This window comes from Paenibacillus sp. LX16 (assembly GCF_036252815.1).
Taxonomy (GTDB): Bacteria; Bacillota; Bacilli; order Paenibacillales; family Paenibacillaceae; genus Paenibacillus; species Paenibacillus polymyxa_B.
Window position 1 is genome coordinate 3,615,245 of record NZ_CP141152.1, and the last position, 461,373, is coordinate 4,076,617.

A 461,373-nucleotide genomic window follows, 5' to 3' on the forward strand; every position below is an offset into this window, starting at 1 on the left:
TCATAGATCGTTACCGTCACATTCCTTCTCTCCATTGCCAATAAATTTTCAACCGAATCCTAGATCAACTAATTAGAACCATGATACGACAAAATACTACTTTATGCAACGACAGCACACATTCTATCTATGTGAGATGATCGTGGAGTGCACGGGCTGTAATATTCGAATGGGATGTATGCCAAACAGCCTCTCCGTCCTTTATTAAAATGGCCTGCGGGGATTCATGCTTCACCTGGAGCCTGTCCGCGGTTTCATTAGACACCGGCCGATCTTCTACTACATAAATGATACCGTATTCAATATTTTCGTTGGGAGCGCCATGCAAATAGGACTCCACTTCCTGATATGCGCCTGCACTTATCGGACAACGTGTGCTATGTTTAAAGAGAAGCAACGGCTTGTCTGATGACGCTTCCAGAGCCGTATTTAATTGTTGAACAGTAGTCATTTTTGTCATCGTCGCCATTGGATATACATTCCTTTCTGTGTCTTGTCGTATGGCCTATTCTCATCGTAACAAAAAGAACATGTAAAATCCAATGGTGACCATGAAAATTTTCATATTTTTTAGTTTTTTGTATTCGTAAATACCGATTCACTGGTAAAACCGGATAATTGAACCAATTTTTTCTCTACATCATTCATCCAATCCTCGTCTCCCAGACTTCTCGCATAGCGATAAAGATCCAGTAGGAGATTAATTCGAAGCTCCATGCGCTCCTCCAAAGCAGATTGCCAATCCACATTGGGTTTGTCCGCTTCCTCCAGTACAAGCTTGCGAATGATTTCTGCCAGTTCATTATTGCGAGCAAAAGATATTCTCCGTGCCGTAGGTTTGCTCCCTAGACTTTGTAATAGTGCCTTAATGTCCTTCGTCACATGCTGCAAAACCTCACTGGAAAAGCATGACGAGCATGAGAATACAGGGACGTGCAAAATTTCAACCTTGCCCGCATAGATTACCTTTCGCAGTTCCAGTCCCATCGGTTTGCCACATTGACATTGCTTATGCATTTAACCACCTCATTACGTAGGATCAAACTATACGAGGATCTCATCAGAATCCAAATATATCTATCTACTAGTCTAATAAATATTTGTTAACTCCATTAAATCTATCATACCTTGTTTTATTTCGACTTTGGGACCTCAAATCCTTCCACAGATTGCAGCTATGAACAAATTACCAAAGCTTTGGAGAGTCAGAAAATGACGACAATTGCTGTCGAAGAGCAGACTACTAACGTAAGAATCTGCAAAGGAATGGACTTCGGGCGTTCTTTTTCTTAAGATGTAAAAGTACAGATTACAAAACAGAGGTGTCATCATGTGACGCACGAAAGGATGGTTGGATGTCAAGACTTGCCGGAAAAAAGGTTATCGCCCTAGTGGATGAGGAATTCGAGGATCTGGAGCTGTGGTATCCGATTTACCGTGTTCGTGAAGAAGGCGCAGAAGTGCATTTAGCCGGTGCGGAAAAGGGTAAAAAATATATTGGAAAATATGGCGTACCTGCGGAAGCGGAATATGCCTTTGAGGAACTGAATAGCAGTGATTATGACGGGATTCTCGTCCCTGGCGGTTGGGCACCTGATAAACTGCGCCGCTATCCCAAAGTAATTCAACTCGTACAGGAGTTTCATGCTGCTCATAAGCCGATTGGACAAATCTGCCATGCAGGCTGGGTACTGATCTCTGCTAAAATTTTGGATGGTGTTACGGTAACCTCCACACCAGGTATTCGTGATGATATGGAGAATGCAGGAGCTATTTGGAAGGATGAGGCAGTTGTAACGGATGGACATATTGTATCTGCTCGTCGGCCGCCTGATCTTCCACCTTACGGAAAAGCGTTCTGCGATTTGTTAGCAGATAACACCTGAATTTTCCGTAACCACAAGAGGCTGTCAACAAGATGAAAAAAAGAACCATCAAAACCATGAATAAAGTGGTTTTGATGGTTCTTTTTCGTTTAAACCATGCTACGACATTAAGGTTTGCTACGACAAGCCTAACAGTAAGGAGTTCTGGCTCCTCCTGAAGATGTATGCAGACATTACATATTACTGCCGTCCAGGCCCGGCCGGAGTGCAGCTGACATTAGCTGCAGTGAGCTTGTCTTCGATCGCTGCACCAGTGGACATGCCAAAGCAAACCTGAGCGACTGTCGTTGCCTCAGATGCAGTCGTATTCAGCACACGATGCTTGACCCGCAATAAAGATTGGGGAGACATGCTGAGTTGATGTATCCCCAGTTCCAGCCAAAGAGGAACGGACCGTTCATCTCCAGCCATCTCACCACATACACTCACATCAATTCCTGCTTGATGTGCCGCTTGTGCAGTCATGCGCAGCATTCGAAGTACAGCTGGATGGTATGGATGGTACATATGTGCAATCTGCTCATTCATACGGTCTACAGCCAGCACATACTGAACCAGATCATTCGTTCCGATACTAAAAAAATCTGTTTCAGCTGCCAATAGATCAGCGATCATCGCTGCAGCCGGTACCTCAATCATAATACCTCGCTGAATGTTCGGATTATAGGCAAGCCCTCTTGCATCCAAATCCGCCATAGCCTCTTTCAAAAGAGCATCTGCCTGGCGGACCTCCTCCACGGATGAGATCATCGGATACATTACCTTGATATTTCCCGTTGCACTGGCTCTCAAAATTGCAGTCAACTGGGTTTTAAACAATTCCTTCCAATCTAGACTGATCCGTATAGCACGGTAACCTAGAAAAGGGTTTTCTTCCTCTGGTAGTTGAAGATAGTCCAACGGCTTATCTCCACCGATATCCAATGTACGGATGACTACGGAGTGGTTTCCTGCCTTTTCCGCTATCAGCCGATATACTTCATACTGCTCCTCTTCATCTGGAGCAGATTTGCGATCCATGTATAAAAATTCCGTGCGGAACAGTCCTACACCTTGAGCGCCATGCTTCAAAGCTGCCTCCAGCTCTTTAATCGAACTAATATTGGCCGCCAGCCTCAGAGTGGTTCCATCTTTGGTCACGGCATCTACAGAAGCAAGTACCTGAAGCTGCTCTTTTCTGCGTCGCTGCTCGTCGCGCAAAATTTTATAATGATCAGTTACCGTTTTTTCCGGATTCACATAAACTTTGCCCAGGTCTCCGTCCACAACCATCATATCTCCCGTTTGAACGGGCAAATTCAGATTGCTCTCCAGTCCTGAAACAAGTGGAATACCAAGTGCGCGGGCCATGATCGCAGAATGCGATGTTTTACCACCATTCATAGTTACAATCCCTAAAACATAGCTAGGATTCAAGTGTGCCGATTGGGAGGGTGAGAGCTCCTTGGCTACCAGAATATAGGGCTGTGTGTCCTTGGGAAGAGTCACTTCCGGTGCACCCAGCAAATGCTTAAGCAGTCGGTTCCCCACATCTTTGATATCGATTGCCCGCTCCTTCATATATTCATCATCCAGTAAATCAAACATTGTCACAAAATGATCAATGGCTTCCTTCACGGCCACCTCGGCCGCCTTGTACTGACGCTCAATAATTCCGCGAATTTCATTCATGAATTCCGGATCTTCCAATATCGCAAGATGAGCATCAAAGATGCTGGATTCCTCTGGCCCCACCATCTCTCGAAACTCATCCTTAATAAACTGGATTTCACTTTTGGATGTGCGTATCCCTTCATACAAACGTTCAAATTCCTTTGCAAGATCTACCGCATCCATTTTTTGATCAGGTAAATCCCACTCCCAGCTCGGCAGGACAAATGCCTTCCCGATTGCCACACCTGCTGCGGCGCCGATGCCTTCTATCATGTTTCTACCCCTCCAACATTCCTGTCATGCAGCACAACGGACATTACCGAGGCCTGACCTTTTTTCACTGTTTTAAACGGAGCAAAGCTCCACGACTTGACGCGATCCGGATTCGTGATGACCATAGGAGTCACCAGCGATGGAGCTTGCTCTCGCAGCGCCTGCAAATCAAATTTGATCAGCAATTGCCCCGGTTCCACCGTATCGCCTGCTTCTACCATAGCAGTAAAATTCCCTTTTAGCTGTGAAGTATCAATCCCTATATGGAGCAGAACCTCAAGTCCCTCTCGTGTGGAGATGCCTAAAGCGTGCATAGTCGGATACAAGTGCATCACAGTACCATACACCGGAGAAACAAGTTCACCGCGTTCAGGAACAAAAGCAACACCGTCCCCAACCAGCTTCGTCGCAAAAATTTTGTCAGGCACTTCATGAATCGGTAGCATTTTTCCATGTACAGGAGCGTTGAACAAAATTTGAGGGAGATCACGCTCCATCAGCTTCGCGATTTCCTCACGAATCAGTTCTGAATACGTTCCGAATACAACCTGCAAATTACCCCCACCCAGATTGATAAGCCCGGCCGATCCCAAAGCCTTCATCGCTCCGGTATCAATCAGCTTGTCATTGTGGACGGTCAGCCGCAAACGTGTGATGCAGGCCTCTACCTGCACAATATTTTCCTTCCCGCCGAGTGCTTCCAAAATAAGCGGAGCACTATAAGGAATATTGCCGGCCCAATCCTCCAGAACCGAACCTTCCTCGCGCCCGGGAGTTGGAATACGGAAGCGCCGGATAGCCCATCGAAACAGTACATAATACACAAGCCCGTACGCCACTCCCACTGGAATTAACAACCAGGCGTTATGTGATAGATGAAAATTAAGGACATAATCTATAAAGCCCGCCGAATAGGAAAATCCGTGATGAATATCCAGCTCAAAGGTAAGCCACATGGCCAGCCCAGACATAACTGCATGAACGAGGAACAAATAAGGAGCAGCAAACAAAAAGGCAAACTCAATCTGTTCCGACACTCCAGTAAAAAAGCAGACAAGCGCAGCTGTCAAAAATGTTTTTTGCACCTTTGGCTTCAAATCTTCACGCGCTTCCTGAATGATCGCCAGCGCAATGGCAGGGATCGCAAACATCATAATGGGGAACAACCCGGACATGAAATAGCCCGCTGTCGGATCGCCAGCAAAAAACCGGGGTAAATCTCCCTGCACAACGTTGCCAGACGGCGTTTTATATGTACCCAGTTGAAACCAAAAAATATTATTAAGCAGATGGTGCAGACCAAAGGCCGCCAGCAACCGGTATAGAATACCGTAGATAAACAGTCCAAAGCCGCCCAAGCTCGATTCCAAACCTACTATAAATTGCAGACCTCTCTGTATGAGTGGAGCAATAATTAGCATGAGTCCTGCAAACACAGCTGAGAAGAGGCCAATAAGCAGCAGAACAAATCGGGTACCCCCAAAAAACTGAAGCACCTCGGGCAATTTGATGCTTTTGAAGCGATTATAGGCCACCCCTGAAATGACCCCCAAAATGATACCAATGAGCGTCGCCGGTTGAATGAGTCCGTTTCCAAATTTCAATGTGACCTGATCGTATATAGCCATACCAGCCAATGCTGCCAGTCCCGCCTGACCTGCCTGATTTGACATACCCAGAGCAACACCAACCGCAAATAAATATGGCAAAAAATAAAAAATCCCGTGTCCAGCCGCATTTGCCATATCAGACACCATAGGGAATCCCCATGTGGACCAAGGAAGGCTGCCGAGACTTAGCAATATTGCAGCGGCTGGTAGCACCATCGTCGGGAGCATGACAGCACGACCGAGCTGTTGTAAGGATCCGAGCCAATTCATGGCATTCCTCTCCTTTCTATCCCTGATGGTAAGCCGAATAAATACTTTTGTCAAAGCAATGATTCCATCTGCCAAAATATTTATTTACGCTACTACAGGTCAAAAACTTTATCATCACAAAAGATAACACTATGAATCCGTTTAGACCAATTTCATCATCAAGGCATACATACATTATATGGATTATTGAAAGTATAATATACTGTACCATATTCCTCATTTCGCACCAAAAACCTTCAACCCTGTGAAGCAAGGGAAGAAGGTTTTTATTCATCTGCGTATAGCCCAGATCACTGATCCATGTTTATCCTTTACGTACAGCCTGGGTCACTGAGTCCTCCACCTTAATGCAACGATCCATAATAACTGTCATTCCATGCTCCTGCGCAATGTCAGCGGCTTCCTGGCTTATAATTCCCTGTTGAAGCCACAAAATCTTAGCTCCAATAGCAGCTGCTTCACGCGCAACCTCTGCACAGTATTCACTGCGGCGGAATACATTGACCAGCTCCACAGGCTCAGGTACTTCAGCAAGACTGGCATAACAAGTCTCCCCAAGGATCGTTTGCCCTGCCACCGCAGGGTTAACCGGAATAATCCGGTATCCCCGCTTCTGCATGGCATAAGAAACCATATAAGAAGTTCGATCTGATTTATCAGACAAACCAACAACCGCAATACTGCCTACTTGTTCCAAAATGGTTTTAATCTCTTCTCTCGACGGATTTTCAAAAGCCATCCTGTTCCCTCCTATTCGCATCTTCGTTTGTTTTTATTTTACCCATTCTACAGAAGCACCAAGCGTCGTTAGATGGTCAAAATACTGCGGATACGATTTGGCGACATGATGTGCGTCCTTAATCACTAACGGCTTCTGTGCGCGCAAACCAACAATCGTCAAGGCCATAATAACACGGTGATCAAAATGCGCATTAATTTCCACGCCACCTTCGACACCCTCCGGTCTGCCATGTACGATAATTTCCGCTTGGCGTTCTTCTACCCGAGCTCCAGCCTTGGTCAGCTCATTCAAATAATCGGTAATGCGGTCACATTCCTTATATCGTAAATTTTCCACGTTATAAAAACGGGACGTGCCTTCAGCAAATACAGCCGCAGCCACCATTGCAAGCACAGCGTCTGTTGCAGCATCACCGTCAAACTCGACAGCTTTCAATCGGCCATTGCCCTTCACAACGACGGTATCGTTCTCATGTGTCAGTGGCACTTCCATCATACGCAGCACATCTACGATAGCGCGTTCTCCCTGTTTGCTCTGCTCTTTAAGACGATGGATGGTAACATCGGAATTCGTTACAGCCGCCGCCGCCAGCACTGCTGCACTCCCTGGATAGTCCCCCTGTACAGTATACGTACGTGGCTGATAGGATTGCCGCCCTGGGACACGGAAAGACATGTAATCATCGCTTGCATGAATGATAATACCAGCCTCTTGCAATACCTCCAGGGTCTGCCCAATGACCACCTTGGATTTCAAATCATGCAGCACTTCGATTTCACTGTCTTCTTCCAGTAAAGGCGTAAGGAATAGCAGGGCGCTCAAATATTGTGAGCTAACCGAGCCGGACACCTGAATTTTACCGCCTTTCGCCTGACCACCCTGAATACGAATTGGCAACTTACCTTCACGATGATCTACTTTCACGCCCAGTTGCCCCAGTGCATCGATTAAATCATCATGTGGTCTCTTGCCCAATGAGTCGGGATATGTATTAACAAATGTGACATCTGGACATAGAGATGCAATACCCATCAAAAAACGGAGCACCGCCCCTGCGTTTCCCACATTCAATTCCTTCACAGCTTGAGGATGGCTACCAAAACCTGTAATCACTATTTTTTCATCATCCTCTTCCAGTACTGCACCCAGATCAGCGATACAACGACGCATAGCATCACTGTCTTCACTATGGGCTGGATAATAAATGGTACTTTGTCCCTCAGCAAGTGCCGCAGTGAGCAGGTAACGAGTAGTGTAGTTTTTGGAGGACAGGGCCCCAATCTCTCCTTGCAAGGAAGGGGTAGGTCTAACGATAACATCCATAATGTACATGCTCCTTTTCGGTTCAAACCATCCTATTTTACGTTAATTATACAAGTTGTAGCATTCATTTCTCCACCCCAAAAAAAAAATATTAATCTAGGTCACCCGAATGAACCCCGCCGGTTAATTAATCTATACCTGCCTTAATCTATACCTGCCTTTAGGATTAAGCGGATTGACAGCCTAGAGATAGCTTAGCTATCATACATAGAGTGTGTGTGACATTTTGCACACGTCAAAAACATACGTAGCACCCATTTTATATCAGAAAAGAGGTCCGGCCATGACGCAAATCGCCCTGATTGAACCTTCTGAGTTGCGCGCACGTCTGCAAGCAGGAGAGCAATTGCAATTAATCGACGTCCGCGAAGCGGAAGAAGTAGCGGAAGGCATGATTGAAGGTGCCAAGCACATTCCGCTCGGACAGCTTCCGGGTCGTCTTGAAGAAATTGAACGCACCGGTGAAATTATCTTTATTTGCCGGAGCGGTTACCGCAGTGAACGAGCCTGCGAATATCTACAGCAGCTAGGATATGAAGGCTGTACTAACATGACTGGCGGCATGCTGCAATGGTCACAGGAGCAATAGAAAACCTACTTAACAAAAGAGACGGGAACTTCCCGTCTCTTTTGTTTCAACTCAAAGCTTAGACGCGGTAATGCATTAAAATATTTTGTCCCTATCATACCATAGCGTCAAAAGATTACACAATCCTCTACTGCCATCAGAATGATATCCATAATTATAAATTAAAAAACGGAAGCTTCTTCTACCCATAGGGCAAAAAAGCTTCCGTTGTATTACATAATGCTATTCATACATATCCGTCCGTCCATTAGAACCATTGATGATGGAATACGCCTTCTTTATCCACACGTTTGAACGTATGGGCACCGAAGTAGTCACGTTGTGCTTGCAGCAGATTTGCTGGCAAACGCTCAGTGCGGTAGCTGTCATAGTATGCAAGCGCGCTGGAGAAGCCAGGCACTGGAATACCTTGGGATACAGCCACGGAAATCACTTGACGCCATGCATCTTGATACGTTTCAACTACATTTTTGAAGTAAGAATCCAGCAACAGGTTTTTCAAGGCGGGATCGCGGTCATATGCATCCTTGATGTTTTGCAGGAATTGCGAGCGGATAATGCAACCACCGCGGAAGATCATAGCGATTTTTCCGTATTTCAAATCCCAATCATATTCATCGGAAGCTGCACGCATTTGAGCGAAACCTTGAGCATAGGACACGATTTTACTTGCAAACAGTGCTTTACGCACACTTTCGATAAATTCTTTTTTGTCGCCGCTGAAGGACTCAGCATTAGGACCGCTCAGCACCTTACTTGCCGCAATGCGCTCGTCTTTCATAGCAGACAAGAAGCGGGAGAATACGGATTCGGTAATCATGGACAATGGCACACCCAGATCCAGCGCGCTTTGGCTCGTCCATTTACCTGTACCTTTTTGACCAGCAGCATCCAAGATAACGTCTACCATTGGCTTACCTGTTTCAGCATCGTACTGGGAGAATATGTCAGCTGTAATTTCGATCAGGTAGCTGTCCAGTTCCCCTTTATTCCATTCCGTGAAGATTTCATGAAGCTCTTCCGCATTCACATTCAGGACTGATTTCAACAAGTGATACGCTTCACCGATCAATTGCATGTCGCCGTACTCAATACCGTTATGCACCATTTTTACATAGTGACCAGCACCGTCGGGACCGATATATGTACAGCATGGGTCGCCTTCCACTTTAGCAGAGATTGCCGTTAGAATCGGCTCTACCAGTTTATAGGCACTTTCTTGTCCACCCGGCATGATGGCAGGACCATTCAAGGCACCTTCTTCACCACCGGATACGCCTGTACCAATAAAGCGAAGTCCTTTTTCCTCCAGCTCCTTGCTGCGGCGCTGTGTATCAGGGAAGTAGGCATTGCCTCCGTCTATAATAATGTCGCCCTTGTCCAGATGAGGCACAAGCTGTTCAATCGTGGCATCTGTTGCTTTACCAGCTTGAACCATGATCAGGATTTTACGGGGGGATTCCAATGAGTTCACAAATTCTTCAATAGAGAAAGTACCCGTCAGTTTTTTACCTTCTGCTTCTTTGATAAGATCATGCGTTTTTTCTGGAGAGCGGTTAAAAACCGAGACGGTGAAGCCTCTGCTCTCAATGTTAAGGGCTAAATTCTTACCCATTACCGCCAGGCCGATCACACCAATTTGCTGTTTTGCCATCTGGTTCCTCATCCTTTGCAACATATTTTGTCTTCTATATCGCCGCTTTACCGCATTACACTTTATGTGAATCGGAACACGTGCACTTCTATTTTAACGTTTTTAATGTAAGAAGTGAACCCCTGTCTATTCACAGATCAAAACACCCCATTTACATGAGGTGTTCAGATGTACTACGCTTCCATCATCAGCAGTTGGTGGGATAGCGTTTGCAGGCGTTCATGGCAATTCCCGATTTTAGCCTTATCTCCCTCTGTCATCGCTATGAACAGCTTCTCCAATTCATCGTCCACTTCCATTTTAAGCAGCAGCAGTCTGGTTTCTCCTTCATTGGAAGCGTACATATCCTCCATTTCCTGTGCGGACAGCACCGGTCCCTTCTGATAAATGACACGCTGCTTAAAGCCTGTAACCTCGACCAGACGAATGACCTCACCGAACAAAATATTTTCTACCAAAATATGATGATCCTTGACTCTTTTGACAATAGCATGACCTCGAGTGCTTCCAATCAGCTTCTCCAACCACTCAGCCAGCTTGGCATCGCGGATTACATAATCTCCAGCCAACTTGTAGTGTCCTGTGCGCAGCTGTTGAAAACGGAGCTTCACCAGCTTGCGCCCGGTTCTCACCGACAAAACCAGGTACGACTCATCCTCGCTCCAGTACAGCGAATACCCTTCCGATATCAAATCCTTGATCAGATTATGGATATGCCGACGGCTAAACCGGAGCTCTAGATTGCAATATTCTACCTCACAGCCCTTGTTCACGGCATTCCCTCCTTTTTCAAGTCCGATTCAAGAAGTCCGGCTACAGCAAGCCTGCGGCTTTCCCGCTTGATCTTCCCTTGCTCTATTTTATACTTCATTTTATGTAAGGGTACTTGGTTATTTGACCTATTTTTATGAGTAACAGCGAACAATCCTACTTTTGCCTTATATGCTTGTTTCAAACCTAGTCTAAAGTCGCTCAAGCCCGTTGGCATTATGCTATAATCGGACATATTACGCCACACGATATGGCTTAACCCAGTTACAGGAGGAAAAGGAATGACATTTAGTGGATTTACCGCAAAGGACTTCGATGTTTTTGAAATACCGGGGTTGGAGCCTCGTATGGAGGTGCTAATTCAGCAGGTTCGGCCCAAGCTGGAGGCGATTGGCGAGGAACTGGCCCCCTTCCTGACGGACTTATGTGGAGAGCCTATGCACGTTCACGTCGCCAAGCATGCACGACGCAAAGTCAATCCACCCAAAGATACTTGGGTTGCCTGGGCGGCAAATAAGCGCGGGTACAAGGCGTTGCCGCATTTTGAGGTAGGTATGTTCGCTTCCCATCTATTCGTTATTTTTGCAATTATTTATGAAAGTCCTAACAAAGCTACATTTGCTCAGGCACTCGAAGCCAACCTGAGTGATGTGCGTTCTAACCTACCGGATCATTTTTACTGGTCCATGGATCATATGGCCCCGGAAGGCACGGAACAACAACATATGGATAATGAAAATTTTCAAACGATCATCCACAAGCTGCAACAGGTAAAAAAAGCGGAGGTCATGTGTGGAATCCGTATTGACCGAGAAGATCCACTTGCCAGCGACGGGGCTGCATTATTACAGGCAGTGCGTTCTACCTTTGAGCATTTGCTGCCGCTGTACCGAATGTCTTTCTCGAAAGAGTAGCCCTCGCCGCTTTTCAAGGCGCTGTTCAGGCCTCTACAGTCTTCCTCCGTGGATTACGCGCCAGAGCCAGGTGGCAGCCAAACATGAGCAGCATCACGACCCCACTGATGATAAATGGAGCTGTGTGTCCGGCACGGTCCCATAGCACTCCTGAAACGAGCGGGCCTATAACCATGCCGGAGCCTTGAAGTGTTAAAAAAAAGCCCCATACCGTTGCTCGCTCGCTTTCCGGAATCAATCGGGCAAGAAACGTATTCCATGCAGGCAAAATGAGCGCATATCCCAAACCAATAAGCGCCACGGATACAAACACCAGCGGAATAGATCGAACGATTGAGAAGAAAAACAGCGTAATTCCGGCTAGCAAAAAGCCAACATGTAGAAAATACTCCGTTCCAAGTCTGTCGACCAACTTGCCGCAAGGGATCAGTGCCAGCACAGTCACCCCACCGCCTGCAATCAGAAGCACGCTGTACAGGTTTGGTGAAATCCCGAGGTCCGTCCGTGCGTACAGCGTCAGTACGGGGCTGATCAAACCGATAACAAAAGACTGCAAAAACAGCGCCGGGTAAATTAACGGATTGACGTTAAGCTTTGTTTTGAGCACACCGATCGTCTCCTGGATTCCTTTCAGAATTTGCTGTTTCTGCTTTGTGTACCCATCAGACGACACTAGAGCGCTCTGTTCGAGGTCACCTTTATCAGGAGACCTTTTCGGTCCTGGCAGCATAAGAGCAACCAACAACAATACAATACTGCACCCTATCAAAATCATGAACACCATGCCGTAAGAATGCCCATAGTGGGATATGGCGAAGTTCATAATGAGCGGACCCAATCCCGTTCCACCCATAGACGCAATTTCCAGTGTGCCCATCGCCGCGCCATTACTGTTATTAGGCCCGGACATTTCGGTCGTTCCGGTCATAACACAAGGCCAGAGCGGAGAAGTACCCAGACCGAGCAGCAGACACGCGACGACGAGCCACACGGGCTCTGTCAATACGCTCAGCATAATAATCGCTACAAGCGTAAACAACAGCGCGGTCGACATCGTTCCACGGTAACCGAGCCGTTCAGCCATCCACCCCGCCGGTGCCCGAAACGCATTGTCTCCAAAATACTGAAGCGAAAAGGCCAAACCAATAATCCCGGCCGACAAACCAAGCGTCTCTCCCATATATACCGGCAGGATGGATACCAGAAGAGATCCTTTCATAAATTCGACCAGAAATACCAAAACCCACAATTTAGTAAAAAAGGGAGTCCACAACCGCTGCGGAGCTTTTTTTCGTCCTATTTGCCTCATCTAATCCACATCCTCCACCTTCATTTTTTGGCTATAAAGACCAGGTTCACAGCCTACTCCACTCTTTCGCAAATAAATGCGCCCTCAATCGCTTGCATTCCTACTTCAAACTGCTATACTCAATTTTGTTCTATTATCACTTGCACAGGATTATCAAAATCCTGCACGAAAGGTTGTGACAACACTAATGAATCAAAGCAACACCCCGCTTTTTACTGCTTTGAAAAAGCATGCTCAGAGCAACCCGGTTCAATTTCACATCCCAGGTCATAAAAAGGGAGTGGGAGCAGATTCGGAATTTCGCGAATTTATGGGGGATAATGCCTTTTCCATAGATATGATCAATATCGCTCCATTGGACGATCTGCATCAGCCATCAGGCGTCATCGAAGAAGCTCAAAAGCTTGCAGCAGAGGCCTTCGGAGCTGATTATACGTATTACAGTGTACAGGGAACAAGCGGAGCCATCATCACCATGATTATGTCCATTTGCATGCCTGGTGATAAAATTATTGTACCCCGAAACATACACAAATCTATAATGTCTGCCATTATCTTTGCTGGTGCAAAACCAGTATTTATTTCTCCAGTCAGTGATGAGAATCTCGGTATTCATCACGGGGTTACAACCAAGTCCGTACGCCGGGCATTAGAACGTCACCCTGACGCCAAGGGCGTCCTTGTTATCAACCCGACATATTACGGTGTGTGCGCCGATTTAAAGGAAATTGTAGATCTCGCTCACAGCTATAATGTGCCGGTCCTGGTCGATGAGGCTCATGGAGTACTGATTCATTTTCACTCTGATCTACCGATGTCCGCCATGGAGGCGGGAGCAGACATGTCAGCTACAAGCGTTCACAAGCTGGGTGGTTCCTTGACTCAAAGCTCAATTCTGAATGTAAATACGAAAAACGGATACGTTAACCCACAGCGTGTACAAACGATTTTCAGTATGCTGACAACAACGTCGACTTCGTATATTCTGCTGGCTTCGTTGGACACATCCCGACGTAATCTGGCCCTTAACGGTCATGAAATAGCACAACGTGCTCTGGAATTGGCTGAATATTGTCGTTCAGAGGTCAACAAGATTGAAGGGCTATATTGCTTTGGCAGCGAAATTCTTGGCACGGAAGCTACCTATGATTATGATCCAACCAAAATTACGGTTCATATTCGCCATTTGGGCCTTACCGGATACGATGTGGAAAATTGGCTGAGAGATCACTACAATATCGAGGTTGAGCTTAGCGATATGTACAATATTCTCTGTTTGGTGACCCCTGGTGATACCAAAGAGGAAATTGAAATTTTGTTAAAAGCTCTGCGTGAGCTGGCTTCTCTGCACTATTCCACAGGTCAGGAGCATGAGCTAGTTGTAAAGATACCGGATATCCCTCAGCTCTCCCTCATTCCAAGAGACGCTTTTTATGGAGATACGGAAATCGTGCCTTTCAAGGAATCTGCAGGTCGCATTATTGCAGAATTCATCTATGTGTATCCACCTGGTATTCCGATCTTACTGCCAGGAGAAGTTATTTCGCAAGACAATATTGATTATATTGTTGAACATGTAGAAGTAGGCCTGCCTGTAAAGGGACCTGAGGACCGAACAGTACATCAGGTGAAGGTTATCGTCGAAACTGACGCTATTTCATAATATTGAACTGTCAACACATGCTTACAAAATATGTTGATAGTCAAGAAAAAAAGCCCCCATTCGGGGGCTCTTTTTCTTGAAGAGCTATACACCTGCTACATCCAATTCTATTCGTATTGGGCAACAAGCTCGCTATATGCAGCTTCTACACGTTTCCACTCATCTTCGTCCTCAATATTGTAAAGCACCATTTCTTCGTTTTCTTCTTCCATACGAAGAATAATGCCATCCGCTTCAGGATTGCCTCGCTCAAGCAGAAGAGCATAAATGTGATCTTCTACGTCAAAGGTCTCTACCAGCACCATTTCTACATCTTTACCATTTTCATCAGTTAGCGTAAGAACCATTTCTTCATGTTCGTGGTCATGATCGTGGTTGCAGGCTTCACCGTGTTCATGTTTGTGATCACTCATGGAAATACCTACCTTCAAATTGTTTTATTTTCCCCCGTATCGTAACATGATCAAGGGTGCAGGTCAATTTGTGGTATGCCTAATTTATCGCTGTAATGACTTTTTCGGACACCAAGGTATAGCTGCCGTCTTTGCTCTCTTTAATATAGAAACCAACCCGGTAATTCCCTGCTGTTTTGAAATCATACGTAAAGTCGTTTGTACGGAACCAGAAGTTATCCTTTTGCGCTCCTTTGATATCTTGAGACTGAATATCCTTCACGTTGCCCGAAGGGTCGGTGATCGCTACCTTCACTCCGGAGATATCTGTTTTCAAGGTATCAATCTGACTAAATACATTAAATTTCACTTTATTGCCTTTATTCACGTTACCAAACACAGTATCTCCCTTGAACAGGAACATATGCACGTTAGGCTGGTCGAAAACAACTTTTCCACCGGATGGATCAAAATTTACAAGTCCGTTAAAATCACGGATGGGCACATAGGTTTTCCCATCAATGACAACTGCACCATCTTTTGACACTTCTCCATTAATAATCAACTGCACTTGGTCCTTGGCGGATTCCGCCGAAATGGCGGTCCCTCCCATTATTGAAAAGGCCATCATTAGGGCCATCACTCTTCTCCATTTCATCACTACTAATCCCTCCATCGTCATCTGTTAAAAACCTTCTGTCGTACATTTATACCTAGCTCAGCCGCACAAGTTGCGCTGTGTTTCACAAATTGTCCAAAGTTTTTACATAAGGAGCCAAATCTTTAGTTCCGGCAGCATAGGTGATAAAATACGACTGTAGAATGTCCTAGTACACAAAAGTCTGGAGGATAAATCCATAATGAGCCTAACGATACAAATGCTTGGCACAGGCAGTGCCTTTGCCAAGCATTATTACAACAACAACGCGCTGCTGGACAGCGGAGAAGGCAAACTGCTGATCGATTGCGGTACAACCGCTTCTTTAGCATTACACCAAATGGGCGTCCCCTTGCCTGATATTGACGCAATTTTAATTACACATATTCACGCAGATCATGTCGGAGGTTTGGAGGAATTCGGTTTTCAAATGAACATTCTCCATCGTCGCAAGCCTCTACTTTATATCGCCGAACCACTAATCCACCCTTTATGGGAGCACACACTCAAGGGCGGGATGTCACAGCAGGGTATGATTGACAAGCTTGAAGATGTATTCGAGGTAAACGTAATAACGCCTGGTGTACCCACTACATTGGTATCCGGTATCCAGGTGGAGCTAATCCCTACAAGGCATATTCCTGGTAAAGACAGTTATTCCATAATTATTAATGACCGCCTTTTTTATAGTGCAGATATGGTTTTTGACCCTGATTTGCTTCATCATCTGGTGCATGAACGAGGATGTCGGAGTATTCTGCATGAGGTTCAATTACAAGGCGCTGGAGAAGTCCATACGACGTTGGACGAGCTACTAAGCTTGGCGCCATCTCTTCAAGAGCGGATTCATCTGATGCACTATAGTGATGATATGGAACAGTTCAAGGAGAAGGCAGGGGTCATGTCCTTTCTGGAGCAGCAACGAGTATATCAACTCTCAGAGTTGGAACGTGCAGAGTAGTATGCTAAATACAGCTTGAACAATTAACAAAAGCCGCCTGGCTTTCCTACAAAGGATAGCCAGGCGGCTTGCTGTTCTTGAATATAATGCTAGTGTTGCGAGTTAAGGTCAGAACAATGGCAGTTGATCCAGGTTATTAGAAGGATCTCCATCGGCATCTCCCCGAATTCGTTTGCTTCCATCCTTGGCCTTGAAAACGTTAACGCCTGCAATTGAGCCTGCCTCAATCTCGTTCAATGCTTGGCTATAATCTAAAATCCGACCGGTAGATGTCTGAAAAGACGTAAGGTCGCCATCCCCGTTTTTACGTACTGCTGTAATTTGCTCCCGTTCTGTATTAGCCATGCTGTATCGCTCCTTATCCATAGTATAGTGGAGGAACTTTTACTAGCATGCACATTGTACAGATTTGTATGCACCTTACGCTGTCGACTACAACTTTTTGCGCATACGTACATGCGGTATTCCCGCATCGTCAAAAGGTTCATCAGAGATCGTCTCATAACCGAGCTTTTCGTAAAACTTCTCGGCTTGACATTGGGCATCTAGCAGCGAGTATCTTAGCCCCAATTCACGTGCACGTTCCTCCAGTGCTAGCAGTAATACACGTCCATAGCCTGAGGCACGATGCTCCTTGAGAACGGCAATACGTTGCATTTTAGCTGTATCTTCCTCATAGTATGTCAACCGACCAGTGGCCACCATTTCACCATGTTCACAAATTAGCAAATGATGGGCCGTATCTCCCAGCTTGTCATAATGGTCAATTTCTAAATCGAGAGGAACCTTTTGCTCTTCGACAAACACTTTAGTACGGATCGATATTGCCTTCTGTAGCTGCTCCTCTGTTGTTACACTTATAATTTCTGCGGCCATCATCTGTTCCCCCTATCATTAATTCCAAATTGCAAACTCGCTAAATTCGAATTATATATATAAATGGTCATGAAGTACAGGCTGATTTCTATTTTTCCACTTTACATATATGGTTAATACATGATATTATCTAGTAACCGCAGGACGGTAGCTCAGCGGGAGAGCATTATCTTGACAGGGTAAGGGTCATGGGTTCGATCCCCATCCGTCCTATTCGTCAAAAGCCTTGATACTCAAGGCTTTTTTGTTTGTCTAGAGATAAATCCAGTTATCCTGTGAAAAGAAAATAGGTTATTGACTAAGATTTAGTCAATAACCTATTTTTTAATCAAAATGATACTTATAAGATAAAAAATCCTTCCGGAAAAATAGGGTCGACTTTTCTGTATACTCAGATCATTGCACTTTAACAACCCGCTTCTTCAGCAAAGCCTTTCACCTTGATCCTTCTATATATAGAAGGAAAAAAGCAGAACCCACAGCACAATACGCATAGAACTCTTAGATTACGATATAAACCGCCCCGCTCTCACTGTCAATCTCCGTGGGGTAAGCAGTCACATATCCAGTATCCGGCTCTTGTACCCGGCCAGTGGAAAGGTCAACCTTCCAGTCATGGAGCGGACAATGGACCGCTGAGCCACATATCATTCCTTCGGATAACCGTCCCCCTTTATGCGGACAACGATTCTCAAGCGCATGCACGCTGCCATCGCTCAGACGGAATACAGCTATCTCTGTATTATGAATGCGAACTGTCCTTGCTCCACGTCGGTCAATTTCGTTCAGATCAGCTATTCTGATTCTGTTGGTTGTCGTATTGGTCTCCATTTTGTCAGCCCCCTATTCCATTACTGGCTTAAGTTCCGGCAGCTGCACAAAATTTTTGCGCAGCTCTTCGTTGTGAATAATTTCGTGCCACGGATCAGTCGTCGTGCTTAACGTCTCCTCAATTCTGGTCACCAGTTGCTTCCTCGTCTCTGCATTCGCGAGTGCCTGTTTGATGGATTCAACTCCGACCCGTTCCACCCAATGGGCTGTGCGTTCGTTCCAATTGGCCTGCTCGCGATAATACTGCAGATAGGCACCGGTCCATTCCATCACTTCATCCTCGGTTTTAACGGTACAAAGCAGTTCAGCTGCCCGAACCTTAATACCGCCGTTACCTCCAACGTAGATCCCCCAGCCACCGTCAATAGCAACGACGCCCAAATCCTTGATCGTCGCTTCAGCGCAGTTACGCGGGCAACCAGATACAGCCAGTTTAACTTTGGATGGGGCATTCAGACGTTCAAATGCCTTTTCCAACCGGATGCCCATACCCATAGCATCCTGAGTGCCAAAGCGGCAAAAGGTGTTACCTACGCACGTCTTAACCGTTCGTAGCGTCTTTCCATAGGCATATCCAGACGGCATATCCAACTCGGCCCAGATCCCCGGCAAATCCTCCTTCTTCACACCAAGCAGGTCAAGACGTTGGCCCCCCGTAAATTTCACCAGAGGCACATTGTATTTCTCTGCGACAGCAGCAATTTTCTTCAAATCGGCAGGTGAAGTAACTCCTCCATAAATGCGAGGCACGACAGAATAGGTGCCATCTTTCTGAATATTGGCATGGTAACGTTCATTCGTGAATCTGGATTCCTTCTCATCCTCATAATCCAGCGGCCATAGCATACCTAGATAATAATTGAGGGCCGGCCGGCATTTGGTACATCCTTCTGGCTCGTTCCAGCCCAGCACATTCATCACTTCTTTAACACTCTTCAATCCCATCTCCCGAATGCCATCAATGATCGCTTCCCGGTCAAGCGTCGTACAACTACAAATTCCCTCTTTCATCGTTTCTCCGGCTTCTGCGCCTGCGTATAGCTGTAAGAGTCCCTCCACTAATGGCTTGCAGCCGCCACATGATGCCGATGCCTTCGTGCATGCCTTAATCTCCCCGACACTCCGGCAGCCAGCCGCAACCGCCTCTCCAATGTCACCCTTGGATACACCATTACATCCGCATACAATTTCGTCATCAGGCATCTGCTCCAGCATCATGGCGCCACTAGCTTCAGGTTGACCGGGATTGAAGCCAAGTAATAACTCTTTCTCTCGGCCAATCACCGACTCGCCACTTTTGATCAAAGAAAACAGCATGGCTCCGTCAGACGTATCCCCAAACAGAACGGCTCCGATCAGTTTTTCTTCCTTGATCACGATTTTTTTGTAGACGCCGCCAATATCATCCTGATACCGCAGGGAACGTGTTCCCGGTTCATCCTTGTAATCCCCTGCTGAAAACACGTCGACACCCGATACCTTCAACCTTGTCGAGGTAACAGAACCACTGTAGCCGGGAGTCTCCATTCCCGCGAGCCGCTGAGCCAGTACACCACCTTGCTCATATAATGGAGCAACCAGCCCGTAAGTGATTCCCTGGTGTTCTGCGCATTCGCCAACGGCGTAGATGCCGGGGATATTCGTTTCCATGTAATCATTTACGATGATGCCGCGGTTTACAGGGATTCCCGCCGATACCGCCAGTTCAATGTCTGGTTTGATGCCTACCGCCATAACGATCAGATCTGCTTCCAGCTCGCTGCCATCGGCAAATTTCAACCCTTCCACGCGGCGACGCCCCGTAATAGCCGCCGTCCGCTTATTGACCAGAAAAGTCATTCCCTGCTCCTCCAGCTCGCGCCGTAGCATAAGGGAAGCAGCCTCATCCAGCTGCCGATCCATAATATATCCGTTAATATGAATAACTGTGACGTCCATCCCCAAGTTGAGCAGCCCCCTGGCTGCCTCTAGTCCAAGCAATCCGCCGCCGATGACGGCTGCTTTTTTGTGCGTCTTTGCTGTCTCCATCATCGTTTCACAGTCACGAATATCCCGAAAACCGATAACACCATCCTTGTCGGCCCCTGGAAGCGGCAGAATAAAGGCTTTAGAACCCGTTGCCAACAACAACAAGTCATAAGAGATGCATACGCCAGAGCGCGACGTCACCTGCTGCTTTTCCGTATCGATGGCTGTGACAGGATCATCGGTATACAATCGAATATTGTTGTCTTCATACCAACTCCAGTCGTTGATGACAATATCCTGCAAACCAGCCCCTCCCGCCAGAACGGAGGACAGCATGATTCGGTTATAGTTTGGATGGGGCTCGGCCCCGAATACCGTAATCTCATAGCTACCTGGTGCAAGCTTCAGCAAATGTTCGAGAGTGCGTATTCCCGCCATTCCGTTGCCGATCAACACTAACTTTTGGATATCCTTCATCAGGTCACTCCCCTTCCATTTGTATCCTTAAAACATAAAAAGCCTGCTTCACATATGGGGATTCAAAATATCCCTCACATGAGAAAACAGGCTCCATTGCCGTTTCATCGAATACGCCGTTGTATCCATCAGAGTATGGAATTAAAAAGTACTGTAGCTAATATATAATGGTTCAAATGATATGTCAACATTCCTTACGCAATATCTTATAAAAAATTATATTTTATCACTATGTAACATATCTATGACGTATAAAATATCACTCTCCTACAAAATTAGGATTGATTTTCAGACCAAAACACGCCAAAATGGTTTAAAAGTCCGTTTTAATTTGATGATGGTGAAAAAAATAAGCAGACAGATAAAATTACATGTCATATTTGTTATCAATGAATACCATCCCATCCCTAACCACCCTTCATGTTACAGAGAGGAGGAGCCCGCTTGCGTTCCTTGTTGGTAATTCACTTACATTCTGACCATGTATCTGAGCAGACACACGCCGTTTCCTCATGGCAGGCAGGACCTGAGTACCTTTTAGAGTCCAACGGATACCTAACTCTGCCCTGCCGCAATGAATCCGAAATCAAACAGCTAATCCTTAATGCAGATGCAGCGGTACTAAACATACCTGTCGGCACTATCAGCATATGGAGTGACAGGCTGGAGCAAGCCAAAGCGGTCCCATTGCTCTGGTGGTGCAGCGCAGAATCAGCGCTATCATCGACAGAGGCTTGTGAAGCTGATGTCACTGTCGATGGCATTCTAACCCCTTCAATGGCAGCCTATGAGCTGAATTGGGCTCTTCATTTTAGTGCCAAACGCTTTTTTGAACGCCAGCATTGGCAAAGTGAACGCAAGCAACTGACCGCTCGACTGGAAGAACGCAAATGGATTGATATGGCCAAAGGAATACTGGGGGAAGTAAACGGCATCCCGGAAGCGGAAGCATACGATGTGCTACGCAAAAAAGCAATGAACGAACGCAAACGTATCGTTGATGTGGCCATCTCCATCGTCAAAGCACAGCAAATGCTAAAAGCATAAATCTGAAAGGGGCCTGAACATGAATATCATTGAAATATTAAAAGAAGTGGGTCGCGGCAAAAGAGGTGCCCGAGATCTGAATTATGCCGAAGCCGAAGCTGCTGCCGAACTTATTATGACCCAGTCGGCAACCCCTGCTCAAATCGGAGCTTTCTTTGCCGCGGAGCGCATTAAAATGGAGAGCGTTGCCGAGCTGGAAGCATTCGTAAACGTCTGCCGTAAATATACCCATCGCTTCCCGATGCAGGAAGGTATTGATTTTGCCGGTCCGTACGATGGCAGGAAGTCATCGTTTATCGCCACCTTCGCAACAGCCTTCGTACTCGCCTCATGCGGAATACCTGTAACGATGCATGGCAGCGCACCTCTCCCTCCTAAATGGGGGGTTACGCTACCGCTTTTACTGCAGGAAATGGGGGTTACGTCCCGGAACATGACACGCGAAACCGCCATTCATGCCGCGAAGCTGACTGGTGTACTATTCATAGCCTCCGAACAGTGGTGCGCGCCCCTGCGAGATCTGCGGTCCATTCGCGAAGAGCTGGGGCTTCGCACAGTGCTGAATACTGCCGAAAAACTGATTGATTACGGTTCTTCACCGTATATTGTATTCGGCGTTTTCCACAATACTGTGTTCGAAAAGACGGCGAAACTCATGCAAAATCTGAATTACCACAGGGCTCTGATCGTCCAGGGGAGCGAAGGATCGGAGGATCTGTTCATCGATCGGCCGACCCGGACTTACCTGCTTGCTAACGGCGAGGTATCACTACAGGTTATTAATCCGGAAATGTACGGGCTGGATTCGGTGGTACCCGAGCATAACTGGACCCCCGCTGAACAGCTGCGCATTACGGAGGAAGTGCTACAAGCCACAGCTTCTATAGCCTTTTCGAATCAGGTGTTACTCAACAGTGCAGTCCGACTGTTCGTTGCGGGACGAGTCGACTCCATAGAGGAAGGTTTATATACCTGCAAACCGCTGCTAGAAAACGGGGACGCCTGGGGTTTGTATTGTCACTGGCGGGAAGCTATGCTCAGAAAAGAAATAAAAACGGGAGCAAGCATATCCGAAACCCGATTGCATTTATAATTATTAGCGTCACACAGTCTAGTGATCGCGGGTTCTAAACTATCCAACCCAAAAAGGCCAGCTCCCTCACTCATACAAAGGGGGCTGGCCTTTTATGCAAAGAAAAAGTCACTTACTCAGTTCTGCTCTAGAACTCAGACCACTCCCCATTATCTGCACTGGTTGCGGCTGCGGCCAGGTGAAGGGGACGGATGCGTACAGCAGCCGTTTTGAAGCCAGGCATCCGGCAGAACGGATCAAGATCGGGTCGGGTCGCCCGATTTACATTTTGTATCCCACCCCAATGCATGGGTACGAAGAGCGTGTCTTCGCGGATATGTGGTTTGACTCGGCTGCGGACAGTGAAGCTGCCGCGCTGTGATGCTATTTCTACCCACTCGCCGTCCCTGATATGCCAGCGTCGCGCTGTCCGCGGATGAATTTCCACATAATTTTCAATCTCTCGCGCGGCCAGCGACGGACTTCGGCGCGTTTGTGCACCGGTCAAATAATGAGCCAGTACACGGCCGTTCGTCAAAATAAGCGGGTACTCCTCTGATATCTCCTCTCCTGCTCCACAGCTTTCAACCACCGTAAAAACAGCCTTTTGATCGGAATGGGCAAAGGTTTCCCGAAACATCGTATCCATACCGACTCTGTCCGTAGACGGGCATGGCCAATATACTCCTTCTTCACGACGCAGCCTGTCATATGTGATCCCATAATAATCAGCAGGACCGCCCCGGCTGGCGAGCCGCAGTTCTTCAAAGATATGCTCAGCATCCCTGTAAGAGAAATAGCTGCCCTTGTTTAGCTTTGCAGCCAACTGACACAAAATGTTCCAGTCATCTCTAGCCTCGCCCGGTGCGGGCCTCGCCGCTTCTCGTAGCAGAACGCGGCCCTCCAGATTGGTCATCGTCCCCGTATTCTCCAAATAAGACGTCACAGGCAAAACAACGTCGGCCATCCGCGCAGTTTCAGTGAGAAACATATCCGCCACAACCAGCAAATTCAGCTTTTTGAGGGCTTCCTCCACCAGCCGGACATTCGGGTTAGATACAACAGGATTAGAGCCCATCACGAACAAAGCTTGGATTTCTCTCTGATGGACAAGCTCCATCATTTCATAGGCGGACACTCCCTTACCCGGCAAACTGCTTGGTTTTACTCCCCACACGGACGCCACATAGGCTCGATCCTCTTCATTCTCAATTGATCTATAACCAGGAAGCTGGTCAGCCTTTTGGCCGTGCTCTCGCCCCCCTTGCCCATTTCCCTGACCTGTGATAGCTCCATAACCGCATCCTTCCCGTCCAATCTTTCCAGTGGCCAGCACCAGATTAAGAAATGCACGCACCGCCATATGTCCATCTGTCTGCTGTTCAACACCCCTAGCCGTAAAAACAATACCGGTCTCCACACTGCCAAAGGCACGTGCTGCCTGCTGGATCATTTCTACCTCAATTCCGCACAACGCAGCCGATTCGCTCAGATCCACATCCTTCAAATGAGTCAACAGCTGGGCATAGCCGTTGGTCCGCTTGCGGATAAACTCTTCATTCGCAAATCCTTCATCCACGATGACCTTTAGCATGGCATTGGCCAGTACAGTATCCATACCTGGCTTGATTTGCAGGTGCAAATCGGCGGCCGCCGCCGTTGGTGTCGCGCGCGGGTCAATTACAATGACAAACGCGCCGTTCTCCTTCGCCTGATGAAAGTAAGGCATTAAGGTCGGCTGGCATTCAGCGATATTCGTACCTGCGAGCACAATACAACGAGCCAACGGAATATCTGCCAGTCTGCAGGTCAGTCCGCGATCAACGCCAAACACTTTACTACCAGCGGATGCCGCTGCCGACATGCAGAAGCGCCCGTTATAATCGATATATCGCGTACCTAGAGCTACTCTTGCAAATTTACCGAGTAAATAAGCCGTTTCATTGGAGAGTGAACCTCCACCGTAAATTCCGATTGCATCGGCACCCTGTGTGGACAGTAGCGTAGAGAAACTGCTAGCTATAGTATCCAATGCCTCCTCCCACTTGACGGGAACAAGTTTGCCCTCTTTGCGTATGAGAGGCTGTACCAGCCTTTCCGCATGAGTTGCATGCTGATGCGCATTCATTCCCTTGATGCACAACCTACCCTGCGAGGCTGCATTGGGCTTCCCTTCCGCCTTATACACTGTACGGATGATACCTGCGAGTGTCTCTGTACCCGTGCTAACGGTCATCTTACATTGCACGCTGCAAAACGGGCACTGCGTATCCATTACTAACGCTACATGTAGCCCAGCTTCCGGTTTGCCTTCTCCTGACTGACACATCAAAGTCACCTCCCCTTCGCCATTTTTCGAAATTTTATTGTCTGCACACGAAAGCTATATCGCCACAACTCCAACTCAACCCGTTATCCTGTCAGCATTGTGGTCCGCAGACTGCCCGCCAGTTCACTTCGAAGAGTAGCATCAAGCACACTTTCCCGTAGCGCCAGAACGCCAGTCCTTTCAATCCACTCCCACATTTTCTCCCCGTACCGGGCACTATGTCGGTATATTCGCAAGCAAACTGCAGCCAGCAGGACCGCTTCTGTCGGGTCCTCCTCCAATCCAAGCAGCTGCCCCTGGCGAACCGGATGCTCAGCATGACCACCGGCATAAACCTCCCAGCCTGCTGGAGATCGGGATATTCCAATATCGTGGACAAGTACACCTCCGGGATACGCCGATCCAGGACAAACAGAAACTGTAACCAACGAGGGCAATGCGAGACTTCCCCATAAAGTTGCTAACCGCTCTCTTAGCCAGGCTACTTCTACAAATGCCTGATCCATCAGGTCCGACTCAACAAAAGCCTGATTCTCGGCATTTAGGTTCGTAAAGCGCAGACCCGCAGAGGGCGCTTCTCCTCCGCACTGCTCGGCGACCTGAACTGCAACACCAGAACTTAATGGATTTGTCGCAGATCTGTCGCGCAACCCGAGAGATTCCAAATAATAAAGTACAGCTGGACGACATAATTCACACCCCTGCTGTCTGGTCCAACCGAGACGGGACACTACTTCCTTTGGTGTCTGACAGGCTGCGTCCACCATAGCTGTCTTAAGCGAATCATGATCGTAGTCCGTACATCCACACACAGGGACAACTTCTTGGGCGGTCGAAGTAACTACAGGCCCGGAAACTGTCGATCGGGACAAACTATTTTTGACCAGTGCAGCCACCAGCGGCCGACAGCCCCCACAGGAACCGGATGCTTTGGTCCGGCTTTTCACTTCTTCCACCGTCTTCAGCTTATCCGTGGCAATCGCTCGCAAAATAGCCCCCTTGCTCACGCCATTGCATGCACATACCGTTTCCTCTTCCGGCAGTGCCGCTGCCGCATCCTCTGCTCTGCTTCCGCTGTTATCCCGGGATGTAAGCTCTGTAGCGGGCGCGCCACGCCGTACCATTCCGAACAGCGAGGTGCTTTCCGCCGTATCTCCGAACAAAATGGCGCCAGTGACAGCGCCGCCGTGCATCATTACTTTTTTGTAAACCTCCAGCATCCCGTTATATTCCATGATTGCTGTCTCGTTTCCCTCATCGCGAATGTCTCCTACGGAAAACACATGAATCCCCGCTACCTTGAGCTGCGCATATGGAACCGTCCCTTCATAGGGAGGCGTTTCACGACCACAAATAACTTTTGCCAGCACTTTGCCCTGCTCATATAGCGGCGCCACTAGCCCGTATGAAATCCCGCGATGCTCAGCACATTCGCCGACGGCATAAATACCGGGAATACTCGTGCGCATATAATCATCCACGACAATGGCACGGTTTACGGTCAGACCGCTGTCCTGAGCTAATTTGATATTCGGTCGGATACCAACCGCCAGCACAACCAAATCCGTTTCCAACCTGTTCCCGTCCGCAAACATCAATCCTTGCGCCCTGTTTCGGCCTATGATGTTGACCGTTTCCTTCGCCAAATGAAACCTCATGCCCTGTTGCTCCAGCTTTCGCTGCAGAAGCACAGCCGCCGTCCGGTCAAGCTGACGGTTCATAAGATACTGCGCATTATGAACAACCTCAGTTTCCATCCCTAGATTCAGCAGGCCTTGAGCGGCTTCAAGTCCTAACAACCCCCCTCCGATAACTGTGGCCTTACGGTATGTTTTGGCATATCTTGCCATGGTTTCACAATCATTCACATCACGAAAAGCGATTACTCCCTGTTTTCGAGCTCCGGGAATGGGCGGCATGAAAGGCAATGAGCCCGTTGCCAATATGAGCATGTCATAAGGTTCTTTCATGCCGGATTCCGTTTCCACCATCCCGGCTGCAACATCAATACGACAGACGCGTTCACCCGCGTACAGCTTTACCCCGTTCTCTTCATACCAGTCCCAGTCATGGGTAACGATATGTTTAAATGAGCTCTCCTCCTGAAGCATTTTGGACAGGAGCACTCGGTTGTACCCGGGACGGGGCTCTGCACCAAATATCGTGATTTGGAACCGCTCTGGCTCCAGATCAAGTATTTCTTCCACACATTTAATGCCTGCCATACCGTTGCCGACGACGACCAGTTTTTTCATCATATTAAACCAGCCCCATTCTCCGAATAAAATAAGACAGAAAAAGCCCTTCTCCATTCAATGGAAAAGGGCACCGTTGCCGTAAATGTCGGCACATCGTTGTACCGATATGTATCTAAGATTACTGAATTGTGAATGTCATGTCAATATTCAATACATGAAAGCTATATTTTTCACCTTATAATTAATTTTTTTGCGATTTTGTGTTATGTATATTGACATAAAACAGATCCTTTTTTATAATTTGATTAAAATCACTCCAACGTGATCATACCAAGTCGACTCACAATGAGGTGTGTCAACCACGGCAATGAAGCCGCAAACCGTTTCCTAGATACCATGTAGGGGCGATTTGCGGCTTTTTCATGTTCAAATTACATTTTGAAGACAAAGAACAACAATTAGAACAGGAGAGATGGAGAATGAACAAAAAAAGTTTCTGGAAAAGCGGACACAAGCCCACCCTATTTGGCTCCTTTCTGTATTTTGATATCAGTTTTATGATATGGGGAATGATCGGACCATTGGCCGTTGTAATTGCTAATGATTACCCAATGGACCCTGTACAGAAAGCCAATCTTGTCGCCCTACCCATACTTGGTGGTTCCCTGCTGCGGCTCGTGCTCGGATTCATGTCGGATTATATCGGTCCGAAGCTCACGGGACAGATTGGTATGCTGGTTACAATAATCCCTCTCTTGCTCGGCTGGCTGTGGGTTGATTCGCTGGAGCACTTGTATGTTGTTGCCCTGCTCCTGGGCGTAGCCGGAGCATCATTTGCAGCTGCGCTGCCGTTGGCCAGTCAATGGTACCCCAAAGAGCATCAAGGCTTGGCTATGGGAATTGCCGGTGCCGGTAATAGCGGTACCGTCCTTGCGACTTTGTTCGCCAACCGCATTGCTCAACATTTTGGCAGTTGGGAAGCCGTTTTCGGATTGGCCATCCTCCCCATCTTAACCGTCTTCGTTCTGTTCAGTATTTTTGCCCGCAACAGCCCTCACCGCCCAGCACCAAAAAGTCTGTCGCAATATGCTTCGGTGCTCAAACAGAGGGATGCCTGGGTATTCTGTGCCTTTTACTGCGTGACGTTTGGCGGATTCGTTGGCCTTTCTAATTATTTGACTATTTTCTTTAATACCCAATATGGTCTCTCCGCGGTACATGCCGCCGATTTTGCGACCGTTTGTGTGATTGCCGGAAGCTTCTTTCGTCCTGTAGGTGGCTTTTTGTCTGATCGGATTGGTGGTTCACGCATGTTAATGTACTTGTATGCGGGAGCCGGGATTATGCTTGCTGGCATTGCGTTTTTACCGCCACTTACCGTGGTAGTTGTGCTGCTGTTCGTAGGCATGATGTGCCTTGGCGCTGGCAACGGCTCCGTATTCCAGCTCGTTCCGCAGCGGTTCGGCAACGAAATCGGGCTCATGACCGGTATCGTCGGCGCTGCTGGTGGCATAGGCGGGTACTTCCTTCCCCTTATACTGGGTCATCTATACAAATCAACAGGTTCCTATATGCCGGGCTTCATCTCTCTGAGCCTAATCACGTTCTGTGCCTTTACCCTCGTCATCATAATGCAATTGAAATGGCGTAACAGCTGGATGCAACGCTCTGCTACAGTTACTGATGAAGCCGTCAAGCGCATCGGAGAATTAAATGCCTGATGTTCATTAAACATAGAGCTGCGAAGCATTGAATTGTCCCTCAACCATCCCTATAGCCAAAAAAATAGCTTAACTTCGTTTATATAAAATGAAGTTAAGCTATTTTTCATGCACACTCAATCGAATTACACCTATAAAAACTATGATAATTATCACGCTAAATCAATATTTTCCGAAAATATTATGAAAATTAAATGAAATTTTCATTCGAAAAACATTGAAAATCGCTTTCATTTTCATAATTTTTCTTATGTAAACACTTATATAACCATTTTTCACACAACATACTTGTTCACTTGGTTTAAAATAAGGCGTATACTTGTTCACGAATTGTTCAAGGATTAACTAAATGTAATTTTTTAGAAAGAAGGAATTGGGAATGCGTGCTTTTCATTTTACGGAAGACGGATCTATCGAAACTAAATTAACCGGAAAAGATCTACTTGCCAACCCACTGCTGAATAAAGGAGTGGCTTTTACCCTGGAAGAACGGAAACAGCTTGGACTTGATGGTCTCCTTCCTCCTACGATATTAACTATTGAGGAGCAGGTTCAGCGGGTTTACGAGCAATTTCAGAGCCAACCGGATAATTTGCGTAAAAATGTTGCTTTAAATGATCTTTTTAATCGGAATACCGTCCTTTATTATCGTTTGCTCTCTGAGCACCTAAGCGAAATGCTCCCGATTGTTTATACACCAACAGTAGGCCAGGCTATACAGGAATACAGTCATGAATATCACAAGCCAGGTGGTATGTATTTATCTATCGATAATCTTGCGGGTATTGGAGAGGCTTTTAAGAATTTGAACCTAGACCCTGATGATATCGACCTGATCGTAGCCACAGATTCCGAGAGTATTTTGGGAATCGGGGACTGGGGAGTCGGAGGTATTAATATCTCTATTGGTAAACTTGCTGTGTATACAGCTGCTGCTGGTATAGATCCTAGCCGGGTGCTGGCAGTTGTTCTTGATGCAGGTACAAACAACGAGAAGTTATTGGAAGATCCTTTATATATGGGGAATCGTCATAAACGTGTACGTGGAGAACAATATGACCAATTTATTGACGCTTATGTTCAAGCTGCACTTTCTTTTTTCCCGAATGCCCTGCTGCACTGGGAAGATCTGGGCAATGTCAACGCACGGAACATTATCAATAAATACGGAAATAGTATTTTGACTTTTAATGACGATATTCAAGGTACTGGAGCGGTTACGCTCGCGGGTGTGATGTCTGGTGTTCAATTATCCGGAATCCCACTGAGCAAGCATCGGGTTCTAGTCTTTGGTCCAGGAGCTGCTGGAATCGGCAATGCAGACCAAATTAGCGCCGCCATGATGCTGGAAGGACTGTCAGAAGCAGAAGCAAGACGTAACTTCTGGGCTTATGATTACCGTGGACTGCTTACCAACGAAACAGAAGGACTTTTTCCATTCCAGGTCCCTTATGTGCGTGATGTTGCAGAATGCCGTGACTGGGAACATGCTGAGGATGGCAAAATCCCTTTGCTTGAAGTCATTCGCCGCGTGAAACCGACGATTATGATCGGTACTTCCGGTGTTACTGGGGCATTTAGTGAGGAAATCGTTAAAGAGATGGCTAAGCATACAGAACGTCCTATTATTATGCCTATGTCCAACCCGACTCCACTGGCAGAAGCAACTCCGCAAGATTTGATCCACTGGACCGAAGGAAAAGCCCTCATTGCAACAGGAAGTCCTTTTGAGCCAGTGATCTATAACAATATTAAGTTTGAAATTGGGCAATCCAACAATGCTTTCGTGTTCCCAGGTCTGGGTCTCGGCGCAATCGTGGTAAAATCCAAAATTATAACAGATAGCATGTTTGCAGCAGCTGCCCATGCAGTAGCTCAAATGGTTGATTTGTCGCAGCCTGGTGCTTCCCTGTTGCCAAAAATCAGCGAGCTACGCGAAGTATCTGAAGCGGTAGCCGTGGCTGTGGCCAAGGCAGCCGTTCAGGATGGAGTAGCGCGTCATCAACCGGACGATATCGCACAAGCAGTTCGAGATGCGATGTGGGACTGCAAATATAAACCAATCAAACAATATGGTCAGGAAGCGGTTCTGGTTTAAAAAATAGCGAACAACATCAAATTTGTACTTGCATACGCAAAGTGATTATTTAACTGATGTCCGCCATTTTTGGCGGACATCTTCATTGGAGGCGACATCATGGCTACAGGTCATATTTTTATTATCTTAATTCCTATTTTCTTTGTCATTTTAATTGGTTATTTCGCAGGATTGTTCAAGGCCTTTAACCCTGCTTCTTCTAAGGGATTAAATACACTCGTGACGAAGTTTGCTCTACCTGCACACTTGTTTATTGGTATTACGACGACACCAAGAGAGACATTGATTCAAAAGTGGCCCTTTCTTGTGGCTTTGCTACTTGGTGTAATCGGCTTTTATATTGTATTGCTCATTGTTTATCGCTTAATTGCCAAAAAAGGCCTGACTGAATCCTCCATGTTCGCATTGAATTCGACACAGCCTTCTTTTGCATTCATGGGAATTCCGGTTCTGGGCAGCTTGTTCGGAAGTGCGGCAGTCGCCATCCCGATTGCGATTACTGGGATCGTCGTTAATGCCATTCTTGATCCGCTTGCAAGTATTTTGGGAACGGTCGGTCAGCGCAAAACAACAGAATCCGACGGCACTAAAGGCAACTTATTTAAAGTCACTATGAAATCAGTCCTTCATGGACTCAGCGAGCCGCTTGCCTGCGTACCTTTGTTTGGTGTCGTATTGACTCTATGTGGATTCCACGCTCCGAAACTTTTGCAATCCATGTTTGATCAAATCGGCAATATTACTGCTGGTACAGCCCTATTTGCCATCGGGGTAACTATTGGTATCAAAAAGATTACGTTCAGTCCAAAAGCACTTAGCATCGCTGTGCTGAAAGCGATCGTGATGCCTATTGTTATGCTCGGTATTGCTGTTCTGATAGGACTATCCCATGAAGATGTAACCAAAGCCGTACTGCTTGTCGCTTTTCCCGGCTCGGCTGTCGCCGCTATGATTGCTACCCGTTACGAAACATTGGAAACGGAAGCTGCATCTGCATTTGTTATTAGCTCAGTCTTATCGCTCATTTCACTACCCTTGCTCATTTCACTTCTTTTATAAGGGACAGAAAGTCAAAAACCCTCAATACAATCCAGGTATTTATAGGTGTAAAGCATACCCGTCTGTTCTTTTTTATCTTTTTTTTTAAATATTGTTCAAACAATAAAGTGATTTAGTAAGAATTGAGTTGGAAAAACAACATAAAATCCAGTTTTGCCGACAAGCGGCGGTCCCATCGTTTCATTCACTAGGGGGCCGCCGTTCTTTTTGAATAACCTTCTACTCTCCCTTTTAATAAATACCTAACATTTAGAAAGCAAATTGTCGAAATATATATGGGGTAGGTTGTATATGAAACTAAATTGCTAATTCAAAGGAGAAGAAAACGTGAAAAACTTGAAGTGGAGAACTATGTCCTTTTTTGGTAAAAATCTATTAATCTCTTTTCTTAACATCGTATTAATAGGAGCTATTCTCATCACATCCAGTTATATACTTCAAAAGAACATTCTCACCACGCAGCTGCAAGACCAAGTTAAGGTATTGACTAAAAAATGGGCAGAAGATGTTGATAAAACAAAAGTACAACAAGCATTGAATGAAAAAGATTATAACGGCTCTGCTCAACAGGATTTACGCAAATTCCTAGATTCTATCCACACATTTTATCCGAATGTTGCCCAAGCTTACATATTTGGCACAGAACTAACAGAAGGAAATCAAACCTCCATCATTGGCGTTCCTACAAATTTAGTCCAAGCTTTCCAAGACTCGAAGATGAATATTGGGGATATGTATACTCTTCCAGACGAAAATGTACAAGGTGTAAATAAAATGCTTCAATCTAAAGACTCAGCGTTTAGCAGCTTTTATACTGACGATTTTGGCACATGGACGACCATTGTTTACCCAATTACAGATGAAAGCGGTAAAATCACAAGTGCGATATACTTTGACGTAGACGCGAGTTCTGTACCTAACGGACTTCATAAATTGCTTGTATATGGTGTTTCATTGCTCATTCTGTTCCTTGCGATCTTCTTAACGGTCCAATATTTACTGGTAAAACGTACCCTCTCCCCGATTCGTAGCCTGATGAAGGGCATTGAAGAAGTCAGCGAGGGTAATCTGAATGTAAAAATCAAGACAGGTGAGGACGACCTTGGCATTATCAATCAAAAATTTAATTCTATGATCAAACGCCTTAACGATACAATGGTGAAAGTACAGGATACGACACAAGAAGTTACGGGATCTGCCCAGGAATTGTTAAGTATTAGCGAGAAAAACAGTACGAATACGAACGTCATTAATAGCAATATTCAGGAAATAACCCAGGGGCTTGAAGCTCAGGATCACGCAGCACATGAAAGCTCCAGAGCTATGAATGAAATGTCGACAGTTATCCAAACGATTGCCGAAAGCTCCTCTTCCGTAGCCGATCAAGCTTATTCTATGGAAAAACGCTCCGTTGAAGGCAATCAGGTAGCCCAAAAGCTTTCCGCTCAAATGGACTCCATCTCCACTACAATGGAAAGTACAGCTGATTCCGTTAATGCGCTGCAGAACCGTTCTAACGAAATCAGTAATATCGTCAGCATCATTACAGGCATTTCCAGTCAAACGAATCTGCTTGCACTAAACGCTTCTATTGAAGCTGCCAGAGTCGGTGAAGAGGGCAAAGGTTTTGCAGTAGTAGCAGGAGAAGTGCGTAATTTGGCTGAACAGTCTCAAGAGTCTGCCAAACAAATTGCAGAGCTTATTGAAGAAATCCAAAAAGAAATTGAGCAGACTGTAAAAGGCATCAGCCTTGGTACAAAAGAAGTTCAGATTGGGCTAGAAGTTACGAAGCAAACAGGCGAAATGTTCTCTGAAATTTTAGATGCGTCTAATAAAGTGTCGTCACAAATTCAAGAGGTATCCAGCGCAACGGAGCAGATTTCAGCCAGCACGCAGGAAATGTCAGCTACCTCTGACGAGCTCTCTTCGACAGTTAGCAAAACAGTCGACAGCAGTAAACAAATTCAGCATACTATTGGAGAACAGGCTGAGTCTATGGCTTCTATTGTCCAAGCTTCTGACAAGCTTACATTGATGTCCGGGGAGCTGGAAGAGCTCATTTCGTTCTTCAAGGTGAACCGAGAAGCCTAATCCTATAACTTCCAAGTAGCCCTAGATAACAATAAAGAACCTCTAGTCTGCATAGAAAGCGAACTAGAGGTTCTTTGATCTACTCTTACATACTTCTTAATTTATAAATCCTTCCAAAGCTGAGGTTGGTTTACCGTCAGCCTGCCAAGCACCTTTGTTATAACCTTGATTGTAACCTGGAGTTGCAGCCGGCTCCCAATAAAATACCCCTGTACCTTTGCCACCTCCGATGTTCCGAACCTTTGTTTTGATTGCAGAAATAAATGCCTTGGAAGCTGCAGGTTCGTTATATTCCATCCCGATTTCACTGATGACAATGCCTTTTCCGTATTTGGCAATGAGGTTATTGGCATTGGTAATCGTCTGATCCACCTTGCCCTGCCAGTCAGAAGGAGAGGGATACAGAGACAGTCCGATGAGATCAAACTGAGCTCCATTATCAATCAGCCCGCCGATATTCCAGTTCAACACAGAACTGTTATCCCCGTTGGCTAAATGTACGATCGTTTTAGTACTACTGCTTACCGATTTTACAGCATTATTGCCCGTGTTGACGAGCCACGCATAGTTTTTCATGTTCACCGAAGCCTTGCCGTCTTCCCAGAGCATTCCATTGTTCGTCTCATTACCGATCTGCACCCAGTCCGGTGTTACCCCCTTGCTTTTCATCGTGTTCATAACATAGACCGTATGAGACCAGACTGCATCCATAAGTTGTGTAAATGTGAAATTGCGCCACGCATAAGGTTTGTTCTGTTGCCCTGGATCTGCCCAGGAATCACTATAATGTAGAGTCAGCATAACGCTCATACCTAACTTTTTAGCTCGTTGCGCCAGTTCTGCTGCCTTTTCGGCATTCATGTATCCGCTTGCATAATCTTTCATGTCAGGGTTTACCCACACACGGATACGTACCGAGTTGATCTGATAGTCATCTCGCAATATTTGCAGTATATCTCGACGAACACCCTTCTTATCCTTCCAAGTCATACCTTGCGCTTCCATTCCTGCTACCCAGCTTATATCTGCTCCTTTGGCGAAAGCAGGGGCGGCCGAAGCCGCACCCAACCCTACAGAACCGAACGGATACAATAAGCTGGATAACAAGATCAACATCGCAAATACCATCGTGCGGTTACCTGTTTTCATAAGTCATCTCCCATCCGAATTGTATACTTCTCATTGCCTCTGACCAATCTACCAGCTCCCACTCGGGAAAACGACAGAGATCACACTTTAAGTATCATGTTCTATTTATTACGCTCTGTCTTTAAAACCTTAACAGCGTAGGCATCCAATTGAATGCTACCGTCTTCTATCACATGATTTTCAAGCATATCCGCATAAGTTCGTCCATCCAACATAATCTTTTGCGGCTCATGCGTGAAGTTCAATATGAAAATATACTCATGAACTCCATCGGTACGAATCGCCGTATTCACTCCATGAGGCAACTTCACATTGAGCGCTTTACTGATTCCTGCATCATCAATTAAACTTCTGTAAAAATGACTGTGGAATAGTCCGATGTTGCGTGATGCGATGTAATAAGCCTTTCCTTGTCCCAAACGGTTCACCGTCAAAGCTGGGCGTCCTGCATAAAAGTCTGAACCGTACACAGCCAGTACCTCTGCACCCTCTGTATGAATGAGATCACACAATTCTACAGCTTCATACTCCCCTTGCAGATCCAGCTCATTGCCTTCAACCGGCAAAATGTGATTACGGTCATGATCATGCAATCCGTCAATCTCTTCCGACCAGATCCCCAGCGTCTTACGAAGCGGCCCCGGAAAGCCTCCAAGGAAGCACAAATCATGTTCATCTACAATACCAGACCAATAGGTTGCTACGAAAACGCCGCCATTTTCAACAAACTTCTGTATACGCTCCCCCACACCGCTGCGGACCATATACAACATCGGAGCTACCAAAAGTTTGTATTTGGAGAAATCTGCATCCATATGAATAACATCTACGGGCACTCCCTGCTCCCAAAGTGCCAAATAATGCGCTTCAGCTGTCTCCTCATATTTCACACCTTTGTTCCGCGGTCCCTGTGAATCGTTGATTCCCCAACGGTTCTCCCAGTCAAAAATGACTGCGGCCTCCGCCGGTACAGAAGTACCGATAACCTCCTCCAATTTTTCCAGCGCATTGCCGACCTCTGTCACATCTCCGAATACACGAGTGTGCTCATGTCCAACATGATCGACGACTGCACCATGCAGCTTTTCACTCGAACCGCGGCTTTTCCGCCACTGAAAATATTGAACGGTGTCTGACCCGTGTGCCACAGCCTGTAAAGACGATAGCAGATGCATTCCTGGTCGCTTCAGCTTGCTTACGTCTTGCCAGTTCGTCAAACTCGGCGTACTCTCCATGAGCATCCAAGGCTTGCCTCCCTTGATTGAACGAATAATATCGTGCATCATGGCCACTTTAGCAGCCTGACGGCTATCATCCCCCTCACGGTCATGCCACGTTGGGTAACTATCCCAGGATATAACATCGAGCAGATCAGCAAACTTCCAGTAGTTCAATCCTTCAAAAAACTCCATCAAATTGGTTGTGACCGGAATTGCTGGATTTGCAGCCTTGAGCGGCACAATCTCATGCTTGATAAAATCTGCGGTCTGATCGGTCACAAACCGTCTCCAGTCCAAATTCATGGCATGGACCTGTGTTTCACCGTGAGGTGCCGGGGACTCAACTTGGCTCCAATCCGTAATCGTATGACTCCAAAAGGTCGTCCACCATGCGTGATTTAGCTTGTCCAGCGTACCGTATTTATCCTGGACCCAAGCGCGAAATGCCTCCTGACAATAATCACAGTGGCAATCTCCACCAAATTCATTGGAAATATGCCAGCCAATAACAGCCGGATGGTTAGCATAACGCTCGGCTAGCTTCGTATTCATGATACGTACTTTTTCCCGGTAAACAGGCGACGTAGCACAGTGATTATGGCGAAACCCGTGCAGATTACGGACACGGTTAGCCTCCACACGCAGCACCTCAGGATATTTTTGTGACATCCAGGCTGGTCTTGCTCCACTAGGAGTGGCCAAAAATGCATAGATTCCGTTCTCAGCAAACGAATCCAGAATACGATCCAGCCACTCAAACGTAAATACGCCTTCCTCAGGCTCCAATGAAACCCATGAGAAAATACCGACAGACATCACGTTACATTTGGCTAGTTTCATTAGACGGATATCCTCCGCTAACACCTCAGGGTAATGCTGCCATTGCTCCGGGTTATAGTCCGCTCCATGCAGCATACGTGGAACTCGCTCACTAATGGGAGGGTACTTGATTATGTTTTGATTCGTCACTACAAATCATCTCCTTCTATGAATTCTATTACTCTTTGACGGAACCTAGCGTCATACCTTTAACAAAATACTTTTGTAAAAATGGATATACAATTAGAATAGGCGCTGCACCAATGAAAATTTGCGCAGCATTAACCGTCGTTTGAGAAAGTAATTCCATCTCTTTCGGACTCATGCTCATGGAACTCATGTCCTTCTGAATAATTACAGTTTGCAGGAACGTCGCCAGCGGATAATCCTTTGCATTGCTCAAATAGAGCAGACCATCAAACCAGGAGTTCCAATGAAATACCATACTAAACAGCGCAATCGTCGCAATGGAAGGCATGGATATCGGTAAAAAGATACTAAACAATGTCCGAAAATGTCCTGCTCCGTCGATCAATGCGGCCTCTTCCATCTCTTTAGGAATTCCTCTAAAAAAGTTCAACATAAGGATGACCAGAAATGTGTTGACCGCTCCTGGCAAAACAAGTACCCAGAAGCTGTCCATGAGGTGGATCTTTTGAATAACCATATAGAATGGAACCAGACCACCGTTAAAAATCATGCTGAATACGAACAACCATGAATATACGTTTCTGCTACGGAACACAGATGTTTCCTTTGAAAGTGGATAAGCAGCTAAAAAGGTAATAAGCAGTGTCAAGCCGCTTCCCAATACAGTCCGACAGACAGAAATCCAGATGGAGTGCAGAAAAATCGGGTTATTCATCGTCTTCTTATAGGCTTCTAATGAAAATTGCACCGGCCACAGTCCAACCAGATTGGCATCTGCTGCTGATTTAGCACTAAATGATACCGCCAACACATGAATCAGCGGAACGATACACATGATGGACAAAATCACAAGCAAGCAAATATTAAACACATTGAAGATGCGGTATGGCGTTGTTTTATGATACATGACTCTCCCTCTTTCAGCCTCGTGGAATCAAAATATGCGGTAACCTGCCCATTTGTAAGCAAGTCGATAAGATATCAGAATGAGAATCATACTGATAACGGATTTGAACAAGCCGATTGCGGTGGCAAAGCCCATTTCCCCATTGATTAACGCTGTCCGGTAGACGAATGTATCAATAATATCGCCTTTTTGGTAAACCAGCGGATTATAAAGGTTAAATATCTGGTCAAAACCGGCATTCAGAACATTGCCAAGTGCAAGCGTTCCAACAACGACTACCATCGGAATTAACGAAGGTACAGTGATGTGCAGCGTCTGTCTCCAGCGGCTCGCTCCATCCATTTCAGAAGCCTCATACAACGAAGGATTAATTCCCGCCAGTGCAGCAAGAAATACGATGGTGTTGTATCCGAACTCCTTCCATATATCCGATACAATGACAGTAAACCGAAACCAGTTATTATCTCCCAGAAAAAAGATAGGCTGAATCCCGAAACTACCGAGAATACGGTTCATAAATCCATCTGAAGCCAACAGGTCAATCAGAATTCCGCCCAAGATGACCCACGACAGAAAGTGTGGCAGATAAACCAGTGTCTGAATGGATCGCTGTAGTCCGACCTTGCGAATTTCATTCAGCAGTATAGCAAAAACAAACGGAACCACCAGATTGAAAAACATCTTTAACACAGCAATAATTAGCGTATTCCAGACGACTTGTAGACTGTCCTCCCGTTGAAACAAAAAGCGGAAGTTATCCAGTCCAACCCACTCGGAACCAGTTATGCCTAGCCAAGGCTTGTAATTTTGAAAGGCCATCACGATGCCGCCCATCGGAATATAGCTGAACACAATTAAAAAAATGATGGCTGGCAGCAGCATGATATGAAATGGCCACGTACGTTGCAGACTTCTCATTGCAGTTCCTCCTGTAACTCTCATGGTATACTTCAATTATAAAAGCGTTTTCGCTGTCCCAACAGTTCAAAAAACCAACATACATGGCACAAAAGCAATCATTTTTCAAGCTCGCCAAACGAATAAAACTTTTTTTCAAACACACCATGATAGCGCATTCATTTCTACTCGATACGGGTGAAGCTGTAGTAAAAAGGCCGCCCACCTCGGACAGCCCTCCTACTCTGTTACAACATCATTGGTTTTTACTTTTCGACGCTTTTATACCATTCGTTTACTTCATTAGTAATTTGTTCGCCACCAGCTGTTTTCCACGTCTGTACAAAGGTATCAAAAGCAGAGATCGGCTGCTTGCCATAAATAATTTCATTGAAGGTCTGACTTTCAATCTTATCCAGATAGTCCTTTTTAGCCTTCATGGTTGGCGTAGTAGGGCCTGTGAACTGATCTTTCATGGAGATATCCTTCTGTTCCATAAGCACTTTGGCAGCTGCGGGAGTATCTTTCCCGTAGTTCACCATTACATCTTTCTCCAGACGGGTCTTCGGTTCTGCGCCGTTAGCTAAACTTAACAAAGCCTTCATTTGGGCATCAGGTATACGCGCACCATCACGAACCAGCAAATAACGAAAAGAGTTTACATAACCGCCTGGTATTTTATCGATAGACATTAGCTTTCCGCCCGCATCCAAATCATAATCGTAGCCCTTAAACAGCCCATTCGACAAATCGCCGTCTGGTTTGGCATTAGCATAATGGTCAAACAAATAATTTTGATAAGTGAAAAAAGCTTCAGGATGCTGCATTTGTTTGTTGATTAATACAACACCATTGGTATATTGCGTTCCGTGACGCATGGCTTTATTGTCAGGACCTGCTGGAATCTTGATCGGCTTCCACACGGCACCCGGCGCATTTTTGACTGTATCCTGAAGCGGCCAGCCGCTCATCCAATATGGCCCAGGAATCATACCGGCTGTGCCTGCGACTGTAGGTTCTGCCGTTTTATTTTCATCCCACAATGCTGCTTCCTGAGGGATGTATCCCTTTTTGAGCCACTCGCTCAGCTTTTGCAAACCCGGCTTCATGCCAGGCTGAACGGAGCCATATTCCAAACTGCCATTCGTGCCTTTGTTCCACTGCTGAGGTAGTGTGCCATATGCCCCGAAAATCCAGGACGGGTCACCCATCCAAGTGTTCATGGATGTTTTGAAACCGATGCTGAGCGGAGTCACTTTGTTCGGAGCCAGTCCGTCCGGATTTTTATTTTTAAAGGCGTCCATCACTTTTTCCAGATCATCCATCGTCTCTGGAGCCTTCATACCCAGCTTATCCAACCAATCTTGTCGTACCCACAATACATAATCATGGTTATAGGCAAAATCAAGCACAGGAATGCCCATTTTTTTGCCATCTCGGCTATACTGATTCCATACGTTCGTATCCTGATTCATCGCCTGCTTCCAGGAATCCGAAGCGTACTTGTCAAACAACGGACCAGCCTCTGCAAACATACCGGAATCGATCATGTCCTGTGCCAGTTGCTCATTCTCCGTCCCCAATACAACGACGTCCGGCATCTCCTGACCGGAGGACATAGCCAAACGTAGCTTCGTAGCAAATGCGCCATTCGTATCCGTGACGGACCAGAGTGATTTGATATTAATACCGAATTTCTCTTTAGCCCATTTTGTCGCAATGTTATTTTCGATAGATTCACCATTTTTAAATTTTAAGGCGGGATCTACACCCCATACCGTGGAAATTGTGACTTCTGGATTGTATTTTTCTTTGTATACGTTTTCAGTTTTAGCTGTGCTATCCGCATTCCCATCATTTCTCGCTCCTGAGCAGCCCACAAGGCCAACTCCTAATACCATAGTTGCGGCGAGCAACGACAATAGCTTTTTCTTCGAATGAACTCGCATATTGTTCCCCCTCTAAAAATCATTTTCTACTCTTTTATTATAAGAGGGCTTTTCTTCACAGCCTATGTCACAAAATAAATATTTCTGCACCTTTCCCAACTGATCTTTACTGGTTTCGTCCTTACTGGTCCCATCTTTACTGGTCCCGAAATTCATGCGGAGTCATTCCGTAATGCTTTTTGAACATCTTACTGAAATATTGGGGATTCTGATAGCCCAGTTCCGTTGTAATTTCGTATATTTTTTTGTTGGAATATTTGAGCAAATAAAGAGCCCGCTCCATTCTCATTCGAATAATATAGTCACCCAGACCTTCTCCGGTTTCAGCTTTATAAATTTTAGACAGATAGACTGGATGAAGATAGACCTGATCGGCAATCGTCTTAACAGACAGCTCCTGACCTTTATCCTGGGAGATGAGCTCCTGAACCTGCTTGACCACATAGCTTTTAGCGCTTTGCTCGCTTGCGGACCATTCAGATTTAAGTTTGTTCATCATGGAAAATATCCACTCTTTGAGGTGGGGGAACGAATGAACCATTTTCTGCGCATGTACCGGATCGAAGCCTACTTGATCCATCTGTGTAATGAAACGTCCTTGTTTGTGCGCTGTATACATAAAGGCGCTCGTCACCGAAATAAACAGCTCATATAAATGCTCGCGTGTATATCCCACCTCTTCCATTTTTCCAAATACACGGCTCACTTTCGCTTCGGCCTCGTCCCATTGCCTGGACTCTAGCAGATGAGTAAGCGTAGGGTGCATATAAAGCCCCTCCAGTGACTTAATTGAGCTGTGTGGCTGTTCTGTCTGTTCTTCTATGAATAGCAGTGCATCCGTCTCCTCGTGATGGTTCCAGTATAAGGATCTAATCGCTGTCTGATATAGCTTAGGCAGCTCTTCTGGGAACTTAAACCATCCGGTTAATGCAACGTAAATTTCCCCTTTCAAGTAATTGCTCACATTTTTTCGAAAGGTCTCAATCGCCGCACTCAAAAAACGATTCTGCTCATCCGCACTCCGTTCAGGAAATGAATCCCAATTCCCTTCTATTAATACAATTAAGCAGTCATGCGGCGCTTTGCAATGCCAAACGTGAAAATCAGGTGCGAACACTTCTTCGGCAATATTTCCAATCGCATATTCAATTAAGGAGACTGAATGATAGTCCATATCAGAAAAATGCTTCCCTAGCTGAATAAGCAGCATACTGGCAGGATGTCCCGTGCGTAGCTTGATTTCGTACTCAGACATTTTGCTCTCTATTTTTGGTACAGGTAAATCACGCCCGAGTAGCAGATCGTGCATTAAATGGGTCCGCAGCACACCAAAATCGTTTCTGCGGCTATATTGTAATTGGTGAACCTTATCAAATGCTTCCCATTCTTCCTTTAGTGAATCCATGGAGGCTGACACACATTTGATAAACTCTTCATCATCCACCGGTTTTAAAATATAATCAAAAGCCTTAAGCTGGAGCGCTTTTTTCGCATATTCAAAATCAGCATAGCCTGTCAGTAACAAACATCTAATGTGCGGCCATCGCTCGTTCACTTCAACAATCAATTCCAGTCCTGTCATACCAGGCATACGAATATCGGTAACAAGAATTTCAATATCGTACGCTTCCAGCACATCCACTGCTGCTAATGCGGAAGCCGCTTGATGAACCTTCTTGATGCCTAGCGTCTCCCACGGAATGGTAGCTGCCAAACTTTCTGTTACATAACTCTCATCATCTACTAGTAATATCTGAACCATCTGGTCCCTCCGTTTTAACTATATTTGGCGAAGGCTCTATTAAACCATTCGCATGCTCTCCTTCTGTTGAGATCGACCATTTTAAAACTGCACGCAATCCTCCCAATGGAGACAAAGAGAATTCCAGTCCGGCATCTTCCCCAAAATGTAATCGCATGCGTTGATGCACATTCCACAAACCGTATCCATGATCCTCTTCCACAGGCTTGTCAAGCGTTGATGTCAGGGCAGTTATAGCCTCTCTACTCAAACCGAGTCCGTTATCATCCACAATCAGGTACATATACGAGCCAACACGCTCGGTTAAAATATGAATTACGCCATCCTCCGCTTGAGGCTCTATCCCGTGCAGCACCGCATTTTCCACCAGTGGCTGCACTACAAGCGGCGGAATCAGCAGACTGCTGGCCTGTGAAGAAACATGAATTAAGAACGTTAGCCTTGGCATACGCATCTGCTGTATGTTCAAATAATATTGAACAAATTCGACTTCCTCTGACAATGGAACCAAATCCCGCTCCTGTCTTGTTGTATATCGATAATACCTGGATAAATTATGAGCCATGGCCACGACTGCCTCATGATTGCGTAATTTCGCCATACTTGTAATAAACGAAAAACAATTATAAAAAAAATGCGGATTGATTTGTGACTGGAGCTGCTTTAGTCGTGCTTCCTTGACATGTAGCTGCTCAACATACACCTTCTCAAACAGCTCCTGAATCTGTTCGACCATCAGATTGAATTGACTAGACAGGAAAGCAAACTCGTGACTCCCCCTTAGACTTAATCGAACAGCATAGTCTCCATCCTTTAGTCTCCGAAATGCCCGCACAAGCTGAAGAATCGGCACTTGTACCTGTGAATGAAGCAAGTAAGCGCCAATCAAGCCTACCAGCAGCGAGCCAACAACAGTTATATAAAACAGTCGATTCGATGAGTAAATCGGAGACATCATATCGGACAAAGGCATATAATCAATCAAATACCACCCAGTCGTTTGCGAAAGAACGGCATGAACTTGATAGCTTTCTTCTCCAATTTTCACGGTCAGATTATCAACTTCATGGAGCCCCATTTTTTCTAATTTTGAAATCAGCTGTCCAGACAGCTCTTCATTGGCAGTACGATTATAGATCGCTCCTACGCCTTTTTTATAATAAAAAGGCTCCTTTCGACCATCACCTTTGAAGCGGTCAAGCATGTCCTGAATATTACTGCTGTCAAATTCAACCTTAATAATCGTGTTAGCGGTTTCTGGATTACCAAGCGAAGAAAACGGGGATAATGTATACAATGAAAATATAAATTGGTCTTTCCCGTATGATCTTTTTTTGGATACCTGCCAGCCGTCTTTTATCAGCTGATTTAGTTTTTTCTGGTCATACAAACCTGCTCCATTCTCCGATACAACCCGTCCAAGCGAAGGAGAATAGATACTCAGCCCGGTTCTCCAATTAGAAGAGCTTTCCTGAAGCCCAAGCTTGGTTTGGATCCGTTTGACAAGGTTAATTCCATCCAGATTGAGAACCTTGTCCTTCAAAAAAATCGCTTGAAAACTAGCTACATCGGGATCATGAATCAGCAGATGCGGCCAAGAGGAAATCATTTCAATATTCGTGTTCACCTGGTTTTGAAAAAAAGTCAGCTGATTATAATTAGATTGATTCAGCTCCTCACGTAATACACCTGTCGTTGTCTGATTAGAATAGACATACAGGATCAGCATAGGTATAAGCAATACGATAACGATGGAGACGATTTTAGTATAAAAATTAAATTTAAACATGAGTTCTACACATCCTCTGCACAAGAAACAGGCATACTTAAATGGTATGCCAGAGCCCTGACCTTCGTTGCCGTCAGTACATACTATACATTATCAATGGTTGGCGGTGATAATATGTTTGATGCTAAGCAAATGGAATGGTTTAACCAACTATCCGCTGAAGACTTGGCCATTTTAGGTGCCGGCTTCAATACACTAGGCGATTTTTTTGATTTTCTGGCGTTGATTAAGGCCAGACAGGAAACAGCCCAAGGTAATAAAAAGTAATAGCATTATTTCACAACAAATTTCACACGAGTTCCATCCTCATACTCATCCAATTGGTGACTGACCCATGATCCTGCCCCACGATTATCCTTAGGGGCTATGTATTTGATATTTGCACCTTTGCCACCTTCTGAGCACATAGCCATCGGCCATTCGTCACGATCGTATCCTTTACGAGTGGGAACACCTGCAAGCGAATGCTTGCGATTTTGCTCGGCTCCTTCACGGTCAATTGTGCATACCGGTGATTTTCCCGCCTGAATGGCTTCCTTAATATGCTGCGCCGTTTCAGGGTAACGACCTGACGGGAATTGCAGCGTAACCTGAGCCGATGAAGGCGGGTTCTCTCCTGTCATTTTCGTAAGAAGATTGCCTCCTTCAAACCAATACGCGCCCAAAGCTAGCAGCACTAAAGCTATAAAACTTAGCAATTTTTTCTTCAATTTCCCTCTTCCCTTCAAGCTATTCCAGTAGATGCCTTCAACTGACGGAATCCCCGGATTTTATTTTTTGTAACCCCTTACTGACTATAAAAAAAGGTTGAATATTCGACGACAAATAGTATAGAGAGGAGGTTGTACGAATGAACGATGAGATCAAACTGGCCGTGAGCCAAATGCAAGCCGTTGTTATCCGGTTACTGAATGGAAGTACCGTAATTGGCTGGCCTAAGCTCCTATCTGACCAAGAAACTCAGCAATTCAAGCTCTATGATGACGAACACGTATATACGATTTCCGTTAATGATGTGGATACAGTCGCAAGAGTTATTGTATAAGATACAGGAAGCGACTTAATGAGACATCCAGCGGACAAGCCCAAACAAGGCGCACCACAGGAGAAGACTGATCAGAATCCCCCAAAATAAACCTTTAAAAAGCTTCATACCATACTGACAACCTTTCCGACTGGGCTTTTTCCCCATTATAACATGTCAGAAAGACAGCTGTCGCAGCTTGCTCTTATATCATCTTCGTATCATATATATTAAATTTTAAAATCATGACACAAAGGAAAAAATGAAATAATTCCGAAAATTATGCCTGATCACCAGTGAAAATGCAATCATGACATAATAAAAGTCACATTTTAATCAAAATTTAATGAAAGTTTTCCGAAAATGATGTATAATTATTGACATAACAAAACGCACGAGGTGATCATCATGGCATTATTAAACAGAGTTCATGAATTAAAATTGCAACTGCCTAACGAGCATCATAGCATTTCCCAATACGTGGAGCATGCATTGCATTCGATTGACAGTTTTGTGGAGCAACATCGTCAGTTTATAGCCGCTCAGGCTCTATATGGGGAAAAAATCAATGGTACGGAAGAAAGACTGTTCCGAGACACAATTTCTGAGATTAAAGCCCAACTGGTAGCTACTTTGGAAAAGACAGTTGAAGACTTCGCACACAAAGGCGATAAGCACTGGAAAAATCATTATCAGGACGGCGTAGAATAAGCTGAAAATAACCCCCGGTCTTTGGACCGGGGGTTATTTTGTATAAGTGGATGAGGCAATATGCGTAGACTATTTTAACACTCTAGCCGATGTCGCTACAGTCTTACCACCATAGACTACTTTGATACTGGAACTTCCGGTATCAATCGCCTTCACCTGACCGCCAGTAACCTGTACGATCGACGGTTTGGAAGATGTCCATACCGCTGAGCTTGTCACATTAGTAGTTGCCCCTGAATCATAAACTGCATTCACACTAAGTACTTGAGAGGAGCCTTTAGGCAATTTCAGGTTTTTATTGCTCAATACCAGTTTGAGCAGCTTAGGTGTGACCTTGATCTCAACGTTAAACGACTTATCCTGATATGTGCCCGTAATCGTTGCGTTTCCAATTCCAACGGCTTTAATGGAAGAGCCTTTTACGATCGCTACGGAAGCATTCGATGTTGTCCATTTCACTTTACTGCTCAGCGTAGCTTTTTTACCATCCGTATATATGCCGATGACTTTGATGGACTTACTTCCTTTCAAATTCATATCGGCATTCGAAAAGCTTGGTGTCAATGTAGAAATGGCTCCTTCCACAATGACAGGTACTTTCACATATTTGTTCATATACATAGCCTTGATTCCAGAGTTACCGCCATTCACCGCTTTTACTTTACCATTTGCTACTGTAACTGCGGCTGTTGTACCTACCCAGCTTACCTGATTGGTAACATCAAGTATTCCGCCACCAGCCATGTGTGCTTTTACTGTCGGAATACTTGCTTCTTGGCCTGCAACCAATACATATTTTTTCTCAGAAGCGGTCAGCTTGAGCACTTTGTATTGCACAGTCACTGGAATATCCAGTTTGAGCGCACCTACCGTTGCTGTCAATGTTGCACTGCCTGGGTTCACTGCAACTAGCTTACCATTTGCTATTTTAACTGCACTTTCACTGCTTAAACTCCATTTTACATCGGATTGAACTGCTTTTTTTGCTCCATTGACCAAATAAGCAGATATACTCGGAAGAGAAGTTTTGCCTCCTGTTTCGAGAGTCAGACTGGCTTTGCTCGAAACCAGTTTTTCAACCGTTGGAAGTACATTAATCTTCAGAGTCTTGCTCAAACCGTGATAGGACGCTGTAATCGTCGAATTGCCTGCATCCATTGGTGTGATTTTACCTTGCTCGACTGTGGCAACCAGCGGATTGGAGGAAGTCCATTCTGCCGTGTTGGTTACATCTGTTTTGCCGCCAGTCAGGTTAACATCGGTTGCACTAACCTGAATTGGGGAGCTACCCAGAAAGACCGATTTGGCCCCCGTTGCACTCAATACTAACGCCTGAGAAGAAGAACGCACATACACAATCGTTTGTGCTTTAAGTTCATCTTTGCTTGCTTTAATGTAAGTCACGCCTTTGGCAAGTGGACGAACAAGACCATCTTCAACGGTAGCAACAGCCGCATTCGAGGAAGTCCATTCGACACCGGATACATTTTCCGTCCCACCTCCAGTAAGTACACCTTGAGCAGTCAATTGCTTTGATTCTCCGCCAATCGTCAAATTAATGGGACTAGGCGGATTTAATTGCAGCTTGCTGTAAGGCGATTTTACTGTAATCGTTGTACTTACCGTTTGCTGCTCATATGTGGCAACAATCCTAATCTGCCCTTTTGACACAGGAGTAATGAGCCCCTTATCAACCTTTAAAATGCTTGAATCCCCAGAGATCCATTCTGCCTTTTGGGTAACATCTTCTTTGCCCTTCTCTGTCAATGACCACACTTTTAATTGAGCGGGGCTTCCACCTAGATTCAATGTAGTCGGATTTTGACTGTCCCACTGTACCGTGGAGGTCGTGCTCTCCTCAGCCCGGATCAAACCCGCTGGCCATGCTGCAAATACAAACATCAGCAAAGCAAGTAAGAAGGTACTCCGTTTGCTCATACGTTTCATACGCTCCATTCGTTTCTCTCCCTTAGTTTCATCTCTATAAAATAGGATATAATTAACAATCCCATTACTTTTATCGGTTAGCAGCTGACTAAATTGAACCCTTCATCAAAAAAAGGTGAATAATTACAGTTAAAGTTCTCCACGCAGTGACCTTACCACAAACAAATGCTCTTCTTTAGATAAGGTTAGTCCATCTTTAAGGATTACATTGTGTGCCGAGTGACTAACCAGCTTTACATTATAAGCAATCAGCTGATCCTCTCTCCAAATCGTCACCGCCGACTGAAAATGAATGGCATTATCAAACTGTAACGGAACACTCATTACATAACCGATAGCGTTGAGCTTCGCCGGATGGCGGCTTCTACGCTCACGCCCCGGAGGAAGCATGGTAATATACGTAATATTTTCAAAAGGAATAGCCAGCATTTTCGGGCCTAAAATAACGCACTTTCGTATATCATCCCATTTTTCAAGCGTGCCGCGCACCTTCTGGGTATGATCGTTGTTGCCGTGATATAAAATGACCTGACGTCCCTTCCATTGACGCATGTCCTCACCTCCAGTGCTAGCGGTTAGGAATCTCCCACCGAATCGGCTCCATTCCATGCTCCTGCAAAAATGCATTGGTACGCGAAAAAGGCTTGCTGCCAAAAAAGCCTCTGTGAGCCGCCAATGGACTCGGATGAACGGATTTCAGCACCAAATGCTTGCTGGTATTCACGAAGCTTGCTTTTTTCTGAGCATGGCTCCCCCACAAAATAAACACTGCTGGCTGCTCGCGCTCATTAATCGCTTCAATGACAGCATCCGTGAAACGTTCCCAACCTATTCCCTGGTGAGATTGCGGTTGTCCTTCACGCACGGTTAACACGTTGTTTAGCAGCAGCACACCTTGCTCAGCCCAAGGAACGAGGTATCCCTGATTCGGAATGGGAGTACCGATATCATCGCGGAGCTCCTTGTATATATTTAGTAGAGATGGCGGTGTTCGCACACCAGGTCTAACAGAAAAGCTCAAACCGTGAGCTTGTCCCTCTCCATGATATGGATCCTGTCCCAATATAACCGCTTTGGTCAGATGAAATGGCGTTAATTTAAGTGCGGAAAACAAGTCTTCTTTTGGAGGATATACCTTATGTAACTTGTACTCTCGGGCTAACGTATACCTTAATTCATTAAAGTATGGCTTTTCGACCTCTTCTCGTAGTACATCATCCCAGTCATTCCCAAACATGCTCCTGTCTCCTCTCAATATGTAAATCTGTGAAAACGGTAAGCTTTTTGATCCAAAAAAATAAGCTGAACTCCTCATCCGGAGCCAGCTTATTTATTCGTTACCTGTGTTATATGCCGAAGGACCAGGAAAATATCCTTACGGTAATCAGCTACCGCAGGTCTAAATTCGATTTCCTTATTATAACATTAACGATAATGATGTCAAGTAACTGAAAGCTTAATTCCCTCTGAAGAAAAGCTCTTTATTGCTGTATTTGTTACGAGTTTGTATGAGTATTCAGGTATTCCAATGCATTATATAACATAACAGCAGCTTCGGCACGTGTAATCTCTTTTTTTGGATGAAACTTTTCATTTGCATCCAAGGTATTGACCTTGTAGACTAGCGAGCGTTGAATGCTACCTTGGTAAGAAGGCTCCAGTTCACTGTCATCCGCAATATTCGCAGGTGCGATTTTAATCAGCGGAAGAGCGCCTGCTTTTTCCATACCCTGAATCAGCATGTGGGTGAACTGTTCCTTAGTCAGAGCTTTGGCAGGATCAATATCCTTTGGAATAACCACACCATTATAATGAGCGTTGATAAAGGCTTCGGCGTACCATGCATTATCCTTAACATGGGTAAACAGTCTACTGACCTGTGGCTCCTTGTTCAAATCAATGGCGGCCAAACTGAGCTGGAGTCCGCCGGAGATCAACTGAATGCCTTGGGCAGCGGTGACTTTAGATGACGGGAGAAACTGCGTGTCAGAGGCGCCTTTGAGTAAACCCTGATCCTTAAGGGATATAATTTTTTCTTTACCACTTACGTTATCCAAATCCTTAAATTGACGGTCTGCCGCAGACATTTGACCTCCAGTGGAGAAGGACAAAATGGCTACAGTTGTAATGGCTGCAAATGCACTTTTTCTCATACTCATGTTATGTCCCACCTTGTAGTTGAATTAGGCAGCTTGGCCATTAACAACTTCATTGACGTAGTATAAGCTGAAAAGGTTGCAGGCAGACGCTGTTGCTTCTTATGCTACATGCCTTCCTTTTTAATATAATACCTTCTCCAGACAGCGTGCCAACTCATCATCGGGAAGGGGCTTGCGATGCGTATTCTCTAGGTAGATATATTTCTCTGTTTCTGGCATTAAATATTGTTTGGACCACAGGAACATATCCGGACTGTCTCCCTGAAGACGAAGAAATCTCCGCACAGTGTCCGCATGAGAAATAGTGTTATCCAGATTGGTTAACCAATCTGCCCGGTAGAAATGCTCCCATCTTCCAGTTCCTGCGAGCGATAAAGCTTCTTTACCCATTCGGTAGCTCCAAACGGCATGAGAAGCTTGTATAAAAGCTCGTGGATAATCTTTTTCAAGGAACAGCCCATAAGCGCTACATAAGCTTGCCAGTCCACGTGAACCACTCAGATGCAGTTCAATCTGCACAAGCAGTTGATTATACAGCCTGCGACATTCATCTTCAGACAACTGCTTCATGATTCGTAGACACCGCTCTCGCAGTTCAACCCAGTCCGGGATTGCCGACTCGGCTTTTTCCTTGAACCAGCGTACCTGTTCAGGAAAAGGCCTTTCTCCAGTAGCCCAGTACAGCCGTTCATCACTGCCTTCTTTACCTTGTAGCCAATACCCCATAATTTGCCGAGCCGGATGGTGATAGAATTCCTCCCCTGCCCGATCATCCTTATGCGGGCCATAAACGATCGTACAACGGGAATAATCCCGGTATAATTGGGAAATCTCTTGAAGCTGACTACTGTACAGCCGTCCGATAAAATCAGTAAGCTGCTCTTCAGCATCCACTTCACCCTTCGTCCATAAATTTGCTACTAAATCCAGCGTATATACATGTGGCAAAATATTACCTGAATTGACCAGCAGGTACTCGTCCGCCCCTGTAGTAAACGCTGCTGTTAATTCCTCTACAATCAAGCTAGCTGAGGAGGGAAATTGGGTAAGATGGTTCGAGGCTTGCAAGTCGTGGAAGGTCACATGGTAATATACTCCATTCTTGCCCCCATCCTGCGCCTCAGGCAATGTTGGTACACGATAATTAAGATTCCCATGGCGCCGAGATACCATTTTACCGTAACCATTGTCCGCCCATATTTTAATCACCCCTTCGGGTACTTCAATATGCCCCTGCTTGTATAACTCGGCAATCTCACCATACATCGCCATACAGCATACAGGATGCTCCACAGATTCACAGATCATATTGTACTGCTTGCGAACCACATACGAGATTAATTGTCCACGTTTGTCCGGCGTATTAAAGGAAGGATCATCTTCCCAAAAAGGCTTGTCACCCTGCCCGCGAAAAGATAATACCCATACAATCTTCTCTTCCTTTTGCCGTTCAATCGCTTCCTGCCACAGCTGTTCAAACAACTCGGGATGCTCTCTGTAGCTAGCTTGTTTACCCGGAAAGGCGCGCAAAAACATCTCCGCCCCCAACGGTTCAGCATGATGATGTGTGATCCATAAGCCCATGTCTGCTGCAAGCTTATGATGGATACCTGTGCGTGGTAAATCGGTTCCGGGAATCACCATATTTCCACCGCAGCGCAGTAACGCTTCAAAAACCGGCTGCCACACCTGCTCCGTCGGTGGATAATCATCCTTCCAGCCAATCAAGCACACCTCATCATTGACAAACCATCCCCGATATCGGACCTTGGACGGTATACTGTCAACATTCAGACTCGGCAAAACTATGGAATCCCGCTTAGGCGGTAGAATCTCCGCCCAGAACCAGAACGGCTCCACACCCAGAGCGAAACGGCTGTAATGAAGCAGTCCATAAATAATTCCTAATTCATCACGGCCAATAATATGGAGTACCGTTCCCTTGCTACCAACAACAAACCGCAGACAATAGCCCTCTGGCCAATGCGGACAGCTATCTCCTTCCTGCGCATAACGGATAATGATCGAGGGCTCTACTTCTGTTTGCAATGGCTCTTTGCCAAACACTTGCTTATGATCTCGCACAATCATGTTCCAAGCGTGGGCAATGGGCACACTTTCATCAGTTTGAATATTGTATCCGCTTTCAGATGAAATAGTCAGAGGTTCACAGGCTTTCATTTATTGTCATCTCCTATTTTTTTTAACTATGAGGATTCTTATTGTCTTTATTTTATAGGTTGGCAACATACATATAAAGCTGTCCCAACATAAATATAGCTTTTTATCGGTAAATCACTTGAGAGTTGAAGCTTAATTCGAGAAAGAAAAAAGTAAGGAACAGGAGAGAAATAAGAAAGACTTGACTGCTACACTAAAAATGTTCCAAAAAACAGACTGCTCTTAAAGATTCAAGCGCAGCAAAAAGGAGACTTGATATGAAATTAAAAAATCGATTTGCCTCTTTGTTCATGTTGGCATTGATGGCACTTATCCCGGTCCAGGCATATGCTTCTGGGTCCGTTCCAACCACTCCCTCTGGAATTCCGATTTCCGAAATCGAAAACAGAACAGATCAAATTATGAAGAAATATATAGGAACAGCGATTCCTGGTGCTGCGGTTTCCATAGTAAAGGACGGGAAAATTGTTCTTTCAAAAGGTTACGGATACGCAAACATCGAGAAACAAACACCCATGAGTACGGAAACAACCTATATGGAGGCCGGTTCCGTATCGAAATTGTTCACCTGGACGGCAGTAATGCAACTGGTTGAGCAAGGAAAACTGGATTTGAATACGGACATCCGCACATACTTGCCTGACGGCTTTCTCAAGCCTTCTTTTGATAAGCCTATTACCCTGAAATCACTGATGAGCCACACGGCAGGTTTTGAGGAGCACCTGGAAAAACTTTTGGTTCATGATCCTGCTGATCTTAGGCCTCTCAAGGAGCATATCGCACCCGGAAATCAGCCTAAACAGATTTATGAGCCTGGAACAGTGATTGCTTATTCCAACTATGGGACCAACCTGGCCGGTTATATTATAGAACGTGTATCCGAAATGCCTTTTGAAACCTATATTCAGAAACATATATTTGAGCCTCTAGACATGAAACATTCTTACTTTACACAACGGTATGATCTTATCCCAGAGGTTATCGAACATAAAGCAACAGGCTACTCCAAGAAGGATGGAAACTGGGTGGCAAAGCCAAATGTCTTCTTTAATGATGTGCCGGCGGGTGCGTTAAACATTACTTCGGAGGACATGGCTCATTTTATGCTTGCTCATCTGAACATGGACCATTCCTTAAAATATTCGCTGTTCAACAAGAATGAAACCTTGCGAGAAATGCATGAGGCTTCGTATACCCACTATCCCGAGCTTCCGGGGAATGCCCATGGCTTTTGGGAACGGTTCGCGGGAGATTATCGTGTTATCGAGCACGGTGGAAATACAGATTCATTCTCCTCTCTGGTCTCTATCGTGCCGGATCAAAACTTTGGGATCAGTATTCTGACTAATGTGGAAAATGAAATGTCCGGGGCGAGAAGCGAACTCATTGACCTGTTTGTCGGGGGTTCCCACGCTACTCCGCAAGCGGACAGCACGTTGAAGCATAGCGCGGATGTGGCGGGAAAATACCGCTCTGCTCGCGCAGTATCATCTGGTATATTGAAGCTTATACCCGTATTATCCAATGCGGAAGAAGTGGTCACAGCCAACGGCAATGGCGGAATCACTCTGAGTATTCCATCCATGAATATTCATGTTGATTATGTAGAAACCAAACCCTATTTTTTTGAACGCGTGACTCCCGGGAGCACTCCTTATGATTACGCGGGCCTAAACATCAGCCGTCTTTTTTTCTTAACCAATGCCGATGGTAAAGTGACGCAGTTGTCATATGGAGTGATCGATGACCAATTGCCGATATCCTTCCTGCAAACATCCATTTTCAGTTATATTCTGGTCGGGGGATGCGGTATTTGGTTTGCGCTTGGGTCTATTTTCGGTATTATTGGATGGCTGCGGAAGCTCAAGGACGCAAGAAAGCAGAAGAGTACTTCGCGGCTTCCCTTGCCTGACAGTGTAACCGTAATACCCTTGCTGGGTCTGCTTGTGATCGTCAATCTCATTGCTTCCAGCATCCAATTGATAAGCGACCCCTTTCAGCCTATGTCCAATTTCAATTTGAATATTATCTTTTTCTGGGTACTTGGGCTTGCCTTTGTACCGGCTGCCTATCTTGCTGTAAGAAAATGCAATGTTTCCAAAACAACATTGTTAAGAAAGGTATACACCGCGACGCTGATTCTTTCGTTTCTAGCTATTTCGATTTTCCTGTATTCCTATAATTTCTACTTTTTGGTATAGATATACTTAATTTCATCCTTTTTATAGCATAGGTAGCCCTGCGCAATATATTTCAAGTCGAAACGTAAAAAGACCGCCAATAGACGGTCTTTTTTTGTATTCTCATTCCTATGAACAATCATAAATCACTTAATATTGTAAGTATTTACGTCGTAAGCTCTCGCAAGAACGACTTAATGGCGCGATGTGATGCCAAAGGTATCATTTAATGCGCTCTCAATGCTTCCTTTGAGAACTATGCGTTAGGAAACGCCTAAATAGTGACTTAATGGCCCTGTCGTAATTATCTAACGTTAATTTTCCGATCTCGTCCTCCAGTTTTTTGCGACTGGAACTCAAGCGAGTAATTGACGTTAGTCCATCCATTTGCCTACTCTAAAATTGATACTCCGTAATTTTGCCAAAACAAAAAAAAGCCTCTCCGTATGTTAACGGTGAGACGCTTCGTTGGTCCTATGTACCTGTGAATTGCTCCGTTACAGCTACACAGGACCTCGCGTTATTTTCGTTCATTTAACTCTGATGTGTCCGTTATAAATCAAGAATGCCGAGGACCGGGATCGAACCGGTACGGTAGTCACCTACCGCAGGATTTTAAGACATGAGTTTTTAATATACTGTAGTGGCATACAGTTCCAAAATCCAGTATATTCAAGGCTTTTATGTGTTCGTATATGTTCTCATTTAAACTGTATTCTACACAAAACACTACAGTCTGTCCCCAATTTGTCCCCAATAAAAAGAGCAGTAAGGAATTAATCCTTCTGCTCTTTTTGCTACTTCCTTTTCTATTCAGTAATGAAAAAATTATTATAATTACGTAAGGAGCCTATAAAAGGTATATCGGCAGGTGAAAAATCATACAAACCTAAGTCTGCAAAATCAACCCATTTAATCTCGCTATGTTCACTTACAATAATTTCTCCACCACTCCATTTCGCCCAGTAGGCAATTAATTTAATAACACCGTCAGAGTATTTGTAAATGCTGTTATCATAATGATGAATTACATCAATATGCATTCCTAATTCCTCATAAATTTCTCTTTTTAAACACTCTTCAAAGTTTTCTCCATCTTCAAGCTTTCCGCCAGGGAACTCCCATTTCCCCTCAAGCTTCATACCTTTTCCTCGCTTAGCGATGAGTATCTTTCCTCTATCTACTATAAGAGCAGCAGTAACAATTTTTGCTTGTACACCAAAGTGTTCTTCTCTGTGACAGTTGGGGCAAACAGCAACTGCATTCTCGACTGTATCGTCTCCTCCGTCTGCCAACGGGACTTTATGATGTACTTCTAAATATGGAGATAAATCGCTCGCTCTAAGAAATGGCGCAGGTTGATAGCATATTTCACAAATACCATTAGCTCGCTTTAAAACTTCAACAATTACATCCGGATTTCTTTTATATGCTGTTGTGATAACAGGTACACTTTCGGGTTTTTTAGGAGCATTATTTAACCTAGCTTTACGATCCTGATCAGTGGATCTTTTGGCTTTCTTAACTTGCTTATCAACTTCTTGTAAATATTCTTTTGTAGTTACAGAACTCTGCATATTTAAAGAATTTAACTTATTCAGGATAAACCATCTTGAACCATTTTCGGAGTTGTAATGATGCGATTCAAATTCATATAAGCCATTCAAATTAAGAACAGTTCCATCTTTGGTAAACAAGTATATTGGTGTCTTGTTTTGAGCGGAGTTAATTATTGAAGCATTATATTTGTAATTTGGATCGAAATTGCCTCTTAAGCTATAGAAATAATATTTTATCTTTTCATTCTCTACAATCCATTCATTCGGATACTTTCCATCTGAGAAAGTTGATTTTATAAAGATAGCCTGTAATCTATCATTATTACCAATAAGATAAATACCTGACTGTGGATCATAAGTACGAGCAAGTATGGATATATCCCATGAAGTATAGTCAGCCCCGATCACGAAATCGTTAAGAACGGTAACATCATCTAGTTCATCCTTAAATTCTTCACAAAAACGAGGATATAAGTCTTCGTACGTTTCTAAGCCAAGGTTTTTAAACCGTTCGTATAGCGCTGTTCCTGGTGAACTTGAAGGTTGTACAATTTCAAAACGTTGAAGATATCTTTTAAGATCGCCCACTCGTTTCATATTTCGAACGACAGTTCTAGAACGTATAACTTTGTTTTTAAACTCTTTTTCAAGTTCAGGATGATCTAAGGCAGGCGCCTCCACTTCGCGGATAACAAAGTTTATAGCTTGTTGAATTCTTGACATATAACACTCTCCATTAACTAGAACTCTTATCTTTCACATCCCACTCCGTCACCATCACGATCCAGTTTCCTACTATAACCTGGTTCACCTTCATAAATTGGATCGGCACCAGCAGCACGAACCGCAGAGCAGTTTTTATAGTATACATTGCTTGATGATTCTCTTGGTTCAGAATAAGTTTGGACGACTTCCTTTTTAGGAGTAACTACTTTAGGCTTAGATTCTTTTACACTTGAATCATTACTTTTAGATTCAGTCTTTGCAGTTGCCTTTTGAGCTGCCTTCTGATTGAATCCATCTTCTTGTGCATAGTTTTCAATACTCCAGATACCTGTTGCATTTTTTTGAGCGGTCGTTTGAATCTTCTTAAATTGATCGACGTATTTAACGTTTGGTGGGTTTATGTAGGCCACCCGAGCATACCCTTTCTCAATTAACATTTCATTTAACATTTTATCTCCAATCCATACATAACCAAGTAGACGACCATACTTATCTCGTTCTGAAACATCAAGCTCTAGGGAAAGATTACCCTGCTTTAATTGCTTCAGCGTAAAAGCCGAAGCTTCTTTTGCGAACGGTTGGACTGGTGTACCCTGTTTTACGCTTTCTGGCGTATCTACTAGGAGTAGTCGAATCTTTTCCTCTTTCCCTTGAACTGATGCTTTAAATGTATCTCCATCCGTTCCCGCTATTAAAGTTATAGAAATACGTTTTGGTTGTTCAGAATCCGCCTTTTCGTTAGATGCTGAGGTAGAAACAATGTTTGAAGTTTGCTCAGATTTAGTTGTAGTAGGCACCGCAGAAGTTTGTTCTACTTTAGCTGGAACAGCTGGTACTTTATTCGCTAATTCCTGCTGCTTAACAATAGACAGATTGCCGATGAACGCTAGAAAGAAAATTCCGGCAAGTGAAAATAAAACTATAGCTAGTTTGCTTTTTTGATTTGCTCTCTTAGCATTCTGATATTTTTTATAACCCCAGTAGCCAAGCCCTCCTGCGATAATAAGCAATCCTAAATACTTAATAACCGCAACAGCTATAATTACTGCAAAGATAATTCCTATGATCTTTCCCTTTCCATTACTTCTCATGATATCCCCCTAGGTATTTAGTTCTAGGATAAATATACCATGTACATTTTCCAATATATACACTTTTATTACAATAATCGCACGAATATTTTGCTATTCTCTAGATTTATCTACTAGATACTTGCTGAAATGATATCCTCCAACTTGATCCAACTAAAATCATCCTCGCCACGAAACAGTTTTACTTCCCTGCGAGCAGTATTTATAGACGTGATTACACCTGTGAGTTCTTCGTCATCAAACGGGCTAAAAACCACTATCGATATAGGTTGACGTGTGTTGTAGGACTCTATAAGCGCTTGCTCGATCAACCGGACTTCCTGATCGTCAAGTTCCGGCTTGCCTCTCCGCTGGCGGTCTTGCATGAGTTTTAAGTATGCTTCCTTGTGTTCTGGTATGATAATCCGGCTGCTTTCCCATAAGCCGTTACCTTCTAATTTTTTCGACATGTATGTAGCCTCCTGATGTAATATGTTCAAATTATATCCCGAACATTTGTTCCTTACAAGGGCTTTTGTTTTCTACTTCTAAGACTTTTGTGCTAGAAAATTATTCCTAGGTCATATATACTAATTTTACTATAATATTACCAATAGATAGGGGTTATGTAATGACTGCAATTGCTGTGATTGCTTTGCTGGCTTTTTTTGTGTTTTTTGTTTTGTGGGCTATAGCTTTAATAAGAAAGAACGGCAAGGCTAAAAAAATGTTTCTCTTTGGTTTAGCTGCTCTCTTAGTATTTATTATTGGAATATCAGTCGCTGACACTCAGAAACCAACCGAAACTAATTCAAAATCAGTAGCTACTACGCCTGTTAAAGAGAAAGAAGTTACTACTGAATCAGTACAAAAAGAACAGACTGACGCTAAAAAACCATTGATTGACACATCGCTTCCTTTTGATAAGTTTTCATCTGCACTCTTTGCATTGCCAGTATCCAAGCAAGGGGAAACATTCGACAGTGTAAGAAATCAAGTTGTTTCATGGTCAGGTGTTGTTATTGAAGCTGGATCTAGCAGCCTCTATGTCTATGGTAAACCAGCAGATTACAACGGTGAACTATGGTCAGATATTAGCGCTGAAAAGAAAAAACTCGGGGATGTTATTGTTGTAAAAGTTTCAGATCGTTCAGAATTGAATGGTCTTAATCCGGGGGATATAGTTACCTTTAAGGGTGAACTTGGTTCCCGTGGTGTTAAGGGAGAAGCCAATTGGAAACTATATAACGGAAAAATAGAGGGTCGGACAGTAGCAGAATCGCCAAACCTCGGAACCATTACCAAAGCTAAATATAACAAGATTAAAAATGGAATGACTTATGAGGAAGTTGCGAAAATTATCGGTGGTCCCGGTGAGGCTCTTTCAGAGGTTGGTGAAAAAGGAGACGAATTTTATACTGTAATGTATTCGTATAAAGGTGAAGTCGGACCTGGTGCAAATGCCGTTTTCACATTCCAAGGCAACAAACTACAAGCAAAAGCACAATTTGGTCTCGAATAAAACAGCCCCGGAGCAATCCGGGGTTTTAATATTTCTATAACCATTATGACTATTGTCAACAAAGGTAATTCCATTGCCTGAATAAAATGAATATGATAACATAAGAATAGAAAAAGGGAACGGCAGCCACCGTCCCCTGCACGACTTACCGCTATAAGAGCGGTCAGCAATTGAGGTTTGATCCAAAAATAGACCGTATCCTCGTCAGGGCGGTCTATTTCCGTTTATGGAAAGAAAGTATCAGAATCACCAACGTTGCGAATTGAATCATCAACATCAGTGTGTCTTTAACTTCCATGGCGTCACCTCCCTTCCGGGAGATTAGCCGACCGCCCTTTATAGCCGTTTTGTCGCACAATCCAGATTATACCACAAAAAAGCTCTAGGTAGGTCTGGAGACTTTACTTTTATTTTTCCATTAATTTATTAAATATCTCTCTATCTTTGGAAGTAAAGTCGGTAATCCGTTTCTTTTGCTCGTACGTGTTGGTACTTGAATCTAATTTAATGAAGCCATTTTCACCAACCACATATACGATATTTTTTTTTATCTTATATGACACAATATTATCAACAGCATTTTCCAGTGGATCAGCAAGATGATTATAAAGTATTAAAGGGTCGTGCGGCCCCCCTCTAAAAATTTGAAAAGTCCCGTCACCAAAATATTCTACGGTATCTTTGCCTGATGGGTATTTATACTTCGTATTATCTCCAAAATTCACCAGGAAAATTAGAGTGGTAGTTGTAACTAGTATAGCAATCAAGATTATGATGTATCTACGCTTCATCTGCTACCTCACTTCCAAGCTTTTCTTATATCAGTTACTGTAACATAAGATGTATACTCATTGAGCGTTCCCCATGATTCCATTAAATTTGTTAGATTGGCCGCAGCCCAACCAAGCTTGTTATCCCCAGTAAACATTTGTTTAAAATTATATTCGAAATTATATACATCATAATATATTGCAGTAATTTTCCATTGCCCGTCAACGTAATTTCCATTTATTTTATAATACATGTTGTGAAAAGCATTATATAGATCTCTATTACTTTCAAGCCCCTCAGATCCATTATATGAAAAACTTTTAACTTTATTAGCGTTAGCTTTTTTGACTGCGGCATTAACTATTGCGATGTGCTCTTTAGATTTTTTAACTTGCTGCGCTTCGTATGACCATTCGTTAAAGTTTAAATTTCCTGGTTTGTAATCAAGTGAATGTTTAAGTAAATTGGCTGTGATGTCCCCGTACTTCTTTCGAGCTATAGGAACAGCTACTAATGTAAATGCTTTACGATCAGGATAATGTAGTACAGTATCTGAAGAATTCTTTACCTTCTCTACGCCTCGCACCCAAGTCTTTTCTAGTTCTACCATAGGATTTTCAAACGGAAAAGTATTACTTCCTGCATACACTAACATATTCTTACTATATGCGCCTTCCAGTATTTTTTGCGAGACATCAGACTGATCCTGTTCTCTTGTTTCCTTAGGTTCTGCCTGAGGACTGTATTGAATTTTTCCCAATTGATCTTCTTTTTGTTTTAAAACAAGTTCAAACTCAAGAATCTCTTTGCTGGTATCAATCTGTTCTTGATACTTATCTACATAAGCGTGTGTAAACGTAATATCTCGGATTGTGTTTTCATTTCTAACGATTTGGATATTACATTTGCGATAGTAATCCTCACTATCAGGTTTATATTCTGTGTTTGCCCATGTATACAGCATGTTGGAATTATCCGCATTGTCTATAACTGAAGGAAGCGAATGCAGCGGAATTTTGCTCCGAATATGTAGCGAATGAGCCAAGTTTGGAGACTTAGCTGAAAGCTTTATGGAACTATTATTCTTATAAGTAAAGCCAATGATTTCACCTTTTACAAACTCGATTGGTTCACCACCGGATTTGCGTTCTATTCTTAATGAAATGCTCATTGAAATAATCTCCTCTGTTAATTCAATCTAGTTTTGTAGGAAATATTTGTGAAAAATAATTTCCAAATATTAATATATACGAAAAATATTAAATAGTAAACATATTTTCAATATGGTAAAGGACGACAATAGAGTTTCGTAACCTCGGCAAATTATATGAAGAAGCTAAAACGAAATATATGCTAGCTAACACAGACCTATTAGAAACATAAAAGCTCTGCCGACCAATTAAGGTTAGCAGAGCTTTTTGATTTATTTAGAGTACTCACTTACTTCAAATGTTAGGATACGATCAAACAGCATATAATCCTTTCGGCTGCTGAATGGACCTTTATTGTTATCGTGCTTATTGATAGCATATGATGCTGATCCAGAACCAGCCTGTTTGCCTTCGTACCAGGAGATAAAGTCATTGACCTCTTTCATGCTCAGATCAAATTCTTTCTCTAAGCCAGTTGTCATGGTGACTACCAGAATTGCACGCTCTCCAGTAGTTGGCTCTGGGTCAGGTTGACTACCTCCTCCTTGTGGAGTTGCCGAAGCTTCATTGGAGTATTCAGAATCAACGCCATTCACCTTAGCACTTACAATAAAGTAGTACTTCGTTCCGTTAGTTAGACCGGGAATAACAAAGTTTCCATATGCATCTTTTGTTGCTGTTACTGTTTCCGTATACTTACCAGACTCAGTTCCATATCTGACCGTGTAGCTTTCAGCGTCTTGAACCTGGTCCCAGTTTAAAGTAGCCTGACTATAATTTCCAGTAGCATTAAGCTTTATCGAAGCCTCATTATCCACAAGCATTCCATCTTCATTGATATCAATCGCATCTAAATTTAACAGTCCATCGGCACTTTCTAACTTAATCACTACTTCATGAATCGCATTAGTCAAAGCTTTCTTCTCATAAACGAGTGTTTGTCCAGCAGTCTTAGAATATTCACTAAAATACTCAACATTTCCATCTATCGAGATAACGGCTCTTTTAGTTTTAGAATCCCAATTATCTGATAGAATTCTCAATTGTGTACCTTTAAAGGAAAAAGAAATGTACGCATCGGTATCCCTTGTTTGATGTATGGCCCCATCGGATAGTTTGATCCCATCTTTGAATATATACCATGATCCATGATATTTGATGAACTTATGAGCATCATCGTAACGATGCCAGCCCTTTTCATAAGTATAAAGATTCTGACCTAATGTAGCTGCATAGGAACTTGAGTTTAAAAACGTAACCATTACAAACAGAAGAACTCCAAACAAAATACCAAATTTCTTAGTAAAACCGATCTTCACAAATATTCCCCCTAAGTAATCTATTGAACAGTAATTGACTACAATGTATGTTACCCGCAAAGGACAGACCGTTGTTCATGAGATCGTCTTCGTTCTGGTTCGTTGGGTAGGTACCAACAATTTCTATAGAAAAGACGATCTTTTCCCTACCATTTTTCAGGCCTGGTGTTGCATATTATTTAGTATTCACTTACTTCAAAAGTCAGAATGCGATCATACAGCATGTAATCCTTGCGACTGCTAAAAGGTCCTTTATTGTTATTATGTTTATTGATCACATATGAAGCCGATCCAGAACCAGCCTGCTTCCCCTCATACCAAGCAATAAAGTCGTTCACCTCTTTCATGCTTAGGTCGAATTCTTTTTCCAATCCTGTTGTCATGGTGACTACCAGAAATGCACGGTTTCCTGTTGGTTGCTCAGGATCAGTTTGACCTCCTCCTCCTTGTGGAGTGGCAGATGCTTCGTTGGAATATTTAGAATCTACTCCATTAACTTTAGCACTGACCACAAAATAGTATTTTGTTCCGTTGGTCAGACCTGGAATGACGAAGTTTCCATATACGTCTTTTGTAGCTGTGGCAGTTTCAGTATATTTGCCTGATTCTGTTCCATATTTGACTGTGTAACCGTCAGCTTCTTGAACCTGACCCCAGTTTAATGTAACTTGACCGTCTCCAGGGGAGGTTACAAGATTCATGGGAGTGTAGATATCAACCAATTTTCCATCAGTATCTATTGCATCAAGCGAAAATATATTATTTGTGCTATTCGTAGTTAACTTTACTTCATGAACAGCAGGTTGTAGATCTAAGGCTTCAAACACAAGTACTTGATACAGATTTGCAGGATTATTTGGATTATATGTCGAAACTTTGCCATCAATTTCTATGGTCACATTGTTTACCCTATTGGTCCAATATAGATCAATAATTCGCAATTTAGTTCCGTAGAATTTGAATTTTATGGCATTTGTTGTTGCTCCAGATAGTTTCATATAGTGACCTGTTTTTGCATAAACACTATTAGGTTCATTTGTAACATATGCCCATCCATTACCTTCATACTTAATGGCAGGATCCATATCGTCATATCTTTCCCAACCTTCTTCGTGGGAAGTTAATCTCTCACCGATTGATGCTGCATACGTATTTGAATTTAAAAATGTGACCGTTACAAGTAATAAAGCTCCAAACAAGATACCTATTTTCTTTATAAATCGAATTTTCAATATTTTCTCCCCCTATAATCTATTGAACAGATACTAAGGTAATATATTCCTCAAAGCATGTCTAAACATAAACTTGCTGATTTATAAATATAATCAATATATTTGCATATTTATTTTTTATTGGATATAAAAAAGGACTCTATCAGCCACACTCTGTAGAGTCCCACACTCTTATTTCACTATGAATCTTACCTTAGTTCCATCAGCATATTTATCTAACTGATGACTTACCCATGATCCTGCTCCCCGGTTATCACTAGGGGTTATGTATCTGATATCAGCACCCGCGCCGCCTTCTGCACACATTGCCATTGGCCATTCGTCACGATCATACCCTTTTTTAGTCGGATACCCCTTCAGGGACTCCCTTCGATTTTCTTCGGCTCCGTCCCGATCAATGGTACATACAGCAGAATGTCCAGCTGCTATTGCATCTCTAATGTGTGCTTCGGTTTCAGGGTAACGTGAACTTGGGAACTCCAACGTATACCCAGCTGCTGCTTGTTGGTTGATTGCTGTCGGTTCAGCGTAGACGCCTTGTACGGAAAAGATAGCTGCCAACAAAAATACAATTAATCCTCTTACGATTCCTTTTATCATACGACACCTCCATAGTATTTAAATCTTCTCAATACTATATTGGGAGACATGTCGAAGTATCGCATATGTTGTCACATAATAAAAATTAAAATTAAAATCCACCATTAAACTTTATTTTGAATATATAGACATAAATGTTTAGACATTCCTTTCTGATAATTGTATTCTTACTTAGCAAATAAAACAAAAAGGGGCTCTAACATGAAAAAAATATTTTTCTCTTTACTCTCTATCTTTTTTTTAGCTTCAATGTTTGCAAGTTCTTCTTTTGCTAGCTCAAGTAATGTTAACTTAATTCCAAAAATGACATGGAATAACATTCCTTCTGGAATTGCTAGTGCTAGTAGCAGTTGGAGTGATAGTCACCAACCATGGGCCGTATTTGATCAATCCCTTAATGATAACGGGTGGTCTACAGCTGTAAATGGCATCCCTGGATGGATTGGTTACCAATTTGAAAAACCAGTTGTTGTGAACAAATATGTATTACAGGCTCGTGGAGCTAATAATTACAAGGCTGAATCTCCAAAAGATTGGACTTTTGAAGGCTGGGATGGAGCATCATGGGTGGTTCTCGATACACAAAAAAATCAAAGTAATTGGGATCAACCCGTAAAAAAAGAATTTACATTTAGTAACACAAAAGAATATATAAAATATCGGCTAAATGTATCAATGAATAATGGGCAAAATATTCTGACTCTTGGAGCTTTTGAGATGTATAATACTAACCCAGTTGCTCCACCTACAACACCTGATCCATCAACAAAGCCCGATCCATCTACAACGCCTGATCCATCAACAAAGCCCGATCCGTCTACAACACCTGACCCATCTACAAAGCCTGATCCGTCTACAACACCTGACCCATCTACAAAGCCTGATCCATCTACAACACCTGACCCATCTACAAAGCCTGGATCATCGGATACAGATGGGTCATCGCAAACAACTGGCGACCGCGCTATTTTGACTGTAACAATGGATAATGGATTTGATAAAGAATTCGATCTAAGTAAAAAAGAATTGAACGCCTTCATCGCTTGGTATGACGCTAAAGATGCTGGCAGAGGCCCTTCATTCTTTTCCATTGATAAGCACAATAATAACAAAGGACCTTTCAGCAACCGTAAAGACTATGTAATCTTCAACAAAATCCTTACGTTTGAAGTAAGTGAGTATTCAACTAAATAAACAACACAGGACTCCATACTGGTTACATGCCAGCGGAGTCCTTTTTTACATCTGCTCTAAATTCAAACTGATTACGTAAGAAATAAGATCCCTTAATCTTAATCGACTCTGGTGTAATCTTTTCTACTGCACCGCCGTAGTCTACTATATCTATCAAATCCTCATCTAATGGCTGTACTACATATACTCTTACCTGGCTTAATGCAGCAGCAAATAGTTCTATATCCGACTTTAACACTTTATATGTATGGTTCATGCTGATCACCTCGATAATTCTTTCGCTGAACGGTGTAGTAATTCCTTCAATAAAAAAAATCCCCGCCGACCGATTAAGGTTAGCGGGGATTTTTTTGTTTATCTAAGTTTAGGAACCTCCAACGGTAGCATTAAGCTGAATAGGGTGCTGGTCATAAGCATGATTAGGCCCACTCACAATAAATAAAAAACTAGCTGCGACGATCAGAAGAACCATTTTTCTCAACATTGTTTAACCACACCTTTTCAATAAGATTTAAAAACTCTTCTTTTAACTCAGGAACTGCATGTGTTCTAAACTTCACGAATAGCCCCATGCAGTTTATAAAATAAGTTTCGTTATTTATTATATGTGACTTTACCATTGCATACATCAAATGTTTAAAGCCATCACCGTATGATCCTCTATATAAATAATAATAAGCTAACTCGTATCCAAATCGTGCATATTGTTCTGGTATAACTTGCCTAGTATACATGTCGGATGATGGCTGCACCTTCTGAGTAAACGAATTAATTATAGTTTCAAAACGTCTAAGTATATCGTCTATATCCAGTTGATACTGGTTAGCTGCAAGCAGTACGTTCAATATCTTAGTTACCATTTCTTTATCTACTTTTGATTTGGCAATATATTCAACATAATCTGGAAGCACACTTGTATCACCGGACAAAAGTTTATAAATGTAACTATTACATTGCGCCCAATCCTTATAAAGATTTAGCCAATATAAAGTATCTTCGTCTGTCTCCAATACCCAATCTAAATCAGTGTAGGCATATGTATATTCTAGAGCTTGTTGATAATCGCCTTGGGCTTCGCAGACACTTGCACACAGCAGATCAGCATAGGAAACATATACAAATAATGGACGGCTTAGCTTATCAGTAGATTCAGTGTGTTCTCGACTGTTCCATTGATGTTTCAGTGTATATTGGATTTCCGCTTTAGCTTTCATTTTCTTTGCCATTTCATCGACCTTGTTCCACTTACACAATGAACGATACAAATTCGCTAAGTCCTTCAATGCGTCAAGTTGGTCTATTTCATTCAATCGCTCAACAAAAGCTTCAAGTATCGCAGCAGCGTGGAGATTTTGGGTTTGGTCGTCTCCAACTTGAATCGTGAATATACGATATTGGCAGACTGCCAAACGTTCGGAGTGTTGATATCTCTCCGTTTCAGCTACACCCTCATAAAGCAGCAAAGCAGCCTCATTTCGTCCCTGCGACAATAATACTTCTGCAATTTCAAATAGCTTGGGCGAATATAGCAGATTATCCATGATGGCTCCCACTACTCGACGGATTGCATCCAACTTGCCCAACTCCGCACAGCGAAACAAAAACGGCTCGATTCGCCTCATATTCGGGGGATGGTCGATGATGAAGTTATCTATAAACAGATCATAAAAGTGACCTTCTGGTAAGCCCATAGCCTCAGTAATTAGGTCGAGCTGGTTAATAGACATAGACTTATTACCTGACACAATGGCGCTTACCGCTCCCCTATTCATGCCTGCTATATGTCCAAACTCCGTCATGCTCAAACCTTCTTGTTGTAGGTATCTGTCTAATTCTGCTCGAATCGTAGGTGTATGCTTCATGCCATATCCACCTCTCGCATAAAAATTCCATATTTTTAAAAGATACTTCATTTTTCACTAGAATTAACCATCTGTCAATATATTATGCAACTAATGTAAAAATCAAATTTTTAGCATAAAATAAAAAATACTCTCCCCTGACCATAAAGGTTAGTGGAGAGTATGATCACTATTCTTTTTTCTCTGTGTTGTTGTTATTCTTTTTCTCTGCAAGAAGTATTCCTAAAAGTACATATCCTCTATACAATGTTCTAATTAACAATACTCCACCCGAAATAGAAATAAGAGCAACTAACATATTAAGGATAAACGGTATTAAATCAAAGGCCAAAATAACACCTCCCATAACGTAAAAGCACCCCACTGGCTTTAGCTAGTAGGGTGTCACCGATGCTTTCGGATTGCACAACGGTGCTTCCGTATGTGTTGTTATCAGTATAAAAGGGTTGGGTGATTCTGTAAATACCCTGATGACCTTACGTTACTACACGTTCTACCCAGTCCCAAGTACCTTGACTTGTTACTTTGATTTTATCTCCTACAACAAAAAGACCGTATTTATCGTCCCTAACTGTAATTTCTTTGCGCTCATTGTTTTCGAACTCGCAGGTTATGTAGAATGTTTTTGAAGACGATCCTTCGGTCCAATCTACCCGTTTATCAACCACCTCACCTATACGTTCTATTTTCGGTTGTTTACGATTATTGCTTGCAATCCGAGAACCGCCTATCATTGCTGAAAAAATAAGTCCCACGACTACAAGTAAAAAAATCCAAAAGCTCATCTATAATCCTCCTAAGTATTCATTGGTTGGTAATTATGATATCGGCTTTTCAACTGTTTATTTTGATATCCAATGAAAATCAATAGAAAAACACCCCACCAGCGTATGCCAGCAGGGTATCACCGATGCTTTCGGATTGCACAACGGTGCTTCCGTATGTGTTGTTATGATTATACAATGCTTAGTGGTTTTTTTGTATATCATTAAATTTCCATCTAAATTCATCTTAGCAAACGGAAACAGAATTAATTCTTAATTTTTTCGGTAACTATTATGCTATTTCCAGGACGATCAGCCCATAGATATAATTTGCCAACTTTTTCAACACCTTGACCTGCTCCATATGTAGGGGGTTTTATACGCTCAATAAATCTAAACTCTCTACCATTAAAATGGTAATGATCCAGTCCTTGCGCATAATTTTCTCCATATTTATTGGCGCCATGTAGGTTAGCGTATAACTCATCCTCATCAAAAAAGATACCTTGATAACCACCATCATTTCCAAAGTTCTCTGATAAGGGGTATGACTTTATTAGATTAAAATCTTTATCAAATTGTCTAATCTCATTTAAGTCATGGTAAACTACCCAGTACGTATTATTATATTCTGCTAAAGACTCTGCTGTGCCATACCCTATGTCGAACTCATCTACCTGTTTCAAATCAGGAAGGCTATACTTTACAATTCTACTTATTCGTTCCTCTGTTGATGGCCCCGAATTAAAATTATATACCGTTGCGTAAAGGTACCCATCTGTAATGTAACAATCCCCGAAAGACATAAAAAGCCCTTTCTGATCTGTTTCTGTATAAGCATTCGTTTTCTCAGTTACAAAACTACCGTCCATTGTGTATGTAGATATCGTATTGGAAAGCTTGAAATTTTCATCACGGTCAGATGTAATGTAAATATTTGTTCCGTCAGAAGCGACACCTTGCCATGCCCTATAATTCTTGTCAACCTTTAACACTTTCACTTCTTGGTGGAAATCACCACTCGTACTCGTTAAACTATACATGCCTGTCGGAGAACAAAATAACCCTAAGGTAATTACTATAATTCTTAGTATATGAAACAATATAAATCCACCTTTATACTTCAATTAACAATGATACAAAGATAAAATAATATGCAAATAATTCAATTTTTCTAATTAACACATTTTTAATACCCTGCCAGCACAAACCAGCAGGGTACTTTTTTGATGAATTACTTTGTAACTGTAGCTGCATTGGCCTTAATCCGCAGTAACAGGTGTTTGTTCCGATTCTACTGGTGCGGGAATAGGCTCTGGTTCAGGTTGAACCTGAGCAGGAGCAATGGTCGCTATCTCAGCTGTAGCCTGTGCCAAGAAATCATTAAGCTTTGCAGCCAGATCCGATACAGCTTCCTTAGCTGCGGTCTTTGCTGCCTCCTCGTTTGTCTGTGCTTCAGTAGCCGGTACCGCTTTTTTGGTCTTATACTCCAGATATGCTTTCTCAATCGCGGCCTGAAGCTCCACAACTGACACTGTAATGCCTTGTTCTGCCAAACGGAGTGTAGCATACTGTAAAGCCTCCTGAAGCTTACGCTCTCCCCCTGCCTGCTTAAAAGCTGTCTGAGCAAAAGCAAATCCTTCCCCAGCGATCTTATGAATTACTTCCCTCTGTGCTGCCGTTGTACGCGCTTCTAGCCACACGTTAACCTTAATCTTGAGTTTGTTCAGACCTCCTAAAACAAACGCTGTAAGCACACCCGCAACGGCTGTGACAATGGTATTTACATAAGGCTGTACAGTTTCGATAATTGTTTGCATGATTACTTTTCCCCTTTCGTTTTCAACGATGCGATTTTATTCTTTGAATCCCAAGACACTACCGCCCCATAAGCATCAGCAATTGGTCTGAGCTGCACATACGCTGTACCCTCTACAAGTTGGACAGTTTGCAGCTTGGACCCGTTTAAATAGGCTTCCTTGTGGGCGTTGTCCCAACGATAAGATAGGCCCAAGGCATTTGCCAAAGACCGCAGTGGTACATAGGTTCTGGAGCCATACAGGAGTGTTCTCCCCGCTTCCTTGCCATTTGCAATAAAAGTACCGGATGCGAATGTTCCCGCCTTATCTGGTGCAACAGGACGATTGGTGAAGCGTGCTCGCAGCTCATCCACTGTGCCGTTGTACTCGTTAAGGTCTACTGGTCCGCCAATGCCATTAACTCTCATTTTTCCGTTTGGTAGCGTTCCGCCTGCGGAACCATCGGAATACTGCCAGAAGTCCCAACGTTTCCAACCGGACGCATCCGGTGGTACTTGTGTAGCGCTGTACCTTGCAATCCATAATGGATAACTGGACAGCCCCGAAAAATTTCCGATAAACGATGGATACGTATAAACAATTGGGCGTACTCCAGTAAGACACTCCACTTCCTCCAGAAACGCCTTAGCGACCGCCGTAACAGTTGTTTTGCTTAAGTTGGACTTATTGGACTCATAGTCCATCACGGGCGGCAGGTTGAACGTGGACACGCCTCCTGCATCCTTTATTGCCTTTGCAAAGTTTGCGGCCTCTTGTCGGGCCAGATCCGGCGTGGTTGCCGAATCATCAACATAGTGATACGCCCCGATCATCAAGCCAGCGGCCTTCGCATCCTTCACAAATTTAAGAAACGTTTTGGAGCGGAACGACTTGCCCTGCGTTGCCTTGATAAATACAAAGCTGATTCCGTTTGCGGCAACCTTTTTAAAATTTATGTCGCCCTGGTGATGGGATACGTCGATCCCTTGCGCGTTACCTTTTTTCCTTGCTTGCATCTTCTCTATCCCCTTCCTGACTTCCACTTTTACTTTTTAGAACCTCAACCGCTTGCCGTACCACTGGTGGAATTGGCGCTCCAAGCCTGCCCCCGTTTTCCAGAATCGAAAGCAGCTCATTTGCCATATAAAAATAGGCGACCGCATCCCGGAATAGGTGCGAATCGCCTAAGACTCCATCTATTAGATGGGATACTGCTACCATTGCAAAAATAAATACCTTTCGAGCGATACCGATAAGACCAATCTTACTTTTTAAACCGGGTCCGGTTCCCTTCTTACCTTCAGCGCCAGCGGCAAATAGTCCGGTCACATAGTCAATAATGACCAGAGCAAGTAACACCCCCAATACTCCCGACCACCCACCGTAAAAATACGTCACAGCGCTGCTTCCTAAAGCAGTGCTGAACTTAAAAACCTCCCACTTATCCACCTTGCTTCCCCCGTCTCTCCGTTCAGGAAACTTTTCCTGAGCTATCATCGTCTACTTTCTGTTCCTTTTCTTCCTGGGCCTGTATCTCTGCTAATGCATTTCCTACTGCCATATCCAAACCTATAAGTATTTCTTTCCGTCGTGCTGGCTGTGAAGCAATTACAGCAGAAATGACCTCAGTCAAATCCTCAACAGGTCTGGTTAGATCCAGTTGTATATCCAATGTAGATTTTATCTTTGCCATGGGCTTCGTCACCTCCTCAAGACGCAAATAAGCCCCTGAGTTATCAGAGGCTTTCATACTTATATCTTAAATTGGTACTACTGCTATAACGCTGCGGATTTTAAAGAGAAACATTGTTCTATTTATCTCCAAATAAACGCCAATCCATCACTACATATATTAGAGTTACAGAACAATTTATGGTAATATTAAACTATCAGCTGAAATTTATTAAAGGAAACAAAAAATGACTAAAAGTAAACTAATTCTCTTTATATTGTTTTTTTACATAGGCTGGACAATTAAGGAGCTAACATTGCATCCAAAAATATCTGATTTGAATCTTTATTTGATATCATTCTTGATAAAACTGATTTTTTGGATCGGGCTGGTAGTCATTTATTTCGTATATATCGATCGAGTAAGGTTGCAACAAATCAGTGACTACATAAAATTAAAACAAAATATTATCAAGGGAGTATTTACTGGTGGAATTATTGGATTCTTATTGGTAGTAATTGAGGTTACTATCTTTAATGGTTTTAGATTGGACATAGGAATCAGATGGATCATTACACCGTTAACTGCATTTTCTGAGGAAGTAGTGTTCCGGGGATTCGTTATGAATAAACTAAGAGACCATCGGGTAAAAGGATATAACTTTATACAAGCCATACTTTTTATGGGCATACACTTTCCAATAGGTATTATTTCAGGATATTCACTTCTTAACTATGTGACCATATTTCTCGTAGGATACATTCTTGGATTTATATATAAAAAGACTTCTTCGATATGGGCTCCAACGATTGCACATAGTGTCTACAATATTCTTATTTATTTAAGGCCGTAAATTTACCTATTCCTTTTAAGGTGGCAATCATTATTGCACTATCGGAGAATGAGAACTCAATTGAAAAGGGTGGATAGGAATGTGGAGAGATGCTCAACATGCTTGGAACCCAAACCAAAAGGAAATTAGAATATGGGCATACAGCGATATGAAAATACCGGATCAGGATTGGGAATTAGCTGTGAATAGCTTTGAAAACATACCCATGATATGCAGCTTTGTCGATGACGAAAAATGCAAACACATTCCTTTTTTTCTAAGTAGTCTTTATGTTTTCACTGGTGATGTTGTTGAATCTGGAGAAGAGGAAGATATAAAAGAATTAGCCGTACTATTAGAAAAGGTGAGCACCTTCGCTAAAACTGAGGAGCTTAATGTCTGGATTGAACGCTCAAAACACCTTATACAACATCCAGAGGATTATAATTATGATTATTGGGGCTTGGGATCTAAGTATGTGTATAAATAAGAGTAAAGACCTCTCCAGTACGGAGAGGTCTTTCTATATATGTCTGTTGTATTTTATTTAATACCTTGGTAATACTGATTTTATTTCAATGCCGCTATAGCTTTATTTATTTCTTCTAGTTCAGTCTTATATTTAGCTATATTAGTTTCAGCTTCTTGTAATACTTCTTCCGTACCTTTTGTCTCGGAATCCAGATTGCCCAACATCTTCTTATTACCTGAGTATTCTTCTCTAAGTTTGTTGTATTTTTCAAGAGATTTTTGTAGGTTCTCTTTATCTTTTTCAGTATCACTTACAAATTTTTCGAGTTCTGATTTTCTCTCTTCCAGTTTGGAAACAGGCCATCCCTGGTATTTACCTGAATAAATTTTCACTTCAGTATTTGTTTGTTTTGAAGAAGGATTATTCGACGATTCGATTTGAATTATTTTCCCGTCCACTTTTAAGTTCGCTCCTAAGGAGTCGGTTACAGCTCTCAAAGGTACATGTGCCTTTCCGTCAACCACGATGGCATTTTCGACAAGCGAATTACCATTGACCTTGACTGCGTATTCCCCTGCTACCTTTTCTCCGACTAAAGATTTAACTTGATCTGCAAATGAGCTACCAGCCGTAGCAACAACCGCACCGATCAACACTCCACTAAGTAAATAAGACCATTTTTTCATGAACCGTACCCCCTACATAGTATATATGTCCTAATATTACCATCGGTAGGAGGTGCAGTAAACATTATGTTGACGAGCTACTTGAACTTCCACCAGCGGGAATGTTAACTGTAGCCACAGTTTTTCCTCGGCTGAACAATTTGAGATTCCTGGAACCGGGGTCGAATGTTGCATTAACGATTAAACCATTAAACAAATCACCACGTATTTCAGCAATATCATTACGGAAATCTCTGAGAGTGTTATCAAGACCTTTAATGCTCTCTACTCCTAAAGCCAGTCCACTTATTGTAGCTTCTGAAAAATCTACAGGACCTTTTAAATAAGTGGCATCATCTATAGACCGGATAATAATAGGTCCCATGTTGCCTAAATGAAACCCTTCTCTATCTCCGTAGACGCTTCCTCTTGGCGAACCATCATCCATAAACAATAAGCCGCCACCATCATTATACTGACCTAATGAAACAGCTTCTCCGCCACGAGAGTTATAAGCAGTAAGACCATTAGAGTTTATCTCTATGCGCCTACCCTCTTTGGCTGTACGGAATAAGGCCCCTGTAATAATACCGCCTTCTATTTCATTACCGATCAGTTTACTACCACGTATTGTACTTGCATTAACTGTACTTGCCCTAATATCTGAAGCATTCATTTCTGAGTTATCAATTTGGCCCGTAAGCTTGATTGACCTGGCAACAACATTCCCCTGCATGTCTACCCGGAATGGCGCAATGGTATAGTCGTCATTCCCTGCACTAATTCCATTCGTATTAATTTTGGTTACGTTATTGCCGCTACCAATAACCAAAGATACAAAGTTACCCAGTTGCCCGACAATTTGCTCGGCTACTACCCCGCGCGCTGTAATAGCTGTTCTTGCTGTTTTACCTCCATCGGTGGTTAAGACAACTCCGTTCGAAGTCATAATAACCTGGTTCAGTGCGTTGCTTTGATCCTGCAAGACAATGCCCCGTTGATCGTACTTGATTTCCGTTTTAGAATTATCTATATCTATCACAGCCTGCTTGGCAAAAGACTCAAATACCTCCGTCCGGATCTTACCATTGGAAAACAAATTATTGATAATATTCTTGTTCCGCTCAAGGTCTGAAATGATATCAGCATAGTCCCGTAAATTGACATTGGATATCGTAGGTTCACTGTGTTTGTCGCGGCTATACGGATACTCTGTAAGCTCTGTGATTCGGGCTTTAAGTTTGTTCATGTCCATAGCCGGGTCAATGCACATTACATTGTCGCCCAAAGCTGGTTTAGGTTCAGTATTGTCTATTTTGAACAGGTCCGCCGTCGATACGGTTACCTCCAGCGTCACGTTTTCCTGTTCAGCAAGCGCCTTACGTGTGGCCTTTAGCAAGTCCTCCGGTTCCTCTATGTCCTGTTCAATGATTTCCCCATCGTAAAAAGGAACCGACTCGCTGGCCCAATACTGAGCATAAGGTGAAATCAAGTAGTTCACCGCCAGCTTTCCATTCACAATCGTTCCTGGTATGCCTGACAGCAAACTCCGCTCCTCTTCGGTCAGTTTGGACGCATCCATTCCGATAAAGGTACGTCCATCCTTCATCTGAGCGAACATGCGTGTGACCAAAGATTCACCCTTATCTTTAAAGCTGCTGGATACGATATTCTTTTTAAGTCGGTACTGTAATCCGCTGTCGGTTCCAATCTTCTTCCTCAGGTTAATAGTGAAGTTGTCCGGTTCAACCTCACACTCATACATTTGAATGATCTTGTTAAGTGCTTCAAGACAAGTGCCTCGCCCAAAGTCCTTAACATCGTGCAAATCGAAAGTGTCGTGAATAACAAACTTAAACCATCCTCCTGTAGCAACTGTAATCAGGTCAGTAAGTTGGTTAATATGGATACCATAGGCTTCTGCGATATAAGACGCATAAGGGAATTTGAAATCATTTAATTTAAACATGACATGGTTACAATAGATATTCGCCGTCAGCTTCCTTCCCTCTCGTGATCGGCTACGAGACTGAATGACAAAAAATTGACCACGCTCATCTCGAACGTGGCCCTTGATTGCTATTTTCTCACGGTAGTCATCTGAGGTCATTGGAACCATGAAGGTTAATTCATAATCACTATTGATCCTGCGCCGCCGCTGAATGTCATAAGAGTCCACTAGCGTTCCAACACGCCGCATATTTTTATCAAACACTTGCATAGTTGGAGTAGGCATAGTCCACCTCTCTTAATATAAGAATTTATCTCGGTGTGTAATACGGAACAAAACCGTCCGGCCTGTCTCTGGGTCCGCCCAGGTCAGGTTGTTGTTTCCGAGATTCAGATCGAAAAAGTCTCCGTTATACAGATGGGAAACATTCTGACCATTTCTCGTTATTTTGAATTTTCCTGAGTCAATGACAATTACCTCTCCTGGCCTGAACACATCTGTAAACTCAATGTAGTCGGTATGGAATTTTGACAATTCCGCCGATATCCTTCCTTCCCCAGACATGGGTACTGCTTGCACCAGAATTTCACGAACGTATTCTGCGTTAGTTATGCGCCCCTCGCCAGACATAGGAACGGCTTCCAAAGCATACTCACGGATAAAATCAGCCTGCGCCTGACCTTCACCAGACAACTCCGCAGCGGCAGTCATATCCAAAACAAATTCCAAAATGTACTCTGTTACGGTACCAGGTTCGTCCACATTAAACGACATGAGGTTAAACGCATTATCGTTTTCTGCTCCAGCTGTCTCCACCTTCCGTGAATACATTTGTCCTGAACCAGAAAGAGATGCAGATAGGTCAATAATGTTCCTTTCTACATCTCCTGTATTAAAACCAAGGCTATTAAATCCACCATTAAACATAGCGTCCTCCTATTACACGATAGTTATATCGTCTGGATCAGCTAGAAAACTGACACCATCAAGGGAAACCCATCCAACCCCAGAAGGAGTAGGTATAACTTGTCCAGCCATATCTGCGGTAGATGAACTTTTATTCCCGACGATCCCCAATCGTAGTGGGCCATTTTCTCCCCACACAACAAAATTGAGGCTGCGCTTAGGTCTGTATCCTTTTTTCAATTGAAATATATATCTTGTAATATCCTCGACACTGGTATTTTTACATATACCAGAGAGGTGTACGCGCCCGTTAGTATCTTTATAATATTTTGGCGGTCTGTCGTAAATAGCGTCAAATATCTGCCAACTGTTACTCAATTCCGGTTTCACAAGAAGTCTCTCTAAACCGGATAGATTTAATAATTTAAGTCCTCCAGTTTTTATACTTTTGACAATGACCACTCTATTCTCCGCTCGATCATTGAATAAATAAACCCCGTTATACTTGCACATACCTTGTGTCGAACCAAAAGTAGGCGGAACAATTGTTTCAACGTAGGAAAAAGTATTATTCGTAAAGGTGAATTTATCGATTCCACCTGCGAACTCATCCCCCTTGGCATTAGGCCCGTGCATATTTGCGTATAAAGCTCCATTCTCCCAAAAAATACCCTGGTATCCACCATAAGCTTTGGCGGTTGTTGGCAAAGGGTAGCTTTCTAAAAGCGATAATGTTTTACTGAACTTCTTGATTACTTGTTGGTCATGATAACTAACCCAAAAAAAACCGTCATGGTCTATAATGCACTCCGCCGCTCCAGCCCCGATATCTGTTGCGCTAATCTCATCGAATCCATCATCGTAAGTTTTATATTGAACAATTCTAGACTCATAAGGTATAACACCTCCAGAATTTATATTATAGGCTGTTACATATAAACGTCCGTCGATGAAACTTATATCACCAAAAGACATGAATAAACCACCTGAATCTTTACCTATATATGCATTTCTTTTCTCAGCCACAAAGTTACCATACATATCATAAACACTTATAATGTTTTCATCGTCCTGAATGCCGCTTTCGGGATTATCAGTAGTGAGATAAATATACTTCCCATCAGTGCAAACGCCCTGCCATGCCCGAAAAGGAGCGTGTGCAGGGAAAGTTATCATTTCTGGTGAAATCAGTTTGAACGAATCATCAATGCGTTTATTAGTTGCATCTAGCTCATGAATATTGTTTTGGGCCGCTTTCCAGTCCGCAGCAGTAAAATTACGTGCGATCCGTGTACCAACAGGCCACGCACGGGCAACACCTTCAAACCCGCGTACACAGCCTTTCAGTACGTTATCTTCCACACTTGTATACGTAATCGTTTCTGCTGCATCTCCATTGCCCAAAACGGCGATACCCTCGCCTTGCAGCAGCACGGACGCATCAGCCACTGTGATTTCAGTCTGAGTGTCTGTAACTAGCTCTGTCAGTTCTGTTTTCGGTGAATTCACAACTGGTGGATACATTTTTTCCACGCTTCACACCTACCCTTCATCTACTTTTATTTGTCCAGCAAGAAACCGAAGCGTGTCATTGGTCTGCACCGTGCGTGGTGTTTTGACTGCTCCATGGTATACAAGGTTTCCCCCGGTTGCCGCCGTGCGGATGCCAATATAAGTCACCAGCCCCCAATCGGCTGAGGCAATCGGGAAAGATACGTCTGCTGTACTGGATGTAAACGCCCTGCGGTCTGCGATAACAGGTTCGGAAAACGTTACAGGCCGCCGAGCATAACCCCCACCATTTACCTCCTGCCCTGTATCCGCATCGGTTGGACTACTGGTGTACAAGGCGATATACAGCGTTTGAGGTGATGCAAAATTAACGCCACGTAAAGCGGCATTGATGCATGCTGTTTTCCACCAATTACTTTTACTTAAAAGTATGTCTGCCAATATAAAGACCTCCTATTCTACTTGATACTCATTTGCGATACGGAAATTCCGTATGTCGTTATTACCGATGTTAGTCAGGACGATAATAGGACTGGCTCTTTCATCTCCTGTAGAAATGACCGACACTGCTTGTGGCGATTGAGTAATGATAACTTCTTTGATATTCTCATCGCTTTCCGGGAACGGATGCTCCCCCATTTTGATTGGTATGGTAAGCTCCCCATCCCAAAGTATCTTTTCAATATCCAGGGTTCCTGCGTACCGTCCTATATACCTTCTTCCCGGCAAATCAGAAAATTTAAATACGATATCCCCTTTCTTGGCATTAAAAAGAGCCGCCACTTGGGCGACTCTCCTATGGTAATCAAGGGTTGTATCATCTGCCATAATGACGCATTCGAGATTGATTAACCGTGCTCCATACGTGCTGCCAAAATCCAACTCTCCATCCCTCTCAGCTATCTCAAGGCTATGGTCTTTAGTCGGTGGTAACACAGGTATATTGTGAGTTTTAAGCCCTAATCCAATGGATTTAAAGAATTTCCCATCCACAGTAGCGTCTATCATTAAGACTTGCCTCCCCTCGTTTGCAACCTCCGTACAAAGTTGTCCCGCTCGCTCCAGAACACCTTTGCTGCGGATTCATCTTCAATATAAGTATCGCCTGATTTTATTACGATCTGGTTACTGATTTGCTGCGGATTTGAACCGCCCGAAGCCATTGGCACAGAGAAGTTTGGCATGGAGAAATTAAGCGCTGGCATTTTGAAATTGATAATTTTGAACAGGTTGCTCTGCTGCTGATCATTCAGGTACATTTCTCCTGCCCGAGCGATGACCGGAACTTCTGCGCCCCTATCCCCTTGAACAACACCACCCGAATGGAATTTTTGAAGCTTTCCTGTGTCCTTTTTGATACCATACTTATTCCGCAGAGCAGCGTTTTCCTCGTGCAGTTTGGTCTTCTCAGCAGTGCCTGCCGAGTACCATTTATCAATATTGGAATTATATCGCGCCAAGTCACTGTCCTTTTCAGAGATTTGGGAACCTGTATCCAAGGATGCAGACAATGAATTGGCATTTATTTCAGCCATTTTCATTTGATAGTCTAAGATGAATTGATCCAACTGGCGCAAGATTTCTGCGTTCTTTTCAGATTCTTTTGAAATCTGCGTATTTTTCAGATCTTCAGCTTTGGATTCAACACCATCTGAATACTCATCGAACTTACTGGTGAGTTCATCGTAGTGCTGTTTTGCTGCTTCAATCTGTTCATTGTAATCCTTTTCTCGCACAGTCTTCTCATCTTGAAGCTTTTTCTTTTGATCCTCCAAGCCGCGCTTTGCCAGCGTCCGGTTATGTTCCCGTTGCATATCCTCAATGTCTTTCTCGGTTTGTTTGCGCTCAGCGATACCCTCGGGACCAACGGCGGATTGGAGCAAAGCAAGACGTGCTTGCTTCTCTGCCATAGCACGATCATAGTCCTCGTCTTCATTAGCTGTCTGCATCTTGGCTAGCAAGTCGTCTATGGCCTTAATTTTAGCGTCCTGAGCCTCAATAAAAGCATCACGTTCCGCCTCAATACGCTTTACTTCCTCATCCCGAGTCTTTTCAAGTGCCTCCTTCTCCTTTTTAGCCGCTTCGGCAGCAACCTTCTTTTGATCCTCCATAAGCTGCTTCTTCAAGTCATGGATCTGTACATCAATTTCCATCCGCTGTTCTGATCCTTCTTTGTAAAGAGCCTGCATTTTTGTCCATGCATTAAGCTGATCAGAAACAGACATGGCTTCCATACTCTTCTGGTAATTGATTCTTTTCTGGAAGTCCGACAAAAACTCATCTTCCAAAGCTTTACGTTTCTCGTAAATCTTCTGCTGCAATTCAAAGCTTTGCTCAGCAGTACGATCTTTAGCCTTGCTCATACGCATATAAGCGTCATATTCCATTTTGAGGATAGCAATCTGGCTTTGACCTGCCATCTCCATTTTGGAAGTCTCTTTATCAATCCACTTCTCACTGTTTTGATAGCGAAGCTCATTGTATTTGACGGTTAAATCATAGATCTGTTTGGCAATCTCTCTACGGTTAGCAGGAAGCAGATAATTTTTATTTTGCTCCTTCTTGTAGAAATCCAGGCTGGTTTTAACCATCTCAATTTCCTGTTTATTGGCCTGCCGCATGCGCTCGCTTCTTCGCTCAAGATTCTCAACATCTTCCTGAAATCTGGAATCAGTCAGTTTCTGAACATCGCGGCTCCATTGCTTCATTGCATCCTTGTCTTCTGAGAGGTACTGCTTATGCCGTTGAGCCAATCGTTTATATCCTGCTACCTGTTGGTCTATGGACCATTCATTGCGTTCAGCTATATATTTGAAATTATCCAAGTCGTCAGAGTAAGCATCCTTACGGGCTTCTGAGGCATCCTTCGCTGCTTTTTCAGCAGCTTTCTCTGAATCACTCTTCCCTTTTTTTCTCCCGCTCCCCTTGTCCTTTTTTGAACCAGAAGAACTCACACCAAATTTTGGATCATTATATAGCTTGGTTAAAGCATTAATCTGAGTGTCATACTGCTTCATATCTTTCTCGTATCCACTATATATTTCGCCTATATCTTTTTTGCTTTTCTCCATGTTTTTCTTATCTTGGTTTAACTGGTTCTGAAAAGGAGCACTTAAGAAAGATTTCACTCCGGTCATGTTGTTTAGCTCTTTTTGTTTGTTAAAAACATCTAATGAACTCTGAGCCATAACTCCATTCAATCTAGCTTTCAATTCAGCAAGACTTTTAATCGCTCCAGCCTCTTTAATGTAAACTGCGATACGATCATCAGATTCAAGTTTTGTACTTAAACTGGACGCCTTTTCTGACTTTAGATCATCTATAGCCTTTTGTATTTTAGCTTTTCGAACAACTTCGAGAGCATTCTTTTCAAAAGCCCATCCCTCAGATGTTTTGTAAATCTCCGAGGCTAATTGAGGGTATTTGAGAATTAATTCAGCCGCAGCTTCTGCGTTCATGGACTGTTTATTTGCAAGATCGTTTAAAACAGTGTTCATCTCAGAAATCGCCTTGCCATTCCCCTGAATCTGCTCTCTTAAATCGGCAAGAGCTTCCTCCTGTGATTTAACACTTTCGGTTGCTGTTCCAGCTTTCCCAGCAAATTGGTCAGTTTCAATAGTCGCTTGGCTTAAAGCTACTCCTACTTCTGTTACAGATAAAGTAAGCTTATTATTTTCTTGTTCTAAAGATTTGATTTTCTCTTCTAATTTGGCAGCATCTTCTTTGAATTCACCTGTCCCTAAAAAATCTCCAATTGGATTAGCGATGATCTTCTTTACTCGTTCCAGTTCTTTAGTAGCTTCTGTAATCTCATTTATCTTCTGTTTTTGTTGGTCGAGTAATTGCGATTGCTGATCTTTCAATACATTTTTTCGGGCTTCATTCTGCTTCTCGATGAGTTTGTTCAATGCAGCAACTTGAACCTGCACAGCTTCATCAGTATAACCAGCAGCCTCGAGCTGTTTTGCCCCTTCTTTTCCTAAAGTGATGACTAAAGCTTTGGACACTTCTTCGAGTTGCTTCTTTACTTGGGTTTCCTTTTCTGCCGATCCAGTACTGAGCTTTAGCGATTGTTCGAGAGAACGGTGTGCACTTGCAAGTTTAGGTAACAGTTCAATTTGTCTTTGATACTGACTAACCATCTGTTGCGATGCTGAGTCCTCATCTTTTAAACTCTGGATTCTATCACGCGCAGCCTTCTCCTCTTTACCACTATTCATCGCAACCAGTGCAATTGCACCAACAAGTAAACTTAATCCAGCTGTAGCAGCTGCTGTTGTCACAGTCGCTGTGGCTTGAGCGACAGACAATGATTTTGTAGCAACCGTAGCTCCCTCGGTTGCTACCGTTAAAGCTCCTTGTGCTACTGTAGCTCCTTCGGTTGCTGCAACTCTTTGGACCGTTGAAAGAGTGGCTCCTTGTGAGGAAACAATATTAACGTTGTTAGCTACCGTATTAGCGCCAATAGCGGCAGTTTCCGCAGCCTTTGCAGTCGTCAATACTTTTACAGCAGCAATTACATTCATGATCGGGCCGCTCAGTGCTTTATAGGCAAGCAGTAGACCACCGATTGCTGCCGTTCCCTCAAACACGCCGGAAGGAACTTTTGTAAGCCCAATAAGTAGTTGGTCAATTGCATCCAATACATCCTTGATTGTTCTTCTCAAACCATCGTCGCCTGCATTATTAAATATCTCAAGCAAAGAAGCCTTAGTTTGAGCCGTTTTACGCTGAATGGTATCCATCTGGACTTTGAGGTACTCCATTGTAGATCCCGTTGAACCAATAGAGGCTGCTGTACCAAGTAGAATGTCCCCAGCATTCAGAGAAGCGGCTAATTTAGCATATTGATATACGCCGCGTGAAATATCAGCGTATGATTTCGTAAGGTCATAATTTTTGTCGATTACTTTGGTGGATAAGTCCAGTAAGATATCTTCTGCTCGTCTCCACTGTTCCTGTCCGTTAACGACTTCCTTGGTTGCAACGCCTAAACGTTCAATTTCTCCAACAGCCTTGTCTGTCCGAATTGTACCTAGGACAGTCTTCCACATGTTCCCCAAGTTTTCCCCGCTGAGAGCCGTGTTACGAACACCTGCTGAAATCAAGCCGTTCATAAAATCAAATGAAACGCCTGTTTCTGCCGCTATCTTACCTGTCCGTTCGAAGGCAGCTCCCAAGTCCCTCGCTGGTGCCATCGTGTCATGGGCAACCTTGGACCAGGAATCCAGCACGCGACCACCAAGCACCATGGCGTCGTTGCTGTCTTTAATCTGCACGCCATATTGAGCAAATGTGGACTCCATTGATTTAGTCGCGCCTTCAAGAGAAACCAAATCGACAGTCGAGAGCATCGTAGACTTACGCACCATTTCCTGAACTACGCCTGCATCCTTATACATTCGGCCCCAAAGACGTGCTGATTCGGTAACGTCCATAATTTCCGAACCAAGGTCATGCGCCGTTCGAATAAATTTGGTCGTCTGGTCATGAAGTTTTTCGGTGTTCATCACCATTTGTTTGGTGCCTTCGTTATACTCCAAAAAATAGTGCTCATTGGTTTGGATATAACCCGCCATGTTGGACTCAATACCAACTAATCCCTCTTTAAGTGCCTCCTGCGTTTTATGCATAGCTGCGTATGCTGTATTAAATACCAGAGCATGTGTAGCCATATCTCCTACTCGACTCATCCAATTAGGAGTTGTACTAAAAGTCTGCTTCATTTGCGCTTCGGTTTGGCTCAGTGAACGACGGATCTTCTGTTCTTCTTGAAGCACCTTTTCGCGAACCTGTGCTTCTTTCTGCTCTCTAGCGCGCAGAGCACTTAGCCAGAACTTTTCATAATCCTGTGCGTTTTTCCTCGCCTGCTGCGCTTCCTTATCCGCCATTTGTTGCAGCTTTATGCGAATAGCCTGTTCTTGCATAAGGACACGTTCGCGCGTCTTATCGTCCGTTCCTACCCCTGAAACTTTAGTAGCTCTCTGTCCGGTTGATGTCGCCTTGTTTTGAAGGGCTTCCATCCGTTTTAGATGCTCTCGTTCCTGCTGCTCAATTGCATCCTCACGCTTTTTTACAATGGCCTGCTGTGCTCTAAGTTTCTCGTCGGTTATCTTATTCGCCTGGTCCAGTTGATTCTTCCGAGCAGTATTTAATTCTGCCTGTGCAGTACGCTGCTTAACAAGAGCTTCGGATTCAGCAAGGATCTTCTTCCGTCTGTCCTCTGCACTCAAAGCAAACTTATCCGCACTGCTGGCTAAAGATTTGAAATTCTTCTCGCTGACTCCTAATTCAGTATTCAACACCTTAAAAGATTCAGCATTCGCCCTTGCTCCGTTGTCTATTACTTTGAAAGCATGTAGTATCTTGGTGGTATCCAAGCTTATACGCGCACCTACTACATCTTTACTTAAATCTGCCACTTAACTCACCTCACAAATGGTTCAGGAAAAGTTTCCTGACCTAAATACAGAAAAAGAGGCATCCTGCATGATTGCGGATGCCTCTTAATTTACTTGGCGAAGAAACCAAGATCAGATAACGTCTTGACCTTCTTCGGCTTTTTGTTTTCCACATTGCCACCGTGAAGAATGATTTCAAATTCCCGGTTTCTGTTCTTGGCTTTCATGAGCGCTCTAATCTTTGGAATGGTCATATTAGGCCACTCTGAATCAGAAATACCATTACTCACGCATAAAGCCCAAAGTTCTAACCAGTCCGTCTCATGATCATTCTCGGCAGGATTAGACTCCTCCTGTTCATCTTCCTCATCTGACTCTTCATCTGGAGGAAACGACTCAGAATAGAAATCGGTCTAACAAATCATCCAGTTCTGCAATACCGTCCTGGTCAATCTGTTCGTACTCTTTTTCCGTTATTTCCTCAACTAGCACGAGATTAAACGCCTTTTTGTATGTTTCCTCCACTTTAGGCCAGTCAACAGCCTCCCGTTCCTCGGTAGCTTCCCATTTCTTGCGACCGATAGAAAACGAAAACTTGTGTGCTACACCGTCCATCTCTTCACGAACCTGACGGATCAATGCAATGGTCCCGATCTTCACGTGCTTTTTGATGCCCTCGGCTAATCGAATTTCAGTTCCGACATTAAGCGTTTTATCCAATTGTTTGTCTGTCATTTGTATTTCCTCCTCAATGTATGTAACCCCCTACCTTTAGTGGTAGAGGGTTGGGTTAGAATTAATTAGATACCGAAAATGATTTCTACTGCATATCCATTAGGATTCTCAGGTGTGATATCCGGCTCCATAATCTCCAGCGCCAATGTATTGGTGGTTGGCTTTTTGCGCTCCTGGGACACGTCCAAAGTCCCGCCCCCAAGAGCCTTCCAAATAGTGAGCTGGCAAGGGACTTCTTTGCCATTCCGATCATCGGTTAATGAAAAGCGATGTACCAGTTTAAATGGTTTCGGACGGCGTTTACCGCTTAAGCTACTTCTTGTAGCATTCTCTTTTGACCATTTGAACGTAACGGTGATTAATTTCCCTTCGTTTACAACATCAGATGTGATTTTCCCATCAGCAGTAATTACATACTGTTCTGCTGTTGGGGCAGATGCAACACGAGTCAACTCAGCTAGTTCACCTGTGTCAGTATCTTTTAAATAAACCCGGTCACTCTTATTTACAAAGGTTCCGTTATACTTCGTTGGAGCCTTTAATTTATAGCCATCAGTAGCGGTCAAAAATCCTTGCTCTACCTCATCAAATTGAACTGTGCCTTTTTCTGATTCAGCCCCTTGAGACAACTCAGCCAAAATATCAGAGTAACGAGGAACCTCCATAGAGGCCTTATCCCCTAAATCCTTAGCAGTATAGTGGAATGCATATCCACTATCGCCGCCCATTACTTTGTCCCAATCAAACTGCAATTGCAAAGTTACTTTAGTGATTTTATCATCAAGAAACTTAAGCCTTCCGCCTTCTTCATAAACCTGCGCTGACCCCACGCCATCAAATACTAAAGGTTGCATATAGTTTTATCCTCCTTATGTGTGAACATAAAAAAACTGGTCAGCTTATTTGACCAGTTCCCATAAACGCTTATCAATTTCTGCAATGCGACTGTACTCTTTTGTTAGCTTGTAACCCTGTTTTGGCTTCCAGACACCCATAATACCCAATCCTTTAGCAAGCGTGATTTTTTCAGCAATCAGCGTATCCCACTCGGTAGGTTCTGGTTTAGGAGGATTAGGTTGAGTCCAATTCAATTCGGCCTCATAAGTTGTACCAGCAAGAGTAAGCACATTAAATTTGTACTTTTTGGTTGTGTTTACTTCGCTAAACCATAGAGTCTCTTGATCATCGGGTTCAATTTTAACCCCATCTTTTTCAATGCCGGACACATTTGTTTTAGCCAAGGAAACTCGCTTTTGCGCTGAATCAAGCAACTCATATTCAACGTGATTAACGCCATTGTGATCACCGGATCTTCCCGTTGCTTTCCATACTGCTGCTTCTGCCATTTTAGTTCCCTCAATTCATTCTAAGATAATCCACATCATAAATCGCCTTATAACCTTTGGCTCCTTGGATGCCAGTAGCAAAGTCTGCATCATAGGTCAGAACACACAAGTATGAAGCAAAGCCCTGAGCAATCAATCGTCTGTCATGTAAAAGCTTGAATGAACGTTCGAACAGTAGCTTCGCTTCATAAGCTGTTTTGCCGTAGAAATCAATGCAGAACTTACCCTCAAACACCAATGGATTAGTGGCATATCGTCCCGGCATGACATATTGGCAGATATGTGGAACTGTATCCTTAGAAACCGTTATCTCAGGCTCCATGCCTTTCGTAAATCGCTTCACGACCTCGGCAGACGATGATGAAGGAGTAAGCTTCAGCATGGACATAAGCTCTGTATCTGCCTTCAAAGCACTCTGAACAGCATCAACAAGTTGCAGGCTCACTCCTTTACCTCCTTGAAGTATCTGTGATACGGAAACTCAGTTATTACACGGCTAATGCCATCCAAAATACGTTTCCGGTTAGACTGGATTGCAATACGCAAAAAGTAGGTTGGTGGTGTGGCCCTGAATGAAGGATCAATGTCACCGCGCTCCGCAAGCTCCTCCAAGTCCACCCCAGCATAGCCCCCACCTGATTCCTTCATGGTCCCGTCAATCGCCTGGTACTTTCCACGGGAACGACCTACAATAATACGATCACCTTTGGACCTCAGTCGGTTCCATGCTTCACTATTCATGTAGATTATTAAACCGGGATTTTGGCTGCTGTCTGCCATCTTGGAGCCTTTACCGAATTGTTCAAGCCACGCCTGCCAGTAATCAGCGGTGATGTCGCCTGAAATCATCTGATTCGCCAGGACAAACATATGCATTTCCAAGTGGTCTCTAACTGCCGGATAGTACCGTATTCCGCTTTTAGCCGTAAGCATGACCAGCTTTGTTAGTCCAGTGATTTCTACAGCCAACTTATTCTCTAAATCCTTGGTCGCACGTGCTGCGTCATAGCCCGTAATCATCGACGGTCCTCCGAAAGCTGAACGTGTAACAGATTAGGGTACTTGATCTTATCTACCACATCAACCTGGTATGTTTTACCGCCCATTACAATCCGGTCAGGCGCAGACAAAATTGAGTCTTGAGGATCTTTTACATCGACTGTCGTCTGTAACTGCAAGATAAACACGGTACTCGGCAGCAAGCCCGGCTCCTGTTGTCGCAATTGTGCTGTAACATACTGTGCAAAGCAAACAACATCAGCAGCAACCGATGTAAATTCAGCATCGCCCACCGGATTATCGTTTGCATCATAAGCTTGCTGGTATCTTTGCACCTCTACCACAGCATTCGTTTTAACCAAAGAACAGTAGTTGTCCTGATCCACTGTTTTTCTTAAGGTAAGAACCAGAAATGTGTCCTCTGCCTGTACCAAGGAACCACGATTAACGAGTGAAATAGGTGAGAATACACCGTTATAGACGTATTCTTTGCCCATTACAGTCGTCCCTTTGGTTTCCCTCGATAGAATCACTACATCTTCGTTTCCGTCCACCACACACGGCGTATGGCGGTGTGAGAACTCATAGAACAACTTTCATCACCTACCTAAATGACCTATGTTCAAACTCAGACAGAAGATCGGCTATTTCAGGCGTAATCATGCTGTTGCCAAAGTATTCAATGCTATAGTCGAAGTCCTTCTTCGATTTGACATTTGTGTTCGGATTCCCAGCCAACTGTCCTATTATCAGGCCACATGCCACCTTGACCTTATCAGGTATCGTCTCCCAACCGCTGGTATACGTCACTTCTAGCTCTGCATACGCTGAACCGAAAGAAGAATAACCACACCAGACGGTACCAATGTCCTTGTCGATATCAATGGTGCTGGTATCAGTAATTGTTTCGAATCCTGGTGGGCCAAAGAAATTGCCCATCAATCCCTGCTTAGGCCTGCCTTTTACCTCTTTCACCTCTATAACTGGATAATAGGACAAATGCCCTCGCTGCTGATCAGTTAGCGGTATGCGTTCCGTGTAGGTTGTAATTCCAATCTCACGCCTGCACCTTCCGTCAATTACAGCCGATGCCCTCAGAATAAGCGGAACAGTTAATTTGATACCAGCCGGAACGAAATCAGAATCCGTTAACTCAAGGTATTGACTCATTCTACATAGCCAGCATCAGAAAGCTCGTCTGCCAGTTCATCCGGTAACTGTGCTTCGCCATCTACGAAGTTAACGACCCCATTTTTAAAATGAATCGTGTGAGGACCCTTGCGCTGGCTTGGTGTACCGCGAAGCATAACTTTTCGAATTGCCGGAATCCTAGCAGCCAGAAAAGAACTGCGCGCATCATTCAGCACCGTTGTTTGAGCATCGAACTGGCTCGGTTCTGTTCCTTCAGCGCCAACCAATATCTCTGCCGCTGTAACTGCCTCCTTGAATGCATCTGCCGATTGTTGAGGATATTGTCCTCCAATTTCACCAATCTCAGCCTGCGCTAACAATGCTGCGCTTTCAGCAATCGCATCTTTCAACTTGTCCAGATTCGATTTCGCCAACTGAACCATCTCCTCTCAAAATGAAATAGAGACGGTCATGCCAACCGTCTCTTCGACTTTAAAACCTATTATGATACCGCCGTAATAGTTGGGCGTTCAATCGTGCCGTATGCATGTGCGTAACCTGGACCTTTGGCTACTGGAGCGCCATACTTGATGCCAACGTACTGTTCTTGCAGACTTGACGTTGTACCCAACTGGAAGAGGTAGATGCCCTTTTCTCCAACGTAGTGATACTCAATCATCGGCTCTGTCACAATGGCAATTCCGTAGTCAGTGTTTGTTGCCGTTTTTGCATTAACTGCTGAAGGGATAAACGGCTCGGGAATAATCGGTAGCAGACCTGCGGCTGTCATAATAGCTAACACTTCTAAGCCAGCAACCGTTGTTTTCTTGAGGTTGCTGATTTGTGTTTCATTGTTGGCAGCATTGCGTTCTTCTTCTTCGAGGTAATGATGAGCAATTGGATGAATGTAAATAGCTGTTGGCATAAGCTCGTACAATTCACTCGCTACCATAGCAGCTACCTTCGCCCGAATAGCAGACACGATTGATGCAGTTGCCCCAACTGTGAAAGTGTTCGTAATCTGACTTGCAAGTCCTACATATTGTAAAGTTGTCGGTACAGCCAAGCCAGTGTCATTACCTCTCCAAAGTGCTTTACCATGCGTAAGTCCAATGGCATTCAGCATGTCGTTTAGATCCTTGGCTTTCAATTCAGGAAAGTTGTTTTGTTGCTGGCCCAGCGTTACATCATAATGTCCAAAGTTAACTTGGTTCGTTAGAGCTTTGATCTTCACACCATGTGGCGTACGTTGATTTCCGGTTGCTGTCGCTGAAGGGTTACGAGGGTCAACGAACGCGCCGCCATTCACAGTGTTTTGTTCGTAGTAAGTAGAAATATCGCCTGTAGCTGGTACATAATTCAAACGTCCGTCTAAGATAGATGTACGACGCAATACGTCCGTAATCTCTTTTTGAAAATCGTCAGTAATAATTGCGCCCGGCCCCTGAAATTGAGCCGCCGCTGCAACTGAAACAAATTGTGCTATTCCAACACGGTTATTCATGTATTACACACTCTCCTTTTCGGCAAATTGTGCTTTTGCCTGCATTTTAAGTTTGAAAGACTCGGAAGACGGAAGATCCAAAGCATCGACAGAAGCACAGAAGGTTTTGTAATCATTAACTTCCGCACCTGCTGCAAGATTGGCGTTACTGCCATACTTGGACAATAATGCGGACGCGCTGAATGTTTTGCGTTCCGGCTCTGCTGGAGGAGCACCTGCTGCCTTTAACTCTTTCAATTCTTTTTCTAAAGCGTCCGCTTTATCTTGAGCTGCCTTTAGGTCAGCGGCGGCTTGTTCTTCAGCAGTCTTCTGTTCGGCTTCTTCACTTGCAGCTTTCATGGTGGTGATATCTGTTTTAATTGCTCCCATCTCTGTGACCACGCTTTGTACACTCGCAGTGATAGCGGACATACCATCTTGCAGCGCCTTCATGGAGTCTTCCATCGCTTTGATTTGTTCCGGTGTCATATCGACATCCTCCTTGTTATGTTTCGTATTACGAGCAGCAAAGCTCGTTGTTTTATAGGCAGCGGCATCAGCAAACAGAATAGCTGCTCCTGTGCCACAAAACTCAATCACGTCTAATACATCTTCTATATCCGTTGCATCCTGTACAGCAGCTTCCATTTCGAGTGATGCGCCAAACTGATACTCGCTCCAGTTATACTCAGCCGCTAAACCGTTGTAGTAACGAATAGTCGCAACCACATCAGGAAAATCTTTTGCGTAAATGTATCCGTCAATCCATGCATACCCATCAAGTGAACGGTAAGCCTTATCAATCACAGCGACTTTAAAGCGCGGATCATGGTCCGCCATACCGTTGGTGTAGTCAATATTCAAGGCCATGCCTACGAAAGTTTGCAGATATTGGTCGCATACACTGGATGAGATACGGATACGTTTTCCCCCAGCTCCATGGGGTGAACCATCGCTGGGTTGATCGACGGCGAAAAGAGCACACTTGAACGGAATTTTGTTGGGGTGTCCTCCATCGTCGGATAGTTTGAAATCCTGGACACGCATCCGCTGGTTGCTCATTTTCAACGTTTTAAGCATTTAGATTCTCACCTCCCTCCGTGATACTTCTGTTGTCTGCGCTCCGCTCGGTTTCTCGGTGTCGGCATTGACCTTGGATATGTCAGTCTAACAACACTGCAAACAAACCTTGTAAACACGTCCTCACCGCCTCTCAGGGCAAAATAAAAACACCTACTCTTCAGCGGTGTCAGATTCATCCTTTTCTGTTTTGTTCTTATTGTTTAGCGGATCATCTTCAGGAAGATTGCTTAACAACCTGTCCTTCTCCCCTTGTATTACTTCCTGAGTTTTATTCAAATCAATAGCTGTGGTACTACCTGGTTGTAATAATATTTCGCCATGTTTATTAGGTAATGCCTTACGCGCCAGACCATCACGCACTTCGTCAGGTGTCACAGTTCTTCGATCAAGGTAAATCGCATCAATATCGGCTTTTAATTTCTGGTCCTTCAACGAAGTAGCATAATGGAACTTAAACTCAATTACTCCACCCAGTTTAAAAATACCGTCAACAATGTGATTGTTGATATGCTCCACAATGTTTTCAGCGATAGACTGGATCGTTTCATTCGTGTCATCGTCTTCACTGTCAGCGGTGCTTCGGTTCACATCTTTTGTCTGACCCAGTTTCTTAGGAGATATATCAAAAGCAATAGCAACAATCTCAATTAAGAACCGTTGCCACTCAAGAAATAACGCCTTATCATCCGTAGCCCCCAAATCCAGTACACTTGGATTCTCTCCTCCTATGATAGGATTAAGACCACGGCCCAGCACTTCATTTTCCCAATACGCACGGAAAGCAGCTATTGCTTTGGCATCAGAATTCCTTCCAAGGTTGATGAGTTTCCTGATAACAGTATTTGAAGCTTGTTTTCCAGCAGATCGGTGCGCTGATATAAAGCTTTCAACTGATTCCCAAACCGTTTCGAGCGGCGAAAGTCCGAATGGTGTGTTAGTTCTCGGATTCATTCGGATATACATTAAGTCGGAAGACTTTAAATGAACATATTGTCCATGAACCCGCTGTGCGTAGCGGTAAGAGTTATCCTTTCCATCCCAATCGGGATACAAGTCAACAGAGAAAGAATCTACAGGGTACATCCTAAATGGCCTGAGAGGGTCACCAGCTTTCAATACTTCCGATGAACCCGCACTACATACAAGCATATCCTCGACTATTTGCTCAATCCATGAACGGAATGAGTCGCCGGGGTTTGGCTTTAGTAATGATCGCTCAATAACTTTGCATATCTCTCTATATTTTTCTGTATCGTTCTCGTCGATAGCAGCTACGGACCAGTTCAGCTTTGTGATTCCGTTCTTGATAACGTTAATTGCTCTGCGTGGAATCGGGGATTCCGATAACGTTCGTAAGTTGGTCGGCGTTCTCTTCGGCGCTGGCTGGTTACTTCCCTTACTTTCATGATACCTAAACGGGAATGGGTAACTTTCCGTCTGTCGTTCAGGTTCGTTCTTCGGTCTTCCCGCCGCTAACCAGTTAATTATCCACTGTCGTACACCCAAATCTGTACCTCCCTTCTGACGCAACAAAAAAGGAGGTCAGGAAATTTTTCCTGCCTCCAGTATTCGTTCATATTTCTATGTCTAAATAATATCATTGAGTTATTACGGTGTTACTACGGATTTCTTCTCTTAACGTTTCCAGCTTTATCAAAGAAACTAATCTCTCCTGATTTAACATCTTTCAGAATTGCTTTTGCTACCTTATCTCCCTCAATTGCAAATGATGTGGTATCCGAAACGATAACATCATAAATAAATTTGAAGCTTTTTATTTTCAATTTCATCCCCACATCATTTATCAGAAAACCATTGTCAAAATTATATTCATGTTCGTAACCAGTTCCCACTGTAGTTGAATTTGGCAATTCTCGATACATTTCTCCAACAGTCTTCACTTTATTTCCGCTGTCGTCTTGAACCACTGTATCCATTTTTATTGGTATCTGAAATTTCTCAGCTTTGCTGGTCTCCATATTTTCTTTGATCCAGTCAGTATCTGGACTCAGTACAATATTTTTCACAACCGGTGGCTTCAGCACACTTATATTAAAATGTAAATCTCTAATCCTTCCTTCCCAATCACTACTTTCCGGGAATCTTAATTCCATTAATTTGATGCCTTTACTATCAGCGTATTGCTTTGCACCTTTTTGAAAACCCTTCTTCGTCACAAATATTCCTTGTATATTACCAACATCAGTTAAAACACCGTAGAAATCTCTAATCTTACCTATCGAAACATTGCTAGTATAGTTTTTGCATTCGATAGCAACTCTGTGCTTTATTCCGACCATTTCGAATTCCCAGTACACATCAATTTGATGCTCACACCCAGAATTGCCCATCAATTTTATGTTATGTTGAACATCAATTGTTTTTACGCCCTCATCTTTAAGCAATGTTTCATAAATCTCTTTAGCAAATAGTTCATATTCAGTATTTTGGTTTTCGGTCATTATATCTCACACCTTTTTCATAAACGAATAACGAAATTATACCACTTATTAGGGTGCGTTCAGTCAACATTTTTTACAATTCATCCAAATGCAAAGTTAGATTTAACCTCTATATTAGCAAATGCAAGCACAAAAGCATCCGCTCTATCTGGTGATTGTAGTCCGCGCTTTTTCATATCCTCTTTACGTTCTAAGAATATCTTCCCATTGCTGCCCATACGCCATTTTCTTGATGTGAGCTGCGTTATCAGTTTTTCATCATCTGGCAGCTGTAAATCTCCCGGTTTGCCAAGAACATAATTACTCATGTTAGCCTCAAGCATTTCCTTTATGTGGCCCCATTGCTCTGCCACGAGGTTCCCATAATGCCCATCTTCCGCTGCTGATCCATTGTTAACTGGAATGATGGTGTAACCCAATCCTTTCTCCTCATTTATTTCATTCATTCTATCTGTAACAGCTCCACCTATTCCACTATCATCAATTCTTATTTCTACTTCATCCACTTCTGAATATTCGGTTTTCACATCATCAACCAGGCGCAATACCCATCCTGTAGTTGTCATAGTGTCCTGCTTGTGGTGGAAATGAGTCTTGACCACCTTACCGCCCATACGTGCGTACATAGTTGTCTCATCGTCGCCAAAACGTGCAACGTCAACGCCGACAAATAGCTTTGTTCCAGAAGGTTCAATTTTAACTTCATCTTTGGCAAATTCAGCAGCTTCAAGTGCGATAAATGTATCTGATTCTCCCCGCGGAAATTCACCCAACACCCGAACGCGCCAAACATCACTACCCTCACCGTATTTCGCCTTGAGCATTTCGATGTTTTCTTTACTGGTTCTAGGGCTGTTTAAGCATGATACGCGGTGTGTTCTGTATATTTCTCTGTCCCTATTATGAGAATCAAAAAAGAACCCGCTCGTTTTGGTCGGATTCCCACACATAAAAAGCTTATTGTAATCTCCTGATAGCGTACCAAATATCGCCGCCATGATTCTGTCGTCTACACCGGATGCCTCATCCACAATGAATAACATATAGTCTTCATGAAACCCTTGCATATTCTCGGGTTTGGTGGCTGTACGTGCTGTTGCAAACCAGCGTTCCTCATAATTTTTCATATATATCTTAGTTTTAGTCCACTTGAGGATTCGTTTTAGAATTGGGCTTTGGGACTGCCATTTACTGATTTCCGCCCAAAGTACATCATTGAGTTGTTGTCTCGTTGGAGCTGTACAAACAACGCGCGGAAACGGGAAACAGCATAAAAACCATAGTGAGATTGCCGCTTCAAGCGCCGTCTTGCCCACACCCTGACCGGATCTCACGGAAACAAAACGATGCTTTGCAATATCAGCCGATACGCTCTCTTGCCACTTATCTGGGCTGAAGTTCAGAATCTCTTTAAAAAATGTTTTAGGACTCTTTCGATACACTGGCATCCTCTTCTTGAATGCCGCCATCCGTTTCGTCAAGCTCTCCGCTTTCTTCGCCATCATTCATTACCGCCTCTACCCAATTATCTATAAGGTCTTCTTCTGAATCGCCTTTCCCGTTTTTCATTTCCTCAATCTGGAGCTGCGTCTTTTCAACTTGTGCTTGCATTTGGTCAAGTTTCAGACGGCGTTCATCTTCCTCATCCGCAATTGCCAGAAATTGCTTGATAGCACCGCGCAATTCAGACATGGCTGTGGATTGAGCTTTCAAGTAGGTAGCGTAACGATCCCAAGAAAATTGAAATTCATATTCTTCCTTGATTGGCACTTGCTCAAGCTTTTTCTTTTTGGAAGTACCTGTATTGTGTATTTCATACTCGACTTTTTTAAGTTCTTTAATCATTTCCTGTTTATTTTCAACAAACATGATCCGCTGCGCCCAAATTATCGCCTGAAATTGAGTGGTAATGTTGTACCAGATCATGTCTACTGGGTCCATTTCTTGGACAGCATCCATTATTTCAACGAATTCTGGGTTCTGTGGCATGAACTTACGAAAAAATCCGTGTGTAACAGCTTTGTCGTTTCCGTATGGGCCTCCAGCTCCTCCTTTATTTCCTTTTGCATTCTTATTGCCAGTTTGTCCGCCGCGCTTTCTTTTCTCCGGTATCTCATCCCATTTGTCCAATGCCTTCCATTTGCGAATACTGGAGTCGCTGACACCAAGCTTCATCGCAATATCCTTTAATTTCATATCGCGTCCGCTGTCAATCCACATTTTTAGTGCCTTTTCCCTATTTGGGCTTCGTTCTCTACTCACTTCATTTTTCACCACCACCAAAGTATTCGAGTTGGTTTTAACGCGGATGTCTAAAATAAATTTAGCGCTCCACTTGCATTTATTTCTCATGTTGTTCTAACGATTAGAAATCTAGCACTTATTCAACCAGATACTGTAAAACTAATTCACTATAATATATATTCTCGGTAACTCATAAAACACGTAGATTGCTTGGTGCTATTTGTTTTGTTGTCCTTTTCCCATTTTGAATTCACGGTTACCCTATTGTAGAGAATTGCTACAGCTCAAAATCCTTCAAAACATCGTCTAAAGTGTCCTGAAGGATGCCGACATAGCGTAAAGTCACCTTCTGCTCGGTGTGATTGAATAGATCCATTAGTAACGCTATATCCTTCGTTTCATTGTAAAAATAGTAACCAAAGGTCTTTCTCATGGAGTGGGTTCCAATTTCCTTTAAACCAAATTTTCGGGCAACACCATTTAACATCTTGTAAGCCATGCTGCTACTGATCGGCACGACCTCCGATCTCCTCTTTTTGTTCCTGCTCGGAAATAAATAATCGCTATCCAATTTACCGGATATATATGCATCAAGTTCTTTGCGAAGGTTTTTGCGAATAGGAATGTTCTTTCTTTTCTTCGTTTTCTTTTCTGTAATTACAATATGGCTTCCTTTGACTGAGCTGACTTTCAAGGGCAAAATATCCGATATCCGCAATCCTGTGTTGATTCCAACCAAAAACAAAATGTAGTCCCGTTCATTTTTCTCTTTCAAATATTGCTTAATGGCCTCCAGCTTTTTAGAATCGCGGATCGGCTGAACGAAGTTCACTGCATTTCGCTCCTTTCATGTTTGTTTGAACAGAGGATGGAAACATACATAATTGTTTAGTACCAGTCCAATTGCCCCAAACACATCCATTGCATAAAGCAGGTTGACGTGGTGACCTAGCCAGAACAGGCGGGGGTCTCCGTGAAGATTTAATTGGCATATCACTTTCCTCCAATGCAAAAAGGCCGCTTTTCAGCGACCTCTAATTTACGTTATTTTATGGATTCAATATATCATCATTCTATTACTTATTTACTTCGGATTATGTGGTATGTATCAAATGCCAAGGAAAAATTTCCTGAACGAGCATAATAAAACCTCTTTTTAAGCCGATATAAGGATAAAAGGAGTTGTATATAAACTTGATATATATTTTAGGTTTCATTATAATCATTGCTTTGCCCATACTTGTTATTCTCAAACATCTCAAAAGCAGGCCGCTTAGAAAAAGTTATAAAAAAAATTTTAAAGATCCTTTTAAAAAGCATATAAAGAAAAATATGAATAGTAAAAACAATAATTTTTATCTTGAGTCGGATAAGAGATTCAACAATCTTTTAGAGTTTTATAAAGATGAATCTTTTAAAATTCTTTCAGATAAACAGAAAAGTATCAATTTTCTTATAAGTGGAATTAATTTGAATTCGAACTTAAATAATTCAATGGTCTCTTTTTTTATTAGCACTTTTGCCTTAATATTTTCTTTAGTATCGGTTTTTAAACCAGTTATTAACGCAGATGACCAAGCTTTAATAATCGTAACTATCAGCTCGTTTATTCTTTCCATTCTCATGGATTCTTTATTAGAATATACTTTTAAATCCGACATCTTAACAGACTTAAACGATCATCTATCAGCAATAAGTCATTTGATTGATTTAAAAGGTGCTGACAAATATAGTTTGTTAAACTTAAATTTCGACAGCGAAATTTTAAATAAAATTAGAATTATAAACCAAAAAAAGTAAATATTAAGTAAGTTTGAAAAACCAATAAATAATAGCTTCTTTACGAGTTGGCATTGATTTAGTTCGTATAAGAAATTTATAATGCGATTTTTTAATCCCAAAATATGTGCCTATACTATATCGGCATAACCTTAATTCTTTTCTATGTATAAGATTGCGGTAATTTATAATATGCGGCTACCGCTAATCCGCCATGCCCGGTATGGGCCTCTTATGGACATCCTTCTTGCTCCGGGGTTATATTACCCTCTGAGTCCTGTCTCCGATTTAGTTTTAGTTTTGGAAAAAATTACTGAAGCTGACCAGCTAGTGCTTTAAGGCCACTTGGTACAGCGATTTGTTTACCATCATGTTCATTTCCGTTTACATAGGCTGTGTCTTTGTCCACATAGTAAACTACACCTTCGCCTCCGATAATCGGAAAGCCGCTTTCGTCGTAATCCAGATTTGTACCCACATACTTGCCATGCTTAACTGCTTCATCTTCCAATGGATGGAGATGGAGAATTTTTTCCTTGTCCAAGTAAGCGTAACTATGTGCCATGTTTATTGCCTCCTAGAATAGATTTAATTTGTTCCTGAATAAAGTGTAAATCCTTTCTACTCCGTACCCACTACGGATTTGCATAGTTCCTACTTTCAGCAGAAAATAAAGTATTAGACTGAGCCTAGAAATTGAAACAGCGACAACCAAGGACGAGAAAATAGAGTCCTAAACTGTCGCTGTTCCATTCGACTAACGTTTCCCGTTAGCTCAATGATCTGAAGAAATTGTTTTACTCAAGCTATTCCTCAGAAATCTCTACGTACTATCTAAACCCAATTTGACGCCGAAATTAGGCATTCACCTTGCCTAGGGCGAATATCTTAATGGGGAAGTACATTTTAAAAAAATGAGGCGATACACTTGGGATATTTCGTTACTGTGGAACCGGGCGTAAAAGTATTTATAGAGGACATCAATCCGAAGGGAAATAAAACGATACTTTTTATTCATGGATGGCCGCTAAACCATAACCAGTTCGAATATCAGTTCAATTTCCTTCCTAAGCTCGGATATCGTTGTATCGGAATGGACTGGAGAGGATACGGCAATTCGGATAAACCATTCGACGGGTACAATTTCGATAGATTAGCGGATGATGTCCGCATGGTCATCGAGGCGTTACAGTTAAGAAACATAACACTGGCAGGACACTCTACCGGAGGCGCGATATCGATTCGTTATATGGCTCGTTACAAAGGGTATGGGGTATCTAAACTCGTCCTGATCGACGCTGCCTCTCCATCTAGCGTTCCAAAAGAATTTACAAATAAAATCATCGAAGATACAAATCATGACCGACCGCAAATGCTGCAAGACCAAACGGGAATTTTTTTCTTTCAGTATATTTCCGAACCGAAATCCGATTGGTTCGTTTTAATGGGATTACAAGCGGCGAATTGGGCGACTTCCGCCATTATGGTCACGCTTAGAGATGAAAATGTTTACAACGATCTCGGTCAGATCGATGTACCCACATTAATTATTCACGGAATTCATGATAAAGTCGTTCCGTTTACCCAAGCTGAGGAAACAAATAAGCTGATCAAAAATTCGAAGCTAGTTCCGTTCCAATACAGCGGTCATTGCGCTTTTTTAGAGGAGCGCGATAGATTCAACCAATTATTATCTTCTTTTGCATAACGACTCGGATTAGCCGCACCATCGCTCCCCATAAATATAGTCCGATAATGCCCGATGATTGAGCAAATCTGCACGTTAGCTTAATGAGGATAATTTATTTCTCAGTCTGGAACTTTAGACACCTACAATAAAGACTGCAAAGCTTAAGCCCTTACTGTCTAATTTACTTCTGGCATCCTTAGTCCAATTTCACCCTCTTTGTTTCGTCCCCGACCATAGTCGATGGTGACAAAATCCAATGTACGGTTTGTTTTTAGGCTGTTTGCTATATTAACAATAACCCTACGCCGTTTATCTGCAAATGTCGTAGCTGAGATAGGTGGAATGTCCTTACGGTAACCTTTTTCCAAATATTGTTGAGCTTTGAGGTATTTCATTCCATCCAAAAACAACAGCGTTGCTATCAACCCCTCGTGCTTATCACGCATATTATTTATTGCGAACTTAATGTTATTCGTAATGAATTGATAGAATTTATAATTTAGATGACGCTGGTCTTTCAATAGAACGGCATTAGCTGTCACATCTGCTGTCAATTCTTGTCCCGAAACTCGTTTAGCAACCGATCCCTCTGCCGAAAGCAAATCATATGCAGTCATACCGTTTTCCAACTGTTGAAGTGAGTATTCATAGTTTTTGATTACATCAATTAAGTCAGTATATTTGTTTAGCAGCCACTTTGTTTTTCTTATATCTACTGCATCTACATCGTCAAAGAAGTTTACTTGAATTATCTTCTGTGTATCAGTAGCATCCTCTTCTTTGTTACGTATAATTACAGACTGTTCGTTTACCATAAATGTTCACTCCTTGTATAGCTGAGTGTATCAGGCGTAATATGTCCAATAAGCATGAATCTATCAACTTGCACAACACCCACATACACCAGTAATGCTGCTAAAATAATGGTATAAGCGTAGGTCATCAACGTTTCCCCCAATAGGTAGATGCGATGCAGAATGAAACGAACATTATAACTACCCATACAATGTTTTGATTCATGAACTCCCACATATTCATGACTCTTCACCTTCTACCTTTTGGAGTTTTTCTACTTGGCAATAGCCAATCACTCTATCTCCAAACATCCCTTTTCGATCAGGCCAGAGTATAAGTGCCTTGTCTTTCTTTTTTGAAAACTCTTGAAAAATACCGATCCCCCAACTTGGATGATGTTTATGCTTTACCTTTGACCAAAGCTTTATATCTGGCTGCTGTGGTGGGTCTGGATCAAACAAGCCTGCTGCTATGGTTATTTCAATCCTCTTTGCCGCCAGACCGCCTATTTCTTCCTCAAGAAATCTTCCCAGCTTATCTGCATCTATTAAGCGTGGTTTATCTGTCATTGTTGTTCCTCCCCCAAAGCCTTCTCACACGCTTTTTTCACCTCTGCGGCCGAGAAAAAAACATGTACCGCACTGCCTTTGTATCCGTACACTTCACCGTCAAATTCCGCTGTAATTCTCCCAATCGGGCCGCCTGGTATTAGTCGTTTGGTATCCTTCTTGCCCCACATGCCTGGCATCACAAGACCGACTTGAGCATTTTCGCCCAACATATTAATTTGGGCATTACACTTATCAAGTAATTGCTGTATCTGCATATCTATATCCTCCCTTAGTGGGTGCAGGACCTACACCCTGTATTGGTTTAATCCTCGAATGCATTTTGTTGAGCCTTAAAATAAGCTCTGTCTTTTCCTGTATCTCTTTCTAAATCCCGAATACAAGCCATAATGTGGTTTCTTTCGTGAGGTTGTTCAGTCATTTCGTCCAGAATCCTGTATAAGTTTTCTAACGTTATCTCTGCTTCATCCATACGCCCTTTGTCATAGGCTTTTTTCTCTTTAGCGTTCATATCTATCATCCTTCCAACGCTCAGAGCGTATTGTATTGGTGGTTACTCCCTACCTAATGCCGCATCTACTATAGATTCCGCGGTCATATACTGCTCGCTGTGAAGGTGACATTGCACTTGCTCCAACGCTTCTTGAAGTTTATCTCTGTCCACTCTCAATGTGTGTAAGTCTTGGACAAGCTGTTTTGCCCCTGAAGTATGGAGTTCATCCATTTCTTGTAGCTGGGCTACCTGCTGCTGGAGTGAGTCTACCAGGTCATACACCTCATAGATTGCATCTACCAGTTTCGGATGATGTGGACCACCTTTAGTCAACAGCTTCAGTGTTTCGTTTAAAGTTGGTGTATTACTCACCTTTACCGCCTCCTTGGGGCTGTAGCAGCTCCGGGTTATCGGGCAGCTTAACCCATATAACTGCCCCTTGTGGATGCTTATAAGGTATAGGCTCCGGGTAAATGATTGGATTTTGCATTACCCATGCATAAGGTGTTTTGTAATCTACATCTGTATATGAAACATGATGCTTATCCTTGTTTTCATACCAGTTGTAAAAAGTCATGGGTACACAATCCACAAGCTCCGCCGTGCCATATACAAGGCCGCTGGCACTCTTTATAATGCCGATGGTGCCGCGTTTGTGAGTGCGACTCCCGCGTATCTCCCACGGTTTAATGCCTGATAACACCATGTCAGCCCAGTTAGGCTTAATGATTAGTCCATCCAAATCCGTTCATCTCCTTATAGGTGGTATATAGGGGTATAGGGTAAGAGGCTGTTATGCCTCCATAATTGCAATTTCTTTTTCGTGATCTTTCCACAGGTCTTCATCAAAGCATTTTTTGTAGTCGGACAGATCATGCCCGAAACGTTCTATAACATCGTTTATTTCAATGCAAACGGAAGTAGTGCAAATCTTGGCATCGTATCCGCCTTCACATAAAAAATCGTATCCGACCAACTCAACAAAATCCGCAACGTCACTGTAGTCTAAATGGACATATGCAAATACTGTTTCGTTCTTTTCAAAGTTTTGCGTATACAGTCCAGTTTCACGCTCTCTCAATAGCTCGTAAAGATCAGGGTTTACTTGTCCAGTTGCCATCTGTATATCTCTCCTTTGGTATAGGGGATGCATTGTGTCTCTCCCCCTTATGGAGGGTTGCCCCTCCTTCTTGTCCCCTATGGGGCTATGCGTTGTAAGGAATTTCCTGTAATTCTGCCTCGCAATCCTCGTCCGTCATCGTCTCCAGCAAAATGTCTGCGTAACCAATCTCCCGTAGCAACTTCCGATCATCCGTTTCTGTATACATGGGTGTATCCTTCCTCTCTGCCCTTGGGGGCAATGGTTTCTATCCGTCGTTCTCTTTTGGTATAATTTACTTAAAGGAGCTGATCAAATGGGATTCATGCTTTTACTTTTTGCGATTATCTTTTTCGCGCTTGGTATTTTAAGCAAACGAAATCCCACTTGGGGATGGCGTGCAAACGAAGCCTGGAAGATTAAAGGTGACTCAGAACCAAGTGATTCTTACATTGATGACATGAAATTTAGAGGATCTGTATCTATACTAATAGGCTCATTCTTTTTAACATGTGGACTTTTGGTTATCTTCCTATAAGTTCTGCTATCTGTTATTAATCATCAAAATACCCATATCCAAAAGGCACTTGGTGTTTGGTGGTAACTCCCAAGATGTCATTGATCATGTTTTCAAAAACGGAAATCTGCTTGTTGTCCATAGCCTCCAGCAAGCGAACCTCTTTGCCCTTTAATGAGCGCCCTGCCGCTGTAGTAATCAATTCCATTACCGGCTTTATGGATTCTAGGCGCTCTTTCTTCTCATCCTCCATATGTTGCTGTGCCGCCTGCTTGCGGTTATGCTCTTCCCAATCTTGGTCATCGAACCAAAAGTAATCGCCGTATTTGTCTCGGAAAGCTGAAATCCAGAATTGAAGCAGTTCCTCATTGATTTGTATCCGATCATGGCAAGGCCAGCAGAGCCGCAATCCGTTTGTCTTGACTCCTCGCCCTTTTCTCCCACGCGGATAAACGTGATGAGTAGTCGTGGCTTCGGCAGCTTTGCAGCATTCGCAGATCCCGTTTGAATCGGCAATCAACTCCGCAATTACATCCTTCGGGAATTCACCGCGCTCCTTGGTATTAGGTCGTGACTGGTGATGAGAGAGGATGTCCTTCTTCCATTCAGGAGCAGGCTTTTTATCCTTCTTGCGCTGCCCGAGGCTGCTATACGTTTTCTTATCTTTGACTTTTTTCTCCGGCTTCCAGAACGTTTGATGAGACATTCCCCCTCGCCACCTTCCCAACAATTTGAATTCACTTTTCCTTTGCTTATGCTTATATTTTGAGCCTAAACCACTACGACTCCACTACGGATTTTAGAGGTTCGAGCAACCCCACTTCCTCTAAAACGGAATAATATTTATGCCTTTCTTCCGTTGTTACACGCACTTTATTTATCGTATGTGATGCGTAGAAAGCTACAGCCTGCTGGACCTCAACAGGCTCATCTTCGAGCTTGTTTAAATCGAGCTTTTTCACAAGCTCCCCTCCCTTATGCGGCGATTATATTTCTCTTGAAAATCACCCTTTATTTTAGGCGGTAAGGTATCAATTACCTCATCCCATATGTTCAATAATTTACTGTTAACTGAAGCAAACTTCTGTATATCTACGTAACGTTCCACCAATGCTGTAGTGAACTCATCCATTTTTTGTTCTGTCATACACCATGCCTCCATTACGTTTTTTGGTTCCAGTACAATGTTGCTCGTTCGGATACAATGTAGAGCGTAGGAAAAGTTTCCTGAGTTGATCATTTGGCTTGTATCAATCTCACCTGAGAATCTCGCAATGCTGTGGACTTGATACGTTATTCTATATCGTATATCGAATTGTAGTTCTTGACCTAATAATATACGATATCGAATATAGAGTCAATGCATGTTGCTAATAAATATTCGGTATCGTATAATTCGACTGAGAGGTGAATTGCATTGCTTAAAGTGAAACCGAATTTGACGCCTTTGTTAAAAAAGAAAGGTATCATTCAAATGGAATTGTCTGAAATGACTGGAATTCCACAAGGTTCAATTAGTAGATTTGATAAAAATAGTCGCCATGAAGCCTGGCATTTATTTGCTATCGCTAAAGCGCTAGATGTTACCATTGAAGATTTGTTTATTACTGAGGAGCAAGAGGATTAATTAAGAACCCTCTATGCTCCTTTTATTTTAGCCTAGATCGGATTAAGAAGTCTTTCGAGTCGCATAACCTCTTTCTGGAGGTACTGAATCAAATCAGTTGCCTCCTCCAGCGCCATAAGCCTCCAGTCATAAGATTGATCTGATACCTGGTCTATGGTGGTTCCATACTTCTTTAGACCTTTCTCGTTTTGCTTGTCCAGCAATTCTATGATCCTTTGTGTTACTTCTGGACGTTCAATTTCATTTTGAGAGTGCTTCATTTAATCGCCTCCTCCGTCTCCGGTAGAATAAGCATATCTCCGTCATACTTCAACTCCGCCTGATTAGGGTCAATCACTGGTCCCCAATGGTTATTAGCCTGCATGATGCGGACTATATCAGCCGCATATGTTTCGTCGGTGTTAACTACCAGATAGGTATTTAAAGCTGGCTTTCCATTCAGATGTCGCAACTCTTGGATTTTCCAAAGGATGCGGGATAACTCACTTTTATCCTGATCATCAAGGTAATTCTCAGCATCCTCATTTTTGATTACGGTGAATCTGACTTTTATTCCGGCCAGTTCTGACATTTTTAATCTCTCCTTCGGCTCGTTTTACTAATTTATTGATTGCTCGCTTTCGATCTGCCCGTTCTTTCTTGGCCTGCTGTGTAGGGATAAATTCTCCACGCCGCTTTACAAGTATTTCAATTGGTAAAGTTGGGTATTTTAGTAGGAAAAGCTTCAGCTTCACTCTAAAGGTAGCCGTTTCAACTCCCTTTATGTCAATTACTCGCTGGCTTCCGTCAAGATCAGTAACAAGGAAATCTGCGATGTAGGTCACCTTCGGGCTTTCCTGTAGGACGTATTTGGGCTGACAAACAAAACCCTTTATTTCCCCAAGCTGCTTCTGCATGAGCAATTCCTGATAATACTCACCTTCCATTTTGCTGTCGAAGCGAATACCAGTCACATCAAGGTTATATTTCTTTACCAACCATTCCTCGAATAGTGTTCCATCGGCTGTAACAATCACTTTTTTAGCATTGTATTTACTCATTAATCTACCGTCCTATAAGGTTGTACAATATGAATGCTTTGATTATCTTCATTGCTAAGAATGAAAATAGACTTCGTTTTGCCTGCAAAAACCAAGGTAACTTTTTCCCCATCCAAAGCTTTTAAAGCATCTATAGCATACTTAGAATTCAAAGATATAGATAACTCCTGTCCCGTAAACTTAGTGGGCACAATACTTTCGCTTGCCTTGCCCGTTTGCTTTCCTTTTCCACGAATATTTATTTCTTTTTCAGTTATATCAAGCTTGACCATATTATTTTTTTCTTCTTTTGCCAGAGTGTAAATAAGTTCAACCGATTCCAAGAATTCTTGTTTATTTATCTCAATCCTCGTACCACTATCAGGTACAATAACCATCTGGTGTATGTCTGGATACTCACCCTCTAGAACACGAGAGTAAAAAGTGAATCTCTCTGTGCGAGCAAAGGCATAGACTACCCGATCATCCTTCCCCTTTGAAAAGCCAAATTGGACATCGTCCTTATCTGTAATGATCTTCTGTAGTTCAACTAGTCCTCTCGCCTCGATCACGGCACTACCAAAATCGCCTGATTCAATATCCTTTTCTGCTTTTGAAAGGCGATGCCTATTGGTTGCTTCCATTCCTATTTTTCCATCCTTGAGGTAGACATTTGCTCCAGTTAGTATAGGCATGCCTTTACCATCAATGTCCGCTGCAAAGATAGCCTTTTTGAATAGTCCCCTTAGGTCTTTCCCTGTAATTTCAATATATTCATCGTCATTTATAGTAGGTGGTGAAGGGAATTCCTCAGGGTCCAATCCTGCCATTTCAATTTCTTTATTCCGGGACGTGATAATCACATTCATACCATCTTTAGACTCAATCCGAACGTCACCACTTAATTTCTTGAGCATTTTCAAAAACAATTCAGGCAGAACTACCTTTCCACTCCGTTCGATTTGAACATGCTCCTCGAAAATATATGATTGTATTGTTGCTCTATCATCAGTTCCTGTCACAGTTAACCCCTCTTGATTCGCTTCGATCAAAAAGCAACCAAGTATCGGCATGATACTTTTGGCTGAAATAGCTTTACTGGTATCTTCTAAAGCCTCAGCTAATAGAGAACTGTCCACTACTATATTCATAAGGTTTGATCTCCTTTTTCGCATTAGGATTGCACTCAGGGCAAGGTCCCATCATTACGATGGAGCCTTTGAACTGATATGCCACCTTACTGCCGCTGCAAGTTCTACACATACCCTTAATCCCTCCGTCTATTTCTACCACCCACCGGCAGTATCTTTACAAATGGTTCTATTCGCTCAATGATCCGGGCCGCTTTTTTGTCATTCTGTTTCTGTTCGCTCGGCTTGCTGTCTTTCACATTCGCCAAGTGCTGTTTCAACTCACTCATGGTTAAATTAGATGTGTAGATCGTCGTTAAGCGTTCCATACGGCGCTGAAGTATCGGTCCCAGCACTTCATCCCTTGTCCATGTTGTAAGCGACTCAGCTCCAATATCATCTAAAATTAAGACCGTAGCAGTCCTCAATGCATCCAATTTGCTTTCTACCGTTTCTGTTTTGGAGGCAATGGCATCCTTAACTTCCAGCAGGAAATCAGGCACATAAACCATTAGCACACTAACGTCACGCTTTGCCAGTTCTTGGGCAATGGCTCCCACGATTCTGCTTTTACCTAGCCCCATTTGACCGTAAAAGTATAGTCCTGTTGTCGTTTCTCCGGGAACAAATTCATCACAGAAGCTTATTGCCGCTGCAATTGCAGATATCCGCTGCGGGTCAGGTTCAATGTCTTCGAAGGTGGCATTCAGGATATGAGCCGGGATATAATGGCTCTTGATCCTCTGACCTATTCCTTGTTCTCTTTCGTGAGCGACCAACAATGGGCATTTCCGAAGTCGGAAGACCAGTTCGTCAGCTTTGGTCGGGTTAGGCTCCGCAACGCTTGCATGCCCCTTCTGTTCGTTCTGGCAAGCCAGCAAACCCGGACAATCGCTGCATTTATCGCAATAGGATATATGCTGTGACAAATCTCTATATCGTTTTGGTTCGGTCAGATCCTCGGTTCGATCAGGAAATTCACTTTTTAATCGCTTAACCTCAGGATGGTTCGCTAGGCGTTCCAGCACCGCAGCCTGCCTTTTAGCAAAACCAGCGGGTATTAATGCCTTTAGTTCTTTGCCGAAGCTCTCCATGTGGCATCAACCTCCCTGTTTAGCCCTTAGTTTTGCAAGCATGCTTTGAATGTCCGACTCGGTGTATTCGCTTGGTGGCACATCTATTTGTGACTCAGGCTTACAAGGCAAAGCACTTTCGGTCCTCTCCCCCTTACCAATATCTTCTCGTAAGGCGTGTAAGGAGAAAATAATAGTCGCACAGTAACTCAGACTACGTATCCCATCGCGCTTATGCTTAGGTTTAAATTTGTCAAAGGACTGATCAATTCCGTCCAAAGCGGTTTGAAGCGGTACACCAGCGGCTAGCAATTCATCAATGCTCGTTTCGTCGGCTGATGTAATGTATAATCCTTTCCCCCTGCGCTGTAAGTACTTGTTGGCAACGGCGTTGTGATAGTCAATATCCGAAGATGATATTTTGTCCTGTTCAGAGTCGGCATCTGTTTCAGGAGCGGCAGGAACGGCATCCTGTCGGGTGAACGGTATCCCCTCATCTTCGAATTTGATTTCAGTCTCGGGCGTTAAACAACAACTACTTTCTTTTTCTTTAGTCTTACTTCTTACTTCTAGGGGCGTGACATCGCCGGGACTGTCCGGGACATTTCCGGGACTAGGTTCAGCAAGCTGTAACTGTTTTCGTTTAGCCCTTTGTTCAGCTTTTCGTTTTCGCTCGTACTCTCTCACCTTTTCAAGAGATTCTGTATTCTGGTGCTTTTCCCAATTTGGAAGGAAGAAAGCTCCTTGTTCAGATATTTCCAACATTCCAAATCTCTCAAAAATAGATAAAGCCATTTTTATGACAGGTAACGGCCTCTTAATCACTGAAATTAACATATCCTCTGTGTAAGGAATGGATTCTGTCAGCATAATATAGCCGCCCATATTTGATCGGCCTGTCATAGTCATTAATTTGAGCCATATAACAATAATCGTGTCAGCCTCAGGCATGTCTTCAATGATCTTTATTTTTTCATCATCAAACATACCAGTACTGAGTTTGATCCATTTAATTTCAGCCATATTTCAACCTCTTTTCAACTCCACATCATTAACCTACCTGTTCGCGCTGGCGTTGTTCCCAAACTCAGCCAGCAAGACCTTGAGGCTATATTTCAAAGAGTTTATTACCTGGTCATTACTTTCCACAGCATTATTCCAGCGGACTTTATCAGCTTCTGCATCTGCTTCTTGAATGCGAAGTTCAATTACCGCCAATTCCGCACGCTGCTCCCTTAGGTTCTTTGCTGCAATATATGCTTCAGCATAAACGCGTTTCCTCTCAGCATATTTCTTCTTATAATCCCTTACGGCCTCAGCTGCCTTGCGCCCCAGGAGAATCTGGACTTCGGTCAGCAATTCAATCTTACGTGCCAGTGTAGCAGGGTAATCATGGCTGCATTGATCCGCAAGACTATAAAGCTCCCCGAGCGTATATTGTTTTTGTAGAGACAATGCAGCCACTCCTTAACCCTCTATTAATATTCTTCGCCGTAATAAGTATCAACTTCGTCTTCATCCACGATAACCTTGGCTCCAGTCGCAAAAATTTGGAACATCAATTTTTCAAAATGGTAGAACGATGTCATAATATCTTTGTTATTGGAAAGGTTCTGACCATCAATTTTAGAGTCATAGACGTGTCCTTCTTTGTCCAAGTGGAGTTGATATTTGTATCTGTACTTTGACTTTTCAGAACCCCACGAATCTCTACTTTCGCTTTCTGGATCAAAATAGATGTGACGATACCCATCCTCCTCGCCTTCCAAAATGAAAGATATTTTTTCACCATCTCGTTCATGGTCATCATTCTCATCTTTCTTCATTGCTTCAATCAATTCAGACAACTTGTATTCAGGTTTAATACCGACAAGCATTTGTTCCATGTTTTCTTTAATTTTTTGCACACCTTGAATATGGAGAGCCGTATTCAGCTGAGATTTAACTTCATTCAAAACCATGAGGTTATATCCGCTTATACCCAGTTTTCTCATATCGATTTGCAATTGCTCTTTTACATGATTTTCTAACTCTTTACGGAAATCTCCGTAACTGCCAAAGTAATCTTCTATCACTTTTTTGATAGTAGTCTCAAGTTGCTTTTTAATGACCTCCTCAACAAAACCGTTTTTTTGAATTGTTTGCATCGCATCATTTACCAAATTATTTAAGTTCATATTATTACGCTCCTATTTTCAATTTTTAAATTACGTGATATACTGCCGTTGAAATGTTTCTTAAATGATCGTGTTGGTAGCACGATTGTTTGTCTGGGCTTCTCTGTCTTTTCTTTTGCGGTATAACTTACGGCAATAGTAATTACAGAAAAGTCCTTCTTCTTTTGGATTAGGAATTTTTTGTCCTTCAAAGACTTCTTTTTCACAATGCTTGCAGCATCCTATTTTTTTACCGGATATCTTGTATCCCGATGGCTTAGGAGCCTCTAGCCCTTCATATTCTTCGTTTTTAAATTCCTCAAGTTCACTTAGTTCGGCAGTAAGCATGCCTATTTGAGCATGAATTTCGTCAGTCGGTAGTCCAAATTTAACAGCGTCAATACTGTCCTCATATAGCTCGCGTAATTGTGCTCTAAGCACCCTAGATTGTTTATGCTCGTCCAACTCTCTCAGCTCCATATCTCCGCTTCAAGTTCGGATATTTTAGCTTTCAAACGTCTTTCTTGTTCCTTAAAATGTTTCATCTTCTGAATACAAACGTGATTAGGCCACGGACTATCTGTAATAGCATATTGAGTTTTATAAATGGCCTGAAGCTTTTGTTCAGTAAGTTCCTTTTCCTTTTGAAGAGAAAGCTTTTCCTTATCCTGCTCTGTTAGCTCTAGCATCTCAATATCTACTGAATGTTGACAATTCAACCAGCGATGCATGAGTAATACAGCGGCTATAAGTGAGTCTGCTGGTTGATCTAATGTAAACTTGATGCCTTCATCATCCACGATTGGAATTGAATAAGTGGTTTGAGTTTGGTAACTCATTTTGCCTTCGCCTCACGCTGGATATTACGAACGATAATGGCGTGCTGCAAAGAATTCTTAGACCACAACTCAGCCAATTCTTCAAGCGTCATAGCCAACTCCCCTTTAAATGTAGTCTTCTGGACGAAACTCTTTAACGAAGTAAATGGAATCATCAAAATCTATGCGCCGGATGTGACTGTACTTTGCAACTGAGAACAAAACTTTCAACTTACTCCAAATCATGCGGCGATATTTCCCGACCGTTTCGTTAAATTTTCCATCTGTCTCCTTGTAACGATCTTTTGTGAGAGTAATGGACCTGATTCTTACTGCATCCTGTAACTGATAGCATTCAGCATCTGTAAGCGTCACGCTATCCCGAACCTCTTGAACCATCATCTGAACTTCTTCCACTTTTTCAGTAACATCCAAATGCATTTGCTTGATACCGTCCACAAGGCCACGAATTGCCATACCTTGAGCCTCCGTAAGCTGCATCTGCTTTTCGACAACAGACAAAAAATCAGGCTGCTGATTAGGATTAATTAATGTCATTTCTCTACCGCCTTCCTGCCGTTCACGGCTGGTCGAATCTGTTCAACAAAGGCTTCCAGCATGTCCAAGCTTTCGGACAACCGCTTCTTTTCAGAACTACTAGCACTACCTATTGCACCCAGCATGAATGAAGTAATTCCGACCTTTTGTAGAAACTGCTTTACATGGATGCTGACTTGAATCGTATTGCTATCAGCCTCAAAACGAAGTTTCTTCATCTGAGCTGCTGCCTGCTGTTCGTCGAAGTCGTCTGGCTGCTGGAGCTTGATAGTCTCAAGTTCTTCCTTAGCTCTTTGATAGCCACCTCGCAACTGTTCTATTTTAAGGCGCTCAGCCTCCAAATCTTCTTTAAGCTTGCCTTTCCAGTATTCGTCACGCTGCTTGAGTTGTACTTCAGCTTCTTTTTCCTTCTGTCGGATGAACACGGTGGTTTCTTCCTCATGCCGCTCTACTGCGGCAGACACGGCATCCTCAAGTTGATCCGCAGGAATGGCATCCTTGTACTGTCTTTGGAGCTCAAGCTTGTCAAGTTCTGCTTGCTCCGCTCTCTCTTCGGCTTCACGGACAGCGGCCTCCAATCGGTTTTTTGTCTCCACGAACGCTTTATGAGTGCTAATCAATCCTTCATCAAGCTGCTGGATAATCTCCGGTGTGGCATTCTCAGCGATGAACTTCGCCTTATCGTACTGTCTGCCAGAGCCGAACCCTGCTTGATCCGCTACAATGTCTCGTACTTGCCCGGTAGGTTGGTCAGGAAAATTTTCCGTACCTCCAGCCATGCGCTCTTTGGCTTTCAAACGTTCGGCCTCTTCAAGTCGCCGCGCCCATTCTACTCGTTCAGAAAAAGTGAACTCTTTACGATGTTCATTTTCAGAAATCTCAAGCTGAAGCTGATGTTCAAAGTCTTTGATTTCCATAATTCTTACTGTCACTTCTGAGCGTCCAAGGAACTGATGCGCTCTCAAACGCCGCTCTCCGGCAATAAGCTGATAATCCGGTGTTACTACAATAGGGTTAATGAGTCCATTTTGTTCTATATCTTGGGCCAATTCTTCGATGCCGCCAAAGTCCTTACGGATACGATCACTGACTTTGATTTTGTTGATATCAATGAGCAATCTAATTCTCCTTTCTTCATTTCTTAGCTCTTTGTTCAGCTCTCCAGGCCTCCAAATCAGATAAACGAATCTTTATTGTCGGTCTCCGAGAACCGGAAACTCCATATCTTTCATGAGGAATATCATTTGTTTTGCATAAGCTATAAATCAACTTTTCTGAAATACCAATATGTTTCGCAGCTTCACGGACATCTAGAGTTCTATCTACATGAGCCGGAAGCAATGCCGTAATTCGTTGTTCAGCTGCTGCTACTTCCTCAGCGATAATTGCACGAATTGCATCTTCTAAACCCATCATGATGCTTCACTCTCTCATTCTCATTTAAATACGTTGGGATTTAATTACCTTGCTTTCGTGTGGCGATTAGGACAAAAAATAATCAACAGTTACTCCGAAATAGTCAGCCAAAATCTTAAGTTTATCTGTTTTGGGCTTATATCTTCCCTGCTTCCAATTTGTCAATGTCGCCGTAGAAACACCCGTGTCTTTAGAAACTTGATACGGTGTTTTTCCATATTGTTCTAACAGAACAAGGAATTTCTCGTACAAGTCACACACTCCTTTCGTAAAAAACATATTGACTGGTAGCTAAGATTTCTTATATAATCAAAGTGCCACCTAAGTTATATAAGATTTCTCAGCTAACAACCTTTGTTATTAACTCAGTTTTCTAAGTTATGTTTGTATATTAGCATAGTTTTCTGAGTTGGTCAATGGATATTAGCTTAGTTTTCTGACTTTATTTTTTTAAATAAAAATTACGGAGGAAAACTATGTACGAAATATTTGATGAACTTCTAAAGAAGCACAACGTTACGGCTTATCGTGTTGCGAAAGAAACGGGAATTACTACAGCTACCTTTACTAGTTGGAAGCAAGGGAAATACACTCCGAAACAGGATAAGCTTCAGAAAATCGCTGACTATTTTGGAGTTACTGTAGATTATTTAATGGGGAACTCAGACAACGATATACCCAAAGAGAACCCCTACCATACCCTTACGAAAAAAGATGAAAAGGACATCGCCAAAAAACTTGAGGCAATGATGAACGACCTTGATTCTGATTCGTCGTTATCTTTTATGGGGGAACCAATGGACGAAGAGGATCGAGAGTTGCTTCGAATTTCTTTAGAGAATACTCTTCGTATGTCGCGTGAGATGGCGAAGAAGAAATTCACGCCTAAAAAATATAGAAAATGAACTTCCGGGGGCACCGAGATGATAGAAAAGAAAAAAGCTCGCGAACTCATTCTAACCCACGGAACCAATTCACCTTTAGAGATTGCAACTGAGAGAAAAATTGTGGTTCTTTTTGAACACTTAGGGAAACAAACATGGGGGTATTATTCTAATACTAATCGCTTACCTGTCATACACATCAACAATCGACTTAGTCGAGAACAAGCCATTTATACAAGTGCGCATGAGCTTGGACATGCAATTCTTCACCCAGGTATAAATACGCCGTTCCTTAGAAGCAACACTTTTTATTCAGTGGACAAGTTGGAACGGCAAGCGCATCGGTTAGCTGTCCACCTGCTAATCGGTTTTAATGCGCCGGAACAAGGCGAGACTAAACAACAATTCCTGCTTAGATGTGGGATTCGTGAAATATTTCATATTTTTTATTAAACTTTGCGCTTTCCAGCCGCAAGGCTGTTTAATCATAAATAAATATCGAACATATGTTTGTTTGGAGGGATTATTTTGAAGGGTAGTATTGAAAAAAGAGGAAAGTATACATGGAGGCTCCGGGTTGATCTTGGGTATCACGCTGACGGTACTCGGAACCGGCCTGATAAGACCCATGAAATCGATGACCCATCCCTGATGAAGCTGTCTGAGAACTGCCCGAAGTACAAAGACGCAACACGAAAACTTAAGGATTATTTGGACGATCAATTAGCTGCTTTTAAAATTGAAGTATTAAGCGGTAACTACATCAAACCCAGCAAGCTGACGTTTAAAAATTTTTATGAAAATGAGTGGGTTCCGAAGTACGCCGTAATAGAATTAAAGAACGGAACTACCTTGGAATCTCACTGCTCCAAAATCAACAATCACGTTCTGCCGAAAATTGGCCATATGCCTATTGATGAAATTACAACCATGATTTTAGTGAAATTGTTCGCTGATATGAGAAAGCCCGGCGCCCGTGTTGATAAAAAAGGTGAAAAGTCTACTCTTGCATCGCGTACAATCCAGTATGCTTACGATGTAACAAATAGCATATTCCAACGAGCTGTAGAATGGCGTGTACTGACCAAAAATCCCCTGGAAGGTGTTAAACGTCCACAAATTAGCAAAGAGGATAAAAAGGCCCGCAAAGACCGCAAAAATTACTTTGAAGAAGATGAGGCAGTCGAGGTAATTGATAAATTACTTTATACAAACTCTAAATGGAGACTTTTTTTCTTGGGGGCGATAATGGGAGGATTCCGACGCGGTGAGTTAATTGCTTTAGACGAAGACGATTGCGACTTTGAAAACAACAGATTGAGGATTGACGAGAGCATTTCAAGCACCAAAAATGGCCAGGCGGACATTACAGATACCAAGAATGAAGCATCTAACGATTATGTAGATATGCCACAATGGTATATGGAGGAACTGGCCGTCCATGTTAAAGGCATGCGTAAACTAAGGTTTGAGGCAAAGGCAAATGGGACATGGCAAGGCGGGGATCGCAACTTTGTTTTTCACTCAGGTACAGGGAAACCCTATTACCATACAACGCCGTCCCAGCAGTGGAAAAACTGGTGTGAGCGGCACGGCTTCCGTAATGTATCACTTCATGGTCTCCGCCATACAAATGCAACGTATTTGCTTGGCCAGGGAGCATCTATCAAGGAGATTCAACATCGATTGCGACATTCCACATCTCAGGTGACTTCAGATACCTATGCTCACGTCACCAAGAAGCTTAGTCGTAAAACAACAGCACACCTCGATGTCTTCGATCCAAAAGTTCGTCCCCAATCCGTCCCCAAGAGCGAAAAAGGCGCTCGCTCCCTGTGATATGGAAGTCATGATTTCAATCACTAAAAAATAAAAAATCCCTTGATAATCAAGGGATTCAAGAAAAAAACGATAGTGCCGAGGACCGGGATCGAACCGGTACGGTAGTCACCTACCGCAGGATTTTAAGTCCTGTGCGTCTGCCAATTCCGCCACCCCGGCATAAATTTAGGAACGCTAATCTTTACACTTACTTGTCTTACAAGTATCTGAGAAACACCCATCTAATTAAGAAGTGTTTTCATTATGTAAATGTCGTTCAATTGGGCACCAACATATAATACGATAATTTTATCGAATTGTAAAGTGTTTTTTAAAAAAATAATAAAATTCTCTTTTTTGTATAACTTATGCGCATTTGAATTACACTAATAAACGTCTTTCCAAACTACCAGAAGGGGTGTTACGAATGCGTGAAGGTATGATTCCAGCTGTTCTTGGAACGGTAGTATCGGCTTCAGGCGCTGTGTTGCTGAGCAGTAAGTACAAACTTGCAGCTACAGGCATTCTCGGTTTCGGACTGGCTCATGTTGTTCTGGGAGCGATTGATCTGATTGAGCATCGCTAGTCGTTTGGGAAGTACCGGGCGGGATTCAACCCCTCCCGGTTTTATTTTTATCAACGTTTAGTTTGGAGCACAAGCGTTTATGTAAAGTATAGAAGCTGAATGTACCTAATAAAAGGAGCTGTGATGTACTATGAGAGATAATAACTCTGAAAAAAACCGTACTGATGATCAAATCGAACATAAACAATCCCTGGACAAGCGCGAGCCAGGATTTAATCGCATTCCTGACACCGATGCAGATACACCTGCTGCTACCGATATGATTGATGAAGCCATAGGCCGCGGGATAGACAAGTTACGTAACGATTTCACAAAATAAAGCATGGGTAATAGGACACAGGTTTGTGAGCACCTTAATTCATTTGTTTTGATATGTACAGTGATTTCGTAAAATCACTTAAAGATCAGCATGATCCAGCCAATGATTGATATCCACAGCACGATGCTGATTAAGAGTCCACACATGATACCAAAAGAGAAATTACCTTCATTCTTCGGCATAGTACTGCCAAACTTTAATCTAAGCTTCATTTGATTCCAGTTCATAGAACCCCCTCCTTAAGTTCTATTTCGGAATATGAAGCTTATTTTTGTAGACCTATAGTCATATTTTCAAAAATAAAATAGGGTTTTTCGTCCTATCATCCTGGTCGCGGAAACAGGATTACAGCTATACCGACCAAACAAATCAATCCACCAATGAAATCGTACAAGTCGGGTGTCTTTTTATCAATCCACCAGCCCCATGCGATGGAAAGAACAATAAAGACACCTCCGTATGCTGCATATACACGCCCAAAGGAGGAAAAAACCTGAAAGGTAGCGATGATTCCATACACAGCCAAAATTACTCCGCCGCAAAGTCCGACATACCATGTCTTCCCTTCACGCAGCCACTGCCAAATCAAATATCCTCCTCCAATTTCAGCGATGCCAGCCAATATAAAAAGTAAAGCTGCCTTTAACACCATTTCACATCCCTAATTCTTCAAATTCTTTTCGTTTTTTTGGATATCTCAATTAGAGCACTCGAGCTAAAATGATAATCAATGCAATCAAACCAACCAGAATCAGCAGGTTGCTGACCTCACGCCATAAGCTAGGCACTCCCTCGGAGTGAAGCTTCCGCTGATTGGCATCAAAGTTCGCTTTGGCTCCTTCAGCATCTGCTGATCTAGAGAATGGTTTGTTTTCTTCATTCATAATGAATACCTCCTTTTCAATCCACTTTAATCTTACCAAACTTTTCCGTCGATTTCGCGTTGCTTTTATGCATATACTTACCACATATTTCTGATTGCATCTTCATATATGTGAAGTGTACACCCATATGTCAATATTTCGCTGAATATAAAGTATGATGTCGAATCAAGGTAGAGTGGGTATTTAGACGTCTTTCATTGCAGGACGGTAGTTATGGTATAATTTAGTCAACTTGTTCAAGATCGTAACCAGCGTTCAATTGTTTACTCAAATTGTAATTAAATTCACATCCAAGAATCCACATCCCGGTTACAACCTGCATATTCTGTTTGTAAACCCAGGAGGAGGATACCGATGTCCCCAATCTTTATAGCAAGTTTAATGATAATGGGTATATTCTTATTTCAGACAGCCATCGTTTTCGGCATCATACATTGGATTTCAAAACGCACCCAACGTCCAGCACAAACCAAAATGTATCTTGCAATGGGTTTGCTCGTTGTAATTTTGGGCTTCCTTGTATGGGACAACTGGATACACTCACAGGAATTCAATGGATGGGCCACGTTTAGTCTGCTGGTGATTATTATTAGCGCCTATATACAACTTAGAAAGCAAAAAGAAAAATACTAATCCCATTACCATGCATCAAAGGAGGAGCGCCATGAAATCTCACTCAACACGCTTTTGGTTACAGAGGGTGCTACTGCTAATGCTTGTTTTACTCTTCAGCGGCTCTCAGCAATCATTCATTGTTGCCGATGCCGCCCCCCCAATTAATGTTCAGGCCTCTGCCAAAGCCAAGCAATTACTTGCCTACCTATCTAATGTACCGGATGGTATGCTAATTTCCGGGCAGCATGATTACTTAGAGGCACCGGATGAACAAAATAACAAGCTACAACAAATCAGCGGACAATACGCAGGGCTTCACGGCTATGAGTTTGGAGGATTAGCTAATCAGTCCCGTACGGCCCTACAAGAGCAACGTCAGCATGTTGTGAATAGTGCTATCCAATGGAGTCAGGACGGCGGAATCGTAGCTGTTACCTTCCATCAGGCGCTACCGGGCACACCCAAAACATGGAAAAACGTACAAGCAAAAATTACTCAAGCTGAATTTAATCGTTACATCACGCCAGGTACCCCGCAATATAAACAACTGATCGCCGATCTGGATGAGGTGGCTCTGTCCCTTAAGACTTTACGAGACGCGGATGTACCTGTTTTATGGAGGCCCTATCATGAAATGAACGGCAACTGGTTTTGGTGGGGGAACAAGCAAAATTACGCTAAATTGTGGAATCTAATGTATGATCGATTCACTCATGTCCATCATCTGGATAACCTGTTGTGGGTGTGGAGTCCCAATGCCCCAAACGCATACAGCACTCCCTATAATCTGTTCTTCCCAGGTATTAACCGGGTAGATATTCTTGCAGCTGATATCTATAATAATGATTACAAATCCTCCTACTACACCGAATTGCTAAAGCTTGCGCAGGGCAAGCCTATGGGAATCGGAGAAAGTGATATTCTGCCGAGTGCGAAGGTGCTGCAAAACCAACCAGCCTGGGCCTATGCCATGACGTGGGGAAAGGAGCTGTCGGCAACCAATTCACAAGCAGCAATCAGACATTTTATGAACCAAAATAATATCATCACACGAGACCTTCTTCATGAGTCTCTGCGCTGATAGAAAAAAGCTTCCACTTCGCTCTAGGAGCAAAGTGGAAGCTTTTTTTATACTAAATCCAAATAAAGTTCTCTAACTATTTCTGATAACCTCTTCTAGATCAATATCGGCATACGCCTCTTCACCAAGATGTACGGATACAATGGTGTAGATCCGCTTGGACAGTCTAGACATCAGCCGATCACCCGGTGCTACAGAATATTCTTCCCGATAATCTCCAATTTTGTGAAAACCGCTGGACATATGGATGTACAAGTTGCCCCTACGTGTTTTACCATGCACCAACATCAGATCTCCTCCTGCTGTGTAACCAACCTAATTTTCCTGTTACATGTATATCGGTCAGAACAAGATAGGATATAAGTCCCTGGTACCCTTCTTTCGTTTCACAAGTTAGTGCACGTACACGAAACGGGTCTGCCAGTGATGTGACAGACCCGTTTTTGTAAACCCATTTTCGTGATTTAGGAAGAAACTATTCTTGATAGGATTCTGCTATTGCATTCGCTGCAATGATTGCATTGTACACGTCAGCAGGACTAACCGGGAACGGCATGTTGACCATTGTATCATTCGATGCACAAGCAGCTTCAGCCACTTGGCGCCATTCAGCCTCAATAAATTCCTCTACACCCAAGTCACGAAGCGTCAATGGAAGGCCTACATCCTTAACCAGTTTAATCACGGTTTCCAGTTCCTCTTTCGGTGCATTTTCCAGCACTAGCTGGGTTAACAAACCGAATGTGACTTTCTCACCGTGCTGTGCTTTATGAAGCGAAGGAACAGCCGTCATGCCATTATGAATGGCGTGTGCTGCTGCCAACCCACCTGATTCTGCACCAACACCGCTCAGATAAATGGTAGCTTCAATCGTATCCTCAACCGCACGAGTATATACTTTACGATCCACAGCACGTTTGGCCTTCACAGCATTTTCCAGCAACGTATCATAACAAAGACGAGCAAGTCCTAGTCCTGTAGTGGAAGGCTTGTTCAGAACCAGGTTATCCCCATTGGCCTGATAGCAGGCACGAGCTTCAAAATAAGTGGCCAGTGCATCACCGATTCCAGCTGCAAAGAAACGTGCAGGCGCTGCTGCCAGGATGCCTGTATCCGCCAGTACAACGTCTGGGTTAGTAGGCAGGAACAGATATTCATCAAAAGAGCCATCTTTTTTGTATATAACCGCAAGCGCGGTACAAGGAGCATCTGTAGAAGCAATCGTTGGGAAAATAACAACAGGCAGCTTTTCATAATAAGCGGTTGCCTTGGCGGTATCCAATGTTTTTCCCCCGCCAATCCCTATGATAATGTTCGAACCATGTTTACGCACCAATTCGCGGTTACGATCAATCTCTTCTTTTGTACATTCATATTGAAATTTCTCGAAGACCACCTGGTTACCAGCTGCTTCAATCGAAGCACCTGCCTCCTTTTGGGCCCTTTCAAGTATGAATTCATCACAAATGACAAAGGCTTTATCGCCATAATCCTTAATATAGTCATTTAACGACGAGAGTAGATTTTGTCCAGAAATAAATTTCTTGGGTGAAGTGACGGACCTTACAACGTTTGCCATGTAAATTCCTCCTCAGCTTTGACTCATACTCAAATTAATAATGATTTGGGCATGTGACCCCTTAACTATAAACCTCTTTTCACGTTATTAAAAGGCTTATTATGGAATATTTTATGAACAAATTGTGTATCTATTATATTTGAACAGTCGAACTCCATTCAGAATACAGGATACCCATCATGATGCGATCATAACTGTTACCATCACGAAGAACAGCGGAACGAACTCTACCCTCAAGCTTGAACCCTGCCTTCTCATAAGTTCGGATCGCTTGTGTATTGTACTCAATCACATCCAAGCCGACCCGATTCAAATTGAGCTCATAAAACGCATAACGAAGAATGAGCCGTACCGCTTCTGCCCCAAAGCCCTTGCCGCGGTAGTCCGCATTACCTATACCTATTGCCAGCTGTCCGCTGCGATTATTCCACTCAATCCCGTGGATAGCAACAAATCCGATCAAGACATCATCTGCCAATGTTCTTAATCGAAAATAGACCTCGTTTGAGCGGGGAGATCCTTCTGACTCCATCTGTTTCAACGTGTAAGGGAGCGCCAAATCCGTATCTACATTTCGCAGATACTTCGCATCCTCACCCCATTTGAACATCACTTCGGCATCTTCTTCCCTGACTGCGGCCAGTTTTATTCGTTCCCCATAAAATAAATTTTCGATCTTAATGACTCTTCAGCTCCTATTATGAATTGTGTGCCATGTTTTCCGTCATAATTGTCATGCTATCCGATGTCCGCAATATAAGCTCTCCCTTTTAATTCAATGTTTAAATTTTACAAAATAATCAAACATAGCACAACTAAATCATTACAATTGTCATTGTGTGACACACAAAAAAGACCTTGCAGCTGCAAGGTCTTCGTATAACTAATATTTAAACAACATAGCAACCAGCTGATATCCAGCTCCAATCGTCCAGAACAGCACATAATCACCGCGCCGGATACGACCCGATTCAATACCTTCATATAGCGCAATGAACGGGCTACTGGTACCTGTGTAACCATATCGATCACCCACATAAATCATTTGGGCATCCTCTAGCTCCAAGTGATCCTGAATCTTCAATACATTTGCTAACGAGAACTGAGACAGACAATAAGCCCGTACATCCTGAGGCGTCAGCCCATTCTTTTTTAAAATGCGTTCAAGCAGATCAAATGTTGGAGGCAAGGCCATATTGGCATCGAACGGAAGCCACTGAATATATTTTCCGGGGGCATTCCTTTGGAGTGTTGCCGCTAACCCCTGAGCCGGGTACAAAATTTTATCTATATTGACTGGGTCCGTAAAATACATCGAATCTATAAAACCGGTGTCTTCTTCTGTACGCTCCAAAATAGCCGCACATGCAGCATCTCCATAGTTCGCATAAGTAATCTCATCCTCCGGACCGGAAATGAGTGAATTATAATCTGAACCGATAATAAGCGCTGTCCGCACGTCAGGATTAGATAGCATCGACCGACTGGCTTGATCGACAGCGACTGTCATCCCTGCACAATTCGCGTTGGAATCCATCACGGCCACATCATGTCTGGCCCCAATCGCCTGGTGAACAAACAAGGCATTCATCGGAAACAGTGACTCAGGAACTTGAGTGGAGAACACGATCATATCCACATCACGGCCTGTCATACCGGCCTGTTCCAGAGCCCTTTGCGCAGCTGCAATTCCCATGGTTAGACCGTTTTCGTTCGGATCATCAATGATATAACGCTGTTTTCTACCCATATGCTCCATGAAGCGTCGAATATCTTTGCCCCGCTCGTCAAAATGGCGAACATAGTATTCATTATCCAACGAATGGGATGGATGGTACACACCCAGTGCTTTTATTTTGATATGGCTCATCAGGTTTCCCCCTTACACATACGTCAGCGCATTATTGTACGACAATATCTACGTTGTTTAATCCTGCTTCACGTGCTACTCGACCAAGCTGCATTTTAATAATGGTTTGTTGAAGACTGATGCCAAAGATTACTTTGGTAAATCCAGTTTCTTTATAACGTACAAATGAGCCCTTCAATTTTTCCACTTCTCCCGGACCCAAAAGTGCCATCTGGGTACAATCTATCTTAAGTGTAAAGCTGGACGCCTGAATGGATGAGGTTTTGGCTACATAATCTTTTACAAAGCTATCATACTCCTCCTGGCTAAAAACTCCATTCACCGCCATATGCACCGTTTTCATGGCTTGATCTACTTCGATAGTGTAAGGATGTTGACTCATTTAGAAAGACTCCTTTGATTTCATTTTTTTGTCTATTAAGAGTATCGGAATAATAGGTAGAATTTTTAATATTAAATCAGATAAATCACCACTAAAATATTACAAATTTGTGAATATAAAAAACCGTCACTGCTCCTAGAAGAAGCAACTGACGGCTGGAAATTTGCGTATTCTCATGTGCAATTAATTCGTAAACGTATGGCGACCGAGTGAGATGACAGCCGGGCGGCTTTTACTCCATTTGGCTGTGGCAATGGCTGGGTTGTAATAAAACAAGGACCCATTGGTCGGATCAGCACCATTAAGTGCCTGTCTGGCTGCACGGTACGCAGTCTTGTTTGGTTTCAGGCGGTATTGACCATCCTGTACAGCGGTGAATTGGCCTGGCTGCAAAATAACGTCCGGGATCGAGCTTGGAAACTCGCCGGACTGCACACGGTTTAATACGACAGCGCCAACAGCCACTTGACCTTCAAACGATTCTCCACGCGCCTCAGAATAAATGATACGAGCCAGTTGATCCAGCGCGGTTACGCGCACCTTTCCGAAGGATTCCAGCTTGGCTTGTGTGGCCGCTCCGGCTACTCCATCAGGTGTCAGACCGTTATCTCGTTGAAAACGAGCCACCGCTTTACTGGTCAGAGAACCATAGTACCCAGTAAACCCAGCCTTGAAATAACCGAGCGAATGAAGCTGCTGTTGAAGCTCCAGTACCCGTTCGCTTTGAATCCCTTTCTTCAAAGCTGACGTTTGTGCTTGTGCTTGTCCTGGTGCAACTGCAACTGACAATACAGTACCTAACATACATGCGCAGGACAGGATTAAAATAGATAATTTTTTCATATTCCAGACAACCTCCTCTTTCATGTTCTGTCCGGTGCAACCATTCCGGCCTGTACAACTCAGGGACGTTTATCCGATGATGTTTCTTATGACATAACTTATGCCTAGCTGCAGAAATGACGCGTGGCTACATACGGAATGGGACAATCATACTTTCACACGTCCGTTGCAGTATACCACAAGCCGCATTTACGTATCATCCGGCTCTGGTCCTAAGACTACCCAAGCAAATAAAACGCCATCCCTAAAGGAATGACGTGTATTAAAAGCAATGGATCATGCTCTGACCACACTTGAATACGTGACTTTTTTCGCTATTTTTCGCTTCAACTTGCCCGGGATCGGAGCCTGATTTCTACTAATTCAAATCACATATCCACGCACACATACATGGGCGTATGCATAGGGTAGCGTACGATCATCAAATCTTGATTAACAGAAAGGCTGGAAACGACGCGTGAATTCATTTATGGATTACACCTCTCCTACTGTACAATTCACCTATGATTTAAGCGACAATGTTTTGTTCCAGAAGGATGCTCAAAATTCGATCAACGAGCTGTCGATCCAGCAGCTGAATACATTGGCAAATGTATCGCTGCTGGATATTCGCCTCAGCACTGCTAATGTTGTGGAGCCTCACTATCACCAAAATGCCACAGAACTGGTCTACTGCATCTCTGGGGCCGTAACCGTGTCACTGATTAACCCCTTTACCCGCGAGTTACGACATTTTCCGATCACACCTGGCCAAGTGGCTAACGTCCCTCAAGGATGGTGGCATTATCTGGTCGCCACGATGGATAACACTCATTTGTTGACGATTTTTGATGCCCCGACCCCTGAATTCATACTGGGATCTGACATTTTGCGCCTAACGCCAAATAACATTCTGGCTCATACTTACTGCCTGGATGAGAATAAGGTTCAGGAAGCGCTCGCCCCTATTAAAAAACCTGTCATCATCGGTCCTCCCAATGACTGCAAACAGCAGCCCCCCCGAAAACCAGGGATACATGTAAGGCTTGCTGATGCTTCATCACACCATCAGGTCGTCCCCCAAAGAGATTACGCCTATACTAACGGATATCCTGGCTTCTCTTTTAATCCCTATCAAGAATAGGCTAACTCTAGTCAGGTCTTAAGTTGGAGGGAATACCTTTTCCCTGTATGTTCGCCGTTACCATAAGACCGTCCCTCTCATAAAATGCCAATGTATAAGAGGGGGTGATGGAATGGACGCTTACTACAACTGTTTGAACTGCATGAATAAAAAGGTGCGTATTCTCACCATTGACGGAAAACAGTACGAAGGAACCATTATGGATGTGGATCGTAATAATGTGTACTTAAAAACAGAACGGAACGGACGTGTACAAACGTCTGCCTTTTATCCTGGCTACGGGTATGGGAATCAAATCTTAACTTTGAGCCTGTTCACCCTGCTGGCGATTGCGTTAATTTAATCCCTGATCCATTGTCCGTTCCTGTCTATAGATGCCAACGTACCTCAAATGACAGCTGCCCAGCCCGGCACCGTTTGTGTAGGGCTTGTACGCTGTTATTTGAGGTGTTTTATCATACATTCCATCCTCTAAAACACTTAACCCCCCATCGGTTATATACCGATGGGGGGTTAAGCTACTCAGTTCAATTTAAACCCATAAAGACTTCGTAATGATAACGAGCAGAATGAACAGTACCAGAATAGCTCCTGTCGATGTCCATACTCCTGGGTAGCCCCCTACTGAACCGCCACCACAACCTCTTTCACATTCACTCATGGTCATTGCCTCCTTCAATTCAAGGTACAACATAGCTTATGTATTGAGCTTTCTTACGGACCGGGCTTTTCGGCAATGTTATGAATGTTTTCGCTGATGGGCATTAGCCTACACCTTTCCTAGGCAGGAGCATAGGATAACACAACTAATCTTGAAGGAGTGAAGCAATTGAATTCAAATCAAATGCTCAATTACAACGTTAATCAACCTTTCCCCCACCATCCTACCTCTCACCACGTCGTGGTGCACCCTGTAGATCCGTACGTCGTAGAAACATTAAAATCGGTGATCGGCAAGTACGTTGTACTTGAGACCACACGTGGCAGAATTGATGGATGTGTAGTGGACTGTAAGCCTGATCATGTCATTTTAGATGTATACGGAAAAAAATTCTTTGTTCGAATCAACGAGATCGTATGGATCATGCCCAACTAAACAAATTAGATATTAAAAATCCTCGCAGATCCTGTTCCGGATTCGCGAGGATTGATTATAACGTTGATTATGCTAATCAAGCTCTCCTGCCAGTGAAGCCCGGAGTTCATCTATCGTTCCGTTGTATTCATCCAAATCGACTTGGCCTTGAATACCCGGAACATTGCCTGTGCTACTGTACTGCCAAGCCCACCAGCTATTCCAAGCTGGGACTGCGGTCGGCTTTTGCGTAGTGCTGTATCGGGCTACCCACAGCTTATACATAGAAAATGTAGGATCAAACTTGGAAGCAAAGACATTGCCCGTGTATACGATCGGCTGACGCCCGGTAAGCCTCTCCATTTCATCCAAAAAAGCATGCGCCACTTCACTAATCTGTACAGGAGTAAGACCTTTGGGGTTATTTTCATAGTCCATCACAGGGGGTAGATCCAGCCTGCCTCCTGCTGAATCTATAGCCCTGACAAAATTAGCTGCTTCCTGACGAGCTCCATCCGCAGTAGTAGCATTCAGAAAGTGGTAAGCGCCAACCAGGATGTTAGCATCTCTGGCACCCTGCACATTTACTAAAAATTGATTATCTTGATATTTTGTGCCCTCTGTAGCTTTAATAAAAGCAAATGTCTTGCCTGCCGCCGCCACTTGCTGCCAATCAATATTGCCATTATAGTGTGAGACGTCAATCCCTTGCGCGTGTCCGTCGGAAGAAATCACAGGAACAACAGGTATGGTAGGTGTAACGTTCTCGGTAGTTGATGGCTCCCCCGTTTCCTGATCCAACGCTATAACAACCTTATCATCACCTGCATTGAGTACATGAAAGGATATGCTGTTATTAAGATCAACCACAATACGTACCGAGGCGGGGGTTGCACTAAACATAGAGTATCTTACTTGGGAAACATCTGGATCATCTGTGATTGGCAAAGTTCCTTGTCCACCATTGTTAAATGATTGCGATGCTAAGAAATCCTCAGCAAACTTCGAATCAGGTATATCTACAACAATACGGTCTGGATGAGTCAGCGTGGTTACTTTGGGGCTTACTTTTCCATTCACCGTTATCGTCAATTGGTGATTAGTGAAGCTAATTTGGTTTATAGCCGTACGCGCACTCTCTATAGCATCACTTGCAGCTGGAGTAGCAGAATGATTATGGGTGGTTTCGCCATTCCCGCTTGAAGTAGGTGGAGTCGTCAGGAACACGGTTTTAAGCTCGTTATTCCAGGTCACATTCATTCCTGTCTGTTCGGATACAAAGCGAAGCGGAACATAAGTCGTCCCCTCTTTAAGCAAAGGAGATACAGCCAATCCCATTTGATGATCATTGACAGAGGCTATGGGATTGTTGACCTGAAGACTGAGGTTAAGATTTTGCTTATGTATAGTTATGGTCCCTGTCTTAGACTCCCAATTTACGCTATAACCCAATTCCTCTACAATGAGACGGAGTGGAACCAGTACATTCCCCTTTACTTCTTGTATCTGAACACCTTTGCCAACACTTATTTCTTTACCATCCAACTGAAGATGTGAACTCGAAGATGCAGCATGACTTTCTCTTGGAAATGCTAGTAGAAACAGAAACAAAAAAGCAAACAAACAAATTTTTTTCATTATGTACCCTACCAATCTCTATATTTTCGCTTATGAAATTCTTGCACTCTATGATTCTCAGGACCTCCATTTTGATAGACGCGAATCATATGGTAAAAGTTACGATTGATTCAGTACATATTTCAGTCTTATCATACAAAAGTACTAAAAAACTCTGCCAGCTATACAGCAAGCAGAGCTTTTTCCAGTTTTATTAATCTAGTTTACTAGCAATCTTATCACCAAACGAATACTTCATGTTCACACTGTTAAAAATGTTAACCCTATAAGAATGATCGAGGTAATAGATAGTACCAGTAAGGGAAGCATTGCTTTCTCCCGCAAAGCCTTAAAGCTCACATTCAGCCCCATGCCTACCATAGCCATCGTTAACATAAAGGTGGTGACTTGAGAAATTCCGTTCGTCAGACTAGATGGAACTACAATATATTTTCCAAAAACATAGCTGCCCACAATACTTGTAGCCATAAAGCCGATGAGGAACCAGGGGAACTCCACTTTAGCGTCTGTACGAATTTTTCCAGTTCGTTTCATCCAAGCCATTAAAACAAAGCTGAGCGGTATGAGTAAGAAAACACGCCCCAGTTTGGCTAATAAGCCCATTGCAAGAGCATCCTGTCCGGCAGGCGCTGCAGCTAAGGCCACATGTGCAATTTCATGTAAACTGATTCCCGACCAGATTCCATATTGCATATCCGTCAAAGGAAGCCAGGGCCGAAGCACAGTAAACAAAATGGCAAATACCGTTCCAACCAAGGCAATGAGTCCTACTCCTATGGCTGTATCCTCATCTTTGGATTTTAACAAAGGAGAAACAGCTGCGATCGCTGCTGCACCGCAAACTCCTGTTCCAATACCGAGAAGAAGCGAAAGCGAAGCATCTGCCTTGAAACGTTTTGCCAGCCAAACCGTAAAAAAGATGGAAAATACAACGGTGCCCACATCACGCAAAAGTAAACCCAACCCATGATGAATGACAACATCCATGTTCAGCTTCAGCCCAAATAACACAATCGCTCCACGTAGTATTTTCTTTGCTGAAAACTCAACCCCCGAGCGCACAGCTTCAGGGTATCCCCACAACTGTCGGTACAGAATAGCGAGAAACATGGCACAAGCCAATGGACCTACATAATGAAAACCTGGCAATTCGTTCAGGCTGTAGCCTGCCAAAGCAAATAACATCGTGAGGATAATACCAAGTATACGCTGGAATAATCGTCCTCTGTTCGAAAATAATTTGGTGTGTTGTGTATGACTGTTCATGGTGAACCCCTCCAATTCTACATGCATCAAGCTTAATATGTTTTTTGTCATAAGAAAAATAAATCATTATAATAATGATAATAAGTAAATAGATATGATGGATTTGGAGGAATGGGCTTTGGACCAATCTTTAATCGTATTTGTTAGGGTCGCGGAGAAACAAAACTTCACACGAGCTGCCGAGGTGTTACACATGACCCAACCTGCGGTAAGTCAATATATTCAAACGCTGGAACGTAGCGTAGGGACCCGCCTCCTGGAGCGTAGTAATAAATATGTGCGCTTAACCAAAGCAGGTGAAATTGTGTATCATCATGCTCAGGAGATTATCCGTCTCCATACACGGATGCAATACTTGGTGGACGAGCTGATACATACGGCAAAAGGAAACCTGTCGATCGGCGCAAGCTACACATATGGCGAATATGTGCTGCCGCATGTGATTGCGCAAATGAGAATCCATTATCCACTCATTCAGCCCTCGATTACCATCGGCAACACCCAGGAAATTGAAAAACTCATGATCCATAATCAACTGGATGTAGGCATTATCGAAGGAGAATTTCAGCATGACCATTTACACATTGAATCATTTGCTGATGATAGAATGTATATCGTCGTTCCGCAAAATCACAGTTTGGCTGGTAAATCTCAAGTGGATGTAAGTGAGCTGCAAGAGGACGTCTGGATTCTGCGGGAAGAAGGTTCTGGAACCCGGGAAGCGGCTGAAAAGATGTTTGCACGGCTTCAGTTCTCCCCTTCTCATATGATGAATTTTGGCAGTACACAGATCATCAAAGAGTCTGTAGAAGCAGGCTTGGGGATTTCTTTGCTGTCCCAATGGGTCATTCAGAAGGAACTTGCTCTGGGCACATTAAAAGTACTGGATATTCGTAATCTTCCGGTCATTCGGAAATTTTCCTTTCTAACCCCTTCTTCGACATTTGAAACGAAAGCATGCACCGCTTTTTTGGAGATTTTGCGAAGTTATAATGTGAAAAGTTAACGTGCAAAACCAACGCAAAAAGCACCCATCAAGGTGCTTTCAACATAATCACTATCATGTTTTTTTATGAGGAAAGATGATCCTTTCCATGATATAAGAAATGAGAAAAATCAGCGTAGCTTCCTTGGAACTGTTGCATATCATGAGCAGCAATACCTACAAAATTCCCTGTAAAACCACCGGATAAAAAGCTGATATCCTGCATTTCAAAAAGCCGCTTCCAAGCAGGTTTATCTCCGACTCCATAATAAAATTGCCCATGGGATGCATGGACTTCCACAGCTAAATGTATAGGAAGATCGTCCTGAAGCGTAATCGCTTGGGGAACTAAGGTAAATGTGTTGGCTTCACATCGCATCATGCGCAGTACCTTCCCTTGTCCCTCCTCATAGCTAACATAGGCGTACAAATAATCTTCTTCATTAAGGTACAGTAGTAGCCCCGCCATTTGTAAATAGCTTGTTGGCTGATACTCTAATGCTGTTTCTACCCGGAAATGATGATCCGTTTGCCGAATGGCAAGCACGTGATGCTGGAACAGACTTTGAATGGATTCTCCAGCCAGAATCCGAAGGTAACCTGGGCGCTGGCTTAATGAACACCAGCTATCGTCTGCCAGGATACGCAATGTGTTCCACGTTTTGTTTAATGTGGGGCCCTCGAAAAAATCCTCGAAAATATAACTCTGCTGCTCTTGCTTAACCGAGAACATCCCTTGAGGTGCGGGTACCTCCAATTGAGGTGTATGGCCCCCGGCGGTTAATCGCAGCCAGCCTTCATCATTCCAGTACACTTGCTGCAAGGCTGTTTCCCGTCCTAAAATGGCATATTTCCCCTCTACTGGACGCGTGCATAAATGAGCCATGTACCATTCGCCGTCCGGTGTCTGTACAAGACTGCCATGTCCTGCACATTGTAACGGGAAATCCAGCCGATCACGTGACGTAAGCATGGGGTTGTGCGGGTCTACTTCATATGGTCCGGATATCTGCTTCGACCGTGCTACGGTAACGGCATGCCCCGTACCCGTTCCGCCTTCCGCTGTAACAAGATAGTAATATCCATTTTGCTTATAGATGTGAGGCGCTTCTGTTTTCTTCAAAGGAGTACAATCAAAGATTTTAACAGGCTCGCCAATGAGCTGTTGTTGCTTGCTGTCATACTCCTGCATGACTATGCCGGAAGATTTATTACTTTCCAACATGCGGTAATCCCACAATGCGTTCAATAGCCATTTGCGTCCGTCCTCATCATGAAATAAAGACGGATCAAATCCACTACTGTTAAGATAGACGGGTTCCGACCATGGTCCTTGGATCGTAGGCGCCGTCATCACAAAATTATGAACGTCCTTGAACGGACGCTTGGTGCTTTTCACATCCGTATAGAGCAGATAAAAAAGGTCATCTGCATAGCTAAGCTGCGGTGCCCAAATGCTGCAATTTTTCGGGTTTCCTCTTAAATCAACCTGATCGGTCAAAATATCTGTGCAGTGCTCCCAATGGGCCAAATCTTTGGACTGGTACACCCGTACTCCAGGCAGCCACTCAAACGATGACACCACAATATAGTAAGTATCCTCGACTCGTGTAATACACGGATCGGGATTAAAGCCTTTTAATATGGGATTTTGGATCATCATGAGACCTCACTTCTCCTTACTTCCAAAATGTGACTTCATCAAAAACCTTTTCCTTGCTCCATGCTTTTGTTCCCGCTTCAAAACAATCCGCCCACGGAACACGCTGCTTACGTAACGTAGCAACTTCATCGTGTCCGTTATATTCCTGATAACAGACGGTTTTCTCGTTCGCAACATTGTTCCAATTGTCCCAGCCACGTGGGTCAATATGATCGCCCATTTTACAATTGACAAATACGGTCTTGGCATACTCCCGCCACGGACGCCCCAAAAAAACCGGGGTAATATCAGCTTCTGCGGTTAAATAGCAATGGTTGAATACATAACCGTACGCTTGTCCTTGCGGCGTAGAGGCGGCTGTAACGTAGCTCGTTTGGTTTTCATGATGGCGTAAACTGCGAATCTCGCAATCTTCAAAATACGCGGTAGCCCCACCAAAAATAAAGTCCACCGTACCCTCTATATAACAATGCTGATAAAGCTGCCGATAGTGCCTATGATGCTCCTTCAAATGGATTCCACCAAACTGGAGTCGTTCTTTCGGTGCAGGAGGTAGAGGGCCTGTAAATAAAGTATCCTGGTGCCCTTTAAAGGTACAGTTTCTAAAAACCGTTTCAGCACAATGAGCGTATACCGCAACGGCCTGCCCAATGGCTTCTCCCTGTCCTGCCGTGTTGGAAATCGTGAGATTTTCCAAGATCAGATGGCTACCACCTAAAAATAAAGTAGGTGTCGCAAAGGTCCCTATTTCCTCACCCGCTTCATCCCGCTCCTTGGCATACCGATCCATTCGAATCTCTACCTGTCCGATGCCTATAATATGAAGATATGAACGGTAAATTCGTACCCCTTCCTCATAAGTACCTGATAAAATAGTTAGCGTTTCCATTTCGTTGGAATCCGACTGCTCCAATACAGCAATCGCCTCCTGAATCGTATGGAAATCACAAAAGGATTCTTTTCCAACTAGCATGGTTACCCCGATCCTTTCATTTGATTTACAGGTGTTCAGCTAAAAATAACTGCCACGCCGTTCGCATTTCCAACGTCTCCATATGTCCACCGCCCGCAATCACAGGCTGCCAATGCTCAGGGTGACCTGCTTCCTGGTAAGCTTCCAGCAGACCTTTTGCCAAATGCTCGACTCCTTCAATAGGACACATCCGATCATTTTGACCTGTTATACTCATCCGTGGACGAGGTACGATCCGCTTTTGAATATCCAAGGTGGTAAAATGCTTCAGCAAGCCAGGGACATAGGAATAGAAACCATGATGATCCAACCCCCTTTTGGCGATTAGCGTATGGGCATCTACCTGTCCACAGATATCAACCGTAACCTGTATCCGTTCATCTAACGCAGCCATCCACCATGCCATGAGTCCGCCCATCGACATACCGATTGTTGCGATACGGGAAGCATCAATATCTTCACGCTGGCACATATAATCCACCAAACGACGGTTATCATACAGCATCATGCCCCACAGCACTTGGCCCTGCCAGAGCATTTCTTTTACCAGCTCGCTCTCAGTTTTGCCTCCACGTTCATTAAAGCCCCACATGTCAATACAGCATACGCAGTACCCCATATCTGTCAGGGTGGTAGCAAACGAGGGCTGCTGCAAGTAAGAGCTGCTATGGATCAGTTCCTTGCGCCCGTTCGTATAATTGCCTCCATGCGAATGGTTAAAAACGACCAATGGGAACGGACCGTTCCCTTGTAAGGGTGTAGCTACATAAGCGGGTACAGACTCGATCCCGTTCAAGTCCAGCAGGAGACACTCCAGTCGATATCCCTCACGCTCTTCTTGATTCAGCAGAGTTGCCGTTACAGGGCGATCTGCCGGAAGGTCTCCCAACAATGCTTGCAACTTATCCACGTTGTACCTCCTTTCATGCCCTCCTAATTCATCATATTTCGTTCAGAAGGTTGTATCGTTACTTGTTCTATCAGCTTTTCGGGCTGAGCTGTATTCTTCGAATGGCAACGATTGATTTCAACATCTTCTCCATTTTCAATGTAAAAGGCAGGACCTTCATGATTCTCAATCGTCACATGTTGAAAACGAATATCCTTCACATTACCTAGATAAAAACCACGGTTGTTCATATCTTCAATCCCTGTCATCATCGCCGGACGACCGGGAATTGCATTTTTAGCCATAGAAATATCAATATTGGAAAATGTAATTTCAGCAATATATTGCTCTGCAAGTCCGTATAAGAATCCAGCAGCCGCATGAACCTGTCGTGCCGTAATATCGGAAAAATGGATTCGTCTAAAGCACGGGGTTTCATCGGTAATCGGATAAGGATTTTTGTCCCACACATATTTGTCTTTGCCCCGAGGTCCGCAGAAATAATAAAGGTTCAGAATAAATGGACAAATGACATCTTCCATCACAATGTTGCTGACTCGAATATCCTCAATGGTTCCGCCACGTCCTCGTCTGGATTTCAGACGTATGCCCCGATCCGTTTGCTTGAACACGCAATTGCTGATCGTAACATTGCGAATGTCACCACTCATTTCGCTTCCCAGTACGACTGCGCCATGTCCATGCACCATCGTACAGTTGGTAATCGTAATATTTTCACATGGAATTCGCTCTTGTGTATCTTCGGTTCCTGCTTTGATCGCAATACAATCATCGCCCACATCTATATTGCAGTTGCTAATACGAACATTGGAACAGGATTCAGGATTAATACCGTCCGTATTGGGGGAGTCCGCCGGGTTAAGAATGGACAAATTATCAATCGTAACGTTATAGCAAGCGATGGGGTTTACCGTCCAACTGGGGGAATTTTTTAACATAACATCTTTAATGGTAACCCGCTGACAACGGTCAAAGCTGATTAATTTGGGTCTCGGATATTGTAACTCCTCTGGATGATTGCGGTGCTTTTCCCACCACGGCTGACCATTTCCGTCCAACGTTCCGCTACCTGTAACTGAAATATTCTCAAGGTTCTGTCCATAAATGCATGACGCATGCACTTCCCGCTGAACGCCCTCCCATCTGGATTCTACTACAGGGTAATCAGCCAGTTCCGTACTGAAGGACAGAGTTGCACCAGGGCTTACATGCAGCTCAATGTTACTTTTCAGAAAGATAGCACCTGTCAGATACGTCCCAGACGGAACAAAAACGGTTCCTCCTCCAGCATTGCTGGCCGCTTCAATGGCAGCCGCAATTGCTCCCGTAGCCAGCGTCGTGCCATCCTGAACTGCTCCATAATCTACAATGTTATACAATTGCATTTCGTTCTCTCCTGTCTTTATATTTTGTGAATGTTAGATCCATTTTGTATTGGGAAAGCATAAGCTGCCCCCCGGATTTCAACATCCAAGAAATCATTCAAGGAGTCAGGGGGCAACAGCCATGCTCAGCTATTATTTTTTCGTTTTTTTATACGCTTCCTCATACTCAGCAGTAATCCGTGATCCACCGGAGTTTTTCCAGTTTTCTACGGCTGCTTTAAATCCGGCTTCGTCAAGCTCACCCATAATAAATTTGAAGGAGGCGTCGGTAATAATTTTCTCCAGCTCTGTTCCTTGCTCATTAGCAGTGACTGAATCCAGTGGCACGGTCGGGTCCAGAACAGCAAATTCATTATTTTCACGGACTAATTCATTAGCCAGTTCCTTTTCTGGATTGGCATCTTTTAAGTTGTAGGTCACTTCACTTGGTCTGGAGCTTGAAAACGGCTGAACATCTGCTTGCCACAAATCTGTATTCGTAATTTTGAAGGCTCCATCTTTTTCGATCTTATAATGAGTGCCTTCAATACCGCCGGTCATATACATATATACATCTTTGTCAATTAAATCATCTACAAATTGCAGCAGTCTCTTCAACTCAGCTTCTGTTTTTACTTCGGATTTCGGAAATGCCAGCAAACCTCCTACCCCGCTTCCCTCAGACCATACGTGGTATTTGCCATCTCCATTCGAAATCTTGTTAACCGGTACCAGCTTCAGCCCCTTTTGTAAGCCTTGGGACAAGGTTCTGAGGTTAGAGATATCGATCATGCCTGTATAAATACCTGCTTTACCTTGTGCAAATTGTTGCTGCTGGTCCGTTTTAGCGGTTACAGCAAAGTCTTTAGAAAGATATCCATTTTTGTATAATTTATTGGAATACTTTAAGGTCTCCAAATATTGAGGAGTATCAAATTCCGGCGTAAACTTCCCGCTTTCATCTACTTTCCAGCCATTAGGTGTGCCAAAGTAGGAACTTAAAGTTTTGAAGCTGCTGTAGCGTAGATCCGATCTGTCAACAAACCCAGTCGTATCATTTTTTCCATTTCCATCCGGATCATCTTCTGTAAACGCTCTCGCAACTTCATACAACTCATCCAGTGTCGTCGGCACCTTCAGTCCTAAGCGATCCAGCCAATCCTGGCGAATGACCAGACCCGCCCGAGCCAGATTCTTCTGGAACGGAACGCCATACAGTACCCCTTCAATGGATGCGGCTTCCCGAACTTCAGGCGGGATTTTTTTCAAATTTTCATAATCATCCAAATACTTTCCTACATCCCAGAATAGTCCTGATTTCAATGAACTACGTACTGAAGAATTTGTCATCATCGTCAGGGTCACCATATCGGCCAATTCGCCGGATGCAAGCGCAGTAGTGATTCTCTCTTCTTTGGAAGCGTCAGGCACCCAATTGAACGTGATTTTAGAATTGGTGTATTCTTCAATTTTGCTTTTGATCGTTTCTGTAGGCGGAGAAGCTGTATGCAATACGTTTAACCAGGTAAATTCCAGTTTGGACTTCGGATCATAGGTTTGGCTGCTTTGATCCTCAGCTCCCTTGTCAGCGCAAGCAGCTAAAAAAACACTCATGATCATTAGTACAGCAAGAAGGCCTGATACTCCCTTTTTCGTCGTGATTCCCTTTTTCATTGTGTTTGCTCCTCTTCTGTTTATATATTTATGCCATATCTTCCTCTTTCACCAGAACCTCTCGCTCTATTTTGCTGAACACCTGATGCGTCATCCACATCACGAGATAACCCATAATACTTGCTCCGGCAAAAGTTAGAATTCCTGGGTACAAGCCTAGAATCAATGCAAAAAGCACGACAATGGCTACAAAAAGAACAAGCGTATATTGTAAATACGAAAATCCAATCACTATCGACATTTTGACCTTCAGTCTGATACCTTTCCAATCATAGTGAGCCAGCAGCGGGAAAATGTAGGCCAAAGAGATGAGATACAAAAAGGCTCCAATAAGCGTCACCACACGAACATACCAGGACGAGACGTTGACTATATCCACGTAGAGCACGTAACCCACAAGGCTGTAAAGCCCGCCAATGATGGCTGCTTCTTTAAAGCTTTCTCTAAAGTAACGTACAAACGTCGAGAAAATGGCGACTTCCTCATTGCCCCGAATCCACTGTCTTAAAATACTAAGCATAGCGACGGTTGCAGGCCCAACGCCTATAAAACCCAAGCCCAGAATCGTCGCAACCGTCCAAAGCAAGTTAAGATAGACCAAGCGTAGCAGGCGCATGCACCATTTGTTCATGTTTTCTACAAACCGTACCATTTTGCATCCTTCCCGTCGTCATTAGTAAACGCCGTCTTCACCAAATTTCTTGGCCAGTCGATTGGAGCCCATAATCAGGATTAAACCAACCACACCTTTAAAAAGTCCTACCGTCGTACTGAAACTTAATTGTCCATTCTTTAAGCCCGCAGTATAAATGTAGGTGTCAAAGATTTCGGCAACCTCGCGGTTTAATGAGTTCAATAGCAGATACATATGTTCAAAGCCCAAATCCAACGTGCTACCGATCTTCAAAATTAACAATGTAATAATGACTGGGCGGATCGCAGGCAAGGTAACGTGCCATGTCTTTCTCAGGCGTCCAGCTCCGTCCATCTCTGCTGCCTCATACAATTGCGTATCTACCACTGTAATCGCAGATAAATAAATGATGGTAGACCAGCCAAGTTCCTTCCAAATCACTTGCCCGATGTAGACGGTTCGCAGCCATTGCGGAGAAGTTAAGAAGCTGATCTTCTCACCGCCTAGCGCGGCAATCATTTCATTCAGCACCCCACCGTCTACGGTTAGGAATACATAAGAAATCGAAACAATGATAACCCATGACATAAAGTGCGGGATGTAGATGATGGTTTGAATAATGTTCTTAAAAAACATCTTCCTAACCTCGTTCAGCATGAGTGCCAAAATGATGGGCAATGGAAAAAAGATTACAATGTTCAATGCGAACAAAACCAGCGTATTGCGAAGCAGCATAAAAAACGTAGGCTCGGTAAACAAACGAATAAAATGCTTCATTCCTACCCATGGACTGCCCGTGATTCCCTGAAAAGCTTGATAATCCTGAAATGCAATCACCAATCCCCCCATAGGAAAATACTTAAAAATAATGAAGTACACCAGTCCGGGTAAAACCATTAAATAGAGCAGCTTGTGTTTCTGCATTCGTAAAAGGCTTTCCGTCGTTCTTTTGTTCTTTTTCATTTTCATGTTTGGTGCGGGGACACTTGAAACTTTCATTAGTTCGACCTCCTTCAAACGTTCCTGTATACGTTTTCAAGAGTACGCGATTTTCGGCATTCCGCATATAATCATCAAATGATAGCGTTTACAAAACTAGGTGTGCAGCCTACTTTTCAACCTTTTCACCTTAGCAAATGATTACAACACAACCTAATGATCATCCGCCTTTTTCCAGGCTTAGGGAACACCTCAAGATTTGATTATATACGGAATTCTTTCCTCTTGATAAGGTTGACATGTAAACGATTACGAGGAGGTCAACTACATTGACACAACCATTACGAAAACAAAAATTACGAAAAAAAGAATCGCTGGGCAGTCGTATTTTCAACATTGTAAACAGTACACTATTGATTCTCATTGCCCTCACTTGTCTCTTACCTTTTTTGAATATCATCGCCAGCTCTTTTGCCTCAACCGAAGAAGTGATAGCCAAGAAGTTCATTTTATTCCCAGTTACTTTTTCCTTAGATGCCTACCGCTATATTCTGTCGACTCCCACCATTTTTAGAGGCCTTGGGGTTTCGGTCGGAGTAACGATCGTCGGTACAGTTGTAAGTATGATATTTACTGCTTTTATGGCTTATGGATTATCCCGAAGATATCTACTTGGCCGCAATACGATTAACTTCATTGTCGTGTTTTCTATGTTGTTTAGTGGGGGGATGATTCCGACATTCCTGGTTGTAAAAAGCATGGGGCTTATCAATTCGTATTGGTCCTTGATTCTTCCCGTGGCCATTAATGCGTTTAATCTGATTATCATGCGTAACTTTTTTCAAGCGCTGCCAGATGATCTGGAGGAATCAGCCAAGATGGACGGGTGCAACGATTTTGGCATCTTTTTTAAAATTATGTTGCCGTTAGCCCTGCCTTCTATTGCAACCATCTCTCTATTCTACGCTGTTGCCTACTGGAATACGTATATGCACGCCATTCTCTATATTAATGATTCTGCCAAATGGCCGATTCAAGTCTTGCTACGTCAAATTGTAATCGTTTCCAGTGGTATGCAGGCAGAAGGAACTGCTGTAGATGTCATCCCGCCTGCGCAGACCATTAAGATGGCGGTCATTGTCATTGCGACCGTTCCGATGTTAATCGTATATCCATTTGTGCAAAAGCACTTTGTCAAAGGAGCTTTGTTAGGCGCGGTTAAAGGCTAATTGGCTTGCTTCATCTTTCGGTAAGCTCCCGGTGTAACCTGTTCCTTTTTCCGAAAAGAGCGGATAAAGTTTTGTGAATTATGATATTGCAGTCGCTCGGCGATTTCTTTAATCGTCATATCTGTCTCAATGAGCCACTTCTTGCCCATTTGCAGCCGATAGCCCATCAGATATTCACTAAACGTCGTTCCGTATTCTTTTTTGAAAATACTGCTTAAATAATTCGGATTGTAATGAAGTCGGTCTCCAATGAGTTCTAATGATAATTCCTGGTCATATTCAGCACGGATAATAGCAGCAATTTTCTCCGAGAGACAACGGAATTGCTGGTTGGTCTTCTCTTTCATGCTTTTTACCATGGGGAAAATAACTTGCTCTATCAGCATACGTTCTATCTCTTCCGGGTTACGGATGTCCAGCAAACGATGATACAAGGCATGATTGTCTTGCGTCAGCAGCACTTCAATCCCTAATAGTTGCTCCAATTGGATGAGGTTATTCACAAACCGTACCAACAGCACTTCAAAGTTCATGGAATGATTATTTTTTATCATCATTTCCTCCAATAAAGAGTGCACGGTATGGTATACCTGCTCTTCGTCCCCTATTCGGATGGCATCAAACAGTTTCGATTCCAATTCCGTAGGATAATGAAGCAGCACCGGACCTGAAATGACCATGGAAATATCTTCATAAAAAATAATCGACTCTTTGCCTAAATTTAAACGGTGATGCAAAGCTTGCTTGCTCATCTCACAGGCTTCTTTACTTTCTAATAAGTTATCATACGCCGTACTAATGCCGATGCTGATGGATACATTCAAATACTCTTTTACGTTTCGAACCAAAAGGGTCGCATCATCCAGAACTTGCTTTCTCATTTCCTGTTCGCTCAACCCTGTCAAAATTAATATGGTGGCCTGAGTGTTATCGTTCAAAATGATGGGAAGCATTCGCTGCTGCTCTGGAATCGTTTCTTCTACGATCTTGTTAATAGCCAACAGCAAAACATCTTTATCGGAGGGATCTCGATCTCCCAGATTATCCAGTTGGACTAACAAGGTAATATACATTTGATTCTCGATCTGCGGATAACCCAAGCGTGGCATTTTTCGTGCCAATTCCTCTGCAGAAATACGTTTGCGAAACAGATTGAGAATCAATTGGGTTTCCAACTGTGGCATTTCGGACTGAATGAGACTTTCCAAGCTTTCCTTCTCGGTTACAATGTTATCGATGGAATTAATAATCCATTCAATTTCATTTTTAGAAGGTTCATTTTTGAAAGCGAAATTAGGATTTTTAGGCAAGCTGCGTTTTATTTGCTGAAATGGCTTTGTAAAGTAAATGGCAATGAAGTATGCCACTACCACCATTAAAAGCGTTAATACAAGTCCCATCATGATGATCCCAAATTTGGTCGTTTGAAAGGCATCCGCAATTTCTTTCTTATCTAATACCGTTAAGTAAGTCCAATTATTATAGGCAGATTTGGCATAAATAACTTGTCGTGCAGGCTGCTGATCCGTTTTCTCCAAAGTTAACATACCTGTGTTGTTCGGCTTCACTGTAGCTTCTGAAATGTGCTGAAGCTGCTGGGTGGACAATAATTGTTCAGCAGGCTGGGTTTCATACATTAAATCGCCTTGTTTATTCAAAATAAAAACAGCCATATGATCCTCGGTTTGAATCGTATGATTTAACGTTTGCAGCGAAATATCCGACAGAGCAATGGCTTGCTTCTTCTTAGAGAATACAGGCAAGGTATTCACAAAACGAAGTCCTTTATCCGTTTTAACCCAGAATAGTCCCTGACCCTGATGGTCGATATAGGTATTAACCAGCTTCTCCCTTTCTGCTTTCGTCAAATAAGACAGGCTACCATTGGAGATTCTCCAATTCTGATCCAGACTGATTAGTGAATATTCCGTTCCTTCTAATCCCATCGTAGCAATATAATTGAGCTGAGTATTCACATTCCGATACGCTATAAAATCTTTTTCTGTAATGGGATTTTTCACAACATCATTAAAGGAACTGGTCGTGCTATACGTATTAAAAGCATATTCAATCGTTTGAATTTTCTGCTCCAGGCTGTTTCTGATCTGTGCCATGTAGCTTTGCTTGGTATTGGAAACTCTCTCCACAACGGAGCTAATTGTTGTAAAATAGATGTAGCTGCCAAAACTGGCCACCAATCCTACTCCCAAAACCAGAATCGTAATAAAAATAGTATAGAACATTCTTCCTTTTTTCATTGCGCTCCCCCTCTGGCTCTTTGCATCACAACAAAATTATAGCGCTTTCATAACAAGGTTTAAATCATTTTTTTCACGTGTGCATTATTTTTTACATCCGTATCATTCCAATTTAAGTCGATTTTGTTTGGTTTGCGGCAGTTAAAAAGAAAATTGGAGGAGTTACTTATGTTACATGTTGTTAGTCCTAAAGAACCGATTATACAAGAAGAATTTCCGTCAGACACTTCCTTTCTCTCCCTCTATCCCGTAGCAGTTCGTGAAGCTCGTCCTTTTATATTGGTATTGCCTGGCGGTGGCTACGAGCATTTGGCCTCACATGAAGGAGAGCCAATAGCTCGGTGGTTGAATGATCTAGGTATTCATGCGGGTGTGCTGGAGTATCAAGTCGGCGATTTCGAGATTAATTCCTTGTTGGAGGATGTAGAACATGCTCTGCAATGGATTCGCCAAACACAGCATGATTGGCTAGTCATTCCTGATCAAGTGGGGCTCATCGGTTTTTCTGCAGGCGGTCACTTGGCCTCCATTGTCTCCACTATAGGGACAGTAAAGCCAGATCTTCTGTTGTTGGGATACCCTGTAATTTCATTTCATGAGCCTTATACACATATCGGAAGCCGTACACATTTTTTAGGGGAACAGCCGACGCTGGAGCAGCTTCAAGCCTTTTCATCTGATCGGCAAGTAACTTCACAGACACCTCCAACTTTGATATGGACTACAGCCAATGATGGGGCTGTACCGGTAGAAAATAGTCTGTTGTTCGCTTTTTCATTATCCCGGGAACGTATTCCGTTTGAACTGCATGTATTTGAGGAAGGGCGACATGGATTGGGACTGTCAGAGGACAACCACGAATGCCGTCAATGGCTTGATCTGGCGGAAACTTGGCTTCAAAAACATGGATATGCTCAGGCAAGGCAACAGATGACAACTCGACTGTTTATCGCCGGGGACTCCACTGCAGCTCAAAAAGGGGCTACCGAAAAACCGATGACAGGCTGGGGTGAACACTTGCAAAGCTACTTGGCACCGTCTGTTCATGTGGACAATCGTGCTGTCAATGGGCGAAGCACCAAATCTTTTATAGCAGAAGGCCGATTAGGTGATATTGAAAAAGATATTCAAGCTGGAGACTATCTGTTTATTCAATTTGGACACAACGATGAAAAAAAAGAAGACCCCACTCGCTACACCGATCCTGATGGAGAGTATCGTCAAAACTTAATTCAATACATTCAGTCCGCTAGGGAGCGTGGTGGAATTCCAGTCTTATTGACCTCTGTAAGCCGCCGCCGATTCACCGCAAACGGTGAACCTGATCCGCTGGCTGTAGGAGCCTATCCTGCTGCCATGAGACAAGTAGCCGCGGAAACCAAAACACCCCTGCTCGATATTTTTGAAGCTTCTCAGCAGCTTTATCGTTCAATGGGTGAAAAAGAGTCCCAGCAGCTATTTATGCATTTGCCTGAAAAAACACATCCTAATTACCCCGCTGGAGTAACGGATAATACCCATTTCTCTGACGAAGGAGCAAGACAGATTGCTCAGCTTGTAGCAGAAGCAATTCGTCAATGTGCGGAACTGTCTGCATTAAAACAGCGTATGGTGGAAAGGAATCTAGATAGCGATGAGAGGCTTGCGCACCAACTTGTCAACTGATATCAAGAACTAAATAGATACAAACACAAAACGGACTTGGAGCTATCACTCTGACGTCCGTTTTTTATTCCGAGTGGATCAAAGACTATACAGCTAGGAGAATAGTTCAAAAATACAGTAACTTAAAATAAAATTCTTTAATTGTTATATTTTAATTCTTTTGTATTTCACAGGACTTTAGAATCGTTTTATTGTATTATTTTGACAACATTTGTCGAATGAAGTGAGATCTATAACTTTACATGGTATATTTTAGGAGATCACATCATACATAAGGAGGATTTTTTTATGAAAACTAAGAAAATATTATTATCAACAGCCCTGTCTCTGGGACTTATTGGGAGTATTATGTCCCTAGCGCGTCCGCATCTGTAGGCCCTTCTCCGGTAATTACGCCTGTAGTAGAAGTTAACGGAGTATACTACAGAACGGCTACGTTGCCACGTAATTATTCCTATGCGTTGTCAAATTACCCAGGGGATACTTATAAAGTGGCGAGCGGAAATGTCACCGTCTCCGCTTCCGGGGTGGTAACCACCACTACTGCAACGAATGCAAAAGTTGAGATTTACGGCGGTAACGGTAAATTGAGAATGGTATACACTGTTAAGGTATCTTAAGATAAAAACGGTAAAAATAGCACTGTCCGTTTATTGGGACAGTGCTACTTTTATGGAACGAAAAGAACTCATATTAGCTTTTTTATCAGCGAAACCCTTTATTTGTTTTCATTGAACTCTATTAACCGACTCTTAAGAAGTTTTATTTAGATACTCCTCAAATTGAGTGCCAAATGCTCGAACGTCCTCTTTTCTAAACTTTCGTGAGATCAATAAAGATACCCCAAAAAATCTAAGTCTCCCTCACTCCAATCTATCTTTCCTACTTCTTTAATCATTATTCCATCAATTTTCTCAAAGCCTATTCCATTTGTAATATTTTTTTCATTATCAATTTTTAACCATTTAATTTTGTTCTTTACAGGCTTATATCCATTTCTTAAATACAAGATCATATTATCAGCAAATAAAAGTATAAAATCAATATTTCCTGTAACGGATAACTTTTCAATTTCTAAAAGCAGTGCTGAAGCTATTCCCTGTGATCGGACATTTTTTGAAACACACAAATCAATTAAACCCAGTACTCTTATGGATTCTCCGTTTAGATTCATTATCCTATAATCTAATCCAACATGCCCTATAAGTTGATATTCATGGTTAAAAGCTAGAAGTCTAAAATGTGGAAGTTGCTTGAAATAAATTCTATCCTTAGGGTAGATTTCTGAAAAACTGTCGATTAATAATGCTTGTATACTGGCTGCTAACTCTTCACTTATGTCATGTTCAAAAACTTGATCTATTTTCAAAATACCACTCCCATCCTTGTGCCTACTGTAGCACTCTTCTACATTTAAGTGTGACAACTGTACGTGAATTACCGGAGTTGATCTAAACAAAATGAACCAACCTAGAAAAATATTCCTAGTTCTGATAGACTAATTTTGTGTTTTGAAAGTTAAATTGATAAGGAGCCATAAAAATGAAGAAATTTATATTAGTATTCTTCTCAGTAATCATTGTTTCTGCCTTCCTCCAATTTCCAACATTTGCTGCAGAAATCAATGCAAAAGAAATCCTTAAGAAAAAATATCCTCGGGAAATTGTAACACTGAGCAAATCTACGGATTTAAACGGAGATGGTAAAAAGGAATACTTCCTACTTACTGAAGCGGGTAATTTTTTTCTTGTTAATTCTAAAGGGGCAGTTGTATTAATTAACACAAATATAATAAGTGATGAATTTTTTGAACAGCCTACTATCCAGATTTATCAAGTATCTAAAAAAGAAAAGCACATAGCAATAACCTTTGAATATGGACCATCAAATACACAGTTTTATGCTTATCAATATAAAAACGGTACATTATTTAATAAACTTTCCATTATGGGCGATCAGGGAGTACAAGTTGATATAAAGGGAACCGTTAAACAATATTGGAAAAAGTACAGACCTGAGGGAGGATGGGATTTAGCTATAGCGACGTATTCATGGAGTGCTTCAAAGAATAAGTACCTCGGAGCAGGACAGCTGCCTTAGTTAATCATCTCTATTGAAAAGCTCACGTTTAAAGTCATCTAAGGAAATACACTGGGACTCACACCAGCTTTCAGTCAGTGGAGTCCTCTTTTAGATCTAAAAGTAAACTCACTAGTCCCTAATATTTTCTAAAGTAGCGCTTCCCATCTCCTGTAGGCATAATAACCTTCTGCTCCCTATCCCGTCATTCTACCCGCAATATAGACTCTTCCGCCCATACAATATAGTCAAATCAGGCATCGAAAAGACGATATAACGATCAGCAAAATGATTTCTGAAAGCTGTCCGTTATCAAAGGTATGATTGGGAAACCGATAAGTTATCGGAATGGCATACTGTTCCTGCTGGCGGCATTGTCATAATCGCCCCTTTTAAATGCTACTTCCCTCCATTTTCTCAACCTCTATAAACAGCAAAAAAACCCTGCTACGCAAGGTTTTTTGAGGAAATGGGCCCTGAGGGACTCGAACCCCCGACCAATCGGTTATGAGCCGACCGCTCTAACCAACTGAGCTAAGGGCCCTCAAAAAAATATGTATATTCACGTCGCATATTCATAACAGCAACGTTAATTAATATACAACATTTTCTTGTGTTTCGTCAATAGTCTTTCGCAAATTTTCTTTTAAAAAATTATTTTCGTGGACTTACGGAATAAATCGGACACCATAACGACCTTTGCGCGAGCGGTACACCTCCACTGCGCGGGGATCATTGTAGCCATACATCCAGCCGTCGTGCTCCAACCTTTTTGCCAGACATCCTGCCTGGAATTTAGTCGTGTACAGTCTGCCATAGTAAATCCAATACATCCGAGCTCCCTCTTTTCACATGATGGTAGGAGTTAGTGTAACCGGATCGAATTCGATTTACACGGCCTGAGCCATAACAATCTACAATGGTTAGCAACGAGTACGAATCGCTCTAATCATTAGCTCTGTTGGCCCCTATAGCTCATCTTATTTGCCAAAGGAAGCCGGGTCCTGACGCCAAGAACGCAGCAGTTCCATCTCTTCTTCCTGAATGGTTCCTTCACGCAGGGCAACATTCATCAGGGCTGTATAATTGGACAAGCTTTGCAGCTCCACACCTGCTTCTTGAAAGGCTTGAGTCGCTTTGTCTAGCTGGTAGCTGAAAATAGCCAGTACCGCTAACGGCTGAGCGCCTGCTTGTGCTACGGCCTGTGCTGCTTTAATGGAGCTGCCTCCTGTAGAAATGAGATCCTCGATGACCATAACCTTTTGTCCTGCGCTGATGCGGCCCTCAATTTGGTTCTCTTTCCCATGTCCTTTGGCTTTGTCCCTTACATAAGCCATCGGCAGATTTAGCTTTTGCGCCACCCAGGCCGCATGAGGAATCCCTGCTGTAGCTGTCCCTGCAATGACTTCGGTTTCGGGATATTGCTCACGAATGAGGGCAGCAAATGAGTCTGCGATCAGCTCGCGTACCTCCGGGTAGGACATGGTCAGGCGATTGTCACAGTAGATTGGCGATTTAATGCCGGATGTCCATGTAAAAGGCTGTTGTGGGCGCAATGCCACCGCCTGAATACGTAACAGATGGGATGCAATTTGCTCGGGTATACTATTGAATGTGGTCATACTTGTATCATCTCCTCAATAATGTGTTCCGCTGCGGCGCGTGGGTCTGCTGCTGCGGTGATAGGACGTCCAACGACAATGTAGCTGCTGCCCTGGGCAATGGCTTGCCCAGGTGTAAGCACACGCGACTGATCGCCTGCAGCACTGCCTGTCGGGCGTATGCCAGGAGTTATCGTCTTAAATTCTGATCCACATACAGCACGAATGGCAGACACTTCCAAAGGAGAAGCTACCACACCATCCAGTCCCGCCTCACGGGTCAATTGTGCGTAGCGAACGACTGCATCCTGTATCGTACCAGGAATACCCAACTCCTTATTCATGGTCGTCTGATCCGTGCTGGTCAGCTGTGTGACTGCAATAATGAGCGGCATGGAAAGCGAACTGTCTGCGGAAATAGCTGCTTCTGCACCAGCTTTAGCGGCTGACATCATACTGCTGCCCCCAGCGGCATGTACGTTGAACATATCCACACCTAGGCGGGTAATGCTCTCTGCCCCTCCCCGCACCGTGTTAGGGATATCATGCATTTTCAAATCCAGAAATACGGAGTATCCTCTGGACTTTAGCTGTTCTACAAAAGCTGGCCCTGCACTATAAAACAGTTGCATACCTACTTTTATATAACAGGGAATCCCCTCTAGCTGCCGAATTAACTGCTCAGCCTGCTGTGCATTGGGATAATCTAACGCAACCATCAGCCGTCCTGCCATCTGCTGAAATGCTCCATTCACCGTTCTACATCCCCTTTTTACGTCAATTCGGGTACATTTGCCCGTGATAAAGGACATCCGTCAGCCTAAGCTGATGAATGTCCTTCCCTGTGCTACTTATTTCCTCACATCAATTCGTAACGCATTAGTTGCTCAGGACCGGCATGGATTCGGATGTGAAATTGATCGTTTCCAGCATTCTTAGCAAAGCGCGTACTGTATCCAGTGAGGTCATGCAGACGATACCATTCTCAACCGCTTCGCGGCGGATACGGAATCCATCACGTTCTGGCGTTTTGCCTTTGGTCAGCGTATTGAAGACAAAGTTGGCTTCACCCGTACGGATCATATCCAGGATATTCGGGTTCCCTTCGCTCAGCTTGTTGATCGTGTTCACTGGAATGTTGGCTTGCTCCATAGCAGCCGCTGTTCCACCTGTTGCAATAATTTTATAGCCCAGTCTGTAAAAGCCCTGCATCAACTCGACAGCTTCTTCTTTGTCCTTATCTGCCACTGTAATGATGATCGCTCCAGTGGATGGGATTTTCATGCCAGCCCCCACAAGTCCTTTGTACAGTGCTTTGGCATACTGAATATCGCGTCCCATGACTTCACCTGTCGATTTCATTTCCGGGCCGAGTGTCGGCTCTACACGGCGCAGTTTGGCAAAGGAGAATACCGGAACCTTAACCGAGACATAATTACTTTCAGGCCAAAGACCTTCTGAATAACCTGCCTCTTTAAGCTTACCGCCCAAAATAGCCTGAGTGGCCAGATTCGCCATCGGGATATTCGTTACTTTACTCAAGAAAGGAACTGTCCGCGAGGAGCGAGGATTAACCTCGATCACGTACACCTCGTCTTGATGAATAACAAACTGGATATTTACCAGACCGATCGTTTTCAATTCCTTAGCGATGCTGATTGTAATTTCCACAATTTTTTGTTTCAGCTCGGCAGACAAGTGCTGTGGTGGATACACCGCGATAGAGTCACCTGAGTGAACCCCGGCCCGTTCCACATGCTCCATAATGCCTGGTACCAATACTGTCTCACCGTCGCAGATGGCATCGACCTCTACTTCTTTACCCAGCATATAACGGTCGATGAGCACAGGATGCTCTGGATTGATTTTAACCGCTTCTTCCATGTACCGCAGCAATTCCGTATCGGAGTACACGATTTCCATAGCGCGCCCGCCCAGAACGTAGGATGGACGTACCAGAACCGGATAGCCCAGCGCCTGTGCGGTTCCTACTGCTTCATCAACCGAGGTGACCGTGTTGCCTTTAGGCTGTGCGATAGCGAGACGAGACAAAAGTTGCTCGAACTTTTTCCGGTCTTCCGCTTCATCGATACTTTCCAGACTCGTGCCCAAAATATTCACGCCTGCCGCACTCAGCGGAGCTGCGAGATTAATGGCCGTTTGACCACCGAACTGGACGATAACCCCAATCGGTTTTTCCTGCTCGATGACATTCATTACATCTTCGAAGAAGAGCGGTTCAAAGTAGAGGCGGTCGGATGTGTTAAAGTCCGTAGATACCGTCTCCGGGTTGTTATTGATAATCACTGCTTCGTAGCCCGCTTTTTGAATAGCCCATACCGCATGTACGGTGGAGTAATCAAATTCAATCCCTTGCCCGATCCGAATCGGTCCGGAGCCGAGTACGATAACTTTCTCTTTGCTAGATGGAATCACTTCATTTTCCACCTCGTAAGAGGAGTAGTAGTACGGAGTTGTGGCTTCAAACTCGGCTGCGCATGTGTCTACCATTTTGTAGACCGGACGCAGGTTTTGAGCTAGACGGAATTCACGTACCTCACGCTCGGTTGTCATACTGTCGTTTTGGCCCATACTGCGAATCTCGGCGATAGAGCGGTCGGTAAAGCCTTTACGTTTGGCCTGATAGAGTGTTTCGTAGGTCAGCTCAGACTCTCCAGCGATGATGGCTTCGAACTTGACGATTCCCTCTACCTTATCGAGGAACCACCAGTCGATTTTCGACAAATCCTGAATTTCCTGCTGCTCCCAACCGCGACGGAATGCTTCAGCTACCAAGAACAAACGCTCATCATCTGCTTTAATCAGGCGATCCTTGAGCACGTCATCAGACAGCTGATCGGCTCCCTTAAGATGCAGACGGTGTACGCCAATTTCCAAAGACCGTACCGCTTTATGGATGGACTCTTCGAATGTGCGTCCGATGGCCATGACTTCACCCGTTGCTTTCATTTGCGTACCCAGCTTACGATTGGCAGAAATGAATTTGTCAAATGGCCAGCGTGGTATTTTGCTCACGATGTAATCCAGTGTTGGCTCAAAGCAAGCATACGTTTGTCCCGTTACCGGATTCACAATTTCATCCAGCGTGTAGCCCAGTGCAATTTTGGCAGCCATTTTAGCAATCGGATATCCGGTTGCCTTGGAAGCCAGCGCCGAGGAGCGACTCACGCGCGGGTTTACTTCAATTACATAGTACTGATAGCTGTGCGGATCAAGCGCAAACTGTACATTACAACCACCTTCGATATTGAGGGCGCGGATAATTTTCAAAGAAGCGGAGCGCAGCATCTGGTATTCGCGATCTGACAGCGTCTGACTCGGAGCTACGACGATACTGTCGCCAGTATGCACGCCGACTGGATCAAAGTTTTCCATATTACAGACAACGATGCAGTTATCATTTCCGTCACGCATGACCTCATACTCGACTTCCTTCATACCTGCGATACTTTTTTCCACCAAACATTGTCCGATTGGACTGTATCTCAAGCCAGAGCTGACGGTTTCACGCAGTTCTTCTTCTGTGGAGCAGATACCACCGCCTGTTCCCCCTAGCGTATAAGCCGGGCGAACGATAATTGGATAACCGATTTCGTTGGCAAATTCTAACGATTCTTCCAAGGTTGTTACAATGACACTCTCCGGTACAGGCTGTTCCAACTCGCGCATCAAATCACGGAACAGATCACGATCTTCGGCTTTTTCAATTGAATTCAGTTGAGTTCCCAGCAGCTTGACGTTTTCACGCTCCAGCACTCCGGCGCGAGCCAGTTCCACTGCCATGTTCAGACCTGTCTGTCCTCCCAGCGTAGGAAGCAGACCATCTGGACGCTCTTGACGGATAATCTGTGTTACAAAATCAAGTGTAATCGGCTCGATGTATACTTTGTCTGCCATGTTGGTGTCTGTCATGATGGTTGCCGGATTACTGTTGATCAGTACTACCTCGACGCCTTCTTCTTTGAGCGCTTGACAAGCTTGTGTACCAGCGTAATCAAATTCCGCTGCCTGACCAATGACGATAGGACCGGAACCGATCACAAGTATTTTTTTAAGTTCTGTATTTTTCGGCATATTAGCGCTCTCCTCTCACTGCGGCGGCGATAGCAGCCTGACGCGGTTGCTTTGGATGATTTCTTTTGTGCTCACGGATCATGTCCAGAAAGCGGTCAAACAGGTAGCCATTATCGTAAGGTCCTGGTGCAGCCTCTGGATGATATTGCACCGAAAACGCGGGATACTTGGTATGTTTAAGACCTTCAATCGTTTTATCGTTGTTATTAATATGCGTCACTTCAAGCTCAGTACCTTGGATCGAATCCTCATTCACCGTGTAGCCGTGATTTTGTGATGTAATAAAGCAGCGTCCGCTCTCCAGTTCTTTCACCGGATGGTTACCACCGCGATGTCCGAATTTCAGCTTTTCCGTATCCGCTCCCGAAGCTAAAGCGAACAACTGGTGTCCCAAGCAAATTCCGAAAATCGGATATTCCCCTAACAGTTCAGCTACCGTACGAACGGCATGGGGTACGTCTTTTGGATCTCCAGGGCCGTTAGACAGCTGGATACCGTCCGGGTCCAAGCGGCGAATTTCCTCAGCCGTCGTATCATGTGGAACGACAACTACATCGCAGTCCCGTTTATTCAGTTCGCGCAAAATGCCACTTTTTGCACCGTAGTCAATCAATACGATCCGCTCTCCGTTGCCAGGACTACTGTACGGATGAGGTGTGGAAGTCATAGGAACCTGATTGCGCAGTTCTTCAATGGTCAAGTCAGACATCATTTCTTTCAGTTCTTCCAGCGGCTGGGAACCAGTCGTCAAAATGCCCTTCATCGTGCCGTGATGGCGAATAATCCGGGTAAGCATGCGGGTGTCGATGTCGCTAATGCCAATGATGCCATATTCCTTCAGCAAATCGCCCACGCTGTATTGAGCACGCCAGTTACTTGGCGCCGGCTCGTAATGTCGAACAGCAAAGCCATGGACATAAGGCCGTACCGATTCAAAGTCATCCCGAGTAATTCCGTAATTGCCAATCAGCGGGTAAGTCATCGTTACGATTTGTCCGCAGTAAGAGGGATCAGTAAGCACCTCTTGATAGCCTGTAATCCCTGTGTTGAAAACGACCTCGCCTGTTTTATCACCTTCTGCACCAAATGATGTGCCTGTAAACAGCGTGCCGTCCTGAAGTAACAATCTTGCCTGCATCCCGTCTCACTCCTCTATATTGTTTCCTGCTATAAGGTTCTATTTTTTTTAGTGATTTCTATTTATTTTGCTTCGTCAGCAGACCATACCAGTTTACCGTCTACCCAAGTTTTCACAGGCCAGCCTTTGAGCTTCCAGCCTGTAAAAGGAGTGTTGCGTCCTTTGCTGGCAAACGTTTGCGGATCAACTGACTGCTCCTGCTCCAGATCAATCATGGTCAGGTCAGCTGGAGCCCCTTCTTCCAAGCGTCCCGTATCAAGGCGGAAGACACGCGCTGGATCAGCAGTCATACGACGCACCAGAAAGTCCAGCGTCCACTGTCCGGTAGCTACGAATTTCGTGTACAACAGTGGGAAGGCCGTCTCAAATCCAACGATCCCGAATGGCGCCAGCTCCATACCTCTTGCCTTCTCTTCCTCACTGTGCGCTGCATGGTCGGTTACGACGATGTCAATCGTACCGTCTTCCAGTCCCTCGATGCATGCCTGCACATCACGTGGGGAGCGTAGCGGAGGATTCATTTTCCAGTTAGCATCCAGCCCAGGAATGTCCTCATCTGACAATACCAAGTGGTGTGGGCATACCTCAGCCGTTACCTTGATGCCAAAAGATTTCGCGTGGCGGATTAACCGCACTGACTGCTCCGTGCTGACATGGCATACATGATAGTGTGCCCCGGTTGCCTCGGATAGTAAAATGTCTCGTCCGACGTGAATGGCTTCGGATTCGTTCGGAATGCCTTTAAGTCCGTGGCGCTTGGCAAATTCGCCGTCCGTCACTGCCGCTCCTTCAACAAGCGTGTTATCTTCACAGTGTGCAATAACTGGCATATCCAGTGCTTTGGCCCGCGCCATGGCGTCCTTCATCATTTGCGCGCTTTGCACCCCGACACCATCGTCAGTAAAGCCGATTGCACCTGCTGCTTTGAGCGCTTCAAAATCTGTCAGCTCACGACCCAGTTCGTTTTTCGTAATGGCTGCGTAAGGAAGAACCTTGGCAAGCCCTGCTTCCTGTCCCTTTTTCATTACCAGCTGGACTGTGTCGACATTGTCAGTCACTGGACGTGTGTTTGGCATGCAGGCAATCGTCGTAAATCCGCCTTTCACCGCCGCGCGGCTGCCCGTTTCAATCGTTTCTTTATATTCAAAGCCAGGTTCTCTCAGATGCACATGCATGTCGATTAAACCGGGGATGACCAGTTTTCCCTGGGCGTCGATCTTTTCGATTTCGCGCTCCTGCCCAGATGCCCCTTCTTCCATAAGTAGGCTAACTCCAGCATCCGCATTTGCGATAGCCAAAATCTTTCCGTCGGCGATTAGGATGGATTTCAATTCAGCCTCGCCCTGCTCGTTCAATACGCTTGCATTCATAATTAATTGTTTCATCTGAAATATTCCTCCGCTCAGTTTTCTGCAACTTTTCCTACGATCCTACTGACAGCTTCTACAGCTTCATTGCCCGTTCCATAACCGCCATGCGGATCGGAACCCCGTTTGCCATTTGCGGAAAAATTCGTGATTGTTCGCTTTCCACAACTGCACTATCAATTTCCACATCCCGATTCACTGGAGCTGGATGCATGATAATTGTTCCGGGCTTCAGGTTCGCTGCTCTTTTCTCTGTCAAACCGTACTGCTCTCGGTACTCATCCGCTGAGCGCAACATCCCTTCGGCATGCCGTTCCAGCTGTACCCGAAGCATCATGACCACGTCCGCCTGTAGTGCCTCTTGCATCGAAACATAAGGCGCGTACGCCGCAAGATCAGGTGCTTGCATATTTTCAGGAGCGCAGAAGCTAACCTTGGCTCCGAACTTTTGCAAGGCCCATAGATTCGAGCGAGCGACACGGCTGTGCAGAATGTCTCCTATAATGGATACTCTCAAGCCTTTAAGCTCACCGAAAGTTTTGCGCATGGTGTACAGGTCCAGCAGAGCCTGTGTTGGATGCTCATTGTTGCCGTCCCCTGCATTAACCAGTGGAACATTGACCTTCTCAGCGAGCTCTTGCAGCACCCCGGCTGGCTTTAACCGGATGACTCCTGCATCAATGCCCATGGATTCGAGCGTACGTACTGTATCGTAAATAGACTCCCCTTTTTCCACACTGGAAGCCGCAGCGGAAAAGTTCAAAACCTGAGCGCCCAGCCGCTTCTCTGCCATTTCAAAAGAAAAGCGGGTGCGAGTGCTGTTTTCAAAAAACATGTTGGCCGCAAAGCGTGATTGCAGTACTGGAACCAGTTTTTCTGGTTGAGATTCCCAATAATGAGCGCGATCCAGAATGGACTCGATTTCATTTCGGCTAAGTTCCTTTAACCCGAGCAGGCTACGTTCTTTAAGTTGACTGGCTGTTGTGATCATAGCTGTTCCCCCCGGTTCTGAATGATTGTCACTTCGTCCTTACCGTCCGTCTCTTGAAGGGCTACTACGATTTCCTCAGATTTGGAGGTCGGGATGTTCTTGCCGATGTAATCTGGACGAATCGGAAGCTCACGGTGTCCGCGATCCGCTAGCACTGCCAGCTGAATCATTTGCGGTCGTCCGCAGTGCATCAATGCATCCATCGCCGCGCGGATGGTGCGGCCTGTGTACAGCACATCGTCAAAGAGAATGACTTTCTTATCATGAACCGATACGTCAGCAGGATTCATCAAAAGCTCTTTTCCATTTCCTTTAGCTTCGGCTACGCTACTCCGGTCATCCCGGTAGGCTGTGACATCCAGCTCTCCCCATGGAATTGGTGCGCCTTCAATCTCAGCAATTTTTTCAGCCAAGCGCTGCGCCAGATGAACTCCTCGTGTTCGAATACCTACTAGCACACAATCGTCAATACCTTTGTTTTTCTCTAAAATTTCATGTGCAATCCGTGTCAATGCCCGACGAATCGCAATTTCATCCATCAGTACATGTGTTTCATTACTCATGCTTCCAGCCTCCTCAGGTGATATTCCCTTCAGACCTGGTCCCGTGTTCGGATACAAAAAAGACTCCTTGCCCAAGTTTGGCAAGGAGTCTCGTGTGAACAGTCTTCGACTGTTCTCCGATCTCTCGGACACACTGAAGACATACCGCCGCAGCGGATGCACTGATCAGTGATCCATTCACGTTACCTTGCCAGCCTCACGGGACTGATTTAAAGGTGCTATTCAGGATTTCCTTTGTCCTGCTTCTCATAGTGTGAGATGGTTAGCCATCTCTTGGACAAAGTTCATCGCAACTACAAGAAGTATGACAGATTGAAAATCGTGTGTCAACACCCGTTCAACCGGAACCACCGGAAGCACTCTAATAATTATACAACTTCATTGTATAATTATCCATAGTTGTTTTTACCCATACCTTATCCCACAATAAAAAAACCGCCATTTAGGCGGTTTTACATAATAATTTATTCAGGTTTGTGAATAGGAATGCAAATTATCATTGTTTTAGCGACTACGCAAGGATGCCAGCACATCCTCCATATCAGGAGGGATTGGTCTGTTGAATTCCATGTACTCTCCAGTGGAGGGATGCTTAAAGCCCAGTACCGCCGCATGCAGCGCCTGACCATCCATACGAACCCCTTTGCTGCGCCCATACATAGGGTCGCCAACCAATGGGTGTCCAATAAATTTCATGTGAACACGAATTTGATGTGTGCGCCCTGTCTCCAATTGAAGTTCAAGCAGGGTATAATCCCCCAACCGTTCAATGACGAGAAAATGGGTGACTGCGTGCTTGCTGTTACGTTCCGTCACTGTGAACAATTTGCGATCACCGGAATCGCGGCCAATCGGAGCATCTACCGTTCCCTGATCGTGGCTCAAATGACCGTGAACTAAGGCTATATATTTCCGAGTTACACTATGGTCCTTAAGCTGTGCTGCAAGTGACGCGTGAGCCTGATCATTTTTAGCCGCCATCAGCAGTCCTGATGTATCCTTATCAATACGGTGAACAATACCAGGACGTAATTCCCCGTTGATGCCGGAAAGATCGTGACAGTGGTACATCAGTGCGTTAACCAATGTTCCCGAAGAGTGTCCCGGTGCAGGATGCACGACCAGACCACGTTGCTTGTTAATAACAATAACGTCCGAGTCCTCGTAAACGACATCCAACGGAATATTTTCCGGTACAATATCTACACTTTCTGGCTCCGGTACCGATAATACAATACGATCTCCTTCAGCCAGCTTGTAGTTCGCCTTGATCGCCGTACCGTTCACCAGCACGCGACCATTTCCGATCCACATCTGTATCTGAGAACGAGACACTTCCTTCATTTCTTCGGCGATATATTTGTCTATACGCGTTTTGGCATCCCCGGAATCGGCCGTCCATTCCAGAGATTCACCCTCTAGTTCGTCCTCATAAGACAGACCTGCGGCTTCGCCGTTTTCATTCACTTCGCTCATGCTATGACTTCCCTTCAATGCTATCATTGCCATTGCCATTTCCCTTTTCCCGACGCGATTCCAGCAATGTATCCAAAATAATCAGTGCTACACCGATGACAATCGCCGAATCTGCCACATTAAAAATGGGGAACGTATAGCTTCCAAAATTAAATTGTGCAAAATCAACTACTTCCCCTGAAATAGCTCGATCCAAAAAGTTACCGACTGCTCCCCCAAGCACCAAACTTAGCGCAACAGGAAGTAGCTTTTGTCCAGCCTTGACTGTTTTTCGCAGGTACCAGACGATACCGATCACCACTACAATTGTAATCACGATAAAAAGCCAACGTTGACCTTCCAAAATCCCAAAAGCGGCTCCACGATTACGATGGGATGTGATTAAAAAGAAATCGCCGATGACTGGTATTTGCTCGTACAATTCCATCCGCGTAGCCACCAAATATTTGACTCCCTGATCAATCAAAAAAATAATTAGCGCAATACCAAAATAAATCACTGTCCTTCGTCACTCCGATCCGCTTATATCCGTTGTTGAACCCATTTATTGTAGCATAAGCGTTCTCAGATCGTCCACGAAACCCGCAAGCTATCAAGCTCAGATCATCCATAAAATGAACTCCTTCGCATTTGATTAGAATTTCCTATGTAAAAGAGGTCTTCCCGGTGCAAACTACATGGAGCATACTCAACACAACGCATGCGCATGTAAACCTAGAACAAGGAGAGGATTCCATGTCCCCATTGACGGAGCAACAATTGCAGGGCTTGCGTAACGAACTGCTGGAACGCAAAAAAGAAATTGAGCATCGTTTGCAAGACAACGACCATTACGGACTCGGCGATTCCCAACGCGACCAAACCGGCGAGCTTTCTCCTATTGATAACCACCCAGGAGATCTGGCTACCGAAACCTACGAGCGAGCCAAGGATATTTCCTTACTGGAGCACGACGAATTCCAATTAGAACGCATCGAATCAGCTCTGATGGCCATGGAAAAAGGGACGTATGGCATTTGTGCCGCCAGCGGTAAACCCATTCCCTATGAGCGCCTGCTGGCTGTTCCCTATACCATTTACTGTAAAGAGTACAGTCCCGAAACAGAAGTGTCTAACCGCCGCCCGGTGGAGGAAGAATTTCTCGCTCCCTCGTTCGGCAGAACGAGTCTGGATGAGCGTGATGATCAAAACGGCTTCGACGGTGAAGATGCCTGGCAGATCGTCGAAAATTGGGGTACCTCAAACACACCAGCTATGGCCGAAAGTGGAGAAATCCACAGTTATGATGATATGGAAATTGAAGCAGACGATGATAATATGGGCTTCGTAGAGCCATACGAAAGCTTTATTGCTACTGACATTTATGGACAAAATGTATCTGTTATTCGCAGCTCCATTTATCAGCGTTATATCGAAGATGGCGAGGGCGAAGGTCTACTGGAGCCGGATACGCACGAAGACGAATCGTGAACTTCAAGGTGGAAATCGCTTCCTAATAGGTAGTAAGCTCCAATTGTCGTTGTACGATCCGTACAATATCAGCGATATAATCACCGATAATCGGCAAATTCAACGCTCCGAGCACTTGCAGCACATAAATAATGGTAGCGGCAAAAAAAGTAAAACCTAGCGCGATGCCGATTCCCCGGGAAACGCCTGATATTAGATTTAGCCAGAGCAATCGCCAAGGCTTATTCAGCAGTAAAGCATAATCTGCAATACGTGTCCGTTCCATCTGCTCTGACACAGCACGTATCAGCTTTTCAACACGACTTAATTGCTCTGCCTGATTACCTGTTTTTCTTTTATCTGCGGCTATGGCAGCCCCTTCTCCGTTGCCCCCTCGGAGACTCCTTCCCTGTCTACGTCTTGATCGTGCCGTCATATGCACAATCCCCCTTTTCCCATGGCTGCCCTGAACGCAGCAAACGAGCCGAAGCACGTAACGGAGAAAACCCGTTTCCGATGCTTAGGCTCGTTTTTATATGCTGCCTGTTATTGTATTATGGGACAGGGGGCTTGTAATTATTCCCCAATATGAACGCCGATGGTTTTACCGTTCACTTCCACATGTTCTGCCGGTTCGGCTTGACCAAATGTCACAGTAGTAACCAATACGTTCTCACGCAACACAGAGTCAAAGCTTTCGATGGCCTGACGCAGCTCGTTATCTACATCCAACGTCAACGCCACATATTTTTCAATCGGCAGATCCAGTTTTTTACGATAATCCTGTACCGCACGAACCACTTCACGTACCCAGCCCTCTTGCTCCAGCTCCGGCGTAATGTCTGTGTTCAACGCTACCGTTAAGCCATAACCGGAAGCAGAAGCGAAGCCTTCTTTCGCTTTTTTCTCCACCAGCAGTTCTTCGGCCGTAACTTGCAGCTCTTCACCTTCTGGAGAAGCGACGTTTAACACTCCTTTTTCTACAACAGAACGGGTATCCTCAGCAGACATTCCTTTGAAAAAGTTTTGTAGGAAACCGACATTTTTGCCGTATTTCTTGCCTGCTACTTTCAAATTCAGTTTCAGTGTAAAATCTACAAAGCCGCTATCGTCCGTCTCAACATGAATATGCTTCACGTTAATCTCATCTTTGATGATTTCCTCATAGCCACTCAGTTCAAAATCCTGATCCATGGACAGAATCAACTCGGACAACGGTTGACGCGTTTTCAAACCCGTTTCGTTGCGGACGTTACGCGCCAATTCGACGACACGGCGTGCCGTTTCCATATCTCGTTCCAGTTCCAAATCGATCAAGGACTCATTGGCAGTCGGATAATCATCCAGATGAACACTTTCCCCGTTGCTCAGGTTGAGGTAAATATCCTCTGCAAGCAGTGGTGTAAACGGCGCAAGTAGTTTGGCAGTCGTTAACAGCACTTCGGTCAGTGTACGGTATGCATCCAGCTTATCTTCTGTAAGACCATTGCCCCAGAATCGGTCGCGTGAACGACGGATATACCAGTTGCTCAGCTCATCCACAAACGACTCAATCGCTTTGGATGAGTTCAGGAAGTCATTTACAGCCAGCGCTTTGTCCACTACCAAAATCAGGCTGTTCAGACGGGACAAAATCCAACGATCCAACTTATGAGCCGATGGTTTGAACGGATGCTGTGCCGGATCAAATCCGTCGATATCCGCATACAAGGTCAGAAAAGCGTGTGTATTGACAAGCGTATCCACCAGCTTCGATTTAGCCTCACCTACAATGCCTTTGGAAAAACGTTTGCTATTCCATGGTGCACTATCTGACAGTAATGCCCAGCGGAAAGCATCTGTACCGTACTCGTCAATCACTTCCCACGGATCAATAACATTACCCTTGGATTTGGACATTTTCTGCCCCTGCTCATCCAGTACATGGCCTGTCGCCATGACAGCTTTATAAGGAGCTTTGCCAGTCAGCATAGTCGAAACCGCAAGCAAGCTATAGAACCAGCCACGAGTCTGGTCAATCCCTTCACAGATCATATCTGCCGGAAATTGCTGCTCGAACGTTTCATTATTTTCAAAAGGATAATGATGCTGTGCAAACGGCATGGAGCCACTATCGAACCATACGTCGATTACTTCCGGTGTACGAGTCATTTCGTATTTACCGCATTGGCTACGTACCTTAATATCATCTACATATGGTTTGTGCAGCTCGATGTCTGCTGGTACATCGCCAATCGCACGTTCCCTCAATTCAGCAATACTATGTGGAGCGAACTGTTCTCCAGTTTCCTCACAAACCCAGATGTTTAGCGGTGTACCCCAATAGCGATCGCGACTGATGTTCCAATCCACCAATTCTTCCAAAAACTTGCCAAAACGTCCTTCACGTATATGCCCCGGGTACCATTCGACTTCGCTGTTGTTGGCAATCAATTGATCCTTGATCGCAGTTGTTTTGATAAACCAGCTGTCCATAGCATAGTACAATAATGGAGTATCGCAGCGCCAGCAGAACGGATAGCTATGCTCGTATTTTTCCTTGCTGTACAGCAAGCCTTTTTCGGACAGCATTTTAACAATATCTACATCACAGTCTTTTACAAAACGGCCTGCAAAATCAGTGATTTCCTCTACATAGTTACCTTGAAGATCCACCACGTTGATGAACTCAACACCATTTTCACGACATACCCGGTAATCATCCTCACCATGCGCCGGAGCCATATGAACGATACCTGTACCGCTGGAGTCTGTTACGAACTTCGCACCCAGAATCTGATTACCCTTCTCAACCTGAAAATACGTAAATGGCGGGGTATACGTTTGGCCAACCAGTTCTGAACCGGATAGTGTGCCAATCACTTCATGATCGCCTTTAATTACGTCCTCAACCAGATTTTTAGCAACGATGTATACACCGTCTTCCTGCTTCACACGTGCATATTCCAGTTCAGGGTTGACGGCGAGCGCCACGTGACTCGGCAAGGTCCAAGGTGTTGTGGTCCAAGCCAGTACATATTCACCACTGCTATGCAACTTGAATTTAGCCGTGGCACTCAGATCCTTCACATCTTTGTAGCCCTGCGCTACTTCATGAGAACTTAGCGTCGTCTGACAATCCGGGCAATACGGACTCACACGATGACCACGATACAGCAGATCTTTTTCATGAATTGTCGCCAAAATGTTCCACACGCTCTCGATATAGTTATTATCCAATGTAATGTACGGGTTATCGAGGTCTGTCCAGTATCCGATCGCTTCGGTTAGATCACGCCATTGTTGCTCGTACTCAAACACGCTCGCCTTACATTTTTTAATAAACTTTTCAACGCCATATTCTTCAATTTCAGGTTTATGGGAGATTCCCAGCTGCTTTTGTACACCCAATTCTACCGGCAAGCCATGCGTGTCCCAGCCTGCCTTACGTACGACGCGGTATCCCTTCATCGTCTGATAGCGACCGACGAAATCCTTAATTACACGACCCAGCATATGACCGATATGCGGTTTACCGTTAGCTGTTGGTGGACCCTCATAAAACACAAAATTGGGCTTCCCTTCACGATTTGTGATAGATTTACGGAATGTGTCCTCCTGTTTCCATTTGCTCAGGATACGCAGGTCACGGGACCGTGCTTTTTCTTTAACATCCACTCTGTTCATACTGTCATACTCCCTCTCTGCTCATCATTGATTTCCCTAGCATTTACTAAAAAAAGCAACAAAAAAAGCCCCATCCCTGTAAAGGGACGAGACTGTGCTCGCGTTACCACCCTGATTCCGTAAAAACAGACCATTTTAAAAATACAGTCTCATCACGGCTCTCTGAGCCCCACTCAACTCAGCAGGGCGCCATTATAACGCATGGCAAACGGTGATTGCTTACACACGCCATAAATCTTAAGCGCTTCAGCTCACTTCTCCGGGAGGATCTTCGGTCATGTTCTGAACGTTGGCTTGCACCGAAAGGCCAACTCTCTGAGGGACAAATCATGACGTACTCGTTCCCATCAACGAATTAAACATGTTAAATTCATCGAATATTAAATCAGCAACATCGTTGCCTTGAATAACAACCATCAGCCGACAGACGGATAATCATTGAATTCAGTATAGTATTTACAGTTATAGCCTGTTTAAAGATAAAAGTCAACCCTAACAAAACCTGATAAAAGCTTGTCAAAAATGAAATTAGTAAATTTCTTTCATCTCACGCTCGCGCTCCAGTACTTCGCGTTCCCGGTTTTCAAGTGCTTCCCAGCCGTCTTGGCTCAACAAGTCGAGCTGTGCTTCCACTAGTGTACGAAACCGTGCTCGGTAAATCGATGCCTGCTTCTTCAGTTCTTCAACCTCCAACGCGATCTTGCGGGATTTGGACAATGCTTCGTTCACAATACGGTCCGCATTTTTTTCCGCTTCCTTCACGATCAGTTGGGATTCTTTCTTGGCGTTGTTACGAACTTCATCAGCCGCTTCCTGCGCCACGATAATAGTCTTACTCAACGTATCCTCAATCGTCGCGAAATGATCGAGCTTCTCCTGGACGTTCAACAACTCAGTGCTCAGTTCTTTATTTTCACGAATAACGCCCTCGTAATCTTTGATCACCTGATCCAAAAATTCATTAACCTGATCCTCATCATAACCGCGAAGCCGGCGGGCAAATTCCTTGTTATGTATATCCAATGGCGTTAATGGCATGCCGTCCACCTCCTATAAGATTGACAAAAAATACATTTTCCGCGTCACGACGCTCACTATCATCTATCGGTCATCATACCCCGTTTTGTGAATACTGTACAGAGCAAAATCGTTCCAGTTCTTCGCTATAGCTTAATTCTTTCGACAGAAAGCTCGTGATTCCTGCCTACAGCTATACAAACTTACCAATTTTGACACGGAATCTTCCCTTTTTTGTCATCCCGTCTGTTTCAAGCACTTTGAAACGCCCAAAACCCTGCATGGAAATAACGTCCCCAGCTTTAAGTGGAGTGGATGGATTCTCCTCCACCTTCCAATTTACCCGGCACCGTCCCGCCCGAATCGGTGTTAATATTTTACTGCGGCTTAGCTTGTACACGTCGCTGGCAATACCGTCCAGGCGCAAAGAAGCGACCGTCAGATCTAGCACCTCTAATGCAACTTCCTTCGTTCGCAGACTCGCTACAGGCAACAGTTCTGTCCATACATGAACACGATGTACCTGCTGCAAATGCATTGTCATAAAATCACCGATCTCTGAAGCTACCAATACATGGCACCCATCATCAAGTACATGAATGTCCCCGATTTTCCCACGTTTGATTCCAAGCCCCAGTAGGGCACCTAGATAGTCACCGTGCTCAAGGGTACCTATTTTATGATCGTCAGATGTGATGGAAAGGACCTGAATCCCCATCTCCTCACCGTCCAAATACGAATAATCGGGCGCAATAAGCGCCCGCTTTCGTTCTGAAGCCATGTATCCTCCATCAATCCTAATCGTGACCTTGTCTTCCTTCGAAGCAAGTGTCTCCAATATGTACTGCTGGCGCGGGTCCAAAAAATCAGTCAGCTTCTGCTCATGATAAGCTCCCGCATGACTGATCCATTCGGAAGCGCGATCCACATAATCCCGTTCATCCGGGTGAAAATGCTCATAAATCTCAGTTCGCATAACTCCTCCTAGACGAGATTACCAATTAAAGAAATCAAACCGTATGACGCAAAACGCAGAGCGATCAGCGCAACGATGGGAGAAATATCAATCATCCCGAAGATTGGCGGTATAAACCTGCGAAAAGGAGACAAATACGGCTCCACAAACTTGGCAAGTAAATCACCAATCACACTCTCTCTGGCATTAGGAAGCCATGACAGCAGAACATATGCAATGATCATGTACGAATAAATCTGAAATAGCCAGTAAATTACCTCGATCAAGAAAAGTTCACCTCATTCTGTTAAGTTCTTGTTCAGTGTCAGCCAGTATTTCCGTAATAGAGCCTTGAATCTCAACCGTATCTGGTGTACACAGAAAAATATTGTTCCCGACCTTGGAAATACCACCACCCAGTGCATACACAGTACCACTCAAAAAATCAATAATGCGTAGCGCCTGATCCTTGCGAATTCGTTGCAAATTGACTACGACGGTGCGATGGGAACGGATATGGTCGGCAATTTCCTGTGCTTCATCATAAGAACGCGGCTCATACAGGACAACTTTCACATTTTTCTGTGAATGGATGCTGACAATATTAGTGCCCTTCTGGTTCTTACGTTTATCAAAGCTTGGGGTTTCAATTTCTTGATCTTCCGGCGTATTCATAACCTCTCGCTCTATAACTTCCTCTTCTTCCTGAAGCCCCAGAAAGTTCATGAACTTATTCATTACGCCCAATGGAAATCCTCCTCTCGTCCGACCAGTACGGAACCAAGCCGCAGCCAGGTCGCTCCTTCTTCAACCGCCACTTCAAAATCATTGGACATCCCCATAGACAAGTGAACGATGGGTTCTCTAGTCAAGGCTTGTCCATTTAACCTATCCCGTAATTCCCGTAATCCCCGAAACACAGGCCGAGTTTTTTCCGGGTCTTCCTCATGAGGAGCCATCGTCATCAAGCCAATCACGTCCACATGCTCCAGCTCGCGAATTTGTTCCAAGAAGAGAACAACCGCCTCAGGGGACAAGCCATATTTGGACATTTCCCCAGAAATATTGACTTGCACAAAAGCTTTAACTCGCAGCCCCAGAGCTGCTGCCTTCTTGTCCAATTCCTGAGCGAGAGATAATCGGTCAAGCGAATGTATAAATTTAAATTTTCCAATCACATCTTTAACCTTATTCGTTTGGAGATGACCAATAAAATGCCACGTTCCCCGGTCACCCAACTTGCTCCATTTATCCGCAGCATCCTGCCAGCGATTTTCGCCCACATGCTCCAAGTTGCTATCCAATACAGATGTCATTGTCGCCGTCGAAACATATTTCGTGACAGCGATCACATTAACTTCATCACGCGAACGTCCGCTACGGGCACATGCCGCTTCTACACGGGCATTCACTTCTTTAATTCGTTCCTCCAAAGACACGGGAGGACTCACCTCTCTTCCAGACCAATCCAGCTCGCCATTCTTCCTGTAACGCCATCTTCCTTGCGATATGAAAAAAACAAATCGCTACGGCTGCTCGTGCATAAGGTAGTACATTCGATATGGCTCGGCAATATTCCTGCTTTCATCATAATGTGTCGATTGCATTGTTTCAAGTCAAGTAGTGTTTTTCCATCGGCTAATGGGAAGTAAACAGAACCTTCCCATTTATCATTACCCGGGCAATCATGCTCCAAAACCCGAATTTGGCTCATCACGTGCTCATCCACCTCATAGGATTCAGAACCAATGGAAGGACCGATAGCTGCTAGCAGATCGGACGACTGAGATCCATATTCGTTCTGCATGGTCTGTACCATTTTCAATGCAATTTCCGCAACGGTTCCCTTCCAGCCTGCATGCGCCAACCCAATCACACGGCGCACTGGATCACAAAAATATAATGGTACACAGTCTGCATAAAAGGACGTCAACAAAATGCCAGGTACATTCGTCAAAAGTCCATCTGTGTCCTGAAAAGCGGATGCACGATCCATAAAGCCCCGCCCTCGATCAGCAGCCTTGACCACAGCAACATGATGACCATGAACCTGCTCACCGCACGTCCATGCTTCAGCAGCAAAACCAAGCTGCTCAGCAATGAGCCGACGATTACGAATGACTTTCTCGGGGTCATCCCCTACATGAAACGCACAGTTCAGACTAGCGTAGGGCACCTCACTGACACCGCCATGACGACCTGTAAACCCCGCTGTTAATCCCTGAACCTGTCGCTCCCAAGATTGAATATATAACAACTCCGGTACGGGACGTCCGCCATCTTGCATTAGCGTAGCCCCCGTAGCCTCGGTATTCACTACAAATGGTTCCATTCATTCTCACCTCTACTGCCCAGTGTACCAAAAAGCCGCCGTCGTGTCTTCACAACACACTAAAATACGTAGATCTGCAAGTTCAGAAGCTCCGTCGGTCACTCGGCTCCTGACGTTCGATATACAACTTTCCCTCCCCTTCACCCGGCGGCTCATGCAATCCTTCCAGACGTACAAGCACAACATCCGAACCAATTTTCACAATGTTGCGCCATGGAATAACCAACTCGCTACCGCCTCCAAACCAGCCCATAAAACGACTGCTACCTGGAACCACAATGGCTTCAATTTTCCCCTGCCGCACGTCAATCTCCAAATCACTGATTTGTCCCAGACGTCGACCATCTACAATGTTAATGACATCCTTGGTTTGAAACTCGGAAATTTTCATTGCTCTTACTGACGTTTCCGGTGCACTCACACGCATCACATCCTTTATTTCACTATATGAGCGGAAGAGTCCAAAAAATGTCCTGTAAACGCAAAAACGATCCGAGTAGGATCGTTTTTATCGCTGGAACATTCAAGCATTCATTTCATTAGGACTTTACATGTTTTTGCATTTGCTGTATAGCCGACTTCTCTAATCTTGAAACCTGGGCTTGAGAGATACCGATTTCGTCGGCAACCTCCATTTGCGTCTTTCCTTCATAAAAACGCATAGACAATATCATCTTTTCACGCTGGCCCAGGCGATGCATCGCTTCCCGCAGAGCGATTTCCTCAATCCATGAGACGTCTTTATTTCTGTCATCACTGATCTGATCCATCACATAGATTGGGTCGCCCCCGTCGTGATATATCGGCTCGAACAGCGAAACCGGATCCTGAATCGCATCCAACGCGAACACAACGTCTTCTTTAGGCACATTCAGTGCCTCTGAAATTTCAAAAATCGTGGGTTCTCGCGAGTTCAGATTCGTCAGACTGTCCCGCACCTGAAGCGCCTTATATGCAATATCCCGTAACGAACGAGACACACGGATCGGATTATTATCCCGCAAATAACGGCGAATCTCTCCGATAATCATCGGCACCGCATAAGTGGAGAACTTTACGTTTTGCGAAAGGTCAAAATTATCAATCGCCTTCATTAGGCCGATACATCCTACCTGAAACAAATCGTCCACAAACTCTCCCCGATTGTTAAATCGTTGAATCACACTCAGAACGAGTCGGAGATTGCCGTTGACCAATTTTTCTCTGGCTGATCGTTCATTATTTTGCTGAAGTGATGTGAACAACTCGCGCATTTCTGCATTGGTTAATACCGGCAGTTTGGCGGTATCCACACCGCAAATTTCCACTTTGTTTCGGGTCATCGTGTCTTACCTCCCAAGGAGCAACATTAATGTACATTATCTCCTGAGGGCATTTTTTTATTCGCCGTTTCCATCGCTTCCGGATATACCCATGCATTATACCATTTTATTAAATTCTTTCCGTAAGCGCTTTATAATTCGCTTTTCCAGACGCGAAATATACGATTGCGAGATACCCAACAGGTCAGCAACATCCTTCTGTGTCTTCTCCTCTCCGTCTTGTAAGCCGAAGCGCAGCTCCATAATCAAACGCTCTCGATCCGTCAATTTATCCAGTGCCTTATGCAATAATTTACGGTCCACCTGCTCCTCAATATTACGGTAAATGGTATCATTTTCCGTGCCCATCACATCAGAAAGCAACAACTCGTTACCATCCCAGTCAATATTCAGAGGCTCATCAAAAGAAACTTCCGATCTCGTTTTACTATTGCGACGCAAATACATCAAAATCTCATTCTCAATGCATCGAGACGCATATGTGGCAAGTTTGATTTTCTTCTCCGGATCAAAAGTGTTAACCGCTTTGATTAGTCCAATAGCACCGATAGATACGAGATCCTCAATGTTGATGCCCGTATTCTCAAATTTGCGGGCAATATATACGACTAACCGCAAATTTCTTTCGATTAGCATCGACCGTACTGCCGCATCTCCAGAAGAAAGTTTTCCCAGCAAATATTCTTCTTCGTCTCTCGTCAGCGGTGGGGGGAGCGCCTCGCTGCCGCCAATATAATAAATTTCTTCACTTTTCAGCCCAAATAAAAATAAAATACGATAATATTGCAACTGCAACGCTAGCCTAATTTTCATCTTCAATTTCATCTGTTCCCGCATATCATTCTCCCCCTTTTGAAAATAGTGCAATTCCAGCTGTGCTCCGTCCATTTCACCATTGGATGTTTCTCGTTGCCTTCAAACATCATTTTGTGTCTATGCTACATCATCCTGATTCTGTAAAATGCTCACCAAAAAGTGCATCTCGTTCCTGTCTGGTATCAGCACTGCCCTCTCCTTGTGCCGTCACATCCGGGTGAATGATGGCGCGATACTTACCCTCTGCCGACAATGTTCCCCCATCCAAGCCAATCAACACTCGATGATGTACAAAATGAACCCCATTCATCACCACCTCTACCCGGTCTGGTTTAAGGGCGAGCATAAAGGAATGACTGCGGTTAATTCCACGATAGGGGACGAGGCGAACACGATCCTGCCAGCTAAACGATTCGTCCCCCAGTTCCATCACCAGTTGGTCAGCATTACCCTCAGAACATTTTCGGAGCCAGGAGGCGGGCAAATGCGATTCCCACAAGGCCGCCTCCATGACCATCACCGGGGTTCGGGTCAAAGGATCATAGAGCTGATTACCTGTATCCAACAAGCCTGTACACTCAATATGATCCTGCCCAATCCATACCTGCACTTGTCCCAGAAACCCACTCATCCTTTCTGTGCGCTGCTTTGAGGACTGCACAATACGAAAGAAAAGCATCACTCCGCCAAATGCGCATAAAATAAACCAGAATGCGATTTTCAGTTCAAAAGACATTCCACCCGAAGCGGTGTACCAGATGCCGTTAAACAATTCCCCCGTATTTTGGAGAAAATAATGCATCCCCAAAATGCCACCTGCAGCTACAAAATTGATCATGTAAAAAGCACCCATTGTACGAAGATACTTTTGCATGCTGCCAAATCCAAAAGCCACCAGCAGCATTATGACCGATAATGCCAGTTTGATCAGGAACGTAAATAAAAAAGACAGTTCCGGCACAAACATCATGACCACATACATTGCGCCGATTCCAGCTGAAGTCATCAACCTCCACCACACTGGACGGATTTTTCTCATCCAGGCGGTGACCATCATCAGCACAGCATCAATGAACAAATTGGCCAAAAAAATCAAGTCGATATAAACAACCAAGGCTTCACCCGCCCAGCGTTTGCAGGATAGGATTAAGTATAGTAGTCATGCTGTTCAAAGTCTGTCTAACGGTGGGGACGGTGACCGACTAATTTTGTCGGAAAGAGGAGAAGCGCCTGAACTGCAGAATACGGAAAACAGAAAGAAGCCCGCATCTCCAGGGAGAATGCGGGCAATCCGAATTGAAACTAGTTATCGTTATTATTATTGCGCGAACGGTTACGTAAGAATGTAGGAATGTCTAATTGGTCACTGCTTTGAGTGTTACCAAATGGACGCAAGTTAGGAGAGCCTTTTTCCGCCGATTCGGAAGTAGCCGGGTTGGCTGCCGGTTTACGTCCCGGTGCCGGTTGACTTGGCTTACCTTCAAAGCCAGTGGCAATAACGGTAACCTTGATCTCTTCTTTCAACTCTTCGTCAATGATAGCACCGAAAATCATGTTTACTTCCGGATCGGAAGCCGATGTTACAATTTCAGCCGCCTCATTAACCTCATACAGAGACAAATTGTTGCCGCCAGTGATGTTCATAATCACACCACGTGCACCTTCAATGGATGTCTCCAACAACGGGCTCATGATCGCCTTGCGTGCTGCTTCAGCCGCACGATTTTCACCAGTTGCTTCACCAATCCCCATCAAAGCGGAACCACGCTCCGTCATGATCGTCTTAACGTCAGCAAAGTCGAGGTTGATTAGACCCGGTACAGCGATCAAATCTGAAATACCTTGTACCGCCTGACGCAGAACATTGTCTGCTTCACGGAATGCTTCCAACATTGGGGTTTTCTTGTCCACAATTTCAAGCAAACGGTCATTCGGGATTACAATCAAAGTGTCTACTTTTTCTTTTAATCCCTCAATACCGAGTTCAGCTTGATTGGAACGCTTACGCCCTTCAAACGTGAATGGTCGGGTTACCACGCCTACAGTCAGCGCGCCGCATTCCTTGGCAATTTCAGCAATGACAGGAGCCGCTCCGGTTCCAGTACCGCCACCCATTCCCGCCGTTACGAATACCATATCCGCACCTTTGAGCGTATTCATGATGAGCTCACGCGACTCTTCAGCAGCTTTTTTACCCACATCGGGGTTAGCGCCGGCACCCAGTCCGCGGGTCAGCTTATCCCCAATTTGAAGCTTATGCTCAGACTTTGCTAAATGAAGTGCCTGGGCATCTGTATTGACTGTAATGAACTCCACACCCTGAACACCATTTTCGATCATTCGGTTAACCGCATTGCTGCCGCCGCCTCCGACGCCGATCACTTTAATTTGAGCCAAGCTCTCCATTTCAAAATCAAATTCCAACATACTATTCCATCTCCCCCTCAATGTGCATGGATGGCCCGTCCATGATTGGCATAATTAGCAATGAACGTTATATAAATTCACTGAACATATTTTTTAAGCGTTCAATCAACCCCTGCTTTTGCTCGCCTTCCGCAGCGGGACTACTACTTTTGGTTCGGTTAGTCGGCTTCTTGGTACTTCCGCCACTGTTGCTAACGCTAGTCGATCTTCCGCGATAGTAACGAATAGCATTATGCAAGATTCCAACTCCGCTCGTGTAGCCCGGATCCCTTACACCGATAAAATCAGGTACGGCGATCCTTACGGAAGCGGCCAGTTCGCTTTGTGCCACCTGAAGTACACCAGGCATGGAGACGGTGCCTCCGGTAAGTATATAACCTCCCGGAAGCTCTGTGTAACCCAAGCGCTTAACTTCCGCCTGAATGAGTTGAAAAATTTCCTGCACTCTCGGCTCAATAATAGCAGCCAAATCCTGCTGGTTGAACTCCTTATCCACATTACTGCCGATACGCGTCACTTTAAAGACGACATCGGCTGCCGCATCATCATACCATGCGCAGCCGTATTTAAGCTTTACTTTTTCGGCTTGATCGGTAAGGGTTCTCAGTCCGTAGGCAATATCATTGGTTACAAATTCTCCACCAATCGGAAGTGTAGATGTGGCAACAATCGTTCCTTCCTGGAAAATGGCAACATTCGTAGATCCTGCACCAATATCCACCAGCACTGAACCCATTACCTTTTCATCCTTCGAAAGAGACAATTGTCCGGCTCCAAGAGGTAGCAAGACCAGATCTTTAATCCTCAAGCCGGCTTTCTCAACGCAGCGCAACAGATTATGTATCGGGGTCTTGCCTCCAGTAACAATCGTAGCCTCTACTTCGAGACGAACTCCAATCATACCGCGAGGGTCCTGAATGCCTTCAAGGCCATCCACGACATACTGCTTGGCTACCACGTCAATAATTTCTCTCTCCGGTGGTACGGCAATAACTTCAGCTGCCTTCAGTACACGCTCAATGTCCTCCTCGCCGATTTCACGGTCCTCGTTGGACACGGCTACTACGCCATGACTATTTTGCAGGCCAATATGATTGCCTGAAATCCCCACATACACTTCTGTTATTTGAATACCAACCATGCGTTCTGCGTGATCCACGGCGTTACGGATTGATTGCACGGTTTGATCAATGTCTACAATTGCACCTTTGCGAATCCCTTCCGAGTCGGCAGATCCAACTCCAATAATATTAAAGGTTCCATTGTTCATTTCCCCAATAATAGCCCGAACTTTGGATGTACCGATGTCCAAACTAACAATGATGTCATTGTTGCTCAAGTCTGTGGCACCTCCTGACTCCAAAATGAATTTCGTTCTTTAAACACACTCTGTACATATTCAACATACTCCATGCTTTCCCTCTTTTTTCTACAAATTTTTTAGAAGCCAATTTATGGTTGCAGTCACATAAAAATTTGAAGAAAAAAGAAGGAGGCAAGTCTATTACCCATAAAATCAATTCTAGCATTTTTTCACATCACTGAGTAGTATCTTTTTCTTGGCCCTCTTCACTCGTATCCGGTTTGAACGGAACGTAGGAATCCGCCTCCAACATGGTGATCAAACCTGGATCTTCTGTTTCTAACACCTGGTTCAAATAACTGATTTTAGAATTCAGTAGAGAAACAGTTGTAATAACCTCAAACTGGGAACGTGTGTACATTTTGATGCGATCCGGAAAAGAAGGAATCGGTGCGGGAATGATTTCCGAAATATCGGCTGTCCATTCCCCCGGAATGCGCGATAACGCTTCACACAGCTTCGCTTTGTACGGATCATCAGATTTCCATTTGGTCAAAATAGGCTTCTCAACAGCTATTCCGCTACTCCCCACGCTCACGCTTGTCCCATTGGCTAGAATAGCACGAAGGCTCCCGTCACTCTGCAACTCGTAAGCAACCGTAGCAAACTCTTTAATGTGAATAGCAATAATACCCGGAAACTGCTTGTCCACTGTGACTTGCTGTATCGATTGAATTTCCCGCAGTTTCACAGAGATGTCGGATGAACTGACTCCGAAATACTGATCTCCAACAGCCAGACCGCTTCGATTAAGAAGCTGATCTCGGGTCGAAAATACATTACCATCAAAACGAATTTCAGAAACCCGACTCAATGAAGAACGGAAAAAGAGAACAGCGAGCAGTACGATAAACAACAAAATGAGAAGAATAGCAATCTTCCGGCTTGTTCTTTTTTTCGTTCTGTTCTTTTTAAGAACAGGTATTTGAGCATTTGGCATAGCTTCTCTCCACAAAAGCCTTTTGTCCCCCCGTTAACGGAGGGACATTACAGGCATTAATTTACGAAATCCAGGTGCTCCGGCACCGGAGACTGACGGCTCATTCGGGCACCCAGTCCCTGGAAAAGACGTTCGATCCGGTCATACCCTCTGTCAATATGATGAACCTGCTCGACAATGGTACGTCCTTGAGCCGCTAGACCCGCTATGACCAGCGCAGCCCCTGCCCGCAGATCGGTAGCCTCTACCGTAGCCCCGTACAGACGAGAAACTCCTCTTATAAAAGCAGCATTTGCATCAACCGTAATATCAGCACCCATTACATTTAGTTCATCCACATGTTTGAATCGGCTTTCGAAGACGGTCTCTTTCATGACACTAAATCCGTCCGCCAAAGAAAGCAAAACCATGACCTGAGATTGCAAATCCGTCGGAAAAGACGGGTAAGGGGAGGTAACGATCCTCTCCACTGCTTTGGGACGACTCATACAACTTACGGTCATTATATCATTCAAGATGCCGATTTGAACACCAGCCCGCCTGAGGACGTGAATCAGAGCAGACAAGTGGGATGGATTGCAGTGAGTCAGCGACACACTTCCTCGTGTAGCTGCAGCTGCGATCATAACCGTTCCAGCTACAATGCGATCAGGAATGACCTCATACGTACACGGATTGAGGCGACTGACCCCCGTGATTGTAATCGTGTCGGTTCCAGCACCGATAATGCGGGCTCCCATGGCATTCAAGAAGTTTTGTAGATCCTGAATCTCCGGTTCCCTCGCTGCATTGGTGATTGTTGTTCGTCCTTCAGCCAACGCAGCGGCCATCATAATATTTTCCGTTGCACCTACACTCGGGAAATCCATGTGGATGTCCGAGCCGATTAGCTTGTGGGCTCGAAACATAATTTGCTCGTCTTTTTCCTCTATCTCTGCGCCAAGAGCTTTTAAGCCCTCTAGGTGAAGATCAATTTTGCGCTCGCCTATGGCGCAGCCTCCGGGCTGGTAAATGGAAACTTCTCCATATCTGGCGAGCAGCGGTCCCATCAGAAAGATAGATGAGCGCATTTGCTTCATCAAATCTTCCGGAATTTGGAACGTTCGGACGGACGACGTATCCACGTATACCGTTTCCTCTTCATGTCGGCATGTACAGCCGAGTCTTTCAAGGATGTGCAGCATGACCTTAATGTCTAAAAGATGGGGCACATTCCGAATTTCTACCTTACCTTGTGCTAGTAAGCTCGCTGCAAGAATAGGTAGTGCCGCATTTTTTGCCCCATGGATACGTATGGTGCCTGACAGGGGACGGCCTCCCTCAATCACCAATTTGTCCAATGTATCACCTCCGAGTTTACCGCTCACCCACTACGAAAACCTCCGGAACTAGCTTGATGCCGGTTTGAGATGATATTGTACTTTGAATATGCTTCATTAGGGTAAGCACGTCCTCTGCTGTCGCTTGACCGGTATTTACAATGAAATTGGCATGCTGTACAGATACCTCAGCGCCTCCCGCCTTCAAGCCCTTGAGACCTGCGCTCTCAATAAGACGAGCAGCATAGTCTCCTGGAGGATTACGGAACACGCTTCCTGCACAAGCTAACTGTAACGGCTGGGTCAGCCGGCGGCGGTCTTTAAAAGCCGCAAGCGCTGCTGAAATTTGCTCGCGATCACCCCGCTTCATCCGAAACACTGCCTCTGTCACCATTCCACGTTGCTCATGCAACACGGAGTGACGATAGCTGAAATGCATATTGTCAGCATCGTACACAGCCAATTCCCCTGTATCCAGCACAATCTCAGCGGACTGGAATATTTGTGACACATCAGACCCATGGGCACCGGCGTTCATGTAGACAGCCCCACCGACTGATCCTGGGATACCACCAGCAAATTCAAGGCCAGACAGTCCCTGCTTGCTGGCCATAACGCACAGTTTGACCAGTGAAACGCCTCCTCCAGCAACGATCTGTTCATCTTCAAAATGAACATAATCAAATCCTGGCCCCAGCTTGATCACAAGTCCCCGTATCCCTTTATCAGAGACGAGCATGTTGGAGCCCCGCCCCAACTGCATCCAGGGAATTCCGTGCTCGTTGGCCAGCTTCAAAACTCTTGCCAGCTGCTCTTTGGTATCCGGGATGACAAGTGCATCCGCAGGGCCTCCAATCTTCCATGTCGTATATTTGGACAGCGGCTCATGCTCCAGCACTTTTCCGATATCATGCTCCGCTAATAATGGCATCCATTGCTGCATTGTACTGAAACCTCCTTGTTGCTTGCCCCGCATGGTTATAAGGCTCTCACCTGACAACCGGCAGCCTGAGTGATGGTCACAATCTATAGGGTATCCTATGTAAATACCATCCGGTGTGTGACAACCGCCCAATTCTGCGCTGCAGACTACCTTTTATGGGCAAGACGTTCCATTTCTTTTACTAAAATATCTGCTGAGTCAGGCTTGCCGAGCGCAGACGCCGACTCTCCCATGCGACTTCGCCGTGCCTCATCCTTCATAATTTCCGCTATAGATTGAAACAGGGCCGGGCCACTCAGTTCCTTTTCTACAATCATGACGGATGCGCCTGCCTTTTCAAGTGTACGAGCATTAGCCTCCTGATGGTTATTCGTCACATTAGGTGATGGGATCAGAATGGACGGAATGCCGAGCGATGTGATCTCTGCCAAGAAGGACGCACCTGCGCGATTAACAATTAAAGAGGTACAAGCCAGCACCTCTGGCATATTGTGGATATAGGGAAGCACATGTAGATGATTGGGCAATGAGCCGATCTGGTTCCGTATGCTATCCAGCGTCTGCTCATAATAAGATTCACCGGTTACATATACAAAATGGACGTCTTTCAGTTGCGAAAGTTGCGGAGCCATTGCAATCATGGCATCATTAATGGCCTTGGCTCCCTTGCTACCACCGACCACAAGAACGACCGAGCTGTTCATCGGAACCCCAATAGTAGCAAATCCCCGATCCCGGTTAGCCAAACGAACTGTTGTAGCACGCGGATTCCCGGTATACAGTACATTTTTAGCTTTGGGAAAAGCTCCTTCTGAGCCTTCAAAGCTAACAGCTACTGTATCCACATAGCGACTGAGAAATGTATTAGTCAGCCCTGGAATTGCATTTTGCTCATGAATGATGCTGGGGATTCCCAACTTGGAAGCTGCATAAACGACGGGGCCGCACACATATCCCCCAGTGCCAATAACCACATCTGGCTTAAATTTCTTTAATAATGCTTTGGATCTGCGAACCCCTTTGAAAAAGCGCATGATCGTTTTTATATTTTCCACAGACAAGCTGCGGCGAAATCCTGTGATATCAATAGCCTCAAATGGAATTTTCTCCTGAGGAACCAACTTGCTTTCGAGTCCTCGTTGACCGCCAATGTATAAAAATTCAGCGTCCGGATCAATCTCTTCGCACTGTCTGGCTACGGCCAGCGCCGGATAAATATGCCCTCCGGTGCCGCCGCCGCTCAACACGACGCGCATAAACGTTCACCTCGCATAACGTGATAAATTTAGTAAAATGCCCAGAGCAGTTAGCATTAAGGTCAGAGAAGAACCTCCATAGCTGATTAAGGGCAGTGTTATTCCTGTTACCGGCATTAAGCCGATAACGACACCGATATTAATGACGACCTGTACGGCGACCATTGCGACAATACCCACCGCAAGCAAGCTACCATAGGTATCGGGAATGGTTATAGCGACACGCATTCCTCTCCACACGAGAACCAAAAAGAGCCCCAGCACCGTCATTCCACCGATAAAGCCAAGCTCCTCCGCCAAAATGGAAAAAATAAAATCAGTTTGCGGCTCAGGAACGTAGCTATATTTTTGTCGACTCATGCCGAGTCCCAAGCCCGCCAACCCGCCAGGACCAATCGCATATAGCGATTGAATAATTTGATAGCCTGCGCCAAGCGGATCGGACCAAGGGTCCAGAAAAGCGGTGATGCGCTGGAGTCGATAAGGCGCAGCTGCAATCAGTGCAGCAAATCCTGCTGCTCCCGACAGAGCCAGCAGACCGAGATGCTTCATACGCGCGCCTGCCGTAAATACGATGAGCATGGACGCTCCCATCATTACCGTACCTGTACCCAAATCGGGCTGAAGCATAATAAGCCCAAAAGCCAGTCCCATGAGTCCAAGCGGGGGCAACAGGCCGCGCGTAAAAGAGCTAATATCATAGTCAGGACGACTAAGCCAACGAGCGAGAAAAAGAATCATACCCAGCTTCATAAACTCGGAAGGCTGAATGCCGAAAGAGCTAATACCGAGCCAGCTTCGTGCCCCGCCTCTTACTACACCAATGCCGGGAATTAATACGGCAACCAGCAGCGCTAGACAGATCAACAACACGACCTTGGCATATTTCTGCCAGATTCGATAGTCCGTTCTGGCAGTAAAGTACATCGCTACAAGGCCGAGCCCTGCAAACAGCAATTGCCGCTTTACAAAATAGTAGGAGTCCCCGTACTCGTGAAAAGCGAGGACGGCGCCCGCACTGTATACCATAACCATGCCGATGGCTAATAAGCTTACAATACAAACGAAAAGCCATAGATCCGGCGCTGGACGAGATTGCTTCATCAGGAGGCCACCCCTTGCATAAAAGTAGGGGCTTATCCAACCCCCCTACTTACAATTTATGCGCCGCCTCTTTAAAAATACGTCCACGCTCTTCATAGGATCGGAACATATCCCAGCTTGCACAGGCGGGTGAGAGTAATACTACATCTCCCGTCTCAGCAAATTCAGCAGCCTTGTTCACAGCCTCCACGAGCGTAGCGGCGGCATCCTCCCCATTATCGACGACCTTTACATGCTCTATTCCGGCCTGCTGGGCCCGCTGAGCCAGCTTATGCCGTGTCTCACCCAAGAGCACAACGGCTTTCACACCTTCCTGTAAGGAAGGTACGAGCTCTGTATAATCAGAGCCGCGATCCAATCCTCCGGCAATGAGTACAATGGGTTGCTTAAAGGAAGATAAAGCCATCATTGTTGCTTTCGAATTGGTTGCTTTGGAATTATTGTAATAAGCTACACCAGCGTGTTCTAGAACAAATTCAAGCCGATGTTCTACGCCGCGAAAAGTACTTAATGGTTCCGCCAAATTTGCTGGTTCTGCGCCTGCAGCAATGGCGATTGCGCAAGCAGCAAGAGCATTTTCTACGTTAAAACGACCCGGAAGTCCAATCTCAGCTACGCCTATAATGGGATGCAGCACACCATTTCCATCGCGGTATACGATGCTACGTTCAATATCGTCCGTCACATCCGGTATGTATGGCGGGTCAGCGAACAACCCTTCCTGCAAACGTTCTGTCATAGAGAACGGAAGCAGCTTCGCTTTTATATAGGGTACGAGCTCCCGGCAGACGGGGTCATCCCAGTTCACCACCGCAGTATCCGCCGCCGTTTGATTGGCAAATAGACGCGCCTTGGATGCAACATAGTCCTCCATGCCTCCGTGGTAGTCCAAATGGGTCTCAGCTACATTGAGCAGGCAGGCCACAGTGGGCTTGAAATCTTTTGTTCCTTTTAACTGAAAGCTGCTCAGCTCCACAACCATCCACTCGTCCGACTTGGCATCCACAGCCGCCTCACATACGGGCGTACCGATATTACCAGCCACGATTGGATTCATGCCGGATGCCTCCAACAGCTTGCCTACCCAAGTGGTCGTGGTCGTCTTTCCGTTGGAGCCAGTAATTCCGATGATCGGAGCTTTACATAGATGGTAGGCGACCTCAACCTCGGTCACGACCTCAATGCCGAGCTCGACAGCTTTCCGTACGGGAGGGGCCGTATAAGGAATCCCTGGATTTTTGACAACCAGCTTCACTCCAGGATGAATTAGCCCCTCTGGGTGACCCCCGCATAAAACGGAAATTCCCAAAGCCTCTAATTCAGAAGCTTCGGGACATTGTTCCCTATCCTTTTTATCATTGACTGTCAGCTTGGCTCCGGCCTGGTGCAGCACCTTGGCAACTTGCACGCCGCTTTTAGCCAGACCGATTATGACGACTTCCTGATCTCTGTATGCGTCTGGATGGTTCATTTGTCTACAACCCCTTGTTGAGATAAAGTCCGAGTCCTGCCAACAGCAGTCCTACAGCCCAGAATGTAATAACTACGCGCCATTCGGACCAGCCGGACAGCTCGAAATGATGATGAATCGGGCTCATTTTGAAAATACGCTTGCCACGTGTTTTAAAGGAAGCTACTTGCAAGACTACGGACAGCATTTCAATTACAAATACACCACCGATAATGAGGAACAAAATTTCGCTTTTCGTAACGATGGCAATGGCACCTATGGCGCCACCGATTCCCAGCGAGCCTGTGTCACCCATAAACACCTTGGCAGGATGAGCATTATATACAAGAAATCCGAGTACAGCGCCAATCATGGCCGCTGAGCATACAGCAGCCGGAAGCGAGGTTGCCTGAATCGCGACAATGGCATAAGCAGCAAAGGCAATGGCACTTGTACCGGACAGCAGCCCGTCCAGCCCATCCGTGAAATTGACAGCATTGCTAATCGCCAGCATCATGATAATGATGAACGGATAATAAAACCAGCCGCCCCAATCAAATGACCATGACGTTCCAGGGATGCCGATCGCAGTACTATGATCATTGCTAAGCAGAAGCCAGCACATGATCGCGCCAAACAATAATTGCCCAAACAGCTTTTGACGCGCCGTCAGACCTAACGAGCGTTTGAATACAATTTTGATATAGTCGTCCAAAAAGCCGATCAGCCCAAAACCGAGCGTAGCAACCAGCAGAACGTAAAAGTCCGTATTTTTGATAGCTGAAAACTTAAGAAAGGTCAGCGTAAAAGCCACCAGAATCACGATACCGCCCATTGTAGGCGTACCTATCTTTTTAAGATGGCTTTGTGGCCCGTCATCCCGGACCTGCTGGCCGAATTTCATTCGCCGCAGCAGCGGAATGAGCAGTGGAGCGGCAATAACCGCCAGTATAAACGATACGACGATCGTCAGCAGTAATAATTGAATATCCATGGGAGTCTCCCTCTCGTCAACATCAGTTCTGTAGCGGACCGTTTTTCAGCGCATCCACAATTTCTTCTAGTCGCATCCCTCTGGATGCCTTAACCAGCACAATATCATTGGGGTGGAGATGAACCTGCAAATGCTGGATCAGCTCTTGCTTATCTGTATAAGCGTGCACGTTAGCAGTTGGCATCAACCCTTGCGCACCCTGCGCAATCGAAGTGCCTAACGCACCGTAGGTAAACAGTACCTCTACGTCGTGCTTTGCCGCGAAAATTCCAATTTCCTCATGGAATTGCTTTTCCTCAGGTCCCAGCTCCAGCATGTCACCAAGCACGGCGACTTTACGTCCGTCCGTTTTATACGCAGACAACGTCTGTATTGCAGCCTTCATTGAAGCCGGGCTGGCATTATAAGCGTCGTTTAGCACGGTAAGTCCATTAGGACAGCTCACGACCTCAATGCGCATGCCCGTCAGTTTTAAAGACGACAACCCTTTACGTATATGGTCTGCATCGACATTGAAATGACGCGCTACCGCCAGTGCTGCCAAACCATTTACAACATTGTGCTGTCCAAGCAAGGGAAGCCTGAAAGCCTCTTTGCCAGATTGGGCTGTTATGAATAAGCTGCCTTCTCCATCCGAAGTGATTTCAGTTGGATAGTCATCGTTGCCTGTAGCTAGCCCGAACGTAAACAATTTTAAACCTTCAGGCTTGACCGTTTCAGACTCCGCCAACACTTGTGAAAGCAGTGGTTCATCCCCGTTGTAGATCAGCAAACCACCCGGCTTAAGGCCACTTGTGATTTCCAACTTTGCACGAGCGATTTCCGCACGAGAACCAAGCTGCAGTAAGTGCGATTCGCCTATGTTGGTTATGATAGCTACATCTGGTTGGGCAATATTAGCCAGCAGGCGAATCTCTCCACGTCCACTCATGCCCATCTCCAGAATGAGAATATCTGTATCCTGCGGCATGGACAGTACCGTTAAAGGCAAACCGATATGATTGTTATAATTTCCTTCGGTTTTGTGTACTTTAAAAGTCGTGCCCAGCAAAGCGTTTACGATGTCTTTCGTCGTCGTCTTGCCGTTGCTTCCCGTGATCCCAACGACAGAAACGCCGGTTTCGCGTAAATATGCAGCTGCTAGATGCTGAAGGGCTTCTAACGTATCCTCTACCTCAATAGCGTTCTCAGCCGGAGGTGCTCCATGATCCTTTTGCCATAAAAATGCAGCTGCACCTGCCTCGCTTACGATCTGCTGCACATAATTATGCCCATCAAACCGCTCGCCCACGAGTGGAACAAACAACCCTTGGCTCTGCGGCCTGCGAGAATCTGTAAAAACGCCTTCGACCATCTGTTCGGCGTCTGCTTCTCCGTGAAGTCTTCCTCCACACATAGATGCAATCTGACCGATTGTTCTTTTCATCACTTGGATAAACCCCTTATCGCTTCTTTGGCTACGATGCGGTCATCGAATTCATGCACCGTTTTTCCGATCAACTGGTAAGTCTCATGACCTTTTCCCGCAATCAATACTACATCGTCAGGGCTTGCCATTTCAACAGCTTTATGAATTGCAGTTCTACGATCCACGATCAATTCGTATCGTTCTGCGGGTACACCTTCGTCAATCAGCCCTTGTTCGATGTCTTTCAAAATCACTTTCGGGTCCTCTGTTCGCGGATTGTCGGAAGTAATAAACGAATGATCGCTGTAACGCGCAGCAATTTTCCCCATCAACGGACGTTTCGTACGATCCCGGTCACCGCCGCATCCAAATACACACCATACTTTACCGACCGCAAATTCCTTTACGGTGCGAAGGACATTTTCCAATCCATCCGGTGTATGGGCATAATCTACAATAACAGCAAAGGGCTGACCCGCATCTACAGGCTCTACCCGCCCATCTACGCCTGCGATAGACTCTAGACTCTGCTTGATATCCGCCAGCAAGATTCCTTCCAGCAAAGCAGCTGTAATGGCCGCCAGTGCGTTGTACACATTGAACTTGCCCACCATTCGAAGCTCAATATCGGTATCTCCTTTAAAAGTAGACACATGGAAGGAGGTTCCCTTGGAACCTATAGTGATACGAGATGCCTGCACATCAGACTCCTTTTCCACGCCGTATGTAATCACTTGGGCCGCAGTTTGAGCCTGCAAATAGGAAGAAGCCGGATCGTCTGCATTCAGAACAGCATATTTGCTATCTGATGCATCCCGCGAGAAAGCATTTCCCAATCTAGAGAACAAAAGTCCTTTTGCAGCACGGTACTCCTCCATTGTGTTGTGGTAGTCCAGGTGGTCCTGCGTCAGGTTTGTAAATATAGCGGTGCGAAAATCAGTTCCTTTGACGCGGCCCTGCTCCAACGCATGTGAAGATACTTCCATGACACAGCATTGAACCCCCTGCTCTGCCATATTTCCGAGATAACGTTGCAGTTCCACCGCTTCAGGCGTAGTGCCAGACATTGGGTAAGACTGACCTCCGTAACGCATTTGAATCGTACCTATCAGTCCGGTGTTCACCCCGGCATCCTTCATGATCTTTTCAATCAGATAAGTTATCGTTGTTTTACCGTTGGTTCCGGTTATGCCGATCATGCGCATGCGTCGGCTCGGTGAATCAAACATATAATCCGCCAAAACCGCCATGGCATGTCGTGCATCCTTAACTACAAGCTGCGGAACAGGTACATCCAGTTCCCGTTCAACGACCAAAGCTGCCGCCCCTGACGCAATTGCCTGCTCAGCATAGTCATGTCCGTCCACTGTAAAACCTGGCAAACACAGAAATAAATCTCCCTGTTGCACTCGACGTGAATCCGCCCCGATTCCTCGGCAATCCACTGTACCGTCACCCACCACACGGGAGACGGCCAGCAGTGAAGCCAATTGTTGAAGCTGCATCTTTCATTCCTCCATTGCTCTCTCGTTATTCATAGTATGGTATAAAATGAACCTATCAATCCCCCATGTAAATACGGATCGTTGATCCCCGCTCCAATCTGGAGCCCGGCTTCGGCGCCTGACTCACGACCGTCTTGCCTGACCCAGATTTCACGAGCATAAAGTTCATATTCATATCTTCGTACAAATCAGCTGCAGTAGCACCTACCAGATCAGGTACCGTTTCGATCGGATTTTCTCCATACTTATACTCTTTAGCAATTTGATTGGTGCGAGGCGGTATTTTCAAGGCAATCAGCGCGTCCTTTAAAATATTTTGCACGATTGGCGCAGCAACCACCCCGCCGAATTGAATGCCCTTTGGGTTATCGACAGCGGTATAGACGACGATTTGCGGATCATCCGCCGGTGCAAAACCAATAAAGGATACAATATGCTCCGAGGAAGAATAACGCCCGTTAATCACCTTTTGTGCTGTCCCCGTTTTACCTCCCACCCGGTAGCCTTCAATGAAAGCAGGACGACCTGTGCCTTTAGCAACGACGCTTTCCAGCGCTTCCCTTACCTGTCGGGAGGTTTCCTCTGAAATAACCCTACGTACCAGTTCTGGTTCTACTTTTTCCAGCACTTTTCCGGTTCCCGGCTGAACCCAACCTTTTGTAATGTGAGGCTTATAAAGATTTCCGCCATTGATAGCCGCTGATACAGCCGTAACCTGCTGGATCGGAGTGACAGACACCCCTTGACCAAAAGCGGTTGTCGCCAGCTCTACAGGACCGACCTGAGGAAGCTTGAACAAAATGCCGTTGCCCTCACCAATCATGTCGATCCCCGTTTTGCTGCCGAAGCCAAAATTGCGAATGTATTTGAACAGTGTTTCTTTACCTAATCGCTGCCCTAATGTTACAAAACCGGGGTTGCAAGAATTCTCCACCACTTGAAGGAAAGTTTGGCTTCCATGTCCGCCTTTCTTCCAGCAACGCAAGCGTGCTCCACCGACTTCAATATATCCCGGATCAAAAAAACGGTCATTTTTGAGATTGACCTTCTTTTCTTCCAAGGCAGCCGCCAGTGTAATGATTTTGAAAGTAGACCCAGGTTCATATGTCATCCAGATAGGCAGATTTCGATTATAGATTTCAGGTGCATATTGCTTATATAGTGCTGGCTCATAGCTTGGTCGTCCAGCCATGCCTAATATTTCACCCGTCTTAGGGTTCATAGCAATAGACAACGCGGACTTCGCCTGAAATTTGACCATGGCTTGGTCAAGCTCCCGTTCCATAATGGACTGCACAGACTTATCAATGGTTAATTGTAAATTCAGTCCATCCTTCGGTTCAATATATTTTTCAGAAGAACCAGGCATTAGACGACCACCTGCATCTGATAAATACGCAATGCTTCCGTCGATTCCCCGAAGCTTACTGTTTTGCTGCTTCTCTACGCCTGTCAGTCCTTGATTATCAATTCCTGTAAACCCAAGAATATGAGCCGCTAGATCACCATAAGGATAATAACGTTTGTTGTCTTCAGCAACAACGATACCCGGCAGCTTCAAATCACGAATTTGCTGCGCTTTCTCCATCGTAATTTTTCGTCCGCCGGGCTGAAGTTTTTGGCTTGCTGTTCGTTTGGTAATCAGCTTGAGCACTTTATCCTCACTCATATCCAGCAAGGGCGCCAGCCTGCGTGCCGTTTCTTCCGGCTTCTTAATTTGTACTGGTATCGCCATGACTGTGGGCGAACTGACATTGTAGGTTAGCGCCGTACCCTGTCGATCCAAAATTTCGCCACGCTTGGCGGCAAATGGAATATTGCGGCGCCACGAGTCCTCAGCCTTGGCCGAGAGCTCGCCTCCTTTACCCAATTGAACATAGGCGAGCCGGACTGACAAGGCCGCAAACAGTACAAATAATCCCATTAGCCCCCATACCAGCCTTCGCCGCATGGTCACGTTAGATTTTTTCAAACGCGCTCCCTCCGTTCCTCAAATACTCATGACATGTCTTACCTCATGAATATTCAAAAGAACGAACATTAGAACAAGCTATCAGTTATCCTCACCTTTAATCGCAGCAGCACTTTCCTCATCTGCAACAGCAGATATTCCTCCCTTAGGAGCTCCCGAGTCTGTTCCAGCATCAGCAGTAGTACCGGAATCGGTTTTAGTATCGACCTCCGTTTTTGTTGCGCTGCCGGTCTGGTTAGCTGCAACTCTATTGGTCGAGTCCTGTGTTTCCTCCGGTTTCACTCCGGTCACCGTTTCTTTGGCCGGCTGAAGCGTCACGCTGACGATCCGCTTTCCATTTACCATTTGCGCCTTTTGAGAGACAACATAACCTTCGCCGCTTACCTGCACACCAACCTTCATAAGGGTCAGAACTTGAAGTGTGTCACGCAACGAAACACCTGTAAAATCAGGAATAGTCATGTTGGCACTATCCTCAGTCAGCAAGTAAATGCGTTGTCCGGGTTTCATTTTGACGCCTGCTTCAGGATACTGGCGAACAATTTTGGAGCCTTTGCCTACCGTTTCATAGGCAATTCCCTGTTTGAGCAATGCATTTTGTGCATCCTTCTTCACCTGACCAGTTAATGTTGGTACCGTTGGCAAATTCACTGTTTTTACAACAGCGGTACCTGATTTATTCGTTTTAGTTCCCGTTTTTGGAACCCCCATATATTGCAACGATTGGGATACGATTTTTTTAAATACAGGCGCTGCTGCTGTACCGCCGCCTACTGATTTGTTAGGTTCGTCCATAACAACCAAAACAGCTATTTTCGGATCATTTACCGGTGCAAAACCTATAAAGGACACGACATCCTTCGAATGGTCATATACTTTTCCGACGACCTTCGTCGCTGTACCTGTTTTACCAGCTACACGATATCCGTCAATATAAGCAAGGCGTCCCGTACCAATTTCTTGGTCAGATACGACCTGCTCCAGATAGCTGCTTGTCTGAACTGCCGATTCCCGAGTAATCACTTGGCGCACTTCCTTCGGTTGGATGGTCTGAACTTCGCCTGTATCTGGGTTGATGATTTCCTTCACCAGATGAGGCTGCATCAGCTTCCCCCCGTTAGCAATTGCCGAGATGGCAGCTACCTGCTGGATTGGCGTCACCTGAACACGTCCGTGTCCATATGAAGCCGTTGCGACCTCCGATTTGTACTGGGTATGGAATGTAATAGCTCCGGTAGACTCACTCGGGAGATCAATGCCCGTTTTCACGCCGAATCCAAAGTTATTAATATATTTCTTCAGTCTCTCGCCACCCAACTTATCCAGTCCCAGATGGACGAAACCAACGTTACTTGAGCGCTTGACTCCCTGAAGATAGGTTAACGTTCCCCAGTTGCGGCTTACATCACGAATATCCCAGCCTCCGACCCGAATCATACCAGATTGGTAAGATTCATTTGGATTGAACACCTTTTCTTGAACCGCAGCTGCCAAGGTTACAATCTTAAACGTGGAGCCAGGCTCGTAGATAGATTGAGTAGCGTTATTACGGAAATTTTCCAAGGGTGTACTCCCATATGTATTGGGATTAAAATTCGGGTAAGTCGCCATACCAAGAACATCCATCGTCTGGGGATCGGCAGCTACTACAGTCATCGTTTTCGGATTGTATTTTGCAATAGCTTCCTGCATGGCATCCTCTATATAATACTGAATCGTATCGTCAATCGTCAGCTTTAAATTTTTACCATTTCGTGCCGGCTCATAAACACTTTCCGATCCTTGAAGAGGAACTCCCTTCCGGTCCCGCTGATACAGTAGCTTTCCAGCCGTGCCCGAGAGTTCTTTATTATAATAAGCTTCCAACCCCATACCTGCTGTGCCATCTTTTCTTTGATAGCCAAGAACATGGGAAGCCAGCTTATTTTCCGGATAATAGCGTTTGGATTCTTGAACGGTGTCCACAGCTCCAATCACTTCATACTTATCCTTCAAATACTCTTTGAACGTATCCACCTGTGCCTTGACCTCAGGATCTACCTTCCAGCCCCCATTACGTATCTCGCGATTTTTTAAGTAGTTCCCCTTTTTATCCTTTGCAGAAAGATGTCCTCTCAGCTCATCCTCAGGCGTTTTGAGTAACTGGTGCAGCTTAGCTACAACCTCATTCTCCAAATCATACTCCTGAATGATGCTAGGATTGACAACTACCGTAAAAGCCGGTGCATCCGTAGCCAATACGTTTCCTTTACGGTCCGTAATGGTTCCACGCTTGGGCTGAATCACCTGATCTCTTTCTACTTGTTTAACTACCAGGTTATGCCAGTACTCTCCGCTCACAACTTGAATCCAAAATACCTTAAGTAGCAGAACAAGAAAAAAGAGGGTAATACATCCCCCTATTAGCAGTGTGCGAAGCTTTATTCTTTTGACCATAGCTCAAACCTCTCTGCAAAAAAAATGTACGTCAGAGCATAGCTTGATGCTATGCCCTTAACTATTTGGCAGCCTGCTTTTCGACACGAATGGGCTCTCTTGTTGGTTCGATATATCCCTGTTGCTTTGCAGTCGGCACGATCTGATTTTCCAGACGCTCCTTTTGAATCTTCAGTTGGGCGATATTGGTCTGTAATTTGGAAATGTCCTTGCTTGCCGTATTAATCGAATAATTGATTTGATAAATGTGAGCGTACCTGCTAATCAACATACCAGCAATGACAATGCACGCTACAAGTGTCAATAGATACAGCAGCTTTTCTCGAATCGGCAGCTCTCTGCGGCGTGTAACGACTTTGGTAGTCTCACGATACCGTTGTTGCTGAACCTGTTCCTGACGGGCTCTTTCTTTTACAGCCAAATTACCGCGTGTATAAGCCATGTCGCCTCTCCTTCTCCATTAAATTTACAATTTCTCGGCAACTCTCAGCTTAGCTGACCGGGACCGTGGATTAAGCTCCAGTTCCTGCTCTGACGCCACAATCGGTTTACGATTCACCAGCTTCAGATCGCCTTCCATTTTGTCCTCCAAAATAGGCAAATCAGACGGATAGATGCTTTTCGCCAAATACTCCTTGAAAATATGCTTGCATATCCGATCCTCCAGAGAATGGAATGTAATGACCGAAATTCTGCCTCCTGGAGCCAGACATCTTACTGCCTGATGCAAAGTATCTTCCAGTGCACCCAACTCATCATTCACAGCAATCCGCAAAGCCTGGAAACTGCGTTTAGCCGGATGTCCCCCGGTTCTGCGTGCTGCAGCCGGAATTCCTTCTTTGATAATATCGACAAGTTCCCCTGTTGTGTGAATAGGCTTGTTCAATCGACGTTCAATCATGATCTTTGCGATCCGCCGTGAAAACTTCTCTTCTCCGTAATGAAACAAAATACGCGCAATCTCTGCTTCCGACCATTCATTTACAATTTCGTAAGCCGTAAGCGAGCTACTCTGATCCATCCGCATATCAAGCGGCGCATCATGATTGTAGCTAAATCCTCGTTCCCCCTCATCGAACTGGGGCGAGGACACACCCAGATCGAACAAAATACCCTGGACCTGCGGGACGCCGTCTTTCTCGGGCAATCCCAATTCGGTCAGCTTGTCCTGCAAGTGGCGGAAGTTGGATTTCACTAATGAAATCTTGCCTTCATAGGCTGACAGCTTCTCTCGCGCATTGTTCAATGCCCAGTCGTCCTGATCAAAGGCAATGAGCCTTCCCTCAGGGCCAAGCTGTGATGCAATGACGGAACTGTGTCCTGCCCCTCCCAACGTGCAGTCCACATAAATCCCGTCCTGCCTGATGTTTAGTGCCTGTGTTGCTTCTTCTTTGAGTACGGTAATGTGGTGAAACAAACGGCTGACCTCCTAAATTACAATTCAAAGTTGAAATCAACCAATTTCTCAGCAATGTCGTTAAATGCATCTTCTGATTGGTTGAAATATTGCTCCCAAGTGTGCTTGCTCCAAATCTCTACACGGGTGGACACTCCCAATACGACGCACTCTTTAGTGAGCTTGGCGTATTCGCACAAATTCCCCGGTAAATTTACCCTGCCCTGTTTGTCCAATTCGCATTCAGTCGCCCCCGAGAAAAAAAAACGGGTAAACGCCCGCGCATCGGCCTTCATCAGAGGCAGTGCTTTAAGTTTTTTCTCCATGACAGCCCACTCATCCATAGGATACACGAAGAGGCATTGGTCCAGCCCGCGGGTAACCACGAACGAGGCACCGAGAAGTTCACGAAACTTAGCCGGTACAGTAAGCCGACCCTTCTCATCAATGCTATGTTGGAACTCCCCCATAAACATTGGTTTCGTCACCCCTTACCCCATTCTCCCACTTTGGCCCACTTTCCACCACCTAAGCATAATAGATTCGCTTTAAAAAATCAAAGACCTCTTTTTCATTACCAAAAAGTGATAAAAGCCGGATCCATACCATTATGTCTGTTATTGTAGCCCTGCGTCACAAGATGCAAAAAAGCCCCTTATCCCATGAAGCCGGCCCCCGACAATATGCATCAGGTTTCGAAACAACACGGAATAAAGGGCTTACTCTCTGTCCATTATGTTAACCTAAACAAATACTTGCATTAAAAACGCGACACTTTTGCAGCGAAAATCGTGATAAAAAATTCCGATTACGCGTTCCAGCTGTCCAAATAGATCTTTTGGTCTTCAGTTAACGTGTCAATTTGAATTCCCAGACTATCAAGCTTGAATCGAGCTACTTGCTCATCAATTTCATAAGGTACATTAATAACGGCTTTGCCTAGCTCATTGTAACGATCATTCACATATTTCAAGCCAAGCGCCTGAAGCGCAAATGTTGTATCCATAATTTCCGCAGGATGTCCATCAGCAGCAGCCAGATTCACGAGGCGTCCTTCTGCCAGCAAATACATTTTACGTCCATCTTTAAAGCGATATTCCTCGATATTGCGACGCACCGTACGAATGGATTCGGAACGTTTAGCAAGCTCAGGCTTACTAACCTCCACATCAAAATGCCCTGCGTTACACAGCACAGCTCCATCCTTCATCACATCAAAGTGTTCTCCTGTAATTACAGCCTTATTTCCAGTTACTGTAATAAAGAAGTCACCCAGTTTAGCAGCCTCTACCATCGGCAAGACATGGAAACCATCCATATGAGCTTCTACTGCCTTGATCGGATCAACTTCGGTTACAACAACGTTGGCTCCCAGCCCTTTCGCCCGCATTGCAACCCCTTTGCCACACCAGCCATAACCTACCACAACCACTGTACTTCCGGCTACAACCAGATTAGTCGTACGAATAATGCCGTCGAAAGCTGACTGTCCTGTACCATAGCGGTTATCAAACAAATATTTGCAGTAAGCATCATTAACAGCCACCATCGGAAAGTGAAGTTGCCCTTCTTTTTCCAATGCCTTCAAACGAATAATGCCAGTAGTTGTCTCCTCTGCTCCCCCACGGATCGTAGAAATCAGATCAGGCCGTTCGGATTGCAACAGAGTAACCAAGTCACCACCATCATCTATAATGAGATCCGGCTTTGTTTCCAGTGCCTTGATTTGCAAATTTTTGAATTCTTCTGGGTCCGGATTGTATTTAGCTAATACCGTAACCCCATCTTCAACTAATGCGGCGCAAACATCATCTTGTGTGGACAATGGATTACTACCCGTAATAGTTACCTGCGCTCCACCTGCTTGTACCACTTTAGCCAGGTAAGCCGTTTTGGCCTCCAGATGTAGACAGATGGTTACCTTCAGACCAGCAAAAGGCTGCTCTTGCTCAAATTGTTGACGTATACGGTTCAATACCGGCATATGGGCTTCTACCCAATCAATTTTCAAATGACCTTCAGGGGCCAATTTAAGATCGTGAACTATGCTATTTTGTAGAGAATGGGAAGTCATACTTTGTTTCCTCCTTCATATTGGTTAAATTTGCTCCATGATAAATCCTATATAAAATAATTAATCATACATAGATAACACGATGCGTACCCATCAGATCCAATGGTACATTCATAATCATATCAATCAGGCTGAGACCATGACGGTTTAGAAAATGATAGATCGTATACGCCCGCTCCTGCGGCTGTCCAAATGGAAAAATCGACCATTCAATACGATCCCACTGGCGAAGTGCTGTTTCATTTTGTCGAAGCAACGCTTCCTGAACTTTTGCCTCAAGATAGGCGATCTGTGACAGAATCTTGTCGCGGTTGGTTTCTCCGAGCCGTAACAAACCTTTTTCAATCAAACCTGTCTGCTGCACAAGCGGTTCGTACATGCGGACAAAAGCTTCCTTAGCCCCGGAAAACTGATCCTGCATTCCAAGCTGATCTTGAGTGGCGATCCATTGCTTTTTCCGTTCCTCAAGTCCGTCTCTAACTTGACCAAAACTTAATTCATACTTAAGCATATGCTTCTCCACACCTGGCTCTACCAACGTAAAAGACATTCGTGGCAGCAGTATCGGCATCTGCATCTTCAACACCCCGAAAGCATCCCGTGTAATCGCCCAGTAAGCAATTTCCCCTAAACCCAGCACAGATGCCAGCACCGGAAACAGTGAATCCTGCATTATAGGACGAGTTAGCACATTGTTACTAAAACGTTCGGGATGTCTATCTATCTCTTCAAGCAGTTCATCCATAGTAAACGCCACCAGACCGTGTCGATCCGTGAATAGTCCTGCTTTTTTGAAAAGCAGCAAGCGTTCATCTTCATGGATATAAAAGAGATTCGCGCCACCTTCATGTACATCGGCTTGTAAATGATAGCCATAATCTACGATCCGCGCGGCAGTCGTCCGATAAGCCTGCTCCAACTCATCATTGTGCTGAACCAGCCGCTTAAAAACGGATGCTTCCAGCTTGCGTAGCGAAGGATCTGCTGAATCCAAGAGTACTAATCCATAGGTGCCGAACAAAAGGCCCAGCAACTTGGCAAAGGCTTCACTCAGTCCATATGAATCCGTTATCCCGTTCTCAATCATGCGCATTATATCAGCCTTATGTTCTGAATCTGGCAAGCTTTGCTCTATATCCGCTATCGCTTGCTTCCATTCAAAAGCGTCAACTTTAATGGCACTAACCGAAGAACGGCGTTCAGGTTGCTTATTCAGCTTGATTTTGACGGCTTGTGGGTCATTTGCCATTACGTATGTATGATTGACCTCGTCCCAGTCATGATCTTCGCCAGCAATCCAGAAGACGGGAATAACCGGACGTCCAAGCCGTTCCTCTGCTTCTTTCGCCGCCTTAATGAGGGTAGCGGCTTTGTAAATGACCAGCATCGGACCTGTGAACAGTCCACTTTGCTGCCCGCCAGCTACTACTAAGGCATCTGGACTTTCCAGACGGTCCATTGAAGCACGAACCGCCTCATACGAATTGTATTTCTCATTGTATATACGAAGACATGCTACGACATCCTTACGGTTTAATCGTAGATGCCCCGTCTTATCCAGCCACTTCGCCCGTTGGGCATAAGCATCGGCGTGCAGCACATTATATTCATACAAGTCGCTTGCGCGTCCTGTACCCTGTATATAATCTTCTGCCAAAGCCGACCCTCCGCGAAGCGTTTCCGGAATTATTTTCATGGGTCTGCCTCCTGTCTCCACCAAAACCTTACTGCTTGATTGTACCGAAAGCCTATGTCCACGTCAAAGCTTCCTACAAAAAAAACCGCCGAATAACTCGGCGGTTGGTGCATAAAACAAGATCAGGCGTAAGGCTCAGCTACAAAATGTCCTTTAGACACTTCGATGAGCGTGGCATTTTCCAAGTTATACGCCCCTGTCTTACTGCCAGATGCATCATGAATCGGGCCTGCTTGGTCGCCTGGCATAATAATCCGTTTTTTGTTTGCTTCTACTTCTGGATCAGGAAGTGGGATCGCCGACAAAAGCATTTTCGTATAAGGATGGATCGGATTTGCATACAACTCAGCACTTTCTGCAAGCTCAACCATTCTACCCATATACATTACAGCTACCCGATCACTGATGTGCTTGACCATCGACAGATCATGCGCAATGAACAGGTATGTCAGACCCAAACGTTCTTGAAGCTCTTTTAACAGGTTGACAACCTGAGCCTGAATAGATACGTCAAGCGCTGAAATCGGCTCATCACAAATGATGAATTTAGGATTAACAGCCAGTGCACGTGCAATACCGATCCGTTGACGTTGACCACCAGAAAACTCATGCGGATAGCGTGTTGCATGGTCAGGGTTCAAACCAACCAGATCAAGTAACTCTTCAATCCGTTTCTTACGTTCTGCACGGCTACCCGCCATATTGTGAATATCCAGTGCCTCACCAATAATATCAGAAACGGTAAAACGCGGGTTCAATGATGCATACGGATCTTGAAAGATCATCTGCATATCACGGCGCATTGCTTTCATTTTACTTGGTGATAATTTGTAAATATCCGTACCGTTAAAACGTACGCTACCTGCTGTAGGTTCATACAAGCGCAAAATCGTACGACCCGCTGTAGACTTACCACAGCCGGATTCGCCAACCATACCCAGCGTTTCACCCTCGCGAATATAGAAATTCAGGTTGTCCACCGCTTTGAGCACACGGTTTTTGCCAACATTAAAATACTTTTTAAGACCTTCAACCTCAATTAAATTGTTGCTACTCACCATGATCTCACCTCCTATTTCTTCAACTTCGGATCAAGCGCATCACGCAAGCCGTCGCCAAAAAGGTTGAACGCAAGCATAATCAAACTGATCAAACCTGCTGGGAAAAGCATCCGCCACGGGTAATACATCCACCCAGTCAGAGCTGATTCAATCATTGAACCCAGCGACGCCTGAGGAGCCTGTACCCCTAATCCAAGGAAGCTCAAGAATGCCTCAGAGAAAATAGCACTTGGAACTGTCAAAGTCAGTGTGACAATGATCGGTCCTACCGCATTGGGCAACAAGTGACGGAACAGCAAACGACCAGCACCTGCACCCATTGAACGGGAAGCGAGTACGAATTCTCGGTTTTTAAGTTGTAACATCTCACCACGTACAATCCACGACATGTTAATCCACCCGGTTACACAGAGCGCAATAATAATTGTAGTAATACTTGGCTCCAGTACCACCAGCAACAGGATCGTAACAAGCAAGTAAGGAATGGAGTACAAGATTTCAGAAAATTTATTCATGATTTCATCAACGCGGCCACCAAAGTAACCCATAATCCCACCATAAATAACTCCAATCATCAAGTCAATCATTGCAGCAGCCAAACCAATAATCAAGGAAATCCGAGCGCCCATCCAAGTACGTACAAACATATCACGCCCCAGATCATCTGTTCCGAACCAATGTTCCGCCGAAGGAGGAAGATTGGTGCTCAACAAATCATTCGTGCGGTCATCGTATGGGGACAGCATCGGACCAACGATTGAAGCAAGCACAATGAGAACCAAAACACTCAAGCTTGTCATAGCCAGTTTGTTTTTACGAAGTCGCTCCCAAGCATCTCGCCAAGCGGATAAGCTTTCGCGCTGAATAACTTCAGACTGCTTTTCATCCGCCCCGACCTTCTGGAAATCTTCCGGTTTCACCTGAAGCTTATCCAAGTTCACAGCATTATCTTTAACAGACATAAAGTTACCCCTCCTTCCCGCCAGTAAGCTTAATCCGCGGATCAATAAATCCATATGCAATATCTGTAATAAAACGCGCCACCATCAGCAAAATACCGTAAAAAATAGTAACTCCCATAATCATGGTATAATCGCGGGTTGTAATACTATCTACGAATACCTTACCAATACCGCCAATCCCGAAGATACGTTCAATAACAACTGAACCCGTAATAATATTGGCCGTCATTGGTCCCACATAGGTAACAACCGGCAGAATAGCATTACGCACAACGTGTTTGAACATAATAGTAATGGATTTCAAGCCTTTAGCCTTGGCAGTCTTAATGTAATCCGCATGAAGCACTTCCAGCATGCTAGAACGCGTTAATCGAGCGATAAACGCAATAGGAGAAGCTGATAGAGCTGCAACAGGCAGAACGTAGTCCATCGGACCGTCAAAGCCCATAACATTAAACCAACCTAACTGTTGAGCGAAGAAAAATTGAATCAACGATGCCAGAACGAAGCTGGGAACCGCAATCCCCATGATAGCTAATACCATTGCAACGTTATCTATTAGCCTACGATGATATAAAGCTGCTAGCATACCTAGCAAGAGACCGACAATTATCGACACGATTATGGCAACAAAACCCAGTTTGAGGGAAACCGTAAACGTTTGTCCGATAATGTCAGTTACACTTTGATTCAGCTTTTTCATAGAAATACCAAAATCACCTGAAGCAATATCACCTAAGTATTTAAAATATTGGACATATACAGGCTTATCCAGCCCATATTGCTCCATTAACCGGGCTTGAATCTCAGGAGAAGTCGCTTTTTCACTCATGAAGGGGTTACCCGGAATTGCTTTCATGAGAAAAAACGTCGCAGAGATCAGAATGAACAAAGATAGCAGCATGTAGAAAAATTTACTGATCAAATAACGCGTCATTGCCCGTTTACACCCCCCATAAATTTTTTTCGACACCATTCGATTTTATCGAAATAGAATTGGACTGTCCAATCTACTTATTTGCATGGTTACATGATGATGGAAAAGACCATGACACACAAAAAAAACGGGATATATATGGTTCTATCCACATATATATCCCGAAGTAACTATCAAACTTCAGAATCGAGCTTCAGTTACTGTGTAATATACGCTCTTGTGAAATCAACTGCTCCACTAAAGTCAAGCCCAATGTCTTTTACATTCGGTTTTGTTAAAGAAACATTTGAGTAGTAGTAGATCGGAAGCATTACCATATCATCTTGAACCAGAATTTTCTCCGCTTTCGCAAAATCTTCCATGCGTTTTGCTGGATCAGTTTCTTTCTTAGCTGCTTCAATCAAAGCATCATATGCTGGGTTAGCATAACCTGCATTGTTGTTGCCATTGCCTGTTGTCCACATATCCAGGAATGTCATTGGATCATTATAGTCAGCAGACCATCCACCACGAGCAATTTGGAAATTCAGCTTATTACGTGTTTGGATAAATACGCCCCACTCTTGGTTTTGGGTTTTGATGTCCACACCAAGGTTTTTCTTCCACATATCAGCAACTGCCAAAGCTATCTTTTGGTGACTCTCACTGGAGTTATACAGCAATGTTACCGGAGGAAGTGTAGTTACGCCTTCTTCCTTCATACCTTCTTGAAGCAATTTTTTCGCTTCAGTGAAGTCTTCTTTGAAGTAATCATCTTTATTCTCAGTACGGAATTCTTGAGATACTCCTTTGATACCTGGAGGTACAAAGCCGTATGCAGGAATTTGACCGCCCAATGTTACTCTTTCAACGATTGGTTGGCGTTGAATAGCCATCGCAAACGCTTTACGGATTTTAACATTGTTAAATGGTTTTTCAGTTACATTAAACAGATAGTAGTACGTACTTGCAATCCCTTTTGCCTTAAATTCGTTAGGCAATTCTTTTTTCACAGCCGGAATTTGGTCGGTAGGAATTTCACCGTTTGGCATACCTGCGTAATCGAGTTGTCCACTTCTATAAGAAGCCAGCTCTGTTGCACCGCTATTTACAAGGGACATCGTAATTTTGTTCAGCTTGATTTCGTCTTTACCCCAATAGTTTTCACTCTTGGTTACTTCGATCTTTTGACCGCTGTCCCAAGTCGTTAATGTGTAAGGTCCGTTAGTGATCATGCTATCTTTCTTAACAGCCCACTTGTCATTACCTTTAACAGAAGGATTTACAGGATAGAAAGTGTAGAAAGAAGTCAGTCCCAAGAAGTAAGGAGTTGGGTGCTCCAGCTCTACTTGCAATGTATGATCGTCAACAGCTTTAACACCTACATCTTTAAAGTCTGTAACTTTAGTGCCTTTAAAAGATTTCGAAGTGCTCAGGTTGTAACCCTCAGCATTTTTGATATAGTACAATTGGTAAGCATATGGAGGTGCAGGAGCCGTGGAAGGATCCAATACCCGTTGCCAAGCAAATACGAAGTCGCTTGCTTTGACTGGGTCGCCATTACTCCATTTTGCAGTATCACGAAGCTTGAACGTATAGGTTTTGCCGTCATCGGAAATTTTCCAAGATTCAGCTACGCCAGGGATTTCTTTGCCGTCAGGACCCATACGTACGAGACCTTCATACAAAGTTTTCAGAACCGTGTTAGTTTGACTATCCTGAGCTTGTGCCGGATCGAACGTTGGCGGCTCGGATGCAAGGTTAATGCGCAAAATTTGCTTGTCGGCCGCAGCCGGCGTAGTCGAGGTGTTTTCTTGTGCGCCCTTACCATTGGTATCGTTCTTGCCGCCGCAACCTGCGAGCAGTGCGCCAACTGCAAGAATGAGTGTCAAAAGGACTAAAAAGCTTTTCCTTTTCATCTAGCGTTTTCCCCCTAGTTCTAAAGTGGTATATGTTTATAGATTATACAACCAGCGGTCAAAAAAATCTACATTACATTTCTTCAAATTGAGCTTTTTTTTCAAAAAAACATGATTAATTCATATTTTTTCACCTTTTCATGTCACCTTATATCACATCGTGTTGAATATATTCTTAAATATACCAACTACAGTCAACAAAATATACGCCAATGTCATCGCCATAAAAGTTAATCTCCAGACCGCTCTACATAATCTTTTACCATCAACCTTCCCTTTTATTCGATTTTGAGCTCCTCCAATTAAACCCAAGGCCAGTAATAAGAGTAGTAGAATCAAATAAAAACCGAAACGAGATGTAAAAATGACGTTAAAAAGTGCTGCGACGGAAAATATCAGAAAAAACGTGGTAATATCCATAGAAGTAAGTAACGATTTCTTTTTTTCCATTTTAAGAATGTAGCGACAAACCGCAAACACGATCAAAAACGGAAAAAAGGGAAGAATACTGAAAGTGATAATAGTACCTTGTATAAGACTCAACTGATCACCCCTCTTTTAGCCGCATGCCTTCAATTAATTGCCACAATAACTCATGAGTTGGTGCAGTAACTCCAGCCCGATCTGCCATCTGCACCAGTTGTCCGTTAATCGAAGCAACTTCCGTCATGGACTGTGCAAGTACATCAGCTAGCATGGACGAGTGATTCTCTGCCGTTGCCCAGCATACATTTATAATTTGTTCCCACCATGCGTTTTCCCAGTGGATACCATGAGCTTCATACACTTGAATGCCTTCATCGTACAGCCTGCGCATCATATGTATTCGAATAGGGTCCGAAAGCAGCTCGCCATTACGAACTCGCCATAACGCCGTCAGCGGATTGATCACAGCATTGATCAACAACTTGCGATACATACCGTTCTCGATTTCTTTCGACAAGCAAGCGTCAAATCCTGCTGCAACCAGCCGATTTAGCACACATTGATTAAAATTATTGTTCTTCGACTCCTCCTCTTCCTCCGAACATCCTATTTCAGTAACACCCGATCCTGCATGTACAATAGATGCTACTCCCTGCCTCTTGGCTCCTTCAGTCGTCACAGCAGGGTATACCACAGCTTTAGGCCAAGCCATTCTAATGCGTTCTATATGGCCGATTCCATTCTGCAAGCAAACAATTCCTGTATCTTTATCCATTTGAGCTGCAGGCTGGATCTGTTCTAATACTTCCTCAATCGCCCCCTGTTTGGTCATAAGCATGATCCATCGTGCCGGAGCCTGTGAATTTAACCGTTGCCAATCTGCCAATGGCGCTACCTTCAATTTATTCCCGGACACATGTACTGCCGTCTGTCCCTCTTTATCAAACACAGTAATCCCTTCACGAGCAATGACGCGTGCCTGCTCAAGTGTACGCGTCCACAGCCTTACTTTTGTACCTGAGGCAGACAACCTCCCGGCAAACAACAATCCCAGCGAACCCGCTCCAATAATATCAATCACCTTTGTATCGTCTCGCTTCCATCTTTTTTTCTACTATATCATATGCACTCTAAAGAAATACAAAAAACGCCAACTACAGCAAAGCGCTAGTTGACGTTTTATTTCAATATTGCAGAAATAATCTTGTTACTCAATGCGCTCCAGATTCCCATTGGCGTCCATTTTGAATCTGGATTTAAGCTCTTCCTCATCATCAGTGATTAAAGCCAAGCGCCGAGCCCGGTCCATAATCTGAATCAGAGCTTTATAATCATCATTCACAACACGATAGTCGGTTTGCACCTCATTCACTTCTTTGGACAGCCGGTCATTAATGGAGCGAAGCTGATTCAATTCTTCTTCCTTTTCCCGTAAATCTTTCTCCAGCATCTTAATCTGCCGATTCGTTTCCTGGACGGATCCCTTCCATTGACGCAAGAAGCGAATTACTGCATCAATAGATAACGTATCCTCACTCGTACCATCCGTTCTGTATCCACCTTCGACTGTATCAAGTGCGGCAAAAGCCGCAACCTGTGATACACCTACTGGGTTCTGCTTACGGATATAACTGCGCTTCTGGCGCTGTGCTTTGGCAATGCTAATCGCTTCATCATAACGTTTGCGCACGCAGCTGTTCCAACGAAAGCCACATGCTGCAGAGGTTCTTCCGATTTTTTGTCCAACCTCCTCAAACGCAGCGAGCTGCGTCCCACCTTCACGGATATGCCGCAATGTCACCTCCGCCAATATCAAATCATCTTCCACACTCCATGCATCTTGTCTTATTGCAGTCATGCCTCTAGCCCTCCTAACAACATCCTGAAATAACCGTCTTCATGAACCGATCTTGCCGGTATTTGAATAGGGTATAAAAGCTGTTTATTCATTCCTATGCCTCTCGTAGAGTTCATAGAATCTATTTGATACTAAATTGTATTTCCATTTCTACAAGAACTCATACGTGAACGTAAACAGTTTCGGGTTTCAAGCATGCCCAGACTGCTGTACAATAAAATGAATGGTTAAAGAAACAGAAAGGATCATATACATTACTATTAGTTTTTTTCGGGAATACATAAAAGGGGAAACCAAATGAACAAACGAATAAAAATCACAATCAGCACCCTGCTGACCACCATTATGATGCTAACTTTCATATATGTACGTCCTACTCTGGCCGCTCCCACCCATGAAGAAAATCAGATTTTACAAGATAGCCTGTCGATTGTAGAGATAGACCATGAAATTGAGCGAATCAGTCAGGAGCAGCAGACTCTTTTGCACCGTCAGCAGGAACTGCGAAGTAATCTCACCGTTCAGCAAGAGCAAATGACCATACAACGGAAGCGTGCAGGTTCTGTGCTGCGATCTTATTATATGGGGGAAAGGGACAAGCTGTTGAGCGTGGTGCTAGGGGCGAAAAGTATAAGGCAACTTCTCTCTCTGTACGATTACTACTTATTATTGATTAGTCACGATCAGGATGTGCTTCAAGAATACGAATCCAATTATCAATCTATGCGAAAAACAGAACAACAAGTCACCCAAGCTTCAATGGAATTGGAGACAGTCAAAACAAACTTACTGGCACAACGTAAACGTATTATCCTGCTTCAGTCGCGTGTAAATGACGGCGTTAACGCCAGTAATGACCCGGATACCCTACGCAAGCTTATTGGCGAATTGACAGCTTATTGGGAGAATGTAGGTGTCTACGAGGTAAATAAGCACTTTAAAGCATTAGCTCAAGCTATGCAGGATTTACCGCAATTCATTCAACAACAACAAGGTGCTATGGTTACAAATGGAAAAGTGATTACGATAAGCATTCGCGAAGAGGACTTTAACCGTTTTTTAAAGTCAGAAAATGAATTATTTATTCACTTCAACTTTACATTTGCGCAGGATCGAATTATGGTAGAAGGTCAGCAGGGAACGATGAAATTAAGAGTAGAAGGTCATTACACGGTAGAAAATGAACCGAAAAATGCAATTTTATTTCATGTAGATCGATTGGTATTTAATGGTCTAGAACTACCTGATACGACCCGCAACAAGCTGGAAAAGGATTTTGATCTAGGTTTCTACCCACAGCAGCTTATTTCCTATGTCAAAGCCACAGAAGTACGCACTTTAGCAGGAGTGCTTGAAGTTAAGCTCGATTTAAACTTTAAATAAGCTTTTGCTCACTTTCATTGTTCTGAATTTTTACGTGTACAAAACAAAAGACCCCGGGATATTCCCGAGGTCTTTATTATTGTAATAACGGTAGGACTTTATAGCAAATCGGCTGCCAACTGCGCGAGCTTGGAGCGTTCTCCTTTTTCCAACATAATATGCCCGCTAATCCCTTCTTGCTTAAACCGCTCCACCACATAGGTTAGACCGTTACTGGCTGCATCCAGATATGGGTGATCAATTTGCTCCGGGTCTCCCATCAAAATGATCTTGCTTCCCTCACCCACCCGGGACACAATCGTTTTAATCTCATGTCGGGATAAGTTTTGCGCCTCATCGACTATAATAAATTGCCCAGGTATCGAACGCCCGCGAATATAAGTAAGTGCCTCCACCTGAATACTGCCCAAGCCCATCAAAATTTTGTCGATATCACCTGATTTTTTGGCATCAAACAGATACTCTAGATTGTCGTAAATTGGTTGCATCCACGGGCGAAGCTTTTCATCCTTTTCTCCCGGTAAATAACCAATATCCTTACCCATAGGAACAACAGGCCGAGCAATCAGCAGTTTCTTGAAGCGATGTTCATCCTCTACCTTAAGCAAACCTGCCGCCAGCGCCAGCAACGTTTTGCCCGTACCCGCTTTTCCTGTAATGGTCACGAGGGGGATATCATCATTAAGCAAAAGCTCCAATGCCATCCGCTGTTGAGCATTACGCGCGCTGATTCCCCACACCGATTCGTTACTTAAGTACAGCGGCTCTAATCGCTCCGCTTCCTGATTTACTTTCAGCAGAGCTGATTTTCCAGTTCCCATTTCATCTTTCAGAATGACAAATTCATGTGGATACAGCGTATAAGGTAGTTCCAGTGGCTTGATTGGTAAAAAACGGTTAGAGTAAAATTCATCTATGATGGACGGGTGCACCTGTATTGCCGAGTATCCGGAATATAGCTCACTTAGATCGCCTGTTCTATCGGATAGGTAGTCTTCGGTCAGCAGTCCCAATACATCTGCCTTGATCCTGACCAGCACGTCTTTACTGACCAAAACGACCGAACGTGGTTCAGGCTGCTCCTGCTCTTCCAGATGATAGTTCAAGGCGACCGCCAAAATCCGGTTATCGTTCGAAACCTCCCCGAACATCTCCTGAACTTTCAAAAAACTTCGGTGGTTTAACTCAACCTTAAGCCTTCCACCTTGGGGAAGTGGAACGCCACTATGCAGATGACCCACTTCTCTCAACCCGTCCAACAATCGCGATACATTGCGGGCATTCCGTCCAATCTCATCCGCGTTGCGTTTTTTGGAGTCGATTTCTTCCAGAACTACAGCTGGAATAACAACTTCATGTTCTTTGAAGGTAAAAATGGCTTTCGGATCATGCAGCAGCACATTCGTATCCAGCACAAAAATTTTCTTCATTAAATCCCCTCCAAAGCGGCGTGGACAATCTCGTGTTTATACCTATACCTATTCACCGGGTACCTAATACTTGCTGATTCCCTGAAAAAAGAACCCCAAAGCAGCATAAAACAACGAAAAGTTGTAAGTGAAGATAGCCTCTGAGCCTGTCCATTTTTGAAATTAGACACAAAAGGCCCAGTGATTGCTCACTGGACCTAAACTTGGTTCACTATAACTTTAGACATACCTCAACCCCCTTATGTTATATAAGAGCTTTACTCGCTGCGAGTATAACATAAGAGGGAAGAAAGGTACATACTCAGGAATTGGAAGAAGCTGCGGTATTGTCGCTTGCTTTTTTAGCTAATTCCTCTTGTAGCGCTTGCTTGGCCAAATCGAGCTGTTGCTCATCAATGTACACATACGGGCTACGCCACGTTCCCGCTACCGGATTGTATTTCACATTTTGCTTGGAAATATTCCAATAGGTTTGTACAATATTTTTCATTTGCTGTGACTCGATATCTGTCATCATATTCTTATCAACCGATTTAATAATTGCACTAAACTTGGTCAAAGCGTTAAAGGATTGCATTTGGTCAATTAGGGAATGAAGCACCTGATTTTGTCGACGATTGCGATCAAAATCGTCAGATTCAGCTGTTCTCGGACGACAATTCGATTTGCGGTAGCGAACAAAGTCAAGGGCCTGATCACCGTTCAAATGCTTGGCTCCAGCTGTCAGGTTAATATCGGTACCATCTGCACGGTCACGATAACACATGTTTTTATCAACCGTCACATCTACGCCACCCAAATTATCGACTACATCTCTAAAGCCCTGGAAGTTAATAACCGTCACATAATCAATATCAATGTTTAAATATTTGCCAATCATCTTCTTCATTTGTTCTTCAGCAACTTCACCAGATTCTTTTTCTCTAGCCTTAAACACCGGATAATACTCATTCAACTTGCGAGGTTTATATCCATCCATTTCTAGACGCGTATCGCGCGGTAAGGACACGATGGTAGACGATTTAGTATTAGGGTTCAATGTAGCTACCATAATAACGTCGGACAAATAAGTCGGATGATCAGGGCGGTAATCGGTTCCTAGCAATAAGATAGTCAAAGGCTTAGCTTCTGCCAATTGTGTTTTGGGTACTTCCTTGTTGATCCCCGTATCCAAAACTTCCTCTACCTGATTGTAAAGATAGTAGGTATAACCACCTGCTGCCAAGATACCTATAATAAGCAGAAACAAGACAAACTTCATAAACGATCTGAAAAAGCTTTTTTTCTTTTTCGTTTTTTTCGGTTTGGCGGATTTTTTCCCGGTTTGTGTCCGGGGAGGCAATCCGTTCGAAAGATTACTCATGCTTCAACACCTTTTCCTGCGTTTTGAGAAATATAGCTTTCTCCAAGTTTACAATCCTAAAACACACACAGCGGCGCATCCCGTTCCCGGGCGTCGCCGCTGTGGCCAAAGACCAATCCAATCAATTACATATTTGCTTGTGCTGTTTTACGTTGTTTCTCCGCACGCTCGCGTTCACCTTTGTTCAAGATCTTTTTACGCAAACGGATGGCATTAGGTGTAATTTCGCAATACTCATCATCATTCAGGTATTCGAGCGCCTGCTCCAAAGAGAAGATAACAGGTGTTTTCAGTTTAACTGTATCGTCTTTTGTTGCTGAACGAACGTTTGTCAGTTGTTTTTCTTTACAAATGTTAACGACGATGTCGTTATCACGTGTGTGCTCCCCAACGATCATACCCTCATAGATTTCAGTACCTGGCTCCAGGAACAAAATACCGCGATCTTCCACGCCCAGCATACCATAAAATGTAGAGCTGCCGTTTTCCGTTGACACGAGTACACCCTGATGACGTCCACCTACTTGACCGCCAACAAATGGTCCATAGCTGTCAAACGCATGGTTCATTACGCCATAACCACGAGTCAAAGTCAGGAAGTTTGTGGTGTAGCCGATCAGACCACGTGCAGGGATCAAGAACTCCAAGCGAACCTGTCCGGTGCCGTTATTAATCATGTTAACCATTTCGGCTTTACGGGAGCCCAAACTTTCCATAACCGCGCCCATGCTTTCTTCCGGAATATCAATAAGGAGACGTTCGATAGGCTCCATTTTCTTACCATCAATTTCCTTGACGATAACTTCCGGTTTGGACACTTGCAGTTCGTAACCTTCACGACGCATGTTTTCAATCAGGATACCCAGATGCAACTCACCACGTCCGGATACAATAAAGGCGTCCGGGCTATCAGTTTCATCAACACGTAAGCTGACATCCGTTTCGAGTTCTTTCAGAAGACGCTCACGCAATTTACGGGATGTTACCCACTTACCATCGCGACCTGCGAATGGGCTGTTGTTAACCAGGAAGGTCATTTGCAGTGTCGGCTCATCAATCTTCAGTACAGGCAGCGCTTCAGGATGATTTGGATCAGCAATGGTTTCACCAATGTTGATATCCTTAATTCCCGCAATCGCCACAATGTCACCAGCGCCCGCTTGGTCAGTTTCAATACGTTTCAGACCTTGGAAGCCGAACAGCTTCTCAATACGTGCTGATTTACTGCTACCATCACGCTGCATAACTGTGACTGCTTGCCCCTGTTTAATGATACCGCGGTTTACACGACCTACTGCAATTCGGCCAAGGTATTCGTTATAGTCCATCAGTGTTACGAGGAATTGAAGAGGCTCATCTACTTTCTCAGTTGGAGCCGGTATGTGCTCTACAACTGTTTCGTACAATGCTTGCATGTTATCGTCTTGCTTTTCAGCATCCATGCTGGATGTTCCGTTCAGCGCCGAAGCGTACACAACAGGGAATTCCAATTGCTCGTCATTCGCACCCAGCTCGATGAACAGATCCAGTACTTCGTCAATAACTTCTGCCGGACGAGCTGCCGGACGGTCAATTTTGTTTACTACAACGATTGGCGTCAGATTTTGCTCCAGCGCTTTACGCAGTACGAATTTCGTTTGCGGCATGCAACCTTCGTAAGCATCAACGACGAGCAAAACACCGTCAACCATTTTCATAATCCGTTCCACTTCGCCACCAAAGTCGGCGTGTCCCGGTGTATCTACAATGTTAATCAGATAATCTTTGTAAGTGATAGCTGTATTTTTAGCCAAAATCGTAATACCGCGTTCACGCTCCAGATCGTTGGAGTCCATGGCGCGCTCCTGAACAGCCTCGTGTTCTCTAAATGTTCCGGACTGTTGAAGCAGCTTGTCGACAAGCGTCGTTTTTCCGTGGTCGACGTGGGCAATAATCGCAATATTGCGAATGTTTTCTCTAGCATGCATGGTTTGTATCCATATCCTTTCCGTATATCAAAATAGTGTCTCTATCCTGAAGCAGTGCTGATTCAAGGCTAACAATCGTTCTTTAGGCCCACTCCCTGCCAGCCTTCTATATGTTTCAGGCTTTGTACAGACAGCTTCTCTCTCCGATTCGCGTGAAAACCTTAAAATAAGCGTCAGAAATCATTCCGACGCTCTTATCATATCCATTATATTATAGTTGAAATATGTCATAAAGCAAGACATTATTGCCTGTTCCGTAATTTACCGCCATAAAATCTCACAGCTTGTCGTTTTACCTTTTGCGTTTACCACGGTTGTTTAGGACCAACCAGATTCCAGCGCCAATCAGTAAAACTGCAATAACATATATGATACCCGTTCTTAGGGAGGTAATAACCAATAAAAGCACCGATACCAAGCCCAATATTACGCCCCCTGTATATACATTGCGAGAAAGCGAAATATCATTAATGGCATACTCCCATAATCCAATCGCCACACCTAGAAGTAACAAAGGCCATAAATAGGCCATTAAATGCCAGCCCCAAATATTGCAGAGCAAAAATAAGAAGCCATAAACCGACAAAATCCCTGCCGGCAGCAACATAAAGGGTGAAACTTTACGCTTCATGTACATTGCATGCAGTACGATTCCAGGTATTAAAAACAGCAAAGGCCAAAAGTTTCGTCCCAAGAAGGAGAACGCCCCCAGTTTCCCCAACAAAATAATCAGTCCTACGGCAACAATGCCCACTCCGATCATACGCTCTTTTCCGGAATTCATCGTGGTCTCCTTTGTTTGCTGAATTTGTTTTTAGGTCTCTTAATGTGATTGTTTTTAAGTATATTTTAGCCGATGTTTTCCAAAAAAACTACGTTCAAATATGGCGAGCTCGTAACTGACGATATATACCTGCAATGATAACTGCTGTTGCCAAGAGTCCCGGTAACCATGCATGTATAAGCTCTCCCGTACCTGCTAACCATACACCCAATCGGGGATCACGCAGTAGCATTTCTCCTGCCGTAAAAGCCAGGATTGCAGATCCGAGCAAAACAAGTACAGGGAACCGGTGAAGCCAGATCGCAATCACGTTGCTGCCCCAGACGACAATCGGAATGCTAATCGCAATACCAATGACAATAATGGCGATATCCCCATCTGCTAGGGCTGCAATAGCTAATACGTTATCTAGACTCATCACAAAGTCCGCTACCAGAATCACCTGTATAGCCTTCCATATGGTTGTTTCTGCTCTTACTCCCACATGATCCTCATTCTCATAAAGCAGCTTAAACGCAATCCATAACAGAAGTAGACCGCCTGCCGCCTGAATAAAGGGTATGCCCAGCAAAATGACAGCTACAAAAGTCAAAACACAGCGCAGGAGGACTGCACCGACTGCCCCCCACCATATAGCTTGACTCCGCTGTCTTGCAGGCAAGTTTTTGCTCGCCATGGCTATAACAACTGCATTATCACCGCTTAACACCAAATTAATCATTAATATTTTCAACAGCAAAATGATATGCTCCATGTGTACAAACACCCCCATCCTACTTGTATGCGAAATAGGACGAGGCTATGCTTATAAGCCTTGTCAAATAAGTCATCATTTATTAAAAATTGATGTCAAATTTGTTGAGTAAAGACCTTGAAATCAATAACAAACAGCAATATAATGAATCGTATTTCCGAAAAACGGGTATTAAAATAAACAACATACAATGATTTTAGGATATTTAATCAGGGAGATGAGAACGATTGATATGTCCGGACTTCAGTTCTTTTGGCTACTGCTTAATGTGATATTTATTGATCTTCTGCTCGCAGGGGATAATGCGATTGTAATTGGACTTGCCGCCAGAAAGCTGCCTCCTGCAACACAAAAAAAAGCGATACTGTACGGTACCGGTGGTGCCCTGCTCATTCGCATAGCAGCCACCATTGTGGTACTCTGGCTGCTTCAAGTACCGTGGTTGTTACTTATCGGGGGTGTCATGTTAGTCTGGATCGCTTATAAGTTGCTCGTAGATCAGGAGGACCATACCGAAGTCAAAGCGGGAACAACGTTATGGGGTGCTATCCGCACGATTGTTATAGCCGATGCGGCTATGGGTCTAGACAACGTGATTGCTGTTGCTGGCGCGGCCCAGCAGCATTTGCTACTTGTAGTGCTGGGACTGTTAATCAGTGTACCGATCGTTGTATGGGGTAGCACTCTTTTTATCAAGCTGATCAATAAATTCCCTTGGATTATCTATTTAGGATCGGCTGTGCTTGGTTATACGGCCTCTAATATGATTACCGAAGAACGTAAGCTGGAACCCTACTTTACCGCGCACCCTGCGCTGCGTATCTTATTTATTGCCGCAGTTATGGCTGGTATTTTGCTCACAGGATATCTTCAAAATCGCAGAGCAGTGTCCAGTCGAGAAAAAGCCGTCTAAAATGATTCAAAAACTGTTTTAACTAAAATAAAAAGGCAGACCCAAAATAGCTGGTGGGTCTGCCTTTTTAAATTAAAACCAATCTTCCTGTATAACTTCCTCTTTACGCCCCTCTATAGATCCGCCTGCCTCCAGCACAAGCGTCTCCGTTGCAGCCACAGCCTGTTCAATCAACACATTTAAGTCCCGAATAGAGGCTTCAATCTTTTGAACAACCCACAAATTTGGATTGGTCGTTGGGGATTTGGGAACAAACAATGTACAGCAATCCTCATAGGGGAGAATCGATAGATCGTAGGTGCCAATCAACTTTGCGATTTCCGTGATCTCCTGTTTATCCATCATGACGAGAGGTCTCAGCAATGGTAATTCTGTTGAACGGCCAATCACATTCATGCTGGATAACGTTTGACTAGCGACTTGCCCCAGACTGTCGCCTGTCACGAGTGCCAGTGCTCCTTCACGCTCAGCCAGCATCGTTGCAATTCGCAGCATAGACCGTCTCATTAGTGTAATAATTAGATTATCCTGTCCAGTGCGCGTAAAGGCAGTCTGCACCTCTGTAAACGGTACAAGGTGGATTTTAATACGACCCGCATAGCCTGCTAAGACCCTTGCCAATTCAATGACCTTTTCTTTCGCACGCTCACTTGTAAACGGATAGCTATAAAAATGTACACATTCAATTTCCAATCCTCTACGCATGGAAGACCATCCTGCTACCGGGCTGTCAATTCCACCAGATAGCAGCAGCATAGCTTTACCGTTCGTTCCTAACGGAAAGCCCCCTACAGCCATAATAACATCGCTGAATATATAGGCCGCCTGCTCTCTAACCTCCACACGCAACTCAATATCTGGTTGATGTACATCGACCTTCAGCGCTTGAAACTCTCTCAAAATAGGAGAACCAATTAAATGGTTCATCTCTTGTGAGGAATGAGCAAATTCCTTCCACACTCTGCGGGCATTTACCTTGAACGTCGTTCCCTCGGCCACATTCAGCTCACGCATCAAAGCTACAGCGGTCTCAATGATAGCACCCAGCTCGACAGGAGCCATTTTGACAGGACTTATTGTCGTGATACCAAACACTTTTTGTAACACTTGAATGATCTGTTCATAAGGCTCTCCTCCGAGAACCACATAAATCCGTCCAAATTCCTTCCGCAAAGAAGCACCAGGAAAGGGTTTGAGCAGCAACTTCACGTGATTCAGTACTGCCTTTTCAAAACGAGTCCGATTCTTCCCTTTTAATGTAAATTCACCGAAGCGAAGTAACAGCATATCATAGTGCATTTTAACGTTTCCACCTTTCAAGGGATTCCAGCTTGGCTACAGCCTGTCGCAGTGCAAGTATAAGCTCATCGATATCCTGTTCCGTATGTTCATCACCGAAGCTGATACGAATGCCGCCAGACGCTTCCGCCTCATTGCATCCCATCGCCAGCAGCACCCGACTGGGTTCAGCCAATTTAGAAGAGCAAGCCGATTTGGTGGATACTACCACACCCAATTGCTCCAGCGTATGCAGCATTACCTCGGCCTTCATGCCCGGATACGAAAAGTGGACAATATGCGGCGCTTCTTCCCCGCTGTTCAGCCGCAGTTGATGGATTGTCTTCACTTCTGCGACCACCCGTTCTCTCCACTCGGTCATACGGCGTGCTGTCTCTACTTGCCGTTCGCCCGCCAACCGTATCGCCTTAGACATACCGACAAGCAGCGGTACATTTTCCGTACCTGCACGAAAACCCTGCTCCTGAGAGCCGCCACTATGCAGTGGGAAAAGCTCTACACCTTCCCGAACGAATAGTAGCCCAGCACCTTTGGGTCCACGCAACTTATGCGCAGAGAGGCTGTACAGATCAGCCTGCCATCCCCGGATATCAACCGCTAGCTTTCCAAACCCCTGTACACCGTCAATATGAAATAGAACGCGAGGGAACTGTTTCTTCAGCGCGGCTCCGATATCATGTAACGGTTGCACCCTTCCCGTCTCATTATTGACATGCATAATACTGACTAAAATCGTATCTTTACGGACAGTGGCACAAACCTGTTCGGCGCTCACATGCCCTTCCGCATCGACAGGTAAAAATGTAACCTCAAAGCCCAGATTTGTCAGTTGTCTGCAAGCTTCGTACACAGACGGGTGCTCTGTCGATACAGTAACAATATGCTTGCCTCTGGTCTGATACTGCAAAGCTGCTCCCTTAATAGCAAGATTGTTGCTTTCCGTTGCCCCAGATGTGAAGACAATCTCTGATGGATACACTCCCAAAGCCGCAGCACATACTTCGCGCGAACGCTTAAGCAACTTATCCGCATCCTCTCCATATCGATGCATCGAGGATGGATTCCCGTAGTGGCGTCTCATGACCTCGGCAACTGTTGTAATCACCTCTTCAAAAGGCGGAGTTGTCGCGGCATAATCAAAATATTTCATTGCACTCCCCTTTCTGCCCTATAACTACTGCAACAAAAAAAGACCAAAACAGGGAAAGGCCGCTACATTATAGCGACACCCTTTCCCCATATTGATCCTGTCTGCGGACCTAATCTAATTGAAATTACGCACTTTTTTCGTTGTAAGCTATAGGGCTTAGATCGTATATTTTTCACGTGCATTTTGAATTTTGGTAATATATCTTTGCGTTTCCACCGGAAGCTTGTCCAGTACAGCCATTAACTGTTCATCACTACTTACACCAAGCCGCTGCACCCGTCCGGGACCTGCATTATATGCAGCCAGCGCCATATTTTCTTGTCCGTTAAACCGTTTAATCTGGTAAGACAAATAACGAACACCAGCATCAATATTTTGAACAGGATCATATGGGTCGCTGACTCCCAGGCCTTGAGCGGTAGCATCCATAAGCTGCATAAGCCCTTTGGCCCCGGCCGAAGAAGTGACCGACGGATTAAATGATGATTCCGTATCAATAACCGCTTTAATCAACGCTACTGGAACGCCGTATTTCTGGCTTGCCTCGTTAATCAGATCATCATATGCTGTAGGTGTTGTGGGTCCGTCTGTTGCTGTGCTGGAAGGAGCGGGGTACAATGACGAGGCCGTCCCCCTCGAAGGTCCCAATTGAAGCCATAGCAAACCGTTTTCGTCTCTGGTAACATCACTTGAATTTTCTCGTGTCACAGCACCATCTGTTTCCAACTGGCCTACTTGTTCCAGTAATCCGGAAAAAGCGTCAGTTGTACCCGTCTGGGTTGTAGCACTCATATTATTTAACAGCTGCATGTCTAACATGGACTTGGACACGCGCGGATCAATTTGCATGTGGTGTTCCCAACTTTCTATAGTTGTTATATCCCAAATAGCTTGTCATTACTGCTATGATACAACTTTTTACTATGTACTTCCATACCTTTTAATGAAAAAAAGCTCCGGTTCTGTCGAAAAGACAGCGGAGCTTTATAGATCAGCTTTAATGTAATTATATCACTAAGATGATTTTTCTCGGATATACAAAAGAAAACTGAGCTTGTTCTCCAGTAGGGTCAACGAACAAACGGAATAAAAGCAAAATAACTCAATGTCGCCAGTGCCCCAAGACCAATCGACCAAATGCCGGTCGTTTTGCTGCCATTCACATAAGCAAAAAAACCTAAAACTGCAGCAATAGGTCCCAGCACAATGGACCACATAAACAATGAGGCAATTCCTGCAGCCAGACCAATATAGCCAGAAATACGGCCACTATTGTTTATAACCTGCTCTTCACCCTTAACCTCATGTCGAGTTACAGCTGAGCCGGGAGCAACCTCTGCTGCATATTCTTCACGATCATTACGGCGCTTGGCAGATCGTTCATGAATGTGACGGGGGTAATCTACACGTTCGCGGCTAACATGCTCTTTACTCTGATGCTTGTCATTTTCATGATCTTCCATAATAAACTGCACCTCCAAATGCGAAATGAATCACGTAATAAAATTTACACGGACTTCGGCTTAAAAGTGTGGCAACAGGTTGCGGCTGACGTGGCAGCCTTATCACGTTCTTCTGAACTGAAGCTTTCTCCCGCATATTCTTCTTTAAATTTCTTACCGGCATGACCATCAACTTCAATCATGATCAAATCTGCCTTACACAAATTGTTTTCTCCCCAATAATGGCAATTGGCTACGCTACACTTAACGATTGGCTTGGCCTCTTGGCTCATGATCATCACCTCGGATTCATTGTCCCCCCGCTACCCTGCACCTATGCGTTCATGGTATATGGCAGTTGGTGACATACGAAAAAAGCCGCTTCCTTCACCTCCTCCAAAATGGCAGGAAGCAAGTAGAAAACGGCTTGCTTGTCTTGTTTTAGTTTTTGATTAGAAATGATCTTCCCCGTTGAATGCTTTAGGCATGAGTACGTCGAGTCTGCATCCGGCGCTGAGTCAAATAGTCACTTTCATAATAAGTCAGATCATCACGCAATTCTTCAAAATTTTTCGTAATGTCCATGATCACTTCGCGAGCGGCTGGCACTGGCGTTTTACGGAAGCGAATAGCATCTTGTCCCGTATACGCATAGCGTCCATCCTCTGCGTAAGATTCATTTTTGGGATAAAAAAAGCTGTTCACGCAGTCATGGTAAACGTTATACAATGCCTTTTCCGCAAAATCGACGTCAAAATTGGCACGGCGTAAAGCCACACCCAGCTTTTCATAAGATACTTCGGAAAAAACAAGGACATGACGGAGATCCGACAAAAAGCCTTTGTAAAAAAGTACGGACTCCTCATTGCCATCTGCAGCAAGTTGCGGCAGAGCATGCTCATTGAGGAATGTTTCCACCCGTTTCACGGCAGTTTTCAGTCTCTCCTGCGCCGACTCACATAATTTTTGTACGTTGACTGCTGACATCAAGGCAGCTCCCCCTTATTTGTTGCTTGTTCATCAAATTGGTTACCCGAAAATAGTCCCTTCTAACCGAAAGAGCTGTAATTTTCAGTATTTATCCTACCACAAATGAGCATTGAAAGGTATAAAAACATGCCAACCTCCTCACGCTAAACCATAAATTTATGAATACTCAAGGAGGACGGTCCCATGTCTCGGCGAAAATGGTTAAAACCCCTGCTCGGAGCAGCTGCCGGGGTGCTTCTCATCACACTGATGCTGCCTTCCCGTGATCATCGCCCTACACCTCAGCCCGAATATACGGCCAAGATGGTGCCACAGCAAGAGAAGCAGCTCAAAAAAGGAATGTTGGCTTTGGACCTGTCCGCTACGGATACCCTCACACGCATGGATGCAAGGCAGGATATTCAATACGTGATGCGTGAGCTTGATGGTAAAACTGCCGATCAGAAAAGACAGTTTACTCGCACGCTACAGCAATCGCACAGTCATCTTCATACGTTACTGTGGATTCACACACGCGACGGGAACACGAGCACCTATACGGGCAGCAAAGCACAAACTCGTCTGCTCAGTCATCCTCAAATCAAAAGCAGCTTGGCTGCGGCTCGCCGTTCCGTCATGCAAAATAAATCCTACGAATCTGCTGCATTTCAGGCTGAAGGCGGTAAATATTTTGTCATGGCAGAACCATCGGCTGACGGAACATGCGGCGTTGCTGCCCTGGTCAGTCAGCAAGTATTGCGTGACGTGGAAAAGCATCAGCGGAAGAATTTGCGTTTGATTCCCTATCCAAAAGAAGGCAGCTACAAAATCGAATCCGTACATCCCGACACATTACACGATATTACTGTCAAGACGGGCCACGACAACGAAAATGCAAGCCATTATTTCGAAAACGAAATTGTCGTTCGCTTCCGTCACAATCCTGATTCACGACAACTGCAGGAAATTGCAGCAGATTTACACTGTGCGCCAGGCCGCAAGCTTGGTTATACCTATGTATTTCATTCGGATAAGATGAACTTCAAGGAACTAAAGCAATATTTTTCAAGAAAGTGGAACCCGCTTTATACTGAGCCTCACTATATGTATCTAACCAATGAGAAAACACCTATCAAAGCGGACAGCTCTATCCCCAATGATTTGCTCTTTTCCCGCTATCAATGGAATCTGCCGGCTACTGAAACCAACCGGGGTTGGAAATTAAGCAAAGGCAGCAAGGACGTAATTGTGGCTGTCGTAGATACGGGAGTAGATTTGGATCACCCCGACCTAAAAGGTCAAATCCTTTCAGGTCATAACGTGGTAAATCCGTCTGAAAAGCCTTATGATGACGTCGGTCACGGAACGCACGTCGCTGGCATCATTTCTGCCCTCGTGAATAATGGTGAGGGGGTCGCTGGCATGACATGGTACAACAAAGTCATGCCGATTAAGGTACTTGACCAATCCGGCTCCGGTACGACTTACTCGGTTGCAGAAGGTATTATATGGGCAGCTGATCATGGGGCCAAGGTCATCAATTTGAGTCTGGGCAATTACGCACAAGCTGAATTTTTGCATGATGCGATCAAATACGCCTATGATAAAGATGTCGTATTAGTTGCAGCTACAGGTAATGACAATACGGAACGACCTGGCTATCCAGCAGCGTATCCTGAAGTATTTGCCGTTTCCGCTACAGATTCTTCTATGCACCGTGCATCCTTTTCTAACTATGGAGATTATGTAGACGTCATGGCTCCAGGTGCAAGTATTGCCAGTACGTACCCAGGGAACCAATATGCTGCACTGTCGGGTACTTCAATGGCCAGTCCCCATGTATCAGCGCTTGCTGCACTGATTCGATCCATTAACCCCGATCTGACCAACAAAGAGGTTATGGATTTAATGAGAAGCAGCGTAATTGACTTGGGCACACCCGGGCATGACAAATATTTCGGATATGGTCAAATTGACGTGTATAAAGCGTTGAAAGCAGCACAACGTCCATATGTTCCTTTGCAATTCTATCCACAGCATTTAAGTGACAAGTTAAAATCAATATTAAAGAAACTGGAAACGTAAGATTCCTTATTGGAAAAAAGCAGCCATGTTGCTCCATGGCTGCTTTTTTGGGCTTTATTAACGCTTGGAACTACTGCGAACAGGACGCTTGCCATGGCTGCGAGTATGACAGCAAGGTTCTCCAGGGTCCTTTATACTCACCGGAAATACGTGATGAGGTACAGGTACAATGTGCGTCTGATTAACAATTTCAATCGGATGAACCACAGGCACGACTTGTGGGAAAAATTGATGATTTACAAATTGGATCGGCGGGCACACGATCGGGTCGTAAGGGCAATGACTCATAATGTGCAACTCCTTTCGGTGAATTAGTACAGCATATTATGAAGGCGGGTGCTGTGCTTGGATATTTACCCCCTAATACAAATATCCCTTATAAAATAGGCTTCCGTTCAACAATGACCGAATGATCAAGCAGTTCGCCCAACAAACGGCACAGTTTGTGAAGACCTGTTTTAAGTGTTTCCTTGTCCGCATACGAAAAAGAAATACGGATATGATTACTGTCCATACCACCTGCATAGCATACTGCACCAGGTAAAAAGGAAACTCCTTCTCGGTCAGCCAGCCGCTCCAATTCTGGAATATCAACATTAGGTGGAAGCTTAATCCACACATTTAGGCCGCCTTCGGGAGCATACCAGCTGACCTCTGGCGGAGCATAGCGCTGGAGCGTATGCAATGCGACTGTCAACCGATCCCGCATTTGTTCCCGCAACCAAACAAGATGCTGATCCAGTCGATTCCTGATAAAGGGCAGTAGCGCTTTTTGCGTTAATAGAGGGCTCCCCAAATCCGTAGTAGACTTGGCAGCCACCAAACGATCCATTACACTGCCAGTGGCCGCTACACAAGCTATACGACAGCCGGGAGCAACGGTTTTGCTAAAGCTTTTGATATATATCACATGTCCGGACTGATCATGCGCCTTGATAGAGAGTGGCGGCTTTGTTTTATAGTATAGGTCGGAAAATGGATCATCCTCAACAATGAGGCAATGATAACTTTGAGCTAGATCCAGTAATTGTGTGCGTCTGGCCATCGTTAAAGTTACTCCGGTAGGATTATGAAAGGTGGGTATCGTGTAGATCAGTTTTGGGGGATGAGTGTCACAGAGACGCGTGAGGATATCGATCCTCATGCCCTGCTCATCCATCGGAATCATAATTACTTTGGCACCACGACTGGTAAACACATCAATGGCCCCCGTATATGTAGGAGCCTCCATGTAGACAACATCACCAGAACCAACAAAGGTCCGTGCCACCAAGTCAATGCCCTGTTGGGCACCACTGGTCACGAGCAGCTGTTCTGCCACTGTGCATATACCGCGTTCGTTCAGGTGATCTGCAAACACTTCCCTCAGCGCTAAATCTCCTTCAAAAGTCCCGTATGCTGCCATTGCATCGGGATTTCCAGAGGATAGACGTTGAGTATCAGCGATGATTTCGCGTGTAGGAAGAAGCTCCGGTTGAATTGCTGCTATATGAAAAGAATAAGGAAACTGTCTGCTATGGTTAAAGTTTCTCCATAACTGTGCGCGTGGCAAATAATCGATCAGCGACATTTGCCATGACAAATCCTGTGCTCCCTCACGTTGAACAGCTACCGAAGGCTCCGCTACATAGCAACCTTTTCCCTGTGTACAGGTAACCAAATGAATAGACTCCAACTCAGCATACGCCTTGCTTACAGTTACGGGACTCACCGCAAGCAGACTGGACAGATGACGGACAGACGGAAGCTTTGTGCCCTGAGGCAGCAATCCAGACTGGATGCGATCTGCTAATGTTTTGGCAATCTGTAAATATAATTTGACACTGCTATTGCGGCTGAGATCAATATGCATCGGAACTGTCCCCTCCAAAAATCAACTGTTACATTTAGACGTTTACTGTTATACTTCATTATCGATATAATACAACAAATTTCATAGTACAGTATAGAACACAGGAGATGATTGGATTGGAACACAAATTTTCGGGTATGGCTCGTACTCAGGGCTCGTCCATGGTAAGGGACATTTTAAAGCTGACACAGGGAACAGATGTGTTATCTCTGGCAGGCGGCCTTCCTGCCGATGCCTTTTTCCCCATCGAAGCTGTTGCTAAAGCCTATGAGCGGGTATTTCGTCTCGGCGGTACTACCGCTCTTCAATACGGCCTAACCGAGGGCTACATTCCTCTACGGGAACGTCTTGCAGCAATCATGTCATCCCAAGGCATCTCCGTCAACAGAGATAATATCATTATGACGACGGGCTCACAGCAGACCATTGATCTGGTTTCGCGTGTGTTGCTCGATCCGCAGGATACTGTATTGGTGGAGTCCCCTACTTATTTGGCGGCTCTTCAGGTATTTAATTCCTATGGTGCCAACATTGTAAGTGTAGATACAGACTCTAACGGTATGCGATTAGAAGATCTTGAAGCCAAGATCAAAAAACATCAGCCTAAATTCGTGTATGTCATCCCCACCTTCTCCAACCCGGCAGGAAGTGTTTGGAGTATGGAACGCAGAACAGGCGTTGTTGAACTATGCCGTAAATACGGCACTTTGATTTTTGAAGATGATCCTTACGGACGTCTTAAATTTGACGAAAACCTTAACTTTCCATCCCTTTTCTCAATTGATCAACAGTTAGGTGGAGACAGCCATGTAATGTACACTTCTACATTCTCTAAAACTGTCGCTCCAGGTGTTCGCTCTGGATGGTTGGTAGCCGATCAAGCTATCGTCGTTAAAGTCGCGAATGCCAAACAATCTGCCGATCTGCACTCCAGCAGTATTGATCAACGTGCTTTGAATGAGTTATTGGACTTTTTTGACTTGGACGGACATATTCGTACCGTTTCTGCTGAGTACCATACTCGTATGCTACGTCTCACGTCGCTGATGAAGGAACGCCAATGGGAAGGAATCACCTGGAATGATGCACTTGGCGGTATGTTTATGTGGGTTACCCTACCCGAGGGCTTCCGTTCTGATCGGTTGCTGCAACTCGCAATTCAGGAAGGAGTCGCATTTGTGCCTGGACAAGTCTTCTATGCTGACCTGAGCGGCAGCAACCATATGCGAATCAACTTCACGCATACCGATCCTTCCCTGCTTCCAAAAGCAGTTGACCGATTGGATCGAGCACTGAAGATGTACACAGAGGAAAGTGTGGTAAAAAGCGTGCGTTGATGGAGTTGGCAGGATATCTACGTGAGGCCACTTCACGAATCATTTGATTTTACGATCGCTGTTATCCCTGATTCGTTTGGAATTTGAGTAGGAATCGGGGACAAAGGTGTATGCCTCGCTTCTACAGATTCAAATGCGTTGCTACGCTGACTACGTGCCTCATCCTCGCACGTTTTTACGGTAGAGAGAGTAATAATTAAAATGAAAGCCTCCAGTAATTATGCTGGAGGCTTCATTCTAAAAATGCACTATTTCTGCGCAAATACGGTATGTTAAAAAGGGTGTGTCATGATTCCCACAGGAATATGACACACCCTTTTTAATTCAATAAATACATTTGGATTAAAAGCTTTCATGCAAACAGGTCATTTACAAAAGTTAAATTGATACATTTTAAGGTGTTGCAGTGGGGAAAGTTTTCCGTAAGCCGGGTTCTGTGCTATTCGTGGTACAGACGGGAACTACCCTCCCACTACAAGCGACAATCATCTATCTAGGCCGAACATTGCTATCCAGCTCCAGCGACCAACCTAGACACGCCTCGGGCTAAGGCTGCTTCGCGAAGAAGCTGTGTCCCATTAGGTCTTGCTCCAGATGGGGTTTACCAGGAACGAAGTCACCAGCGTTCCTCGGGGTCTCTTACACCTCGGTTCCATCCTTGCCTGTGCCGCAAGCGGCCATCGGCGGTCCATTTCTGTGGCACTATCCTTCAACTCGCGCTGACTGGACGTTATCCAGCATCCTGCCCTATGGAGCCCGGACTTTCCTCTCGCGGCTTACGCCACCAGCGATTGTCTGTCAAACTTTCCGAACAACATTACATAGTATACAGGGAACGCGCGCATGATACAACCCTGAAAATATTGTAAAACGTATAGATCTCTGTTTACTTGCTCAAATAAAACGGATGTACCTTTCTCTGCAATGAATCATCCGCCACATAATAAGCAGACCTTCCCACGTATAGCGGGATAGAAAGCTTACTAAAATCAGGAACGTCCTCATCTAGGAACAGTTCATCATCTCGGTAGGTCTGCTGTATTTCACCGACGATCCAATCATGATCTCCATAGGTATGAATATCCACGACTTTACACTCATAAGCAAGATAAGCCTCCAGCAATATAGGCACATTGACTGAAATTCCATCTTCATATGCAATGCCAAACTGCTGAAACTTATCTACATCTTTACCACTAAAGGTACCTACAGCCTGAATCCATTCTGATCTGTGCGCAGGCAGAAACTGAATACCAAAGCCTCCGCTTTTCTCGATCAGTCCGTGAGAATATGTTTCCTTCCTCAATGAAATGCCATACATGCCCGGTGATGATCCGATATAGGTATGCCAGCCTGAGGCCATTACATTATTTTCCCCCTCATAGCGGGAAGTAACAACAGCGACCATGCCTGGATAGGCATGAATTGCAGAATCAGCTATCAGCGTCCGCATAGAACCTCTCCCTACGAAAAAAATAATAGAGCATCTTCATTTTCTCATAGATGTTGAGATTTTACAAAAATTGAAAAGGCTCGGTTTCTACCTGAGATACATGTACTTCCGTTGAATAACGACCTTCTGCCAAGCGTTTGCGCATCCATTCTGCGGTTTTAGGCTTCATAATCTTTTCAGCATTATGTCCAGGGTCAATAATAGCAATCCCCGCCATAAGGGCATCCTGAGCCGTGTGATAGTCAATATCCCCCGTCACTAATACGTCAGCCCCCTTAAAAAGCGACTTATTCACATAGCGGCTGCCTGAGCCCCCAAGCACGGCTGCCTTTTTGATCATACGGTCCAAGTCGCCCACCACACGTACATGCTCCACGTTGAGGCCATTTTTCACAACATCGACAAACTCCCGTAGCGTGCGAGTTTCCTTAAGCTTGCCCACCCGTCCCAAACCAAAGGAACGGCCCTGCAAATCCATGTGATACAGGTCATAAGCCACCTCTTCATAAGGGTGAGCCTTCAGCATCGCTTGAATGACTTTGTTGCGTACAGCCTGCGGTACAATGGTTTCAATACGAACCTCTTCGCTACGTTCCATTTTACCCGGTTCACCCAAAAACGGCTGGGTTCCCTCACCTGGTACGAAAGTTCCATAGCCATCAATGTTAAAGCTGCAATGGCTGTAGTTGCCAATATGCCCAGCTCCAGCCCCCAGTACAGCATCCAGTACCCGTTGATGATGTGTTTTGGGAACAAAAACAACAAGCTTGAATAATTGCTCAGTGTGAACATCCTCCAGCGTACCTTCACTTTGAATACCCAGTGCTTCTGCCATCCAGTCATTCATGCCGTCCTCAGCTGTATCCAGATTCGTATGACTGATGTAGACAGCAATATCATTCTTGATCAGCTTTTCATACAATCTGCCCGCAGGCTGATCCGTGTTCAAAGCTTTAAGTGGGCGGAATATAATCGCATGATGCGCAATAATGAGGTCAGCTTTTATGCGGATTGCCTCTTCGACAACCTCATCATTAACATCCAGGGCTACTAATATGCTTTTGATTTCCTTTTGCAGACTACCCAGCTGAAGCCCGATTCTATCGTCCGGAACTGCCAAGTATTTTGGAGCCAGCTGCTCCATGTAGCTAATTACTGTCTGTCCTTTGGCAAACATGCAAGTACCTCCTCTAGCTGTTCAATTTGCTTGCGCAATTGTTCCCGCTTATGCTGTGCGGATTCCTGATCTGACCGTGCCACTTGTGCCAGCACATCCTGAAGCTTGCGAATCTCCAATTTCCATTTATAAAAAAAGATTTCATTCGGTGCTTTAACCAATAGCGGTCCAAGTTGCATCAACAAATCCTGTGTCAGTACCAGCGAACTATCGGGAAGTTTCCATGGTTGATACAGCTCATCCTGTTTCAGTGGGCTTACCGAATCAGGTACTGCCGTCAGAATCTCATATATTTTTCCGTCTTCTTCCATAATATGTTCACTTGTTAGTACCCATTGATGTTCGATGAGCCATCGGCGTAAAATATCCTCGCCTACGTTAGGTTGTAGAACAAGTTGTTTTACTGAAATAAGCTTGTCTTTCCCTTGCTCTAGAATGGAAGCGATCAAGGCACCACCCATGCCGGCTATTGTAATAACATCAACTTCATTGGCCTTAATTACAGCCAAACCATCTCCCTTTCTAACCGCAATGCGATCAGTAAGACCTGCTTCGGCCACCTGCTTTTGAGCCGCACGCAACGGCCCATCGTTGACTTCACCTGCCACGGCTTGCGGTACTCTGCCACTACGCACTGCAGCCACAGGGAGTAGTCCATGATCCGAGCCAATATCCGCAAGTCTGCTCCCGGCAGGAATTTGTTCCATAATATATTGTAACCGTTGAGAAAGTTTCATGACGTCACCCACGTAATCCATTTTTTTCGAGTCCAAAATAAAATCCCTACAACAAATGCCAACTTCAGTATGCTGTAAAACACCACATTTCCCGCCGCTTGATGGCGCAGGATAATCGTGTCTGCTTCAGCCATGAATGCTAGTGTCATGCCTATAGCGAAATAAACCAAAGCGAGACGCGGAAAGCGGCGATGTACCCACCAGCTTAACCAGATCAACAATACTGCGTGTAAAATCCAAAATGCCTCAAGCATCACTAAAGTTGCTGTAGGCCAGTAGCGGCCTATAAGGACCGCGTACACCAAAAGCAGCCCAGCAAGACCACAGTAATGAAGTAAGCTGATCCGCAAAGTTAATCCCACAAGACACCATACCACACCGCATAGGCCTACGAGAAAAAGAAACCAAACCTTAGCTTCACCTTGATGGAGCTGAATGATCCACACACCCGAACCCAGCATAATCGCACTGCCTAAAGTGCTCAACATCGCACTCATACTCTTTTCGGAAGACCGCCAAAAAGCGGCTACTCCATAGCAAATTGTAGTAACTGCACTTGCCGAGAATATTTGCATTGCCAACGGAAAAGCGGTAAAATAAAAACCGATCAAACAAATGCAGGAAATAATGACAAAACCAAGAAGCCAGGCGATCCCATGCCCGTGTCTAAGATATGTAAGCAGCCCGGTGTTGTTACGGTTCTGGCTCTGCGACGAATCTTCGTCCTCCCGATACAGGTTAGACAAAAAATCGCAATATTGCTCAGGGAGCAGCCGACTTCGCCGCCAATGCTCAATTTCATGTAACAGTATTGCCCGTTTTTTCTCCTGGTCCAAGCTTCTTCCCCTCCACCAAGGCTGCCATGAGATAAAAAAAGACCTTCTGCGCGCTTCAAGCCGCAGAAGGTCCGCAATGTTACGCTTCTATTCGAGGAAATCCTTCAGTCGCTTACTGCGGCTTGGATGGCGCAACTTACGCAGCGCTTTGGCCTCAATCTGACGAATACGTTCACGTGTAACACCGAACACTTTACCCACTTCTTCAAGAGTTCTGGTTCTTCCGTCGTCCAAACCAAAGCGGAGACGCAAAACATTCTCTTCCCGTTCGGTCAACGTATCCAGTACATCTTCAAGCTGTTCCTTCAGAAGTTCATAGGCAGCCGCATCTGCAGGTGCCAATGCTTCCTGATCCTCAATGAAATCCCCCAGATGTGAGTCATCCTCTTCACCAATTGGTGTTTCCAATGAAACCGGTTCTTGGGCAATTTTCATAATCTCCCGTACTTTTTCCACGCTCAGCTCCATCTCGGCAGCCACTTCCTCCGGCGTAGGTTCGCGCCCCAGCTCTTGCAACAGTTGACGCGATACGCGAATCAGCTTGTTAATCGTTTCCACCATATGCACCGGAATACGGATCGTTCTCGCCTGATCGGCTATTGCGCGCGTAATGGCCTGACGAATCCACCAGGTTGCATACGTACTGAATTTAAAGCCTTTTTCGTAATCAAATTTTTCTACTGCCTTAATCAAACCCATATTACCTTCCTGAATCAGATCCAGGAAAAGCATTCCGCGACCAACATAACGTTTGGCAATACTTACAACCAGACGCAAGTTCGCTTCTGCCAACCGACGCTTAGCTTCTTCATCGCCGTTATTGATCCGTTTGGCAAGCTCCACCTCATCATCAGCAGAAAGCAACGGTACACGACCGATTTCCTTCAAGTACATCCGGACCGGGTCATTAATTTTAATACCGGGAGGCAGGCTCAGATCGTCATCGAAATTAAAATCATCCCCATCATTGTTTTCCGGGTCGTCATTTTGACGCAATCTGGTAACTTCTTCGTCGTTGTCATTCACAACTTCAATCCCCAAGTCACCCAGCTGCTCATAAAACTCATCCATTTGCTCGGGGTCCTGATCAAACGGCGACAGTTTTTCCATGATATCTTTGTAGTTCAGAGAAGAACTTTTTTTACCCAACTCAATCAGTTGATCTTTGACCTGATCCAGTGTTAGTTCCGTCTCCAGTTCAGTATGCTGATCATTCGCCATCTTTCGACTCCCTCCTCCCTAGAAACATCCGACCTCTGTGTGTTCATTGTCTCTCTAGGGCTATAATCTCACTTGCAATTTGTGCTGCACGCAAAAAGTCACCTAAGCGCTCAGCGGCTCTCATTTCTTCCCTTTTCAAATCCAGTTGCTCCTGCAATGGAAATTTTCGCACTTGATGAATATAATCATCCAAAATGTGCGGTGCCCATACGCCTGGAGCATCCATCATCATGATCGAACTTACGTTCTTCTCCAGCCGGTCGTCTTGCAAAGATGAAATAAAACGGCTTGTATCCGGTAACTTCCCTTGCGCGTAATAGGCATATAGATAAGCAGCAATTGCTGCATGATCCTCAATATTAAAGGCGTCGCCCAGATGCTTTTCTACATACTCTGCAGCTTCTAAATCCTGCATCATCCAGTGAAGCAGTCTGCGTTCAGCCACATGGTAAGCTGGCAACAGATTAGGTGTGGAGACCTGCCCTTTTTTATGCCTACCATTATTCCACCCATTTTCGTTATTATCCCCAAAGTTCTGTTTTTTTTGCAGGGATTGACGGAGTAAATTGCATTCTTGCTTCAAGGTTTCAAAATCCACCTTGACTTCGGATGATACTTCGCGCAGATACACTTCCCGCTCGGTCGGGGATGACAGAGGTGCAATGACATTTAATGCTTCGCGGGAATACGCGATTCTTCCTTCTTCCTCTTGCAGTATATGGTTTTTTTTCAGATATATAAGCTTAAATTTCACCGTTGAAACAGCACTTTCGATAATTTGGCGCTGGAATCGTTCGCCGCCGTATTGGCGGATAAAATCATCCGGGTCCATACCGTCACTGACCAGCGCTACTTTCACGTGAAGCCCCGCATTTTCCAACAGCGGAAAATTTTTAAGCGCAGCAGCTTGTCCTGCCCGGTCACCATCATAACAAATAATGACCTCGTCGCACAGTCCTTTTAACATCGTAGCATGGTGCTCCGTTAGAGCTGTGCCCATGGCGGCCACCCCATTTTGTACGCCAGCTTCCCATGCCGAGATAACATCACCATAGCCTTCAAAAAGAACACTTTGGCGAAGCTTGCGAATTGAGGTTTTAGCATGATGGAGATTGTACAGCGTTCGGCTCTTGTTGAATAGCTTGGTCTCCGGTGAATTCAAATACTTCGGCTGTCCCTCACCAAGTATACGGCCTGCAAAGGCAATAACTTTTCCGTTGCGATTCCAAATGGGAAACATGATACGATCTCTGAATCGATCCACATATCCATCACCCTCATGCCGGGGAGAAATAAGCCCTCCCTTTTCCATCTCCACGGGATCAAAAGAACGCTTCTCCAGAAACTGAACGATCGTATCCCATCGGTTGGGTGCATAGCCAATTTGAAATTGATCAATGATCTTGTCACTGAATCCCCGTGAGCGCAAGTATTCCATGGCTGGTTTGCCGTGCTCCGTATTTTTAAGTAAAAAATGGTACATCTTAGAAGTTAACTCATACGCTTGCAACAGCCTGTCCAACTCAGGATGCTGATGCGATGAATCACGTCCCTGCCATTCGCCGAGTGGGATATGACTTTCTTCTGCCATTGTCCTGACAGCTTCGGGAAAGGATAGTCCTTCGATTTCCATCATAAATTTGATGGCATTGCCTCCCGCGCCGCAGCCGTAGCAGTAAAAAATCTGACGATCCGGTGTCACGGTGAATGAAGGGGTTTTTTCGGAATGAAAAGGACAGAGGCCTTTCATATATTTCCCCTGCTTGGTCAAATGCACGTACTTGCTTACCGTATCTACAATATCATGATGTTGTAAAACCGACTCAATGATATCGTCCGGTATGTTACCTTGTCCGGCACTCATATTAACCACCTTCATCTCTTTAGCACGTAAATATAATTCGATACCGTTACTCATTCTCCTGCAAGCGAAGTAAAAGTTTTGTCAGTTTATGTTGAAAAACTTCACGATCCTCTAATGTAAACGGTTTAGGACCTTTTCCATAACGTCCTTTTTTCCGTTCTTTGGCAGAAGTATGGCGTCGGTCAAGCATGAAATCTATCGAATCGTTTCGATACATAGCTCCGCGAAAAGACATCACTTCACAACCTTTTGCCAAGGCAAGTGCAGCAAGACCATAATCATTGGTGGTTACAATATCCCCGCGGCGGATATGATTGGCAATATAGAGATCGGCACTTTGGTCGCTTCGGTCTACTTTAACGACGCTTACGCCTTTGCTGCCCTGAATGAGATGATCATATGAAGATACCATAATAACCTCAATATGAAAACGGGAAGCTATCTCCGCAATTTCACTTTTAACAGGACAAGCGTCCCCGTCAACAACGATCCGCACATCCAGTAAAGTTCCGGTTCCCTCCAAGAGCATCCCCCATCTCCATCTGCATTCGAGTAAAATACGGAACGGCTGCAAGATTACTCTTACACCGTTCCGTATATTTATACCCATTTTTTCAAGTTGTTCATACTACCACAACTGACGTTTAAACTACAAGCTTGGAAAAATCGGCAAAACGCTTCAGTTCTGAGTCAATAGCAGCCAGCAATGCCAAACGATTATTACGAACAGCATCATCCTCAGCCATAACCATAACGGAATCAAAGAACGCCGTCACCGCAGGGGTAATGGATGAAGCAAGCGCTAACGCTCGTGTCGCATCACCTTCCTGTAAAGCTACGCTATAAGATTCATAAGCGCTATACCATGCTTCGTAAAGCGTTTTTTCTCCTTGCTCCGTAAACTCACTCGTATTAACTGACTTATGAACTGCTTTAGCAGCCAAATTACCTACACGATTAAAGGACTCAACTGTTGCTTTGAATACCTCACCTGTTTGTACGGCCGTCATTAATGCAGTTCCGCGGTTAACAACGGAAGCAACGTCGTCATATCCAGCTGCAAGCACAGCATCCACAACGTCATATCGAAGGGTCTCAGACAATAGTTTCTTGACGCGTAATCCGAAAAACTCATGTAATTCTTTACGTATTTCATCCGCGGAACGTTTCATATTTCCAAGGTTGCCGTGCACATCGAGCGCGATATTGAACACATCAGACAACGTAGCCGAAAGCTTACGATCCAACAAGATCTGCACAATACCTGCTGCCTGGCGACGAAGCGCGTAAGGATCCTGTGAACCTGTTGGAATAATACCTATCGAGAAGCAGCCTGTAATGGTATCTATCTTGTCTGCGATACTTACAATCGCTCCAGCATTCGTTGAAGGAACCGTTTCTCCTGCATAACGCGGTTGGTAATGCTCAAACACCGCTCTCGCCACTTCTTCCTTCTCTCCAGCCTTACGAGCATAATCCTCACCCATCACACCTTGCAGTTCAGGGAACTCATATACCATTTGTGTTACCAGGTCAAATTTACAAATATCCGCTGCTCGACTAACCGATTCCTGTGTATCTGGGGAAACGCGAAGCTTCTCTGCCAGAGCATCAGCAATACGGCGAATCCGGCGCACTTTGTCTCCAACCGTTCCCAGCTCTTCGTGGAAAACGATACTTTCCAGTTTGGAAAGTGCATCTTTAATTTCCAGCTTCTGATCTTCTTCATAAAAGAATTTGGCATCAGACAGCCGCGCACGCAATACTTTTTCATTCCCTTTAGCAATGACTTCCAGCGATTGACTTCCTCCGTTACGTACCGTAACAAAGTATGGCAGTAGCCCTCCTGTGCGATCCAGCACTGGGAAATAGCGTTGATGTTCACGCATGGAAGTAATGAGTACATCCTTCGGAATGTTCAGGAACGCAGGATCAAAACCTCCGAACAGTACTGTTGGGGTTTCCACCAAATACAGCACTTCTTCCAGCAAATCATCCTTGACCGCAATCGTCCAATCTTTTTCGGCTGCCAACGCTTCAATTTGCTTTACAATAAGCGTTTGACGTTCCTCAATGTCCACAATGACATGCTGCTTGCGAAGTACTTCAACATAGTCAGCTGGACTTTCTACAACGGCATCCTGTCCCAGGAAACGATGCCCTCTTGTCACATTTCCTGACTGTACGCCGGCAATCTCCAAATTAACAATATCGTTACCAAACAAGGCAATCAACCAGCGGATCGGACGAACAAATTTAAAGTCATAACTTGCCCAGCGCATGAATTTAGGGAATGTCATCGCATGTAAAATGTGCAATAAACCTTCGGACAGAACTTCCGCTGTTGGTACACCTATGCTGCTCTTAGTTGCGTAAATATATTCCACGCCTCCAAGCTCCTTGAACGTGAACTGTTCAGGATCAACACCTTGGCTACGAGCAAAGCCTAGTGCAGCCTTGCTCCAGTTACCAGCTTCGTCGAGTGCGATTTTGCGGGAAGGACCTTTAACTTCTTCGTTAATATCTTCTTGCTTCTCCGCTACTTCCTTGACAAGTACCGCCAAACGGCGAGGTGTAGCATAAGCCTCTACAGCACCATAAGCAATACGCGAGCTGTCAAGCCACGCCGTCATACGCTGCTTCAACTGCTGAATCGCATTCGGGATAAAACGTGCAGGGACTTCTTCCAATCCGATCTCAAACAATAAATCCTTAGACATTTGCCGCACCTCCTTTCTTCAACAGCGGGAAGCCCAGCTTCTCGCGCTCCTCCAGATAGGTCGCAGCCACCTGACGCGCCAAATTACGCACTCGTATAATAAACCCAGTCCGTTCCGTCACACTGATCGCTCCGCGAGCGTCCAGCAAGTTGAACGCATGAGAACATTTCAGCACATAATCATAGGCTGGAAATACAAGATGCTGCGCCATCGCTTTATTTGCCTCTTCTTCGTACATATTGAAAAGAGTAAAGAGCATTTTGACGTCAGATACTTCGAACGTATACTTGGAATGCTCAAATTCAGGCTGGTGAAAGACATCACCGTACGTGATTCCATTGACCCACTCCAAATCGAACACATTCTCCTTGTCCTGGATGTAGGAAGCAAGACGCTCCATACCATACGTGATTTCTACCGCAACCGGACTGGCATCAATACCGCCCACTTGCTGGAAATAGGTGAATTGAGTGATTTCCATACCGTCCAGCCATACTTCCCAACCTAAGCCCCACGCTCCCAACGTCGGTGCTTCCCAGTTGTCTTCAACGAAACGAATATCATGCTCCAGAGGGTCAATGCCCAAACGGCTCAAACTCTCCAAATACAATTCCTGAATGTTATCCGGTGAAGGCTTCAAAACTACTTGGAACTGATGATGCTGATACAGGCGATTCGGGTTCTCACCATAACGTCCGTCTGACGGACGACGAGAAGGCTCAACATAAGCTACATTCCACGGCTCAGGTCCGATCGAACGTAAATACGTCATTGGGTTCATCGTGCCTGCCCCTTTTTCCGTGTCATACGGCTGTACAATAATACAGTTGTGTTCAGCCCAAAATTGTTGCAGCGTTAAAATCATCTGCTGAAAATTCATTGGTACACGCTCCCTTTCCACTTCCCTCAAATGTTGGTGATTTCTTCTCATTAAGCTCGTATGTACAGGGCTATTTTATCCCAAAAGCCTTGCTAGAGACAGCAAAAAGCCCCCGCCTCTACGCCTGTACAGACGTAGGGACGAGAGCTGACTCCCGCGGTTCCACCCTACTTGATTGCGATCCTACATCACCCATCAGATCGTAATCCTCTTTTCCGTGTCCATTCAGACGCTCCCGAGTGCCTTGTTCACGAAGAATTCCCGCTGGGCTTACACCGTCCCCAACTCGCTAATTACAGAGAATACATCCCGCTACTTTCTCGTTCAATGCATCTGCTCCCGAAGGAGATATATAGTAGGATATTACACGTTTTCAGCAACACAGTCAAGAGAATAGGGCGTTTCACATATCGTACTTGTCGAGCTGATCCAAGAAATTGCGGGATTTCAGCTTGACCTCCAACTGCATATCCATGAACTGACGCATGACATGTTTGATCTCCAGCTTGGTGGAGTCCTTCACGTCAATGTTGCCGAGCCGATTCAAATCCATTCTGGCGAACAAGCGCAGCAACTTCAATGTACGTGGAGTCACGCTCAATGCCGCTGGATCAAAATGCTTGTAGCTCCGACACAAAACTCCGCCTAGTCTCGGACTGACAAACATATCTTCATCAGCACATTGTTGACCACTTGAAATACATGCATCAAGCTGAGGAGCATATCCGGCCGCCTGCAATATTTTAAATTCATAAATACTCATGACGATCAGCGGATCTTTGCCACTCTCCAGCGCCTCCAAACATGCTTTTAGCTGCTTAAACCAGAACGCACCTGTTTCCTCATCCTGTAACACCCGATCGAGTAATTCACAAGCATAAGAAGCGTAAGCAGCCTTAGTAATATCCTCGCGTAATGTATGGTGGGATTGGATGATTTCACCGGCATTCAACGTGCCTAAGCCTGTGTTTCGAAAAAAAACGAATTCACCGTACGTAAACGGCTGCGTTAAAGCAGCGTGACGGCTTTTGGACTTTTTTGCACCTCTGACCAGCACGCCTGCTTTGCCTCCGCTTTCGGTGCAAAGCGTAATAATTTTGTTCCCCTCACCGTAATCCATGCTGCGGATGACGATTCCTTCCACCCTGTAAAGCATGCCTCTTCCCCCAAACATTCGCGAAGAAGCCAGTGGCTTGTACTATTCACGGGCTTCTTCATGCTCGTCCGACTCTCCCTCATCCGTGTCTTGCTCCCTTGTCACTGCGCTCTCCCGATATAACAGATACGCACCGACATCTCCAGTCATCGCAAAATACTTCCACGAAAAATCTCGCAATCGTATTCATCCTTTCTTCGGAAATGACGTTTGCATCTCAAAAATAGGATGATGCGAAGAGGGGGGAAGTATGCGATGAAATAAATGGATTGCTTTAAAAAAGGCAGCTATATGTAGATTGGAATGCCGCTTCGCAAATGATTTGATCTTACGATCGCTGTTACCCTCGAATTTATTTGAATGTAAAACATACATAAGGGTTAAATTCGAGGGTAAAGGCGAACGCTATCGCTTCTTCAGATTCAAATCCTTCGCTCCGCTACATCGTGCATACAAGGCCTTTTTAAAACACACCTATTTCATCGCTGGAAGAAAAGGATAAAAAGAGCAAGAAGTTAAGCGCCGCACATACGCGGCGCTTTAAATGATCAGGAGACTATTACTATCTCAGCCAAGAGATCGGGACGGCTTTTTTATGATGCTTACTACAACTATACATATTTATTTAATATCAATTTTTTTAGCCTCAATAAACCTTGAACTAAAGTGACGTAGAATCGAGTTCTGTTTTTAAGCGTCGCGATGGAAGCCAAGGTCACGAAGGACGCGTTCCTGGTTGCGCCAGTCTTTTTTTACCTTAACCCAAAGCTCCAGGAAAATTTTGGAGCCTAGCAGGTTTTGGATGTCCTGACGGGCTTGTTTGCCCACTTCTTTGAGCATGGCTCCCTGTTTGCCGATAATGATCCCCTTCTGGGAGTCACGCTCTACAAAAATAACAGCCATAATATGCACTACACCATTATCCTGCACTTTCATGTCTTCAATCATAACCGCAATAGAATGGGGTACTTCCTCACGTGTCATATGCAGAATTTTTTCCCGAACCAGCTCCGCAATGACAAACTGTTCTGGATGGTCGGTAATTTGATCATCCGGATAATATTGCGGACCTTCTGGCAAGTATTTTTGCACCTGCTCCAGCAGGGTGTTTACATTGTTGCCCATTTTGGCCGAGATCGGTACGATTTCAGCAAAGTCGTACAACTTGCGATACTGCTCAATCAGGGGTAACAACGCTTCCGGCTCAATGCGATCAATTTTATTCAGCACCAAGATAACTGGCGTTTTTACTTGTTTAAGCTGTTCCGCAATAAAACGGTCGCCACCGCCTAGACCTTCAGCAGCGTCAATAAGAAAAAGTACCGCTTCTACTTCACCCAACGTATTAAAAGCAGTCTGATTCATGTAATCACCCAATTTTGACTGGCGCTTATGAATCCCGGGTGTATCCAAAAATACAATTTGTGTGTCCTCTGTAGTAAATACGCCATGAATTTTGTTGCGTGTAGTTTGCGGCTTGTCTGACATAATGGCGATCTTCTGCCCAATGACATGGTTCATCAGTGTTGATTTTCCAACATTTGGTCTGCCAACAATTGCGACAAAGCCTGATTTAAAGTGTTTCTTAGCCATTTCATTTCCTCCAGCGCGATTAAGCACCTATTTTATTTTGGTTTTTCTATTAAAACAGCGAACTAATTAACGTCAACATAGGCCTATAAAACACAAATATACCAATAATTACAGCAAAAACCGCTGCCAGGAGCACGGCTCCGGCGGCGGTGTCTTTAGCCGCTTTGGCCAGCGGATGAATATCAGGTGAGATGAGATCCACCGCTGCTTCAACAGCGGTGTTGAACAGTTCGGCTACAATGACTATAACGATAGCCACGCAGACGAATAACCAGTCGAGCCGGGAGATGTGCAGAGTTAAGCCTGCTACAATGACAAGGAGCGCCACGACCACATGTATCCGCATATTTACTTGCGTACGCAGAGCATACATCACGCCTTCTGCCGCATAGCGAAAGGTCATTCTCCAAGGCTGACGTCTCATTACCTTGTCAGCCCCGCTTGAGCCAGTACAGCTTCCTGTTTGCCCATCATTTCAGCTTCACTCACATCATCCTGATGATCATAGCCTAACAGATGCAGAAAGCCGTGAACAAACAAAAAACCGATTTCACGCTCAATCGAATGTCCGTATTCTTCGCTCTGAGCTTGCGCTGTCTGTACAGAGATTATAATATCCCCCAGAACATCCGGTACATCATTCAATGAATTTTCTTCATTCGGTTCGTAAATAATTTCAAGCTCTTCATCCAGTGTCTCCTTCATAGCAAAAGACAACACATCGGTGGGACGATCAATTCCCCGATAGTCCCTGTTCAACTCATGAATTTGCTCATCATTAACGAAGGTAAGGGCTACTTCACCGTCTGTGACTCCTTCCACTCTGCCTGCCTCCTCTAATAAGTTGTTCAGCAGCGTAATTAAAGATTCGTTAATTACCATATCATTTTGTTCATTATTCCAAGCTAATTGAAGGCCCATGCCAACCGCTCCTTTTAATTCTAGTGCTCTACCCGTGCTTCATGCACAAGTTATATTAAGCTTTTCCGTTTTCAGACTTGGGCCTTTCCTCTGGATACTCAATACGGGAATGGAAAATCCCCATTACTGTTTCCTTGAGGGTTTGAGCCACGATATCAAGCTCCCGCATGGTCAGCTCGCAGTCGTTAAATTGGTGATCATCAAGACGGCTCTTAATAATTTTCTCAATCATGGATTCAACCTGTTCCACCGTCGGCTTCCGTAAGGAACGAACTGCTGCCTCCACACTATCAGCAATTCCCACCACAGCAGACTCTTTAGACTGAGCCTTCGGTCCCGGATAACGGAAATCATCCTCCGTGAAGTCAGGCTCTACCCCCCGCTCTTCAGCCTCACGCAACGCCTTGTGATAAAAATAGTGTAAGAATGTCGTTCCGTGGTGCTGCTCGGCAATATCGCGAATTGGCTTGGGCAGCTTGTAATCCAATTGCATTTCCACGCCGTCACGAGCATGGGCGATAATGATGGATTTGCTAAGCTTGGGCTCTATTGAATCATGTGGATTTTCCAACCCATTTTGATTTTCAATGAAGTACGAAGGCCTCTTGGTTTTACCAATATCATGATAATACGAACCAACCCGGCACAACAAGCCGTTTGCTCCTATAGCCTCCGCTGCGGCCTCTGACAGATTACCCACCATTACACTATGATGATACGTTCCCGGTGTCTCTGTAAGCAGCTTGCGGAGCAATGGATGATTGGGATTTGACAGCTCAACAAGCTTCAGTGCCGACAAGATACCAAAGGTAGACTCAAAAAATGGCATTAGCCCAATAACAAGTATTGCTGTTATCAGACCGCCTGCAAAAGCAAAAGCTACCCCATAGAGCGTCGTCGTTTGAGTCCAATTCCCTTGGTCAATCAGTGCCAGAGAAAAAACAGACAGGGCACCGAACAGGCATACCATGATCGCCCCTTTGAACAGTGTTGAACGCTGGCTGGCTCGATGGGTAGAGAAAATCGCTGCCAGACAGACCACAATAGCAAAAAAACCAAAATTAAAGTCAAAAATTTGTCCCTGACGGACATTCAAAATAACACTTGCCAATATACTGAATATAACGGCACATACGAAAGCCAACGACATATCAAGCAACAGCGTTACGAGCATAGCTCCAAGCGCGATAGGCGCCAGATAGCCGAGATAGGAACGTTCATTGTTCTGCAGTATGGAAATTAACATCATTGCTCCAACTGTTATCACAAAGATTAATACTAGCATGAGCAACTGCGCATTATTATACTTGAAGTTTCGTGTTCGTGATTGGAATTGACGAATATACATAAACAGGCCCAATGCCAGCATCATAGACAACATCAGTAGGCCAAATTGTGGCCAATAATTGATTTTATCCTTGAGCAATTCATTTTCATCAAGCAGTGTATAGATTTCCTGGGTAATAATCTCACCCTTCTTGACGAGTACTTCACCCTGTTTAATGTAAACTGTCGGTGTATCTTCACGAGCCTGTACCTTGGCGTCCTTCGTAGCTGTATCATCATAAAACTTGTTGGCGGTAATCACAAGCCTTGCAAGTTCCTGAACAACCTCCCGTGAAGTACGCTTGGTAAGCGAGCTTGTACTAACCCGCTCAGCTACTTTCGCTCGGGCTGTCTGAGCATCCGTAATTTGATCATTCATCAACCCTGTCACAATCTCACGGGCAACAGGCCGCATTTCAGCAATATCCTCAGATGTAAGGCGCGGAATTTTAATGAATGTCTCCTCTGGAATTCGGTACGTTTGCTCTTTCGTTTTTTCCAGCACTTCATCCAGCAGCTTATCTGGGTAGGCATCCGCATTACGGCTGTTATTCACAAAATTTTGCACAAATTCCCGTGCACGTTGCGGAATCTCATCCTTATAAATCGAAATCTTATCTGCTCTGGAAACCTGATCATCCTGATTGAGCCGTTCAATTCGATCCAAAATACCAGTAATCAGGTTATCGTTGCGAACTGGCACAATGGTATACATGGGCTGCACACGTTCAGCTGATTCCTCTTGAGCCTTCAAAGTCGCCTTACTGTTAGGAAGCTGCATCGGGGCGACAATTTCCTTTTCACTCGGTTGATTTACCCGAATATCATAACGCTCGGGAAGCAGCTTGGACGCAAAGCCTACATAAAAAAGAACCACCAAAAATAAAAACAGAAGATAGCGTGTCGCCACGCTATACTTCCATCCATTCATTCTATGCTGGAACGTTTTCCCTTTAGATAATTCCTTCGAGGTCATCTAAAACAATCCCTCTCCATCATCTTTTTCAAGGCAGCTACACTGCTTATTTTATTACTTTTTCTGATCGCACACACCATACTCGTGCTTGAATGACTATCCTTGTTTTTCGGCAACACGGTCATAAGCAACAATGATTTTTTGAACCAGGGAATGACGAACAACATCCTCTTCTGCAAACTGGACAAAACCTATTTCCTCAATCCCTTGTAAAATCGCATTTGCTTCAATCAGACCGGATTTTTTGCCACGAGGCAAATCAATTTGCGTGACATCGCCGGTAATGACCATTTTGGAGCCGAAGCCAAGTCGAGTCAAAAACATTTTCATTTGCTCGGGTGTGGTGTTTTGCGCTTCGTCCAAAATAATAAATGAATCATCCAGCGTACGTCCCCGCATATAAGCCAAAGGTGCAATTTCTATTAATCCGCGCTCCAGTGCCTTTGCAGTCTGCTCTGGGCCCATCACATCGTATAGGGCATCATACAATGGGCGTAAATACGGATCAACCTTTTCCTGTAAATCCCCTGGTAAAAAACCTAAATTTTCACCTGCTTCCACCGCAGGACGAGTCAGTACAATGCGCTTGACTGAACCTTCCTTCAGGGCAGCTACGGCCAGCACTACAGCCAGATAGGTTTTACCAGTACCCGCCGGGCCAATTCCAAATACAATATCGCGTTTCTTAATCGTGGTTACATAGTGCTTTTGTCCAATCGTTTTGACGCGAATCGGTTTACCCCGGAACGTCGTCGTAATTTCACCCTTGAACAAATCGAGCAGCTGATCAGCGCGTAAATCTTTGGCCAATTCAATCGCATAATGGACGTCCCTTTCGGTCAGTATATACCCATTGCGAATTAACTGGAGTAATACATCGAACAATTGTTCGAGCACTTCCACCTCGTGTGCATTACCAAAAACATTAACTTCTGCCTCACGAGATGCTATTTTTGCTGGAATAGCGGCTTCGATTAATTTTAAAAAGGAATCCTGCGGGCCAAATAACGCCTGTCCTTCTCCCGCATTGTTCAATGCAATTTGTATGCTGCGTTGTTGTTCTGCCAAATAGCCTCATTCTCCTTGGTTATGAACTAACGGAAGTTCTTCCGCAATATCCTGCTCCACTTCAAAAAGCACTTTCATATAAACTTTACCATTCTCTCTCTTCTCATGCAAAATTTTTTGACTCATTATTTTCGTTCCTTTGCCGTATTTAGCTAAAATATCAGCTCGCGCGCCTTCTATACCTGACATTTTTGCTTCTGCTTCCGTAAGCTTCTGCTCTTGTATCTTTGTCTCCCTCACACTTTCGGTCATCCAACCTATCGGAAGTTTGTAGGAACGCCATGTTAGCGGATCATGTTCAACTGTTGTTTTATGTGTAGAATAAGGTATTTTCCCATATCCCCACAATTGTATCGCACGGTTGCCTAACACCAGATACAAGCGGTCGTGACTGGTACCTGTATACGTGCTGCTGCGTTGCACCGTGGGACTGCTAATTTCGTATTCATGCCATACAAGACCCTTAACCTCTCCTTTGGCTACGACCTGCTGCTGATTCTCCTCATCTCCAAGCGTTCCCGAGATGAGAATGGCTCCTTTTTTGACACGCGTATTTTTATGCACGACAGGACGACCCTGCTCGGCAAAAATTTCAGTGACTACCGCGTCTGCCTTACTGATGATATGACGTGGGCTGTAGAGCGGCGCAGGGGTAGGCTGTGAAGCTTCAACAACCTGAATCGTCACCAAAGTACCCTGTTTTTCCACACCGATCCAGGATGCCTCTGGAAGCTTCTGCATGAGCGCACGGGAAAGCTTGTCTTGACTAGAAAGACGAAAGCTCCATTGAAACGGATACAGCCCCTCCTGACGGGCGGCTTTGAGAACGGATTCCGTTGAGAGCTTATCATTCCCCTTCACTTCAATGTCCCAGATAAGCGAAGACATCAGCAGGAGACCTATCCAGAACAAAGCCAATCCAGCCAGAAAAAATTTACGTTTGGCAAGTCGTATAACAGTAAAGGGAAGCCCTTGCCGCTTCAGAACGTGCATTTTACAGCCTGTCCTTCTCAAAAGCGGGCGTAGGAGGAAGACGTGCGGCAGCAGAAGGTTCATTTCTGCATGTCTAGTACCCATCGGCCGCACGTTCCAAACTGGTATATGTTGATAGGCGAGTAAATTAATGAAAGTTTCCACACTTTCACCCTTAACAGCAAGGGTAACCGTGCCACGCAGCTTTGCTAAAGCAGGATGTTTCACGAGCCTTCCTCCGTTCCTTCCATTTGGATATCCGTTATATGTCCCTCCACACTTACCTGCTCTGGCAGAATAGACGTAATGACTAGATCATGGCCGGACACCCTCAGCCTGCCTTGCGCAAGTGCAAGTACGAGCTGATCCGGCGTGAAATCCACCACGCCCCGGTGATTCTCCACATAAAGCTGGCGGCTGCCGATGAGGGTTAACCGCGGCAAGTCAAATAGAATGTCCTGCGGAAGCTCCAGCGTCTCGCTGGCCCACTTTCGCAGTTTGCGGCTCATCCTGCTCATACGGCGAAATCTCCTTTCCCGTCATCAAAACATCTGTTATCCAACGGCTCATAGTTGTTTTGATGACAGCACGCTGCTATTTTTTCATCTTTGTTATTGCCATTCGGACTCATTGATGTTTCATGGCAGCTACGCTGCTGGCTTTTCATCGTTATAAGTGAACACCATTACACCAGCGCCACAGATATCTGTTCTGTACATTTTATGATCCAGTCCCCGCATTTATGAGGCTAAACTTACAATTCGTAGCTGCTACTATATTGCAGAGGCAAAAGATGTGTTCTTTAAAAATTCACAACCAAAAAAGCCAACCTCGTTTTCATACCGAAAACAAGGTTGGCTTTTTTTGATTTTCATTATATGACACGGTTATTTCTCGTTATCTCGATTCAAAAGAGAGTTTTTTCTAGAGTATAAGAAGTAAACAGCCATACCAATGATGAGCCAAATAATAAAGCGAATAAATGTCTGACCATTCAAATTAAGAATGAGCACCCCACATGAAACGATAGCCAGGATTGGAATATACGGAACTCCAGGACATCGGAAGGCCCTTGGCAAATCAGGTTGTGTTTTTCTCATAACGATGACGGCGATCGAAATCAGAATAAATGCTGACAAGGTTCCAATGTTCACCAAACTAGCTAACTCATCTAGCGGGATCAGCCCACCCATTAATGCAGATAAAGTACCAAAAAACAACGTGTTAATGTAGGGCGTTTTATATTTGGAATGAACCTTGGATAATACTTTGGGGACTAAGCCGTCACGTGACATAGCAAACATAATGCGAGTTTGACCATAGAGCATAACCAGCATGACCGTTGTCATTCCTAAGATAGCTCCTATATCTATAATACCTGCAACCCAGTTCTGACCCGCAACCTGCAATACCAATGACACAGGGTGAGAGATACCTTCAAATTGCATAAACGGTACTATACCAGTCATAATCGCGCTAACAATGACATACAAAAACGTACAAACAACAAGTGAGAAAATAATGCCTCGCGGTAAATCACGAGCGGGATTTTTGGTTTCTTCAGCCGCTGATGAAACAGCATCAAAACCAATAAAAGCAAAAAACACAAGAGCTGCAGCTCCAAACACCCCACTGAACCCAAACGGTATAAACGGTGTCCAGTTATCTGGCTTCACATATTTAAAAGCAACGATGATAAATAATAAAATAACAACAATTTTTACGATTACCATGATGTTGTTAATCCGTTTTGATTCTTTTATCCCAAAATAAAGCAAGAACGTGATACCCATCAAAATTAAAAAAGCTGGGAGATTAAAATAAGTAGTTTGGTCTTTTAAAGCCCCAGGTGCAGCAGTGAATTCAAGCGGAATGTGAAGGCCAATTCCATTCCAAAATGATACAAAGTAACCCGACCAACCTGCGGAAACGGCGCTGGCTGCCAGCATGTATTCCAAAATCAAATCCCATCCAATAATAAAGGCCAATAGTTCCCCCATCGTTGCATATGTAAAAGTGTAAACAGAACCGGATACTGGAACGGTGGATGCAAATTCCGCATAAGCCAATGCTGCGAATAAACAGGCGAGTCCTGCAATCACAAAAGAAAGAACCAAGCCTGGACCAGCCGTGACTGCTCCCGTACCTGTCAACACAAAAATCCCCGTTCCGATAATGGCTCCAATTCCAAGCATCGTTAAATCAAACGCACCCAGTTCCCTTTTCAGTGCTTTTTCCCCTCGCGTAGCGGCAATCAACTGATCAATGCTCTTCTTTCTAAACAAGCTATTCCCCATCGATCCCATCCTCCTAAAAATTAATTTTTCATTTTTATAACCTTTGTTTTATCACCTCAATTTAAATCAAATTTTATCTAATTATGGAGTGAATTTCATAAGTATCTATCATTGAGAACATTATATATAAAAAAGAAAAAATGAAAACTGCTTTCGGAAAGCTTCATTCATATTGTTACATTTGATCATTTTTCACGAATATATTTTCATAAATGAGACCTTAAATTAGACAAAATGCCACCATTTTAGATGACAGCAAATGTTAGAAACCTAGGGCACACAAGGGATTATCACATTCGTTGTCAGGTAATTAGAGCATTTGTCGTTAATTCACTTTTTATTCTGAGCATGCTTATGTATTCCTAAAGCATCACAAAAAAAGATCCGCCACAGCCAAAGCCGTGACGGATCCCCTATCATTTTAACGTCTTCCTCCACCCATGTAGCGCTTGGAACGCGGAGGACCTAATATTTCTGCCCAAATCACACCTTTGCGCAGATCAGCTGTATCCACCGTATTACGGTCTTGCGAAGCTATCTCTGGCGCATCGGTAATTTCCCCTGACTCCCTCGCGTTGGATATACGATCGAGACGGGCTAAAACCATTCTGCGTTCTTCTTCCATAGCACGGATCCGATCCTCTAAAGTCGAACCGTTATCTAATGAATCCCGGTCCATCCGTTCTTCCGTTTCCGAACGATCGCCCACTCCTTCTATACGACGAGCTTCCATAACTGCCCGTCGTTCATTAGGAAATTGACGTTGCAACTCACCAGCAACATCCTGCTGGCGCTGCTCTTGCCCATGTTCCGTTGTGAAGGGTCTGGATGACGTCGAGGGCCCGCGAGAACCATGATCCCCCCCAAAGGTAGGCATACCTTTTCGCGGCGGTGATTTCCGCCCTGTACCTTGGATGCTTTTCCCCAAAAAGGACACCAAAGCAAAGCCAATCACGATCAGGATATACAAATGTTCAAAGATCCAGCTGATAAAGTTCATTACTCACCACCTAGCTGCCGTAATTCATCGGCTATGTCCCGTTATTAATCCCGGTTCTTGTTGTCATTCCCGGAGTTCTCATTCGGTTTGCCTAAGGAGCCACGCATTTGCGTATCCGCCTCAATATTTTTCAAATTCATATAGTCCATGACGCCAAGCTTCCCGCCACGCAGCGCTTCAGCCATTGCCAGCGGCACTTCGGATTCGGATTCCACCACGCGCGCTCTCATTTCTACAACACGTGCCTTCATTTCCTGCTCCTGCGCTACAGCCATCGCACGCCGCTCTTCCGCTTTTGCCTGCGCAATACGTTTGTCGGCTTCCGCCTGTTCTGTTTGCAGAAAAGCACCGATATTTTTACCTACATCAACGTCCGCAATATCAATGGACAAGATTTCAAATGCTGTCCCGGCATCCAAACCTTTGGACAATACAGTTCTTGAAATTGAATCTGGATTCTCCAATACGTCCTTATGCGAGTTACTGGAACCTACGGTTGTAACAATACCTTCACCAACCCGTGCAATAATCGTTTCTTCTCCGGCACCCCCAACAAGTCGATCAATGTTGGCACGCACCGTAACACGAGCTTTAACCTTTACTTCGATACCATCCTTGGCGACCGCAGCCACAATAGGTGTCTCAATAACACGCGGATTAACGCTCATTTGGACTGCTTGCAGAACATCCCGTCCCGCAAGGTCAATCGCTGCCGCACGTTCAAACTCAAGCGGAATGTTAGCTCGCTGCGCAGCAATCAACGCATTGATCACGCGGTCTACATTCCCTCCTGCGAGAAAATGGCTTTCCAGCTGGTTAATGTTCAAGCCCAGACCCGCCTTGGTTGCCTTAATGAGCGGATTGACAATTCGGCTTGGCGTGACGCGCCGTAACCGCATAGCTACCAGCGTAATGATACCAATGCGCACACCCGAAGCCAATGCTGAAATCCACAGCATCACCGGGAAGAAACTGAAAAATACGCTCAATACAATAATCACTACAACGGCAATCAGCAAAACGCTGACAATACCCGATTCGAACACTCGCATCATCCTCCATTAATCTAATTCTTTGTTGTTTGCTTGTTTAGACGCTAGTGTCTGCCTTGACCACAATTCGCCCACCTTCTACTTTGGATACTATAATCGGCATATCTGTAGCAATAAACTCGCCGTTCGTTACAACATCGACTCGCTCATCAGCGATCAGCACCGTTCCGGCTGGACGAAGGGGTGTCAGACTGACACCCCTCTGACCTAATAGCATCTCCCGGTTCACAACCGAAGAAAAGCCTTGGTCAGCCGTTAAACTTTCTTTAAGTATAAAACGGTTCCATATCCCTCGGTCCTTGAATACAACCGCGATGATCGCCACCACGGCAACCGCAGCTGCAAAGGCAATGCCCAAAGATATAAACGCGTGCTGCATGTTGTATGCTGCGCGAACAACTCCGGCAACAAGACTAACGGAACCCAAAATGCCCAAAATACCAAAGCTTGGGATGAACATTTCAAGGATAAGCAGAGCCAGACCGATAATAAACAACAACCACGTCTCCGAACCTGCAAACCCAGCAATATAATTGCCGAAGAAATACAAACCAAATCCGAGTATGCCCAAAATTCCCGGTACACCAAAACCGGGTACGAGCAGCTCAATAACGACACCCGCGATACCGATAAATAAAAGCAACGTCTGCACAATTGGGTTGATCAATATCTCGGCTGCTTTTTCAGCCCATGTTCGCTCCACATGAATTACATCGTCCGTGCTGTAACCCATCCACTGGATAACTTCTTGTTCGGAAGACGCGATGTGATCCGCATAACCCAACTTCAGCGCTTCCTCACTGGTTAAAGAAATGATCTGGCCATTTTCCTTATTAAAGTTCATCTCTGGAATAGATACGGTCGTTTTGGAGTCAACCATACCTCTGGCAATATCCGGGTTGCGTCCGCCAGCTTCTGCGGCAGATGCCATGCTACTCTTCCACCAAGCTACCGTTTTTGGATCTGTGATAGCCTGCCCCCTGCCGTCTACTAACGCTGCTGCTCCGATAATACTCCCCGGTTTCATAACAATCTTGTTTGCGCTCAACGCAATATAGCTACCCGCTGAGGCCGCTTCGCCCCTTATATAGGCTACGGTCGGAATTGGACTGTCTTTAATCAGTTTGCCCAGCTTCTCTGCTGTATCTACCCGTCCACCGGGAGTGTTAATATCCAGTAAAATCAGACCTGCTTTGGAATCTGCTGCTTCTGCAAATCCACGTTCCATAAATTTGCCCAGACCTTGCTCAATTTCCTGTTCAACTGGTATAACAAACACAGCTCCACCTTTAGTTTGGGCCGCCACTGATTCGGAATGAACTAAGGGTAACAGCAAAACGGATACCATAATCCACAACGTTAAAAAGATCAACTTACGACTGGAGTGGTGATGTTCTCTATGCATTTCTCTCCCCCCTTTCGATCTTTCTATGTTACAGCACTTTGTTAGACAAACTATACAGTTTTCAGGATTTAATGTGAAATTATTGGGTATATTGCTAATCCTGCCGGCTGTCAGATACTTTACGCACCCAACGGACATCACGTTTCACACAATTAAAGATAGCGTTTACATAAAAGAATTTTCTCATCATTACATCCTATGGCAGGCATCGCATATATAGAAATAACACCCTCTGTAAACAGAGGGTGTTGTGTTTTCCTGTTTGTCGCAGGTTTATTGCAGAAATTGCTGAACCGCTTGGTTCACGAGCTTACCGTCAGCGCGGCCTTTTACCTTAGGCATCAAGGCCGTCATTACTTTCCCCATCTCGGCTTTCGAAGAAGCACCGGTTTCCTGGATGGTCTGCTGTACAATAACTTTAATTTCTTCCTCAGAAAGTTGTTCGGGAAGGTACTGAGCGATGATCTCTATTTCTGCTTTAGTGCTTGTCGCAAGTTCATCACGACCGGCTTTTTCAAATTCATGGAGGGCATCTTTTCGCTGTTTGATCTCACGACTCAGAATATCAAGCACTTCGTTGTCGTCCAAATCCCGTTTCAAATCTATTTCAAGATTTTTAATCGTAGAACGAACCATTCGAATGGTGGAGAGTTTGAACTTGTCCTTACTCTTCATTGCTTGCTTCATATCTTCGTTCAATCGTTCGCTCAAATTCATGATTGCTTAGATCCTCCTAGAACTTTCTCTTACGAGCAGCCTCGGACTTTTTCTTGCGCTTTACGCTTGGCTTTTCATAATGCTTGCGTTTCTTCACCTCAGCCAATACGCCATCCTTAGCAATGGAACGTTTAAAGCGACGAAGTGCAGCATCAATTGTCTCGTTTTTGCGAACTTTAGTTTCAGACACCAGTTTTCCCTCCCTCCGACCAGACCGTCCAAGAGCAATAACACGGTTCATCAAATTTTATTATAGGTGAAACGGAAACCAGGTGTCAACCTATAAGAAAAAATGAATACATAAAGGGCCACTTTTCTCCATTCACTTCCGTATTACTGAAAAGACAAGCTCTGTCATTTTTTAAGAATGTGAGTCCGAAATACCTGTCAAGGCACCCAATTTGGCGCCGCCCAGTAAGTGATAATGCAGATGCCCCACCGCTTGTCCACTATCCGGGCCACAGTTGTTAATCAACCGATAGCCAGACTCAGCGATTCCTAACTTTTTCGCAACCTCAACCGCAACACGATGAATCTCCGCGATAAGAGGAAGATCCTCCTCCGTCACAGCGTTCATCGAAGGAATATATTTTTTGGGAATAATGAGCACGTGTACTGGCGCCGCAGGCTGGATGTCATGAAATGCGAGCACATTGTCGGTTTCCAACACCTTTTTGCTGGGGATGGTTCCATCCACAATTTTCAAAAACAGATCGTCCATTCAAAACCCTCCTTTGGCAGTGAGCCGATCATAAGTAAATAGGCATAAACAGCCCTTGCTCTCGGCATTCAAAGTTATGTATTTCACACACTGAATAGAAACATATACAGCCATGTTTGGTTATACTTATGTTTCTATATGTATCATAACGGAAAAAGGGTCTTAATACCAGTTTCCCTTACTAACTTCCTCTATAATAGCTTTCACCCCTGCATCAATTTGATCTAACTGCGCGCGAGAAATACTTATGCGCAAAAACTTCTCTTGTTCCCTATAGCCTGATAAATAAAAGCCTTTGCCAGCTACAACCTGGATGTTCCTCGCGGAAAGACACTGTACCAAGCGTTCCAAATTCACCGTCCGAGGCAGTTTAAACTGCATATAAACTCCTGAGGTTACAGCTGAAGTCTGAACGTATCCAGCCTGATTGTATCGTTCCACAGCCTTGTTAAGAGCACGAACGCGCTCCGAATACAGTTTGCATATCGTGTGCTTGTGGCGTTCATACATTCCATTTTTAATATAAATATCAAGCGCCGCCTGAGACAAAATAGATGTGTCGACATACCTTTTATAGGCATTAAACGTCTTCAATAGGGCTTCTGGCAATACCGCAACTCCTAATCGTAAGCCGGGGAAAATGATTTTCGAGAAGCTTTTCAAATAAATAACATGGTCCGTCTGGTCGTACGCATAAATGGGATCAAACAGATGATCAGCCCCCAAATCTGCCATATAGTCATCTTCTACAATGTACACATCATATTTGGCGGCTAAGGCAGCTATCGCTTTTCGCTCCTCTGTGCTGTATGAGATTCCTAATGGATTATGATATCTTGACATGGTATAAAAAAACTTGATGCTCTCGTTCTTAAATTGATTCTCCAATTCGTGAAAATCCATACCTTCCGCTGTCCGGACGATGGTACTGACGGGTATGTTCTCTTCCTCCAGAAAACGCAAATATATATCGTAACTTGGCTGCTCGACCAAAACCTTTTCTTTGCCATTGGGAAACGGCATTTTAGCGAGTATCTCCAATGCCTGCTGAACACCCGAAGTAACGATAATCCGATCCATTTTTGCAAACACCTGAGTATCAGCCAAATGGGAAACCAACGTATGACGCAGTGTTTCCAGTCCTTGCGAATCGCCATAAGTGAACAGATGATATTTGTAGGTGTCAATAGCCTGATTCAAACAATGTTGGAAATCCAGATAAGGGAATACATTTAAATCCGGGGAGGCCGAAGCAAAATCAACGGAGTCTTGAATATGGCTATAGTGCAAATCGCCCGCATTTTCCACTACATAGTATCCACTTTGCGGTATGGAATAGATGGCGTGTTTCTTTTCAAGTTCAGCATATGCCCGCAGAATCGTGCTTTTGCTGCACCTGTATAATTCAGAAGCCTCACGGACCGACGGCAGCTTGTAACCTGATTTATATTGTCCCTCGCGAATTTTAAGTTCTATATCCAATAAAATTGAAACGTATTTTTTCACAATATCCCCCCACCTGCTCTTTACATACTCATACATGCTCATTTCATTACATGCTTATTCCGTCTGATGTTTCTTTACACGCTAGATGTTACCATGGTTTATGGATAAACAGGATACCTTATTTCATTGAACTGTACTGATACAGTTTCAATTATTGGATCATATTTGGGATGTTTTACGTGAAAAAGAGGCTGTTTCTTCATAATGGAAGAAACAGCCTTGCATGGTGATGATGTATGGATGCGCCTTAAAGTCACTTGTACTGGACAAGAACTGTAGGCGGGAGAGAGCAGAGAATTCACTATATCTGGCGACTAAGGAATTAGGATTAGTAATAAGGCAGCAAGCTAATCGCTGTCAACGCTGCAAGTGGCAGAATCAAACGATTAAAGCGACGGCGTCCGTATGGGAATCCATATGCATAAGCGGGTACTGGATACGGGTACGGATACGGGTACGGATACGGAGGATAAGACGCATAGCCACCATAAGCACGGGAGCCGCAGCCACAATTGTTAGGTGGATATGGGAGATTAACATTGACATTCTCCATCTCGTCTCCACCCATAGGAACGGCTAAGTATATCTTTTCATCATCCACATGCTCTACAATGCCGTCATACATTGTCCCGTCCTTCACCCATACGCATACATAACGATGCATATGCTTTTGACATAGTGCTTTAGCATCCGTCTGTTCCGGTGCTGTAACTTTTTCGGTTGTCATGCTTTTTTCCATGGTTGTTTCCTCCTAGGCTCTTGCATGTATACCGTATGTTATTCAAAAACGGGCTATTTGCTACATCAAATTGGGCGAATTCCGACTTGCAAAAAAAAGAAGCACCCCGGGAGCTCTTGGCAGAGCCCCTCTGAACGGACGTATGACGGGAAGATTTCTTCCGCAGCATACGTCCGCCGGGGTGCTGTATGATTAACTTGTCGGCTTGGCTGTATTATAACAATAGTTTGAAACTGTATCTGTGACCTGTATCACATTACTTCAAAAAGTTTCCATAACCACACGTGAGCCGCCTCCAGCCTGCTCTGCTGGAAGAACAACTAGCTTGCGCGGAAGACGGGCCCGTAGTTCAGGCACATGACTAATCACACCAACAGACAATTGATCGTGGTGCAGCTTTTCCAGTGAGGTGATCACTGTGTCAAGCAGCTCAGGGTCCAACGTTCCAAAGCCTTCATCCAGAAAGAAAAATTGCAGAGGGTATTGGCCCCGCAATTGAATTTGAGCCGAAAGCGCAAGCGCAAGCGACAAGGAGGTCAGGAACGTTTCGCCACCGGACAAGGTCGATACTGGACGTTTGACCCCACCGTTGGCATCGTCACTAATGACAAAACCACCGCTGGAATCTACCTCTAGCGCGTAACGCTGCTTGGTCAGAAAACGCAGGCGGCGTGAAGCCGATTGACTGACCTGCATGAGCTGCTCCTCGGCAATATATTCAACAAAGGCATTGCCGCGGAAAACAGACTGGAGCTTGGACATTTTTTCCGCTTCGCTACGCAAATGTATACGATTGGACTCCAGCTTCATCCAGCGGACGTGTCGATGCTGCAAGTCCTCTAAATCACGCTCAGCCTTGGCGCGATTCTGAAGCGCCTCTTCGTCGCGTGCACGGCAATCACGTAGCTGTGCAGTGGCCGTTTCCCACTGTTCCTCTGTTACTGTTGCTCCATTCAGCTGCTCTTCGACATGTTTTAAGCGGGAAGACAGCTCTTTTTCCCGTTCTCGATGCAAGCTCACTTCACGCTCATAGCGTGCGGCTTCTTCCGGTCCCAGACAGCATTCCATGACCTCTGCTTCCGTAGCGAAGGAGGAGGCTTCCAGACGGCTGCCCCAACGGGACTCTGCCATCTGACGTCTTTCTTCTGCCGAGTCGGAGGCCTGCCGTGCAATCAGTGAAGCATGAACAGCTTGCTGCTTGCGTTCTTCCGCTTCGGTACGGCGGCGTGCCGCGGATTCGGCTCCGTTTTTCAGTCCCAACAGTCGCGAGGTCGCTTCTTCCAGCAATGAAGCCGCTTGGCCATCTCCAACCCACTTTCGGAGCTGTGCTAGCTTTTCACGAAGCGAATCATCTTTGCTTTGGAGCCCTGTACGGCGGGCAATAATGATTTTGTCCTCCTCGATGATACTCTGCTGTATCTGTTGAACACGCGCCGCCTTTCCTTCGAGGAAGGTCACGCTCGTCTCCAACCGGGACCGCAGCTCTTCCGCACGCCCGTCGCGCTCCTGCATGGCGCGGTAACGCTCCGCGGCTTCGCCCGGAGCGACATCCGGCAGCTGCGCCGCCCATTCGGCGCGCAGCCCCTCGCTGCGCGTGGTGCATGCCTCGCGCTTGCTCTGTGCCTGCGTCAGCGCTGCAGCTGCTGCCTCCTGCTCGGCGGCAGCACGGATACGCCGCTGCTGTCCAGCGGCATCTGCCTCGCGCAGCGCCTGTGCCTCGGCAGGCAGCGCATGCGCACGTGCGGCTAGCTCTGCCGCAGCACGCTCCAGCACCGTGCAGCGCTCCGCCCAAGCGGCGGCACCGCGCGGCTCTGCTGGCGCTGCCGCGGGCGTGAAAGGCTCGCCCGTGGCGGCAGCGCCACTGTCTGCGGTGGCGGGCTGCGTCAGCAAGCTGCGCTGCTCGTGCAACTGCTGGCGCAGTGTAAGGCGCAGCTCCTGCAAACCAAGCCGCAGGCGGTGCAGCTCATCTGGCGCAGCGGCATCCGCGCTATGCGCCGCGACGACGGCAGGCGCGGGGTGATGCAGCGAGCCGCACACTGCGCACGGCTCGCCTTCGCGCAATTCGGCAGCGAGATGCTGAGCGAGACGGCCCAGCTCCTCGGCACGGAGCTCGTGGCGCAGTTGTTCTTCCTCGGAGGCCAGTGACAACATATCGGCGGTGATCTCTGCCTCCAACGTCAGCAATGCCTCAATGCCATCAGCTGCCTGTGCAGCAAGGGCAGAACGCCGTGCCTCCGTCTCCTGTGTCTCCTGGTCCGTCAGCTTTAGACGTTCGTCAGCTTGCGCAAGCCGTTTCTCCTGAGTGGCGTACTCCAGTTCTGCTTCACGCAATTGCTCATTCGCGATTTCCAGCTGTTGCAACCGTTGCACGGCCTCTTGCAGCATACGCCGCTCATCTGCCCGCACTTCATTTTGCTTTAGCTCTTGTTGAAGCTCCTGCTGTCGCTTCAAGCCTCGCGTCTGTAGCTCTTGTTCCTTTGCGAGTCCTTCTGCATGTTCAGCAAGGGTTTGTTCGCTATGCATAAGCTCGGCCGCCAGACGTTCCCGTTCGGTCCGCAACGCTTCCGTATCACGCTCCAGTTGAAGCGCCTGCTCTAGTTGGTCGATCCGAAGCAATAGCTTCGGTTCTTCGGCACTGAGTGCTTGCCGGGCCTGCTCATCTGCTTGCACAGACACAAGCGCAGCCTCCTGCGCGGTAGCGGCCAGGACTGCCACTTCTTCGGCAGTCTTTTGCCGTTTTTCCGCTTCAGCAATGGCTTCCTTCCAATCCGTCAGCGCAGGCAACAATGCCTCGGCTGCAGTTGCTTGACGCAGCTTGCGCTCCAGCAAAGCAATGCCCGGCTCCTGTGCTGCCAGCTGCTCCAGCTCGTTTGATCTTTGGCTGAGCTCGACGACCAGTTCACGGGTTTTGTTTAGCGCCTCCGATTCACGTGAGACACGCTCTAGCTCGCGACGCGAAGCTTCTGCATTGGCAATCGCCTCTTTGAGACGCAACTCTACATGTTCAAGTGCTTCAGCACTCGCATCCCCCAGCCCTTGCTGCTCCGCCTCTAACGCTTTCAGTGCGATATCGTTGTCTTTCACACGACGGCTCAGCTTCTGTGCAAGTTGGTCTCCATACTTCTCCAGATGGAATAAACGCTGTAGCATCTGTCTGCGTTCACTGCCCTTTAAGGACAAGAATTCCGCAAACTTTCCCTGCGGCAATACGACAGCGCGTGTAAAATCGTCCATTTTCAGACCGATATACTCCTCCACACAGCGCGTCACATCCTGCACCTTATCGGCAAGCACTTCCTCGCCATCCTCTGTTAACGCAATAAAACGGCTAAGCGTATTATTAACCGATACGCCTCCAGCACGTTTGAAACGTCGTTCTACACGGTAACGACGAGGTCCTTGAGCTGACATTAATTCAAACGTAAATGCAACAGACAACGTATCCTCAGCATGATTCATAATGCCTTGTGTACCATTCACTGCCCGCTCCACTTTACCGTACATAGCCAACGTAATGGCATCCAGCAGCGTTGATTTTCCACTACCTGTTGGGCCAAAAATTCCGAACAGCCCAGTTTCGGTCAAATCGTCAAAGTGAATTTCCTGTGACTCCCGGTAGCTTTGCAACCCCGCCAGTTTTAAAAGGATTGGTTTCATGCGTCATCCTCCTCAGCGTGGTCTCTTGCATCATCCTGTTCCACCAGTTCCAGAAACAACTGCACTAATCCGTCATCCGGCTGTGCTCCGCCTGTCTGCCGCTGATAGAATGCCCGGAACAACTCATGCACTGGCAGTTCTGATCGTTGGTGCTCCAGCTGTGCGGCAGCCATTTCTGGATACATGGGACGAATATGAATGATACCTTCACGGCTTTTGCGCAGCCGCTGAATATCTCCCATCGACATCGCTTCATCCAGCGTAATTTCCAGATCAATAAAGGCATCGGTATCCAGTCCTTCGTCCAGCCAGCGATATACTTCCTCCAGACCTCCCCGTGCGCGCCACCTCACTAATGGGCGTCCACTGGTAATATACAGTTCCTCGACCTGGGCAGGCTTGCCAGCAACCACGTCAATTAACGTAACCGATTTGGCTTGTCCGGCTTCAGAAAAGCTATAAGCCAGCGGCGAGCCACTGTAACGCATCAGCCCGTCTCCCTTCACATATTGGGGACGATGCAAATGTCCTAGAGCCGTATACTGTGCCCCAATACTCAAAGCAGACGGATCTACGGTATACGCCCCCCCGACCTGAATCGGGCGTTCCGAGTCCGACTCCAGCCCGCCAAGCACATAAATATGGCTCATTGACAAATTGACGGTGTCAGGCCGAAATGCTGTACTCAGCTGTGACATCAGCAAGCCCACACGGCGGCTGTATGCCTCGCGCAATACTGTTTCATCTCCGTCTTCAGACAATAGCTCGTTCAGACGGGACTCGGAGGGATATGGCAAGGCTGCAATGCATGCCATTTCACCCGTTCGCGGTGTACGAACGCGTACCGCTTCCCCATGGGGCAGTCCCAGCAATGTAATTCCACGCCCGCTCACCAGCGGTGTGACCGAGGATACCCTTTCCGGCTGATCATGATTGCCCGCAATGACGACTAGTGGCCTTCCTCCAGCCGTAAGACGGGCAGACGTTTCATAAAACAATTGCTCGGCTGCGGCCGAAGGATTGACTGAGTCGTATACGTCTCCAGCCATCATAATCAAATCGGCCTGCTGATCGTCAGCCATTTTCGCCAACTCTTCCAAAAACGCCTCCTGCTCCTTCAAACGGCTGCGTCCTTCCAACGTGCGGCCCAAATGCCAATCACCTGTATGCAAAATCCGCATGCTATTCCTCCTCTCCCTATCTATATAACTACAGCTGTACACTCTCTCCAGCTTCTAAAAAATACAGCCACTTCTCAGCAACCTTTTTGCCTGTAATCTCTTCGATCACACGGGCATACAACTCCAATTGAAATCGATATTGGTCTGTTAAATGGGACAGCGTACGATATTCAGATATCCGATCTGTTTTATAATCCACCAACACAAGTCCTTCAGGAGTTTCAAATAGACAGTCAATAATCCCGTTCATCAGCACTTTATCGCCGTCCTGCGCACCTTCCGTATCTGTTTCTTGTCCTGGTGACATCGATGGTAAGCGGTGGTTCCAGTAATCGGTTGCCCGCATGGTATAGGTAAACGGAAGCTCCCTTTGAACATGGGATGCCCCCAGCATTCTGCTACCCAGCTCACTAGTGAAAAAGCGTAATATTTTATCCGTATCTAGCGCCTTTGCATGAACATCCAGTAACATACGCTGATTGAGCAGACGAGCCTTTGTTTCCTCAATAACTTCGGCGCTCATCCCCCCATCTAATGGCAAATGCAGCATCAACGTATGATAGACCGTTCCTCGTTCCGTAGGAGTCAGTCGCTGATTCCCCATGAACTTAGGTCTGCGCAAGTGTAATTGACTACCCCCAGTGTGAGAATCCTCCCGATCCTCCGGTGACTCTGCTAGTAGAGAGTTAGATAAATTCAGCCAATCGTCTGAACCCATCTCCTGCATTTCCAGCCATCTTTTCATCTCAGTAACCGATGTATTGGCTGCCGTCTTGCCGGCCCGTTCATACGGATAGGTCCAGGAAAGAGCTGCTTCAATGTCCGTTTCACTCTCTTCGTTCAAGTCGATTAGCTCCGCATTTCTCAGTGCTTCTGTCTTCTTTTGGCGCTCTTCGCCCGACACCTCTTCCTCAGGTTCCGAGTTCACACGAGAGCCGGAAAGTGTTTCCGAGGCGACAATTTTAAATAACCAGTCTGCCCCCGGCATGTGCTCCAGCCTGTGATAGTACCCATCCTGATCGCCTGCCGCTTCCCTCAACAAAGTAGCAGAAGGATGCCGAATCAAAGCGGGACCTACCCAGTCCAGATAGCTGCGGCCTGCCGCCAGCATATAGTCTGGTAAGACTGTTTCCGTATGTTCTTTGGCACGTGCCCAACCCGCTGCGCGCGAAGCAAGATCCTTCACGGTTCCGGTCATAATCAGCTTTTCACGCGGACGCGTAAGCGCCACGTATAACACCCGCATTTCCTCAGCCAATAGCTCCAGCTGTGAGCGTCGGCGGATCGCTAAATTAGGCAGCGTAGGGTAGCTGACACGATTTTGTTCCTCCACATATTTAGGACCAAACCCCAACTCCTTGTGCATAAGAAACGGCGCATTGAGATCCTGTTGATTGAACATTTTTGCTGTCCCGGCAATAAACACGATAGGGAATTCAAGTCCTTTACTTTTATGAATGGTCATAATACGGACAGCCTGATCGGGTTCAGTCCCCCCGCTAATGGATCCTAAATCACCGCCTCGCTCCCGTAGACGGGAAATGAAGGTCAGAAATCGGAACAATCCTCGGTTGGACGTAGAAGTCTCATACTGTCTCGCTCGATCATATAGCGCCCGCAAATTGCTTTGACGCTGTGAGCCGCCAGGCAGTCCACCTACCCAATCCAGATATCCTGTTTCCTCCAGCACATTCCAAATCAATGTACTTAAGCTGCCTTGTCGGGCTTCCTGCCGCCAGGCTTCCAAATTACGCAAAAATGAACGTAGTCGGGCAGATAACGTATTCCCGTCATTTTTATTACCAAAGTCAGATGAAAATAAAGAGTCCTCTGGGAAAAGATCCAGCTCCATGATGTCAGCTGAGATCCCTTTTTCGCTCTCTTCCAGTGGGTCAGCCTCAGCCGCCGCCAGCAATGCGTCATAAAATAATCCATCCGGCTTCTCCAACCGAATTTGTGCAAGTTCATCTTCAGTCAAGCCGACAATCGGCGAACGAAGCACGGATGCAAGCGGGATGTCCTGCTGCGGATTATCAATAATGTGCAGCAGAGACAACATCACCTCAACTTCCGTTGCTTTAAAAAAGCCTGTCGTCTGCTCTCCGGAGGCCGGAATACCCTCAAGCCGCAGTTCCTCCACAATTAGGGGGGCCCACACGCTTGCCGAACGAAGCAAAATGACGATATCGCCGTAGACTGCCGGACGCATCGCTTTTAATCCTCTGTCGTAAATCAACAGTGGTTGTCCAGTGTCTCCGGTCAGTTCTTTAATCCGTTGCGCGATCGCACGAGCCTCTAACTGTGCCGTTTCTAGCTCCGCAAGCTCAGCCAGCTCACTTTCCTGTAGAGCAGATTCGTCCCCCGTTTCGGACAGCTCCGAAGCCTCGGAAAGACCCTGTCCACCCTTATCAACTAAGAGCAGCTCAGGTGCGTATACAGATGCGGCGTCTTGATCCGACGGGTCGGGATAGGATGCGCCGTGTACCAGCCACGCTCGTTCATCGTACTCAATTTCCGCCACATCCACACTCATAATCTGGCGGAACACCAAATTGACCGCATCGACAACTTCCTCCCGACTGCGGAAATTACGCGCCAGATCAATTAAAAATCCATCCTCCTGCTCCCGCATGCCGTACCGTTGATACTTATTCAAAAACAGACCCGGCTCCGCCAGCCGAAACCGATAAATACTCTGTTTCACATCGCCCACCATAAAACGGTTACCCGGTTCCTCCCGTGATACCAGCCTAACGATATCTTCCTGTACCGTATTCGTATCCTGATACTCATCCAACAGCACCTCGTCGAATTGCGCCTTGTATTCGAGCGCAGCGTCGGAAGGTAGTAGCTTGTACGGAGTAGAATCGGGATGTCGTAATATTTTCAGACAATAATGTTCCAAATCCCCGAAGTCCACTAACCCTTTTGACTGCTTGTGCTGTTGAAATCGTTCCCCGAATACAATCACGGTTTCTACCAATTCGTCCATCAGCGGAGCCGCGGCGTGCAGCTCCTCCAAATAGGCTTCTGCTCTCCTACCAAACAAGGAAGCCTTCATATCTGTAATCATTTTTTTGGCTGCTTCGCGCAGCGTCTTAACCCGTTCCTGCAATGCAGGCTCAGTCTGATCTTTTTTGACCGGCTTGAGCTTACCGAAGGCAGCTGCCTGAAAATGATCATATAGAGATGCCCACGGCTGTGTCTCCAGCTCTTGCAGTAATCCCTTCACCATCGCCGCATCCTCTTGCAGCGTCACTGCATAAGGTGCAGGACCACCGGGCTGCACAGCTGTTTCATGCGCCTGTTCCAGCAAGCTCGCCGCTCCGCGCAATGAAAGTGCAGCATCCGCCAAAATGCTGCGAACCCAGAGCGTCTCTCCCAAAGCAGCTACATCCTGCACACGAAATGCTGCTGCTGTCTCCCGCAGCCAATGCTCCGGCCAAGGATGACTTTGAGAAAAATCATACAACCGCTGAACAAGCACATACATAGCATCATCAGTGCGTTCTCCACTGAACCAGTCGACTAGTCTACGAAATGTACTGCCTTCATCATGAGCCTCATATTTCTCCTCAAACAGTTCTTCCAGAAGCTCCTGGCGCAGCAATTCTGTCTCATGCTCATTCATAATCCGAAAACCGGGGTCAAGGGGAATGGCCTGATAATGCCTGCGGATGACCTCCATACAAAAAGAATGAAGCGTCGTAATCGAGGCCCGATTCAGCAACGATAGCTGACGGCGTACATGCTCACTTTCCGGTTCCTGCTCCAATACACGTTCCAACGCTTCACGTATCCGTTGACGCATTTCAGCGGCTGCAGCCTTCGTAAAGGTTGCCACCAGCAATCGATCCACGCTGAAGCCAAGCTGGGGATCGACAATTTTACGAATAATACGCTCTACGAGCACCGCTGTTTTACCAGACCCTGCCGCTGCCGCGACCAGCATGTTGTTACCCGATTCCGAGATGGCACGCCACTGGTCATCGCTCCACATACTGCCTTCCGGCTTCGGCATGTCTTTAGTGTTTGACGTGCCTATCATTGGTCCATTCCTCCTTTCCCTTCCGGTGTATGACCCAGCAGATTCCAGATTTGATCCTTACCGGGTTTACCCCATTGATTGTAGCCACTGCCCTCCAGACTGTCGTCAAATTGACAAACAGGCTTAAAAGAGCAGAAGGTACATGCCGTCTCTTGCTGGATACGATAAGGTTCAATGGCCACATCGCCCTCTGTCATCCGTGTACCAATCGTCCGAATATTATGACGCACCGAAGCTAGCAGGCTGTCCCACTGTTCTGGCGAAGCAACCGAAGCACTGCTATAAAAACTGCCGTCTGCTTTCACCGCAACAGGTAAAATAGAGGAATATCCTTTGTCCAATGCTGTATCCATTTGTCCAACTACATCCCGATCTGCAAGCAATAATCCTTTCATCTTAAAACGTTTCAAAAGCTCCTGACGGGCCTGTTCTGCGCTAAGACCGTTAGGCGACTGCAACATCGGATTGTGGACGTGAAAATATAGGGTACCCGCTGGATAAGCTGTCTCGCCCAACCATTCCTCCGCCGCATTCAGCAGCACGTCCAGGTACGTGAGCATTTGCAGAGACAAGCCATAGTACACTTCATGCAGCTTGAGATCCTTTTGGCTGGATTTGTAATCGATGACACGCAAAAGTAAACCTTTTTCTCCCTCTGCCACATCCACACGGTCAATCCGTCCGACAATTTCCATCACAACACCGTTATCTAACTGGAAGCTTAATGGAGGAAGCTGCTGACCCGGCCCAAAGTCCAACTCCAGCCCAATCGGCTCAAAACTACCTCTTCGCGCATGTTCACCTAAGATCAACGAAGCACGGCTCACGATGTCTTTCAATTTACGTAAAATGTAGCCATACCGCTTGGAGCTCATTAAAATCTCGCCTTGCAGACGAGGAGCCAAACGCTCTACTGTACTTTCCGCCTCTTGTCGGCATTCCTCGGTGCTGAGACTGCCCCAGCTGACATTGCGATTACGCAGATTGATCGCCATCTCACCAAGCGCTGCATGGAATAATTGTCCGATATCCGGGGCCTTTAGGCGATACATTTGACGTTCCTTCAAACGAAGACCGTGAGAGGCAAAGTGCGAAAATGGACATGCCACAAAACGTTCCATACGAGATACGCTGGTACGCAGTTTGCTGCCGTACAGACGGCGGCTCGTTTCCTTTTGCATTTCGGCATGGTTCTCATAAAAAAGTGAGGTCAACAGCTGACGCAGCTTGTCCTTCTCACGCCCTTGTTGGCTTGCATACCAGTTATATACCTCCCACCAAGGAGATAAAATGTCACCGCCACGTCGCCAATGTCGTAATTGCGCAATGAGCTGCGGCAAAGCCTCGGACGGATGAGAAGCATACTCCCATTGCGTCGTCCAAGCATCCCCAGGCAAAGGGTATCCAGCCAACGGACGTTCGTCCAGACTAGGAAACAGGTGCCGCACATGTCGTACTAACTCAGACGGCAACAATGACTTGCCTTCTTCATCAGTCACTGCATAGCTCATCCACAGGCTTTTACCGGCTGAGGTAAGGGCCGTATAAGCGAGGAAACGTTCGTCCAACAGACGTCTTGTCATATCGGGCGCCAGCTCTACGCCTCGTTCGTTTAATGCCGTACGCTCCTGCTCATTCAGCACACCGTCCTCATGAAAGACAGCCGGCATCACACCTTCGTTCATACCTAGCACAAAGGCATGTTGAATACCGGACACACGTGTACGGTCCGTGTTTCCGACTAGAACCTGATCCAGAGCCGGCGGAACAAGTCCCATACGGAACTCGGCCAATCCCGTTTCCAGCACACCCGCAAACAAAGAGGTATCCAGCCTCTCATCACCCATCATTTCGACAATTTGATCCAGTAGTTCAAGCACTGCATCCCATACCTGACGATGCTCCTTCGCCTGCTCAGGTTTTCCTGCTTCCTCTGCCTGATGAATGAAGGCGTCCAGCTTGTGGCCGATTTCTGCATCCTCCAGTAACAGATATACCGCTTCACACTTCTCTAGTGCAGTTCGTGCCTTGCCCACACGTTTCTCAAACGCACGTAAAGGCGTCACGATCACATCCCGGCACAGCTCCATCAAATCCAACGTTTCATCCCGCCTACGGTTCCGTTCCTGCTCCTCCAGCTCCAGTGACAAGCTGGGCACAGCCTGCCACGGCCGACCGTCTGTCCAACGGCTACCTTGTATTCCGCAGGCCAGTACATAGTTTTCCAGACGGTCCATCTCCTCGCGGCTCACCCGACCATCCAGCGGCAGGAGAAGATCTGTTTTGACCGCACGGAATACATCCTCATACCGCCAACGCCGCTGCACGATATCCAGCGAGGCCCGAATCAATTCCACCAACGGATGATGCAATACACTTCTCCGCTGATCCAGAAATACTGGAACCTCATATTGTTTGAATATCGGTTCCACCCATGGCTCATAATCTTCAATATGACGCACAAACAGGGCCATCTCCCGATAACGCGCGCCCTCATCTCGGGCCAGACGACGCATTTCGCGCACAGCCCCTTCCAGCTCTGCACGGCGATTAGCCGCAGTGTACAGTTTTATGCCCTCCGGTTGCTTTTCTGTCCACTGCTCTCGTAGCTGCTGCTGACGCATCCGTTGTTCCTGATTCCGTAACCCTGTACGATGTTCAAAGTTAGCCTCCAAATACGCCAACGCCGGACGCTCCTTAAATCTCGGCAGCGGATCAGGGCGCAGTAATTGTGTCTGCGTCTCTATCATCAGCTCGTCCGTCATTCCTTTGAGCTTTACATACGTAGCCGCTGAAGGATGAAACAAATCCAGCTCATGCGGAAGCTGTCCGCTCTCGTAGCTGCGGTTGCAAGTCAGCGCCACTGTCAACGAAGAGGCATGCAGCATAAGCTGCTCCACCACCTTATATTCATGTGGTGTAAACCTACGGTAGCCGTCCATCCAAATATCTGCCCCACGCACAAGGGAAGACTCTGCAATCTGTTCTGCCAGCATGCGCAGCGTATCTTCACCGTCAATATATTTAAGCGTCAGCTCTCGTTCAAAATCCTCGTAGATTAGACTGATATCTTTGAGCTTGCCGCGCAAAATCGGAGTTGACTCTCCTGCAGCGTTCATTCGCTCCAGTTGCTCGGGTACAGACCGAGTATCATTTCCATACTGCTTTAGCTCCGTAAACAATGTATTCAACCGATCCACAAAGCCGAGCTGGTCTCCCGAATCCTTAAACAAACTCAGTTCATCCTTGCGACGACGAATAATTTTATATAAAAGCATCTTCTTGCCTTCTTCCGTTACAGGCACCAGGGCTGAACCCCCGGTTTCCTGCATAACTAAATAGGCAAGACGATGAAATCCCATCACTTGGGCGCGCACCGACCCCTGAATACCGTTTCCGGCTTCTGTAAGTAACGCATGCTCAGAAGCAAATGACGATTGCTCCGGTACAAGTAACAGCATAGGCTTACCTAGCGGCTCCTCACGTAACATAGACGTCATTTCATTGCGGATTAACGTACTTTTACCACTCCCAGAGCGGCCAATCAACAAGCGGACCGACATGATGCGGCCTCCTTTCCAACGAACAACATTCTATTAAACAGTATAGCATATCAGGCAAGAGAGAAAAGAACGTACGTTTGCCATGTTGTAGCAATTCTTCCTCCCTCTAAAAAAACAAATCAGTCCCGCAGATTGGCTTGGTGCACGCCTTCTCTACAGGACTGATTTATACCTAAACGAGTCTATTTTACCTATTTAATCACCAAAAAGGCGATTGACTTTGACCTTGTATGAAACCTACAGCTGTGTCCGGCTGCGCACCTCAAAGATGGCGAATTTCAAGTAATGGCCTTCCTCCACACCCAAAATTTGAGGATGGTCCTTACCAGCTGCTCTCCAGTCTACCAGACGGAGGATTTTGCCGGCATCTGCCGCCGCTTCCTTAATGGTGTCCAAAAACAACTCTGGCCGCATATGGAACGAGCAGCTCGCTGTCACCAGATAGCCGCCCTCATTGACAAGCTTCATCCCGTGCAGGTTGATATCTTTATATCCACGTGTAGCTCCTTTGACAGCGTTCTTCGTTTTGGCAAAGGCTGGAGGATCAAGAATAACCACGTCAAAGGTGCGGCCGCCACCTGCTGTCAGCGGCTTGGATGTATCTCCTTTGCCCCCGGCTCGTGCATTGCGTTCCTCTACACCTTTCACCTGATTGCGCAAATATTGAAAAGCATCGTCGACGACAAACTCGACACGTTCCTCAAAACCATTCAGCTTGACATTGTCCCGCGCACTCTCAATCGCATGCTCAGAAATATCAAGACAAGTTACTTTTTTAGCACCATGTTTACATGCATTGAGCGTAAAGCTTCCCGTGTGCGAAAAACATTCCAATACGGTTGCGCCGTCCCAGAATGGAAATTCAACAACCTTACCACTTTTATTCACTGGCTTCATGACCGTTGTGCCAGCATCCCCTGAGTCTGCAGCTATTTCTTGTAGCGTAATTCCACTACGTACTCCCCAACCTGTCATCAACGGTGCTATGGCCGCACGATTTTCACGCTGGTCAAAGAAATAACCCGTCTTCTGGCCCTCTACGATATCGACCTTGATTTGCAGGCCATTTTCCGTCACCACCACATGACGGGGGCAATCACCGTACAAAGGCCCCTTCGTTTGTTCCAATCCTTCCAGCTCACGGATGGATACATCACTGCGCTCATATATACCAACAGGACCCACTACTTCAACCAGCGCATCCCTAATTTCTTCCCTGCGCCGATCCATGCCAAGCGTTAACAACTGCACGACTAACACATCACCAAATCGATCTACAATCAGTCCAGGCAAAAAATCAGCCTCGCCGTACACCAACCGATAAGCGTTTCCCCCGGTCACAAAACGTTCGCGGTGCTCCAGACATTTGCGAAAGCGTTGGGCAAAAAAGTTTTGATCCATTGCTTCCAGCGGCTCATAGGACATCACACGTACTGTAATTTGTGAAGCCGGATTATAGTAACCTGTCGCCAAATAACGCCCCTGATGGTTAACGATGCTGACCAAATCGCCTGCCTCTGGGTCACCCTCAATCTTGGCTATTTCGTTTTTAAACACCCAAGGGTGTGCGTGCTCCAGCCTTTTTTTACGGCTGCGTTCTAATATTACTGAAGGCAAAATCCTTCACTCCCATTCTTGGATTACTCAAAGTGTTAAAACGTTTGTTCGATTGGGCACGGCTCCGCCTGGATATCGACGTCACGCTTGTAAAGCTTGTGAAGATACTACAAAATTATCGTTCCTTAAAAAAGAGCACAGCCATGCTTGTCATGGCTGTCCCCGACAGATCATAGGCTGTTACATAAGTATTTTCACCTAGAAAAGGGGGCTATGCCCGTGTTTATACATGTTATACTCCCGTTGTGCGGTGGGCTGTTTATTTTTTTGGGCGGGATGAAGCTAATGGAAGCAGCCCTCCGGCATTTGGCCGGCCCCTTCCTCACCCGCTGGTTGAACCGCGCCACAGTTTCCCCTTGGCGGGGCATGCTGTTCAGTTCAGGCATTACTGCCCTGCTACAAAGCAGCACCGCCGTAACGGTGCTGACGATCGGACTGGTCAACGCCGGGCTGTTGACCTACGGCCGCACGCTCGGCATCATTCTCGGCACGAATATCGGCACCTGCCTGACCACCGAGCTGATGGGGCTCCAGCTCGGCATGCTGGCTGTTCCGCTGCTCTGCGGCTCACTGCTCTGCTGGAGCATTGCCGTCCTGTGGGATGAAGCTGTCCCCAGCCGCCAGTATGCGTCTGCCGGAGTTTCATCCGGCTCCAATGGGCTCAGCCGTCGGCAGACTGTACAATATATCAGCCTCGTCTTTGCTGGATTTTCGCTGATTCTGGCGGGGATTCGCGTGATGCAGACGGTCGGACCCTGGATTGAGCAGGCCGGACTATTCCGTTGGTTTCTTGATCACGCTACAGCCAACATGTGGTGGGCCTTCGCTGCGGGAGCCTGCCTGACCGCGCTGGTTCACAGTAGCGCAGCCGTCATTGGCATGGCGATCAGCCTTGCTGCTGCGGGTGCCTTACCAGCCGATGTGGGAATCGCCATCGTCATCGGCTCCAATGTAGGCACCTGCGTAACCGCCCTGATTGCCGCTGGTGGCGGCAGCGTGTCCGGTAAATTTGTGGCCTGGTCCCACGTGCTGCTGAACGTAGGCGGAGCCTTGCTCTTTATGCCGTTGATCCCTGGTCTGGAGATGGCCGCTGCCTGGATATCTACGGAGCCCGGAGCCAAGGTAGCCCATGCCCAAACTCTGTTTAACGTTATTAGCTCTCTGCTGGTCTTGCCTCTCTGCTATCTACCTGTGTGGACGCGTTTAGAAGATCGTATATCTCCCCACAGAATCAAACGTTAATTCCTAGCATGGACAGCGCCTTGCTCAAAATGACATCATTATTGTCATATCCACCCTGGCGCTGGAGACGCCATGTTTCCTCAGGCGTATGCCACGCAACTCCTTTAATTTCTTCGATCTGTGCCTGTAAATCCCCATCCAGTGCCTCTACGAGATAATAGTGTACTTCTTTATCTACTTCCCCAAATTCTGGATGCTGATACGTATAAGCAATCATATCTACATGCTGGATAATCCGCCCGTTCAACCCTGTTTCCTCGCGAATTTCACGTAAAGCCGTCTGTTCGATTGTTTCTCCCAACTCCATTTTTCCTTTAGCCAAGGATACCTTGCCATATCGGTCAGTAATGAGCTGAATTTCAAGCTGCTCCCCCTGTTTGCGAAACACAACACCGCCTGCGGAAATTTCCTTTTTTGCTGCCATCCTGTAATCTCCCTTCCTTGCGCAACAAGGATTCCGCCCTCTCTGTAAGGTAAGACGAAATCCTTGTGTGCCATCTCTATTGCCTGTTCAGGCTTTTTTTGTTCTTACAGAGCTGTTTGCAGCCCATTCTCTAGTACGCGGACCAATTGGCCTTCACTTTCATTAATACCTGCCTTCGTCAGCTTCACGCGGCACACCTTGCCAACCAGATCCTCAGTACCTTCAAACGCCAGTTGAATATAATTGTCACTATATCCATGGAGTATGCCGCTATCTTCAGTCCCTTTCGGCGCAACTTCCGGAATGACCTCCAGCACCTGACCTACAAACTTCTCAGCATACGCCAGTTGCATTTGCTCTGACAGTTGTATCAGCTCATGCACTCGTGCATTTTTTACGTCTTCGTCCACCTGATCCTCCATACGCGCCGCAGGGGTTCCACTGCGCTTGGAGTACGGGAACACGTGCATTTCCGAAAAACCGATTTTTTTCATCAGCTCATAGCCATTGCGGAACATTTCATCCGTCTCCCCAGGGAAGCCGACAATCACGTCCGTCGTAATCGCTACATCTGGCATTGCTTTGCGAATCATAAGCATTTTGTTATAAAACTCTTCTGTCGTGTACTTGCGACGCATCCGTTTCAATACAGTGTCATCCCCCGCCTGAAGCGGTATGTGAAAATGACGAACCAGCTTGGTAGAACGGTTCAGTACATCAAGCATTTTTTCATCAATCTGGCTTGCTTCAATCGAACTGATACGGATACGCTCCAGCCCTTCCACCTTCTCCAGATCCCACAGCAGATCAGATAGGTCATAATTATCCATGTCATCACCATAACCGCCAGTGTGGATACCTGTGAGTACAATTTCCTTGTAGCCTGCGTGTACCAGTTGACGCGCCTGTGCAATAATGCTCGCAGCGTCACGACTGCGGGATAGACCCCGCGACCATGGAATGATGCAGAAGGTACAGAAGTTATTGCACCCATCCTGAATTTTCAAAAAGGCCCGAGTATGATTAGCAAAATCAGGCACATCCATTTCCTCAAATACACGCGTTTTCATAATATTGCGCACAGCGTTTACCGGTTGACGCGTTCCTTGAATTTCCTGCACGAATGGAATGATTTTGTCCCGATCCTGGGTCCCGATAACGAGATCAACGCCAGGAATATCCATAATTTCGGCAGGAGAAGTTTGGGCATAACAGCCCGTCACTGCAACAATGGCATCTGGATTCCGGCGAATCGCGCGGCGAATGATCTGACGACTCTTTTTATCACCGGTATTCGTAACGGTACATGTATTAATAAGATAGACATCAGCAGTCTGCTCATCAAAGTCCACCTGTTCATAACCTTCATTTTTAAACAGCTGCCAGATCGCTTCTGTATCATAAAAGTTTACCTTACAGCCTAATGTGTAAAATGCCACTGACGGCATATTAAACCCCTCCCATTTCTCCTGTCTCATATAAAATGCATGCCAATGCAGCCATTCCTGCGGTCTCCGCACGCAAAATACGTCTTCCCAGTCCTGTAGACTGGGCTCCAGCCTGCTCGGCCTCCAGGCTTTCCGCTTCAGTAAAGCCGCCTTCCGGTCCTACCACCAGCAGAACACGCGGCATGTCCGTCGACGCCCATTGTCCTGCCAAAGGCTGGATTACATCCCGTAGCTGTTTACCCTGCTCTTTTTCATAACAATAACATATCAAATCATACCCAGCAAAAGAAGCCAGAAGTTCTTTCCACGTCATGGGCGCGCTAATTTCTGGAATCCGGTTACGGTGGCTTTGCTCAGCCGCTTCCTTCACAATCTTGCGCCAACGCTCCAGTCGCTTACCTTCTTTTTTGGCATCATACTGCACGACCGTACGCTCGGACAAAAACGGTACAAACCCGGTTGCTCCGATTTCTGTACATTTTTGCATTACCGTCTCCATCTTGTCTCCTTTAGGAAGACTCTGAGCAATGGTGACCTGCACATGTGGTTCAGAGGTCATCTTCAGCGGCTCAATTATCGTCGCCGTAACATGATCCTGCTCAATCGTATCCAATGCAGCCAGCGCTTCCCTAGATACCCCGTCACTAACTATAATTTTGTCACCACTACGGCCCCGCATGACTTTAGCGATATGTCGCGCGTCCTCACCCGCAACAATCACGTGATCTTCTAGAAATTGCTCTGCCGGAATAAAATAACGCTGCATTCTCTCTCACACCTATTCCTGGATTTTGCAAAATACTCATTCTAAAAATAACTGTTATCCACTAACGTTCCGTACAAAATCCGAATAAATCACCAAGCAACATCATATCATCTTTTGCGCCTGTATGACCAGTCTGTACCCTCTTCAATTTAGGTTATACCTACCTATTCCCGTAAAAAAAGGAGCCCTTAGGCTCCGAATAATCCAGTGATATAAAAAGAGAACTGCAAAAACTGTATATAAATCATCTGGGCAAGCGTGTAAAGAGGTTCAATCGTTACAGCTCGAACCTGCGGAATGACCAGTATAAGCAGAAAAATAAAGATCGACCACTGTTCAAACTGCTGGAGTTTGCGGCGTACAGGAGTGGGGGCCACATCTTCCACAATCCGGTATCCATCCAGTGGAGGCAGTGGGATCAAATTAAAGATAAACAAAAACAGATTTAAATTGATCAAAGCATTGATAAACAAATAGATTGCTTGAGCCACCCGTTGGTTCTCCATCCCCGGCAATACTTGAAAATGAAGGAGTACGGCATAGATCAAAGTAGTAACAAATGCAAGCAGCAGATTGCTAAGCGGACCCGCAGCCGATACGATAATGCCCATGAGGCGTGGACGGCTAAAATTGTCACGATTAACCGGAACTGGCTTGGCCCAGCCAAAGCCTCCGATCAACAGCAGCAGCGTACCTAGCAGGTCAATATGAACTGCCGGATTTAAAGTCACGCGCCCAAGTAGCTTGGCTGTAGGGTCACCAAATTTATTGGCATAAAATGCATGTGCAAACTCATGAACCGTGAACGATATGATCACAGCCAGTAAATAAAATGGAAGAACATTTAAATTTACACGAAAAATATTTTGTAAAAAATCCATACTTACCTCTTTCTCGCCACAAACGCCAGCCAATCTTCATCCCGGCTTATTTCGGCAATCTCAAAACCAGCTGCCTTCAACGCAGTTTCGACAACCTCTTCTTTGTTCTTCCAAATCCCTGAAGCAATATAAATACCACCTGGTTCCAAGGCTTTATATACATCATCAATGAACAGCAGAATAATCTCTGCCAATATATTAGCTACCACCAGCTTGACCGGTAATTGGATACCCAGCGTTGGATCGCTTGCATTAAGCACGGACAGCAAATCACTTTCTTTAATGGTAATGCATTCCTCCAGTCCGTTCAGACGCGTGTTTTCCCGCGCACTGGATACTGCCACCGGGTCCAGATCCAAGGCAAGTACATGCTTCGCTCCCAGCTTTACAGCTCCAATGGCCAAAATACCGGAACCCGTGCCGACATCAATGACTTCTTCTCCACCCTTAATCACAGACTCCAGCGTTCTCAGACAAAGGGATGTCGTAGGATGCGTTCCGGTCCCAAAGGCCATACCAGGGTCCAGTTCAATGATTTTTTCCTCTTCACTCGCAGGCTCATATTCCCTCCAAGTGGGCTTAATCGTCAGACGGTCCGATACACGCAAAGGCTTGAAATATTGCTTCCAAGCATTTGCCCAGTCATCCTCATCAACTGTTTTCAGCTCATACTGAACCTCGCCAGGATCAATATCGAAAGTTCTCAATTCTTCGACGCGCGGCTCAATTTGCGAACGAATACTATCCATGTCCACTTCTTCAGCAAAATAGCCTTTGATGATCGCTTGTCCTTCCGGTATGTCGTTCAAAGGCCGGTCATACCACTGCCCATAGGACGTATCACGCGGTTTGTTGAGCGAACCGGATTCTTCAATGGAAACCCCTCCTGCACCTGCTTCGTGCAGAAAATTCGAAATCATTTCGATGGCTTCTTCGGTTGTATGTATTGTAATTTCATTCCACAACATGGTTTTCATTTCCTCCTCATTTCACATGCATACATTACATTGTACTATATACATGCACAGGAGTTCAAAAAAGCTGATATTATCCGTGTACAAAATATTTTGTAGAAATTGTACATGTTGTCCACTCTATTAGTCCAAACACCCTTAACTCTAGTACATACAATACAATATTGATCCTGCTATTCCTGGAGCTGTCAACAACCGAGTAGAGTTAAAAGCCTCGATTGGACTACGTTTTGTCGGTGCCGGCAACATTAGAGTGCTTATACGTATATGGAGAGCCGGCAAGGAAATTTATTACGGACTGGAATCCAATGTCTTCGATAACAATATTATTCTTAATATCGAAAGGGTAGACGTCGCGCCTCTGGGCGTGCCAAACTACCAACTGATTATTGAAAATCAAACGCCTGCGACTACTGCTTTCGTCGCCGGTCCTCTTGTTTTTAGTGCAACAGCATACAGCGGATAATGAATAGTAAGAGGAAAGAACACAAATAAGACGGGCTATCCCACAAATTATCCTTATTAATGGAGATAACCCGTCTTATTAAATTCTACTCATTGTCGTTTATGATACGCTGCTGACGACGGTCAGCTACTTCGCTACGCCGGATCGCTTCTAGATCCTCAGCATCTGCCTGATCTGCCGAGAACTCAACATCTTCATTTTTAGCAGATTGCATGCGTTTGATTTTTTCGGTTTTGGTCAGTACTTTATCAAACCGTTTGTTTTTGGACATCGGTCACTGCTCCTTCCAAACTTTTCACAGCATTCCACCCGCTTGTTCCACGATGGACATCGCCTGATGATGAATGGATTCATCCACCACAGCGGTCAACAAAATATCGCGGCCTGTCGGTCCGCCTTGTCCTCCATCACTCATGCCACTGGCGGACGGATCAGCCGCAGCCAGTATTGCTGGAGTTGCATCTGTAAAGTCCACGCCCTGTGTCAGTGAGGACAAGCTGCTAATCTGTCCTGAAAATACAGGCAATCCGGCGTTGCCAGTAGACTGCCGCGGATACCGGCTAAATCGGTCTATCGACACATCGGCTACCCGGAGAGCTTCCAGTTTTCTAGCGGCTCCCTGTGCTTCCTCAGGACTTTTGAAATACGCCAAAATATTTTTTTCGCCCATCTCAAAATCTCCCTGTGTAGTATTGAGCGCAACTGCTCTTCAAGAGCATAGAGCGTTACGCTTTGTTATATCCTGCTCATTGGCACGATTTTATATTCCCTACGAAGCTAGACGGATCAGGCGGTATCGAGAACATCAAGCCAAGACTGTGAACCATAGTTTGTGAAGAATATAACTTTTACGGGTGTAAAGTAGCAGTCGGAGCTTCACCTGACTTGGCCACTCCTGTCTCCCATGCAGCACGAATGACAGCATCCCGTACCTTTTGAACCACCTTCGGATTAAAAACATTCGGTATGATATAAGTTTCACTTAGCTCCTCAGGACAGATCGCATCAGCGATGGCAAGTCCGGCAGCTAGTTTCATTTCCTCATTAATCGTCGTAGCATGGCAATCTAGAGCACCCCGGAAAATTCCTGGGAAGCACAGCACATTGTTAATCTGATTTGGAAAATCGGAGCGGCCGGTAGCAAGCACACGTACATGAGGTGCGGCTACAGCCGGATCAATTTCCGGCTTCGGATTCGCCATGGCGAACACAATAGGATCAGTTGCCATGCTCTGTATATCCTCCACAGTCAGTATATTCGGGCCTGACACACCGATGAATACATCAGCTCCCACAATCACATCGGATAAACTTCCACTTAAATTGTGCGGATTAGTCATGTTCCCATACTCTGTCCAATGCGGGTTACTGTACTCCACGTCACGATGAATAGCTCCTTGTCGATCAACGCCAATCAGATTACGCACACCTGCCTTAAGCAGCATACGGGAGCAGGCCATACCTGCCGCACCGATCCCTGCAAATACAACTTTGACATCCTCCATTTTTTTGCCACATACCTTTAATGCATTGACCAGACCCGCTAATACAACGACTGCCGTACCATGCTGATCATCATGAAATACTGGAATGTCCAGTTCCTGCTTCAACCGTCTCTCGATTTCAAAACAGCGTGGCGAAGATATATCCTCCAAATTAATGCCGCCAAAGGCAGGAGCAATCATTTTGACAATTTGAACAATTTCATCAGCGTCCTTCGTGTTGAGACAGATTGGGAAGGCGTCGACACCTGCAAATTGTTTGAACAACACTGCTTTACCCTCCATTACAGGCATAGCGGCCTCCGGCCCGATATCTCCTAATCCAAGTACCGCGGTTCCGTCTGAAACGACTGCTACTGTATTCTTTTTGATCGTTAATTGATACGCTTTGGCTGGGTCATTGGCGATTTCCATACAAATTTCAGCTACACCCGGCGTATACACTTTGGACAACCCCTCCATCGTTTCAATTGGCTTCTTTGGTAAGGTCTCCATTTTGCCACCTGCGTGTAATTCTCTAATTTCATCTATTAAACTGCTCATATTTTTCTCCATCCTTTCATGTCTCTATTTGGATATGAAACTCTATCCTGTGTATAAAACTCATCAGCTCCATAATTGGAGTAACAAAGTTGCTAAAATGACCGTGCCTGCCCCACCAATACGTGTTGCAATTTGCGCAAAAGGCATCAGTTCCATCCGATTGGACGCAGACAGAATGGCTACATCTCCCGTGCCCCCTAATCCACCGCGACAGCTAGTCACCAAAGCAGCTTCTACGGGATACATGTGAATCCATTTTCCTGTGAAGTATCCGGTAACAATCAATGCAACTACAACAGATGCGCAGGTGATGGCATAAGGAACTGTTAAAATCCCAACTACACTATCCAAAGGCACATATAAAATACCCAATCCCACCATCAAGGGCCACGTCAGACTTGCCGTTATACATTTGTACAAGTGAAAAGCTCCCTGCTCCAATGTGTTCGGCATGATCTGAATACACTTAATTAAAGCCGCCGCCAGAATCATGAGGATCGGACCTGGAATATGGAGATACGGCTCCAGCAGCTTACCCACAATAAAGAAAGTACAGGCCAACAGCAGACCTCCTCCCATCAATGGAAAAGAAATCGATTGTTCCAGACTTGCCGGAGCTAACTTGTCTGCATCTTTCTCTAGTTTTAGTAACTTCCCGTTACCTGAAGTTTTTGGATTCTTCTCCGCTAATCTCTTCAGAATACCCGCACCTATGATTGCAACAATGTTCCCAATAATTGCAGCGGGGATAAACTGGGATACGAATATTGCCGAATCCTTGCCCAGCACCAATCCATAAGAAATGGACAACGGTAAAATGCCTTCCCCAATCCCACCGGAGATAATTGGAATGATGATGAAAAAAAATGTATGATAGGCGCTATAGCCAAAAGCCATACCCACCACCATCCCCACGCCAACAGCTGCAATAGATCCTATAATAATGGGGGCGAAAATCTTGACAATTCCGTTCATCAGCATTTTCCGATCCATACCAAGAATACTACCCGTTACTAGACATGCGATGTAGAAGTAAAGAAAATTTGAGGTTTTCATAAGCGTGTGTACTGCACCCATCGCAGATGGACTAAACATATTCCAAAATACCATTAACGATGGAACCATAAGAGATAAAATGGCCGGCCCGCCAATATGCTTAAGCAACGGAAGTTTGGCCCCTAGATCACTGAGCAGTATACCTAAAATCATGATGACGGCAAACCCGCCCAACAGATCGTTCGGAAGTCTTTCAGTAATTGCAGCTGCATAAACAATCAGCGCGATCACGGCATAGAGTGGAAGAGGAATAACCCCCACCTTTACCCTACCCAGCATTCTGATGCCATCTACAAAATTTTTACTCCATCTTTGCCCCTTTTGAATGACAGGCTGATTCGTAGCATTTTCCATAAATCTCCCTCCATAAAGTGAAGAATGATGATCATGTTTCCATTCTACACTTTGGAAAACGCTTTATTTGGTTTTAAAACTAATCATTCACTTTTGTAATTAAAGTAATCAGAAAGAAGATTTAAATAAAACTATTCATGATGCCTTCTGCCTGTGGCAATATTCGGTATTGGTAAACAGGACGCCCTATGGTACCGTATATGGTTTCCATGGAAAGAGCCTCAATCTCTGTCATAAAAGCCAGGTACTTGCGCATAGACACCCTGGATATCCCTGCGCTCTCCGCAATATCCTCAGTGGAAAATAGCACCTTATTATGCCGCTGGATACAATTCCATATCATAGCCAGCGTGGATTTAGTTATGCCTTTGGGCAATCGTGCCAAGTCTTTAGTCAAGCTTTTATGATAAATCAGTCGGTCCAGCTCCTCCTGAGAAACTAGACTGTGCTCACGCACGATGTTAATGTGCTCTCGGTACCCCGTGAGGGCCTCCAAAAAACGGTTAAAGTGGAACGGCTTAATCAAGTAATCCACCGCGCCGAAGTTCATCGCTTTTTTGACACTGTTCATGTCACTTGCAGCTGAGATGACAATGACATCTATATTTACACCTGTTTCCCGTATGAATGACAGTAAATCGAGGCCATTGCTTTCCTGCATATACACATCTAGCAATATCAAATCAAAGGCTTGTTCAGCTAAATATTTCTTCGCCTCTTCCACAGAAGAAGCCCAACCCCCACATTGAAAACCTTCCACCTGCTCCATATATTTGCGATTAAATTCCGCAACCATCGGATCATCTTCTACAATCAGGACATTAATCATGTTCATCATTCCCCGCTATAATGTATGGAATCGTAATGTGAAAACAGCACCCTTGCTCGGCTGGGATCAACTTTATACTTCCCTGTAATCTTTTCACGCTTTGTGTCACCAGATAAAGACCCATCCCTCGTGACTCTCCCTTGGTCGAAAAACCTTTTTCAAATATAGCCTTCACAAGCCCTTCCGGTATACCCGGACCATTGTCGCACATGATACAGGTCAGATAGCCGTTCTTCTGGCTTTCCTCATAATAAAGTGAAAGGGCAATCCGCTTGTGCTCCAAAGATTCCATCGCCTCCACCGCATTATCAAACAGATTGCCAAGAATAGTAATCAGTTCATGCGTCGTTTGCGTTTGACTGGATTCGGGCAAGCAACTACCTGGTGTCAGTTCAAAATTCACCCCTACTTCTCTGGCCCGGCTTAATTTCCCCAACACAAACCCTGCCATAACCGGGTCCCTGATCTGCCGGGTGATAGAACCAATCTCCACTTGATGATGCTCGACGGCATCCATAATGTAATGCTCCAGTTTATCGTACATTCGCAAGTGTACCATCCCCATAATGACATGCAGCTTGTTCATAAATTCATGAGCCTGCGCACGTAGTGCTTCCGTGTACAGAGACACTCCTGTCAAACGTTCCGCAAGCTGGTTCATCTCCGTTTTATCCCGAAAGGTTACAATTGCTCCCACAATTTCCCCTTTGACCCGTATCGGAACACTGGTGGTCAGCAAAGTTATTCCACCCAGCTCCATTTCCTCATCCATTTGTGGAGTACTCGCTTCCAAGACCTCTTGCAATCGAAAAGCGGATAGATAAACGGTAATTTCCTGTCCGCAGAATGAGAAATCTTCAATCCCCGCTTGTCTAAGCAGACGTATCGCTTCTGCATTCATCAGCATGACGCGACCGAATTCATCTACCGCAATAACTCCTTCCTTGATGGATTGTAACATAGCGCTGCGTTCCTCCAGCAAGCGTGCGATTTCCGGCGGCTCGAGACCGACTAGCATATTTTTGATTTTACGAGCCAGCACAACCGCACCTCCAGTGCCAATCAACATTCCAGTGCCAATGGCGATCGCAATAAGACGGTTGTTGCCTTCCTGAGCCATCTGTACATCTTGCATGGATATACCAACAACAATCGCCCCTACCTGCTTCCCCGTTAAACTGAACACGGGGGAAAAGGCTCGCATGGACAAGCCCAATGTTCCCTTCGCAACGGACACGCTCTCATGGCCATGAAGTGCAGTATACTCGTCTCCGCCGACAAAGGCTTTGCCGATCATCCTAGCATCCGGGTGCGTTTTACGAATTCCCTTCATATCCATAGCCACGATAAACTGGATGTGATTTGCTGCTGAAACCCTCTTCACATACTCCTGCATGGAAGGAGACGAACCCGTCCCTTGCAATTGCTCGACAATAAGCGGCGTATGGGCGAGTGTACGCGCGATGGACATTGCCTTTTCTTCCAGTCCCTTCTCAGTTTCATGTTCCACTCTCTCAGCAAATAACAGGGTTACAGGCAGAAGCACAAGTGCCATAACTAGACATACTAGCAGTGTAATTAGGCCTCTGAGCTTTAATAGCGGTTTACCCCGACGCAGCTTGAGCTGTACATTTCCGATGGAACTCACCCCTTTCTACTTGATATTAAGTCTCAACAGTTCAACATGCCTATACAAAAATGGTTATGTATGTGTTTACGTGAATATAAAAAAAGGAACTATCCCGCAATTGCGGAATAGTTTCCTTTGATTCATGGTTGAAGCTCCGCGATTCCTAATTGGGCTTAGTCGCCTCGGAAGGCGCGCTTCACACGGTCAAAAAAAGATTGCTCATTCTCATGTGTCTGCTCTCCACTAAGCGAAGAGAACTGACGCAGCAAATCCTTTTGTTCCTCACTCAGTTTACTAGGCGTTACCACAACGACCTTAATATGCTGGTCACCCTGACCTACGCCGCGCAGTTTTGGCACACCTTTTCCTTTAAGACGGAAGTAAGTACCTGTTTGTGTACCTGCTGGAACTTTCAGCTTCACTTTCTCGGTCAACGTTGGAATCTCGACTTCATCTCCCAATGCTGCCTGTGAGAACGTCAGCGGAATTTCACAGTAGATATCGTCTCCCTCACGCTCAAAGAAGTCGTGCGATTTCACACGGAACACGACGTACAAGTCACCTGCCGGTCCTCCGTTGACACCGCCTTCGCCTTCACCGTTAATACGCATTTGTGCGCCGTCATCCACACCCGCTGGAATGCGGATATGAATTTTACGTTGCTTGCGTACCCGACCCGAACCGCTACAAGTCGAGCATTTTTCTTTGATGATTTTACCGGAACCGCCGCAATTGGAGCAGGCGCGTCGATTAACCATACGACCAAACGGTGTATTCTGCACCACTTCTTCCTGCCCGCTACCGTGGCAGACGGAGCAGGTTTGTGGTTGAGTACCCGCTTTTGCTCCCGTACCGTGACACGTATCACATGTTTCCGTACGTTCAATATGAATGTCGGTTTCTTTACCGAATACCGCTTCCTTGAATTCAATCGTCATCGTATATTGAAGATCGTTCCCACGCTGCGGTGCATTCGGATCGCGTCGGCCGTTGCCGCCACCACCAAAGAACATATCAAAAATATCGCCAAACCCGCCACCGAAGTCGGCACCACCACCAAAGCCGCCTCCCATGCCCTGGTTCGGGTCTACATGACCATACTGGTCATATCTTGCCCGCTTCTGACCATCGCTGAGAACATCGTAAGCTTCTTTCACTTCTTTAAATTTAGTTTCCGCGTCCGCAGCCTTGTTCACGTCCGGATGATACTGACGCGCAAGCTTACGGTAAGCCTTTTTGACTTCTTCATCCGAAGCGCCCTTCGCGACGCCCAGCACCTCATAATAATCACGCTTATCAGCCAATGTTCCACCCCCATGCCTACAACGTGTCTGCACTACATATAAAAGGAAAGCCAAAGGCACGGGATGACCCGGCTTTGACCTTCCCATCATTTCAAGGCAGTACAACCCGTAATATGCTTATTTATCTTGGAAATAACTGTTACCCTTCGGCTAATTGTTATTTATCAAGGCAGCTACGCTGCAATTACTATTCAGTATATCATAACGCATCGGTGTACCGTAAAGCTACACTACCCGATTCGTAGCTTAGTCTTTCTTCTGATCTTCGTCAACAACTTCATAGTCCGCGTCAACTACATTGTCGCGACCTTTGCTGTCTGCTGCACCGTCTTGAGCTTGTTGAGCCTGTGCTTCTTGAGCAGCTTGCTCATACAGCTTCACAGACAATTGCTGAACGATTTCAGTCAGTTCTTCAGTAGCTTTTTTGATATCTTCCAGGTTGTCAGTTTCCAGCGTTTTTTGCAGATTTTCTTTAGCTGCATTTGCTTTTTCGACTTCGCCTGCGTCCGCTTTTTCGCCCAGATCTTTAATCGTTTTGTCTACAGAGTAGATCAGTTGATCCGCAGCGTTTTTCGCTTCTACCAAATCTTTGCGTTTTTTATCTTCTTCCGCATGCAACTCGGCATCCTTCATCATACGTTCTACTTCCTCGTCACTCAAGCCGCTGGAAGATGTGATCGTAATTTTCTGGCTTTTGCCTGTGCCTTTATCTGTAGCGGATACGTTCACGATACCGTTCGCATCCAGATCAAAGGTAACTTCGATTTGTGGTACACCACGTGGTGCTGGAGGGATATCTCCCAATTGGAAACGACCCAGTGTTTTGTTGCCTGCTGCCATTTCACGTTCACCTTGCAACACGTGAATTTCTACGCTAGGCTGATTGTCGGCATATGTCGAGAATACCTGCGATTTGCTCGTAGGGATCGTCGTGTTACGATCAATCATTTTAGTAAATACGCCGCCTGCAGTTTCAATACCGAGGGACAGTGGAGTTACGTCAAGGAGTACAACGTCTTTCACATCACCAGTCAGTACACCCGCTTGAACTGCCGCGCCCAAAGCTACCACTTCATCAGGATTTACGCCTTTGTGAGGCTCTTTACCTGTCAGCTTTTTGATTGCTTCTTGTACAGCCGGAATACGTGTGGAACCGCCGACCAGAACGATTTTGTCGATGTCGCTGGCACTCATGCCTGCATCTTTCATTGCTTGACGAGTAGGTCCCAAAGTACGTTCTACCAGACCTTCAGACAATTCTTCAAATTTCGCACGAGTCAGGTTCAACTCCAAATGCTGTGGAACGCCATCAGCTACTGTAATAAACGGCAAAGAAATCGTCGTTGTCAGTACGCCAGACAGTTCTTTCTTCGCTTTTTCCGCTGCATCTTTCAGACGTTGTACAGCAGCTTTATCTTTGCTCAGGTCAATGCCTTGATCTTTTTTGAACTCATTTACGAGGTAATCAATAATTACTTGGTCAAAGTCATCGCCACCCAGCTTGTTATCGCCGCTTGTTGCTTTAACTTCGAAGAAACCGTCGCCCAGTTCCAGAATGGATACGTCGAATGTACCGCCACCCAGGTCATACACGAGGATCGTTTGATCTTCAGATTTTTCCATACCGTATGCCAATGCAGCTGCTGTTGGCTCATTGACAATCCGCAGAACTTCCAGACCGGCAATTTTACCTGCATCCTTGGTTGCTTGACGTTGACCGTCATTGAAGTAAGCTGGAACAGTGATAACAGCTTGAGAAACGGTTTGTCCCAGGTAAGCTTCAGCATCGGATTTCAGCTTTTGCAAAATCATAGCGGAAATTTCCTGTGCGGAATATTCCTTGCCGTCAATGTTTTCTTTATGATTTGTACCCATGTGACGCTTGATGGACATAATTGTACGATCCGGGTTCGTAATTGCTTGGCGTTTTGCCGTTTCCCCTACAGTACGTTCTCCATCTTTTTTGAAACCAACAACGGAAGGGGTTGTGCGTGCGCCTTCCGGATTTGGAATAACGACCGCTTCGCCGCCCTCCATAACAGCCACACAAGAGTTGGTTGTACCTAAGTCAATACCGATTACTTTGCTCATCGGACAATTCCTCCTTCTGTATATACGAGGCCCGCAGGCCAGAATGGTTGAATCAAATTGATGCATTTCTAATGTATATTGAAAAAGTTACATGCTCACTTTTACCATCGCTGGACGAAGCACCTTGTCCTTCAGCATGTATCCTTTTTGTACCTCTTCAACGACGATGCCTTCCTCATGCTCTTCGCTCTCCACCTGCATAATAGCCTGATGGAAATCAGGATTAAACGGTTGTCCCACCGAATTCATGGCCGTTACACCCTCTGCCTGAAGCACACTCTCAAACTGGCGGAAAATCATTTCCACGCCTTTGCTGAATGACTCAGACTCCGCTCCTTGCGGTGCTGTTGCCAGCGCACGCTCGAAGTTATCCAAAACAGGCACCAACTCGGTAACCAGCTTCATAGATGCATATTTGGCAAGGTCTTCTTTTTCTTTCAGCGTACGACGGCGAAAATTATCAAAATCCGCCTGAGCACGTAAAAACCGTTGTTGATGCTCTTCCGCCTGAGCGCGAAGCTTAGTCAGCTCTGTTTCGCTTTCTTGGTCTTCCAGTGCTGCCGCTTCATTAACCGGCTCTTCCTGCTGGCTCGTTTCGGCGGCTTCCTCTGTGCTTACATTTTGTTGTTTTTCTTCTTGGAACGCTTGTTCTTCCTTCAAAATGTTTCACCTCCTTCAAGTCATAACTACCTTTACAAAAACACGCAACAATGCACCCGCGCAGGATACGACCGTATCCTGGCGCGGAACATGTAGGACCGCAACCTATGCGGTCTTGTTCTATTTAAACCGCTGCGTTAGCATTGCGGTCAAATCCTTAGACAGGATACCCAAAATATTAATAACTCTCGCATATTCCATCCGTGTCGGACCCAGTATGCCTATAGTGCCCAACGCTTCTCCGTCTACTGCATACGTAGCAGTAATCAGGCTGCAATTGGCAAACGCCTCATGGTCATTTTCAGTGCCGATCCGGACTTGAATTTCAGGTGCCCCGACAACTGGTGTCATTAGTTTAAGCAGCGTTGGTGTTTCCTCCAGCAGATCGAGAATATGTTTAACCTTCTCTACATCTTTAAATTCAGGTTGATTAAGCATGTTCGTCGCACCGCTCAAATACAAGCGCTGATCCGATTCATTATCCAGTGCTTTATCCAGCACCTTCATAGCGTCCTCAAAATGAGACACATGCTTCTCCATCTCCTGACCAAGTGCGGTGTAAAGGCGTGATTTAAGCTGATAAATCGGCACACCGACCAGCTTGCTGTTCAGTAAATTCACAACCTTTTCCATCTCGGAAATCGAAATTCCCGGTGGAATATCTACCGTTTTATTCTCCACCTGACCGGTATTGGTCACGATTATCGCCACAGCCGTCGTTTCGTTGAGCGGCAGCAGCTGAAAATGACGCAATGAAGTATGGAAAACCTCCGGCCCAAGCAGGATGGAAGTATAATTGGTCATATGGGACAAAATGCCTGACGCATGCTGGATCACTTGCTCCATTACATTCAGCTTTTCGGCGTAAAAGGCTTTCAGTTCCCGCATTTCCATAGGCTTCAGCGTATTCAGTGGCACCAGATGGTCCACATAATAACGATAGCCTTTATGAGACGGGATGCGTCCCGCAGAAGTATGGGGTTGCTCCAGATAGCCCTGTTCCTCCAAATCCGACATTTCATTACGGATCGTGGCCGGGCTGAATCCGACATCCTGCCTTTTGGATATGCTGCGGGAACCCACTGGCTCAGCCGAACGAATGTAGTCATCAATAATCGCATTCAGAATGAGTCTCTGACGTTCGGTTAACAAGCGAATCCCCCCTTGTTGTTTATCCATAATAGCACGATTGTTAAATGGAATCATTAGCACTCGTTCGCGATGAGTGCTAACCGATAATACAAAAATACCAAACCGACCTGATCATTGTCAAGTCAGATCAGTATTTTCAATAAACAAGATTTATCACACCAGTTTAGTTTACTGGAATGAATCCAGAACGTTTACACTTTTTCACGAAAAACCTCAATATCCAGCGTATAAAAACCGTATTTATGTATAGTGACACAGAAAATAGAAAAATTCGAGACTATGTCTCCATACCATTATAACTTCTTTGTCCTTGAGGAGGAATTAAATTTGAGAACTAATCGCCGCAACCTCTTATACGCATCGATTGCACTTTTACCTACAATTTGTATGTTTCAGATTTTAATTGAGTTGTTTCCGTATACAGGACTAGGAAGAATAGTTGCTTTGCCATTGGTTTTCATCCTGAATGCAGTCCTTATTATTTCTGTCATCCATTTAGTTCGTAAATTAAGCCCCCTGTGTTGTGCCTTAACCTTGGTTCCTACAATACTTTTAAGCATATGGAATACCATTTTGTTTTACCCTCAAGAATTCAGTCCAAGTATTCCCAAGCAAATAAAATACAGTATATCGGCAATACAACATTACGATGATTTAACACTAGCCGATTGGGAAGGATATACAAATAGTCCAAGCAGAAGCGGAGAGTCTGAAAGATATGTTGTCGCCTTGTATAAATATAAACACCGAGTTCCATTAGACGGCACTGCATACTTTTATAATGATACTGATTATGATAAGGACCATCCCATGAGAAGCCTGAATGGAATACCTTCCGAACTGGAGCCTCACCATCAATTCATTTGGTGGTTGCTCAAAACATATGAGAAATAAACCAGGATTAAACAATGTAGGCTGTATAATATACGCATGATTAGGTCCTGATGAAAAAAGAACTGACCTCATTATTGACAGGTCAGTTCAGTATTTTCAACACTGCGATTTCATCACAATTGTTTTGTTTACTACAGTGAATGCAGTCGGTCCATACCTTTTCAGGGAAAATCTCTTTGCTTACTACATCAAAACCGTTTTTTATAAAAAAGGAGACCTCGTAGGTCAATGCCATAATTTTAGGAATACGTTGCCGCCGTGCTTCTATAATAAGGCCCTCCACGAGCTTAGAGCCAATACCCATACCTTTGTGTCCTTCAGAGATGCCAAGGGAGCGAATCTCTACCAGATCGGCGCCCAATTTGCATAAAGAACCACAACCAACAACTTCGCCGTCCACCTCTGCAACAATAAACAGCTCCAGTTGGCGCGTAAGCACTTCCCTCGAACGTGGCAGCATAATCCCCCGCTCTGCATAGCCGCTAATCATTTGATATAAAGGCTCCACATCCTCAGGAACCGCACTTCTGCACAATACATCTTTACACACTGAAGCCATCTTGCTCTCCTCCTGCCGCTTGCCGCATATAATGAATAAATATACAACATAACGCATAGAATCGCAATACTCCATTTACCCTGCTGTGACAGAATGGTGTTATAAAATGATTGTCCCAGCTTACAAAGTTGAAACGTACTGTACTGAAGCCTACGACTTATGAATTTACCGTGATTGAACCGATGAACTCTGCAAATACATCATTTCCGAATAAAATGCCGCGTTCACTCAAACGATAACCGTCCTTAATTGATTCGATTAACCCCGCATTGAGCATTTTTCCGAGAGGAGCAGTAAACGTATCCTCCAATGCCTGACCGAATTGAGCTTCAAAGCGGGACTTGGAAACGCCCTCTAGCATTCTCAAACCGACCATAAGAAAATCCTCCATGGCTTCCGCCGCTGGCACCTCAAAGCTATCCAGACGCGGCAAACCATTACGACTAGCCTCCACATAAGGGTTAATGCCCTTAATGTTCATATGACGCTCTCTGCCAACATATCCATGTGCCCCAGCGCCAAGACCGTAATAGTCCTCATTTCGCCAATAGGTCATGTTGTGCTTGCTCCCCAAGCCCGGTTTTGCAAAATTACTAATCTCATACTGCTCATAGCCCGCTTCTTTCATGCGACGCATGAGGAGTAAATACATTTCCAGTTCATCATCCTCGTGTGGAAGCGGTAGCTGATTTTTCTGATACAGCGTGTGGAAGAGCGTGTTTTCTTCAACCTTCAAGCTGTAGATAGAGTAATGAGGAAGCTCCAGCTCTAGTGCTCTACTGACGCTTTCATGCAGCATGTCCACCGTTTGATTCGGCAAACCAAACATCAGGTCAATCGACAGGTTGTCCAAGCCGACCTTACGGGCGTTTTCCAAACTACGATATACGTCATCTGTACTGTGAATACGACCTATGCCTGTGAGTAGCTCATTCTGAAAAGCCTGTACACCAAAGCTGAGTCGATTGACGCCGCCTTCTTTCATCACAGAAAGTTTTTCAAAATCAGTGGTGCCTGGATTGGCTTCCATAGAAAACTCAATATCTTCCGCCCAATGTGGGAAATAGGTTCGGACACTCTTCAGAAAATATTCCATTTCCTTCGGGTTTAGGGTTGTTGGTGTTCCACCCCCGACAAAAATGGTTTTAATCTCTCCTGGCGGGTGAAGTTTGACTGTATGTTCCATCTCCCGTTCCAGTGCATACAGATATTCCATAACAGGTTGATCCTTGAGCACATAAGAGTTGAAATCACAGTAAAAGCATTTATTCGTGCAAAAAGGTATATGCAGGTAAACCGCTTGAGGCGCGGATGAATGTTCATGTTTTTGTATGGATGCGGTCATACCGATCCTCCTTGTCAATTCAGAGTGTGGTGATTGAAAAAATGGCGAAGAGGGGGGAGAACGCTCCGTGGATGGATCATTCTTCCGATCGCTGTTACCCCCGGATTTTTTCTTTGTAAATAAACTTAATAGGGTAAAATCCGGGGATAAAGGCGAACGCTAACGCTTCTTCAGAACGATTCCATCCACTCCGCTGCTGCCCACCACCATCGGTCATTTTTTTTGTGGTGTAGGTGTTGCAGTAAGAGTAAAGCAACTTTAGAAATACGCTAAAGATGCTGTTGTTATACTATTTTTGCAACTGAGATAACAAACACTCCATCTCTGGATAGCTTGCTCAAATAAATAACGTCCATTCTCCATGCACGGCAAATGCCCCATGAAAGAATGGACGAATACCGCTTGGAATCAAGCGGATCGTAATACCTTAGGGTACTCACAGAGTGATTGTACCTAAGCTACTACAGAATCATGCTATTGTTGCTTATGTGTATTCAATCCATATACACAATTGGGATGTATCGAATTCAATACGATGCTGCTGATTCAAGCAGCTTTACTCATCTATTTTCAGTACCGCCATAAATGCTTCCTGTGGTACTTCTACGTTACCAACCTGCTTCATACGCTTCTTGCCCTCTTTTTGCTTTTCAAGCAGCTTCCGTTTACGAGAAATATCGCCGCCGTAGCATTTGGCCAAGACGTTTTTACGCATCGCCTTAACGGTTTCACGCGCCACAACCTTTGTTCCCACAGATGCCTGGATCGGCACCTCGAACATTTGACGCGGGATTAGCTCGCGCAGCTTCTCACAGATAATACGTCCGCGATGATAAGCCCGATCTCTATGCACGATGAACGACAGCGCATCGACCTGCTCGCCATTCAACAAAATATCCATTTTCACCAGGTTGGACTGGCGATAGCCTGAAATCTCATAATCAAAGGAAGCATAGCCTTTGGTACTTGATTTAAGCTGATCGAAGAAATCATATACGATTTCGGACAGCGGAATCTGATACGTAATGGTTACCCGCGTCGTATCCAGGTACTCCATATTTACGTACTCACCACGCTTAGTTTGGCAAAGTTCCATCACCGTACCTACGTAATCATTAGGGACGATAATACCTGCTTTTACATAAGGCTCTTCCACATGTTCAATCCGTCCGATTTCCGGATAATTCGATGGGTTGTCGATCTGGATCGTTTCCCCATTCGTCAACTTTATGCGGTAAATAACGCTTGGTGCCGTGGTAATCAGCGGAATATTAAATTCACGTTCGATCCGTTCCTGAATAACGTCCATATGAAGCAGACCAAGGAATCCGCAACGGAAGCCAAAGCCCAACGCGCTTGATGTTTCCGGCTCAAAACTGAGCGAAGCATCGTTCAGCTGTAGCTTCTCAAGCGCCTCACGCAGATCGTTATACTCCGATGTTTCGATTGGATACAGACCGCAATATACCATCGGATTTATTTTGCGATAACCTGGCATCGGTTCTAATGTTGGATTTTTTGCGTCTGTCACGGTATCCCCGACACGCGTATCGCCCACATGCTTAATTCCGGCAACGATAAAGCCAACATCACCGATGTTCAGCTCGTCCACGATATTCATACGTGGCATAAAAGCACCAACTTCAATAACCTCAAACGTTTTGTCAGTCGCCATCATCTTAATTTTCGAACCGGCTCGGATACTACCATCCACGACGCGAACATATACGATAACGCCTTTATAAGGATCATAGTGCGAATCGAAAATGAGTGCCTTGAGCGGATTATCCGGATTACCTTGCGGAGCAGGTACACTTCTGACCACCTGCTCCAAAATTTCCTTGATACCGATTCCAGCTTTGGCTGAGGCATGTACGGTCTCGCTCGTATCCAAGCCGATAACATCCTCGATTTCCTGCTTTACCCGTTCAGGATCAGCACTTGGCAAATCAATCTTGTTAAGCACCGGCAAAATCTCCAGATTGTTGTCCAACGCCAAATATACGTTAGCCAACGTCTGTGCCTCGATTCCCTGCGCGGCGTCTACTACCAGCAAAGCACCTTCACAGGCTGCCAAACTACGGGATACCTCATACGTAAAATCGACGTGTCCCGGTGTATCAATCAAATTCAAAATGTACTCTTCGCCGTCATCGGCCTTATAAGTAAGTCGCACTGCCTGGAGCTTAATCGTAATTCCGCGCTCCCGTTCCAGCTCCATCTGGTCAAGCACTTGCTCCTGCATTTCACGGGAAGTGAGTGCACCGGTATATTCTAAAATCCGGTCAGCCAGCGTGGATTTACCATGGTCTATATGTGCAATGATACTAAAGTTCCGAATTTTACGTTGTCTTGCCAAAATGTCAGTCATGCCTTACCCCCACACAATGCCTAGTGTCAATCAGCTTATTATAGCAGTTGTAAGGGGGGTCAGCAATATTTCTATTCTGTTACTCCATCAAATACAGATACGACCCATCGAATACCCTGTCTCGACAGGTTTTGAAGTAGCCCGGCTGTTTTGTCCGCCATGGTATCCACCGAGGCTTGCTGTCCCTTGACGGCTAGCAGTTCACGCGGCGTCTCCGGGTCCTGAGTATTGACATGCTGCGCAGTCGTCGAATACCACCTGGATGCCCCGAGCTCTGGCTGTTCCTCATTTTCTTCTCTTCCACTAGCTTCATTTATACCCGCTTCCGTTTTCGGCTCAACCTTAACATTCCTACTCGTGCTATACGTACCGCTATATGCACGAACGTTAGCTGCGGGTGTATCCTCAATAACCGTCTGTTCATATCCGACTTTCTGTTGATTTACCGATTGAATCGTATCCCCGTTCCATTCCGGTCCATACACTGAACGCAGGCCTGATCCTGCCAGTTGCATACCGAGTAAAATGCCTGCCCCCATGAGCAGTACAAATCCAAGTGCTTTCTTGCGAAAATGTCCAGACATTACGTTTCCCCCTTACCGATACCTCATTTAATTGCCGCTGCTGCTCTTTTTTGTATCCGATACGTTAGTGCCCGCTTTCTGAGCTTTCTGATCCTCCCAATACACTTCACCGATCATGTCCGCCAAAACGTCCGAGGTGCGCTTCAACTCCTCCTCGGTGTTGTCAATACCCCCGATTTCAATTAATATGCTATGCGAAGACAAGCTTTGATTGTACTCACCGTTGTTGCCTTTGCCACCATCTTTCCCCCATATACCACGTGATACGCCGTGATACGATTTTTCCAGCTTTTCATGAATACGAGCGGCAAAAGCTTCATTTTCTCGCCAATTTTTGTTGTCATGTCCGATAATAAAATACACCTTGGCATAAGAAAGCCCATTAATGGTTGCTGTTGTTTTTCCGTGACGTTGTGAATCCCGATGGATATCAAGCAAATAAGTTAAACCTTTATTTCCTGCTAAAGCTTCCTTGACTGTTTCGCGTGAATATTTATAGGAATAGTTCCAATTATAATTTTGAACTGTAGTTGCATAATCCTTGTTTACATGCAGTGTGGATATCCCTTGCTTTTCTAGTCTCTTCTTTACAAAGTCCCCTACCCTTGACACATTCGCCGATTTAGAACCTGAATTGGGATTGGAACTAGTTTTGCTGAGTAGTGGGTTATATGCTTCTCTGGGATGAGAATGGTAGATTAATATACGCTTGTCTCCTTTGGCTGTATCACCTGGATGATCCTCACGTACCGGGTCTGTTTCCGGTGTTGTCGGAATATCCGGCGTAGTAGTCGGTGGGTTCTCAGATGCATCTGGGCCACCAGGGGCATCCGTCGTTCCCTGATCGGGCTGATAATCCGTAGGACCCTCTACCTTGATGTTCCCCGAACCCTTGCGTAGCAAGACAGGAGCTCCCGCAGACATGCCAGGAATTTCACGAGAAATGAGACTTTTGGGATCCTGCGGATTAATACCTGTAAGCATCTGAAAAACAAAAGGCGACCATTGTTCACCCGACAACGAAGATTGCTGCTTCTTTTGTGCCAAATGAGGTACTTCCATACCTAGCATATCCGCGAAAAAACCACTGGACACCGAACCTGCCAATCCTTTCATGGAAGAAACAGGAGAGGTTTGTAAACGATTTTCTGCCAATCCCCCTAGCCCCAAAACGACAAATAAAAGCGCCGAGCCCATGATCAGCAGCACAAGCGTATGTCCCATCGCCAAAATTTCGATACCTTTTCTTCTCCATCTTCCGACGTTCCAGGTCTGAATTTTTTTCATGTGAGCCTTGTCCTCCTTCGTCCCGTCGAAACCCGCTTTATATTCGGAACATAGGGTTCCTATCTGGTGCGGAAATCTCTTATACTTCAACTCTATGAACGGAGAACAATTACTAGAACACAAAAAATCTCTACTACAGGTATACACCTCCCTTTTTAAAGAGATTAGATTCCTGTTAAATAGAGACTTTTGTGTATGAAATACGATTTTATCAACCTTGATTAATGCGTATATGCGGCGACATTGCCAGGATCAACAGCTTCGTGCAGAGCAGCGTTCAATCCAGTAGCAATGATGTTCGCGATATCTTCAATAAATTCATCGATTTCTTTGGGAGTCACAATCAGATCATGTCCCAGCGGTTGCAGTACCTCTCTCACCAGTCCAAGTCTCTCAGGTTCTGAAATATCGTCCAACATCCCAAGGATTGCTTTTGTAGAAGCCTTTTCTTTGGTAAAATGTGTTTTCATTAGTTCAATTACGTTATTGACAATGGTCGAAGCGTAGCATACCGTTGGCACGCCGATAGCGATACACGGAACACCCATAATATCCTTGGTGATACCGCGCCGCTTGTTGCCAATACCTGAACCCGGATGTATCCCGATATCGGCCACCTGAATGGTCGTGTTGACGCGCTCCAGTGAACGTGACGCCAGCGCGTCAATGGCAATTATCAGTTCTGGCTTTGTGCGATCCACGATGCCTTGAACGATTTCACTCGACTCGATCCCCGTAATACCCAGGACGCCCGGTGCAATTGCACTCACATCCCGATAGCCTGGGTTGATTTGATCAGGTGTCAGTTCAAAAAATTGACGAGTCACCATCAAATTTTCAACGACAAGCGGACCCAGCGAATCGGGAGTGACGTTCCAGTTGCCCAGACCTACCACCAGTACCTTTGCCGTATTAGAGATTCCTATTTTTTGAATAAAGTGTTCCATTTCTTTTGCAAATGCAATAGCTACACGTTGCTGGAGCCCCGTATCGCCTTCACGTAAGCCGGGTACTTCCAGCGTGACGTAATGCCCTTGTACCCGCCCAATACGGTTGGCTCCTTCTTCATTCAGTACATCCAGTCGTGTGATTTTGATTCCGTTATCTTCCTCCACATTCTCATTTATGCCCGCCAGGGGTACAGGCTGATCCCGTTCGGCCAGTTCCCTTGCTTCTAATGCCAAATCCGTGCGTACCGCATACTTCTGCAAATCCAGATCCATCTTTTAAGCCTCCTTGGATACCATCTTTGACTATAGTGTGCGAGACACCCAACAGGTTTATGCACATCCATTTTCATCCTGTAATTCGCATCGCCTCAGAATGTTTTCTTATTGCAATTTGAGGTGTGGCATGCTAAAATATTTTAAGTTGTGAAACGTTTGTGTTCATAAGTAATGCCTTTACAGGAGGTGAATGTAATGCCAAACATCAAATCCGCTATCAAACGCGTTAAAACTAGCGACAAACGCCGTGCGTTGAACGCTTCCCAAAAATCCGCGCTTCGTACAGCAGTAAAAGCTGCCGATACAGCGTTGGTAGGTAACGAAGCTGAAACTGCTGCTGCTGCTTTCAAAGTAGCTTCCCAAAAGCTGGACAAGGCTGTAACTAAAGGTCTGATCCACAAAAATGCAGCTGCTCGCAAGAAATCCCGCTTGGCGAAAAAACTTAACGCTCTTACAGCTCAAGCGTAAGCAAGAGCTACTTTCATACGTTAATGAAAAAAACCTGATCAGCCTTGGCTGATCAGGTTTTTTTAGTTTATACCTTTTATTGATTTCTAGAGTCAGCTTTCCATGCTACATTAGCTGACTCTATAACAGCACATGGGGGGAATTAGATTGAAGCCCCCGCACCCATTTTCATCAAAAATAGTTCCAGTCCCAGTACCTTGTCAACGACACCTGTTTTCATATGATAATCCAACTCGCCCAATTCGTAGAGAAGCTGACGCAGCTGCTCAGGGCGGAACCTCCGCGCTTGGTCCCCTGCAACTTTCACCCCATAAGGATGCAAACTAAGCTGACTCGCAATTTGTTGCTGGGAATAGCTTTGACCTGCCAGCTCTTTGACCTGCAACATAATACGGAACTGGCGCGTGATCAAAGCCGCAATCTTGATCGGCTCCTCTTTTTGCTTAAGCAACTCATAGAAAATACTGAGCGCCTTATCCAGCCGCAAATTAGCCAGATCCTCAACCATCGCAAATACGTTTTGCTCTGTGTTACGAGGCACCAGGGATTCTATATCAGCAGATGAGATCGTTCCCTGTGCTCCTGCGTACAAGCAGAGCTTATCTATCTCGGCAGCCAAGGATTGCAGCCCGGTACCTGTGAATTGAATGAGGCTTTCAGCAGCTCCTGTAGCCAATTGCACTTCTCTTTCTCCTGCACGCTTATGAATCCAAGCCACAAGATCATCTCCACCCATTGGAGCAAAAGCAATAACCGAAGCATCACTTTTCAGTTTTTTGACAATCTTTTTCCGTTCATCCAACTTTTCAGCCTGAACCGTAAAAACGATGACGCTATAGTCAGTCGGGTTATCCATGTAAGTCAACAGCGTCTCAAGCCGGTGATCTATCTTACCGCTATCTTTGCCTGCTGCAAATACACTGGTATCCCGTACAATAATCAGCTTCTTTGGTACCAAAAAAGGCGCTGTTTCCGCCTCCTCCACGACCACCTCAATTGGCGTTTCGGTTAAATCATAAGGAATGATGGCAAAGTCACGATGCTCCTCTTCCACCACTTTCTCTTTAAGCATCTCAACAAACTGCTTCATTTGATATTTTTCACTGCCGTATAGCAAATACACTGGCGAGATGTCGCCTTTGCGAATAGCCTTAGAGGCTGTTTTTACATCCATTTTCCGTTCCCCCCACCCACTGATCGTACCCGACATCCGACCGGAAGGCAAGTCATGATGCAAACGAAGGGACCCTGCCTATAGGCAGGGTCCCTTCACCACCATCTATATCAACACGGCAGCAGAAAGCTCTAGAAACTTTCGGCCGTCGGGATACGACGTCGGTTCATATAGTTTATTCTCTGTTTTTAAAAGTGTGTCAGCTTACGGAAACTATTTTCCAGTGCTGCGCGGGACGGTGTACGTATATTTACTTGCTGTCCCATCCTGCTCCGTCTCATACATAAAGGTCTGGCTGTCTTCTGACCAGCTTCCTTTGACCCAGGCACCTTTTAAAGTACGGACTTCCAGGGTTGTTCGGTCTACACCGTTATCAGAAAGCTTATACACTTTCAGCTTTTTGCCCTCAATAGCCACCGCATAGCTACCATCAGGCGAGTTGAGCTGATCTGTAGATGCGGATTGGGCACTATAGCTGGAAGCATTATCGTTGTCTGGAGAGACCGGTGAATTAGATACAAAGCCTTCTTTACGAACTGGGTCTTGTGACACGGAAGATTGCTGATCGTTAGAGGCTGCATTGCTGCTATCCGTTCCCAAGGCATTCCCCGAATCCTTAGTGATGCTTTTGGAAGTCGTGTCTTTCGACGTTTCGTTTGACGCAATCCGCTCCTGCACCTTCAATTCCTGACTAAGAGACGAAGATGAATCATTCGTACTCGTGCTATCGTTATTACTGTCCTGAGCGGTACTCGTACCCGCTAGGGGCGCTTTTTCCATTTTCGGCTCCAACTGTTCATCAGGAGCAATCGTGGGTTGATCAGATTTTTCCTGACTTAACTGTTTGTCCTCAGATTTAGAAGCATCTGCAGCAGACGGATTTTCCTTTGCCACCTGACGATCCGTACGTAGCTGTCCCTGCCCTTCATCCTGACGAGAAGAATGTTCAGCTGGTGTAGACTTCGTCGAATCTTCCTCCCCAGCTCGCTGATCGTCACGTTTCCCAGCATCCCGTTTGGAAGAGTTCTTTTCATCGTCTGCATTGGTTGCACCTTGTTTGCTCAGGTCAGGTTCTTTATCCGCAGGTGGCTGAGATGCATCCGTTCCTTGCCCCTGCTCTGACAGCTGCTGTGTAGAATCCGAACCAATGGCTGCATCACGGCCTCCACTGCCATTGGCTGTATCTGTAATTTCAGTCTGATTCTGCGGATTCGTCACTTCGGGCGACTGGGTTGTAAGTATGCCTTCCGCATCCTGCACTGTTTTAGGCTCGAAGTTAAATACTACAATCCCCAGTACAACAGCAGCGGCAGCCACGCCCATAGCAGCGCGCCCAGCCATTCGATTCCACCAAGGTGTAGGCTGGGTACGCTGTCTAGGCACTGGTCCAGGCTCTACAGCCACAGGCTGCATTTCCTGAAGCGCACTTCCCTGCTCTTCACGTGCGCGGTCAATGGCATCAAGCTGAGGCATGATGGAATCCACCAGGCTGAACGCCGGGGAAACCGCAGGCAATTCCTCCAGCTCGCGAGAGAGTGTCTGAAGAATAAGAAATTTTTCCGCACAGTCCGGGCAAGTCGCAATATGGTTCATTAATTGGGACGTTTCTTCTTCGCCCAGCTCATGATCCACATAACGCTGCATCCAATCCATCACCTCTTCCCCACACTTCATCCTGATACACCACCTTTCTGATATTCCTGAAGTAGCCCTTGCAATTGCTGTCTTGCACGATATAAGTATGACTTGACCGTATTTAGCGGCAAATCCAGAGAATCTGCAATCTCGTTATAGGAAAAATCCTGCAGATATCTTAAGACAATTACCGTCCGGTGGTGCTCCGGAAGTTGTTGTATAGCCTCACGAACATCCTGTGCCATATAAGAGGTCAACACCTCGACCTCCACGTTTTGGGGATCGTTGAATATCATGTCGTGCTCGTCAATGGAAACCGAGGGTTTCGTTCTTCTGAATTTGTCGATGCATATATTCGTTACAATACGTTGGACCCAAGTTTTAAACTGCGCTTTTTCCTCATAAGAGTTAATTTTGGAATAGATCCGTATGAGGGCTTCTTGTGAAGCATCCATGGCGTCCTGCTCATTGTTTAGAATGTAATATGCCGTACGGTACACATGCTGTTCTATCTCTCTTAATAGGGTAATGAGAGCGTCGCGATCGCCCGATTGAGCGGCTCGAATGAGTCCCTGCTCTACCACAAAGGATCCCCCTCTCCCTGCAATATTACAGACGTATCCATTTTGCAAATTGTTGCAGGATAGACGTCTGACACTAATTTTATTTTTTTAACAAAAAAAATTATACCAAAAAGCCCAGAATCCCCAGCATATCCTCCCTTAGAATAACAGAAAAAGGGAAGGTAGTCACCTTCCCTTAGCTCCTACATACATCTAAATGCTAGCCTATCGAGCTGCAAGATCATATTGTTACTTCTTGAAAACCAAAAAATCCGATATGAGTTCTAATTGATAAGTCAGAGCAATCGGATCTTGAAAATAAAAATCGTCGATTGAGTATTGATATACTTTACCTAATTTAACGGCAGAAAGGTTCTTCCACACACTTTTAGATAAAATATCTTTTCCTTGGTCTGCTCCGTCGCCTCGAATACCCAACATTAAATAATCGGCATCGCCAGCATCTCCGGTAAAGCCTCTATTGAAATGCTGGCCCATCCCTTCTCGAACGCTGCCTTTTCTACCTTCTCAGGAGCATGAAGTCCCAGCTCATCATAAAGTATGGCTCCTCCACGCCCATAAGATTTTCCATATAGATATAATTCTTTTCCTGTAATCTCGAAAATAGCAATTTTTTTACCTGAATCAATAACATCAGACAAAGCCTGTTTCTTCTCAGCAATCTTGGTTGCAAAATCAGCCAGGCAATTCTTCGCTTCCTGCTCCTTGTTCAATACTTTGCCCAGCTCCATCAGACGGTCCTTATATTGATATTTACCATATGGGATAAACACTGTAGGTGCTATTTTTCAGATTTTCATATGCTTTCTCATCATAGGTAATGATCAGATCCGGTTTCAGAGTGATCACCTTTTCAAGGGACAATGCGGAACTGTCACCGATATTTGCAACACCATTCAAATATTTTTTATAATATGGAGCATCAAATACGGTGTCTGGAGCCCCTACAGGTGTAATACCAAGTGCTAGCACATCACCTACATAATCACCGACTGCCACTACGACACGCTGGGGATGCTCAGGAAGAGTAATTCTACCTTTATCACTTTCATATGTACGCGTGGCAGCTTTATATCCAGTTGATGTGGTCTTGGAAGCAGTCGATTGACCGCTTTCTGTTACAGTCCCACCCCCACTTGTAGCGCATGCGCTCAATACCAGCATTAACGAAATGATGAACAAACAAGCTGATGCTCTAAATTTAAAATAACTCACAATATCCCTCCCATTAATAATGATTCTCATTTTCATTACTCATATGATTCTATCAAAGCTTACAGCTACTGTCCATGCAGATTGGATTCAAAGCAAACAGCCCACTCCTGAGAGTGAGCACCCGTTTTAGTATGTTGTTGTATTAGTATCTGTTTTGTACTGTTTGCGTTGGTACCGCACACTCAGTTTTCCTTGCTGCGCTCGAATCTGTATCTCTCCCATCGTATCTGTTCGATATATAGCAGAATCAACTCCCGATAAACGTTCCAATACCGCTTCATTCGGATGTCCATAAGTATTGGTCGCACCGACCGAAATAACGGATACTTTCGGTCGCCAGTAGGATAACCACTCTTCCGAGGTGGAATACTTGCTACCGTGATGTGCTATTTTCATGACGTCTACAGCTTTCCCGACAGCCCCCATTCCCTTATTTTTCACACTTGATGAAAAACGAGTTAATTCAGAGAGCAACGACGACTCTGCTGCATCATCCATATCTCCTGTGAACAAAAAAGAGGCTCCCTCCATCTCCAATATCATGGCAACAGAGTAATGATTTTGCTCCTTCATAACAGGCAACTGCTCAGATTCGTCCTCCGGAAGCGTAAACGGATAGAGAAAGCGGATTTTCGTAGCCTGGTCTGGCTCCCATTCCATACTATGATGTGCACCGTACAGCTTAATCTGCTTGTCTAAAGCCGTGTTCAACAGCTTACGGAATGGGACTTTATCTGTCAGGGTACCATTAAAAAACAAGGTAGATACGGGAATCTGGTCAAGCACAGCCTGTAGTCCTCCTGCATGATCATGATCTCCGTGTGTTAAAATGACAGCGTCCAGCCGATGTACACCTCGTTGCTTTAGCAAGGGTACAATCGTATCTTTACCTACCTCATAGGGATCTGCGCGTTTGCGCCAAGCATTTTTCCCTGTAGCAAAGTCCATTGTGCCCCCGCCATCCACCAAAATATGTTTCCCGCCTGGCGTTGTAATTAAAATGCTGTCACCTTGGCCCACATCCAGATATTGAACAGTTCCCGTATTTCCTCCACCAGGAGATTGGTAACCTGTATACAATATCCCAAGCCATGCGATAACACTTAGAGCCAGTGCCAAATGACGATAACCATTCCACTGTCGACTCGCAAATTTCCCTGCCCCCTTAGGTTCATGAGCCGTATGCAATATAGCCGCCCACTCTGGAGAAGCTGCTAATCCTGTATATATAGGTGATGAAATGGGAGTAGAGTTCAAGACGGTAATGTCGTTCGTTTGCCTGCGGGATGTCAGCCATGTTTTGAGCCAGTACAAAACACTGTACAAAGCTGCGTAATACACCATGACCCACAGGATGGAGGAAGACGGCCAAATACTCACATAAGCATCATCCACATTCAGCCATTTCACTAGTAAAAAGGTCAAATCGTTCAATTGCTCTGCCGGCCACGCAAGAATACGAGCCCCATCCCCCCACAAAAAGGAAAGTCCCATCGCCACCGTACCTAATGGAAGCACGATATATGTAATAAGGGGTACAAGCACAAAATTGGCCGCAAATGATAACAACGAAAATTGATTAAAGTAGAATACCGTCATTGGAAACGAAACAAGCTGTGCCGTAATTGTAATCGCAACTTCACCGCCGATTAGGAAAGGCCATTTGGCGAAAAACGGCTTCATAAGCGGCATATAAATGAGCAACCCACCTGTCACCAAAAAGGAAAGCTGAAAGCTGACGCTAAGAAGATAATATGGATTCCAAATCAGCATGAGCAACGCGGATATACTTAGAATATTAAGTCCGTCTTTGAGCATACCTCGTCGGGCTGCAAACAAGCCGATCATCGCCATAATTCCTGCCCTCACAACAGAGGGAGAAGCACCTGTCAGCAGGACATAAGCCGGAATGAGTATCATCACGACTGTAAGAGATGTCTCGCGGCTAACTCGTAACAGCCTGAGTAAATATAATAGTGTAGCTGCATATACTGCCACATGCATGCCCGATATTGCTAAAATATGCGTTAAACCAAGCTGCGTAAACTCGTTATACGTTGCTGGGTCCAACTCATCTGTTACCCCAAGTACCAGTCCTTTCATATATCCTGCGTGATGAAGTGATGTAAATGCCGATTCCATTCTCTGCCCTAGCTGCTCCCTAAGCTGATCATTCCATCTGAACAAAGTGTAGCGGTTCCACAGTGAAGCCTCCTGCTTCTGTAGCGAGGCTGCCCCATCGCCTTTGAAAAGCCAGTGGATTTCCTGTGTGTGCAGGTATTCACTGTAATCAAAGCCGCCAAAGTTCCCCGCTTTTGCAGGAGCCTTCAAGGTACCACGCAGTAGGATTGCATCTCCACGCTGCCATGCTGCCGCAAGTTGCTGTTCCTGCTTGGCAGCCAACTTGATATGAACAATGACCTGTTCAGAAATTAGTGCACGATTCTCGTCCTTTTTCGAATGACTTCCGTAGTGATTGATTGAGGTGACTCTCATCTCAAACTGTGTTCGATCACCATCTACCTGTACTTCAGAAGCGATAAGCCCTGCTACTTGAACAGGCATGTCTTCCAACATAGAAGACGATACATGAAGAGCATCGGGAATACTGCTAACATTATGCGTATCATGCCAAAACCAATGAAATCCACCCCCGCTGATTGCAAGCCAAAGTAATACCATATGCCGGATGGGGATTTTCATCCATAAAGCTATAAGCGGAAAGATCAGGGTAACCCCCGCCCAGAGCAACAAAAGCATACGCCCAGAATACAGACATGCTCCCGCACTTCCTGTAATCCAACAAACAGTAAGGGTCAATATAGGTCTAGTTAACACAAGATTAGCTTGAATACAATCACCTTCCGGTAGCAAACATTACTTTTTGTCCAAAATAAGCAAAACAAAAAGAACCTCTGACAAAAGAGCATTCGTCAGAGGTTCTTCCTCGTTTACTTTTTAATTCATTACATCCATCAGCGTTTCTTTTGGTGGATGATAGGTCTTCAGCATACGAAAGGCGATTCCCTTTTCCTCCATCATAGCACGAACCTTGTCGGCATCTTTGGGATAAGGTCTGTGGTATACAATCTCCACAATACCGCTGTTCGCCAACATATTGGCACACGTCCAGCATGGCTGGTCGGTGACATATACTGAAGAGCCTTCACGATCAATTCGGTCAGTAAACAGTAGCAGGTTCTGCTCCGCATGAATAGTGCGAATACAACGCTGCTTCTTAACCATTTCCTCGCGCCCATCACGGTGAACGACCTCATACTCCTCTGAGATCATACAGCCTGCCTCAGAACAGTCAGGCACCCCGGATGGTGCTCCATTATAGGCCGTCCCCAAGAGCTTTTTACCTTGTACAAGTACGGCTCCAACATGACGCCGCGCACAGCGCGAACGGGTGGATACCATATAAGCGATATCCATGAAATAGGTGTCCCAGTCCTTGCGTACATCTGCACTCATTTCCATCTCTCCCGTATAAACAAGTTAAAACGTAAACCATATCCGCTACCGCCGTTCTCAGAGCCTGTACATTGTAATCTTATATAAGTTACAAGCTGACATACGGCTTCATTTTCGCCAACATCTTAGCTCCGATTCCCTTTACATGATCCAAATCATTCACACGTTTGAACGCCCCATGCTGATTACGGTAGTTCAGTATAGCCTCGGCTTTTTTAGCCCCAACTCCTGGTAACTTCATTAACTCAGCAGCAGTCGCCGTGTTGATGTTTACCTTTTTTTCGCCGGAATCGGGTGTAGTAACCGAATCACTTACCGTATAGGTCCTACTCGTCGTTGCACCACTCGAACTAACAATACCTGTGTCTGAGCTCAGATTCGCAACACCTGACTGCTTTACGGTACTTGAATTTCCCGCAATAGAGTTTTCGCTCACAGCAGCAGATACACCAGTAGAAATCTGCATAGTATCACGTTTCACATTGTCAGCGGCTTCGGCATTCCTACTGCGCTCAGCTTTGTCTGAAGGTTCTTTTACAGCAGGCTTTATCTGGGCGTAGTCACTGCTGCGCTGCGACTCATTTGGCTCTGCCTCCATCGCCACAGCCTGCTCCACCTTATGGTTAAGTAAAGTCCACTCTTCTTGCGGCTCAGAGCGCTGTCCTCCGGCAAATAAAATAAGTCCACTCCCGATTACAGCAAGCGTTATCGCTGTTCCTGTCCATACACGTTTCATTTCCGTATCGTCCCCTACTCCACATGGATTTCAGGAAATTGAGCCGACTGAAAACACCGTCTCAATCAAACAGAGCAAGTCTGTCCAATTCCCGTTAAACCGGAGGGTGCAAACAACCTCCATACGGTCTCGCTGTGAGCATTTTTACAAAAAGTGGTACGAGCCCGGGCACGATCTAACATGCTCAGACATAAAATTCGTCATGTCGGCCAAGACCAGGCGCATACACTAAGAAGAATGACAGCTGACAGCACAGCGTCTATACCGCAAAGTATGAAAGGAGGACGTTGAACAATGAAAGTTGGATTTATCGGGACTGGCAGCATGGGAAGTCTGCTAATTGAGTCTTTTATTCATTCCAACGCACTCAAGCCGCAGCAAATATCAGCAAGCAATCGAACGCATTCCAAGGTAACCGAGCTAGCCCGTCGCTATCCAGGTTTGCATGCAGCCCAAAGCAACCGTGAAACGGCAGCGGAAAGCGATGTTCTGTTTATCTGTGTGAAGCCGCTGGAATCAAAAGCCGTAACGGATGAAATACGCAACGTCATTACAGAAGAGCAAATCGTCGTATCTATCACAAGCCCGGTGCAGCTTCGTATTTTGGAGCATGCACTGAAAGCCAAAGTGTCCAAAATTATTCCCAGTATCACACACCAAGTGGGCAGCGGAGCCTCACTATGCATCCATGGAAGCCGGATTACAGAGGAGGACCGCTCCCTTCTGGAAGAGCTTATGTCCCACATCAGCAGGCCGATTCGGGTTAAAGAATCTTATACTCGGATCACGTCGGATTTTTCGAGTTGCGGTCCTGCTTTCTTGGCCTTTTTTATGGACCAGTGGATTCAAGCCGCAGTTCAAGCTACAGGTATAGACCGTACGGAGCTATGCGCCCTGGCTGGTGAAATGATCATCGGCACTGGAAAGCTGCTCACGGAAGGCGGGATGACACCAGCCGAGTTACAGGCCAGAGTAGCGGTTCCCGGAGGTATTACCGCCGAAGCTCTCGCACTGTTGGACATCAGCCTGCATAGTGTCTTTCCCGAGCTGATACAGGTAACGCACAACAAATATGAAGAGGACATGCAAAAGGTAGATGTCTCCTTCGGCTTAAAGCCAATTAACCGGCAACAATATTAACCAGCTTACCTGGAACAGCAATTACCTTGCGGATCGTTTTGCCGGCCAGTGCCTGCTGAACATTGTCCAACGACACAGCGAATGCCTCCATCGCTTTAGCATCAAGATCCTTGGCAATCGTTGCACGCTGCACGATTTTACCATTCACTTGCACAACAATTTCCACTTCGGCGTCCACCGTCCATGCTTCATCATAAGCAGGCCAAGCCGCGTAGGTAATGCTATCGTTGTGTCCCAGCAGCTGCCACAATTCCTCAGCCAGATGGGGTGCAAGCGGCGACAGCATTTGCACGAAGTTTTCCATTGCTGCACGCGGCAGAAGGTCTGCTTTGTATGCATCGTTGGTGAAGATCATCAGCTGGCTGATCGCTGTATTGAAGCGCAGCGCATCCAAATCTTCGGTTACTTTTTTCAGCGTTTTATGCCAAGTACGATTGAACTCATCGCTACCGCCGTCATTTGTAATTTTATCGTTCAGGCTACCATCCTCGGAAACAAACAGGCGCCATACGCGGGACAGAAAACGATGTGCTCCCTCTACCCCATTCTCATTCCATGGCTTGGTCGCTTCCAGCGGCCCCATAAACATCTCATAAATACGCAGCGTATCGGCGCCAAACGTATTGACAATATCATCAGGATTAATGACATTACCGCGTGATTTACTCATTTTTTCATTGTTGTTGCCCAAAATCATACCCTGGTTGACCAACTTATAAAAAGGCTCTTTCGTTTCCACTACGCCGATATCATACAGTACCTTATGCCAGAAACGGGCATACAGCAAGTGAAGAACCGCATGTTCCGCTCCGCCAATATACAAATCAACTGGCATCCATTCACGTTGTTTCTCTTTGGATACAAGCTCTTTGTCATTTTTCGGATCAATAAAGCGCAGATAATACCAGCAACTTCCTGCCCATTGCGGCATTGTATTCGTCTCGCGGCGTGCTTTCATACCTGTCTCAGGATCAATGGTTTCCACCCAATCTGTTGCGTTCGCCAGCGGGGATTCACCTGTACCTGAAGGCTTGATGTTGTCCATCTCCGGCAGTACGAGCGGAAGTTGGTCCTCAGGAACCGTTTTGATCGTTCCATCCTCCAGATGAATTACCGGAATCGGCTCGCCCCAATAGCGTTGACGGCTGAACAGCCAGTCACGCAGGCGGTAGGTGACTTTGCCGTGTCCTTTGCCCTCGGCTTCCAGCCATTCAATCATCTTCGGAATCGCTTCCTCGTTGGTAAGTCCATTCAGCGGGCCTGAATTGACGTGCGGTCCATCCTCAGTATATGGCTCATTAGCCACATCTCCACCTTGGACAACCTCAATGATATTCAATCCGAATTGCTTGGCAAATTCCCAGTCACGCGCATCGTGAGCAGGTACAGCCATAATCGCTCCAGTTCCGTAGCCTGCCAGTACATAGTCAGCAATCCAGATCGGCAGCTTTTCGCCGTTCACCGGGTTCACTGCATAAGCTCCTGTGAATACGCCTGTTTTATCCTTGGCCAGATCCGTACGCTCCAGATCGCTTTTACGAGCAGCTTGTTCACGGTACTGTTGTACAGCATCCTTTTGCTCAGGCGTAGTGATAATATCGACCAATTCCTGCTCTGGTGCCAGCACACAGTAGCTTGCGCCAAACAGTGTATCTGGGCGGGTTGTAAATACTGTGAGTTGCTCGTCATAGCCTTCAATTGGAAAACGAACCTCTGCCCCGGTAGACTTACCGATCCAGTTCCGCTGCATATCCTTAATACTCTCAGACCAATCCAGTTCCTCCAGATCATCCAGCAGACGATCCGCGTATTCCGTAATTTTCAGCATCCATTGACGCATTGGTTTACGGACGACCGGATGACCGCCACGCTCACTCTTACCGTCAATAACTTCTTCATTCGCCAGCACTGTTCCCAGCGCTGGGCACCAGTTCACGGGTACTTCAGCTACATATGCAAGGCCGCGCTTGTACAGCTGGATGAAGATCCACTGTGTCCATTTGTAATAATCAGGATCCGTCGTGCTGATTTCACGATCCCAGTCGTAGGAGAAGCCGAGCGATTTGATTTGACGGCGGAAGTTATTTACGTTTTTCACCGTAATTTCGCGTGGGTGCTCCCCTGTATCCAGCGCATGCTGCTCGGCAGGCAGACCGAAGGCGTCCCAACCCATCGGATGCAGTACGTTGTAGCCGCGCATTCTTTTATAACGTGAAACAATATCCGTAGCTGTGTAGCCCTCTGGGTGGCCTACATGCAGGCCGGCTCCAGATGGGTACGGAAACATATCCAAAGCATAAAACTTCGGTTTGCCCGGCTCTTCCCCGGTGCGGAACGTCTTGTTCTCATCCCAATATTTCTGCCATTTTGGTTCAATACTTTGCGGTTGATAGCCGTGCTTCGGCTGTGTGTCTGTCATTGTCTTTTCCTCCTCAAACGGTATGCAACAAAAAAACCTCTGCATCCCGTAGCGTGTCAGCGCTAGGGACGAGAGGTTATATTCCCGTGGTACCACCCTAGTTAGCAGAAAGCGTTCTTCGCGTTCTACTCCCTTTGCACCTGATAACGGAGGTGATCCGATGCGGGTTAATAACAGGATACAAGCACCTGTAAAGGCGTTCCTGCGTTGGACGCATATCTCCGAGGCGAGTTCACTTTGCGCTGTCAACCGGCTTGCACCACCCGCCGGCTCTCTACATGTCCAGACAAAGCTACTATTCCTCATCAGCGATTGTTTAACCGTTAATAATGGCACTATTATATTGAAAACCGCGAAAAAAGTCAAATAAGGACTACCTTTGGTGTTAAAGACCCCCTTCATACTAATTGTTCATGACACATGCATACGAATGTTTTATAATAATTCCGAGTTAAATCGCTTCAAGTTGAGATGAGTTGAGATAAGAAAGGTGAGCTGAGAAATGGCACAGATTAAAATTTACGGAATAAAAGAAACTCTAAATCCAATCAAAAAGCAACTTTCAGAGGTGATTCATTCTGCTGTGGTGGATGCGTTCAAATATCCTCCTGACAAGAGGTTTCATCGTTTTTTTCCTATGGATCAGGAAGACTTTATATATGCCGATGGTCGCTCTGAGGCGTACACCATTATTGAAATCAGTATCTTTGAAGGCAGAACGACAGAAGCTAAGAAGCAACTCATTAACCTGTTATTCCAAAGAATTAACGATCTTTTGGGTATTTCTCCACAGGATCTTGAGATTACTATATTTGAAACACTCAAACAGAACTGGGGCATTCGAGGTGTACCGGGTGATAAGCTTCAGTTGAACTATAAAGTGAATATATGAGTGCAAAAAGACGCCCTTCATGTCATCATGAAAAGCGTCTTTCTTTTCCTAAATTTGCTCAATGAGTCTTCACTATTTTACAGCAACATAAAACAGTCTCGCCGCGTCATCTTCTGCTTCTACCCATTCAAAATCCGCATATACCTTCACATCACGAAAACCCGCTTTGGACAATTCTGCCTTCATCCAGTCTGGATCATAGGCACGCTGTACATGAATTTCCTCGAAACGCTGATACAGATCGCGTCCTTCATGTTCTGCTTTCGCAAAGATACTAAGATGATGCTCAATTTCACAACGGGGAGTGTCCAACGCACATGTCCAGATATACGAGATAGAGCGATCATCCAGTACGAATGGCTGCTCTTCATCATAACGTAAAAACGTCTGGGGATGATGTACATCGAACAAGAAGGTTCCGCCAGGCTTCAGACCAGCATGCGTTCTACGAAAAGTAGAAATTATATCTTCTTCCTCCAACAAGTAATTCAGACAATCGCAAAAAGAAATTACAGAATCCACAGGCTCGGGTAAAATCCATTTCCTCATATCCTGCTGTATCCAGCGAACGCTCCCCTCACGAAACAATCGCTGTCCCTGGGGAGTGGTTTCCATTTTGCGCCGGGCTACTGCCAGCATGTCAGAGGATAAGTCGATTCCAGACACTTCGAAGCCCGAGTTAACCAGGGGAATCGTAATCGAACCCGTTCCACAGCCCAGCTCAGCCACCGTATGAGGCATACCGTACTGATCCCAAGCCTGCCGTGCAAAGCGCAACCAGTCCGGGTACGGCATGTCCTGCATCAGCTCATCATACACATAGGCAAACTTCCGGTAAGAAGCCATTTTTTATTCCCCATTCCCGTCCTTCGGTTCAGGTATATTCTCCACCAGGTAGGTCCAGTTTTCCTTTTGTGTAACCAGTCCTTCCTTCATCAGCTTGCCCATCGCACGCTTGAAGGCGGATTTACTGATACCAAACCGTTGCTTGATAATATCCGGCGGTGTTGCGTCGGAATAAGGCATGCCGCCGCCCGGACGCTCTTTCAGAAAAGCAATCAGCCGATCCGCATCCTCATCACGGCCTACTTCCTTGCGTGGTGACATCGCCAGATTGACCCGACCGTCTTCCCGAACAAGCGTGACCCGTACCTTGACCTCTTCGCCCAAGCGAAGCATCCGGTTACGCTCCGAGGAATGAATCATTCCAATCGCGCCAAAACCAAGCACACCTCCGTCCACCAGAACGAATGTGCCCATTTGAAGCGGCTTGTACACAGTCGCCTGCACCCACGTATTCAGCCACGAATCAGGGGCGTGGAAGCATAACGGAGCCAGTTCCTGTTCCCCTGCCAGCTTAGCCCGCAGTCTGCCTTGCTTGTCATGCTCCATAATGGCATACACGTAGTCGCCCACCCGAGGATGCAAATCTCGGTTTTCTGGCAACTCACGAATCGGCAGCAAAAGCTGACGACCCAATCCCATCTCTAGGAAACAACCCAAACGCGGATGCACATCGGCCACCTCAAGCTTTGCCATTTCGCCCAACGACAAGAACGGCTTTTTCATGGTTGCGGCCAAGCGGTCCTCTGTATCGTGAAAAATAAATACCTCCAACCGTTCACCAACTTCAATTTCACGTGTCAGCTCCGTATAATGCAGCAGCACATCCTGCTCACCAACAGTGAGAAAGTAGCCGAAAGGAGATACCTCACGATCCACCATAATGGTGACATAAGTACCGGCGATCAAACTCATACCTTTTCCACAACCTTAGCATCCGACCAGAGTCGTTCAATGTTATAGTATTCGCGCTCGTCGCGATGGAAGACATGCACTACGACATCCCCCAAATCCATTAGAACCCAACGGGCGGAATCCATTCCTTCGATTCCTTTGATGGTTACACCTTCATCATGAGCGCGTTTGCGAATTTCTGTTGCAATCGCCTGTACCTGTGTATCCGAATTACCGTGGCAGATGACAAAATAATCAGCTACTAGTGATATTCCCCGCAAATCCAGTGCGACAATATTCATTGCCTTTTTATCATTTGCAGCATCAACCGCTGTTTGCATTAATTGCTCATTAGTTAGGGTCATTCATGAACCTCCGTTTTTCTCTGTTTTAGTTGTTGAATCAAGTCATTACGCGACAAGACTGTCAGTGGAAAAATAACCTTTTTCTTTTCCAGCAACAATGAAATCGTGGAGTCAAATCCAGCGATAAGGCCCTGCTCCAAGCTTTTCTTTGCCTGTTTACGGATATGCTCAACTCCCGGAAAATCCCGTCCCGGTTCGATGTAATCAGCGAGACACACGACTTTGTCCAGCAGGCTCATACCTACGCGTCCTGACGTATGCCAGCGGATCGCATTCCTTATTTCCGGATCATCCACTCCGTAATCTCTTGCTGCAACGCAGTATCCCACCTCTGAATGCCAGAGCTGCTTGTCATGTTCCAAAAGCTCCTGATCACATTCGGGATGACTGCGAATCACCTCTTCCATCTGCTGAACAGGCCAATATTTCGCTACATCATGCAAAATAGCCGCCAGTTCGGCCTTATCCGGATCTGCTCCATAGCGCTTTGCAAGCTCCACTGAGGTATGCATAACACCTAGTGTGTGCTTCCAGCGTTTTTCAGGCATTTGACCAGATACGGCTTCCATTAATTGCTCACGGCTGTACTTCATACAAACCGCCCCTTGTAATATAGTCATGCACTCGATCAGGCACAAGATAACGGATAGTGCGCCCTGCCGCAGCACGCTCTCGAATATCCGTCGACGAAATATCCACCACCGGCATATCCGCCAGCAGCACCTTGTCCTGCAAATAATGCGGCAACTCATCCAACGCAAGCTGGAACCCTGGGCGCCGAACACCAATAAAACAAATTCGCTGCGCCAGTTCCTCAATTCCCTGCCAATGAGGCAAGTAGTTCACCATATCCGCACCAATAATAAAATAAAAATCCATAGCAGAATGCAACTCCTGAAGCTCCTTGATCGTGTCAATGGTATAGGATACTCCCCCGCGAAGCACTTCAATATCCAGCACTTCAAAAGCAGGATGACCCGCCACCGCTTCACTCGTCATCTCCAGACGCTCCTTACCGCTCGCCCCCGCCTGATGCTTGTGCGGAGGAATATGAGAAGGCATAAACCATACTTGATCCAGCCCATAGGCATCTCTTGCCGCTTCTCCAGCCAACAGATGTCCAATATGAATCGGGTCAAATGTACCACCCATAATACCGATTTTCATAATTTTCTCCCCGCGTGTTATCCTCTAGGCAACTCAATTTCCTTATGATCACGGGATTCTTTGTACAAAATAATAGTGCTCCCGATGATCTGAACAAGCTCAGAACCTGTCTCCGCGGCCAGTTCTTCCGCAATTTCATGCTTGTCGTCCAAACAGTTGTTCAAAATTTGCACTTTCATCAGCTCACGCTTTTCAATTGCATCGTTGATATGACGCATAAGATGCTCATTCGTACCGTTTTTGCCTACTTGAAAAACCGGGTCCAAATGATGCGCCATTGAACGCAAATATCTTTTTTGTTTACCTGTTAACATGTATATTTAACCCCTTCGTCGCCACATATGCAATGCAGCATTTCCATAATTTTAATGTACAATCTTACTTACGACAGGCTACTCAGCACAGCCGCTCTCATTTGCTCTACAGCAGGGACAATCCCTGTAAAATACTCAAAAGCCACAGCCCCCTGGTACACGAACATGCCCAAACCCCCATGTACAGTGCAGCCGCGCTGTTCACGGCTTTCCTGTAAAAGTCTCGTTTCCAGCGGGTTGTAGATCAAATCACTCACAATGATTCCCTCCGGAATCAAGCTCGTTTCCAGTGGAAGTTCATCCGATAAAGGAGCCATTCCCACCGAGGTTGTGTTAATCAACACATTCACTGTGGCGAGCACGCTCTTGGCATCTTCGTTGGAATAACCCCTCACTGGGATAGCTTCCGTCGTCCACTCTAATGCCAGTTGCTCAGCTTTGTCACGTGTTCGGTTCAAAATAATAACCGATTCCGGTTGCTCCTCCAACAAAGCATGAATCACGCCACGAGCAGCCCCTCCGGCTCCAAGAACAGCAATTCTTGCGCCCTTCAACTCGACAGAAGTCTCTTCTTTGAGGGAACGTACGTAGCCAATTCCGTCCGTGTTATAGCCCTTAAGACGTCCATTGTCATTCACTATCGTATTGACAGCGCCAATGAGTTTGGCCCCTTCATCAATCTCATCCAGATATTTCATAACTTCAACTTTATGGGGAATCGTCACATTGACTCCGCGGAAATGCAAAGCGCGAATCCCCTTCATGGCATCTTCCAGCTGATCCGGTTTGACATGAAGAGGTACAAAATCTCCTTCAATCCCCGCTGCCTGTAAAGCTATTTTATGCATAAGAGGCGATTTGGAGTGCTTGATCGGATCACCCAATACGCCCAATAGTACAAGACCTTGTTCGGTCGCTTCAGACTCCCCGCTGTTCATCGTTGCTCTCCCCCATATTGCAAAATATTAGGCCGCACAAATACATGAATGGCGGCAGGAACCAATACCTGTTCCTTGCCGCCCTATAACATGGTTACAGCAACGTTATATCAACGCAGGCCGCAAAAGCACACGGACTCCCCGAGGAGCATGAACCGCAATCAGAGCTCCGTTCTCGCTATTTACCCTGATCCATCCCAAACCGGAAATGTAGATGTCCGATGGAGATTTGCGTGGAACGCGGAACTCATGTCTTGTCCATTCCGGCATCTCTGCCAATTGATCGCGTGTTGGCGGAGATAACAATTCCCCGGCATGATCAGCGAACAACTGATCAGCTCGCTCCAGCTTCGTGCGATGTATCTTAAGACCACCGTTAATGTAGCAGGTAAATGATTGGTGCTGACCCTCCACAAAATCAAATCGGGCCATACCGCCGAAAAACAATGTTTGTCCGGCATCAAGCTGATATGCAGCAGGCTTCAGCGGCTTGTCCGGCATAATAGCGCTCAAGTCCTGACGGGAGACGATTTCACTGAATCGCCAAGGGTATACAATACCCGGAGTATCAATAATGTGCTTGCCGTCGTCGAGCGGAATATTCACCATATCGAGTGTAGTCCCCGGGTAACGGGACGTTGTTAGTTCCTGCTCCATATCGCTATAATCACGAATCAAGCGGTTAATAAGCGTCGATTTACCCACATTTGTCGCTCCGACTACATATACATCGCGGTTACCACGGAGCTCAGATACCACATCCAACAGACGGTCAAAGCCCTGATTTTTTTTAGCTGAGCACAGTACGATTTCTTCTGTGCGTAGTCCTTGCTCCTTCGCTTGCTTTTGTACCCAGTTACGTACCTTGTTCCAATTCGTTACCTTAGGCAGCAAATCGGTCTTGTTCACAGCCAGTATAACCGGATTGGAGCCTACAAAGCGTTGCAAACCGGAAATCAAGCTACCTTCAAAATCAAAAATATCTACAATGTGGATGACAAGCGCATCCTTGTCACCAATTTGACTGAGCAGCTTCAAGAACTCATCTTGATCCACCGTCACTGAAGACGTCTCATTATAGTTTTTGATCCGGAAGCAACGCTGACAGATGACAGGTTCGCGAGTAAGCAATTTTTCAGGAATATATCCCGGAAGCTCCGGGCTAGTGGTCTGCACGGTGATACCGCAACCACTACATTTGACGGCAGTGCCGCCGTCAGGTCTTTCAGTCATTCTTCTTTTCCTCCTCAAGCCATAAGCCTTTCTTACGTAACCTTGTGAGCGCGATTCGCTCCAACCGCCGATTAAATCGGGTCATGACTCCTTCATCATGAATGGATATCGGTAGCACCAACACCGTATGCAATCCCAGTCGGTTACCTCCCAATACGTCCGTCAACATTTGGTCCCCGACCATAATAGTCTCTTCCGGAGTCAGCCCCATCATACGGATGGCTCTACGAAAAGACGAGTTGGAGGGCTTCCGTGCGGCATGTATAAATTCAATGTCCAAAGGCGTAGCAAACACGGATACACGGTCCATATTGTTGTTAGACACGATGACAAGCTTAAAACCCGCCTGTTTGACCTTCTCAAACCAGGCCACCAGCTCGGGAGTCGCATTCGGCGCTTTTGCACCGACCAGCGTGTTATCTAGATCCGTAATAATGCCGCGATATCCTTGAGCATACAAGCCTTCAAGATCAATATCAAAGACGGTATTCACCCGTAATTTGGGCATCAGCATTTCAAACAACGTCGGTCACCTCAGTTTCATACGACAAACTATACCATATTACTATGGCTTAGTAAAAAGCTATCCGCAACAAACGGACAGCTTTTTCACTAAATATATAGCTAAAGATTAAAATAGACGGCGTTTGACCCTAATCAAAAATAGACTAGTCTTGATCCTTCTGATCCGACGCAGCTTTTCGTCCAGCCCATCGTTTTATCCATCCTTCTTTGTGTAACAGGGAGGCTTGCTGGCGAACCATATGCCAATCTTCTGTGGTTACAGATGAGGGACTATAACGCGCTTGTTCAAATCGTCCAAGCAGCTGATGTAAAATTGAAGCGTGTTCCGGTACTTCTAGCGACCATCTATCAACTGATTCCCTCAGCGTCTCGTGACTGGCGCGGACAAATCCCTTTCTTCGCATGTACCTTAACCAGTGCTCAGTTTCGACGACCACCTTTTCATCCGGAGTCAGCGGCTTACCTCTGCGTAAACGCAGCAGGTAAAAGTGAATGTCTGCCCGATTACGCCAGACGATATAAGCAGCCCACAGCAGCAGAATTGCAGCAGCAGAACCTATAATTACAGGATGAATCTTTGAACCTTCCTCCGGATCAGCCTGCGAGGTCTGCTCAGGCTGTTCTGGTTCAGGCTGATCTTTAACCTCAGGGACTTCTGGAGTCTGTGAGTCCTCCTGTTCCGTAAGCAGCGGCATATCAAAGCCAGGCGTAGCTTCTACAGGAACCCAACCATATTCACCTAAATATACTTCCGCCCAGGAATGAGCATCTGCATTTGTCACGGAGTAAGAGGACATATTTTCGTCACCTTCGCCCGTTGCAGCATCATCTGAATACGTCTGCTGACCAGGTGCATACCCTTTAACCCAACGGGCTGGAACCCCAACAGAGCGGGCCATCATGACTAATGAGGTGGAATAATAATCGCAATAGCCCTCCCGAATCTCAAACAGAAAGGCATCCACAAAATCTCTGCTTCTTTTCCGTGAGAGGTCCGGATTGTTCGTATATGCATAATTTTGCTGCAAATACTGCTGTAGTAATCCGACTTTTTCATACGGCGTTTTCGCTGTTGACGTTACGTTCTGAGCCAAATCACGAACCCGCTGTGGCAACTCATCTGGAATTTGTAGATAGGCTTCCTGTTTGTTTTTTCCGTACAACTCATTAAAAGTTTTTGTGCGTAGCTCTTTCTCAGGGATCACAGGGACATGCGATACCAGAGTATACGTTTTAGGATAAGCAGTTCTTCGGGAGGATGGATTCCAAAGCAGTTCCGCCTGTTCCGGGTTCCAACGTAACCCGTCTGCCCGTGAATCTCTGTCCACCGATTGAACACGCTGCACCGAATAGGCGCCAAACAGAACAGGATAGCTTTGGTCATTTTGCATCGTAATGGTCTGAACGACCTGCTCAGTCGAATGCCGCGTTTCTTGAGTGTTTTCAAGCTCTGCGGTCATTGGCACAGCATTTAGCGTTTGATCATCGTTGCCCCCGTCACTCCAACCTGTACCGGAATAGGTTCGTTTCGTTTCCCCCCGCCAATAGCTTCGTTGAGTGGTCGTGATGGTCATGACAGGAGAATAATCAAAATTAAAACCTCCACCTAACCGATTATCCTGGCGACTATAACCCGATGCAGTGTTCATCCGCTGATTCAGTACCCCAGATCCATTGTTGATCCCGGCGGGGGTTGAGCTATTTCTCTGGGTCCATGCTGTATAGGGATCCGTCAAAGCGGGCTGCACCTCGGGCATATTCACACCAGCCATAATAATGAGCGCAAAAATGACCGCAATATTGGCTGCTATTTTATATGGATAGCGTCGAATATGCTTCCAACCTTGAGGATAATGCTGCCGAAAATACTGCAGATGCTGTGTCACCAGCCAACCCATACCAGCAAAGACGATCCAAGCAACCTCCTCCCACAGCACCGTTGGCGTGAAGGAATCAAGAACTGCCAGCGCGGCAATATTAATACCCACAAAAACAAGAATCCGCTGCTTCGTTGTCACGATGAGCGGTACCATTTCAATAACTAGCCAAGCGATGAGGGAAAACCAAATATAAGGAGACATATTGGATATAAATTGGTCCAGGCGATTGGCTACCCCTCCGAAGGGGATAATGATTGAGTAAGACACTAATGTCCGATACAAAATAAAAAACAGCGCCGCCGCCTTAACAATAAATTCAATCCAAGGACGAAATGGTAGTACAATCTTCACGAGAGCTAGCGTTGTAATGGTCATTAGTACAAGTGCTCTTGTCTCTTCCAGCCATAATTCGGAAGCAAAAGAAACCCATTGCATAGCAATAATAATAATCCATAAAAATGTAAAAGCAGGAGCCCAGGAACCCTTTAACGATTGTAACCAACTCTTCATAGTGTCCCTCCCCCCATTACAGCCGGGAGCTCTTCAAGGCTCTCAACATCGTAGCCCTTGATTCCCCTTGCACGAAGCATGCTCATCCATTCTTCAGCTTCTCGCTCAGCCGAGCCTTCTCCGATATAGACGTGGCACGGAGTCATCCCCCGGGTATCGGCCCAGCGAAGAAGCTCCAGCGCCTGATAATCCTTCAGCGGACTAATCAGTATAAAATAACAGCCTTGCGGAAACTGGCGTACACTGCTTTCTACAGCGGATTTCAAGCTACCTTGTGAAGTTGTGTGTATGTCTACCAAGTGATGCATCATTCGTTGTCGTTCCATTGTCTGCTCACTTGGCTGAAAGACAGTACCTTTCTCTGCAGCTGTGCACAATCCAACCCCCATTCGCTCCCGTCCACCATATTCCAGCAATGAAGCGGTAGAGGATACAGCTAGCTCAAACTGTTCGTCGTTCACATAGTGCTTCATGTGTACGTCCAGCACAAGCATCGTTTTAGGAACGGTCTCATGCTCAAATTCCTTGGATTTCCAGCTACCTGTACGCGCCGTCGCATTCCAGTGAATGCGCGAAAACCGATCTCCATATACATAATCCCGTACACCGTTAATTTGTGTCGTTTCACGCCGCGTTCGAGTTTGAATGGTCTGCGGTCCAGACATCCTTGAGCGACGATCATTCATCTGCCAATACGGAATGAATACCGTTCGGGGCAGCACCCGAAATTCACCGCGTGCATTCAATCTGCCTTTGTGCTCCAACAGACCGAAGATGTCCTCACTCACACATTCAGTTTCCTCAAAGTGGTAGCTTCCTCGCTCTAAAGCAGGAGTCTGAAATGTAAGCTGACCGCCCCCTTTTAGACTGGGAATGACACTGTCCTCAAACGACCAGGATTCACCTGTATGTCGCTTGAGGACCTCGCGGACAATGACATAGGGTAACGGAAGAAAACCAGGAATGCTGAGGCTCAGCTTTACATGCACCTGATCTCCCGCATGCAGCAGTTCTCCAAACTGCGAGCCTTGCGAAAGCTGCCGGGAGCCTTGCACACGGCGAACTCCGCTCAGACCAACGATCCATAAATAAACGATTAACAGCGTAACCATAGACAACAGCATGACCGACGTCTTGCCGCCCTGAAACAACAAATATAGCAGGCACACCACCCATATGACCACCAAAAGCCAGATGCGGCCTGACAGCCGGGGAAGCCTGCGCTTCCTTTTGACCATATTCATTCCTTAAGGACGCTCCATTCGAACGGGTACATGAACCTGCCGAAGGACAGCCTGCAGCACGGACTGGGCACTGGAACTGTCCAGACGCGCCTCGGGACGCAGCAACAAACGATGCGTCAGCACATAAGGTGCCAGCGCCTTCACATCATCAGGCAGCACAAAGTCACGGTTGTCCAGAAAAGCGTATGCCTTCGCAGCCATTACAAAAGCAAGCGCCGCCCGGGGGCTTGCTCCCAGCAGCACGGATGGATGTTCTCTTGTCGCACGCACGATATCAAGTAAATAGGACGTCACTGCTTCGTCCATATAAATTCCTCTAATTTCCTGTTGGATGTCAGCAATCTGCTCCATATGAGCTACAGCCTTCAAACGGTCTGCTGGCTGGCCTGCCTGATGATGAAGCAGCATGTTTCGCTCCGTCTCCATGTCAGGATAACCCAAGCTGATTTTGAGCATAAAACGATCTAACTGTGCTTCCGGCAGCATATAAGTGCCTTCAAAATCAATCGGATTTTGTGTCGCACACAGCATAAAAGGATGAGGCAACATATGAGTGTCCCCATCCACTGTCACACTGCGTTCCTCCATAACCTCCAGCAGAGCCGACTGGGTTTTCGTCGTCGCTCGGTTAATTTCGTCCGCCAGCAAAATATTAGTCATCACAGGACCCGGACGGAAATAAAAACGCTCGTCCCGTGGATGAAATATGGATACCCCTGTAATATCACTCGGGAGAATATCAGGATTACATTGAACACGGCGGTAATCACCGCGCATGGATTTGGCAAGAGCCTTGATCATTTGCGTTTTTCCCGTACCCGGAACGTCCTCGATCAGAATGTGTCCACCCGCCAGCATAGCCGTAAGCAGTAATTTTATTTCAAAGGATTTACCTAATATACATGATTCCAGATTAGAACGGATTGCAGATACAATCTGCACAGATTCTTGACGTACGGGCATAGCTCTGTAAACCTCCTAGATAGCAACATGTTTCCTATTATTGTACATGAAGGTGGGCACAGAGTACACTTAACCCCCTGCCCGTATTATTCATACTCCATCCTTCTTTCGATCTTTCATGTGCAGAACAATTAAAAACCCTTCGGTCATTAGATCCGAAGGGCACATGTTTATAGTCATTTATTTTTATGTCAAATCTAAAGTACGCTGCTTTTATATGCTTCCTTTTGGACGAACAAACAAGCATGCCAGAAAAGAGAAAATAATCGCAGAGGAAATTCCTGCACTTGTCAGACTAAAGATCCCTGTAATGACACCCAGCCATCCGTCCTTCTCCAATTCAGTTAATGCGCCATGTACAAGTGAGTTACCAAAACTGGTAATTGGAATGGTCGCACCCGCACCCGCAAATTTAATAAGCGGATCGTATATCCCAACAGCATCAGCAATTGCACCTGCAACCACCAACGTACTCATCGTATGTGCCGGAGTCATTTTGAACACATCCATCATCAACTGGCCCACGACACAAATGGCACCACCCACTAAAAAAGCCCATAGAAATATCATACTGTTCCTCCCGCTTCAAAAGCTACAGCATGTGCAACACAAGGAATGCTTTCACCCTGCTGTGTAGTCAAAGGAGATAATAACGCTCCGGTCGCCACGACCAGTACCTTTTGCAGCTCTCCTTTTTCGATCCGCTTCAACAAATGCCCGTAGGTTACAACAGCCGAGCAGCCACAACCACTGCCTCCTGCAATGACTTTCTTTTGCTTATTAATATCGTAAATCAGTAAACCGCAATCATTAAATTCCGTCTGATTCATATCGAACCCATCTTTTTTGAGCAGCTCCTTGGCAATCGGTAGCCCCACTGAGGCTAAATCGCCCGTTACAATGAGATCATAGTAACCAGGGTCACGGCCAGTGTCTCGAAAATGAGACAACAGCGTATCCGCAGCCGCGGGAGCCATGGCTCCACCCATATTAAAGGGGTCTTTAATGCCCATGTCCATTACACGTCCAATGGTAGCACAATCCACCACCGTCCCTGACTTGGCATGTCCCACAATTGCGGCGCCTGAACCGGTAACAGTATACTGGGCCGTGGGGGGCTTCTGCGCTCCGTATTCATTAGGATAGCGGAATTGTTTTTCCACAGTACAGTTATGGCTGGTCGTACCCGCCATCACGTAGTCACCGGCCTCTGAGTCCACAATAAGTGCGGCTAAGGCTAAGCTTTCCATTGATGTCGAACAGGCTCCAAAAACACCCAAATAGGGAATGGCCAGCTTACTAGCCGAGAAGGAGCTACTGACAATCTGATTCATCAGATCACCACTAATAAAAAACTGCACTTCTTCTTTGTTCAAATTGGCATTAATTAGCGCCAGCTCTGTAGAATGCTCAATCAATCTACGCTCCGCTTTTTCCCACGTTTTCTCGTTGATTTCTATATTGTCATAAATATAATCAAAATCTGTGGACAACGGCCCCTCTCCTTCATCCGGGCCCACAACAGTGGCACTTCCAATGATGCGCGGTCTCGATTCAAACTTCCAGGTTTGTCCTCCCTGTCTTCTCATAAGTGATTGCCTCCCACACCAAGGATGGCATATATAACGCCTACGATAAATGCAGCCACCACCCCGAATACGACAACCGAGCCAGCAAGTTTGAACATATTCGCGCCCACTCCGAGCACCAGCCCCTCAGAACGATATTCCAATGCAGCCGAACACATGGAGTTAGCAAAGCCTGTAATTGGCACAGCGGTTCCTGCTCCTGCCCATTGAGCAACCTTATCGTAAACCCCGATACAGGTTAATATGACCGCCAGCAAGATCATCATGGATGAGGTCGGCGGGGCGGCTTCCTTGGCTGATATGTGCATTCCTGCCATAAAAGCCTCTTGAATCGCCTGTCCAATCACGCATATCCCGCCTCCAACCAGAAAAGCGCGCACACAATTGGCAAATACTTTTCTCGAGGGCTCATGCTTTTGTGAAATATTCTGATAGTCCTTCTCATTTATGGACAGCGGCGACGTATTGGTACGAAAACCGCGCTGCCCGGATTTAGCTGGCATCATTCACCACCCCTTATCTGTAAGTTTTCGCGCTTGGCGGTTCGAATTGCTTGGGTCTTTTTCATTATGAGCTTTTTGGAGAAATGTTATGTCAGGAAAATGATATCGTGGACATTCGATACAAATCCATTCATACTGAATACATGACGACCACTGGTTAATTAATAAGGAGTGAGGTATACATCATGGAATCAAAAACATTGGAATTGTTTAAAACCTTAACGGAGTTTCCTTCCATTCCTGGACATGAGCGTGAGTTGCGGGCATGGGTTAAGGATCGGATATCCGGTTATACCGATGAAATCGTGCAAGATCGATTGGGCAGTCTTTTTGGGGTGCTACGCGGTCAAGAGAGTGGACCACGTGTAATGGTGGCAGGCCATCTGGATGAAGTCGGTTTTATCGTGAATAGTATTACGGAAAATGGAATGATTCGTTTTCAGCCGGTTGGAGGCTGGTGGAGCCAAGCCATTATGTCACAATGTCTTCAAGTATTGACTCCAAAAGGCCCAATTATCGGTGTAGTTGGCTCTGTCTCGCCTCATTTGCTGGATGAATCGCAACGCAGCAAACCTATGGACATCAAGCATATGTATCTGGATATCGGCGTAGACAGCAGACAAGAAGCGCAAGATCTGGGGATCGTACCAGGAACGGCCATTGCGCCGATCTGTGATTTCACACCACTGGCAAATCCTAAAAAAATCATGGCTAAAGCATGGGATAACCGCTACGGTGTAGGCTTGGCTATTGAACTGCTTGAAGCGTTACACAAAGAAAAAGACAAGCTTCCCAATACATTGTATGCGGGGGCCACTGTTCAAGAAGAAGTGGGACTGCGTGGTGCACGCACAGCGGCCAATCTGATTCAGCCCGATATATTCTTTGCACTGGATTGCAGTGCAGCCAACGATATGGGCGGTGATCCGAATGCTTACGGGCACCTCGGTAAAGGCGCACTGCTGCGGGTATTTGATCCGGGTATGATTACACATCGCGGGATCGTGGAATACGTGCAAGACATGGCGGAAACTCACAAAATCAAGTATCAATATTTCATCTCCACAGGAGGAACCGATGCGGGCCAAGTGCACTTGAGCGGAATTGGCGTGCCATCCACCGTCATAGGCATCTGTGGACGATACATCCATACTTCCTCGTCTATTATTCACACTGATGATTATGATGCAGCCAAAGAGCTGATCATCAAGCTGGTTCAAAATCTGGATCGTACAACGCTGAATACCATTATTGAACGAGCCTAAGTTGTAACAGAGAATCGCAATCTATAAAAAACAGTCAAGACACGTACAACGTGCTTTGACTGTTTTTTTAATTTAATAGAAACAAAGATAGAATATATCAAATCAAGTGCTTATAACGAAGCAAAGCAATCACTACAAGTACAGTAGTTAAAGCAATGCAGACGTTTTCTACCTTAGCTCCCTTCCGGGTTCCGGTACTCATCAATTTAAATCGCAGCTTCCATTTGAATGGTGGCAAAGGTTTGATTCCATTATTCGTCAAGGAATCTGCCAGTAAATGCAGCAAGTACGCCATACCTCCAGCCAGCCATATGCTGTCACCGTGCAAACGTGTCGTACCATAAAGCAGCGCGGTCCATGCTACTGTCCCATACACCGTATGCGTCAATCCTCGGTGCGGAACAAGCGTACAAATGATCAGCAGACACCCAGCAATATAATTCCACGGTGCATATGATTCTCCATACCAGGCGAGGCCGATACCAATTAGAAAGATAATAACCTTGCGCATGGATCGTGAAGGCATAAAAGAAGCACTAATCATCAGCAAAGCCAGAACAAGATTCCATGGCGGCGGAGCCAAACGGGTGAAAAATACCCAACCAGCAGCCCCAATCATTAGAAGCTGTATGAGCCTAAGCATTTTGTTCGGTAACGCTCGGCTCACGAGCATGGAGTTAGGCTCGTCAATATCCGGCAACAGTGAGCCGACCACAGCAGCTGCCACGGCAGCCGGGGTCACTTCGTATCCACTTAAAGCCAATACCGACAGGGAGACCCCGGTTCCAATAATTAAATGGGCTCTTCCCATCATGGTGCAAAACATCCTTTCGTTGCAGCATACAACAGAGTTCAACATCACTCCATTTGAATCAGCATAATTCGATTGTATACGACAAACAAAAGGAGAACAATAGTTCGCTTATTCTATTTAAAAGACTTCATTCAAAAGTCCTAGTTTCGTCCCCATTACTTAATCCTCCCCTTATTCTTTAACTGTACAACCATTTCTTAAAAAACACGCCATATGGCCTATGAGTATGTTGACAAACATCTTCAATATTTTCTTTTTGCCTCAAAGTCCTATTGTACAATTTGAAATATTAGGTAATATAGTGTTTATATTTACTATATGAATCTATTAAATGAATAAGGAGGAAATGTTATGCAAAAAATATCGACGTTCCGAAAGTTCAAAACCATTGGTCTGACATCGTTGCTAAGTCTTGTATTATTCGCCCTTCCCGCTTCAGCTGCTTGGAATGATACATACACGGGGTACGCCACATATACAGGATCAGGTTACTCTGGAGGGGCATTACTGCTTGATCCCATCCCTTCGGATGCCAAAATTACAGCGCTTAACCGCACACAACTGAATTATAACGGAATCAAAGCTGCATTAGCTGGAGCCTATTTGGAAGTTCAAGGTCCCAAAGGGAAAACAACCGTATATGTAACTGATCTTTACCCTGAAGGTCCAAGTGGCGCGCTCGATCTGTCCCCAAACGCGTTCAACCTGATTGGCAATCAAATAGACGGAAAAATCAATATTTCATGGAAAGTTGTCAAAGCTCCGGTTAACGGCAATGTCTCCTACCGCATTAAAGAAGGCAGCAGCCAATGGTGGGCAGCCATTCAAGTACGCAATCATAAATATCCGGTCTTGAAGATGGAAGTCCAACAAAACGGACAATGGCTCAATCTCGAAAAACAGGATTACAACCACTTTCTAGGTACTAACTTAGGAAAACAACCTCTGAAAATACGGATTACGGACATTCGTGGTGTCGTGCTGAACGATACAATCCCAGCTCTAGCGGAAAATGGTACAGGTGGAGCCTATATCGTTAAAGGTAACGTTCAATTTCCTGACTAATTGCAGTACCGTCATCTTTCCTTCTTTTATTTGAATAGACAAACCCGGCCGGGAACCGACGCAATCTAATGCGTATAAGTGTTCCTGGCCTTTTTGCGAAAAAATCATTATTTTTCACAAAGAATCGGTTTGTTCACTGTCCTGTTCACAAGATCACACGTATAATGAATACATAAATAGGGTGTACTTTACAGCTACGTGCACACAGACAGGAGGCCTGTTCATATGAGCAATTTCAAAAAGCATCACAAGCTTCACAGCAAATTGCTGGTCAGCATTACGTTATGTATTACGCTAACGTTGCTGGTATCCACCACTGTGTATTATTTTTACTATATTCGCGTGGAAAAGGAGCAGGCATTCGAGGCCAATCACAACAGCTTGACGTTGAGAAGCAAAGAAGTTATTAACATGACATCTATTGCTCAATCTTTGGCATTTCAAATGTATCGCAGCAGTACCCTGTCCAAGTTGTTGTATTATCCAAAACCTAACGTATATGATGTAACCGCTGCCATGACCGAATTGAACAATTATCTTAACTCCATGCCGTATATCGAATCCATCTACGTGTTTAACCCTAAAAGCGGCACCTTCTACATTGCGTCATCACAAGGTCAAAACGGGTTGTTCAGCAAACATGAACTTGCTGATACAGATATCATTCGCGTGCTGGATCATTATCAGGACTATAAACCCTTTACGCCTATTCCACGCACGTATCCGCTGCTGTCGGCCTCAGACTCTGGAGCTGGAGTAGAGCAAGCAAGCCCAGATATCGCAGCCTATACGTATTTATGTTATGACGCAATTAACTCGAACGAAGCGATAAATTCGGCTGTGATTGTGAATGTGTCGGCGGCCTGGATGAACAAGGAAATGGCGGCGAATCCAATCTCAGGCGGGACCGCTTATATTTTAGACGATCAGGGCAGACTGTTGTCTGGTACAACATTGACAGACGAAACATTGAACGAAAAAGAGCAGCTATGGTTGCACACGAGAGTCAAAAAACAAGAAACAGGCTATTTTGTAGAAGACTTTCATGGTAAAAGATCACTCATTTCCTACACCTCCCCGGATGGACTAGGTTGGCAGTATATTAGTGTCACACCATATGAAAGCGTTATCAAAATGGCAAGTGTTATTCGTAATGCGATGTTACTGATAGCCGCCATCATTGCATTGGCAGGATTCGTGGCTTCGTGGCTGCTGTCCAAAATGCTGTATACGCCTATTGGCCAAATTGTTGTGCATATGAATTCACTGGAATCGGAGAAACGAAACAGCATGTACACGATCCGACAAAACATTTTACGGAATGTGATCCGAGGAATCCGAAATCTTCCTGCTGGGGAAGAACCAGAACGATTGCGCGAGCTTGGGATTACGTTCCAGTTCGACAAAGACTACCGCCTTGTGCTGCTGCGCATAGATGAATATACCCGATGGCAAAGCGAACGTGGACCTGATCTGCTACCCTATAAGTTTGCAATCATGAACATTGCTTCTGAAATATGCGGACAAACGTACCGGGTGGAGACCGTTGATATGGATGAGGACAGTGTATTGCTGATGCTTAACATTCTCGATCCCGCAGAACATACAGACACTGTACTGCTAGAAACCTTATTACGCCAAATACGTGAAGCTTGCTTTGAATATTTGAAGCTGAGCGTTTCACTGACTTACAGTGCAATCACGAGTCAACCAGAACGGCTGCATCTGCTGTACCGCCAGGTACAAGACGCATCTATGCACCGATTTTTTCAGGGGCATGGCTGCATTATTAATGCGCAAAACACTACAGACGAGGATATCCAAAATACTTACGTATATCCAGCCGATAAAGAGAAAAAAATGCTAGATACGCTGCTGTCTGGTCATACGGAGGATGCACACAGTATGTTCAAAGAATTATTGATGCATATGGAAAAATATCCGTTTTCCTCTGTTCAAGTGGCGATATCCCGGCTCATCATGAGTGTGAATAATGCTGTTCGGCATATCAGTGAGCTCAATGGATTTGCTATAGAAACTAAACCTGAATTACCATCCGCAGATCGGTTAGAGACCGCTGAGAATCTTATTGATCATTATCAATTGGTCTTTGATCATGTTCGCTCCAGTCTATCGGAAAAACGAAACACGAAGCAGGAACGATTGGTGCGGCAAATTAATGAACGAATGGAGCAAGCCTATACGGATCCCAATTTTTGTCTCAATCAGATTGCGGAAGAGCTGGATATGTCGCCGATCTATGTCAGCAGGCTATATAAGCAACAGACCATGTCTACCATCGTGGACGTCATCCAACAACTCCGTATTCGCAAGGCCTGTGAGCTGCTGGAACAGACCGACTGGTCTGTAGCTGACGTAGCAGAACAAACCGGATTTGCGAGTAGCTCTTATTTCCATCGCATGTTCAAGCGTAGCTTGGGCGTAACACCGACAGATTTTCGCCGTTCTAAAGCAAATGCGCAATAAGTAAACTGCTCTACACGCCTGCTCCGAGAACGGAACATTCTCTCAAAAAAAATAGACTGACATTAAAAAAGCAAGCCTCCAACTTTCTGGAGACTTGCTTTTTTCTGTATCACAATTCTTTATGTTTTATTTAATCCCCTTCTCCTTTACATAGGCTTCCCATTGTTTTGTATATTCGGTTTGAATTTTCTCCAAACCAGCTTGGTTTGCCTTTTGCAAGAAGGTCTGCAAGCCTTGATCTACATTGTCGATCAGTCCAGCTTGGAGCGGATACAGATATTGCTTCTCAACCTGTTCTAGAGCTGCTTTTTCTGCTTGGTAGGTTGTGTAGTCCTCTGCAAAGCCGGTAAACAGGTCAGGCTTCTGGATTTTATCCAGCTCGGCAAAAATTTTCTTCACACGGTCAAAGCCAGAATCAAACAGCATGTATTCCGGATTACGCCAAGCCCAACTGTTCATACCTTCGCGTGAAAATCCATTAGAACTGCCGCTACCTATCATATGATAGTAACCATCTTTGACTTCGTAGTTTTTGCCTTCAATACCATATTGCGTGAGCAAGTTATAGCGTTTGTCCGTCACAAGCTTTTCATAAAAAGCTAATGCGCGCGCCGGATTTGGGCTGCTTTTTGGAATTGCAAAGCCGTTGTGAATCGGATGCACTGGAGTTGCATAACCTGTCATCAAAGGGAATGGGTAGTACTCGAGCTTCCAGTCCGGGTGAGATGCTTTGAGCTTAATGACCATATCATTAAACCGGGTTGGATTGTCACCGAAAATACTCGCTGCTTTACCAGAAGTCACTTGATCCTGAAGCGTATCTTTTACGTTTAATACGTTTTTAGGAATGAATCCTTTATCGGCCCAGCGTTTGTAAGTGTTCAGCTCTTCCTTTTGTTCATCCGAGCCCCAATATTTATAAACCTCTGTTGGTTTTTCATATTTAATACCGATGCCATAAGGCAAGGCACCTACACTCTTCGTTACTAATTCGGTATATCGGTCATGGAGATTTCCCTTGATATCGCTGTTCAGAGATACGGTTTTCATATTTGGCTCATGCTGACGTATCCCATCCATATAAGCCTCATAACTTTTCATATCTGTTGGTTTAGGTAAATTGTACTTCTCACGTAAATCCTCACGCCATACAAAGCCGTTAGTGACATACTCTTTATACGTGCCAGGCACGGTATAAATTTTGCCTCCGATTTTAACCCCATCCCACATGTCCTGAGGCACAAATTTTTGCAAGGCAGGTGCAGCCTTAGGCAGCAAATCGTCTAGCGGCAGGAATGCGCCCTTCTTGGCATAGGCCTGATACTGCGTCCAATCTGCAGTGAATATCAGGTCGATAGGCTGACCCGAAGACAATAACAGCTTATATTTTTGATCCCAGTCTGTCCACGTCGTATAGTTAAATTTGACGGTGGCATTCAGATCTTTTTCCGCCAACTTATTGATCTCTGTCTCAATGGTAGGCAGATCCTTAGGAGCATCACCCAGCATATAAAATTGCAGCTGCACTTTCTGGGATTTATCATCCTCTCCATTTGCTTTTTGAGCGCTGTTTCCACTACCTCCTCCACATCCGGCTAATAGCGCCATGATGACCATTACTGCAATCAGGATGGACATGCGTTGTTTTCTTTTCTTTGTGAATGTCATGTGAATCCTCCCTTTGAAATGGTAGTCTGTTTAAATAGAACGCTTACAAAAAGTGCTGCTTAGATGGCATACCGTCAGCACGTTATGCCATCTAAGCCTTTTAGTGCCGCTTCAGCCTTTTACCGCGCCAATGGTCAGCCCCTTGACAAAGTAACGCTGAATGAACGGGTACAGCAGCAAAATGGGCCCAGTAACCACGATCGCCATTGCCATTTTGGTCGATTCTGTCGGCATATCATTGGAAAGGGACACACCAGTACCTGCACCCATTTGAGCGATAAATTGCATGGAGTTAATTACATTATACAAATAATATTGCAACTGGTATTTATGCGGATCGTTAATAAAGAGTGAGGATGAGAACCAGTCATTCCAGTAAGCCAAGGCCAGAAACAGCCCCACAGTGGCAATACCCGGTGTAGATAAAGGCAGCACAATTCGATAGTAAATTTTAAAATCACCCGCACCGTCAATTTTAGCGGACTCGAACAGTTCTTCCGGCATGGAAGAACGAATGAAGTTTTTCATCAAAATGATCAGAAACGGAGTCATCAATCCAGGGAAAATAAGCACTGTATACGTATCAAGCAATCCTAAATACTTCGTCAGCATAATGTACCAAGGCACCAACCCGCCTCCGAACAGCGTCGTAAAGTAAATATAGAATGAAAACGCATTGCGGTATTTAAAATCTTTGCGTGCCAGCACATATCCTGCCATCGTCATCAGGAACAGGCCCAACGTCGTGCCTACAACCGTGGTAAAAATCGTCACCCCGTACGCCCTTAACACCTCTTCAGGAAAGGTGAACACCGTCCGGTAACCTTCCAGTGAGAATTGCTGTGGTATAAAGTGATAACCATCCCTGATAATCGATTCATTACTGGTCAGTGAAGCCGAAATAATAAGTACGAACGGGAGTAAACAAGCAATGGAAGCAATAATGATAATCACATAAGAGATGATTTTAAAAATTCGAGTGTATACATCCTCTTTGATCGCCATCCGTTTGGGTCCTCCTTTCTAGAATAAGGCATATTCGTCGTTCAACTTGCGGATGATGTAGTTCACGGTCATGATCAGTACAAAGCCGAACAAGGATTGGTACACGCCTGCCGCCGAAGCCATACCCACATCAAAAGTCACTTTCAGCGAACGGTACACATAAGTATCCAAAATATCCGTTGTATTGTACAGCACCCCATTGTTGCCGATTAATTGATAGAAAAGATCAAATTGTCCTTTCATAATACTACCAAGCGCAAACAACAGCAGCACAACGAATGTCGATTTAAGCATCGGAACGGTAATGTACCAGATTCGTTGAAAAATGTTGGCTCCATCCATTTTAGCTGCCTCATAATATTCGTCACTGATACCTGTAATTGCTGCCAGATAGATCACCATACTGTAGCCGAGATTTTTCCATAAATAGAACAGGATAATCAGGAAAATCCATACCCATGGTTTGTTGTATACATCCACGCGCTCACCACCAAATTGCAGCAGCAGTGTATTCAGAAAACCATTATCATAATTAAATATGTTATACACGATAACACTTAGAATAACGAAAGAAACAAAATAAGGCAGGAACATCACGGATTGAGCGATCTTTTTAAAGTAGCGGCCTCGCAGCTCATTCAGCAAAATAGCGAGAACAATCGCTAACACGTTACCAAGTAAAATAAACGCTGCGTTGTATCCGACCGTATTCAATGTTAGTTTTGTCAGTGTGCCGGATTGCCATAAAAAGCGAAAATTTTGGAGTCCGACGAACTTGGCATCAAACAGGCTGGTATTAAAGTCAAACTGGGTAAATGCATAATAAATACCCACCATAGGAATGTAGGAATTAATGAAGAAAAAAATTAAAGTGGGCAACAACATCAGAAATAATACACGATTGCGGAACAGTTCATAGAAAAAACCGTGTTTTCTACCCGTTCCCAGCCTCTTACCGTTTAGGCGGGAATCCGTTGCAAGCATTGCAGAATTTTTGGGCATAGGCTGATTCAATGTGAGTCACTCCCCCTCTGTGTACGTTACCGACAGCAAGGTTTGTAGCACCGCCGCCGTATAACTATATTTTATGTAAGCGCATTCAAAATGAAAAGTGAAGCCTCTCATGCTTCATGAACAAAGGAGTGTCCTGAGGAGTGAACAATTCGGATATTTGTGAAGTTTTATGTAATACCGAACCGGACAGCGGGATGAATTCGAAATTACACTTGGCGAAATCAAAGAAAGTGATTGGAAGAAAGTCAGTCTTAAGGCATCTAAACGGGAGTGCGAGCGTCGCCCTTTTTTCAGGAGCTGTCCCACAGCTCAACACCGAAATCAATTTTTATCAAGAGAAAATCAACTGGTCATAACGAATCTGGAGCAGCTTATCCGGTCAGCCTTAAATCGAATTCAGAAAACACCGACCCCTCCTGTCATTCCTGTTGATCCAGGTATTATGATTACTGATGAAGCCCATGATTTTATAGAAAACTTTTTATCTCAAATGGAAGATGCTATTCTATCGAGATCTGAAAGCCATTGGTAACAAAGAACGTTTTCCAGGAAAGTTGGCAAAAAGATTCAAATCCAATGTGAGTGATTTAGGAAGATATTTCTATGGAGCAGCTGAAACTTGTGAATCACTCCAAGGTCGCTACCCCTTAGACCCATACGTTCGAAAGCTTCAACAAATCGAAAGGGATCTTTGGCACCTTAACCACAATTGGCGACTTCACTAGCTTTTTGAATCAGTGCCGCCTCCCCTGACAATTAGTAGAACTAAAAATGATGCCGCAATTGTTCGGTGAAAATAAAGTACTAGACTGGAGTCGTTGATTTATCACGGTTTTTGAATTAAAGAATCGTCAGCTTTGAAAAATAAGTTTTAGACTCATCCATTAAAAGAAGCAGCGGCGTACCAAGACTTGATAAATAAAGTCTTAGACTGCCGCTGTTGTCATTCAACTAACGTTTCTCATTAGTTGAATCATTAGCTAAGGATCGAATCAAAATCAGTATAATTATTTCACTGATGAGCGTTTCATCAAATTCGTTGAGGAATCGAAACGGTTCGTTCATTTACCACATTTCCCGTATTTAGAGTAGTTTTTGGTTCGATTAATAGTAAATGGACCTCTTCTTCAGCAATTGGCTGATGTTCAACCCCTTTAGGTATAATAACAAACTCCCCTTCGTTAACAGCTATTTCACCGTCTCTCAAACGGATTAGGAGTCTCCCTTTCCATACGAAGAACATTTCGTCCTCGTGATCATGGTGATGCCAAATGAATTCACCCTTGATCTTTGCCATTTTTACGTATGAATCGTTCAACTCTCCGCCTATTCTGGGATTCCAATAATCAATTATTTGCAAAAATTTATCTTGTACATTGACCTTCGAAATCATGAAATTCCCTCCTCATTATTGGTAACGTGTGCTGAATTTTGCCCCGGCTAGAAATTCCTTTTTCCCCATTCACCTCCTCATCATCAGATAACGAGGTACTCAATCACTTGGTTTTGGTGTAAATCCCTCTTATTCACTAAGTTTACATACTGCGATGCATCACGTAAAATTAAAAAATGATGTATAGATAATCACATTTTGTGATGCAAAAAGGAGAGAGTTGTTTTGGACATTAGATCTTTGGAGGTGTTTAAGGCAGTAGCAATTGAACAAAGCATTACAAAAGCTGCTGAGAAATTGAATTATGTACAGTCCAACGTTACTGCACGAATACAACGTCTTGAGCAAGAGTTGGGCGTTCCTCTGTTATATCGATATCATAAGAAGGTATCCTTAACGCCTGCAGGACGTGAACTGTTGCCGCATGTAAACAAGTTGCTTTACGATTTCGAGGAAGCGATTGAGGCAGTTAAGCTTTCTTCTGCCCCGCGAGGAACTTTGCGCATTGGAGCTATGGAGTCAACTGCTTCTACACGATTGCCATTGATTTTTACACAATATCACAAGAAATTTCCACAAGTAGAATTAAGCTTATATATGGCACCTACTGTAGATCAGGTTAGTACCATTCTCAAATATAAGGTAGACGGCGCATTTGTGGATGGGCCAATTCTTCATCCGGAAATTGTTGAATACCCTGTCTTTGAAGAATCTCTAGTTTTGATTACAAGCTACTCTCCTGAACCATTCCAATTAGAATTAATTTTACATGAACCACTGCTTTCATCATTCGCGCATTGCATCTATTTGGGACGTTGGCAGCGATGGCTAGAGGAAAATGGCTATGGTCCTATGAAGGTGATGGAATATGGCACTCTAGAGGGTGTCCTTAAATGCGTTGAAAACGGGTTAGGAGTCACCGTCTTACCAATATCTATGGTTGAATCACGGATGCAGGGAAGACTTAACTGTCATCCATTACCCGAACCGTACAGAACAGTGCCCACTGTGTTTATAAGGCGTCGTGACTCGTACATGACTAGTGCTCTCTCACGATTTATGGAGCTGGTGGGCATAACTAATCTGTGATCTGTTGCTATTTTCCAACTTAGAGTATTATTCGTAGGTATAATGACTTGCCCCAGAATTCCCTTTAATTTTTATCTTTATCTTACAAAATGGAAGTGATTGATGAACCCAATGATACTATCTTCTTCATGCATTACTTCATTCCACTTCATTATCCATCACCTATATTTAACAGATTTAAACAATGATAATGCATATAATCATATATTACTATGGTAAGTCACTAAAGATAACTGCCCGTTAGCTTAATGAAGCAACATCAGTTTAATACTTTATTTTCTCAGTCTAGAACTTTATTTTCTTCTGACAGCAATCGTACGACAAACAAGCATTAGTTTATATTCCTGAATCCATTCATGATCCATGTAATCAAGGTATCGAATGGATTGAAGACCAGTTGAAGCATTAACAAAAATTATTAAACCTTACCGATGGTAGAACATTACTGCTCTCTACATCAAACAGCATATGCAGGGCGTAGCAGAACCTCTAAAGGATATTTGTGATTCGATTGGTGTGTCACTGAGGTGGGATGAAGGCGGCGTAGAGCAGCTGACAAAGCAGTTTAAAGAAGACGAGCGTAGTGTACTTCTGGGCAGTGGGAGTTTTTTTTCAGGTTTCTCAGTTACCGGTACTTCCCTTGTATCCGTCATTTTTCTCGTCTGCCCTTCCCCGTTCCAGATGATCCTTATTTAAAGCTCACTGGTGAAGGTCTCGAGGACGTTTTCAAAGAACAGGTGTTGTTGCCTCGTATGATGACGAAACTGTCTCAGGGTGCAGGTAGGCTTATTCGGATATCAGTGACTACGGACTAATAACTATCCTAGATCCAAGGGTCTTTAACTCTGATTATAGTGAGACCATTCAGCGTGACTTTAAGAAGAAGGGCTACAGGATAACTAGATCATTTGCAGAAGTAGAACAGTTTTACGCACAAAAGCTGGCATTAGACAGCCAAGCTACCTATCCCCTTTATGCGACAAACCAGATAGTAGTCCCTGAGTCATTGAAATGGATTGGCTTAAAAGCTATTAAAAGAGTTACCAGTGAAGTAGTTAAAGGCCCTAAAGAACACGAAATCACTGAGGATCAACAAAAGTTTCCCTTAAAAATATGTAGGAAGAACAATAAAACTCTTTCTAAGAAGCCAACGACTGGTGAGGATTTGTATAAGTTTTTAGTTGATATTTACTTTCAGTGATACAGCAGTATCTCTCCAGTAAAGGATAACTTACCTTATATTAATGAAGAGCAGAAACCGTTGAGAAAATATAAAGCCGTCTGATGTGGGTAAATAATACTTAGTTTTACTGTGAGCAGGCTGCCGCAGATTGGCATGTAGCTAGTTGGCCCAGTTGGGGTAAAAATTAAAGGTTGCCGGCTTGATCCATACGATTTGTTGCCTTCAGCCAGTTGAGTTATAAATGTAAAATGTGTTTTTGACGTCGTTACTCGAATCAGTGCCTAGTAAAGTATAGTAGAAGTGCAAAATATGTTGTTCAATGAGAAAAGAGAAGTATGTCTTATGAAGCAAGAGATTATACATTATAAGCCTGGTATTTATAGGTTTGAGTGGCCTTACCTTGGGGGAAGTTTAGTTCCTAATGACAAAGGGGAAGTCACAGTATATAAATGTGACGTAGAGCTGCGCGTAGGTCAGGATGAGGATATACGAGAAGGAAGGTTGATTACCGTAGTGGTAACTTCTACGCTCCCCCAGGTACTCAAAATTATATTGAACACATTGCAGCTAAAGTTCAAGATAGCTTTCTTCGATCAAATTTTTATAGAAAAGCGCTGGAGAAGCCCGTTGTCCCTGAAGACGGAATTCGCTGGATCGAACAACACCTGTACTCGAAACAAAACGGTGGCGATGCTTCGCATGATTTGCTTTCAGAAGTAACAATGGAGTGGGATTCCAAACGGTTTGCATATACTAATCCATCTTGGAAGCCGATTTCAGTCTAATAGAGCCTCCTATATATAAAGGTGTTTCCAGAGCAATCCGGAAACGCCTTTATTATTTAGAAACGTTCTCTAGCAAATAATATACCGCTTTATTCTTCGATTTGTTTGGAATCTACTGGGCCCATATAGCCTTTATCTTGCGCCGTTTAAGTGCTTCGGTCATCATCTCTGATATAACTTTAACCATCGCTTCATCTGAGGGGAAAACCGGACGAACAAGAAGAGAAAGATTAGAAAAAAGTTCAATCAGGAACTTCAACCTGTTCCTCTGGTTTCCCATTGCCTTGATAATGCTCCTAGAAAAATACCGATATAGGCCCATCCATTTCCATTAGGAAAGGTTTCTTTTTGTTTTACAAAAATGAGAAAGGAGCTGGCCCACAGTCATTATTTATGACTTTTGGGACAGCCCCATTGCAAGATTATAACGCTTACCAAGGAGTGTCAGCAGCTTTAAGTATAACTGTTCCTTTTGGCACACCTGATCCACCGTAAATAGTCACTGTGTAAGTACCTGAAGGAACAAGTGGATTACTATCATTATTTATGAAATTTACTCCTACTCCATCTGCTGCAATAGTTTTATTAAAGATGATTGTACCCTTAGTATTATGCTTTACTTCAACTCTAAAAGATTTTGCCCCTGTATTTTTTACATACATGTTAATATGTGGATATCCACTCTGTACTGTCCATGAAGTAGATGGGTCTGCAGTAGTATTATTTGATAAATTCCAATCTAGTGTATTGTTTTGGATTGCAAAAATTCCAATGGCTTCATTTCCTTCTTTGGATGCTGTATTTTCATCTGCCGAAACAGCACCAGCAACCCCAGTAATAAGAGAAATAGATAATGCACTAGTACCAATAATCTTCACAAATTTGTTTGTCATTCTCATAACTTCCTCTCAATATCACACCTGTTGATTAACCACTAAATGGTAGAAAAAGAGCCGTCAACTCGGTAAAATGTTTGTACCCCTACAAACTTAACCGAAAGGTGACGACTCCATGAAAAAGTCTATCACGATCCCATTCATCCTTCAATCTATTCTGAAGTGTAAAGCGTTGCCAAGGAAACAGACTATGAAGACAAAGCCCGTAAATTCACGGTAACCCACTTACTTCGATACTGGTGTGTAGCTGCCTTAGAACAATGGGACAGTTATCGTTCCGGTGTGGATCATGCCGCTCGCAGTGGCTTACCTAAGGTTCATTATTCGTGTTTTTCCACCAAAGCGGCCGAAGTCCCCTTTGCTATATTTAAGGAGCTTTTTCATCGGGTCATTCACAAGTGTAGCCGAGAAACACGCCGAAAACTTACGTTTCCCAAAGAATTACTCCTCATCGATTCGACCACCATGGCGGTGGGAAAAACAGGACTACCCTGGGCTCCTTATCACGGGGAGCGTGCAGGTATTAAACTTCATGTCGCTTTACAAGCCCAAAATGGGCAACCCCTTCAGGTGGTCGAAACGCTGGGCTCCAAGCATGATGGCCCCATGAGTGAAGCGTTGGCTCAACCGGACTACATTTTGGTGATGGACCGTGCTTATGGGAAACTGGAGCGTCTGGATGACTTCAAAATCCAAGGACAATCCTTTGTCATTCGGCTTCGTGACAATGTCCATTTGGAAAAACCTCATGCACTATCCCGTCTCAAGCCATCAGATTCAACTATCCTTCGAGATATGACTTGCCAGCTAGGAACATCGCAGTGTCGTTCCAAGCAACGTCATCGTGTCGTTATATTTCGAGATTTTGAAGGTCGGGAAATTCGGGTGGTAACAGATTTAATGCAGGTCACGGCAGAACAAATCGCACAGATGTATAAAGCTCGGTGGCAGATCGAAGTCTTTTTCCGTTGGATCAAGCAACATTTGAATATTCCAACGTTATTTGGCACGACGGAAAATGCGGTCTATGGGCAACTATTCTGCGCTCTCATTGTCTATGTCCTGCTCAAATGGATATTTGATGCTGCTCAAACAACGTGGCCCAAACATGCCATTCTTTCCTTTGCCCGATTTTCTCGTCTTTTTCTTCTGCAAAAACTACCAGTGGAATGGCTGATCCAGATTCAGCATGTTCTTCTTAAGCGTGTCTCTGCTTCTATAAATCAAATTACTTATTCTGGTTAATCAACAGACGTGTCTCAATATAATTATAATTTTTTTGAATACGCTAATATCATAACATGACAGGTTATATTCTACCAAATAACCAATTATACGACATTTAATGACATAATTTCCTTATGTACTAGTATCTAACTCCACTTCCACTTTTTCAAAAAATTCCTCTTAAAAAACGAGACTCTTACATTTTTCGACGAGATCCTTGTCAACAAGTTCACGCTCATTGAATCGCTTTTTTGAAATTCTTTGCTCTGAAGGTCTGGAATGAGCTTAGGTAATCTACCACCAAAAAACGCAGTATTGTCGGTTTCAACTCTACGTTTTTTTGTAAGCGGTCATCTTTTTTTCAACTTTTCGTGCTAGTTTTAATGCACCTTGATCAATATATTTCATATAATAATGCGACAAAATAAATAAAGGCACCATGGAAACCAGAAACGTAATTGCATAGGCAAGATTATAATTAAAAAAATGAATTACTTTACTAAACAGGAACGCGGAGAACGTATTTAGGAAAGTGAAATGAATGAGGTAAAGGGAAAATGAAATCTGTCCTAAATAAACAAAAGGTCTCCATCCAAACACATGCTGCAGCACTTTTGAACGAATCAGAGCAAACAAAATCATAGCAGAACCCAGGGTACGTGCAAGAAGTCGTGGGTCGATGTCAAATTGAATCCATTCATTGATATTTTTTGTCCACACTTCTATAGGTTCATACATAGTCCCCATTAATGAAGTATAAGGCGCCGAACCTAAGTAAATCCCCACTAAAAGCACAAGTACTTTCATTATTTTACTTTGGACCTATTTGTGCTTGAGCAAATCAGCAAGTAGCATTCCCCACAAAAAAGCGACAAAATAGGTTTGAATAAAAGCAATGGATAAGACCACATACACAATCCATCTTTTTTTTACTCGTCCAAATAAAGCAAGAAAACCGAATATCAAAAAAGAACCTAATAGCTCATAGCACATTGTCCAAAGGACTGGATTGTAAGGATGTGCTTCAAAACGGAAAAACGGATCAAAAATAGTAGCCTTGATAACGGTATATATATTTGTATCTAAAGCGTAATAGTTCTTTTTCATATCCGTCCATGTTGTTCCCCATATATCTTGGAGATAAAAGGCATTCGTAATAATTGCTAGATACACAAGCAATACGGATACCGCTGCCGGCACGGCAAGCCGAATGTACCTTCGTAGGGCGCTGGAATGCAACAATTTTAGAAAGGTCTCACTATCGAGCTCTTTTTCAAACATTTTGACACTGAGCACATAACCACTTAGCACAAAAAACAAACAAACGGCAAATTGTCCATTATAAAATAAATTAATCGGAGAATGTCCGTACCAGATATCCCATTCAAAATGAGCTTGTTGCGGTTTTCCAGTTAACGCAGCTGGATAAAATACTTGTATGTAGTGCGAAATAACCACGGCAAATGCCGCGAGTCCCCTAAGGCCATCCAAATAGAATAGCTGTTTTTCAGATGTCTCTTTATTCATTTTTCCCTCTTCTTCCATTAGTGAGGCTATTATAACATGCGATGCTGCGCGATTAAATGCACATCGTTAACCATTTTGTATTTGAGAATAACGAGATCTTGAAATAGATGTCAGTAAAAAACAAAGTATTATACTGGATATCTAGGAGAAGGTGTCCGTACTGCAAACTGAGATTATTCTAAAAAATAAAGTTGTAGACTCCCGCCAGAGGTGCGCCCATTGCGGAAGAGGCGCCTGATCGACGCCTTGAGCCCATTCACAAAGCATATTTGAACGATCTACTCTATTCCTTTTGTCCACCCTGAAAAGTGGTTTCATCCTGTTTTACCCGAAATCCGATTTTCTTGGCCTGCTCCAGCAGCTCAGCGGCATTATCCTGCGGCTTATATCCGATTAGTTCTTCCAAGTAGCCAATGTCATAATAATTATCCGTATTGGCTGACGTACCGTACAAATTAAGATAACTCATCTCCGGACGAGCTTCGATACAGCAGACGGTCAGACGGATCATATCGCGCTCGGAAATCCAAATATGAGCGGCGCGCTCCGAATGGGGCCGATCATCCCCAGGAAAATTTCCGATACGGATATTCATTGAAGATATTTTGCCCTGATCGGCATACAGCCGTCCCAACAGTTCAATGTAGCACTTACTCAATCCATAAAAACTGTCTGGTCGGTAGGGATCTTCTACATCTATGCTTTCGCCTACTTTATAAAACCCTGTGGCATGATTGGAACTGGCAAAAACAATACGCTTTACCCCATTTTTCACCGCAGCTTCATACAGCTTGTAGGCTCCGCTAACATTGCCAGACAGCACTTTGCCGAGGAAATCCCCTTCATCCTTGATCCATGCAAAATGCAGTACCGTATCCACTCCGCGCGTCAGCTCATCCAGTCGTGCAGCATCATGTATATCCATTTCCACAATCCCTGCCTCTTCATCGCTCTTCACATCAGCAGCGGTTATTTCATATTTACCTTCCGCTTGTAGCCCTTCATACAATACTTCACCAATTGTACCTGCCGCACCTGTAATCAATAATTTTCGTGCCATCGTCCGCATCTCCCTTCTTTGCTTGGTTGTATGCTGTCATCCATATCATAATCTTAACCAACTCCCCAGGGAGGAAACCCCTTAAACTCTCGAATTCGGTAGGTCATAGCCCCCTTAGCTGTGTCTCCTGTTGGCATATAAAAAGGGACCCTGCTACTGTGCAAGAGTCCCTTGTTGTTACTTTGTTTCAAATTCTATGTTTCAAGTTCTATCTTTCAATTTTTTTGTTTCAACTACTACGCTCAAGCTTGTCGTACTACTCTCGCTCTGCGATTAACCAAATAAATGCTAAGCCCGATTAAGATCAACCCGATAAGCAGGAAAGCCGTAATCGCTTCACCCAGCACCAACGAGCTGACAAACACCGAGATCACAGGCACCAAAAACGTATAGGACGCAACCTTACTCGCATCCCCTGAATTAACAAGTGTGAAATACAGCAACCAGGAAAGTGAAATTCCCAGCACCGTGCCAAATATCAGCCCTGACACATACGGGACATTCCATACGATATCTGACCAGCTTTCCGTCACCGTTCCAGCTCCCGTCAGCACAATGCCTCCAAGTGTACATTGAAATGCAACCAGCCACAGCGAATCCACTCGCTGGTTTACCTTTTTCACATATACCGTTCCCAATGCCCAGCTCACGGCTGTAATAATGGCGATGATTACACCTGCCACAGCCACATGCCCTGAAAATCCGCCGACACTGACAGCTGCAACGCCCAAAAATCCGATGACCAATCCAAGTACCTTGAGTCTGGACATCGCTTCCCCTAGCCACATCCATGCAAAAATACCGACCAGCACAGGCTGGAGATATACCAGCACAGAAAACAAGCCGGAGGGGACGTACATCAGTCCCACTGTTTGCAGGCCATAAAACAGTACCACGTTAAAAATACCTGAAATAGCATACACTCGCCAATTTTCTTTCCAACGAATGCGATTCCATCTCGGTACTAAAATTGCTCCTAATAGCAGACCGCCCAGCAGTGTACGTAGCCCTGCAAACAACAATGGAGGTGTGAATTCCAATGCCACTTTATAAATGGGCCAAGAAATGCCCCACAATACAACCAGTAGTGCGATCATCATCATCCGCTTGGCTGTCGTTAACTCTCCCATGACGCTATCGCTCCTCTATGAAAAAAATCACTAGACTTTATATACTACGCCTACAGAACAACTTTATCAAACAAAAAATATGTATTGGAAAGCTCCATCTTTCATGCCCGCTTGTTCATCGAGGTATGTCTTCGGACAGAGGAATCCAGTCATTTTCCTATGTTACAATATACCAAAAAGATAGATAAAGCTTATAAGGATAGGAGGTTGTCTGCACTTGATTTATATCATCAAATTTTTGTACAGCTTTGTGCTCCCTCCCGGTTTGTTCATCCTGGTGATGGCAGGGCTCGTGATCTGGCTATGGAAAAGGGTACGTATACCTGCGGTCGTACTGCTTCTTGTCACATTGCTGCTGTATGTTTCCTCGACCAATTTGGCTGGAGATTTGTTAATCAGTAGCCTGGAAAAACAGTACCCACAACCCCGTACTATTCAAGGCGATGTCATTGTCGTACTTGGGGGCGGAGCCACACAGGGAACCCCCGACATCAATGGACAAGGCAATCTGCTAGGATCTGCGGCTAATCGACTGCTCACTGCGGCCCGACTGCACGAAGCAACAGGCTTACCCATTCTTTTCTCCGGCGGGCAAGTGTTTGGAGACAGTGGTAATGAAGCAAATATTGCGCAAAGGCAGCTGCTAGGACTCGGTATTCCGGCAAAGGACATCCTGATCGAAAACCGTTCTTTGAACACACAGCAAAATGCCGTGTATACATCGCAAATTTTAGAAAAACATCAACTCACTAGACCTGTTCTGGTGACCTCCGCTTTCCATATGCCACGTGCTGCACTGGAATTTCAGCGTGCAGGCGTGCAGGCCATAGCTTATCCTACCGACTATCTGGCAAGTGAAAAGCTGTCACTGTATGCTGGCAAGCTCTCGCCATCTGCTGGGGCCATGTCTACAACCGGAACAGCCCTCAAGGAATACCTAGGAATTCTTGCATTAAAGCTTAAATAATGTGATGTCTAATTGTATAGCGGCACACAGCACAAACAAGCGTCTTGCGCTTGCAGGTATAAGCCTGTAAGCTAGCAAGGCGCTTGATCTACCATTTCATATTTAATCCAAGAAAATATCCGATATTTGTTCTTCCGATATGACCTTAAAGCCTTCCTTTTTTAACAAAGCCGAGGTTACCCCGTTACCTGCTATTTTACGATTTTCGAATGACCCATTATATATTGCTGCTGATCCGCAGGACGGGCTGTTTTCTTTTAAAACAACAAATGTTGCGTTAACCTCTCTGGCTATATTCAGGGCTTCGTACGCACCTCTAATGTACATATCGCTGACATCGTTGCCTGAAAACTCGACCACCTTGGCTGTGCCGTTCAGCACATCCTCCCCTGTCCCTCCAACAATCTCAGCAGGCTCTCTCGGAGTCACAAAGCCCCCCAAAAGCTCAGGACAGATTGTCATAGCCTTCTTTTCCTCTACCAACTTCTGAATATGTACATCCAGGCTATCCGTCCCGTTATATCGTACCTTCATGCCCGCCAAACACGAACTTACCAGAATCATTAGCTTCCACCTCATATCCATTGCATTCACTATTAAGTAGTTAAAGTATAAACAAATTTTCTCGTAGAGTCATCGTGCGAAAATTTAGACTCGTCACTACGTCCGCGTTCCGTAAGGATATTCGTCCAGTTGATGCCATAATCATGATCCTGCACTCTACCCATACCTTTTTGAACTCTGTTTGAAATACAAGTATTGAAAAAAGGCCCTGATTAGGGCCTTCAAATACTGCGGGATTTTAACGTATCTCCTTTGTCATTTATCCCTTCTGTTTGACTTTCAATGGCCTTGATCAGTCCGATGGTACCGAAGGATATGAGGTCCTCCAAATCTTCACTGGTTTATCAAATTTAAGAAAGGCGGAACGTGTACTCATCCAAAATAACCTGATAAAAACAAGCCGGAGGCGCATGTTGGGTAGCACTACGGCTTATTTTTATTGTTGAGGTTCACCCTGCTCGTAAGTAAGATAAATTCACTCTTGCTATAAGTCGTAATTTAAGATATATTATTAATTAAATAATCATTCATTTAATTAATAAAAGTTTAGTTTAAAGAGAGGGGAATACATTTGGCAAGACCCATCAATGAAGAAAAAAGACTGGAACGGCGTAAACGTATCCTAGAAGAAGCTGTTGTCCTGTTCGCAGAAAGTGGATATTCTAATACCACAACGGCTATCATTGCGCAGAGTGTGGGAGTGACTCCTGGAACCATTTTTCAATATTTCCCCAGCAAAGAAGCTTTATACTACGCCGCTGTCCTTGAGCCGCTTGCTGATATTCAGGTGAAATCGCTTGCTTGTCTACAACAAGAGGGGACGCCGGGCGTATTGATTAAGAACATGGTGGCAGAACAATTCAACCATATCTACTTCTATATAAATGAATTGCGGCTTGTTCAATCTGTCTTAGGACAACGAATAAGATACCCTGAACTTACACAGAAGGTCCTTGAAAGTATAAAGGTAATGACAGATGCGATCGAATGCGTCTATGCCAAGGGACAGTTAATGGGAGAATTCAACAAAAGCTTTTCTCCAGCAATGATCTCTCGTGCCTATATCTCTTTCTTAAATGGAGTGGCCTTAACTCTTGAAGAAAGTATTATTCATCATCCCGAGTGGGAAAATCTGAAGGGGCATGCCTTTTATTTGTTCGCCCCCATACAACCTAAAGAAGAACTGGAGGAGTCTGAATGAGTCAAACATCATTACAACCCGATCTGACATTTAACGTTCGTGTGAAAAAACGGAAGAAAATTTTATGGAGCCTAGGAATCGTGCTTTTGCTTGTGATGGCTCTTGTATTTTTTATATCTTATAAAGTAGTAGACACCTTGTTGCACCATCCTAGAGACACTAATGTCAGCTACGGATTGAATATCGATAAAACTCCCTACGAAGAGGTCGAGTTCAAGAGTCTGAAAAATGATAATACGATTAGAGGTTCCTTCTTTCCTGCAAGTGGTCTTCCTGGTAAATCAAGTAATAAGACGATTATTGTCGTCCATGGATATACGAGCAATCGTTTAGTCAAAGGGCGTACCCAAAAGTTAGTAGAGCATTTCGTTCCGAAAGGCTACAATGTATTGGCATTTGACCTCAGCTCACAAGGTAAATCCGATGGTGATTTGATTACACTGGGCTTCAATGAAAAATACGATTTGCTAGGAGCTGTAAGCTATTTAAAATCCAGAGACCATACGGGTGATAAGATTGGAGTTATCGGCTTTTCAATGGGGGCTGCTACTTCTTTGCTAGCCGCAAGTGAAAGTGATGACATCAAAGCCGTAATTGCGGATAGTCCTTTTCGTAATGCTGGTCTATTTCTGAGAGAGGGTTTGCCCTTCTTTTCGGGTTTACCTGCGTTTCCATTCAGTTATACATCGACATGGATGGCAAATTGGGCCTTTAAGGTTGATCTTGATTCCATATCTCCTATGGATGCGGTAAAAAAAATGCAAGACAAACCAGTTATGCTTATTCATGGTACTGGAGATCAGCAAATTAGTTATAAAAATACAGAAATTATTTACGAGTCCTTAAAAGATAACCCAAAAGCAGAAGTATGGTACCCGCAAAATACGGAGCACATCGATGCCATCAACCATTACCCCACTGAATATTTCAAAAGAGTAGATCGCTTTTTGGATGAGTATGTAGGAAAATAAATTCAATCCAAGAGAGCCAACTAGCGAAGGTGCTTGTTCTGATGAAGTGAAAATACCCAATAATATCAAGCATTTTTAGCCTGTAGTGTAGAAAACCACTACAGGCTTTTATTTGCGTTTTAAATGATAACACACAGCAAAATAGTTATTATTTAAGCGAAAAGGAGCAGTTGTTTTTATAAGATAGCCTTAGGTAAGAATATTGGATGGGCAGAGGGGGATGCAATTTAAACACGCCTCTGAAAAGAAGCAAGTAATTGAATTATGAAAAAAACCTAAAAAGGCCCTGTTAAGGGCCTTAAGCGGCTTCATATATCTCCTTATCCATTACCCCTTCTGCTTGTAAAACTCATGGTACAACTTCATCAGCGCGCGCTTTTCGATTCGTGACACATACGAGCGCGAAATCCCCAGCTCTCTGGCAATTTCCCGCTGTGTTCGTTCCTCTCCTCCGGCTTCCAGGCCGAAACGGCCAATCACCACTTCTTTTTCACGCTCATCTAAAATATCCAGGTTGCGATAGATTTTACTCTTCTCGATTTTGAGTTGTACTTTATCTACAATATCGTCCGCCTCGGTGCCGAGGATATCAATCAAAGTAATCTCGTTGCCTTCCTTATCAGTCCCTATAGGATCGTGGAGAGATACGTCTTTGCGTGTTTTTTTCAGAGATCGCAAATGCATCAGAATCTCATTTTCTATACAACGGGCTGCAAATGTTGCCAGCTTGGTGCCTTTCCCAGTCTGAAAGCTTTCAATGGCCTTGATCAGTCCGATGGTACCGATGGATATAAGGTCCTCCAAATCTTCGCCGGTGTTATCGAATTTTTTCACAATATGGGCCACCAGCCGTAGGTTATGTTCAATGAGTGTGTTACGGGAGTGTGCGTTGCCTTCGGCAAACAGCTTTAGGTGTCGAGCTTCCTCTTTCTCAGTCAATGGCTGCGGAAAGGCGTTGTTTTTCACGTAGGAAACGAGTAGCGTCAATTCCTTGATGAACAGAGCGATAGCGCTAAATAGTCCGGGCACGGATGACACCTCCTGAGGTAGTTGCGAACTTACCGGCCTTTGTTACTTACCGGGCTTGCGGTCTGTTTATTGTATGTAGGCAGGTGCCCATCCGTGCCTGTACTCCGAAAACTGCCCCGTAACAATTTGCTGGATATCTTTCTGGAGCAACTTCCAATACTTAATTCGAAACGTAAAGATCTCTTCGATACAAATCAACGCACTCCATATAGCCAGGGGGAAAGCCGGGATAGCTTTACATTATTCAACACTTGGTTTCCTCATTTTCTTTCAGTAGAGCATTAATTTCTTTCTAAATATGACAATGGGAGCGGGGAATAGACCATTGTATCTCCATCTTCATCTCGTTTTAAAACAATAGCAAACTCAGCACCATTACTTTCATCGCCTCTTGGCAATGGAAATATCATAGCCGGACAACGCAACTCATAATTATGAGAAAATTCTTTTCGAAAGTTCTCTAAAGCATAATTCAGAATCGCATCTATTTTGTCGGTAAGCACATTAAATCCACCTATTACAAAATCATTATATTCTTGGGAAGTCGTGTACTTCTCAAATAATTTTCTTTTATATTCCTCAACAGTACTAAAACAAACTTCCCAATCCAAAGGGAATATGCCGTCTCCCAAATAATAAGTGTATATTTTCATATTCTATCCATTTCCTTTCTCGCACCTTAATTAGTTATTTATATTCTAAACATGCAACTCCCCGCCCGCAAATGAGCTTGCTATTATGAAGTTGGACCGCTTAAACACTAGTATGCATTCCATCATCAAGGAATATATTCATAGAGAGTTTCATATAAATGATATAAATCAACCTTTTCACCACATTCAAAAATTAAATTTAAGGAGGAATTTCAACATGGCAAAATTCAGTCAAAATCCAGATAACTATACTTTTTCCGTAGTTCCTGTTGTTATAGCAGAGGAAAATGTTTCAACCAACGGGGATTCTAAAAATACTTTTCCGAAAAATGTTTTAGTCGATAATAATCTCTATTGGGAGAGCAGTTTAAGCGGTAAAGGTGGAGAAATCATCTTCAAATTAGATACAGGTAAGACGATCAATGATATTCTTTTAGCTCAGCCATCTTCTCGAGCTTTTATACTTTCATTTTCTTTTCACGGCTCTAATGACGGAGAGAATTGGTTTAGGTTAGGTGAAGTCGAAACTTTGCCAACCACTGCAAAAACAACCTATCAATTTAGTAATGAGATTCCTTTTTCATATTATAAAGTAGCTGTACTTTCCTCCGGGATGAGTAGTACAACCTCCTATTATGGTATACGATATATTCAGCTAAGAACCGCACTCATTAATGGCGTTCCTGCCTACAGAGCATCCAATATAAACCCCGCTATTGCGGAATAAGTTAAGTTAGTACACACAAAAAAAGGGGCTGGCCAACGCCGCCCCTTGATTCGTTCTATTTCATTTGTAGCATGTTATAAATCATCTCAGCCGCTTCCGCCCGTGTGACCTCCTGTTTGGCACGGAAGCTACCATCTGGATATCCTTGTACTAAATTAATCTCGGTTAGACCAAGTACATCCTTTCTGGCCCACTCTACAATTTGAGAGGAATCTGAGTATGCACTGCTTTCTTGCTGTGGTGTAGCTTTGATAATGTTATTCACCATTTTAGCCGCCTGCTCACGGTTAATGACCCGATCTGGGCCAAATTCTCTATTACTAAACCCACGAGCGACCTGATCTTTAATCGCCGTTTTGAGCAGATCAACGTACCACGCCGATGGATTGATATCCTCGAACCCTAAAGTCACATCCGTTTCGAGCGGTAATTTCAAGGAACGGACCAGCATAGAAGTGAACTCCATACGCGTTACAGGTCTGTTCGGCTCAAATAGCGTGTGGGTCGTTCCCTTTACTACACCCAAATCGGCAAGCACATTTATTTTTTCTTTATTGAATACCCGATCAATGTCACTAAAATGATTTGCCTTCGTCTTAACGGTTGAATCTTGAATGGGCTCTGTTTCTATCGGCTCCTTTACAACAGGTTGAATCGGTTTTACACTCTCCGCCCCTCCTGCTCCACCCCCTGCGTCCACAGTATTACCCGTTGTTTTTCCATTCGCTTGTTTTGCCTCTGTGCGTTTTCCTTGACTATTTTCTGCCCATAGTTGAACTTTATACAATTGCTTCTCTTTAAGTTGTCTCCAGATATAGCTTCGATCCTTACCACGATATAGCTCTGTTCCTCCTTCACTAGCGAGAACGAAAATATCATTTTTATGTTCTGACTCCCAATGGATGATAAACTCACTATTCGTTGTTTCTGTCTTTGAAAACGCAAACGCTGGAGACGGCAGCGTCTCGACCTGATCTTCTGTCTGCTTACCTTCACCACTTGTGTTCAATGGCTTGACGGTAATACGATACAATGTAGAACTATCCAATCCATCTACTTTAAATTCATGGGAGGTCGTATGACCGATAAGCACCCCGTTTTGGTAGACATTGTAAGCATCTGCACCCGAAGCTTCTTTCCACGTAACAACCAAATCGGTATCTGTTACTTCTTTCACAGTCAATCTATTGTCTGGTATTTGACCTGGCAAAGCGCGATACGTAAAGGGAGATATATTACCTACCCCTGTTGTATTCACGGCCTGTATACCAAACGAGTAAATCATACCAGGCTGGATATCTGAAAGCTTAATATGAGTATCTCTGGTGTTAAAAACTTCCCCCGTATCTTTACGGGTTACAGTATATTGATAAGCGCTCTGGATTTCATCCCAGCTCAGCGAAATCTGGCCAGCCTCAAGTTCTGTAACATTAACATTTTGTACTTCAGGAGGAAGTGTCAGCAGATCACCCAACGCTGGCTGGCTGAAACCACTACTGTTCCCACTGCTCACTTGAAAATCATAGCTTCTCCCACCTGTTAAACCAGATACAACCACACGTGGTTCCGTACTATAAAAATCTTGACCGTTGATCGTTACCTTATATTGAGTTGCCCCATCAACCGGGGCCCATATCAACGTGGCATCGTGCTCGCGAACATCTTCAGTTGCAAGTTGCACAGTCGAATTAGGTAGTGTTAATTCGTTGATAGATGTATCTTTACCTGTACCACTTCGATTGTAGGCTCGTATTTTAATATTGGCAGATCTACCCGCAGGCAAGCCCTCAAAAGTATAAGAGTGGATACCACGCGCAACCCGCACCTTCGGTTCATCGTTAACATTCAAGATGTATCCTTCAGCCCCCTGCACATCCTGCCACGCAACACCGATAGCATACACATCCTTCGTCACACTCGATATTGTAGTTACTCGATCAGGTAAAGTGATGACTCCCAGATGAGCATAGTCTCCGAATCCTGTTGCATTTTCAGCGGAAACGTTATAACCATACTCTGTTCCCGCCTGAAGATCAGTATCGACGAATTCTGTATACACATCGTTATAAACCGATACTTCGTCACGTTCTAGGGCGTAGTAGGTGGCAGTGATTACAGAATTCCACTTCAAGTCGATTCCATCTTCTCTTACAGTTACATTCCGGAATCCGTTAGGGCTGTCTGGTAGACTTAGAAAAGATACATGCTTTGCTGTACCCTCTCCAGTGTCATTAATAGCTGATACAGAAACATCGTAATATTGACCAGGCTTCATTCCCGTAATTGGATTATACACATCCTGTGTAACCGTATCCTTAAATATGATTTCTCCCGTACTTACGTCTGCTGCTGTAATATTATATTTGTTAGCTGATGAAACTGGCGTAAAGTCAGCCAAGATTTCTGTAGAATGACGTGAGACAGGTCGTAACTGGATATGATCAGGAGCATCAGGTAACGTTAATACATGGACTCGATTGGAATACGCATTGCCTCCTACATGATTACTAGAACGGACTTCATATTCGTATTGCCGTCCTCCTTGCAGCCCTCTATCTGTAAAAGAATTTGCCGGATGCGTAACGTCCCAAACCTCATTAGTTGTTAGATTTCGGACTGTATAAACGTAACCATCATCAAGGACCGACGGGAGAGTCCACTGCAAATCAGCTTCCGTATTTCGTACGGATGTCGCAGAGAGCACAACCGACTGGGGCTGCTTTTGAATGCGAAGTGCACTGCTGACCGTTTCATAAATGTTACCCACCCTGTCTTTGACCTTGGCATGAACATACCATTCACCTTCATCTGAAAGATCCATCTGGATTGTTGTATCGGCTGCAGCATCCCAGTTTTCGGGTGAATCAGGGCTGTTCGTGATTTTATACTGCATTGTGGATAACTCAATCCCCGAATGTTGATCGGCATATCGTATCCTTATATGAATATGGGTATCTTTCCATTCACGCGAATCCGGCGTCAGTTGGATCGTCGGTGGTTCCAAATCAATATAAGACATTGCGGACACCGGATCGCTTCGATTTCCAGCTGCATCTACAGCTTGTGCAGTCACTTGTATGATCCCTGAACCCTTTAATATTCCTGATGAATCAGACACATAAGCGCCAGAACCCAATTGATATTCATAATGTACTGCTGTAGTATCCGTCGCACCTGATAGAGCAAACTGAACTGGCTTATTGGTATATCGGGTAGGTGTCGTCACCTCGGAAAACGTAACTTTCGGAGGCGTTGGCTTGGTTCGATCAATCATAACCGATTGAGTCACGATTGAACTAGACACATCGAGATTATTGATCGTCCGTGCTGATAATTCGTAAATCCCTTCTGCATGTAATGTAAAAGTACCCTTGTAAGTCAACCACTCCCCTGATGGAATCAAGCGATACTGTGTCATCTTAATTCCATTTGTAGAGTCACTTCCTGAATCAATGGTAATATTCACATCATGGTTCGTTGGCCCTGTCTCGCTAACCTGGATGACAGGAGCCGTCGGTCCCTTTTTATCAATGGTGACTTCTTTGCTTACTTCTTGGCTCACATTACCGACGCCGTCAATAGAGCGTGCATGTACCGTGCTTTTGCCATCTTTATTCACATGAAACACTCCAACATAGTCCTGCCAATCTTGATTCACAACGCCCGTCAAACGAAATTGAGTATGGGCTAGTCCAGAATAATCATCTACGCCCGGTTGTAATGAAATCGTATAGTCATTACTATTTCCCGTTGCGTTTAGGGTGGGTGGAGTTGGAGGCATCTTGTCTATTCGGACATTTCCAGAAGAAAGACCACTATACTGGTTATTTACGTCCACCGTTCGGGCATAGATCGTATTTACCCCGTGGTCATATACAGTAAAGGGACCTATGTATGACTGGAATGCTCCCCCATTCAGGCTATATTCATAGTATTTTAGCCCTTCAGGAGCCACGTCCCCATTTATCCACACGTTTACAGGTTCTTTGGTCCATCCTGTGATCGCTTGTCCCTCTGTACCTGCATGGATCTGAGGTGGTTTAGGCATTAAGTCTGATTTGGGAATAACACGGATTCCAAACTTGGATATTTCAACACTTGTCTGTTGGTTAGTTCCCATCGCTCTGAAATATCGAACATCTCTTAATGTAATAGAGTCGGTGATATCTAACCATTTTCCCTGATAATATCTATCCTCGTTACATTAGTCCATGTATATAAGTTCGTTCCATTAGGCCTCCAACTGTCGCCTGCTGCGTTATTAGATGCATATATATCAGTATGATAAGACCCTTCAATGTAAACAAAAATTCTATAATCGGAAGTCTTAATAGATCTTCCAATATCAATAAAACGTTCAGTCGGCTGCGTAATACCATCACATTTATACCTGGCCGAACCCATGCCAGTGTATACTTCCGTTGCTCCTATCCCACTTCCTGACCAAGAGCCCCAACTGTCGCCTCCACCCGGCAAATTGTTTTGGCAAAAAGGTCCTCCCATGATCTCCTGAGTAGCAGCTGATACCCTTTCCGGAAATATGGGAATTATCGTTAATAGTAGGACTACAGCCAAAAATCCATGCACCCACTTCCTATACTTCCTTACCTTTCGCTTATTTTTTCGATACATACACTTCTCCTTACTTTATTTTATTTTCAAAGAGTTTTACAAACTCGCTTCGGATAAAATAGAAAAAGCACCTCAAACGAAGGCGTTAATGCCTAAGTTTGAGGTGCTTCCTCTATATCACGAGTATGTTTTGAAGCTATTATACTTCGTTCCAAGCAGGTTGTAAACAGAACTGACAAATTATTTGAAGGTGTTAATGGACCTGAACGCCTAAGTTCCGAAAAAATCCTCGCATATTCTGCATGTAAGAATCCTGAGTAGCGGAAGATTCCTTAAGAAGATTTTGCATACTGTTCATAAAAGCAGAAGCTGATGTCGTATCAGCTTTGTCAAACCGATTGTTTAGCGGTGTGTTATTGAGCAACTCTGCGTTCTGTCCCGTACGTTCCTTGTATTTCTCAATCCAATCGGGATGTTGAGGAACCTTTTGCGCAAAATTTAACAGTTGGCTCAGCCCATTTCCTCCACCTTTAATATCATTCATGTACGCAGTATATTTTTGAGGATCAACCTGCTTCATCACTTCCGACAGCTTGACATAATCCTCAGGAGCACCTGACGGACGATCTATTGGAGTCGTGTAGCTAATATCTCCGGTCTCTGGATCAGTGGATCGTGTCAAAGCAATACTAGCAATCTGGTTCATGGTTTCCAGAAACTCTTTGGCCTTGTCGCCTTCCATGTAATGATCGGCAATATACTTGGATTGGGTAACTCCCATCTCCAGCAGCACAGCTCGTTGACTCTCATCCGTTACTGTTCCGTCGATGATAAAATTAGATTCAATCATACTGTACACTGCATTAGACACTTCTTCTGACTGACCTTCCAAAACCCGGTTTAATGAATCATTGATCTGTGTTGTACCGAAATACTTGGCAGCCTGTGATACAATAGCTCCTTCCGCCAACTGTCTACCGGCTTCACTAATCTCCACGGAGTCTTGAACTACCACTCTGGAGACCTGTTCTTCATGAAGCTGGGGTGGTGGAGCTTGCTTGCTTGTCGGATTGATCCGTAAGCTACTTGCATTAAGAATCGCTTGCTGTGCTCTAAGAGGTCCAAAATTCATTCTATTTCCTCCTGTCATGTTTGTAACAGGCAATCTAAGGCGTATGTATAGTGTAATGTGACCCTGTTTCTATATATATCGGACAAAGCATATATGGAATGAACATATGCTTTGTCCTAAAATTGAACAAATATTGAAACGAACTACTTTTGTTTCAGATATAAAATATTCAAGCAACAAGTTACCTTAGTGTTAGCTTAATAACCCGTCCATCAGCCGCCATAAATACTATAGGCAAAGTGATATACAATATCTGTGTCTATAATCGAAGTACCTGACACCTGAACGGCTACCCCTGATAGATCATAGTAGTGTGTAAAACTGATGGCTCCAGACAGGTATTCCGCTATACTTCCAGTGGAAGATGGCAGGGAAAGAGTCACACTAAAGGCTCCATTCTGGTCCGTATAAGCTGTGCCTGTACGAGTACGATTCCCGCTGCTTTCAGTCCAGTTCTGATTCAACCATGTCACATCAACAGGCGCATTTGCCACTGGATATCCATCAGTTGTCTTAACTACCCCCTTCACGGTAAGGTTGCTGCGTTGATTAACTCGATAATGACGACCATATGAGTAGTTCGGATAATCATTAGGACCATTAGCAGAATCATAGCCGGTAATTTCAATTTTGCCAGCCCGAAGCACTGGCTTAAGTGTAAGTGTGTACAAATGATTGGGTGAATACTGATTGGTTGTGTACACTCGAACATAGTAGGTTCCTGTATTTAAGCTGACATTATGGTTCGTTTGCGGCAAAAGCGCCATTTGGTTTCCGGTAAGAGCTCCGTAGACTTCCGCTTTGTAGCCATAACCGTCCGAAACACTATCAAGCTTTACGTTCAAAGCATCATAATTGCGGCTGGCAGGGATCGTAACTTGGTACCAGTCATTATCAATGCCTGAATGAATGGAGCGTGAATTAAGCGATGAACCGCCCGTACTAAAGGTAAAGTTATAGGCATGGAAAGCACTCTCATCTGGTTCATATGCATCATAGCTGGAGCTTGTATCGACCGTTAGATAGAAAGGATCATTGATGCTGGAACCCTTTTTGGCATGAACAGCAATCGCATATGCCTTTTCATATCCGGTAGCGTTACGGGTTCCTACGTTCTCAGGAAGTGAAGCAGCACCCTGTTCATAATTGTTAAAATAAGTACCATAGGTGGATGCGTCAATGGCATTAGGATTAATGTCACCTGTCGTCATATCAAACTCATATAAGTATAAGTCATAGTCAAGCTGGGCTGAAAATGGACCATCCAACTGGGACTGCAACAATTCACCAGGCTGCAAATAAATCGGATATAAAAATTGTGTGCCTCCCTCTTGCGTAATCGTACCGGAATACGTAGCAGAAGAAGCTGTGGCTAAAGCAGCCATTGGGCTTGCTTTCAGCGAAGAAATGGGTTCCCTTTTCAATAAGGTTGTCTCTGGTGTCTTGAAGTTGAGATTTTCTTGCACGACATAAACCGAAGACGTAACGCTGTCTGGCTTGTCTGCTCGCGTTAAACGCTTAATCACGTCTTCATTTCCAGTTGTTAGCTGAATCTCGGATTCCACTTTAATCGCTTGATCCGATGTGGCCTCCGTACTTTCACTCGCATTCGCAGTCATTTCCAAAGCAAACAGGAGCATCATGCTTAACATAACTGCAATAGCCTTTTTGAACCTCTTCATACTGAAATCCCCTCTCAAATGGTTTAAGGAATTCCCGCTATCCCCGGATAAACCAGGGCGATTTCTAGGCTGTATGGCTCTATCATAATACATTATTGGTTAAAATGGAATATACTCCTTAAAATATTCTTATTTGTAATCTGAATGAATAGGTTTAGGTTAATCAACTTAATTTCGACACTATTTTACCATAAAAATCCTACCATTCTCTTATTTATACGATATAATCAAATAATATGGATAGTTCTTTCAGACTATTAAATGAACCGAATTACCCATAACATACATAAAAAAGGGGAATACAGATGAAAAAACTTAGCCTGTTTATGTTAGTATTATGTTGCTTCTCCATTTTGGCAGCCTGCTCTACCGATCCGATAAAAAAAGATTTAATCACGTATGTAAATGATGGAATGCTTCCTTTGGCACAAGATGAAAAAGCAGTTACTGATAAGTATGAAGCTGTGACCGGAGATAACTTTACAGATGATGTTACACTATATAATGCTTTAAAAGACGATATCATCCCGGAATACACCAAATTTGTTGATAAGTTAGAAGCTGTAAAGACGGAGACCCCTGAGGTAAGAGCCGTCCACGAAACCTACATCAAGGCCGCTAGTACTCAAAAGGAAGCCTTCATTAAGATGCTCGATGCGTTGGATAAACAGGATATGAACTTAGTCAATGAAAGTAACACCAAGCTCAGCGAAGGTAGAAAGCTATTTAGAGATTTTGGCGAACAGGTCAACACACTTGCCAAAGAGCATGATGTTACTTTGAATAAGAAATAAATACAAAACTCCCATTATGGGAGTTTTTTTATTTACTTCAGGATTGCAAAATCCTCACTTATGAATATTCGAAGCAACCCGCTTTCCTTAATTCTCGATCATAAAATAAGTAAACCGTATCGGCTCCAAACGCTTGAAAATAATATCCGGTAATGGAACCGATATAGGTAAAAGTCTCACCATTGGGACGCTTAGGTACGTGCAGCAAATTGGTTTGCTCGAACTGGAGCATCTCTTCCAGAGATTCGTCATATTCCTTCATGTAACTTTGAGCCTTGTTAGACTGAAAAGCGATATCATCCAAAATACCGTTAACTTCAGGGAAACTCAGCCCCCAACCACTGGATTGCTTTTCCTCAAAATCACGGGTGAGTTCTTCCACAGACTTTTTGGCCTCTCCAAAGGAGGAATATGGATAAATCTTATTGTTTTCCAGGAAAAATGCTTTGCGAGCTTGGTAGTCTTGTTCATTAGCCATGTACACTTGTTCCAGTCCGTCCAACGCCATGACTTCTCTCTTCATGCGTAGGTACGCTTTATCCCCGGTAGATTTCAGCGCTTCATAGGTAGCTTCCAATTGCTCTTTCTGATGGAGACTAAAATAATTCCAGTCTGCTTCGAATTTGTATTTGCCGTCAATGACATCGAAACCCAGCATATCTTCCTTGGTATATGAGGTATGAAATTGCTGAGTATTTTCACCCACACAGCCTTCGTAGATTTCTTTTACGGAAACAAAATGCAGCCACTCGTCCTGCTCCGGGAATAAAAACTGAAGATTAATCGAGCAAATCGGCAGAAAGTGCTTGCGATGATGTTCAAGATTGCTGGCAAATACGTCCTCGTATGCTGGAAAACGTTTGATGAATCTCTCAGGTATGTTCAAGGTAGTCCCCCTATATTGTATGGTTTTCCGGCAGCCTTCTGATCTGAAACGTTCCTTCAATGGAAATCACACTATAGAGTTCATCAAATCCTTCTTCGTAGCTTGGGACCTCTAGTTTACTCATTACACTTTTAATACCGATCTCAGGAATATACTCTTTGCCTGTACGCTGCCCATTACGCTTAATAGATTCTGCAAAATCGGGCTCAAAATAGTAGCCAATAATTTTAAATCCCTTATTTTTACAAGCATCTATATATTTCTTCCGTTCTATAACAGTGGCATTTGTATTGTCTACAACAAAGCGCTGCATGGTTTCGATGGAGGCTTGTAGATAAATATTTTCCCTATTCCGTGTTTTAAGCATATCAAGGTTTATTCGCATATGTGTTTTGAAGAAATATTCTATATAAAATGTCGACTTGCCCGAAGCCTGAATTCCTATAAAAATGACACACTCCAAATCTACACACCCTTGTCCAAGTATACATATTGGTTAATATAATCTCTATTTTGTGAAAAAATCGGTGTCTCATGATCAACATCCCACTTGCTTCTGACGGCTTCGCCTTTGTTGTACTGCTGCTTAGTAATGCAAATCCCCCGCTTTTGCCAGACCGGAAGGTCATTCCAGTTTAGCCCTTTTTCCACAAAAAGCTTGTCTTGTAGCTGATTTCCGTTCAATCCTTCTAGTTCTGGATGCCTGAAATGGGCTTGAGCTACCATAGAAATGCTGTTTTTAGTAGCATCTTGTTGTCTCCATAGGAAGTAGTTTGTAACCTCATCCTGGGGCAAAACCCATGCTCTCGCATCAAAAGTGGCTAAAGGCTGACCTGGGTAAACCTTTTGGATTTCCTCATTAAATTTGGCTGTAGCCAGCGAGGCAGATATGGACACCATCTTTTGAAGATTATTTTCAAACCAGGATTGCGTCGTTAATTTATCATCATTCGTAAGAAGCAGTGAGATTTCATCGCTCTGTTGATACACCAATTTACATCCCATAATGTTATAGGCCAAATATTTACACGTCTCCCATAATGCAAAAATTAGTTTCTCATCAAAAGGCTTCGTCATCCCCCGTGTAAAGGAATGAAAATGCGCACCATCAATTCTGATGATTACGGGTAAACGGCGTGGTAGGCTTAATCTATAGGCATTTTCATATTCCTTCATCCTATTTCCAAAATCATTTTTTTCATAAACTATGTAGGTTCCTTTCCTGATCTGTGATTTACGTACGCAGTAAAACAATGTCTATCTTTCCCAATAGACGCTATAAGAATTGTAACAAATTGACTTATACATCGCTAGGAATTAAGCAAGACAAAAAAACTTAGCAAATGGACTTGTAGAGTCCTTCGTTTTTTCTTGGTATCTATTGCCCAAATGTTAGGCTATAATATTTCCATCTTCTACTTTATTCCGATTTGAAAAGGATGATATATATGAGCCAAATTCCATCTTCCATTCCGCGCCCGTTAGTCAGGGCTAATCAATGGGTAATTGTTTTATCTGTAGTTTTCACTTGGATTACAGGGGGATATGGGGTGCTAGTTATTCCTCTTATCGCGGGGTTGCTCGGCGTCCTTTTTAACTTCAATCCAGTAATGCGGATAGCCAAGCTTTTTTTGAAGAAAAGCCCCTCCTCATATGTGCAGGAGGACCGAGAACAGCAAAGGTTTAATCAGCTTCTTGCCGTCTTTTTTCTGCTGGTCGCTTGGGTAGGATTTATGCTCCAGTGGAGTATTGTCGCTTATGTATTTTCGGCCATGGTCCTAGTGGCGGCTTTGGTGGCTATCCTTGGTTTTTGCATAGGATGTTTTGTTCTCTACCAATGGTCCCAATATCAATATCGAAGAAGAAAAAACGTGTAAACAGAAAAAACTCTCTATTCATTCCATTTCAATTAGGACATCGTTAATTAAATCGAGGGTGTAGCCGAACTCTCCAACAATATGGATGCTATATCGGTTCCGCCTTCTTTTTATTTTGCGGTAATATTATCTTCAAATACAAAAACGGAGATGGCTATATCTTCCTCCACTTTAATATCTGAAAAGAGGTGCAGCAGCCGGGAACCCATGTAATCCTCCAGTTCTTTATTGAAGTGTGTGGGATATATTTTTTGAACCATTTTGGTTCGAGCTGCATGCACCATCTCTTTCCCGGATTCTTCTTGTGCCAGAAACTTTTCGGATGGGGTTAAATTTCCATACAGCATCGTGATGGCCATATTATCTACAAAGGTTGTATGTATGCGCTCCGGGCCTTTCCCAAACAGCTCTTTACGTACTTTTCGAATAATTTCGTTAAAACCCGTTTCCCTTCTCATATCGCACCGCTCTCCTAAAATCTACTAAAATCCCTATTACTATATCCATCATAACCGATTCCTCTCATATAAAACAGAGACTAGCGAAAGTGATTTTTGGAACATGATTTTAACTAAAATTATAAACGTTCATTAATTTTGTTTAACATTTCCTCTAAGATTTGCTTCTCCTCTTCAGTCAGGGATTGAACAATTTCGTCCTCCACCTTTTGGAAAGAATCACTAAAAGCTTCAATCAATTCAATGGCTTTTGGTAAAACATAAATATTTTTTTGCCGTTCATTATTGGCCGGGATTTTGCGCTCGATGAATCCTTTTTGCTCAAGACCTTGAAGTATGCTTGTAATGCTCGCTCCGCGCAGATGAAACCGATCGGCAAGATCCTTCTGAATTAAATTATTTTCTTGATTCTCGTAGATATATCTAATCATTTTTCCTTGTTGAGCATTTAATCCCAACTCTTTTATGCTCTCGTCCGCTCTTTTCTTTAACTTAAGACCGATAACCTGAAACAAATCCAGAAAAACCGTATCCTTTTGGGTTTTCATAATCATACCTCCTCAAATTATTAGAAGTCTAATTGTCAGTAAATAAACTATATAAATCTCTATACTGTTTGTCAAATGAAAATTAGTTTATTGACAGTTATATAACTAACAGTTAGAATTCTAATTGTTTGAGTTTGAACACTAAGGAGGAACGACATGAAGAATGTAACTCAAAGCTCTACGGTAGAAAAAGTTACAGCGATTACGAATGTACGTATTTTTGATGGAGAAAAAGTTATTGAGCCCAGAAATGTTATCATCCAGGGAGAAACCATTATTTCGGTAGGCGGAGACCTTCCGACGCATGCAACGATCATCGATGGGGAAAATGGGACATTATTACCCGGCCTGATTGATGCGCATGTCCACACTTCAATCGGTGGGTTAAGAGATGCTTTAAAATTCGGCGTCACGACAGAACTCGAAATGAACGGCAGTTTTACAGAAAGAGGGCGCATGATCCAGTTAAAAAACGTGAATGATGCCGCTGAAGTCCGTTCTGCCGGCACAGCGATCACTGCTCCAGGTGGTCATCCGGATGAATTATTGCAGGATGAGGATGAAATTCCTGAGTTCGTATTAAAGGAATTGGAGAAGTTACCCAAGAAAGACCGGGAAGCTATGCTAGCCGCTTACGCTCACGATCACGAAAAAGTGCCCCAAGTGACGACAGTGGAAGAAGCGATCAAACATGTGCATACCCAAGTGGAGAGTGGCGCCGACTTTATTAAAATCATGATTGAAGAAGGGACGGTCTTGGGTGCCCCTGGACTGCCTATTTTAAGCGACGAGATTTTAAAAGCAGCCGTGGTAGAAGCCCATAAGTTCGGTAAAATAGTCATAGCCCACGTCTTGACGGCTCATTCTTCGCAAACCGCCATCGATATTGGAGTCGACGGATTGGGTCACTTATTTCTCGACAGGCCCGAATACACATCTGAGTTGGTGAAATCCATAGCGGATTCAGGCGCATTTGTTATACCGTGCTTAGTATTGAACTCATCCATTCTGGGGAATCCAGCATCAGAATTGGCGAATGATTCACGTGTTTACTCCAAATTAAGTCCGGAATGGATCGATATTTTGAACTCAAGCTTCCATACTTTCCCGCAAGGAAATTTGGAGAATAGCTTTAAAAATGTGATGGATCTTCATCGTGCCGGTGTGGATATTCTGGTCGGGACGGATGTCGCCCCCGTTCCTGTTCCCAATCTTGGCGGCCTTGCTCATGGAGCTAGCGTTCATCATGAAATGCAATTGCTGGTTGAGGCCGGATTTACTCCCATAGAAGCGCTTCAGTCGGCAACCGCGAAACCGGCCCGTTGCTTTGGGCTTAACGATCGCGGCTGTATTGCCAAAGGTTTGCTCGCTGACCTTATACTAGTAAACGGTGATCCGACAACCAACATCTCGGATACCTTGTCGATCAAATCCGTATGGTTCAAAGGTGTACAACAACAAGGTTAATCAGAGCCTCTTGAACAGGAACTACTTTCTAATCTCATTTGTATACTTCCATTTTTACTTTCCGAGGATAGCTTAATCTTGTTGCCAACGCAAAAACACCTCCAAGGTTATCTCCATATCTTACGACATGGGGTTTCACTTTGAAGGTGTTTTAATTGCAAGGAACATTGTAAAAATGTACAAACAGGGGCCCCAAGTAGTTTCGCCATGCTCTGTTTGTCATATCATATAGGACTTACTCGTAGGCACCGATGTTCACAGCGGCTCCCTGTACTCTTGGCTTCCCGTCGATATCCAGCGTTCCAATGATGGCACGGTCCGTGTTCCCGGTATCGATCGCAGGTGACGAAGACTGCAAATGGAAGTCGCTGTTCGCGGCATTCACGAATTTAGGATCGGCAAATAGAGAATGCGTATCGTTGCCGGTCCCCGATTTGTACGCGGAGAAACCCGTATACTCCTTATTTTTCCAGATCCAATTGGCTTCCGAGCTGCCGCTCGGAGCAAAATATAAATTATAATCCACAACATTGCCGGAATTTTTGGTGTATCCATTGGAGATCAGCATATCCGTGGAGCTGGCCACGAAAATATTATTTTTGATCACGTTGTTTCGCGTATCATATTGAACCAAAAGCTGATCGCTTCCGTCCTCAAACGTATCGTTCTTGTATAGTGTATTGTTCACGATCTTGCAGTTTACCGTGGAGCCACGCTCCTCATTGTAACCGCCCATGGCAATGCCGGTCAGTCGGTTGTTATATATCACGTTGCTGCGGACCGTAATATTGCTGGTTGCTTTACCGGCGTGCTCGGAGGCAATTTCGACGCCGATATCGTTGTTGTAGCTGTAGTTCTGCTCAATAATGCTGTCCTTGCCTCCATCTACATAAATGCCGCCGGCCGAGTTGTCATCGCTCTTGTAAGATGGGTTATTTTGAACTGAATTATTATACACCCGATTGCCCTTCACCAGCCCGTTCCGCGCCTGATCGTAAGTCGTATTCGGCGCGGTGCCCTCAAAGCCGATCAAATCAATCCCGATGTTGTCATTATCGTGAATGAGGTTGTCGGTCACCGCAAAGCCATCCACGTTGCCGTTTAAAACGATCGATTCGCTGGAGCCCAGCACGAGATTGTACAGCTCATTGCCGCTAATCGTAAGGTCGTGAATCGAAGCCGGCGCTTTCGTGCCGTAAACAGCGATACCGTGAGCGTCCCGGCCCAACCGATCTTTTCCGGTCGGAGTGACAGTGTTTTTGATGTCATGGATTTTGTTGTTGGACAGATTAATGAAGCCGCCCGAACCGTGGACATAAATACCTACAGGCACCACGTTCTTGGAAGCAGTGGTAAAATTGCGGATTTCAAACCCCTGAACAGTAACGTAATTGACATCGGCCAGTTCGATCAGCCCTTCGTTCCCGCTGGCCGAAAGTCCGCTGCCATCAATAATGGCGGTCTCTGTCCCATAGTTGGTGAACACAATAGGACCCTGCGAAGCGGAGCCAGAGCGGGTAATCTTTACTTTCTGCTTGTACACGCCGCCCCGGACGTAAACCGTGCTGCCCGCAGGAGCCACGTCGGCCGCATGCTGCAACGTCTTCCACGGCGCTTCGTTCGTTCCGGCGTTAGAGTCGCTGCCGCTCGTGGCCACATAATATTGTGTACCGGCCGCGGAAGCGACGGGAGGTTGCACATTTCCGGCCACCAGACCAAGCCCGAAAACCATGGCTAAACCTACCAGAAACATTTGCCCGAATTTCTTCATGTTCCTCATCCCCCTTTATTTTTCTTGTAAATTGTACCATAATTCCACTAAATCTGTTCTATAGCATCGGCCATTAGTGCAACCTAATGCGCCATACCAAGGACCGGGAGGTCACCGTAATCGCTGTCGAAAGAAACAAGAAACCCTGCGTTTTAGTAATCGCAGGGTTTCTTGGTGATCAAAGCTGCTGACGTTGCCGCTGCTGCCCTATCGGCAGACTACGCACGTTCTTACTCCAACGGACTAATCCTTTACCAGTCGATTAGAAAGCATCAACATGATAAAAGAGAATAAAATGATGACAGCTACCCAGCTCCAAGAGAGTGTCATATTTCCGACCTCGGACGCAGTGTAAATCGCTGTAGACAGGGTTTGGGTCTGTTCAGGAATATTACCTGCGAGCATCAGCGTAGCGCCAAATTCCCCTAACCCTCGGGCAAATCCGAGAATGTATCCTGAAATGAGCGGTCGGTAGGCAAGGGGCATCGTAATGTGGCGAAACACTTGCCATTCGTTGGCACCTTGCGCACGTGCAGCCTGCTCTACCTCAGGGTCTACAGCTTCAAAGCCAGCTTTAATCGTACGGTAAGCCAGTGGAAAAGCAACAACTACAGCCGCCACCACTGCAGCTCCCCACGTAAATACAATCGTCTGCTGGAACAGGCTTTCGAAGACAGTGCCAATCCAGCTTTTCCTTCCCAGCAAGATGAGCAAAATAAAGCCGACAACAGTGGGCGGCAATACGAGCGGAAGAAGTAGGACGGTCTCGATCACGCTGGTTCCCCTCCGCGGCGTGCAGTTCGCCATCATCCACGCTACCACAGTAGCTAATAAAAAGACGATGATGCTGGCGACGACAGCGACTTTAACAGACACGATAACCGGAGGAAGAAAAGCTGACCAATCCAACGGGACCCCCTCCTTTATCTGTGAATTCTATTTTCCCGTCATTTCTGTAGGGGCTGAAAATCCATCTTTACTGAACACACTCATAGCTTCATCTGTCCGCAGAAAATCAAGAAACTCGCCTGCTTCCTGGCTATGTTTGGTTGCTTTTACAATGCCTTCAGGATACAGGATGGGTGCATGCAATCTCTCGGGCACTTCCATTGCTATGACCGTTTTATCGGATGATTTGGCATCCGTCAGATAAACGAGTCCAGCATCGGCGTTACCTGTTTCAACATAGTTTAATACCTGTCTTACGTCTTTTGCGAATACCATCTTCGGTTCCAGCTTGTCCCACAGTCCGGCCTTCGTCAGCGCTTCTTTGGAATATTGTCCGGCAGGAACGGTAGCAGGCTCCCCAACCGCCAGCTTCAGGAAAGAAGAACCTGTCAGATCACTGAGCGTAATGCTCTTGTTATTCGTGCTTTTCGTTGTATCTTGCGGAACAACCACAACCAGTTTATTTTGAAGCAGCACGTTATCCTTTTCCACCAATGAAGCATCGGTTAATGCCTTCATTTGCTTCATGCCTGCCGAAATAAATACGTCAACAGGTGCGCCTTGCTCAATTTGTTTTTGTAAGGTACCAGATGAAGCGTAGTTAAAGGTAAGTTTGATATCTGGGTGCTGTTTCTCATACTGGCCTTTGAGCGTATTCAGACTATCTTGAAGACTTGCAGCGGCAGATACGACTAGTTCAGTCTTGGGTGCGGACTGTGCCGATTGTACAGCAGCCGGAGACGAGCAGCCCGCCAGAACCCATGCCAACAATCCAACGAACGTGAATATGTACCCAAATTTCTTTTTCAACTTATTTTTCCCCTATCCTATAAATTCCAAAATGAGATGACGAAATGTGATAGCGAAAATAAGGAAACATTGTACATCTCATAACGGGTCGAATCTATTGGGTCAACCCAAATATTTGTGATAAATCGATCTCGCCTCGGCGATGTCCTTCGTGCCATGAATTAAGACGCGTCCATCCTGAAAAAGAACGATTCGATGCGTTCCGATAACAACGGATACCAGGTATGGATTATGCTCCACCTTGCCCCCCTGACGGGATAACAAACGTGCTGCTTCATTCAGATCACGAACAGCACCCGAGGCCGGGCGGATTTGAACCGTATCTCGTCCGCACAAGACAGCCGTTTTAGCCTGATGCTCCGATTGTAAAAAAGGATACACAGGGTGCTCACCACACGTTGGGCAATCGGCTTTCTTCATGGCGCTGATTTGAATCGCCTGATGCTGATTGTTCCACAGATCGAAAGAAATTAGCTTATTTTGCAAAGCCGAATCGTCCCCGGTGAGCAGCTTCAATGCTTCGGCGCTTTGATAAGCCGCCACCATCTGTACAGCCGGGCTAATCACACCGACCGTATCACAGGTCGCACCGCCAAGCGGTACGGTCCCGAGCAGGCAATGCAGGCACGGTGTCTGCCCTGGCACGATGGTAAAGGTTGTCCCATAGCTGCCCACACACGCCCCGTAAATCCAGGGAATTCGGTGCTTGACCGCATAATCGTTCATAAGCAGACGTGTATCGAAATTATCGGTGGCATCTACGATAATATCCACCCCTGCTGCGATATCGTCGATTTCCTCCAGCGAGACGTCCCGGACTAGCGCACGAATGTCCACGTCCGAATTGAATTGCTGCAATCGCTTCTGCGCGGCCACTGCCTTGGGGATCTGATCACGGGCATCCGCTTCGTCATAGAGCTGTTGGCGCTGCAAATTGCTCCAATCTACATAATCACGGTCTACCAACGTCAGCCGTCCGATGCCCGCTCGCACCAGCATGTCAGCATTGGCAGTGCCCAGTGCGCCCGCCCCCACCATCAGCACGTGCTTACTACGGATATTTTGCTGGCCTGTCGGTCCAATTTTCGAGAATAATTCCTGTCTAGAATAACGGGCATGAGACGCATGCGCATGTGCTTGTGCAGCAACTTCTATTTTCTGGATTTTGTCCATATCTGACATCGTTGATTTACGCCTCCATACTTATCCATTGATAGCTACAAGTTGATCAGACAAGCTAAAAGTTCAAATGTCCTCGCCCTTATTCGAAAGCTTTGGAGTATTTTGAGGGTTCCAGCCACCCAGCTGATGCCCCTTCCATTCTGAGCCGTCCTCCCACACTTCCTTTTTCCAAATCGGTACGATTTGCTTTAACCGTTCAATGGCATGGCGGCTGGCTTCGTAGCAAGTATCGCGGTGTGCAGCAGAGACAGCAATCACCACACTCGTCTCTCCAATTCTTACCGTGCCAAGCCGATGTGTAATTGCAGTACGTGTAGAAGGCCAACGCTCTGCAATTTCGTCACCAATCTGCTTCATCGTGTTCATGGCCATCGGGACATACGCCTCATATTCAAGCAGCACCGTTCGCTGACCTTGCGTAAATTCCCGAGTCGTACCATTGAAGGTCAGCGAGGCACCATGAGAAGGGTCGAGCACCTTTGAGGTTACTTCATTGGCATCAATCGGGTCGTACGTAATGGCAAATAAGCCACATTTTGAAACGACCGTCTCCATCCCGGGAGCTGACTGATGAAGAGCAATTGCATCTGATGGAAGCACAAGCTCATCTGGAGAAGCCAACTTTTTATGATGGGTAAAAAAAGAACCTGGCAGTTGTGAAGTCACTTCCGGGTACAGCTCATTCAGCCTTTTTCGAATGTCTGCAATGGTCACCGCTTCCTGTGAAAGTTCTACCGTGATCACATCACCAAGTTGCTCCGCCATACCTGCGAATAGCTGAATACGGTATTGCATATGATCTGCCCCCTTGCACCTATTCTATCGAATTCATCTATTCTATGAATAGAATTTACCCTCCTGAAACCGGAGGAATAATCGCAATCTCATCATGGATACTTACGAGGTCCTCAGGAGCGGCGTAGGCTTGATTTCTGGCAACAAAAGAACCCTGCAACTGGGCTGCTGCTTCAGGGAAACACTCGGATAGCAAGTCTTTTAACGCGGCAACGCTCATCGCTTCTTGATCAGTAGGCACCGTGATTATAGGCCCTCCCAGCTGTTCCGCAAGTCCAGCAAATACTTGAATATGATAGTTCATTTAACATACCCTCCTTTTCAGTACAGTGACTGTCCACCACATATGTACCAAGAAAAACCAACATGAATGAATACCCCGAAAGGTTTTATTCCATGCTGGTTAACTATGACGGTGTACAATGAGGATTTGTATATTATATTTTAGATTCAGCCAGTTCATCAATCCGTTCGGTATGCGTATATACATTCAGAGAATGACTGCGTATAAAGCCAACGGTAGTAATCCCCAGATCCTCAGCCAATTCAAGTGCAAGCTCTGTGGGAGCTGACTTGGACAAAACAACTTCACAGCCAATCTTCGCGACCTTCAACAAAATTTCAGACGAAATGCGCCCGCTGAAAACTATGATTTTGTCTTGTAATACAATATCATGTTTTAGGCAATGCCCATAGATTTTATCCAGCGCATTGTGTCGGCCGATATCTATTCTGGACAGGATCATTCCGTCTTTGTCGCACAGCGCTGCATTATGAACGCCACCGGTCTCTTGGAACGTAAGTGCCGAGCTTTGCATTAAATTCATCAAGCGGAAACAATCGTCAAAAGACAGCGTAACATGGGTGTCATTCATTCTTTTTGCCACTTTGGCATCATTCATAAAATAAAAGCCCTGTCTACTTTTCCCGCAGCAGGAGGTAATGTACCGTTTGGAATGAAAGTTTTGATAAAACTCATTCATTCGACGGGTTTTAATATGAACAAAGCCTTCTTTTTCCTGAACCCAAATATCTTCAATATCATCGTACCGTTGAATGACGCCTTCAGAGGCCAAGAAACCTACTGCCATATCTTCCACATACTCCGGTGTACAAACCATGGTAGCAAATTCCTGCTGATTGATTTTGATGGTCACCGGATGCTCCGTCACCACAGTGTCTTCAAAACGCTTGATCTGACCGTCACGATAACGTAAAATCTCACGTTTTACCTCAGCCGGCTTTTCCATGTGCTCCACTCCCTTGTTTCTGACAGGCTGGCTCTTCGGCTCACCCGCCGATGTGTGACATTTCAATTTTAGACGTTGCTTGCTGTGTATGATTCAGCCGTTCCTCTGAATAGCGGTCTGTACGTTCTCTCCAAACACGTTCAATGTAAGCTCTAATCTCGTCATCGGACTGTTCGGAACGCAGCATCGCGCGAAGCTTGTACCCTTGAGAGGCAAACAGGCACGTGTACAAGGAGCCTTCAGCAGAAATTCTCGCTCGTGTACATGTGGAGCAGAAGGCGTCCGTAACAGACGAAATAATGCCGATTTCCCCGTCTCTGTCCTGATACCTGTAGCGCGTCGCCACCTCACCTTTGTACTGGGGTGGGACAGGTTCTAACGGCATATGCTCGTGAATGGCTTCGATGATCTGCTGCTTGGAAACGACCTGATCCAATTTCCAGCCATTGGTGTTGCCTACATCCATAAACTCAACAAAACGTAAAATATGCTTTTTCTTTTGGAAATAGTCGGCCATGGGAACAATATCCTGATCGTTAAAGCCCTTTTGCACGACCATATTTATTTTCACTTGCATCCCTGCTTGAGCCGCAGCCTCAATACCATCCAGCACCGCCTTTACACTGCTTCTGCCCCCGTTCATTTGGCGGAACCGATTTTCATCGAGCGAATCCAGACTAACCGTCACTCTCTTCAGTCCAGCCTCTCGCAGTGCTACAGCATATTTAGGCAAAAATACGCCGTTTGTCGTCATTGCAATATCTTCAACGCCATTGAGTTGAGTTAACGAATGAATAAGCAAGGACAAATCTTTCCTCAGCAACGGCTCACCACCAGTAATACGCAGCTTCGTAACGCCCAGCGAGACAAAAATACGGGAAAGGCGCGTAATTTCCTCAAAGGTCAATATTTTTTCTTTTGGCAAAAACGGATAGTCATGGCCAAATATTTCTTCCGGCATACAATATCGGCACCGAAAATTACATCGGTCTATGACGGATATTCTTAAGTCCCGTAACGGACGATTCCATTGATCGTCGCTCCGGTTCGCCATCCTGTTCACCTCAATCCGTCTTCATTAATAAAACTCTTTACACTCTAAATTGGAACGGCATTTCCGTACATTTTATACTGAACCAAAAAACCGGCATCACAACAACTTCTTCGCTTATGAATATCGAAGAATCTGCTAAATGCCGGTTAATTTATCTACATCAGGATTTTACGAATCCCACTTCAGGTGATATAGAAAAATCAAACTAACAAGCGCTGCGACAAATAAAATATACGCGATTCCCACGTACACTCCATTTACGATTGCTCTGAAATAGATTACATTCCTATTGTTAGCAATCCTGGAACGTTTGTCAATGATTTTTCGTTTTCTCAAACGATAATCATTACCAATTAAAAAATTAGTAATGTACCGTTGAACTATCTTAAATTTTACGTTATAGTTACACGAGATGACATGCAGAAAATGACATATCTAAGTTATTCAGAAGTTATTGATATACAGACAGTGCGTACTGTTTGTTATTAATACATATTCAAATGGCGGATTGGCCTCCAGGACCTAGAGCTTGGTCACTACTCCACCATAAACACAAGTGCTGGAACACGAGCACTTGTGTTTATGGTGGAGTTTTTTTATTCCTAATTTTTAAATTTAAAATCTGAAAGGAGCCTGAACCGTGACTGATAGTACGATCAAAATTACATTAAACGGACAGGAACTGAAAACGAAGAACAGCGCAACGATTCTTGAAGTGATTAACGAAAACAACATCGCCCATCCCCAGCTGTGTTACGTTCCCGAAGTCGATCCGATCCGCACCTGTGACACATGTATTGTGGAAGTGGACGGAAAACTTATGCGTTCCTGCTCAACATTGGCTTCGGATGGAATGAATATTCATTTACATTCGGATCGCGCGAAAGCAGCTCAAACCGAGGCTATGGACCGATTGCTGGAAAATCATCTCCTCTACTGCACCGTGTGCGATAACAACAACGGTAATTGTACTTTGCATAATACAGCAGAGCTTATGGAAATTGAACATCAAAAATATCCGTACCAACCGAAAGTTGACCCGACAGAAGTAGATATGTCTCATCCCTTCTACCGATATGACCCCAATCAATGTATTGCATGCGGCCAATGCGTAGAGGTATGCCAAAACCTTCAGGTCAATGAAACGCTGTCCCTCGACTGGGAGGCTGAACGTCCTCGCGTCATATGGGATGATAGGGTTGCGATTAACGATTCCTCCTGCGTTAGCTGTGGTCAGTGTGTAACCGTCTGCCCATGTAATGCCTTGATGGAGAAATCGATGCTGGGAGAAGCAGGCTTCATGAGTGGCATGAGCAAGGATTTATTAAATCCGATGGTGGATTTAATAAAAGAAGTGGAGCCGGGCTATAGTGGGATTTTTGCTATTTCCGAAGCCGAGGCAGCGATGCGTGAAACCCGTATGAAAAAAACGAAAACCGTCTGTACGTTTTGCGGTGTAGGTTGCAGCTTTGAGGTTTGGACCAAAGGCCGCAAAATTTTGAAGGTACAACCTACCTCTGAGGGACCTGTTAACGGTATCTCGACATGCGTAAAAGGAAAATTCGGCTGGGATTTTGTGAACAGCGATCAGCGTCTGACCTCCCCTTTAATTCGTCAAGGTGACGAATTTGTGGAAGCAACCTGGGAAGAAGCACTGAGCCTGATGGCCAGCAAAATGGGAGCTATTCAAGAAACCTATGGTGGCGAAGCACTCGGCTTTATTTCTTCGTCCAAATTTACCAATGAAGAAAACTATTTGATGCAGAAGTTGGCTCGTCAGGTCTTCCAAACGAATAACGTCGATAATTGCTCACGGTATTGCCAATCTCCTGCGTCATGGGGGCTGCAATACACCGGAGGCATCGGTGGGGACAGCGGTACGATTAAAGACATTGCCAAAGCAGGTTTGGTCATGCTGGTCGGTTGCGCGCCGGGAGAAGGACATCCAGTGCTGGCTACTCGTATCAAACGTGCGCATAAGCTACACGGTCAAAAGTTGATCTCGGTCGACCTGCGCAAGCATGAAATGGCAGAACGCGCAGATCTGTTCATCCGTCCGAAGCAAGGTACTGATTATGTATGGTTATCCGCTGTAGCCAAATACATCATTGAGCAAAACTGGCATGATGCAAGATTCATTGAAGAACATGTAAACTTCTATCCTGAATATTTGAAGTTGCTGGAGCGTTTCTCCCTGGAATTTGCCGAACAGGAAACTGGTATTTCCAAAGAAACACTGATTCAGGTAGCGACTATGATTCACGAAGCCGATGGCACTGCCATTTGCTGGGGTATGGGTGTGACGCAAAACATCGCAGGCTCCTACACTTCGATTGCGATTGCCAACCTGCTGCTGGTGACTGGAAACTTTATGCGTCCGGGTGCAGGCGCATATCCGCTTCGCGGACATAACAATGTTCAAGGTGCTGCCGATATGGGTACGATGCCGGATATTTTCCCGGGCTATCAGCCCGTGACGAACGATGTCGTTCGTGCCAAGTTTGAAGCGGCCTACGGTGTACAAATTCCAGGTCAACGCGGACTAGACAACATTCAGATGCTGGAAGCCATTGAAACAGGTAAGCTCAAAGCGATGTATATCGCTGGCGAAGAGATGGCATGGGTGGATGCCGACTCCAACCATACCCAAGAAATGCTGGCGAACTTGGATTTCCTTGTCGTTCAGGATGTATTTCTGAGCAAAACAGCTGAATTCGCCGATGTCATTTTGCCAGCCGTACCTTCACTCGAAAAAGACGGAACCTTTACGAACACCGAACGTCGTGTCCAACGTTTATATGAAGCACTCCGCCCTATGGGAGACAGTAAACCGGATTGGTGGATTTTCAGCCAATTTGCCAAGCACATGGGATTTGATTGGGATTACAGCCATCCAAGTGAAATTTTTGAGGAAATGGCGTCGCTCACTCCATTTTTCTCCCAATGTAATTATGACGTATTGGAAGGCTGGAACAGCTTCCACTGGGGATCGCCGGATGGTAGCAATACACCGTTGCTGCACACCAACGGCTTTAACTTTCCGGATAAAAAAGCGCGTTTGGGACTTTTCGAATATGTACCACCGAAAGAGTACCCCGCTGAATTCGATCTGACCTTGAATAATGGTCGACTGCTCGAACAGTTTCATGAAGGAAATATGACGACCAAATCAGCGGGTATTCAGCTCAAACTTCCAAAAGTATTTGTGGAAGTTTCCCCTGAATTGGCTGAAGAGCGCGGAATCCATAATGGATCACTGGTTCGATTGGAATCCCCTTATGGTGCGGTCAAGCTACGCGTTCTGGTTACAGACCGGGTGCAGGGAACTGAGATTTATGTGCCGATGCACTCTACCAGCCATGACGGTGCTGTCAATCTGTTAACTGGTGGAGCGTTCGATGTGGTCACCCGTACACCGGCCTATAAACAAGCCAAAGTACGGATGCAAGTTTTGGAGGTAGACGGTCAAAATCCACTACCACGTATCAATCCGCGTTACAAAAAGCGTCATCCGCAAAATGGGGTTGAAGTGGACCGTAAGTGGAATCGTCCCGGTTACGTCGATTTAGTGGATCAAAAATAAGGAGGTCGAACCGTGGCTAAGCCTATTTCAATTGTGAGAAAACGCATTTTGACAGAAGAAGAACGGCAAAAACAATCGCTAGATCAGCTTACTGCTGATCTGGCGGACAATGGGGCGGCACTGCAGAAGACACTTGAAATCGTACGCGAGCTGCACGATAGTGGTCTTCTCGAAGCAGCTCAGTCTATGCTAAAGGCTAAAGAAAGCATCGCCAAAATCGCTGTAGGACAAGCGACGCGTAAGCCTGTGACGAACATCATCAATAATCTCATGGGAGCAGCAGGGATGCTGTCTGAGGTAGACCCCGAGCTGATGAAAAAGCTGGCAAACAGTGTTACTAATGGCCTGAACGAAGCCGATAAACATCTAAAGCAGAATAAAAAGACTCGTCTGCGCGATCTTATGAAGGCGATGAATGATCCAGATGTAAACCGGGCAATGGGATTTGGCATTCATTTTCTCAAAGGAGTGGGGAAAAGTTTGTCTGATAAATAACTCATAGAGCGTGAAGGTGGAAGACTAGTAACAACAGACAATAAAAAGAGCTGGCTCCGAAAACGGGGGCAGCTCTTTTTATTTATTTTTTATCCACCTGCAATAGCGTCACCGTTTTAAGAGAAACGGCATCTTTTATTTGCTCCTCTGCGATGACCTTGAGCTTAAGCAAACTGGCAATCTTCGACGTATCCGGCTTGGAAAACAAGCGCCATAGCTGCGGATCAGGCAGTGAATCATATAGCTTTGTATGATCGTATTCCTTGCGGTGCTGCTGTATAATCTTGACTCGGTAGTTGCCAATTTCCCAATCTGATACTTCCTGCTGTGCACAATGAGCGGTAATGTCATTACGCAAATCAGTCAGTTCACCTTCAATTTCTTTTTGCTTTTGCTTTAACTGGTAGTAGCGACGTACCTTGTTTTCCAATGCCATCACGCTCCTCTGCTTACATATGTATGTTTGCAGAAGCGTTTTAGGACAAGTTTTGTAATGTTAGGATTGAAGGTATAACTGCAAAAGCATTTCCCGGGTAATGGAAAGGTCCATAAGTTGAGAGCATCATCATCCAAACTTTATTTCAGGATTATGCAAAATTCGATTCCAATCGCTCCAAAGTGCAATATATAGACGAACTAGACCATTTCGATCTATATATTGTTTATTGGAAGTCGCTTATTGGATTTTTGCAAAATCCTCATTTAGGTACATTCGTCCCTGGATTTACAGGCCCTGCTCCTTGGGATTTCCCCTTACGCTTCATATAATTGGCCCAGTATGCCGTCAGAATAGGTACTAAAATCGAGGTCACAATGACCGAAGCAGCAACTAAGGCCGTTGCAGATTGCGCAACAGGCAGGAACTCAGGCTTGATATTGGCGACAATGACTGGATTGGCTACTGCTGCACCTGCTGTACTGGAGGCTGCAATCCCTGCTGTACCGTTGCCACCACCAATATATTTGTCCGCCAGAATCAGTGGAATACCTGTAATGACAATTACAAAAATACCCAATAAAATACCAAGCATACCTGTTTGGACAATGACACTCAGGTCAATGGAACAACCAAGTGCAAAACCGAAAAATGGAATCAAAGCTTGCGTTGCGTTCCCAAAATATTTTCGGAAATCATGATCCAGATTGCCCAACATAAAGCCGACCAAAAATGGTAATACCGCCCCCACAAATGTTTGCGGTTCAAAAACGGCCAGCCCAGTGCTACCCAAAATAATCATGGTCACCAACGGACCCGATTCCAGTGACATCAGTACAAATGCTCCTGCCTCTTCCTTGGAGCCATACTGCTGCATAATGGAGGCGTATAATCCGCCGTTCGTCATATCCATAGCCGAGATCAGCGCCAGCACTGACAAACCTGCAAATAGTCCACTTTCTACACCACCAACAGGCAGCAATCTGGATGCAATGATCGCCACTACCCACGCGACCGCGATTTTGGTCAATACGAGCGTTCCTGATTTACGCAATACAGTACCCGTCGCTCGCACATCTATAGAAGCACCCATACAAAAAAACCACACTGCTAAAATGGGTACCGTACCTGTCATCAGCCCCTTGGTAAAAGATCCAAAATAGTCGCCTGCCCATGGAGTAAATGTATGAAAAAGTGCGCCAATAAACAGCGGCACCAGCATAATGCCCCCTGGAATTTTATCAATGTTTTGTTTGATTTTCATTACTTCGTTCAACCCTTTCGTTTTTGCCAATGCAAAAACAAGGCCGTATTACTTGCGGCTCAAGCCGAGCTCGGGAATCAGTCTTGCGAAGGTATCATGACTCTCCTTCAGTTGCTGCGCGAATGCCTCTGCATCCTGGACACGCAATCCCAACCCATGCTTACGCATTTCCTCCCTGAATTCCTCGTCTTTCGTCCCCTTGATCAGTGCATCCGTCAGCGTTTGAGCAACTTCATCCGGTGTATCCTTGGGTACAGCCAGCCCTCTCCAAGTGCCAATAAAATGTACACGCAGCCCAGTGGCTTGCTGTAGTGTAGGCACTTTTGGAAACGCTTCCGAAATAGTGTCTGCCTGGATCGCCAGTATGCGAAGTTTCCCTTCGTCCACGTATTTCTTCACTTCTGCGGGACTGACGGGTACAGCATCCACAAATCCGCTCATTAAAGCGGAGACGGCTGGGCCTGCTCCCTCATAAGGGATATGGGTAAAGCGGACTCCGCTTTTCTGCTCCAGCATCGCGGCAGCAAGGTGCCATATGCTCCCTGTGCCTGCATTCCCCATTTTGAGCTTGCCGGGATGGGCCTCAGCATCCTCCAGAAATGCCTCCGCTGTCTTCCATGGTGCATCCGCACGGACCGTAATGGCGGAAGGGTCCATATTGGTTTGAAGCAGCGGCTTAAATCGCTCATAGGTGAGCGGTAGCAGTCCCAAATGAGGCAACGTAGTCAGCTCAGCGACCAGATACGTTACGGTATAACCGTCCGCCTGCGCCTCAGCCCCTTCCATCAGCCCGACAGAACCGCCTCCCCCCGTTCGATTAACGACGATGATCGGCTGACCGAGATGCTTTTCGGCGGCTTTCGCCAACGCTCTCGCGGTAATATCCGTACCGCCTCCGGCTGCATAAGGAACGACGAGTGTTATTGGCTTCGTAGGAAATATACGGCTGTGATCCTGCAGGGTGCGGTGATCCACATATTCACTGATACTCAAGGCAGAAAGCATAGCTACTCCCGCCGCAACCAGCACATATTTTTGCCATGGCTTTTTCTTCATTACGTTTCCTCTTCTCCAAAAATGAACTGGGCCCGTCATGCGCCCGTTTTCACCTCCCACGTTTTCGGTCTTGTTGTTTGCGTTTACATGAAGTCAATGTACCGCAACGTGGAGGGCTACAGCTATCGCTTAATCTTCGTATTTATCTTCTATTTCGCCAAAGTATCGACCTTTTGACCGATCTGCATATTCATTGGAAGATTTGCTGATTTGTCTGAATTTCCCTGGGGTCACTTGTTTGTGCTTGCGGAATACCCGAATAAAGCTGTTCTCATTTCGGTATCCGACCTGTTCTGCAATTTCACCGATTTTCAAATGGGTTTCACATAGTAATGTGCATGCCTTTTTTACGCGTAATCCAGTCAAATAATCGTAAACGGTGGTCCCCGTTTCTTCCTTGAACATGCTGCTCACCGAGGACACGCTCATGTGAACATGATCCGCAATTTCCTGAAGCCCGATGTTCAAATGCAAATGATGTTCCATATACTCGATCATCTCTTGTACACGCACAAAATCTTTGGACTGAATGCGGCCGTGCCATTTTTCTTCGATATCAGTCAACATAATGACCAGCAATGCCTCAATGTCTTGAAGGTCTAGCGTCAGAATCTGATTCCAGTGGTAATCAGCAAGCTGATCCGGCGGCGTCACACTCTGAGTGGCACACCATTTTAGCAAATCTTCCAGCAATTCATGAACAAACAAGTAGACTTGGGCTGGGGATGTTCTGTGGAGTCGAAGTTCTTCTACCCAGTGGCTGATTAACTTTACACTTGCACCTGGTTCCTGTGACTCCAGGGCACGAATCATTTCCACACGCCGATTGTCCAGCAATGTTGAATCCTGAATCTGCTCCTTTGACTGTTCATCCACTGTGTTATCCTTTTTCACACTTATGCTGCTGTCTATATTCGTATATGAACGTCCATACCCCTCATACAAACGCAAATTAAGGGCCTCTTTTCCTTTTATAAAAGACGCCCGTGCCTCTCGAATATCCGTGACCATATGACCAATTCCTATAGAAATGGTCAAAGGAAGATGCTCACCGACAACCTGAATCAGCCTATCCACACTTTTCTGAAGCAAAATGCTCTCTTGGAGGTCAGTTTCTGTACCAACTTCATTCGAACTCTCGCTGAACTGTAACAGCACAATAAAACCACTTTCCTCCTCCGGCGAGCATACTGCTTTCCAGTGAGGTTCTAGCATCTCTAGCAAAATATTGTTCAGCGCATACTTGAGCAGCATTTTATCCTCTTCTGGAAAGCTTGCGGCCCACGTAGAATACCGGTCGATGGACACGATCATGACAAACAAAGAATGGCCGTCCCAATCGGAAAAATACTGTTCCCATTTCATACGCATTTCCTGTATGCCCATTCTACGCTGGATGACATCTTCCATATATTTGGAACGCAGCTCCGGCAGGCTTCGCTCTACCACCAATGATTTGCGGTGAAACTCTCCAACCAGTTTGCTAATCACAGGTTCCAGATCATACAATCCTCCTTGGCGTATTCCCTTATTGCCCGAATTCAACAGGCTATTAATTTTTTTCAAGGGGCGAAAAGCTGCATAATTGTAATAGTAAACCGCTGAGCACCCAGCCAGTATAGAGATAAAGGCCAGCCACAGCATCATATTGCGCGCCAACTTTACATTTTTCAGCAGCTTGTCCATCGGAACGAGCGATACTAGACGCCAGCCCGTTACATCAGAAAAGGTTTGGTTCGCCATATATTCCATGTCCCCTATCTCCACATAAGCATAAGGGCTCACATCCAGCTCTTTCAAAATCCTGCCCATATCATTTAAGGGTAAGGACGATCTCAGCTTGGGATAGATCAACTCGCCCTCCAGATCATACACGTATTGCGAGTTGGATAAATGAATATATAGTTTGGAGAAAAAACGGTCGTAATCCAGATTGATTAGCACCGCACCCACGACCTGACCATTCTCTACTATGGGCCTGGCCAGCGAAAGCAACTCTACCGTCCCCTGCTCACGATCGGTGCCGTACCATCTCCGCTTAATCAACAACGGCTTTTTTTGAATGTCCTGAATCCAGGGAACCCATGTGGTATCCGGTGCCTGCTTCCAATCAGGCATGTAACCATAATTGCTGGATACGAGAGCATGATTGTCCAAAGAAATAACTTCAACCGAATAAATTTCATCGTGCGAAGAAAGGGTTTTCAAGTATTTCTGAAGCCGATCTATGACGGAGGCGTTGTCTTCCAGCGATTTCCCATCCGTTTGGACACGTACAAAAGCCTCTACATCCGGATGATATGCTGCGTCCAGCGCCTTGTTATCAGACTCACGAAAAGCCCGATTGGTCACATCCAGATTGATTTGCAATAATTCTATATTGGGTGTGTTCAGCTCGGTATCCAAACCTTCACGGTATCCTGAATACGATAGCAAGCCGATCACGCTAATCACGAGCGACACGCACAGAGTGAGCAGTAGAATCAGTCTTGTTTGTTTATTTTTCAGTATCAATCGAAGCTTAAGTCGCAACATTCCCGTAACTTCATCCTTCCGGACTTCGTTGTCCATCTTCCTCTTGCCAATATACGTGGTGACATATTCTCCCTAAATCTATTTGACACAAGAGTCGGAATTCCCTGCCTATGTAATTCAAACTTAATATAAGGAACAACATTCATATAAAAAAAGAAGAAGTCTCCCTGTACAAGGTAGAACTTCTTCTTTGGCGCTGCTTGTATTCATTATTCAGCAAAAACAGATACTCGCTTCACAGGTTTTAGCTTGTCTTTTCCACCTGAAAACGATCTAGTTCCCGCTGCATTTCCCCGCGAATCTGGCGAAGCTCTTTTACCTTCTCAGCCGATTCCTCAAATGAACGCTTCTGCTCTACCGTGGAAGCCGTAATCTCTTCACTGCCTGCGGCGGACTGCTGAGTGATTGCGCTGATATTTTCAATAGCTTGTTGCACCTGTACGCTCAGTTCTCGCGATACATTCATGTCCGTTGATAGCTTGCTGACTTGGCTGGCAATTTGCTGCACTTTGCCACTAATCTCTGTAAACGATTCTCCGGTCGAGGAAGTTGCCTTCTCCTGCTCACGGAACAGCTCCTGACTTTGCGCCACAGAAGTCTTCACCTTATCCATAGCCTGCGTGATACCGTCAACTGCGGTATAAATTTTCTTTACAGCAGACTCTGATTGATTCGCCAGCTTTTTCACTTCATTGGCAACAACAGCAAAACCTTTTCCTGCTTCACCCGCACGTGCAGCCTCAATAGAAGCATTCAAGGACAACAGCGATGTTTGGCTTGCAATTTCGGAGACATATCCAGTCATGGTTGTAATCTCGGCTGCATTAGCCTCCAGTTCCTTGACCGTCTGCTCCACTTCGGACATGGCTGAACGATTTTCTGCAACAATTCGCAGTTGATCGCTCATGACCCGCGTACCCTGCTCAATGACACGCAAAGCATCCTCACTATACGCGGTCGATTGTGTGGTCTCCAGCAGATTCGATTCAAACTTTTGCTGCATCTCGTCCACAACGCCAACTGTCGACGACAGATCCTCAGCAATTTTCTGACTGCCTATCGCCAGTTCCTCTGTTGACGTGCTGACTTGTGTCACAATTTCCTTCATGGCCTCATTATGCTGATCAATATCCCGAGCCATCAGATCGACACGATTACCCGCCTGATCAATGGAGAGTACAATGCTGCGCAAGTTCCCGATCATCACCCGGAAAGATTCATTGAGCTCGTCCAGCTCATCTCGTCCCTTCGTTTGTGCGAGCTGCACTGTCAGGTTCCCCTCGGCAATTTGCTTTGCAGCATCCGTTAACTTGCGTGTTCTAAGGGCAAGCTGCCTGGAGGTATATGTATTATATAGCCCAACCGCCACAAGAAGTAGAACTGCACCTGTCAAGGCCAATTGCCAAGTAAAACGAATGCTTTTAGTCAAATCTTCTGTGTATTGGTCATAACGTGCCTTCGTCAGCAGATCCAGCATAAATACATCGTTCTGAATCCCTTGGGCACGCATGGCCTCCCGCTTGGACTCCGGGCTGTTTTGGGTACTCATTGCTTTCTCCGTTGCTACTTTCAATTGGCTGAATTTTGTTTTAATCGTATTCAGTCGCTTTTGCTGCGCTTCGGTTTGCATCATGCCCTGTGAAAGCAAAGCAATCGTCTTTTCAGACTGAGTCAGTTGGTTTTGCACATCGGCTTTGTTGCTCTCCGTCATGGAAGCTGAATAATTTTGCAGTGCCTGCCCTGACTGAATCAAATAGGCATTGAGCTGCTGTACATTCAACATAGCCGGAACCAGATTACTACTTTGCGAGTTAATACGAATTAATTCAAAAATGATATATGCCACTAAAGCCAGGCAAGCGATCAAGGAAATCATCGCGTTCAGCACCAGTTTACCTTGCAGTTTCATCAGCCTTCATCCTCCGTTTGCGAAAATTTATTGGGTGGGTACAGTAAGTGTGCCGGATTTGATTTTTTCCTTTAAATCATCCAGCAACTTTTGCTGATCTGGATTCAGTGTCACGACACGAATAGGCGCTAAACCTACACCATCTTCTGCAAGACCAAACACCATATCCTTCTCCGTAAATTTTCTTTGATGATCTGCAAAGCCTTTGACTGCTGTATAAATTGCAATGTCTACATTTTTAAACATCGAGGTCACTACCGCTTTTTCCGCAATAAAAAACTGGTCACTATCGACCCCGATGGCGAATTTATGCTGCTTTTGCGCTTCCTGTAGCGCACCTACGCCCGTAAGACCTGCGGCTGCAAAGATAACATCAATCTGATCCTGATTAATCATGTCATCGGCAATTTCCGTACCCAGTTCCGGCTTTCCAAAATCTCCTGCATACGTTGCAGTAACTTTGGCATTAGGCTTGACTGATTGCACCCCTGCGCGATACCCAATTTCAAATTTTTTCAACAGAGGAGATTCCGCACCTCCGAGAAAACCCACCTGTTCGGTGCGACTCGTCAAACCCGCAACGACTCCAGCCATAAAACTGCCCTCTTCTGCTTTGAAGCTAATAGAGGCCACATTCGGTAAATCTGATTTCTCATCCACGATTAAAAATTTACGGTCTGGATATTTTTTGGCAATGGATTCCAAACTGTCCTTCACCATGTAACCCAGACCAATGATTAAATCCGCTTTTTCTTGAGCAAGCTGTTCAAAAGCCGCATCATACGTCTTGGTCTCAGTTATTTCCCGGTATTCAAAAACAATCTTCCCCTCATCCCTTGCCTTGACCAAACCTCGAAAAGCCGCGTCGCTGTAAGATTGGTCACCCAGACCAATATCTGACAGTACGATTCCCACCTTAATGGGCTGAGCCTTGGTTTGTGCTGCCGACTGTCCACATGCACTTAGCAATAATGCAAAGATTGTGACAATGGGAATCCACCTAAAATTCAACAATACTACTCGCTTCTTCATGACATATCACCTCAGCATAATTTGGAAATCCCCAACATCTTTATATCGGTTATAAAAGCATATTTTTTCATAAGAGTTTCTGTAAATTCGTTGTAAATGGAACATGATAAATGAGATGATTTTTTCTCTATATGTAAAAAGTGTAGAATTTCATACTGCTTTTATTATACGAACTGTCCAAATTCATTTATTTTCGTTTATATCGGAAGAATAAAGTGTAATTTGGAAAACATAGGCACTCTGAAACCATCATTCTATTTCAATCCGAAAGGAGCAACATTTAATATGACTTCGACAGATTTAATTCCGCAGCCCAAAACTTATGGTCCCTTAGGTAATCTGCCTTTGATCGATACACATGCCCCTGTTCAGTCTCTGGTTAAGCTTTCTTATGAGTACGGTCCCATTTTTCGCATGGATCTGCCTGAAGGAACGAACATTTATATTTCCGGTCATAAGCTGGTCGCAGATGCTTGTGATGAATCCCGTTTCGACAAACAAGTGTGGGCTCCACTACAAAAAGTACGAGCTTTTGCAGGAGACGGACTATTCACAAGCTGGACTGAGGAACCGAACTGGCGCAAGGCCCACCAAATTTTGCTGCCAAGCTTCAGTCAGAGGGCTATGAAGGGTTACCACAATATGATGCTTGATCTTGCCGTTCAGCTGATACAGAAATGGTCTCGACTCAATCCCGATGAAAGTGTAGAGGTACCGGAAGATATGACCCGGCTGACTTTGGATACCATCGGATTATGCGGCTTTAATTATCGTTTTAACAGCTTCTACCGCGATCAGCCCCATCCGTTCGTGACCAGTATGACACGCGCACTAGATGAAGCGATGGGTCAGTTGCAACGACTAAATCTGCAAAACAAGCTGATGTTATCGAAAAGAAAGCAGTTTAAACATGACATCGAAACGATGTTTTCTCTGGTGGACAGCATTATTGAAGAGCGTAAAACCCTTGGCAACCAAGGAGAAGAAGATTTACTAGCGCATATGCTGGAAGGCAAGGACCCGGAAACTGGTGAGACGCTGGATGATGAAAATATCCGCTATCAGATCATCACCTTCCTCATTGCCGGTCATGAAACGACCAGTGGGCTTTTATCCTTTGCCATTTACTATTTGCTTAAAAATCCGCGAACGCTAACCAAGGCCTATGAAGAAGTGGATCGCGTGCTCACCGATTCGCTGCCTTCTTATACTCAGGTTCGTGAACTCAAGTACATAAGGATGATACTGAATGAAGCTCTGCGACTATGGCCGACAGCGCCCGCCTTCTCTCTCTTTGCCAAAGAAGATACGTTGCTCGACGGAACCTACCCACTTAAAAAAGGTGACAGCGTCAATGTACTTATTCCAAAACTGCACCGTGATACCGAGGCTTGGGGCGAAGATGTTGAGGAATTTCGACCGGAGCGCTTCGAGGACCCATCCGCCATTCCGCAAGATGCCTACAAACCGTTTGGCAACGGTCAACGCGCCTGTATTGGACAGCAGTTTGCCTTACAGGAGGCCACCCTCGTGCTGGGTATGGTATTGAAACATTTTGAGCTGATTGATCATACTCATTATGAGTTGAAAGTCAAAGAAACGCTCACACTCAAGCCGGAGGGCTTCACCATTCAAGTACGTCCGCGCAGCACACAGACTGCCGTCATGCTGCCAGGTGCCGCTCAAGAACTTCATGAACAAGAGGAACAAAAGGTTGCACCCCCCCATGCCGAAAAGCATGATACTTCTTTGCTGTCTTTGTACGGCTCGAATCTGGGTACAGCTGAGGGACTTGCTGGTGAACTAGCCGATTTAGGTCGAAATTGGGGTTTCAACAGTAGCATAGCAACTCTGAATGATCGTGTGGACAATTTGCCTAAAGAAGGCGTGGTACTTATTACGACCGCATCTTATAACGGGCATCCGCCAGATAATGCTGATGCCTTTGTAGAATGGTTGGAGCAGGCAGACGAGGGGCAACTGGCAGGCGTAAGGTACGCTGTATTCGGCTGCGGCGACCGGAATTGGGCCAGCACGTATCAGCGCATTCCAAGGATGATTGATGAGCTAATGGCTGCCAAAGGGGCAAAGCGACTGTATGATCGGGGCGAGGGTGACGCCAGTGGTGACTTCGAGAAGGATTGGGAAGTCTGGAATCGCGGCCTATGGCCGGAATTGCTGAACGCTTTCGGGATAGAGCACAATGATACAGAACCACAGGACAGTAGCAGTCTGAGCATAGAGTTCGTCAGCGCCATACTCAGTACACCTCTTGCAGACAACTACGGAGCAGTTACCGCCGTCGTTACAGCGAATCGTGAGCTGCTTGCTGCTGAAAGTGAACGCAGTACACGACATCTGGAGCTCAAATTACCGACTGGATTGTCCTATTGCGAAGGTGACCATCTTGGTGTGTTGCCGCGTAATCCTGCTTCGCTGGTCAAAAGGGTGATGCAACGCTTTAAATTACAGGAACAGGATTACATCGTATTGAGAGGCAGTGACCGGGATGCGGCGCATCTCCCCTTAGATCGGCCTGTCAGCATAGGAGATTTGCTCACTCTCAGTGTGGAACTGCAAGAACCGGCAACGAGAGCCCAGCTACGACAACTAGCATCCTTTACAGTGTGTCCACCGCACAAGAAAGAAATCGAAGCTTTGCTGGAGGATGCTACCTTTGATCAAGAGATACGACAGAAGCACGTCACGATGCTGGATATTCTGGAGAAGTATCCAGCCTGCGAGCTGCCATTTGAAAACTTTATCTCGCTGTTACCACCACTCAAGCCTAGGTACTACTCCATCTCAAGCTCTCCGCTTGAATCGGAGAATTCAGCGAGTATAACCGTGGGCGTCGTGCGTGGACCAGCCCGTAGCGGACAGGGCGAATACCTAGGAATTGCCTCCAACTATTTGGCGCAGCTCCAACCAGATGATCCAATTGTCATTTTTGTGCGTAAGCCTCAGTCGGGCTTCCGTTTGCCGGAAGATCCGACGGTGCCTGTCATCATGGTCGGTCCAGGTACTGGAGTGGCACCATTCCGCGGATTCCTCCAAACCCGCCATGTACTTAAGGAAAGAGGGGAACAGCTCGGCGAGGCTCACCTATACTATGGCTGCCGTAATCCTAAGCTTGACTATCTGTACAAGCAAGAGCTGCAAGCCTGGGAGCAGGAAGGAATTGTTACGCTTCATACAGCTTTTTCACGTCTGCCCGATCAACCCAAAAGATACGTGCAGCATATCATGAAAGAAGATGCAGACACTCTGATTCACTTGCTTGATGAAGGAGCGCATCTATATGTATGCGGTGATGGTAGCCGGATGGCTCCCGATGTAGAAAACACCCTTTGTGCTGCTTACGCGGAAGCACACCATACCAGTAAAGAAGAAGCACAGCAATGGCTGGATCGTCTTCAACAGGAAAAACGCTATGCCAAGGATGTCTGGACAGGCATCTAATGATATCAATATAAGAGCAATCATCATGTTAAAAAATAAAAGGGACTGATTACTAGGCTTCAATCCCGTCGCCAGTAATTCAGTCCCTTTGATGATTATCTTTCACTCCATTTGGAAGCAATCACATCTACTTTACTTTCTAATAAGTCCATAACCTCCTCACGGTGCCTAGCCTTGAATAAATCAATCATGTCGATCAAGTCGTTGCGATCTAATAATTTAACCCCATTGACAGCAGCAAGTGTTTTACAGGATTCCGTATAACGGCCGGAGGTGATGACGAGGGACTTGTCAGCTGCATAATAACGCATAGAGGTATATATTTCCTGCACTGCTCCCAAGCCCACCGGATGTTGTACGCCATAACGTTTGGCCTGTATGACAACTCTGACGCCTTCACGGTCTGTAAAAACCAGATCCGCTCCAAAATCCCGGCTACTGGTTGTTTTATAGATATCCTTATAGCCAAGCGCGGATAATAACCGCTGCAAATAAAGCTCAAATTCCGAACCATCCTCCATACGATCTATATCCTGAATTCCAATTTTGCGTGGGTCCAGATCACGTAAAATCCGATTTCTGCGACCACGTATCAGTCCTCTGATGATGAGCGCAAACAACACTAAAAGTACAATGAGTCCTATTCCTAATTCCTTGTATGCCAATAATTTCTCTAGCAACATCCAACTCTCCCTTTTCTACCATAAGCGTAGCCGTATCATCCTTAACAGGGAACTCCCCTATGCACGCTGGCTCCCGTATTACATCTGTGTTACCACATAACAATAGCCCCGCCAGATTCGACGGGGCTATCTTCGTCTTGCCTCAAAGCTGTTTAAACTCCATACTCTGCACCATTACTCGCGATTCAGCAAAGATTCTCCAGCAATACCAGGCTGAGTCATTTGGTACGGGTCCAATATAATGTCCAACTCCTCCTCGGTCAGTACATTGTACAGTAAGCACAGCTCGCGCACCGATTTCCCAGTCGTAATTGCTTCGCGGGCAATGCGTGATACTACCTCATATCCAAGGTGCGGATTAAGCGCTGTAATAATGCCTACACTGTTCTCCACATATTCACGACACCGCTCCACATTCGCTTCAATTCCTTCTACACAATGAATGCGGAAGACGTGGAAGCCCTGCTTCATAATTTCCAGCGATTGCAGCAGATTGTAGACCAGTACAGGCTCCATCACATTCAGCTCGAGCTGACCAGCCTCAGAAGCCAAGCAGATGGTATGATCATTACCAATGACCTGGAAAGCAATTTGGTTAATAACCTCACACATCACCGGATTTACCTTGCCTGGCATAATGGATGACCCTGGCTGACGAGCAGGCAGACTCAGTTCTCCCAGACCTGCACGAGGTCCGGAAGCCATTAACCGGATGTCATTTGCCACCTTAGACATATTCATCATACAAATTTTCAAGGCAGCAGACACTTCAGTATAAGCATCCGTATTTTGTGTAGCATCTACAAGATTTTCGTCAGCTTCCACAGGGAAGCCACTGACTTCTGCCAGTACCTCTGCGACACGCTGAATATAACGACGGTCTGCGTTCAGGCCAGTACCCACCGCAGTTGCACCCATATTAATCGTTAGCAGGTGCTGCTTGGTCGCACGGACGCGTCCGATATCACGACCCAGCACACGCGCATAAGCCTGAAACTCCTGCCCTAATCGGATGGGCACTGCATCCTGCAAGTGAGTCCGCCCCATTTTAATCACACTATCAAACTCATTTGCCTTGCGGGAAAATGCTTCCTGAAGCTCACTCATGGTGGCTAACAGCTTATCAATCATACTTAATACAGCCAAGTGTACGGCTGTAGGAAAAGCATCGTTCGTCGATTGCGCCATATTAACATGATTATTAGGACTGATCTCCTGATAATCTCCGCGTTGCTTGCCAATCAGCTCCAACGCGCGGTTTGCAATCACTTCATTTGTATTCATATTAATGGACGTGCCTGCGCCGCCCTGAATCGGATCGACGATGAAATGATCATGCAACTGTCCTTGTATAATCTCATCAGCAGCCTGAATAATGGCCTCTGCTTTGGGGCGGTGTAAACGGGTTAGTTCCATATTTACCGTCGCTGCTCCCTTTTTCACGATCGCCATGGCTTTGATCAACTCAGGGTGCAATCTTTGGCCTGTAATTGGAAAATTTTCTTTTGCTCTCAGCGTTTGTACACCGTAATAGGCATCTGATGGTACTTCCTTAGTACCTAAAAAATCATGCTCCAACCTCATATTCTCTGATTCCTCCGCTGTGTTTGCTACGTTCATCAATTCAGTACAGCCAAATTGACATAAAAAGACCTCTTCTGATCCCCTCTTCATTATACGTTTCTATTCCCGTGCTTTACCACTCGAATAAACGCGGAAAAAGGTTATGTAATCCTATGACAAGTTATGATTACCCGTATATACCACGGTTATTCGGCAAATGCTCAGCTATGACTGGAATACGGATTTAATGGCTTATAATAATATCGAGTGGCGTGAAGCTGACCATCGGATGATTGAGCATAACCCGGAATAACACCAGCTTCTACGAACCCGATCGACTCGTATAGTCCATTGGAAGGGTCACCCACCCGCGTATCGAGCACCAGTAACGTTCTATCCTGACTTAGTGCCTCTTCTTCCGCTGCCTTCATTAACTGTCGTGCGATCCCAAGCCTGCGCCCGGACGGATGTACCATAAGCTTTGCAATTTCCGCACGATGAATAGCGTTAGCTTTTTGAGCCAAATAAAGCTGGACCGTCCCTACAGGCACTTCGTCCTTCTCGGCAATCCAGAGAACTACGCCATCCTCAAGTACATTGTTCCAATATGCTGCTGCTTCCTGATAACCTAATGGGGGTAAGAAACCTATAGATGCACCGTCTGCAACCACGTCGATTAACAGTCGACTCAGTGAATCTGTCAGGGCTTCGTTCAGAGCTTGAACAGGGTAAACTCTCACTTCGTTAGACATTGTGATTCCTCCCGGTGAGTTCGATAACATACAATAGAGAAAGTAAACTATCTTTTGAGGATAGCTTACTTTCCATGGTACTTCGTTCACTTAACCACCCTTACTTCTATTACTGCTCTGCCATATAAAAGAACTCCCACAGATGACCATCCAAATCCTGAAAGCTCCATCCATACATAAAACCATGATCTTGAGGTTCGTTCGAGGGCTTGCCGCCTGCTTCCAAAGCCTTGTGGACGATCTCGTCCACCTTTTCTCGGCTCTCTACCGATAAGGCAACAATCGCTTCTGTACTTTTTGTAGCATCTGAAATTTCTTTTGTCGTGAACGCTCTAAAACGTTCTTCAACCAATAACATGACGAAAATATGCTCACTAACAACCATACAGGTTGCATGTTCATCAGTGAACTGAGCGCTGAATTCAAATCCGATGGTAGTGAAAAAATCAATGGACTGTTGCAGGTTTTTAACTGGTAAATTCACAAAAATTTGTTTAGCTGTTACTCCCACGACATTTCACCTCTTCATTTGTAATTCATTCTACTTTATCATACTACCTCTCCACAAAAGATAACTTAACTATCGTATAAAGTCAATCAATCTGACATTTGTATAGTGAAGTCTCCTATTCCCAATGTAGCTTATCCAGTGTGCGTGATAATACAGCCGCTGCTTCTGCCCTCGTCACGGATGTAGCCGGGCCAAAACGGCCTTTCTCGTCTTCCTTCATAATACCTAGTCCAGACAAAGTCTTCACAGCCGGAGCTGCCCATGTAGAGATCTCCTGCGCATCCGATAATGATACGGATATACTTTCATTCACTTCTCCTGTATGTTCTTCTGTGTTCCCAGCGAAGCGCAAGGCTCTCTCTATGGTCACAGCCAGTTCCTCCCTCGATACCGGTGTATCAGGTCGGAAGCTTCCGTCAGCATAGCCATTGATCAGCCCGGCTGCTGCTGCGGTACGTACGGAATCCGCATACCACGATTCGATTTGAACGTCGTCAAAGCTCGTCAGCGTGCGATCTGTATGCTCCAGTCCAAGCACACGAACCAGCATCGCTGCCAGTTCAGAGCGTCGCACCTGCCCTTCTGGCTCAAAACGCACCTTCGCTAAATCCCTTTCACTAGTCGCATTCGCTGTAAATGCTGTTGGATCGGTCCCCGTCACAAGTAGGCGAGTCGCCAGCCGTGTAATATCCTGCTGCGCCCAATGGCCGGATATATCCATGAACGATCTGACTTCACCAGGAGCCCCGCCATCAAGCACAGCATAAGTCCCTCCCGAACGTCCATACACGATTATTTCCTCGCTCGCAGCGTGAAAAGGAACGGGGGTATATGATAGCTGTCCGGCTTGGTTGGTCGATACCTTCACTACAGCAAGCTGGTCTGCATCGACCGTTGCAGGAGCACGTAACAGATAACGTTCATACCCACTACCAGAGTCTCCGTTACCTGCCAAAAGCTGTTTCCGTCCATCCTCGTTTTTCAGCTCAGCGGCGATATCCAAAGCCTGTAACAGTTTGCGCCCTGTCGGAACATCCAAGCGTTTAGCCAGCTCTTCGTTCGAAGTGATGGAAAAACTCAAGGAAATTTGTTTTACAGGCACCTGCCAGGTATCAGCCAGTTTCTGAAGAGACAAACGACTTGTTGCTACTTCATATCCACCTTGTGGCGTTTCCACTCGAAGGGTACGAATACGGTCGTTCAAGACGGCTCCCAAAGCTTCCCCGCTTAAATGAACCTCGTACGTCCTCGTTTTTACTTGCTCCCCTGCACGGATCACAAGCGTACCCTTCGCGCCATTTTGAATGGCCTTTTGTATTTCAGTAGCCGTTACTTGAGCAACTGCCTTTTTCAGTCCGTTTTGCTCCACTCCGGTCATTACAGACTTGACTTGCACCACATTTGCACCAGACAGGCTGCTTCCATTGGGTTCACTACTGGCAGTCTGACCCTGTCCATTTACCGTTCCATTCACTTTACCGCTACTGCCATTTCCAGTGTTACCGTTTCCCTCGTTATCCTGCTGATCCTCATCATCATCGTCATTTCGGCCACTCCCACCATCAGTTGGTGGTTCTTCCGTTTTGCCCGGCAAATCTATTTGCGCAACCAACGGATCATGATCGCTTACCCGCCCGTCTGCCGCACTAAAGTCCGCATTCATATGAACGATATCCAGCACGGATGTCTTGCTCAGTGATGGGCTGACCAGCATATGATCTAATGTTTGCGAGTTACCTTCATAAACATAGGAGTACCGTTCCTTTTCATCCAAATTGTCAATCAGATTGGTCAATTCCTGCCCCCGTAGCAAAGCCAGCGTTTCAGAAAATTGAAAATCATTCAGGTCACCGAGCACCACCATATTGGCATTAGGGTTTACTTGCAGTACCGACTTTACAAAGCCATTCACAATCGTTGCAATCTTCGCACGCTGTATTTCGCTGCTTCGCACAGGTGGCTGAATTCCTCCAAATGGCGCTTGATCGCCCCCTTTGGAATTAAAATGGTTAGCGACCACAATCATCTGCTGGCCTTCAAACTCAAATTCAGCGGCCAACGGCTTGCGCGAGTCTTCAAATGACGCATTCAGGGGATCAATCCGACCCGGGTTGAGAGAGAGTCCCTGCACTCCATAAGTGACAGACGTAACTGAATCCCCCTTGGGCTTGTCGGTCAGCGTAACACGTTGCGGATTGTACAAGAAGCCAACACGGATGTTGCCACCGGGGGCACCGCCATCCTTATTATTTTCAGGGGCAATATCTGTAAAAGCGTATTCCGGGCCTCCATGAGCACGAATCGCCTCTATGAGCACACGGAAGCTTTCGGAAGCGTCTGTGGTGCCGTCATCTTTCTCACCGTTATTATCCTGTACTTCCAGCAATCCTATGATATCCGGATGATTCAAATTTACGGCGATAGCCTCCCCCAGCTGATCTATCCGTTTTCCATCACCGGGATCGAAGTTTTCCACATTAAAAGAAGCTACTGTCAGCTTACGATCATCGCGTATCAAACGCGTGTTGGTTGGCTGGAGGTCACCTGATACAATACCAGGCAGACGTTCTGGCAACAGCTTATAATTGCTAAAGCTATAGCTCACCACACCTGTGATAGGACCCGCAAAACGATCGCCTGTTTTCAAAGGAGCCGAAGGCTTCGCATCAATCAGAATCCGTTGCGGGTTCAGACTTCTTTCTGTCAGCATGAGTCCGCCCGCCTCCGTTACGACCTCACCTGTGTTTGGACCGTTATCAATTCGGACTGGAATTTCATAGCCATAAGGACCAATCACAGTGGCATCCTTCAACTCTACACGCATGCCTTCCAGGCTTTCGAAAAAGTCCAAGCCATCCTCCTGTGGATCAAACACCGTCATTCCGTCATTATCCACAACAGATGTCGGCATCACACGTCCCTGTTCACCTAGCAAAATTGGAGATGGCAATGGACGGTCATTGGCAATTATCCTAACCGAAGAAGCCACAATTTCTGTAGTCGTCAAGTCGATTGGCTTACTTGCATATGTTCTTTCCGTGTATTCCTTCACTGAACCGCTAACCCTTACCTCGTCCCCTACCTGTGCACCGTGACTAGGCTTGTACACTAAAATGGCCTCGGATGTTTTTTCATCCTGATCCACTTGATCATCCAACTCTTGGATATAGAAGCTGCTCCCCTTCACCATTGTGACAACGCCTTCAATATCCGCTACTTTTTGTCCTTCATATGGAGAACGGTGTGCTATCCCCTGTATATCGTGGATGCGAAGCTTTTTAGGAAAATAGACATCTGCATATACACTTGCCCCTACAGTTACGGGTGAAGGTTGTACCTCTTTTCCTGCAAAAGATGCAGGCTCTGCCGAAGCTTTTCCACCGGACAACCCTACCGGCCCTCCAGCTGAAAGCACCAATAAGACACTGAGCCATGTGATCCCGAACCTTTTTAATTTCGTGGGTAATATTTTTACTATGTATTCTTGTTTCATCAAAAGATACTCCCCCCCCCATTTTTACTTTGATTACGCTTACAAATATATTCATCTTTTAAGATACCATAAATTAGTCAATTTAGTACCTTAATTATGTAAAATGAATTCTTCTTGTCGTAGCATATTCAGATCAAATTATTGTAAACTTGTTCTAATACAGAAAAAGGTGGCACATACGCTATGGAGCATTTGCTTAACGATCAGGTTAAAAACATTCAAATCAGCGGCATCCGCAAAATCGCCAACAAAGTTGCCGCATTACCCGGAACCCTGTCATTAACGATTGGACAGCCGGATTTCCCTACCCCTGCGCATATTATGGAAGCTGCCCATCGGGCGATTAACGAAGGACGCACCTCCTATACACCTAATCCGGGACTGCCGGAATTACGAGAAGCCGCAGCGGCGTTTGTAGCCCGTAAATACGGCCTGAATTACCGTGGACAGGATGAGGTTATCGTAACGAACGGAGCCAGTGAAGCGCTGGATATTACCTTACGCACGATTTTGTCACCCGGCGATGAAGTCATTCTGCCTGTCCCGATCTACCCAGGGTACGAGCCATTGATCCGTTTGTCAGGCGGTATTCCTGTGTTTGCCGATACCCGCAGTAGCGGCTTCAAGCTCACGGCCGAGGTGCTGGAGCCTTATCTGACCGAACGGACAAAAGCAGTCATTCTCGGATATCCTTCGAATCCAACCGGACGAGTGATGAGCCGTGAAGAACTGGAAGCGGTCGCGGATTTACTGAAGGAACGCGATCTGTTTATCATTTCGGATGAAATATACAGTGAACTGATTTACGATACACCCCATGTGTCTATTGCAACTCTACCAGGTATGAGGGAGCGTACCATCGTCATCAACGGTCTGTCCAAATCACATTCCATGACGGGATGGCGCATTGGTTTTACACTTGCACCCGCTGAAATTACACAGCACATGGTCAAAGTCCATCAATACAACGTAACCTGTGCCAGCTCGATTAGCCAATATGCTGCCCTGGAAGCCATGACTGTTGGTGTCGATGATGCACTCCCGATGCGTGAGGAATACCGCAAGCGTCGTGATTATGTACATGGTAGGCTGATAGACATGGGTATCCCGCTGGAGAAACCCGAGGGAGCCTTTTACCTTTTCCCTTCCATCGCGCATTTTGGATTAAGCTCTATGGATTTTACCTTGAAGCTGCTGGAAGAGCACGGAGTGGCTGTCGTACCTGGAGATGCCTTTTCTTCCTATGGCGAAGGATACATTCGCTTGTCCTATGCTTACGGGCAAGATGTGCTGGAGCAAGGGTTGGATAAAATAGAGAGGTTTGTTAGGGGAATTGTGAGGAGTTAAGGTGGGGGAGGCGCTACGCAGTCCATTTGATCTTCCGATCGCTGTTGCTGGGGGATTCTTGGATTGGATAAAACATTCATAGGTAAGAATCCCTCAGCAAAGGCGAACGCTACCGCTTCTCCAGATTCAAATGGCCCGCTTCGCTCACTGCCCGCCTTAAAGTCCCTCATTCCGCTAACATATGTGGGAGACTAGGGTAAAAACATACTCACCCGCCTCGCGCGGTGAGTAAACAGAATAGGCCTCTGAGGCACCCCTACGGGTGGCTCAGAGGCCTATTCTTCCACTACTCCCACGGCTATCGGCGTAGGGATTCATGGGTGCGTAGCTTTAAGCATGGTGCAGCGGAGGGGGCGGAATGGTGCTGGACAAGCAAAGCGGTCGCCTTTAAATTCCGATTTTAACCTTTATACTTCAAATCATAAAAATCGGAATTTAACAGCGATGGTAAGCACCATCCGCCACCGCAGCGACCTTTAAAGCGCAAACCTGATTCACATGCACGCCACTCCCTACTTTAAATGCATTTTGAATTGCAGGAACAATTCATTGTAATGAGCGAGCATGCGCTTGCCCAGATTGTTGTATACTTCCAGCTTGTCAGTAATTTCAGATGGAGGATAAAAACGCTCGTCACCAGAGATATCTTCAGGCAACAATTTCTTTCCATCCTTGTTTGGTGTGGAGTAACCTACAAACTCGGCATTTTGGGCGGCTACATCGGGCTGCATCATGAAATTGATGAACTTATGAGCCGCATCCACATGGGTAGCGGTTTTTGGAATAACTATATTGTCAAACCACAGGTTGGACCCTTCATCTGGCACGATGTAATCGAGCTTCTCGTTCTCATCCATGATTTCAGACGCATCACCGGACCATACAACCCCCGCAGCAGCTTCCTCGTTTGCCAGCAGCATTTTAATCTCGTCACCGACAACCGCTTTGACATTGGGCGCTAATTTCTCCAACTTCGTCAAAGCCTGCTGCAAATGTGCCTCATTCGTATCGTTCAAGGAATAGTGAAGGCTGTTCAGTGACATCCCTACAACTTCCCTCGCACCATCAACCAACAGTAGATTATTACGTAGCTTTGGATTCCACAGACCGTTCCAGCTATGAAAATCAATGCCTTTCGTCAGCTCCGGGTTAAACACAATCCCGACGGTACCCCAAAAATACGGTACCGAGTATTCATTATTCGGGTCAAACGAAAGGTTTAGAAAATGAGAATCCACATGCTCCAAATTCGGCAGCTTGCTGTGGTCCAACGGGAGCAACAAGTGCTCCTGCTTCATTTTAGCCAAAGCATATTCCGAGGGAACCGCAACGTCAAACGAAGTTCCTCCCTGCTCGATTTTCGTCAGCATCGCCTCATTGGAGTCAAAGGTCTGATAAATGACGGTAATCCCCGTCTCCTTTTGAAACCGTTCCAGCAGCTCAGGATCAATGTAGTCTCCCCAGTTATACACCGTCAGTGTGTTACCACCAGAGTAGCCTTGACTGGAATTCAACCATGCGGCCACCCCCATCAGACCAAACGAGATGATGAAAATGGACAGAAACACGCGCACAAGTGACTTCATCTAGGCACCCCCATTTCTGTCGCAGGCTCTTTTTTACCATTACGATTCGCCTTGCGCATAATAAAGTAGTAACCCACCACCAGCAGCACAGTAAACAGGAAAATGAGCGTGGATAACGCATTGATGGACAAGGAAACCCCTTGACGGGCACGTGAGTATATTTCCACCGATAAGGTCGAATAGCCACTACCTGTCACAAAAAAGGTCACCGCAAAATCATCTAGCGAGTATGTTAACGCCATAAAGAAGCCCGCATAAATCCCTGGCTTGATAAAGGGTAGAATCACCTTGGTCAGCACATCCATTCGGCTGGCACCCAAATCACGCGCGGCATCGACCAGAGATGGACTCATTTCCTGCAACCGCGGCAAAATCATAATGACCGCAATCGGCACACTAAATGCAATATGGGATAATAAAACGGAGTAGAAACCCAGCTTAATCCCGACCATCGTGAACAAAATGAGGAAGGAAGCGCCAATAATGACGTCCGGGTTCACGATCAATACATTATTGAGCGACAGCATCGTGTTTTTGACTCGACGGTTCTGCATCTGATGAATAGCCAGTGCCCCCATGATGCCAATAATCGTAGCCAACGCAGACGACAGCAAAGCAATCACCAAGGTGTTAATGACAATAATGATCAAACGAGTGTCTGCAAACACCTCTTTGTAATATTGGAGTGTAAAACCTTCAAACTCATGCATCGTCCCACCACTGTTGAAGGAATAGTACATCAAATACAAAATAGGTGCGTACAACACGAGAAAAACAATCACCAAATAAATATTACCGAACCGGTTTTTATTTACCATGCCGCACCCTCCGTTTCGTTCCCGAGGTGAGCAGCATAATGATCCCCATCGCCAAAATCAGGAACACGGCAACTGTAGAGCCCATACCCCAATCCTGAGTAACCAGAAAATGCTGCTCTATCGCCGTCCCCAGTGTAATCACACGGTTACCTGCAATCAGGCGGGTAATCATAAACAGCGACAACGCTGGAATAAACACAGCCATGCAACCGGATCGCACACCCGCAAGCGTTAACGGGAAAATAACCCTGCGAAACGCGGTCCACTTGGAGGCTCCCAAATCACGGGCTGCGTCCAGCAATGAAGGGTTTAAACCTTCCAACGCGTTATAGATGGGCAAAATCATAAAAGGCACAAAAATATAAACCGACACAAACACAAAGCTGGAGCTGGTAAACAATAATTGCTGACCTCCCAACCCAACCATACCTAACACCGCATTCACCGGGCCATAGGTGCCAAATATCCCGATAAAAGCATACGTTTTAAGTAGCAAGTTAATCCAGGTCGGCAAAATAATGAGCAACAGCCACAGCTGCTTATGCTTGGTGCGTGTGAGCAAATATGCTGCCGGGTAAGCAACTAACAGTGAAAATACAGTGATCAGAAATGCATACCAGAACGAGCTAACCGTCATGCTCAAATAAACAGGTGTCAGAAACTGAGCATAGTTGTTGAATGTGAGATGACCATCCACATCAAATAGTGAATAGTAAAACACAAGCACAACCGGAGCTGCCACGAACAGCACAATCCATAAATAGTAAGGCAGCAGATACGCTGCTCTTGTATTACCGGACATGCTGATCCACCTCTTCATAGGCTTCCAGACGCCGATCAAATTCTTCTTCTGTTTCCCCAAACCGCATCACATGGATCGCTTCCGGGTCAAATCGCAGACCGATTTCACTGCCCAGCTCCGCCTTTTTGGTAGAATGTACGAGCCACTCCTGACCCGAATCATCATAGCAGCTTATTTCATAGTGAACACCTCGGAACAATTGGGTATCCACTTTTACACGTAGCTTGCCTTCAGCCACACTCGTAATCTCCAAGTCCTCTGGCCGGATCACAATTTCAATGGGCTCGTTCGGACGTAGTCCGCCGTCGACACATTCAAACTGTCGACCGTTAAATTCCACTTGGTAATCCGCAATCATCCGTCCAGGGACAATATTGGATTCGCCGATGAAATCAGCAACAAACCGATTAATCGGCTCATCATAAATATCATTAGGGGTACCACTTTGCTCAATCTTACCTTTGTTCATGACAAAAATTTCGTCCGACATGGCCAGCGCTTCCTCCTGATCATGCGTAACGAAAATAAAGGTAATTCCAAGGCGCTGCTGCATTTCGCGCAAAATGTACTGCATTTCTGTACGCAGTTTTAAATCCAGTGCAGACAACGGTTCATCCAACAACAGAACATCAGGCTCATTGACGATAGCCCGTGCGATGGCTACACGCTGACGCTGTCCCCCGGACATCTCGGAAATTTCCCGCTCGCCGTAGCCTTCCAGATTGACAAAGGACAATGCCTGTGTCACCTTATCCTGAATATCCTTTTTGTTCATCTTTTTGATCCGCAGACCAAAGGCTACATTTTCAAACACATTCAGATGCGGAAATAGCGCATAATCCTGAAAAACCGTATTGACCTGCCGCTCATTGGCTGGAACACGATTAATGAGTTTTCCATTTAAATAAATAGAGCCTTCTGTCGGCTCCGCAAAACCTGCAATCATACGCAGAATCGTCGTTTTACCACAGCCGGAAGGCCCCAGCAGTGTATAAAATTTACCACGCTCAATCTCAAAGCTGACGTCCGCCAGCACTGGGGGATCGTTGTCATATTGCTTGGTCACCCGTTCAAATCGGATGATGGTTTGCTCTCCCATAACACCCTCCTTCAAAAATTCGACTTCATTCCATTTCATTCTCTTCATTAAACTTATTTATTCAGGCCGTATCATTTACCCTTGTGACTTCCATGTAAAATAGTCTGTCAGCACACGAATGGCTACACCAATCGCTTCCTCCGCAGGCTCCAGCTTCGCATGATGCAAACCATAAGGCGTATCAACACCAAGCCAGAACATCAGACCGGGAATTCGCTCCAGAAAATACCCGAAGTCTTCTCCGGTCATCGCTTCTCCGCATTCAATAAGCTGCACATCCTGCCGATTACGGACCCAGTTCATAAATTCCTCGGTCACCTGAGCTTCATTGTACACTTGCAAATAGTTTGAGCCATAATGAATCTCGGCATGGCATTCAAATCCAGCTTCCACACCGCGTACCAGCGCTTCAATCCGTGATTTAACCAGCATCATTGTGTCGGCTGACAACGTTCGGATCGTACCCTCCAAACGGGCGGTTTCCGCGATAATATTCTGCTTCGTGCCTCCGCTAACCTTGCCCACGGTAATGACTGCTGCATCGAGTGGATTCACATTACGGGCTACAACCGTCTGTAATTGTCCCACCAGTTGGCAAGCAGCCACTACCATATCATTCGCCTTGTGTGGATACGCAGCATGCCCGCCCATACCCTTCAAGTCGATGAACAGCTCCGACGTATTGGCAAATAGGATACCCGGGCGAGTCGCAATTGTACCGACAGGATATTCAGGTGCAACATGCAGCGCGACAATTTCATCGGGTATCCAGTCGGCCAGCTCCGTGCTGTCCCGCATAGGCAAGGCTCCACCAGGTCCTTCCTCAGCCGGTTGAAACAGCACAACCAGATCATCCTTAATCGGATGGCTTGCAAAGTGAGTAACAATTCCCAATCCAATCGTCATATGTAAATCGTGTCCACAAGCATGCATATAGCCGGGATGGGTCGAACGGAAATCGTACCCTGTCTCTTCTTCAATCGGCAAACCGTCCATATCACAACGATATCCATAGCGGCGTTCAGGAGCCGTTCCATGAATGAACACTAACACGCCCGTACGCCATGTACGAATTTCCAGCCGCTCCTGAGGGAGCGTTTCCAAATAATCCAGCAAATATTGTTGTGTTTTGTATTCCTCAAAACCCGGTTCGGGAATTTGGTGTAAATCCCTTCGTATTTGGACAAAAGAACGATAGTCGACCGTACTCATTGCTACTACGCCTCCTCTTTATAGCTCATCAGCTCTTAGCGGGCAAAAGAACAAAAGGACAAAAGCCCGGCGCAGCCGCCGAGCCTTGTCCGTTGTGCTTCGTCCCTAAGTTATGCTGTCAGTGCATCATGCTTCTGACAAGGAATCGTTCACCTTTGGTACATAAAAAACTTTTGCCTTCTTACAGAACGCGCAGTTCTTTCAAAATCTCAGTTTTAGATTTGGTCTTATCATCGACCTGTTTGATCACACGTGCAGGTGTACCCGCCACTACGGAGTATTCAGGCACATCTTCAGTTACGACAGCTCCGGCTGCAACAACTGCACCTTTACCAATTCGCACGCCTTCCAATACGACCGAGTTCGCACCGATCAATACATCGTCTTCTACTACAACTGGCTGTGCAGATGGTGGTTCAATGACACCTGCCAGGACAACGCCTGCACCAATGTGGCACATGTTACCTACTTTAACACGACCGCCCAGCACAGCATTCATATCAATCATCGTGCCTTCACCAATGGTGACACCGATGTTAATTACTGCACCCATCATGATGACGGCGTTGTTACCGATGCCAACCATATCACGAATATATGCGCCTGGCTCAATGCGGGCATTGATGCCTTTCAGATCGAGCATAGGAACAGCAGAGTTACGGCGGTCATTTTCCACCACATAGTCTTCTTCTTTCGCATTTGCGCTATCCAGTACAGGCTTGATATCAGCCCAATCACCAAATACAACACCACTGTCTCCAGAAATAAAAGCTTGAACATTCTCGCCAAAAGATGCGGAAGCCAAAGCTCCTTTTACATATACTTTAACAGGCGTCTTTTTCTTGCTGTTTTTAATCACGTTGATGACTTCTTGTGTATTCATTTCGATGGACATAGTAAATCTAACAACTCCTTCATCGCTTCATACGACTTCGCAAGCCGGAATGATCTTATTCTCTCATCCTTTATAGCACAAAAGTGCAGGTCTCGCAATTATAGATTAGACCCTTATAGCTCTAACCTCACCCTTAAAATAACAATTTCCAGCGGCAAAACTGCCTTAAATTCATGATTGTAAGCCGCCGACCACCCCACACCAAAGTAGGGTTATTTATTAGCTTGCAGGCTCTCCAGCGATGTATAAATGAAGGATTCGAATCCTTCAGCAGGTTCACCTTGTGGAATGTTCACTTTCACAATGAAACCGCCTGTTTTATTTTCTACAACAATATATTGCTGTGTCATCTTCGAACTGCTCGCTTGTAAGAACAGACGGCTACTGGATAACGCTTCAGGTATGGCTGCTTTGTCCAGCTTTTGCACCTTGCCGATGGAAGCTAGATCCTTCTCGCCTTCTTTTTGAAGCTCATCCAGATTAAAATCGGAGGGCAGCTTTGTAATTTCAGCATAATAGTTATCATCTACAGCCAAGGCAACACGGTTTTGATCGGGAAACAGGGACATCGGATCAAACACATACAGTGAATATCCCTCTCCTTTTGCCAATGTTGCTGTCTGCTTTTCCTTTTTTCCTTCAAGGGTAAGCTCAAAAGCTTGAGTTTTCGAGCGTTCCCCACCTACTGCTTGACTGGAACTTCCGTTTTGACTGCTATCTGTTGCAGCCTCTGCTTTTTGTATTTTCGTTAAAGTCAGTTGCTTCGCCGTAGCGTCGCCCTCTACTGCTTTCTCGTTATATTCAAACGCTACTGTATCGCCTTCTTTAAGTCCAGCTATTACCGTGTCCATTCCCTCCCCCAATTGGAAGGATTGGGCTTCGCCATTGGTTTCAATCTCTACCGTATGCGGGTCAGCAGCTCCATTGTATACACCTGTGCCTTTTTTAACCTCCGGCTCAGCGACTGGCTCCGGTTTAACTTGCGGCTGCTGTTGCGTTTGCGGTTGGTCTGCCCCTTGAGGTGCGTTGTTATTGGTTTGCGGTTTCGTTCCACAGGCTGACAGAGCCAGCACTGCCACTACAGTCAGTAGTATGATTGAAAATGTGTTTTGTTTTTTCATAAAATCCACCTCCACTATGATAGACGAGCTTGTGTAGCAAAAGTTCTACGCAGCATCTCACTTAAAATCCTACCTCCTGCTCCCGTTTATAATATTCTCAGGATTTTGCAAAATCCTAATACCACGGGAATGTCAGGTACGGTATAATGGGCAGTATTAAACCTAATTTTTTGAGATACCGATGGAAGGAACATAGACGTATTTATTTTCCCCCATACGGATGGAGCTGCCACATGAATCAAGCACACAAACCGTCGTTTTCCTTTGAATTATTGTACATCGTAGGTATTATCGCTATTTCGTTCTCCTCGATCTTCGTAAGATGGTCTGAAGCCGAGGTGTCCGTCATCGCTATGTACCGTTTGTACCTAACCAATCTGATCATGCTGCCTTTGGTCTGGAAATACCGCACTGAGCTGTTTAGCCTGACCCGCAAGCAGTGGATGCTGATCCTCTGGTCCGGTATTGCGCTGGGGCTGCATTTTTTGCTCTGGATGGGCTCACTGCGACTGACCACCGTTGCAAGCTCTACCGTTATTATGACATTGGAGCCGATCCTTGTCATGCTCGGTTCTTTTTTGTTTTTCCGAACGGGCACGAACCGCGCTATGCTCATCGGAATGGGTATGGCTTTTATCGGCTCACTGGCCATCGGAGCTGGAGACTTCCATGTCTCGGGACAAGCCCTGCTCGGGGACGCACTGTCCTTCTTGGGTATGGTAGCCGTGTCCATTCATATGCTGATGGGCAAGCATCTGCGCGAGCATTTGAGCGCGTTTGTGTATAATTTTTGGGTTTTCGCCATCGCAGCCACCTCACTTGCGCTGTATAATGTGGTCAATGCCATTCCTTTTACCGGATACGCTCCACGGGAATGGGGACTATTCCTGCTACTTGCCATTGTGCCTACGCTGTTCGGACATTACCTGTTTAACTGGCTGCTCAAATACATTAACGCCACCGCGGTGTCAATGGCGGTACTCGGCGAACCCGTTATTTCTTCCCTGCTAGCTTGGATGCTGCTCGGGGAAAGGCTGTCTAATTTACAATTTGGTGCAGGCTTTTTCATCCTGTTCGGGGTATGGATTTTTATCCGATACGGAGCGGATTTTAAAAAGAAAGTCATCCACCAAAGTGAGTTGCCCGACACTGAGCATCCCCTGAAGGCCAGCTCTTAACTTATTTACCCCATTTTCATAAACCATACTCAATGGATTAAATTCACTGTTAAATAAAGGAAGGCGGAATCCTCTATGAAATCCATCGTATCCAAACGCTGGCTGCTGGCCCGATTGTATGAGCCGGACATGATCATTGCCGACTGCCGTTCCCTGCTCGGACAAGCCGGGGCTGGACGGACTCAATTTAATGAAGACCATATTCCAGGGGCGGTTCACTTCGATTTGGAAGAAGACCTTACTGCTCCTCTTGGTGAGCATGGTGGTCGCCATCCATTACCTGATGCGGATACACTTGCCGCACGTCTGAGTCGTGCTGGGATCAACGCATCTTCACGCATCGTCGCTTATGATGACCAAGGCGGTATGATGGCTTCCCGCTTCTGGTGGCTCCTGCGCTATCTCGGGCATGAGCAGGTATATGTGCTGGAAGAGGGCTACAGCGCTTGGAAGGAAGCGAAGTTCCCCGTTACGGCAGACCAGCCGATTCGCATTCCAAGTACATTCACACCGAATGTACAGCCGCAAATGCTCACAAATATGCAAGAAGTGCAACGTGTATCCGAAGGTTCGCTTCCTGATAGCTCTTACATATTGATTGATTCGAGAGAGCGGCCGCGTTACCTGGGGCTGGAGGAGCCCATTGATCAAGCAGCCGGGCATATCCCAAGTGCGGTGAATTTCTTTTGGAAAGAAGTATTGGACGAAAAAGGCAGCTTTAAAAATGTGGAACAATTGCAGCAGCACTTTGCCGACCTTGATCCAAACGCAGAAATTATCGTGTATTGTGGTTCTGGCGTATCCGCCTGTCCCAATGTACTAGCCCTGAATGAAGCTGGATTTAGTAAGGTCCGTTTATATCCGGGAAGCTGGAGCGACTGGATCAGCTATGAGGAGAATCCGGTGGCGACCGGAGAGGAATAAAAAGTTTTCAACGGATATACAGGTTCTAAATACAAATACACTGTCCTAAGCGATTAGGCTTACGGCAGTGTATTTGCTTTGTTCAAAAGTACACAAAAAATCAACTTGAGCCGAGTGAAGCGACCTTATACAGAATTCCAAAGCTGATTTTTTTCTACGTCCTGACGATTTGGCGTAAGTTTCTGACTGGTTCCACTTCTCCCGAAATTCTTCTGCCAGATTGAGATGATAGCCGGTACAAAAATACGTTATTACTGGAACTTATTTCGCCTTCGAATAGCATCGCATTGCTCTATGTGCTATACGTTCACCTCATCCCATCTATAAATAACATAGCCGAGTTGACATATAACTAGTAATAAATAAATTACGTTTATACATAGATATATTTTAATTTTTTTCTTGTATTTATGTAAATCTACTTCTTCGTTCACTTCTCTTTTCTTTATTTTCTCTCTCCAACTCATTAATCTTGAGAATTCTACTGCACCTAATACTCCCCATAGCAATGTAAAGACTAAAAATACGGCATTTACTAGAGACAATAATATACCCATTCCTACATCCATTGTTTTTATTGATCTAAAACAAATGTGCACCACTAGTGTAAGACTAAATAATCCCAAGCCTATAATACTTACTATCGGTTTATCCTGCATTCTCATTTTTTTATTCCCTTCGGTCTTTCATATAACGTTTCCATATTCACAACGTCCCAGCGCCTTCGATGTAGTAGAAGTTGCTTGCTTCTTAGAATAGCTATCCAATCTTTTGAACAAATATATATCTTAATTCATATTTTTTCTGTTGTTTTTCTGCATATATCAGAGTCTCTCTTATGGAACCCGTTTCTAGTATATTCAAATCATTAAAATGTCCTTTTAAATCTTCTTCAGTAAAGAAGTGAGCATATTTACCTTTCTTGTATTCATATGTTCCTTCTTCAATTTCCCTACCCACACCATTATTAAAATCACAATCAGAAAAACATGTGAAATACATTACTCCCAATTCCTTCAAATGCTTCACGCAATTCTGTATCAGTTTTTTTCGATCTTCTAACAAAAATAAATGCAATAAATCATAACAATATATTCCATCATACCTTTGGCATGTACTAAACTCTAATACCGATTCTTGAATAAAATTCGTTTTTAAGTCCCATTCTTTTGCTAGATCTATAGCTGAACTAGATATCTCAATTCCATCAACCTGAAAATAAGAAGAGAACGCCTTCGTATTTCTTCCATATCCAGCACCAGGAACCAAAATATCATGTACATTATTCTTTTTGAACAAATCTATAGCTTGGGTTACAGTTTGACTTGGTTCACAACCCCAAATCATCCCTTCTTCAGTAAATCTTTTGTTCCAATAATCCCCCATATGATTCACCCACCTATATACTCACATAGCTTTTCTTTTAAGTTCATCAATCTGTCTGATATGATGTTGATCATGCCAGATAAAATCTCTTAAATATGATATTACAGTAAACTTCCCGTTAGCATATTCTTTAGTAAACTTGTCGTCTTCAAAACTCTCTATGCTCTCCAATATCATGTTACGGTACTGAATAGTCATTTTAATTAATTCTTCTTTCGTTTTTGTTTTTCCATATTCAATAGCATCCTGATTAAATTGTTCAAAATCAATATGTGTTAATGTCAAAGGTGTATTGTTTAACATGGGACTTATTGCTGCATCAAAAAAGTATTTATCCCACAGCAGCATATGACTTACGACATCCTGAACTGACCATTTACCTTCAGCAATCGTTATTTGCCAATCCATTTCACGAATCTCAGAAACAAAACTGATCCATTCTTTGAACTCCTCTAGTAACCGTGACTTCTCATTCATGGTATCACGCTCCTTTTTTCAAATTATTCATTGTTCCTTTGCCATTCATCTGCTAAAATCGCATATTGATATGCATTATGCCAAATGGGTTGTCCTTCTTCCGTTTTATAAAAAAATGCTTTCTTCATATGGTGACCTTCTTTTCGCATCAACAAGCGCTCCAATAATCTCCACGATGAAGCGTTTTCTGGATTACACATCGCAATAATCCGATGAGCCTTTAACTCTTCAAATCCATATTGCAATACTCTTCTACTTGCCTCAGTAGCATATCCATTTCCATAATATCTTTGGTTGAACATGTATCCTATTTCCCATGTTAAAAACTCAAACGGTACGGTTTGATTAAAATAAATGTGTCCTATCATTTTATTGTTTTCTCTTAATACAACTGCCATAAAAATATTGCTTTGCGATCGTTCCAATGTCATCTGCTTACAAGCTTCCTCATTACAAACTTCCCCAGGTTCATACTTCAATACTTCTTCTATTGATAAGTAATCATGTATATCATTCCAATCATCCGTTCGAAAATTTCTTATAAGTAATCTTTCTGACTCTAAATCTATCATAATTATCGCCTCTGATACGTTTATTTAGCCTTTGCCTGAATTACTTTTAACGATCATTTAATCCCTCTCCATTGAGAATTTTCTGCATACATTTTTCAACCCTTGACTCCCGAGTTTTAGATTGTTTGGGTGCACTCAGAATCCGTAAGGAGCCGCTGCTTGGATATGATGTTAGGCGATACCCTTGATCTCTTTTGAATTCCTTTAAATAATCCCTATTACTACTGTATTTTAAATTCTCAAATCGACAACCATCGTGATTGATGAATCAACTTTCCCAACTTCTTTAAATCCGAATCTCTCGTAGAGTTTCATTGCCGCTGCATTGCTCGGATCAACACTGAGGGATAATTTTTTTATATTCCTCTTCCTAGCTTCTTTAAATAATTCATCCATTAAGGCCATTCCGATTTTTCTTCCCCTGTATTCTTTTAACAAAGCCATTCCTAGTTCGGGTACATCATTATCAATAAATCCAAATCCCTTATTATCCTCGTTAAAATATCGAACTGTTATTGATCCGACGGGTTCACCCTCATGGTTCATTGCTATAAATCCAAAATCCCCATCTCTTCCCCAACCTTCAATATACTTTGATATATAAGGGTCTTTTATTATCGCTTTATCGAATGGCTCTTGACCTTCTGGGACAAATAATGATTCATATAACATCTCCCATAAAAAAAACACATCATCTTCTATTATTGGTCGGATTCTGTATTGCATCATTGAAGTTACCTCATTTCTAGATTCTCAAAGGTTTCGCATAACGTTTCTATATTTTCCATAAGAGCCGAAGCATGAATATTGTGTTATGCGGTTCCTCTGCTCTCTCCAAATCAACATTCCAACGCTCTGCTTGCTTCTGTTAATTCATCATTGGCCTCTAAATATTTTAATATTTTTTCAATATCATCGTGGTCCATTGTTTTCGTTATAATAAGATGTTTAATATTAAATCCTGGTATTTCCATTTCTTTTTCAAAGTGATTCACTAATTTTTGAGGGGTTGTCACCAAACTCCATCGTTCACTTCCATCCGAAAAAGTAAGGGGCACCTCCACCAAATCAAACTCCTTTGGATCATCATCAAACTTCCATCTTTCTAAAAAAGGCACTTCTATATTTCCTTCAATAAAATGAGCTTTTGATATCCAAACTGCTTTTCCATGGTTTCCAATAATTCTATACTTGTCCCTATCTTCTTTTTTTACGATGTATTTATTGCCCCTTGTAAGTGCATGAGCATAAACGCCTATACTTATACAAGTTATGATTGGTCCCTCCATCAATTCACTTCCATACCGTATTTAATTTACTAAGGTTTCGCATAACGTTCCTGTATTCATGAACCCCAAAGGGGGTGTCTGCTGAAATTCCTCTTCGAAATTGACCTATCAGACCAAGGCTCCGTCAGTAGCCGCTGCTTGAATATGATGTTAAGCGATGTCATTGCCTTCCATGATTATTCTGACACATCTGTTCCAGTCTTTATCATCTGTATTGATTTCTCTTGTAGGCACTTTCGATTGTTTGGCTTGTTCTCTTAACATATTTTGTGTTTCCAATAATTCGTTTACTGACATTTTTACTGCTTCATGCTTGTTTATCCATTCACTTGGATTTCTGCTTATAATTCTTTCTTCAGCCATTTCAGGAGAAATTGTTAGCAATACGCACTCTGCACTTAGAGATACGAGTTTTTCTTCAATTGTCATGACTTCAATGTGGTCTGAGTTGGAGAAAGCTACCCTGTGATTAAGGTGGAATCTTTCTAAAACGTAAAATAGTCCTCTGGCCCTTCTTGATGCAGGCCCTAACTGTACAGCCCATTCATTGAGCTTTGTTAACATTTCTGTTCTTTCCTTCAGTAAGGTTAAATGCTCTTCTTGAGATAAACTTAAAAACTTTCCATGCTTGTTATTCAATATTTGTGTGTAATGTTCACCAAGAATAACTACACTTCTCTCTGCCGATTCATCCTGTGATTGGTACTGCTTAATAGCCCTCAATACCGATGTCTTACCCGCATTAGAAAATCCCTCAAGAATTACTCCTTTGATATGTATGCTTTTCCCTCCCTATAGCCAGCAATGATTTCGCTTACGTTTTGGCATTCACAAACCGCCACCAGCTTAAATAACCCTTATCTTAGCCGGTGGCGATTATCTACAGTTCCGCTCCTTCGAGAATAACTCTCTTGTTAAATCTTGTTAAAATGTGTGAATGCTGTGTTATATACCTTAATGACCTTCCTAAATATGCTAATCATAACTTAACGCAACTTTTATATAAGATGCGTAGACACCAATATAATTTTCATCAAAAGACTCTACTTTAATAGTTTGGATTTCTTCCGAACCACCTTGATGAATAACAAATTCAATGTACCCGGCTTCCCTGTCATAATTAAAGTCCAACCACTCATTTCTTTTATCGTTCTCGATTTGACAAAAATCAGGATAATATAGGATATATTTCTCTGTACTTAGTAAGAAGAGTTGTATTATATCATAAAAATCCTCAACTTGTTCTTGGCTTGGTCTGACATACTCATGTTCTACCAAGTTTCTAACACTATTAATTTTGGATAGAATCCTTGGAGCAATTATTCCAAGTTCTTTAATCAAATTGAATTTCCTAGGTATGTTTAAATTTTTCCTTTTTGCCAAACCATATAAACCAAATGTGAATAATATTGAGTCTATTTGACAATCTAATGCTCTTTTGGTGTTAGATAATGCGTTTATATGACCACGCACATCATTTAATTCCAAATCTTTCTCCGCAAAGGAAAGGTACTCAGAAGGCGTGACTTCAAACGGTAATTCCACAGACGCATTACTCCTACTGCTCCATTGTGTATTGCTATCATTTAAATATTCTATTATTGATTGAATATTCAAAAGTATTCTCCCCTTTTCTTTTGTAATTATTGCACATAACGTTTCTGTATTCCTGAACCCAAAGGGGTTGTCTGCAAAATTCCTCTTCGAAATCCAACTCGCAGACCTAGGCTCCATTGGAGACGTAGCTTGAATATTATATTTTAAATGTCACTTCCTTCATTGATTTCCTCAACATCAATTTTTGTTTAATTCCTTTGTCAGTATTATCTCCAGAGGTTCGTTCTCAAGCATTAAACATCCAGCATCTCTATATCCAAGCTTTCTATAAAAATGTTGAGCTCCTTCATTCGACTGTGTTGAGGTCATGACCATTTCAAATCCTTTTTGTTTCATCAATTCTTCCCAATACTGGACAACTTTTTTACCAATACCTGTTCCTCTATACTCCTCATCTATCCATATCATATTCATAAATGGTGTGTTGTCCCAAAAAAATCCGTATCTCGTCCAACCTATTTCTTGATTGGATTCTCTAATTATTAGAATTTCATTTTCTTTTATTTTTGGTCTTATCAGTGTCTTATGTATGTGCTTGTCTCTTAACGAGATATACTCATAATCTGATTCAATTGCAAAATCAATCTTCATTGTAAATCCTCCCTTTCACTCTTCTCATTAAATATCTTCTTGGTAACACTTAGCACTGATGTCTCATAACGTTTGTACATTACATAAGTTTATAAAGTCTTTTTAAAAATGTATAAGTCACCTTCTTCTCTAACTTTAGTAAACCCACACTTTGAATAGAAGTGATGATTCTTCACACTCCAGCTAGGAGTATCCAGCCACCATTCAGTGCTGTCTGGAAATTCACTTTCAATTTTCTCCATCACCTTCGTTCCGATTCCTTGATTTTTAAAATTTGGATTAATAAAGATTTTCCTAGATTATGCACTTGATTACATTCTACAAATATCATTGCTCCCCCGATTATTTCTCCATTAAAGAGTACCTTGGAATATTCGCAATTTTGCATCATCTCTTCTTGCCAGCTTATGGAGTCATATCCTATGGGCCCAACGGTTTTGTTATTATAAAAATGCTTTGATTCACCCTCAAAACTGGCCTTTTGTATTTCAGCAAGTTTTTGCGCATCATTTTTTCTAGCTTTTTCTAATGTCAGCACCAAACATACCTCCATTGTCTTTTTATTTTTTCTGGGGTTGTCTGCTGAAATCCCTCTTCGAACTCCATCCCAACAGGCCAAAGCTCCGTGAGGATTCGATGCTTGAATATTATGTTATCAGAAGTTACCGAACTTCTTCACTATGCATTCAAAATCAATCTGCAAATTTTTTTATCAGTGAATTTTCTTATACGTTCTTTTTCATTTTGTAGTTTGATTATTAGTTCATATGCATCTCTTTCACTTTTCTGAGCTTTTAGTGACTCTTCTTCTGTTATTTCTATTTCTATCATTTGAACCACTATTCCACCAGCATCAAAACTAATGAATATTCCCCCATCTCTTCGGATTATATTAATCCCATACTTGGCAAAGAGTATATCCATAAAATGATCTCCAGATCTTTCGCGTTCTTTATACTATAGTTTTTAGTACTTTTGAGATCTAATTATTATGTTTTAGTAATTCAAGAATTTCTGATAACGTTTGTGTATAAAGCCTCTAAATTAGAGACTCAAATGGACGATGTTCGTTCGTGTCCCTCGACACCACAGTTCAGCAAATTCCAAAATTGTTCAACCATGACCGATGCCGGATATGGCATCGAACGGGTAATCCACCATTCCACTACCCCCACCGCTGCTGAAATTAAAAATTGCACCGTAATGTCCCTGTTCATTTCCTGATCGAGGTTGATCGAATCCAGATGCTCGCTCAGACTTTGCCGAAACATTGTCTCCATTTGGTTCCGAAAAACCGTACTTCCCTTGTTCGTTAGCATTCTAGAGTAGAATGAAGCATGCTGCTCCAAATATTCAAACGTGCGCAGTAGTGCGGTTTTGGAAGGGACATGAAAGAAATTATCTTCAGACATACAATTGCGCAGTAACTCGTTAATTTGAGCTTCCATGCATTGATCGCGTAGATCGTACTTGTCAGCGAAAATGCAAATAAACCGTTCCGCGATTGACATTCGCTTCCTCCGCAATTTGATTGATCGTAATTCTCTCGAATTCCTTTTCTGACATCAGCCTCATAAAAGCATCAATAATGGCTTGCCTCGATTTTTGAATACGCCTGTCCATATCCTTCTCCCCTTTGCACCATCCGAAAAAATGAACATTTCGAAGTCCTCTGTTGAAAAATCAACAACCACGCTTGTTTTAACCATTGAACCCCATATACCGCTCTGATACATTCACTTTATAAAATTTATGTTGATGATTCAACATATGTTCAATTTTAGAGGAGCCATACTCATGAAAGCTATTGTTTTACAATATTTGGATAATTTAATTTACAATGAATTAGGAGGGTTTAAAAATTGAAACTTACAGGAAACACGATTTTTATTACAGGCGGCGGTTCGGGAATTGGACGTGCGTTAGCAGAAGCTCTCCACAATCTTGGAAACAAAGTTATTATCTCCGGTCGACGTAAAGAGCGTCTGGAGGAGACGATCAAAGCGAATCCCGGCATGTCCGCAGTGGAATTGAATGTACAAGATCCTGCCCGCATAGAGGCGGCCGCCAAGCAGTTAATCGAAGAATACCCGGATGTTAATGTCTTGATTAACAACGCTGGCATCATACAGTCCGATGACGCGGCGGGCGTGATCGATGAAGATGTTTTAATTTCGACTGTCACTACAAACTTGCTAGGTCCCATTCGGTTGACTTCTGCATTCATCGAGCATTTGAAATCCAAAGAGGAAGCGGTTGTCATCAATACGACTTCAATACTTGGATTTGCACCATTAGCGACAACTGCTGTATACTCCGCGACGAAAGCAGCACTTCATACCTATACGCTGTCCCAAAGGTACATGCTCAAAGACACATCGGTAAAAGTAATAGAAATTGTGCTCCCATGGGTTCAAAGTAACAACGATGAACCACGGGCGATGCCACTTACTTCATTCATTGATGCCACAATAAAGATACTTGGCACGGATACAGACGAAGTTCTAGTGGAAGAAGCGAAAATATTTCGAAATAACCCTGGTCCGAACGAAAATGTTTTTGTGACCCAGCTTAACGATACGATGAATTCCGAACCTCCAAAGATCCATTGATCCATCTGTAATTCAATTCTCAAAAATTTAGGCGAACATGAAGTAAACACTCAGTTCCGTCTACTTCATGTTCATTTTTATTGCAACTTGCTCGTGAAGCAAGAATACACGCCAAGCGGTCACACCCATGTTTACCTCTTAAATAATTATGTTGATTTCACAATATTCCCGCAGTTCAAACAGCCCTTTGTTAGGTGATGTCGGGGACATTCTCAATTTACTAAAAAAATGTTTTCATGATCTTACTTCATTTAAAAATCTTGTTATTATCGGTAGGTCGGGAGGACTTATTTGATTAGGTATCTTGTTTAAATCAAAAAATCGTATATCTTGTACTTCAGCTTTATCACCTTTAATTATTCCACTGTATTCTTTACATATATAAGCTGCAACTACGTTATATACTTCATCTCCATGCGGATATCGATAGTAGAGTTCCGGGCCTGAAAATATATCAAGTAATTCTAAATCTTCGGCTTCTAAGCCTACCTCTTCAAAAAGTTCCCTGCTTGCAACCTCCTTCATATTCTCACCAGGCTCCATTGAACCTCCTGGTAATCCCCATAGACCATTGTCAGTTCTTTGCTGCAATAATAATCGTCCCTCATCATCTATGAGAATCACACATGCTCCTGCCATAATTATAGGTCGGGTACCTACTAACTCTCTTAATTCTCTTATGTAATTCAATATCTTCACGCCCCTTTGAGATCCTTCAACAGACCAAGGCTCCGTTAGAAGCCACTGCTTGAATTTAACGTTATATGACGGATTCACTTCTAAAATCTACTTTCGTCAATGGATAAGGCACGTAGTCCGGGTGGCTCTGCCACTTAGCCGGTTGAATGTTTCCGTTGAATCCGCCCTTCCGAAATGCATCTTCCGGGCTAAGGGTCGGGCTTGTCCCGGCCAGATGAGTTGAATGCTATGTTAAATAACGTTGACTTTTTTCGAGTTAAGTAATTATTATTCTCGTTTCCATTTATGTGTTTCGAGTAGTTTTCCAGTTTCATAAAAATACTTTATTACTTCAAGCATAGGAATTAATTCTATACAAATGTTATCGCAATAATTGCCTAACTGGCCACCAGCAACCAGATGAATTTCACCGTTTCCCTGTTTATCGTTCATAAGAGTATATATATTACCTTCAATTGTAATAGACACTATAAAATATTCCGGTCCGCCTCCAACCAATGCTGAATCTGTATCTGATACCTCAAAAAAAACTAATGTAAATTTATCTCCATCGAGTTTTTTAAAAAAACTTAAAGTGTCTGCCCACGTAGGATTCACAACTATTTCTTCATTGAATGTGGTCCCAATCCATTCATCAATACTAATAGATTTTATCACTTTTTCTTTTCATCCTTTTTAGATGGTTTTATTTATTCGGGGGCTTTCATCTAACGATTCTACATTCACGATCCCAGCGAGTGCTCAGGTGTCCTACAGTGATCTCCTTTTCCAAAATCCTTCTGCCGGGCCGAGGGCGTATGCCGATGTGTGACACTATGTTATCAGATGGACTATGACAATTTTGAGGATATTTACAAAATTTCTTCTCCCTTTAATATTTTATTTGAGAACTGGTCCACAGCCAACCACGTTGAGACATCCTCTTTGATATTCTTATTCCAAGCAACTAAAAAATGTACTTGGCATATCTCATTAGAATCAATTAGTGTCATAGGAATTTTAATGCCTTTATCAGAACTTAGGATAAAACCGTGCTTTTCAAAGTCAGAGTTTAAACATAGCGATTTAGGAATCATATCTCCTTGATTTCTTCTTGCCATTAACATATCCTCGTCTTGTGTCCCCAAGTGTAAACGGTATACCTGATTCTCGTATTCGACAGCTTCAAGATCTTCCCCAGTATTAGATCCATAATCTGTCCAACTGTAACCCTCCTTCCAAGAAGCAGAAAAGCTGCACGTACTAATTTGAGTGTTCGCATGAGGCTTTATTCTAAAAACTGCTCCCCAACATTCTTCTACTGTCAGATGTAAAGCGAGATTGAGCTTGGGTCTACAGACAACTAGCTCACAATCAAATGAATCATAATAATATTTATATAATGATCCACCATTTTTGAGTTTATAACTTTGTTCTGGATGATAGAAGTGATCAGAGGCTGTGAGTGAAAATTCAATTATTCCAAGAGGAGTATGTATTTGTGGCTGTAAGAGATTGTTTTCTTTAATTAAGACTTGTTCTCCATGAAATAGCTTCATTTTTTCCCTCCTCATAGTCTTTCTAATAACATTCCTGTATGCATGAACCCCAACTCGCTGGCCTAGGCTCCGATATTATGTTATGCGAAGCTTCTTCGAAAACTTTTGAACCGATGTCTACAATTCTTTGTTTAAAATAAACTCAAAATCTTCATCAGACACTAAATGATTATCTTTTATAAATGTCTCTAACTCATTCAAATAATTATTACAGAGTTTGATATATTTATCTCCATATTGATATTGAATCTTATTTGAATTGGTTTCAATATTAATGATTTCTTTACGTGCTCTTCTTAAAAACAATATTGAACTTGTATAATTATCACTTAGACATAAAGAAATTGAATTGTTAATATAGCAGACCAAGCCATAGAATACAGAATTTCTTCTTAAGCCTGTCCATTGCTTATGATTCTCTTCTGTATTTAATTTTTTGGCTAACTCAAAGACATGAGAATTCAAAAACATCTGGTATTCCTCCATCTCTAAGCAGTTTCGCATAACGTTCTTGTATCTACGAATCCGAGAGGCTTAAGGCGCAAAGCGCCGGGTCCATCGGACTTAGCCTCGCAGGGTTGTGAGCTGATCCCGCTTCTCTCTCTGCTTTCCACTTCTAGTGAATCAAGGGCAACGGCCGCAGCGTAGATGCGATGTTATATGAGGTCAGTTCTTCTTCGAGCCAACTAATAATTATGCTTCCTTGCTAGTTCCCACTTCATGAATAAATTTATATCACTTATAGCATCTAATATTGTTCCTTTATGTTCTATATTATTTTTTAATTCTTTCAAAATGATTGGTTTTACTAGTCTTTTATCTAACTGTTTTTTAGTTCTTGCTATATGTGCTAATCCCAATACAGAATTCGCTCTTACATTTGGATTATCATGTTGTGCTGATTTAAGACATATATCTTGAGCAAACTTCCAATTGTGATGATACATTCCAACTGAAAGTGGTAAATATATAAGTTCTTCTACTTCTTGACGAGTTAAAATATCTTTTATTTCCTGATCTGTGTATTCTTCGATATGCTTGTAAATTCGCTTCATAGTACTTGCTCCTAAATATAGCCTTTTTATTCCTAGCTGATCTCACATAACGTTTCTGTATTCAAGACGTCCGGCGTATGCCGAATATGTTCGGCTGATTCTACTTCATGGCTTCTCAACTTCTGCCGAACCGAGGAGCGAATGCGACGATGCTTGGATGTGATGTTATACAGAGGTACCATGAATTCATTGAATCTACTTAGAAATCCTGTTTAATTCACCATCACCATTCTCTCCATTCTTCTGTAATATCTTGATCCTCCTCAATTTCTAATCCAGCTAGTCTTGCTGCCTTATCTATAAATTCAGCCAGTTCTTCACGTTCCATCGTTTCAATAAAATAGTCGTTCTTTCCATTCAATTCATTAAACGTAATTACAATTTCTTCTACAGCCTTCATAATACTTTCAGGATGTTTAGTTTCTTGTAATAATATTAATTGGCTTAGATAGTTATCCAGGACTTTATCACACATTAATAATCTCTCTTCCATAAAAAGGTCATCTCCGTATTCAACCATTCTTTTGTTCCACAATTGAGTTGGTTTTTCATTAAATAGGTCCTGTAATGTCATTGGGTATATCCCTCATTTTCTTGTTTTTGTTTTAATAGATTTTTAAAATTGCTGCATAGTATTTCGCATATGAGTTTGCTTACTAACTTGCTTTTCACTTCACTTATCTAATTTTTTCTTTGATTCATCTTTTTTCATCTGTTAGCACCCTTAATGAAAGACCAAATACGGTCAACATCTAGTCAGTGCAATTGGCTTGGAGGGTCTATTCCCTTCTAAGTCTCAGGTAATAACTCCTCCCCCTTCGGCTCTTAACCTTTAGGTGATTTTTCACCTTCTCTTGTTGTTATTGATGTATGTTAAAAATGCAAGAATAGATGTCCAAAATAGTAACATTAGAGTCATCGCATCTTTTACTTCCATGGTCTCACTTTTCGAAGGAAAACCATACCCACCCAAGAGTAAATTGTATCTATATTTTACCTGTGTCCACTCCTGCAAACAAGTGTTCTCATCTATTTTCTTGCATTTTTCTTTTATTCTATCTGTTGTCCATCATTTCTAGCATATAACGCTTATGTGTTCACGATGTCCCTCTGACTTATGCGAACGAAATGAGCGGCCGCCGTGCGTATGTGTCCGCCTGCCCCCACTTCCTGGCAATCCTCTTTGCCGGACCGAGGAACCGCCAGGCTCCGATGCGTGGATATGATGTTATCTGATGGATTGGCCATAAAAAAACAGTTCAACTTTCCCTCTATGACATAAGGCAAAGATGAACTGTCTTTAGTTCCTGTTAAAATCTCTATGCGCACAAGTAGCGACTTCTTCTCCCATCAAGCCAACAAAGCCTGAGCGATCTGATCCACAATGCCATTGATGCCTGTGGGTCCATAACAGCCAATCCATGTCGCGGCATCGACCGAGTGTATGTGCTGGCGCTCAACGGTATCAAGCATTCCCCAGACACGTTGCTCTGTTGCGGATATTCCCTCCTGCATGAGTTCATGGCTAAGCAAGAAGTAATGGCTGGCGTGTACAGCCGGTAGTCTGTCAACTGAGATGTGATAGGCCGTGTCGGAGGTATCTGCCACAAATAACGGAACAGGCAGACCTAGATCATGGTACAGCACAGCCCCTGTACGATGAGAGGCAGAATGCACGCGAACCAGAGAATCCAGCGGACGGATCAGTGCCACGCTCTTGCCTGCCAGAACGGGAGCAAGTTCTTCGGACAGCAATGTGGTTCGTCGGTGATAATCCGTTATAATACGCTTTGCCTCTTCTCGTTTGCCTGTCAGTTCACCGAACAGAGTCAAAATAGTCTGCCAGTTTTCATTGCGCTTAAACATGAGAACTGGAGCGATCCGGCTTAACTGTTCATAGTGCGGCTCATGTACCTCGGTGCAAATAATTAGATCCGGAGACAGTCGCTCCACTGCAAACAGGTCGGGGTACTCATATGTTCCGAGTAATTCAGTATTCTGAAGTCCTGCCCTGATCGTTTGAGGGAAATGTAACACTGCATTGCCTAGTCCTACACTACCTGCTGGAGAGAGCCCCAGCGCAAGCAAATGATCAGCATATTGCACATCGAGTACAGCGATACGCTTCGGAGATCCGATAACATAGTATTCCCCTCGCATATGGCATATCACCGAGCCTTGGGCCGACTCATATGAAGAAGCTGTGCGGTTCCGCTGCAAGGAATGAGCATAGTCTATATCTGTTTTCGAAGCGGCATCAAGCCTATAACGCAGCGGAGGGATGCCATAATATTTCTTAAACGCCCTACTGAAATAATACATGTCGCGATAGCCCATTCTGTCAGCAATTTCACCGATGGGAGCATCCGTGTGACGCAGCATCCGCGATGCACTCTCCATGCGCAACTGAATGACATACTCAGTCAGTCCGAGCTGCTTCTCTTGTTTGAATCGTCGCTGCAGCTGTCTTAAGCTGCATCCAGCAAGGGCTGCCAGCTCTTTAAGCTCCAGATTCTGGCGATAATGCGACGCTATATATGAAGCGACAACATCCACCATGTCAGACGCTTCTCCTCCCTGATCACGTTCGTAATCCATGATCAGTTCGTAGATCATGCCCTGAAGCAACGCATTGGCATGAAAACGTTCCATCCCTTCGCCACGACGCCATTTGGCAACAATTTTTTCTGCATTCTCGATCCATTCTGCTTGGGTTACCGAATTTTGCACAAATGAAGTGCGCAACGGATGTTTTCGATATGAAGGCAAAACAAGAGAGGCTCCCTCCATAGAAGAAGCCTTGTACATGATCACGATATAATAAATGTCGTCTGATCTGGCCGTCAGCGTTAAGGATGTCCCCTTAACAACATGACCAGCAAAAGAAGCTCCAATGTGGCAAACCTCACCATTCATTGCAAGCTCCCCTTCCCCTCCGTATGCCAGCAACAACACATTCGAAGTTAATTCCGTTTCGCGAAGAACACTGCCTGTCTGCAAAGTACCGCTATACTCGTCAAGCATCTTGATCGTTGTATCACTCCATAGACTTGTCTGTTCTTGTAGCGGCATTTCTCTCATCTCCTGACAATAGCATCCTTTGCTAGAGTGACTCACATGACTAGGCTTAACCAATTAACTACAACCAGGCCTGTTAGCAAAAGTAAAATTGTTACTGTTGTCATTTTAATTGAGATTTATTCTCATTGTCAATTTTCGGACATTTTCTGCAATATTCCCCTGACATCCGGTAATAAAAACAACAGGTGGTACGCTTGCTTTTCACGGCTGGAATGCTGTCCTTATTTTTTGTGAACCGGGTGAACGGATTTCTTTTTACACCGAACAAATGCCCGGGCGCTCCTTGCGTCAGATATGAAAAATCTGCCTGGATGTGCTGACTTTCTTGCTCAGCATTGTCTACTTCAGGAGTATATAATGGGACAATGCGTATCATGATATTCTCCCAAAGGATACTCATCGAAAGAGGAGCAATCGCAGCAAGCGTCTTTAACAGCGGTGCAAGGTGTAACGCAAACATCTCCTTTACCACCTTTTCCCGCCACACTTCCCTGTCTCCAGTTAGTGCTTCTGCCCGAAGCCCGTTCATAGCTAGAAGAGGAAAATGCGTCCCCCCCCTCATTAGCTGTGAGCGTCGGATGATAGAGAAAGCTGTTGTCTAGCCGAAAAGAAACATGCTGATGATGAACGGTCATCGCGGTCAGCAACGGAGCAATCCACAGGTAGCCGATTCGCTTAGCTAACATCGAAGCAGCTACCCTCATGTCAGGCGCACCAATATACTCTTGAAGCCAGCTTAAATACTCTCGGCATGCAGCTTCTTCATGTAGTTGACTCAAAGCAATAATACGGACATTATCTTCAGACGGCTCACCAAGCCGAATCGAGTGTTCTTCCACCGTTTGCTGCCATAAGTCAGTCGATAGATAATGGTCCATTTTAATTCGATCCCAACAGTGCTTCCGATGCCTGATCTACAATAATATTAATTGCAAGTGGGCCATAATAAGCGATCCAAAGTGTAGAATTAACATCATATGCACGGTTATTTTTAACTGCATCAAGGGATTTCCATACTGAACTGCTATCCAAAGCCTCTGCCTCTGCCGCAAACAACTCATCAGACAGAACAAAATAATGATCTGCACCAATCTCAGGAACTTTCTCCATCGAGATTTCAACGGAGGTATCATCTTTGATCTTCTGGACTAATGCAGGCATTTTTAAGCCCAAATCCTCATACAGAATGCCGCCTGTTCGATGCTCAAGACCATGAACACGAATGCCTTCTTTTCTCGGACGAATAAGTGCTACCGTTTCCTCTCCCAATTTCTCCGACAGCTTCTCCTTCAGTCCTGCAATTTTGTCCTCATAAGCCTTACGCACAGTTTCTGCCTCTGCCTGCTTACCTGTGATCGCAGCCACCGTAGCTAACGTATCTCGCCAGTCCTCGTAGAAGTCAAGTACGATTGTGGGCGCTATTTTGCTTACACTCTCATACTCTTTCTCTTGAAAATCAGTCATTAAAATAAGATCCGGGTCCAATGCTACAATCGCTTCCAGATTGGGCTTGTCCCGTGTACCTAAAACCTGTACGTCACCCGGCTTATCGCCTAAATATTCTGGAAATGTGGTATTGCCTTCAGCGATAACACTGCCTGCCGGCTGCTCGCCAACGGCTAGCAATTGATCCAGAAATTTGACATCAAGCACAGCAATTTTCTTTGGTTTCTCGTTAAGCGTATACTGACCCTTCATATGCGAGATCGTAACCGGGAAGGCTCCGGCAGTCTGAGACGCTCCATTCGAAGGCGTGTCCGTTGGAGTTGTAGCAGACTCATTGCCGCCATTTGTACCTGCTCCGGCACCGCAAGCCGTCAGTACAAGAACAAGGGCCAGCATCCAGATCATTAAAAATCGTGATTTATGGTCAGCATGTGCCATGTTTCCGGCAGCTTGCCTCTTTGTTCCTTTATTCATGGTGAAACCTCCTTATGTATGATAATGATTTTCATTATCGAAATATAAGGCGAGTATAATATATCTCCACATCGCGTTACCATGTACTTTTGCGACATTTCAGCCGGACTAATGCGACATGTAAACCGCTATATCTTCATTTACAATTCTATCAAGCTCTTTTACTAATTACTGCATAATCATCGTCTAATGTATCAAGCCAATAAAACCAAGAATCTCCCATTTTTTCTTTCCATTCATTTGGGAGTTCCGTTATTTCTAATCTAGCAACAACTATTTGATCTTCATTTTCTTCAAAAGAATATTTTTCTTTTCATTGATTTCTACCTCTTGCGTCAATGTACATTCCATATCCATTTGTTCCATTGAAACTACAATAGAGGTTTGTATGATAAATTTGTGGATGCTCTTCATTAAATTCTGAATGTGGAAACTCATAAAATGTTCCTTTGGATTCATAAGCCATATTCGGTGAAACATCTATCTTTAATACCCTTTCGTCCGCAGATATTTCTAAAACATTTTGCTTTCTCCTTTTATCAAGTATTTCCTATAACGTTCTTGTATTTATGAACCCGTTAGGGGGTGTCTGCTGAAATTCCTCTCCGAAATTCATCCCGAAGACCAAGGTTTCATCGGAAACATAGTGTGAATATTATGTTAAGTGAAGTTCAACTTTTTTTTGAATAACCTTTTTAAATTTAATGGCTTTATGAACGAGAGAGTTTAAAGTTCTCTAGATCTACATTGAATTTGCCTTTTACCAATATGTCTAATCCCAATAATCCGTTGATATTGTGATATTTAAATGAAGTAAAATCTATGAGTACATCTCTTAAAATAAAATCTCCTACCTGTATTCCCTTGATCCGTTTGGAAAATGCGTGTTCTTTCCCTCCAATTCCGTAACTTGTTATGATTTCGTCATCCATCCCGACCTGAATCCCAATATCATCTACTTCATCCTGTGAAATCAATGTATGGCTTGCTCCTGTGTCAATAACTATGTTATTTATGACTTTCTTTTCTCCATTAAAATGGACTGTTATTTCGGTGAACAACAGCCCATCCCTATACTCAATTTTCATTTATAGATTTCTCCTTAAACCAACATTCTTCCGAACCTTCACAATGACCTGGTCCTTAGAAGTATGATAAACCAAGGTTTTGTCTCGGCTATTCAACAACTCTCTTGTTGCTTCTTCGTCACTTACAGGACCAATCACAGCGACGTCATCTATGATTTCTTTATTTTCTGTCTCTTCGAAATGAAGAATTTCAAACTTTACAAATTGATTCGGGAAGATTTGTTGTACTTCTTGCCACTTCACATTAATCCCTCCTGTCCTTTTATGGTTACATTATATCATTTAATTAGAATTTCACTTAACGTTCCTGTATTCACGACCCTAGCGAATGCTGGGATGTCTGGCCTCTGCCGGACCGAGGGTACAGCCCGGTGCGTGAGTATATTGTTTAAGTAAAGTCACTTATCTTCGAGTTATATTCGTCACGATTTAGAAAAATTCTCAATATAATGTTTCATAAAAATTATATAATTATCATGACTTGAATCAATATTAAATATCTGTCTATCTGTTACACCTTTCTCTCTTACTTCTATTTTTATGTTTCTTTGGTTACGTTTAAACTTGATATCTAGAAAAACTTCTTTTATTAAACCGTGTTCTATTTGACTATCTCCCGGGAAATTAAAAATATGTTTTTCTGTACTTGCATTGAATAGTGCAACCATATCTATAAAGTCTGACACTTGTTCTTTATTTGGAACAACAAATTCATGTTCAACTAAATTCCTTACAGAATTTATTTTATTTAATATTCTAGGAGCAATAATTCCTAAGTTTTTTAAAGTCTCTATCTTCTTAGGTACATTCCATTTTTTTGAATTTCCAAAAAAACCAAATGCAATCATCAAACAATCAATTTGGCAGTCAAGAGATCTCTTTGCATTTGAGAGAGCATTTATTAAACTGTGTTTTTCAGTTCCCGATTCTAAATCAAATTCAGCAAAGGACAAGTATTCTGAAGGCGTAACATCAAATGGTATATCTATTTCTTCATGTCCACGAGAACTCCAATAACTATTATCATTACTTAGAAAATCAATCACCTCAGAAAATTCCATAAGATCAACTCCAATTTAGTATTTAGGTGATTTCACATAACGTTCTTGTATTCACGAACCCTCACTGGCTTAAGGAGCGAACGCGCCGGGTCCGACGGACTTAGCCAGTGCAGGGTTGTCCGGCTGCTTCCACTCCCCCAAAATGTCTCTGCCGGACCGAGGGCCGAATGGCCCGATGCGTGAATATTTTGTTATCTGATGCCAATGCCTTCTTGATTAACTTTCAAATGTTGCTTTGACTCGTTTTGAGTTTTTAAAATACAAAATCCATATTGATCCAAAAATAATTGTAGAGATTAAACTTGGGAGTTCATCTATTTTGTTAATTGTGAGAATGAAGTTCAAAAATCCAAATATTATAGTGATTATTTCAATTTGAATTATTATATTTGGTCCTTTCCTTTTCTTCTTCAATATAAGCACTAGAGAAACAATAATTAAGACTTCAGAAAATAAATATATTCCGACAGAAATAGTTCTAGCAAGATTCCAACCAATTGTTCCAACTAACATATAAATATAAAATTCGAAATAAAGACCTATTAAATTACTTATAAGTAGATAAAAAGAATAGATCACAAAGAGAAGCAGCCAGCCTTTAATTCCACTCATACTATTCTGAGATAATTGCATTATTGGCTCCTTAATTTTTGTCTTTTATTTGCATTGAGCATTGGTTTCAGATAACGTTCCTGTATTCACGACCCAGCGTATGCTGGGTGTCCGGCGAATGCTGGACCGAGGACGAATGTCAAATGCGTGAATATTATGTTAGTTGATGTTACTGTTCTACTCGAAATCACTAAATCTATTTCTAATCATTTCTGCTTGCTTAGTGGCAACCTCTAAGCTTTGTTCTAGCTTCTCTAAGAACTCTTCAACATAATTTTCTCTTAAAATCGGTATTGTAAAGGTTCTTTCATAATTCAAAGATTTGTATTTAAAAGTGAACAAAACAGAGTTGATTTCACTTACGTTAATTTTATCTGCATCATCTAATATTGCCTGAAACATTCGCCCATCAAATATGACCATCGGATAGTAAATACATATGTCATCCTTTTTTTTTCTTTGCCATAATATAAGCTTGTTTTTACTGCCGCTGTTAGAGCTTTGAATATCGTCTCTCCTGTCTCTGATCCTTTGAAGGCTTCAAAAAAACTTCGAGCTCTGTAATCATAACTTTTAAAAGGATGTACTTCTTTAATATAGTTTGTTGAAATCAATCCAAAAGGCTTGGTATTTTCGAAATTCCATACAAACAATTCCTCTAAATCCTGATCATCATATTCGTCAACTTCTGACTCCAAGAATACCCAAGGTTTATTATCGCTTTTCTTGCACTCAATAACTAAAACGTTTCTAACGTATATATCTTGATTGTTTTTTTGTCCCTAAAGATTCTATTCAAGTGCGAAAGTATATCAATTTCTCTAGACTTTCCTTCGTCTTCATCAATGTGATAGGCACTATGATTTACGAAGTACCCTCTATTTTTTAAAAGCTTCGAAACTCTTAGTTCAAGAGGAAATCCTGTCTTATTGATTTCTTCTTGAATCTTTTTGATGATATTTTCCAACTCCATAGGACTTCTCCTCTTTGCAGTAATTTCAACTAACGTTCCTGTATTTACGACTCGACGCATGTCGAGTATCCGGCGAATGCCGGATCAAGGGCGTATGCCCGCAGCGTGAATATTATGTTAACTGATGTCCGGTCGTTTAAATTTTCTTTATGAATTCTTGGTTTTAACTATTTCTTATAAATTTTAAAAATTCCTTTCCAAAGTCAGTGATATAAAGATGCGTTAGACCTTCCTTTGCTAAATCGTTATAGGTGTTCCCTGTTGTTTTTGTATCTATAAGAAGTGCTTTAGATATCAAATCACAGATATAAAATTCATACTTACCATGAGATTCAATAATAGATAAGTGTGCTGATTCAACCCTTATCTTTTCGATAATTTGATCTTTATGGGATGTGCTGTTCAGCATACTTATACTGCCATCATATCCTTCACTAATGTCCATACTTCCTGATCTTCCAGTGTGTTCAAACATTTTTAGAATTTCTATCTCCATAAAGTCTAGCCTAGTAACTAAGTCCAAAAATGTTTCGGTGAAATCTGATTGATATGGTGTGGTTAACATTGAAGCTAGGATATCTTTGAAAATTTTTAACTTGAATTCATTTTTCGTGTCTACAACTCGTTTAATTATTGCAGCATAGATATCATTGAAATCTTCGGAACTAATAATCTTTTCGTCTACAATAATGCCTAAATCATTTAATTGGATTAAAAAACTCTCTACGAAATTATTTATTCTGTGTTGTGCTATTCTTCCTCTTACTTCAAAAAGGGCTTCGTTAAGTGCTCCACCTATACAAGGAAATGCAGCCGAGATACTGCCTTTCGCCATTCCAATTAAAACGTGTTTTAATTTATTATTCATTTGCTGTATACTCTACTTTCGTAATTATTTTAAAAATATGTTTTATTGGATTTCAGTTAACGTTCCTGTATTCACGACCCAGCTATGCTGGGTGTCCGGCGAATGTCGTACCCAGGGCGTATGCCCGCAGCGTGAATATTATGTTATGTGGTGTACCGGACTTCTTGAATCTACTTACAAATGATCGCTTCTGTATTTACTTATGTGCTCTTCTAATGTCTTTCTCGCTTCTTCATAGGTTCTAATCACTTCATCCAATTCGTTCTTCAACTCTTTATGTTCTTTCCAATATTCTTTCTCCACTTTGAGTATCGAACAAAATAAATCTCCTGATCCGAATGGGTTCTGTATTAATTGCTCTAAGGCTAGAGGTAAAAGAAAATCTAGATTCATTTGTTGCCCAATCAAAAGTCTTAAATCTTCATTATTCAATTCACAAAGAGGTTTCTTCCTTAATCGATGTACTTGGATCACTAATGAAGAAGCAAAATTCGGTTCACCCCAATATTTTCCTTCAAGTTCTTCAAGGGTTTTGGTTAGATCTACTTGTTGCATGGCTTCACCCTCTTAAATAAATGGTTTCCGGTATGTCACATAACGTTCCTGTATTCACGACCCGACGCATGTCGGGTGTCCGCAGCGTGAATATTATGTTATAGGATGTCAGCACCTTCTTCGAATTATTTACATACATTATAAACTAACGCTACCCGTTAACTTATAATGTGCAACTTTAGAGTATAGATTTAATAGATTTAAAGCAGTATCAGCCATGTGTCCATTACCGTGCTTGAGCAGCGAAATAATTATTTAATCGTGTTAACTCTTAATAGTCATTTAATTATTTATGCTATTTATTCCGCTTAAATATTTTTTTAAGTTTTCCAATTTACTTTCCTCAATAACGTGTAAGGTTACATTAGAATAAACTATAGGATTTATACACTCTGTAACGATGTATTCATCTTTGAAATAGCATTGAGCTGCATTTAAAAAAAAGTCCAAAGGTAATGGATACTTTGCATTTGGGTTATGAAATACAGTTACTCCTTCTGCCCATGTTTCCGAATTTTCTTCTGTAACCGTATATTCGAACATACTCGGTTCAGACGCATTAGGATCGGGGTTATGCATACTTCCAATTCTGTGCATCAATACATCGTTTTCGTCCAGTCCACACTGCTTTCCTATTCGACTAAATTTTGAAATTGTTGCACAGGATGAATGTAATACAGCACTTATATTTTCAGAATTATCTTGGAAAAAGAACCCGGAGGGAATCGTGTTACGACCTTCGCCTTTACTATGTTTTTCAACTTTTATTGGGTGTATTATCAATTTTCCATTCTCATCATACGAGAAATCATACTTATAACCATATAGATATGTTATTAGCGAATTCTGACTCCAAGTCATTGAATAGGGTTCATGAAAATCTGCGATAGCAAGAATAAACGGCTTTTCTTTTGTATGTGAATATTCCCAATAGTGTCTTCCAGATTTATCTGTATGGGTTAGTTTACTAAATAGTGCGCTTCCCCACCTTGCAGGCATTAGTTCTTTTTTGTTTAAAATCCCTTCCAAATCAAGTCTTTCACCCCACAGTTTATCGGGGTCTTTGTTAGCTACTATAACGGCTTCTAAAGAAACAATCATGTCATTTGAACTAAGTAAAAAGTCTGGTGCAAAATGACTTCGGTCGATCAGTAAACCTTCTTCATTAAAATAACAGAATAAATACAACTCCCACAGTCTAGAATCAAATCCTTGCGTTTGAAATTGTTCAATGAAGTTACCATCTACATCGAAAAAATGTGGCATAATCTCATTTATAACATTCCTTGCAGCAGAGTGCGTTGCACTTTTGGATATAAAATCGAAATACCTATCAAGTTTAGATGCTTTTACTTTTGAAACAAACAAATCTTTTACTACATTTTTTTTGTTTACTAGATTCATTATTTCTGTTTGTTCAAGTTCTTTTGAATAAGAAAACAAATAATTTCTTGCCTGATCAATATTCTCTATATCAATCTTTAAATCAATACAACGGATTTGTCTATTTTCGTCCCTTGCAGAAAAAATCACGGTATAATTTTTATCTTGTCTATCAAGACAAATGACACTCCACAGAGTTTTTGAATCATTCATATACCACTCAATTTCTTCATTAAAAAATTCTGCTAGACTACTTCTAGTAAAAAACATATACAAATCAAATTGGTTTTGAGATATAGGTCTCAACTAAGATCACTTCTTTCAGGATAAATTCTTATAACATAGTGTTTATTACTTACAATACTGCGAAAATGGACTTGGAATATTTTTTATACTTTAATGCTCTTACGCAAATCCGCTCGTTACTTGAATTAGCATATAAGAAGTTGCTTTTGATTTTGCTTTTTTGCGCTGATTTCCTATAACGTTCCTGTATTCACGACCCAGCACATGCTGGGTGTCGGCGAATGCCGGACCTAGGACGAATGTCCGCAGCGTGAATATTATGTTAAGTGATGTTCCTCTGAATTACCTATCAAATACGTCTTGAAAATATTTATCCATTAATCCTTTATTCTTAAATCTGTCTTTAATATGTTCTTTTGCTCTTAAACAAGCATTTTTATAACCTTCACTTCTCATACTGTCCGCAAGAAAAACCATTTCAATTATTGGATCACTTGGTTCCAACTCGTATGCTTTTGACAGCATGTTTTTCCCCATGCTTTCCCAATGCTCATAGTCTCCAAAATGATGAGGAAACAAAGTGATCATATAACCGAAAATCAATAAAAACTGCGTCTCTTTCGAGAAATTATGTATCCCTTCTTCTGTAATTTCGTTTAATGTCAATTCAATCATTTCATAATCGTTATCATCAAGCCCCTGAGTAACAAACGTATTTCCAGATTCGACACTCAAATACCAGGATATAAAACCTAAATTCAAGCATATACTCAAGTCACGCTTCCCTTTGTCCCACTCTCTTTTCGTTGACAGAAAGGCTTCTTGATAATTTTTTGCAGTCTCAAATTGATTTAATTGATCTCCATTAATCATCCTTTAGCTTCCTTTCAATTTTGCCTCGGAATTTCACTTAACGCTTTTGTATTCACGACTCAGTGTATGCTGAGTGTCTGGCGAATGCCAGACCAAGGACGTATGTCCGCAGCGTGAATATTATGTTAACTGATGTCTCCTACTTCCTGAAAGATCCACAAAATTACTAATAAAGGTTTCAAACATTTTTTTAAATTTTCTTAGGTCTTAATCCTGAGTTTTATTCTTTTTAAAGTACTTTTCAAATACTTCGTTTCCAATACCAATTTCCGGAATCACCTTATTTAATATTCCTTCTAGAGTAGAGTCAAATTCATTCAGAAAAGGTACAAGTTCGTTGAAATTAAATCCATTTATAATTAGCTCTAATTTATGACTACTTCCTCCAGTAAAATTAATATCATCTGGAAGCGCTTGATAGTGCACAATTTTATTCCTAATACTTATAATCTCTCGTACTTGATTAATCATTTTATCTGATAGCGTCTCACTCGTTGTCAACTTAAAAAACCATCCTATTTTGTCTGGAATCTTGAGTCCAGTGATAGCTTTTGTAATTTCATCTGCTTCGAGTCCTTGCTTTAATGAAAGCACCTCTCGATAAAAGTGATTAAGGATATGTTCTATACAAGTTCCTGCCATGATAAATGCACTTTTAAATCTCTCTGACTTTATTTCGGATTCGGTAGCTTCAATAAATTCGCTATAATTGATCATCTGAATTTGAAGTTCATCTACTAATGCTATGCCTCTTTCTATAATTTCTGCTCTATACTCAGAATCGTCAATCTTATCTATATTAAGCTCACCCGAACGAATTAAGTTTGTTAGTAAAACGGGTAAAAAAGTCTCTGCAATTCTAGTAATCATTTTTTCATCTTGTAATATCTCCACAGTAATTTTCCTCTCTGCATAATTTAGTGATTTTATTTACTCGCACTAAATTATTTACTTGAACTAATTCATTAACAATAACAACAATATTAAAGAGGTCTTTCGTTGGTTTCGGAGATTTCAGTTAACGTTCCTGTATTCACGACCCAGCGTATGCTGGGTGTCCGGCGAATGCCGGACCAAGAGCGAATGCTCACAGCGTGAATATTATGTTATCGGATGTTCATTTCTTCTGTGAATTAGCATTATAACTTTAATAAAAAAGTAAACTTCATAATGCTTTTAGATGATGATATGTTAGATTCATTATCTAAATACATTACGACTACTTATTCTAATGCTTCTACATCCACTGTTATCTCTACTGACATTCCGCCATGAAGATAAGTATTGCTTACTGTCGCTATATCTTTCAACGAACCAATCTCAATAGGTCTTTCTAAAATCTGTTTAACTTTTTTATTATCTGTATTTATAATTATTCTAGCTTCACTTTGATTCTCAAATCTTGTATGTTTTATAGTCAATTCATTAGGCATCCTTTGCCCAAAATCCCACCACCCATACTCACCATATTTATCAAAATCAAAATAAGATACGCGTGATACAATTATTTCTTCTCGTTCTAGACCCAATGCCATTAAAGAAGAAATAATTCTTTTTTCAAACTCTTTATAGTCATGTATAAAAATAACTGAAGGTCTATCCTTTTCATCCAATTTCTCTACTTCTTCTGGATCAAGGTTGTCCATAAAGTCTTTGAAATAGGAGTCTGGTATCATTGTTGTTAATCTATGCTTTCCTTCTTTCTCAGGACAATCAAACATACTTTGCTTTAAAATATAAAAGCAAAAGCATGGCAATTCCATGTCACGGGAACTCTTTAAATAAACATGTTTTCCGATTGGAACTCGTAATAAGTCAGTGTATTTTTCGTATTTTTGATTTAATTCAACTCCTCGTTCAATATCAAGCACATGAAAAGTTGCCATTGTACCCTCTAACTTATCTCCGCGTCCTTCTCCTTTTTCAAAAGCGTACTTCACCCATGAACTTGGCGTACTAAATTTGATTTCTCCATTATTCAGAAAATTTTCAGCATATTTCTGGGTTGTACACCGGAATACCATCATGAAATTTTCAGGTTCTGCCCATACAGCTTTTTCTTCCATTTTATTTTTCCTCCTATATTAATATTTTTAAATTTATAACAATACTTCGCTAAAGGACTAGTCTCACTAATTCTTTATAAGACAGGTTGATTATCATTAAAAGTGAATTTCCGATAACGTTCCTGTATTCACGACCCGACGTATGTCGGGTGTACGGCGAATGCCGGACCAAGGGCGTATGCCCGCAGCGTGAATATTATGTTATCGGGAGTCGTAACTTCATCGAATCTTGATACAAATTATGCAATCACATTAGTATTATCCATATATCCCCTCTACATCAAATGATAATTTTCATCAATTAATTCTCCGTATTTTCCGAAATGTCCATAACGCTCCATTATTAAAGTTCCATCAATACATTCATTTAGTAGTATAAAATTTGCATAGCTTGAGGGAAAAAAACCTGAAATATTGAATATTGGCTTACTTAATCTTTCAGTTATATAATTCTCAAACTCATAATATTCAAACTCTACCTTTCTTCCTTGATTAGAAAGAAATAGTTCTTTCTTTTCATCAATCCTCAATTCTGAATATTTCTTATTTGTCAGCTTACCAATAATAAATTCTCTATAAAATATCCTATATATATTTGTATGTGCTAAAGAATTAATAATTACAGCACGTCTTGAATTACGAATATCTAGGAGAAGCGCTATCATCGGAATCATAAATAATATATGGAATGTAATATAAAAAAATTGACCAACTATTTGTTTACTTTCAAAGACGTTATTTAAAAACAAAAAAATATTACTTGTATCTGATGCACTTGCCCAAGAAAAGAAAAAACCAATAATTAGCGTTGAATATATAAAATTTGCTACACCTTTAAAGATATTTTTATCAAGATTCATTTCTCCAATATTTCTATGAACTAACTCTTGAAATCTTGCTCTCTCAATATACATTTCAGTCTTACTTAAAAATTCACTCAATATTCTATCCTCCACTTTAACTTACTATATTTCACTAAATGCATGTATTTTTTCTTGTTGTCCATATTAGTTTTGAGTATTTATATCCTTTGTTACAATTTCCGATAACGTTTCTGTATTCATGAGCCCCAAAAGGGTTGTTTGCTGAAATGCCTCTTCGAAATCCGTCCCGCAGACCAAGGCTCCAACGGAGCTGCAGCTTGAATATTATGTTATACGACGGAATCGCTTCTAGACTCTGCCCTCACTATTGATTTTCTCCAGGTACATATTCAATCAGATCATATAATTTGCAATTAAATGTACCCCATAACTTTATTGATAAGCTATTTCCATGGTCTATATCCAATTCTAGCCCAATGATGCCTTAGATATTTAATATTTATTGGTATTTTAGAATCTTTAATAGCTTGACCATTAGATTCTATTATCTGATTTATTGGACTATGATAATAAGATAGTCTTTCAATATCTATAGAAACAGATAAGTTATCATCTAAAGTAAATAAGCCAATTTCAAATGCTTTATCATGAAATAAGCAAAGGCACAATCCATTAGATGTATTTCCTCTTGATTCTGAATTATCAGACCATCTAGCAATATGAGCTCCAATCAGAAAACTGCTATCAGCAACTTCACAATTTGGAAAACAACAAATATGATTAAAATTATCGCGAACATTTTTAGAAAAATTACTTTGCCCTATTCTAATAGGCAGAGTTTTTTGACTTTCATATGTATTGGACTGATCAATTACCAATCTTTCTCTAACAGTAGTATTAATATTATTGTTACTAAATAAAATGTTGTATAATTCTGAATCCACTTCAGATAGATATGCCCCATTTTGTCTACGTAAATTTCCGTTTTGAATTACATAAAATAAGAGTTTCTTTTCGTCTGAACTCTTAGCTTTATTTACATTGAAATAATACATCAATTGATTTTCTTTTTGAGTAAAAAGTGTACTTAATTCGATTGTCTGATCAAATGGTTCAAATTTTTTCAAATTCACTCTATAAAAAGTATCAGCGTAACTCCAATTTGGTCCAGGATCAGGTGGTCTTAGTGTTGTGGTAAAGCCATCTGTTTCAGCAATTGAATGTCCGATGAATTTAGAATTTGAGTCTCCTCTTAAATGTAAGATAATGTCCCCTTCTTTTACTCGCATTAAACTATCCCAATATGCCCATATACGTCTGGTATCCCCTACTATTTTATATGCTGGTGACCAAAGGCATTTTGTAAATCCCCATTCTCCTCCCCCGTGTACTTCATCCTTTGACATCTCTATCCAAATCATAACCCTAGCTCCTTTATGAAATATTCTCAGGTTGTAATTCATGCGCCCTCGCTAGCTTTAGGGGAAAAAATTAACGTAATACATGCAGTCAGCAAACCGTACATCTGTTTTGCTCTGCTTCTCTAAACCAGAGTACTCAGAACTTTGATGTACAATAAAATTACTCGGTTCTTTCGGATAACGTTTCTGCATTCATGTACCCAATGGAGTGGTCTACTGAAATACCTCTCCAAATCCTAATTCGCTGATCAAGGCTCCAAAGGAGCCGCTGAATATTGTGTTATACGAATTGCTTCTCGAATCTGCCTTCACTATTGGTTTTCTTTCGGTACATACTCAATTAAATCTGATAATTTGCAGTTAAATGTATCGCATAGTTTGAATAAGGTTTCCAGCTTTGTTGTTTCTATATTCGTTCCCCTATACAACTTGTTGATTGAATTCCGACTTAAGCCCGATTTCGCCATCAATTCTGTTATATCATCTATTCGATGTTGTGCCATGAGTTCTCGTATATTGCACTTGATTACGTTCATCTTTTCCCCTCCATAGTTCTATCTTATCTTCCAAATTAGCAATCATCAACGAAAAGCGAAGTTTTAACTCTATAAAGTCAAATATTCACCTTGTAATTAACTTTATAAGGTTATATAATAACTCTATAGAGTTAATCAAAGGAGGAATAACATATGATTAATACATTAGAATCATTAACAGAGCCGCTTATAAGAATACGTTTAGAATTACTCTATACTGAGCTTCTGGAGTGTCATAAGGAGTACACTCAGCTTTCTTCGGAGACAGATCAATATTTCAAAACGCTTCGTGATGCTTTGCCCGATCAACTTCAACATACGGTTTTTCTTTACGAAGACGCCCAAATTTCTCTCCAATTCATCCTAGAAAGAAGTATCTACATACAAGGTTTCAAAGATGCTCTACAACTATTTAGTGAATTGCAAAATTCTAGTATTTAGAGGGCCATATGACCCTCTTTTTCTATTGTTTTTGATTCTGTCGTCTAACGTTTTTGTATTCATGAACCCGAAGGGTTGTCTGCTGAAATGCCTCTCCGAAACCTTCCCACAGACCCAGGCTCCGACAGGAGCCGCAGCTTGAATATTATGTTAAGTGAAGTTACTGCTTCTTTGGGATTGCCCTCACTCTACATATTGTTATAAGAGAATAATTCACGAACTCGTGAGTCTAAAAATACATTTCGATCCTTATGAATATCCTTATTGATTATATTCAAACAATCTTCAAAGACAGTCTTCCCAACTCCGGTAAATTCTTTGATAATACTTTCTCCAATGCCTTTATTAATCATCTCAATAATTGCAAACTTAATAATCCCTGTTAAGTCTGTTCTGATTGTTAAGCTTCCTAAGAAGTAAGCAGTATTACCAGTTTTGTCTGGAAGTTGTTCTCCTGTTGTTTGAATAAAGAGATAGTCAGAAGCAGTCTTCTCGCTCCTAATTGATACATACAATTCAAACTGATCAATAAGACTAATTGGCATGTGAATTACATACTTATTTATCTCAATAGTACCGTACCTTAAATTCAAATCATTAATTGAAAGATTCCGTATAACCTTATACTTGACTCCGGTTAGTATAATTAATTTTAGTATTAGCGCTGGAACAATCTTCTTATCAAATTCTTCATCGTTTATCATTCGCATGTTAAGTATCTCGTCACAATCATTTATTAGTCTAACTATTTCCGTTTGAGTGAAGATAACTGTACTTTCTTTATCTTTGAGATTCTGTGAAATCCATGAATTAATCCTAGCACGAAATGATTTTGTACTATAGATGGGAGAATTCATTTCTGCATATAACTCTTTATTTTGTATAATCTCTTTATCAATAATAAATTGGAAAAATTCTACCAGCACTGAAATGAATCTGTTTCCTGTTGATATGGAATTGATCTTATTTTCTCTAATATAGTATTTCAAACTTCCTATAATTAGCTCTGTGTTAGCCCCTCCTAAAAAATACGGCCATGATTCATCATCAACATTTTTGGTTTTTAAAAAATCCCAAAAAACTAATAAATCTTTCTGATATCCTTGTGCTTGTATCCGATATTCTTGTTTTGATTCCACAAAAATATTTATTGTTTCAGAAAAATTCATTTATAACACCCCCTGAATTATTTATTGGCTCACAGTAATTTCACTTAACGTTCCTGTATTCACGACCCGACGCATGTCGGGTGTCCGGCGAATGCCGGACCAAGGACGTATTTCCACAGCGTGAATATTATGTTATCTGAAGTAACTTTCTTCTTGATTAATCCCACATATCTATTATTTCGCTTTTAGCACCTTATATTTAGGGTCTGTTGGTTGTCTGACAGGAATTGAATATTCAAATGTCTCACTCAAAAAAGCATTTTGTAGTTCGATGATAAAATCATGTACGTAGCCTAAAAAATCAAAAATATACTCGTTAAATTCTTTCGTTCTGTTCTCAAAATCTATCAGTTCTTCTTCTGAAAGCACTATCCCGTTTAAATATCTTGAATAATAAATCCCACCTAAATACTCACTATACCTACCTATCACTTCTCTTATTTCACTTAGCTGTTCTAAATATATGTCCTTCATTCCTACAAATTTATTAAGTACAACTTCTCTCGATTCAAAAAAATAGGTGAATTCAAGAATTGACTTAGAGGATTTTTCCCACAATTTTAAAACTTGCTCATTTGGCTTTTCCCAACGACTATTATGAATTTCAAAATTCACTGCGTATTTTGTTCGCAGATCACCAGGCAAAAGAATTAAATATAAATTCAATTCTCCAAGTGAGTCTCTTGATTTTGCAAGTAAATTTATGGCTTCATCAGCAGTTTTAATTTGCATTTCACGAACAAACTTTTGTTTATCTAATTCAAGATTTCTTCTATGCTGCTTATTTAAATTAGTTATAGCTATCCACCAACCAACAATTGCTATTAAGGCAGACAAAGACCACCCGATAATACTCGGCCACATATAATTCAATCCTCTTTATGATTTTATAGTTATTTCAGATAACGTTCCTGTATTCACGACCCAGCGCAGGCTGGGTGTCCAGCTCATGCTGGACCGAGGACGAATGTCCAATGCGTGAATATTATGTTATCTGAAGGACTATACTAATTTAAAATGTAATTCTCGTAAGTCATTAGCTATGGTCTTATATCTTTGATAATCTCCATTAATAAACTCATCGTAGATAAATCTAAAAACAGTAGCATAGATAAATGCAAGTAAAACAATTGCCGAAATTATCGCAAATATTGTCAAAACAGTAGTTAAATCATCAGTATATTTATTTAAAATATTTGTATAGGTGGTTGAAACAATGGGTAAAAGGATAGTCAAAAGAATTCCCCTCCCTACAAAGAACGGAACTTTCTGTTCTTCAGCTTGCTTTTCTACTAGCTTTATCAGTAAATCTATCTTTTTAGGATCTGTATCAATGCTTTCATTTCTCAAAAATGCTCTTAATCCCTCAATTCTAATTTGATAATAATTTTTCCCTTTATTATCAAATTTAATTATCCGATCTCTTTCTAAAATCAAGTCTCTAAAAAGTATAACAATACAAATTATTAAAGAGACAAAGGATACGTTACTCCAATCAGATTTTATATTGTACTTTATTGCAATAATTAAGATAATGCTTAAAATAGGGCAATAATAGATCTATTAAACCCTTGCCATTTTATTTTTTTCATCATTATGTGTAACAAGCTTAAGTCCTTTTTATAAAGTTTTAGAAGTTTATCTGTCATTGTTTTCTCCTTTTAGTCTTTCAGATAACGTTTCCGTATTCACGACGTCCGACGTAGTCGGATGTGTCCGGCTGCTTCTACTTCCCTGAAATACCTCTGTCGGACCGAGGGCGTTTGCCCGATGCGGGAATATAATGTTAAGCGAAGGTACTTTGGGTATATCAACTAATTACTAATAATTTTATCCCTATCTTCAAGAGGATCAAACCAATCAATTCTCGATTCAACATCAGTATAAAAATTCAAATCATTTCTATTCATTATTCTCATATGATATTTTTTAATAGCTTTTTTTCTTACAGTAATGATCTCTCCATTAGCAAAGTAACAAGTATTAAGTTCGATGGGTGTTTGTTCCGTAAACTTTTTGAATATTTCCATCAGTTCCCCATCGCCAGTATAAATTGCTGGTAAGAAATCGATATACGACATAACTTTCAAATTGGCTTTTTCATTTTTCCCTAAAGAATTTTCGAATTTCCTTTTAGTTTCTAACGCTGAAAGTCTATAAGGGCTTGGGTAAAAATATATTCCATACCGAGATTTATCTTCAAAAACAATACTTAATACTAAGTTGTTATCTTCATCATTTAGTTTTCCTAAAACAATTGACTCAAAATATTTAAAATGTTCGATTGCTTCAGTCTTGGTTTTATATACTAGGTAAATAAATGGCTTTTTCATCTCTTCATCAAGATAACCATATCCTATTGAAACTGCTTGGTTCTCTCTTAGCCTTTGAGGGAACGGATTTATGTGTACAATATTGTAAACAAAAATCACTTTTTCTATTAAGTAACCTATAAAAACGATCATAATAGCAACAGCTATATTTAAGTACTGAGTTAAAGTGAAGAAACTTACAATTATAGAGATTAAGGCCACTGTTCTATTAATGACTTTCACTAGATATTTGTATCGTCCATTTATCTGAATTGGAAACAGTTGAATTCCTCCTCATACTTTCGCTTAACGTCTTATTTACGAACTTCCGAAAGAATGCTCTCTTCGTCATATTCACGAACTTCGTGAATCCTGCACTTTTCTCCCTATTCCCGCACTTTCTGCGGTTCAATCCTCCTGCCCGCTCATCCGATCCAACGGACTTTGAATCCGCCCAATGTCCCGCCTGCTCACATGTGTATACCGCTCCGTCGTTCGCACGCTCTGATGCCCTAGCAGTTCCTGAATATAGCGAAGATCAATCCCATTCTCCAGCAAAAGGGTCGCAAAAGAATGCCTTAGCGAATGAATACTTACCTGTTTGTGAATGCCCGCTTCAGCCAGTGTCTTATCAAATACTTTCTGCGCTGAACGTTCCGTCAAGTGGCGGCCTTCCCTCTGCCCTGGAAACAGCCAGTCTTCTGGCTCTCCACCCCTATGTACTGCTCGACCACCGCAAAAGCCGCTTTTGAGAGCAACGCTTGACGATCCTTCTTGCTTCTTCCGATAAAGTAGGTAATCTTCATGCTCGCTTGTCTCCTTAGTATATCAGCCGTTCAAAAAATTGGAAATCTATTTTCACACAAAAAAAGGGACTTAAGATGTAAATTCACCTTAAGGCCCTGATTCTTTCGGATCAAATTATTGATCCTTTAAGTTCAATTTTCATTATCATAATTACTTGGAATGAGACTCCGAAGACAAAAGAATAGTGTAACCGTTAATCTTTTGAATAAGGATATGCGGCTAAAAAGCGTGGTTCCTCGCCATTTTTTTCAGATAAACCGCTTGTATTACAATCATATATAAAGATCAACGAATTATATTTACCATCTACTTTACTCAAATCATGTAATAGTGGAGATAAAAAAGAATCAACATAGGAAACATCTTTTATACCATCATCTGACCCATCAACCAGAAAGACTCCTTCAGCAAAATCTTCGTCAAAATCATCTATTTTATGATCATTTAAAAAACCGCTAAAAATATTCTCATTCTCATCTTCCGGGTATTTGATCTCAACATATTCAAACAACTCATCTTCAGAGGCAAAGTGACCGTACCAGACGGACACCATATTTTTTTCAAAGCAATTCATATCTTCACCCCGCTAATATTTCAGTTTATACGTATGGTCTATCTGTATCCCGCACCAGCTACCATGCCCTCTACCCCACAACAGCTGTTGAAGCTAAAAAGCCCGCTGAACGCGGGCTTTGCTGTATATTTAGCCAATATCATGCCTAGTAGACTTGTTACTCAACCTTGAACTGTTTTAATTCGTCTTGAAGCTTATTGGACAATTGGTTTAATTGTTTGGATAGTTCAGCAACCTGTTCAAAGCTCTCCAATTGTTCCTGCGTGCTGGCGCTAACCTCTTCGGTTGAAGCTGAATTTTCCTCGGTGGTGGAAGAGATGATCTCCAGTGCCTGCAAAATCTCATCTTTGTGCTTGTGGACTTTGGAGGTGTTGGTGCTGATCTGGATCATTCGCAATTTCAAATCTTCCAAATCCTTGTTAATGCTAAAAAATACTTGCTTCGTGTCCTCCACCGATCTCGCATTTTCTTCCGCAATTTTCAGACCGTGAACCGTATGCTCAACTGATACGCTGGTTTTTTCTTCAATCACACGTACCTTCTTGTAGATTTCCTGTGTCGCCAGTGCAGTCTGCTCAGCCAGCTTGCGAACCTCCCCGGCAACAACAGCAAACCCTTTACCCTGTTCTCCTGCACGTGCAGCTTCAATAGAAGCATTGAGCGCCAGCAGGTTGGTCTGCGTTGCAATTTGGTTGACCGTATCGACGATGCTGGAAATCTCATGACGGCTCAGATCAATCTCCTGAATAATAGACGACATCGCTTGTGTGGAATTGTGATTTTCTTCCGCCCATCTGGATAACTGATCTACTACAGCAAGCCCCTGTCCGCTTTGTTCAGCAGAGATTTGTACCATCGTTTCGATGGCTTTGGCATCATTGGCAATTTCGTCAATTTGGCCGGATAATGCACCAGTTTTTTGTAAAATGTTATCCGTTTCGATGGATTGGTAGTTCGTTGCATTGGCAATTTCATTAATTGCTGTCGCCGTATCGTTCATCGTAATCGCGGTTCTGGAAGAAATGGATTGCAAATCATGAGAAGACTGATTCAAGACTTGAGCTGAGCCACCCACCATTTGGAGCATGCCTTGAATTTTTTGAACCATATTGTAAATTCCTTGAGAAATTTGCCCGATTTCGTTGTTGGATTGCGTATCAAACTGAACGGTCAAATCTCCATTTTCAATCAGCTTGATTTTTGCAAGCAATTTCGGGATTGATCTCAACAGATAACGGAGCGTTATATAACAAATCACAACGAGCAGGATGGTGGCTGCCGCAAAACCGCCAATGGTAAGCCAGGTAAAGGTTTTTAATTCTGTGAGCACCTCTTCTTCAGAAATAGTTAAGCCTACAGACCACCCCGTATCTTTACTGGTTGCATACCCAATATAACGACGTTCCCCATTATCATTAATTAGCTGTACTCCGGACTCACCAGCAATCATTTTCTTTCCAATCTCCCCAAGATCACCTGTGCTTTCGTTAATCTTTTCTTTCAGCACTTTATTTTGATCGGGGTGATACAAAATATCTCCTGTTTTGGACGCAAGAATCGAATAACCTGTGCTTCCAAGCGAATAGCTTTGCATAACGGCAGGGATGTCTTTGAAAGCAATATCGACAGCAGCAAATCCGATTAATTGATTACTTCTATCTTTAATCGGATAGAAAATGCCCATCAGCACATTACCCGAATTGACGTCCTTATAGGGTTCTGAGTAGTATAAACCGTCTGCTTCAACGGCTGGCTTGAAGTATGGGCGTGTATGGATATCGAAATCCGGTTTAGAAGCAACACCATCATTCTGAAGAAAGAAGCCTTTACCAGATATTCCTGCAATCCAGGCGTCGGCAAAAGATGGCTCTGCCTTTACAATGGCTGCCAGAGTCGCTACTGTTTCCGCAGCATAAGGAGAAGTTTTCACCATTTCTGCCGATGGGGTGGTTTCTAAATATTGCTTAAAAAGATTATTCGTTGACATTTGTTTGACAAGTGATCCCTTTTCTTTAAACAACGCATCGAATTGAGTGACAACGGCCTGCGTCTTGGTCTGGAGCATGGCCTCTTGCTGCTTGACAAGTATGCTTTGCGTGCTTGCAAACATGAACGTCCCCAAGGTTGCAAAGACGACAACGATAATGACTAACAAGACCATGGCCAATGTGTTGGCGATGCTGGATGATCTGAATATGCTCTTCTTAATATTTTGTGACATGCTGCCATCTCCCCGAGGAATATTGAGCGAAAAGCTCTTAGATAATATGTCGGAAGTTTGCAGCTGTTTTAATAGGTTTTTAGTATATACAATTTAAAGTTTTGCTATCTGATTCCTCATAGATTCCCTCCCGACCTGTTCCGTAACTCCAGCAAAAGATTAGGGCAGCACAAAGAGCCTCCGTCAGACGTAGGCTCTTTACTAAAAGCTATATATGAGAACGCAGGGTTTTGCGGATTTAGAGCATTTCAGCGATCCGTAAGCTCAACCCTCATCCTCCGTCGTTAACTCAACTGCATCGTTGTGATACACGTATCGTTTTTCTCATATGTAGAGAATTCAGTTTCAGCCGTTTTACCTTCATGATTCACGCTAATGCGGTATGTTTTATCCCTCGGTAGCCATAGATCAATAAAACCATTGGATTGTGATTTCATGGCGGCATTCTCCATGATGACATTCCCTTCGGAGTCGTGAACGGTCACATTGAACGCACCGTTTTTTATTTCGCCTTGGCAGCCCGTTAGACTATGAGTTGCACATGGGTGGGTCTGTTCCACATATGGTGCAATCGAAACAAAAAACTCGTTGTCGGGCAAATCATAATTAATGGTCTGAGTATCGTCCCCTGTCACAATCAACTGACTGGAATTAATGGAAGCAGACTGGGCTGTTGCCTTGCCTGCACTGATATCATGCACCAATTTCTTGATATCTGTCGTCTCATGTTTTTCCGCCCCTTCTTTCTGAATATTTCCTGCAATTAGGTACGTCCCCAATGCGGAAACAACCAACCCTGAAGCGACTAAGATTCCTTTTTTCATCTGGAGTTCATCTCCTCATCTGTTTTGTATTATTATAAGGGAGAATGCACCATAATGGGCAAAATGGGGTGCTGAAGTCACTAGATATTCACATATCTGTGTTGCGTGCTCAGACATATTTATATCACATTAGAGGATTACCGATGAACGAAGGAACATGAGCAGCTCTTCGGTCTCAACGTAAAAACACCCATTACTCTTGTGGAGCAATGGGGCACACTCGTTTTTTAACGGTCCCGGTTCACGACATAATGTATTAAGTGCTTCAGAAAAGCAATATTACGTGGGATCTCTTCTAATGCTTCCATAGCGAGACAATAGTGTTCCCACATCTCTTTACTGGCACCTTCTAGACCAAGGATGGACACGAAATTCGAATTGTTGTTATCAGAATCTTGGCCAACAGGTTTTCCGAGTAAGAGCATATCTCCTTCCACATCAAGCAAATCATCTTTAATCTGAAAAGCAATCCCCATATGATAGGCGAATTTCTTCAAAGCAGCAATTTCCGGTTCCTTGACCTGTGCAAGCATGGCTGGCATAACCAGACAAGCCTCAAACGCCACTCCGGTTTTGTAAAAGCACACCATATTCAGCTGCTCCAAGGTCAGTGCCTTTCCTTTGGAATCCAGATCCATCGCCTGCCCCATACACATATCTTCTGCTTTCTGGGCCGAGTATTGTATCAAAGCAAGCACCGTTTCAGCATTGAACTGGTCAAGTGACGATTGTTCCCCAATCGCCTTCTGGATCAGGAACAGACCGGTTAATTCTGCGGTAGCGCTATTGTGCACCTGATGCAAGGTCTGACGCCCTCTACGGGTAGACGCATTATCCTGGGAAGGAAGATCATCAAAAATCAGGGAGGCTGTATGCATATATTCCAATGATCTCAGAAGAGGCACAATTGCCGATGCATCTAATCCATATTCGTTCACGCCCATGACCCAAGTCAATATAGGCCGTATCCGCTTCCCGTCCCCTTCAAGACTATAATTTGCAGCCTCAATAAGCTGTTCTTTCATGGCCGGAATCCCTTGAGGCTTGGTAATTTTCAATTGGTTGTTAATCTGCTCACGGACCATTTTGACCGTATTGAAAAAGTCTTCTTTTTCCCTCGCATCGTTTTTCAGATGGGTAATCATCTGGTCCCGAAGCAGCTTATCTAAGAAATCTACATCATCCGCTTTTTGTACCATCTTCTGAATGAGATTATTAAATTCCGGATTTCCGGATGCAAAGATCTCCATCGTTTCATTATACTTTTCAATACCTACACGTTCTTTATAACGTTTGAGTCCATTCATTGCACGATCCAGTATCACCTCACGAGCCATGGCATCGGAGTCATATACGTTATGGATCAAATAGGAAATAACCGCCCAGTATAATTCAAAGGGATTGATCAAATCCGGTCTCTGATGATGATATTTTAAATAGTAGGTATAGGGTGTTACCGCACCGTCTCTCATATCGTCAACCATATCCGCAAAATCATCAGCAAGCTGGTTATAGATGCCATAAAAGAATGTTCGTTGCTCAAACCCCTCATCCGCAGGAGCACTAATCACAGAACGGACAATCAATCGGGACGAAGAAGACTTCAAAATAACGGGTATATAAAGCTCTTCATTAGTATAAGTAGCTCGCGTCAGATCCTTAACACGGTCAATATCTTGAGAATGAAAAAAGACATAAGCCTGCTCGAAAAATGTTTGCTGTGTGTCTGGCCGCTGATGTTCCTTAATATACTCAAATGCATCCGAGAGCTCCGAATGTATGTATTGAATCAACCTCATATGATTTCCAGTCCAATCGCCCATCTCAGGCACAGATCCACTGAGAAGCCCGGCACGTATCATACGGGAATATTGTTCTTTCTCTTGAACGTTCAGAACCTGGGAGTCGAGAAGATCATCAATGAAAGGATAGGTTAGACCATAGGAGTACCCAAGCCTGATGGCTTCATCAAGTCTGCGAGCACGTTCCATAGGTGACACTGTATCGTCCATTTCTTCCATCACATGCAAAATAACCCCGATAATGATCTTAATCAGTTTGCGCTGGGCTTGCTCGGCATCCATCTCTTTGGGAATATGGGAGGATACGGACCTAAGTTTGTTGATCACCCAAATTATCGCGGTTTCTATACCTTCCCTCTGGGCCCACCGATACACCCCGGCCAAATTCATAAATTCCGGTTGGTCTCCCCCGTTTGCACTGGTGGATTGGATCAAGTGTTTTTTTACGTCTGCAATGACACGCTGAATCCGGGTATGTGTGTCAGGAGAATTCAGAGCTTTGCCTAGGTCCCTCATATAAATATAGGAGACACTTCGGTCCAGATAATCATCCAATTTGCCTGTATAATTCAGCCATTGAATGTATCTATTATAGTCCCGAGTATCAGGTTTTCTCTTTCTCCGTGAAAAAAAGGATAACCATGAGGAATGATAAATATGATTTTTTTTCCACTTTTGAATGTCTTCTGTCAGGGTAGTCACATAAGATTTGTCTATGACCTGATCATACAGTAATGCAAAATACTGAATCGCCTTCCGCTCAGCCAGCTGATATCCTGTATTGGCTTGTAATTTTTCATTCATATGATGCATTACCTCAACTTCTCATTTTGTTAAACATGGTTGCATTTCTCCCTGAGGGTACGAATTCGGATCATGTTTTTATCTTTATACGGAAAAAAATCTGTAAGGTTACGAAATTTAATGGGGTCGAGGCGATATAAGAAGTAATCCCAAGAGGTGAATCGTCATGAAATATAGTGAACAAAAAAAGCTGGGCTCTGCTCCATAAGAAAAGCAGCCCAGCTTGATCTTTATAGATGTTCCCCTTGGAGCGTTTGGTCCTTCTCGACCTTCTGCCATAAAGCCTCAGTCAGTTCATCTATCATCTCCTTCATCGCCAGCTTCTCGCGCCAACGACTTGGGATACCGCTTACTCCGTAATAAGCTCCTGCAATTTGCCCATATACCGCTCCGGTCGTATCGGCATCATCACCCAGATTCACTGCCAGCAGTGCCCCCTCTTCAAATGAAGTCGAATGGTGAAATGCCCACAACGCAGCCTCAAGGGAACGAATGACATACCCGGTTCCTTGTATTTCGGGCGGCTCTTTATACCGGTAAGATCCCCGAATTATTTCTTCAATGGCTGCCGAATAAGCAGGCTCGTCCTGCCGCCACTTATAACAGACCTCCGCCGATAACATGGATTCTTTGTCCGCTCCTCGCAGACCTGCCACAAGGATTGAAGCAAGCACAGCACAGGCCTCCACACTTTCGGCTGCTCCATGGGTGGTTCGCGAGCTCATCTCAGCGTACTTCACCGCCTCTTCCGGACGGTTCGCATAGGCCATAGCCACAGGTGCAAGCCTCATAATAGAGCCATTGCCGGCAGTCATGGGGTCAATGGACCCACTGTACGGATCTCCGGTAGCTTCGAAGCGATGCAGTGCTGCTCTCGTTGCACCACCGATATCAAAGCACGTTCCCGTACTACTCATATATCCCAAGTGGTACCAATTGGTGTATCGGCGCATTTGATCTGCCGGATCAAAGCCATCTTTACGTACCATACTCTCGGCCAAGCAGAGCGCCATCGACGTATCGTCTGTCCACTGGCCCGGCTTTAACCCAAATACACCGCCGCCCACGATATCCGTTACAGGTTCAAATGTACCTGGACTGCTGAATTCCACAGTGGTTCCCAAAGCATCGCCCACAGCCAGCCCAACCAGACATCCCAAAAAACGATCCTTGATAAGTGCCATTTTGGTTTTACGCCCCTTTTCAAATGTAATAACTAACGCATATTTTCCCATCTCGCCAGGAAGAAAGCCCGACACTGCCATTTATTCGTAGCTTAAGGCTTTACAACGGCTATCCGGTTTCAATTCAATGAAAATCCCTGCCTCTTGATGGTAAACGAGCGGATACCGCTCCGTATCTACATATTCCCGCACACCGCTTGAAAGCCGCCATACCTGAAGCGGGACTCCTTTCCCCCATAAGAATAATCGGTCACCGCAAATGGCCATATCCGCTTGGGGGTAAGGAAAAGCCCCGTCTTCAACAGGCTTACAATTTAGGGAGGGGATCGCTGGAAGCACACGCCGGTACCCGGGCTGGGTCATATCGAATAGGACAACAGCCGGTTCAACTCCTTCCTCTCCCCAATCTTCCTCCTCCAGCAAATCGGCATCCATCTGTCCCCAAACCGCCAATGTATCGGGGCCTGTCCAGTACACCGGCCCATCCCAATCTATGGTTTGCCAAAGATGGCGAACCGATGGACCATTCTCCGATTCCCATGGATTCAGCAGCCAATCCGATAACGACCAAGTTCGGACCACTCCAATCGGAGCCCACACCCATCCCGTATCCGCAATCCACTTTCCCCCTGGTGAAATCAGCAGCCTCCCATGAAAATAATCTAGATAGTGCTCATTTTTGCTTTCGCTGTTATAAACAGGAGTAGGTCTTGCTGTCAAAAGCATGCCTGTTTCTACATCCGTCAGATCAAGCCGGTTCCATTCCGTCCCATGGACAAGAATACATGCACCATCTTGGTGTACAAATGCCAGGGGAAACATACTTTTATCGTAGTGATATTCGTCCCGTGATAATTGCATTTTTCCTTGAGCATGGACTAAATCATACACTGCCGCATGCCGTCCAAAACGATTGGAGATAGCTACGTAGCTGCCGTCAGAACTGGTAACCATTTGGACAGGTTGCATGGGATTAAAATCAGGAATACAAATACGTGTGCACAATTCTGCGCTGCCAGACCGAAGTTCTAGTCTCCACAGTTCTGCTTGTGTGTTTAGTGCCAGCAGGGTTATGCTTTCCTGAGAGTCGCCCTGTAGTGGATGAATGGCTGTAAGGCGTCCGATAGACGATGGTAAATCAGGTAAAGAAACGTGATGGAATGGCATGATTAATCCCCTTTTACTCTAGATAAATAATAATTTATACCCGCATTTGTGAAGCTTGCTTTATCGACAAAAAATCTGATATCAAGCAATGCAGTCAATACTTTCATAAAAACTCCCGGTTTTTTCTTGCAAAACAACTTAAGATATGTAATTTCGCTAGGATCTCTTTTGAGAACAAAATAGGAGTAATTCATCAAGATCAAATGGGAGATGAACTGCTCTGTTGGAGATTGATGCTCATTGATACAGTCTATCAGCACCTCTAATACCCTATTTTTATTAGATTTGTAGGCTTGCATAAACATCGTTGCTTCTACAAATGGCTTGTTGAAATCATCGAATGGAAAATCATATACATCATGACTACCCAGCATAAAGTTGACCCATTGGCCTTGTAAAAATTTTATTTTTTCCAGCGCTGCTTGTGTATCCATATCCATCTTATTTTTGTTAATATGTTCATGCAAAATGTTAATAAGAATGTGCAGATCATAATATTGTGCGTCTTCCATTCTGTACATGACCCTATTATTTTCAATCGTTAGACGATCATAAATGTCGTCACCTAAACCCAGTTCAAATAAAAGATGTTGAAGGAAAAGTAGTCTGTCCTGAGCAAACGTGAATTCATTGCCTCTCTCTCTTAGATGTGAAACTTGATATTGATAATAAAAACAAAATAAGTTTTTTCTCCTATAAGCAACATCTTTATGTATATCAAAAACATTAAAAATTAACGAAAGCAATCGAATCAGGCGTTCAGCATCCAGTTCCCTTCGAATGACATGATCCATTTTTGTAAATAGCGACCTGTCAAACAGATCATGCCATCGCACTAGAGAAACATAATCCTGCTCGTTTATATTCAGGGTTAATATTCTTAAATTTTGCTCTTGATCAGGATAGGAATAAAATAGATATTCATGATCCAAATCAGAAATACGCTCATTAAAATACGCTCTTAATTTGTAATCGTATATTTTAGAAAATGACATTTCTCTCCTCCTTGCATAGCAAGCCAAACTTCATGTTGAACCTGGCATAACACATTAATCCAAACTCCTATATTGTAAAATTAATCTGGATCGACTGGCAAGGTGGCATAAACACAGAAACGTATGTTCTTCTTTTCTATATTATGATATCTTTATGCTAGAAATGAAACGTTATTGTCGCAGGTCATAGCCTACGATTAGAAAGGAATACACACTATGAAACAGTTAAGCGAAGCGCTGACCCGGTTTGTACACCAGCAAAACTTGTATAATGCAGCCTACGGGCTGTTCCAAGACTACGACATCCAGCCCCGGACGGAAAACCTAGATTGCTGGGACAGACGGATTCCTGTATCCCCTGAGCTTGAGTACCTGTATAGCCACTATGAAATGATCGATGCCAAGGCAGCGGGAACACACAAATTAAAAAACGCGGCAGTTGAAATCGGGGATGCTGCGGTTCTCTTTTTTGCCGCACCAGAACATCTGTATCGCCAACAACTAGGCTATCGCTGGATTACATCTGGTGAGCTTGTCCAAGAATCTTCTTCGTGGCCGCGCCATCATGTCGTGATTGCCACTTTTAATGACGATCCAGTCATTGTCGATACTAGCGGACCCGATTCCCCTGTATATGCTGCATTCGAAGGCGGTGCGCCGCAGCAGGTGGCTGACTCTTTGGCTAACTTCTTTACTGCTCTTTCCATCCTGATTGAAGGTGCCTGTACCTTTAAGGGAGAAGTGAAAGATGAAGAAACATACGAAACCAAAGCAGCATATATCGAGCACGTAAAACCATTGCTGCATCCGCTGTTGAGCGAAAATCAAACTACGTTTTTATTGGAATACCTATCCCTTTCCTAAAAATCCTTTTGGTTAAAGAGAGGTGGAGCTTTTTATGATCTATATCGCATTACTGCGTGGCATTAATGTTGGCGGAAACAACAAAATTGAGATGAAAAAGCTCAAGCAAACGTTTGAAAAGGTTGGCATGGGCCATGTGACGACCTATATCAATTCTGGAAATATCATATTTTCCAGTCAAGGTCAGCCCAACGAGGAATTATCGCTCAAACTGGAACATGCGATTCTGGAGGATTTTAGCTTACCCATCCGTGTCATCGTTCGTAATATGAAGGAGATTCAGACCATTATAGAGGCACTGCCGAATGAATGGTCTAATGATACTCAGATGAAAAGTGATGTAATGTTTCTGTGGGATGAAATTAACGATATTTCTGTTCTGGACAAGCTTCCTTTGAAACCAGGAATTGGGCATGTAATATATACGACCGGGGCCGTTCTGTTTTCTGTCCGCAAGGAACAAGTCACAAAAAGCGGTTTAACGAAATTAGTCGGCACCAAGTTGTATCAGCAAATGACGGTGCGGAATGTGAACACAACACGACAGATTTACAAGCTGATGCAAATGGCTGAACAGGAAGAGTTACGAGATACGAGCTCCTGACTGTAGTCCAAAAGCAACCTTAGAAGAGTAAACTCAAAAGGGAGCCTTTTTACGGCTCCCCAACTGTTCTTCGATGTAATATTTTCCCTAGTCTATGGGTGTTGATCTTATTAAATTTTAAAACCTTCAACCAGCTCATTCAGTCGGGCAGCGCTTTCCTTCACCTGATCAGACTGGTGTGCCACTTCAAGAGATTTCTCCGTCGATGAAACCATATTCTCTGCAATGTGCTGAGTGGATACAGCGGACTGTTCGCTGGCTGTTGCAATCTCATGGATTGCTCTCACCATGGTTTGGATCGTTGCATTCACCTGCTTAGAGGTGGCGTTCAAATCATTGACCGTGTTCGTATGCTCCACGGCATCATTGTAATATTGTCCTGCTGTATCCTCAAGCAGCTGATAATCCTTGCCCACCTTAGCTTGCAGGAAGTGCAGTAATTCTTCGGCATTAGTAGTTAAATTCTCTACAGATTGCACAACTTCTTGAGTAACACTCTGAATTTGGTCTACCGCGTGTTTGGAGCCGTCTGCCAACTTGCGAATCTCGTTAGCCACAACCGCAAACCCTCGACCTGACTCACCCGCACGAGCCGCTTCAATGGATGCATTTAGAGCCAGCAAATTGGTTTGTGCCGTAATTTCTAAGATGGACTGAGAAAGTAAACGAATTTGGTCTACGCCCTTGGCTCGTTCTAGCGCTTCCTTCATCTTTTCATTGGCCTTCCGGTAAATTTCCTTGGCTGCTTTATTGGATTCACTAGCCGCATGCTTCAATGTTTCGGCTTTTACACTTGTATCATGGGCAGACTGAGCTCTTTCTTGAGTTTTGACCGAAATGTACTCTGCTGCCCGCTGCATTTCTTCCGCAGAATGGTTCATATTTTCGGTGTATGCCGAAGTCTCTTCCATAGCTGCTGACAGCTGTTCGACCGTGGCAGATACATCTCTAATCCGCTCATTGAGATCTGTCATATTATGATTCGTCTGGTCACTCAGTTGGTTAATTTGGCGTGACTCATTGATAACCCCCGTTATGACCATTGAGGTTGAATCTGTCATTTGTTGAATGGCACGAGCAATGACAGCGATCTCATTATTTCCTTTGAGCAAGGCAGGATCAAGGGCTGCCGTTAAATTGCCTTGGGTAATCTCATCACAGTATTTCGTAATGGTACTCATCCGAAAACGGATATTTCGAATGGCCGCAAAGGAGATAGTGATAAGAATAGCCAGCACGAGTGCCAGAACCGTGATCAAAACAATTGTACGCATTTTAATCTCATTTTGCGTATTTTGATATAAGTTGGCGGATTGCTCATTGTTATAATCTGAAATCGTAGTCAGCATCGTAACAATTGCCGTACTGGATTTATTAATCCGGCCTCTCTCTTCCGTGTCATACGTTCCGCTATTTTTTTTGACTGCCATGATTTGCTCAATATCCTGATAATATGTGTCTATACTCCCCCGTAGTTCCTCGTACAATTTCTGTTCCTTAGCATCCAAATTCCTTTGTGAGAATTCATTTAGTCCGGTTGTAACGCTATCTTTTCCTTTCTGCACCTGCTTATACTGTTTATCTGTGTACTCCTTATTGTCGAGTATTTTTGTATAATTAGCCCGCATATTATAGAAATCACTTTTGACTTCAAGAATATTCGTTTGGTGTTGAAAGCGATCCACATACAAAATACCTTGACCCTCTTTAGCTTGATACATCCCGATAACCCCTACCAACGATACAATGAGTAAACCCACTAAGCTGATTACAATCATGGAGATCATCGTTGTCGTAACCTTTAAATCTCTAAAACCCTTCCCTTTTTTAGTCCTGTCTGATAGCTTGTTACTCATCCAAACCCCTCCAGATCGTCTATGGATAATAGTTCACGCTGCAGATCACAGAACGTGATGATATATATATCTATATATCGGTAGAAAGCGCTTAAATTTATAAGTAAAATAACGGTACTGCAAAAATAAGAATATTATAGTAGGCAAATTCATATTTGGATTTGCTATGTAACTCAAAATTTTAGATACTCATGGGCTTAAAGAATTTGCTAAACTAGAAGAGGAGTCCTTACACGACGTGGGGCACATATAAACAACGAACGCTAAATGATGGGAGAGAAATTATTGTGACAAACATACCAAATAAAAAACAAGTATATATAATCCACGGATACACAGCTTCGCCAGCCGATCATTGGTTCCCTTGGTTACAAGACAAATTACAGGAAGATGGGGTATCGGTAGATATACTGGAGATGCCCAACTCGCAATCCCCCAAACTTAATGAGTGGATCGAGCATCTACTACAAAATATTAAAGTTCTACATAAAGACACCTATTTTATTGGTCATAGCTTGGGATGTGTATCCATATTAAGGTACCTGCAGCAAGTAAATATCCCGGAACCACTGGGTGGTGGCGTTTTCGTTTCCGGTTTTACTGACCCAGTGCCAAGCCTACCATCATTAGATGAGTTTACAAATGACCATTTGGATTATCAGCACATTATGGATTCACTAAAGGCGCGTGCAGCTATTGCTTCAAAGGACGACACGATTGTCCCCTTTACACTCAGTAAGAAACTAGCGGAAGATATCCAGGCTGATTTTCACGAAGTAGACCATGGAGGACACTTTTTACAAAGTGACGGTTTTACCACCTTACCGATGGTACATCAAGTGTTAATTGAAATGATGAATGCAAATAAGTAGCATGACAGGCTTAGTTTGAAAACTTACATAACCCGCAAAATGGAACCGGCGAAGGGTTCATTATTGCGGGTTATGTAATCACATCTAGAATACGTACGTCTTAACAAGGAGTCGCTCCACAGATGTACTTATAGTCAATACATCAATACAATGCCCATTTTTCCGTACACAGCTCTATAAATGAATGGGCAACCTGTTCACATTCGTCATATCCCAAACTACCAGAATGAGCAAAAAGAGCGGGATACTCATTGTTTCTTTTTTCCTCTCTCATATCAAACATATAGTGGTTTCCGCACCCATCCATCGCAAATGACACGGCACCCGGCATATAATGCGGCAGCTCGTAGGCAAGGTTCATTTCTCTCAAATCTTCGGTATTAAAAAACTGAAAATAGCGTTCACCATTTTGAAACTCCCCGCCGTTAGAGTATTTCAAAAAATCCATATAGCTGTCAGGAAATTGCCCTTGGGGCAGAAGCCAGCCCGCAGGATCTAAAGGTTTATATTGATCATGGAATGGAGACGATTTTGGAAAAGGGTTCACTTGTCTTTGCTTGATTTCGTGAATCTCTTGCTCGGATAGCTTTATGTTCCATGTTTTCAAAAAATTCGCGATTTGTTCATCAGTTGCTTCCGGACTTTTTACAAACGGCTGTTCAAATTGAATACTCCACATATGTGCAAACCTCCAAACCTCGATGCCTCTAAAAGTTATTGTTTCTACCTTTTCAATCTTTTACGAGCTATTCCTTATCCACTACCGCCTGCCATGCTTTTGTAATGTCTATAGGCGACTTGCTGCTGGTCTCCCCTCCACCTTCCTGGGTCCATAGCGGCGGATAATATGCAAATACCTCTCCTGGCTGAAGTTGCTCCATATCCTTCTGCCAACCGTTCCAGCGGAATGTCTGGTAGAACAAGCCCAAATCTCCCTCAGCCAACCAGCTCAAGAAACCGGAATAGGCCAGCTCAGTGGATTCCCATTCCAATGCATCTGGTGCAAAATAGTAGATATGGCCGCTACGTCCGAATTTCCCTATATCCAATCCAAAAAATCCACCTGCTGCATCATAGGCAACAATCAGCATCCCCTCAAGTGCAGAAACACTTTCCGGCTCTTGAAGCCCGTTCCATGAGGTCAAGCTACCAAAAATTCCAGACCCACCCGCACCCAGCAAGGTGATCCAACCGTAATCAAACACGATTCCTCCTGTCTCATAGGCAACTGTTCCCAAATACGATTTCGTACTCACCTGCAAACGGTACAGCGTGTCCCCCGTAGCGGATTCCGATTTGGCCGATACAATGTGATGTGAATTTCGGCCTTCTTTCAGGATATTTCTGACCTCTTCCCATGCATGGTTGTCCTGATCCACCAGTTCATCAACCGTTAACGTATGCATGTTCATTCCCCTTCCCGTATTCCAATATCCTCTTTCAACCTGCGAACTGATTTTTAGAAACCTGCGTTTGATCTAAAATCACCCACTGATTTACTTCGTCGTATCCTTTTACAATTGCCGTGACCTCATGCTTCGGATACATCCACTCGGATGGTGTCTTTTCCTCATATGTACGAGTGTCTGACAATCCGACCGCATGATGCTGGAAAATATGAATAAGCGTACCGTGTGGGAAAAATGCTTCAATATAACCCTTTACCTTAGTCCCAACGGGCAGTACATTTTTGATTTGATGCCATTCCTTGTTGAAGGTGTGAAGATTATTAGACCAGACTTCTTCAAACTCTTTTTTTGTAATTTTCGTATAATAGGGCTCTGTATCATCAATCGCTTTCTCAGCTAAAAGGAAATGATACTGCTCGTGCTTGCGATTAGAGGCGATATACGTGCCATCATCTTGGATTACAATTTGTCGATAGGCTACTCCATCTGAATCTATTTCAAAATACCAGGTTCCCATGCCTGGTTCCGGACAATCCTTAAGATATTTCATTGGTCCCTCCTATTAAAAAATTCAATTCGTTTGTATCACTTTTTCCCGCCATAGGTTCTTGCCAAATATGCGAGATATTCCGAACGCGTCAGTTCTCCCGTTTGACGGTTGAACTCATCATACGAAATGTCTTCCGGGAATCCGAATTCGGCCAGTGCTTTTCGACGTTCATCCCGATGTAACGGATTATCCAGCGTTTTGTGCCACGCCCGCTCTTCCCAGGAGCCAAAACAGTCGGCAACGACACTTGAATACACACCGTTATTTGAAAATTTTCGCGAGGACTTGAACACGGTCTCCCCTTCCGGTTTGAAAACCGTGCCCGTTCCCCATGACAGACTATATGTTTTTTCTTTTCTACTATCCGTACTACAGCCATAGCCGATGGGGAACACAATATCCTCTTCCACTAACAGCTTATGTCCAACCCGCTCGTAGGCACCCCGCATAAAGGAATCATCCATAACAATCCAGGTCGTTTCGGATAACGGGGCGGATGTGATAGATTCCAAAGCTGTTGAACGGTCACGACTCGTAAACAAATATGGACGTACGAATAAAGGCATGGTCATGACACTGTTCCAAATGCTCTCCTCTGCAAACAACTGATCCTTTTGCATTTGGCGCAAATCTCCAATGACCAGTACATATCCATCTGTGAATAGGTCTATTTCCACGCGGAAGATGTCTCCCGGGACCGTTTTATAACGCTGGTTTTTCATATGCTTCAGTCGGTGCAACCTGCGATCGTAATCCTTGGGCACAAGTGACGGATATTGCTGAAGCCAATCGATGATCTCTTCTTTACTATGTAAATGCTCACATCCCGTAATAGGGAGTTTCACACCCGTTTTGCTATTCACAGCAGTAACATAACTAAGAGGACGATCCCTTCGAATGCCTGTTGAAAAGGTTATGCCTTCTGCCTTGATGCTCGATACACTTGTGTAATTCAGCTTTTTCTCTTTGCCACGAGCCGTTTTAGGCAAAACAAATGCCCGGTCACGCGTAAGAATCTCTACATCGGTTTCTCCATAGGTATCCTCAGTGGAAGAAATTCGCTTGCGAATGACATCCCCATCCATACAAATAAAGTATCCTTCTTTAATTTCTACCACGTCCCAATGCTCTTCCAGCGTCTCCAGCCCGAAGTACGGTCGTAACGCGTTCGTTAGCCAACGATTCATCTGTTCCTCCAGTTTCGAGTACATTTCAATGCACCCAGGCTCAATTTTCCCAAAGATTATAACATAACGCGGTATTTAGCTCGTTTATTCATACACTGTTCCAGCTTGAACCAACTCCTCCTGAATCCAGCTACTGCTGGTAGAAAGCTGGAGCAAGTCGACAGAGATCTGTTTGACCTGCTCTTGCAGTACATGTGACTGATCCGTTCCTTCCAGAAAGCGACTCAAAAAATGAAGAAATACGTCTACCTTCCTAAGCAGCATCAAAATAGGCAAAGCATCAATCTCGTTGTGGCTTAGATGAACCTGGCGGCTGAAGCCTCGGCAAAAATCCCGAACTGCTGTCGTCTCCTCCGGTTGTCCCAAAAATCCAGATAAGATGACCGCCGGCTCCATGACCCGAACGTCTAGCGTACAAAATTCAAAATCAAGCAGTGCAGTTACTAGACTATGATCCGAATCCTTTACTAACAAATTGGAAGCGTTCAAGTCTCCATGTACAAGCTGATGCGGCAACTCTTCTAATGCATGAAGCGAATCTGTAATCTCTTCATAAGCTGCTCCTATTAACCGCAGCTCTTCATGCAAATCCTTTAGAGGCTCAGGCGGATGTAAACAAAAGCCTTGAACCGTTTCCCGGTTACACACTGGATAGGATTGCTGCAAAGCATAATACGGTCGATAGACTGGAGTCATATCAAGATTGAATGTCGCAAGCACAGTAGATAATTCCCCCGTAGTCTCGCCCAAAGAATAGGCAAAGCTCGAATCCTGCTCCAGGGGTGATATGCCTTCTATGTATTTGAACAGACACACATATTTGCCGCTTTCCTTCTCCAGTTGAGCAAGCGTCTCTCCCGTGACCGTTGGAATAGGCTGGGGTATCCTGAATGATAGAGAATGCTTACTCAGCTCCTGCAAAACCGCATGCTCAAATTCAATTTTATCCCGATCCCTGTGTGTATCGTAGACGCGCAGCACCCCGCTTCGTCCACCACTCTTAACAAAATACGTCGTATTATTCCACCCCCCGGTTCGTTTCTGTAGCGTTCCGTTCCACTCCGGCCAGTGACGTCTTAGTATTGCTTCCAAGGATGTATCCTCCCTTCTTCGTGTCCATAGCATCGGCTGACTCCGGCATGCGAGAAGTATGGTTATAATAGCTTAGCAGGTAATTTCATTATTTTAGCATAGCAGATAGCCTATTTTATAGCAGAGGGCGACTCTAATTCATAAGAATTTAAACCGAAGGAGGAATACCTCCTCCGCAAGCTAAGCGTCACTGTATTTATCCTAAGTTTTTCCAGTAATATTAAGGACAGTTAAAAGGCTCAATTACAATGTAATCGAGTCTTTTAAACAGGACGTACACAAAAAAACAGGACTGATTAATCAGCCCTGTCTTGTACATCATACCCCTTTAGTCAATCTGGATCTGTCTGCGGGAACGATCGTCACCCTGACGTTTAGGAATTTCAAGTTTCAATACACCTTGATCCAGTTTTGCCTTAATGCCTTCTTCATCAACATGATCCACATAGAAGCGTCGGACAAATTCCCCTGAACGGCGCTCCCGTCGAATCATTTTATTCGTATCATCCTTCTCTTCATGATATTCATTCCGTTTAGCACGGATCGTCAAATAATTATGGGCAATATCGATGTCGATATCTTCTTTTGCAATGCCTGGAAGCTCAGCTTCCACCAGATATTTGTCGTTTTCTTCACGAATATCCGTCCGAAATGTCTGAGAGTTGCTGCTAAATGGAGCAAGCCAGTGGTCATCAACCATACCATTGAAGGATTTAAACATTTGTCCAAAGAAGTCTTCATTTCTTTTACGAAATGGGATCAGATCAAACATGAAAATCAGCTCCTTTTAATTGGTTGTTGTTTGTGTTCCTTACGATTCATATTATAGTACCGAATAGAGCGAGGCTCAAAGTTCAAAAGAGGCTGAAAATACTGAAATAACCCGATCCTAAGCGATCTGTCAAAAATAGTTTTAGATTTCAATCAATTTGACCTTTTTTGACCTTTTGACTTCACAAGAGACTACATATTCTTTGGCAGCCAGCTCAGGCTTGCCCTGCTATCGCTTGTTCCGGTGTAGAAGCTGGGTACAAGTGACAGGCTACCTGCCGCCCCGGTGCAGCTTCGGCAAAGATGGGCTGTACTTTGCTGCATATCTCCATGGCTGCCGGGCAGCGATTATGAAACGCACAGCCACTTGGCGGATTTTCTGGACTGGGCACATCCCCTTTAAGTACAATCCGATCACGTTCCGCTTCCGGATCAGCTACAGGTACCGCAGACATTAACGCCTTTGTATACGGGTGCAGCGGCTCTCTGAACACTGCTTGGGTCGGTGCGAGTTCGACCAGCTTGCCCAGGTACATCACACCCACGCGGTCGCTGATAAATTTGACGACCGACAGATCATGGGAAATGAACATATACGTCAGGTCATATTGTTTTTGCAGGTCCTTCATCAGATTGAGCACTTGCGCCTGAATCGACACATCGAGGGCCGAGACTGGCTCGTCACACACGATAAATTTGGGATGAAGCGCCAGTGCCCGTGCGATCCCGATCCGCTGACGTTGACCACCCGAGAACTCATGCGGATAACGATGTGCATGATAAGGAGACAATCCGACCACTTCGAGCAGCTCGTCCACCCGCTCTTTGAGCTGCGTTTTGCTTAGCTTTTCATGCGTGATGAGCGGTTCTTCCAGCACCTGCTGTACTGTCCATCTGGGATCAAGCGAAGCAAACGGATCTTGAAACACCATCTGCATATCCGTTCTGAATTTGCGCAGCTGCTCTGTGTTTAGCTTACGTATATCCGTGCCATTAAACAGAATCTCTCCATCCGTCGGTTCGATCAATCTGAGTATTGCCCTTCCAGTTGTGGATTTGCCGCAGCCGGATTCTCCTACGATTGCCAGGGTTTCACCCTGCTGTACAGTCAGGTTAATACCATCCACCGCTTTGACTGCTCCCACTTGTTTGGAAAAAAGTCCTTTTTTGATCGGATAGTGTTTTTTCAAATTACGTATTTCAAGCAGTGTACTCATGATATCCCTCCTGCTGTAGCAAGCAGCGGCTTTTGTGTCCGGGTTCCACTTCTGTAAGCTCCGGGGCCTCTGCACGGCAAATTTCCTTAGCAAACTGACAACGCGGTGCAAAGCGGCAGCCTTTTGGCATATCGAGCGGGTTGGGAACCTGGCCCGGAATGGAAGCCAGACGCTCCTGATCACTGTTCAATTGCGGCAGTGAGGCTAGCAAACTTTGTGTATAGGGATGCTTGGGATCTTTAAAAAGCGTTTTAACATCCGTTTCTTCTACGACTTGTCCGGCATACATAATCACGACCCGATCGCACATTTCAGCAACGACACCAAGGTCATGAGTAATCATCAGAATGGAAGTTCCTTCGGACTTCTGTAGCTCACGCATCAAGTCAAGAATCTGTGCTTGAATGGTTACATCGAGTGCCGTTGTCGGTTCATCGGCGATCAGCAACTTCGGATTGCACACCATCGCCATCGCAATCATCACCCGTTGGCGCATACCGCCCGAGAGTTCATGCGGATAAGAAGCGGCTACTTTTTCTGGACGTGGAATTCCTACTTTCGTCAGCATTTCCACAGCCATGTCTTTTGCTTTGTGTTTGCTTACACCGTGGTGGTAGCGGGCAGACTCCGCAATTTGCTTGCCGATTTTGAACACAGGATTTAGCGAAGTCATGGGCTCCTGAAAAATCATAGCCATCTCGTTGCCACGAATCGAGCGCATTTTCCGCTCCGAAAAATCCAGCATGTTTTCACCGTTAAACCGTACTTCCCCAGCGACTACTTTCCCAAGTCCCTTGGGGAGGAGCTGCATAATGGAAAGGGAGGTAATGCTCTTGCCGCACCCAGATTCGCCAACGATTCCGAGTGTTTCGCCTTTGCCAACCGATAGATCGACGCCGTCCACAGCCCGGATGGTGCCAGCCCCAGTCTTGAACTCCGTCCGGAGGTTGGTTACTTCAAGCAGTTGTGTCATGCCCTCTTCCTCCTTCTTGTCCATCATTGAACCTTCATGTTCTTTTTATCTTAGGGAATAAGCTTATTCAGACTTACCCATCGTTTGCAGATGCTTCATGGTACCGTACAATTTAGTAATATGTTGAAACTCCTTTTCCGAATGAAAAGAGCATTGCCCACGTCCATAAGCTTTGGCTGTTTCTACAGCCAATTTGGCCGCCAGCGCAATATCGCTTTCGTGGCTGGCCCCCGTTGCACTGCCTGGGACAGGAGCAGCGGCCGTGATGGCTACACCAACCACTGGAGCGGAAGTGGCCACCGCTGGCTGCAAAATGCTGTTGATGTGATACAGGTCGTTACCATAAGGTGTGATATCCTGCGTTGTTACAGCAAACGTGACACAGGGTTCGCCAGTAACAGTCTGAACAATATCAACGAGGTCTTCACTAATTCGTAGCACATAGCCTTCACGTACCGTCGGGGAAATGGCAATACCTTTATGGTTAATGACCCGATTCCCTTTGGTCGTATCAATGGACAGAATCGCTTCCATTTCGGGTGTCACTTCATATTTGTTCATCGTCAAAATATCTACGGGTGAATCCATAAATGGAACCGGATCATGGGGCTGAGTGGGTGCATCTGGACAAATATGTGTACAGATGATCACGTCTCCATCAAGCACATCTCCTTTGGACTGCATGCTCAAAAGTTTAGCCGCCGCCGAAATTGCCGCTGCCGCACCGTCACCATCGGATACAAATCCGATCATCTCCGGTCGTGCTCCAAGTCCACCAAGTCGCCCTACTACACCCAAGGTTGGAGAATCGCCCCCCTGAATGCGACCCGTTTTACCGGCAATGACAATTTTAATAAAATCCGTAGACCCCTTTTCACCTTTCACGGTGGAGACCGTAATCTCCGCTTGACCCAGTTGTTCCAAATAAGCTTTGACTTCTGCCCCGCTGGCAAACGGACTATCCAAAAGGTCATAAACTTCAAAAACTTGTTTCATCATACGGCAGATCCCCTTATGCTTCTTTTTGTGTTGTTTTCAGATATTTAAGCGCCGTCAAGGCGTATACTTTCGCAGATTGAATGATCTGCCATACCGGAGCTTTTTCATTAAAATTGTGAATGGTCGACAGTTCGGCAGGACCGTATTGCAATACCGGGATATTGTATTTGCGGAATGCACGTGCGTCGCTGGTTGCCCATTGCAGTACGCCATAGGCCTCTTTACCGCTGACCTCAGCGATAGATTCCACAAGCTCCTGTACAATCGGCTCGGTTGGAGGGGTCCAGTTGGCATTACCATAAAATCCGAATTGTTTGGGTTCCGCGTCAATGCCTACACTTGCAAGCAATTCTTTGGCTTTGGCCAGTACATCCCGGTGGTCTACGCCAAATGGAACACGGGAATCCACTTGCACTGTGCAACGGTCTGCAACCACATTGACTTTGGTGCCTCCCTGAATCGTACCAATGTTCACTGTTACATGATCAAACGCTTGTCCATAGCTTGGGTTCTCCCGTTCACTTGCATAACGCTTGGAAATTTCAATGATCTCTTTGACTTCTTCCGGGATGTCCGGCTTGATGTCCCACAGTTGTTGCAGCGCTTCAATTCCTTTTGCTGCCTTCAAAATAGCACTTTCACCTGCTATCGGCTGCAAACTGCCATGACCCGGTGTGCCTTCAACGGTAAATTCAAACCAGCAGCTTCCTTTTTGCCCGATGGTCGGGTTTTGCGGGCCTGAAGGCTCTGCGATCACAGCAGCTGTTCCTTCAATCAGCTTTCTTTCCAGCACCCAAGGTACTCCAAGATGTCCCCCGGTTTCCTCATCTGGAACTACAAGCAACGACAACGCACCTTCGAGTGGTACGCCTAGTTTGGAGAACAGCGCAACGGTAAATATTAATCCGCCCAGTCCGGCTTTCATGTCCGAAGCACCGCGACCCAGGAGATAGCCATCACGTATTTCACCACAAAACGGATCAAAATCCCAACGAGTACGATCCCCTGCCGGCACAACGTCTGTATGCCCACAGAAAATCAGTTTTTTTCCGTCCGCCGTTTCAGCGCCATAATCAGAAATGAGATTCCACATATTCGGCCCGGATTCATGCACCGTTGTTTCTATACCTGCTTCTTTAAGATAGTCCATAATGAACTGACTAATTTCGCGTGAATCACCTGGAGGATTTTCCGAAGGAAATTGAATCAACCGCGAGCATAGCTCAAGCAATTCGTCCTGCCGTTTATCTATTTCATCAAGAACTAACGTTTTCCAATCTGTCATTTCCATTCAGTCCCTTCACGTTTTCCATTTAGCCAACTACATTTTTTACGATCCATCGGGATCAGCTTCCTCCTTCAGGTGTAAAATGATAGCCTTCGGCTGTAAAAACCGAAGGCATAAGGTAAGATCACAACTTACTCTTTATTCAATGAATAGAATCGGATAACCTCATCTGGGTAGTAGACATATCCAGTGACGTCTTTGCTCATGCCAACAACGCGATTGTATTCATACAGGTACGCCCATGGCGAATCTTGATTTATAAGTTCTTGTGCTTTGCCATACAGCTCTTTACGTTTATTTTCATCTTGCTCTTTGCCTGCTTGTTCCCAAAGCTTATCCACTTCTGCATTAGCGTAATGCATATAATTCGATGAACCGCCGCTGTACATCAGAAACCCGAGATGATAACCAGGGTCGTTGACGAAGGAAGTCCATTTGGAAATGTATGCTGTCAGGTTGCCTTCTCGTTGCTGTTCAAGGAACTGTGCACGAGCAACATTGACAACATTCATCTTTACGCCAATCTTGGCAAGTTCAGCTTGAATCAATACGGCATCATCTGCCCAGTCCTGGAAGCCGGAACCCAGTGTCAGGTCAAAATTAAACCCATTAGGATAACCCGCTTCTGTAAGCAGCTGTTTTGCTTTGTCCAGGTCGTGCTTATAGCTGTAACCCGCATCAGTGTAGCCAGGCGTGTTACTCGCTACAGAGCTCTTCATTTGCTTTGCTTGACCGTACATGACGTCGTCAATTAATTGGTCGTAAGGAATGGCATAAGCAATGGCTTGACGCACTTTTGGATCATTAAAAGGTTTGATTTTATTATTCATGGCAAAATACAGAATTCGGTTACTTGCATTGGATTGAACCTTCAGATCAGCGTTGGTTTCCAGCTTCGAAACGTCCTTTGCAGGAATCTCAATCGCCATGTCCACATCGCCTTTATCCAGCAGAAGTACACGGTTGGAAGCTTCCTTGGTAAACTTCATCGTTACTTTGCTCAGATTTGGCGCTCCTTGCCAGTAGCTGTCATTAGCATTAAAGACAGCTTCTGTCGCAGGGTCCCATTTTTCAAGCTTGAACGGACCTGAACCTGCCGCATGTGTTTTCAAATAGTCGCCATCGCCATTTTCTTTGACAAGCACATCATCCACAATGGAGAAGTTGTACAATGACAGGATTTGCAGAAACATATGATTGGGTTGGGACAATGTAACGACAACGGTGTGCTCATCAGGCGCTGTAGCGGTTTTAATGGAGCTCATACCATACAGGAAGCTACCGGAATTGGAATTTTTAAGCCGCTCAAAGGAATACAACACAGAATTGGCGGTCAGCGGGTTGCCGCTTTGGAATTTAACGTCTTTACGCAGATGGAGCGTATATGTCATGTTATCAGCGGACACATCCCATTTCTCAGCCAGCATGGGCTTAATGGCTTCCGTATCTGCCACTTCACCGCTATCCGTAGACTTTTTGCCATAGGTCACAAGCTGATCATAGAGCGCAAGCACAAGGGTATCCGATGTAAGATCACTTGCTTCAGCAGGGTCCATGGTTGACCCTCCCTCCGAGTAAGCAAGTGTAATCGTCTTTGGTGGGGATGGGGCATCTGCGCCTTTCTCTCCAGATGAAGCGGACGGGCTGTTAGCATTGCTCGCACAGCCTGCCGTCCATAGCAACGTAGACAAGACGACAATTAGAGAAAGACTTTTTTTCAACATGGCTTACGTTCTCCCCTTTAATGATCTATTTATTTTTATTTGCTAGAGCGCAGTCTAGGATCAAGAACATCTCGCAAACCGTCTCCAAGCAAATTGAAGCCCAAAATAGCTGTCGCAATTCCAAGACCCGGGAAGGTTACAATCCACCACTCACCGGAAATGATATACGCTCGCCCTTCTGAAATCATTGCGCCCCATTCGGCAATCGGGGGTTTCACACCGAGTCCCAGGAAGCTGAGACTGGCTGAGGTGAGGATGGCGAAGCCCATTCCAAGCGTTGCATTCACAAGCAGTGGGGCAAGTGCATTAGGCAAGATGTGGCGAAACAGGATCGTTCCGTTCGTTACACCAATCGCCCGGCTGGCTTCAACAAACTCCTTTTCCCGGAGAGAGATGGTTTGTCCGTGAATCAGTCTGGCGAATTCGGGTATGCCTACAATGCCCACGGCGATGAGTGCACTCATCAGTCCTGGTCCCATCGCTGCAGCAATGGCCATGGCAAGTACCAGCGACGGGAAAGCCAACAGAATATCCATACAGCGCATAATAATGCTGCCCATTCGACCGCCATAGAAACCTGCGATGGCTCCAAGCGGTACGCCGATGATAAATGAGATCGACACGGCAATCATCCCGGTCCATATGCTGATTCTGGCTCCGTAAATGACACGGCTGAGGATGTCACGTCCGTAATTATCGGTCCCAAACCAATGTTCTGCACTTGGCGGCAGCAGCTTGTTCGCCGGGTCGGTTACATAAGGATCATGTGGAACGATCCATGATGAGAGGATGGCAATGAGCGTCCAGCCAACGATAAAGATGAATCCGATTAAAGCGAGTTTATTGCCAAATAACAATCGCCAAAAGGTTTTTCGTTTCGGTATAGCGGCTGCATTAGGCTGAGGTACAGCCGCTTTTGCCACCAAATCACTTGCAGTGCTCATCCGAGTACCTCCCCCTACTTTTGTGCTTCGTTCATTATTCGTACCGGATACGTGGATCAATCAATCCGTAAACCAAGTCGACTCCAAGATTGATAAAGCTGTAAATCAGCGCACTTACGAGGGTAAATGCTTGAATCGGTGCGTAGTCAGCCGCCAAAATGGAGTCCGTCACATAGCTGCCCACTCCTGGCCAGGTAAAAATGGTTTCGGTAATAACCGCTCCACCAATCAGGTAACCGACCTGCAAACCAAGTACGGTAAGTGTTGGAATAAAGGCGTTAATGAGTGCGTGCTTATAAATAACAATTCCTTCGCGCAGACCTTTGGCTCTGGCTGTGCGAACAAAATCCTGACCGATCACTTCCAGCATGCTGGAACGCATCATCCGTGCCACAATCGCCATAGTGCCTGTACTGAGACAGACCGCTGGCAGAACCAAATGGGATAAACTGCTTTTTAAAGCTACAAAATCACCGGTCATCAAACTATCGAGTACATAAAGTCCCGTAACGTGCGTCGGCGGATTGATGTCACCGCTAATTCGACCCATGGGCGCAGGAGCGATGCCCCATTTAGCATAGAAGATATAAATGAATAACAGGCCAATCCAGAAAATGGGCATACATGCACCGATCAAGGAAAACACACGTGAAATGTGATCAACAATCGATTCTTTACGGGTTGCTGCCAGGATGCCGATTGGGATTGCCACCAGAATCGCAATAACCAAGCTTGCCAGCGCCAACTCGATGGTTGCTGGAAAACGGGTAGCAAAGTCGCTTGCCACTGACTGTCCGGTGTGATAAGCCTGACCCAGATCACCTTGGAACAATCCAACTACATAATGAAAAAATTGAATGTACTTCGGTTGATCCAGTCCCATACTGCTTCGAATATTTTCAATCGTCTCGGGTGTAGCCTGTTCCCCCGCAAGCATCACGGCAGGATCACCCGGAAGCACTCTTGAGATCATGAATGTAATGACGACAATACCAAGCAGTGCCGGAATCATTTGTATCAATCTACGTAGTGTGTATACGGCCACAGCCTGTCCCCCCCTTATCCGTAATTCCCCGTGTCTTTGTCACCTTTCTTTTCATCACTTGTTATTTTTATTCATTGTACTAAGGAACAAGAACGGTTTCCACGTCCTGAATAACTAAAAATAATGACGAATTTTGTCGTTTGCGCACTAAAGTTACTCATCATGTTATTTAAATGTCGTGTTTTATTTGAATATAGAAATCAAAATCAGCATGATGCCAAAAAAAGCGGTCCCCTTTCAAAAGGAAATCGCTTGTTTTTTATATATAGATTGTAGTATTAGGCCGATCAGGAAAGGAGAAATAATCGCGAGCACTGCAAAGAACGAGGTGTTCGACTCAGCAGCTTGCTGTCCGGTCGCACCTTGAAGCGAGGGGGAGCGAAAATACGTATTGCTTTGTCTTTCTCTATAGATTTCCAGTCACGATAATACCATTTGCTCGCTTCAGGTGTGCTCTGACCCAAGCTATAAAGGAATCGATAAATATGCGCAATTCCGGCTCCTTGGCAGGCCAAGCATCCAATTCTGTTAATATCTCATGCCATATCGACTCCGGAATCGGATTATCCCAACAGGGATCAAAAGCCTCATACGTTTCCCCCGTATCAGGATTGTCAAGTGGATATTTGGACTTTAACGCAGACAACACGATATCAAAGTCATCTGCGTAGATAAAGATTATCTCCTCCAGCTTTGGTTCATCGGTATCCCCATAACGCAGCGGTTCAAAAATATATCCAATATTGGTTCGTGGACCACTATAGCGATAGATTAGTGTCTGAATCTCTTTTTTGTCCTTCTTACTCAATCTCATCACTCCTTTCTTCGGCTACAACTCGAACCAATCCGCAGCGCATTTCTCTTCTTCCAGCACCCTGCACATTCCTTCCCTCAACCTCACCGCATCTCCGCCGCCGATATGAAATAGACAATAGATATAAGGTTCATCATCTTCTAATCCTTCAATATTCCTTGCCTCTTCCACTGAAACTTGGAGCGCCTCAGGCCAATCGAGATCATTCTGAAGCAGGGCAAAGCCATCCTCATCCCTTTGCATCCGATATCCGTCAATCCTAGGCAATGCTTCAGCTAAACGATCCATTAGCACTTGAATATCCTTAACATCTGCGACTTTAATTCCATACTCCCAACCCATCTGCATCTCTCCAATTTTATGAACTCCTCCTTAACTAGCCCCCCCTAAATCGGATTTCACCTTCTCATTCACCTCAGGAGTTCAGTCGTAGTCCGCATATAAGAGGTACTTTTTTGTTTAAAACCACCCATTTTTGCTGGATTCCCATGAGCCTCCCATTTTCCTTCTTCTTTCCCTGAATTTTCTTAAAACTTATCAGCAAACAAAATAGGCTTCTCGTGAATATAGCACGGAAGCCTATGGGTTCATCAAACAACTCTTTTATTTATTCGGCCTTCTGAGATACCAGCTCACTATTCCCTTTTCTCTTTCTTACCCCCAACATAATGACAGCCATAACAGCTACCAGAGCTGCTATAAGAGCAAAAGGAATATATTTGTCCACCCGATATAGCGTCGTTGTCAAAATAGGAGCAATAATCGCAGAAATGCCTTGGACAGTGGCCACCAGACCAGCGGCTCCCCCTTGCTGTTCTTTACTAACAGAAAGAGAAGCCCCAGCCATAAATCCAGGCATAAGCAAGCCTGTACCTATACCAAACATAAAGAACGCTAAATAGTAAACGACCATGCTGGCTGACATGAGGAATAGCAGCATACCGACAATAAGGAACAGAGAACCGAGCAAAATCATCGGCTTGGGTTGCCATTTAAGCCATTTCATCTGAACGATCTGTACAATCAGCATCGCTGCACCGGAAAACATAAGTCCAAAGGAAACCACTCTTGCTGTTTCTTCGGATGAAAGGCCTAATTGATCTTGAAAATAAAATCCGCCTATAACCTGGATGGTCACAATGCTAATCATCGTAACCAAACCTGCAAACAAATACATTCGTAGACCGGGTTGAAACGGGTTAATCCGAGCTGGCTTTTGCTGAATAACGGGTTTGGCAGACGGAATTGCCAGCAAGGCCACTACAAATGCTACAGCCGCAATCACAATCCCAAAATATAGAGGCCACAGCAAGCCTATTAAAGTAAAGGCACCTGCAATAGCAGGCCCAAATACTAATCCGAGTCCGTTGGCCGCGCTAATGATAGCCATCCCACTGCCTCGATCCCCTCCCTCGGTCACATCTCCCATATAAGCTTGGGAGGATGACAATACCGCCGGGATAAACCCGCCAATCAAGCCGCGTGTAACAATCAGCAGGACTAACAGCATTCCCCCGCTGAGCCAACCCTTTAATCCTGCAAAAAGAGTAAGCGTAAACAGCAAGCAGCTTACACACATCCCTATGAATCCAAGCAGAGTCACGGGCTTGCGTCCCTTTGCATCACTCAGATTTCCCCATATTGGGGCCATTAAGGCCATCGTTATGGAGCCAAGCGATATAATTAACCCAGAATGACTTTCTCTTAATCCTAACTCACGAATAAGGGGCGGCATAATTGGAGCAATGAGCATGAGCCCTAGCATAGCCACAAATACACTGAAAAAGATGCTCCCTTTTATTCTGTTCATCCTCGCACACTCCTCTGTTATAGATTCTCTCTATGCAGAAGTATACGGAGCATACCAAGAAACTACTGCCTGTATACGGATAAATTTGCGGTTAAACGGATTTAATTTAACATTAGATAAGCTTACGATAAAATTAGGCGCAGCCTTTAGGACAGGAATCAACTTCCTGTCGTTCGGTGGATAGGTAGTCGATTTGGTTCAGATTTGGTTCAGAGGTCTTTAGTATAGTAATTCAATAGTGTAAGAAATCATATTAGCAGGTTAGTCATTATGGAGGATCTTAGTAAGTTCATCGTGACACCGGAAAATTTATGGAGGAAGTTTATGAGTAAAATCAAGTCTTTTTGTTTATCCTATCTTGCTGTTATCGTCTTATTAGGGACATGGACATGGAGTTTTTCCGAGAGTGCTGTGTATGCAGACACTTCACCAGTACCTAGTGTAACGGATGCTGTGTATGCTACTGAAACCACGGTAACGAGTTGGACAAATCCTTCTAAACAAGGTCAAGCCGTAACGTTTAGCATCAAAACCATCTCAACCCCACAAATTACGAAAGATTTAACCGGAACGGTAGTCCTTATGGACGGTACGGATATATTAGATACGCTGACGATGAGGCCAAATGGCATTGCGAATGGATATGCCAATGCGACCTACACCACAAGCGATTTAAGTGTGGGAAGTCACCCGATTACTGCTATATATAGTGGGGATGCTCGATTTACCCCCAGTACATCTGAGCCATACATTCAGGTCGTAAATGCATCTGCACCTGCGCCTACTCCTTCACTGAGACCTACAGTAACTACAGTATTGAGTTCGCTGAATCCGTCCAATCAAGGTCAAGAAGTAAGGTTTAGCGTGAGGACAACTTCAAACCCACAAACTTCGGGTGATTTAACTGGCACGGTCATCCTTATGGACGGCACGAATATAGTAGATACACTGACGATGGAGCCAGTGGGCATTTCGAATGGCTACGCCAATGCATACTACACTACAAGCAACTTAAGTGTAGGAAGTCACCCGATTACAGCTATATACAGTGGAGATGTTCGATTTGCTCCGAGTACATCTGAAGCGTATATACAGGTTGTAAATGGAGATACAAACACTGATTCTACTGGAAATACTGGCGGAACTGGTGACACTAGTGATAACGACAGCAGCAGTAGCAATAAAAAAGATAAGAAGGATAACACGGAAAGCAGTGATTCATCTTCTTCCAGTGAAACAACCACACCTTCATCACCATCGGTTTCAACAACGGATGTACCGACTCCGGAAATCATGCCAGTAGAGCAATCCGAGGTTGCGCATGAAAAATATATAACGGGTTATCAGGATGGTACATTCCGACCGGACCAGTCAATTACACGAGCTGAAACCGCCGCGATGATGGCTAGGATTATGAAGCTGGAGACAAAAGAAAGCTCATTGGCATACAAAGATGTACCTACCACGTATTGGGCAAAGGGTTCGATTATAGCACTTACGACACAGCACCTGATGAATGGATATGCAGATGGAACATTTCGACCAGAGCAACCCATTACCCGTGCAGAAATGGCAGCAATACTCGCATCCTGGAAGCAGCTTAAAGGAACGCAAACCGCAGCGTCTCCCTATACCGATATCGAAAAGCATTGGGCAAGAGATTCCATTGTAGCGCTAGCTAATGCGGGATGGATTACTGGTTATAACGACAACAGCTTCCAACCCAATAAATATATAACACGAGTAGAGACTGTTACAATTTTGAACACTATCTTAAAGCGAGGACCCCTGGAAGGAACAATTCAGGCTACATGGAAGGATGTACCAGCAGATTACTGGGCATTCAAAAATATTGAAGAAGCGTCTCGTACCCACACTTCAACCATCGATTCAGAGGGTGCAGAAACTTTCGTGAATTAAGCACCAAATAAAAGCTGGGCCCTTTCTATACAGGGTCCCAGCTTTTTATTTACCTGATATTTAAAAAAAGGGCCAAAAAGAAATTTTAAAATACCTTCTTTAAGGACGATGGCTTCACTCCGTATTCCCGGAAAAATTGCTCTGAAAATGCACTCACATTGCTATATCCTACAGCCATCGCAGCTTCAGTCACATTGCTTTCTTGGCTTCGGAGCAGTTTCATCGCATAATCGAGGCGAATTTGGCGCAAATATTCAAATACAGTAGTTCCAAAGCAGGCTTTGAATCCTTTTTTTAATTTAAAATCGTTTAATCCAACCTTTTGGGATAATGTGATCAGCGAGGGTGGATTAATCATGCTGGATTCGAGTATCTCCCGAGCCATATGCAGCTTTCTGACATCTTCTTTAGACAAACCCTCGGGCATAGGTGTTAAATCAAATAATTGAATCATAAATCGATTTAAAATCTCAAGTGCCGCTGCTTCCATTAACAAAGGCGATTTATGCACACTTTTCAAGTCTTTGATCAAATGTTCAATCATCACTATACTTCTGTGATCCAGTTCAAAACTAAAGTGATGGAATGCAGCTCCCTTAAGAATTTGATTAAATTCAATAGCTACCTGCCGACGAGCCGCTAACTGTGAAGCCGCATAATTAAACAACGAAATCGGAATGCCAAGTGCAAATGATTGGTATTGCTCGTTAACCGGAGGATGAAAACACGCTTTAAAATCCTGTAAAAAAATAAGTGCCCCCTGTCCCATCGGGAGTGTATAATCCAACCCAGCCACATTCACATGACGTTGACCCGAAAGCGCAAATTGGAGTTCAATCATTTGTCCTCTAGAAGCAAAGTTCGTCGGATACGGCTCGTGATATTGAATATGCGAATACACGATCTCAATTCCACTATAAGTTGTAACTCGGTAGATATGTCCATGGCCCGCTTCCGGTAAAATCATATACGTATGCTCGTTCTGTTGTCTAAACGGGGTCTTTTCCAAATAATGCTGATATATTAATGATAACGAATTTGAATTCACAAGCGTCCACCTCAAATGTTTTCATTCATTCTGATACTCCAAATGAGAATCGTTATCAATAATAGTAGCCGAATTTGAATGGTTTGACCAGACCTATTGGAGTAAGCTGTGGAGACATTCGGGGGTCTATTAATCCCAATCCATATAAAACTTTGCCTTCAATTTACCCTTCTCACATGCTGGGCAGCTTAAATGATGAGGAGCATTGTTTTCAATGTGTTTCTGTTCCATGACGCTCGTGCATCTAGGACAAGCATAAGAACTCCTATACTGTGATGAGTCGGATTTCATCTCTATAAACAATTCATTGCGCATAGCCTGACAGGCCGGGCACACATATAGAGCGTTATAAGCATCATATCTCGTCGAAGGGTTGCCTATGAATTCCTCAATACATCGTTTAAGGGCAGCATCCTTTACAAACGAAGCAACGAATTCCAAACTCATATATGCAAGACCAAATCCTATAAATATGTTCTCAGTATAAGTACAGGTATCACAGTCCAGCTTGTACGCTTCCCCCATTTTTAACCACCTCAACTCTTCATACAGTTTAAGAAGCCTCTATACTATCTCTTTAC

General features: G+C 44.4%; 446 protein-coding genes, 3 tRNA genes, 1 other RNA gene, 4 pseudogenes and 2 other annotated features (2 of these 456 only partly in view). Of the genes and pseudogenes, 75 read left to right on the top strand and 379 right to left on the bottom strand.

Translation table 11 applies throughout. From position 1 onward, the window contains the following. From ccpA to T3H97_RS15960, 3 genes are all read right to left on the bottom strand, one after another. Window positions 1-20, bottom strand: partial view of a catabolite control protein A gene (gene ccpA / locus T3H97_RS15950; protein WP_061828996.1) — the start only. 988 nt of this gene lie to the left of the window's left edge; only the first 20 of its 1,008 coding nucleotides appear in the window; its start codon is at window positions 18-20; its stop codon lies beyond the left edge, outside the window. Between the two features lie 107 nt (window positions 21-127). After that, window positions 128-469: a bacillithiol system redox-active protein YtxJ gene (gene ytxJ / locus T3H97_RS15955; protein ID WP_061828995.1), complete on the bottom strand. Its 342-nt coding sequence runs from the start codon at window positions 467-469 to the stop codon at window positions 128-130. 101 nt (window positions 470-570) lie between these two features. Beyond that, window positions 571-1,017, bottom strand: coding sequence for a hypothetical protein (locus tag T3H97_RS15960; protein WP_103048623.1), 447 nt, complete (start codon window positions 1,015-1,017; stop codon window positions 571-573). 338 nt (window positions 1,018-1,355) lie between these two features. Between T3H97_RS15960 and T3H97_RS15965 the strand changes: the two genes are divergently transcribed. Next, window positions 1,356-1,886, top strand: coding sequence for a type 1 glutamine amidotransferase domain-containing protein (locus tag T3H97_RS15965; protein ID WP_250239420.1), 531 nt, complete (start codon window positions 1,356-1,358; stop codon window positions 1,884-1,886). A 180-nt stretch (window positions 1,887-2,066) separates the two neighbouring features. Here T3H97_RS15965 and ptsP read toward each other — a convergent pair whose 3' ends face one another. The 4 genes from ptsP to aroA form a co-directional block, all read right to left on the bottom strand. Further along, on the bottom strand, window positions 2,067-3,812 hold the full coding sequence (gene ptsP / locus T3H97_RS15970; protein WP_023989336.1) for a phosphoenolpyruvate--protein phosphotransferase: 1,746 nt from the start codon (window positions 3,810-3,812) through the stop codon (window positions 2,067-2,069). Further along, the gene (locus T3H97_RS15975; RefSeq protein ID WP_328800237.1) at window positions 3,809-5,692 is read right to left on the bottom strand and encodes a glucose PTS transporter subunit IIA; all 1,884 of its coding nucleotides are present in this window, start codon (window positions 5,690-5,692) and stop codon (window positions 3,809-3,811) included. The genes ptsP and T3H97_RS15975 overlap by 4 nt, the downstream gene beginning before the upstream one ends. 304 nt (window positions 5,693-5,996) lie before the next feature. Beyond that, on the bottom strand, window positions 5,997-6,431 hold the full coding sequence (locus tag T3H97_RS15980; RefSeq protein ID WP_328800238.1) for a CoA-binding protein: 435 nt from the start codon (window positions 6,429-6,431) through the stop codon (window positions 5,997-5,999). Window positions 6,432-6,464: 33 nt separating this feature from the next. Then, the gene (gene aroA / locus T3H97_RS15985) at window positions 6,465-7,757 is read right to left on the bottom strand and encodes a 3-phosphoshikimate 1-carboxyvinyltransferase (RefSeq protein ID WP_061828990.1); all 1,293 of its coding nucleotides are present in this window, start codon (window positions 7,755-7,757) and stop codon (window positions 6,465-6,467) included. Between the two features lie 283 nt (window positions 7,758-8,040). On the opposite strand from aroA, the gene T3H97_RS15990 reads away from it, so the two are divergent. Continuing rightward, entirely contained in the window at window positions 8,041-8,346 is a 306-nt protein-coding gene (locus T3H97_RS15990) for a rhodanese-like domain-containing protein (protein ID WP_010345522.1), read from the top strand. A gap of 247 nt (window positions 8,347-8,593) precedes the next feature. On the opposite strand, the gene gndA is transcribed toward T3H97_RS15990, so the two are convergent. After that, a complete protein-coding gene (gene gndA, locus T3H97_RS15995) occupies window positions 8,594-10,000 on the bottom strand; it encodes an NADP-dependent phosphogluconate dehydrogenase (RefSeq protein ID WP_013310934.1) in 1,407 nt (468 codons plus the stop codon). A 173-nt stretch (window positions 10,001-10,173) separates the two neighbouring features. After that, the gene (locus T3H97_RS16000; protein WP_328800239.1) at window positions 10,174-10,773 is read right to left on the bottom strand and encodes a hypothetical protein; all 600 of its coding nucleotides are present in this window, start codon (window positions 10,771-10,773) and stop codon (window positions 10,174-10,176) included. A 279-nt stretch (window positions 10,774-11,052) separates the two neighbouring features. On the opposite strand from T3H97_RS16000, the gene T3H97_RS16005 reads away from it, so the two are divergent. Further along, entirely contained in the window at window positions 11,053-11,685 is a 633-nt protein-coding gene (locus tag T3H97_RS16005; RefSeq protein ID WP_328800240.1) for a YktB family protein, read from the top strand. Between the two features lie 25 nt (window positions 11,686-11,710). Here the strand turns inward: T3H97_RS16005 and T3H97_RS16010 are convergent, their stop codons facing one another. Next, entirely contained in the window at window positions 11,711-12,994 is a 1,284-nt protein-coding gene (locus T3H97_RS16010) for an MFS transporter (protein WP_328800241.1), read from the bottom strand. A 187-nt stretch (window positions 12,995-13,181) separates the two neighbouring features. Between T3H97_RS16010 and T3H97_RS16015 the strand changes: the two genes are divergently transcribed. Further along, a complete protein-coding gene (locus T3H97_RS16015; RefSeq protein WP_250239429.1) occupies window positions 13,182-14,657 on the top strand; it encodes an aminotransferase class I/II-fold pyridoxal phosphate-dependent enzyme in 1,476 nt (491 codons plus the stop codon). Window positions 14,658-14,764: 107 nt separating this feature from the next. Here the strand turns inward: T3H97_RS16015 and T3H97_RS16020 are convergent, their stop codons facing one another. After that, the gene (locus T3H97_RS16020; RefSeq protein WP_061828984.1) at window positions 14,765-15,070 is read right to left on the bottom strand and encodes a DUF1292 domain-containing protein; all 306 of its coding nucleotides are present in this window, start codon (window positions 15,068-15,070) and stop codon (window positions 14,765-14,767) included. Between the two features lie 79 nt (window positions 15,071-15,149). Then, window positions 15,150-15,707: a hypothetical protein gene (locus tag T3H97_RS16025; protein ID WP_013310940.1), complete on the bottom strand. Its 558-nt coding sequence runs from the start codon at window positions 15,705-15,707 to the stop codon at window positions 15,150-15,152. Between the two features lie 202 nt (window positions 15,708-15,909). Between T3H97_RS16025 and T3H97_RS16030 the strand changes: the two genes are divergently transcribed. Continuing rightward, the gene (locus tag T3H97_RS16030; RefSeq protein WP_328800242.1) at window positions 15,910-16,668 is read left to right on the top strand and encodes an MBL fold metallo-hydrolase; all 759 of its coding nucleotides are present in this window, start codon (window positions 15,910-15,912) and stop codon (window positions 16,666-16,668) included. A gap of 108 nt (window positions 16,669-16,776) precedes the next feature. Here the strand turns inward: T3H97_RS16030 and T3H97_RS16035 are convergent, their stop codons facing one another. Both T3H97_RS16035 and T3H97_RS16040 read right to left on the bottom strand, forming a co-directional pair. Then, window positions 16,777-17,013, bottom strand: a complete 237-nt coding sequence (locus T3H97_RS16035) for a DUF3892 domain-containing protein (RefSeq protein ID WP_013371899.1) — start codon at window positions 17,011-17,013, stop codon at window positions 16,777-16,779. 87 nt (window positions 17,014-17,100) lie between these two features. Then, entirely contained in the window at window positions 17,101-17,544 is a 444-nt protein-coding gene (locus T3H97_RS16040; RefSeq protein ID WP_103048611.1) for a GNAT family N-acetyltransferase, read from the bottom strand. 141 nt (window positions 17,545-17,685) lie between these two features. Here T3H97_RS16040 and T3H97_RS16045 point away from each other — a divergent pair. After that, window positions 17,686-17,757, top strand: a tRNA-Val gene (locus T3H97_RS16045). Between the two features lie 288 nt (window positions 17,758-18,045). Here T3H97_RS16045 and nirD read toward each other — a convergent pair. After that, on the bottom strand, window positions 18,046-18,375 hold the full coding sequence (gene nirD, locus T3H97_RS16050) for a nitrite reductase small subunit NirD (RefSeq protein ID WP_190297560.1): 330 nt from the start codon (window positions 18,373-18,375) through the stop codon (window positions 18,046-18,048). Between the two features lie 12 nt (window positions 18,376-18,387). Continuing rightward, window positions 18,388-20,820: a nitrite reductase large subunit NirB gene (nirB, locus tag T3H97_RS16055; protein WP_328800243.1), complete on the bottom strand. Its 2,433-nt coding sequence runs from the start codon at window positions 20,818-20,820 to the stop codon at window positions 18,388-18,390. A 444-nt stretch (window positions 20,821-21,264) separates the two neighbouring features. On the opposite strand from nirB (T3H97_RS16055), the gene T3H97_RS16060 reads away from it, so the two are divergent. Next, on the top strand, window positions 21,265-21,867 hold the full coding sequence (locus T3H97_RS16060) for an ANTAR domain-containing response regulator (RefSeq protein WP_328800244.1): 603 nt from the start codon (window positions 21,265-21,267) through the stop codon (window positions 21,865-21,867). A 19-nt stretch (window positions 21,868-21,886) separates the two neighbouring features. Next, window positions 21,887-22,960, top strand: a complete 1,074-nt coding sequence (locus T3H97_RS16065) for an anthranilate phosphoribosyltransferase (protein ID WP_134903183.1) — start codon at window positions 21,887-21,889, stop codon at window positions 22,958-22,960. A gap of 127 nt (window positions 22,961-23,087) precedes the next feature. On the opposite strand, the gene nasC is transcribed toward T3H97_RS16065, so the two are convergent. Next, window positions 23,088-25,268, bottom strand: a complete 2,181-nt coding sequence (nasC, locus tag T3H97_RS16070) for an assimilatory nitrate reductase catalytic subunit NasC (protein ID WP_328800245.1) — start codon at window positions 25,266-25,268, stop codon at window positions 23,088-23,090. Between the two features lie 83 nt (window positions 25,269-25,351). Further along, window positions 25,352-27,526, bottom strand: coding sequence for a nitrite reductase large subunit NirB (gene nirB / locus T3H97_RS16075; RefSeq protein WP_328800246.1), 2,175 nt, complete (start codon window positions 27,524-27,526; stop codon window positions 25,352-25,354). Window positions 27,527-27,945: 419 nt separating this feature from the next. Here nirB (T3H97_RS16075) and T3H97_RS16080 point away from each other — a divergent pair, with 419 nt between their 5' ends. From T3H97_RS16080 to T3H97_RS16095, 4 genes are all read left to right on the top strand, one after another. Continuing rightward, window positions 27,946-29,187: a nitrate/nitrite transporter gene (locus T3H97_RS16080; protein ID WP_328800247.1), complete on the top strand. Its 1,242-nt coding sequence runs from the start codon at window positions 27,946-27,948 to the stop codon at window positions 29,185-29,187. 379 nt (window positions 29,188-29,566) lie between these two features. Further along, window positions 29,567-31,285, top strand: a complete 1,719-nt coding sequence (locus T3H97_RS16085) for an NAD-dependent malic enzyme (protein WP_103048604.1) — start codon at window positions 29,567-29,569, stop codon at window positions 31,283-31,285. 99 nt (window positions 31,286-31,384) lie between these two features. Then, window positions 31,385-32,344: an AEC family transporter gene (locus T3H97_RS16090; RefSeq protein WP_025718424.1), complete on the top strand. Its 960-nt coding sequence runs from the start codon at window positions 31,385-31,387 to the stop codon at window positions 32,342-32,344. Between the two features lie 327 nt (window positions 32,345-32,671). Next, window positions 32,672-34,435, top strand: a complete 1,764-nt coding sequence (locus T3H97_RS16095) for a methyl-accepting chemotaxis protein (protein ID WP_328800248.1) — start codon at window positions 32,672-32,674, stop codon at window positions 34,433-34,435. A gap of 96 nt (window positions 34,436-34,531) precedes the next feature. Here T3H97_RS16095 and T3H97_RS16100 read toward each other — a convergent pair whose 3' ends face one another. From T3H97_RS16100 to T3H97_RS16130, 7 genes are all read right to left on the bottom strand, one after another. After that, complete coding sequence (locus T3H97_RS16100) at window positions 34,532-35,584, bottom strand: glycoside hydrolase family 53 protein (protein WP_328800249.1); 1,053 nt, start codon at window positions 35,582-35,584, stop codon at window positions 34,532-34,534. A 101-nt stretch (window positions 35,585-35,685) separates the two neighbouring features. Next, on the bottom strand, window positions 35,686-37,773 hold the full coding sequence (locus tag T3H97_RS16105; RefSeq protein ID WP_328800250.1) for a beta-galactosidase: 2,088 nt from the start codon (window positions 37,771-37,773) through the stop codon (window positions 35,686-35,688). A 28-nt stretch (window positions 37,774-37,801) separates the two neighbouring features. Next, window positions 37,802-38,680: a carbohydrate ABC transporter permease gene (locus T3H97_RS16110; protein WP_328800251.1), complete on the bottom strand. Its 879-nt coding sequence runs from the start codon at window positions 38,678-38,680 to the stop codon at window positions 37,802-37,804. Window positions 38,681-38,707: 27 nt separating this feature from the next. Next, the gene (locus T3H97_RS16115) at window positions 38,708-39,598 is read right to left on the bottom strand and encodes an ABC transporter permease (RefSeq protein ID WP_103048599.1); all 891 of its coding nucleotides are present in this window, start codon (window positions 39,596-39,598) and stop codon (window positions 38,708-38,710) included. Between the two features lie 245 nt (window positions 39,599-39,843). Further along, window positions 39,844-41,526 (bottom strand): type 2 periplasmic-binding domain-containing protein, encoded by a 1,683-nt coding sequence (locus T3H97_RS16120; RefSeq protein ID WP_328800252.1) that lies wholly within the window; start codon window positions 41,524-41,526, stop codon window positions 39,844-39,846. A 136-nt stretch (window positions 41,527-41,662) separates the two neighbouring features. After that, window positions 41,663-43,288 (bottom strand): response regulator transcription factor, encoded by a 1,626-nt coding sequence (locus T3H97_RS16125; protein WP_328800253.1) that lies wholly within the window; start codon window positions 43,286-43,288, stop codon window positions 41,663-41,665. Next, window positions 43,263-45,077, bottom strand: coding sequence for a sensor histidine kinase (locus T3H97_RS16130; RefSeq protein ID WP_328800254.1), 1,815 nt, complete (start codon window positions 45,075-45,077; stop codon window positions 43,263-43,265). Before T3H97_RS16130 ends, T3H97_RS16125 begins: the two co-directional genes overlap by 26 nt. A gap of 114 nt (window positions 45,078-45,191) precedes the next feature. On the opposite strand from T3H97_RS16130, the gene T3H97_RS16135 reads away from it, so the two are divergent. Then, window positions 45,192-45,344, top strand: a complete 153-nt coding sequence (locus T3H97_RS16135; protein WP_023989363.1) for a hypothetical protein — start codon at window positions 45,192-45,194, stop codon at window positions 45,342-45,344. Between the two features lie 5 nt (window positions 45,345-45,349). On the opposite strand, the gene T3H97_RS16140 is transcribed toward T3H97_RS16135, so the two are convergent. Next, window positions 45,350-45,787, bottom strand: a complete 438-nt coding sequence (locus T3H97_RS16140; RefSeq protein WP_023989364.1) for a NucA/NucB deoxyribonuclease domain-containing protein — start codon at window positions 45,785-45,787, stop codon at window positions 45,350-45,352. Between the two features lie 140 nt (window positions 45,788-45,927). Here T3H97_RS16140 and T3H97_RS16145 point away from each other — a divergent pair, with 140 nt between their 5' ends. Beyond that, window positions 45,928-46,122: a hypothetical protein gene (locus tag T3H97_RS16145; RefSeq protein WP_013310963.1), complete on the top strand. Its 195-nt coding sequence runs from the start codon at window positions 45,928-45,930 to the stop codon at window positions 46,120-46,122. 387 nt (window positions 46,123-46,509) lie between these two features. Then, window positions 46,510-46,812, top strand: coding sequence for a hypothetical protein (locus T3H97_RS16150; protein ID WP_013310964.1), 303 nt, complete (start codon window positions 46,510-46,512; stop codon window positions 46,810-46,812). Window positions 46,813-46,881: 69 nt separating this feature from the next. On the opposite strand, the gene T3H97_RS16155 is transcribed toward T3H97_RS16150, so the two are convergent. From T3H97_RS16155 to T3H97_RS16175, 5 genes are all read right to left on the bottom strand, one after another. After that, window positions 46,882-48,768, bottom strand: a complete 1,887-nt coding sequence (locus T3H97_RS16155; RefSeq protein ID WP_328800255.1) for an Ig-like domain-containing protein — start codon at window positions 48,766-48,768, stop codon at window positions 46,882-46,884. Window positions 48,769-48,888: 120 nt separating this feature from the next. Next, on the bottom strand, window positions 48,889-49,311 hold the full coding sequence (locus T3H97_RS16160) for a hypothetical protein (RefSeq protein WP_328800256.1): 423 nt from the start codon (window positions 49,309-49,311) through the stop codon (window positions 48,889-48,891). A 16-nt stretch (window positions 49,312-49,327) separates the two neighbouring features. Beyond that, window positions 49,328-49,996, bottom strand: a complete 669-nt coding sequence (locus tag T3H97_RS16165; RefSeq protein ID WP_013310967.1) for a uracil-DNA glycosylase — start codon at window positions 49,994-49,996, stop codon at window positions 49,328-49,330. A 259-nt stretch (window positions 49,997-50,255) separates the two neighbouring features. Continuing rightward, complete coding sequence (locus T3H97_RS16170) at window positions 50,256-50,918, bottom strand: S-layer homology domain-containing protein (protein ID WP_328800257.1); 663 nt, start codon at window positions 50,916-50,918, stop codon at window positions 50,256-50,258. Window positions 50,919-51,038: 120 nt separating this feature from the next. After that, window positions 51,039-53,099 carry a glycosyl hydrolase 115 family protein gene (locus T3H97_RS16175; RefSeq protein WP_328800258.1) on the bottom strand — a complete coding sequence of 687 codons (2,061 nt, stop codon included), beginning with the start codon at window positions 53,097-53,099 and terminating at the stop codon, window positions 51,039-51,041. A gap of 257 nt (window positions 53,100-53,356) precedes the next feature. On the opposite strand from T3H97_RS16175, the gene T3H97_RS16180 reads away from it, so the two are divergent. Next, window positions 53,357-55,300 (top strand): serine hydrolase domain-containing protein, encoded by a 1,944-nt coding sequence (locus T3H97_RS16180; protein WP_328800259.1) that lies wholly within the window; start codon window positions 53,357-53,359, stop codon window positions 55,298-55,300. Between the two features lie 788 nt (window positions 55,301-56,088). Here T3H97_RS16180 and T3H97_RS16185 read toward each other — a convergent pair. From T3H97_RS16185 to T3H97_RS16195, 3 genes are all read right to left on the bottom strand, one after another. Further along, window positions 56,089-57,561: an NUDIX domain-containing protein gene (locus T3H97_RS16185; RefSeq protein WP_328800260.1), complete on the bottom strand. Its 1,473-nt coding sequence runs from the start codon at window positions 57,559-57,561 to the stop codon at window positions 56,089-56,091. A 26-nt stretch (window positions 57,562-57,587) separates the two neighbouring features. Continuing rightward, window positions 57,588-58,655 carry a thermonuclease family protein gene (locus tag T3H97_RS16190; protein WP_328800261.1) on the bottom strand — a complete coding sequence of 356 codons (1,068 nt, stop codon included), beginning with the start codon at window positions 58,653-58,655 and terminating at the stop codon, window positions 57,588-57,590. 113 nt (window positions 58,656-58,768) lie between these two features. Next, a complete protein-coding gene (locus T3H97_RS16195) occupies window positions 58,769-59,104 on the bottom strand; it encodes a YolD-like family protein (RefSeq protein WP_220025481.1) in 336 nt (111 codons plus the stop codon). A gap of 161 nt (window positions 59,105-59,265) precedes the next feature. Here T3H97_RS16195 and T3H97_RS16200 point away from each other — a divergent pair, with 161 nt between their 5' ends. Continuing rightward, window positions 59,266-60,156, top strand: a complete 891-nt coding sequence (locus tag T3H97_RS16200) for a hypothetical protein (RefSeq protein ID WP_258382184.1) — start codon at window positions 59,266-59,268, stop codon at window positions 60,154-60,156. A 214-nt stretch (window positions 60,157-60,370) separates the two neighbouring features. Here the strand turns inward: T3H97_RS16200 and T3H97_RS26450 are convergent, their stop codons facing one another. The 6 genes from T3H97_RS26450 to T3H97_RS16225 form a co-directional block, all read right to left on the bottom strand. Continuing rightward, the gene (locus tag T3H97_RS26450) at window positions 60,371-60,454 is read right to left on the bottom strand and encodes a putative holin-like toxin (RefSeq protein WP_223822117.1); all 84 of its coding nucleotides are present in this window, start codon (window positions 60,452-60,454) and stop codon (window positions 60,371-60,373) included. Between the two features lie 109 nt (window positions 60,455-60,563). Then, window positions 60,564-60,947, bottom strand: a complete 384-nt coding sequence (locus T3H97_RS16205; protein WP_328800262.1) for a hypothetical protein — start codon at window positions 60,945-60,947, stop codon at window positions 60,564-60,566. Window positions 60,948-60,955: 8 nt separating this feature from the next. Continuing rightward, complete coding sequence (locus T3H97_RS16210) at window positions 60,956-62,098, bottom strand: hypothetical protein (protein ID WP_258297831.1); 1,143 nt, start codon at window positions 62,096-62,098, stop codon at window positions 60,956-60,958. 252 nt (window positions 62,099-62,350) lie between these two features. Next, window positions 62,351-63,397 (bottom strand): fibronectin type III domain-containing protein, encoded by a 1,047-nt coding sequence (locus tag T3H97_RS16215; RefSeq protein ID WP_258297832.1) that lies wholly within the window; start codon window positions 63,395-63,397, stop codon window positions 62,351-62,353. Between the two features lie 179 nt (window positions 63,398-63,576). Next, on the bottom strand, window positions 63,577-64,629 hold the full coding sequence (locus T3H97_RS16220) for a fibronectin type III domain-containing protein (RefSeq protein WP_258297833.1): 1,053 nt from the start codon (window positions 64,627-64,629) through the stop codon (window positions 63,577-63,579). A 171-nt stretch (window positions 64,630-64,800) separates the two neighbouring features. Continuing rightward, window positions 64,801-65,229 carry a NucA/NucB deoxyribonuclease domain-containing protein gene (locus T3H97_RS16225; RefSeq protein WP_328800263.1) on the bottom strand — a complete coding sequence of 143 codons (429 nt, stop codon included), beginning with the start codon at window positions 65,227-65,229 and terminating at the stop codon, window positions 64,801-64,803. A 201-nt stretch (window positions 65,230-65,430) separates the two neighbouring features. On the opposite strand from T3H97_RS16225, the gene T3H97_RS16230 reads away from it, so the two are divergent. Continuing rightward, window positions 65,431-66,423: a discoidin domain-containing protein gene (locus tag T3H97_RS16230; RefSeq protein WP_328800264.1), complete on the top strand. Its 993-nt coding sequence runs from the start codon at window positions 65,431-65,433 to the stop codon at window positions 66,421-66,423. A 22-nt stretch (window positions 66,424-66,445) separates the two neighbouring features. On the opposite strand, the gene T3H97_RS16235 is transcribed toward T3H97_RS16230, so the two are convergent. The 9 genes from T3H97_RS16235 to T3H97_RS16275 all read right to left on the bottom strand — a co-directional run bounded on the left by T3H97_RS16235 (window position 66,446) and on the right by T3H97_RS16275 (window position 72,541). Beyond that, window positions 66,446-66,679 (bottom strand): hypothetical protein, encoded by a 234-nt coding sequence (locus tag T3H97_RS16235; protein ID WP_328800265.1) that lies wholly within the window; start codon window positions 66,677-66,679, stop codon window positions 66,446-66,448. Window positions 66,680-66,869: 190 nt separating this feature from the next. Further along, on the bottom strand, window positions 66,870-68,285 hold the full coding sequence (locus tag T3H97_RS16240; protein ID WP_328800266.1) for a transcriptional regulator: 1,416 nt from the start codon (window positions 68,283-68,285) through the stop codon (window positions 66,870-66,872). 169 nt (window positions 68,286-68,454) lie between these two features. Next, window positions 68,455-68,616, bottom strand: a complete 162-nt coding sequence (locus T3H97_RS16245; protein ID WP_328800267.1) for a hypothetical protein — start codon at window positions 68,614-68,616, stop codon at window positions 68,455-68,457. Between the two features lie 145 nt (window positions 68,617-68,761). Continuing rightward, window positions 68,762-69,070, bottom strand: a complete 309-nt coding sequence (locus T3H97_RS16250; RefSeq protein WP_328800268.1) for a DUF2500 domain-containing protein — start codon at window positions 69,068-69,070, stop codon at window positions 68,762-68,764. 245 nt (window positions 69,071-69,315) lie between these two features. Beyond that, entirely contained in the window at window positions 69,316-70,152 is an 837-nt protein-coding gene (locus tag T3H97_RS16255; RefSeq protein ID WP_311077953.1) for a hypothetical protein, read from the bottom strand. A gap of 159 nt (window positions 70,153-70,311) precedes the next feature. Further along, a complete protein-coding gene (locus tag T3H97_RS16260; RefSeq protein ID WP_328800269.1) occupies window positions 70,312-70,869 on the bottom strand; it encodes a phage holin, LLH family in 558 nt (185 codons plus the stop codon). A 2-nt stretch (window positions 70,870-70,871) separates the two neighbouring features. Further along, window positions 70,872-71,864, bottom strand: coding sequence for a GH25 family lysozyme (locus T3H97_RS16265; protein ID WP_328800270.1), 993 nt, complete (start codon window positions 71,862-71,864; stop codon window positions 70,872-70,874). Beyond that, a complete protein-coding gene (locus tag T3H97_RS16270) occupies window positions 71,842-72,345 on the bottom strand; it encodes a phage holin family protein (RefSeq protein ID WP_328800271.1) in 504 nt (167 codons plus the stop codon). The genes T3H97_RS16265 and T3H97_RS16270 overlap by 23 nt, the downstream gene beginning before the upstream one ends. Further along, window positions 72,320-72,541: a hypothetical protein gene (locus tag T3H97_RS16275; RefSeq protein ID WP_328800272.1), complete on the bottom strand. Its 222-nt coding sequence runs from the start codon at window positions 72,539-72,541 to the stop codon at window positions 72,320-72,322. The genes T3H97_RS16270 and T3H97_RS16275 overlap by 26 nt, the downstream gene beginning before the upstream one ends. A 226-nt stretch (window positions 72,542-72,767) precedes the next feature. Between T3H97_RS16275 and T3H97_RS16280 the strand changes: the two genes are divergently transcribed. Together T3H97_RS16280 and T3H97_RS16285 are read left to right on the top strand one after the other, a co-directional pair. Beyond that, window positions 72,768-73,373 (top strand): CPBP family intramembrane glutamic endopeptidase, encoded by a 606-nt coding sequence (locus T3H97_RS16280; protein WP_328800273.1) that lies wholly within the window; start codon window positions 72,768-72,770, stop codon window positions 73,371-73,373. Window positions 73,374-73,452: 79 nt separating this feature from the next. After that, window positions 73,453-73,842, top strand: a complete 390-nt coding sequence (locus tag T3H97_RS16285; RefSeq protein WP_328800274.1) for a hypothetical protein — start codon at window positions 73,453-73,455, stop codon at window positions 73,840-73,842. A gap of 80 nt (window positions 73,843-73,922) precedes the next feature. Here the strand turns inward: T3H97_RS16285 and T3H97_RS16290 are convergent, their stop codons facing one another. From T3H97_RS16290 to T3H97_RS16400, 23 genes are all read right to left on the bottom strand, one after another. Continuing rightward, a complete protein-coding gene (locus T3H97_RS16290; protein WP_328800275.1) occupies window positions 73,923-74,510 on the bottom strand; it encodes a 2,' 3'-cyclic nucleotide 2'-phosphodiesterase in 588 nt (195 codons plus the stop codon). Between the two features lie 64 nt (window positions 74,511-74,574). Further along, window positions 74,575-76,725, bottom strand: coding sequence for a phage tail protein (locus T3H97_RS16295; protein WP_328800276.1), 2,151 nt, complete (start codon window positions 76,723-76,725; stop codon window positions 74,575-74,577). Window positions 76,726-76,737: 12 nt separating this feature from the next. After that, the gene (locus tag T3H97_RS16300) at window positions 76,738-77,367 is read right to left on the bottom strand and encodes a phage distal tail protein (protein WP_328800277.1); all 630 of its coding nucleotides are present in this window, start codon (window positions 77,365-77,367) and stop codon (window positions 76,738-76,740) included. 12 nt (window positions 77,368-77,379) lie between these two features. Then, window positions 77,380-78,879 (bottom strand): hypothetical protein, encoded by a 1,500-nt coding sequence (locus T3H97_RS16305; RefSeq protein WP_442955622.1) that lies wholly within the window; start codon window positions 78,877-78,879, stop codon window positions 77,380-77,382. Window positions 78,880-78,888: 9 nt separating this feature from the next. Continuing rightward, complete coding sequence (locus T3H97_RS16310; protein WP_328800278.1) at window positions 78,889-79,299, bottom strand: phage tail fiber protein; 411 nt, start codon at window positions 79,297-79,299, stop codon at window positions 78,889-78,891. 12 nt (window positions 79,300-79,311) lie between these two features. Further along, complete coding sequence (locus T3H97_RS16315) at window positions 79,312-79,866, bottom strand: phage tail domain-containing protein (protein ID WP_328800279.1); 555 nt, start codon at window positions 79,864-79,866, stop codon at window positions 79,312-79,314. Continuing rightward, window positions 79,866-85,280 carry a phage tail tape measure protein gene (locus T3H97_RS16320; protein ID WP_328800280.1) on the bottom strand — a complete coding sequence of 1,805 codons (5,415 nt, stop codon included), beginning with the start codon at window positions 85,278-85,280 and terminating at the stop codon, window positions 79,866-79,868. The genes T3H97_RS16315 and T3H97_RS16320 overlap by 1 nt, the downstream gene beginning before the upstream one ends. Window positions 85,281-85,369: 89 nt before the next feature. Further along, a complete protein-coding gene (locus T3H97_RS16325) occupies window positions 85,370-85,513 on the bottom strand; it encodes a hypothetical protein (protein WP_167518779.1) in 144 nt (47 codons plus the stop codon). A gap of 142 nt (window positions 85,514-85,655) precedes the next feature. Continuing rightward, window positions 85,656-85,994 carry a hypothetical protein gene (locus T3H97_RS16330; RefSeq protein ID WP_328800281.1) on the bottom strand — a complete coding sequence of 113 codons (339 nt, stop codon included), beginning with the start codon at window positions 85,992-85,994 and terminating at the stop codon, window positions 85,656-85,658. 65 nt (window positions 85,995-86,059) lie between these two features. Continuing rightward, window positions 86,060-86,848, bottom strand: a complete 789-nt coding sequence (locus T3H97_RS16335) for a hypothetical protein (RefSeq protein WP_328800282.1) — start codon at window positions 86,846-86,848, stop codon at window positions 86,060-86,062. A 45-nt stretch (window positions 86,849-86,893) separates the two neighbouring features. Continuing rightward, window positions 86,894-87,340 (bottom strand): hypothetical protein, encoded by a 447-nt coding sequence (locus T3H97_RS16340; RefSeq protein WP_328800283.1) that lies wholly within the window; start codon window positions 87,338-87,340, stop codon window positions 86,894-86,896. A gap of 10 nt (window positions 87,341-87,350) precedes the next feature. After that, complete coding sequence (locus T3H97_RS16345) at window positions 87,351-87,785, bottom strand: hypothetical protein (protein ID WP_328800284.1); 435 nt, start codon at window positions 87,783-87,785, stop codon at window positions 87,351-87,353. After that, entirely contained in the window at window positions 87,782-88,360 is a 579-nt protein-coding gene (locus T3H97_RS16350; protein ID WP_328800285.1) for a hypothetical protein, read from the bottom strand. Before T3H97_RS16350 ends, T3H97_RS16345 begins: the two co-directional genes overlap by 4 nt. Beyond that, window positions 88,357-88,932: a hypothetical protein gene (locus T3H97_RS16355; protein ID WP_328800286.1), complete on the bottom strand. Its 576-nt coding sequence runs from the start codon at window positions 88,930-88,932 to the stop codon at window positions 88,357-88,359. Before T3H97_RS16355 ends, T3H97_RS16350 begins: the two co-directional genes overlap by 4 nt. Window positions 88,933-88,942: 10 nt before the next feature. Then, a complete protein-coding gene (locus T3H97_RS16360; RefSeq protein ID WP_328800287.1) occupies window positions 88,943-89,509 on the bottom strand; it encodes a hypothetical protein in 567 nt (188 codons plus the stop codon). Then, window positions 89,506-89,904, bottom strand: a complete 399-nt coding sequence (locus tag T3H97_RS16365) for a hypothetical protein (RefSeq protein WP_328800288.1) — start codon at window positions 89,902-89,904, stop codon at window positions 89,506-89,508. The genes T3H97_RS16360 and T3H97_RS16365 overlap by 4 nt, the downstream gene beginning before the upstream one ends. 68 nt (window positions 89,905-89,972) lie before the next feature. Next, the gene (locus T3H97_RS16370; protein WP_328800289.1) at window positions 89,973-90,974 is read right to left on the bottom strand and encodes a hypothetical protein; all 1,002 of its coding nucleotides are present in this window, start codon (window positions 90,972-90,974) and stop codon (window positions 89,973-89,975) included. 3 nt (window positions 90,975-90,977) lie between these two features. After that, window positions 90,978-92,033 (bottom strand): 3-oxoacyl-ACP reductase, encoded by a 1,056-nt coding sequence (locus T3H97_RS16375; protein ID WP_328800290.1) that lies wholly within the window; start codon window positions 92,031-92,033, stop codon window positions 90,978-90,980. A gap of 153 nt (window positions 92,034-92,186) precedes the next feature. Further along, on the bottom strand, window positions 92,187-93,542 hold the full coding sequence (locus T3H97_RS16380; protein ID WP_328800291.1) for a phage portal protein: 1,356 nt from the start codon (window positions 93,540-93,542) through the stop codon (window positions 92,187-92,189). Between the two features lie 113 nt (window positions 93,543-93,655). Then, window positions 93,656-94,498, bottom strand: a complete 843-nt coding sequence (locus T3H97_RS16385; RefSeq protein ID WP_328800292.1) for a restriction endonuclease — start codon at window positions 94,496-94,498, stop codon at window positions 93,656-93,658. A gap of 80 nt (window positions 94,499-94,578) precedes the next feature. Next, window positions 94,579-96,000, bottom strand: a complete 1,422-nt coding sequence (locus tag T3H97_RS16390; protein WP_442955648.1) for a DEAD/DEAH box helicase family protein — start codon at window positions 95,998-96,000, stop codon at window positions 94,579-94,581. Beyond that, a complete protein-coding gene (gene terS, locus T3H97_RS16395; RefSeq protein ID WP_328800293.1) occupies window positions 95,921-96,760 on the bottom strand; it encodes a phage terminase small subunit in 840 nt (279 codons plus the stop codon). Before terS ends, T3H97_RS16390 begins: the two co-directional genes overlap by 80 nt. A gap of 259 nt (window positions 96,761-97,019) precedes the next feature. Then, the gene (locus T3H97_RS16400; protein ID WP_220025523.1) at window positions 97,020-97,574 is read right to left on the bottom strand and encodes a site-specific integrase; all 555 of its coding nucleotides are present in this window, start codon (window positions 97,572-97,574) and stop codon (window positions 97,020-97,022) included. Window positions 97,575-97,936: 362 nt separating this feature from the next. Here T3H97_RS16400 and T3H97_RS16405 point away from each other — a divergent pair, with 362 nt between their 5' ends. Beyond that, entirely contained in the window at window positions 97,937-98,542 is a 606-nt protein-coding gene (locus tag T3H97_RS16405; RefSeq protein WP_220025524.1) for a hypothetical protein, read from the top strand. Window positions 98,543-98,831: 289 nt separating this feature from the next. Here the strand turns inward: T3H97_RS16405 and T3H97_RS16410 are convergent, their stop codons facing one another. Continuing rightward, entirely contained in the window at window positions 98,832-99,086 is a 255-nt protein-coding gene (locus T3H97_RS16410; protein ID WP_220025525.1) for a hypothetical protein, read from the bottom strand. Between the two features lie 363 nt (window positions 99,087-99,449). On the opposite strand from T3H97_RS16410, the gene T3H97_RS16415 reads away from it, so the two are divergent. Further along, a complete protein-coding gene (locus T3H97_RS16415) occupies window positions 99,450-100,229 on the top strand; it encodes an alpha/beta fold hydrolase (RefSeq protein WP_018759933.1) in 780 nt (259 codons plus the stop codon). A 158-nt stretch (window positions 100,230-100,387) separates the two neighbouring features. Here the strand turns inward: T3H97_RS16415 and T3H97_RS16420 are convergent, their stop codons facing one another. The 9 genes from T3H97_RS16420 to T3H97_RS16460 all read right to left on the bottom strand — a co-directional run bounded on the left by T3H97_RS16420 (window position 100,388) and on the right by T3H97_RS16460 (window position 103,396). Then, the gene (locus tag T3H97_RS16420) at window positions 100,388-101,026 is read right to left on the bottom strand and encodes a hypothetical protein (protein WP_250271210.1); all 639 of its coding nucleotides are present in this window, start codon (window positions 101,024-101,026) and stop codon (window positions 100,388-100,390) included. Then, complete coding sequence (locus T3H97_RS16425; RefSeq protein WP_328800294.1) at window positions 101,020-101,154, bottom strand: hypothetical protein; 135 nt, start codon at window positions 101,152-101,154, stop codon at window positions 101,020-101,022. The genes T3H97_RS16420 and T3H97_RS16425 overlap by 7 nt, the downstream gene beginning before the upstream one ends. Before the next feature lie 91 nt (window positions 101,155-101,245). Next, a complete protein-coding gene (locus T3H97_RS16430) occupies window positions 101,246-101,575 on the bottom strand; it encodes a hypothetical protein (protein WP_328800295.1) in 330 nt (109 codons plus the stop codon). Further along, entirely contained in the window at window positions 101,572-101,832 is a 261-nt protein-coding gene (locus T3H97_RS16435; RefSeq protein WP_328800296.1) for a hypothetical protein, read from the bottom strand. Before T3H97_RS16435 ends, T3H97_RS16430 begins: the two co-directional genes overlap by 4 nt. 47 nt (window positions 101,833-101,879) lie before the next feature. After that, window positions 101,880-102,086 (bottom strand): hypothetical protein, encoded by a 207-nt coding sequence (locus T3H97_RS16440; RefSeq protein ID WP_230486216.1) that lies wholly within the window; start codon window positions 102,084-102,086, stop codon window positions 101,880-101,882. Window positions 102,087-102,128: 42 nt separating this feature from the next. Beyond that, window positions 102,129-102,440, bottom strand: a complete 312-nt coding sequence (locus T3H97_RS16445) for a hypothetical protein (protein WP_328800297.1) — start codon at window positions 102,438-102,440, stop codon at window positions 102,129-102,131. Next, window positions 102,433-102,810 carry an ASCH domain-containing protein gene (locus T3H97_RS16450; protein ID WP_328800298.1) on the bottom strand — a complete coding sequence of 126 codons (378 nt, stop codon included), beginning with the start codon at window positions 102,808-102,810 and terminating at the stop codon, window positions 102,433-102,435. Before T3H97_RS16450 ends, T3H97_RS16445 begins: the two co-directional genes overlap by 8 nt. Window positions 102,811-102,861: 51 nt before the next feature. Continuing rightward, a complete protein-coding gene (locus T3H97_RS16455; protein WP_328800299.1) occupies window positions 102,862-103,188 on the bottom strand; it encodes a hypothetical protein in 327 nt (108 codons plus the stop codon). 85 nt (window positions 103,189-103,273) lie between these two features. Beyond that, on the bottom strand, window positions 103,274-103,396 hold the full coding sequence (locus tag T3H97_RS16460) for a hypothetical protein (RefSeq protein WP_328800300.1): 123 nt from the start codon (window positions 103,394-103,396) through the stop codon (window positions 103,274-103,276). Between the two features lie 87 nt (window positions 103,397-103,483). Between T3H97_RS16460 and T3H97_RS16465 the strand changes: the two genes are divergently transcribed. Then, window positions 103,484-103,705, top strand: a complete 222-nt coding sequence (locus tag T3H97_RS16465) for a DUF6199 family natural product biosynthesis protein (protein ID WP_328800301.1) — start codon at window positions 103,484-103,486, stop codon at window positions 103,703-103,705. A 16-nt stretch (window positions 103,706-103,721) separates the two neighbouring features. On the opposite strand, the gene T3H97_RS16470 is transcribed toward T3H97_RS16465, so the two are convergent. The 3 genes from T3H97_RS16470 to T3H97_RS16480 all read right to left on the bottom strand — a co-directional run bounded on the left by T3H97_RS16470 (window position 103,722) and on the right by T3H97_RS16480 (window position 104,831). Next, entirely contained in the window at window positions 103,722-104,390 is a 669-nt protein-coding gene (locus tag T3H97_RS16470) for an HNH endonuclease (protein ID WP_328800302.1), read from the bottom strand. A 73-nt stretch (window positions 104,391-104,463) separates the two neighbouring features. After that, on the bottom strand, window positions 104,464-104,646 hold the full coding sequence (locus tag T3H97_RS16475) for a hypothetical protein (protein ID WP_328800303.1): 183 nt from the start codon (window positions 104,644-104,646) through the stop codon (window positions 104,464-104,466). After that, on the bottom strand, window positions 104,643-104,831 hold the full coding sequence (locus tag T3H97_RS16480) for a hypothetical protein (protein WP_328800304.1): 189 nt from the start codon (window positions 104,829-104,831) through the stop codon (window positions 104,643-104,645). The genes T3H97_RS16475 and T3H97_RS16480 overlap by 4 nt, the downstream gene beginning before the upstream one ends. Window positions 104,832-105,101: 270 nt before the next feature. On the opposite strand from T3H97_RS16480, the gene T3H97_RS16485 reads away from it, so the two are divergent. Further along, window positions 105,102-105,311 (top strand): helix-turn-helix domain-containing protein, encoded by a 210-nt coding sequence (locus T3H97_RS16485; protein ID WP_061829347.1) that lies wholly within the window; start codon window positions 105,102-105,104, stop codon window positions 105,309-105,311. A 32-nt stretch (window positions 105,312-105,343) separates the two neighbouring features. Here the strand turns inward: T3H97_RS16485 and T3H97_RS16490 are convergent, their stop codons facing one another. The 14 genes from T3H97_RS16490 to T3H97_RS16555 all read right to left on the bottom strand — a co-directional run bounded on the left by T3H97_RS16490 (window position 105,344) and on the right by T3H97_RS16555 (window position 113,760). Next, window positions 105,344-105,571, bottom strand: a complete 228-nt coding sequence (locus T3H97_RS16490) for a hypothetical protein (protein ID WP_328800305.1) — start codon at window positions 105,569-105,571, stop codon at window positions 105,344-105,346. Beyond that, the gene (locus T3H97_RS16495) at window positions 105,568-105,882 is read right to left on the bottom strand and encodes a hypothetical protein (protein ID WP_328800306.1); all 315 of its coding nucleotides are present in this window, start codon (window positions 105,880-105,882) and stop codon (window positions 105,568-105,570) included. Before T3H97_RS16495 ends, T3H97_RS16490 begins: the two co-directional genes overlap by 4 nt. Continuing rightward, entirely contained in the window at window positions 105,833-106,351 is a 519-nt protein-coding gene (locus T3H97_RS16500; protein WP_328800307.1) for a DUF1064 domain-containing protein, read from the bottom strand. Before T3H97_RS16500 ends, T3H97_RS16495 begins: the two co-directional genes overlap by 50 nt. Continuing rightward, window positions 106,351-107,481, bottom strand: coding sequence for a DNA polymerase III subunit beta (dnaN, locus tag T3H97_RS16505; RefSeq protein ID WP_220025546.1), 1,131 nt, complete (start codon window positions 107,479-107,481; stop codon window positions 106,351-106,353). Before dnaN ends, T3H97_RS16500 begins: the two co-directional genes overlap by 1 nt. 116 nt (window positions 107,482-107,597) lie before the next feature. Next, window positions 107,598-108,554, bottom strand: coding sequence for a primosomal protein DnaI (dnaI, locus tag T3H97_RS16510; RefSeq protein WP_328800308.1), 957 nt, complete (start codon window positions 108,552-108,554; stop codon window positions 107,598-107,600). Between the two features lie 6 nt (window positions 108,555-108,560). Then, window positions 108,561-109,556, bottom strand: a complete 996-nt coding sequence (locus T3H97_RS16515) for a phage replisome organizer N-terminal domain-containing protein (RefSeq protein ID WP_328800309.1) — start codon at window positions 109,554-109,556, stop codon at window positions 108,561-108,563. 33 nt (window positions 109,557-109,589) lie between these two features. Further along, window positions 109,590-109,988 (bottom strand): hypothetical protein, encoded by a 399-nt coding sequence (locus T3H97_RS16520; protein WP_328800310.1) that lies wholly within the window; start codon window positions 109,986-109,988, stop codon window positions 109,590-109,592. A gap of 23 nt (window positions 109,989-110,011) precedes the next feature. After that, a complete protein-coding gene (locus T3H97_RS16525) occupies window positions 110,012-110,710 on the bottom strand; it encodes a hypothetical protein (RefSeq protein WP_220025550.1) in 699 nt (232 codons plus the stop codon). A gap of 60 nt (window positions 110,711-110,770) precedes the next feature. Continuing rightward, window positions 110,771-111,154, bottom strand: coding sequence for a hypothetical protein (locus T3H97_RS16530; RefSeq protein WP_258382192.1), 384 nt, complete (start codon window positions 111,152-111,154; stop codon window positions 110,771-110,773). 5 nt (window positions 111,155-111,159) lie between these two features. Next, window positions 111,160-111,528 (bottom strand): hypothetical protein, encoded by a 369-nt coding sequence (locus T3H97_RS16535; protein WP_220025552.1) that lies wholly within the window; start codon window positions 111,526-111,528, stop codon window positions 111,160-111,162. 105 nt (window positions 111,529-111,633) lie between these two features. Next, a complete protein-coding gene (locus tag T3H97_RS16540) occupies window positions 111,634-112,065 on the bottom strand; it encodes an ORF6C domain-containing protein (RefSeq protein WP_076264689.1) in 432 nt (143 codons plus the stop codon). Beyond that, complete coding sequence (locus tag T3H97_RS16545; RefSeq protein WP_220025553.1) at window positions 112,062-113,183, bottom strand: ParB N-terminal domain-containing protein; 1,122 nt, start codon at window positions 113,181-113,183, stop codon at window positions 112,062-112,064. Before T3H97_RS16545 ends, T3H97_RS16540 begins: the two co-directional genes overlap by 4 nt. A 16-nt stretch (window positions 113,184-113,199) precedes the next feature. Beyond that, window positions 113,200-113,481 (bottom strand): helix-turn-helix domain-containing protein, encoded by a 282-nt coding sequence (locus tag T3H97_RS16550; protein ID WP_076264691.1) that lies wholly within the window; start codon window positions 113,479-113,481, stop codon window positions 113,200-113,202. A gap of 66 nt (window positions 113,482-113,547) precedes the next feature. Continuing rightward, complete coding sequence (locus T3H97_RS16555) at window positions 113,548-113,760, bottom strand: helix-turn-helix domain-containing protein (protein ID WP_258297893.1); 213 nt, start codon at window positions 113,758-113,760, stop codon at window positions 113,548-113,550. 197 nt (window positions 113,761-113,957) lie between these two features. Here T3H97_RS16555 and T3H97_RS16560 point away from each other — a divergent pair, with 197 nt between their 5' ends. From T3H97_RS16560 to T3H97_RS16570, 3 genes are all read left to right on the top strand, one after another. Next, the gene (locus tag T3H97_RS16560; RefSeq protein WP_076264692.1) at window positions 113,958-114,386 is read left to right on the top strand and encodes a helix-turn-helix domain-containing protein; all 429 of its coding nucleotides are present in this window, start codon (window positions 113,958-113,960) and stop codon (window positions 114,384-114,386) included. Between the two features lie 18 nt (window positions 114,387-114,404). Continuing rightward, complete coding sequence (locus tag T3H97_RS16565) at window positions 114,405-114,818, top strand: ImmA/IrrE family metallo-endopeptidase (protein WP_328800311.1); 414 nt, start codon at window positions 114,405-114,407, stop codon at window positions 114,816-114,818. Between the two features lie 75 nt (window positions 114,819-114,893). Next, window positions 114,894-116,204 carry a tyrosine-type recombinase/integrase gene (locus T3H97_RS16570; protein ID WP_328800312.1) on the top strand — a complete coding sequence of 437 codons (1,311 nt, stop codon included), beginning with the start codon at window positions 114,894-114,896 and terminating at the stop codon, window positions 116,202-116,204. Window positions 116,205-116,280: 76 nt separating this feature from the next. Here the strand turns inward: T3H97_RS16570 and T3H97_RS16575 are convergent. Beyond that, a tRNA-Leu gene (locus T3H97_RS16575) sits at window positions 116,281-116,366 on the bottom strand. A gap of 247 nt (window positions 116,367-116,613) precedes the next feature. Between T3H97_RS16575 and T3H97_RS16580 the strand changes: the two genes are divergently transcribed. Then, complete coding sequence (locus tag T3H97_RS16580; RefSeq protein ID WP_013311032.1) at window positions 116,614-116,772, top strand: hypothetical protein; 159 nt, start codon at window positions 116,614-116,616, stop codon at window positions 116,770-116,772. Between the two features lie 130 nt (window positions 116,773-116,902). Beyond that, entirely contained in the window at window positions 116,903-117,091 is a 189-nt protein-coding gene (locus T3H97_RS16585) for a hypothetical protein (protein ID WP_023989396.1), read from the top strand. 74 nt (window positions 117,092-117,165) lie between these two features. On the opposite strand, the gene T3H97_RS16590 is transcribed toward T3H97_RS16585, so the two are convergent. From T3H97_RS16590 to T3H97_RS16600, 3 genes are all read right to left on the bottom strand, one after another. Next, entirely contained in the window at window positions 117,166-117,318 is a 153-nt protein-coding gene (locus tag T3H97_RS16590; RefSeq protein WP_165149143.1) for a hypothetical protein, read from the bottom strand. Window positions 117,319-117,413: 95 nt separating this feature from the next. Continuing rightward, window positions 117,414-117,740 (bottom strand): YnfA family protein, encoded by a 327-nt coding sequence (locus T3H97_RS16595; protein WP_025723546.1) that lies wholly within the window; start codon window positions 117,738-117,740, stop codon window positions 117,414-117,416. A gap of 52 nt (window positions 117,741-117,792) precedes the next feature. Next, window positions 117,793-117,975 (bottom strand): hypothetical protein, encoded by a 183-nt coding sequence (locus tag T3H97_RS16600; RefSeq protein ID WP_328800313.1) that lies wholly within the window; start codon window positions 117,973-117,975, stop codon window positions 117,793-117,795. A 354-nt stretch (window positions 117,976-118,329) separates the two neighbouring features. Here T3H97_RS16600 and T3H97_RS16605 point away from each other — a divergent pair, with 354 nt between their 5' ends. Both T3H97_RS16605 and T3H97_RS16610 read left to right on the top strand, forming a co-directional pair. Next, window positions 118,330-118,608 carry a hypothetical protein gene (locus T3H97_RS16605; RefSeq protein WP_274481959.1) on the top strand — a complete coding sequence of 93 codons (279 nt, stop codon included), beginning with the start codon at window positions 118,330-118,332 and terminating at the stop codon, window positions 118,606-118,608. 31 nt (window positions 118,609-118,639) lie between these two features. Next, entirely contained in the window at window positions 118,640-119,671 is a 1,032-nt protein-coding gene (locus tag T3H97_RS16610; protein WP_328800314.1) for a glycosyl hydrolase, read from the top strand. A gap of 72 nt (window positions 119,672-119,743) precedes the next feature. On the opposite strand, the gene T3H97_RS16615 is transcribed toward T3H97_RS16610, so the two are convergent. The 6 genes from T3H97_RS16615 to T3H97_RS16640 all read right to left on the bottom strand — a co-directional run bounded on the left by T3H97_RS16615 (window position 119,744) and on the right by T3H97_RS16640 (window position 124,345). Continuing rightward, the gene (locus T3H97_RS16615) at window positions 119,744-119,959 is read right to left on the bottom strand and encodes a hypothetical protein (protein WP_013311038.1); all 216 of its coding nucleotides are present in this window, start codon (window positions 119,957-119,959) and stop codon (window positions 119,744-119,746) included. 187 nt (window positions 119,960-120,146) lie between these two features. Next, on the bottom strand, window positions 120,147-121,250 hold the full coding sequence (locus T3H97_RS16620; RefSeq protein ID WP_013311039.1) for a glycerol dehydrogenase: 1,104 nt from the start codon (window positions 121,248-121,250) through the stop codon (window positions 120,147-120,149). A 133-nt stretch (window positions 121,251-121,383) separates the two neighbouring features. Beyond that, entirely contained in the window at window positions 121,384-121,932 is a 549-nt protein-coding gene (locus T3H97_RS16625) for a GNAT family N-acetyltransferase (protein ID WP_328802841.1), read from the bottom strand. A gap of 201 nt (window positions 121,933-122,133) precedes the next feature. Beyond that, the gene (locus T3H97_RS16630; protein ID WP_328800315.1) at window positions 122,134-123,120 is read right to left on the bottom strand and encodes a ketoacyl-ACP synthase III; all 987 of its coding nucleotides are present in this window, start codon (window positions 123,118-123,120) and stop codon (window positions 122,134-122,136) included. Window positions 123,121-123,151: 31 nt separating this feature from the next. Then, entirely contained in the window at window positions 123,152-123,502 is a 351-nt protein-coding gene (locus T3H97_RS16635; protein WP_190297578.1) for a hypothetical protein, read from the bottom strand. Between the two features lie 183 nt (window positions 123,503-123,685). Continuing rightward, window positions 123,686-124,345, bottom strand: a complete 660-nt coding sequence (locus T3H97_RS16640; protein ID WP_328800316.1) for a cell wall hydrolase — start codon at window positions 124,343-124,345, stop codon at window positions 123,686-123,688. Window positions 124,346-124,802: 457 nt separating this feature from the next. Here T3H97_RS16640 and T3H97_RS16645 point away from each other — a divergent pair, with 457 nt between their 5' ends. After that, window positions 124,803-125,468: a cupin domain-containing protein gene (locus tag T3H97_RS16645; RefSeq protein ID WP_328800317.1), complete on the top strand. Its 666-nt coding sequence runs from the start codon at window positions 124,803-124,805 to the stop codon at window positions 125,466-125,468. Window positions 125,469-125,580: 112 nt separating this feature from the next. After that, entirely contained in the window at window positions 125,581-125,811 is a 231-nt protein-coding gene (locus T3H97_RS16650) for an LSm family protein (protein ID WP_025719727.1), read from the top strand. 189 nt (window positions 125,812-126,000) lie between these two features. Here T3H97_RS16650 and T3H97_RS16655 read toward each other — a convergent pair whose 3' ends face one another. Further along, complete coding sequence (locus T3H97_RS16655; RefSeq protein ID WP_013371969.1) at window positions 126,001-126,129, bottom strand: hypothetical protein; 129 nt, start codon at window positions 126,127-126,129, stop codon at window positions 126,001-126,003. A 168-nt stretch (window positions 126,130-126,297) separates the two neighbouring features. Here T3H97_RS16655 and T3H97_RS16660 point away from each other — a divergent pair, with 168 nt between their 5' ends. Then, window positions 126,298-126,564: a DUF2642 domain-containing protein gene (locus T3H97_RS16660; protein ID WP_250239491.1), complete on the top strand. Its 267-nt coding sequence runs from the start codon at window positions 126,298-126,300 to the stop codon at window positions 126,562-126,564. A gap of 72 nt (window positions 126,565-126,636) precedes the next feature. Here the strand turns inward: T3H97_RS16660 and T3H97_RS16665 are convergent, their stop codons facing one another. Both T3H97_RS16665 and T3H97_RS16670 read right to left on the bottom strand, forming a co-directional pair. Beyond that, on the bottom strand, window positions 126,637-128,181 hold the full coding sequence (locus T3H97_RS16665; RefSeq protein WP_328800318.1) for a GH25 family lysozyme: 1,545 nt from the start codon (window positions 128,179-128,181) through the stop codon (window positions 126,637-126,639). 240 nt (window positions 128,182-128,421) lie between these two features. After that, window positions 128,422-129,447, bottom strand: a complete 1,026-nt coding sequence (locus tag T3H97_RS16670) for a YeiH family protein (RefSeq protein WP_328800319.1) — start codon at window positions 129,445-129,447, stop codon at window positions 128,422-128,424. Between the two features lie 118 nt (window positions 129,448-129,565). Here T3H97_RS16670 and T3H97_RS16675 point away from each other — a divergent pair, with 118 nt between their 5' ends. Next, a complete protein-coding gene (locus tag T3H97_RS16675) occupies window positions 129,566-130,453 on the top strand; it encodes a LysR family transcriptional regulator (RefSeq protein WP_103049668.1) in 888 nt (295 codons plus the stop codon). A 64-nt stretch (window positions 130,454-130,517) separates the two neighbouring features. Here the strand turns inward: T3H97_RS16675 and T3H97_RS16680 are convergent, their stop codons facing one another. The 7 genes from T3H97_RS16680 to T3H97_RS16710 all read right to left on the bottom strand — a co-directional run bounded on the left by T3H97_RS16680 (window position 130,518) and on the right by T3H97_RS16710 (window position 138,649). Beyond that, the gene (locus T3H97_RS16680; protein WP_328800320.1) at window positions 130,518-132,095 is read right to left on the bottom strand and encodes a glycoside hydrolase family 43 protein; all 1,578 of its coding nucleotides are present in this window, start codon (window positions 132,093-132,095) and stop codon (window positions 130,518-130,520) included. A 16-nt stretch (window positions 132,096-132,111) separates the two neighbouring features. Then, on the bottom strand, window positions 132,112-133,068 hold the full coding sequence (locus T3H97_RS16685) for a pectinesterase family protein (protein ID WP_328800321.1): 957 nt from the start codon (window positions 133,066-133,068) through the stop codon (window positions 132,112-132,114). A 25-nt stretch (window positions 133,069-133,093) separates the two neighbouring features. After that, complete coding sequence (locus T3H97_RS16690; protein ID WP_190297583.1) at window positions 133,094-133,978, bottom strand: dienelactone hydrolase family protein; 885 nt, start codon at window positions 133,976-133,978, stop codon at window positions 133,094-133,096. A gap of 23 nt (window positions 133,979-134,001) precedes the next feature. Then, window positions 134,002-135,363 carry a glycoside hydrolase family 28 protein gene (locus T3H97_RS16695; protein ID WP_328800322.1) on the bottom strand — a complete coding sequence of 454 codons (1,362 nt, stop codon included), beginning with the start codon at window positions 135,361-135,363 and terminating at the stop codon, window positions 134,002-134,004. Between the two features lie 132 nt (window positions 135,364-135,495). Next, entirely contained in the window at window positions 135,496-137,016 is a 1,521-nt protein-coding gene (locus tag T3H97_RS16700) for an extracellular solute-binding protein (RefSeq protein WP_328800323.1), read from the bottom strand. Window positions 137,017-137,044: 28 nt separating this feature from the next. Further along, a complete protein-coding gene (locus tag T3H97_RS16705) occupies window positions 137,045-137,668 on the bottom strand; it encodes a YesL family protein (RefSeq protein ID WP_013311055.1) in 624 nt (207 codons plus the stop codon). Between the two features lie 21 nt (window positions 137,669-137,689). After that, window positions 137,690-138,649: an ABC transporter permease gene (locus tag T3H97_RS16710; RefSeq protein ID WP_023989418.1), complete on the bottom strand. Its 960-nt coding sequence runs from the start codon at window positions 138,647-138,649 to the stop codon at window positions 137,690-137,692. 269 nt (window positions 138,650-138,918) lie between these two features. On the opposite strand from T3H97_RS16710, the gene T3H97_RS16715 reads away from it, so the two are divergent. Beyond that, window positions 138,919-139,818, top strand: coding sequence for a carbohydrate ABC transporter permease (locus T3H97_RS16715; protein ID WP_013311057.1), 900 nt, complete (start codon window positions 138,919-138,921; stop codon window positions 139,816-139,818). Here T3H97_RS16715 and T3H97_RS16720 read toward each other — a convergent pair. Continuing rightward, window positions 139,815-142,076, bottom strand: a complete 2,262-nt coding sequence (locus T3H97_RS16720) for a helix-turn-helix domain-containing protein (protein ID WP_328800324.1) — start codon at window positions 142,074-142,076, stop codon at window positions 139,815-139,817. The two genes, T3H97_RS16715 and T3H97_RS16720, sit on opposite strands and share 4 nt — an antisense overlap. Before the next feature lie 168 nt (window positions 142,077-142,244). Between T3H97_RS16720 and T3H97_RS16725 the strand changes: the two genes are divergently transcribed. Both T3H97_RS16725 and T3H97_RS16730 read left to right on the top strand, forming a co-directional pair. Further along, on the top strand, window positions 142,245-143,741 hold the full coding sequence (locus tag T3H97_RS16725; protein WP_328800325.1) for a GDSL-type esterase/lipase family protein: 1,497 nt from the start codon (window positions 142,245-142,247) through the stop codon (window positions 143,739-143,741). A 491-nt stretch (window positions 143,742-144,232) separates the two neighbouring features. Continuing rightward, window positions 144,233-144,361: a hypothetical protein gene (locus T3H97_RS16730; protein ID WP_258012585.1), complete on the top strand. Its 129-nt coding sequence runs from the start codon at window positions 144,233-144,235 to the stop codon at window positions 144,359-144,361. 209 nt (window positions 144,362-144,570) lie between these two features. Here T3H97_RS16730 and T3H97_RS16735 read toward each other — a convergent pair whose 3' ends face one another. Further along, window positions 144,571-145,110: a GNAT family N-acetyltransferase gene (locus T3H97_RS16735; protein WP_328800326.1), complete on the bottom strand. Its 540-nt coding sequence runs from the start codon at window positions 145,108-145,110 to the stop codon at window positions 144,571-144,573. A gap of 173 nt (window positions 145,111-145,283) precedes the next feature. On the opposite strand from T3H97_RS16735, the gene T3H97_RS16740 reads away from it, so the two are divergent. Further along, entirely contained in the window at window positions 145,284-145,841 is a 558-nt protein-coding gene (locus T3H97_RS16740; RefSeq protein ID WP_103049660.1) for a hypothetical protein, read from the top strand. A gap of 449 nt (window positions 145,842-146,290) precedes the next feature. On the opposite strand, the gene T3H97_RS16745 is transcribed toward T3H97_RS16740, so the two are convergent. The 11 genes from T3H97_RS16745 to lspA all read right to left on the bottom strand — a co-directional run bounded on the left by T3H97_RS16745 (window position 146,291) and on the right by lspA (window position 157,550). Then, window positions 146,291-146,364: transfer RNA gene (locus T3H97_RS16745), tRNA-Ile, on the bottom strand. Between the two features lie 124 nt (window positions 146,365-146,488). Next, entirely contained in the window at window positions 146,489-146,653 is a 165-nt protein-coding gene (locus T3H97_RS16750) for a hypothetical protein (RefSeq protein WP_014282411.1), read from the bottom strand. Between the two features lie 147 nt (window positions 146,654-146,800). After that, window positions 146,801-147,442 (bottom strand): orotate phosphoribosyltransferase, encoded by a 642-nt coding sequence (pyrE, locus tag T3H97_RS16755; protein ID WP_328800327.1) that lies wholly within the window; start codon window positions 147,440-147,442, stop codon window positions 146,801-146,803. Continuing rightward, window positions 147,439-148,233 (bottom strand): orotidine-5'-phosphate decarboxylase, encoded by a 795-nt coding sequence (pyrF, locus tag T3H97_RS16760; protein ID WP_328800328.1) that lies wholly within the window; start codon window positions 148,231-148,233, stop codon window positions 147,439-147,441. The genes pyrE and pyrF overlap by 4 nt, the downstream gene beginning before the upstream one ends. A 67-nt stretch (window positions 148,234-148,300) precedes the next feature. Beyond that, window positions 148,301-151,516 (bottom strand): carbamoyl-phosphate synthase large subunit, encoded by a 3,216-nt coding sequence (gene carB / locus T3H97_RS16765; RefSeq protein WP_328800329.1) that lies wholly within the window; start codon window positions 151,514-151,516, stop codon window positions 148,301-148,303. A 1-nt stretch (window position 151,517) separates the two neighbouring features. Then, window positions 151,518-152,654, bottom strand: coding sequence for a glutamine-hydrolyzing carbamoyl-phosphate synthase small subunit (gene carA / locus T3H97_RS16770; protein WP_025718621.1), 1,137 nt, complete (start codon window positions 152,652-152,654; stop codon window positions 151,518-151,520). A 62-nt stretch (window positions 152,655-152,716) separates the two neighbouring features. Further along, on the bottom strand, window positions 152,717-154,039 hold the full coding sequence (locus tag T3H97_RS16775) for a dihydroorotase (protein ID WP_328800330.1): 1,323 nt from the start codon (window positions 154,037-154,039) through the stop codon (window positions 152,717-152,719). A gap of 58 nt (window positions 154,040-154,097) precedes the next feature. Further along, window positions 154,098-155,012: an aspartate carbamoyltransferase catalytic subunit gene (locus tag T3H97_RS16780; RefSeq protein WP_103049654.1), complete on the bottom strand. Its 915-nt coding sequence runs from the start codon at window positions 155,010-155,012 to the stop codon at window positions 154,098-154,100. Next, window positions 155,009-155,575: a bifunctional pyr operon transcriptional regulator/uracil phosphoribosyltransferase PyrR gene (gene pyrR / locus T3H97_RS16785; protein ID WP_043882258.1), complete on the bottom strand. Its 567-nt coding sequence runs from the start codon at window positions 155,573-155,575 to the stop codon at window positions 155,009-155,011. The genes T3H97_RS16780 and pyrR overlap by 4 nt, the downstream gene beginning before the upstream one ends. A 504-nt stretch (window positions 155,576-156,079) precedes the next feature. Then, window positions 156,080-157,051, bottom strand: a complete 972-nt coding sequence (locus tag T3H97_RS16790) for an RluA family pseudouridine synthase (protein WP_103049653.1) — start codon at window positions 157,049-157,051, stop codon at window positions 156,080-156,082. Window position 157,052: 1 nt separating this feature from the next. After that, on the bottom strand, window positions 157,053-157,550 hold the full coding sequence (lspA, locus tag T3H97_RS16795) for a signal peptidase II (protein ID WP_103049652.1): 498 nt from the start codon (window positions 157,548-157,550) through the stop codon (window positions 157,053-157,055). Window positions 157,551-157,786: 236 nt separating this feature from the next. Between lspA and T3H97_RS16800 the strand changes: the two genes are divergently transcribed. Continuing rightward, the gene (locus T3H97_RS16800) at window positions 157,787-158,521 is read left to right on the top strand and encodes a TraR/DksA C4-type zinc finger protein (RefSeq protein WP_328800331.1); all 735 of its coding nucleotides are present in this window, start codon (window positions 157,787-157,789) and stop codon (window positions 158,519-158,521) included. A 22-nt stretch (window positions 158,522-158,543) separates the two neighbouring features. Here T3H97_RS16800 and T3H97_RS16805 read toward each other — a convergent pair whose 3' ends face one another. The 37 genes from T3H97_RS16805 to T3H97_RS16985 form a co-directional block, all read right to left on the bottom strand. Then, the gene (locus tag T3H97_RS16805; protein ID WP_328800332.1) at window positions 158,544-158,936 is read right to left on the bottom strand and encodes a DUF5665 domain-containing protein; all 393 of its coding nucleotides are present in this window, start codon (window positions 158,934-158,936) and stop codon (window positions 158,544-158,546) included. 140 nt (window positions 158,937-159,076) lie between these two features. After that, window positions 159,077-162,166, bottom strand: a complete 3,090-nt coding sequence (gene ileS, locus T3H97_RS16810) for an isoleucine--tRNA ligase (protein WP_103049650.1) — start codon at window positions 162,164-162,166, stop codon at window positions 159,077-159,079. Between the two features lie 79 nt (window positions 162,167-162,245). Further along, window positions 162,246-162,526 (bottom strand) — a binding site (T-box leader). A 168-nt stretch (window positions 162,527-162,694) separates the two neighbouring features. Next, on the bottom strand, window positions 162,695-163,204 hold the full coding sequence (locus T3H97_RS16815) for a DivIVA domain-containing protein (protein WP_023989434.1): 510 nt from the start codon (window positions 163,202-163,204) through the stop codon (window positions 162,695-162,697). Window positions 163,205-163,376: 172 nt separating this feature from the next. Continuing rightward, window positions 163,377-164,159, bottom strand: coding sequence for a YlmH family RNA-binding protein (locus tag T3H97_RS16820; RefSeq protein ID WP_220025578.1), 783 nt, complete (start codon window positions 164,157-164,159; stop codon window positions 163,377-163,379). An 8-nt stretch (window positions 164,160-164,167) separates the two neighbouring features. After that, window positions 164,168-164,425 (bottom strand): YggT family protein, encoded by a 258-nt coding sequence (locus T3H97_RS16825; RefSeq protein WP_220025579.1) that lies wholly within the window; start codon window positions 164,423-164,425, stop codon window positions 164,168-164,170. 7 nt (window positions 164,426-164,432) lie between these two features. Further along, complete coding sequence (locus tag T3H97_RS16830) at window positions 164,433-164,885, bottom strand: cell division protein SepF (protein WP_250239518.1); 453 nt, start codon at window positions 164,883-164,885, stop codon at window positions 164,433-164,435. After that, a complete protein-coding gene (locus T3H97_RS16835) occupies window positions 164,876-165,577 on the bottom strand; it encodes a YggS family pyridoxal phosphate-dependent enzyme (RefSeq protein WP_328800333.1) in 702 nt (233 codons plus the stop codon). Before T3H97_RS16835 ends, T3H97_RS16830 begins: the two co-directional genes overlap by 10 nt. 8 nt (window positions 165,578-165,585) lie before the next feature. Further along, on the bottom strand, window positions 165,586-166,470 hold the full coding sequence (gene pgeF / locus T3H97_RS16840) for a peptidoglycan editing factor PgeF (RefSeq protein WP_328800334.1): 885 nt from the start codon (window positions 166,468-166,470) through the stop codon (window positions 165,586-165,588). A gap of 82 nt (window positions 166,471-166,552) precedes the next feature. Beyond that, window positions 166,553-166,897 carry a YlmC/YmxH family sporulation protein gene (locus tag T3H97_RS16845; protein WP_250239523.1) on the bottom strand — a complete coding sequence of 115 codons (345 nt, stop codon included), beginning with the start codon at window positions 166,895-166,897 and terminating at the stop codon, window positions 166,553-166,555. A 112-nt stretch (window positions 166,898-167,009) separates the two neighbouring features. Then, on the bottom strand, window positions 167,010-167,792 hold the full coding sequence (gene sigG / locus T3H97_RS16850) for an RNA polymerase sporulation sigma factor SigG (protein WP_007431182.1): 783 nt from the start codon (window positions 167,790-167,792) through the stop codon (window positions 167,010-167,012). Window positions 167,793-167,888: 96 nt separating this feature from the next. Further along, complete coding sequence (gene sigE / locus T3H97_RS16855) at window positions 167,889-168,629, bottom strand: RNA polymerase sporulation sigma factor SigE (RefSeq protein WP_250239524.1); 741 nt, start codon at window positions 168,627-168,629, stop codon at window positions 167,889-167,891. Between the two features lie 106 nt (window positions 168,630-168,735). Next, a complete protein-coding gene (gene spoIIGA / locus T3H97_RS16860; protein WP_328800335.1) occupies window positions 168,736-169,722 on the bottom strand; it encodes a sigma-E processing peptidase SpoIIGA in 987 nt (328 codons plus the stop codon). Window positions 169,723-169,910: 188 nt separating this feature from the next. Next, the gene (gene ftsZ / locus T3H97_RS16865; RefSeq protein WP_013311084.1) at window positions 169,911-171,035 is read right to left on the bottom strand and encodes a cell division protein FtsZ; all 1,125 of its coding nucleotides are present in this window, start codon (window positions 171,033-171,035) and stop codon (window positions 169,911-169,913) included. A gap of 67 nt (window positions 171,036-171,102) precedes the next feature. Further along, the gene (gene ftsA, locus T3H97_RS16870) at window positions 171,103-172,374 is read right to left on the bottom strand and encodes a cell division protein FtsA (RefSeq protein WP_013311085.1); all 1,272 of its coding nucleotides are present in this window, start codon (window positions 172,372-172,374) and stop codon (window positions 171,103-171,105) included. A 199-nt stretch (window positions 172,375-172,573) separates the two neighbouring features. Then, on the bottom strand, window positions 172,574-173,338 hold the full coding sequence (locus T3H97_RS16875; RefSeq protein WP_328800336.1) for a cell division protein FtsQ/DivIB: 765 nt from the start codon (window positions 173,336-173,338) through the stop codon (window positions 172,574-172,576). Window positions 173,339-173,394: 56 nt separating this feature from the next. Then, window positions 173,395-174,705: a UDP-N-acetylglucosamine 1-carboxyvinyltransferase gene (murA, locus tag T3H97_RS16880; RefSeq protein WP_328800337.1), complete on the bottom strand. Its 1,311-nt coding sequence runs from the start codon at window positions 174,703-174,705 to the stop codon at window positions 173,395-173,397. After that, entirely contained in the window at window positions 174,695-175,600 is a 906-nt protein-coding gene (gene murB, locus T3H97_RS16885; RefSeq protein WP_328800338.1) for a UDP-N-acetylmuramate dehydrogenase, read from the bottom strand. Before murB ends, murA begins: the two co-directional genes overlap by 11 nt. A gap of 146 nt (window positions 175,601-175,746) precedes the next feature. Further along, complete coding sequence (gene murG / locus T3H97_RS16890; RefSeq protein WP_328800339.1) at window positions 175,747-176,856, bottom strand: undecaprenyldiphospho-muramoylpentapeptide beta-N-acetylglucosaminyltransferase; 1,110 nt, start codon at window positions 176,854-176,856, stop codon at window positions 175,747-175,749. Window positions 176,857-176,862: 6 nt separating this feature from the next. After that, window positions 176,863-177,960, bottom strand: coding sequence for a stage V sporulation protein E (spoVE, locus tag T3H97_RS16895; RefSeq protein WP_061828513.1), 1,098 nt, complete (start codon window positions 177,958-177,960; stop codon window positions 176,863-176,865). A 49-nt stretch (window positions 177,961-178,009) separates the two neighbouring features. Further along, a complete protein-coding gene (gene murD / locus T3H97_RS16900) occupies window positions 178,010-179,431 on the bottom strand; it encodes a UDP-N-acetylmuramoyl-L-alanine--D-glutamate ligase (protein WP_328800340.1) in 1,422 nt (473 codons plus the stop codon). A gap of 4 nt (window positions 179,432-179,435) precedes the next feature. Beyond that, a complete protein-coding gene (gene mraY, locus T3H97_RS16905; protein ID WP_013311092.1) occupies window positions 179,436-180,404 on the bottom strand; it encodes a phospho-N-acetylmuramoyl-pentapeptide-transferase in 969 nt (322 codons plus the stop codon). 22 nt (window positions 180,405-180,426) lie between these two features. Continuing rightward, entirely contained in the window at window positions 180,427-181,830 is a 1,404-nt protein-coding gene (locus T3H97_RS16910) for a UDP-N-acetylmuramoyl-tripeptide--D-alanyl-D-alanine ligase (RefSeq protein WP_328802842.1), read from the bottom strand. After that, the gene (locus T3H97_RS16915) at window positions 181,830-183,317 is read right to left on the bottom strand and encodes a UDP-N-acetylmuramoyl-L-alanyl-D-glutamate--2,6-diaminopimelate ligase (protein ID WP_328800341.1); all 1,488 of its coding nucleotides are present in this window, start codon (window positions 183,315-183,317) and stop codon (window positions 181,830-181,832) included. The genes T3H97_RS16910 and T3H97_RS16915 overlap by 1 nt, the downstream gene beginning before the upstream one ends. Window positions 183,318-183,372: 55 nt before the next feature. Continuing rightward, window positions 183,373-185,289: a stage V sporulation protein D gene (locus T3H97_RS16920; protein ID WP_328800342.1), complete on the bottom strand. Its 1,917-nt coding sequence runs from the start codon at window positions 185,287-185,289 to the stop codon at window positions 183,373-183,375. An 81-nt stretch (window positions 185,290-185,370) separates the two neighbouring features. Continuing rightward, on the bottom strand, window positions 185,371-187,725 hold the full coding sequence (locus T3H97_RS16925; RefSeq protein ID WP_328800343.1) for a penicillin-binding transpeptidase domain-containing protein: 2,355 nt from the start codon (window positions 187,723-187,725) through the stop codon (window positions 185,371-185,373). Window positions 187,726-187,786: 61 nt separating this feature from the next. Then, window positions 187,787-188,167, bottom strand: a complete 381-nt coding sequence (locus T3H97_RS16930) for a hypothetical protein (RefSeq protein WP_025721604.1) — start codon at window positions 188,165-188,167, stop codon at window positions 187,787-187,789. 24 nt (window positions 188,168-188,191) lie between these two features. After that, the gene (rsmH, locus tag T3H97_RS16935) at window positions 188,192-189,142 is read right to left on the bottom strand and encodes a 16S rRNA (cytosine(1402)-N(4))-methyltransferase RsmH (RefSeq protein WP_061828520.1); all 951 of its coding nucleotides are present in this window, start codon (window positions 189,140-189,142) and stop codon (window positions 188,192-188,194) included. 17 nt (window positions 189,143-189,159) lie between these two features. After that, a complete protein-coding gene (mraZ, locus tag T3H97_RS16940) occupies window positions 189,160-189,597 on the bottom strand; it encodes a division/cell wall cluster transcriptional repressor MraZ (protein WP_328802843.1) in 438 nt (145 codons plus the stop codon). Between the two features lie 332 nt (window positions 189,598-189,929). Beyond that, window positions 189,930-191,195: an adenosylhomocysteinase gene (locus tag T3H97_RS16945; protein ID WP_013311100.1), complete on the bottom strand. Its 1,266-nt coding sequence runs from the start codon at window positions 191,193-191,195 to the stop codon at window positions 189,930-189,932. 64 nt (window positions 191,196-191,259) lie between these two features. Then, the gene (bshC, locus tag T3H97_RS16950) at window positions 191,260-192,891 is read right to left on the bottom strand and encodes a bacillithiol biosynthesis cysteine-adding enzyme BshC (RefSeq protein ID WP_328800344.1); all 1,632 of its coding nucleotides are present in this window, start codon (window positions 192,889-192,891) and stop codon (window positions 191,260-191,262) included. Between the two features lie 122 nt (window positions 192,892-193,013). Then, a complete protein-coding gene (locus tag T3H97_RS16955) occupies window positions 193,014-193,952 on the bottom strand; it encodes an ABC transporter ATP-binding protein (protein WP_013311102.1) in 939 nt (312 codons plus the stop codon). A gap of 11 nt (window positions 193,953-193,963) precedes the next feature. Continuing rightward, on the bottom strand, window positions 193,964-194,914 hold the full coding sequence (locus T3H97_RS16960) for an ABC transporter permease (protein ID WP_013311103.1): 951 nt from the start codon (window positions 194,912-194,914) through the stop codon (window positions 193,964-193,966). Between the two features lie 4 nt (window positions 194,915-194,918). Further along, on the bottom strand, window positions 194,919-195,851 hold the full coding sequence (locus T3H97_RS16965) for an ABC transporter permease (RefSeq protein WP_023989458.1): 933 nt from the start codon (window positions 195,849-195,851) through the stop codon (window positions 194,919-194,921). 197 nt (window positions 195,852-196,048) lie between these two features. Then, window positions 196,049-197,749 (bottom strand): peptide ABC transporter substrate-binding protein, encoded by a 1,701-nt coding sequence (locus T3H97_RS16970; protein WP_103049636.1) that lies wholly within the window; start codon window positions 197,747-197,749, stop codon window positions 196,049-196,051. A 153-nt stretch (window positions 197,750-197,902) separates the two neighbouring features. After that, window positions 197,903-198,292: a DUF3397 domain-containing protein gene (locus tag T3H97_RS16975; RefSeq protein WP_328800345.1), complete on the bottom strand. Its 390-nt coding sequence runs from the start codon at window positions 198,290-198,292 to the stop codon at window positions 197,903-197,905. A gap of 4 nt (window positions 198,293-198,296) precedes the next feature. Next, window positions 198,297-199,256 carry a ketopantoate reductase family protein gene (locus T3H97_RS16980; protein WP_328800346.1) on the bottom strand — a complete coding sequence of 320 codons (960 nt, stop codon included), beginning with the start codon at window positions 199,254-199,256 and terminating at the stop codon, window positions 198,297-198,299. Between the two features lie 126 nt (window positions 199,257-199,382). Beyond that, window positions 199,383-200,033 carry an RsfA family transcriptional regulator gene (locus tag T3H97_RS16985; RefSeq protein WP_328800347.1) on the bottom strand — a complete coding sequence of 217 codons (651 nt, stop codon included), beginning with the start codon at window positions 200,031-200,033 and terminating at the stop codon, window positions 199,383-199,385. A 297-nt stretch (window positions 200,034-200,330) separates the two neighbouring features. Here T3H97_RS16985 and T3H97_RS16990 point away from each other — a divergent pair, with 297 nt between their 5' ends. Beyond that, entirely contained in the window at window positions 200,331-201,416 is a 1,086-nt protein-coding gene (locus T3H97_RS16990; protein ID WP_328800348.1) for a coiled-coil domain-containing protein, read from the top strand. A 98-nt stretch (window positions 201,417-201,514) separates the two neighbouring features. On the opposite strand, the gene T3H97_RS16995 is transcribed toward T3H97_RS16990, so the two are convergent. The 5 genes from T3H97_RS16995 to T3H97_RS17015 form a co-directional block, all read right to left on the bottom strand. After that, window positions 201,515-202,846, bottom strand: a complete 1,332-nt coding sequence (locus T3H97_RS16995; RefSeq protein WP_328800349.1) for a PhoH family protein — start codon at window positions 202,844-202,846, stop codon at window positions 201,515-201,517. Between the two features lie 301 nt (window positions 202,847-203,147). After that, window positions 203,148-204,209, bottom strand: coding sequence for an LCP family protein (locus T3H97_RS17000; RefSeq protein WP_311078925.1), 1,062 nt, complete (start codon window positions 204,207-204,209; stop codon window positions 203,148-203,150). Window positions 204,210-204,334: 125 nt separating this feature from the next. Then, a complete protein-coding gene (gene typA / locus T3H97_RS17005; RefSeq protein ID WP_061828529.1) occupies window positions 204,335-206,176 on the bottom strand; it encodes a translational GTPase TypA in 1,842 nt (613 codons plus the stop codon). Between the two features lie 292 nt (window positions 206,177-206,468). Then, window positions 206,469-206,960 carry a hypothetical protein gene (locus T3H97_RS17010; RefSeq protein ID WP_103049630.1) on the bottom strand — a complete coding sequence of 164 codons (492 nt, stop codon included), beginning with the start codon at window positions 206,958-206,960 and terminating at the stop codon, window positions 206,469-206,471. 94 nt (window positions 206,961-207,054) lie between these two features. Continuing rightward, entirely contained in the window at window positions 207,055-207,714 is a 660-nt protein-coding gene (locus tag T3H97_RS17015; protein ID WP_328800350.1) for a TerC family protein, read from the bottom strand. Between the two features lie 217 nt (window positions 207,715-207,931). Here T3H97_RS17015 and T3H97_RS17020 point away from each other — a divergent pair, with 217 nt between their 5' ends. Continuing rightward, entirely contained in the window at window positions 207,932-208,627 is a 696-nt protein-coding gene (locus tag T3H97_RS17020) for a TerC family protein (RefSeq protein WP_328800351.1), read from the top strand. A gap of 72 nt (window positions 208,628-208,699) precedes the next feature. On the opposite strand, the gene thiI is transcribed toward T3H97_RS17020, so the two are convergent. The 6 genes from thiI to T3H97_RS17050 form a co-directional block, all read right to left on the bottom strand. Beyond that, window positions 208,700-209,926, bottom strand: coding sequence for a tRNA uracil 4-sulfurtransferase ThiI (gene thiI / locus T3H97_RS17025; protein WP_328800352.1), 1,227 nt, complete (start codon window positions 209,924-209,926; stop codon window positions 208,700-208,702). A gap of 1 nt (window position 209,927) precedes the next feature. Beyond that, the gene (locus T3H97_RS17030) at window positions 209,928-211,076 is read right to left on the bottom strand and encodes a cysteine desulfurase family protein (protein WP_328800353.1); all 1,149 of its coding nucleotides are present in this window, start codon (window positions 211,074-211,076) and stop codon (window positions 209,928-209,930) included. A 156-nt stretch (window positions 211,077-211,232) separates the two neighbouring features. After that, on the bottom strand, window positions 211,233-211,925 hold the full coding sequence (locus tag T3H97_RS17035) for a lytic transglycosylase domain-containing protein (protein WP_103049626.1): 693 nt from the start codon (window positions 211,923-211,925) through the stop codon (window positions 211,233-211,235). 221 nt (window positions 211,926-212,146) lie between these two features. Further along, complete coding sequence (locus T3H97_RS17040; RefSeq protein WP_061828535.1) at window positions 212,147-212,539, bottom strand: hypothetical protein; 393 nt, start codon at window positions 212,537-212,539, stop codon at window positions 212,147-212,149. Between the two features lie 44 nt (window positions 212,540-212,583). Continuing rightward, entirely contained in the window at window positions 212,584-212,811 is a 228-nt protein-coding gene (locus tag T3H97_RS17045) for a DUF1540 domain-containing protein (protein ID WP_013311120.1), read from the bottom strand. A 187-nt stretch (window positions 212,812-212,998) separates the two neighbouring features. Beyond that, window positions 212,999-213,505, bottom strand: a complete 507-nt coding sequence (locus T3H97_RS17050) for a YpuI family protein (protein WP_029517778.1) — start codon at window positions 213,503-213,505, stop codon at window positions 212,999-213,001. 186 nt (window positions 213,506-213,691) lie between these two features. Between T3H97_RS17050 and T3H97_RS17055 the strand changes: the two genes are divergently transcribed. Next, the gene (locus T3H97_RS17055; RefSeq protein ID WP_076264699.1) at window positions 213,692-215,572 is read left to right on the top strand and encodes a S8 family peptidase; all 1,881 of its coding nucleotides are present in this window, start codon (window positions 213,692-213,694) and stop codon (window positions 215,570-215,572) included. A gap of 57 nt (window positions 215,573-215,629) precedes the next feature. Here the strand turns inward: T3H97_RS17055 and T3H97_RS17060 are convergent, their stop codons facing one another. Both T3H97_RS17060 and pdxR read right to left on the bottom strand, forming a co-directional pair. Then, window positions 215,630-215,860, bottom strand: a complete 231-nt coding sequence (locus T3H97_RS17060; protein ID WP_071558470.1) for a hypothetical protein — start codon at window positions 215,858-215,860, stop codon at window positions 215,630-215,632. 88 nt (window positions 215,861-215,948) lie between these two features. Next, complete coding sequence (gene pdxR, locus T3H97_RS17065; RefSeq protein ID WP_068942363.1) at window positions 215,949-217,424, bottom strand: MocR-like pyridoxine biosynthesis transcription factor PdxR; 1,476 nt, start codon at window positions 217,422-217,424, stop codon at window positions 215,949-215,951. Between the two features lie 116 nt (window positions 217,425-217,540). On the opposite strand from pdxR, the gene T3H97_RS17070 reads away from it, so the two are divergent. Beyond that, window positions 217,541-218,761, top strand: a complete 1,221-nt coding sequence (locus tag T3H97_RS17070) for an aminotransferase-like domain-containing protein (protein WP_272638493.1) — start codon at window positions 217,541-217,543, stop codon at window positions 218,759-218,761. 408 nt (window positions 218,762-219,169) lie between these two features. Here T3H97_RS17070 and rnpB read toward each other — a convergent pair. The 33 genes from rnpB to T3H97_RS17235 all read right to left on the bottom strand — a co-directional run bounded on the left by rnpB (window position 219,170) and on the right by T3H97_RS17235 (window position 261,164). Next, window positions 219,170-219,568: RNase P RNA component class A (gene rnpB, locus T3H97_RS17075), an RNA gene on the bottom strand. Between the two features lie 79 nt (window positions 219,569-219,647). After that, the gene (locus T3H97_RS17080; RefSeq protein WP_328800354.1) at window positions 219,648-220,214 is read right to left on the bottom strand and encodes a flavin reductase family protein; all 567 of its coding nucleotides are present in this window, start codon (window positions 220,212-220,214) and stop codon (window positions 219,648-219,650) included. A gap of 61 nt (window positions 220,215-220,275) precedes the next feature. Continuing rightward, entirely contained in the window at window positions 220,276-221,391 is a 1,116-nt protein-coding gene (locus T3H97_RS17085) for a Nif3-like dinuclear metal center hexameric protein (protein WP_103049622.1), read from the bottom strand. After that, window positions 221,367-222,128 carry a tRNA (adenine(22)-N(1))-methyltransferase gene (locus T3H97_RS17090; protein ID WP_134904179.1) on the bottom strand — a complete coding sequence of 254 codons (762 nt, stop codon included), beginning with the start codon at window positions 222,126-222,128 and terminating at the stop codon, window positions 221,367-221,369. Before T3H97_RS17090 ends, T3H97_RS17085 begins: the two co-directional genes overlap by 25 nt. Beyond that, window positions 222,125-222,964, bottom strand: a complete 840-nt coding sequence (locus T3H97_RS17095) for a hypothetical protein (protein WP_328800355.1) — start codon at window positions 222,962-222,964, stop codon at window positions 222,125-222,127. Before T3H97_RS17095 ends, T3H97_RS17090 begins: the two co-directional genes overlap by 4 nt. Before the next feature lie 87 nt (window positions 222,965-223,051). Further along, window positions 223,052-224,185 carry an RNA polymerase sigma factor RpoD gene (gene rpoD / locus T3H97_RS17100; RefSeq protein ID WP_007431230.1) on the bottom strand — a complete coding sequence of 378 codons (1,134 nt, stop codon included), beginning with the start codon at window positions 224,183-224,185 and terminating at the stop codon, window positions 223,052-223,054. 43 nt (window positions 224,186-224,228) lie between these two features. Further along, window positions 224,229-226,103, bottom strand: a complete 1,875-nt coding sequence (dnaG, locus tag T3H97_RS17105; protein ID WP_180984627.1) for a DNA primase — start codon at window positions 226,101-226,103, stop codon at window positions 224,229-224,231. Beyond that, window positions 226,096-226,578, bottom strand: coding sequence for a YaiI/YqxD family protein (locus tag T3H97_RS17110; protein ID WP_250245269.1), 483 nt, complete (start codon window positions 226,576-226,578; stop codon window positions 226,096-226,098). The genes dnaG and T3H97_RS17110 overlap by 8 nt, the downstream gene beginning before the upstream one ends. 115 nt (window positions 226,579-226,693) lie before the next feature. After that, on the bottom strand, window positions 226,694-228,769 hold the full coding sequence (gene glyS, locus T3H97_RS17115) for a glycine--tRNA ligase subunit beta (protein ID WP_328800356.1): 2,076 nt from the start codon (window positions 228,767-228,769) through the stop codon (window positions 226,694-226,696). After that, on the bottom strand, window positions 228,762-229,649 hold the full coding sequence (gene glyQ, locus T3H97_RS17120; RefSeq protein ID WP_029517789.1) for a glycine--tRNA ligase subunit alpha: 888 nt from the start codon (window positions 229,647-229,649) through the stop codon (window positions 228,762-228,764). Before glyQ ends, glyS begins: the two co-directional genes overlap by 8 nt. A gap of 403 nt (window positions 229,650-230,052) precedes the next feature. Next, the gene (gene recO, locus T3H97_RS17125; protein WP_013311133.1) at window positions 230,053-230,805 is read right to left on the bottom strand and encodes a DNA repair protein RecO; all 753 of its coding nucleotides are present in this window, start codon (window positions 230,803-230,805) and stop codon (window positions 230,053-230,055) included. A gap of 42 nt (window positions 230,806-230,847) precedes the next feature. Further along, window positions 230,848-230,985 carry a YqzL family protein gene (locus T3H97_RS17130; RefSeq protein WP_013372137.1) on the bottom strand — a complete coding sequence of 46 codons (138 nt, stop codon included), beginning with the start codon at window positions 230,983-230,985 and terminating at the stop codon, window positions 230,848-230,850. Between the two features lie 510 nt (window positions 230,986-231,495). After that, window positions 231,496-232,398, bottom strand: coding sequence for a GTPase Era (gene era / locus T3H97_RS17135; RefSeq protein WP_029517791.1), 903 nt, complete (start codon window positions 232,396-232,398; stop codon window positions 231,496-231,498). A gap of 49 nt (window positions 232,399-232,447) precedes the next feature. Then, window positions 232,448-232,822, bottom strand: coding sequence for a diacylglycerol kinase family protein (locus T3H97_RS17140; protein WP_328800357.1), 375 nt, complete (start codon window positions 232,820-232,822; stop codon window positions 232,448-232,450). After that, window positions 232,822-233,319, bottom strand: coding sequence for an rRNA maturation RNase YbeY (gene ybeY / locus T3H97_RS17145; RefSeq protein ID WP_328800358.1), 498 nt, complete (start codon window positions 233,317-233,319; stop codon window positions 232,822-232,824). Before ybeY ends, T3H97_RS17140 begins: the two co-directional genes overlap by 1 nt. A gap of 55 nt (window positions 233,320-233,374) precedes the next feature. Further along, window positions 233,375-235,621, bottom strand: coding sequence for an HD family phosphohydrolase (locus T3H97_RS17150; protein WP_250239572.1), 2,247 nt, complete (start codon window positions 235,619-235,621; stop codon window positions 233,375-233,377). A 96-nt stretch (window positions 235,622-235,717) separates the two neighbouring features. Further along, a complete protein-coding gene (locus T3H97_RS17155; RefSeq protein ID WP_328800359.1) occupies window positions 235,718-236,689 on the bottom strand; it encodes a PhoH family protein in 972 nt (323 codons plus the stop codon). Window positions 236,690-236,695: 6 nt separating this feature from the next. Then, entirely contained in the window at window positions 236,696-237,889 is a 1,194-nt protein-coding gene (gene yqfD, locus T3H97_RS17160; protein WP_328800360.1) for a sporulation protein YqfD, read from the bottom strand. Further along, a complete protein-coding gene (gene yqfC, locus T3H97_RS17165) occupies window positions 237,886-238,179 on the bottom strand; it encodes a sporulation protein YqfC (RefSeq protein WP_029517796.1) in 294 nt (97 codons plus the stop codon). Before yqfC ends, yqfD begins: the two co-directional genes overlap by 4 nt. 369 nt (window positions 238,180-238,548) lie before the next feature. After that, window positions 238,549-239,958, bottom strand: coding sequence for a branched-chain amino acid transporter BcaP (locus tag T3H97_RS17170; RefSeq protein ID WP_328800361.1), 1,410 nt, complete (start codon window positions 239,956-239,958; stop codon window positions 238,549-238,551). Window positions 239,959-240,379: 421 nt separating this feature from the next. After that, a complete protein-coding gene (locus T3H97_RS17175; protein ID WP_328800362.1) occupies window positions 240,380-240,958 on the bottom strand; it encodes a YqfB family membrane protein in 579 nt (192 codons plus the stop codon). Window positions 240,959-241,002: 44 nt separating this feature from the next. Beyond that, window positions 241,003-242,004 carry a flotillin-like protein FloA gene (floA, locus tag T3H97_RS17180; RefSeq protein ID WP_029517799.1) on the bottom strand — a complete coding sequence of 334 codons (1,002 nt, stop codon included), beginning with the start codon at window positions 242,002-242,004 and terminating at the stop codon, window positions 241,003-241,005. A 43-nt stretch (window positions 242,005-242,047) separates the two neighbouring features. After that, window positions 242,048-243,415, bottom strand: coding sequence for an NfeD family protein (locus tag T3H97_RS17185; RefSeq protein WP_328800363.1), 1,368 nt, complete (start codon window positions 243,413-243,415; stop codon window positions 242,048-242,050). A 273-nt stretch (window positions 243,416-243,688) separates the two neighbouring features. Further along, a complete protein-coding gene (locus tag T3H97_RS17190; protein ID WP_013311146.1) occupies window positions 243,689-244,132 on the bottom strand; it encodes a GatB/YqeY domain-containing protein in 444 nt (147 codons plus the stop codon). A 16-nt stretch (window positions 244,133-244,148) separates the two neighbouring features. Then, window positions 244,149-244,322 carry a 30S ribosomal protein S21 gene (rpsU, locus tag T3H97_RS17195; protein WP_005547957.1) on the bottom strand — a complete coding sequence of 58 codons (174 nt, stop codon included), beginning with the start codon at window positions 244,320-244,322 and terminating at the stop codon, window positions 244,149-244,151. A 171-nt stretch (window positions 244,323-244,493) separates the two neighbouring features. After that, on the bottom strand, window positions 244,494-244,853 hold the full coding sequence (locus T3H97_RS17200; protein ID WP_025722131.1) for a histidine triad nucleotide-binding protein: 360 nt from the start codon (window positions 244,851-244,853) through the stop codon (window positions 244,494-244,496). Window positions 244,854-245,015: 162 nt separating this feature from the next. After that, window positions 245,016-246,359, bottom strand: a complete 1,344-nt coding sequence (locus tag T3H97_RS17205; RefSeq protein ID WP_328800365.1) for an aminotransferase-like domain-containing protein — start codon at window positions 246,357-246,359, stop codon at window positions 245,016-245,018. Window positions 246,360-246,687: 328 nt separating this feature from the next. After that, on the bottom strand, window positions 246,688-247,098 hold the full coding sequence (locus T3H97_RS17210) for a hypothetical protein (protein WP_190297611.1): 411 nt from the start codon (window positions 247,096-247,098) through the stop codon (window positions 246,688-246,690). A gap of 261 nt (window positions 247,099-247,359) precedes the next feature. Continuing rightward, window positions 247,360-250,755, bottom strand: a complete 3,396-nt coding sequence (locus tag T3H97_RS17215; protein ID WP_328800366.1) for an SMC family ATPase — start codon at window positions 250,753-250,755, stop codon at window positions 247,360-247,362. Then, a complete protein-coding gene (locus tag T3H97_RS17220) occupies window positions 250,752-251,936 on the bottom strand; it encodes an exonuclease SbcCD subunit D (protein WP_250239583.1) in 1,185 nt (394 codons plus the stop codon). The genes T3H97_RS17215 and T3H97_RS17220 overlap by 4 nt, the downstream gene beginning before the upstream one ends. Before the next feature lie 28 nt (window positions 251,937-251,964). Further along, on the bottom strand, window positions 251,965-255,984 hold the full coding sequence (gene addA / locus T3H97_RS17225) for a helicase-exonuclease AddAB subunit AddA (protein WP_328800367.1): 4,020 nt from the start codon (window positions 255,982-255,984) through the stop codon (window positions 251,965-251,967). Then, on the bottom strand, window positions 255,981-259,547 hold the full coding sequence (gene addB / locus T3H97_RS17230; RefSeq protein ID WP_328800368.1) for a helicase-exonuclease AddAB subunit AddB: 3,567 nt from the start codon (window positions 259,545-259,547) through the stop codon (window positions 255,981-255,983). The genes addA and addB overlap by 4 nt, the downstream gene beginning before the upstream one ends. A gap of 237 nt (window positions 259,548-259,784) precedes the next feature. Continuing rightward, window positions 259,785-261,164: a class I SAM-dependent rRNA methyltransferase gene (locus T3H97_RS17235; protein ID WP_328800369.1), complete on the bottom strand. Its 1,380-nt coding sequence runs from the start codon at window positions 261,162-261,164 to the stop codon at window positions 259,785-259,787. 219 nt (window positions 261,165-261,383) lie between these two features. Here T3H97_RS17235 and T3H97_RS17240 point away from each other — a divergent pair, with 219 nt between their 5' ends. After that, entirely contained in the window at window positions 261,384-262,406 is a 1,023-nt protein-coding gene (locus tag T3H97_RS17240; protein ID WP_328800370.1) for a Na/Pi cotransporter family protein, read from the top strand. On the opposite strand, the gene T3H97_RS17245 is transcribed toward T3H97_RS17240, so the two are convergent. The 15 genes from T3H97_RS17245 to hrcA all read right to left on the bottom strand — a co-directional run bounded on the left by T3H97_RS17245 (window position 262,396) and on the right by hrcA (window position 278,486). Then, window positions 262,396-262,830 carry an NUDIX hydrolase gene (locus T3H97_RS17245; RefSeq protein WP_328800371.1) on the bottom strand — a complete coding sequence of 145 codons (435 nt, stop codon included), beginning with the start codon at window positions 262,828-262,830 and terminating at the stop codon, window positions 262,396-262,398. The two genes, T3H97_RS17240 and T3H97_RS17245, sit on opposite strands and share 11 nt — an antisense overlap. 104 nt (window positions 262,831-262,934) lie before the next feature. Beyond that, the gene (gene mtaB / locus T3H97_RS17250) at window positions 262,935-264,278 is read right to left on the bottom strand and encodes a tRNA (N(6)-L-threonylcarbamoyladenosine(37)-C(2))-methylthiotransferase MtaB (protein ID WP_103049601.1); all 1,344 of its coding nucleotides are present in this window, start codon (window positions 264,276-264,278) and stop codon (window positions 262,935-262,937) included. 1 nt (window position 264,279) lies between these two features. Further along, the gene (locus tag T3H97_RS17255; RefSeq protein WP_103049600.1) at window positions 264,280-265,044 is read right to left on the bottom strand and encodes a 16S rRNA (uracil(1498)-N(3))-methyltransferase; all 765 of its coding nucleotides are present in this window, start codon (window positions 265,042-265,044) and stop codon (window positions 264,280-264,282) included. 188 nt (window positions 265,045-265,232) lie between these two features. Continuing rightward, window positions 265,233-265,925, bottom strand: a complete 693-nt coding sequence (locus T3H97_RS17260) for a site-2 protease family protein (protein ID WP_250239591.1) — start codon at window positions 265,923-265,925, stop codon at window positions 265,233-265,235. A 2-nt stretch (window positions 265,926-265,927) separates the two neighbouring features. Next, on the bottom strand, window positions 265,928-266,893 hold the full coding sequence (prmA, locus tag T3H97_RS17265; RefSeq protein WP_328800372.1) for a 50S ribosomal protein L11 methyltransferase: 966 nt from the start codon (window positions 266,891-266,893) through the stop codon (window positions 265,928-265,930). Between the two features lie 557 nt (window positions 266,894-267,450). After that, complete coding sequence (locus T3H97_RS17270; protein WP_069290020.1) at window positions 267,451-267,636, bottom strand: YfhD family protein; 186 nt, start codon at window positions 267,634-267,636, stop codon at window positions 267,451-267,453. Between the two features lie 24 nt (window positions 267,637-267,660). Beyond that, window positions 267,661-268,035 (bottom strand): hypothetical protein, encoded by a 375-nt coding sequence (locus tag T3H97_RS17275; protein ID WP_013311164.1) that lies wholly within the window; start codon window positions 268,033-268,035, stop codon window positions 267,661-267,663. A gap of 178 nt (window positions 268,036-268,213) precedes the next feature. Next, the gene (locus tag T3H97_RS17280) at window positions 268,214-269,410 is read right to left on the bottom strand and encodes an NAD(P)-dependent malic enzyme (RefSeq protein ID WP_328800373.1); all 1,197 of its coding nucleotides are present in this window, start codon (window positions 269,408-269,410) and stop codon (window positions 268,214-268,216) included. 63 nt (window positions 269,411-269,473) lie between these two features. Continuing rightward, window positions 269,474-270,820: a 2-hydroxycarboxylate transporter family protein gene (locus T3H97_RS17285; RefSeq protein WP_328800374.1), complete on the bottom strand. Its 1,347-nt coding sequence runs from the start codon at window positions 270,818-270,820 to the stop codon at window positions 269,474-269,476. A gap of 121 nt (window positions 270,821-270,941) precedes the next feature. Beyond that, the gene (gene dcuR, locus T3H97_RS17290) at window positions 270,942-271,649 is read right to left on the bottom strand and encodes a two-component system response regulator DcuR (RefSeq protein WP_328800375.1); all 708 of its coding nucleotides are present in this window, start codon (window positions 271,647-271,649) and stop codon (window positions 270,942-270,944) included. Beyond that, on the bottom strand, window positions 271,642-273,297 hold the full coding sequence (gene dcuS / locus T3H97_RS17295) for a DcuS/MalK family sensor histidine kinase (RefSeq protein WP_328800376.1): 1,656 nt from the start codon (window positions 273,295-273,297) through the stop codon (window positions 271,642-271,644). The genes dcuR and dcuS overlap by 8 nt, the downstream gene beginning before the upstream one ends. A 155-nt stretch (window positions 273,298-273,452) precedes the next feature. Continuing rightward, entirely contained in the window at window positions 273,453-274,583 is a 1,131-nt protein-coding gene (gene dnaJ, locus T3H97_RS17300) for a molecular chaperone DnaJ (protein WP_103049592.1), read from the bottom strand. Window positions 274,584-274,829: 246 nt separating this feature from the next. Continuing rightward, complete coding sequence (gene dnaK / locus T3H97_RS17305; RefSeq protein WP_272638518.1) at window positions 274,830-276,674, bottom strand: molecular chaperone DnaK; 1,845 nt, start codon at window positions 276,672-276,674, stop codon at window positions 274,830-274,832. Between the two features lie 87 nt (window positions 276,675-276,761). Beyond that, a complete protein-coding gene (gene grpE, locus T3H97_RS17310) occupies window positions 276,762-277,334 on the bottom strand; it encodes a nucleotide exchange factor GrpE (protein ID WP_013311172.1) in 573 nt (190 codons plus the stop codon). A gap of 120 nt (window positions 277,335-277,454) precedes the next feature. Beyond that, window positions 277,455-278,486 (bottom strand): heat-inducible transcriptional repressor HrcA, encoded by a 1,032-nt coding sequence (gene hrcA / locus T3H97_RS17315; RefSeq protein ID WP_029515358.1) that lies wholly within the window; start codon window positions 278,484-278,486, stop codon window positions 277,455-277,457. A gap of 327 nt (window positions 278,487-278,813) precedes the next feature. Here hrcA and T3H97_RS17320 point away from each other — a divergent pair, with 327 nt between their 5' ends. Continuing rightward, window positions 278,814-279,380 (top strand): hypothetical protein, encoded by a 567-nt coding sequence (locus T3H97_RS17320; RefSeq protein ID WP_328800377.1) that lies wholly within the window; start codon window positions 278,814-278,816, stop codon window positions 279,378-279,380. 82 nt (window positions 279,381-279,462) lie between these two features. Here T3H97_RS17320 and T3H97_RS17325 read toward each other — a convergent pair whose 3' ends face one another. The 6 genes from T3H97_RS17325 to gpr form a co-directional block, all read right to left on the bottom strand. After that, on the bottom strand, window positions 279,463-279,939 hold the full coding sequence (locus T3H97_RS17325; RefSeq protein ID WP_328800378.1) for an N-acetyltransferase: 477 nt from the start codon (window positions 279,937-279,939) through the stop codon (window positions 279,463-279,465). A 157-nt stretch (window positions 279,940-280,096) separates the two neighbouring features. Then, window positions 280,097-281,284, bottom strand: coding sequence for a radical SAM family heme chaperone HemW (gene hemW, locus T3H97_RS17330; protein WP_328800379.1), 1,188 nt, complete (start codon window positions 281,282-281,284; stop codon window positions 280,097-280,099). 556 nt (window positions 281,285-281,840) lie between these two features. Then, the gene (lepA, locus tag T3H97_RS17335; RefSeq protein ID WP_029515362.1) at window positions 281,841-283,655 is read right to left on the bottom strand and encodes a translation elongation factor 4; all 1,815 of its coding nucleotides are present in this window, start codon (window positions 283,653-283,655) and stop codon (window positions 281,841-281,843) included. Window positions 283,656-283,726: 71 nt separating this feature from the next. Continuing rightward, entirely contained in the window at window positions 283,727-284,239 is a 513-nt protein-coding gene (locus T3H97_RS17340) for a hypothetical protein (protein WP_328800380.1), read from the bottom strand. A 27-nt stretch (window positions 284,240-284,266) separates the two neighbouring features. Continuing rightward, entirely contained in the window at window positions 284,267-285,526 is a 1,260-nt protein-coding gene (locus tag T3H97_RS17345; RefSeq protein ID WP_328800381.1) for a stage II sporulation protein P, read from the bottom strand. Window positions 285,527-285,747: 221 nt separating this feature from the next. After that, window positions 285,748-286,749 carry a GPR endopeptidase gene (gene gpr, locus T3H97_RS17350; protein WP_165148982.1) on the bottom strand — a complete coding sequence of 334 codons (1,002 nt, stop codon included), beginning with the start codon at window positions 286,747-286,749 and terminating at the stop codon, window positions 285,748-285,750. A 198-nt stretch (window positions 286,750-286,947) separates the two neighbouring features. On the opposite strand from gpr, the gene rpsT reads away from it, so the two are divergent. Beyond that, window positions 286,948-287,220 (top strand): 30S ribosomal protein S20, encoded by a 273-nt coding sequence (rpsT, locus tag T3H97_RS17355; protein ID WP_013311181.1) that lies wholly within the window; start codon window positions 286,948-286,950, stop codon window positions 287,218-287,220. Between the two features lie 142 nt (window positions 287,221-287,362). On the opposite strand, the gene holA is transcribed toward rpsT, so the two are convergent. From holA to T3H97_RS17400, 9 genes are all read right to left on the bottom strand, one after another. Beyond that, window positions 287,363-288,394, bottom strand: a complete 1,032-nt coding sequence (gene holA / locus T3H97_RS17360) for a DNA polymerase III subunit delta (RefSeq protein WP_328800382.1) — start codon at window positions 288,392-288,394, stop codon at window positions 287,363-287,365. A gap of 213 nt (window positions 288,395-288,607) precedes the next feature. Then, complete coding sequence (locus tag T3H97_RS17365; protein WP_328800383.1) at window positions 288,608-290,068, bottom strand: anti-sigma factor family protein; 1,461 nt, start codon at window positions 290,066-290,068, stop codon at window positions 288,608-288,610. Next, entirely contained in the window at window positions 290,065-290,613 is a 549-nt protein-coding gene (locus tag T3H97_RS17370) for an RNA polymerase sigma factor (RefSeq protein WP_013311184.1), read from the bottom strand. The genes T3H97_RS17365 and T3H97_RS17370 overlap by 4 nt, the downstream gene beginning before the upstream one ends. A gap of 419 nt (window positions 290,614-291,032) precedes the next feature. Further along, window positions 291,033-291,344, bottom strand: a complete 312-nt coding sequence (locus T3H97_RS17375; RefSeq protein ID WP_328800384.1) for a TroA family protein — start codon at window positions 291,342-291,344, stop codon at window positions 291,033-291,035. Window positions 291,345-291,366: 22 nt separating this feature from the next. After that, a complete protein-coding gene (locus T3H97_RS17380; protein ID WP_328800385.1) occupies window positions 291,367-291,828 on the bottom strand; it encodes a TroA family protein in 462 nt (153 codons plus the stop codon). Window positions 291,829-291,954: 126 nt separating this feature from the next. Further along, window positions 291,955-294,525 carry a DNA internalization-related competence protein ComEC/Rec2 gene (locus T3H97_RS17385; protein WP_328802844.1) on the bottom strand — a complete coding sequence of 857 codons (2,571 nt, stop codon included), beginning with the start codon at window positions 294,523-294,525 and terminating at the stop codon, window positions 291,955-291,957. Beyond that, a complete protein-coding gene (locus T3H97_RS17390) occupies window positions 294,455-294,607 on the bottom strand; it encodes a hypothetical protein (protein WP_223822149.1) in 153 nt (50 codons plus the stop codon). The genes T3H97_RS17385 and T3H97_RS17390 overlap by 71 nt, the downstream gene beginning before the upstream one ends. Window positions 294,608-294,786: 179 nt before the next feature. Continuing rightward, the gene (locus T3H97_RS17395) at window positions 294,787-295,305 is read right to left on the bottom strand and encodes a deoxycytidylate deaminase (protein ID WP_025723414.1); all 519 of its coding nucleotides are present in this window, start codon (window positions 295,303-295,305) and stop codon (window positions 294,787-294,789) included. Between the two features lie 88 nt (window positions 295,306-295,393). Then, entirely contained in the window at window positions 295,394-296,041 is a 648-nt protein-coding gene (locus tag T3H97_RS17400; RefSeq protein WP_103049584.1) for a ComEA family DNA-binding protein, read from the bottom strand. 294 nt (window positions 296,042-296,335) lie between these two features. On the opposite strand from T3H97_RS17400, the gene comER reads away from it, so the two are divergent. Then, window positions 296,336-297,181, top strand: coding sequence for a late competence protein ComER (comER, locus tag T3H97_RS17405; protein WP_190297624.1), 846 nt, complete (start codon window positions 296,336-296,338; stop codon window positions 297,179-297,181). On the opposite strand, the gene leuS is transcribed toward comER, so the two are convergent. After that, window positions 297,162-299,600: a leucine--tRNA ligase gene (leuS, locus tag T3H97_RS17410; protein ID WP_103049583.1), complete on the bottom strand. Its 2,439-nt coding sequence runs from the start codon at window positions 299,598-299,600 to the stop codon at window positions 297,162-297,164. The two genes, comER and leuS, sit on opposite strands and share 20 nt — an antisense overlap. A gap of 61 nt (window positions 299,601-299,661) precedes the next feature. Continuing rightward, window positions 299,662-299,918, bottom strand: a binding site (T-box leader). A 184-nt stretch (window positions 299,919-300,102) separates the two neighbouring features. Between leuS and T3H97_RS17415 the strand changes: the two genes are divergently transcribed. After that, on the top strand, window positions 300,103-300,492 hold the full coding sequence (locus T3H97_RS17415; protein ID WP_328800386.1) for a tautomerase family protein: 390 nt from the start codon (window positions 300,103-300,105) through the stop codon (window positions 300,490-300,492). Window positions 300,493-300,564: 72 nt separating this feature from the next. Here T3H97_RS17415 and T3H97_RS17420 read toward each other — a convergent pair whose 3' ends face one another. The 15 genes from T3H97_RS17420 to spoVAC form a co-directional block, all read right to left on the bottom strand. Next, entirely contained in the window at window positions 300,565-301,338 is a 774-nt protein-coding gene (locus T3H97_RS17420; RefSeq protein ID WP_328800387.1) for a class I SAM-dependent DNA methyltransferase, read from the bottom strand. Window positions 301,339-301,341: 3 nt separating this feature from the next. After that, window positions 301,342-302,250, bottom strand: a complete 909-nt coding sequence (locus tag T3H97_RS17425) for a CvfB family protein (RefSeq protein WP_076293525.1) — start codon at window positions 302,248-302,250, stop codon at window positions 301,342-301,344. Then, the gene (rsfS, locus tag T3H97_RS17430) at window positions 302,247-302,594 is read right to left on the bottom strand and encodes a ribosome silencing factor (protein ID WP_013311194.1); all 348 of its coding nucleotides are present in this window, start codon (window positions 302,592-302,594) and stop codon (window positions 302,247-302,249) included. Before rsfS ends, T3H97_RS17425 begins: the two co-directional genes overlap by 4 nt. Continuing rightward, on the bottom strand, window positions 302,591-303,187 hold the full coding sequence (yqeK, locus tag T3H97_RS17435) for a bis(5'-nucleosyl)-tetraphosphatase (symmetrical) YqeK (protein WP_039272316.1): 597 nt from the start codon (window positions 303,185-303,187) through the stop codon (window positions 302,591-302,593). Before yqeK ends, rsfS begins: the two co-directional genes overlap by 4 nt. Continuing rightward, window positions 303,171-303,761, bottom strand: coding sequence for a nicotinate-nucleotide adenylyltransferase (nadD, locus tag T3H97_RS17440; protein WP_328800388.1), 591 nt, complete (start codon window positions 303,759-303,761; stop codon window positions 303,171-303,173). Before nadD ends, yqeK begins: the two co-directional genes overlap by 17 nt. Window positions 303,762-303,778: 17 nt before the next feature. Continuing rightward, window positions 303,779-304,075 (bottom strand): ribosome assembly RNA-binding protein YhbY, encoded by a 297-nt coding sequence (gene yhbY / locus T3H97_RS17445; RefSeq protein WP_013311197.1) that lies wholly within the window; start codon window positions 304,073-304,075, stop codon window positions 303,779-303,781. Between the two features lie 68 nt (window positions 304,076-304,143). Beyond that, window positions 304,144-305,013, bottom strand: a complete 870-nt coding sequence (gene aroE, locus T3H97_RS17450) for a shikimate dehydrogenase (RefSeq protein WP_328800389.1) — start codon at window positions 305,011-305,013, stop codon at window positions 304,144-304,146. 105 nt (window positions 305,014-305,118) lie between these two features. Then, window positions 305,119-306,246 carry a ribosome biogenesis GTPase YqeH gene (gene yqeH / locus T3H97_RS17455; RefSeq protein WP_039272319.1) on the bottom strand — a complete coding sequence of 376 codons (1,128 nt, stop codon included), beginning with the start codon at window positions 306,244-306,246 and terminating at the stop codon, window positions 305,119-305,121. After that, window positions 306,239-306,769 carry a YqeG family HAD IIIA-type phosphatase gene (locus T3H97_RS17460; protein WP_013311200.1) on the bottom strand — a complete coding sequence of 177 codons (531 nt, stop codon included), beginning with the start codon at window positions 306,767-306,769 and terminating at the stop codon, window positions 306,239-306,241. Before T3H97_RS17460 ends, yqeH begins: the two co-directional genes overlap by 8 nt. Before the next feature lie 145 nt (window positions 306,770-306,914). Next, on the bottom strand, window positions 306,915-309,161 hold the full coding sequence (locus T3H97_RS17465; protein ID WP_328800390.1) for a transglutaminase TgpA family protein: 2,247 nt from the start codon (window positions 309,159-309,161) through the stop codon (window positions 306,915-306,917). Beyond that, window positions 309,158-310,405, bottom strand: coding sequence for a DUF58 domain-containing protein (locus tag T3H97_RS17470; RefSeq protein ID WP_328800391.1), 1,248 nt, complete (start codon window positions 310,403-310,405; stop codon window positions 309,158-309,160). Before T3H97_RS17470 ends, T3H97_RS17465 begins: the two co-directional genes overlap by 4 nt. Window positions 310,406-310,408: 3 nt before the next feature. Next, window positions 310,409-311,368 (bottom strand): AAA family ATPase, encoded by a 960-nt coding sequence (locus T3H97_RS17475; protein WP_190297631.1) that lies wholly within the window; start codon window positions 311,366-311,368, stop codon window positions 310,409-310,411. A gap of 213 nt (window positions 311,369-311,581) precedes the next feature. Then, on the bottom strand, window positions 311,582-311,938 hold the full coding sequence (gene spoVAE, locus T3H97_RS17480; protein ID WP_013311204.1) for a stage V sporulation protein AE: 357 nt from the start codon (window positions 311,936-311,938) through the stop codon (window positions 311,582-311,584). After that, window positions 311,935-312,957 (bottom strand): stage V sporulation protein AD, encoded by a 1,023-nt coding sequence (spoVAD, locus tag T3H97_RS17485; RefSeq protein ID WP_274482104.1) that lies wholly within the window; start codon window positions 312,955-312,957, stop codon window positions 311,935-311,937. Before spoVAD ends, spoVAE begins: the two co-directional genes overlap by 4 nt. Further along, complete coding sequence (gene spoVAC / locus T3H97_RS17490) at window positions 312,954-313,460, bottom strand: stage V sporulation protein AC (protein WP_025723396.1); 507 nt, start codon at window positions 313,458-313,460, stop codon at window positions 312,954-312,956. Before spoVAC ends, spoVAD begins: the two co-directional genes overlap by 4 nt. Window positions 313,461-313,645: 185 nt before the next feature. Here spoVAC and T3H97_RS17495 point away from each other — a divergent pair, with 185 nt between their 5' ends. Beyond that, entirely contained in the window at window positions 313,646-314,725 is a 1,080-nt protein-coding gene (locus T3H97_RS17495) for a M42 family metallopeptidase (RefSeq protein WP_328800392.1), read from the top strand. A 97-nt stretch (window positions 314,726-314,822) separates the two neighbouring features. On the opposite strand, the gene T3H97_RS17500 is transcribed toward T3H97_RS17495, so the two are convergent. Continuing rightward, on the bottom strand, window positions 314,823-315,539 hold the full coding sequence (locus T3H97_RS17500; protein WP_328800393.1) for a metal-dependent hydrolase: 717 nt from the start codon (window positions 315,537-315,539) through the stop codon (window positions 314,823-314,825). A gap of 351 nt (window positions 315,540-315,890) precedes the next feature. Here T3H97_RS17500 and T3H97_RS17505 point away from each other — a divergent pair, with 351 nt between their 5' ends. Continuing rightward, the gene (locus tag T3H97_RS17505; protein ID WP_103049573.1) at window positions 315,891-316,604 is read left to right on the top strand and encodes an expansin ExlX; all 714 of its coding nucleotides are present in this window, start codon (window positions 315,891-315,893) and stop codon (window positions 316,602-316,604) included. Window positions 316,605-316,829: 225 nt separating this feature from the next. Next, window positions 316,830-319,091: an AraC family transcriptional regulator gene (locus tag T3H97_RS17510; protein WP_328800394.1), complete on the top strand. Its 2,262-nt coding sequence runs from the start codon at window positions 316,830-316,832 to the stop codon at window positions 319,089-319,091. Window positions 319,092-319,217: 126 nt separating this feature from the next. Here the strand turns inward: T3H97_RS17510 and T3H97_RS17515 are convergent, their stop codons facing one another. From T3H97_RS17515 to T3H97_RS17530, 4 genes are all read right to left on the bottom strand, one after another. Beyond that, on the bottom strand, window positions 319,218-320,759 hold the full coding sequence (locus T3H97_RS17515) for an extracellular solute-binding protein (protein ID WP_328800395.1): 1,542 nt from the start codon (window positions 320,757-320,759) through the stop codon (window positions 319,218-319,220). Window positions 320,760-320,870: 111 nt separating this feature from the next. Further along, complete coding sequence (locus tag T3H97_RS17520; protein WP_328800396.1) at window positions 320,871-321,764, bottom strand: carbohydrate ABC transporter permease; 894 nt, start codon at window positions 321,762-321,764, stop codon at window positions 320,871-320,873. A gap of 18 nt (window positions 321,765-321,782) precedes the next feature. Next, entirely contained in the window at window positions 321,783-322,778 is a 996-nt protein-coding gene (locus tag T3H97_RS17525) for an ABC transporter permease (protein WP_061830390.1), read from the bottom strand. Between the two features lie 1,030 nt (window positions 322,779-323,808). After that, entirely contained in the window at window positions 323,809-324,171 is a 363-nt protein-coding gene (locus T3H97_RS17530; protein WP_013308297.1) for a cupin domain-containing protein, read from the bottom strand. A 225-nt stretch (window positions 324,172-324,396) separates the two neighbouring features. Here T3H97_RS17530 and T3H97_RS17535 point away from each other — a divergent pair, with 225 nt between their 5' ends. The 3 genes from T3H97_RS17535 (at window position 324,397) to T3H97_RS17540 (ending at window position 327,163) form a co-directional block, all read left to right on the top strand. Then, complete coding sequence (locus tag T3H97_RS17535) at window positions 324,397-325,260, top strand: LysR family transcriptional regulator (RefSeq protein WP_328800397.1); 864 nt, start codon at window positions 324,397-324,399, stop codon at window positions 325,258-325,260. 662 nt (window positions 325,261-325,922) lie between these two features. Then, on the top strand, window positions 325,923-326,075 hold the full coding sequence (locus T3H97_RS26455; RefSeq protein ID WP_442955649.1) for a helicase C-terminal domain-containing protein: 153 nt from the start codon (window positions 325,923-325,925) through the stop codon (window positions 326,073-326,075). A gap of 710 nt (window positions 326,076-326,785) precedes the next feature. Then, a complete protein-coding gene (locus tag T3H97_RS17540) occupies window positions 326,786-327,163 on the top strand; it encodes a hypothetical protein (RefSeq protein WP_328800398.1) in 378 nt (125 codons plus the stop codon). Between the two features lie 496 nt (window positions 327,164-327,659). Here T3H97_RS17540 and T3H97_RS17545 read toward each other — a convergent pair whose 3' ends face one another. Then, window positions 327,660-328,121 (bottom strand): hypothetical protein, encoded by a 462-nt coding sequence (locus T3H97_RS17545; protein WP_328800399.1) that lies wholly within the window; start codon window positions 328,119-328,121, stop codon window positions 327,660-327,662. Between the two features lie 234 nt (window positions 328,122-328,355). On the opposite strand from T3H97_RS17545, the pseudogene T3H97_RS17550 reads away from it, so the two are divergent. After that, window positions 328,356-329,369 (top strand): annotated as a pseudogene (locus T3H97_RS17550) (IS4 family transposase); the annotation flags it as partial. Window positions 329,370-329,681: 312 nt separating this feature from the next. Here T3H97_RS17550 and T3H97_RS17555 read toward each other — a convergent pair. The 4 genes from T3H97_RS17555 to T3H97_RS17570 all read right to left on the bottom strand — a co-directional run bounded on the left by T3H97_RS17555 (window position 329,682) and on the right by T3H97_RS17570 (window position 333,068). Next, on the bottom strand, window positions 329,682-330,158 hold the full coding sequence (locus T3H97_RS17555; RefSeq protein ID WP_328800400.1) for an acyltransferase family protein: 477 nt from the start codon (window positions 330,156-330,158) through the stop codon (window positions 329,682-329,684). A 15-nt stretch (window positions 330,159-330,173) separates the two neighbouring features. After that, entirely contained in the window at window positions 330,174-330,896 is a 723-nt protein-coding gene (locus T3H97_RS17560) for an acyltransferase family protein (protein ID WP_328800401.1), read from the bottom strand. A gap of 265 nt (window positions 330,897-331,161) precedes the next feature. After that, window positions 331,162-331,938 carry an NAD-dependent epimerase/dehydratase family protein gene (locus T3H97_RS17565; protein ID WP_328800402.1) on the bottom strand — a complete coding sequence of 259 codons (777 nt, stop codon included), beginning with the start codon at window positions 331,936-331,938 and terminating at the stop codon, window positions 331,162-331,164. A 242-nt stretch (window positions 331,939-332,180) separates the two neighbouring features. Continuing rightward, window positions 332,181-333,068: a DMT family transporter gene (locus tag T3H97_RS17570; RefSeq protein ID WP_103049568.1), complete on the bottom strand. Its 888-nt coding sequence runs from the start codon at window positions 333,066-333,068 to the stop codon at window positions 332,181-332,183. A 217-nt stretch (window positions 333,069-333,285) separates the two neighbouring features. On the opposite strand from T3H97_RS17570, the gene T3H97_RS17575 reads away from it, so the two are divergent. Continuing rightward, window positions 333,286-334,035 carry a YdcF family protein gene (locus T3H97_RS17575; RefSeq protein ID WP_272638539.1) on the top strand — a complete coding sequence of 250 codons (750 nt, stop codon included), beginning with the start codon at window positions 333,286-333,288 and terminating at the stop codon, window positions 334,033-334,035. A gap of 102 nt (window positions 334,036-334,137) precedes the next feature. On the opposite strand, the gene T3H97_RS17580 is transcribed toward T3H97_RS17575, so the two are convergent. After that, window positions 334,138-334,599 carry a 2-thiouracil desulfurase family protein gene (locus T3H97_RS17580; protein WP_053325809.1) on the bottom strand — a complete coding sequence of 154 codons (462 nt, stop codon included), beginning with the start codon at window positions 334,597-334,599 and terminating at the stop codon, window positions 334,138-334,140. A gap of 571 nt (window positions 334,600-335,170) precedes the next feature. Between T3H97_RS17580 and T3H97_RS17590 the strand changes: the two genes are divergently transcribed. After that, window positions 335,171-335,800 (top strand): TetR/AcrR family transcriptional regulator, encoded by a 630-nt coding sequence (locus T3H97_RS17590; RefSeq protein WP_190297636.1) that lies wholly within the window; start codon window positions 335,171-335,173, stop codon window positions 335,798-335,800. Further along, on the top strand, window positions 335,797-336,771 hold the full coding sequence (locus T3H97_RS17595) for an alpha/beta hydrolase (RefSeq protein WP_328800403.1): 975 nt from the start codon (window positions 335,797-335,799) through the stop codon (window positions 336,769-336,771). The genes T3H97_RS17590 and T3H97_RS17595 overlap by 4 nt, the downstream gene beginning before the upstream one ends. A gap of 327 nt (window positions 336,772-337,098) precedes the next feature. Here the strand turns inward: T3H97_RS17595 and sigK are convergent, their stop codons facing one another. After that, on the bottom strand, window positions 337,099-337,800 hold the full coding sequence (gene sigK / locus T3H97_RS17600; RefSeq protein WP_013311218.1) for an RNA polymerase sporulation sigma factor SigK: 702 nt from the start codon (window positions 337,798-337,800) through the stop codon (window positions 337,099-337,101). Between the two features lie 281 nt (window positions 337,801-338,081). Beyond that, a complete protein-coding gene (locus T3H97_RS17605) occupies window positions 338,082-338,453 on the bottom strand; it encodes a hypothetical protein (protein WP_328800404.1) in 372 nt (123 codons plus the stop codon). 217 nt (window positions 338,454-338,670) lie between these two features. Here T3H97_RS17605 and T3H97_RS17610 point away from each other — a divergent pair, with 217 nt between their 5' ends. Next, entirely contained in the window at window positions 338,671-339,180 is a 510-nt protein-coding gene (locus T3H97_RS17610; protein ID WP_328800405.1) for a discoidin domain-containing protein, read from the top strand. Between the two features lie 55 nt (window positions 339,181-339,235). Here T3H97_RS17610 and T3H97_RS17615 read toward each other — a convergent pair. From T3H97_RS17615 to T3H97_RS17625, 3 genes and pseudogenes are all read right to left on the bottom strand, one after another. After that, window positions 339,236-343,812: pseudogene (locus T3H97_RS17615) on the bottom strand (fibronectin type III domain-containing protein). A gap of 193 nt (window positions 343,813-344,005) precedes the next feature. Next, window positions 344,006-344,884, bottom strand: coding sequence for a hypothetical protein (locus T3H97_RS17620; protein ID WP_328800406.1), 879 nt, complete (start codon window positions 344,882-344,884; stop codon window positions 344,006-344,008). A 212-nt stretch (window positions 344,885-345,096) separates the two neighbouring features. Then, window positions 345,097-346,566: a transthyretin-like family protein gene (locus T3H97_RS17625; protein WP_328800407.1), complete on the bottom strand. Its 1,470-nt coding sequence runs from the start codon at window positions 346,564-346,566 to the stop codon at window positions 345,097-345,099. Between the two features lie 305 nt (window positions 346,567-346,871). Between T3H97_RS17625 and T3H97_RS17630 the strand changes: the two genes are divergently transcribed. Further along, a complete protein-coding gene (locus tag T3H97_RS17630; protein ID WP_328800408.1) occupies window positions 346,872-347,360 on the top strand; it encodes a hypothetical protein in 489 nt (162 codons plus the stop codon). A gap of 58 nt (window positions 347,361-347,418) precedes the next feature. Here the strand turns inward: T3H97_RS17630 and T3H97_RS17635 are convergent, their stop codons facing one another. The 3 genes from T3H97_RS17635 to T3H97_RS17645 are packed head-to-tail and all read right to left on the bottom strand — an operon-like array spanning window position 347,419 to window position 349,422. After that, the gene (locus T3H97_RS17635; protein WP_328800409.1) at window positions 347,419-348,246 is read right to left on the bottom strand and encodes a siderophore biosynthesis protein; all 828 of its coding nucleotides are present in this window, start codon (window positions 348,244-348,246) and stop codon (window positions 347,419-347,421) included. A 10-nt stretch (window positions 348,247-348,256) separates the two neighbouring features. Beyond that, window positions 348,257-348,709 carry an AAA family ATPase gene (locus T3H97_RS17640; RefSeq protein WP_328800410.1) on the bottom strand — a complete coding sequence of 151 codons (453 nt, stop codon included), beginning with the start codon at window positions 348,707-348,709 and terminating at the stop codon, window positions 348,257-348,259. A 2-nt stretch (window positions 348,710-348,711) separates the two neighbouring features. After that, entirely contained in the window at window positions 348,712-349,422 is a 711-nt protein-coding gene (locus tag T3H97_RS17645) for a tRNA(His) guanylyltransferase Thg1 family protein (protein ID WP_328800411.1), read from the bottom strand. A gap of 272 nt (window positions 349,423-349,694) precedes the next feature. Here T3H97_RS17645 and T3H97_RS17650 point away from each other — a divergent pair, with 272 nt between their 5' ends. Further along, entirely contained in the window at window positions 349,695-350,123 is a 429-nt protein-coding gene (locus T3H97_RS17650; RefSeq protein WP_103049554.1) for a DUF4395 domain-containing protein, read from the top strand. A 110-nt stretch (window positions 350,124-350,233) separates the two neighbouring features. Here T3H97_RS17650 and T3H97_RS17655 read toward each other — a convergent pair whose 3' ends face one another. After that, window positions 350,234-350,581 (bottom strand): Na-translocating system protein MpsC family protein, encoded by a 348-nt coding sequence (locus T3H97_RS17655; RefSeq protein ID WP_134903409.1) that lies wholly within the window; start codon window positions 350,579-350,581, stop codon window positions 350,234-350,236. A gap of 119 nt (window positions 350,582-350,700) precedes the next feature. Further along, window positions 350,701-351,129, bottom strand: a complete 429-nt coding sequence (locus T3H97_RS17660) for a MarR family winged helix-turn-helix transcriptional regulator (RefSeq protein WP_025718209.1) — start codon at window positions 351,127-351,129, stop codon at window positions 350,701-350,703. Window positions 351,130-351,285: 156 nt separating this feature from the next. Here T3H97_RS17660 and T3H97_RS17665 point away from each other — a divergent pair, with 156 nt between their 5' ends. After that, window positions 351,286-352,596 (top strand): amidohydrolase family protein, encoded by a 1,311-nt coding sequence (locus T3H97_RS17665; protein WP_328800412.1) that lies wholly within the window; start codon window positions 351,286-351,288, stop codon window positions 352,594-352,596. Window positions 352,597-352,831: 235 nt separating this feature from the next. On the opposite strand, the gene T3H97_RS17670 is transcribed toward T3H97_RS17665, so the two are convergent. From T3H97_RS17670 to moaA, 8 genes are all read right to left on the bottom strand, one after another. Beyond that, window positions 352,832-354,367, bottom strand: coding sequence for a right-handed parallel beta-helix repeat-containing protein (locus T3H97_RS17670; protein WP_328800413.1), 1,536 nt, complete (start codon window positions 354,365-354,367; stop codon window positions 352,832-352,834). 243 nt (window positions 354,368-354,610) lie between these two features. Then, window positions 354,611-355,276 carry a molybdate ABC transporter permease subunit gene (modB, locus tag T3H97_RS17675; RefSeq protein WP_328800414.1) on the bottom strand — a complete coding sequence of 222 codons (666 nt, stop codon included), beginning with the start codon at window positions 355,274-355,276 and terminating at the stop codon, window positions 354,611-354,613. A gap of 27 nt (window positions 355,277-355,303) precedes the next feature. Further along, window positions 355,304-356,125, bottom strand: coding sequence for a molybdate ABC transporter substrate-binding protein (gene modA, locus T3H97_RS17680; protein ID WP_328800415.1), 822 nt, complete (start codon window positions 356,123-356,125; stop codon window positions 355,304-355,306). A gap of 102 nt (window positions 356,126-356,227) precedes the next feature. Next, window positions 356,228-357,307: a thiazole biosynthesis adenylyltransferase ThiF gene (locus T3H97_RS17685; protein ID WP_328800416.1), complete on the bottom strand. Its 1,080-nt coding sequence runs from the start codon at window positions 357,305-357,307 to the stop codon at window positions 356,228-356,230. A gap of 63 nt (window positions 357,308-357,370) precedes the next feature. Next, window positions 357,371-358,102 carry a molybdenum cofactor biosynthesis protein gene (locus tag T3H97_RS17690; protein ID WP_328800417.1) on the bottom strand — a complete coding sequence of 244 codons (732 nt, stop codon included), beginning with the start codon at window positions 358,100-358,102 and terminating at the stop codon, window positions 357,371-357,373. Window positions 358,103-358,157: 55 nt separating this feature from the next. Next, window positions 358,158-358,406 (bottom strand): MoaD/ThiS family protein, encoded by a 249-nt coding sequence (locus T3H97_RS17695; protein ID WP_250239678.1) that lies wholly within the window; start codon window positions 358,404-358,406, stop codon window positions 358,158-358,160. Between the two features lie 133 nt (window positions 358,407-358,539). Continuing rightward, entirely contained in the window at window positions 358,540-359,352 is an 813-nt protein-coding gene (fdhD, locus tag T3H97_RS17700) for a formate dehydrogenase accessory sulfurtransferase FdhD (RefSeq protein WP_103049549.1), read from the bottom strand. A gap of 40 nt (window positions 359,353-359,392) precedes the next feature. Then, a complete protein-coding gene (gene moaA, locus T3H97_RS17705) occupies window positions 359,393-360,406 on the bottom strand; it encodes a GTP 3',8-cyclase MoaA (RefSeq protein ID WP_250239680.1) in 1,014 nt (337 codons plus the stop codon). A gap of 640 nt (window positions 360,407-361,046) precedes the next feature. On the opposite strand from moaA, the gene fdhF reads away from it, so the two are divergent. Both fdhF and T3H97_RS17715 read left to right on the top strand, forming a co-directional pair. Next, window positions 361,047-363,989 carry a formate dehydrogenase subunit alpha gene (fdhF, locus tag T3H97_RS17710; protein ID WP_328800418.1) on the top strand — a complete coding sequence of 981 codons (2,943 nt, stop codon included), beginning with the start codon at window positions 361,047-361,049 and terminating at the stop codon, window positions 363,987-363,989. A gap of 12 nt (window positions 363,990-364,001) precedes the next feature. After that, the gene (locus T3H97_RS17715) at window positions 364,002-364,484 is read left to right on the top strand and encodes a helical membrane plugin domain-containing protein (RefSeq protein ID WP_061829711.1); all 483 of its coding nucleotides are present in this window, start codon (window positions 364,002-364,004) and stop codon (window positions 364,482-364,484) included. Window positions 364,485-364,566: 82 nt separating this feature from the next. Here T3H97_RS17715 and T3H97_RS17720 read toward each other — a convergent pair whose 3' ends face one another. The 6 genes from T3H97_RS17720 to T3H97_RS17745 form a co-directional block, all read right to left on the bottom strand. Beyond that, complete coding sequence (locus tag T3H97_RS17720) at window positions 364,567-364,920, bottom strand: hypothetical protein (protein ID WP_071641931.1); 354 nt, start codon at window positions 364,918-364,920, stop codon at window positions 364,567-364,569. A gap of 262 nt (window positions 364,921-365,182) precedes the next feature. Further along, window positions 365,183-366,184 (bottom strand): 2-keto-3-deoxygluconate transporter, encoded by a 1,002-nt coding sequence (kdgT, locus tag T3H97_RS17725; RefSeq protein ID WP_272638562.1) that lies wholly within the window; start codon window positions 366,182-366,184, stop codon window positions 365,183-365,185. A gap of 48 nt (window positions 366,185-366,232) precedes the next feature. Continuing rightward, complete coding sequence (locus T3H97_RS17730; RefSeq protein WP_328800419.1) at window positions 366,233-367,240, bottom strand: tripartite tricarboxylate transporter substrate binding protein; 1,008 nt, start codon at window positions 367,238-367,240, stop codon at window positions 366,233-366,235. A 129-nt stretch (window positions 367,241-367,369) separates the two neighbouring features. Further along, complete coding sequence (locus T3H97_RS17735; RefSeq protein ID WP_328800420.1) at window positions 367,370-369,811, bottom strand: AraC family transcriptional regulator; 2,442 nt, start codon at window positions 369,809-369,811, stop codon at window positions 367,370-367,372. A 208-nt stretch (window positions 369,812-370,019) separates the two neighbouring features. After that, window positions 370,020-371,684 carry a methyl-accepting chemotaxis protein gene (locus T3H97_RS17740; RefSeq protein ID WP_250270729.1) on the bottom strand — a complete coding sequence of 555 codons (1,665 nt, stop codon included), beginning with the start codon at window positions 371,682-371,684 and terminating at the stop codon, window positions 370,020-370,022. A 27-nt stretch (window positions 371,685-371,711) separates the two neighbouring features. Beyond that, window positions 371,712-372,716, bottom strand: a complete 1,005-nt coding sequence (locus T3H97_RS17745) for a BMP family lipoprotein (protein ID WP_328800421.1) — start codon at window positions 372,714-372,716, stop codon at window positions 371,712-371,714. Between the two features lie 285 nt (window positions 372,717-373,001). Between T3H97_RS17745 and T3H97_RS17750 the strand changes: the two genes are divergently transcribed. After that, window positions 373,002-376,178, top strand: a complete 3,177-nt coding sequence (locus T3H97_RS17750; RefSeq protein ID WP_328800422.1) for a bifunctional cytochrome P450/NADPH--P450 reductase — start codon at window positions 373,002-373,004, stop codon at window positions 376,176-376,178. A gap of 95 nt (window positions 376,179-376,273) precedes the next feature. Here the strand turns inward: T3H97_RS17750 and T3H97_RS17755 are convergent, their stop codons facing one another. The 5 genes from T3H97_RS17755 to T3H97_RS17775 all read right to left on the bottom strand — a co-directional run bounded on the left by T3H97_RS17755 (window position 376,274) and on the right by T3H97_RS17775 (window position 383,180). Next, complete coding sequence (locus T3H97_RS17755) at window positions 376,274-376,861, bottom strand: restriction endonuclease (protein WP_328800423.1); 588 nt, start codon at window positions 376,859-376,861, stop codon at window positions 376,274-376,276. 174 nt (window positions 376,862-377,035) lie between these two features. Continuing rightward, on the bottom strand, window positions 377,036-378,445 hold the full coding sequence (gene aspA / locus T3H97_RS17760; RefSeq protein WP_013311251.1) for an aspartate ammonia-lyase: 1,410 nt from the start codon (window positions 378,443-378,445) through the stop codon (window positions 377,036-377,038). Between the two features lie 200 nt (window positions 378,446-378,645). Continuing rightward, entirely contained in the window at window positions 378,646-379,176 is a 531-nt protein-coding gene (locus tag T3H97_RS17765; protein ID WP_328800424.1) for a GNAT family N-acetyltransferase, read from the bottom strand. A gap of 109 nt (window positions 379,177-379,285) precedes the next feature. Further along, window positions 379,286-379,687 carry a VOC family protein gene (locus T3H97_RS17770; RefSeq protein ID WP_328800425.1) on the bottom strand — a complete coding sequence of 134 codons (402 nt, stop codon included), beginning with the start codon at window positions 379,685-379,687 and terminating at the stop codon, window positions 379,286-379,288. A gap of 115 nt (window positions 379,688-379,802) precedes the next feature. Then, window positions 379,803-383,180 (bottom strand): DUF8508 domain-containing protein, encoded by a 3,378-nt coding sequence (locus T3H97_RS17775; protein ID WP_328800426.1) that lies wholly within the window; start codon window positions 383,178-383,180, stop codon window positions 379,803-379,805. Between the two features lie 183 nt (window positions 383,181-383,363). On the opposite strand from T3H97_RS17775, the gene T3H97_RS17780 reads away from it, so the two are divergent. Further along, window positions 383,364-384,527, top strand: coding sequence for an aminotransferase A (locus T3H97_RS17780; protein WP_328800427.1), 1,164 nt, complete (start codon window positions 383,364-383,366; stop codon window positions 384,525-384,527). 512 nt (window positions 384,528-385,039) lie between these two features. Here T3H97_RS17780 and T3H97_RS17785 read toward each other — a convergent pair. The 7 genes from T3H97_RS17785 to T3H97_RS17815 all read right to left on the bottom strand — a co-directional run bounded on the left by T3H97_RS17785 (window position 385,040) and on the right by T3H97_RS17815 (window position 392,060). Continuing rightward, a complete protein-coding gene (locus T3H97_RS17785) occupies window positions 385,040-386,113 on the bottom strand; it encodes an ABC transporter substrate-binding protein (protein ID WP_328800429.1) in 1,074 nt (357 codons plus the stop codon). Next, window positions 386,110-386,931 carry an ABC transporter permease gene (locus T3H97_RS17790; protein ID WP_328800430.1) on the bottom strand — a complete coding sequence of 274 codons (822 nt, stop codon included), beginning with the start codon at window positions 386,929-386,931 and terminating at the stop codon, window positions 386,110-386,112. The genes T3H97_RS17785 and T3H97_RS17790 overlap by 4 nt, the downstream gene beginning before the upstream one ends. Next, complete coding sequence (locus T3H97_RS17795; RefSeq protein WP_272638572.1) at window positions 386,921-387,733, bottom strand: ABC transporter permease; 813 nt, start codon at window positions 387,731-387,733, stop codon at window positions 386,921-386,923. The genes T3H97_RS17790 and T3H97_RS17795 overlap by 11 nt, the downstream gene beginning before the upstream one ends. After that, window positions 387,723-388,832 carry an ABC transporter ATP-binding protein gene (locus tag T3H97_RS17800; RefSeq protein WP_328800431.1) on the bottom strand — a complete coding sequence of 370 codons (1,110 nt, stop codon included), beginning with the start codon at window positions 388,830-388,832 and terminating at the stop codon, window positions 387,723-387,725. The genes T3H97_RS17795 and T3H97_RS17800 overlap by 11 nt, the downstream gene beginning before the upstream one ends. A 75-nt stretch (window positions 388,833-388,907) precedes the next feature. Beyond that, window positions 388,908-390,044, bottom strand: coding sequence for an N-acetyldiaminopimelate deacetylase (locus tag T3H97_RS17805; protein WP_068942451.1), 1,137 nt, complete (start codon window positions 390,042-390,044; stop codon window positions 388,908-388,910). Between the two features lie 181 nt (window positions 390,045-390,225). Beyond that, on the bottom strand, window positions 390,226-390,939 hold the full coding sequence (gene dapD, locus T3H97_RS17810; protein WP_013311259.1) for a 2,3,4,5-tetrahydropyridine-2,6-dicarboxylate N-acetyltransferase: 714 nt from the start codon (window positions 390,937-390,939) through the stop codon (window positions 390,226-390,228). 212 nt (window positions 390,940-391,151) lie between these two features. Then, on the bottom strand, window positions 391,152-392,060 hold the full coding sequence (locus tag T3H97_RS17815) for a DUF8580 domain-containing lipoprotein (RefSeq protein ID WP_328800432.1): 909 nt from the start codon (window positions 392,058-392,060) through the stop codon (window positions 391,152-391,154). A 233-nt stretch (window positions 392,061-392,293) separates the two neighbouring features. Between T3H97_RS17815 and T3H97_RS17820 the strand changes: the two genes are divergently transcribed. Both T3H97_RS17820 and T3H97_RS17825 read left to right on the top strand, forming a co-directional pair. Next, complete coding sequence (locus T3H97_RS17820; RefSeq protein ID WP_328800433.1) at window positions 392,294-393,238, top strand: DMT family transporter; 945 nt, start codon at window positions 392,294-392,296, stop codon at window positions 393,236-393,238. 75 nt (window positions 393,239-393,313) lie between these two features. Continuing rightward, on the top strand, window positions 393,314-394,162 hold the full coding sequence (locus tag T3H97_RS17825) for a sulfurtransferase (RefSeq protein ID WP_328800434.1): 849 nt from the start codon (window positions 393,314-393,316) through the stop codon (window positions 394,160-394,162). Window positions 394,163-394,461: 299 nt separating this feature from the next. On the opposite strand, the gene T3H97_RS17830 is transcribed toward T3H97_RS17825, so the two are convergent. From T3H97_RS17830 to T3H97_RS17885, 12 genes and pseudogenes are all read right to left on the bottom strand, one after another. Further along, entirely contained in the window at window positions 394,462-394,827 is a 366-nt protein-coding gene (locus T3H97_RS17830) for a hypothetical protein (protein WP_250260831.1), read from the bottom strand. Window positions 394,828-394,921: 94 nt separating this feature from the next. After that, on the bottom strand, window positions 394,922-395,548 hold the full coding sequence (locus T3H97_RS17835) for a class I SAM-dependent methyltransferase (RefSeq protein WP_104497132.1): 627 nt from the start codon (window positions 395,546-395,548) through the stop codon (window positions 394,922-394,924). 21 nt (window positions 395,549-395,569) lie between these two features. Further along, window positions 395,570-396,025 carry a DinB family protein gene (locus tag T3H97_RS17840; protein WP_328800435.1) on the bottom strand — a complete coding sequence of 152 codons (456 nt, stop codon included), beginning with the start codon at window positions 396,023-396,025 and terminating at the stop codon, window positions 395,570-395,572. 23 nt (window positions 396,026-396,048) lie between these two features. Then, window positions 396,049-396,597, bottom strand: coding sequence for a GNAT family N-acetyltransferase (locus tag T3H97_RS17845; protein ID WP_328800436.1), 549 nt, complete (start codon window positions 396,595-396,597; stop codon window positions 396,049-396,051). A 231-nt stretch (window positions 396,598-396,828) separates the two neighbouring features. Continuing rightward, a complete protein-coding gene (locus T3H97_RS17850; RefSeq protein WP_328800437.1) occupies window positions 396,829-397,326 on the bottom strand; it encodes a GNAT family N-acetyltransferase in 498 nt (165 codons plus the stop codon). 110 nt (window positions 397,327-397,436) lie between these two features. Further along, window positions 397,437-397,886 carry a hypothetical protein gene (locus tag T3H97_RS17855; RefSeq protein ID WP_328800438.1) on the bottom strand — a complete coding sequence of 150 codons (450 nt, stop codon included), beginning with the start codon at window positions 397,884-397,886 and terminating at the stop codon, window positions 397,437-397,439. A 150-nt stretch (window positions 397,887-398,036) separates the two neighbouring features. Continuing rightward, window positions 398,037-398,609 (bottom strand): hypothetical protein, encoded by a 573-nt coding sequence (locus T3H97_RS17860; protein ID WP_328800439.1) that lies wholly within the window; start codon window positions 398,607-398,609, stop codon window positions 398,037-398,039. Between the two features lie 252 nt (window positions 398,610-398,861). Next, window positions 398,862-399,503, bottom strand: a complete 642-nt coding sequence (locus T3H97_RS17865; RefSeq protein WP_076157284.1) for a hypothetical protein — start codon at window positions 399,501-399,503, stop codon at window positions 398,862-398,864. Window positions 399,504-399,680: 177 nt separating this feature from the next. Continuing rightward, on the bottom strand, window positions 399,681-400,094 hold the full coding sequence (locus tag T3H97_RS17870; RefSeq protein WP_328800440.1) for a GNAT family N-acetyltransferase: 414 nt from the start codon (window positions 400,092-400,094) through the stop codon (window positions 399,681-399,683). A gap of 89 nt (window positions 400,095-400,183) precedes the next feature. Continuing rightward, window positions 400,184-400,632: pseudogene (locus tag T3H97_RS17875) on the bottom strand (GNAT family N-acetyltransferase). 140 nt (window positions 400,633-400,772) lie between these two features. Further along, a complete protein-coding gene (locus tag T3H97_RS17880) occupies window positions 400,773-401,018 on the bottom strand; it encodes a hypothetical protein (protein ID WP_328800441.1) in 246 nt (81 codons plus the stop codon). 128 nt (window positions 401,019-401,146) lie between these two features. After that, window positions 401,147-401,717, bottom strand: a pseudogene (locus tag T3H97_RS17885) (TetR/AcrR family transcriptional regulator). 239 nt (window positions 401,718-401,956) lie between these two features. On the opposite strand from T3H97_RS17885, the gene T3H97_RS17890 reads away from it, so the two are divergent. Beyond that, window positions 401,957-402,706, top strand: a complete 750-nt coding sequence (locus tag T3H97_RS17890) for an SDR family oxidoreductase (RefSeq protein WP_328800442.1) — start codon at window positions 401,957-401,959, stop codon at window positions 402,704-402,706. Between the two features lie 234 nt (window positions 402,707-402,940). Here T3H97_RS17890 and T3H97_RS17895 read toward each other — a convergent pair whose 3' ends face one another. The 26 genes from T3H97_RS17895 to T3H97_RS18020 form a co-directional block, all read right to left on the bottom strand. Further along, window positions 402,941-403,396 (bottom strand): NUDIX hydrolase, encoded by a 456-nt coding sequence (locus tag T3H97_RS17895; protein WP_328800443.1) that lies wholly within the window; start codon window positions 403,394-403,396, stop codon window positions 402,941-402,943. Window positions 403,397-403,672: 276 nt separating this feature from the next. After that, window positions 403,673-404,062: a hypothetical protein gene (locus tag T3H97_RS17900; RefSeq protein ID WP_328800444.1), complete on the bottom strand. Its 390-nt coding sequence runs from the start codon at window positions 404,060-404,062 to the stop codon at window positions 403,673-403,675. 194 nt (window positions 404,063-404,256) lie between these two features. After that, window positions 404,257-404,943, bottom strand: coding sequence for a hypothetical protein (locus T3H97_RS17905; protein ID WP_328800445.1), 687 nt, complete (start codon window positions 404,941-404,943; stop codon window positions 404,257-404,259). A gap of 117 nt (window positions 404,944-405,060) precedes the next feature. Further along, on the bottom strand, window positions 405,061-405,414 hold the full coding sequence (locus T3H97_RS17910) for a hypothetical protein (RefSeq protein ID WP_069010400.1): 354 nt from the start codon (window positions 405,412-405,414) through the stop codon (window positions 405,061-405,063). A gap of 215 nt (window positions 405,415-405,629) precedes the next feature. Continuing rightward, a complete protein-coding gene (locus T3H97_RS17915) occupies window positions 405,630-405,998 on the bottom strand; it encodes a hypothetical protein (protein WP_328800446.1) in 369 nt (122 codons plus the stop codon). Window positions 405,999-406,221: 223 nt separating this feature from the next. Next, complete coding sequence (locus T3H97_RS17920; RefSeq protein ID WP_328800447.1) at window positions 406,222-406,572, bottom strand: hypothetical protein; 351 nt, start codon at window positions 406,570-406,572, stop codon at window positions 406,222-406,224. 270 nt (window positions 406,573-406,842) lie between these two features. Next, a complete protein-coding gene (locus T3H97_RS17925; RefSeq protein WP_328802845.1) occupies window positions 406,843-406,935 on the bottom strand; it encodes a putative holin-like toxin in 93 nt (30 codons plus the stop codon). A gap of 413 nt (window positions 406,936-407,348) precedes the next feature. After that, the gene (locus tag T3H97_RS17930; RefSeq protein ID WP_264216042.1) at window positions 407,349-409,070 is read right to left on the bottom strand and encodes a helix-turn-helix domain-containing protein; all 1,722 of its coding nucleotides are present in this window, start codon (window positions 409,068-409,070) and stop codon (window positions 407,349-407,351) included. A 109-nt stretch (window positions 409,071-409,179) separates the two neighbouring features. Then, window positions 409,180-409,539, bottom strand: coding sequence for a (2Fe-2S)-binding protein (locus T3H97_RS17935; RefSeq protein WP_328800448.1), 360 nt, complete (start codon window positions 409,537-409,539; stop codon window positions 409,180-409,182). After that, the gene (locus tag T3H97_RS17940) at window positions 409,424-409,957 is read right to left on the bottom strand and encodes a hypothetical protein (RefSeq protein WP_328802887.1); all 534 of its coding nucleotides are present in this window, start codon (window positions 409,955-409,957) and stop codon (window positions 409,424-409,426) included. The genes T3H97_RS17935 and T3H97_RS17940 overlap by 116 nt, the downstream gene beginning before the upstream one ends. A 1-nt stretch (window position 409,958) precedes the next feature. Continuing rightward, complete coding sequence (locus T3H97_RS17945; RefSeq protein WP_264216044.1) at window positions 409,959-410,999, bottom strand: ABC transporter substrate-binding protein; 1,041 nt, start codon at window positions 410,997-410,999, stop codon at window positions 409,959-409,961. Window positions 411,000-411,709: 710 nt separating this feature from the next. Next, window positions 411,710-412,087, bottom strand: a complete 378-nt coding sequence (locus tag T3H97_RS17950; RefSeq protein WP_013372313.1) for a retropepsin-like aspartic protease — start codon at window positions 412,085-412,087, stop codon at window positions 411,710-411,712. Continuing rightward, on the bottom strand, window positions 412,088-412,330 hold the full coding sequence (locus T3H97_RS17955; RefSeq protein WP_013372314.1) for a hypothetical protein: 243 nt from the start codon (window positions 412,328-412,330) through the stop codon (window positions 412,088-412,090). Between the two features lie 179 nt (window positions 412,331-412,509). Then, the gene (locus T3H97_RS17960) at window positions 412,510-413,148 is read right to left on the bottom strand and encodes a hypothetical protein (protein ID WP_328800449.1); all 639 of its coding nucleotides are present in this window, start codon (window positions 413,146-413,148) and stop codon (window positions 412,510-412,512) included. Between the two features lie 216 nt (window positions 413,149-413,364). Beyond that, on the bottom strand, window positions 413,365-413,781 hold the full coding sequence (locus T3H97_RS17965; RefSeq protein WP_029515461.1) for a DUF2569 family protein: 417 nt from the start codon (window positions 413,779-413,781) through the stop codon (window positions 413,365-413,367). A 362-nt stretch (window positions 413,782-414,143) separates the two neighbouring features. Beyond that, on the bottom strand, window positions 414,144-414,458 hold the full coding sequence (locus T3H97_RS17970; RefSeq protein WP_328800450.1) for a hypothetical protein: 315 nt from the start codon (window positions 414,456-414,458) through the stop codon (window positions 414,144-414,146). 41 nt (window positions 414,459-414,499) lie between these two features. Next, window positions 414,500-414,733, bottom strand: coding sequence for a hypothetical protein (locus tag T3H97_RS17975; RefSeq protein ID WP_328800451.1), 234 nt, complete (start codon window positions 414,731-414,733; stop codon window positions 414,500-414,502). Window positions 414,734-414,896: 163 nt separating this feature from the next. Beyond that, the gene (locus T3H97_RS17980) at window positions 414,897-415,601 is read right to left on the bottom strand and encodes a hypothetical protein (RefSeq protein WP_328800452.1); all 705 of its coding nucleotides are present in this window, start codon (window positions 415,599-415,601) and stop codon (window positions 414,897-414,899) included. 174 nt (window positions 415,602-415,775) lie between these two features. After that, window positions 415,776-416,156: a contact-dependent growth inhibition system immunity protein gene (locus tag T3H97_RS17985; protein ID WP_328800453.1), complete on the bottom strand. Its 381-nt coding sequence runs from the start codon at window positions 416,154-416,156 to the stop codon at window positions 415,776-415,778. Window positions 416,157-416,438: 282 nt separating this feature from the next. Continuing rightward, complete coding sequence (locus tag T3H97_RS17990) at window positions 416,439-417,845, bottom strand: hypothetical protein (protein ID WP_328800454.1); 1,407 nt, start codon at window positions 417,843-417,845, stop codon at window positions 416,439-416,441. 282 nt (window positions 417,846-418,127) lie between these two features. Continuing rightward, on the bottom strand, window positions 418,128-418,658 hold the full coding sequence (locus tag T3H97_RS17995) for a hypothetical protein (protein WP_322252197.1): 531 nt from the start codon (window positions 418,656-418,658) through the stop codon (window positions 418,128-418,130). A 207-nt stretch (window positions 418,659-418,865) separates the two neighbouring features. After that, window positions 418,866-419,552, bottom strand: a complete 687-nt coding sequence (locus T3H97_RS18000) for a hypothetical protein (protein ID WP_069010389.1) — start codon at window positions 419,550-419,552, stop codon at window positions 418,866-418,868. 329 nt (window positions 419,553-419,881) lie between these two features. Next, window positions 419,882-420,724: a hypothetical protein gene (locus T3H97_RS18005; protein ID WP_328800455.1), complete on the bottom strand. Its 843-nt coding sequence runs from the start codon at window positions 420,722-420,724 to the stop codon at window positions 419,882-419,884. Window positions 420,725-420,999: 275 nt separating this feature from the next. Further along, window positions 421,000-421,665, bottom strand: a complete 666-nt coding sequence (locus T3H97_RS18010) for a hypothetical protein (protein ID WP_029515465.1) — start codon at window positions 421,663-421,665, stop codon at window positions 421,000-421,002. A gap of 326 nt (window positions 421,666-421,991) precedes the next feature. Next, window positions 421,992-422,969: an HNH endonuclease gene (locus tag T3H97_RS18015; RefSeq protein ID WP_328800456.1), complete on the bottom strand. Its 978-nt coding sequence runs from the start codon at window positions 422,967-422,969 to the stop codon at window positions 421,992-421,994. A gap of 311 nt (window positions 422,970-423,280) precedes the next feature. Continuing rightward, window positions 423,281-423,505: a helix-turn-helix domain-containing protein gene (locus T3H97_RS18020; protein ID WP_029515467.1), complete on the bottom strand. Its 225-nt coding sequence runs from the start codon at window positions 423,503-423,505 to the stop codon at window positions 423,281-423,283. Between the two features lie 153 nt (window positions 423,506-423,658). Here T3H97_RS18020 and T3H97_RS18025 point away from each other — a divergent pair, with 153 nt between their 5' ends. Then, window positions 423,659-423,946 carry a hypothetical protein gene (locus T3H97_RS18025; RefSeq protein ID WP_328800457.1) on the top strand — a complete coding sequence of 96 codons (288 nt, stop codon included), beginning with the start codon at window positions 423,659-423,661 and terminating at the stop codon, window positions 423,944-423,946. 188 nt (window positions 423,947-424,134) lie between these two features. Here the strand turns inward: T3H97_RS18025 and T3H97_RS18030 are convergent, their stop codons facing one another. The 13 genes from T3H97_RS18030 to T3H97_RS18090 all read right to left on the bottom strand — a co-directional run bounded on the left by T3H97_RS18030 (window position 424,135) and on the right by T3H97_RS18090 (window position 437,805). After that, on the bottom strand, window positions 424,135-425,115 hold the full coding sequence (locus T3H97_RS18030; protein WP_328800458.1) for a hypothetical protein: 981 nt from the start codon (window positions 425,113-425,115) through the stop codon (window positions 424,135-424,137). 174 nt (window positions 425,116-425,289) lie between these two features. After that, complete coding sequence (locus T3H97_RS18035; RefSeq protein WP_328800459.1) at window positions 425,290-425,979, bottom strand: hypothetical protein; 690 nt, start codon at window positions 425,977-425,979, stop codon at window positions 425,290-425,292. 138 nt (window positions 425,980-426,117) lie between these two features. Next, the gene (locus T3H97_RS18040; protein ID WP_328800460.1) at window positions 426,118-426,465 is read right to left on the bottom strand and encodes a hypothetical protein; all 348 of its coding nucleotides are present in this window, start codon (window positions 426,463-426,465) and stop codon (window positions 426,118-426,120) included. A gap of 464 nt (window positions 426,466-426,929) precedes the next feature. Further along, complete coding sequence (locus T3H97_RS18045; RefSeq protein WP_328800461.1) at window positions 426,930-427,670, bottom strand: hypothetical protein; 741 nt, start codon at window positions 427,668-427,670, stop codon at window positions 426,930-426,932. 165 nt (window positions 427,671-427,835) lie between these two features. Then, window positions 427,836-428,090, bottom strand: coding sequence for a tyrosine-type recombinase/integrase (locus T3H97_RS18050; protein WP_103049510.1), 255 nt, complete (start codon window positions 428,088-428,090; stop codon window positions 427,836-427,838). Beyond that, complete coding sequence (locus tag T3H97_RS18055; RefSeq protein WP_230585172.1) at window positions 428,087-428,233, bottom strand: hypothetical protein; 147 nt, start codon at window positions 428,231-428,233, stop codon at window positions 428,087-428,089. The genes T3H97_RS18050 and T3H97_RS18055 overlap by 4 nt, the downstream gene beginning before the upstream one ends. A 194-nt stretch (window positions 428,234-428,427) precedes the next feature. Then, the gene (locus tag T3H97_RS18060) at window positions 428,428-428,808 is read right to left on the bottom strand and encodes an immunity 22 family protein (RefSeq protein ID WP_103049509.1); all 381 of its coding nucleotides are present in this window, start codon (window positions 428,806-428,808) and stop codon (window positions 428,428-428,430) included. Between the two features lie 157 nt (window positions 428,809-428,965). Continuing rightward, entirely contained in the window at window positions 428,966-431,029 is a 2,064-nt protein-coding gene (locus T3H97_RS18065; protein WP_103049508.1) for a methyl-accepting chemotaxis protein, read from the bottom strand. Between the two features lie 284 nt (window positions 431,030-431,313). After that, window positions 431,314-431,853, bottom strand: coding sequence for a CueP family metal-binding protein (locus T3H97_RS18070; RefSeq protein WP_328800462.1), 540 nt, complete (start codon window positions 431,851-431,853; stop codon window positions 431,314-431,316). Window positions 431,854-432,080: 227 nt separating this feature from the next. Continuing rightward, a complete protein-coding gene (locus T3H97_RS18075) occupies window positions 432,081-434,468 on the bottom strand; it encodes a polyprenyl synthetase family protein (protein WP_103049506.1) in 2,388 nt (795 codons plus the stop codon). A 221-nt stretch (window positions 434,469-434,689) separates the two neighbouring features. After that, window positions 434,690-435,643, bottom strand: coding sequence for an ADP-ribosylglycohydrolase family protein (locus T3H97_RS18080; protein WP_103049691.1), 954 nt, complete (start codon window positions 435,641-435,643; stop codon window positions 434,690-434,692). A gap of 81 nt (window positions 435,644-435,724) precedes the next feature. Further along, window positions 435,725-436,810 carry a hypothetical protein gene (locus T3H97_RS18085; protein WP_328800463.1) on the bottom strand — a complete coding sequence of 362 codons (1,086 nt, stop codon included), beginning with the start codon at window positions 436,808-436,810 and terminating at the stop codon, window positions 435,725-435,727. A 2-nt stretch (window positions 436,811-436,812) separates the two neighbouring features. Next, entirely contained in the window at window positions 436,813-437,805 is a 993-nt protein-coding gene (locus T3H97_RS18090; RefSeq protein WP_328800464.1) for a hypothetical protein, read from the bottom strand. A 216-nt stretch (window positions 437,806-438,021) separates the two neighbouring features. Between T3H97_RS18090 and T3H97_RS18095 the strand changes: the two genes are divergently transcribed. Then, window positions 438,022-438,669 (top strand): hypothetical protein, encoded by a 648-nt coding sequence (locus tag T3H97_RS18095; RefSeq protein ID WP_328800465.1) that lies wholly within the window; start codon window positions 438,022-438,024, stop codon window positions 438,667-438,669. A 34-nt stretch (window positions 438,670-438,703) separates the two neighbouring features. After that, window positions 438,704-439,273 (top strand): DUF1697 domain-containing protein, encoded by a 570-nt coding sequence (locus tag T3H97_RS18100; protein ID WP_328800466.1) that lies wholly within the window; start codon window positions 438,704-438,706, stop codon window positions 439,271-439,273. A 110-nt stretch (window positions 439,274-439,383) separates the two neighbouring features. Here the strand turns inward: T3H97_RS18100 and T3H97_RS18105 are convergent, their stop codons facing one another. After that, a complete protein-coding gene (locus tag T3H97_RS18105) occupies window positions 439,384-441,129 on the bottom strand; it encodes a methyl-accepting chemotaxis protein (protein ID WP_328800467.1) in 1,746 nt (581 codons plus the stop codon). Window positions 441,130-441,416: 287 nt separating this feature from the next. Between T3H97_RS18105 and T3H97_RS18110 the strand changes: the two genes are divergently transcribed. Beyond that, on the top strand, window positions 441,417-442,001 hold the full coding sequence (locus T3H97_RS18110) for an RBBP9/YdeN family alpha/beta hydrolase (protein WP_328800468.1): 585 nt from the start codon (window positions 441,417-441,419) through the stop codon (window positions 441,999-442,001). A 142-nt stretch (window positions 442,002-442,143) separates the two neighbouring features. On the opposite strand, the gene T3H97_RS18115 is transcribed toward T3H97_RS18110, so the two are convergent. The 16 genes from T3H97_RS18115 to T3H97_RS18190 all read right to left on the bottom strand — a co-directional run bounded on the left by T3H97_RS18115 (window position 442,144) and on the right by T3H97_RS18190 (window position 457,824). After that, a complete protein-coding gene (locus T3H97_RS18115) occupies window positions 442,144-442,680 on the bottom strand; it encodes an SMI1/KNR4 family protein (protein WP_328800469.1) in 537 nt (178 codons plus the stop codon). A gap of 67 nt (window positions 442,681-442,747) precedes the next feature. Then, a complete protein-coding gene (locus T3H97_RS18120; protein ID WP_328800470.1) occupies window positions 442,748-443,407 on the bottom strand; it encodes a DUF2625 domain-containing protein in 660 nt (219 codons plus the stop codon). Between the two features lie 34 nt (window positions 443,408-443,441). Beyond that, window positions 443,442-443,960 (bottom strand): hypothetical protein, encoded by a 519-nt coding sequence (locus tag T3H97_RS18125; protein WP_328800471.1) that lies wholly within the window; start codon window positions 443,958-443,960, stop codon window positions 443,442-443,444. A 35-nt stretch (window positions 443,961-443,995) separates the two neighbouring features. Continuing rightward, on the bottom strand, window positions 443,996-445,147 hold the full coding sequence (locus tag T3H97_RS18130; protein WP_328800472.1) for an immunity 26/phosphotriesterase HocA family protein: 1,152 nt from the start codon (window positions 445,145-445,147) through the stop codon (window positions 443,996-443,998). Between the two features lie 84 nt (window positions 445,148-445,231). Then, the gene (locus tag T3H97_RS18135) at window positions 445,232-446,239 is read right to left on the bottom strand and encodes a phosphotransferase enzyme family protein (RefSeq protein ID WP_328800473.1); all 1,008 of its coding nucleotides are present in this window, start codon (window positions 446,237-446,239) and stop codon (window positions 445,232-445,234) included. 328 nt (window positions 446,240-446,567) lie between these two features. Then, a complete protein-coding gene (locus T3H97_RS18140) occupies window positions 446,568-447,011 on the bottom strand; it encodes an Hsp20/alpha crystallin family protein (RefSeq protein WP_328800474.1) in 444 nt (147 codons plus the stop codon). 214 nt (window positions 447,012-447,225) lie between these two features. Further along, window positions 447,226-448,227, bottom strand: coding sequence for an ABC transporter ATP-binding protein (locus T3H97_RS18145; protein ID WP_328800475.1), 1,002 nt, complete (start codon window positions 448,225-448,227; stop codon window positions 447,226-447,228). Continuing rightward, the gene (locus T3H97_RS18150) at window positions 448,211-449,200 is read right to left on the bottom strand and encodes an ABC transporter ATP-binding protein (protein WP_328800476.1); all 990 of its coding nucleotides are present in this window, start codon (window positions 449,198-449,200) and stop codon (window positions 448,211-448,213) included. Before T3H97_RS18150 ends, T3H97_RS18145 begins: the two co-directional genes overlap by 17 nt. A gap of 63 nt (window positions 449,201-449,263) precedes the next feature. After that, window positions 449,264-450,199, bottom strand: a complete 936-nt coding sequence (locus tag T3H97_RS18155) for a DUF1177 domain-containing protein (RefSeq protein ID WP_103744709.1) — start codon at window positions 450,197-450,199, stop codon at window positions 449,264-449,266. A 13-nt stretch (window positions 450,200-450,212) separates the two neighbouring features. Next, window positions 450,213-451,484: a M20 family metallopeptidase gene (locus T3H97_RS18160; protein ID WP_023989677.1), complete on the bottom strand. Its 1,272-nt coding sequence runs from the start codon at window positions 451,482-451,484 to the stop codon at window positions 450,213-450,215. Window positions 451,485-451,618: 134 nt separating this feature from the next. Beyond that, window positions 451,619-453,211, bottom strand: a complete 1,593-nt coding sequence (locus T3H97_RS18165) for an ABC transporter substrate-binding protein (RefSeq protein ID WP_328800477.1) — start codon at window positions 453,209-453,211, stop codon at window positions 451,619-451,621. A gap of 35 nt (window positions 453,212-453,246) precedes the next feature. Further along, window positions 453,247-454,155, bottom strand: coding sequence for an ABC transporter permease (locus T3H97_RS18170; RefSeq protein WP_028542289.1), 909 nt, complete (start codon window positions 454,153-454,155; stop codon window positions 453,247-453,249). A 34-nt stretch (window positions 454,156-454,189) separates the two neighbouring features. Beyond that, window positions 454,190-455,200, bottom strand: coding sequence for an ABC transporter permease (locus tag T3H97_RS18175; protein ID WP_023989680.1), 1,011 nt, complete (start codon window positions 455,198-455,200; stop codon window positions 454,190-454,192). Between the two features lie 406 nt (window positions 455,201-455,606). Continuing rightward, window positions 455,607-456,008 (bottom strand): hypothetical protein, encoded by a 402-nt coding sequence (locus tag T3H97_RS18180; RefSeq protein WP_328800478.1) that lies wholly within the window; start codon window positions 456,006-456,008, stop codon window positions 455,607-455,609. Between the two features lie 21 nt (window positions 456,009-456,029). After that, entirely contained in the window at window positions 456,030-456,356 is a 327-nt protein-coding gene (locus tag T3H97_RS18185; protein WP_025721045.1) for a hypothetical protein, read from the bottom strand. A gap of 265 nt (window positions 456,357-456,621) precedes the next feature. Beyond that, window positions 456,622-457,824: an MFS transporter gene (locus T3H97_RS18190; RefSeq protein ID WP_328800479.1), complete on the bottom strand. Its 1,203-nt coding sequence runs from the start codon at window positions 457,822-457,824 to the stop codon at window positions 456,622-456,624. 324 nt (window positions 457,825-458,148) lie between these two features. Here T3H97_RS18190 and T3H97_RS18195 point away from each other — a divergent pair, with 324 nt between their 5' ends. After that, window positions 458,149-459,744: an S-layer homology domain-containing protein gene (locus tag T3H97_RS18195; RefSeq protein WP_328800480.1), complete on the top strand. Its 1,596-nt coding sequence runs from the start codon at window positions 458,149-458,151 to the stop codon at window positions 459,742-459,744. An 85-nt stretch (window positions 459,745-459,829) separates the two neighbouring features. Here T3H97_RS18195 and T3H97_RS18200 read toward each other — a convergent pair whose 3' ends face one another. The 3 genes from T3H97_RS18200 to T3H97_RS18210 all read right to left on the bottom strand — a co-directional run. Further along, window positions 459,830-460,792 carry a helix-turn-helix domain-containing protein gene (locus T3H97_RS18200; RefSeq protein WP_328800481.1) on the bottom strand — a complete coding sequence of 321 codons (963 nt, stop codon included), beginning with the start codon at window positions 460,790-460,792 and terminating at the stop codon, window positions 459,830-459,832. A 129-nt stretch (window positions 460,793-460,921) separates the two neighbouring features. Continuing rightward, window positions 460,922-461,317: a hypothetical protein gene (locus T3H97_RS18205; protein WP_328800482.1), complete on the bottom strand. Its 396-nt coding sequence runs from the start codon at window positions 461,315-461,317 to the stop codon at window positions 460,922-460,924. A gap of 44 nt (window positions 461,318-461,361) precedes the next feature. Next, window positions 461,362-461,373: the 3' portion of a sensor domain-containing diguanylate cyclase gene (locus T3H97_RS18210; protein WP_328800483.1), read on the bottom strand. 972 nt of this gene lie beyond the right edge of the window; 12 of the gene's 984 nt are visible here — the last part of the coding sequence; its start codon lies off the right edge, out of view — the gene reads right to left on this strand; it ends in the stop codon at window positions 461,362-461,364.

What these genes read in the sequence shown, in the direction of transcription:
- ytxJ (WP_061828995.1), bottom strand. Translation starts at nt 469, where the DNA reads ATGGCGACGATGACAAAAATGACTACTGTTCAACAATTAAATACGGCT.
- T3H97_RS15960 (WP_103048623.1), bottom strand. Translation starts at nt 1,017, where the DNA reads ATGCATAAGCAATGTCAATGTGGCAAACCGATGGGACTGGAACTGCGA.
- T3H97_RS15965 (WP_250239420.1), top strand. Translation starts at nt 1,356, where the DNA reads ATGTCAAGACTTGCCGGAAAAAAGGTTATCGCCCTAGTGGATGAGGAA.
- ptsP (WP_023989336.1), bottom strand. Translation starts at nt 3,812, where the DNA reads ATGATAGAAGGCATCGGCGCCGCAGCAGGTGTGGCAATCGGGAAGGCA.
- T3H97_RS15975 (WP_328800237.1), bottom strand. Translation starts at nt 5,692, where the DNA reads ATGAATTGGCTCGGATCCTTACAACAGCTCGGTCGTGCTGTCATGCTC.
- T3H97_RS15980 (WP_328800238.1), bottom strand. Translation starts at nt 6,431, where the DNA reads ATGGCTTTTGAAAATCCGTCGAGAGAAGAGATTAAAACCATTTTGGAA.
- aroA (WP_061828990.1), bottom strand. Translation starts at nt 7,757, where the DNA reads ATGGATGTTATCGTTAGACCTACCCCTTCCTTGCAAGGAGAGATTGGG.
- T3H97_RS15990 (WP_010345522.1), top strand. Translation starts at nt 8,041, where the DNA reads ATGACGCAAATCGCCCTGATTGAACCTTCTGAGTTGCGCGCACGTCTG.
- gndA (WP_013310934.1), bottom strand. Translation starts at nt 10,000, where the DNA reads ATGGCAAAACAGCAAATTGGTGTGATCGGCCTGGCGGTAATGGGTAAG.
- T3H97_RS16005 (WP_328800240.1), top strand. Translation starts at nt 11,053, where the DNA reads ATGACATTTAGTGGATTTACCGCAAAGGACTTCGATGTTTTTGAAATA.
- T3H97_RS16010 (WP_328800241.1), bottom strand. Translation starts at nt 12,994, where the DNA reads ATGAGGCAAATAGGACGAAAAAAAGCTCCGCAGCGGTTGTGGACTCCC.
- T3H97_RS16015 (WP_250239429.1), top strand. Translation starts at nt 13,182, where the DNA reads ATGAATCAAAGCAACACCCCGCTTTTTACTGCTTTGAAAAAGCATGCT.
- T3H97_RS16020 (WP_061828984.1), bottom strand. Translation starts at nt 15,070, where the DNA reads ATGAGTGATCACAAACATGAACACGGTGAAGCCTGCAACCACGATCAT.
- T3H97_RS16025 (WP_013310940.1), bottom strand. Translation starts at nt 15,707, where the DNA reads ATGAAATGGAGAAGAGTGATGGCCCTAATGATGGCCTTTTCAATAATG.
- T3H97_RS16030 (WP_328800242.1), top strand. Translation starts at nt 15,910, where the DNA reads ATGAGCCTAACGATACAAATGCTTGGCACAGGCAGTGCCTTTGCCAAG.
- T3H97_RS16035 (WP_013371899.1), bottom strand. Translation starts at nt 17,013, where the DNA reads ATGGCTAATACAGAACGGGAGCAAATTACAGCAGTACGTAAAAACGGG.
- T3H97_RS16040 (WP_103048611.1), bottom strand. Translation starts at nt 17,544, where the DNA reads ATGGCCGCAGAAATTATAAGTGTAACAACAGAGGAGCAGCTACAGAAG.
- nirD (WP_190297560.1), bottom strand. Translation starts at nt 18,375, where the DNA reads ATGGAGACCAATACGACAACCAACAGAATCAGAATAGCTGATCTGAAC.
- nirB (WP_328800243.1), bottom strand. Translation starts at nt 20,820, where the DNA reads ATGAAGGATATCCAAAAGTTAGTGTTGATCGGCAACGGAATGGCGGGA.
- T3H97_RS16065 (WP_134903183.1), top strand. Translation starts at nt 21,887, where the DNA reads ATGAATATCATTGAAATATTAAAAGAAGTGGGTCGCGGCAAAAGAGGT.
- nasC (WP_328800245.1), bottom strand. Translation starts at nt 25,268, where the DNA reads ATGTGTCAGTCAGGAGAAGGCAAACCGGAAGCTGGGCTACATGTAGCG.
- nirB (WP_328800246.1), bottom strand. Translation starts at nt 27,526, where the DNA reads ATGATGAAAAAACTGGTCGTCGTCGGCAACGGTATGGCAGGCATTAAA.
- T3H97_RS16080 (WP_328800247.1), top strand. Translation starts at nt 27,946, where the DNA reads ATGAACAAAAAAAGTTTCTGGAAAAGCGGACACAAGCCCACCCTATTT.
- T3H97_RS16085 (WP_103048604.1), top strand. Translation starts at nt 29,567, where the DNA reads ATGCGTGCTTTTCATTTTACGGAAGACGGATCTATCGAAACTAAATTA.
- T3H97_RS16090 (WP_025718424.1), top strand. Translation starts at nt 31,385, where the DNA reads ATGGCTACAGGTCATATTTTTATTATCTTAATTCCTATTTTCTTTGTC.
- T3H97_RS16100 (WP_328800249.1), bottom strand. Translation starts at nt 35,584, where the DNA reads ATGAAAACAGGTAACCGCACGATGGTATTTGCGATGTTGATCTTGTTA.
- T3H97_RS16110 (WP_328800251.1), bottom strand. Translation starts at nt 38,680, where the DNA reads ATGTATCATAAAACAACGCCATACCGCATCTTCAATGTGTTTAATATT.
- T3H97_RS16115 (WP_103048599.1), bottom strand. Translation starts at nt 39,598, where the DNA reads ATGAGAAGTCTGCAACGTACGTGGCCATTTCATATCATGCTGCTGCCA.
- T3H97_RS16120 (WP_328800252.1), bottom strand. Translation starts at nt 41,526, where the DNA reads ATGCGAGTTCATTCGAAGAAAAAGCTATTGTCGTTGCTCGCCGCAACT.
- T3H97_RS16125 (WP_328800253.1), bottom strand. Translation starts at nt 43,288, where the DNA reads ATGGTTCAGATATTACTAGTAGATGATGAGAGTTATGTAACAGAAAGT.
- T3H97_RS16130 (WP_328800254.1), bottom strand. Translation starts at nt 45,077, where the DNA reads ATGTTTAAATTTAATTTTTATACTAAAATCGTCTCCATCGTTATCGTA.
- T3H97_RS16135 (WP_023989363.1), top strand. Translation starts at nt 45,192, where the DNA reads ATGTTTGATGCTAAGCAAATGGAATGGTTTAACCAACTATCCGCTGAA.
- T3H97_RS16145 (WP_013310963.1), top strand. Translation starts at nt 45,928, where the DNA reads ATGAACGATGAGATCAAACTGGCCGTGAGCCAAATGCAAGCCGTTGTT.
- T3H97_RS16150 (WP_013310964.1), top strand. Translation starts at nt 46,510, where the DNA reads ATGGCATTATTAAACAGAGTTCATGAATTAAAATTGCAACTGCCTAAC.
- T3H97_RS16155 (WP_328800255.1), bottom strand. Translation starts at nt 48,768, where the DNA reads ATGGAGCGTATGAAACGTATGAGCAAACGGAGTACCTTCTTACTTGCT.
- T3H97_RS16160 (WP_328800256.1), bottom strand. Translation starts at nt 49,311, where the DNA reads ATGCGTCAATGGAAGGGACGTCAGGTCATTTTATATCACGGCAACAAC.
- T3H97_RS16165 (WP_013310967.1), bottom strand. Translation starts at nt 49,996, where the DNA reads ATGTTTGGGAATGACTGGGATGATGTACTACGAGAAGAGGTCGAAAAG.
- T3H97_RS16170 (WP_328800257.1), bottom strand. Translation starts at nt 50,918, where the DNA reads ATGAGTATGAGAAAAAGTGCATTTGCAGCCATTACAACTGTAGCCATT.
- T3H97_RS16175 (WP_328800258.1), bottom strand. Translation starts at nt 53,099, where the DNA reads ATGAAAGCCTGTGAACCTCTGACTATTTCATCTGAAAGCGGATACAAT.
- T3H97_RS16180 (WP_328800259.1), top strand. Translation starts at nt 53,357, where the DNA reads ATGAAATTAAAAAATCGATTTGCCTCTTTGTTCATGTTGGCATTGATG.
- T3H97_RS16185 (WP_328800260.1), bottom strand. Translation starts at nt 57,561, where the DNA reads ATGTCAAGAATTCAACAAGCTATAAACTTTGTTATCCGCGAAGTGGAG.
- T3H97_RS16190 (WP_328800261.1), bottom strand. Translation starts at nt 58,655, where the DNA reads ATGAGAAGTAATGGAAAGGGAAAGATCATAGGAATTATCTTTGCAGTA.
- T3H97_RS16195 (WP_220025481.1), bottom strand. Translation starts at nt 59,104, where the DNA reads ATGTCGAAAAAATTAGAAGGTAACGGCTTATGGGAAAGCAGCCGGATT.
- T3H97_RS16200 (WP_258382184.1), top strand. Translation starts at nt 59,266, where the DNA reads ATGACTGCAATTGCTGTGATTGCTTTGCTGGCTTTTTTTGTGTTTTTT.
- T3H97_RS26450 (WP_223822117.1), bottom strand. Translation starts at nt 60,454, where the DNA reads ATGGAAGTTAAAGACACACTGATGTTGATGATTCAATTCGCAACGTTG.
- T3H97_RS16205 (WP_328800262.1), bottom strand. Translation starts at nt 60,947, where the DNA reads ATGAAGCGTAGATACATCATAATCTTGATTGCTATACTAGTTACAACT.
- T3H97_RS16210 (WP_258297831.1), bottom strand. Translation starts at nt 62,098, where the DNA reads ATGAGCATTTCATTAAGAATAGAACGCAAATCCGGTGGTGAACCAATC.
- T3H97_RS16225 (WP_328800263.1), bottom strand. Translation starts at nt 65,229, where the DNA reads ATGATAAAAGGAATCGTAAGAGGATTAATTGTATTTTTGTTGGCAGCT.
- T3H97_RS16230 (WP_328800264.1), top strand. Translation starts at nt 65,431, where the DNA reads ATGAAAAAAATATTTTTCTCTTTACTCTCTATCTTTTTTTTAGCTTCA.
- T3H97_RS16235 (WP_328800265.1), bottom strand. Translation starts at nt 66,679, where the DNA reads ATGAACCATACATATAAAGTGTTAAAGTCGGATATAGAACTATTTGCT.
- T3H97_RS16240 (WP_328800266.1), bottom strand. Translation starts at nt 68,285, where the DNA reads ATGAAGCATACACCTACGATTCGAGCAGAATTAGACAGATACCTACAA.
- T3H97_RS16250 (WP_328800268.1), bottom strand. Translation starts at nt 69,070, where the DNA reads ATGAGCTTTTGGATTTTTTTACTTGTAGTCGTGGGACTTATTTTTTCA.
- T3H97_RS16260 (WP_328800269.1), bottom strand. Translation starts at nt 70,869, where the DNA reads ATGCAAACAATTATCGAAACTGTACAGCCTTATGTAAATACCATTGTC.
- T3H97_RS16265 (WP_328800270.1), bottom strand. Translation starts at nt 71,864, where the DNA reads ATGCAAGCAAGGAAAAAAGGTAACGCGCAAGGGATCGACGTATCCCAT.
- T3H97_RS16270 (WP_328800271.1), bottom strand. Translation starts at nt 72,345, where the DNA reads ATGATAGCTCAGGAAAAGTTTCCTGAACGGAGAGACGGGGGAAGCAAG.
- T3H97_RS16275 (WP_328800272.1), bottom strand. Translation starts at nt 72,541, where the DNA reads ATGGCAAAGATAAAATCTACATTGGATATACAACTGGATCTAACCAGA.
- T3H97_RS16280 (WP_328800273.1), top strand. Translation starts at nt 72,768, where the DNA reads ATGACTAAAAGTAAACTAATTCTCTTTATATTGTTTTTTTACATAGGC.
- T3H97_RS16285 (WP_328800274.1), top strand. Translation starts at nt 73,453, where the DNA reads ATGTGGAGAGATGCTCAACATGCTTGGAACCCAAACCAAAAGGAAATT.
- T3H97_RS16290 (WP_328800275.1), bottom strand. Translation starts at nt 74,510, where the DNA reads ATGAAAAAATGGTCTTATTTACTTAGTGGAGTGTTGATCGGTGCGGTT.
- T3H97_RS16295 (WP_328800276.1), bottom strand. Translation starts at nt 76,725, where the DNA reads ATGCCTACTCCAACTATGCAAGTGTTTGATAAAAATATGCGGCGTGTT.
- T3H97_RS16300 (WP_328800277.1), bottom strand. Translation starts at nt 77,367, where the DNA reads ATGTTTAATGGTGGATTTAATAGCCTTGGTTTTAATACAGGAGATGTA.
- T3H97_RS16315 (WP_328800279.1), bottom strand. Translation starts at nt 79,866, where the DNA reads ATGATAGACGCTACTGTGGATGGGAAATTCTTTAAATCCATTGGATTA.
- T3H97_RS16325 (WP_167518779.1), bottom strand. Translation starts at nt 85,513, where the DNA reads ATGACCATTCCAAAGATTAGAGCGCTCATGAAAGCCAAGAACAGAAAC.
- T3H97_RS16330 (WP_328800281.1), bottom strand. Translation starts at nt 85,994, where the DNA reads ATGACAGACAAACAATTGGATAAAACGCTTAATGTCGGAACTGAAATT.
- T3H97_RS16335 (WP_328800282.1), bottom strand. Translation starts at nt 86,848, where the DNA reads ATGCAACCTTTAGTATTTGATGGCGTGGGGTCAGCGCAGGTTTATGAA.
- T3H97_RS16340 (WP_328800283.1), bottom strand. Translation starts at nt 87,340, where the DNA reads ATGGCAGAAGCAGCAGTATGGAAAGCAACGGGAAGATCCGGTGATCAC.
- T3H97_RS16350 (WP_328800285.1), bottom strand. Translation starts at nt 88,360, where the DNA reads ATGATTACGGGCTATGACGCAGCACGTGCGACCAAGGATTTAGAGAAT.
- T3H97_RS16360 (WP_328800287.1), bottom strand. Translation starts at nt 89,509, where the DNA reads ATGAGTCAATACCTTGAGTTAACGGATTCTGATTTCGTTCCGGCTGGT.
- T3H97_RS16370 (WP_328800289.1), bottom strand. Translation starts at nt 90,974, where the DNA reads ATGAATAACCGTGTTGGAATAGCACAATTTGTTTCAGTTGCAGCGGCG.
- T3H97_RS16375 (WP_328800290.1), bottom strand. Translation starts at nt 92,033, where the DNA reads ATGCTTAAAACGTTGAAAATGAGCAACCAGCGGATGCGTGTCCAGGAT.
- T3H97_RS16385 (WP_328800292.1), bottom strand. Translation starts at nt 94,498, where the DNA reads ATGACCGAAAACCAAAATACTGAATATGAACTATTTGCTAAAGAGATT.
- T3H97_RS16390 (WP_442955648.1), bottom strand. Translation starts at nt 96,000, where the DNA reads ATGGCGAAGAAAGCGGAGAGCTTGACGAAACGGATGGCGGCATTCAAG.
- T3H97_RS16410 (WP_220025525.1), bottom strand. Translation starts at nt 99,086, where the DNA reads ATGGCACATAGTTACGCTTACTTGGACAAGGAAAAAATTCTCCATCTC.
- T3H97_RS16420 (WP_250271210.1), bottom strand. Translation starts at nt 101,026, where the DNA reads ATGGTAAACGAACAGTCTGTAATTATACGTAACAAAGAAGAGGATGCT.
- T3H97_RS16425 (WP_328800294.1), bottom strand. Translation starts at nt 101,154, where the DNA reads ATGACCTACGCTTATACCATTATTTTAGCAGCATTACTGGTGTATGTG.
- T3H97_RS16430 (WP_328800295.1), bottom strand. Translation starts at nt 101,575, where the DNA reads ATGACAGATAAACCACGCTTAATAGATGCAGATAAGCTGGGAAGATTT.
- T3H97_RS16435 (WP_328800296.1), bottom strand. Translation starts at nt 101,832, where the DNA reads ATGCAGATACAGCAATTACTTGATAAGTGTAATGCCCAAATTAATATG.
- T3H97_RS16440 (WP_230486216.1), bottom strand. Translation starts at nt 102,086, where the DNA reads ATGAACGCTAAAGAGAAAAAAGCCTATGACAAAGGGCGTATGGATGAA.
- T3H97_RS16455 (WP_328800299.1), bottom strand. Translation starts at nt 103,188, where the DNA reads ATGGCAACTGGACAAGTAAACCCTGATCTTTACGAGCTATTGAGAGAG.
- T3H97_RS16460 (WP_328800300.1), bottom strand. Translation starts at nt 103,396, where the DNA reads ATGTATACAGAAACGGATGATCGGAAGTTGCTACGGGAGATTGGTTAC.
- T3H97_RS16465 (WP_328800301.1), top strand. Translation starts at nt 103,484, where the DNA reads ATGGGATTCATGCTTTTACTTTTTGCGATTATCTTTTTCGCGCTTGGT.
- T3H97_RS16470 (WP_328800302.1), bottom strand. Translation starts at nt 104,390, where the DNA reads ATGTCTCATCAAACGTTCTGGAAGCCGGAGAAAAAAGTCAAAGATAAG.
- T3H97_RS16480 (WP_328800304.1), bottom strand. Translation starts at nt 104,831, where the DNA reads ATGACAGAACAAAAAATGGATGAGTTCACTACAGCATTGGTGGAACGT.
- T3H97_RS16490 (WP_328800305.1), bottom strand. Translation starts at nt 105,571, where the DNA reads ATGAAGCACTCTCAAAATGAAATTGAACGTCCAGAAGTAACACAAAGG.
- T3H97_RS16495 (WP_328800306.1), bottom strand. Translation starts at nt 105,882, where the DNA reads ATGTCAGAACTGGCCGGAATAAAAGTCAGATTCACCGTAATCAAAAAT.
- T3H97_RS16500 (WP_328800307.1), bottom strand. Translation starts at nt 106,351, where the DNA reads ATGAGTAAATACAATGCTAAAAAAGTGATTGTTACAGCCGATGGAACA.
- dnaN (WP_220025546.1), bottom strand. Translation starts at nt 107,481, where the DNA reads ATGAATATAGTAGTGGACAGTTCTCTATTAGCTGAGGCTTTAGAAGAT.
- dnaI (WP_328800308.1), bottom strand. Translation starts at nt 108,554, where the DNA reads ATGGAGAGCTTCGGCAAAGAACTAAAGGCATTAATACCCGCTGGTTTT.
- T3H97_RS16515 (WP_328800309.1), bottom strand. Translation starts at nt 109,556, where the DNA reads ATGGCTGAAATTAAATGGATCAAACTCAGTACTGGTATGTTTGATGAT.
- T3H97_RS16525 (WP_220025550.1), bottom strand. Translation starts at nt 110,710, where the DNA reads ATGAACTTAAATAATTTGGTAAATGATGCGATGCAAACAATTCAAAAA.
- T3H97_RS16535 (WP_220025552.1), bottom strand. Translation starts at nt 111,528, where the DNA reads ATGAGTTACCAAACTCAAACCACTTATTCAATTCCAATCGTGGATGAT.
- T3H97_RS16540 (WP_076264689.1), bottom strand. Translation starts at nt 112,065, where the DNA reads ATGACATTAATTAATCCTAATCAGCAGCCTGATTTTTTGTCTGTTGTC.
- T3H97_RS16550 (WP_076264691.1), bottom strand. Translation starts at nt 113,481, where the DNA reads ATGATGGGTTTAGAAGATGCAATTCGTGCAATTATCGCTGAGGAAGTA.
- T3H97_RS16555 (WP_258297893.1), bottom strand. Translation starts at nt 113,760, where the DNA reads ATGTTTTTTACGAAAGGAGTGTGTGACTTGTACGAGAAATTCCTTGTT.
- T3H97_RS16560 (WP_076264692.1), top strand. Translation starts at nt 113,958, where the DNA reads ATGTACGAAATATTTGATGAACTTCTAAAGAAGCACAACGTTACGGCT.
- T3H97_RS16565 (WP_328800311.1), top strand. Translation starts at nt 114,405, where the DNA reads ATGATAGAAAAGAAAAAAGCTCGCGAACTCATTCTAACCCACGGAACC.
- T3H97_RS16580 (WP_013311032.1), top strand. Translation starts at nt 116,614, where the DNA reads ATGCGTGAAGGTATGATTCCAGCTGTTCTTGGAACGGTAGTATCGGCT.
- T3H97_RS16585 (WP_023989396.1), top strand. Translation starts at nt 116,903, where the DNA reads ATGAGAGATAATAACTCTGAAAAAAACCGTACTGATGATCAAATCGAA.
- T3H97_RS16590 (WP_165149143.1), bottom strand. Translation starts at nt 117,318, where the DNA reads ATGAACTGGAATCAAATGAAGCTTAGATTAAAGTTTGGCAGTACTATG.
- T3H97_RS16600 (WP_328800313.1), bottom strand. Translation starts at nt 117,975, where the DNA reads ATGAATGAAGAAAACAAACCATTCTCTAGATCAGCAGATGCTGAAGGA.
- T3H97_RS16605 (WP_274481959.1), top strand. Translation starts at nt 118,330, where the DNA reads ATGTCCCCAATCTTTATAGCAAGTTTAATGATAATGGGTATATTCTTA.
- T3H97_RS16610 (WP_328800314.1), top strand. Translation starts at nt 118,640, where the DNA reads ATGAAATCTCACTCAACACGCTTTTGGTTACAGAGGGTGCTACTGCTA.
- T3H97_RS16615 (WP_013311038.1), bottom strand. Translation starts at nt 119,959, where the DNA reads ATGTTGGTGCATGGTAAAACACGTAGGGGCAACTTGTACATCCATATG.
- T3H97_RS16620 (WP_013311039.1), bottom strand. Translation starts at nt 121,250, where the DNA reads ATGGCAAACGTTGTAAGGTCCGTCACTTCACCCAAGAAATTTATTTCT.
- T3H97_RS16630 (WP_328800315.1), bottom strand. Translation starts at nt 123,120, where the DNA reads ATGAGCCATATCAAAATAAAAGCACTGGGTGTGTACCATCCATCCCAT.
- T3H97_RS16635 (WP_190297578.1), bottom strand. Translation starts at nt 123,502, where the DNA reads ATGAGTCAACATCCTTACACTATCGAAGTAGATCAAGCCATGAAAACG.
- T3H97_RS16640 (WP_328800316.1), bottom strand. Translation starts at nt 124,345, where the DNA reads ATGAAAAAATTATCTATTTTAATCCTGTCCTGCGCATGTATGTTAGGT.
- T3H97_RS16650 (WP_025719727.1), top strand. Translation starts at nt 125,581, where the DNA reads ATGGACGCTTACTACAACTGTTTGAACTGCATGAATAAAAAGGTGCGT.
- T3H97_RS16655 (WP_013371969.1), bottom strand. Translation starts at nt 126,129, where the DNA reads ATGAGTGAATGTGAAAGAGGTTGTGGTGGCGGTTCAGTAGGGGGCTAC.
- T3H97_RS16665 (WP_328800318.1), bottom strand. Translation starts at nt 128,181, where the DNA reads ATGAAAAAAATTTGTTTGTTTGCTTTTTTGTTTCTGTTTCTACTAGCA.
- T3H97_RS16670 (WP_328800319.1), bottom strand. Translation starts at nt 129,447, where the DNA reads ATGAACAGTCATACACAACACACCAAATTATTTTCGAACAGAGGACGA.
- T3H97_RS16680 (WP_328800320.1), bottom strand. Translation starts at nt 132,095, where the DNA reads ATGATGATCCAAAATCCCATATTAAAAGGCTTTAATCCCGATCCGTGT.
- T3H97_RS16685 (WP_328800321.1), bottom strand. Translation starts at nt 133,068, where the DNA reads ATGCTAGTTGGAAAAGAATCCTTTTGTGATTTCCATACGATTCAGGAG.
- T3H97_RS16695 (WP_328800322.1), bottom strand. Translation starts at nt 135,363, where the DNA reads ATGCAATTGTATAACATTGTAGATTATGGAGCAGTTCAGGATGGCACG.
- T3H97_RS16700 (WP_328800323.1), bottom strand. Translation starts at nt 137,016, where the DNA reads ATGAAAAAGGGAATCACGACGAAAAAGGGAGTATCAGGCCTTCTTGCT.
- T3H97_RS16705 (WP_013311055.1), bottom strand. Translation starts at nt 137,668, where the DNA reads ATGGTACGGTTTGTAGAAAACATGAACAAATGGTGCATGCGCCTGCTA.
- T3H97_RS16710 (WP_023989418.1), bottom strand. Translation starts at nt 138,649, where the DNA reads ATGAAAGTTTCAAGTGTCCCCGCACCAAACATGAAAATGAAAAAGAAC.
- T3H97_RS16720 (WP_328800324.1), bottom strand. Translation starts at nt 142,076, where the DNA reads ATGAAAAAAGGAAGAATGTTCTATACTATTTTTATTACGATTCTGGTT.
- T3H97_RS16725 (WP_328800325.1), top strand. Translation starts at nt 142,245, where the DNA reads ATGTTACATGTTGTTAGTCCTAAAGAACCGATTATACAAGAAGAATTT.
- T3H97_RS16740 (WP_103049660.1), top strand. Translation starts at nt 145,284, where the DNA reads ATGAAGAAATTTATATTAGTATTCTTCTCAGTAATCATTGTTTCTGCC.
- T3H97_RS16750 (WP_014282411.1), bottom strand. Translation starts at nt 146,653, where the DNA reads ATGTATTGGATTTACTATGGCAGACTGTACACGACTAAATTCCAGGCA.
- pyrE (WP_328800327.1), bottom strand. Translation starts at nt 147,442, where the DNA reads ATGACCACATTCAATAGTATACCCGAGCAAATTGCATCCCATCTGTTA.
- pyrF (WP_328800328.1), bottom strand. Translation starts at nt 148,233, where the DNA reads ATGTCCTTTATCACGGGCAAATGTACCCGAATTGACGTAAAAAGGGGA.
- carB (WP_328800329.1), bottom strand. Translation starts at nt 151,516, where the DNA reads ATGCCGAAAAATACAGAACTTAAAAAAATACTTGTGATCGGTTCCGGT.
- carA (WP_025718621.1), bottom strand. Translation starts at nt 152,654, where the DNA reads ATGCAGGCAAGATTGTTACTTCAGGACGGCACGCTGTTTACAGGCACA.
- T3H97_RS16775 (WP_328800330.1), bottom strand. Translation starts at nt 154,039, where the DNA reads ATGAAACAATTAATTATGAATGCAAGCGTATTGAACGAGCAGGGCGAG.
- T3H97_RS16780 (WP_103049654.1), bottom strand. Translation starts at nt 155,012, where the DNA reads ATGATCACAACAGCCAGTCAACTTAAAGAACGTAGCCTGCTCGGGTTA.
- pyrR (WP_043882258.1), bottom strand. Translation starts at nt 155,575, where the DNA reads ATGAGTAATGAAACACATGTACTGATGGATGAAATTGCGATTCGTCGG.
- T3H97_RS16790 (WP_103049653.1), bottom strand. Translation starts at nt 157,051, where the DNA reads ATGAGCGAAGTGAATGAAAACGGCGAAGCCGCAGGTCTGTCTTATGAG.
- T3H97_RS16800 (WP_328800331.1), top strand. Translation starts at nt 157,787, where the DNA reads ATGTCCCCATTGACGGAGCAACAATTGCAGGGCTTGCGTAACGAACTG.
- T3H97_RS16805 (WP_328800332.1), bottom strand. Translation starts at nt 158,936, where the DNA reads ATGACGGCACGATCAAGACGTAGACAGGGAAGGAGTCTCCGAGGGGGC.
- ileS (WP_103049650.1), bottom strand. Translation starts at nt 162,166, where the DNA reads ATGAACAGAGTGGATGTTAAAGAAAAAGCACGGTCCCGTGACCTGCGT.
- T3H97_RS16815 (WP_023989434.1), bottom strand. Translation starts at nt 163,204, where the DNA reads ATGCCATTAACGCCATTGGATATACATAACAAGGAATTTGCCCGCCGG.
- T3H97_RS16820 (WP_220025578.1), bottom strand. Translation starts at nt 164,159, where the DNA reads ATGCGAACTGAGATTTATGAGCATTTTCACCCGGATGAACGGGATTAT.
- pgeF (WP_328800334.1), bottom strand. Translation starts at nt 166,470, where the DNA reads ATGGAACCATTTGTAGTGAATACCGAGGCTACGGGGGCTACGCTAATG.
- T3H97_RS16845 (WP_250239523.1), bottom strand. Translation starts at nt 166,897, where the DNA reads ATGCGTGTGAGTGCACCGGAAACGTCAGTAAGAGCAATGAAAATTTCC.
- sigG (WP_007431182.1), bottom strand. Translation starts at nt 167,792, where the DNA reads ATGACCCGAAACAAAGTGGAAATTTGCGGTGTGGATACCGCCAAACTG.
- sigE (WP_250239524.1), bottom strand. Translation starts at nt 168,629, where the DNA reads ATGCGGGAACAGATGAAATTGAAGATGAAAATTAGGCTAGCGTTGCAG.
- ftsZ (WP_013311084.1), bottom strand. Translation starts at nt 171,035, where the DNA reads ATGTTGGAATTTGATTTTGAAATGGAGAGCTTGGCTCAAATTAAAGTG.
- T3H97_RS16875 (WP_328800336.1), bottom strand. Translation starts at nt 173,338, where the DNA reads ATGCCAAATGCTCAAATACCTGTTCTTAAAAAGAACAGAACGAAAAAA.
- murB (WP_328800338.1), bottom strand. Translation starts at nt 175,600, where the DNA reads ATGCAGCAATGGATGCCATTATTAGCGGAGCATGATATCGGAAAAGTG.
- murG (WP_328800339.1), bottom strand. Translation starts at nt 176,856, where the DNA reads ATGCGCGTCGTGTTGAGCGGCGGCGGCACCGGAGGGCATATTTATCCG.
- spoVE (WP_061828513.1), bottom strand. Translation starts at nt 177,960, where the DNA reads ATGAAGCAATCTCGTCCAGCGCCGGATCTATGGCTTTTCGTTTGTATT.
- murD (WP_328800340.1), bottom strand. Translation starts at nt 179,431, where the DNA reads ATGAACCATCCAGACGCATACAGAGATCAGGAAGTCGTCATAATCGGT.
- mraY (WP_013311092.1), bottom strand. Translation starts at nt 180,404, where the DNA reads ATGGATATTCAATTATTACTGCTGACGATCGTCGTATCGTTTATACTG.
- T3H97_RS16910 (WP_328802842.1), bottom strand. Translation starts at nt 181,830, where the DNA reads ATGAAAAGAACAATCGGTCAGATTGCATCTATGTGTGGAGGAAGACTT.
- T3H97_RS16915 (WP_328800341.1), bottom strand. Translation starts at nt 183,317, where the DNA reads ATGCAGCTTCAACAATTGGCTTCACTGCTGGCCGTCTCCCGTGTGGTG.
- T3H97_RS16925 (WP_328800343.1), bottom strand. Translation starts at nt 187,725, where the DNA reads ATGGTCAAAAGAATAAAGCTTCGCACACTGCTAATAGGGGGATGTATT.
- T3H97_RS16930 (WP_025721604.1), bottom strand. Translation starts at nt 188,167, where the DNA reads ATGGCTTATACACGCGGTAATTTGGCTGTAAAAGAAAGAGCCCGTCAG.
- mraZ (WP_328802843.1), bottom strand. Translation starts at nt 189,597, where the DNA reads ATGTTTATGGGGGAGTTCCAACATAGCATTGATGAGAAGGGTCGGCTT.
- T3H97_RS16945 (WP_013311100.1), bottom strand. Translation starts at nt 191,195, where the DNA reads ATGACTTCCCATTCTCTACAAAATAGCATAGTTCACGATCTTAAATTG.
- bshC (WP_328800344.1), bottom strand. Translation starts at nt 192,891, where the DNA reads ATGAAAATAATTCCGGAAACGCTTCGCGGAGGGTCGGCTTTGGCAGAA.
- T3H97_RS16955 (WP_013311102.1), bottom strand. Translation starts at nt 193,952, where the DNA reads ATGGTGAGTAGCAACAATTTAATTGAGGTTGAAGGTCTTAAAAAGTAT.
- T3H97_RS16960 (WP_013311103.1), bottom strand. Translation starts at nt 194,914, where the DNA reads ATGTCTGTTAAAGATAATGCTGTGAACTTGGATAAGCTTCAGGTGAAA.
- T3H97_RS16965 (WP_023989458.1), bottom strand. Translation starts at nt 195,851, where the DNA reads ATGACGCGTTATTTGATCAGTAAATTTTTCTACATGCTGCTATCTTTG.
- T3H97_RS16970 (WP_103049636.1), bottom strand. Translation starts at nt 197,749, where the DNA reads ATGAAAAGGAAAAGCTTTTTAGTCCTTTTGACACTCATTCTTGCAGTT.
- T3H97_RS16985 (WP_328800347.1), bottom strand. Translation starts at nt 200,033, where the DNA reads ATGACTGCAATAAGACAAGATGCATGGAGTGTGGAAGATGATTTGATA.
- T3H97_RS16990 (WP_328800348.1), top strand. Translation starts at nt 200,331, where the DNA reads ATGAACAAACGAATAAAAATCACAATCAGCACCCTGCTGACCACCATT.
- T3H97_RS16995 (WP_328800349.1), bottom strand. Translation starts at nt 202,846, where the DNA reads ATGAAGAAAATTTTTGTGCTGGATACGAATGTGCTGCTGCATGATCCG.
- T3H97_RS17000 (WP_311078925.1), bottom strand. Translation starts at nt 204,209, where the DNA reads ATGAGTAATCTTTCGAACGGATTGCCTCCCCGGACACAAACCGGGAAA.
- typA (WP_061828529.1), bottom strand. Translation starts at nt 206,176, where the DNA reads ATGCATGCTAGAGAAAACATTCGCAATATTGCGATTATTGCCCACGTC.
- T3H97_RS17010 (WP_103049630.1), bottom strand. Translation starts at nt 206,960, where the DNA reads ATGAATTCCGGAAAAGAGCGTATGATCGGAGTGGGCATTGTTGCCGTA.
- T3H97_RS17015 (WP_328800350.1), bottom strand. Translation starts at nt 207,714, where the DNA reads ATGGAGCATATCATTTTGCTGTTGAAAATATTAATGATTAATTTGGTG.
- T3H97_RS17020 (WP_328800351.1), top strand. Translation starts at nt 207,932, where the DNA reads ATGAGAACGATTGATATGTCCGGACTTCAGTTCTTTTGGCTACTGCTT.
- thiI (WP_328800352.1), bottom strand. Translation starts at nt 209,926, where the DNA reads ATGCACTATGATATGCTGTTACTTCGCTTCGGTGAATTTACATTAAAA.
- T3H97_RS17030 (WP_328800353.1), bottom strand. Translation starts at nt 211,076, where the DNA reads ATGAAATATTTTGATTATGCCGCGACAACTCCGCCTTTTGAAGAGGTG.
- T3H97_RS17035 (WP_103049626.1), bottom strand. Translation starts at nt 211,925, where the DNA reads ATGCAAATTGATCCGCGCGTGTCCAAGTCCATGTTAGACATGCAGCTG.
- T3H97_RS17040 (WP_061828535.1), bottom strand. Translation starts at nt 212,539, where the DNA reads ATGGAAGATCATGAAAATGACAAGCATCAGAGTAAAGAGCATGTTAGC.
- T3H97_RS17045 (WP_013311120.1), bottom strand. Translation starts at nt 212,811, where the DNA reads ATGAGCCAAGAGGCCAAGCCAATCGTTAAGTGTAGCGTAGCCAATTGC.
- T3H97_RS17050 (WP_029517778.1), bottom strand. Translation starts at nt 213,505, where the DNA reads ATGTCAGCAGTCAACGTACAAAAATTATGTGAGTCGGCGCAGGAGAGA.
- T3H97_RS17055 (WP_076264699.1), top strand. Translation starts at nt 213,692, where the DNA reads ATGTCTCGGCGAAAATGGTTAAAACCCCTGCTCGGAGCAGCTGCCGGG.
- T3H97_RS17060 (WP_071558470.1), bottom strand. Translation starts at nt 215,860, where the DNA reads ATGAGTCATTGCCCTTACGACCCGATCGTGTGCCCGCCGATCCAATTT.
- pdxR (WP_068942363.1), bottom strand. Translation starts at nt 217,424, where the DNA reads ATGCATATTGATCTCAGCCGCAATAGCAGTGTCAAATTATATTTACAG.
- T3H97_RS17080 (WP_328800354.1), bottom strand. Translation starts at nt 220,214, where the DNA reads ATGCGGACGCTGATAGCTGATTCTGCAATTCATGCCTATCCAGGCATG.
- T3H97_RS17085 (WP_103049622.1), bottom strand. Translation starts at nt 221,391, where the DNA reads ATGTTTGCCAAAGGACAGACAGTAATTAGCTACATGGAGCAGCTGGCT.
- T3H97_RS17090 (WP_134904179.1), bottom strand. Translation starts at nt 222,128, where the DNA reads ATGAAACTTTCTCAACGGTTACAATATATTATGGAACAAATTCCTGCC.
- rpoD (WP_007431230.1), bottom strand. Translation starts at nt 224,185, where the DNA reads ATGGCGAATGATCAGCATACTGAACTGGAGACGGAACTAACACTGGAT.
- dnaG (WP_180984627.1), bottom strand. Translation starts at nt 226,103, where the DNA reads ATGAGTAACGGTATCGAATTATATTTACGTGCTAAAGAGATGAAGGTG.
- T3H97_RS17110 (WP_250245269.1), bottom strand. Translation starts at nt 226,578, where the DNA reads ATGCTCTTGGAGGGAACCGGAACTTTACTGGATGTGCGGATCGTTGTT.
- glyS (WP_328800356.1), bottom strand. Translation starts at nt 228,769, where the DNA reads ATGTCTAAGGATTTATTGTTTGAGATCGGATTGGAAGAAGTCCCTGCA.
- glyQ (WP_029517789.1), bottom strand. Translation starts at nt 229,649, where the DNA reads ATGAATTTTCAGCAGATGATTTTAACGCTGCAACAATTTTGGGCTGAA.
- recO (WP_013311133.1), bottom strand. Translation starts at nt 230,805, where the DNA reads ATGCTTTACAGGGTGGAAGGAATCGTCATCCGCAGCATGGATTACGGT.
- era (WP_029517791.1), bottom strand. Translation starts at nt 232,398, where the DNA reads ATGGCTAAGAAACACTTTAAATCAGGCTTTGTCGCAATTGTTGGCAGA.
- T3H97_RS17140 (WP_328800357.1), bottom strand. Translation starts at nt 232,822, where the DNA reads ATGAGACGTCAGCCTTGGAGAATGACCTTTCGCTATGCGGCAGAAGGC.
- ybeY (WP_328800358.1), bottom strand. Translation starts at nt 233,319, where the DNA reads ATGGGCCTTCAATTAGCTTGGAATAATGAACAAAATGATATGGTAATT.
- T3H97_RS17150 (WP_250239572.1), bottom strand. Translation starts at nt 235,621, where the DNA reads ATGACCTCGAAGGAATTATCTAAAGGGAAAACGTTCCAGCATAGAATG.
- yqfC (WP_029517796.1), bottom strand. Translation starts at nt 238,179, where the DNA reads ATGAGCAGGATGAGCCGCAAACTGCGAAAGTGGGCCAGCGAGACGCTG.
- T3H97_RS17170 (WP_328800361.1), bottom strand. Translation starts at nt 239,958, where the DNA reads ATGGGGAATAGCTTGTTTAGAAAGAAGAGCATTGATCAGTTGATTGCC.
- T3H97_RS17175 (WP_328800362.1), bottom strand. Translation starts at nt 240,958, where the DNA reads ATGAACTTTATCAGCTGGATCTTTGAACATTTGTATATCCTGATCGTG.
- T3H97_RS17185 (WP_328800363.1), bottom strand. Translation starts at nt 243,415, where the DNA reads ATGCATAGAGAACATCACCACTCCAGTCGTAAGTTGATCTTTTTAACG.
- T3H97_RS17190 (WP_013311146.1), bottom strand. Translation starts at nt 244,132, where the DNA reads ATGAATTTGAGCGAACGATTGAACGAAGATATGAAGCAAGCAATGAAG.
- T3H97_RS17200 (WP_025722131.1), bottom strand. Translation starts at nt 244,853, where the DNA reads ATGGACGATCTGTTTTTGAAAATTGTGGATGGAACCATCCCCAGCAAA.
- T3H97_RS17210 (WP_190297611.1), bottom strand. Translation starts at nt 247,098, where the DNA reads ATGGAAAAAAGCATGACAACCGAAAAAGTTACAGCACCGGAACAGACG.
- T3H97_RS17215 (WP_328800366.1), bottom strand. Translation starts at nt 250,755, where the DNA reads ATGAAACCAATCCTTTTAAAACTGGCGGGGTTGCAAAGCTACCGGGAG.
- T3H97_RS17220 (WP_250239583.1), bottom strand. Translation starts at nt 251,936, where the DNA reads ATGCGGATTTTGCATACAGGTGATTGGCATTTGGGCCGCACGTTGGAA.
- addA (WP_328800367.1), bottom strand. Translation starts at nt 255,984, where the DNA reads ATGATAGGCACGTCAAACACTAAAGACATGCCGAAGCCGGAAGGCAGT.
- addB (WP_328800368.1), bottom strand. Translation starts at nt 259,547, where the DNA reads ATGTCGGTCCGCTTGTTGATTGGCCGCTCTGGGAGTGGTAAAAGTACG.
- T3H97_RS17245 (WP_328800371.1), bottom strand. Translation starts at nt 262,830, where the DNA reads ATGGCAGCAAAAAAGGAAATTTCCGCAGGCGGTGTTGTGTTTCGCAAA.
- mtaB (WP_103049601.1), bottom strand. Translation starts at nt 264,278, where the DNA reads ATGCCGTCAGTGGCATTTTACACATTAGGCTGTAAGGTAAACTTTTAT.
- T3H97_RS17255 (WP_103049600.1), bottom strand. Translation starts at nt 265,044, where the DNA reads ATGCAGCGTTATTTTATTCCGGCAGAGCAATTTCTAGAAGATCACGTG.
- T3H97_RS17260 (WP_250239591.1), bottom strand. Translation starts at nt 265,925, where the DNA reads ATGGATTTTTTACAAAATATTTTTCGTGTAAATTTAAATGTTCTTCCA.
- prmA (WP_328800372.1), bottom strand. Translation starts at nt 266,893, where the DNA reads ATGTTGTGGAATGAAATTACAATACATACAACCGAAGAAGCCATCGAA.
- T3H97_RS17270 (WP_069290020.1), bottom strand. Translation starts at nt 267,636, where the DNA reads ATGTCCAAAAACAAACGGTTTGATAAAGTACTGACCAAAACCGAAAAA.
- T3H97_RS17275 (WP_013311164.1), bottom strand. Translation starts at nt 268,035, where the DNA reads ATGGGCGAAAAAAATATTTTGGCGTATTTCAAAAGTCCTGAGGAAGCA.
- T3H97_RS17280 (WP_328800373.1), bottom strand. Translation starts at nt 269,410, where the DNA reads ATGAGCAGTTTAATAGATGAAATTAGAGAATTACACGCAGGTGGCAAA.
- T3H97_RS17285 (WP_328800374.1), bottom strand. Translation starts at nt 270,820, where the DNA reads ATGGAAAATGCTACGAATCAGCCTGTCATTCAAAAGGGGCAAAGATGG.
- dcuR (WP_328800375.1), bottom strand. Translation starts at nt 271,649, where the DNA reads ATGATTAATGTCCTGATTGTAGAAGATGATCCGATGGTTGCGGAATTT.
- dnaK (WP_272638518.1), bottom strand. Translation starts at nt 276,674, where the DNA reads ATGAGCAAAGTAATCGGTATTGACTTAGGTACAACCAACTCTTGTGTG.
- T3H97_RS17325 (WP_328800378.1), bottom strand. Translation starts at nt 279,939, where the DNA reads ATGGCTTCAGTGTGTAAAGATGTATTGTGCAGAAGTGCGGTTCCTGAG.
- hemW (WP_328800379.1), bottom strand. Translation starts at nt 281,284, where the DNA reads ATGACCGCATCCATACAAAAACATGAACATTCATCCGCGCCTCAAGCG.
- lepA (WP_029515362.1), bottom strand. Translation starts at nt 283,655, where the DNA reads ATGACTGACATTTTGGCAAGACAACGTAAAATTCGGAACTTTAGTATC.
- T3H97_RS17340 (WP_328800380.1), bottom strand. Translation starts at nt 284,239, where the DNA reads ATGTCTGGACATTTTCGCAAGAAAGCACTTGGATTTGTACTGCTCATG.
- T3H97_RS17345 (WP_328800381.1), bottom strand. Translation starts at nt 285,526, where the DNA reads ATGAAAAAAATTCAGACCTGGAACGTCGGAAGATGGAGAAGAAAAGGT.
- gpr (WP_165148982.1), bottom strand. Translation starts at nt 286,749, where the DNA reads ATGGATCTGGATTTGCAGAAGTATGCGGTACGCACGGATTTGGCATTA.
- rpsT (WP_013311181.1), top strand. Translation starts at nt 286,948, where the DNA reads ATGCCAAACATCAAATCCGCTATCAAACGCGTTAAAACTAGCGACAAA.
- holA (WP_328800382.1), bottom strand. Translation starts at nt 288,394, where the DNA reads ATGGATGTAAAAACAGCCTCTAAGGCTATTCGCAAAGGCGACATCTCG.
- T3H97_RS17365 (WP_328800383.1), bottom strand. Translation starts at nt 290,068, where the DNA reads ATGAAGTGTGGGGAAGAGGTGATGGATTGGATGCAGCGTTATGTGGAT.
- T3H97_RS17375 (WP_328800384.1), bottom strand. Translation starts at nt 291,344, where the DNA reads ATGGAGCTGGGCAAAGTATTGAACAAGGAGCAGGAAGCGAAGAATTGC.
- T3H97_RS17390 (WP_223822149.1), bottom strand. Translation starts at nt 294,607, where the DNA reads ATGTCTGTATTCTGGGCGTATGCTTTTGTTGCTCTGGGCGGGGGTTAC.
- T3H97_RS17395 (WP_025723414.1), bottom strand. Translation starts at nt 295,305, where the DNA reads ATGAGTGCAGATGTACGCAAGGACTGGGACACCTATTTCATGGATATC.
- T3H97_RS17400 (WP_103049584.1), bottom strand. Translation starts at nt 296,041, where the DNA reads ATGAAACGTGTATGGACAGGAACAGCGATAACGCTTGCTGTAATCGGG.
- comER (WP_190297624.1), top strand. Translation starts at nt 296,336, where the DNA reads ATGAAAGTTGGATTTATCGGGACTGGCAGCATGGGAAGTCTGCTAATT.
- leuS (WP_103049583.1), bottom strand. Translation starts at nt 299,600, where the DNA reads ATGACAGACACACAGCCGAAGCACGGCTATCAACCGCAAAGTATTGAA.
- T3H97_RS17415 (WP_328800386.1), top strand. Translation starts at nt 300,103, where the DNA reads ATGGCACAGATTAAAATTTACGGAATAAAAGAAACTCTAAATCCAATC.
- T3H97_RS17420 (WP_328800387.1), bottom strand. Translation starts at nt 301,338, where the DNA reads ATGGCTTCTTACCGGAAGTTTGCCTATGTGTATGATGAGCTGATGCAG.
- T3H97_RS17425 (WP_076293525.1), bottom strand. Translation starts at nt 302,250, where the DNA reads ATGAGTTTGATCGCCGGTACTTATGTCACCATTATGGTGGATCGTGAG.
- rsfS (WP_013311194.1), bottom strand. Translation starts at nt 302,594, where the DNA reads ATGACCCTAACTAATGAGCAATTAATGCAAACAGCGGTTGATGCTGCA.
- yqeK (WP_039272316.1), bottom strand. Translation starts at nt 303,187, where the DNA reads ATGAAGTACAGCCGTGAGCAATTAATGGAAGCCGTATCTGGTCAAATG.
- nadD (WP_328800388.1), bottom strand. Translation starts at nt 303,761, where the DNA reads ATGAAAATCGGTATTATGGGTGGTACATTTGACCCGATTCATATTGGA.
- yhbY (WP_013311197.1), bottom strand. Translation starts at nt 304,075, where the DNA reads ATGTTAACAGGTAAACAAAAAAGATATTTGCGTTCAATGGCGCATCAT.
- aroE (WP_328800389.1), bottom strand. Translation starts at nt 305,013, where the DNA reads ATGAACAGCGGGGAGTCTGAAGCGACCGAACAAGGTCTTGTACTATTG.
- yqeH (WP_039272319.1), bottom strand. Translation starts at nt 306,246, where the DNA reads ATGACTGAAAGACCTGACGGCGGCACTGCCGTCAAATGTAGTGGTTGC.
- T3H97_RS17465 (WP_328800390.1), bottom strand. Translation starts at nt 309,161, where the DNA reads ATGAAGAGTTGGTTACAATCGTTAAAGGGTTCCTGGGCTCCTGCTTTT.
- T3H97_RS17470 (WP_328800391.1), bottom strand. Translation starts at nt 310,405, where the DNA reads ATGAATATGGTCAAAAGGAAGCGCAGGCTTCCCCGGCTGTCAGGCCGC.
- T3H97_RS17475 (WP_190297631.1), bottom strand. Translation starts at nt 311,368, where the DNA reads ATGCCCGTACGTCAAGAATCTGTGCAGATTGTATCTGCAATCCGTTCT.
- spoVAE (WP_013311204.1), bottom strand. Translation starts at nt 311,938, where the DNA reads ATGATATTTCTATGGGCTTTTTTAGTGGGTGGTGCCATTTGTGTCGTG.
- spoVAD (WP_274482104.1), bottom strand. Translation starts at nt 312,957, where the DNA reads ATGAGAAGACAGGGAGGACAAACCTGGAAGTTTGAATCGAGACCGCGC.
- spoVAC (WP_025723396.1), bottom strand. Translation starts at nt 313,460, where the DNA reads ATGCCAGCTAAATCCGGGCAGCGCGGTTTTCGTACCAATACGTCGCCG.
- T3H97_RS17495 (WP_328800392.1), top strand. Translation starts at nt 313,646, where the DNA reads ATGGAATCAAAAACATTGGAATTGTTTAAAACCTTAACGGAGTTTCCT.
- T3H97_RS17500 (WP_328800393.1), bottom strand. Translation starts at nt 315,539, where the DNA reads ATGATGGGAAGAGCCCATTTAATTATTGGAACCGGGGTCTCCCTGTCG.
- T3H97_RS17505 (WP_103049573.1), top strand. Translation starts at nt 315,891, where the DNA reads ATGCAAAAAATATCGACGTTCCGAAAGTTCAAAACCATTGGTCTGACA.
- T3H97_RS17510 (WP_328800394.1), top strand. Translation starts at nt 316,830, where the DNA reads ATGAGCAATTTCAAAAAGCATCACAAGCTTCACAGCAAATTGCTGGTC.
- T3H97_RS17515 (WP_328800395.1), bottom strand. Translation starts at nt 320,759, where the DNA reads ATGACATTCACAAAGAAAAGAAAACAACGCATGTCCATCCTGATTGCA.
- T3H97_RS17520 (WP_328800396.1), bottom strand. Translation starts at nt 321,764, where the DNA reads ATGGCGATCAAAGAGGATGTATACACTCGAATTTTTAAAATCATCTCT.
- T3H97_RS17530 (WP_013308297.1), bottom strand. Translation starts at nt 324,171, where the DNA reads ATGATTTCGAAGGTCAATGTACAAGATAAATTTTTGCAAATAATTGAT.
- T3H97_RS17540 (WP_328800398.1), top strand. Translation starts at nt 326,786, where the DNA reads ATGAAGCAAGAGATTATACATTATAAGCCTGGTATTTATAGGTTTGAG.
- T3H97_RS17545 (WP_328800399.1), bottom strand. Translation starts at nt 328,121, where the DNA reads ATGACAAACAAATTTGTGAAGATTATTGGTACTAGTGCATTATCTATT.
- T3H97_RS17555 (WP_328800400.1), bottom strand. Translation starts at nt 330,158, where the DNA reads ATGAAAGTACTTGTGCTTTTAGTGGGGATTTACTTAGGTTCGGCGCCT.
- T3H97_RS17560 (WP_328800401.1), bottom strand. Translation starts at nt 330,896, where the DNA reads ATGGAAGAAGAGGGAAAAATGAATAAAGAGACATCTGAAAAACAGCTA.
- T3H97_RS17565 (WP_328800402.1), bottom strand. Translation starts at nt 331,938, where the DNA reads ATGGCACGAAAATTATTGATTACAGGTGCGGCAGGTACAATTGGTGAA.
- T3H97_RS17570 (WP_103049568.1), bottom strand. Translation starts at nt 333,068, where the DNA reads ATGGGAGAGTTAACGACAGCCAAGCGGATGATGATGATCGCACTACTG.
- T3H97_RS17580 (WP_053325809.1), bottom strand. Translation starts at nt 334,599, where the DNA reads ATGATTCTGGTAAGTTCGTGTTTGGCGGGCATGAAGGTACGATATAAC.
- T3H97_RS17595 (WP_328800403.1), top strand. Translation starts at nt 335,797, where the DNA reads ATGAGTCAAACATCATTACAACCCGATCTGACATTTAACGTTCGTGTG.
- T3H97_RS17605 (WP_328800404.1), bottom strand. Translation starts at nt 338,453, where the DNA reads ATGAAAATATACACTTATTATTTGGGAGACGGCATATTCCCTTTGGAT.
- T3H97_RS17610 (WP_328800405.1), top strand. Translation starts at nt 338,671, where the DNA reads ATGGCAAAATTCAGTCAAAATCCAGATAACTATACTTTTTCCGTAGTT.
- T3H97_RS17620 (WP_328800406.1), bottom strand. Translation starts at nt 344,884, where the DNA reads ATGAATTTTGGACCTCTTAGAGCACAGCAAGCGATTCTTAATGCAAGT.
- T3H97_RS17625 (WP_328800407.1), bottom strand. Translation starts at nt 346,566, where the DNA reads ATGAAGAGGTTCAAAAAGGCTATTGCAGTTATGTTAAGCATGATGCTC.
- T3H97_RS17630 (WP_328800408.1), top strand. Translation starts at nt 346,872, where the DNA reads ATGAAAAAACTTAGCCTGTTTATGTTAGTATTATGTTGCTTCTCCATT.
- T3H97_RS17645 (WP_328800411.1), bottom strand. Translation starts at nt 349,422, where the DNA reads ATGAAGGAATATGAAAATGCCTATAGATTAAGCCTACCACGCCGTTTA.
- T3H97_RS17650 (WP_103049554.1), top strand. Translation starts at nt 349,695, where the DNA reads ATGAGCCAAATTCCATCTTCCATTCCGCGCCCGTTAGTCAGGGCTAAT.
- T3H97_RS17655 (WP_134903409.1), bottom strand. Translation starts at nt 350,581, where the DNA reads ATGAGAAGGGAAACGGGTTTTAACGAAATTATTCGAAAAGTACGTAAA.
- T3H97_RS17660 (WP_025718209.1), bottom strand. Translation starts at nt 351,129, where the DNA reads ATGAAAACCCAAAAGGATACGGTTTTTCTGGATTTGTTTCAGGTTATC.
- T3H97_RS17665 (WP_328800412.1), top strand. Translation starts at nt 351,286, where the DNA reads ATGAAGAATGTAACTCAAAGCTCTACGGTAGAAAAAGTTACAGCGATT.
- T3H97_RS17670 (WP_328800413.1), bottom strand. Translation starts at nt 354,367, where the DNA reads ATGAAGAAATTCGGGCAAATGTTTCTGGTAGGTTTAGCCATGGTTTTC.
- T3H97_RS17685 (WP_328800416.1), bottom strand. Translation starts at nt 357,307, where the DNA reads ATGTCAGATATGGACAAAATCCAGAAAATAGAAGTTGCTGCACAAGCA.
- T3H97_RS17690 (WP_328800417.1), bottom strand. Translation starts at nt 358,102, where the DNA reads ATGCAATACCGTATTCAGCTATTCGCAGGTATGGCGGAGCAACTTGGT.
- T3H97_RS17695 (WP_250239678.1), bottom strand. Translation starts at nt 358,406, where the DNA reads ATGAACTATCATATTCAAGTATTTGCTGGACTTGCGGAACAGCTGGGA.
- fdhD (WP_103049549.1), bottom strand. Translation starts at nt 359,352, where the DNA reads ATGGAAAAGCCGGCTGAGGTAAAACGTGAGATTTTACGTTATCGTGAC.
- moaA (WP_250239680.1), bottom strand. Translation starts at nt 360,406, where the DNA reads ATGGCGAACCGGAGCGACGATCAATGGAATCGTCCGTTACGGGACTTA.
- T3H97_RS17720 (WP_071641931.1), bottom strand. Translation starts at nt 364,920, where the DNA reads ATGGCATTGGAAAACAAGGTACGTCGCTACTACCAGTTAAAGCAAAAG.
- kdgT (WP_272638562.1), bottom strand. Translation starts at nt 366,184, where the DNA reads ATGAAAATCAAACAAAACATTGATAAAATTCCAGGGGGCATTATGCTG.
- T3H97_RS17730 (WP_328800419.1), bottom strand. Translation starts at nt 367,240, where the DNA reads ATGAAGAAAAAGCCATGGCAAAAATATGTGCTGGTTGCGGCGGGAGTA.
- T3H97_RS17735 (WP_328800420.1), bottom strand. Translation starts at nt 369,811, where the DNA reads ATGGACAACGAAGTCCGGAAGGATGAAGTTACGGGAATGTTGCGACTT.
- T3H97_RS17740 (WP_250270729.1), bottom strand. Translation starts at nt 371,684, where the DNA reads ATGAAACTGCAAGGTAAACTGGTGCTGAACGCGATGATTTCCTTGATC.
- T3H97_RS17745 (WP_328800421.1), bottom strand. Translation starts at nt 372,716, where the DNA reads ATGAAGAAGCGAGTAGTATTGTTGAATTTTAGGTGGATTCCCATTGTC.
- T3H97_RS17750 (WP_328800422.1), top strand. Translation starts at nt 373,002, where the DNA reads ATGACTTCGACAGATTTAATTCCGCAGCCCAAAACTTATGGTCCCTTA.
- T3H97_RS17755 (WP_328800423.1), bottom strand. Translation starts at nt 376,861, where the DNA reads ATGTTGCTAGAGAAATTATTGGCATACAAGGAATTAGGAATAGGACTC.
- aspA (WP_013311251.1), bottom strand. Translation starts at nt 378,445, where the DNA reads ATGAGGTTGGAGCATGATTTTTTAGGTACTAAGGAAGTACCATCAGAT.
- T3H97_RS17765 (WP_328800424.1), bottom strand. Translation starts at nt 379,176, where the DNA reads ATGTCTAACGAAGTGAGAGTTTACCCTGTTCAAGCTCTGAACGAAGCC.
- T3H97_RS17775 (WP_328800426.1), bottom strand. Translation starts at nt 383,180, where the DNA reads ATGAAACAAGAATACATAGTAAAAATATTACCCACGAAATTAAAAAGG.
- T3H97_RS17780 (WP_328800427.1), top strand. Translation starts at nt 383,364, where the DNA reads ATGGAGCATTTGCTTAACGATCAGGTTAAAAACATTCAAATCAGCGGC.
- T3H97_RS17785 (WP_328800429.1), bottom strand. Translation starts at nt 386,113, where the DNA reads ATGAAGTCACTTGTGCGCGTGTTTCTGTCCATTTTCATCATCTCGTTT.
- T3H97_RS17790 (WP_328800430.1), bottom strand. Translation starts at nt 386,931, where the DNA reads ATGGTAAATAAAAACCGGTTCGGTAATATTTATTTGGTGATTGTTTTT.
- T3H97_RS17795 (WP_272638572.1), bottom strand. Translation starts at nt 387,733, where the DNA reads ATGTCCGGTAATACAAGAGCAGCGTATCTGCTGCCTTACTATTTATGG.
- T3H97_RS17800 (WP_328800431.1), bottom strand. Translation starts at nt 388,832, where the DNA reads ATGGGAGAGCAAACCATCATCCGATTTGAACGGGTGACCAAGCAATAT.
- T3H97_RS17805 (WP_068942451.1), bottom strand. Translation starts at nt 390,044, where the DNA reads ATGAGTACGGTCGACTATCGTTCTTTTGTCCAAATACGAAGGGATTTA.
- dapD (WP_013311259.1), bottom strand. Translation starts at nt 390,939, where the DNA reads ATGTCCATCGAAATGAATACACAAGAAGTCATCAACGTGATTAAAAAC.
- T3H97_RS17815 (WP_328800432.1), bottom strand. Translation starts at nt 392,060, where the DNA reads ATGAAAAAACAAAACACATTTTCAATCATACTACTGACTGTAGTGGCA.
- T3H97_RS17820 (WP_328800433.1), top strand. Translation starts at nt 392,294, where the DNA reads ATGAATCAAGCACACAAACCGTCGTTTTCCTTTGAATTATTGTACATC.
- T3H97_RS17825 (WP_328800434.1), top strand. Translation starts at nt 393,314, where the DNA reads ATGAAATCCATCGTATCCAAACGCTGGCTGCTGGCCCGATTGTATGAG.
- T3H97_RS17830 (WP_250260831.1), bottom strand. Translation starts at nt 394,827, where the DNA reads ATGAGAATGCAGGATAAACCGATAGTAAGTATTATAGGCTTGGGATTA.
- T3H97_RS17835 (WP_104497132.1), bottom strand. Translation starts at nt 395,548, where the DNA reads ATGGGGGATTATTGGAACAAAAGATTTACTGAAGAAGGGATGATTTGG.
- T3H97_RS17840 (WP_328800435.1), bottom strand. Translation starts at nt 396,025, where the DNA reads ATGAATGAGAAGTCACGGTTACTAGAGGAGTTCAAAGAATGGATCAGT.
- T3H97_RS17845 (WP_328800436.1), bottom strand. Translation starts at nt 396,597, where the DNA reads ATGATAGATTTAGAGTCAGAAAGATTACTTATAAGAAATTTTCGAACG.
- T3H97_RS17850 (WP_328800437.1), bottom strand. Translation starts at nt 397,326, where the DNA reads ATGATGCAATACAGAATCCGACCAATAATAGAAGATGATGTGTTTTTT.
- T3H97_RS17855 (WP_328800438.1), bottom strand. Translation starts at nt 397,886, where the DNA reads ATGGAGGGACCAATCATAACTTGTATAAGTATAGGCGTTTATGCTCAT.
- T3H97_RS17870 (WP_328800440.1), bottom strand. Translation starts at nt 400,094, where the DNA reads ATGAAGATTGATTTTGCAATTGAATCAGATTATGAGTATATCTCGTTA.
- T3H97_RS17880 (WP_328800441.1), bottom strand. Translation starts at nt 401,018, where the DNA reads ATGGATATACTCTTTGCCAAGTATGGGATTAATATAATCCGAAGAGAT.
- T3H97_RS17905 (WP_328800445.1), bottom strand. Translation starts at nt 404,943, where the DNA reads ATGAAGCTATTTCATGGAGAACAAGTCTTAATTAAAGAAAACAATCTC.
- T3H97_RS17910 (WP_069010400.1), bottom strand. Translation starts at nt 405,414, where the DNA reads ATGTTTTTGAATTCTCATGTCTTTGAGTTAGCCAAAAAATTAAATACA.
- T3H97_RS17915 (WP_328800446.1), bottom strand. Translation starts at nt 405,998, where the DNA reads ATGAAGCGAATTTACAAGCATATCGAAGAATACACAGATCAGGAAATA.
- T3H97_RS17920 (WP_328800447.1), bottom strand. Translation starts at nt 406,572, where the DNA reads ATGACATTACAGGACCTATTTAATGAAAAACCAACTCAATTGTGGAAC.
- T3H97_RS17925 (WP_328802845.1), bottom strand. Translation starts at nt 406,935, where the DNA reads ATGGAAGTAAAAGATGCGATGACTCTAATGTTACTATTTTGGACATCT.
- T3H97_RS17930 (WP_264216042.1), bottom strand. Translation starts at nt 409,070, where the DNA reads ATGCCGCTACAAGAACAGACAAGTCTATGGAGTGATACAACGATCAAG.
- T3H97_RS17935 (WP_328800448.1), bottom strand. Translation starts at nt 409,539, where the DNA reads ATGTTTGCGTTACACCTTGCACCGCTGTTAAAGACGCTTGCTGCGATT.
- T3H97_RS17940 (WP_328802887.1), bottom strand. Translation starts at nt 409,957, where the DNA reads ATGGACCATTATCTATCGACTGACTTATGGCAGCAAACGGTGGAAGAA.
- T3H97_RS17945 (WP_264216044.1), bottom strand. Translation starts at nt 410,999, where the DNA reads ATGAATAAAGGAACAAAGAGGCAAGCTGCCGGAAACATGGCACATGCT.
- T3H97_RS17950 (WP_013372313.1), bottom strand. Translation starts at nt 412,087, where the DNA reads ATGAAAATTGAGTATAGGGATGGGCTGTTGTTCACCGAAATAACAGTC.
- T3H97_RS17960 (WP_328800449.1), bottom strand. Translation starts at nt 413,148, where the DNA reads ATGGAATTTTCTGAGGTGATTGATTTTCTAAGTAATGATAATAGTTAT.
- T3H97_RS17965 (WP_029515461.1), bottom strand. Translation starts at nt 413,781, where the DNA reads ATGCAATTATCTCAGAATAGTATGAGTGGAATTAAAGGCTGGCTGCTT.
- T3H97_RS17975 (WP_328800451.1), bottom strand. Translation starts at nt 414,733, where the DNA reads ATGGAGTTGGAAAATATCATCAAAAAGATTCAAGAAGAAATCAATAAG.
- T3H97_RS17980 (WP_328800452.1), bottom strand. Translation starts at nt 415,601, where the DNA reads ATGAATAATAAATTAAAACACGTTTTAATTGGAATGGCGAAAGGCAGT.
- T3H97_RS17985 (WP_328800453.1), bottom strand. Translation starts at nt 416,156, where the DNA reads ATGCAACAAGTAGATCTAACCAAAACCCTTGAAGAACTTGAAGGAAAA.
- T3H97_RS17995 (WP_322252197.1), bottom strand. Translation starts at nt 418,658, where the DNA reads ATGATTAATGGAGATCAATTAAATCAATTTGAGACTGCAAAAAATTAT.
- T3H97_RS18005 (WP_328800455.1), bottom strand. Translation starts at nt 420,724, where the DNA reads ATGGAAGAAAAAGCTGTATGGGCAGAACCTGAAAATTTCATGATGGTA.
- T3H97_RS18015 (WP_328800456.1), bottom strand. Translation starts at nt 422,969, where the DNA reads ATGATTTGGATAGAGATGTCAAAGGATGAAGTACACGGGGGAGGAGAA.
- T3H97_RS18020 (WP_029515467.1), bottom strand. Translation starts at nt 423,505, where the DNA reads ATGAACGTAATCAAGTGCAATATACGAGAACTCATGGCACAACATCGA.
- T3H97_RS18025 (WP_328800457.1), top strand. Translation starts at nt 423,659, where the DNA reads ATGATTAATACATTAGAATCATTAACAGAGCCGCTTATAAGAATACGT.
- T3H97_RS18030 (WP_328800458.1), bottom strand. Translation starts at nt 425,115, where the DNA reads ATGAATTTTTCTGAAACAATAAATATTTTTGTGGAATCAAAACAAGAA.
- T3H97_RS18035 (WP_328800459.1), bottom strand. Translation starts at nt 425,979, where the DNA reads ATGTGGCCGAGTATTATCGGGTGGTCTTTGTCTGCCTTAATAGCAATT.
- T3H97_RS18055 (WP_230585172.1), bottom strand. Translation starts at nt 428,233, where the DNA reads ATGAAGATTACCTACTTTATCGGAAGAAGCAAGAAGGATCGTCAAGCG.
- T3H97_RS18060 (WP_103049509.1), bottom strand. Translation starts at nt 428,808, where the DNA reads ATGAATTGCTTTGAAAAAAATATGGTGTCCGTCTGGTACGGTCACTTT.
- T3H97_RS18065 (WP_103049508.1), bottom strand. Translation starts at nt 431,029, where the DNA reads ATGTCACAAAATATTAAGAAGAGCATATTCAGATCATCCAGCATCGCC.
- T3H97_RS18070 (WP_328800462.1), bottom strand. Translation starts at nt 431,853, where the DNA reads ATGAAAAAAGGAATCTTAGTCGCTTCAGGGTTGGTTGTTTCCGCATTG.
- T3H97_RS18075 (WP_103049506.1), bottom strand. Translation starts at nt 434,468, where the DNA reads ATGCATCATATGAATGAAAAATTACAAGCCAATACAGGATATCAGCTG.
- T3H97_RS18080 (WP_103049691.1), bottom strand. Translation starts at nt 435,643, where the DNA reads ATGGCACTTATCAAGGATCGTTTTTTGGGATGTCTGGTTGGGCTGGCT.
- T3H97_RS18085 (WP_328800463.1), bottom strand. Translation starts at nt 436,810, where the DNA reads ATGCCATTCCATCACGTTTCTTTACCTGATTTACCATCGTCTATCGGA.
- T3H97_RS18090 (WP_328800464.1), bottom strand. Translation starts at nt 437,805, where the DNA reads ATGTCATTTTCTAAAATATACGATTACAAATTAAGAGCGTATTTTAAT.
- T3H97_RS18095 (WP_328800465.1), top strand. Translation starts at nt 438,022, where the DNA reads ATGAAACAGTTAAGCGAAGCGCTGACCCGGTTTGTACACCAGCAAAAC.
- T3H97_RS18100 (WP_328800466.1), top strand. Translation starts at nt 438,704, where the DNA reads ATGATCTATATCGCATTACTGCGTGGCATTAATGTTGGCGGAAACAAC.
- T3H97_RS18105 (WP_328800467.1), bottom strand. Translation starts at nt 441,129, where the DNA reads ATGAGTAACAAGCTATCAGACAGGACTAAAAAAGGGAAGGGTTTTAGA.
- T3H97_RS18115 (WP_328800469.1), bottom strand. Translation starts at nt 442,680, where the DNA reads ATGTGGAGTATTCAATTTGAACAGCCGTTTGTAAAAAGTCCGGAAGCA.
- T3H97_RS18120 (WP_328800470.1), bottom strand. Translation starts at nt 443,407, where the DNA reads ATGCATACGTTAACGGTTGATGAACTGGTGGATCAGGACAACCATGCA.
- T3H97_RS18125 (WP_328800471.1), bottom strand. Translation starts at nt 443,960, where the DNA reads ATGAAATATCTTAAGGATTGTCCGGAACCAGGCATGGGAACCTGGTAT.
- T3H97_RS18130 (WP_328800472.1), bottom strand. Translation starts at nt 445,147, where the DNA reads ATGAATCGTTGGCTAACGAACGCGTTACGACCGTACTTCGGGCTGGAG.
- T3H97_RS18140 (WP_328800474.1), bottom strand. Translation starts at nt 447,011, where the DNA reads ATGTTTGATCTGATCCCATTTCGTAAAAGAAATGAAGACTTCTTTGGA.
- T3H97_RS18145 (WP_328800475.1), bottom strand. Translation starts at nt 448,227, where the DNA reads ATGAGTACACTGCTTGAAATACGTAATTTGAAAAAACACTATCCGATC.
- T3H97_RS18150 (WP_328800476.1), bottom strand. Translation starts at nt 449,200, where the DNA reads ATGACACAACTGCTTGAAGTAACCAACCTCCGGACGGAGTTCAAGACT.
- T3H97_RS18155 (WP_103744709.1), bottom strand. Translation starts at nt 450,199, where the DNA reads ATGATGAAACAAGTTTTTGAAGTTTATGACCTTTTGGATAGTCCGTTT.
- T3H97_RS18160 (WP_023989677.1), bottom strand. Translation starts at nt 451,484, where the DNA reads ATGACAGATTGGAAAACGTTAGTTCTTGATGAAATAGATAAACGGCAG.
- T3H97_RS18165 (WP_328800477.1), bottom strand. Translation starts at nt 453,211, where the DNA reads ATGTTGAAAAAAAGTCTTTCTCTAATTGTCGTCTTGTCTACGTTGCTA.
- T3H97_RS18170 (WP_028542289.1), bottom strand. Translation starts at nt 454,155, where the DNA reads ATGAGCACTGCAAGTGATTTGGTGGCAAAAGCGGCTGTACCTCAGCCT.
- T3H97_RS18185 (WP_025721045.1), bottom strand. Translation starts at nt 456,356, where the DNA reads ATGGGTTGGGAGTATGGAATTAAAGTCGCAGATGTTAAGGATATTCAA.
- T3H97_RS18190 (WP_328800479.1), bottom strand. Translation starts at nt 457,824, where the DNA reads ATGAACAGAATAAAAGGGAGCATCTTTTTCAGTGTATTTGTGGCTATG.
- T3H97_RS18195 (WP_328800480.1), top strand. Translation starts at nt 458,149, where the DNA reads ATGAGTAAAATCAAGTCTTTTTGTTTATCCTATCTTGCTGTTATCGTC.
- T3H97_RS18205 (WP_328800482.1), bottom strand. Translation starts at nt 461,317, where the DNA reads ATGGGGGAAGCGTACAAGCTGGACTGTGATACCTGTACTTATACTGAG.